The following is a 449789-nucleotide window of genomic DNA, read 5'->3' on the forward strand; positions in this document are numbered from 1 at the left end:
GCGGTCAACAAGATCGATCTCGTCGGCTTCGACGAGAGCGTCTTCGATCGCATCGTGGCGGACTACAGCGAGTTCGCCAAAGGACTGGGCTTCGCAAGCATTGTGCCGATCCCGATGTCGGCGCGCTATGGCGACAACGTCACCAATCGATCGGAGCGCACGCCGTGGTATTCCGGGCCGTCGCTGATCGAGCATCTGGAAACCGTGTCGGTCGACGAGGCAGCCGTCGAACTGCCGTTCCGTTTCCCGGTGCAGTATGTGAACCGTCCCAACCTCGATTTCCGCGGTTTTGCCGGCACCATCGCTTCCGGCACCGTCTCGCAAGGCGACGAGGTCGTGGTCGCCAAGTCGGGCAGGGCCACCCGTGTCAAGCGCGTCGTCGCGCATGGCGGCGACCTTGAGCAGGCGGTTGCCGGACAGGCGATCACGCTGGTCCTCGAGGACGAGGTCGAGGTGTCGCGCGGCAATATGCTGGTGTCGCCGGCCGCGCGTCCGCAGGTCGCCGACCAGTTCACCGCCAACATCGTCTGGTTCGACGAGCAGGCGCTGCTGCCCGGTCGTTCCTACATCCTGCGCACCGAGACCGACCAGGTCAGCGCCACCGTCACCGACCTGAAGTACCGGGTCAACGTCAACGATTTCGCGCATGAGGCGGCGAAGTCGCTGGACCTCAACGAGGTCGGGGTCTGCAACCTCTCGACGCGGGCGCCGATCGCCTTCGATCCCTTCGGCGAGAACCGCACCACCGGCGCCTTCATCCTGATCGACCGCATCAGCAACGCCACCGTCGGCGCCGGCATGATCCTCCATTCGCTGCGCCGTGCCGAGAACATCCACTGGCAGTCGCTGGATGTCGGCAAGCGCGGCCGCAGCGACCTGAAGAACCAGCGCCCGGCGGTGTTCTGGTTCACCGGCCTGTCCGGCTCGGGCAAGTCGACCATCGCCAATCTCTTCGAGAAGAAGCTGTTCGCGTCCGGCCGTCACACCTACATTCTCGACGGCGACAATGTCCGCCATGGGCTGAACCGCGATCTCGGCTTCACCGACGCCGACCGCGTCGAGAACATCCGCCGCGTCGCCGAGGTGGCGAAGCTGATGGCCGATGCCGGGCTGATCGTCATCGTCTCCTTCATCTCCCCCTTCAGCGCCGAGCGGCGCATGGCACGCGAGCTCATGGCCGAGGGCGAGTTCATCGAGGTGTTCGTCGACACGCCGTTCGAGGAATGCGCCCGCCGCGACCCGAAGGGCCTTTACGCGCGTGCGCTGAGCGGCGAGATCAAGAACTTCACCGGCGTCGATTCGCCCTACGAGGCTCCGGAAAACCCCGAAATCCGTCTCGAGACGCTCGGCAAGAGCCCTCAGGAGATGGCGGAAGCCCTGGAACGCTGGCTGGATGAGCGCGACATTGCTGAAGACCAATATGACAATGGCGGCGGTATCTGACGACGAGGCCATGCTAGGCGTCTTCGAGCGCCTGGCCCTGGACGCCGGGCGCGAGGTGATGCGCGTCTTCCACGAAGGCTGTGCCGTCGACAACAAGTCCGACTCTTCGCCCGTGACCGAAGCCGACCGCGAAAGCGAGAAGATCATCCTGGCCGGCCTGCGCGCTGCCTATCCGCACATTCCCTGCGTGGCCGAGGAAGAGGTGGCGGCAGGGGTGGCGACGCCGGACCTCGACAACGCCTTCTTCCTCATCGATCCGCTCGACGGCACCAAGGAGTTCGTCAACCGCCGCACCGATTTCACCGTCAACATCGCGCTCATACGCCACGGCGTGCCGGAAGTCGGCGTCGTCTTCGCACCCTGCACGGGCCGTTTCTTCTCTGGCCGGCCGGGCAAGGCGGAAATGCTCGAGATCGACGGCGAGTTTCATATCACCGGCCGCCAGCCGATTGCCGTGCGGGCAAGTGGAATGCCGCTCGCGGTCGTCGCCAGCCGCTCGCACAACACGCCCGAGACCGACGCCTTCATCCGCGATCTCGGCGCCGCCGAGATCGTTTCGGTCGGCTCGTCGCTGAAGTTCTGCCTTGTCGCCGCCGCCGAGGCGGATGTCTACCCGCGCTTCGGCCGCACCATGGAATGGGACACCGCAGCCGGCGACGCGGTGCTGCGTGCCGCCGGCGGCATGACGCGCACGCTGGACGGCCGACCGCTCGTCTACGGCAAGCGCAATCAGGCGGACGACAGCGATTTCGCCAATCCGCATTTTATTGCGACGGGGAAGCGGGGGACGGTTTAATCTCCCCCCTTGAAGATGTCGCCGAAGGCGACAGAGGGGTCGCGTCGCATAGAGCGCCGACCCCGTTCGTCTGTGATAAAGGGCCGAGCCCGGTCGGACCGACCCCCTCTGGCCTGCCGGCCCTCTCCCCCTCAAGGGGGGAGATCATCAAGCCGCCGCGACGCTCGCCGAATTCGATCCAATGTAGTTGCGGATCGTCTCGATGATCCGGTCCTGGTCGGCCTCGCTGAGATAGGGATGCATCGGCAGGCAGAGGATCTGCTTCGGCAGTTCTTCCGAAACCGCAAGGCCGGCCGGCGAGCGCGGATAGTCGCGATAGGCGACCTGGGCATGCAGTGGCTTCACATAGTAGATGACCGACGGGATGCCCTTTTCCGTCAGATGGGCCTTCAGCCCATCGCGCTTCGGCGTCTCAATGGCATATTGCGCCCAGGCCGAGCGGCCGTGGCCCAGGTTGCGCGATGCCTTGACGATGTCGCCGAGGCCGTCGGCATAGCGTTGCGCCACCGCTTGGCGGGCCACCATCTCGTCCTCGAGAATGGCGAGCTTCTCGATCAGGATCGCCGCCTGCAGCGTGTCGAGGCGCGAATTGATGCCGACGCGGACATTGTCGTACTGCGTCTCTCCCTTGCCATGGAAGGCGAAGGACCGCAGCTTGTCGGCCAGCGCAGCGTCATTGGTGAACATAGCGCCGCCGTCGCCGTAGCAGCCGAGCGGCTTTGCCGGGTAGAAGCTGGTCGAGGCGACATGGCCGAACGAGCCGCACATCTTGCCGTCGGCGGAGCCGCCGATCGACTGCGCAGCGTCCTCGATCACCAATAGCCCTTCGCGCTTGGCGATCGCCGTGATCGCCTCGTAGTCGGCGGCAAGTCCGAACAGGTCGACCGGAATGATCGCCTTCGGCTTCAGCCGGCCCTGCTTCTTGATCATTTCGATTGCCGCCTCAAGGCTGGCAATGTCGATGTTGTAAGTGCTGGGATCGACGTCGACGAAGACGGGCTCGGCCTTGGCGAGCGCCACCACTTCCGCCGTGGCGGCGAAGGTGAAGCTCGGCACGAACACGGCGTCGCCAGGGCCGATGCCGGCGGCGAACAGCGGCAGGAGCAACGCATCTGTGCCGTTGGCGCAGGCCACGACATGCTTGACGCCGACGAAAGCTGCGAGCTTGTTTTCGAACTCGGTGACCTGCGGCCCGAGGATATAGCGGCCGTCCTCGACCACATGGTCGATCGCGGCCTTGAGCCGGTCGCGGATTCGTTCGCGCTGCGCGCCAAGATCGATGAACTGCATGTCGGCCTCAAGATACTGCCAGTAAACCGGCCCGCTGGTACCAGACTTGACGCGGCCGAGAAAGCCGGCCACGGCCAAGGCGAATTGCGCAAGTGTCGCAGGCTGTTACCGTGTTTTGCCGGCGCTTCGTCCGAACAAGCCGGAAAAGCGGCCTTCAAGGCGCATTTTAGCGCCCGCTTTTCTCACAGTGCCGGCGATGGAAACATAAAGTGATCGGTTCGGGCAGGGAGGCCCAGTCGGCGCCGACGGCCGATCAGGCGATTTCGTGCCGCCATGGCGGGTTGGCGCCGGCCCTTGAAACCGTCACCGCGGCCGCCTTGGCGCCGAGCGCGAGCGCCTTGCGGATCGCGTCCTCGGAGAGGCTGCCGATCCCTGCCTTGGTGAGCCGGCCCTGTTCGTGCAGCGAGGCGAGAATGCCGGCATTGAACGTATCGCCGGCGCCGACCGTGTCGACGACCTGGACCCGTTCCGGCACAACCGTGACCCTGTGCTCCTTGCTGTAGCCGACGGCGCCTTCGCTGCCATGGGTGACGACGATCAATTTCGGTCCGCGCTCCAGCCAGTTGCGGATGACGTCCTCATGCGAGCCCGCTTCGTCGAACCAGTTGAGGTCCTCGTCCGAGAGTTTGACGATGTCAGCCATCGCCATCATCTCGCGGATGCGCCGCAGATGCTTCGCCTTGTCGGGGATGAAGTTCGGGCGGATGTTCGGATCGAGCATCATGACCCGGCTGTTGTGCTCACGCCGCATGAACTCCTCATAGGCCGATCCAGCCGGCTCGGAGATCAGGCTGATGGCACCGAACAGCATGGCTTCGATTTCGGCCCCGAGCTTCGGCAGGTCCTCGATGGTCAGCATGCGTCCGGCAGTGTTCTCGTCATAGAAAGTGTAGGTCGCCTGGCCCTTGGTGAGCCGCACGAAGGCAAGCGTCGTGGGCTTCGGCGACGTGTGCGCATAGGTGGAACTCACCTTGCTCGCCCCGAGCGCCTCGCGAAGCTGGCCGCCGAACAGGTCCGAGGACAGGCCGGAAAAGAACCCGGCCGGCGCGCCCAGCCGCCCGAGCGCGATCGCCGTGTTGAACACCGCGCCGCCGACATAAGGCGCGAAGGCCGCTTCGCCTTCCGTCGTCGTGCGCGGCAACATGTCGATAAGGGCTTCGCCACAGCAGAGGATCATGTCTTGTCGGTCTCCGGCGGATGGATCACGCCCTTGCGGATGATGATGTTGGCGTAGAGTCTGGGTTCGCTGGTCGCCACGATGGCGTGTGCGGTCTTGACGCGTGCATAGAAGTCGGGGCCGGCGAGCGCAATCACCTTGCGTCCGGGCGCGTGTCTTGCGCAGACCGCCTCCATCTCGTGATGCACCGGATCTGCAAGCGCCGGATCGCCCTGGACCGAAGCGCGAAACAGCGCCTCCGGCACCGCCTCGTCGACGGGCAGCACGCTGAGGATCGCGTCGAGCACGGGGATGAGATGATGGCCGTCGGCGCGGATCAGCCGCCGCGCCTGTTCCTCCGCAGGATAATTGCCGTCGACCAGCGCGACCTCGTCGCCGTGGCCCATCGCGCGCAGCGTCGCCAGAAGCTGCGGGCCGAGCAGCGACGGAATGCCGATGAGCATGTCAGGCGCTCCTGGAAATGGAGGTCGGACCGACGAGGAAGCGTTCGGACAGCGGCAGGCTGGCGCCGCCCAGCGCCCGCGCATGGATGCCGACGGTTCCTTCGCGCACGATGGGCAGCTTCAGTCCCTCTGCATCGATGCCGGCGAGCGCATCGGTGACTGCGTCGACCAGTCGCCGCCTCACGCTGAGCGGCATCCAGCCGTCGATCACGGCGGCCTCGAAATCGATGACTGACGAGGCCGCCACGATGGCATAGGCCAGCGCCTGCGCGGCGCCGGCGATCCAAGCGTCGAACTCAGCGCCGATCTCGCCCCATTCCTGCGGCGAGGTCCAAAGATAAGAACCATCTACGCCTTTCGCGCTGAGCGCTTTCTCCAATATGGCGATCGAGGCGACGTCGATCAGCTGCGTCGGCTTGCCGTCGGGTCCTGGCACCGGCATCGAGCCCAGTGCGCCGGCATTGCCCGTCGGTCCGCCGAACAGGCGTCCGTTGAGCACGATGCCGCCCCCGGCAAAGGCGCCGATGTAGAAATAGACGAAATCGCGCGCGCCTCCCGCCTGGCCGAAGACGAGCTCCGCCCCGCAGGCCGACGTCGCGTCGTTCTGGAGATAGACCGGAAAGTCGCATTGCCCCTGGATGTCGGCGCGGATGTCGCGGTGGCGCCATTCGTCCATCACGTCGCGCGGCGCGCCGGCGGTGTCGGCCCAGTTCCAGAGCTCGAACGGCATGGCGATGCCGAGCCCGGCAATGCGCTTGTCCTGCGCCGGCGTCAGCTCGCCGCGCATCTTCTTGATGCCGGCGGTGACGAACTCGACCGTCTCGCGCGGCGCCGGGTAGCGGTAGGAATTCTGCAGCATTGCGCGCACGTTGCCGAGGAAATCGATCAGCACCAGCTCGGCGCTTCGGCGGCCGATCTTGAGGCCGATGAAAAAAGCGCCTTCCGGGTTGAGCGCCATCGGAATGGACGGCTGGCCGATCTTGCCGCGCAACGGCGCCTGACGGACGAGCAGCTTGTCGTTCTCGAGTTCTCGCATGATGACGGAGACCGTCTGGGCCGAGAGCCCCGTCATGCGCGCAATGTCGGATTTGGCGAGGCTGCCATGCTGGCGCACCAGCGACAGCACGAGCCTTTCGTTGTGGTCGCGCATGCCGCTCTGGTTGGTGCCGCGATGCATGCGGCTCTCCAAAGCTTCGGGCGAACCGTGCCTCGCAATGCCGGTCTCCACCCTGTTCCTCCGTCAGTTTCCCCTCACTGCTTTTCGTTCAGAATGAGTGAACGGCGCACCGCTGTCAATAATAAATAAGAGTGATTTAATTATTGACACGCGTCTCGGACTGGTGTCTGTTGGGCTGGCGTCCACGCTGGGAAAAAGGTTGGATGCGCTCGAGGCGCCGGGCTGGCCGGCGCCCGCAAAGGTTCCACTGGGAGGATATCGTGACCAAGAAATCGCTGCTGAAATCCACCGTCTTCGCGGCTGCCGGGTTGGGCTTGATGGCGTTCGCCTCGTCCGCGTCTGCCGCGGGCGTGGGCGCCTGCCTGATCACCAAGACCGACACCAATCCTTTCTTCGTCAAGATGAAGGAGGGCGCCACCGCCAAGGCCAAGGAACTCGGCGTCGACCTCAAGACCTATGCCGGCAAGATCGACGGCGACAGCGAGAGTCAGGTTGCGGCGATCGAGAGCTGCATCGCCGACGGCGCAAAGGGCATCCTGATCACCGCCTCCGATACCAAGGGCATCGTGCCGACGGTGAAGAAGGCGCGCGACGCCGGCCTGCTGGTGATCGCGCTCGACACGCCGCTCGATCCGATCGACGCCGCTGACGCCACTTTCGCCACCGACAATCTGGAAGCCGGCAAGCTGATCGGCGCCTGGGCCGCCGCCACGCTCGGCGACAAGGCCAAGGACGCCAAGATCGGCTTCCTCGATTTGACCCCGTCTCAGCCGACCGTCGACGTGCTGCGCGACCAGGGCTTCATGATCGGCTACGGCATCGATCCCAAGGACCCGAACAAGATCGGCGACGAGGATGACCCGCGCATCGTCGGCCACGACGTCACCAACGGCAACGAGGAAGGCGGCCGCAAGGCGATGGAGAACCTTCTACAGAAGGACAACACCATCAACGTCATCCACACCATCAACGAGCCCGCCGCCGTGGGCGCCTATCAGGCGCTCAAGGCCGTCGGTCTCGAAAAGCAGGTGCTGATCGTCTCGGTCGACGGCGGCTGCCCGGGTGTCAAGTCGGTTGCCGAAGGCGTAATCGGCGCCACATCGCAGCAGTATCCGCTGCAGATGGCGGCGCTCGGCATCGAGGCGATCGCCGCCTATGCCAAGGACGGCACCAAGCCGAAGCCGACCGAAGGCAAGAACTTCTTCGACACCGGCGTCAACCTGGTGACCGACAAGCCGGCCAACGGTGTGAAGTCCATCGACACCAAGGAAGGCCTGGCCAAGTGCTGGGGCTGATGCCCGCCTGACCGGTGTGCAAAAGCTTGCGGCTGGGGACTTGATCCCCGGCCGCTTCGGGTGGACGATGCATTTTCGTATGCGCTGATAAATCCCGGCGGAAGACCGGAAGCTAGACGAGGCACGGAGCCATGACGAAGCTCCGTGAGACGGGAGGAGAAATGTCGCAAATCCAGGAATTCGAGAAGGTACTCTCGGGCAGCGACACCAGCGTCGCCAGCTTTGACGAGCACGGCAAGTCGTTCGTCAAGCGCGCCCAGCATTTCCTGCATTCCACGCCTGCCGCCGTGCCGCTGATCGTGCTGGTGCTGTCGATCATCATCTTCGGCATCGCCATCGGCGGACGGTTCTTTTCGTCCTACACGCTGACGCTGATCCTGCAGCAGATCGCCATCGTCGGCATCCTGGGCGCTGCCCAGACGCTTGTCATCCTGACCGCCGGCATCGACCTTTCGATCGGCGTGGTGATGGTGATCTCGGCCGTGGTCATGGGCAATTGCGCCGTCAGCTACGGCATGCCGACCATCCTCGCGGTGGCGCTCGGCCTTGCCGCGGGCGCGGCCTGCGGCCTGCTCAACGGGCTGCTCGTCGCTTACATGAAGCTACCGCCCTTCATCGTCACGCTGGGCACCTGGAACATCGTCATGGCCACCAACTTCATCTACTCGGCCAACGAGACGATCCGCGACGCCGACGTCGATGCCCAGGCGCCGCTGCTGCATCTCTTCGCCATCAGTTTCAGGGTCGGCTCCGCCGTGCTGACGGCCGGCGTCATCGCCATGGTCCTCTTGGTGATGCTGCTCTGGTACGTGCTCAACCACACCGCCTGGGGCCGCCATGTCTATGCCGTGGGCGACGACCCCGAAGCGGCGAAGCTGTCGGGCATCCAGACCAAGAAGGTGCTGATGGCCGTCTATACGCTGGCCGGCCTCATCGCCGCCTTCGCGGCCTGGGTCTCGATCGGCCGAAACGGCTCGATTTCACCGTCGGCTGCCGTCACCGACTACAATCTGCAGGCCATCACCGCGACGGTGATCGGCGGCATCTCGCTCTTCGGCGGCCGCGGCTCGATCCTCGGCACGCTGTTCGGCGCCATGATCGTCGGCGTCGTCTCGATGGGCCTCAACATGCTGGGCGCCGATCCGCAATGGAAAGTGCTGCTCACCGGCGTGCTGATCATCGGCGCCGTCGCGATCGACCAGTGGATCAGAAAGGTTTCGGTGTAACCATGACCCAGCAGCCTGTCCTCACCGCGCGCAATCTCACCAAGCGCTATGGCCGAGTCACCGCGCTCAACGCCTGCGACTTCGATCTCTATCCGGGCGAAATCCTGGCCGTGATCGGCGACAACGGCGCCGGCAAGTCGACGCTGATCAAGGCGATCTCCGGGGCGGTGATCCCCGACGAGGGCACGATCGAGCTCGACGGCAAACAGGTTCTGTTCCGCTCGCCGATCGAGGCACGCGAGGCCGGCATCGAGACCGTCTATCAGAACCTGGCGTTGTCGCCGGCGCTGTCGATCGCCGACAACATGTTCCTCGGCCGCGAGATCCGCAAACCCGGCCCGCTTGGTAGCTGGTTCCGCATGCTCGACCGGCCGGCGATGGAAAAGCGCGCCCGCGACAAGCTCACCGAGCTTGGGCTGATGACCATCCAGAACATCAGCCAGGCGGTCGAAACGCTGTCCGGCGGCCAGCGGCAGGGCGTGGCGGTGGCGCGGGCCGCCGCCTTCGGCTCGAAAGTGGTGATCATGGACGAGCCGACGGCAGCCCTTGGCGTCAAGGAAAGCCGGCGCGTGCTTGAACTCATCCTCGACGTCAAGAAGCGCGGCCTGCCCATCGTGCTCATCTCGCACAACATGCCGCATGTCTTCGAGGTGGCCGACCGCATCCACATCCACCGGCTGGGACGGCGCCTCTGCGTGGTCGATCCCAAGCAGATCTCAATGTCCGATGCCGTCGCCCTCATGACCGGCGCCAAGAAACCGCCCGAAGACGCATTGGCGGCCTGACGACGGAGGGCAAATTGCCGCAAGCCAACCGGGTAGCTTCGCAACCTAAATCGATTGAGGGTATGCTGCGTTGCAATAAAATGGGGTAGGACGATCGGCGAAAGCCGGTATGATCGGGCCATGATCACGAGAGGCAGCATGACGCGTGCAATGACATCCGAAGCCCCCGCTCTCGACCATCCCGATCCCAAGACGCTCGCCAACGAGGTGCTTCTCGCCCTCAAATACCGGCTCGGCAAGGACACCACCGTTGCCACGCCTTATGACTGGCTGACCGCCTCGATCAAGGTGGTGCGCGACCGTGTCGTCGATCAGTGGATCCAGGCGACCAAGGAGGCCTACGACAAGCAGGAAAAGCGGGTCTATTACCTCTCGCTCGAATTCCTGATCGGCCGCCTGATGCGCGACGCCTTCTCCAATCTGGGCCTGATGGAGAACATGCGCGAAGCGCTAGCCTCGCTCGATGTCGACCTCGACCTCATCGCCGCGCTCGAACCGGACGCAGCCCTCGGCAATGGCGGCCTTGGCCGGCTTGCCGCCTGCTTCATGGAAAGCATGGCGACCGTCGACATTCCCGCTCACGGCTACGGCATTCGCTACGCCAACGGCATGTTCCGCCAGGAAATCCATGACGGCTGGCAGGTCGAATTGCCGGAGACCTGGCTTGATCACGGCAATCCCTGGGAGTTCGAACGGCGCGAGCGCTCCTTCGAGGTCGGCTTCGGCGGCTCGGTGGAATCGATCACCTCCAGGGACGGCCGGCTCGAACGCCACGTCTGGAAGCCGACTGAGCATGTGCTTGCCGTCGCCTATGACACGCCGGTCGCCGGCTGGCGCGCCAAGCGTGTCAACACGCTGCGCCTCTGGTCCGGCATGCCGATCGACCCGATCCTGCTCGACAAGTTCAACGCAGGCGACCACATCGGCGCGCTCGCCGAAAGCAACAAGGCCGATGCGCTGTCGCGCGTGCTTTATCCCGCCGATTCGCATATGGCCGGGCAGGAGCTCAGGCTCAGACAGGAATATTTCTTCTCCACCGCCTCGCTGCAGGACATCGTCCAGCGGCATCTCAGCCAGTATGGCGATCTGAAATCGCTGCCGGACAAGGCCGCCATCCACCTGAACGACACCCATCCCGCTGTTGCCGTGCCGGAACTGATGCGGCTCTTGATGGATGTCCACGGCATGGATTTCGACCAGGCCTGGGACGTCACCAAGCGTACCTTCGGCTACACCAACCACACGCTTCTTCCCGAAGCCCTGGAGAGCTGGCCGGTGCCGCTGTTCGAGCGGCTTTTGCCGCGCCACATGCAGATCGTCTACGCCATCAACGCGCAGGCGCTGCTCGAGGCCCGCGCCACCGGAAAGTTCTCCGGCGACCAGATCGCCAGAATCTCGCTCATTCAGGAGAACGGCGACCGCCGCGTGCGCATGGGCAATCTCGCTTTTGTCGGCTCGCATTCGGTCAACGGCGTCTCGGCGCTGCACACCGATCTGATGAAGGAGACGGTGTTTGCCGATCTCCACAAGCTCTACCCCGACCGCATCAACAACAAGACCAACGGCATCACGCCGCGGCGCTGGCTGATCCAGTGCAATCCGGGGCTGACCGCGCTCGCCCGCGAGGCGATCGGCGACCGCTTCATGGACGACATCGAGGCGATCAAGGGCCTCGATGTGTTTGCCGGCGATGCCGCCTTCCGCGAGAAGTTCGCCGCTGTGAAGCGGCAGAACAAGACGCGCCTCGCCAATCTCGTCGCCGACCGGCTCGGCATCAGGCTCGATCCTTCGGCGCTGTTCGACATCCAGATCAAGCGCATCCACGAGTATAAACGCCAGCTGCTCAACATCCTGGAGGCGATCGCGCTCTACGATCAGATCCGTTCGCATCCCGAGCGGGACTGGATGCCGCGCGTGAAGTTCTTCGGCGGCAAGGCGGCGCCCAGCTATCACAACGCCAAGCTGATCATCAAACTGGCCAACGATGTCGCCAAGGTCATCAATCGCGATCCGGCGGTGCGCGGCCTGCTGAAAGTGGTGTTCCTGCCGAACTACAATGTCAGCCTAGCCGAGGTGATGATGCCGGCCGCCGACCTGTCGGAACAGATCTCGACCGCCGGCATGGAGGCGTCGGGCACCGGCAATATGAAGTTCGCGCTGAACGGCGCCCTGACGATCGGCACGCTCGACGGCGCCAATGTCGAGATCAAGCAATGTGTCGGCGACGACAACATCTTCATCTTCGGTCTCACCACTGCCGAGGTCGCGCAGCGCCGCGGCAATGGCTATGATCCGCGCGGCGTGATCGAATCCTCGCCCGAACTGGCGCAGGCGGTGGCGGCGATTTCCTCCGGTGTGTTCTCGCCCGACGATCCCAACCGCTATCGCGAACTGATGAACGGCCTCTATCAGAGCGACTGGTTCATGGTGGCTGCCGATTTCGATTCCTATGCCGCCTGCCAGCGCGAGGTCGACGCCGTCTGGCGCAACAGTCCCGACTGGCAAGCCCGCGCCATCCGCAATGTCGCCCGCGTCGGCTGGTTCTCGTCCGACCGCACCATCCGCCAATATGCGAAAGAAATCTGGAACGTACCCGTCTGATATGATTGCATGAGGCCACGAACAATGTGGCCGTCCGGTGCATGTCGCCCAAAAGTGCGCAGCGGTTTTGGGATCACGGCATGCACCAGAACAAGTCGATGCATGTCGCCCAAAAGTGCGCAGCGGTTTTGGGATCACGGCATGCACCAGAACAAGTCGATGCATGTCGCCCAAAAGTGCGCAGCGGTTTTGGGATCACGGCATGCACCAGAACAAAGTCGATGCATGTCGCCCAAAAGTGCGCAGCGGTTTTGGGATTACGGCATGCACCAGAACAAAGGTGCCCAGGGAGGGCGACCGCCTGATGAGGAAGCCGCGCGCGACCGCTGCGACAAGCGGGCCGGACGGACTGGCGCCAGCCGGCGATGTCGCGGCGATTGTTGCCGGCACGCATGGCGATCCCTTTGCAATCCTGGGCGTGCATGAAGCCGGCAAGGGCTTCGTCGGTCGCTGCTTCGTGCCGAATGCCGAATCCGTCACCGCCTACACGCTGGCCGGCAAGGAGGCTGGCGAACTCGTCCGCAGCAACGATGCCGGTTTTTTCGAAGGCAGGCTTTCGATCCGCAAACGCCAGCCGCTGCGCTACCACGCGAAAAATGCCGGCGCCGAGTGGTGGCTGACCGATCCCTATTCCTTCGGCCCGGTACTCGGCCCGATGGACGACTACTATATGGCCGAGGGCTCGCATCTGAGGTTGTTCGACAAGCTCGGCGCCCATATCATCGACCATGAGGGTGCCACCGGCGTGCATTTCGCCGTCTGGGCGCCCAATGCGAAACGCGTCTCCGTGGTCGGCGATTTCAACGAATGGGACGGTCGCCGGCACACCATGCGCGACCGCAAGGACACCGGCATCTGGGAACTGTTCATTCCCGATCTAGGCGCCGGCCGGCCTTACAAGTTCGAGATCATCGCTCCCGATGGCGTCAGGCTGCCGCTAAAGGCTGACCCGTTCGCCTTCGAGTCGGAGCTGCGCCCGGCGACGGCCTCGGTGACGGCGCCGCCGATGGCGCATCGATGGGCCGACGAGGCGCACCGCAGCTTCTGGCAAAAGGCCGATCCGCGCCGCGAGGCGATCTCGATCTACGAGGTCCATGCCGGCTCGTGGCAGCTTCGCGACGACGGCACGTTCTTGAGCTGGGACGAGCTTGCCGAGCGGCTGATCCCCTATGTGGTCGACACCGGCTTCACCCACATCGAGTTCCTGCCGATCTCGGAACATCCCTTCGATCCGTCCTGGGGCTATCAGACGACCGGCCTCTATGCCCCGACCGCCCGCTTCGGCGACCCGGACGGCTTCGCACGCTTTGTCGACGGCGCCCACCGCGCCGGCGTCGGCGTCATCCTCGACTGGGTGCCGGCGCATTTTCCGGTCGACGAGCACGGGCTCGTGCGCTTCGACGGCACCGCGCTTTACGAGCATGAGGACCCGCGCCAGGGTTTTCATCCCGACTGGAACACCGCCATCTACAATTTCGGCCGTCGCGAGGTGGTGTCGTTCCTCGTCAACAACGCGCTGTTCTGGGCCGAGAAATACCATGTCGACGGATTGCGCGTCGACGCCGTCGCCTCGATGCTTTACCTCGACTATTCGCGCAAGGCGGGGGAGTGGATCCCCAACGAGAAGGGCGGACGCGAGAACCTGCAGGCCGTCGACTTCCTGCAGAAGATGAACAAGGAGCTCTACGGCCACCACCCCGGCGTGATCACCATCGCCGAGGAATCGACCTCATGGCCGAAAGTGTCGCGGCCGGTGCATGAAGGCGGGCTCGGTTTCGGCTTCAAGTGGAACATGGGCTTCATGCACGACACGCTGGAATATCTTTCCAAGGAGCCGATCTATCGCAAGCACCATCACAACGAAGTCACCTTCGGGCTGATCTACGCATTTTCCGAAAATTTCGTGCTGCCGCTCTCCCATGACGAGGTCGTGCACGGCAAGGGCACGCTGCTCCACAAGATGGCCGGCGACGACTGGCAGAAATTCGCCACGCTGCGCGCCTACTACGCCTTCATGTGGGGTTATCCCGGCAAGAAGCTCCTTTTCATGGGCCAGGAATTCGCCCAGCGCCGCGAATGGAGCGAGGCGCGCGCGCTCGACTGGGACTTGCTGGAACACGGCCCGCATCGCGGCGTCCGCCAAGTCGTGCGGGATCTCAACTATCTCTACCGTTCGCGCCCGGCATTGCATGCGCGTGACTGCGAGCCGGAAGGCTTCTCCTGGCTGATCGTCGACGATCGCGACAACTCGGTCTTCGCCTGGCTGCGCAGCGCGCCCGGCGGCAATCCGATCGCGATCATCTCCAACTTCACGCCGGTGCCGCGCGAGAACTATCGCGTGCCGCTGCCGAAGGCGGGCGAATGGCGCGAGATCATCAACACCGATGCCGGCGATTATGGCGGCTCCGGCATGGGCAATGGCGGCATGGTCGAGGCGAGCGGAGAGGAGGGCGGCACATCGGCGACGATGCTGTTGCCGCCGCTGTCGACGATCATGCTGGAATTCGCCGCGGACTGAAGCAGATGATATCCCATCTCGCCGCATCAACGGTCCGGGCAGCTTACTTGGGAGGGTACTGATGGCAGACACGAAACGAACCCAGCCGCTGGCACGCGATGCCATGGCCTATGTGCTGGCCGGCGGGCGCGGCAGCCGCTTGAAGGAGCTGACCGACCGGCGCGCCAAGCCCGCGGTCTATTTCGGCGGCAAGACGCGCATCATCGATTTCGCTCTGTCCAATGCGCTCAACTCCGGCATTCGACGTCTCGGCGTCGCTACCCAGTACAAGGCGCATTCGCTGATCCGACACCTGCAGCGCGGCTGGAATTTCCTGCGGCCGGAACGAAACGAGAGCTTCGACATCCTGCCGGCCAGCCAGCGCGTCTCGGAGACCCAGTGGTACGAGGGCACGGCGGACGCCGTCTACCAGAACATCGACATCATCGAGGCCTACAACCCCGAATACATGGTCATCCTGGCCGGCGACCACATCTACAAGATGGACTACGAGCTGATGCTGCGCCAGCACGTTGACGCCAATGCCGACGTGACCGTCGGCTGCCTCGAAGTGCCCCGCATGGAGGCGACGGGCTTCGGCGTCATGCATGTGGATGCGAAGGACAACATCATCTCCTTCATTGAGAAGCCCGCCGATCCGCCCGGCATCCCCGACAAGCCGGATTTCGCGCTGGCCTCGATGGGCATCTATGTCTTCAGGACCAAGTTCCTGATGGACCAGTTGCGCCGCGATGCGGCCGAGCCGGGATCGAGCCGCGACTTCGGCAAGGACATCATCCCCCATGTCGTCCAGCACGGTAAGGCTGTCGCGCATCGCTTCGGCAAGTCCTGCGTGCGCTCGACGGCCGAGAACGAGGCCTATTGGCGCGATGTCGGAACGGTCGACGCCTATTGGGAAGCCAATATCGACCTCACCGACGTTACCCCCGAGCTCGACCTTTACGACCGCGACTGGCCGATCTGGACCTATGCCGAATTGAAGCCGCCGGCGAAATTCGTCCATGACGAGGACGGCCGGCGCGGCGAGGCGATTTCCTCGCTGGTTTCGGGCGACTGCATCATTTCCGGCGCATCGCTGCGCCGCAGCCTGATCTTCACCGGCGCGCGCATCAATTCCTATTCCAAGCTGGAAGAGGTGGTCATGCTTCCCGACTGCTATGTCGGGCGCAACGCGCATCTCAAGCGCGTCGTTATCGACCATGGCGTGCGCATTCCGGAGGGGCTTGTGGTAGGCGAGGACCCGGCGCTCGACGCCAAGCGCTTCCGCGTTTCGGAAAAGGGCATCTGCCTGATCACGCAGGACATGATCAACAAGCTGTCAAGCTGACCAGCAAAGCTGTCAACCTGATGAGGTTGATCAACAAGCTTTCACTTTAAGTTGTTTTTGTGCATCTCGCTTTCCCCGAACCGTTTCACACTTTTGGGCGACATGCATTAGCAGTGGATCGTTAGCGTATGCAGGTTCTGTCGGTCACGCCCGAAATCTTCCCGCTGATCAAGACCGGTGGGCTTGCCGACGTGACCGGCGCCTTGCCGATCGCGCTCGCCGGCAAGGGTGTGGCAATGCGCACGCTCGTTCCCGGCTATCCGGTGGTGATGGACGCCTTCAAGAAAAAGAAGGCGCTCTATCAGTATCCGCTGCTGCAGGGCGGCAAGGCTTCGGTCCATGCCGTCAGGATCGGCGAACTCGACCTCTTCGTGCTCGACGCGCCGCATCTCTTCGACCGCCAGGGCGGGCCCTATGGCACCGTCTCCGGCTCCGACTGGCCGGACAACTGGCGGCGCTTCGCGGCGCTGAGCCAGATCGGCGGCGACATCGCCGGCGGCGCCATCTCCGGCTACCAGCCCGACCTCGTCCACGCCCATGACTGGCAGTCGGCGATGACGCTCGCCTACATGCGCTACGGCAAGGCGGTCGGCGTGCCGTCGCTGATCACCGTGCACAACCTTGCCTTCCAGGGCCAGTTCGGCGCCGGCATTTTTGGCGAGCTCGGCCTGCCGGGCGCGGCCATGCAGCTCGACGGCGTCGAATATTATGGCGGCGTCGGCTATCTCAAGGCCGGGCTGCAGGCCGCCTGGGCGATCACCACGGTCAGCCCGACCTACGCGCAAGAGATCCGCTCGCCGGAGTTCGGCATGGGCCTCGACGGCCTCATCAACATGCGCGCCGTCGATCTCTACGGGATCGTAAACGGCATCGACGTCGACATCTGGAACCCCGAAACCGACAAGCATCTTGTGGCCAACTATTCGGCCGAAAAGCTCGATGCGCGCCGCCCCAACCGCAAAGCCGTCGAGGACCGCTTCAATCTCGAGAGCGACGACAGCCCGATCGTCTGCGTCATCAGCCGGCTGACCTGGCAGAAGGGCATGGACATATTGGCCGCTGTCGTCGACGGCATCGTTCAGCGCGGGGCGCGGCTGGCGGTGCTGGGTTCGGGCGATGCCGGTCTGGAAGGCTCGCTGCTAGCCGCCGCGGCGCGGCATCGCGGCCGCATCGGTGTGGTCATCGGCTATGATGAAGCGCTCTCCCACATCATGCAGGGCGGCTGCGACGCGATCGTCATCCCGTCGCGCTTCGAGCCTTGCGGCCTGACCCAGCTCTACGGCCTGCGCTATGGCTGCGTGCCGATCGTCGCGCGCACCGGCGGGCTTGCCGACACCATCATCGACGCCAACGAGGCGGCACTTTCGGCCGGCGTCGCCACCGGCTTCCAGTTCCCGCCGAACAATGGCGGCGCGCTGCTGCATGCCATTCGCCAGTTGGTAGAGGTGCATGCCAGGCCCGCGACCTGGGCATCGATCCAGCGCCAGGGCATGAAGGCGGACGTCTCCTGGGACAGGAGCGCCGAGAAATACGTCGAACTCTATCGCTTGCTGCTTTCCAAAAGGGTTGCCTGAGCATGATACGGACCGTCCCCACCAAGCCCTATCCCGACCAGAAGCCCGGCACCTCCGGCCTGCGCAAGAAAGTGCCGATATTCCAGCAAGAGCACTATGCCGAGAACTTCATCCAGTCGATCTTCGACGCGCTGGAAGGTTTTGAGGGCAAGACGCTGGTGATCGGCGGCGACGGCCGCTACTACAACCGCGAGGTCATCCAGAAGGCCATCGCCATGGCCGCCGCCAACGGCTTCGGCAAGGTGATGGTCGGGCAGGGCGGCATTCTCTCCACGCCCGCCGCCTCCAACATCATTCGCAAATACAAGACCTTCGGCGGCATCATCCTGTCTGCCAGCCACAATCCGGGCGGCCCGCACGAGGATTTCGGCATCAAGTACAATGCCGGCAATGGCGGCCCGGCGCCGGAGAAGATCACCGACGCGATCTTTGCCAAGACCAATACGATTTCGAGCTTCAAAATCGCCGATATCGGTGAGATCGACATCGATAGGGTCGGCACCGTCAAGGCCGGCGACATGACGGTCGAGATCATCGATCCGGTCACCGACTATGCCGAGCTGATGGAAAGCCTGTTCGACTTCGACGCCATCCGCGCCAATTTCAAATATGGCTTCCGCATGCGCTTCGACGCCATGCATGCGGTGACCGGGCCCTATGCCAAGGAGATTCTCGAACGCCGTCTGGGCGCGCCGAACGGCACCTGCCGCAACTTCAAGCCGCTGCCGGATTTTGGCGGCCACCATCCGGACCCGAACCTGGTCCACGCCAAGCATCTCTATGACGAGATGATGGGATCGGACGCGCCTGACTTCGGCGCCGCCTCGGACGGCGACGGCGACCGCAATCTGATCATCGGCAAGGGCATCTTCGTAACCCCGTCGGACTCGGTCGCGATGCTGGCCGCCAACGCGCATCTGGCGCCCGGCTACAAGGAAGGGCTGAAGGGCATCGCCCGCTCGATGCCGACCAGTGGCGCCGCCGATCGCGTCGCCGAGAAGCTCGGCGTCGGCATGTACGAGACACCGACCGGCTGGAAGTTTTTCGGCAACCTGCTCGACGCCGGCATGGCGACGATCTGCGGGGAGGAAAGCGCCGGCACCGGCTCGAACCACGTGCGCGAGAAGGACGGCTTGTGGGCGGTGCTTTTGTGGCTCAACATTCTCGCCGTGCGCGGCGAGAGCTGCAAGGACATCGTCACCAAGCACTGGGAGACCTATGGCCGCAATTACTATTCGCGCCATGACTATGAGGAGGTCGAGACCGACCGCGCGAATGCATTGGTCGACGAACTGCGCGCCAAGCTCAGCTCGCTGCCCGGCACCACCGTACGTGGCATGAAGATCGCCAGCGCCGACGACTTCGCCTATCACGATCCCGTCGACGGCTCGGTGAGCAAGAACCAGGGCATCAGGATTCTATTCGAGGGCGGCTCGCGCGTCGTCTTCCGCCTCTCCGGCACCGGCACGTCCGGAGCGACGCTGCGCGTCTATATCGAGCGCTATGAGCCCGACAAGAGACGCCACGGTCTCGATACCCAGGAAGCGCTCGCCGACCTCATCGCCGCCGCCGACGACATCGCCGGCATCAAGAGCCACACCGGCCGCAACAAGCCGAGCGTGATTACTTGAGGGTGGTGAGGACTTCCCCTTCTCCCCTTGTGGGGTCCGAAGGACGGGGCGAGACACGTGGCTCGCCCCCGGGCGGTGAACCGGCGCGCAGCGGCGAGACGCATGAGGGGTGTTGGCCGGATCGCCCACTTTGGCGATTGGCAGATACGCTCATCGCTTCGTCATCCATGGGCGAAGCAAGGAGCGTAGCGACGCGGCGCAGATCCGAGGATCCATGCCGTGACGTCGAGTCATCGCCGAGGTCCAGAATTCTGCTCCGTTGCGCCCTTCGGTTGAGGTCACGGCATGGGTTCCAGGGTCTCCGCGACCGAGCTTCGCTCCTGCTTCGCCCAGGGATGACGAGCTCATGGAGGTTCCGGCCAACTTTCGAAGGTTGCGGCAAGCTACGAGACTGGCAAGCGTGAGCAATCTCGGCGCCACCATCACCTCCGAAGGCATCCGCTTCGGCGTCTGGTCGTCATCGGCGAGACGTCTGTGGGTTTCGATCTTCGACGACATCGGCTCCCGGGAGGTCGAGCGGCTCCAGCTTCAACCGCAAGGCGATGGTGTGCATACCCTCTTCGTTTCGGGGCTCGCCAAAGGCACCCGGTATGGTTTGCGCGCCGACGGCGACTATGCGCCCGAGCGCGGCCTTTGGTTCGATCCGGACAAGCTTCTCGCCGATCCTTATGCGCTGGAGATCGACCGGCCCTATCAATACCACTGGCGACTTGCAGCCAAACGCAACGAGGGTGCCGACACGGCACCATTGATGCCGAAGACAGTAGCGTGTGCGCTTCCGCAGCCGCTCCTTCCAGGGCAACCATTGTTCCAGCCCGGCGGCCTGATCTACGAGCTCAACGTCCGCTCCTTCACCAGGCTGCACCCCGACGTGCCGCAGGCGCAGCGCGGCACCATCGCGGCGCTCGCCCATCCGGCTGTCATCGAGCACCTCAAGCGTCTCGGCGTCTCCGCTGTCGAGCTCATGCCCATCACCGCTTCCATCGACGAGCGGCACCTGCCGCCGCTGGGGCTGAGCAACGCCTGGGGTTACAACCCCGTCACCTTCATGGCCATCGACCCACGCCTGGCTCCCGGCGGCCTACAGGAGTTGCGCGACACCGTTGCCGCGCTGCGCGAAGCGGGCGTCGGCACCATCCTCGACCTCGTCTTCAACCACACCGGCGAAAGCGACAGGTTGGGCCCGACGCTGTCGCTGCGCGGCCTCGACGCTGAGGCCTATTTCAGGCACCAGCCGGACGGCCGATTGGTAAACGACACCGGCACCGGCAACACCGTCGCCTGCGATCATCCGGTCGTGCAGCAGATGGTGCTCGACACGCTGCGCCATTTCGTCCGCCATGCCGGCGTCGACGGTTTTCGCTTTGACCTTGCGCCGGTGCTTGGCCGGGTCGACGGCGCTTTCGACCCGAATGCGCCGCTGCTCCAGGCCATCGCTGGCGATCCCGTCCTGGCCGACCGGGTGCTGATCGCCGAGCCGTGGGATATTGGTGCTAACGGCTACCAGCTCGGCAATTTTCGGCCGCCATATCTGGAATGGAACGACCGTTACCGTGACGATGTCAGGCGCTTCTGGCGCGGCGATTCCGGCGCAGTCGGTGCTTTAGCCACCCGGCTTGCCGGCTCCTCCGACGTGTTCGGCAAGGATGGGCAGCCGGTGAGCCGCAGTATCAATTTCATCGCCGCGCATGACGGCATGACGCTGGCCGACATCGTCGCCTATGAACGCAAGCACAACGCGGCCAATAGCGAGCAGAACCGTGATGGCCACAATGACAATCTGTCCTGGAACAACGGCGTCGAGGGCGAGACCGATGACACCGCGGTCGCCAAGGCTCGCTTCAATGACCAATGCGCGCTGCTTGCCACGCTCTTTGCCTCGCGCGGCACCATCATGCTTACCGCCGGCGACGAGTTCGGCCGCAGTCAGAAAGGCAACAACAACGCCTATGCGCAGGACAATGCCGTCACCTGGCTCGACTGGGCCGGCCGCGATCAGGCGCTGGAGCAGTACACGGCAGCGCTGTCGGGGCTGCGCCGCGCTTTTCCGGTGCTCTCGGATACGCGATTCCTGACCGGAAAGCCGGCAGATGGTTCAGACATTCCGGATGCCGTCTGGCTGACCGAGATGGGCACCGCTCTCGGCGAGGCCGACTGGCATGATCCGGCGCGACATCGCCTTGTCATGCTGCTCGACGACAGCGGTGGCGGCCGCCTTGCCGTGATCATCAATGGCGACCGCCGGCAATGCCTGTTCACCTTGCCGGTCCGGGATGGTTTCGAGTGGCGGCCGGCGATCGAAGCGCAGCCGGTCGATATTGCGCGGCCGCTCGCCGGCCGCAGTGTGAGTTTGATGATCGAACGGCGGGCCGAAAACGCCCGCGCCAGGAAGGGTTCGTGATGGCTGCGGGCAATGCCGAACGGGAGGCCGAATGGTGGCGCGGCTGCGTCATCTACCAGATCTATCCGCGCTCCTTTCAGGACTCGACCGGCGACGGCAGCGGCGACCTCAAGGGCATCACCGCGCGGCTCGCCCATGTCGCTTCGCTCGGGGTCGATGCCATCTGGCTCTCGCCCTTCTTCAAGTCGCCCATGGCCGACATGGGCTATGACGTGTCGGATTATCGCGACGTCGATCCGATGTTCGGCACGCTGGAGGATTTCGACGCCTTGGTTGCCGAGGCGCACCGGCTCGGCCTGAAACTCATCATCGACCAGGTGATCTCGCATTCGTCGGACAAGCACGAATGGTTCGTGGAGAGCCGGGCCAGCGGCGACAGTGCCAAGGCCGATTGGTATGTCTGGGCCGACGCCAAACCGGACGGCAGTGCACCAAACAACTGGCAATCTCTCTTCGGTGGCCCAGCCTGGGAATGGGATGCCACGCGCCGGCAATACTACATGCACAATTTCCTGGCCGCGCAGCCGGACCTCAACTTCCACAATCCGGAAGTGCAGGACGCGCTGCTCGACACCGTGCGCTTCTGGCTGGAGCGCGGCGTCGACGGCTTCCGGCTCGACACGGTCAACTATTATTTCCACGACCGTTGGCTGCGCGACAACCCGCCGCTCGCCGCGAGCGTCGCCGGCACCAATGGCGCAACCACCACCTATGCCTTCCAGGAGCATCTCTTCGACAAGACGCGGCCGGAAAACCTCGATTTCCTGAAACGCTTCCGCGCGCTGCTGGACGAGTATCCCGATCGCGCCGCCGTCGGCGAGGTGGGAGATGAGGACCGATCGCTGCAGACGCTTGCCGCCTACACGTCCGGCGGCGACAAGCTGCAGATGTGCTACACCTTCGACCTGCTCGGTCCGCAATTCTCGGCCGCGCATGTGCGCGGCTGCGTCGAGGCGTTCGAGAATGCGGTTGCCGCCGGTTGGGTTTGTTGGGCCTTCTCCAACCACGACGTTGTCCGCCACGTCAGCCGCTGGACGCGGCCAGGAGAAAATCCGGATGCGGTGGCCAAATTCTCGATAGCTCTGCTGGCCTGCCTGCGCGGCTCGATCTGCCTCTACCAGGGCGAGGAGCTTGGGCTCGACGAAGCCGAGCTTGCCTATGAGGACCTGCGCGACCCGCTGGGGATCCGCTTCTGGCCTGGTGTGAAGGGCAGGGACGGCTGCCGCACGCCGATGGTCTGGGAAGCGGGCGCCGAGAACGGTGGCTTCTCTACCGGCAAGCCATGGCTGCCGGTCCCGCAGGCGCATCGTGACCGCGCAGTCTACGTGCAGAACGGCGAGGAGCGGTCGGTCCTTGCCGCCTATCGGTCGATCCTGGCCCTGCGCAAGCGCCATGCTGCGCTGGTTGGCGGCTCGATCCGTTTTCTCGACGCCGAGGGCGATGTGCTGGCGTTCGTCCGCGAGCGCGATGGTGAAAGTCTGTTGTGCCTCTTCAATTTTGCCGGCGCGGACGCTGGCTGGGCTCTGCCGCCCGATATTGCTGTCGTCGAACCGATCGAACTCGCGGTCGATGCTGGCGGAGTTCTTGAGGAGGGGGTGCTTGCGCTGCCGGCCTTGGGCTGCTTCCTCGGACGGATCGCCTGATCACGCCGCCGGAGTAGATTTCCTGGGCCCATGCCGGCGACAGCGCGATGAAGACCGATCAGCATCGCGAATTCGACCCGTCGACGTTCCTTCGGCATGGTCAGGACTATGACCAAACCTGCCTGCAAAAATCATAAACGGCTGAAGCGGCGAAAGCTGCGCCAAGTTGAGCCGCAAGCTTAGGCATTAGATATCGCTGTTTTAGCGAGATACTGCTTACTCAGCGTCAAGCAGCGGGTGGTTGAAATAAGGTTTCGCTCTATCTAGTCTCCAGCCACCAGTCGCCGGAGGGAACCGGCGGCACGCTCAAAAAGGGCCCATTGAATGGCTCCGGGCGTCAACACGTAAAAGGCGTGGTTGAGGGGCTGCGCCGAAAGGGAGAGACTTCATGCTCAAAAATATGCTGAAGGCGACCGTGTTCGCCACCACCCTGGTCTTGGCCACCGGCACCTTCTATACGCCGGCCTTCGCCGAGACCGTCTACAACCGCGGATCCGCCGCCGAGGCGGAGACGGTCGATCCGCACAAGACGTCGACGGTCTACGAAGCCGATATCATACGCGATATGTTCCAGGGCCTCGTCATGCATGACCAGAAGACGAACCTCATTCCGGGCGCCGCCGAAAGCTGGACAGTGTCCGACGACGGGTTGGTCTATACCTTCAAGCTGCGCAAGGACGGTCTCTGGTCGGATGGCAGCCCGGTGACGGCGGAAGACTTCGTCTATTCGTTCCATCGGCTGGAAGATCCGGCCACAGCGGCCGAATACGCCTCGATGCTCTATCCGGTGAAGGGCGCCGAGGACTTCAACACCAAGAAGGGTAAGCCGGAGGACATGGGCGTCAAGGCGATTGACGCAAATACCCTTGAGGTCACGCTCAAGGCGCCGACGCCCTACTTCCTGGAAATGCTGACCCATCAGGCGACCTATCCGGTCAACAAAGCCTCGATGGACAAGCTCGGCGCCGACTGGATCAAGCCGGGCAAGCTCGTTTCCAACGGCGCCTACACGCTGGCCGAATGGGTGCCCAACGATCATCTCAAGCTGGTCAAGAATCCGAAATTCTGGGACGCCGGCAGCGTCAAGATGGATGTGGTCAACTATATCCCGACCGAGGACCGCTCGTCGGCGATGAAGCGCTTCGAGGCCGGCGAACTCGACTCTTATGGTGACCTGCCGACCGAACAACTCGCCGATCTCAAGACCAAATTCGGCGACCAGGTCCGCGTCGGGCCATATCTCGGCACCTACTATTATGCGATCAAGACCGACAAGGCGCCGTGGGACAATGTCGAGCTGCGCAACGCCATCTCGATGGCGATCGATCGCGACTTCCTCGCCGAGAAGGTCTGGCAGAACTCGATGCTGCCCGGCTATTCGATGGTGCCTCCGGGCATCGAGGGCTACACGCCGGCCATGGCGAAATATGCCGACATGTCGCAGATCGATCGGGAAGACGAGGCCAAGAAGATCCTTGAGAAACTCGGCTATACACCCGAGCATCCGTTGAAGATGGAGATCCGCTACAACACCTCGGAGAACCACAAGAACACGGCGGTCGCCATCCAGGAACAGCTGAAGCCGCTCGGCATCGAGGTGACGCTGCTCAACACCGACACCAAGACCCACTACGGCTTCCTCGAGCAGAAGGGCAACTACGACGTCGCCCGCGCCGGCTGGATTGCCGACTACAAGGATCCGGAAACCTTCCTCGGCATCTCGCGCAAGACCAGCGGCAACAACTACTCGGACTACGACAGCCCGAAATACGAGGCTGCCATGGACAAGGCGGCCGCCGCCGGCGGCAAGCCCGAGGAGCGTATGAAGGACCTCGCCGAGGCCGAGCGCATCCTCATCGACGATGTCGGCCAGATTCCGCTTCTCTACTACAGCTTCCACGACATCGTGTCCTCGAAGCTGCATGGCTTCGACGATAATGTGATGGACATCCATCCGTCCCGCTTCATCTCCAAGGACTGACAAGAAACCTTGGCCGTGCCGCCGCTCCCTTCTGGGAGCGGCGGCTGCGGTCCGTCGACGTACCGCGCCGAAAGTCTGGTTGGATTTTCAGGCTGCCCGGTGCGAAGATTGAAGATGCCAGCGCGCCACGGTCTCGTCTGGAGAGCTGTCGCCCTGGCTGAAGCGGGGCGCCGATGCTGCGTTATGTCTTCCGGCGGCTTCTGACCGCCATCCCGACGCTATTCGTCATCGTGACGGTGGCGTTCTTCCTGATCCGTGTCGCGCCAGGCGGTCCGTTCAACCAGGAGCGGGGCCTGAGCCCGGAAATCAGGGCCAATCTCGAAGCCCAGTTCGGCCTCAACGATCCGCTCTGGCTGCAATATGTCCACTATCTCGGCAATCTTTTGCGCGGCAATTTCGGCCCGAGCTATAATTTGCCTGACTTCACCGTCACCGAACTCTTCGCCAAGGGCCTGCCGATCTCCGTGCAACTCGGCTCGTCGGCGCTGGTGCTGGCTCTGCTGCTCGGGAGCATCCTTGGCACGATCGCGGCGCTCAACCAGAACAAGATAGCCGATTATTCGGTGATTGCTCTAGCCACCGCCGGCAGCACCATCCCGACCTTCGTCATCGCGCCGGTGATCCAACTCGTCTTCGGGCTTTCATGGAAGCTGTTGCCGATCGGCGGCTGGGGCGACGGCGCCTTCATCAACAAGGTCGGCCCGGTGCTGACGCTGGCCCTGCCGCAGATCGCCATCGTCGCGCGCCTGATGCGCGGCTCGATGATTGAAAGCCTGCGCTCCCACCACATCCGCACTGCCCGCGCGCTCGGTCTCTCCGACTGGTCGGTGGTGGTCAAGCACGCGCTGCGCGGCGCCGTGCTGCCGATCGTCTCCTTCACCGGCCCGGCGGCGGCGGCGCTGCTGACCGGCTCGATCATCGTCGAGACGATCTTTTCCATCCCGGGCGTCGGACGCTATTTCGTCGATGCCGCGCTCAACCGCGACTATACGCTGGTCATGGGCACCGTGGTGGTGATCGCGCTCTTCACCATCGTCTTCAACCTGATCGTCGATCTTCTTTACGCGGTCGTTGATCCGAGGGTGCGCTATGACTGACCTTGCAGCAGCCGTTCCGGAGCCGATCGTCGGCCGCTCGCTATGGGGCAATGCCTGGGCGCGGCTGAAGCGCAATCGCGCCGCCATGCTCAGCCTTTATTACCTGGCGTTGATCGCTGTCATCAGCGTGTTCGGCCCATGGTTCGTGCCGCATGAATACACCACCATATACGGCGACTACGTGCGCACGCCGCCGAGCCTGTCGGCCTATCCGAAACCCGACATGATCCAGGGCGCGCTGACCGACGCGATCAAGCGCATGCGTGTCGACATCAAGGACTGGCACCAGGACGGTGACCGCATCATAGTCACCGTCACGTCCAAGAAGCCGATCGACGATCGCAGCATCCGCTATCTCGACCGCTCCGACGCCTTCGACGGCACCAGGATCGAGAGCAAGTCGCCTGACGGGCTCGAAGCCACGATGAGTTCTGCCGTCAAGCAGCAATATTTCGTCTTCGGCACCGACAACACCGGACGCGATCTGCTTTCGCGCACGCTGATGGCCGGGCGCATTTCGCTGGCCATCGGCTTGCTTGCCGGCGTCGTCGCCGGCGTCATCGGCGTCATCTACGGCGCGACGGCCGGCTTTGCCGGCGGCAGGATCGACGAGGTCATGATGCGCATTGTCGACGTGCTCTACTCGCTGCCTTTCATCTTCTTCGTCATCATGCTGGTGGTGTTCTTCGGCCGCAACTTCGTGCTCATGTTCCTGGCCGTGGGCGCAGTGCTGTGGCTCGACATGGCGCGCATCGTGCGCGGCCAGGCGCTGTCGATCCGAAGGCAGGAATATGTGCAGGCGGCCGAAGCGATGGGCGTCGGCCAGCGCGGCATTCTGCTGCGCCATGTCATCCCCAACCTGCTCGGCCCGGTGGTCATCTACATGACGCTGCTCGTGCCGCAGGTGATCATCCTGGAAAGCTTCCTCTCCTTCCTCGGCCTTGGCGTGCAGGAGCCGATGACCAGCTGGGGTGTGCTGATCTCGGTCGGCGCCAAGAACATCGGCACCGCCAACTGGCTGCTTCTGTTTCCCGCCTTCTTCCTCGTCTCGACGCTGTTTGCGCTGAACTTCGTTGGCGACGGCCTGCGCGATGCGCTCGACCCGAAAGATCGATAAGGATGGGGATCGCTGACATGGCTTCCGAAACGATTCTCAGCGTCAAGGACCTGCGCGTCCGCTTCCAGACCCTCGACGGCACGGTCGAGGCGGTGAAGGGCATCAACATCACGGTCAATGCCGGCGAGACGGTCGCCGTCGTCGGCGAATCCGGCTCCGGCAAGAGCCAGACGATGATGGCGGCGATGAGCCTGCTCTCTTCCAACGGCGAGGCCACGGGCGCTGTCGACTATCGCGGCCAGAACCTGCTGACCATGACCAAGAGTGAGCTCAACAAGGTGCGTGGCCGAAAGATCAGCATGATCTTCCAGGAGCCGATGACCTCGCTCGACCCGCTCTACACGATCGGCAACCAGCTCATCGAGCCGATCCGCCGGCACCGTGGCCTGAACGCGCAGGCCGCGCGTGAGGAAGCGCTGAAGCTCCTAAGGCTGGTGCACATTCCCGATCCCGAGCGGCGGATGAAATCCTATCCGCACGAAATGTCGGGCGGCCAGCGCCAGCGCGTCATGATCGCAATGGCCTTGGCCAACGATCCCGACATCCTGATCGCCGACGAGCCGACGACGGCACTCGATGTCACCATCCAGGCGCAGATCCTGATGCTGCTCGCCGAGCTGCAGCGCAAGCTCGGCATGGCGATCGTCTTCATTACCCACGATCTCGGCATCGTGCGCCGCTTCGCCGACCGCGTCTATGTCATGCGCCAGGGCGAGGTGGTGGAGGAGGGCGATGCCGAGGCGCTCTTCGCCAACCCGCGGCACGCCTATACCAAGATGCTGCTCGCGGCCGAGCCGACCGGCACCAAGGCGGCGCCGCCAGCCAATTCGCCCGTGCTGCTCGAAGGCCGCAATGTCGAAGTCGTCTTCAAGATCGGCGGCGGCTTCCTCGGCGGCGAGCCGCTGATGCTGCGGGCCGTCGACAAGATCTCGGTTAGGCTGAAGCGGAACCAGACCATCGGCATTGTCGGCGAGTCCGGCTCCGGCAAGTCGACGCTCGGCCGCGCGCTGCTGAGGCTTTTGCCCAGCGACGGCGTCATCCGCTTCGGCGACCGCGACATCTCCGAGGCCGACCGCCAGGCGATGCGGCCGCTCAGGCGCGAATTGCAGCTCGTCTTCCAGGATCCGTTCGGCTCTCTGTCGCCACGCATGACGGTAGGCCAGGTCATCACCGAGGGACTTTTGGTGCACGAGCCGTCGCTGACCGGCAAACAGCGCGACCATCGCGCTGTCGAGGCGCTGCGCGAGGTCGGCCTCGATCCCAATGCGCGCAACCGCTACCCGCACGAGTTCTCCGGCGGCCAGCGCCAGCGCATCGCGATTGCCCGCGCCATGATCCTGAAGCCAAAGGTGGTGGTGCTGGACGAGCCGACCTCGGCGCTCGACCGCTCGGTGCAGAAGCAGATCGTCGAGCTGCTGCGCAAGCTGCAGGCCGATCACCAACTGTCCTATCTCTTCATCAGCCACGACCTCGCGGTGGTGCGCGCCATGGCCGACTACATCATCGTCATGAAGCAGGGAAAGATCGTCGAGGAAGGACCGACGGAAGACATCTTCGGCAATCCGCGCGAGGCCTACACGCAGACGCTGATGAACGCCGCGATCGATACGACCAGGTTCCGGATCAGCGCATAACACCGTCACCGGCCGCTGCTAGCTCATTGCGAGGATGGGCACCTTTGCTTCCTTGCCGCGACGATGGCCTGCTGCTGTTGCTGCCGCTTTTCAATTCGGGCGGTATCGCGATTGGCCACAACCGTCTTGACCCGCTCGCCGCCGAGCAGCCAGCTCGGCACGCTGGTATTGGCGACCTTGCCGCGGCTGATGGCAGTCCGTGAGATGTCGGTGGCGGTGTCGCCGAGCGCACTGTTGAGCTCGGCACAACTCATCCTGTCGTATTTCGCCGGATCGAGAGATGCGGCGGTCGACGAGCAGCCCGCGGCGAAAAGCAGCGTCGCGATTACCGGCAAAATGGCAGTCGGCGTGAACTTCATTCTCCTACCTGGCCGCTCCGATGGCTTGGATTCCGTCGAACTGGGGCAGGATGCCATTAGGTCAAAGTAAGAGCGCGCTGTCGAGCACAATGGCCGGCAGCAGCCATTCAGGCTCGTTATTCGGTGCTGAAAGGCTAATGTGGGAGAGGGGAACACAAGCATCCTATCTGCCCTAAGAGACCGAGATGCCAAGCGGTTTGATATGACTTGACTGGGCCGCCGTCGTGGATCTTGCGGTATCGATTCAATCCGAAGACGCAGGCAACGTCGCAGACGCTTCTACCCCAATAGCAACTCTCAGGCGGATCTTCCGGGCGGGACTGGCCGCCGTGGTCCTAGTCTGCCTCTCCATCGAAGATCACGGCGCGGCCGTGCGGGCCCCTCATCTGCACGATCAGCGTCTCGAGCTCTTCGTCGGTCATATTGGTCGAAGTATGCCGGCGGCATTCGGCGATCGTCTCCGATACCGAAATCCCAGCCTCCTTGGGCGCATCATCGAGTATGCGGCCGATTTGGATAACGACGTCGGCATCGATGTTTCTAGGCAAATCCTGCATGGCACTTTCCCTTCGAATGCAGCCGCCGGTCTGGAGAATTTTCCAGCTGCAACAAATGCGGCTCGTCCGCTGACCTTTGAGCGATTGAAGATCGCGCCCACTCACACTCGGCCCGTGGCCGCGGCAAGAGCGGCGGCCCGACCTGAAGAGCGATGTGGGGACCTCTGTCGATGGTAGTCGCGACAGGAGCGCATATGGCTTTCTATCGGGGCTCAGGAGCGGAAACATCTGACGAAGGTCACGCTCGGTGGTGACCAACGTCATGTGGAAGGCACCTCAAAGCTAGAAAAATGGATCGCAGTTATACTGCCGGCGTTGATCGCTGATCCGGCCTTCGATCGAGTCCTGCCGCAAGGGCGATCTGCGTACCCCTGCTTGAAGTGCGGATATGCGTGCCGTCAAGGGTGACCGTGTCATTGTCGGGAGCAATGACACACCTGAAGGCACGAAATGCGGCGACTAGCATCTGATGGCCGGCCTGCGCGCATGGTTTCAGGCGAATATCGGGAGGGAGATGGTGGGCTGAAAGTAACCGGGGCAAAAGCGGTGACGGACGCAGCGTCATGACTCGGGTGTATCGGGTTGGGGTAGGTGACGGATCCCATTGTTTTTTCGGGTCGTAGTGGTCCATAGGCGGCGATGAACCCTATGAGCTGCCGGCGCGAACAAGGGCCTACACGCCGGCTGGGGGCGGCATTTTCACGCCGTCGATTGGATCGATATCCTCCGATATCTCCTGCCGCAGTTTCGGTCCCTTGGCCAAACGCCTGCCCAAGGCCGCGACGAAAGCCTCATAGCGTTCGCCCGCCTTGGCGCGAGCCGCCTGTGCCGCAGGTTCCGGCAAAGCTGGCGTGGTCGCGAGCCAGAACCGCACGAACACCGCCAGGGTTTCGACCCCGATGCCGATATCGCGCTCCTGCCGGGTGAGGCGGCGAAGCGCCTCATCGATCGCTTCCGCAAATCATATCCAAATGTCAGTTTGGCCATTGAGGATATTTTGCGTGAACAATGCCTGACAGCCGTATGCCGTCGGCGCTTCGACATCATCTTTGCGCCTGGGTTCGGCGAAGTCACCTCTTGCCGCGCCGAGATGTTCTGGCAGGAGCGTATCTTTGTTCTCGTGCCCACTGGTCATTCCCTTGCCGAAAAGCGAGTGGTCACGTGGGCAGATCTTGCGGGGATGCAACTGCTCGTGCCGGTCGGAACCAGCGGACCGCTGCTGGATTTACCTACCCTGGAAGGCATCGTTACCGACGGGTGCCGCCCAGCTGTCAACATGTGCCAAGGTGGCCAAGCGAGTGTCATCTTTAGTGTGCAGCTAGGCCAAGGCGTTACGCTAGCCGGTGAGAGCTTCGCGCGAAATGTCGCCTTTGATGCGACGGTATGGAAACCTATTGATGGCCGTAACGGTCTCTGTTCAATCAAAGCTTTCTGGCTTGAAACGAATCCGAAACGTGCCGTTTTGCGGCTGATTGGCCTTGCCAGAAAGATGGCGAATACGATTCCGGGTCCGCCACACTCGCAAGGCGCAAGCTGTTAGTTAGCCATGTCCCGATCACTTCCGCGGCTGGGATTTTCCGAGCAGGGCCGGATCGGCCAGGTACACGGCAACCTGCCATTCGACGTCGGATCCCGCAACGAGCGGAAATGCGCATTCTTAGCCCCCGAATTCTCGATGACCTCGACAAGATGGCTGACGGATCGCGCCAGACGATCAAGTTGTGCGACGACGAGCGTGTCGGCGGGCCCATCTTGCGGAGCAGCTTGGAAAGGGCAAGGCGGAGCCGTGCTTCTGGATAATTGTCTTGCAACCGGCCGAACGCAGTTCCGTCTCCTGTGTTGCGGTCGCCTGTTCGTCAGTAGAACGCGTGCATAACCGATCCACTGGACTAACCGGGGTTGAAAATTGAGCTTTTTTGTAATACCTATTTGGAGCACGGTATTACCAAGGAGCAGACATGACGACCACCGTCACAGCCAAGGGACAGGTGACCATCCCGAAGCCGGTTCGTGATCTTCTCGGCATCGTTCCCGGGAGCAAGGTCAATTTCCGTCGCGCTGCCGATGGCAGCGTGGTGCTTGCGCGCGCCGACAAGAAGCAGCCCGCGAGCCGCTTCGCCAGATTGCGTGGCCATGCCGGCAAGGGGCTCGATACCGACGCAATCATGGCGCTCACTCGTGGCGAATCGTGACGCTTGTCGATACCAACGTCCTCCTCGATCTTGTCACCGATGATCTGAAGTGGGCGGATTGGTCACTTTATCAGCTTGAAGCAGCGAGCCTTGATGGCCCCTTGCTCATCAATGACGCGGTTTATGCTGAGCTTGCTGTTCGCTATGAACGCATCGAGCATCTCGAGGCGTTTGTCGATGGGGCTGGGCTCGAAATCACTTCCATGCCGCGGCCCGCCCTGTTTCTGGCGGGAAAGGTCTTCACACACTACCGGCGGGCCGGTGGATCAAGGAACGGCGTGCTACCTGATTTCTTCATTGGTGCGCATGCGGCTGTCGCCCAGCTGCCGCTGCTGACGCGCGATGTGAGGCGCTACCGGACGTACTTTCCGTCATTGAAACTGATTGCGCCCAATGTGTGAGTCGCCGCAGATCGCATCTCCTCCAGAGGAGGCCGTAAGAAACAGTTTCATGCACTGTCTGAAGCTTTTCGCCAACGAGTCCAGCCGCACTTGGAACTTATCTAATCTAAGGCGATTGTCGGAGGAGGACGGATCAGGCAGGGCGGTAAGGGTCAGCAGGACGAAGCACAGGGCAATCGGCCAGAAGTGGAGCTGCACGATGGGCTTTCTCGCATTGACGCGAACTCAGTGTAGTGATCGAGCCAAGCTGCTTAGTCTATAGTGGCTATCACTGCCAGGCATTTATGCTCATTCCTATCTCGCGTTGGCCGGTATCTTTTTGCGTGGATCGGAAGGTTTTGAACGAGAATTCGCACGAGAGGCTTCCGTTCCATCGACTCAGCTCCGTCGGAGCCTCAAGTTTGCTTCGTGAAGGTTCCGCTCATGGCAGAGCTCCTTCGTCGGCCGACCAAGAGCGATGGCGTTTTCATAATTGAGAGAAAGGACGGCAGGGAACTAACCGGCGGCTCCTATGAGCCGTTCAACTTGGAGATCCGCGAGGCCGCCGACGCGCAATAAGCGATGTGTCCCCGGCGAGAACACAGAAGCAGGACTTCAACCTGCGACCCCAATCGTCCCGATGGGGGCAGCCGGCAAAGCCCGGCATTTCTTGTCATGCCTGGCGGCTTCTGTTCAGCTTTGTTTCCAACTTGACCGTGGAGGTTTCTGTGGCGAGTGGCGGGAGCGTTCGCCTTCTGTCCATGCCGCCATTCTCACGACGTTTTTAGGCAGGTTTCGCGAGCGAGACTTGGAGACGATCGCCCGGATGGCATCTGCCTGAAAATCGGGGTGATGGTGGCCATAGGTCTCAATCAGCATCTCGACCGTCATCCCGAGAAAGCCGGCGGCCGCCCAGGGATCGGAACCCTGTTGCATCAGCCAGGTCGCAGCTGTGTGGCGGAAGACATGCGGCGTGATGTCGGTGCGGAACACGCGCCGATTGCCACCTTCAGGTGTTGCCAAATCGTCATACCAGCCGAGCCCGGCCGCCTCGACCACCGAGCGGAAAGCCTTCTTGATCGATTGGACGGGCTTGCCGTTCCACTCCACGACGTAGTCGTGGGCGATCATGCGGCCGATGCTTGCGCTTTTGCCGCGCCTCCTGGTCTTGATCTCCAGCGGCGTGAGCGCCCATCGCCGCAGATGGGCAAGCAAGCGATCGGGCAGGCGCATCGGCGGCTGGCGTTTCTTCGTCTCGAGGCGACCAACTGCACGACGATAGAAAATGCCGCGTTCGAGATCGACATGGCCCGCTCCGTCGGTCGGTCGAATGGCGGCGCCGCAGATCGCGGCCGAACGAGTGCCGGTATATAGAGCAACCAGGATGAAGCGCGCGACGTGGCGTCCCGTGCGACGGTCGCTGGGCTGCCCTTTCCAGGACTGGCGCATGCGCCAAGCAGCGCGAAGCAATGCTGCGGCCTCATCACGTGTAAGCCAGCGGTCCCTAGGCGCGGACTTCGGTGGCAGCAAGATCGGCGGCGACAAGGTCACATAGCCTTCTCGATGATAGTGGTTCAGCGCTGCTCGCAAGTCCTCCAGCTGCCGCCTGGCGGCGGCGCCATCGCCGTGCGCTTTGCCATAGTCACGGCAGATCTTACCGTCGACGTCGCCAATCATCATGTCGCCGAACCAGTTCAGCACCGCGGCCATACGACTAGCGGTTTCTTTCGGCTTGGCGTGGCCGCACGCGACGTCTGTCAGGTAGACGCTGACGGCGTCAGCTATCGGGACGGTGGCCGGATCACGGCCGCGCCCGCGGACCGGCCGGTACTTTTCGATGATGTATTGAGCGAGCCGTTTGTCAGCGCGTTCGCGGTCGCCAGTGCTACCGCAAGCGCTGATGAAGGTTGCGCCGTCACGGATGAACCAGCCCGCCCGGCTTCGCAAGGCTCCGTCCTGCTTTCTACTTTCATCGCGCCAGACAAGGCGTGCCCCTTTCGACGTCCTCGACATCATTTCCTCTTGCCCTGAGTTCCAATTAGGATTTTAGTAAAAGCGAATAGATGCCTGCTCAGTAGAATACACCTAATAACATAGATACTTACCAGAATAAATCAATAGGTATATCTGGATTTTATTTAGAAAAGAAGAACTTTTTTAGTTAAATACGAAGTCGAATAACACAGTGGGTCGAACGAGATTTTTGGCGGAAAATATTCGGAAGAGGGAGGAAGGGGGGAACGGCTGGCCAGCGGCTTCTCAAGACCAAGCTGAAGCTGCAGAACCTGAGTTATGCCGATCTGGCTGATAGCTGGCCGCAATCGGCGCCGAGGAGAAGGACGTCAGCAACAAGCTTTCACGCGGCCGCCGTATTCTTCGTCCAGCGCCTCAAGGCGAGAGAGCCATAAAGAGGGTTCGACATATTTTGCGAGAAAATCGCGCCTGCGCCACTTCCACGCCGCGACGCTGAAGAAGAGGTCGCACACCACTAGCACCCTTCCGATCCGGTTCTGCCTCAGGCTTAGGGGCTGGCGGGTAGGCAACCGCCGCAAAGGTGCTGGCCACTTACGCGCCTACGCCAGGCGAAAAAACGTCGTGGCTGCCGTTTTGTTTCAGCAGCTGGTTTAGGGGCCGGCTGGGCAGTTGGTCGTGGTGACCGCGTGTGTGATGCCATCGGACGATTCCCCCGATTGTTGCATCGCCGAAGAAGGCAGGAGCAGAAAAACGCCCGCCCTATCGGCGCGCCTTGTCGCGAACGCCAGATCGATCGTGCTGATCGGCTTGTTCCATCTGACCTTCGAAATCCAGGAGCTTGCGAACCGGAAGATAGGTCTGGCCGTCGAACTGGTTGGGCTGCAGGGCCTCAATCGGGAAATGTCGGGGGCCGGTATTGGTCTTAAGTTTCCTCGGCGGCAGTGGTTGTCCCACTCATACCGTTTGGGTCTTGTCCGCAGACCGGGCGCCTGACTACGTGTCTATTTCTGTGGGGATATCTGTGGGGTAGCGAAGTACGGTGTTGCTAACCCATTGTTTTTTCTGGTCGGAGTGGCAGGATTTGAACCTGCGACCCCATCGTCCCGAACGATGTGCGCTACCAGACTGCGCTACACTCCGTGACCAGACCGCGGGCTTATAGCCGCCACTTTCCGATCCTGCAAGCGTCAATGGCTGCAGTTGTGTCGCATTTCCTTGCTTTCCCGAAACTTGCCCTGAAGCCGTGGGATTTCGCCGTCTGATAAACACCGACTTAAAACCTTGTGTGATAGGCCGTCACCTCGATAAATCGTCCTTTCGGACCTGTGGAGTTTCAGATTTTGTCCCTGACGATGGTCGGCGAAGCCCGGCCCAACAGCTTCGAATTCGAGACCTCGGCGCTGATCAAGGCGTCGGGCTTCCGCGAGTATGACGCGCGCTGGTGGTTCGGCCATCCCGGCTCGACACAAGCGCCGGAACTCAACCTGATCGGCGTCCAGGCGCTCGGCATGGGCCTGGGCACGCTGATCAGACGCCTCGGCGGTGGGCCGGACATCGTCACCGGCCATGATTTCCGCTCCTATTCGCTATCGATCAAGCTGGCGCTGGTCTGCGGCCTGATGGCGGCGGGCGCGCGGGTGAAGGATATCGGCCTCGCTTTGTCGCCGATGGCCTATTTCGCTCAGTTCGCGCTCGACACACAGTCCGTTGCCATGGTCACCGCCTCGCACAACGAGAATGGCTGGACCGGCGTCAAGATGGGCGCGGCGAGGCCGCTGACCTTCGGTCCCGAGGAGATGAGCGCGCTCAAGAAGATCGTGCTCGAAGCCGACTTCGACCAAGCCGGCGGCGGCGCCTATGAATTCGTCTCGGGCTTCCGCGCGACCTATCTCGATGACCTCACTCGGGATAAGCACATATCGAGAAAGCTCAAGGTCGTCTGCGCCTGCGGCAACGGCACCGCCGGTGCCTTCGCGCCGGAAGCGCTGGCGCGCATCGGCTGCGAGGTGATCCCGCTCGATGTCGACCTCGACCATAGCTTCCCGCGCTACAATCCGAATCCCGAGGACATGCAGATGCTGCATGCCATCAGCAAAAAGGTGCGGGAGACAGGCGCCGATGTCGGGCTGGGCTTCGACGGCGACGGCGACCGTTGCGGCGTCGTCGACAATGAGGGCAACGAGATCTTTGCCGACAAGGTTGGCCTCATGCTTGCGCGCGACATCTCCAGTCAGCGTCCGGGCTCGGCTTTCGTCGTCGACGTCAAGTCGACGGGCTTGTTCAATACGGATGAGGTGCTTCGCAACAACGGTGCCAGGACCGACTATTGGAAAACCGGCCATTCCTACATCAAACGGCGCGTTGCCGAGCTTGGTGCCGTCGCCGGCTTCGAGAAGTCCGGCCATTTCTTCTTCAATCCACCGATCGGCCGCGGCTATGACGACGGGCTGATCACCGCGATCGCGGTTTGTCGGATGCTCGACCGCAATCCGCAAAGCTCGATGGCCGATCTGTACCGCGCCCTGCCATTGACCTTCGGCACGCCGACCATGTCGGCGCACTGTGCCGACGAGGTGAAGTATGGCGTGGTCGAGCGCGTGGTCGCTGCCTTCGAGGCGATGCGGCACGGGGGCGCCGAGTTCGCCGGCCAAAAAATTACCGCGCTCATCACCGTCAACGGTGTGCGCGTCGTCGCCGAGGACGGCACCTGGGGTTTGGTGAGGGCCTCCTCCAACAAGCCGGAGCTTGTCGTGGTGGTTGAGAGCCCGATATCGTCGGAACGGCGCCGGCAGATGTTTGATGCGGTCGACGCCGTGCTGCGCCGAAATCCGGAAGTCGGCGTCTACAACCAGACTTTTTAGCAAGGCGCGTCCATGAGCCAGCGCATCGTCAGTTTCGTCATGAGCGGCGGCGTTGGCTCGCGGCTCTGGCCGCTGTCGCGCGAGGACAACCCCAAGCAGTTCCACGATCTTTCCGGCGACGGCTCGATGCTGGCCAAAACCTTGCGCCGGCTGGCGGCACGGCCGGAAGGGGAGACGCCGATCTTCCTCATCGCTTCCGAACGCCATGCCGAGCGCGTCCGAGCCGATCTCGCCGTCCTCGATCTTGCCGGCGGTGGCCCGCTGTTCGAGCCGACGGGACGCAACACCGCCGCCGCCGTGGCGCTGGCCACGCTGCGCACGCTTTCCGAATATGGTGACGAGCTCATGCTGGTGGTGCCCTCCGACCACGAGATCTCGACCGCGAAGCAATTCTGGCAAAGCGTCGAGGCCGGCGCTGCGGCGGCCGACGCCGGCCGTCTGGTTGTGTTCGGCATCAAGCCGACGCAGCCTGAGACCGGCTATGGCTATATCGAGGTGGCCACCGAGAGCGCTGGTGTGTTCGACGTCTCGCGCTTCGTAGAGAAGCCCGATCTCGCCACCGCGCAAAGCTATGTGAAGGCCGGCACCTTCTACTGGAACACCGGCATCTTCCTGTTTCGCGCCGGCGCCATGCGCGATGCGTTCGCCGCTTTCGAGCCCAGGATCTGGCAGGCGACGGAAGCTGCATACCAGGCAGCGACGTCGGATCTCTCCGGCCTCTATATGCCGCTGGACCTCTATTCCGAAATTCCCTCGACCTCGATCGACTATGCGGTCATGGAGCGGGCCAGGGACATCGCCATGGTGCCGGCCGGCTTCCGCTGGAACGATCTTGGCTCCTGGCAGTCGCTGCTCGATGTCGGCCCCTCCGACAAGCACGGCAATGTCATTCTCGGCGATGTCGTCGCCATCGATTGCGAGAACTCCTACATCCGCGGCGACGGCCGCCTGCTGTCGGCGATCGGCATGAAGGACGTCGCCATCGTCTCCACCGCCGACGCCACCTTCGTCGCGCCGGTCGGCCACAGCCAGCACGTCAAGAAGATCGTCGAGCAGCTGGAGAAGTCCGGTCGGCTGGAGACGCGGTTCACGCCGGCGCATGATCGTGTCATCGAGAGCGGCGCCTGGCGGCGGCGCGTGCGGCACTGGCTGTTCGAGGAGACGCTGCCGCTGTGGTCGACCATCGGCGTCGACGAGCGCCACGGCGGCTTCCATGAGGCACTGGGCTTCGACACCGCGCCGCTGATGAAGCCGAAGCGCATGCGCACCCAGGCGCGCCAGGTCTACGCTTTCGCCGTCGCCAAGGAGCGCGGCTGGGACGGTCCCGCCGACCGGTTGATCGCCCATGGCATCGACTTCATGGCAGGCCGGGGCCGCACCGAGAGGGGCGGCTGGGTGCGCACGCTCAATGTCGACGGCTCGGTCGCCGACCCGGTCGAGGACGCCTACGATCATTCCTGCGTGCTGCTCGCGCTGGCGCATGCCCATATGTCGGGCCATCCAGACGCTTTGCGGCTCGGCGAGGAGACCTTCGCCTTCCTCGACGCCCATCTCGAGGACAGCCGCATGACCGGCTTTCTCGAAACCTCGAACGGCGAAGGCGAGCGGCGCTCCAACCCGCACATGCATCTGCTCGAGGCCTTTCTGGCCTGGCATCGGGCGACCGGCGAGCGTGCCTATCTGCGCCGTGCCTCGCGCATCATCGATCTGTTCCGCAGCCACTTCTTCGATGCCGAAAGCTGGACGCTCGGCGAATATTTCGACGACGACTGGAAGCCGGTCGCGGGTGAGAAGGGCATCTGGACCGAGCCGGGCCACCATTTCGAATGGGCCTCGCTGCTCATCGACTTCGCCGCCCGCAGCGGCCAGACCGACTTGAATGGATTCGCCCGCAAGCTCTACGCCTCGGCCGTCGCCAACGGCCTGAACCGCGCCACTGGCCTGTCCTACGGCGCCGTCTCTCGCCAGGGGCTGCCGCTCGACACGGTCTCGCGCAGCTGGCCGCAGGCCGAGGCGGTGAAGGCGGCCATCGCGCTCGACGGCTCGGGTGGGCCGGACCTCAAGCCCGAGATCGAGGCGCGCGTCGGCCGGCTGTTCCGCTGGCACATCGATCCGGCGCCCCTCGGCCTCTGGATCGACGGCATCGACGAGCGCGGCCGCTCGCTGGCCACCGACGTGCCGGCCAGCATCTTCTACCACCTGGTCTATGCGCTGACGCAGTATTTGGACGGGACGGCGGAGAAGGGGTGACGTTAGGAGCAGACGCGCGGACGCCTCGTTCCTTCGCGCCCCCCTCTGTCCTGCCGGACATCTCCCCACGAGGGGGGAGATCAGATGTCGCCGATGGATTTCGCCAATCGCCAACATCGTAGAAGAGAGTGGGGCGCCCAAGCTGCCAATCTCCCCCCAAGTGGGACCCAAGTGGGGGAGATGTCCGGCAGGACAGAGGGGGGCGCTGTCCCGCCGGCGTTCGTGATCTGTCAATAAGGCGCTACCACGTCCCCGGTCTCCACATAGACCGCCTTCAGCTGCGAATAATGCGCCAGCGCCGCCAGCGAATTCTCCCGCCCGATGCCGGACTGCTTGACGCCGCCGAAAGGCATTTCCACCGGCGTCAGATTGTAGGCGTTGATCCAGCAGGTACCGGCCTGCAGATCGGCGATGACCCGGTGGGCACGCGGCAGATCGCGTGTGAACACGCCCGCCGCCAGGCCGAATTCGCTGTTGTTGGCGCGCTCGATCACCTCGTCCTCGCTGTCGAATTTGAGCACGCTCATCACCGGCCCGAAGATCTCTTCGCGCGCGATGCGCATGTCGTCGGTGACGCCGGTGAACACTGTCGGCTCGATGAAGAAGCCGCCTTCGAAACCCTGCAGTGATGGCACGTTGCCACCGCAGGCAAGTGTCGCCCCGCCCTGCTTGCCGACGGAGATGTAGGAAACGACCTTGTCTTGTTGGACCTTGTTGACCAGCGGTCCCATCTGCGTTTCCGGATCGAGCGGATCGCCGATGCGGATCGACTTGGTGCGCTCCACCAGCCGCTCGACGAACCGGTTGTGCAGGCCCTTCTGCACGAAGACGCGCGTGCCGTTGGAGCAGATCTGGCCGGTCGAGTAGAAGTTGCCGAGCATGGCGCCGCCGATGGCATTTTCGAGGTCGGCATCATCGAAGACGATCAGCGGCGACTTGCCGCCGAGTTCCATCGTCGCATGCTTCATCTTCGAGCCGGCGAGCGACAGCACCTTGCGGCCCGTCGGCACCGAGCCGGTGACCGACACCTTGGCCACCACATCATGACCCACGAGGCCGGCGCCGACATCGCCGTAGCCCTGCACGACGTTGAACAGCCCGTCGGGCAGGCCCGCCTCGCTGTAGATCTCGGCCAGGGCCAGCGCCGAAAGCGGCGTGTTCTCGGACGGCTTGAACACCATGGCGTTGCCCATGGCTAAAGCCGGCGCCGACTTCCAGCCGGCGATCTGGATCGGATAGTTCCAGGCGCCGATGCCCACGCACACGCCCAGCGGCTCGCGGCGCGTATAGGCGAAAGGGCCGCCGAGGTCGATCATCTCGCCGTTGAAGGCTGCGACCGCGCCGGCGAAATATTCGAGGCAGTCGGCGGCCGATGGCGCATCCGCCACCAGCGTTTCCTGGATCGCCTTGCCGGTGTCGAGCGTCTCCAGCCGCGCGAGGTCGGCATTGCGCGCCCGCAGGATGTCGGCGGCGCGGCGCAGGATGCGCCCGCGCTCGACCGGCTTCAGCCGCGCCCAGGCCGGCTGCGCGGCGCGGGCAGCCTCGATCGCGAGTTCGATCACGTTCGGTGTCGCCGAATGCAGCGTGGCGATGGTCTCGCCCGTTGCCGGATAGATCACCGGCAGCGGCGCGCCGCCTTCGTCCTCGATGTAGCGGCCGTTGACATAATGCGATGCCGTTGGCTGGGCGCGCATGGTTCTTCTCCGATTTGCTGTCGCTGCCTGGGGACCTTGGTCCGCGAAAATGGCCTATCTGTCCGCCACCTGCCAGCGCGGATTGATCCAGGGTTCCTGGTTGGACGGCGCCAGTGGCGTGCGCCCGAGGATATGATCCGACGCCTTCTCGCCGGTCATGATCGATGGCGCGTTGAGATTGCCGTTGGTCACGCGCGGGAAAATCGAGGAGTCGGCGACGCGCAGGCCCTGGACGCCGATCACCCGGCATTCCGGGTCGACGACACTGGTGAGGTCGTCGGCGCGACCCATCTTGCAGGTGCCGCAAGGATGGTAGGCGCTTTCGGCGTGCTCGCGGATGAAGTCGTCGAGCTCGTCATCGCTCTGCACGTGGCTGCCCGGCGAAATCTCCTTGCCGCGAAAGGCGTCGAAAGCCTTCTGGCCGAAGATCTCGCGCGTCAGCCGGATGCAGTGGCGGAACTCGCTCCAGTCATCCGGATGCGACATGTAGTTGAAGCGGATCACCGGCTTGGCCTTCGGATCCGGCGAGCGCAGCGTCACCGAGCCGCGCGACTTCGAGCGCATCGGCCCGACATGCGCCTGGAAGCCGTGCGATTTCGCCGCCGCCTTGCCGTCATAGCGCACCGCCGCCGGTATGAAATGGTACTGGATATCAGGGTAGTCGATGCCGGCCTGCGAGCGCACGAAGGCTGCCGCCTCGAAATGGTTGGTGGCGCCGAGCCCGGTCCTGAAGAACAGCCACTGCGCCCCGATCAATGCCTTGGAGAATGGGTTGAGCACCGAATTGAGCGTGATCGGCCTGGTCGATTCCTGCTGGATATAGAGTTCCATATGGTCCTGCAGGTTGCCACCGACGCCCGGACGGTCGGCAATCACCTGGATGCCGTTTTCCTGCAGATGCGCGCCCGGGCCGATGCCGGACAGCATCAGAATCTTCGGCGAATTGATCGACGATGCCGCGACGATCACCTCACGTCGCGCCTTAACGACCTGAATCTTTTTGTTAGCTTCGATCTCGACGCCGACAGCGCGTTGATTCTCGATCACCACGCGGCGGGCGAAGCCTTTGACCAGACTCACATTCTTGCGCTTGAGCGCCGGCTTCAGATAGGCGTTCGCGGCCGACCAGCGGCGGCCCTTCATTATGGTCTGCTCCATCGGCCCGAAGCCTTCCTGCTTCGAGCCGTTGTAGTCGTCGGTGAGCTCGAACCCAGCCTGGCGGCCGGCCTCCATGAAGGCGCCGTAGAGCGGATTCCTGCGCGTGCCGCGCTGCACATGCAGCGGGCCGCCTTGGCCGCGCCACCCGTCCTCGCCGCCTTTCGCATCCTCCATGCGCTTGAAGTAGGGGAGCACGTCGGCAAAGCCCCAGCCGGCAGCACCTTGTTCGGCCCAATGGTCGAAGTCGCGCGCATGGCCGCGCACATAGACCATGCCGTTGATTGAGGACGAGCCGCCGATCACCTTGCCGCGCGGCGTGGCGAGCACCCGGCCGCCGAGATGCGGTTCCGGTTCGCTGGCGAAACCCCAATCATAGAGGCTCATGTTGAGCGGAATCGACAGCGCCGACGGCATCTGGATCAGCGGCCCGATATCGGTGCCGCCGAACTCGATGACGATCACCGAATGCTTACCGTCTTCCGACAGGCGATAGGCCATGGCCGAACCGGCGGAGCCGGAGCCGATGATGACGAAATCCGCTTCAAGCATTGTTCACATGCGCCATAAAATCGGCGAGCGAGACATTGCCGCCGGTAGCCACCACGAGGACGGTTTTGCCCGCCACATTCACCTTGCCGCCGAGGAGCGCCGCGAGCGAGGCCGCGCCCGACGGCTCCAGCACCAGCTTCATCCGCTCGAAGGCGATCTTCATCGCCCGCCGCACCGAGCCGTCGTCGACGGTGACGCCGCGAACCCCAGCCGTACTGACCGCCGCGAAGGGCGCCTCGCCGGGCTTCCTGGCCATCAGTCCGTCGCAGATCGATTTCGGTCCGATCGGCATGGTTTCGATCGCGCCATGCGCCAGCGACGAACCCATGCCATTGAAACCTTCGGGCTCGACGGCGATGATCGCGGTCTTCGGCGACAGATAGTGGAAAGCGAGCGAGACGCCGCCGATCAGCCCGCCGCCACCGACCGAGCAAAACACCAGGTCGGCGTGCACCTGCTTTGCCGCCAGTTGGTCGAGCGCCTCCAGCCCGGCGCCGGCCTGGCCGGCAACGATTTCGGGATCGTCGAAGGGATGAAGCAGGGTGAGATGCTCCGTCTCGGCGATTTCGCGCGCCTTGGCGGCGGCCACCTCCTCGCGGGCGCGATCGCCATGCTCAGTCAGCACCACGCGGGCGCCATAGCCGGCGGTTGCGTCGCGTTTCGCTGCGGGGGCGTCGATCGGCATCACGATGGTGACGGGAATGCCGAGCGCCTGGCCGGCCGCCGCCAGCCCTTGCGCGAAATTGCCGGAGGAATAGGCGACGACACCCTTCTTCGCCGCGTCCGGCGAAAGCCGTTTCAGCCGCCAGTAGGCGCCGCGCACCTTGAAGGAGCCCGCCCATTGCAACGACTCCGGCTTGACGAAGACGCGCGCCGCGCCGGTTTCCCGGGCGAGGGCGGCCGACTCCAGCAGCGGCGTCACCTGCGTGGCCGCAGACGTGACGGCATAGGCCTGTTTGAGGTGGTCCAGGGTAGGAACGAGAACGCTTGCCATCATTCGCCTCGCGGATACCGCTTGCTCTCCTCGAGATTGTCGAGGTTCATGTGATTGCGCATGTAGCGCTCCGAGGCCTTCTGCAGCGGCTGGAAGTCCCACGGATAGTAAGCGCCATTGCGCAGCGCCGGATAGACGACCCAGCGGCGCGCCTGGCTTTCCCGAACCGCGGCGTCGAAGGCTTGCATGTCCCAGCGCGCCCGGACCTTTTCCATGAAGGCCGCGACCAGAGTGGCATTGGCCTGATCCCCGGCGAGGTTGTCGCGCTCGAGCGGGTCGGCTTCGAGATCGAAGAGCTGCGGCGCATCGAGCTCGCAATGGATGAATTTGTAATTGCCGTCGCGGATGGCGACCAGAGGCGCGTACGAGCCTTCCGCCGCATACTCCATCAGCACCGGCGCGGTGCGCGCCTCGCCGCCCAGCAGCGGCCGCAGCGACTGGCCGTCGGTCCATGGCGCGATCGCTGCAATGTCGATGCCGGCTAGGTCGCAGAGCGTCGGCGTCACGTCGAGGTTCGAGACCGGGGCCTCGACAAGTCCGGCCGGCACGCCCTTGCCGGCGATCATCAGCGGCACTCGCGCCGAACCCTCGAAGAAGCCCATCTTGAACCACAGTCCGCGCTCGCCCAGCATGTCGCCGTGATCCGAGCAGAACAGGATAATGGTGTCGTCGAGCATGCGGGTGCGGTTCAGGACATCCACAAGCTCGCCGACCTTGTCGTCGACATAGGAGATGTTGGCGAAGTAGCCGCGCCGCGAACGGCGCACCTGCTCGGGCGTGATCTCAAAGGCCGCATAGTCGCTGGCGCGGTAGAGCCGCTGCGAATGCGTATCCTGCTCCTCATAGGGGATGAATGGCGTTTCTGGATCGAGCGCCTGGCAGTTCTCGTAAAGGTCCCAGTACTGTCTGCGCGCGACATAGGGATCGTGCGGGTGGGACAGCGAAACGGTGAGGCACCACGGCCGGCGGTCCGCATCGTCCTGTTCCCGCGAAAGCTGGTAGAGTTTTTGCGAGGCCAGGAACACGACCTCGTCGTCATACTCCATCTGGTTGGTGGTCTCCGCAACGCCGGCACCGGTCACCGAACCCAGATTGTGGTACCACCAGTCGATGCGCTCGCCGGGCTTGCGGTAGTCCGGCGTCCAGCCGAAATCGGCGGGATAGATGTCGGTGGTCAGCCGCTCCTCGAAGCCGTGCAACTGGTCAGGTCCGACGAAATGCATCTTGCCGGACAGGCAGGTGTAGTAGCCGGCGCCGCGCAGGTGGTGGGCAAAGGTCGGGATCGAGGAGACGAATTCGGCCGCGTTGTCATAGACCCCTGTGCGCGAGGGCAGCTGGCCGCTCATGAATGAGGCGCGGCCGGGCGCGCAGAGCGGCGAGGCGGTGTAGTTGTTGGCGAAGCGCGCCGAGCGTTGGGCGAGCGCCTTCAGATGCGGCACATGCAGGAAGCCGGCCGGTCCGTCGGGGAAAAGCGTGCCGTTGAGCTGATCGACCATGACGATCAGGAAATTGGGTCGTCTGCTCGTCAAGGCAGGCTCCGTCCGCTGAGCTTGGTTTCGAGATAGTCTTCGACGAGCGCTATGGCCGTTGCCGCGTGCGGCACGCCCTCCTTCAGGGCGCGCCGGATGTAGAGCCCGTCGATCAGAGCCGCCGTCGCTTCGGCGACGCGGTCGGCCTCGGCCCTCATCAGGATGCCGGTAAGCCCGCTCATCAGGTTGGAATGCAGGCGCCGCGCATAGACGCGAAGCAGCCGCCGCAAGGCAGACGACTTTTGCGCCTCGACATAAAAGGCGAGCCAGGCAGCAATCGTCTCCGCCTGGAACTGCTCGTCGGAGAAGCTGACCGCGACGAGGGCCGAAACGCGCTGGCGGGCAGTGCCCGCGAGGCGAAGCGCGCGCCTCGTGTCGGCGTTGAGCTCGGAAAGGATGTGCCGCATCGTCGCAAGGAGCAGCTCGTCCTTGGCGCCGAAATAGTGATGTGCCAGTGCCGAGGAGACGCCGGCGCGGCCGGCGATCTCGGACATGGTCACGTCCAGCGAACCGCGCGCGCCGATCGCCGAGATCGTCGCATCGATGAGCGCCTTGCGGCGCAAGGGTTCCATTCCGATTTTCGGCATAAGGGGGTCCAGTTTGGAGGAGAGATTATTTTTTATTGACGGATCAATCAATCAAAATCGCCGCCCGGCTCAACCGATCGTCCCGCTCTGGCCCATAACACGCACTGGAAAACGGTTCATTGTTGAACAATATTGAGTCACGTGCCGCGACAGGACGTGCTAGGCTTGCGGCAAAAGGAGGCTGCCATGACCGCATGCATCGTCGGCTGGGCGCATTCGCGCTTCGGTAAGCTCGAAGGCGAGACGCTGGAGGGCCTGATCACCAAGGTCGCCGCGGAAGCGCTCGACCATGCCGGCATCGGCCCGGACGATGTCGACGAGATCGTGCTCGGTCATTTCAACGCCGGCTTCTCCCCGCAGGACTTCACCGCGAGCCTTGTGCTGCAAGCCGACGACCGGCTGCGCTTCAAGCCGGCGACGCGCGTCGAGAATGCTTGCGCCACCGGCTCGGCCGCCGTTCGCCAAGGCATCCGCGCCATCGATTCCAACGCGGCCCGAATCGTGCTGGTGGTCGGCGCCGAGCAGATGACGACCACGCCCGGCCCGGAGATCGGCAAGAACCTGCTCAAGGCTTCCTATCTGCCCGAGGACGGCGACACGCCGGCGGGTTTTGCCGGCGTCTTCGGCAAGATTGCGCAGGCCTATTTCCAGCGCTATGGCGACCAGTCGGACGCGCTGGCCATGATTGCCGCCAAGAACCACAAGAACGGCGTCGACAATCCCTATGCGCAACTGCGCAAGGATTTCGGCTATGAATTCTGCCGCCAGGAAAGCGACAAGAACCCCTTCGTCGCCGGTCCGCTGAAGCGCACCGACTGTTCGCTGGTTTCGGACGGCGCGGCGGCGCTGGTGCTCACCGACACCGCGACGGCGCTGAAGATGCGCCGTGCCGTGACCTTCCGCGCCAACGAGCACGTCCAGGATTTCCTGCCGATGTCGAAGCGCGACATCCTTGCCTTCGAAGGCTGCGAGCAGGCTTGGGAGCAGGCGCTGAAGAAAGCCGGCGTCACGCTCGACGACCTCTCCTTCGTCGAGACGCATGACTGCTTCACCATTGCCGAACTCATCGAATACGAGGCGATGGGCCTGGCCAGGCCCGGCGAGGGCGCGAAACTGGCGCTGGAGGGCGCAACGGCGAAGGACGGCCGCCTGCCGGTCAATCCCTCGGGCGGGTTGAAATCCAAAGGCCATCCGATCGGCGCCACGGGCGTCTCGATGCATGTGCTGACCGCCATGCAACTGACCGGCGAGGCCGGCGGTATCCAGGTGCCGGGCGCCAAGCTCGGCGGCATTTTCAACATGGGTGGCGCCGCCGTCGCCAACTACGTTTCCATACTCGACCGGATCAGGTAGAAGCACCTCGCATTCTTGCGGGTGATCTCATGACAAATCCGGTTCTGGTCGAGGTTTTGCGCGGCGCGGTGGTCGAGAGCGCCCATCGCGGCGCCGTCAGCGTCTTCGATGCCGATGGCAAACCGGTCTGGGAGATCGGCGACACGGCGCGCCCGGTGTTTCCGCGTTCGGCGGTGAAGGCGATCCAGGCGCTGCCGCTGGTCGAAAGCGGCGCGGCCGATGCCTACGGCTTCGGCGACCGCGAACTGGCGCTGGCCTGCGCCTCGCATTCCGGCGAACCCGAGCACGCCCTACTGGCCGCGGCCATGCTTGCCAAGGCAGGGCTGGACAAGACGGCGCTCGAATGCGGCGCGCACTGGCCGTTCGACCACAACGCGACAGTTGCGCTCGCGCGCAGCGGCGGCGCGCCGAGCGCGCTGCACAACAACTGTTCCGGTAAGCATGCCGGCTTCCTTGGCACCTGTGTGCACTCGGGCATCGCCCATGCCGGTTACGTCAAGGCGGGTCATGCGTTGCAGGAGCTGGTGCGCGATGCCATGCAATCCGTGACCGGCGCCGCGCATGACGTCGACCGTTGCGGCATCGACGGCTGCTCGATCCCGACCTATGCCGTGCCGCTGAAAGCTTTCGCGCTCGGCTTCGCCCGCATGGCGACGGGCAGGGGCTTTGCGCTGGAGCGTGCCAAGGCCGCCAAGCGCCTGCTCTCGGCCTGCATGACTGAGCCCTTCCTTATCGCCGGCACCGGCAAAGCCGATCTCGCGCTGATGCAGGCCGCACCCGGCCGCATCTTCGTCAAGACCGGCGCGGAGGGCGTCTATTGCGCTGCCTTGCCGGAACTTGGCCTCGGCATTGCGCTCAAATGCGATGACGGCGCCGGCCGTGGGGCCGAGGTAATGATCGCAGCCGTGCTGGCAAACTTGCTTCGGTCCGACGAACCGCTGGCGGCAAAGCTCACGGAACTCGCCCATCCAGCGATCGAAAGCCGCGTCGGCGCCAAGGTAGGTTCGCTGAGGCCGACGGCGGCGCTGAGCTAGCGCGGACAATGCGAAACGCATACGCTATGGCCGCCTTTCGGGCGAGCCATGACCAGCCCGTTGCGTCGCCTGCGTGTAGCCGTTTCAGCTGACCTTGTTGCGCTCGACGGTGAGATGCGCGTAGCCTGTGTCGGCTGATCGGGCCAGATCGCCGGTAACCGGATCGGCCCAGCGCTGGCCGACAATGGCCCCATTCTGCGCGCCATCGATGACATTGTCCGAGATGACCGCGCCGCCCGCACCCTCGACGACGCTGACCACGATGCCGGTACCCGCCTTGCGGATGATGTTTCCTGTGGCCACGACATTGCGCAGGTAGGGCCCCCAGCCAAGCTGCATGCCGTAGAGCGGCGCGTTCTCGACGACATTGCCTGAGACCGTCGTGTCGGCCTCGGCGCTGATGCCCACGCCGAAGCCTGGCGGATCGGCGCTGTAGGGGCCGGTGGTCGTCAGGTTGCGCACGATGTTGTTCGAGCATACCGCCATGCGGCCGCCCTCGTTGAAGTTGACGATCGAGATGCCGTTGGCGGCGCCGTCGACCAGATTGTTGCTGAGGATCGCGCCTTCGAAGGAGAACTCCGAATAGATCCCGGTCTCGCCCGAGCGCGAGCAGGTGTTGCCGGTTATCTGCAGATTGCTGGAGCTGTTGGCGCGGATCGCGGAGAACGCGCAGTCCGAGACGATATTGCCTGAAATGATGACATTGCCCGCGCGGAACGCGTTGATGCCGTTGCCGTTCTGGCCGGTGCCGCCGCTCTTGGCGCCGATGCGCTGCACGCGATTGCCGCTCACGATGGTGCCGTCCTCGGCCGCCTGCCAACGATGCACCAGGATGCCGCCATTGCCGCAATCGGACACGCTGTTGCCCGAAATCTCCAGCCCGCCTGCCTCGACCGAATAGATGCCGGCGTCCGCCGCGCCGGAAATGTCGGAGTTGCCGACGCGGCCGGTCACACGCTCCAACGCCAGGCCATTCTTGCCGCTGCCGATGGCCTGGCAATTGTCGATGACCAGATGCGCGACGCGGCGCAGGTCGAGCAGCCCTTGCGCATAGTCGGCCAGCCAGCGGTTGCTTCCGTCGAACACCAGCCCGCTGAGCTCGATATGCTCGGCCTGTTCGGCCATCATCAGATGACCGTCGCCGCCATAGACGATGCGCGTCGCGCCGGGCACGCCCGACAGGCGTACTCGGGGCGGCAGCTTCAGATTGGAAACGACATAGCTGCCGGGCGGCAGGAACACCGGCGCGTCGCGGTCGCTGGCCGCGCTCAGCATCTTGGCAAACGACTTGCTCTGGTCGTCCAGCGCGCCCGGTTGCACGCCGATCTCGATGGCATTGATCGAGCCACGCATCGAGGCATTTGCGATGCCCGGCAGCACCTTCGCGGATGCCCTGCCGGCCAAGATGCCAGCGGCCGCCAAACCGGCGGTTTGGGCAAGCAGCATTCGTCTGTTCAACATCGGCACAGGTCCTGGCGTTTGCCTGGCCCGTCGCAGGATTCATGCCAACACCGGCTCGTCGGCAAACCGCTTGTGCAGTTGCCGCACCAAGCCTAAGTTCATTGTATGAGCAGAGCTTTTACTCGCGAAGAAGACAGCGAAAATGCCATTGCCGGCATCGGCGAACGGCCAATCAGCACGCACCGCAATCTGGTGACGGCGCGAGGCTTGGCGATGATCGAGCAGGAACTCGAGGGCCTGCGCGACGAGTTGGGCAAGGCCGAAAGACGGGCCGACCGCGAACGCATCGCGGTAGTGTCGCGCGACTTGCGTTACTGGACCGCACGGCGCGAGAGCGCTGAGCTTTCCGTACCGGAGCCGGGCAGCGATGTGGTGCGCTTCGGCATGGGCGTCACGCTGGAAGGCGATGACGGCAAGAAGGTGCATTGGAAGATCGTGGGCGAGGACGAGGCCGACCCGTCGAAGGGCAGCATTTCCCACGTCTCGCCCATGGCCCTGGCGCTGTTTGGCAAGAAAGTCGGTGACGTGGCCGCCGTCAACGGCAAGGAATGGGAGATCGCAAAACTCTCGGACAAAGCCGAGAATTAGTCTTCCAGCTTGACCGTATGATCGCGGAAAAATGCCGCGGCGCCCGCTTCGTCGATTTCGCCGGCGGCGACGCCCATAACAAATTCGTAGACCGTGCCGTTGTCGGCCGTAAGACCGTAGCCATTGATCAACAGGAAAGCGCCGGCAGCGACGATAGCCGTACGCTTGTTCCCGTCGACGAAGGCGTGATTCCTGGCAATGCCGAAGATGTAGGCCGCCGCCAAATCCTCGATCGATGGATCGTCGTAGCTGGCTTTATTCTCAGCGCGGGCAAGAGCGGATTCGAGGGCATTCTCGTCCCTCGAACCTTGCGCGCCGCCATGCCGCAGCAACTGCTCAGCATGCATTGCTTCAACGGCACGACGCGACAGAAACTGCCAGCTCATTCGGCAAGCTTCTGAAGCGCGACCTTGTACTTGTCCATGACCTTGCGGGCTGCTTCCATCTGCCGCTCGAAACTGTCATCCACCGGCTCAAGTGCGATGCCTTTGTCCGTCTCGACAATTTGAAGCTGGTCACCCGCCTTCATGTTCATGCGATCGAGGAGTTCTTTAGGCAGGATCACGCCTTCGGAATTGCCGATCTTGCGAATTGTGGTGTTCATAGCGGGATGTCTCTGTTGCAACGCGGATTATAACGCGCCATCTAAGGCGTTGCAACGGAAATTATAACAGACCTAACCAGCCGCCAGCAGCCGATCCATCAGCCGGTCCGCCGCCTGCGGAATGACGGTGCCCGGCGGGAAGATCTCCGCCGCGCCCGCCTTCAGCACCGCGTCATAGTCCTGTGGCGGGATGACGCCGCCGGCGACGATCAGCATGTCGCCATGGCCGAGCTTTCTGAGCGCTTCCTTGAGCTCGGGGATCAGCGTCAGATGTCCGGCGGCCAAAGAAGATGCGCCGATGAGGTCGACATCCTGCTGGACCGCCAGCTTTGCGATCTCTTCCGGCGTCTGGAACATCGGCCCAACGGTGACGTCGAAGCCGAGATCGGCAAAGGCGCTGGCGATCACCTTCTGGCCGCGGTCATGGCCGTCCTGTCCCATCTTGGCGACCAGGATGCGTGGCTTGGCGCCGAATTTCTTTTCAAACGCTTCGATCTTTTCCTTCAGCCGGTCTGCAGCCGGGTTGTCGCCGAGCGCGTCGCGATAGACACCGGAGATCGTCTGGACGGTCGCCGCATGGCGGCCGAACACCTTCTCCAGCGCCAGCGAGATCTCGCCGACGGTGGCATTGGCGCGCGCGGCGCGGATGGCGAATTCGAGCAGGTTCTCGTGGCTTTCGGCCGCACGGGTCAGCGCCGCCAGCGCATCCTCTACCGCTGACACATCGCGCGTGCCCTTGAGCCGCTGCAGCTTCGCCAATTGCCTGGCTTTCACCTCGGCATTGTCGATCTTGAGCACGTCGACCTCGATATCGGCTTCCGGGCGATGCGCGTTGACGCCGACCAGCACCTGCTCGCCGGAATCGATGCGCGCCTGGGTGCGCGCGGCGGCTTCCTCGATGCGCAGCTTGGGGATGCCTTTTTCGATCGCCGCCGCCATGCCGCCGAGGTTTTCGACCTCCTCGATATGGGCAAGCGCACGCGCCGCCAGGTCATGCGTCAGCCGCTCGACATAGGCCGAGCCGCCCCACGGATCGATCATGCGCGTCGTGCCGGATTCCTTTTGCAGGATAAGTTGGGTGTTGCGGGCAATGCGCGCCGAATGGTCGGTGGGCAGCGCCATCGCCTCGTCGAAGGAGTTGGTGTGCAGCGACTGCGTGTGGCCTTGCGTCGCCGCCATCGCCTCGATCATCGTGCGGGTGATGTTGTTGTAGGGATCCTGCGCCGTCAGCGACCAGCCGGACGTCTGGCAATGGGTGCGCAGCGACAGTGAGCGCTCGTCCTTCGGCGAAAAATTCTTCTCCATCAGGCTCGACCAGAGCAGCCGCGCGGCGCGGAGCTTGGCGACCTCCATGAAGAAATTCATGCCGATCGCCCAGAAGAAGGAGAGGCGAGGCGCGAAGCGGTCGATGTCGAGCCCGGCGGCAACACCGGCGCGGGCATATTCGATGCCGTCGGCAATCGTGTAGGCAAGCTCGAGATCGGCCGTCGCCCCGGCTTCCTGCATGTGATAGCCGGAGATCGAGATCGAATTGAACTTCGGCATGTGCCGCGAAGTGTAGGCGAAGATGTCCGACACGATCCGCATCGAGGGCTTCGGCGGATAGATGTAGGTGTTGCGGACCATGAACTCCTTCAGGATGTCGTTCTGAATGGTCCCGGCGAGATCCTTCTGCGCGGCGCCCTGTTCCTCAGCCGCCACGATGAAGAGCGCCATGATCGGCAGCACCGCGCCGTTCATCGTCATCGAGACCGTCATCTCATTCAGCGGGATGCCGTCGAAGAGCTGGCGCATGTCGAGAATGGAATCGATCGCCACACCCGCCATGCCGACGTCGCCGGCGACGCGCGGATGGTCGCTGTCATAGCCGCGATGGGTGGCGAGGTCGAAGGCCACCGACAGCCCCTTCTGGCCGGCCGCGAGGTTGCGCCGGTAGAAGGCGTTGGACTCCTCCGCCGTCGAGAAGCCGGCATATTGCCGGATCGTCCAGGGCTGCTGGACATACATGGTCGGGTAGGGGCCGCGCACGAAGGGCGGGAGGCCGGGATAGGTGTCGAGATTGGCCAGGCCCTTGAGGTCGCCCTGGCCGTAGAGGTGCTTGACCGCGATGCCTTCCGGCGTCATCCGCTGGCCCTTGAGCTCGATCGGCGCGCGGCGCGACGCCGACCAGCCGATCTGGCTGAAATCCGGGATCATGATCCGGCTCCGATCGATTGGTCGATGCGCACCGGAAACAGCGGCTCGCATGTCGCGACACCTTCGGTCAGCGCCGGCCGGCGCTCGGCCGGCAATGTCTCGACCGGGCGCTCGCTGCTTGCAGGGAACAGGGTGGTGCCGATGATCCCGCGTTCGCCCGCCCTGTATGCGGCATTGCGCTTCGCTGCGGCGGTCTGCACGCGGTTCTGGATGTAGCCCTGCTGCAGGCTGTGGAGCACGCCGCCCTCGGCCTCAATGCGCTGGAATTCCTCCCAGGCGGCGGCGCAGAGATCGTCGGTCAGTGCCTCGACCGCGCCCGATCCGCTGGCCGGATCGGCGACGTAGTGGATATGACTTTCCTGCGCCATGATCAGCTGCGCGTTACGGGCGACGCGGCGGGCGAACCCGGCCGGCAGTCCGTGCGCGATCGTGTGCGGCAGCACGGAGATCGAATCGGCACCGCCGCTGGCTGCGGCGAAGGCGGCGATCGCGGTGCGCAGTATGTTGGTCTCGGGATCGGCAACAGTCACCATCCGATAGGAGGTCTCGGCGTGAATGTTTGCCGTCGAAGCCGGGATCGAGCAGACCTCCTGGATCCGAGCCCAAAGCTTGCGCAGCGCCCGAAGCTTGGCGATGGAGACGAACTGGTCCTGGTCCACGCTGAGCGCAAAACCGATATAGGGAGCGGCATAGACCAGCGGCTGGCGTGCCTTCTCGAACATTCTGAAATAGGCGACGGCCGAGGCCATCATCGTGCCGAGCTCCTGCGCCTCGGTGGCTCCGGCATTGTGGAACACGCGGCCGTCGGCTTCGAGAAGCACCCCCGGCACGCCCATCGAGAAGAAATGCGCCAGCGATTGCGGCATCGATTCCTGCAGCGCCTCGATCGACATGCGCAGCCGGCCGGTTCCGGCGAAGATCGCCGCCGGGTCGATGCCGAAGGAGAGGTTCAGCTTCGTCGGATCGGAGCGGCGGCGGGTCAGGAAGGCGAGCAGCCAGTCGGCCACCGCGCGGCTCCAGGGATGCGCATCGATGCGCACCTGCACGCGGTTGAGCGGCACGCCGTCGAGCACCGTTTCCAGCGCCTCCGCGGTCCTGGGCAGGCCGTAGCCGAAGGCGTTCGGCGCACCCTCGAAAACCAGAGAGAGGCCGGTCGCGCCCTGCGCGATGTCCTGCAATGCCTGGGCGCTGGCGCGGGCAATGTCCGGATCGTCGATCCGCTGGCTGACAATCCAAGGGGCTTTGGGGTTGGTGCGCAGCAGCGGCTCGGCGGCGACCGAGCGTTCGCTCAGCGGCTCGATACGAATGCCGTCATCCGTGTGCGAAACAAGCTTCTGCTCGAAGGAGCCGCCGGCAAGTGCCTTTTCCGCAAGCGCCAGCCAACGCTTGGCCTCCGCGCTTGGAAGGTCGACATCCTTGGTCAAGGCGCCCGCGCCCATCGCACTCCTCGCTTCTCGCCCGCATCGGCCGGTCAGGCCAATCTAGGGCGCTGTGTCCGATATCACAATGCGCCATCCGTCCGGTCGCGGCACTAACCGATTGCCAAACATGCTCGCAATCCGCAAGCTTCATTGGCGGCCCAAATTCGCTGGCGGGCATTGTGGCTCGGGGATACCGTTACTATACCTCGGATGAGGCTAAGCGATTTGACGAAACGGATTTGCGGAGACCGCACCTATGGTTGACGACACCAGCATCTTCATCGGCGCCAGCCGCAAGCCCGACGATTCCTACCAGCGCGCCGAGCAGCTCCTGCTGCGCTACGGCAATCGCCATGGCCTGATCACCGGCGCCACCGGCACCGGCAAAACGGTCAGCCTGCAGGTGCTCGCCGAGGGCTTTTCGAACGCCGGCGTCCCGGTCTTCTGCGCCGACATCAAGGGCGATCTTTCCGGCATCGCCATGGTGGGCGAGGGTAAGGATTTCCTGGTCAAGCGCGCCGAGCAGGTGAAGCTCGAACCCTACCGTTTCCAGGAATTCCCGGTGATCTTCTGGGACCTGTTCGGCGAGCAGGGTCACCCGATCCGCGCCACCGTCTCGGAAATGGGGCCGCTGCTGCTCTCGCGGCTGATGAGTCTCACTGAGGCGCAGGAAGGCATCATGAACATCGCCTTCCGCATCGCCGACGAAGAGGGGCTGCTGCTGCTCGACCTCAAGGATCTGCAGGCGCTGCTGGCCAACATCGCCGAGCGCGCCGACGAGATCAGCGCCCGCTACGGCAATGTCACCAAGCCTTCCGTCGGCGCCATCCAGCGCACGCTGCTGGTGCTGGAGCAGCAGGGCGCCGCGAACTTCTTCGGCGAGCCGGCGCTGCGCATCGCCGACATCATGCGCACCACCCGCGACGGCCGCGGCGCCGTCAGCGTGCTCGCCGCCGACAAGCTGATGATGAATCCCAGGCTCTACGCCACTTTCCTGCTTTGGCTGATGTCCGAACTGTTCGAGGAACTGCCCGAGGTCGGCGATGTCGAGCGGCCGAAGCTGGTCTTCTTCTTCGATGAGGCGCATCTCCTGTTCGAAGACGCGCCGAAGGTGCTGGTAGACCGTGTCGAGCAGGTGGTGCGGCTTATCCGCTCCAAGGGCGTTGGCGTCTATTTCGTCACCCAGAACCCGCTGGATATTCCGGAGAAAGTGCTGGCTCAGCTCGGCAACCGCGTCCAACATGCGCTGCGCGCCTACACGCCGCGCGAACAGCAGGCCGTGCGGACCGCGGCCGACACCTTCCGGCCCAATCCCGATTTCGACTGCGCCACCGCGATCACCCAGCTCGCCACCGGCGAGGCGCTGGTCTCGATGCTGGAAGACAAGGGCGTGCCGGCGATGGTCCAGCGCACGCTGATCCGGCCGCCCTCCTCACGGCTCGGCCCGATCTCCCCGGACGAGCGGCGCAAGCTGATCGCCGAGAGCCCGGTCGCCGGCCAGTACGACCAGATGGTCGATCGCGAATCGGCTTTCGAGATCCTGCAGAAGAAGGCCAAGGAGGCGCAGGACGCCGAGGCTGAGGCGCAGCAGGCCGACAGCGGACGCTCGCGCTGGGGTATTCCGGGCTTGGACGATGTGCTGGGAACGGGCGGCAGGCGCAGCTCCAACCGCCAGACTGTGGCCGAGGCCGCGATCAAATCGGTGGTGCGCTCGGTCGGCTCCTCCGTCGGCCGCGCCATCGTGCGCGGCATCCTCGGCAGCCTGGCGCGAGGGCGCTAAACGGCATCCCGTTGGAAGCGTCCAACTAAAAGGGGAGTTTGGTTTCACCCACCGACGATTGCCGATCGCTCTGCGACGACCTGTTCGACGTATCCATCCCGCGTGCCGTGTCCAGAAGGCCCTTCAAGAGCGTGTCCAAGGATATTGTGCCTGCGCCGCTGAGCGCGAGGACGAACAGGCCGCCGGCGATGGCGAGGTCCTTCTCGAAATGCAGGAGTTCGTTTTGGCTGGCGAAGTTGGTGTGGAAGAGGCTCGCCGTCGTCAGGCAGAACAGGCCGAGCCCGATGGCGCCGAGTCGCGTCAGGATTCCCACCGCCACCGACAGGCCGGCGCCGAGTTGCAGGGCAATCGTGGCCAGCAGCAGCGGCGCGCCGACGCCGAGCGCGGCCATGGCCTTCTCGGCGCCCTCGAAATTGGTCGCAAGCTGCAGACCCTCATGCACGAAGATCAGGGCCAGCAGAAGCCGCCCGACAAGCAGGATGACGTCCTTCGCGTAGGAGTTCTCGGCAAGTTTGGTCGATGTCATGGTGGCTTCCAATCTTTCGAAAAAACGCGCGCGTCTCGCCGAATGCGCAAGACGCGCCGAACGCGTTTGATGTCGAGCGGAACCGACGCGAGGGAGGATAACGCCGGCTCCGCTGCAGGGCGCCCGCCGGCGCCCTATTTGGTCACTTTGGTGTCGATGGCATGCTTGAGGTCGGACAGTTCCTCGCAGCCGGCCGGGCAGAGCTTCTGCAGCGAAGCCAGCTGCTCGTCGGCCTTGGCAAAGTCGCCGGTCTCGACATAGAGCTCGCCCAGATATTCGCGGGCCGCCTTGTGGTCGGGCTTAAGCTCCAGCGCCTTGGTGTAGTAGGTGAGCGAGGTCTGGTAATCGCCGGTCTTGCGCAGGGTGAAGCCGAGGAGATTGTAGACGTCGGCTTGCTGGGTGTCCTGCGCCAGGTCGCGGAGATCGGCCAAAGCGCCCATGTAGTCCTTGGCCTCGATCTTGGCCTTCACCGCCGTCAGGTCAGGCGCATCGGCGCCTTCGATGTCGTCGACGGCAAAGGCCGGCACAGTGATGGCGATCGGGGCCGCGGTCAGCACCGCTATGGTGCCGAGTACCGCGAAAAGTGGATGTTTCATTGGAGTTGTCGCTTTCTGTTCGTGATCTGGTTCAGATCCGGGTCGGGGTGAAGGCGTAGGCGTTGCCGTCCTTGACGAAGCTGCCGGTGCCAGGGAACGGGAAGTGCGAGCCGCAGATGCGAAGCTTGTCGGCAATCACCTGGTCCATGATCTTGTGGCGCGTGGAGATCGCCATCGGCCCGTCCTGGTCGTAAGCGCCCTGCCATTCGGGATGCGGTGCGAGCAGCGCCGGCACGTACATGGTGTCGGCCGAGACGAGGAACTGCTCGGCGCCGGCGTCGACATGGTAGACCGAGTGGCCAGGCGTGTGGCCGGGCGCCGCCATGATGCGGATGCCGGGCACCACTTCCGTGCCGTCCTCGACGAGCTTCCAGTTCTTCCATTTCGGGAAGTTCTCGGCGATGCGTTTGCCCGCCGGCTTGCGGCCCTCGGGCAGCTTGGCCAGCCGGCTCGGATCGGTCCACCAGTTGTATTCGGCGGCGTTGACGATCAGCTCGGCATTCGGGAACACCGGCCCGCTGGTGCTCTTCTCCATCAGGCCCCAGACGTGGTCAGGGTGGAAATGCGAGATCATGATGGTGTCGATCGCCTTGTAGTCGATGCCGGCGGCCTTCATGTTGGCCGGCAGATGCGTGGCGTTGGCTTGCCACTGGCCAACGCCGGAGCCGGCATCCATCATGATCGTGCGGCCCTTCATCTGCAGAACGACGACGGTGAGCGGGATCGGCATGAATTCGGTGGTCAGCCCGGCCTTGGCAAGCGCCGCCTTGGTCTCGTCGACCGAGACGTCCTTGATGAAGGCCGGGTCGTGCGGCTTGCGCCAGATGCCGTCATAGATGGCGGTGACCTCGAGCGAGCCGACCTTGTATTTGTAGAAGCCGACCAGCGGCTCGACCGGGGTTTCTGCGATGGCGGCGGGTGCGAATTCCAGTTTGCCGGCGATGCCGAAGGCGGCCGCGGCCGCCGCGGATCCAAGCACCATGCGGCGTGTCATGTTGAACATCGGAAGTCTCCTCTAGTGTCTACAATTCATGGGTGCGAGAGATGGCGAAGGGCCCGTCTTGCCGGGTCCCCCGGGCCTAGCGGCCCCAAATTCCCTGACCGGGCTCTTCCGGAGCAGGCTTGACCGCCATCGTCGGGCGGTGGCGGGCAATTTCAGGCTTCGAGAGGGAACCTGTACGGGTGGTATCGACCGCCGCAACCGGCTGGGCGTTGTTGGCGTCATAGTGATCGCTGCCGGCAAGGGCGCTGCCGGTGGCGAAGATGATGGCGGCAAGGGTGAAGACGGTTCTCTTCATAGTCGTAGTCCTTCCAGGTTGGTTGATGCGGGCCTTGGGAGGATGGCCGCGCTACACAGCAAGACCCGGTCCGGCCGTCGCTTATTCCCGGGATGCTGCGAAAAAATATTTTGGACTGGCGGAATTCGGGGGTGCCGATGGCCGCATTGGGCCTCGATCGGCGCAGGGCCGGGGCAGCCGGACCTCGGCGCGCGGCATGGCAGACACGCTCCGCGGCTTGAGGGCTGCTCCGACGTCCGCCGCCTGGCTGGTGGGATAAAGTCAGCTGCCGGCGACCGCAGCGCGAAAGCGGGCCGCGAACGCGTCGAGCTCTGGCCGTTCCATGTCGGAGATCGCCCAATACGAGAACGCGCTGTCGCTCCATTGCACCAGCGAGAAGCCACCGGCCGAAAGGTCGACCGGGCTTGTTGCCGTGCCCCCACTTTGCGGCTCGGTGGCCACGGTGATCAGATGCTCGCGGTGGCGGTAGACGAGCGCCGGCACCGGCCGGCCGTCGATGACCTCTACTCTACCGCCGACAAGCGCAAATCCATCCTTCGCGAGGTCCGGCGCGGGTGGGGAAACGCCAAGCCTCGCGTCCAGCCAGGGCTTCACGGTGTGCCGGTCCGACGAGACGACATCCACGGGGCTTTGCGCCAAGAGGCTGCGCCGATGGCCGCTGGCTACCCCGGCGGCGAAGCTGTCGGGCGCGCCGCGCTGCATTGCCCACTGTGTGGCGCCGCTGGCCAGCACCGCGCTGACCATGATCGAGGCAGCCATGGCTCGCCAATCGAATGAGCCGAAGCCGCGTCTTGACCAGCTCGGTCGGGAGGCTTTCTGCCGTGTCTGCGCGGCCTGTGGCCGCAACGCGTGCACATTGCTCCCCGCGCCGATGGCCGCGATGCGGGCGCTGAATCCCTCGCTGACGACCGGTTTTGCGAGGCCGCCAACCGCTCCCCGCACGGCAACGATGCGGGCATGGTCGGCAGCCAGAATTGGATCGGCGGCGATGCGTCGCTCGACAGCCATCGCCGAAGCTGCATCAAGCTCGCCATCGACCAGTGCGTTCAGCATCAGCTTCATTCCGGCGGCATCCTCGGGCAATCCGTCATTGTGGGTGCTCATTGCGCCCTCCCAAGGTCAGAGATCAGCAGGCTGCGTGCTCGTGCCAGCCGCGACATGACCGTTCCGATCGGCACACCGAGCACGGCTGCCACGTCCCGGTAGGCGAGGCCATTGATATCACGCAGCACGAGCGTCTCGCGGAATGGCTGCGGCAAGGCGGCGATTGCCGCTTCCAGGGCCGCCGTATCGGCCTTGGCGATCAGACTCGCCTCCGGGCTTTGACTGTCAGCCACATCGGTGGCGTGCGCGGCGCTCACCTCGTCAAGATCGCCGAGGTCGCCGACTGAGACGATGCTGTGGGGACGATTGCGCGCCAGCCACGTATAGGATGAATTGCGCACGATCGTCAGGAGCCAGGCGCGAGCATTGCCGCCGGCAAAGGTGGCAATGCTCGCATGGGCTTTCATGCAAGCGTCCTGCACCACATCCTCGGCGTCCGTGCCGTTGCCCGTCAGCCAGCGGGCAAGTGCAAGCGCGTCGGAAAGATGCGGGATCACGACCTCGCTGAAACGAGCGGCCCGCGCATCATTGTTCAGCATTGCTGCACCGTCATGAGCGCCTCGCGCCGAATGCTCATAGGGCGGTTCTGCCTCGCGAGCGTACCCGCCAGGAACGCGCCTGGTCGCCAGCGGCGAGGAATGTGAAGGCACATGTCTCATCAATGTCAATCGAACTGGACCAGAACAATGCATCCATGCCGATGCGCTTACGAGAACCCAGCTGGAATATGACGGTCGCGCGGCCGGGTGCGCGCGGACGTCTCATCAGCCCTATGATATGGCGACCTGGCAACGTGACGTTCCTTCGACCTCGACCGGCAGGTCCTCGACAACAGAAGACCGAGGCTGATGGCGATTTATTCCCGAAGGCAGCAAAAATTTTTTTGAGGCAATAGGCCTCAGCAAGACCGGCCGTTTGGTTGGCCAGGAGGGAGGGGAACCTCGGTATTCATTTCTGTGGTGGTGGCAATCAAAGAGCGGGGCGCCTGGCGATCGCAAGGCCGACGCCGAGTGCGATCATCGCGCCGCCGGAAGCCTCGCGCAGTCGTCGGATACCGCCGGAGCGTCCGGCCGCGCCTTCCCGGACGCGGCTCGCCACAAAAGCGACCACCCCGTCGACAAGGGTGTTGAGCGTTACCGAGATAAAGCCGAGAAGCATGAACTGCAACGCGACGTGACCTGCCTCCAGACTCACGAATTGCGGAATAAAGGCCAGGAAGAAGGCGGCCGTCTTCGGGTTCAGGGCTTCGACCAGCACCCCTTCGCGAAACGCCCGCCGCGCGCCGACCGCCGGCGTCGGCGCGCCGCCGTCAAGCGCTGTTTTGGCTTCCTGGCGGGCGGACTGGAAGGTGCGGAAGCCGAGCCAGACGAGGTAGACGGCACCGATCAGCTTCAGCGCCGTGAACAGTTCCGCGCTTGCCAGCACGATCGCGGAAACACCAAGGCTGCCGGCCAGCACGTGGACCATGCCGCCGAGGCCCGTGCCGAAACTGGAGGCGATGCCTTCCGCGCGTCCTCCGGCGAGCGTGCGCGCGGCGACGTAGAAAACGCCCGGGCCAGGCGTGACGGCGAGCAGGAGCGCGGCCGCGAAATACAAGGCGAACTGGGTCAGATGCGGCATGATAGATTCGCTTGGGACCCGGCGTTCATACTGGGATCAGTGGCGCGACCTCGCGGTCCGAAGGCCGCTCGCTTGCAGCGAGACCGGCCAACACCCCGGCGCGATCGGCCGCGTTGCGGTTCTGGCTCATCTTGCGCTTGCCTTCCAGCCTGGTGATCGGCATGCGCAGCCCGACAATCCCGCGCAACTGCGACTGAATGAAATCCGCCGGCGCATCCGATACGGACCAGGGCGCGGGGCGACCGCCCTCATGCAGATTGGTCAGGCGCATGACGACGTCGAGCAGCCTGTCGGCATCCTCGAAGAATTCGATCGGGCCGTAAGCGTGGACGGCGACATAGTTCCAGGTCGGCACCACCTTTCCGGTTTCCTGCTTGGTCTGGTACCACGCCGGCGTCACATAGGCGTCCGGCCCCATGAAAATTGCCAGGCCGTCGCCCAGCGGCGACGCGCGCCACTGCGGATTTGCCTTCGCGACATGACCATAGATCGTGCCGTGCTCGCCCTCGTTTTCGTCGAGAAACAGCGGCAATGGCGTGGCCAGCGGCCCTTCCGCCGTGGCGGTGACCAGCGTCGCCAGCCGCGCCGCGCGGATCGTCGTCCTGAGGCTCTCGCTGTCGTCGTCGCGGAAGGCAGGCGGTGTGTACATGACGAAACTCCTTGCATTGCCAGTGAAGATGCCCGAAGGCTGGCTTGCTGAAAATATCCAGTCTCGAAGGATTTCGGTGGTCCAGTTGCAGCAGGACGACGGTGTCGCGCGGCGTATCATCGCGGCGATCAAGCAGCAGATCCACAGCGGCGGCTACCGGCCCGGCGACCGGCTGCCGTCGACACGGGCTTTCGCGGCCGAATGGGGCGCGTCCCGAACCACGGTGACGGCAGCCTATGGCCAGCTCGCCGCCGAAGGCTATCTGATCGTCCGGCATGGAGCGCGAGCGATCGTGGCTCCGGGACTGGAGATGCCGTCGGTGGAAGCGCCCGCCGCGGTCGCCCAACCCCGCAACGTCTCGGCATTCGCGCGTCGACTGCTGGCCTTGCCTGCGCCGGCCGAACAGCAGCCGGCCAGAGTTGCGGATTTCCGCTATGGCGACCTGTCCGGAGCGGACTTCCCGGTGCTGGCCTGGCGGCGGGCGTCGAACAAGGCCATTCTCCGGCGCGGTGCGCGGCTGCGCTATGGCGATCCGCGGGGATCCGCCGTTCTGCGCAACGCGCTGCAGGGCTACCTCTGGCGAGCCCGCGGCATCGGTTGCACGCCGGACAGGATCGTCGTCGTCAACGGCTCGCAGCAAGGGCTCGACCTTTGCGCGCGGCTGCTGCTCGATCCCGGCGATTCGTTCGCGATTGAGAATCCGGGCTATCTGCTGGCCCGAAATGCCTTCGTGGCGGCGGGTGGCATCGCTGTTCCCGTTCCGGTGGACGGCGACGGGCTAAGGACGGATGCCTTGCCGCCGGCCCGCCTGGCCTATGTGACCCCTTCGCACCAGTTCCCGATCGGCGGCGTGCTGTCGGCGACGCGACGGCGTTCCCTCCTGGCCTGGGCAAAGGCAACGGGCGCCTACATCGTCGAAGACGACTATGATGGCGAATACCGTCACGACATTTCCCCGATCCCGCCGCTGCAGACGCTCGACGCCGACGCAGTCATCTATGTCGGCACGCTGTCGAAGACGCTTTCGCCCACTCTGCGGCTCGGCTATCTCGTCGTCCCGGCAAGCCTGGCCCGGGCATTCGCCGAGGCGAAGCGTCTGACCGACCGGCATGCGCCGATGCTGGAACAGGACGTGTTGGCCGACCTTCTGGCGAGTGGCGCCTATGAGCGCCATGTCCGCAGCATCCGGAGGAAGAACGCCGAGCGAAGGGCGGTCCTGCTGCAGGCTCTGACCGATCATCTTCGTGCGGGTGTTACGGTCGCCGGAGCCGACACAGGCCTGCACGTCGTGGCCTGGATGAACGGCATCGATTCCGCAGGCGAGCCAGCGATCATGGCCGACGCACGTGCTGCCGGGATCGGGCTCTATCCGGTATCGCCGCTCTATGATCCGACCGAGCCGCGGCCCGAGACGGCAGGCTTCATCATGGGATATGCGGGTCTCGACGCGGAAGCGTTGCGGCGCGGCGTTGCGGTGTTGGCGGACATCCTCACCAAGCACCGCTGACGAACTCATGCCCGTCGCCCAAAATGGCTAAAAGCGCAACGCCTGATCAGCGCGCGCTTTTAGGGGCTCAAAAGATCTCGTCACTCTCCTGCGGCACCGGCCCCAGCAGGACAGAGTCGTCCGGCACGCCGTTGTCGATCGGAATGGCCCGGCGGTCAGGCATGTCGGCCATCGGTTCACCGACACTGGCAGTTACGACCACCGGCGTCTTGTTCGGCACGCGATTGTAGAGATCGATGATGTCCTGGTTCATCAGCCGCACGCAGCCCGACGAGACCGACTTGCCGATCGACCACCATTCGGGCGAGCCATGCAGGCGGTAGAGCGTGTCTTGGTTGCCCTGGAACAGGTAGAGCGCGCGGGCTCCCAGCGGGTTCTTCAGCCCGCCCGGCATGCCGCCGTTCTTGGCGCTGTAGTCCTGCAGTTCCGGCTGGCGGGCGACCATCTCGTCCGGGGGCGTCCATTTCGGCCATTTCTGCTTCCACTGGACGACGGCGTCGCCCGACCATTCGAAGCCGGCGCGGCCAAGGCCAACGCCGTATCGGATCGCCTGGCCGCCTTCGCGGACCAAATAGAGGAAATGATTGGTGGTATCGACGACGATCGTGCCCGGCCGCTGGCCGGTCGGATCGGGAACGATCTGGCGCAGGAACCTGCGGTCGATCTTCTTGATCGGGATGGCGGGCAGTTCGAAGCCGGAGTCGGACATCGGCCCGTACATGGTCTCGTAATCGCCGAGCGGCGGCTCCTCGTATGCGGGGGGTGGCGGCTGCACCGGCTGCCGCCCGGGACCGGTGGTGGAACAGGCGGAGACCGCGACAGACGCAGCGCCAAGGGCAGTGAAATTGAGGAAGCCGCGGCGGCTGAGGCGGAAGGGGTCTGACATGGTTGCCTTTTCCAGGGACTTAGTTCGCAAGAAGCATGCACCCGCAGGCTGGCCGCGGCAGCTCCAATAACAGTCGGCGGCGATAGGCGGTTCCAATTCTGGCCTCAGGGTGGACAAACAAAGGCGAAGCTGTGACCGCGACACCTCTGTTGCGCTCCAGCAACAGCATGGTCAGGCGCCTGCCAGAAGACCTTCGAGCGAGGGCAGGATCAGCCCCGGCGGGAGGTCGCGATATTCATCCGGCTGGTCGGCGCGGTTGATCCACACCGTGCGGAAGCCGAATTTGGCGGCACCCGCAATATCCCAGCGGTTGGAGGATTGGAACGACACCGCTCCCGGATAGAGCCGCCATCCGGTGACCACCATGTCGTAGACCGACGGGTCGGTCTTGAAACGCTTGATCTGGTCGACAGAGAAGACGTCGTCCAGGATCTGGTCGAGCGCGGCGGATTTCACTGCCGCCTGCAGCATTTCCGGCGAGCCGTTGGACAGGATCGCGAGCTTGGCCCCCGACGCCTTGAGCGCCTTGAGAACGGCGGGCACTTCCGGATAGCAGTCCAGCCGCCAATAGGCCTCCAGAAGCTTCGTCTTCAGCGCAGGATCGGCCGAGGGAACCTTGCGGAAGGCAAAATCGAGAGCCTGCTCGGTCAGCTGCCAGAAATCGGCATAGGCGCCCATCAGCGTCCTGACCCAGGAATATTCGAGCTGCTTGGCGCGCCAGATATCGGACAGCAATTGTCCGTCCGGTCCGATCTCACCGGCGTGGCGGCGAACGGCGGCGTGCACGTCGAACAGCGTGCCATAGGCGTCGAAGACATAGGCTGCATGATGCATGATCGCTGTTTTGCGGCGTGGCGGCGCCGTGCGCAAGCATTGATTGCGCTGCAATTGCCTCTGGCCTCAATCAATTTCGCCGATGTCGGTTGACGCCAGCCGCCAGGCATCTTCCAATGGCGCCTACAAAATCAGCCACACGGAAGCGAGCGATGACACTGGCAGCAGCGGCGCAATCCGCGACATGGACTTATGTGGACGGCGACTGGTACGAAGGCAATGTCGCTATCCTCGGACCGCGCAGCCACGCCATGTGGCTCGGAACCAGCGTGTTCGACGGCGCCCGCTGGTTCGAGGGCGTGGCGCCCGATCTCGATCGCCATGCCGCGCGCGTCAATGCTTCGGCAATCGCGCTCGGCCTGAAGCCCTCCATGAGCCCCGATAAGATCGTCGGCCTGACCTGGGACGGGCTGAAGAAATTCGACGGCAAGACGGCGGTTTACATCCGGCCGATGTACTGGGCCGAGCATGGCGGCTACATGGGCGTGCCGGCCGATCCGTCCTCCACCCGTTTCTGCCTTTGCCTCTACGAATCGCCGATGATCCCGCCTTCCGGCTTTTCGATCGGCATCTCGCCGTTCCGGCGGCCGACCATCGAGACCATGCCGACCAACGCCAAGGCCGGATGCCTTTATCCCAACAATGGCCGCGCAATCCTCGAGGCCAAGATGCGCGGCTTCGACAATGCGCTGGTGCTGGACATGCTCGGCAACGTCGCCGAGACCGGCACCTCCAATATCTTCCTGGTCAAGGACGGGCATGTGATGACGCCGGCGGCGAACGGCACCTTCCTGTCCGGCATCACGCGCTCGCGCACGATCAACCTGCTCGGCGACTACGGCTTCAGGACCACGGAGAAGGCGCTGTCGATCCGCGATTTTCTCGAGGCGGACGAGATCTTTTCGACCGGCAACCATTCCAAGGTCGTGCCGATCACGCGCATCGAGGACCGCAATCTGCAGCCCGGACCGGTGGCCAAGAAGGCGCGCGATCTCTATTGGGACTGGGCGCATTCGACTTCCGCCGCCTGAGCGGCTAAAAAGGCGCCCGGCGCTTCGTTCCGGAGTTGCCCCAGCCCATTCCAGTCCTATCTTAGTCCGGTAGTTTCACCGGACTTTTTCCTGAGGGAGTACCATCCATGGCTTTTGAGTTGCCCGCTTTGCCTTACGACTACGAGGCCCTGCAGCCTTATATGTCGAAGGAGACGCTGGAGTATCACCACGACAAGCACCACAAGGCCTATGTCGACAACGGCAACAAGCTGGCCGCCGAGGCTGGAATGGGCGACCTCTCGGTCGAGGAGGTCGTCAAGCAGTCCTTCGGCAAGAATGCCGGACTCTTCAACAATGCCGCCCAGCACTACAATCACATCCATTTCTGGAAATGGATGAAGAAGGGCGGCGGCGGCAACAAGCTGCCTGGCGCTCTGCAGAAGGCCGTCGACAGCGATCTCGGCGGCTACGACAAGTTCAAGGCGGACTTCGTCGCCGCCGGCACCACCCAGTTCGGCTCCGGCTGGGCCTGGCTCTCCGTCAAGGACGGCAAGCTCGCCATCTCCAAGACGCCGAACGGCGAGAACCCGCTGGTTCACGGCGCTTCGCCGATTCTCGGCGTCGACGTGTGGGAGCACTCCTATTACATCGACTACCGCAACGCGCGGCCGAAATATCTCGAAGCCTTCGTCGACAGCCTCATCAACTGGGACTACGTCCTGGAGCTTTACGAGAAGGCGAAAGGCTGACCAAATCGACGGAAAAGCCCCGGCATGCCGGGGCTTTTCTTTTGCGCCGATGCAGGAGGGCCAACCGACCTCATCGACAAAACCGTTGCGCCGCCGAGGAATAATCCCGCCGCGACGCCCGTTAACGCTTAGTCCTGAAATTTCTTCCCGTGGAGCCATTAATGAGAAAGCTAGTCCTCGCCATCTCTATGCTCGCTGTTGCCGGTTCGGCCGCCTTTGCCGATCCGATCCAGGATCGCCAGGCCCTGATGAAGGAGCGCGGCAAGCTCGCCGGCCAGTTGTCGAAGGTGGTCAAGGGCGAGGACGATTTCGATGCGGGCGCAGTGCTGACGACGCTGAAGGCTCTGCAGGCCAACGCCGAGAAGTTCGATGCCGAGAAGCTGTTCCCGGCCGGCAGCGACAAGGGCGACACCACCGCCGCGCCGAAGATCTGGCAGGATATGGCGGGCTTCAACTCGGCCGAGGACAAGCTCCTGGCAGATCTCAAGGCCGCTGTCGCTTCGCCGCCGGCCGATGTCGATGCGCTGAAGACGCAACTCAATACCATCGGCGGCGACTGCGGCAGCTGCCACCAGAACTACAGGATCAAGAAGGGCTGATCGCCGGCCATGGCCTGGCTGAAGAAACTTGTCGGCGCCGCCATCGTGCTGGGCGGCGTCGGTGCTGGCGCCGGCTGGGTTCTCTCGGCGCCGGTCAGGCTCGACGCCGCGGCCCTCGCTCAGCTTGCGCCGGGCGACGCCGCCCGGGGCAAGCGCATCTTCTATGCGGGCGGCTGCACCTCCTGTCATGCCAAACCGGGATCCAAGGGTGACGCCCGCCTCGAACTCGCCGGCGGGCTCGAACTCAAGACTGCCTTCGGCATCTTCGTGCCGCCCAACATCTCGCAGGATCCCAAGGACGGCATCGGCGCCTGGAGCGAAGAGGATTTCGCCAATGCCATGCTGAAGGGCGTCTCGCCCTCCGGCGAGCAATTCTACCCGGCCTTTCCCTATGCCTCCTACGCACGCATGAAGCCGGCCGATATCGCCGATCTCTACGCCTTCATGAAGACGCTGCCGGCCGTCGCCGGCAAGGCGCCTGACCACAGGCTGGGCTTCCCCTTCAACATCCGTCGCGGCGTCGGCGTGTGGAAGCGGCTCTATCTCAGCCCTGAGCCGGTGATCGCCCTGCCGCAAGGCACGCCGGACAAAGTGCTCGCCGGCCGCTACCTGGTCGAGGGGCCCGGCCATTGCGGCGAATGCCACACGCCGCGCGATTTCGCCGGCGGCGTGAAGAAGGCCGAGTGGTTGGCAGGCGCCGTGGCCGCTGAAGGCACAGGCATCGTGCCCAACATCACGCCAGCCGGACGCGGCATCAAGGACTGGTCGGAGGCAGACATCGCCAACTATCTTGAGACCGGCTTCACGCCCGATTTCGATTCCGTCGGCGGCGCCATGGTCGAGGTGCAGCGGAACATGGCCCAGCTGACGGCCGACGACCGCGCCGCGATCGCCGCCTACCTCAAGGCCGTCCCATCGCATCCCAACGGCTATCCGGCGCGCAAGCCGGCGAGCTGACAGGATGGCGCGTGCGCGGCCGCGCTCCAGGATGCGTGCGTTGAGCCACGCCAAACGCTTCCCGCATGGCTGCTGATGGCATATTAGTTGACATTGATACCCAGTTTTCCTGGCTGACCGAAGCTTGCCATGTCCTCGATTGACCTCGTGTCCGCAGCCGCCCGTGGCGGGCAGCGCGCCGCACTTCTCGTTGCCGGCGGACGGACGCTCTCCTATGCGGAGCTCGACGGTCTCGCGCGGCGCTTCGCCGCGCAGCTCGGACAGGGAGAAAAGCAGCTTGTGGCCATCTCGGCCGAGACGTCCGAACATGTGGTCGCTGCCTATCTTGGAGCTCTGCAGGCCGGCCATGCCGTGGCCATGCTGCCGCCTTGCGACGACAGGCTGTGGGAGGATTTCCTGGCGGCCTTCCAGCCGGATTTCACCTACCGGCCGGCCAGCGGTCGCTGGCGGCTGGTCAAGGAAGCTTCGCCCGCGAGAAACGTCGAGCCGCTGCACCCAGATCTCGCGCTGCTGCTGATGACGTCCGGCAGTTCGGGCGCCGCCAAGGCAGTCAGGCTTTCCTATGCCAACCTTGAAGCCAACGCGCGCTCGATCGCGACCTATCTGGAACTCTCGTCCGCGGATCGCGCCGCACTCGTGCTGCCGCTCCAATATTCCTATGGACTGTCGGTCCTCAATTCGCACCTGATCGCCGGAGGCAGCATTCTATTCCCCGGCGTCTCGGTGATGGATGGCGATTTCCTTGGCACGATCGCCGACGCAGGCTGCACGAATCTGTCAGGCGTGCCCTATTCCTTCGAACTCCTGGAGCGGGTGCATTTCCGCGACGCCGAGCTCAAGGCGCTGCGCATGATGACGGTGGCCGGCGGCCCGCTCAGCCCCGATCTCATCCGCCTCTACCGGGACCATATGCGCGCCCGGGGTGGCCGCTTCTTCGTCATGTATGGCCAGACCGAGGCGACGGCGCGCATCGCTTTCGTCCCGCCGGAGAGCCTTTCCGATAGGGAAGAGCGGATCGGCGTGGCGGTCCCAGGCGGCAGCCTCGGCATCGTCGATGTTAACGGAGAGCCCATCGACGGGCCCGGCATTCCTGGAGAACTCGTCTATCGCGGTCCGAACGTGATGATGGGTTACGCCACGCGGCGCTGCGACCTCGCGCGCGGCGCCGAGGTCGGGGCGCTCAACACCGGTGACATTGCCATGCAGGACGAGCGGGGCTTCTTCCGCATCGTCGGGCGCAAGAGCCGCTTCGCCAAGATCGCCGGCCTCAGGATCGGCTTCGATGTTATGGAGCAAGCGCTGGAGCGGGCGGGCATTGCCGCTGCGGTGCTCGGCGACGATCGGGGGCTGCAGGCCTATGTGACGGACTCCGGTTCGAGGGGCAGAGCACAGCGCATTCTTGCCGAGGCCAGCCGCCTGCCGGCCAATCTGGTTCGCGTTGAGGCACGCAAGGACTTTCCCCGGCTTGCCTCGGGCAAGGTCGATTATGCTTGCCTGGACCGGGAGAGGCTGGAAGCGCGGACGGAAATCCGTTTCGAAACGGGCGGCGTGCTTGGCGCCTATGCCCGCGTGTTCTATCCGCTCGCCGTCGGCCGCAACGACAGCTTTGTGTCGCTGGGCGGAGATTCGCTTCGCTTCCTGCAACTGGTGCTGGAACTCGAACGCCTCGGCCTGGAGCTGCCGGACGGCTGGGAACGCCTGAGCGTCGCCGAACTGGCTGGTCGCAAGGGGACGATGCGGCCTCTCCGGCATGCGCAGGCAAGCGAGATTCCCGTCGATCTGGTGCTGAGGGTCATCGCGATCCTGCTCGTGGTCGTGCATCACGAGACGCTATGGCCTATCCCCGGCGGCTCCGGCGTCATGATGCTGCTCGTCGGCTACAGCCTGGCACGTTTCCAGTCGGACCATTTCCGCGCCGGTCGGATTCGGCAGGCGCTGAGGCCCGCGATCGATGTCCTGATCCCGTATTTTCTCACTGTCGCCGCTTATGCTGTTGCGTGGCGGGCGATCCCCTGGGCCTCGATGACGCTGACCGGCAACCTCGGCTATGCCGAACCGGAGCGCCATGAGATGATCCCCTATCTTTACTGGTTCATCGAGGCCTATGCGCAGACACTTCTGGTTTTCGCCCTGATCTTCGCGATTCCGGCTGTGCGCAAGCTCGCCTTGGCGCGGCTCTTCGTTTTCTCGCTCGGCCTGCTGGTGTTTGCGGCTGCAGCGCGCTTTTCGGTGCCGCTGTTCTTCGACTGGGGCAACCGCCAGATATTCGCCATCCATTGGGTCTTCCACGTGGCCGTCTTCGGTTGGTGTGCCGGGCTTGCCGACACTCCCGAAAGAAGGCTTGTGGTGACTGCGTTGGCCGCCGCAGTGCTGGGTTACCTCGCTTTCTGGGAGTCGGTCTGGCTCGGCACGACGGTCAAATACGCGATGATCTTCGCAGGGCTTCTGGCCCTTCTTTACCTGCCACGTGTTCGCCTGTCAGCCGGGGTGGCGCGAGTGGTCACGCAGATCGCCGTCGCGGCATTTCCGATCTACCTCTTCCACCGCTTCGTGCCGGAGCAGTTGATGGCGCCCGCCGCGGACCTGTTGCCGGCTCCGGTGTTCAAGGCGCTGGCGATTGTGGGCGGCATCGCTATCGGGATCATCGCCAGCAAGGCCTTGGCAGGCATCCGAACCCTGCGCGGCAGATCTGCCATGGGGCGCCAGCCGCAATTGCGCTCTGCCTGAACGCGTCGTCTATGGTCGTACTGAAGCGGCTATGCGTGGCGATCGCCCAGGAAGTCGAAGCCGTTCTCGAAAAAGTGGTTGTAGTCGCAGGTCAATTCCTCGCCGGGAGCGATGTCGCGCAGCGCGTAGGTCTCCTCGGGGGAGGACACATCGCAATTCGGCTCGTCCGCGTGGTTCATGTAGCGCGCGTCATCCGCCTCGAAGACAATGAAGTTGGGATCGCGCCGGTCCGGGTAGGAATAGCGGTCGAGATAGGTTTTCACCGGACCGGATTCATTCTCGTAGGTCTCCACGGGAATGCGCCGGTCGAACCTTGGATCGAGCTTCCAGATCAGCGTGCCCCGCGCAATGCGGTGCTTGGCGAAGACGCCGATGCCCTGGATCGGCGATTTGTCGAGATAGACGTCGACGAGCAGCATGACGGACCCTTGAGAAATTCCACGGCGTGCGGCGAAAAAGCCGCGCATTGGGTAACGCGCGGCTGTCGCAATTGCGAGTGGAAAATCAGGCCTTGCCGGTCACTTTCAAGGCAAAGGCGTAAGTGTACGCGATCTCCTCCAGCCGCGAGAACCGGCCCGATGCGCCGGCGTGGCCGGACTCCATGTTGATCTTGAACAGCACCGGGTTGTTGCCTGCCTTGCGCTCGCGCAGCCGCGCCACCCATTTGGCGGGCTCCCAATAGGTGACGCGCGGGTCGGTGAGCCCGGCCAGCGCGAGGATCGGCGGATAGTCAAGCGCCGCGACATTGTCGTAGGGGGAATAGGCCGCGATCGTCTTGTAGTCGCCGGCCGAAGCGATCGGATTGCCCCATTCCGGCCATTCCGGCGGCGTCAGCGGCAGGCTGGCGTCGAGCATGGTGGTGAGCACGTCGACGAACGGAACTTCGGCGACGATGCCGCCGAAGCTTTCCGGCGCCATGTTGGCGACAGCCCCCATCAGCATGCCGCCGGCCGAGCCGCCTTGAGCGACGATGCGGTCGTGGCGACTGTAGCGTTCGGCCACCAGATGGCGCGCGCAAGCGATGAAATCGGTGAAGGTATTCATCTTGTGCCGACGCTTGCCGTCGTCGTACCAGCCATAGCCCTTGTCCTTGCCGCCGCGCACATGCGCGACGGCATAGACGAAGCCGCGATCGACCAGCGACAGGCAATTGGTGTTGAAGGCGGCGGGAACGGTGATGCCGTAAGACCCGTAGCCGTAGAGCAGGCAGGGCGCCGAGCCGTCGAGCGGCGTATCGCGATGGTGCATCAGCGAGATCGGCACCAGTTCGCCATCCGCGGCTGGCGCCATCAGCCGGCGGGTGACGTAATGCTCCGGATCGTGGCCGGAAGGCACTTCCTGCGTCTTCAGAAGCACCCGCTCGCGGGTGCGCATGTTGTAGTCGAAGATCTGCGCCGGGGTCGTCATCGACGAATAGGTGAAGCGCATGACCTCGGTGTCGTATTCATAGGAGCCCGACAGGCCGAGCGAGAAAGCCTCCTCGTCGAAGGAGATGAAGTGCTCCTCGCCATTCGAGCGATCGCGCACGACGATGCGCGGAAGGCCGTCCTTGCGCTCCAGCCTGACCATGTGATGCTTGAATCCCAGCACCGACAGGATCAGCCGGCCGGGCTCATGCGGCACCAGTTCGCTCCAGTTGGCGCGCACCGGGTTTTCGACCGGTGCCGTCATGATCTTGAAATCCTTGGCGCGGTCGGCATTGGTGAGAATGAAAAAGACGTCGCCGCCTTCTTCCAAATCATATTGCAGGCCGGTCTCGCGCACTGCCACCAGCGTCGGCTCGGCAAATGGCTGGTCGGCGCGGAGCAACCGGTATTCCGATGTCTCATGATCGTTGATGCCGATCAGGATCCAATCGTTGGAACGCGTGCCGCTGACATCCATGAAGAAACCGGGATCGGTTTCCTCATAGATCAGGCGGTCGTTTTCCGCGCTGTCGCCGAGGGCATGGAAGAGCACTTTCGAGGGACGGTGGCTGTCGTCCAGCCGGGTGTAGAAGAACCCATCATCAGCAGCGTTCCACACGCCGCCGCCACCCGTATCCGGTATCTGGTCGGCCAGTTCTGCGCCGCTGGCGAGATCGCGCACCCGCAGCGTGAAGAACTCGGAGCCCTTGTCGTCGAAGGCCCACAGCAGCTTGCTGTGGTCGGCCGAGTGATCGACGCCGCCGAGCCGGAAATAGGTCTTGCCCTCGGCCTCCGCATCGCCGTCGAGCAGGATCTCGTCGGCGCCGCCGTCGCGCGGCGTGCGGAAGTAGCGCGGTTGCTCGCCGCCCAGCCGGAAGGACGAGCCATAGGCAAAGGGGCCATCCTTCATCGGCACGGTGGAATCGTCTTCCTTGATGCGCCCCTTCATCTCGGCGAAGAGCCTGGCCCGCAGGTCGGCTGTGTCCGACATCAATATTGCCTGATAGGCATTCTCTGCCTCGAGATGGCTGCGGATGGCGCCGTCGAGCAGGGAAGGATCCCTGAACATCGCCTGCCAGTTGTCGGCCCTCAGCCAGCCATAGTCGTCGGTCCGGGTGATGCCGTGATGCGTGTCGCTAACCGGCCGCTTCTCGGGCTGTGGCGGGCTGGCGGGCGGGAAAGCGGAAGGTCTGGTCATTACGTCTCGCTTGGGGATCTGCTTGAATGGCAAATGAACACGCCGCTCAGCGGCAGTTCAAGGGCAGGGGTGCAAGGTGGTCTGCAGAACTAAGTTCAAGGGGGAAAAGATGAAGTCCTGTGTTCGCGCTGCCCTGGCCTTGGCTGTCGTTTCGACAGTCCTGGCCGTGTCCGGCCAGTCTCATGCAACCGCCTTCGCCGCCTGGCAAGTGGCTGGCGTGCCGTTCGGCGACACGCTCAACGCGCGCAAATATCCGGCAAGCACATCGCAGAAGCAGGCGGCCTATCCGAACGGCACACGCCTGCAGATGACAGGCCGCTGCACCGGCGGGGTCGACCTGCTCGATCTTTCCGGTCAGCCGCATTGGCAGCAGCGGCAAGCGATCCGCTATCGTTGGTGCGAGATCTGGCACGATCCGGCGCAGAATGGCCATTTCGTCACCGGCTGGGTCTACAGCAAGTATATCGCGCCTGCCGAGTGATCGGACACTTCCGCGGATGTTTCATAAGACGAGCGCAAAGTTGCTTTCGCAACCTGCGATATGCCGTTGCATCCCGTCGGATTTTCAAGCATTAGCCAAGCATAAGCGGTCGATTGGCGTGGTCGCTCTCTGGGTAAAGCTTGAGTGACGCCGCGTCACGTTATGCTGGTCTGGCCAGAAAAATCTCGCTAAGTTACATGGCGCACGGTTTTTTGAAGCTGAAACCGCAATATTTGATAGACAGCGCTCAATATAATTCTTTTTGTGAATTGACTTACTTGCGCCCCAGCGCCATTAAGATAACGCGACGCGAATCGTAGAGGCTTTCCTGCGTGAAATTCGCGCCATGCCCGATCTGAAAAAAGGGCGCAGTTAAAAAACAACTCTCGTTGGGGCCTGAGCACAATGGATATCGTCGAAACACCTTCCAGAAATAGTGACGCACTGATCGAGCTAACCGCCGATGTCGTCGCCGCCTATGTCAGCAACAATCCAGTACCGGTCGGCGAACTGCCTAACCTGATCGCCGATGTCCATGCCGCGCTCGGTCGCGTCGGCGGCGCGGCCGAGCAGCCGTCGGCTGAGAAGCAGAAGCCGGCTGTCAATCCGAAGCGTTCCGTCCACGACGACTACATCGTCTGTCTCGAGGACGGCAAGAAGTTCAAGTCGCTGAAGCGCCACCTGATGACCCACTACAGCCTCACCCCGGAAGAATACCGCGAGAAGTGGGGCTTGGACGCCAACTATCCGATGGTCGCTCCCAACTACGCCGCGGCACGTTCGCAACTGGCCAAGAAGATGGGGCTCGGCCGTAAGCGCAAGGGGCGCTGATTGCGCATTTGCTTCAGCAATTCGACGGCGCCCGTGAGGCGCCGTTTTGCTGTTCGGGACCGCTAATGCATGTCGCTCAGAAGTGTGCAACGGTTCTGAGACAACGACATGCATCAAAACAAACACTCAAAGCGCATCGCCTGAACCCCTTTCAGCGCGGCGCGCTCTAATGTGAAGGCGCGTCAGGCGGTCTGCTTCAGGGCAACTTCCGCGTCACGCTTGATGCGCTTGACCATCGAACGCAGGCCGTTGGCGCGCTGCGGCGATAGATGCTCGTCGAGGCCGAGTTCCTTCAGCGTCGTCTCGGCGTCGGTTTTCTGAATTTCGCTCGCCGCCCGGCCGGAAAACAGCGCCAGCATGATGGCGACCAGACCGCGCACGATATGAGCGTCCGAATCGCCCTTGAAGCTGATCACGGGATCCACGCCCGGCCCCTGGTCGGTGGTGAGCCAGACCTGACTGACGCAGCCCGGCACCTTGTTGGCGGCGGTGCGCTCTTCGTCGGGAAACGGCGGCAGCGCCTCGCCGAGCTCGATCACATAGCGATAGCGGTCCTCCCACTCGTCGAGCAGGGAGAAGTCGTCGCGGATCGTCTGGATCGAGGTCGTCATTGCCCCGCATATAGTGACGCGGTGCGGCCACGTCACGGAAAAAGAAACCGCCGCGGGCGTCGAGAGGTCGGACGGGCCCGCGGCGTAAGCGCAACTCCAGGAAAAGTGTGAACGGTTGTCGTCCGGAATTGCCCCAAATCAAATGAAGCCGAGTGAGCGGCTGAAAACAGATCTCAGTTCTTCGCCGTCAGCATCACCGGGATGTCGACCTTGGCGGGCAGCACGATGTCTTCGGCGACGCTGCCGGTGGTTTCGTCCGACGTGTCCGCAACCTTCGCCGACCCGGCCGGTTGCTCCGACCCCTGATCATCCAGCATCGCGGCGGCGATCTTGGCGGTTTCCTTGGCCCGGACCGAAATGGTGTGCATGGCCGACTTTCCGGTCTCGCATACATCCGGCTTGCGCTCGCAGATGCCGGCAATGTCGCCGACCGCTTCGCGCGCCGCAAACAGTGCCTGGATCGGCCCGACCGCCTGGCGCCCGTCCTCGCCGGAGCCGACGCTGAGCGGCAGCGCGAGCAGCACCAGCGAAAACCAGAATGCCATCCTGATCAGAAAGCCCATCTCGATGCCCTCTCGTCCGTGACAGGATCATGCATCATCGGCATGACCTCTTTTATGGGCAGTATAGTGGCACATCCACGCAAAAGTCGGCTTGCGCGAAAGCCGCGAATTTTCCTCAAATTTTACACGAATTCGAAACGATCGGATTTGCAGCTGCCTTTTTACTCAAAGGCCGCCGATGGTCTTAACGTCATGATAACCATCTATGCCATTGTTTCGAAAGGACGTTTTCGCAAGCACGCTGGCGCTTGCGATGCAGGCCGCTCAATTTGTAGCGTCAGTCGCGGCTAACCCTCCATTTACCATGGCCGCAGATCGGCGGAGTTTGCGGCTTCGGCATACCAATATTTGCCGGGAGCGAGGCGATGACCTCCTCAGCCTTATCCATTCCTTAAACGCTGGATGCGAGTTTCAAGCCAAGCAAGAGTCACCTGCGTAGCAGGCAGTTCACGACCGGGTACTGCATTGAGTTCGATGACGGCCAGATACGTTCAACTGCCTGGCGCAATGGCGGCCGGCTGTGAACGCATGGTGCATCCAACCGTGACAGGGGAGGCTGACCGCCAGCACCAGCGCCGCTTCATCGGTGTCATGCTCGCCGCTCCCTTCCTTGCCGCCGGCGCCGCGGTGACGCTGGTCACCTCCGGCCTCGGCGCGGCCGTCACGGTGGCCACGATCTTTGCTGCTTTTGGCCTCTGCTGGTTCACGGCGCTCCTGGTGGCGGCGTCAGGCCGCATGGTGTTCGCAGCGCAGGCCGCGCTCGCCGTCGGCGGGTTCGCCCTGGCCGGCGCCATTGCCGCGGCAGGCGGCCTTGCCTCCCCGGTTGCTCTGCTTGCCGTGGCGCTGCCGGTCGAAGCGTGGTGGATCGCTGGTTCCCGGCGCGCGGCGCTGTTCGGCGGGCTTGTGGCGGTTGTCGGCATTCTGCTGCAGTCATTCGCCGGCCACTTGCTGCCGCTGGGCGCGACTGCGATCGCCGCCTGGCATTGGCTGCTGCCGTTCGCCTGGGCATTGACGCTCCTGCCGCGCGCCGGCGCCGTCGCCAATTCGGCCGGAACGCGCCAGGCTGAGCCTGCTGCCGACCGTCTCGAAGACATTGTCGAGGCGGTCGTGCTGCGCGTCGGCCGCCAGGGCGAAGTGCTCGACGCCTCGGGCAAGGCCCGCTCCATCCTGAAGCTGGCGCCGGAGCTGCTGTTCGGGACCGGCCTGTTCGACCGCATCCACCTTTCCGATCGCGTCGCCTATCTCACCGCGCTCGCCGACATGCGCGAGGGCGCGCCGAGGCGCCGGCTGGACCTGCGCATCCGGCTGCCCCGCGACGGCGCCGGCACGGCCGACAATTTTCGTCCGTTTTGCCTGGAGCTGATGCACGGCGATGTCGACCAGGATGTCTTCACCTTCGTGCTGCGCGAAAACGATGTCGTCGCGACACTGCGCGAGGAACTCGCCGCAGCCAGGGAAGCCGCCGCGGCCGCCGAGGTGGCCAAGAGCCGCTTCCTGGCGGTGGTCAGCCACGAGCTGCGCACCCCGCTCAATGCCATCATCGGCTTCTCCGACATGCTGCTGCACGAGATGTTCGGGGCCTTTCGCGATCCGCGCCAGAAGGAATATGTCGGCCTGGTGAGGGAGTCCGGCCAGCATCTTCTGTCGGTCGTCACATCGATCCTCGACGTCTCACGCATCGAGGCCGGCGCCTATGCAACTGAGATGGAGCCGTTCCGCTTCATCGAGGCGGTCGAGATGTGCCGGTCGATGATGCAGCCGCTGGCGCAGGCAAAGAGCATCGCGCTCGACGCGCAGATCGCGCCGGACGCAGGCGAGATCAATGCCGACCGCCGCGCCGTGCAGCAGATCCTGATCAATCTCGTGTCGAACGCGGTGAAGTTCACACCCGATGGCGGCGACGTGGTGATCGGCGCCAAGCGCGTCGGCTCGCGGCTGCATTTCTGGGTAAGCGACACGGGCATCGGCATCGCGCAAGAGGATTTCGCCAATCTCGGCAAGCCGTTCACGCAGATCCAGAACGACTACACGCGCCGTTTCGAAGGAACGGGTCTCGGCCTGTCCCTGGTCAAGGGTTTGGTGGCGCTGCACGACGGCACGATGTCGATCGAAAGCGCGCCGGGCGAGGGCACCACGGTGACGATCAGCCTGCCGGTCAACGGGCCGAAGCGGCGATCGGATGCGCCTTCGAACGGCGTGCTGCCGATGCCGGCGGCGAAGCCGAAGGGGGAAGCGAATGGGGAGAGAAATGGCTCGCTCCGCAAGACGGCCTAAGGTGATCGAACCTGAGCGCGGCGTCCTGGGCGAGGGCGCCGTCGCGGTCGGCCAGATGATCTCGCGCAATCCCGTTCTGGTCGGCGGATCGACCGCCTTCCTGGTGACGCTCTTCTATGTTTCCGCCAATGCGCTCTGGTATCAGCCTTATCCGCACACCGGCGCTTTCTTCGCCACCCGCAGCATCGAGAAATTTCCGGATACCGTCTCCAACGAGCCCGAGACCACGATCAACATCGTACGACAGGCGCCGGTCAAGCCGGATCCGGTTGTCCAGCAAGTGCAGAGCATATTGAAGGATCTGAACTTCTACGACGGTGCGGTTGACGGCCTTTCGGGACCGGCCACCCGCAAGGCCATTCAAGCCTATCAGCTCAAGGTCGGACTGCCGTCATCCGGCACCATCGATGATGCGCTGCTTGACCAGATCGGCGCACGCCAGACGACGTCTGCCATTCCGCACCCGGCGCCGCGGCCGGCCAGCGCCGCATCCGAGCCGGCCGCGGTTCCTGCTCCGATCCCGGTCTCCGCACCCGCCAATGGCGCAGCCCCGGATGCTCGCATCGTCAAGATCCAGGCCGGCCTCAAGGCATTCGGCAACAACGACATGCAGCTCGACGGCGTCGTCGGCGCCCGCACCAAATCCGCTATCAAGGAATTCCAGGCGCTCTTCGGCCTGCCCGAGACCGGCGAGCCCGACGAGGCCGTCTACGTCAAGATGCGCGAGGTCGGTCTGACGAACTGAAAAAGTTGCGTTCGGGCGAACAGGATTCCTCGACCGGGGATCTGCATCGGCGATGGTCCGCGCTCTCCCTGGAGCGTGCCTCAGCCTGAAGGTTCCAATAGCTTACATCTATTGCTATATTCCTGCGCTGAGGCAGGAGGTTACGATGCCAAACTATGCCCTTACCGCTCACTATGAGAACTTCATCCGCAGGCAGGTCGAATCCGGTCGCTACAACAATGCCAGCGAGGTAGTGCGCGCGGGCTTGCGGATGCTGGAAGATTTCGAGGCCGAACGGGAAAAGTGGCTGCATCGTGAAATACCATCCCGTCTCGCCGATCTTCGGCACGATCCGGCTAAGGCCATTGCGGCCGACTCGGTCTTCTCTGAACTCGAGGCGCGCCATCGCGCTAACCTGGCGAAAGCCAAGTAGGAGATGGCGCATGAGGTCGTTTTCCATCCCAGGCAAAAGCCGAACTTGAGGAACTCTACGAGCAGATCGCGGGGCGCGCTTCGCCCGCGATCGCCTGGAATTTCGTCAGTGGCATTCGCGATCATTGCCGCAATCTCGCGACGTTTCCGTTGCGAGGTACCGAGCAGACCGAGATCGTGCCTGGTTTGCGCATTGTCGGCTATCGCCGGACCGTCAGTATCGCCTTTGCCGTCGAGAGCGAACGCGTACTGATCTTGGGAATCTTCTACGGTGGACGGAATATCACGCCGGAGCTGTTCGAGAACCGGTTCTAAGGCACTCCCGAGCAATTGCGGGCTCTTCCTTTAGGCCGCAGCAACAGCTGTGAGCACCTTCCATATCGCGGGCTCGATGCTGTAAGGGACCGCGCATGTCATTCGGAACCTTTCCATGCGCGTGACCACCGATCTGTGGGTGTCGGCCCTGCTGCGCCGTGCCTTCACGGCAGGCGGCTTTGCCGCCGTGGTCAAACGTGGCGCGACTGAGGCAGGCGCCGTCTTCGTTTTGGCGCGCGGCCGGTTGGGCGAGGTCGCCCTTTACGGACCGGCGCCGCAGACCAGTTACGATTCAGCAAAGCCCGACGAGCGCTTCTTCACCTTGCTCGATTGCAGCGATGATGCCTCGGCATTCGATGCGCGGCTGGAAAAGGAAAAGCGGTTCGACCCGGACATCTGGGTGGTCGAGATCGAGGCGGGTGCGGTCCCGGTCGAGGAACTTCTTTCCTTAAGAACAGAATAGGTGAGCTTCAGGACGCCTTGAGGCCAGCGGCCGAAGCCGCGTTGGTCGTTGCCTGGCGCTCGGCGGCCGCCGGATTGCTTGCCTTGCCGCGGATTCTCCTCGACAGGGTCTCGGCCTTCCAGGCCCGCACCTTGTCGAGCGCCGCTTCGCGATGCAGCAGCCGGTAGCGATCGAGGAAAAGTCGAATCGCCTGCGGGTGCGGGAACTCGCCGGGATAGACCGCGACCGCGATCAGGAAAGCGGTGTCCTCACTGAGGTCGAGTGCCCTGAGCGCCGCAAGCAGGCTTGCATAGGTCGATTGCTCGGTCACCGAGCGGGCGGTGGCAAAGTCGACCTCCAGCGCATCGGCAAGAGCTGTCTGGAAGAAGGCGGCATTGCCGGTCAGCGCCGTCTCGCGCAGCTTCGCATAGGCCGGCTGACCAAGGAACGTGTTGACGGTGACGTCGCCCGCCGGCCGCATCATCGAGCGCAGCCGGCGCCGAGCATTCTCCCCGGCTTCTCCGGCAGGCGGGTGATGGTCGGCGGCGGAGGTGCCGGAAGTCGGTAGTTTCGTGACCGTCTCCGGTTGGCGCGTCTTAACGAGCGTCGGCTTCTCCAGGGCGCGGATCAGGTCGGCAATCGTTTGGTTGAGCCCTTTGCGCCGCGCGATCGCGCGGGCATGCGGCAGGCCATGGCGGCCGATCAGCGCGATGAGGTCGATATCGCTCAGTGCCTTCGAGCGGATGAGCAGGGGAGCCGCCGTCTCGACCGGCTCCTCGGCGAGCCGTCGCACCAGGGCCGTCGGGGCATATTCACACTCCGACAGCGCCGCGGCGACATAGCGCCGCGATTCGACCGAGACGTCGTCGAACAGCGGCAGCGTCAGATCCTCGAGTTGGGCGATCTCGCGGCGCGACGGCCGCGTCAGCGAGCAGAAGGCCGACACTGCGGCGCGGAACAGCCTCTCGGCTTTTCCCGCTTCGGTCCGGATAGCGATGTGCCTGAAATCCGAAGAAGACACGGTGGATACGCCCGATACTCGACACAACCCTGGCCTCGCTGGATCGGTCGGGCCGATTTCGCGTTTGCCAGAAACAAACATCAAATTAGCGGCGATCCGTTAGCGCTCCGTTAACCCTCTGGCCGCCTTAATCCAGTTTGGAGGCGTTGCGTTGTGCTCCGGTCAAACCGAGAGGAATGCGCGAACCATGGGCATGGTCCTGTCATTTGTGCCGAGAACGGCACGCATAAATCGAGCAAGTCACGACACCGCCACGGCGGCGGCGGTCATCATTTTCCCCGGCGTACGCTACGAGCAGCAGCCGCAGGGCGGCCAGGCGCGGCCAAGCGGCGTTGATCCGGGCAAGCCAGGTTCGCCGCGGCCTCCTGTCCCGCATCACTGAGGGTACAATCTAGTAGTCCGGCAACTCGCAGGCGCTCTGCTCGAGAAACCGTGACACGATCGGTTTCCAGCTCTCGTCCGGCACGAAGGCGCGGACGACGAATATGCCTTCCTCAATCGGCGCCTCGACGAAGATCGCGCCCTGCAACTCCTCCGGAAGATCGCGTCGCACATCGATCATCTGCGCCGGCGTCAGCACCACCGCATCGAGCTTGCCGCTGTTGGCATTGTGATCGTTGAAGGAATAGATGTTGTGGCCGCTGCGGTCATAGACCGAGGCCGACCAGAACGGCACGTCTCCCGGCGCCTTGATCCGCACCAGCCCGTCGGTGAGATCGAAACGGCAAGCCGCGGCATAGAACAGCGGGTCCACGGATTTCACCACCGGCGCGCCGCCGGCCTCCGCGTCGAGACGCGTCATCTTGTAAAGATCGGACGCCATCGCCAGTCGCGACCAGGCGTCGCGCTCGGAAAATTCCGGCACCAGCAAAAGCACGGTGATGTGCACGATGCCGGCGCCGACGAGGCCGATGATCAGGGCGTGGAGCAGCCTACGCATTGCAGCCCGCCTTAAGGATGCGGGGCAGCGTCACGTCGGAAAGGCCCGTGCTGCTGGCGATCGGTGTGTCGTAGAAGGTGAGCACGAAATACATCTTGCCGAAACCGGTGGTCAGCAGCCAGTTGCCTGGAGCCGGGCGGTTGCCGACCGAGATGGAGACCATATTGTCGGGCTTGCGCAGGACATCGTAGGACTGCAGCGCGGCGGGCCTCGGCTTGCCGGTGTCGATGACACCGAGAGACTGGTCGGCGGCATAGAGCGTCCAGAAGCGGGCCGTCGGGTATCCGCCTTCGATCGTATAGGCGCATTGCCGCTTCAGCGGCTCGCCGGTCTCGTCGCGCTCGGCGACGAAGGACAAGCCCTCGGCGCGGCCGAGCGCCAGGACGCCCTCGCGCGCCACGCGCGCCTTCGAATAGGGATCGGCCCCTTGCGTGCCGATATCGGGAAAGGCGGTCCATTGACCGATGCGGATCGCACCGACGCCGTCCTGCGCATTGAGCGCATACCAGACGCTGCCGCCGCCGAGGCCGATGGCCAGAGCAAGCGAAAGCAGTGTGAGGAATGCGTTCTTGAGCATGAAGGCCGGACAAAGAGGAGGTTGCTCGGGATATCGCGGGGCAGGCCCTCATGGCAAGCCGGCTGCTTCGGTGGGACTCTCTAATGCATGTCGCTCAGAAGTGTGCGGCGGTTCTGAGACAACGGCATGCATCAAAACAAAAACTTAAAGCGCCGACAGCGTCTCCGGTGGGGTGGGCGCCTCGAGAACCGGGGCTGACTGGAACACCCTGGTCATGTCCCGCAGCGTCTGCGTGGTGCGGCTGGAGAGCACCGGCGGACGCTCGGCCTGGGCCTGCGCCGTGGCGTCGTCTGCCTCCTTCTTCGCCGCCTCCTCGGCCTTGGCCGCGACCTCCGGGTCGACGAAGGGATGATCGAGACCAGGGATCGGCTTCAGGTCGATGTTCTGATGCGCATAGGCCATCAGGCGCTGCCAGACCATCGCCGGCAGCGAACCGCCGGTCATCTTGTTGGTCGGGGTGAAGTCGTCATTGCCGAGCCACACGGCGGCCGTGTAATTGCCGGTGAAGCCGACGAACCAGGCGTCGCGGTAGGATTGCGTCGTGCCGGTCTTGCCGGCGACGACGATGTTGGGAAGCTGGGCGCGCCTGGCCGTGCCGATCACCGGCACCGCCGCCAGCATGGTGTTCATGTATTTCAGCGCCTGTTCCGAAAGCACGCGGTGCGGCGGCGGCGCGTCCTTGGTCCAGTCATAGACCACGTCACCGGTCCGGGTGACGAGTTGGGTGATGCCGTGCCTGGAGCCGACGAAACCGTTCTGGGCAAAGACGCTGTAGCCCGTCGCCTGGTCCATCACCGTCATCAGCGACGTGCCGAGCACCATGGTCTTGTGCGATTCCAGCGGTGATTCCACGCCCATCGATTCGGCCATCGCCTTGATCGGGCCGATGCCGAGATGGTCCTTGGCGAGCCGCACCGGCACCGTGTTGATCGATTTGGCGATCGCCGTCAGCAGCGTGACATTGCCGGCCGATCCGCCGCTGTAGTTATGCGGTGACCAACTGCCCCAGCTGACGGCGCCGCCCGACACCACCGAGTCGGGCGTGAAGCCGTGCTCCATCGCCGTGGCATAGACATAGGGCTTGAACGACGAGCCGGTCTGGCGCAGCGCCTTGGTGGCGCGGTTGAACTGGCTGGCGCCATAGTCGCGGCCGCCGACGATCGCGCGCACGGCGCCGTTGGTCTCGATGACCACCACAGCGCCTTCGGTGACGTTGTATTCTTTGCCGAATTGCCTGAGGTGGAACTCGACCGATTCCTCCGCCGCCTTCTGGATGTTGGCGTCGAAGGTCGTGTGGGCGACCAGCGAGTGCTGGCCGGTTTTGGCGATCTTCTTGACCTCGTCGAAGGCCCAGTCGAGGAAATAGTCCGGGCTCTTCTGCTCGCCGCGATCGACGATGTCGGCCGGATGCAGCCGTGCCTGCAGCACCTGGCCTTCGGTCATGAAGCCGGCGTCGACCAGGTTGGACAGCACGACATTGGCGCGCGCCCTCGCCGCCGGCAGGTTGATGTGCGGGGCGTATTTGGTCGGCGCCTTGAACAGGCCGGCCAGCATCGCCGCTTCCGCGAGGTTCAGGTCCTTGACGCTCTTGCCGAAATAGAAGTCCGCCGCCGCCTCGATTCCGAACGTGCCGCCGCCCATATAGGCGCGGTCGAGATAGAGCTGCAGGATCTCCTTCTTGGAAAGGTTCGCCTCCAGCCACAGCGACAGGAAGGCCTCCTTGATCTTGCGCTCCAGGGTGCGCTCGTTGGACAGGAACAGGTTCTTGGCGAGCTGCTGGGTGATGCTGGAGCCGCCCTGCACGACCGAATTGGCGCGCACATTCTCGAAGATGGCGCGCGACAGGCCGAGAACGTCGATGCCGTAATGGTCGAAGAAGCGCCGGTCCTCGGTCGCCAGCACCGCCTTGATGACGTGGTCCGGCATTTCGTCGACCGGCACGGAATCGCGCTGGATGATACCGCGCTGGCCGATCTCGTTGCCGTAGCGGTCGAGGAAGGTGACGGCGAAATCGCCCTGGTTGCGCCAGTCGCCGGCGGTGATCTCGAAGGCCGGCATGGCCAGCGCCAGGAGCACCACGAAGCCGCCGGCGCCCATGGTGAAGCCTTCGCTCAGCACCTCGATGATGGCGCGCCGCCAGCCATGCAAGCGGAAGCGGCGGGAAAAGATGGTCGCCGCTTCCCAGAATTGGCCCGCCTTGAACCCGATCTCGTAGAGCGAGGTATCGAGCCACGCGTCGACGGCAAGCAAGGCGGAAGCGATCCGGCCTCTTCTCTTGCGTGGTCTCAAAGGACTTGTCATTCCAGAATTCCGCCCCAGCGCCTTTCCACCGAACCGCATGTGGGCAGTGTCAGCGTACACCCTGCCAGACTATTCGACCATTTTAGCACCGCTCACAAGGGCAGCGAAGCCACACACAAACTTTGTTGATCGCTAAGGTTGATTGGGCGTGCCGGCGGCCGGCTCTGTCGGGTGAAGCAGCGCAGGCGAGCGGCAGGATGGCTGACCCGTACCCCAACGAGCCGATGAAGGCTGCTCTGGTCTCAGCAGATCGCAAGGGCGTCGCCCAAGCGTTGGCGGAGGGCGATTTCGCCGGGGAGGGGAGCCGGCTTTCCGTGCACATTGTCGGCCTGGAACGGCCGGCGTGGCATGAGGAGGACCCGACGTGATGGACGAAGCGGTGCGCGATGTCCGGCGCGAACGACGGCGCGGACGCACGAGCGAAGCGGGCAGCGAGTCGAGCCGCCGTCCGAACTACCGTTCGCTGAAGAACCCCTTCCTGCCGCAGCCCGTCTTTTCCGAAGATCAGGTTGCGGCGATCCACGACACGGCGCTGCGCGTGCTCGAGGAACTTGGGATCAAGGTGCTGCTGCCCGAGGCGCGCAGCATTCTTGCCAAGGCGGGCGCCTTGGTCGACGAGGACAGCCAGATGGTGAGAATCGGCCGCGACATGGTCGCGGCGGCGCTCGCCTCGGCGCCCCGCTCCATCCAGACGTATGGCGGCGACCGCTGCCGCGATCTCGCGCTCGAACTCGGCTCGATGACCTTCCTCGCCGGCTCCGGCGCGCCAAATGTCACCGACCTTGAGCGCGGCCGGCGGCCGGGCACGCTCGCCGCGTTCGAAGAGTTCATGAAGCTGCTGCAGCATTTCGACGTGCTGCATATGCTCGGCCCGTGCATCGAGCCGCAGGATATCGACAACCGCTTTCGCCATTATGCGGTCAACCGCGCGCAACTGACGCTGTCCGACAAGCTTCCCTTCATTTTCGCGCGCGGCACGCCCCAGGTCGAGGACGGCTTCGAGATGGTCCGGCTGGCGCGCGGCCTGTCCGAGGACGAGTTCCGTGACGGAGCCTATTGCTACACCGTCATCAACACCAATTCGCCGCGCCAGCTCGACATACCGATGGCGCAGGGCATCATCGACTTCGCCAGAGCCGGGCAGGTGTCGATCATCACGCCCTTCTGCCTGGCGGGCGCTATGGCGCCGATCACGGTCGCCGGCGCGCTGACGCTGCAGCATGCGGAGGCGCTGGCAGGGTTGACGCTCGCGCAGATCGTGCGTCCGGCCGCGCCGGTGGTCTACGGCTCCTTCTCCTCCAATGTCGACATGAAATCGGGCGCGCCGGCCTTCGGAACGCCGGAGCACATCAAGGCCACTTTGGGCGCCGGCCAGCTCGCGCGCTTCACCGGGTTGCCGTGGCGTTCCGGCGGCGGCAGCGCCGCCAACATCTCCGATGCGCAGGCCGCGCACGAAACGCAGTTCGCGCTGTGGGGCTCGGTGCTTGCCGGCTCGACAGTCTGCATCCACGCCGCCGGCTGGCTGGAAGGCGGCTTGAGCGTCTCCTTCGAGAAGCTGATCACCGACATCGAGGCGCTGCAGACCGTTGCCGAGCTTTGCGCGCAGACGCCGGGCGATGCCGACGCTATCGGCTTCGAAGCCATCGCCGAAGTTCAGCCCGGCGGCCATTTCTTCTCCGCCGCCCATACTATGACGCGCTACCGCACCGCCTTCTACGAGCCGCTTGTGGCCGACTGGTCGAATTTCGGCAATTGGACGCAGGCCGGCGGCAAGACGGCCACCGAGCGAGCCTCCGGGATCTGGAAGCGGATTTTGGCCGACTTTCAGCCTCCGCCCGCAGCCGCTGCCACCGCCGGCGTGCTCGACCAATTCATCGCGCGGCGCACCCAAGAGGGCGGCGCCGCGCCGGTGTCGTGAGGTTCAGCGCAACAGCGAGACGGCCTTGCGCGAATAGGTGGTGTCGTTGACCTGGGCGAGCATGAAGGCCGCCACGTCGGCGCGCGACAGCGTCGGAAGCAGCGAGGTCGCCCGAATGTCATTGCCATGGCGGAACCGGCCGCTTGCCGGGCCATTGCCGAGCTTCGGCGGCCGCACGATGGTCCAGTCGAGGCCTGAGCGGGCGATCAGGCCTTCCTTCGCTTCGTGATCCGCCACTTCATGGCGCAGCATGAGCGGCACGATAATGCCGCCGAGCAGCGGCCCCAGTTGCGTGCGGCTCTCGCGGACGCCGAGGAAAGATTGATAGATGAGGCGGCTCGGCCCGGTCCGCCGCATCGCATCGACGATGTGACCGACACCGGCGATCACGTCGGGGTCGTGTTTCAGCGGCACGCCGACGCCGAGGCAACTAAACACCGCATCGTGCCCGGCAATGGCGCTCTCCACCGCATGACGGTCGGCGACATTGCCCACGACGATGTTCAGACGCTCATGACTGAAGTCAAGTTTACCCGGTGTGCGCACGAAAGCGCGCACCTTATGCCCCTGCGCCAGCGCCGCCGCGACGAGCGCGCGTCCCGTCGCGCCGGAGGCGCCAAAGATCAGCAGGTTCATCGTCAGCCTCCCGCTTCGTCAGCCGGCCTGCGCCCGGCAACGAATGCAATCGGCGCCCGGGCCGTCGATCCGGCAAATTCTCGCGCGGGCGGAGCGATCCGGCAATTGACGATTTTCGCGCACGCCTGTGCAAAACCGCACAGGCTTCCGGCGCCGAGTTGAGGGCAGAGCCGGAAAGCCGCATCGTGCGGCTCACGCCCGATATTCTCGGCAGCCACCCCGTTTCGCTTGTCTATCGCCGCGAGATCGGCAATGAGGCGCCGGTGCGGGCGGTCATCCGTTTCGTCAGCGGCGTGATCAGGGACAATGTGGCGTTGATCAGCGGTGAGCCTTGAGGAGATCGCCGGCAGAGAACGCGCGGCGATCTGGCAAAAGCAATGCGAGGCCGCTAGGCTGCGAAGGGAACAGGGCAGGCGAGAGGAAAGACATATGACGGCGCCTGGCGATTTGATGCAGGCCTTGTTCCTGAGGCTGAAGACGGACGCATCGTTGTCGGCGCTGCTGGGCGGCGCCGGCCTGCTCGAGCAGGCAAGTGACAAAGCGGCCTTTCCCCACGTGACCTACGGCCGCACCAGCGCCTTCGATCTCGAATCCGGCGCCGACAATGACAACGATCAGCTCATTACGCTGCATGTCTGGTCGAAGGCTCAGGGAGAGGCCGAAACGCGTCTCATCATGGATAGCATCAAGGCCCGCCTCGACGGCGCGGCGCTTTCCATCGGACCGCGCGGCCAGACGCGCCTGTCGCTCGAATTCGCCGAGGCGCGCTATGACGAGGACCTGACCGTCCATCACGGTCTGCTGCGCTTCCGCGCGCTCACCCAGGAAAGCACCTGAATTAGGCCTCAGCTTTCAAGTTGAGCCTGGATTGCGGCCTTGTCGATGACCGCCCAGACCTCGCATATTCGGCTATCGCGAAATTCGTAGAAGACGTTCTCGGCGAAGGAAACACGCGCGCCCTTGACCGGCATGCCGAACAGCATGCCTTTGGGCCGGCAGTCGAAATGCAGGCGGGCGGCTACCCGCGGCGGCTCTGAGACAAGCAACTCGATGTTGAAGCGCAGATCGGGAATGGCGTCGAAGTCGCCTTCCAGCATCCGGCGATATCCTGAAAGCCCGATCGTCTCGCCGTTATACTGGACCTCTTCGCCGACGAACCGGCCGAGATCGTCCCAGTCCTGGGCATTGAGGCAGGCGATGTAGCCCCGGTAACGCTCGGCAAGGTCCTCACTTCGCATCGTAGCTCCTATGATCACCAGGACGTTCTACCTAGCTAGTGCAGGGCGAAAGTTTTGCATCCGAAAACCGTAGCCGTGCGGATGATTTTCCGGCTATGAATTCGGGGCTTGGTTTGAGGGGTTTCGGGCGGCAGGACTCATTCGTCTCGCGTTGGAGCATTCCAGGAATAGTGCGAAGCGGCTTTGCGTCCGGAATTGCGCAAAAACGATACTATGGGGGTTGCAGGCAATGGTTTTTCCGGGCGGTTCACCGTTCATTTCATGTTCAGCACGCATGCGTTAGAACCGTGATCATGAAAACCTTTGGCTCCCATATACGCTCCGTGACGCTGGCGCTTGCCGCAGCCGCGCTTTTCGCGTCGCAGGCGATCGCCATGCCGGCCATCGATCCGTCGGTCGAGCAGCCGGTCGTGCTTGCCGCCGGCGATTGCTATGCCATCGGCCAGCAGGTTGCCGCGCAGTATGGCGGCACGCTTGCCAAGGCCTCGCAGGCGACGCGCGGCGGCCGGCAGGTCTGCGTCATCGTCGTGCTCGTTCCCGGCAAGGAGGGCCAGCGCCCGCGCCGCTCGGAGATCGTGGTCCCGTTGGACTGACGCTATCGTTTCCCAGGCCGGCGGAATCGGCCTATACCTCCGCCGCAAAACAGGCTTCGAACCATGCGCGTGCTCGTCGTCGAGGATGACAAGGATCTTAACCGGCAACTGGCCGATGCGCTGGTCGATGCCGGTTATGTCGTCGACCGCGCCTATGATGGTGAGGAGGGGCATTTCCTCGGCGATACCGAGCCCTATGATGCCGTGGTCCTCGACATCGGCCTGCCGCAGATGGATGGCATCAGCGTCGTCGAGCGCTGGCGCCGCGGCGGCCGCAAGATGCCGGTCCTCATTCTCACGGCGCGCGACCGCTGGAGCGACAAAGTGGCCGGTATCGATGCCGGCGCGGACGACTATGTCACCAAGCCTTTTCACATCGAGGAGGTGCTGGCCCGGGTCAGGGCGCTGATCCGGCGCGCCGCCGGCCATGCCTCGTCCGAGATCAGCTGCGGGCCCCTGAGGCTCGACACCAAAGCCTCGAAGGCCGACGTCAACGGCGTCCCGCTCAAGCTCACCTCGCACGAGTTCCGGCTGCTCGCCTATCTGATGCACCATATGGGCGAGGTGGTATCGCGCACCGAACTGGTCGAGCATCTCTACGATCAGGATTTCGACCGCGATTCCAACACCATCGAAGTGTTCGTCGGCCGGCTTCGCAAGAAGATGGGCATCGACATGATCGAAACCGTGCGGGGCATGGGATATCGCATGCGTGAGCCGGAGGCGTGACGCGGAACCGCTGAAACCAACTATGAGGACGCGGCTTTCGAGGCTGCGGCTCTGGCCGCGCTCGCTGACCTTCCGCGTCATCGCCTTTTCGACCGTCTGGGCGATCCTGACGCTGGTCGTCATCTTCACGCTCATCACCACGCTCTACCGCCAGGCCAGCGAGCGCGGCTTCGACAGCCTGCTTTCGGCGCATCTGTTCAACCTGATCGGCTCCGTCGGCATTTCCGACAACGGCGCGCTCACCGGCGCGCCCGACCTGGGCGACCTGCGCTTTTCCGAGCCGAATTCCGGCTGGTACTGGTCGGTGGAGCCAGCCTCCGAGGACGTTCACGGCGAGCTTCATTCCTCCTCGATGACCACCTCGATCCTGTCGCCGAGCGTCGCCGAGGTCCCCTTCAACGCGAACTTTCAGCGCAGCTACTCGACCGAAGGCATCAAAGGCGAGCAGGTCGAGGTCTTCGAGAGCGAGTTCGTGCTCGATGCCAAGAACCGTGCGGCGCGCTTCCGCGTCATGGGCAACCATAGCGAGCTCGAGCAGGAGATCGCGAGCTTTCAGCGTCGCCTGCTCACCTATCTGTCGCTGTTCGGCGTCGGCATGATCGCCATCAATGCCGTCGCCATCCTGCTCGGCCTGCAGCCGCTGCGCCGGGTGCGCAATGCGCTGGCCATGGTGCGTGAGGGTACGGCGCATCGGCTCGACGGCAGCTTCCCGGCCGAGATCGAGCCTCTGGCCAACGAGACCAACGCGCTGATCGAAAACAACAGGCGCATCGTCGAGCGTTCGCGCACCCAGGTCGGCAACCTCGCCCATTCGCTCAAGACCCCGCTGGCGGTGCTCATCAACGAGGGTCGTGCGCTCGGCGGCGCCAAGGGGCAGCTCATTGCCGAGCAGGCCGCCTCGATGCAGAAGCAGGTCGACCACTACCTGCAGCGCGCCCGCGTTGCCGCCCAGCGCGACAGCGTCGTCTTCCGAACCCCGGTCTCGCCGCTGGTCGAGCGCATGGCGCGCGTGCTGCAGAAGCTCAATCCGCAGGCGAAGCTCTCTCTGTCGCTGCCGCCGGGCGAAATTGTCTTTGCCGGGGAGCGCGAGGATCTCGAGGAATTGCTCGGCAACCTGCTCGAGAATGCCATGAAATGGGCAAAGAGCGCGGTGGCCGTCTCGGTCGCCGTCGTTCCGGGAAGCATCAATCAGTTTGAAATCGTCATAGAGGATGACGGACCGGGCATCCCCGAGGAGAAGGCGCGCGAGGCGTTGAAACGCGGGAGGCGGCTCGACGAGACTAAGCCTGGAACGGGACTGGGGCTCGCCATTGTCGCCGACCTCGTCAACGAGTATGGAGGCGTCCTGGCGCTGGAACGCTCCGGCATGGGTGGCTTGAGGGCGGTGGTGAGATTGCGGAGCCTGCAGTGACGTATTTTATCGATTTGCTTGCGGCCGGTTGCGGCCAAATTTCCGACAAATATCAACACTATGGCCACGATCACGTCTCCGATGGCGCGGCCCCAATCCGTCTCGCTCAGAGCAATTCCAGGAAAAGTGTGAAACGGTTTTCCATCCGGAATTGCGTCAAAACAACGAGATAGAACGGTTAGCCGTTTCCGTGAAACGGTGAACTGCTCTAGAAGTCCATTCCGCTCAAGACAACCGGTTGCTGGCATGAAGATTCGCGTCGCGCTCGTTTCAACCCTGTTGGCCGTTTCCGGCTGCACCACGCTGGGCAAAAGCGGCCCAAGCGCCTCGCTCACGCCGTCGGCCGGGTCCAATGCTTCCGGCGGCAAGGTGGGGACCAGCATCGTCGCGGCGATGAATGGCGGGCTGATCGGCGGCTCGATCGGCTCCGGACTGAGCGACGCCGAGAAGCGCAAGGGGCTCGAGGCCGAATACAAGGCGCTGGAGTACAACAACAGCGGTCAGAAGGTGACCTGGAAGGGCGACAGCTCATCCCACTATGGCGAGGTCGTTGCCGCGCAGCCCTACCGGGTCGGCTCGCAGGACTGCCGCCAATACACCCATACGGTATATGCCGGCGCTGCGGGGGTAACCGCGCGCGGTACCGCCTGCCGCAATGCCGACGGAAGCTGGACGCCGCTGACCTGATAATTGCGTCCTGCCAACCCCATGTTTGGCAGAGGACATGCAGGGCAAGGCAGGTCGGATCGTCCTATAATCCAGTCCGGTTGATGTCGATCAAGGCCAGACGACAGATCTGCCGTCAAAGCGTCGCAGTGTGCTTGTGTTGGCAGGGCAGGGCTCTGCCGTTATTGGAAGAACCATGCTGTTCTGGGTCATAGCCGCGATCCTCACGCTGGGCGCCAGCCTGGCCGTGCTGCTGCCGCTGGCTGGCGGCCCGAAGGGCGCGTCCGCCGCCGGCTCCCACGACCTGGAAGTCTATCGCGACCAGCTCTCCGAGATCGATCGCGACGTGGCGCGCGGGCTGATCCAGCCGGCGGAGGCGGAAGAAGCGCGCGCCGAGATCGGCCGCCGCATCCTGCGTCTCGGCTCGGCTGAGCAGTCAGCAACGGATGCACCACGCCCTTCGCAGGCCGCGCGGCTCATCGCCGCTGCCGCCGTGCTGCTGGTCCCCCTGGTGAGCTGGGGACTCTATGGCGCGCTCGGTTCGCCGGACCTGCCCTCGCAGCCCCTGGCGGAGCGGCTTGCCAAGAACCCGGCCGATTCCTCGGTCGACGAATTGGTCGCCCGCGCCGAGGCCCATCTCGCCGCCAACCCCTCTGACGGCAAGGGCTGGGACGTGCTGGCGCCGGTCTATCTGCGCTTGCAACGCTTTCCCGACGCGGTGACCGCCTATCGCAACGCCATCCGCCTCGACGGCGACAGCGCCGTTCGTCAGGCCGGCCTCGGCGAGGCGATCGCCAATGCCGCCGGCGGCATCGTCTCGGCGGAGGCTCAAGGTGCCTTCGAGGCGGCGCTGAAGCTCGACCCCGTCAATGCCAAGGCGAATTTCTACCTGGCGATGGGACTTGCCCAGGAAGGCAGGAAGGCCGAGGCAGCGGCGGCCTGGCAGAAGATGCTGGGCATCTTGCCCCCGGATTCGCCTTGGCGCAGCGCAGTGAAGCAGGCGCTTGCCGAAACAGCTGGACCAGCGGTCGCGGCAGGCGCATCGGCCAATGGGCCGGACGCCGAGCAGATGCAGGCGGCGCAGCAGATGTCGCCGCAAGACCGCCAGGCGATGATCGAAACCATGGTTGCCGGCCTCGACGATCGGCTGAAGCAGAACCCGCGCGACGAGGAAGGATGGATGCGCCTCATCCGCTCCTACGTCGTGCTCGGCAAGGCCGACCAGGCGCGCGACGCGCTCGCTCGCGCTGTCGCCGTTTTCGGGCCCGACAGCGAGCAGGCCAAGAAATTCACCGCCTTTGCCGCCTCGCTCGGCGTGGCGGCGACGGAGTAAGCGATGACGCGCAAGCAGAAGCGATTGTCGGTGATCGTTGCCGGACTGGCCTTCCTCGGGGCGGCTGCCGGGCTCACCTTCTATGCGCTCGGCCAGAAGGCTTCCTATTTCTACATGCCGGCCGATCTCGCCAGCGCAACCGTTCAGCCGGGACAGCGCATCAGGCTTGGCGGCCTGGTCGAGAAGGGAACCATCGTGCGCGGGCAGGGCGCAACCGTCGCCTTCTCCGTCACCGACACGCAAAAGTCGGTCAAGGTCACCTATACCGGGATCCTGCCCGACCTGTTCCGCGAGGAGCAGGGCGTCATCACCGAGGGCGCGTTCCGTCCGGACGGCGTCTTCGTCGCCGACAGCGTGCTTGCCAAGCATGACGAGCGCTATATGCCGAAGGAAGTCGCCGATGGGCTGAAGGCCAAGGGCGTGTGGCAGGAAACGAAGAGTGAGTAGCAGCCGTGGTTGAGACCGGACATTTCGCGCTCGTCCTCGCCTTCGCGCTGTCGCTGGTGCAGATGCTGGTGCCGCTGGTCGGCGCCCGTGCCGGCAACCAGCGGCTGATGGCGGTCGGCGGTCCGGTCGCGGTCAGCGGCTTTGCGCTCACCGCGCTCTCCTTCGCGGCATTGGCCGTCGCCTATGCCGGCTCCGATTTCTCGGTGGCGAGCGTGTGGGAGAATTCGCACTCGCTGCAGCCGATGATCTACAAAATCACCGGCACCTGGGGAAACCACGAAGGCTCGATGCTGCTTTGGGTGCTGATCCTGACCTTCTTCGGCGCGTTGGTCGCCGTCTTCGGCTCGAACCTGCCGGCGACGCTGAGGGCCAATGTGCTTGCCGTGCAAGGCATGATCGGCGCTGCCTTCTTCCTGTTCATCCTGACGACGTCCAATCCCTTCGTCAGGCTGAACCCGGCGCCGATCGAGGGCCGCGATCTCAACCCGGTGCTGCAGGATCTCGGCCTCGCCGTCCATCCGCCGCTGCTCTATCTCGGCTATGTCGGCTTCTCGATCTGCTTCTCCTTTTCGGTGGCAGCACTGATCGAGGGCCGCATCGACGCATCCTGGGCGCGCTGGGTGCGGCCGTGGACGCTGGTCGCCTGGATGTTCCTTACCGGCGGCATCGCGATGGGCTCATACTGGGCCTATTACGAGCTGGGCTGGGGCGGCTTCTGGTTCTGGGATCCGGTCGAGAACGCCTCCTTCATGCCCTGGCTCGCCGGCACCGCGCTGCTCCATTCGGCGATCGTCATGGAAAAGCGCTCGGCGCTGAAGATCTGGACGCTGCTGCTTGCGATACTGACCTTCTCGCTGTCGCTGCTCGGCACCTTCCTGGTGCGCTCAGGCGTGCTGACCTCCGTTCACGCCTTCGCCACCGACCCGGCGCGCGGCGTCTTCATTCTCTGCAACCTGACGCTGTTCATCGGCGGCTCGCTGGCGCTGTTTGCGCTGCGCGCCTCGACGCTCACCGCCGGCGGCCTGTTCCATCCGATCTCGCGCGAGGGCGCGCTGGTCCTCAACAACCTGTTCCTCACCACGGCAACGGCAACCGTGCTGGTCGGCACGCTCTATCCGCTGGCGCTCGAGGCGCTCACCGGCGGCAAGATCTCGGTCGGCGCCCCCTTTTTCGACCTGACCTTCGGCCCGCTGATGCTGCCGCTTCTGGCGATCGTGCCCTTCGGGCCGCTGCTTGCCTGGAAGCGCGGCGATGTGTTTGCCGCCGCGCAGCGGCTGATGGCGGCTTTCGCGCTGGCGCTTGCCGCCGTGCTCGTCACCGGTCTGTTCATAGACGGCGCCTCGGTCTTCGCGGCGCTTGGCGTCGGGCTTGCCGTCTGGCTGGTCGCCGGCGCGCTCACCGACCTTACCGTGAAATCCGGCGCAGGCTCTGCGGCGCCTGCCGTCATGCTGCGGCGCTTCGCCGGCCTGCCGCGCTCGGTCTATGGCACCGCGCTTGCCCATCTCGGCCTCGGTCTGACCTTGCTCGGCATCGTCGGCACGCTCTCCTTCGGCACCGAGAGGATCCTGACCATGCGCGCCGGCGAGACGGTCGAGCTCTCCGGTCATACCTTGCGGTTCGAGGGGCTGTTCCCACGAAAAGGCCCGAACTTCACCGAGGATCGCGGCCGCTTCGTCATGATCGGCAGCGATGGCAACGCCGATGGCGAGATCAGCTCGGCCAAGCGCTTCTATCCGGTGCGTCAGACGGTGACCACCGAGTCCGGCATCAGGACGATCGGATTGAGCCAGCTCTATCTCTCACTCGGCGACGAAGGCAATGACGGTTCCGTCGTCGTGCGTCTGTGGTGGAAGCCCCTGGTGACGCTGATCTGGGGTGGCGGGCTGGTGATGATGGCGGGCGCGGCCATGTCACTGATGGACCGGCGCCTGCGCGTCGGCGCGCCGTCGCGCCGCCGCAGGCAGGTAGCTGCCACAGCACCCGTGAGCTCGACATGAGGGCCAGGTTTTCACTTGCCTCGCTGGTCCTTCTGCTGGCCCTGGTCTTCGCCGGGACCGCGCAGGCGGTGAAGCCGGACGAGGTGCTGCCCGATCCGGCGCTGGAGGCGAGGGCGCGCGCGCTTTCGGAAGAGCTGCGCTGCATGGTGTGCCAGAACCAATCGATCGACGAATCCGATGCCGACCTGGCGCGTGACCTGCGCATCCTGGTGCGTCAGCGCCTTGTCGCCGGCGACACCGACCAGCAGGTGATGGACTATATCGTCTCGCGCTATGGCGAGTTCGTGCTGCTGAAGCCGCGCTTCAGCCTGCGCAACGCGCTGTTGTGGGGCACGCCGGTGCTTCTGCTGCTCGTTGGCGGCACTTTTATCTTGATCGGTGCCCGCTCCCGGCGCCCTGCGTCGGGAACCGTCCTAAGTGCCGAGGAACAGGCGGCGTTGGACAAGATGCTGCGCGAATAATGCACCTTAGAGGTTGGTCGAAACGCTTATGCCGTCGTCATCCATGGGCGGAGCAAGGAGCGCAGCGACGCGCGTAGACCCGAGGATCCATGCCGTGACTTCCACGCTCCGCTGCGGCGGAGAATTCTGCACCGCTGTACTCTACGGTTGAGGTAACGGCGTGGATCCCAGGGTCTCCGCGACGGAGCTTCGCTCCTGCTTCGCCCTGGGATGACGACGTCGCGGGTGCTTCCGCAAGCCTCCGAGCGAGGCACATCTCAGACCTTGCGTGTGCGCGCAGCTTCCACCGGCCTCGATGACCGAGTCGATTTCCGCCATTGCTGATTCGTGAGTCACCAAACGGCCCGTCTTTGCGTCGGATATTCCGCGCTTGATGCCCTCGATTATCTTAGTCTCCCAATCGACCGGGGCTTGACCCGGTTGGTGCGGCCTGCGGTCATTTTGAAGCCTCGTGATCTCACGCATCCTTGCCGATCGCCAACATTACAAAATTTTCATGTACCGGAAATGGCCTCGTAATGTGCGGCTCTCTAATTCTCTTGCCCGAGGATGCTCGCCTGAGCGCATCCCTTCGAAAGAGGATAGAGACCCATGAATATTGCCCCCAATTCATATTCCCGCACCCGCAAGCGCCTACTGGCCGCCGCAGCCTCGCTGGCCGTCGCTGGCGCCATCGGTTTCGGTGCGGTGACCACCGGTACCGGACCCGTGCTGGCAGAAGCCGTGCGTGTCCAGGCGCCGCAGGTGACGGGCTTCGCCGATGTGGTCGAGCGCGTGTCGCCGGCGGTCGTCAGCGTCAAGGTCAAGGCCAAGATCCAGCCGACGGCCGATGACGGCTCCGATGACCAGGACGGCTTCGACAACCTGCCCGACAATCCGCAGCTGCGCCGCTTCTTCAAGGAGTTCCGCGGCTTCGGCGACCAGGGCGGCCAGTTCGGCATGCGTCGCCACCGCGACCACGGCAACAATGGCGAGCCGCGCCCGGTCGCTCAAGGCTCCGGCTTCTTCATCTCCGAGGACGGCTACCTCGTCACCAACAATCACGTCGTCTCGGAAGGCACTGCCTTCACTGTGGTCACCAATGACGGCAAGGAGCTCGACGCCAAGCTGATCGGCTCCGATCCGCGCACCGACCTCGCCGTTTTGAAGGTCGATGGCGGCGGCAAGTTTACCTATGTCGACTTCGCCGATGATTCCAAGGTCCGTATCGGCGACTGGGTCGTGGCCGTCGGAAACCCGTTCGGCCTCGGCGGCACCGTCACTGCCGGTATCGTCTCAGCCCGCGGCCGCGACATCGGCGCCGGTCCTTATGACGACTTCATCCAGATCGACGCATCGGTCAACCGCGGCAATTCGGGCGGCCCGACCTTCAACCTCAATGGCCAGGTGATCGGCATCAACACAGCGATCTTCTCGCCGTCGGGAGGCAGCGTGGGCATCGCCTTCGACATTCCGGCCTCGACTGCCAAGCAGGTTGTCGACGATCTGATGAAGAACGGCTCCGTCCAGCGCGGCTGGCTCGGCGTCGAGATCCAGCCGGTCACCTCCGACATCGCCGAGTCGCTCGGCTTGAAGGCCGACAAGGGCGCGCTGGTTTCGAGCGCCCAGGACGCGGGCCCCGGCAAGAAGGCCGGTATCGCCGCCGGCGATGTGATCACCCAGGTCGATGGCAAGGATGTCGCCTCGCCGAAGGAACTCGCCCGCATGATCGGCTCCTACGCGCCGGGCAAGTCGGTCGATGTCACGGTCTGGCGTGATGGCAAGAACGAGACGATCAAGGTCGACCTCGGCACGCTGCCGACGAGCGACAAGCAGGCTTCCAACGAGGACAACGGCAAGCAGTCCGCGCCCGCCAAGGCCGACACGCTGGCCGATCTCGGCCTCACCGTCACCAAGTCGGAGAACGGCAAGGGTCTGGTGGTCACCGATGTCGATCCGGACAGCGATGCAGCCGACCGCGGCATCCAGCCGGGCGACGTCATCACCTCCATCAATTCGAACGAGGTCAACACCACCGACGATGTCTCCAAGGCGATGACGGATGCTGCCAAGACCGGCCGCAAGGCGGTGCTGATGCAGATAACCCGTGACGACTCCAACCGTTTCGTCGCGGTGCCCGTCGGCAAGGGCTGAGCGCGCCTGATCCCGAAAGCCGCGTGGGTTTTCGGCAGGATCATGCGCCACTGCGCAACTTTCGACCTTTCCTGGCGGCGGTTTCAACACCCCCGGACCGCCGCCGGGAAACATGGGGCCGAACACGTCTGTCAGTCACCGTGTTTCGCTCCTGGCGGCAGCGGGTATCCCATCACTCGCTGCCGCCTTACAGCACGCGCCCAAAAGTGGTTGCCGGTTTTGGGGTAACGACGTGCGAAGCAAAAAGCACGTCGCCCAAAAAGTGGTCACCGGTTTTGGAGTGAGGACGTGCGGGACCGACAATTGCAAAGGCGCGTCCGATGCCTGCCCCTCAATATTCCAGTGAAATCGAGTATAACGGCTCCATGAAGATTCTCGTCATGGAAGACGATCGCGAGGCCGCCGACTACCTGCAGAAGGCCTTCGCCGAGGCGGGCCACACCGCCCATGTCGCCGGTGATGGCGAGACCGGCTTCGCGCTGGCCGACGCCGGCGACTATGACGTCATGGTGGTCGACCGGATGATGCCGCGCCGCGACGGCCTGTCGGTGATCGCTGCGCTGCGTTCGCGCGGCAACACCACGCCGGTGCTCATCTTGTCGGCGCTGGGCGAGGTCGACGATCGCGTCACCGGCTTGCGCGCCGGAGGCGACGACTATCTGACCAAGCCCTATGCCTTTTCCGAATTGCTCGCCCGGGTCGAAGTGCTGAACCGCCGCGCTAGCGCCAGGGAGGCCGAGACCGTCTACAAGGTGGACGATCTCGAACTCGACCGGCTTTCGCATTCGGTCAAGCGCGCCGGCCGTGAGATCACGCTGCAGCCGCGCGAATTCCGCCTGCTCGAATATCTGATGCGGCATGCCGGCCAGGTGGTGACGCGCACCATGCTGCTGGAGAATGTCTGGGACTATCACTTCGATCCTCAGACCAACGTCATCGACGTTCACGTCTCGCGGCTGCGCGGCAAGATTGAGAAGGGCTTCGACAAACCGATCCTGCACACGATCCGCGGCGCCGGCTACATGCTGAAGGGCGGCTAATGCATGCCGCCCAAAAGTGTGCAGCGGTTTTGGAAGGACGACATGCGCAAAAGCAATGGACCTAAAGCGTGTCGCTTGAACCCGTTTCAACGCGGAGCGCTTTAGAGAGCAAGATGGCCCTTTCCCTGCCGGCCATCATGAAGACGACGGCAGCCCGGCTTTCGGCGCTTTTTTTCCTGCTGTTCGCGCTCTGCGCCGTGCTGCTGGTCTTCTACATGACGTCGCTCTCGGCCCGCATGTTGACCGCCCAGACCCAGGACACCATCAACGACGAGATGGTGGGTCTCGCCCGCGCCTACCAGCGCGGCGGCCTGCCAGTGCTGGTGCGCGTGGTCGAGGCCCGCTCGCGCCAGCCGGGCGCCAACCTCTACCTGATCGCCGACCCCAACGGCCAGATTCTGACCGGCAATGTCCAGAGCCTGCAGCCGGGGGTCATCGAGACGGAAGGCTGGACGAAGGAGCCTTTTTCCTACCACCGCTTCGGCGAGGGCGAGCTCGACCGGCTGCGCAGCGGCGCCTCCGAGCAGGCCCCGCCACAGATCGGCGAGAAGGAGGCGCAGCCCGAGGGCGAGCAAGGCCATAACGCCATCGCTTTCGTGCTGCGGCTGCCCAACCAGATGATCATCCTGGTCGGCCGCGATCTCGGCGAGCCCGAGCGCTTCCGCGCCGTCATCCGGCGCTCCCTGATGCTGGCGCTAGGCATGATGGGTTTGGGCGGACTGCTGATCTGGTTCTTTGTCGGGCGCGCCGCGCTCAACCGCATCGACAGCGTCTCCGAAGCGAGCCGCCGCATCATGGGCGGCGACCTGTCGGGACGGCTGCCGGTCACGGGTGCCGGCGACGAGTTCGACCGCCTGTCGGAAAACCTCAACACGATGCTGGCCAGGATCGCGACACTGAACGAGGGACTGAAGCAGGTTTCCGACAACATCGCCCATGATCTGAAGACGCCGCTGACCCGGCTGCGCAACCGCGCCGAGGCGACGCTTGCCGGCAAGCACAAGACGACCGACTACCGGCAGGCGCTGGAAAGCACGATCGCCGAATCCGATCAGCTGATAAAGACCTTCAATGCCATCCTGATGATCTCGCGGCTGGAATCTGGCTATTCCTCCGAGACCACCACTCCGGTTGATCTCGCCGCCACCGTGAGCGACGTGGTCGAGCTCTACGAGCCGGTGGCGGAGGAGGCCGGGGTGGTTCTGGAGGCGCTCGTGCCGGAACCGCTGATGATCGACGGCAACCGCGAGCTGATCGGCCAGGCGCTGTCGAACATCGTCGACAACGCGATCAAATACTCGGCCGACGCAACCGAGCCGAAAGTGCGCGTGACGCTGGAGCGGGCCGTCGGCGAGATCAGGCTCGCCGTTACCGACAACGGCCACGGCATTCCCGACGACGCCGACCGTGCGCGCGCCACCGAACGCTTCGTGCGGCTGGAAAAGAGCCGCTCGCAGCCGGGCTCGGGACTCGGCCTCAGCCTCGCCAAGGCGATCATGACTTTCCACAACGGCAGGCTTGATCTTCTGCCTGCCAATCCCGGATTGTCCGTGGTCATGAGTTTTCCCGCGCGGGAGACGCAATGATGGCGGCGAGGATGGCGAAGAAACAAGTCGAAGGCGAGTTGCAACTTCGTCCTACACTGGCGCTTCGACCGCTGGACGAGGCTCGCGCCCGGCGCGAACTGTCCGAGATCGCCGACGCAGCCGGGGAGGCGGGCTTGTCCCGGCTGGCGGCGCTGCTCGCCGGCGAGGGGCGGCTGCAGCGCTTGCTTGCCGCTGTCTTCGACCTGTCGCCCTTCCTGCGCGACATGGCGCACCGCCGGCCGGCCATTCTGGACACGCTGTTCGACCAGCCGGTTGAGGCGCGGCTCAAGGCGATCGGCGAGGCGATCGGCCGCGCGGCGCAAGCCGAGTCGGTTTCCGAATCGAGCCTGATGATGGAGCTTCGGCAATGGAAGGCGGAGGCGCATTTCCTGACCGCGCTTGCCGATCTCAGCGGCGAGGCCGAAACGGCGCTTACCGTGCGCCGCCTCAGCGACCTAGCCGATGCCTGCACCCGCGCCGCCATCGACTTCCTGCTGCGCGATGCGCACGAGCAGGGCAAGATCAAGCTGCCCGATCCCACGAACCCGGCGCGGCAATCGGGCTGGATCGTGCTCGGCATGGGCAAGCTCGGCGCGCATGAGCTCAATTTCTCGTCCGACATCGACCTCGTCGTCTTCTTCGATCCTGACGCAGCGGCCATCATCGATCCCCTCGACGCGACGGAACTGTTTGCGCGCCTCACCCGACGCCTTGTTCGCATCCTGCAGGATCGCACCGAGCACGGCTATGTCTTCCGCACCGACCTGAGGCTTCGCCCCGATCCCGGCTCGACGCCGCTGGCGATCCCGGTCGAGGCGGCACTGCATTACTACGAAGCACGTGGCCAGAACTGGGAGCGCGCCGCCATGATCAAGGCGCGCCCGGTTGCCGGAGACCTCGCCGCGGGTGCCGCCTTCCTCAAGGAATTGCAGCCCTATGTCTGGCGCAAATACATGGACTATGCGGCAATCGCCGACGTCCATTCGATCAAGCGCCAGATCCATGCTCACAAAGGTCATGGCGAGATCGCGGTGAAGGGCCACAACGTCAAGCTCGGCCGCGGTGGCATTCGCGAGATTGAGTTTTTCGTCCAGACGCAGCAGCTCATTGCCGGCGGCCGCTTCCCGGAACTGCGCGGCCGCGAGACGGTGCCGATGCTCGGCCAACTTGCCGCGCGCGGCTGGATCACCGCCGAGGCGCGCGATGCGCTCACTCGCCAGTACTGGTTTCTGCGCCGGGTCGAGCACGCTATCCAGATGGTGGCCGACGAGCAGACGCATGTTCTGCCCGACGAGGACGAGGAGCTGGAGCGCATTGCGCTCATGCTGGGCTTTGCCGGCGAGGCGGAGTTTGCCGACGCCTTTCGGACTGCGCTGCAGCAGGTCGAGCGCCATTATGCGGCGCTCTTCGAGACCGCGCCGGAATTGTCGGCCGGGGTCGGCAATCTCGTCTTCACCGGCGACGTCGACGATCCCGATACGCTGCAGAGCTTGCATCGCCTCGGCTTCCAGCGCCCGAGCGACATCTGCCGCGTCATTCGCGGCTGGCATTTCGGCCGCTACCGCGTCACCCATTCGGCGGAAGCGCGCGAGCGGCTGACGGAGCTGACGCCGGCGCTGCTGAAAGCCTTCGGCCAGACCCGCCGCGCCGACGAGGCGCTGGTCCGCTTCGACGAGTTCCTCGCCGGCCTGCCGGCCGGCATCCAGCTCTTCTCGCTTTTGCAGTCGAACCCGGCCCTGCTCAAGCTGATGGCGACCATCATGGGCGCGGCGCCACGGCTCGCCGCCATCATCACGCGCCGCCCGCATGTGTTCGACGGTCTTCTCGACCCGGCGCTGCTGACCGAGTTGCCGAACCGCGCCTATCTTTCTGCGCGGCTCGCCGCCTTCATCGAGGGCGACCGCGTCTATGAGGACGTGCTCGACCGTCTTCGCATCTTCGCCTCCGAGCAGAAGTTCCTGATCGGTGTCAGGCTGCTCGCCGGCTCGATCGATCCGGCGCGCGCAGGCCGCGCCTTCTCCGATCTTGCCGACCTTACCATCGAAGCCGCGCTCAACGCAGTGACGACGGAGTTCGCGCTGCGCCACGGCTTGATTGCCGGCGGCAGGGTGGCGCTGCTCGGCATGGGCAAGCTTGGCAGCCGCGAGCTCACCGCCGGATCCGACGTCGATCTCATCCTGCTCTACGATCACGATCCGGACGCCGAAGAGTCCGACGGCGAGAAGCCGCTCGCGCCCTCGCACTATTACACGCGCATGACGCAGCGCCTGATTGCTGCCGTTTCAGCGCCGACCGCCGAAGGCGTGCTTTACGAGCTCGACCTGCGCCTGCGGCCCTCCGGCAACAAGGGGCCGGTCGCCACCCACATCGACGCCTACAAGAAGTATCAGCGCCAGGACGCCTGGACCTGGGAGCACCTGGCGCTGGCCAGAGCGCGCGCGATCGGTGGCGATGCCGAACTTTGCGCCGAGGTCGAGGGCGACGTGGCCGCGGTGCTTGCCCAGCCGCGCGACGCTGCCAAGGTCAAGGCGGAGGCCTTCGAGATGCGGGCGCTGATCGAGAAGGAAAAGCCGCCGCGCGATCTCTGGGACATCAAGCTCGTTGCGGGCGGTCTCATCGATCTCGAATTCATCGCCCAGGTAGCGGTCATCACCGGCAATGTCGAACCCGGGCGCCGCGTGACGGCGACCGCCGACATATTGGCGCGCCTTGCGCCGCAATTCGCGGCCATCGATGTCCGGCACGAGCTCTGCGAGGCCGATCGGCTGTATACCGCGCTGACCCAGATGATCAGGCTTTGCCTGACCGGCGAGTTCCAGCGCGACGACGTCCCGCCTGGGCTTTCGGACCTGCTTCTGGGAGTCACCGACCTGCCGGACTTCGGCGTGTTGGAGGCGCACCTCAAGGAGACGTCGCGGAAGGTCAGGAAGGATTTCGACCTTCTGCTGCGTACGAAGCCGCCATGATGGAGGGACGAGGTTCGTGAAGAGCATCGGGTCCGCAAGCGGAAGCTGGCTCGCGAAAATCCGATGTTCCCACAAAGAGATAGGACGGCTGCCTGAATCAAAATGAAAGGTTGCCGTCCTGGCATCGGGGGTGACGATGCAACAGGAGAAGACCAATGAGAAAGTCCATCAAACTTGCCCTTGCCTTCGTAGCGCTGGCCGGTGCTGTCGGCACCACCGCCTATGCCGAGAACGCCGGCGGCGACCGCATGCGTGAGCGCATGATGATGCGCCTCGACAAGGCGATGAGGGATTCCAATGGCACGATAACCTTCGATCAGTTTTCGAACGCCATGGATTCGCGGCTGAAAAAGCTTGTTGCCGAGAATGGCGGCAAGCTCACCGTCGCCCAACTGGCGGACGCGCTGGAGAAGGCACGCTACGAGCGCATGGCCCGTCGCATCATCGAACGCTACGACAGCAAGGGCGACGGCACGCTGACCGCGGACGACATCACCGGCCGCGAGAAGAAAATGTTCACCCTGCTCGACAAGAACAACGACGGCAAGATCCAGAAGGGCGAACTGCCCAAGATGGGCCGCTTCGGCCACCACCCCCAATGGGGTGGCGGTGATGACAGCATGCAGTGATCTGACGGCTTGGTTCCGGCGTCCTGACCGTCGCCGGAACTGCTCGCCTGTCTATTCGTCCGTTGAACCCGGCGTAGCGCGCGGCGCGTATGCGCTTCTAGGATGCGGTCGCGCAGAGACCGCCTCATGCCGGCTCCTCAACCTCAAGCCGCCGCCTTCACCGACGGCGGCGACTTCTTCAGCGGGATGCGCACCGATACGATGGTACCGGCGCCTTCGGTCGAGCGGATCTTCAGCGCGCCGCCCTGCAACTCTGCGAGCGAGCGCGAGATGGCGAGGCCGAGGCCGGAGCCGGTGTGGTTCTTGGAGAACTGGTTCTGCACCTGCTCGAAGGGGCGGCCGAGCTTGCCCAGTGCGGCCTTCGGAATGCCGCAGCCATTGTCTTCGATGGTGAGTACCAGCGCCCCCGACGCATTGCGCGCGCGGACCGTGATGCGGCCGCCCTGGCCGGTGAACTTTACCGCGTTGGACAGAAGGTTGATGGCGATCTGCTTGATCGCGCGGCGGTCGGCATAGAGCCGCATGGAGTCGGCGATGCGCGTATCCACCGTGATTGCCTTTTCCGCCGCCTGCAGCGAGATGACCCGCACAGTCTCCTTGATCAGCGGGCAGAGGTCGATCTCCTCGCGGTCCAGCGAGAACTGGCCGGCCTCGATCTTGGACATGTCGAGTATGTCGTTGATGACACCGAGCAGGTATTTGCCGCTGCCGTTGATGTCGCTGGCATATTCCTCGTAGCGCGGCGAGCCGAGCGGCCCGAAGAGACGCTGCTCCATCAGCTCGGAAAAGCCGATGATGGCGTTGAGCGGGGTGCGCAGCTCGTGCGACATGTTGGCAAGGAATTCGGACTTCGCTCGGTTGGCGGCCTCGGCGCGCTCGGTCTCCTTCATGTATTTGCGGTTGAGCTCGACCAGTTCCTTGGCGCGCTCCTCCTCGGCCCGGCGGGCGAGGCTGAGATCGTGGATCGTCGCCATCAAGCGGCGTTCGCTGTCGACCAGCTTTTCCTGATGCAGCTTGATCTGCGTGATGTCGGAGCCGACCGACACGATGCCGCCATCCCTTGTCCTGAGCTCGTTGACCTGCAGCCAGCGCCCGTCGGATAGCTGGCGCTCGAGAGTCACGCCGCCATGCGGGCCGTTGGCATTGGCCAGCCGGCGCTCGGAGGCAAAGGCGAGCATGCGCTCCTCCAGCACGGCGCGGGCGGCGCCCGGCAGGACGTCACGATCCGACAGACCGTTGTCCTGTTGGAACTTGGAGTTGCACATGATCAGCCGCTCGGCCGCATCCCACAGCACGAAGGACTCGTTGATGTTCTCGATCGCCGTCCTCAGCCTCATGTCGGCCGCCTCCGATCGCAGCGCCAGATGGCGCTGCTCGGTGACGTCCACGGCAATGCCGATCAGCTGGATCTCCGGCGCCTCAGGGTCGATCACTTGCGCCCGCGCGCGCATCCACACCCACTGGCCGTCGGCATGGCGCATGCGGAACACCTGGTCGATATGGTCGATCTCGCGTTCGACGATGCGGTTGGCGAGCTCGAACAGATCGCCGTCTTCCGGGTGGATGATCTCGTCGACCTCGCCGAAGGACAGCATGGAGTCACAGGGCTCGTAACCAAGCATGTCGTACATCGAGCGCGACCAGTACATCTTGCCGCGCACCATGTCCCAGTCCCACAGCCCGCAACGGCCGCGTACCAGCGCCATGTCGATGCGTTGATGCGCCTCGAGATAGATGCGGTCGGCGGCCTGGGCGCGCGCCGCCTGGCCGAAATAGGCATAGAGGATGATGATCAGCACGCCGGCCGTCAGCACGAACAGCGTGACGTTGAGCGACACCGTCTTGCGCCAGCTGTCGAAGACGGCCTCCTTCGGCACCAGCACCGCCGCGGCGTTCTTGCGGCTGCCGGAGAGGCTCACCGCCGCGAACCAGTCCTGACCGCCAATGCTGACATTCATGACGCCGGCACGGTTGCCGAACATGAACAGCGGCTGCCCGCCGAGCACGAGGCTGTCGAGCGAGCGCCCCTGCCAGCCTGTCGACAGGGGCGACACGGCGATGATCTTGAAGGCGTCGTCGGTGATGGCCAGCACATGGCTGCGGCCCATGGCGCCCTGGCGGCTGGTGCTTTCGAGGAGATCCATGGCCGTGGCGGCGGCGGCGCTCGGGTCGGCGGTGATCGCATGGGCCATCTGGTCCGCAGCCAAAGCCAGCACCGCCTTGGCGTTGCGCGCAACGTCGTCGCGCTCGTTCATCAGCGACAGGACGCGAAGCGCCGCGATGACGACGAGGAAGATGATGATCAGTGCCGGGATCAGGCGGCGCAGCAACGGCTCGGCCGCCAGCAGCCGCTGGTAGGCCGGTTCGGCGATGAGACGCGTGTTGCCGGCCAGCCCGTCGCGCCTCGCCTCGCGACGCGCAAAAACCTTCCCGCCGGGCGCGCCCCACGCGTCCGTCTTGGCCATAAATGGCACTCCCCGATTTGCCGCATACTTGACGATCCGGCTACGCCGCACGTCCGAATCGTCATTAAAGAATCAAAGGTGATTCGCCTTGTCCAGAGGCGCGGCCAAAAAAGATTAAAAGTTGATTGAAATTGCGACTTTTCCTTCTCGCCTTGTGGGAGAAGGTGCCCGAGCAAAGCTCGGTCGGATGAGGGGTTCCAGGAAACACCGACGCCTCATTCCGTCCAACACCCCTCACGGTCTCGGCGCTGCGCGCCGATCCACCTTCTCCCACAAAGGGCCCACAACGGGAGAAGGAGAGGGCGTTACGCCAGCGTCCGCTCCACGATGTCCCGCAAGTCGGCCGACAGCTTCTCGGCCTTCGCCATCGTCAGCAGCGCCTGCCGCGCCTGGTCCTGCCGTCCGGGCTCCAGCGAGCGCCAGGACCGCAGCGCCGTCGCCAGCCTTGCGGCCACTTGCGGATTGCGTTTCTCGACCTCGAGCACGATCTCGGCGAAGAGCCGATAGCCTTCGCCGTCGGCGCGGTGGAAGCCGGTCTGGTTGGCGCTGGAGAAGGTGCCTATCAGTGCGCGCACCCGGTTCGGATTGGCGATCGAGAAAGCCGGATGCTGCATCAGCATGCGCATCTTGTTGACTGTCTCTGCGCCGGGGACGCCGGCCTGGATCTGGAACCATTTGTCGAGCACCAGCGCATCGCCGCGATACTTGGTTTCGAAGCTCGCCAGCGCTTCCTGCGCTTGCGGCGAGCCGGCATGGCGATGCGCCAGCACGGTGAGCGCCGCGGCGCGGTCGGTCATATTGGTTGCCGTGCCGAAATGGGCGGCGGCAAGCGCCGCGCCCTCGGGCAGCAGCGAAAGATAATCGAGCAGGATGTTGCGCAATGCCCTGCGGCCCGCGCTCGCCGCGTCGGGGCTGAACGGTCCGTCGTCGGCGAGGCTATCGTAGAGCGCGGAGAAGGTCTCGCGGTTTGCCTTGGCGATGGTGCGGGCCAGCGCCTCTCGGGCGACGAAGATCGCGTCGGGCTCGATGCCCTTGCCGATGTCGCGGGCAATGTCGGCCTCGCCGGGAAGCGATAGCGCCAGCGCGCGATAGGCAGGCTCCAAGGTCTCGTCGCCGGCGATCCTGCCGGCAAGTTCGGCGAGCCGCGCCGCGAATGCCGGCTCCTTGCCGCCCAGCACCTGGCGGAAGGCCGCGATCAGGGCGTCGGTGAGCAGCGTGTTGAACGCCTGCCAGCGCGAGAAGGCGTCGCTGTCATGGGCGGCGAGGAAGAACTGGTCGTCCGGCTTCTGCTGCACCGAGAGCGTGATCGGCGCCGAGAAGCCGCGGTTGAGCGATAGAGACGGCCGTTCCACCACGCCCGAGAAGCGCAAGGTGTGCCGCCGCTTGCGGACATGGATGATACCGTCCTCGACGACCGCACCGTCGGCGCCTTGCCAGGCGACGGGCTTGCCACCAGCGCCGACAAGGCCGAAGGCGAGCGGGATATGCATCAGCCGCTTGCGGCTCTCCGATGGTGTCGGCGGCACCGACTGTTCGATCTCCAGCGTGAACGCCTTGGCGCTGGCGTCATAGGAGGAACTCACCGTCAGGTTCGGTGTACCGGCCTGATGGTACCAGAGCGCGAATTGCGCGAGGTCGCGGCCGGAAACGTCCTCGAACACTTTGAGGAAATCCTCGATCGTCGCCGCTTCGCCGTCATGACGCTCGAAATAGAGATCCATGCCGGCGCGGAAGGCCTCAGGCCCGAGAATGGCGCGGATCATGCGCACCACCTCTGAGCCTTTCTCGTAGACCGTCGCCGTGTAGAAGTTGTTGATCTCGCGGTAGCGGCGCGGCCTGACAGGATGCGCCAGCGGCCCCTGATCTTCGGGGAATTGATGCGCGCGCAGCGTGCGCACCTCGGCGATGCGCTTGACCGCCCGGGAGCGCTGGTCAGCCGAGAATTCGTGGTCGCGGTAGACGGTCAAGCCCTCCTTCAGGCAGAGCTGGAACCAGTCGCGGCAAGTGATTCTGTTGCCAGTCCAATTATGGAAATACTCATGCGCGATGATCGCCTCGATATTGGCGAAGTCGGCATCCGTCGCGGTCTCCTCATCGGCCAGCACATATTTGTCATTGAAGATGTTGAGACCCTTGTTCTCCATCGCGCCCATGTTGAAGTCGGAGACGGCGACGATGTTGAAGACGTCGAGGTCGTACTCGCGGCCGAAGACTTCCTCGTCCCATCTCATCGAGCGCTTCAGCGCGTCCATCGCGTATCCTGCCAGCCGCTCCTTGCCGGGCTCGACATAGATGCCGAGCTCGACCTTGCGACCCGACAGCGTTGTGAAGCTGTCCTCCACTTTGCCGAGCGCGCCGGCCACCAGCGCGAAGAGATAGCAGGGTTTCGGAAAGGGGTCGTGCCAGACAGCGTAATGCCGGCCTCCGTCAAGCGCACCGCTTTCGACCGGATTGCCGTTGGAGAGCAGCAGCGGCGCCTCGTTCTGCGGGGCCTCGATGCGCACCGTGTAGACGGAGAGGATGTCGGGCCGGTCGAGGAAGTAGGTGATGCGCCGAAAACCCTCGGCCTCGCATTGCGTGCAATAGACGTTGTTGGAGCGATAGAGGCCCATCAGCGCTTCGTTGCGCGCCGGCGCCACCTCAGTCTCGAGCCGAAGCTCGAAGCGTTGTGCCGAGGGCGGCTTCGCAATCGTCAATTGGTCTGGCGTCGACGCATAGTCCGAAGGTGCAAGCGCACGCCCGTCGATGGATAGGCCGAGCAGCGTCAGCCCGTCGCCGTCGAGCACCAGCGGCGCGGTGTCCGCGACGCCTGCGCGCCGCTCGATGGTCAGCATGGCAGTGACGCGGGTCGCATCTGGAGACAGGCAAAAATCGAGAGTGGTCCGCGGAATGAGGTAATCGCTGGGGCGATAGTCTTCGAGCCTGAAGACATGGCCGGTATCGGTGCGCATTCCGGTGCTTTTCCTGTCGATTTCGGGCGGACAGCGGGCGTTGCTGGTCCAAGAATTTCAGCGTGGGCGCTCTTTACACGAAACGGTCACTCGACAAAACTGCGCCGGGGTCTATTTCTGGGCTTCGTTTTCCGACCATCGTCACGAGGCAGGATGACCGTCGATCACGCCGGCAATCACAGCACGCTGCGAGGCATCGCGCTGAAGATCGTCTCGGTGGCGGTGTTCGTCGGCATGCAGACCTGCATCAAGTCGGCCGGCGACGTGCCTGCCGGGCAAATCGTGTTCTTCCGCTCCTTCTTCGCCATCTTCCCGATCATCGCCTTCCTGGCGTTCAGGGGACATTTGGCCACGGCATTCGCCACGAAACGGCCTTTCAACCACATCGCGCGCGGCCTCGTCGGCGTCGGCGCCATGGGGCTTGGCTTCTTCGCGCTCACCAGGCTGCCGCTGCCGGAGGCGATCACGCTGAACTATGCCCAGCCGCTGCTGGTGGTCGTGTTCTCCTCCGTCTTCCTCGGCGAGGCGATCCGCGTCTATCGCTGGAGCGCTGTCGCCGTCGGCCTTGTCGGCGTGCTCATCATCTCCTGGCCTGAACTGACGCTGCTGGGCTCCGACACAGCGCTCGACGACCAGGAAGTGCTGGGCGTGATGGCGGCATTGATCGCTGCCGCGATCTCGGCCGTCGCCATGCTTCTGGTGCGCAACCTCGTGCAGACCGAGAAGACGGCGACCATCGTGCTGTGGTTCTCGTCGACCGCAAGTGTGCTCTCGTTGCTCACCATTCCGCTCGGCTGGCAGGTGCTGACCCCGGTCCAGGCAGCGCTGCTTGTCATGGCGGGTTTCTGCGGCGGGCTCGGCCAGATCCTGATGACTGCCGCCTACCGCCATGCCGAGGCTTCCGTCGTGGCGCCGTTCGAATACACGTCGATGATTCTGGGCGTCGTCGTCGGCTATTTCGTCTTCGGCGACGTGACATTGCTGAACACCCTGATCGGCGGCGCGATCGTGGTCGCCGCCGGCATCTTCATCATCTGGCGCGAGCGGCAGCTCGGCCTGGAACGCACACGCACGAGAAGAGCCACGCCGCCGCAGGGTTAAGCGTGGGAGTTTACGGCCGCGCTCGTTCGCCAGCCGCACCAGCACTGCGCGCGTCTGCTCGTCGGCCGGAAAGAACTGGCTCATGCGCTGGCGCGTGCGCCATCCCCACGCGAGGGGGAGATCAGCTAATCGCCAGCCCCCGCAGCTTCGCCTTCACCTCGAGAAAATCCCGCCAGGCGAGCTTCTTGTGCGCCGGCGTCCTCAGCAGATAGGCCGGGTGCAGCGTCGGCATGGCGGGAATGGCAATGCCGGAGGCGGTTGTATGAACGCGCCAGTTGCCGCGCAGGCGCAGGATGCCGTCCGTGGTGTTGAGCAGCGTCTTTGCCGAAGGTCCGCCGAGATTGACCAGCACCTTTGGATTGACCAGCTCGATCTGCCTTTCGATGAACGGTCGGCAGATCTCGGTCTCGTGCGGTGTCGGTGTGCGGTTGCCCGGCGGCCGCCAGGGAATGACGTTGGCGATGTAGGCGGAGTTGCGGTCGAGGCCGATCGCAGCCAGCATGCGGTCGAGCAGCTGGCCGGACCGGCCGACGAAGGGCAAACCTTCGAGATCCTCGTCGCGGCCCGGCGCCTCGCCGACCAGCATCAGGTCGGCGTTCGGATTGCCGTCCGCGAAAACCAGGTTCTTGGCGGTGAACTTGAGGTTGCAGCCGTCGAAAGCCGCCATGTGCCGGCGCAACTCGTCGAGGCTCGAAGCATTCGCCGCCAGCTGTCTTGCGAGCAGCACCTGCCCTTCGTCGGGCACGGCGGCAGTGGCGGCCAGGGGGCGAGCAGGCGCATCCGGCACCCGGCTCGCGTCGAGCCTGGGTGGCGGCGCCGGCTGCTCCGGCGGCCGGCCCGCGTCGGGGGCCGCATCGGACACCTGTGTTGCCTGGGACCTGCTTTCCCGGACGGGCGCGGTTGGAGCCGGTGCCCGCTCGGCCTGCTTCGGCCGCGCCTCCGCGAACCGGTTGATGGGCGCGTCTTCCAGCGCCTCGTCGGCGCCGGCGCTGGCGTAGAAGGCGAGCAGTTCGGCTATGTCGATCGGGTTGCTGGGGGAGGCGGAAGTCATGGGCGCCACCATCGTCCGCGCCGCGCCGATTTGCAACCTCGTCGACACTCTACCCGGTCGGTATGCGAGGGTCCTGCACCAGATAGAACGTCCAGCGAGGCGTGTAGTCGGTGACCAGGAATTCGAAGCTCGCCGTCTTCAGCGGATCGACCTTGCCGTTCTTGAACAGGAGCCGGTCGTAGGGTTCGAACTGGCGGTCGAAATCGGCGAAGTTGCTTGAAACGATATTGTCGGGCCGCTTGTTGCGCTGGTCGAACGAAAGCCCGTCGCCGAACACGCTCGGCTGATCCAGTATCTCCTGCAGTTCGAACTGGAACTCGACCCAGGCCTGGGCGCTGTTGTTCAGCACCTCGATGCGCATGTACATCACCCCATTGGCGAAGTCGCCCGCCCTGCCGAAGGCCTCGATCGGCCTCGTCGCGCGGATGGTCAGCGTGACAGGCGTCGCCGAGTTCAATTCCTCGGTGATGATCAGGGGGTCGTCCTTGGTGCCGGTGCCCGAAGCGCCGGTGATGCGGAAGCCGCCAAGCTCGTCGGAAAAGGAGTAGGCGCCGGTCGCCCATACTTTCTGCTGATCGGCCTGTGCCGGGGCAATTGATAAGAGAAGCGGAAGAACCGCGCGGCAAACCACGCTGGGCGTGAAGAGAAAGCGCTTCGATGAAAAGCCGGATGGCTCGGGAGTGCGCATGAGACCAAGTATTGCCGATAAGCAAGCCGCCGAACAATTAAAAACGTCCGCCAGGCAGTTCCCCTTGCAACCGAACCGGCATGGCCGATGCTTTCCTTGCGGTCCGCGAAAGGCCTCCGGCGGGCGAGTCCGCGACTTTTTGTCGAAATCGGCATTGTCACATCAGCGCCGGTTTCGCGTCGCGAATTGATGCGCTATGCAGCACAGGAGCCAGCAAGATGCCCGGCAAAGGCAAGCCAGTGAGGGGTCGATGAGCGATATCGAACGCGAGAGCATGGAATTCGACGTGGTGATCGTCGGCGCCGGTCCCGCCGGCCTTGCCGCCGCGATCCGCCTGAAGCAGGTCAACCCCGAGCTTTCCGTCGTCGTGCTGGAGAAGGGCGGCGAGGTCGGCGCCCACATCCTGTCCGGCGCCGTCGTCGATCCGATCGGCATCGACCGCCTGCTGCCGGGCTGGCGCGAGGAGGAAGGCCATCCCTTCAAGACGCCGGTGACCGACGATCATTTCCTGGTGCTCGGTCCCGCCGGCTCCTTCCGCCTGCCCAACTTTCTGATGCCGCCACTGATGAACAATCACGGCAACTACATCGTCTCGCTCGGCAATGTCTGCCGCTGGCTGGCGGCCAAGGCGGAGGCGCTCGGCGTCGAGATCTATCCGGGATTTGCCGCGGCGAGCCTGGTCTACAACGACGCCGGTGCGGTGACCGGCGTCATCACCGGCGACATGGGCGTCGAGAAGGACGGCACGCATGGTCCGGCCTATGCGCCGGGCATGGCGCTGATGGGCAAATATGTGCTGATCGGCGAAGGCGCGCGCGGCTCTTTAGCCAAGCAGCTGATCGCGAAATACAAGCTTGCCGACGGCCGCGAGCCGGCCAAGTTCGGCATCGGCCTCAAGGAACTGTGGCAGGTCAAGCCTGAGAACCACAAGCCGGGTCTGGTGCAGCATTCCTTCGGCTGGCCGCTCGACATGAAGACCGGCGGCGGCTCCTTCCTCTACCATCTCGAAGACAACCAGGTGGCCGTCGGCTTCGTTGTCCACCTGAATTACAAGAACCCCTATCTGTCGCCCTTCGAGGAGTTCCAGCGCTTCAAGACGCATCCGGCGATCAAAGGCACCTTCGAAGGCGCCAAGCGGATCGGCTACGGCGCCCGCGCCATCACCGAGGGCGGCTGGCAGTCGGTGCCGAAGCTTTCTTTCCCGGGCGGCGTCCTGATGGGCTGTGCCGCCGGCTTCGTCAACGTGCCGCGCATCAAGGGCTCGCACAATGCGGTGCTCTCCGGCATGCTGGCCGCCGAGCATGTCGCCGAAGCGATTGCCGCCGGCCGCGCCAATGACGAGCTCGCCGCCTATGAAGCAGCCTGGCGCGGCAGCGATATCGGCAAGGACTTGAAGAAAGTGCGCAACGTCAAGCCGCTGTGGTCGCGCTTCGGCACCATCGTCGGTGTCGGTCTTGGCGGGCTGGACATGTGGCTGAACACGCTGTTCGGCTTTTCGCCGTTCGGCACGCTGAAGCATGGCAAGGCGGATTCCGCGACGCTCGAGCCTGCCTCGAAGCACAGCACGATCGTCTATCCGAAGGCGGATGGGGTCTTGACCTTCGACCGGCTGTCCTCGGTGTTCCTGTCCAACACCAACCATGAGGAAAACGAGCCCGTGCACCTCATCGTCGGCGACATGGGCTTGCAGCAGCGCTCCGAACACGATGTGTTTGCCGGTCCCTCGACCCGCTACTGCCCGGCCGGCGTCTACGAATGGGTGGACAAGGACGGCAACGCCGCCGCCGATCCGTCCGCCAAGGACGTTCGCTTCGTCATCAACGCGCAGAACTGCGTGCACTGCAAGACCTGCGACATCAAGGATCCGAACCAGAACATCAACTGGGTGCCGCCGCAGGGCGGCGAAGGCCCGGTCTACCAAGGCATGTAGCTGCGCGCCGGGGCGGACCGTCTCGACAGCCGCCCAATGGGAAGCCGGCGAAGGCACGGTCGCGTTAAAGCGTTGAAATGGGCAGCGGGCTGTGGTTCCCTTCTCCAGATGGAGAAGCGGCCATGCGCGTGGTAGTTTTCGCAATTCTGGTTGCGATCGGCGCGCTATGCGGCAGCGCCGCCGTCGCCGCGGCCGACACCAAGCTGCTGATGAAGACGCGAACATACAACATCACCGGCGCGACCGGTCCTGCTCTCGTTGAGGCGATGGATCGCAACGGTCCCAAGCACGGCTTCATGACGCGCGCCATTGCGGATACGAGCTATACGGTGAGATGGCACCTCAGCACGAGCCGGACCGATGGCGTCTGTCGTCTGCGGCAAGTCGACGGCGTGCTCGACCTGACCTACACCTATCCGCGTCTGGCATCGCCGGCCGCTCCCGCGCTCGAGCGCCGCTGGAAGCGGTTCTTCGCAGGCGTTCGCGCGCATGAGGAGACGCATGGCCGCATAGCCAGGCGCATGATGGCGGCCACCGCCAGATCGATCCGGAACCTCGAACGGGCCGATAATTGGTTCTGCACCGGCACGCGTCGTGAAGCGCGGCGCCGGATCAATGCCTTCTATGCCGAATATGAGGCGAAGCAGAACGCCTTCGACGCACGCGAGCACCGTGACGGCGGCCATGTCGAGCACCTGGTTGATGCTCTGATCAAGCCTTAGCGCTGCAACGCAGAGACTTGATGCAAGGCTGGAGACCCGCGGTTTCGCGAGCTCGCTACGGAGCGAGCGCGGCAAGCGCGGTTTTGTGCGCGTCCTCGCGATGCTCGTCGTCCGGGCGCAGCGAGAACTCTACCAATACCGGCAGATGGTCCGAGCCGGCACCTTCCAGCCGCGTCGACGAGTGGATCGTCACCCGGCCCTTGCTGAACACCTGGTCGATGGGCAAGCCGGTGAAACGGCGCAGGAAGTCGGGCAGTTTTCTGTGAATCCAGGTCGGTCCGGCAGACGGCATGATGGTCAGCCCGCCGATCGCGGCGACGCGGCTTACCGCCGCGCTCCAGGGCGCGGCGTTGCAGTCGCCGGCCATGATCGCGCTCTCGCCGAGAGCGGCAAGGGGTGCCGACAATTCGCCGATCTGCCAATACTGCTCGCGGGGCCAGGGCCAGCTGAGATGGATCGCGGCGACGTCGACGGCGGTGCCGCCGAAATCGATGGTGGCCGTCGCCATCGCGCCGCGCGGCTCGCAATGCGGCGCGCTGTCGGCCGCGAACGGCCGCCGCGAGAGCAGCGCGACGCCGAAGATGCCGTTCGGATAGGCGCAAAGGATGCGATAGGGATAGGCGCTGGCGATGTAGCCGAGTTGCGTCGCCCACATGCCCGACACCTCGTCGAGCGTGATCACGTCGGGATTGGTGCGGCCGATCAGCGACAGCACCTTCTTGGGCGTCGGATTGTCGAAGCGCAAGTTCATCTGCAGCAGGCGGTAGACGATCCGGTCGCTCGGCTTGGCGACAGCCTGCTGCGGCCACAGCCTGGGCAGCGCGTTCGTCGTCGTGGCGAAAGAGGCAATGGCGAAGAGCAGCACTGCCGCCGCCTGCAGCCGGTACGACCCGGCCAGCAGCGACAACGCAAGCACCGCGCTCAAGACGCTCAGATGAATGCGGAAATGCGAGAAGGAATCGAATGCCGGGTGCAGCGTGCCGAAGAACCCGGCCAGCAGCGCGGCCGAGAGGGCCATCATTGCCAGGAACAGAACCCCAGCCGTCATGTTCGAGCGCGCGCCGCCTGTTGTCATCGAATTCGTGGTCTGTCGAATGCCGCTGGCATTTGATCGGCCTGCTTATCGGCCAAATTGCGGCCCCAACAAGACCGCGAGGTCCTGTCGAACTTTCCTACTGGAAAGCGGTCTCAGAAAAACTTCTGAGCTTGCGCGAGTGCAGCCGGTCCATCGGCATCTCGGCCAGTTTCTCCATCGCCCTGATGCCGATGGTGAGATGCTGCGCCACCTGCCGCTTGTAGAATTCGCTCGCCATCCCCGGCAGCTTCAACTCGCCATGCAGCGGCTTGTCCGAGACGCAAAGCAGCGTGCCGTAGGGCACGCGGAAGCGAAAGCCGTTGGCGGCGATCGTTGCCGATTCCATGTCGAGCGCGATCGCACGCGACTGCGACAGGCGCTGCACCGGCCCGCGCTGGTCGCGCAGTTCCCAATTGCGGTTGTCGATGGTGGCGACGGTGCCGGTGCGCATGATGCGCTTGAGATCGTAGCCGGAAAGGCCCGTGACTTCGGCGACCGCCTCCTGCAGCGCCACCTGGATTTCTGCCAGCGGCGGGATCGGCACCCAGACCGGCAGGTCGTCGTCGAGCACATGGTCCTCGCGCACATAGGCATGGGCCAGCACATAGTCGCCCAGTGCCTGCGTGTTGCGCAGGCCGGCGCAATGGCCGAGCATCACCCAGGCGTGCGGGCGAAGCACGGCGATATGGTCGGTGATGGTCTTGGCATTGGAAGGGCCGACGCCGATATTGACCATGCTGATGCCGCCATGGCCGGGCTTCTTCAAATGATAGGCTGGCATCTGCGGCAGCCGCGGAGGCGGCGTGCCTTCGCTCGGCATGCCGGCGCCCGCCTTGGTCACCACATTGCCCGGCTCGATGAATTCGCTGTAGCCGCCACCGCCCTTCTCCATCAGTTCGCGGGCGCGTGCGACGAATTCGTCGATGTAGAATTGGTAGTTGGTGAACAGGACGAAGTTCTGGAAGTGCTGCGGGCTGGTCGCCGTGTAGTGGGACATGCGATGCAGCGAATAGTCGATGCGCTGCGCCGTGAACGGCGCCAGCGGCCTTGGTTCGCCGAACGCCACCTCGAAGGTGCCGTTGGCGATCTGGTCGTCGGTGCCGTCGAGATCCGGCACGTCGAACAGGTCGCGGATCGGCCGCTTTATGCGCTCGGCCGCGGTGCCGTCGACATAGGTTCCTTCGAGGAAGGCGAAATGCAGCGGGATCGGCGTGGTCGATTCCGAGACGGTCACCGGCACGCCGTGATTGCGCATAATGAGGCGAAGCTGTTCGATGAGATAGTTTTCGAACAGCTGCGGCTGGGTGATGGTGGTGGCGAAGTGTCCGGGCGTCGGCATGTGACCATAGGCCTGGCGTGAGTCGATCTGGGTGAACGAGCTCGTGGTGACGCCGATCTGCGGATAGAAGGCGCGGTAGCGCCTGCTCTCGTCGCCGCCTGCGGCAAGCGCTGCGAAGGACTCGCGCAGGAACTTGGTGTTGCGGTCATAAAGCGCCTGCAGCGCCGCTACGGCCTTTTTGGCGTCGTGGAAATCCTGCCTGCCGAAGGGCTCAGGCATCACGACCGATTCGATGGCTTGGGGATAGATTCGCTTTTCCATGGCCCAATATAGGGATTTGGCGAAGCGCTTGGGAGGGGGAGGCCGGCGCGAAGCTCGGCCATGGCCCATTTTTCTTCGGTCAGGGCTATGCGCGCTGCAGGCTGACCAGCAGCACGAAGCCGACGCCCGCTTTCCTTGGCGACGGCGCTTCGATCGTCGAGCCGGTGTCGGCGCGCATCATCGGCACCGCCAGCACCGGGGCGGCAAGCAGCATCAGGATGAGCGCCGCCCGCGGCAGGAGCCGGAGGGTGGTCATGGCGCTGGCAGCGATGCGGTTCATGGTCGTTGTTTCCCGTTTGAGGGTTGGTCGGTTCAGCGGTTGAAATGGTTCATGCAGCCCAGCCGGCAGGAAGCTGCAGCCTCAAAGGAGCGCGCCGGCCGGTCTGCCTGCGCGACGAGGACGGCGAACAGCATGCCGAACAGGCTCATCAATAGGCAGACGATGGTGAAGCGGCGCGCAAGCATTGGGTCTCTCTCCTTCAATGGAGAAGAGATTGCCCGAATGCCGCTGAACCTGTTCTGAGACCGGCATTCATCTGCCGTTCAAAATTCGCTGACGCTGCCCGGGTGCACTTTGCCGGCGGCAGCGCCCGTTGGTCCCCGGCCGCCAGCGAGCCGGGCAAAAAAAGAAACGGGACCGCCAGGGCCCCGTTTCAAGATCATCGCTTGCGAGTCGATTAAAGCTTGGTCCAGGTCTGGGTCTTGCAGATCAGGCCGCCAAGCACGCAGCCGCTCATCTTGAGCGAGGTGCCGGAGATCGTCGCCTTGCCGGAATAGGTCTTGTCGGTTTCCGGATCGGTTATGGTGCCGGTATACTTGTTGTCGCCGGCTGCCTTGAAGGAGCCGATGGTCTTGCCGGCATATTTGCCGGACTTCAGTGTGATGGAAAACGCGCCGCTGCCGGCGATCGCCGCCGTCGAGCCGGATTGCGTCTTCCAGTTGCCCTCGATCGGATCGGCCCATGCGGCGCCAGCCATGATCAAGGTGGCCCCCAGGGCCAGGCTCAGTTTTCGAAACATCGTGTGTCCTCCCGGTAGATTCGAGCGGGGCAAGTCCGCCTCTGCCCTTTACGCAAACGTCAACCTAGTGCAGCTCTCGCCGAAACGAAAGCGGTACCCTCACGGAAGCTTGCAGCATTTTGCGGCGAAAAATGAACCAGTGGCGATCGCGGCTTCGATTTTCGTGGTTAGTGAAGTCTTGATTCCGGGAGCCGAAATTTTCGTCGATTTTTGCCGGAACAGGCCGAATTGCGCGCTTCCTATGCTTAACGAATTCCCGTGTTTACCTCTTGTTTTAGCTTTGTTTTCTTCGAATTAAGCACGCCATTTAACGACGGATTCAAGGCCAGGCTTCATCCTCGAAAGCATCGAAAGAGCGGCCCGCCCCACCCGACAAGGGGGACCGAACAAGGCAGCTCTCGGGAGCCAGACAGGGGATTGAAATGGCACGTTTTGAGATGTTGGAAGACGGCTTCGGCGCCATGGGGGCAACCGCCCAGGCCGATATTCTTTTCGAACTGGGCATGATGTATGCCACCGGCCGCGACTGCGAGACCGACGTCGTCGCCGCCCACAAATGGTTCAACATCGCTGCCATCAAGGGCTCCCTCCGCGCCGCCGAGTTGCGTTCGGAACTGTCGGCCACCATGTCGAAGACCGACATCGCCAAGGCGCTGCGCGAAGCACGCGAATGGATGACGATGCACTGAGGCAAGCAGGACGGGAACACTTCGGGCAAGACCGCGGCAAGACGGTCGCCCACAGGAGAAGACCGCGGCAAGACGGTCGCCCACAGGAGAAGACCGCGGCAAGACGGTCGCCCACAGGACAAGGCCGCGGCAAGACGGTCGCCCACAGGACAAGGCCGCGGCAAGACGGCCCGGACGAACGGACGACAGGGAAGTAGGCGGGTTTCGGGAGCGGGGGTGTTTGGAAACGCTCGATTGGCAAAAGCCGCGACCGGCCGGGACAAGGCCGGCGCGGCTTTAGGCATTTCACGGCCTGCCAGGTGGTCACTGCCGGACATCGGCCTATATCAATCTGGCGGGTCCGCCGCTCTGATCACAGGCCCAATCGAGTGCCGTCGATGCGCCAAGACAGGCTGGTTCAACGGTGAAATGGTCCCGCCTTCTGAAAGAAGCGCGGCTTGAGCGGCCGCGCGTGAGTGGAGGAGGTCTATCACCATGAAAAAATTTGGTCTTTTGAGCGCGGCCGCATTGGGCCTGATGATGAACGCATCGATCGCGTTCGCCGACGACATCACCATCTCGGTGGTCGGTCCCATGACCGGCCAGCTCGCCAATATCGGTGACCAGTTCAAGCAGGGGGCGCAGGCCGCCGCGGACGCCATCAACGCCGCCGGTGGTGTCAACGGCAGCAAGATCAAGATCGACATCCAGGACGACCAGTGCGATCCGAAGCAGGCCGTCTCGGTCGCCAACCGCATCGTCGCCGACGGCACCAAGTTCGTCGACGGTCACGCCTGCTCGGGCTCGAGCATCCCGGCTTCCGCCGTCTACGCCGAGGCCGGCACGCTGATGATGACCCCGGCGTCCTCCAATCCGGAACTGACCGACGCCGCCGCCAAGGCCGGCTGGCCGACGATCATGCGCCTTTACACGCGCGACGACGCGCAGGGCGCCTTCATCGGTCCTTGGATCGCCAAGAAATACGCCGGGAAGAATGTCGTGGTCCTGCACGACAAGAGCGCCTACGGGCAGGGCGTGGCCGACGCCGTCAAGGCGACCATGAATGCCGGGGGCCTCAAGGAGGTCGACTATGAAGGCATCAACGCCGGCGAGAAGGATTATTCTGCCTTGGTCACCAAGCTGAAGCAGCTCAAGGCCGACGTCGTCTATTTCGGCGGCTACCACCCGGAGGCCGGTCTCATCCTGCGCCAGGCGGCCGAGCAGAACGTCAAGTTCCAGCTCATCATGCCGGATTCGATCGCCTCGCCGGAGTTCTGGCAGGTTGCCGGCCCGGCCGGTGAAGGCACAATGTTCGTCTTCCCGTCGGACCCGCAGGCCAAGCCCGAAGCCAAGGACGCCGTTGCCAAGATCAAGGCCGGCGGCTTCACGCCGGAAGGCTTCACGCTGTTCTCCTATGCCGTGGTTCAGGCCGTGGCCGAGGGCGTCAAGCGTGCCGGCAGCGACGATCCGGCCAAGGTCGCCGAGGCGCTGAAGAACGGCCAGCCGATCAGCACCGTCGTCGGCGACGTCATTTTCGATGAGAAGGGCGACCTGAAGAACGCCAGCTACGACATCAATCAGTGGCACGACGGCAAATACGCGCCGATCCAGCCGTAATCGCATCTGTTCGTGTGGAAATGGCCGGGCTCTCGTCCCGGCCATTTTCGTTTTGGTGGCGGTCGGCGCTCCACGGCGCCCCCCTCTGGCCTGCCGGCCATCTCCCCCACAAGGAGGGAGATCGGACGTCGCCGCCGCTTTCGCCAATCGCGCTGCAGAAAAATGCGCCATCGCCGAAACTGCCAATCTCCCCCCAAGTGGGTCCCAAGTGGGGGAGATGTCCGGCAGCACAGCGGGGGGCGGCGTTGTCCCGCGGCACATGTCCGATTAGGCTGTCAGCCCTGGCCGTCCTCCGCGAACCGCACCAATACCGTGCCGTCGCTCACCTGCGCGCCCTCGGCCGCGATCTCGGCGACCACGCCGTCATGCGGGGCGGCGATCGTGTGCTCCATCTTCATTGCCTCGAGGATCAAGAGGGGCTGGCCCTTGATCACCGCATCCCCGGCTGCGGCCCGCACCAGCTTGACCAGTCCCGGCATCGGTGCGCGCAGGCTGCCTGTTGCGGCCGCGGCTTCGTCGGCCTTGGCGAGCGGGTCAGGCACCGTGAAGGAATGGGCGACCGCGCCGTCGAACACGGTGACATGCCCGGGCCAGCATGCGGTGCGCGGAAGGGTCCGCAGATCATGCGAATTGATCGCATCGTGCGGTGCCTCCAGCGCCACCTGGAAGCGACCGTCCGGCCGCGCCGAGACCCGTGCCAGCATGTCCTCATCGCCGTAGCGAAGCCTGATGCGCCGCGCCACGGTGTGGAAATGCGCATAGCCGGCAAGCGAGGACCAGGGATCGCCGCTGATGTCTGGAGCGCCTGCGCCGGTGGCCGCGAGGGCTGCGGCGGCGATCGTTTCGTCGCTTGGCGGGGGCAGGGCGATCAGCTCCTCCTGATGCCGGCCGATCAGCCCGGTGTCGACATCGCCGGCCGCGAAATCGGCGTTGGCCGCAAGCGCGGCGAGGAAGGCGGTGTTGACGGTGGAACCGGCCACCTCCATCTGCGCGAGCGCCTTGATCAGCGCGGCTAGCGCGGACGCGCGGTCCCCGGCCCGCACCACCAGCTTGGCGATCATCGGGTCGTAGAAGGGGGAGACCGTGTCGCCGGCCCGCACGCCGGTCTCGATGCGTAGTGCGGCCCCGTCCGGCGCCGAGCCCGGAAACTTCAGATGGTGGAGCGTGCCCGTTGCCGGCAGGAAGCCCTTCGTCGCGTCCTCGGCATAGATGCGTGCCTCGAAGGCGTGGCCCGCAAGCTGGATTTCGCTCTGTGCCTTGGGCAGCTTCTCGCCCGCTGCCACGCGCAATTGCCATTCGACAAGATCGACGCCGGTGACCATTTCGGTGACCGGATGCTCGACCTGGAGGCGGGTGTTCATCTCCATGAACCAGAAGCGGTCCGCCTTCAGGCCTTCCGAGGCATCGACGATGAATTCGATCGTGCCGGCGCCTGAATAGCCGATCGCCTTGGCGGCCTTGACCGCCGCCTCGGCCATCGCCTTGCGCAGCGCCGGCGTCATGCCGGGGGCGGGCGCTTCCTCGATCACCTTCTGGTGGCGGCGCTGTGCCGAGCAGTCGCGCTCGAAGAGATGGACCGCATTGCCGAAATTGTCGCCAAACACCTGAACTTCGATATGGCGCGGCTTGTCGACATATTTTTCCACCAGCACGCGGTCGTCGCCGAAAGCGGCCTTGGCCTCGCGCCGCGCGCCGGACAGCGCCTCGGAGAAATCATCCGGGTGCTCGACGCGCCGCATGCCTTTGCCGCCGCCGCCGGCGCGCGCCTTGATCAGCACGGGATAGCCGATCTCGCGCGCCTTGGAGGCGAGCAGAACGATCTCCTGCGCCTCGCCGTGATAGCCCGGGACCACCGGCACGCCGGCCTTTTCCATCAGCCGCTTGGCCGCGTCCTTCAGTCCCATGGCGCGGATCGAGGCTGCCGAGGGGCCGATGAAGACGAGCCCGGCCGCCGTCACCTGATCGACGAAATCGGGGTTCTCCGAAAGAAAGCCGTAGCCGGGGTGGATCGCCTCTGCACCGCTGGCGAGCGCCGCGGCAACTATTCTGTCGCCGCGCAGATAGCTTTCACCGACCGGCGAGGGACCGATATGCACCGCCTCGTCGGCCATCTCGACATGCAACGCGCGAGCGTCGGCGTCCGAGTAGACGGCGACGGTGCGCACGCCGAGCCTGCGCGCCGTCCGGATGACGCGGCAGGCGATCTCGCCGCGATTGGCGATCAGGATCTTGCCGAACATGGAGCCTCCCGGTCTTGTCTCGGCCGGCGCCAGTCTGGCAGGCGTCGGCCTACTTCGAGGCGGCGATCTCGCAGGCGCCGCCTGTTACCACCTTGTAGTGCGCGCGCGTGGCCAGGCAGGATTTCATCGCCAGATCTTCCGCCACCTTCTGAGACGGCGCATTCAGGTGTCCGCCACAGATGATGTAGGACGACATGATCCGGGCATATGGCGTGGTGGCATAGGCCGAGTGGCCGCCCGCCGCCACATAGGCCTTGTAGGCCTTGGTGCATGGATCCTTGGGATTTCGCGGCAGAAACGGCGGGAAACGCTTGTCCCCCTCGCTTCCGGCCAGCGATCCGGCCATGGCGGCGCCGGACGATGCGACTATCAGCAGGCCGGCCAACATCGCCGCGGCTGCCCGCTTGCAGCTCATTGATTTCACTTTGCTTTCCCCACCGGAAGAATTGCCCTTCTCGCCGGGCGGCTACTTCGATGCCGCGACGCTGCAGGCCCCGCTGGTCTGGAACTTGTATTTCTTGAGCCCGCCCTGGCATGAGCGCATAGCCAGGTCCTCCGCCGCTTTCTGGCTCTTGGCGTTGACGTGGACGCCGCAGATGAAGAATTCCGTCATCCGGGCGATCGGCGTGGAAGCGTAAGCGGAATGGCCGTTCGCCGCGACATAGGCATTGTAGGCCTTGCCGCAATCTCCCCTGGTCCCGAGCGGGAAGTATACCGGATAGCGCACATCGCCCTTGCTGCCGGCCAATGACTGCGCCGCGCCGATGCCTGGCGCCGCGACTATCAGCAATCCTGCAAGTATCGAAACAGTCGACTTGCGACAGTGATTCAGAATCATCTTTTCCCCACCCAAATTGCCCAATCCAGGGTGAGCAGTAGCGAATATTTTGCGCCGCCGCCAGCGCCAAGATGCCAACTCGCACTTTTGTGTACAGATGGACCGTCTCGCTCATCATTGTTCAGGACCCGTCACGCGCAGAAATGGCTGATCGGTATAGTTCGGCCGTTTGCTGGTCGAAGCAGCAGAAAGTCACGATTTCGGGAATCGCATTTTCACTAAAAAAGGCAGCGACAGTTTCGACTGCTATTTCCGTGGCCTGGTCTTTCGGATAGCCGTAGATGCCGGTCGAGATCGCCGGAAAAGCCACAGTGCGGCAATCATGGGCGAGGGCGACCTCGAGCGAGCGCCGGTAGCAGGAGGCAAGCAGGTCGGCCTCGCCCTTGCCGCCGCCATGCCAGACTGGACCGACCGTGTGGATGACATAGCGCGCCGGAAGCCGGTAGCCCTTGGTCAGCTTGGCATCGCCGGTCTTGCAGCCATTGAGCATGCGGCATTCGGCAACCAGTTCGGGCCCTGCCGCGCGGTGGATAGCGCCGTCGACGCCGCCACCGCCGAGCAGCGAGGAGTTGGCGGCGTTGACGATGGCGTCGACCGCGAGCTTCGTGATGTCGCCGGTGTGGATACGGATCCTGTCGCCGAGGGCACTCATCGTCTACATCCTGAACACGCCGAATTTCGTGTCCCCGATCCCGGCATTGAGCGCCGCCGAGAGGCTGAGCGCCAGCACCTCGCGCGTCTTGGCCGGATCGATGATGCCGTCGTCCCAGAGCCTGGCCGAGGAATAGAGCGGGTGGCCCTCATGCTCGTATTTCATCAGGATCGGCTTCCTGAACTTTGCTTCCTCTTCCGTCGTCCATTCGCCCCCCTTGCGTTCGATGCCCTCGCGCTTGACCATGGCAAGCACTGTCGCGGCCTGCTCGCCGCCCATCACCGAGATGCGCGCGTTCGGCCACATCCACAGGAAGCGGGGAGAGTAGGCACGGCCGCACATGCCGTAGTTGCCGGCGCCGAACGAGCCGCCGATGATGACGGTGAGCTTCGGCACGCGTGCCGTGGCCACCGCCATCACCAGCTTGGCGCCGTCCTTGGCGATGCCGCCGGCTTCATATTTCTTGCCCACCATGAAGCCGGTGATGTTCTGCAGGAAGACGAGCGGAATGCCACGCTGGCAGCAGAGCTCGATGAAATGCGCGCCCTTCAGGGCGCTTTCCGAAAACAGCACCCCGTTGTTGCCGAGGATGCCGACCGGCATGCCGTGCAGATGCGCAAAACCCGTGACGAGAGTCGTGCCGTAATTCTGCTTGAACTCGTCGAATTCCGAGCCGTCGACAATGCGCGCGATCACCTCGCGCACATCATAGGGCTGGCGCAGGTCCGTCGGCACGACGCCGTAGAGTTCATGCGGATCGTGAAGCGGCGGAATCGATTTCTGTAAGTGCAGACTTACGGCTTTGGTCCGATTGAGGTTTTTGACGATGCGCCGGCAGATGGCCAAGGCATGTTCGTCATCCACCGCGTAATGGTCGGCAACGCCGGAAAGCCGGGTGTGGACGTCGGCGCCGCCAAGCTCCTCGGCGCTGACATCCTCGCCGGTGGCAGCCTTCACCAGCGGCGGGCCGCCGAGGAAGATGGTCGCCTGGTTGCCCACCATGATCGTCTCGTCCGACATCGCCGGCACATAGGCGCCGCCCGCCGTGCAGGAGCCCATCACACAGGCGATCTGCGGGATGCCTGCCGCCGACATGTTGGCCTGGTTGTAGAAGATGCGGCCGAAATGCTCGCGGTCCGGAAAGACCTCGTCCTGGTTGGGCAGATTGGCGCCACCGCTGTCGACGAGATAGATGCAGGGCAGGTTGTTCTGCAGCGCGATCTCCTGCGCGCGCAAATGCTTCTTCACCGTGAGCGGATAGTAGGTGCCGCCCTTCACCGTGGCGTCGTTGACGACAACCATGACTTCCCGGCCCTCGACGCGGCCGATGCCGGTGATGATGCCGGCCGCAGGAATGTCCTCCCCATACATCGACCATGCCGCGAACTGACCGACCTCGAGGAAGGGCGAACCGGTATCGAGCAGTTGCGCCAACCGCTCGCGCGGCAGCAGTTTGCCGCGACCCTGATGGCGCTCGCGCGCCTCGTCCGAGCCGCCACGCTCGACGCCGGCAGCCTTCTCGGCGATGTCGTCGACCAACTCCCGCATGCGCAGGGCATTGGCGCGGAAAGTGTCGGAAGCGGGGGAGATTTGGGTATGGAGCGTGGCCATGGTCGTCTCCTATTGCTCGGCCACGACTTGCAACTTGCCGTCTCGCCGCTCGAAGATATTCTCAGACAAAAGGTCAGGCTCGTCTCGAAAAACCCTGGTGATCAAGGTGCGGGCTAACTGAACCGAGTTGGGCAGGCGCTTGTCGAATACAAAAATTGAGTCGCGTCGCGGAATAGCTATAAGTACTCCGTCGGGAAACTGGGGTTCAAGCAGTGCCCAAAATTTGTCGGTAAGTAGAAGAGCGGGTGAGATAGCCTCATCACCTTCGACGGTGAAGAGGGATATCCCGTCGCGAATCTTCTCCTGCCTGACCTGGGGCATCTGCTTGTCGATATTTTCTAGAGCAAGCTGGCGAAGTTGTGGGAGGGAACGGCCTCCGACGTCGGAAAACGGCACGCTTGCAAGCGACTCCTCAGCATCGATCTGATAGAGGATGACGACATCTCCAGCGAGATCCTCATAGGTAGTTCCTTTTTCGGGTGCCACGTCGTCTTTAAAGGCATCCAGATGCTCGCGAGGTCGAATGTTCGCGATTAGGTGGTCAGCGTCGAAACCGCTTTCGGTATCGGTGAGGACAAGAACGTTCAAGAAGCGATGGATCTCAGTTTCGACTTCGTTGGCAGGCAGTTCGCGAAGGCGACCAAGCAGGTTGGTGACGTCGACTTCAAGTTTCTGGTCCTTACCCGGGCGCACTGTCGTTACGCTCAGTCGAGCCAGATCGACAGGATCAGGGATAGCCTCCTTGACACGGCTATCGCTCCTCAACCGCGAGATAACCTCAAGCCGAAGCGCCGCAGTATCCTTGAATCTTAGCGTATCGGAATGCGCTGTCGCCACAAATCCGGACAGCGATACGGACGCGAGAACTCCGCGTGCCACTGCCCAGAGATGTTTCGACAGCCTTGATATTTTGAAGTAACTCACGTCCCCTCCGCCATGATCTCGCGGCCGATCAGCCAGCGGCGGATTTCGCTGGTGCCGGCGCCGATCTCGTAGAGCTTGGCGTCGCGCAAAAGCCGGCCGGTCGGATAGTCGTTGATGTAGCCATTGCCGCCGAGCAGCTGGATGGCGTCGAGCGCCATCTGCGTCGCCTTTTCGGCTGCGAACAGCACGCAGCCGGCGGCGTCCTTGCGCGTGGTCTCGCCACGGTCGCAGGCGGCGGCCACTGCATAGACATAGGCGCGCGCGGCGTTCATCGTCGCATACATGTCGGCGAGCTTGCCTTGAACCAACTGGAACTCGCCGATCGGCCGGCCGAACTGCTTGCGCTCGTGGACGTAAGGGATTGCAACGTCGAGGCACGCCGCCATCAGGCCGATCGGCCCTCCGGCCAGCACGGCGCGCTCATAGTCGAGCCCCGACATCAGCACCTCGACCCCGCGCCCTTCTTCATGCAGCACGTTCTCGAAAGGCACTTCGACGTTCTCGAACACCAACTCGCCGGTGTTGGAGCCACGCATGCCGAGCTTGTCGAGTTTCTGCGCCACCGAAAAACCTGCCATCGTCTTCTCGACGATAAAGGCGGTGATGCCGCGCGAGTTTCGCTCCGGATCGGTTTTTGCGTAGACCACCAGCGTCTCGGCGTCGGGACCGTTCGTGATCCACATTTTGGAGCCGTTGAGCACATAACGGTCATTGCGCTTTTCGGCGCGCAGCCGGAGCGACACGACGTCCGAGCCGGCACCCGATTCCGACATCGCCAGCGCGCCCACCTTCTCGCCGCTGCAGAGCGCCGGAAGGTATTTCTCCTTCTGCGCCGACGTTGCCCAGCGGTTGATCTGGTTGACGCAGAGGTTGGAGTGCGCGCCGTAGGACAGCCCCACCGACGCCGAGGCGCGCGAGATCTCCTCGACGGCGACGACATGCGCGAGATAGCCCATGCCGGTGCCGCCGAAATCGGGATCCGCCGTGATGCCGAGCAGGCCAAGCGCGCCGAGCTCGGTCCAAAGATGCGCCGGGAACTCGTTGGTGCGGTCGATCTCGGCCGCGATCGGCGCGATCCTGTCCTGCGCGAAGCGCCGCACGCTGTCGCGCAACGCCTCTATGTCGGCATCAAGCCCGAAGCTCAACGTGTTCGTGTACATGCCGTTCCTCCCTGCGCATGCCCCGATCTTCGTGGGGATCATGCGTGAAAATCAGAGTGCCACGACGGCCCTGGCGCGCCCGGAGGGGCGCGCTTCGCCTTGGCTGATTGTCGCGCCGACCAGGCGCATTGTCATCGAAAGATATGAGGTGGTGACTTCGGCGATCGACAGCCGCTCGCCCGGCCGGAACCAGACGATGACGCCGGTCATCATCTGGATCAGCGCCATAGCGGTGAGCCCGATGTCGTCGATCGCAAAGACGCCATCCTCCGCGCCGTCGCGCAGGATCGCGCGCAATTCCTTCTCATAGGCCGTGCGCAGCTTGAGGATCTGGGTGAGCCGGTCCGGCGAAAGGCTGCGCAGCTCCATGTTGGAGACATGCGTGGCGTGGCGGCGCGCGATGTGGAAGGCGATGTGGGTCTCGACATAGGCGGCAAGGCGCGCCACGGGATCCTCGGCAGCGGGGCGGGCCGATCGCCAGGCCTCCAGCAGTCCTTCCATGTGCTCGCGCATCAGCGTGAACAGGAGGTCTTCCTTGGTCGGGAAGTAGCGGTAGAGCGCGGCGGCCTGCACGCCGACTTCCGCCGCCAGCAGGCGCATGGACATCGCCTCATAACCGAGGCGCGCGATCAGGCCGACCGCCGCTTCGCGGACGGCAGCCTCTGTCTTTTCGCCATCGGAACCCGTCGTGCGCGCCATCTCAGTCGCCTCTTCGTCGGCAATAATAAAACGAACGTTCAATTAATTCAAGCGCGATAAAGGGTGTTCCTCGTAGGGAGGGCGACAGCAGGCGGAGTGGGGAACGGCCCGCTCGACCGCGCCGGCAGCCTCGATCAGGCAATTGGAGGTTCAGTCGCCGCGAAACGCCCGGCTGGCCTGGTCGGTCAATGGCTTCAGCAGGTAGGAGAGGACCGTGCGCTCGCCTGTCTGAAGGAAAACCTCGGCCGGCATGCCGGGCTTCAGCTCGAGCTGTCCAGCTTGCTTCAGGCTGCTCTTCGTCAGCGCGATACGCACGGCGTAGTAGGCGACGCCCGCCTTCTGGTCCTCAATGAGGTCGGGCGAGATTCGGTCCACCTGGCCCTCGACCTCCGGCGTGGTCTGTTGGCTGAACGCCGACAGGCGAAGCGCCGCCGGCTGCCCGACGCGGACCTGGTCGATGTCCTGCGGGGCGACACGCGCCTCGACCACCAGGGCGTCGGCCGTCGGCACGATCTGCATGATCGCCTCGCCTGGTGCAATGACGCCGCCGATCGTGTGCACTGCCAGTTGGTGCACGCGGCCCGATTGCGGCGCGCGGATATCGATCTGCTTCAGCGACTGCTCGGCGGAAATCTGCCGCTCGCGCAGCTCGCCCATCTTGGCGTCGATCTCTCGCAGCTCTCCCGCCACCTCGCTGCGCATATCCTGGTCGATCTGGATGATCGCCAGCTCCATCTCGCTGATGCGGCCGCGAGTCTGGGCGGCGGCTGCGATCAGTTGGCCGTTTTCGCCGTCGAGCCTGGCCTGGGCCCGCTCGCTCTCGGTCATCCGAGAGATCGGCACCAGCTTCTTCTTCCAGAGGTTCCGCATGCTGTCGAGCTCGACCTTGGTGAGCGCGATCTCCTGCTGCTTGCTCTTCTGCTGCGCGTCGATGCCGGCGATTTCCTGCCGGAACTGCACGACGCGCTCGCGCAGCTGGGAAACCTGGCCGTCCCGCGCTTGCCGCCTGAGCGCAAACAGCTTGTTCTCGCCGTCGATCAAATGGCCGACCTCGGGATCGGATGCTCGTGCCAGGAGCTCTTCAGGGTAGCGCACGGCATCAGTGCCGTCGCGCTCGGCAATCAGCCGCGCGCGGCGGGCCGAAAGCTCGTCGAGGCCGTTGTCGACGATGGCGAGGTTGGCGCGCGCCACCGTGTCGTCGAGCCGCACCAGCACGTCGCCGGCCGAAACCATGCTGCCGTTCTGCACATTCAGCGCGCCGACCACGCCGCCTTGCGGATGCTGGACAGCCTTGACGTTGGAATCGACGACCAGATGGCCGGCGGCCACCACGGCGCCCGCGAGATTGCTTGTCGCCGCCCACAGGCCGAGCCCGCCGACCAACGTTGCCGCCGCGACGGTCCCCGCCCGCACGTTCCGGCGAATCGCCTGGCGCAGACGCTGCTGCTGCGGCGATGCACCTTCGACGGGTTTTGATCCGCGGTCGAGGAGGGCAATGACCCGCGTCCTCGCCGACAACGCAATATCCCGCACGGCGCGCAATTGGTCGGCTGTGAAATAGCTGGATGCTGGCGCCATCTCAGCCCGCCGATCCGACCGCGTGCAGCGGCGTTGCCACAGGTTGCAGGGCTTGCCGCGCGATCTCGCTCTTCAGGCCGAATGCCTGCTGCCGGCCGCCATTCAGCACCAGCAGATGGTCGAGCGCAGCAAGAGCGCTCGGCCGATGCGCCACCACGATGACGATGCCGCCGCGCGCCTTGATACCTTCGATGGCGCGGGTCAGCGCCTGGTCGCCGGCGGCGTCGAGGTTGGAGTTGGGTTCGTCGAGCACGACCAGGAACGGCTTGCCGAACAGCGCCCGCGCCAGCGCCACCCGCTGGCGTTGTCCGGCGGAAAGTGCCGCGCCGCTTTCCCCGATCTCCGTCTGATAACCTTCCGGCAAGTGCAGGATCATGTCGTGCACGCCGGCGGCCCGGGCCGCCTCGATGATGGTCTCCGGCGAGGCGTTCTCGTCGAACCGGCAAATGTTCTGGCCGACCGTGCCGGCGAACAATTCGACGTCCTGCGGCAGGTAGCCGATGTGGCGGCCAACCGCGTCGACCGGCCATTGCTCGAGCGCCGCGCCATCGAAGCGGATCTTGCCGCGCATCAGCGGCCACACCCCAACCAGCGCGCGCGCCAGCGAGGACTTCCCGGAGCCGCTCGGGCCGATCAAGCCGATGCCCGATCCGGCGCCAAGTGAAAAGCCGATGTCCTCCACCACCACGCGCCGGCCGCCGGGCGCGACGACGCTGATGTTTTCCACCGCGAGCGTCGAGCTGGGCGACGGCAGTTCCATGCCGCCTTCGCTGATCGGAAAGGCCGCGAAAAGCCCGTCCAGCCGCTGCCAGCTCTGGCGCGCATTGAGAAAGCTCTTCCAATGCGCGATGGCGAGCTCGATCGGCGCCAGCGCTCGCGACGTCAGAATCGAACTGGCGATGATGATTCCGGGCGTTGCCTGCTGGTGGATGACCAGATAGGCGCCAAGCGCGAGCACCATCGACTGCAGCATCATGCGCAGGATGCGGGAAGCCGCGCCGAATCCGCTGGTCAGGTCGCTTGCCTGTTCCTGCGCCTCGCGAAAGGCGTTGTTTGCCTGGCTCCAGCTTTTCGCCAGCCTGGCGCCCATGCCCATGGCGGCCAGCACCTCGGCGTTGCGGGCGCTCGCCTGCGCGATCGCGCCGCGCTTTGTGCCGAAGCCCGACATGGCCTTGGTCGGGGCGCGGACCAGCCGGTCGGTGAGCACTGTCAGCGACACAAGCAGGAGCGCGCCGATGAGTGCCGCGACGCCGATCCAAGGGTGGAAGAGAAAGCAGATCACCACATAGAGCGGCATCCACGGCAGGTCGAACAGGGCCGCCGGGCCGGGGCCGGAAAGAAAGCCGCTGATCTGGTCGAGATCGCGCAGCGCCTGCAGGCCTTCGCCGCGGTCGCGCGTTCTGAGCGGCAGGCGCACGACGCAGTCGAAGACGCGGTTGGCGATGGTTTCGTCGATGCCCGCGCCGATGCGCGTCAGCACCCGCGCCCGGATCGCTTCGAGCACGCCCTGGAATGCGTAGAGCACGGCGACCAGAACGATCAGAGCCACCAATGTCGGTACGCTGCGGCTGGGCAGGACGCGGTCATAGACCTGCAGCATGAACAGCGAGCCGGACAGCATCAGCACGTTGATCAGGCCGCTGAACGCAGCGACGGCCACATACGAGCCGCGGAAGGAGGTGAGGGCCCTGCGCAGCTCGGAAGGTTTCAGGTCTGGCGAAGACGAACGAATCAGGTGGTCATACCCTCAAAATGGCGTGGCGTTCGGCTGGCTGCTGGTGGGCGGACCGCGATCGAGGCGCGGCCCGCCCTCGTCTGACGGATCAGCCCACGAGGTCCGCGGTCTGATGTTCCGAATGGGCCGCGATCTGTGCCAGAATCTTGCTGACCATGGACTGCGCAGCATCCGCTGCGTCGGCAAACACGTGATTGTCGGCCGGAAGGTGGTCGTGCAGGGCCGCTGCCGCGCGCTCCACCGCCTGATGGATGTGTCCTGCGTCCGACAGGTCCGGAGCGTTCTCCAGATTGGCGTGCGCGGCATGGCGGAACTGGAAATGATCGCCATCGAGGGCGACGGCCTGATGCTTGGCGGCGCCGGCGGAGTCGCCGGAGCCGAGCGTGCCCCGATCGGTTCCCGAATGGTTGTTGAAGAAGTCGGCGAGCCAGGTCTTGGTGGTGGTGCCGGTGTTGCCGGTGTCGGAATTAGCGGTCGGCGCCGAGGGCTGCGTGTGGCTGGTATCGGAACCCGTATCTTCCGCCGATGCGGTCGCGGCGAGCGTGCCCGACTTCATGGTCGGGTCGATGAGGTCGCGCTTGACGTTCTTGGTGCCGATCGTCGCCGTCTGCGTCGAGGTTGCGATGTTGGCGCCGGAGAACGTCACCGTGTAGGTGCCGGGCTTCAACACCAGGTCGTAGCCGCCTGCGGCGGACGTCGTGGTCTTGAAGGTCTGGCCGGCGCTGTTCTTGGCCGTCACCGTGATAGCGCCCAGTCCTTCGCCCGGATCGTAGAAACGGTCGCCGTCCTTGTCGTCGAAGGCGACGCCGGTCAGGAACAGGTCGGTGCCTGTCTTGCCGAAATCCTCGGTGACGAAGGCGCTGCTGCGGCCCTTGTAGTCGCCGACTTCAAAGCCAAGTCCGACTTCCCGGAAATTCGGGTTGAGGATGTTGGCCCGGTGCCCGGACGAGTTCATCAGATTGGTGTGGAGAAGCTTGACCTCGTCGACATAGCCGGTCGGCGCGCGGGTCGTTGCCCAGGCGATGTTCTCACCGGTCGCCCACGAGCCGCTCAGCGTATAGCCGGCATTCTTCATGCGCGTCGTCGGCGACGAACCTCCGGACCCGGTGTGGGAAAATGTGTCGGTCGCGAGCATCCACTGGTCGTGGCCCTCGGCGGCTTCGCTGAGGTCGTTGTCGAAGGCCAGGGGCTGGGCGCCTACCTTGGCGCGCTCGGCATTGATGAGCTCGAGCAGATACTGCTCGTTGGCACTGTGCTGCGGCATTGAATATCCCCGTTGACTTAGTTGGTATTGAACCCCCTGTTCCCGTCACCTGTTCGAGCGCTAGGTCGCATATGTGTCTATGATGTGGCGCTAAAGTAAACAAATCAGAATATACACACATATATCGTGTGCTTAATTGCTGGGCAGTCTTGGTGAGGATGTCGGACCCGTGCTCGAGGCCACCGCTGAGCTCGCTGCAACATTCGCTCAGATGACGATTCGGAAGTCGCTTGGCGCGTCATCGTCAGCGCCTTCCTCGATCTCGACCATGGCGACCGATGCTCCGCGCGGTCCCTGCCAAAGCCGCTCGACCATGGCGGTGACCGCGCCATCGGCGCCAGCGATCAGCGCCGACACCGAGCCGTCGCGTTCGTTGCGCACCCAGCCCGTCAGACCGAGACGCAGTGCCTCGCCGCGCGTCCAGACTCGATAACTGACGCCCTGTACCTTGCCGGAGATGCGTGCCCGCACGGCTCGCTGCTTACCTTGCATCGTCCCGACCTTCCGCCTTCGCCTTGCAGAAACTGGTATGGAGCCGGGCAAAGGCAACCCGGCCCTGGCGAGGTCGAACCGCTGAGCGGCTGCTTCTAGCTCCCCCTTGCGGCGGCCAGCGCGCCCGGCAGCTCCTCGGCGAAGATGTCGAGTTCGTGGTCGAGACCGACGCTCACCCTGATGCAGCGGTCGAGGATCGGCACCATCGGCTTGCGGATGAATACGTCGCGCGACAGCAGGGCCTGCATCACCCTAAGGGCGAAGGCGCCGTCGCTGCCGCAGTCGATGGTGACGAAGTTGGTCGCCGAGGGCAGCGGCTTCAGCCCGTTCTGTTCCGCGATCGAGGCGATGCGTTGGCGTCCCGCCGCGACCCGCGCCACCACGGACTGCAGGTACTCCTGGTCGGCAAGCGCCTCGACCCCGGCGATCTGCGCCATGCGGCTGACGCCGTAATGGTTGCGGATCTTCTCGAAGTCGCGGATCACTTCGCGTTCCGCCACCGCGTAGCCGCAGCGTATGCCGGCCAGCCCATAGGCCTTGGAGAAGGTGCGCATGCGGATGACGTTCGCCCTCGAGACGTCGATCGGCGGCAGCGCCGATGTCGGCCCCAACTCGCCATAGGCCTCGTCGAGCACCAGCATGGTGGTTTCCGGCAGCGCCTCGATGAAACGCAGGATCTCCGGTGCCTCCCACCAGCTGCCCATCGGATTGTCGGGATTGGAAAAATAGACGAGCGGCGCCTTCTCGCGACGCACGGCGGCCAGGAGCGCGTCGAGGTCCTCCTTGTCGTTGGCATAAGGCACGGGCACCAGGCGGCCGCCGACGCCGGCGATATGGAAGTTGAAGGTGGGATAGGCGCCGAGCGAGGTGACCACCGCATCGCCGGCACCGACATACATGCGCGCCACCAGGCCGAGCAGCCCGTCTATGCCTTCGCCGACGACCACATTGTCGACGCCGACTCCCAGATGAGCGGCCGCCGCCACCTTCAGGTCGAAATTGTCGGGATCGCAATACATCCACATGTCGCGGGCGATTGCCTCCATGCGGGCAATGACACGTGGCGAAGGACCAAAACTGCTTTCATTGGCGCCGATGCGGGCGCGAAACGGCCGCCCGCGCTCGCGCTCCTGCGCCTCCGGGCCGACGAACGGCACCGTGGTGGGAAGCGCACCGATGATCGGCGTGAGGGAAGGGCGCTGGCGCATGGCAAAGGCTCACTGAGATGGAGCCTCTTGCTAGCCCGGCTCCCGAGCGGGTGCAAGGTCGGCATACTGGCTAACCCGGATGTGATGCTCTTCCGCTATCTGGAGCGGCGCCTAGCCTTCGTCGCGCATGGACTGGCGAGGCTTCGTTCGTACCTGATCGGGGATCTGTCTGCTGGCATGCTTCGTCTGAGACTGGATTCTCCTCGCCGGTTTTGCTAGCGAGGCAGGATGAGCAACCGATTGCCGCCCGCCTGGGCAAAGCACCTCAAAAGCCAACCCTCTGCGAAGGCGGTGCCGCCAAAAGCCGCGCTGCCGAAAGTACCACTGAAGGCCGGCCCGCCTCGCGGCCAAGCCGACGACACGCTGTTGCGGCAGGCGCTCGAGCTGCAAAAGGCCGAGCGACTGCCAGAGGCGGAGGAACTCTGTCTTCGCGTGCTGGCGAGAACGCCAAATCATCCGTTGGCTTTTTATATTCTTGGAACCCTCGGTATCGGATACGACAATGAGAAGGCCCTGCGGTATTTTGCTCGGGCGGTCGGGGAAGAGCCACGAAATCCCTATTATCACCTCAGCCTCGGTGAAGCCTACCTGAAACTTACCGAATTCACGCCGGCAATCAGGCACTTTCAGCAAGCTTTGGCCTTGAAGCCGGATCTGGTGGAAGCGCTTTGCGCCCTGGGCGATGCTTACAAAGCGTTTGACAAGGGGGAAATGGCGCTGCCGCTCTTTGAAAAGGCGCTGAAGATCAACCCAGATCATCATATGGCCCAGATCGGGCTGCCCGGTGCACTCGCAAGTCTCGGCCGTATGGAGGAAGCAGCGCTTCATCTAGGAGAGGCGATAGAACGGCGCATCGCCGTACCGGCTGCCTACAACGCGCTTGTGCATACGCGCAAATTCACGGAAGAGCCGCCGGAACTCGCGGCAATCCTGAAGGAGCTTCGGGACGTGGGCCATGAGTTGGAAGCCGCGGCAGCCCTTCATCACGCCGCCGGAAAGGTTCTCAACGACCTCCGTCGCTATAAGGAGGCGATGGACCACTTCAAGCAAGGGAACCAGGCCAGGGGCCAAAAATTCGACCTGGGAAGCTACCGTCGCTGGGTCGATGCCATGATCGAGACATTCACGCCCGAACTGGTGGCTTCGTTGGCCGCTCATGGCAATCCCTCGGAGGTGCCCGTATTCATCGTCGGCATGCCTCGCTCGGGCACGACGCTGACAGAGCAGATTTGCGCCAGCCATCCTGATGTTCATGGCGCCGGCGAGCTCAGCAAGCTTAGACGAATTGCCAATGGGATAGGTCTCAAAGACGGCACCGACGCAAAGCTCGGCAAATCTGTCGCGACTATAACTCCAGATCTGATCCGGACTTTGGCCGAGGAGCACCTTTCCTACCTCCGCGAGCGGAGTCCCGCTGCGCTTCGAATCGTCGACAAGATGCCTCACAATTTCGAGTTGATCGGCCTGATCGGCATTTTGTTTCCCAACGCGCGCATCATTCATTGCCGCCGCGACGCCATAGACAATTGTATTTCCTGTTTCGTCCTGAAGTTCAACGAAGCACATAGCTATAGCGGGGATCTCGAGACTCTGGGGCTGTACTACAGGGAATATGATCGCCTGATGCGGCATTGGAGCCAGGTCCTTCCGGGGCGCATCTTCGAAAACCGGTATGAGACACTGATCGAAGACCAGGAAGAGCAGTCGCGCCGTCTCATAGGTCATCTCGGACTGCCTTGGGACGATGCCTGCTTGCGTTTTTTTGAAAGGGATGGCTCGGTAAATACTTTCAGCCTTTGGCAGGTTCGCCAGCCGATCTACAACTCGTCGGTTAAGCGATGGAAAAACTATGAAGGCGAGATCAAGCCGTTGATCGGGGCATTGGGCGATCTTGCTGAGGTCTGAGCATTAAGTCCGCACCGTTGCTCACTTCGCGCAGAATCATTGCGCTCGCTCTTTTGCTGAGACTGCTTCTGCGAAGATGAGGCGCCAGGGCGAACGTTTGGGATCCATCCCACAAAGCAGGACTTGATCTCACCTGCGTCCTTGCGATCGTGCTGAATGCGATACTATGCAAATGATGCTCTGCGTGGCGTAAGCAGCAAACAAAAACCCGGCGGTTGCCCCGCCGGGTTTCGATTTCGATAAGGCGAAATCTGTTAGAACGAACGCTGGAAGCGGAGAATGCCGCCGACGCTGTTCTTCTTGTTGGCGTTGGTCCAATTCCGGTCGTCAAGGTCGCCGAACTTGCCGTCGTGCAGGTAGTCGACTTCTGCGGTGACCGTGAAGCCGGGAACGATGTCATAAGCGACATTCGCCGCAACGCCGACATTTTTGGCGTCGTCGGCTGAGGCCTGCAGGTTGAACGAGGTCTTCTCGTTGAACTTGTAGGTGCCGCCACCCCAGACCGCCCAGTTGCCGCCCCACTGCTTGTAGAAGTTGCGGTCGATGTGGTCGTCCGAGCCGTAGCCGGCCATCACGAACAGCGACAACTCGTTGGTCGCGTTCACATCCAGGCGAATTTTGCCGGCCCATTCGTCCCACGCCGCATCGTAGGCAGCAACGCCGGTGATGGCGCCCCAGCCCTGCGTGTATTTCAAGCCGCCGACCACGTGCGGGACGTAGCTGTCGATCGTGTCGTTGCCCGAACCGGCATTGTAGAGATAGTTGCCAAGCCCGTCGAACACCGGACCGCCAGCAGCGCCCGAGCCTTCTTCCAGCGAGACCACGGCCGAGAAGCCATTGCCCGCGTCGAAGTAGTACTGGACAACATTGGTGTCAAAGCCACCATAGGGAACCAGCGTATCCTGGATGACGTTGCCGGCGTAGCCGATGAACGTATCGAACGCCGATTCGTCCTTGCCGACGCGCAGACCACCAAGCTGGATCCAGGCGAAGTTCAGGGTAATGCCCTTGTTGGCGGCGGGGTTTCCGATCGGCTGACCGCCGGTCGTGAACGAGTCGCCATAGCCATTCGAGTTGCCGAAGTTGATACGGGTCTCGGTGTAGGTCTTCAACGTGCCGAGTTCGGTTTCCTGGCCGGTCCAGGTCTTCAGCGTGAAGCGGGCATTCTTCGCCCACGTGCCCTGATCGCTGCCGTCACGTACGTCGAGACTGCGTGCGCCGTCGAACGAGCCGACATCACCTACGCCGATGTCGTAGCGGACATAGCCGCCGATGCGCAGGCAGGTCTCGGTGCCGGGGATGTAGAAGTAACCCGAGCCGTAGACGTCGCAGATCTTGACGTATTCGGCCGGTTCCGGCTCGGCGACGGTCACCGCGTCCGCGGCGCGCGCACCGGAAACCGCGATCAGGGCCGCAGCTGAGCCGAGAAGAAGGCTCTTGATGTTCATTTTCTGACCTCCAGTCAGAATCGACACTGGAGGTCGAGGAAAATCAGCTGGCAGCGCTTTTTTTCGCTCTATTTCAAATAGATAAGTCGTAACGTCATTCGTCGGGTCTTGCCGGCCAGAAACGCTTGTTTGCTAGGGCCTTGCTTGATCCGGTCTTAAAATATCGCTCGAGTTGCCGTGCGTTGTCCTCGATCTCAACCGCGATGTAGGCCTTTAAGGTTAGAGGCAAATGGGCCTTGGTCGAAGTCACATAGCCCGACCGATGCGATTCGAAACGTCGTCGGAGATCATTAGTCGACCCGAGATAGACGTCGCCGCTGTTCAGCTGCAGAAAATAGACGTACCACATGGTCCCCCTACGCTACTTCGTAGCTTCGGGCGACACTCCCACGCCCAAATGCGGTTCCGGGTGGCCTGCCACCCGAAGCCCGCAGGGCGTAGGGTGGCGGAGAGGATGGGATTCGAACCCACGAGAAGCTTTTGACCTCTACTCCCTTAGCAGGGGAGCGCCTTCGACCACTCGGCCACCTCTCCGTCGCGCCGCTGGATAAAGAAAAGCGCCGGCACAATCAACAAGCCGCCGCTATAAACGCCGAAAAATCGACTCCGCTGGCAGCATTTTGCGCCATGCGGCGATTCCAAGGCGATTCTCTGGCGGGCGATTCTGGTACCGCGCCGCAAATCCGGACCGCGGTTGCCGGATTCGCCCGGCTCAGAGCATCTACAAGGCCTGATTGGTTAATGAGAGCTTTCTGAGTGAGGCCAAATCGTGTCATTTGTGCAACAACGCACGGGGATAGCGTCCAGATGAAGCTTCTGCCGATACGATCGTGGTTGAACGCCGCCGCCTCCTGGGTAATGTCGGCTTCGAAGGAGCGGCGCGGTGCGCATCTTTTTCGGTTAGTGGGGATGGGGCAGGGAACGCTGTCCTTCAGCAAAAAATACCCAGACCCGTTTTTTAACTTTTGACTGGAGGTCAGAAAATGAACATCAAGAGCCTTCTTCTCGGCTCAGCTGCGGCCCTGATCGCAGTTTCCGGTGCGCGCGCCGCCGACGCCGTCGTCGTTGCCGAGCCGGAACCGGCCGAATACGTCAAGATCTGCGACGTCTACGGCTCGGGCTACTTCTACATCCCCGGCACCGAGACCTGCCTGCGCATCGGCGGCTATGTCCGCTACGACATCGGCGTGGGTGATGTCGGCTCGTTCGACGGCGCGAAGTCCTTCGACCATGAGGACGGCGATAGCCAGGATACGTTCTACAAGAATGCCCGTTTCACGCTGAAGACCTGGACCGGCCAGGAAACCGAGCTCGGCACGTTGAAGACCTACACCGAGACCCGTTTCAACTTCGGTAACCGCAACGGCTACGGCGCCACCACTGTCACGACCGGTGGCGACACCGTTCTCCTCGGCAATCCTGCTGGCAACAAGGGCGTTTCGCTAAACTTCGCCTGGATCCAGCTCGGTGGCCTGCGCGTCGGTAAGGACGAATCGGCCTTCAACACTTTCATCGGCTATGCCGGCAACGTGATCCAGGATACCCTGGTTCCCTATGGCGACTTCGACACCAATGTCGTCCAGTACTACTTCGACGCCGGCAACGGCTTCTCCGCCGTCCTCTCGCTCGAAGAAGGCTCGGGCGTCATCGGCACGATCGACAGCTACGTTCCGCATGTCGTCGGCGGTCTGAAGTGGACGCAGGGCTGGGGCGCCATCAGCGGCGTCGTCGCTTACGACAGCAACTACGAAGAAGTTGCCGGTAAGGTCCGTTTGGATGTGAACGCCACCGACGCGATCTCGCTGTTCATCATGGCCGGCTACGGCACTGACGATAACCTCACTGATCCGACCTGGGCTATCCCGGCGGGTGGCCGCGGCTTCTACAAGCAGTGGAGCGGCAACTGGGCAGTGTGGGGCGGCGGCACCTACAAGTTCAACGAGAAGACCTCGTTCAACCTTCAGGCGTCGACTGATGAAGGCAAGAACGTCGGTGTTGCGGCGAACATCGCCTACGACATCGTTCCCGGCTTCACGGTTACGGCTGAAGTTGACTACGTCCACGTTGGCGACGACACCGTCTCCAACTGGACCAACGCCGACAAGGAGAACAGCGTCGGCGGTCTCCTCCGCTTCCAGCGCTCCTTCTAAAGGCTGGAACGACATAAGTTGAAATCCGGCCCGGGCGCTCCAATGCCCGGGCCGTTTTGTTTCGTGACTGGGTCAACGCAAACGAAAGGATGGGGGTGAAACGGTAAGCTGATCGGGTCTGTGGAGCGACTTTGTGGGATCCGCCGCCGGCGGGTGGGGTCGCACGCCAAACTCGAAAACTCTTGAAAGGACGCTCCCAAGCGGTTAGGGCTGGTCCCTATTCCACAGGGGGTGTGGCATAGAATGTCAAACGAAGCGACCCAAGAGGTTGAGCCCTCCGGTCATTTTGCGGTATTTTCTTCTCAGAATTCGAAGTTTAGGTATACCTACAACAAGATCAGAGAAGTAAAGTCGTACAGGATCAGCGAGCTCTTCGCAGCATACCGGGACATACTCTGGGATGATGGGCGGCATAAGTACAATGTCAGTTCCTTCATCGGTGAGATAGACGAGATTCTCCTTGGGGAGCGTTTCTCCACCTTTGACCAGAACACCCTGGACAATCTTATCGGTACCTTGCGCCAGCGCGGCAACAGCAATGCAACCATCAATCGCAAGATGGCTGCCCTTAGCAAACTGTTGCGCAAGGCACATAAGATGGGAGATATCCACAGCCTGCCCGAGTTCCGCCGCCAGAAGGAGCGGGCGGGACGGATTCGGTTCCTAGAAAGGGACGAAGAGGCAAGGCTGTTCGCTGCCATCAGGAGCCGCAGCGAGGATGCCTACAGGCTTTCCGTCTTTCTGGTCGATACCGGCTGCCGTCTCGGCGAGGCGCTCGGCCTGATCTGGAACGACATTCAGGAACACCGCGTCTCCTTCTGGATTACCAAGTCGGGCCGTAGCCGCACCATTCCGATGACCGAACGGGTCAAGGAAGTGATCAAGCTGCCTCCGACCACCGAAGACCGCCGGCCGAAAGGGCCGTTCACCAAACTTACCCAGGCGCAATACCGCGCCATCTGGAACGATGCCAAAGCCGAAGTCGGTCTCGGCGCCGACGAGCAGGTGGTGCCGCATATCCTGCGCCACACTTGCGCTTCGCGCCTTGTCCAAGGCGGCATTGACATTCGGCGCGTGCAGATGTGGCTCGGCCACCAGACGCTGTCGATGACCATGCGCTACGCGCATCTTGCCACCAACGATCTCGATGGCTGCGTCGTCGTGCTGGAAAAGCCTCGCAGCGAGGACTCGCAGTGCGAGCCGGAGAACTCTGTGTTCGCCTCGCCCTTGACCACGGCCGCGCCCGCCGCGTCGACCGGCAAGGCGAAGGGATCGGAGCCCGCGAAGGCGCACCGCAAGACCTCCAAGGGCAAATAGCTCGCGCGCCGGGCATTGACCCGCGGTGGATAATCTATACTTCTATATGAAGCCCGGGACTTATAACGTCTCGGGCTTTATTTGGTTTGATTTGCTTCCGCCCGGTCGAAAAAGCCGGCAATCTCGTTTGGGAGACTGCCGGTCTCCAGGAAAGGCGCATGCCCCTGGCCTTCAACCGTGATTGTCTCCATGCCGGAATGGCGCCTCTGCATTTCCTTGAGCGTTGCGGCAGACAGAAGCTTGGAGTTGGCGCCGCGAATCGCGAGCAGCGGCACGGCGGCGAGCGCGTCGAACTGCGCCCACAGATCCGGCAGCGGCTTTTCGAAATCGATGCCGGCCAGCGTGTCGACCAGTGTCGAGTCGAAATCCGGCAATAGCCCGGCTTCTGTATCGCGGTAGATGGCGGCCACCATACGCGACCAATCCGCGTCGGAGAGGGCAGGAAAGCCGGCGCCGTGCACGCGCCGCTGCGTGTCCACGGCTTCGGCAAAAGTCTTCGGCTTCGGCGTCCGGTCGAGATAGGAGCGGATATGGCAGAGGCCCTCGATCTCGATCACCGGGCCGATATCGTTGATCACGATGGCCTTCAGCATCGCCGGCTTCAGCGCGCCAAGCACATGGATGATCAGTCCGCCGCGGGAGGTACCGACAAAGGCGGCTTCATCGATGTTGAGCGCCGAAAGTCCAGCCAGCACGTCGCCGGCCTCTACGCCGACATTGTAGTGGCCGATAACCGGATCATAGTCGGACAGACCGCGTCCGCGGTAGTCGAACGCAATGACCCTGCGCGGCCTCGCAGCCTCCCGGGACAGGAAGAGCGCCAACTCGTGAAAGTCGCGGGCATTGCGGGTCAGACCAGGCAGGCAGACCACCGGCCAGCCATCGGTATTCGCCTCGCCGTAGATTCGGGCATGGAGCCTCAACCCATCGGGCGCGGCATAGAAGAAGTCGGAGAAACCCTGGTCGCCGGCCGTATGCACTTCGATTCCTCGCCACTGTCGGATTATCGTCGACAGCTACAGATGTGGGCAGGAATGGGCAAGCGGCCCCAAGGCGCTGGCGGGCTGCGCCCCCTCTGTCATGCCGGACATCTCCCTCACAAGGGGGGAGATCGGCCGTCGTATCGCCTTTCGCCAATCTCCAACGCTGCAGGACGAGCGCAAGACCGAAGCTGCCAATCTTCCCACCTGTGGGGGAGATGTCCGGCAGGACAGAGGGGGGCGCGAAGGATCTCGACCTGAAACGACTCGCGCAGGCCGCTCAGCTCCGTCCGTTCACGAGGTCGCCGACGATGTCGTACTTCCCCGAGATACGCATCTTGTAGACTTCGTAATTCTCCATCACGCGCTGCACGTAGCTTCTTGTTTCCGTGTAGGGAATCCTTTCGATCCAGTCGACCACGGCATCGACGTCCTTGCCGCGCGGGTCACCATATTTGGCCACCCACTGCGCCGCGCGGTTGGGGCCGGCATTGTAGCCGGCGAAGGTCAGCACATAGGAGCCGTTGAAGCGGTCGAGCTGCTCCCCCAGGAAAGCTGAGCCGAGCGTCGCATTATAGCCGGCATCGGTCGTCAGCCGCGCCGGCGAGAAGCTCATGCCGGCCTTCTTTGCCAGTTGCTTCGCGGTTCCCGGCATCAGCTGCAGCAGGCCGCGCGCCCCGGCGCTGGAAATCGCGCCGACATTGAACTCGCTCTCCTGGCGAGCAATGGCATAGGCCAGCGCCTTGCCGGAGCCGGAAATGTTTGCCGAATCGGGAATGACGCCCAGCGGATGCGACAGCGCGCCGACATCGATGCCGCGAGCGCCGGCGATCTTGCCGACCTTCAGCGCGATAAAATGATTGCCTTGCTTCTCCGCCAGCACCGCCAGCAGCGCCAGCTCGCCCGGACTGGTCAATTGCCCGGCGAGGTCGCGATAGAGCGTCTCGGCATAGCGATCGTAACCCGCCTCCTGCAGCCTTTTTATCGCCTTGACCGCCTCGCGGCCTTCAAAACTCAGGCGGTCGGCGTCACTTGGCTTGGGATAGGCGATGTTGAGCGTTCTCAAGCCGACGCGCTCGCCGGCGAGCTGGCCGTAGAAGGTCGTGCCGTAAGCTGCGGCCCGCGTGAAATAATCCTTGGCGCTGCCCGGACCGCCGACCTCAGCCGCGCGGCCGAGCCAGTAATAGGCGCGCGACAGCGACACCGGCCCCTGGGCGAGGTCTGCGATGCGCCCGAAATGCGCGGCCGCGGCAGCCGGATCGTTGAGGCCGCGCAACGCATACCAGCCGGCATGGAACTCGGCCTCGGCGGCGCTGGCCGGGGCTTCGGCTGCGTGCATGGAGACAATCTTGTAGGCGGTTTTCATGTCGCCCTGATCGACCAGGTCGCGTGAGAGAACGCGGCGCTCGACCCACCAGGCGTCGGGGTCGACGAGCGCATCCCGGTCGCTTGGAGCCTTCATTACGACTGCGGCTGCATCGGCGAATTTTCGCTGCTTGCGCAGATATTGAGCCTGGGCGAAGAAATAGCCGGCCGAACGCTGCGCCGCCGGCACCGCCGTCAGCAACTTGGCCGCATTCTTGTCGCCCCTTCCGGCCGCCGCCCAGGCCTCTGCCAGTTGCTGCGCTCCGGCAAGGGCGGCGATCCGCAAGGCCGAGTTCGGCCGGTCGGCATAGAACATGCGCTCCATGCGATAGCGATGGTCGGCTGTCGGGATCAGCGCGCCGAACTCCTTGATGATGGCGGCTTCGTCCTTGGCGTCCAGTGTTTCGGTGCGCCAGAATGGCGCCAGCACCGCCCTTGCCGCCGCGGCGTTGCCGAGCGCCACCTGCGAGCGCGCCAGAATCACCACACCTTCCGGAGTCAGCGGCTGGCTGCGGCCGAAGGCCTGCACCACCACTTGCGGCGGCGGGTTTTCGCGATAGAGCGCGCGCTCGCTGTTTTTGCGCAGCGCGATCGTCCCCGGCCATCCAGGCAGCATCTTGGCTGCGTCGGCGATCTCACCGCTCGGCACCTGGTCGCCGCCGTAGAGCGCGATCGCCCAAGCCAGGATGTGTCGGTCGAGCGACGCGGCGGGCAGCGTGTCGCGCGCGTTGCGCGCGGCGGCAACGTTGTTGGCGGCGAGCGCGTCCAGCCCGCTCTTCAGTTGCGCGATGCTGGCCGAAGGGTGATCGGGCTGCGCCTGGTCGGGCACTTGCCCCGCGCCGGGCGCAGGGATCGCCGCCGCCACATGCATCTCGGCGCTGCCGCCGATCACTATCCCCGGCATCAGCGCAGCGGCCGCACCAAGAAGCGCGAAAAGATGAGCCCGCCCTGTCGGCATTCTCCAAACCCCAGCACATCGCCAGCAGGCACAGGCTTTCATGGGCTTATCAAGAGCCTGAACTTAAGCCGTGAAAGGCTCGCAGACAAAAGCTTGTCGAGGCCGTTCGAAATGCGCCCGCTGGCCTTATGGCCATGCTTGCCGCTGAACCATGTCGAGACTATGGTGCGCGGCTTCGCTTTCGGTTAGAAGGCGCGCAATTAGACCCGAGAACCTGTTTCGAAGCTCGCTCTGCCGCCAGAGCGGTTTCGAGCCAAGTTCAGAAAAGCTCCAAGGAGTTGGACAAAATGCTGAGAGGCTCGCTGACCGCGCTCGTCACACCGTTCGAAAAGAGCGGGCGCTTCGACGAGAAAGCCTTTCGCGCTTTCATCGAATGGCAGCTGGCCGAAGGCACCACGGGCCTCGTCCCGGTCGGCACCACCGGTGAGTCGCCGACGCTGTCGCATGACGAGCACCGCCAGGTTATCAAGGTCTGCGTCGAGGTGGCCAAGGGCCGCGCGCCCGTCGTCGCGGGCGCCGGCTCCAACAACACCGAGGAAGCGGTTGGCCTGGTGAAATTTGCCGAGGAGGCCGGCGCCGATGCCGCGCTCGTCGTCACGCCCTATTACAACAGGCCGACCCAGCGCGGCCTCTACGAGCATTTCGCTGCCGTCGCCCGGGCGACCAAGCTGCCGATCATCATCTACAACATCCCGCCGCGTTCGGTGATCGACATGATACCCGACACGATGGGCAGGCTCGCGCATGACTTCAAGAACATCGTCGGCGTCAAGGATGCCACCGGCAAGGTCGAGCGTGTTTCCGAACAGCGCGCCACCTGCGGCACGGATTTCATCCAGCTCTCCGGCGAGGATGCCTCCGCGCTCGGTTTCAACGCGCATGGCGGCGTTGGCTGCATTTCGGTGACCTCGAATGTCGCCCCGCGCCTTTGCGCCGAATTCCAGGAGGCGACGCTTTCGGGCGACGGCGCCAAGGCGCTCGAACTGCAGGATCGGCTCTTGCCGCTGCACAAGGCGATCTTCGTCGAACCGGGCCTGTGCGGCGCCAAATACGCACTGTCGAAGCTGGGCAAGGTCGAGAATGTCGTGCGCTCTCCGCTGGTGACGATCGAGGCTTCGACGGCCGAAAAGATCGATCAGGCGATGAAGCATGCCGGCTTGATAAATTAGGGGCGAGGCGCCACCTCTCCGTCTCATGAATCAAGTCAAGAAAGCCGACCCCAACAACAGGACGGTCGCCGAAAACCGCAAGGCGCGCTTTTCCTACGAGGTGCTCGACACGATCGAGACCGGCTTGGTGCTGACCGGCACCGAGGTCAAGTCGCTGCGCCAGGGCCAGGCCAACATCCAGGAATCCTACGCCTCGGCCGAAGGCGGCGAGATCTGGCTGATCAATTCCTATCTGCCGGAATATCTCCAGGCCAACCGTTTCAACCACGAGCCGCGTCGGCGCCGCAAGCTGCTGGTCAGCAAGCGCGAGATGGCAAAGCTCTCGCAAAGCGTCGAGCGCGAAGGCATGACGCTGGTGCCGCTGAAGATCTATTTCAACGATCGCGGCCGCGCCAAGCTGCTGCTTGCGATCGCGCGCGGCAAGAAGCTGCACGACAAGCGTGAGACTGAAAAGCAGCGCGACTGGTCGCGCGAGAAGGGTCGGCTGCTCAAACAGCGCGGGTGAGGAATCTCGGCCGGCAGCCTGAAAAAAGCCAACAGTCTGGATTCCATTTTCGCCATCGATGAGCGGCAGGGGGATGGTCTTGAAGAAACGGATTGTTCTCTGGACCCTGGCCAGCCTGGTTTTGGCCGCCCTCGTTGGGGCAGGCGGCCTCATCTATTTCCACACCTTCTCTCCTGATCGCGACCGGTTCCCAGTCAGGGGCATCGACATCTCCCACCATCAGGGCCGGATCGACTGGCGGCGTGTCGCCGCCGACGATGTCGCCTTTGCCGTCATCAAGGCTACCGAAGGCGGCGACCATGTCGACGATGCCTTTGCGACCAACCTGCGCGAGGCGCGCGCGGCCGGGCTGGCGGTTGGCGCCTATCATTTCTTCACCTTCTGCCGGCCGGGCGCCGACCAGGCGAAGAATTTCATCTCGGCGGTGCCGCGCGGCGAGCCGCTGCTGCCGCCAGTGGTCGACATCGAGTTCGGCGGCAACTGCCCGCAACGTCCGTCGCCGGAACAGCTCAATGTCGAACTGCAGGCGTTCCTCGCTCCGGTCGAGGCGGCCTTCGGCAAGCCGGCAATCGTCTATCTGACCGATGATGCCGCGGTTGCCTATTCCGGCCACATCGCCAAGCGGCCGCTGTGGCTGCGCTCATTGCTTCTGCAGCCAGGCCGCGATGACTGGATCTACTGGCAGTATCACAACCGGGGCCGGATCGACGGAATTAGCGGCGATGTCGATCTCAATGTCCTGCAGGGCGGGCGCGAGACATTGGCTGAGCTGTTTGCCTCGGCACCCGCCTCCTAGGAAGCCGAATGTACTCTTCGCGTATGTCCCTGAAGCATATGCTAAAGTAAGGCATATTCGAGGGGTTCATGCAGCCATTGCCAGGGGATATTCCCGCTCGGCAGAAAGCTTCCGTGGGCCCGGAACTTGCAATTGCCTTTGTGGTTCTGGTCTTTCTTGGCAGTATCCTTGCCGCCATCCGGTTCTAATCGTTTCCATCTCGCGCGAGAGCCCGACCGTGCCGACCATTCGTCCCGCCACGCCGGCAGACTTAGATTCGATCTGGTCCATTCTCGAGCCCGTCTTGCGGGCCGGGGAAACCTACGCGCTGCCTCCCGACTGGAGCCGCGACCAAGCGATCGCCTACTGGTTTGCCGAGGGCAACGAGGTGTTCGTGTCCGACGACGCCGGCGACGTGGCTGGATGCTACTACATCCGTGCCAATCAGCGCGGCGGCGGCGCGCATGTCGCCAATTGCGGTTATGTCACATCGGCTGCCTTCACGGGACGCGGCATTGCCACAGCCATGTGTGAGGATTCCTTGCGACGAGCCGCCGAACTTGGCTTTCGAGCCATGCAGTTCAACTTCGTCGTCAGCAGCAACGAACGCGCGGTGAAACTTTGGCAGCGGCTTGGCTTTGCCATTGTCGGGACCATTCCAAAGGCGTTTCAGCATCCCCGGCTAGGCTTCGTCGACGCCTATGTGATGCACCGGATGCTCTGAGAGCTGGCAGGATTCAGGCTGGTCGGAAGGGAATGCCAGCCGTTCCTGCCATGACACACGACGCGGACTAAAGCGGGTCGCGCTGAAACGAGTTCAGGCGACGCGCCTTAGGGTTTTGTTTTTATGCATGTCGTTGTCTCAGAACCGCGCACACTTCTGAGCGACATGCATTAGAGGCCATCGCCTTGGTTTTCCAAGAACGCCGCAATCTCCTGGAAGACATTGACGAACATGGCTTCCGTCAGCACGCCCGTATTGGTGTTGTAGCGCGAGCAGTGATAGCTGGAAAACAGCGCCATCCCACCGACCTCCTGTCTCCCGGCATGCCGGAACGGATAAGCCACCACCCTTTCACCCAGTGCCCGCACCGTCGACTGATGCGCGATCGAACCCAAGGTCAGGATGGCGCGCAGGTTGGGGAAACGCGTGATGGTCGGCTGGAGGAATGTGCGACAGGTGGCGATCTCGGCGCCGACCGGCTTGTTCTCCGGCGGCACGCAACGCACGGCGTTGGTGATCGCCGTGCCGACCAACTCCAGCCCGTCATCGGGTCTCGCCTTGAATTCGCCGCGCGCGAAGCCTTGCGCGATCAGCGTGCCGTAGAGCAGATCGCCGGCATAGTCGCCGGTGAAAGGCCGCCCCGTCCGATTGGCGCCGCGCAGGCCGGGCGCCAGCCCCACGATCAAAAGCCGCACCGAGGCCTCACCCTGCGGCGGCAGGAAGGTCGGCACCGGCGCATTGAACCAACCGGGCTCGCGCTGGCGCCACGCGGCGATGAAATCATGCAGCCGCGGACAAAGCGGGCAGTCGCGACTGGGTTCGGGCGAGGGCTCGGCGCTCAAGGCCGCTCTCAATAATCGTCCTCGTCGACTTCAGCCGGCTCGGGCCGGCGTACCGGCCGCTCCGACGGGTCGCGGCCGACCTCGCTCTTCAGCGTCATCAGGTCGATGAAATGGTCGGCCTGGCGGCGCAGATCGTCCGAGATCATCGGCGGCTGCGAAGCCATCGTTGAGATGATCGACACCTTGCGGCCGCGCCGCTGCAGCGCCTCGACCAGCGTGCGGAAGTCGCCGTCGCCGGAGAAGATGACATAGTGGTCGACGACGTCGGCGAGCTCGAGCGCATCGACGGTGAGCTCGATGTCCATGTTGCCCTTGATCTTGCGGCGGCCTGTGGAGTCGGTGAACTCCTTGGCGGGCTTGGTCACCACTTTGAAGCCGTTATAGTCCAGCCAGTCGATCAGCGGGCGGATCGAGGAATATTCCTGGTCCTCGACAAGCGCGGTGTAGTAGTAGGCCCTGAGCAGATAGCCGCGCTTCTGGAAGCTCGCCAGCAGCTTGCGGTAGTCGATGTCGAAGCCGAGTGCCCGAGAGGTGGCGTAAAGATTGGCGCCGTCGATGAAAAGAGCGATCTTTTCACGGGGGTCGAACATTGAAAAATATCCCTTTTCAAAAATATCTGTCGTCGAAATCCGCCTGACGGGCAGGCCCGATAATGGTCCCATTTTGCCGTCTCATTCGAGATAGCGCCAGATTTGCGGATATCCAAGGGCGCGGGTGCCGATTGCAAGCAATTGTGATCGCCATTATGTGAGCGCCGGGGCGGGGCGATGCCCGCAGGTCGCGCCGGGCAAAGCTTCGTGCCTCGGCCGTCCTCGCCATAAAGCTTGTATTTCGACGGCGTCCGGGTTATGGAGCGCGCCTGTTTTCCACCAAATCCATCGCATGAAAGGGGCAGTCCATGGCCCGCGTAACCGTTGAAGATTGCATCGACAAGGTCGACAACCGTTTCGAGCTCGTGCTGCTCGCCGGCCACCGCGCCCGCCAGATCAGCCAGGGCGCGCAGATCACCGTTCCTCGCGACAATGACAAGAATCCGGTCATTGCGCTGCGCGAGATCGCCGAGGAGACGCTGGCGCCCGACGACCTCAAGGAAGACCTGATCCACTCGCTGCAGAAGCATGTCGAGGTCGACGAGCCGGAGGCCGAAGGCGAGGCGATCGCCGATCAGACCGGTGCTGCTGCGGCCGCCGCCGACACCGACGATGCCGAAGACAACATCGCCTTCGACCGCATGAGCGAGGAAGACCTTCTCGCCGGCATCGAAGGCCTGGTGCCGCCGGAAAAGAGCGACGACTACTAAGCGCGTTCGGAACTCGCCCGGATCGGGAATCCGGCACTTCCGTATCGGCAGTTTCGTGGCTATCTATGACATGCGCCGCATAGCCTGCGGCGCATGATTCATTTCAGCACCGCGAGATCCCGCCCATGATGCGTCAGTATGAGCTTGTCGAGCGCGTGCAGCGCTACAAGCCTGACGTCAACGAGGCGCTGCTCAACAAGGCCTATGTCTACGCCATGCAGAAGCATGGCCATCAGAAGCGCGCCTCGGGCGACCCCTATTTCTCGCATCCGCTGGAAGTCGCGGCCATTCTCACCGAGATGCACATGGACGAGGCGACCATCGCCGTCGCCCTGCTGCACGACACCATCGAGGACACCACCGCGACGCGGGCCGAGATCGACGAGCTGTTCGGTCCGGAAATGGGCAAGCTGGTCGAGGGCCTGACCAAGCTGAAGAAGCTCGACCTCGTCTCCAAGAAGGCCGAGCAGGCCGAGAACCTGCGCAAGCTGCTGCTGGCGATCTCCGAGGACATTCGCGTTCTCCTGGTCAAGCTCGCCGACCGTCTGCACAACATGCGCACGCTCGACCATATGCCCGAGTCCAAACGCCTGCGCATCGCCGAGGAGACGATGGACATCTATGCGCCGCTCGCCGGGCGCATGGGCATGCAGGGCATGCGCGAGGAACTGGAGGAGATCGCCTTCCGCTATATCAATCCGGAGGCCTATCGCGCCGTCACCGCGCGGCTCGCCGAGATCTTCGAGCGCAACAAGGGCGTGCTGGAGGAGATCGAGAAGGCGCTGTCGGCGCTTTTCGAGAAACACGCGATCAAGGCCAGCGTCAAGAGCCGGCAGAAGAAGCCATGGTCGGTGTTCCGCAAGATGGAGGCCAAGGCGCTCTCCTTCGAACAGCTCTCCGACATTTTCGGCTTCCGCGTCGTCGTCGACGAACTCGAGGATTGCTATCGCGCGCTCGGCGCCATCCACACCACCTGGTCGATGGTGCCCGGCCGCTTCAAGGACTATATCTCGACGCCGAAGCAGAACGATTACCGTTCGATCCACACCACCATCGTCGGCCCGTCGCGCCAGCGCGTCGAGCTGCAGATCCGTACCCGCGAGATGAACAAGATCGCCGAATACGGCGTTGCCGCGCATTCGATCTATAAGGACAGCGGCGGCAAGGTGAACGGCGCCATGCACTCGATCTCCAAGGAGACCAACGCCTACGCTTGGCTGCGGCGCACCATCGAGCAACTGGCCGAAGGCGACAATCCGGAGGATTTCCTCGAGAACACCAAGCTGGAACTGTTCCAGGACCAGGTGTTCTGCTTCACCCCCAAGGGCATGCTGATCGCGCTGCCGCGCGGCGCCACCCCGATCGACTTCGCCTATGCCGTCCACACCGATGTCGGCGACACCTGCGTCGGCGCCAAGGTCAATGGCCGCATCATGCCTCTGATGACGGAGTTGAAGAACGGCGACGAGGTCGAGATCATCCGCTCCAAGGCGCAGGTGCCGCCGGCCGCCTGGGAATCGGTCGTCGTCACCGGCAAGGCGCGCTCGGCTATCCGCCGCGCCACCAAGAATGCCATCCGCAAGCAATATTCCGGGCTCGGCGCCCGCATCCTCGAGCGCGCCTTCGAGCGTGCCGGCAAGACTTTCACCAAGGAAAGCCTGAAGCCGGTGCTGCACCGGCTGGCGCGCAAGGACATCGAGGACGTGCTGGCCTCCGTCGGTCGCGGCGAGCTCGGCTCGACCGACGTCATGAAGGCGGTGTTCCCGGACTACAAGGACGAGCGCGTCACCGTCGCGGCGCCCAAGCAGCGCGAGGAGGGCTGGTCCAAGATCCGCAACGCCGCCGGCATGCTGTTCCAGATGCCGGGCCGCGCGTCCCGCAAGGACAAGAACCAGCCGCGCGACGACGCCGTGCCGATCCGCGGCGTGCGCGGCGACCTGCCGGTGCGCTTCGCGCCGGAAGGCGCAGTGCCCGGAGACCGCATCGTCGGCATCATCCAGCCGGGGACGGGCATCACCATCTATCCGATCCAGTCGCCGGCGCTGCAGGCCTTCGACGATCAGCCCGAGCGCTGGATCGACGTGCGCTGGGACATTGACGAGCGCACCAAGGAGCGCTTTCCGGCGCGCGTCTCGGTCACCGCCATCAACGCACCGGGTTCTCTGGCCGACATCGCCCAGGTTGTCGCGGCGAATGACGCCAACATCCATACGTTGTCGATGGTCCGCACCGCGCCGGATTTCACCGAGATGCTGATCGACCTCGAGGTCTGGGATCTGAAGCATCTCAACCGGCTGCTGTCGCAGCTGAAGGACAATTCGAGCGTCAGCGACGCGAGGCGCGTCAATGGATGAATAGTGAATAGTGAATAGTGAATAGTGAATAGTGAATAGAAGGTGTTCTCACTACCATTCACCATTCACCATTCACCATTCACCACTCGCCAAGGGCATGGAGCGAACAATGAACACCGACGAAGTGCTGGGCATCTTCCGCGAAGCCGGCGCCGTGCTGGAAGGGCACTTCATCCTGACCTCGGGATTGCGCAGTCCGATCTTTCTGCAGAAGGCGCGCGTCTTCATGCATGCCGACAAGACCGAGCGCCTGTGCAAGGCGCTGGCCGAGAAAATCCGCGAGGCGGTGCCGGGCAGGATCGACTACGTCGTCGGCCCGGCGATCGGCGGCCTGATCCCGGCCTACGAGACCTCGCGCCATCTCGGTGCGCCGGCGATCTGGGTCGAGCGGGAAGGGGGCGAGTTCAGGCTGCGCCGCTTCGAGATCGACAAGGGGTCGCGCGTCGTCATCGTCGAGGACATTGTCACCACGGGCCTCTCGATCCGCGAGACCATCGACTGCCTGCGCGAGCTCGGCGCCGAGGTGGCGGCGGCTGCCTGCATCATCGACCGCTCCGCCGGCAAGACCGATGTCGGCGTGCCATTGGTCGCGCTTGCCGAATATGAGGTGCCGGCCTATCCGCCGGACCGCCTGCCGCCGGAGCTAGCGGCCCTCCCGGCCGTCAAGCCCGGCAGCCGCAACATCTGAGGCCGCTAGACTAAAGCCTGTCAGGAAGACTGCCGAAGCCTGCGCGTCTTCGTCATCCTGCGACGGAGCAAGGAGCGAAGCGGCGCGCGCAGCCCCCAGGATCTGGGGAGACTTCCACGCCGGTCCAATGGCGATCATTGGCAATCCTCCCGGACCTTTTCCTCAGTTTTGCCAGAATGCCGATATTGTTACCGCTGCGGCAGACCATCGCGGCACCGTTTCGTTGTCGCGTGGCGGCGCTGTCCCTATATCAGACGTTATTGCCATTCTGCGCCCTCGAAGCGCAATATATGTCGGTGCGCCCCGCAACTGGGGGCAGCGTGTGTTGGACCGGGAACTGGAAGAGAGTGCTTTTTCGACGCCGAGAGCCTGATGGCCTCCTGGAGCGGGTGCGTACTTACCTGTGGCCGCGCCGCTCCTTCTGGCGTTCGGTGCAATATTTCTCCAAGCGTATCCTGAGATTGAAGGCCACGCCCCATTCCGTGGCGGCCGGGGTCGCGGCCGGGGTCTTTGCCTCCTTCTTCCCGCTTGGCTTTCATTTCGTCATCGCCGCCGTGCTCTGCTGGGTGATCGCCGGCAACCTGGTGGCCGCAGCCCTGGGGGCGGTATTCTTCGGCAATCCGCTGACCTTTCCGCTGCTCTGGGGCGCGTCCTGGGAGACTGGCAAGCTCATCCTGCACGAGCGCCTGCCCGTGCACGGGCCTCCCGCGCATCTTGGCGAGATGATGCACAAGCTTTCATTCGCGAAACTGTGGCACCCGATCCTGGAGCCGATGCTGATCGGCGCGGTGCCGCTGGGGCTGGTCTTCGGCTTGCTGTTCTACGGTATCACGCGCTGGGGCATGACGGTGTTTCGTGAACAGCGCAAGCGGCGCATGGCCGAAAGGGCGGCCAAGGCCAGGCATGGCGGGCGGGAAGTGCCCGCGGAATGATCATCGGCATCGGCAGCGACCTCATCGACATCAGACGCATAGACAAATCGCTGGAACGGCACGGCCAGCGCTTTATCCAGCGCATCTACACCGAGGTCGAGCAGGCCAAATCGGAAAACCGGGCCGCTCGCGCCGCTTCCTACGCCAAACGTTTCGCCGCCAAGGAAGCCTGCGCCAAGGCGCTGGGCACCGGCATGGCCGAGGGCGTGTTCTGGCGCGACATGGGCGTCGTCAATCTGCCCGGCGGCAAGCCGACGATGGCGCTGACCGGCGGCGCGGCGGCCAGGCTGGCCGCGATCGTGCCCAAGGGCCACGACGCGGTCATCCATCTCACCATCACCGATGATTTCCCGCTTGCTCAAGCCTTTGTGATCATCGAAGCAGTGCCCGCCGAACAAGCGCCACATTGATTCCATCTGACCACGGCGGCATGACGTTGCCCAGCGCGCGCCGAGACTCTATACCAACCAACGCATAATCGAGGACGACATGAGCGTGGCTGAAAAACGCGAGAAGAAATCCGGCGGACTAGGTGAAACCTTCTCCGTCATCATCCAGGCTTTGCTGCTCGCGCTCGTGATCCGCACGCTGCTGTTCCAGCCCTTCTCCATTCCCTCCGGCTCGATGCGGCCGACCTTGCTCGAAGGTGACTATCTCTTCGTCACCAAATGGGCCTATGGCTATTCGCGCTATTCGCTGCCTTTCGGTCCGGACCTGTTTTCCGGCCGCATCTGGGGCTCGGAACCGAAGCGCGGCGACGTCGTGGTGTTCAAGTTCCCTCCGGATCCGTCCGTCGACTACATCAAGCGCGTGGTCGGCCTGCCGGGCGACAAGATACAGGTCAAGGACGGCCAGCTCTTCATCAACGGCGCCGCCGTCCCGCGCGAAAAGGTCGGCCAGATCGACAATCCCGATATCACCGAGGCGCAGGGACCGGTCGATGTCTATCGCGAGACGCTGCCCAACGGCGTCAGCTATGACACGCTCGACCTGACCCAGAACTCGATCGGCGACAACACCCGCGAGTTCGACGTGCCCGCCGGCCACTATTTCATGATGGGCGACAACCGCGACAATTCCTCCGACAGCCGTTTCACCGTCGGCTTCGTGCCGGCCGAGAACCTCGTCGGCCGCGCCAACGTCATCTTCTTCTCGATCGCCGGCGGCGCGAGCCCGCTCGAAGTCTGGAAGTGGCCGTCGCTGATCCGCGCCGGGCGCCTGTTCCATTTCGTCCACTAGGGTGATGGGCAACAAGCGGCCGAACGCCGATGATCTCGCCGCAGCACTCGCGGAGCGCACCGGCCACGCCTTCGTCGATCGCCAGCGGCTGCAGCGTGCGCTGACCCACGCCAGCGCGCGCTCGACCCATGCCGGCGTCGACTATGAGCGCTTCGAATTCCTGGGCGATCGCGTGCTTGGGCTTGTCGTCGCCGACATGCTGCTCGCCGCCTTTCCGGATGCCGCCGAGGGGGAACTGTCGCTGCGCCTCAACGCGCTGGTCAATGCCGAGGCGCTGTCCGAGATCGCCGAGGAAATCGGCCTGCCTGAGCTGGTCCGCGCCGGCTCGGACGTGCGCAATCTCGACGGCCGCAAGCGCACCAATCTGCGCGCCGACGCGCTGGAATCGCTGATTGCCGTGCTCTATCTCGATGGCGGCCTTGAAGCCGCCCGCGCGTTCATCCACCGTTACTGGCAGCCGCGCTCGCAGGCGATCGGCGCGGCCCGCCGCGATGCCAAGACCGAATTGCAGGAATGGGCGCACCAGGCGGCGGCGGGCGCCGTGCCGGTCTATCGCATCGACGGCCGTGAGGGGCCGGACCACGACCCGCTGTTCACCGTCAGCGTCAAGGTCGGCTCCTTTGCGCCGGCGATCGGCACCGGCCGTTCCAAGCGCGAGGCGGAACAGGCAGCGGCGGCTGCCCTTCTGCTGCGCGAAGGCGTATGGAGCGTGGCATGACCGGCACCGAAGCTCCCGAGACACCCGCCACGCGCTCCGGCTTCGTCGCGCTGATCGGCGCACCCAATGCCGGCAAGTCGACGCTGGTCAACCAATTGGTCGGCGCCAAGGTGTCGATCGTCACCCACAAGGTCCAGACGACGCGCGCGATCGTGCGCGGCATCGCCACGCATGAGAACGCGCAGATCGTCTTCGTCGACACGCCCGGCATTTTCAAGCCGAAGCGCAGGCTGGACACGGCCATGGTCACCACCGCATGGGGAGGCGCCAAGGACGCCGATGTCGTGGTGCTGCTGATCGATGCCGAGCGCGGCATCAGGGGCGATGCCGACGCCATCCTCGACCGGCTGAAGGACGTCCGGCAGCCAATGCTGCTCGTCCTCAACAAGGTCGACCGCGTCAAGCCGGAGACGCTTCTGGCCCTGACCGCGGCAGCGAACGAAAGAGTGCCGTTCAAGCGCACCTTCATGGTCTCGGCGCTTACCGGTTCCGGCTGCAAGGATTTGCTCGACTATCTCGCCGAGTCGCTGCCCCTGGGACCCTGGTACTATCCGGAGGACCAGATCTCCGATTTGCCGATGCGCCAGCTGGCGGCCGAGATCACCCGCGAGAAGCTGTATCTGAGGCTGCATCAGGAGCTTCCCTATTCCTCGCATATCGAGACCGAGAAATGGGAAGAGAAGAAGGACGGCTCGGTGCGCATCGAGCAGGTCATCTATGTCGAGCGCGACAGCCAGAAGAAGATCGTGCTCGGCCACAAGGGCGAGACGATCCGCGCCATCGGCCAGGCCGCTCGCGCCGAGATCGCCGAGATCCTCGAGCAGAAGGTGCACCTCTTTCTGTTCGTCAAGGTGCGCGAGAACTGGGGTGACGATCCCGAGCGCTACCGCGAGATGGGACTGGAGTTTCCACATTGAGCCATGTCGCCCACCGGCAATGGGCATGGTCTACGACAAGCCTCTTGCCCTGAGATCGGCGGCGAAGGTTGCCAGTGGCATGATGAGGGTCAGAGGCGCTCCCGAAAGCGGCTCGGCGCCATAGCTGCGACACCAGTCGCGGCGCGCTCGCTCTTGGCGTCGATGATCAGCAGCAGACCGCCTACTTCGGCTGCGACACGCAGGCATCGCAAGGCTGCGGCCACCAGGAGCTGGCCGCCGAGGCCTTGACCTGCCACCGTCAAATCAGTCGCCAGGCGGGACGGTCTAGACATAACGTACATACACGTACGTACAAGATGCTGCTGACAGCACTCACCTGCCGGGGTCGAAGCAACCTTGATTTCGCCGCGCAACGGGTGAAAAGCTCAAGCCATGGAATGGCGCGACGAGGGAATCGTTCTCGGCACTCGCAAGCATGGCGAAACCAGCGCCATCCTCGAGGTGATGACGCGCGCCCATGGCCGCCATCTCGGTCTGGTGCGCGGCGGCCGCTCGCGCAAGCAGCAGCCGGTGCTGCAGCCTGGCAACCGTGTCGACCTGCTGTGGCGGGCGCGGCTCGACGAGCATCTCGGCATTTTCCAGGCGGAAGCGATCGAGATGAACGCCGCCCGGCTGATGGACAGCGCAGTCGCTGTCTACGGCCTGCAGACCATGGCAGCGCATTTGCGGCTCTTGCCGGAACGCGACGCCCATGGCGGCCTTTACGAGGCGCTTGCCGTGATGATTTCCCATCTCGATGATGTCGATGCCGCCGGCGAGCTGGTGGCGCGCTTCGAGCTGCTGATCCTCGACGAGCTCGGCTTCGGCCTCGATCTCAGCCAGTGTGCGGCGACCGGCACGCGGCAGGACCTCGCCTATGTCTCGCCAAAATCCGGGCGCGCCGTCTCGCGCGCGGCCGGTGCGCCGTGGCACGACAAGATGCTGGTGCTGCCCACTTTCCTGCAACGCGGCTCCGGACTGCGCGCCGACGCCTCGGCACTCGAGGACGCCTTCCGGCTGACCGGCTTCTTCTTCACCCGGCATGTCTACGAGCCGCGCGGGATCGAGCCGCCCAACGCCCGCGCCGGTTTTCTCGCGGCGCTGCGCCGGCATCATGTGTCCGCGAAGGCGGTCAGCGGGGAAACCGCCGGACGGTAGGGGAGGGCGTCTATCAGACGCCCCGCCGCTCCAGAAAATCGTCGAGGATCGGACGCTGGCCTTTCAGGATCTTCAGACCAGCCTCGGGCAGTGAGAACCAGCCGGCTCTGTCCACTTCGGGAAACTCCTTCATTCGGCCTGATCGCGGCGGCCACTCCATGGTGAACATGTTGCTCCTGATGGCCCCCGCATCGAGATCCGCTTCGACGCTCCAGGCGATCACGATCTTGCCGCCCGGCTGGCGGTAGCTGCCGACCGGCCGGAAATCGCCGTCGATGGCGAGTCCGAGTTCCTCTTCGGCCTCGCGCCGGGCCGCCTCGAGCTCGACCTCATTGTCGCCGATAAGTCCTTTCGGGATCGACCATGCCGCTTCATCCTTCCGTGCCCAGAAGGGGCCGCCGGGATGGACCAGCAGGAATTCGAAAACCCCTGCGGTTCGCCTGTAGATCAGCAGACCAGCGCTTCGTTGCGGCATCGACCATCCTCATTCGAGCGATCATCCTCATTCGAGCGAACGTTCGAGAATAACACGGCTATTTCAGAACCGGCGGCAGGTAAATCGTGAAGGCGCGTCCAATCCGTGTCGACGTTTCGGCATTGGAAAAGCAATCAGATTGCTGGCAATTGTCTTCGAAACATGCTCGATCTTGAAAGCCGGCAAGGCGCTGATTTGGCTAGCCGTCCCGTCGCCGCATTTGTCTGCCAGGACTGGTCCGGTTTGAGGGGAACCGCCCCATGCTTTTCGGCCTGATTGCGATTGCCGCCGTCATCGCTTTGTTCGTCATCATCTCGCGCCAGCAAACCCGCATCGGATTGATCGAGCGCGAGCTTGGCGCGCTGCGCAGCCTGGTGCTCTCCGGTGTCCCGCTGCCCGCGCCGGCCTCCGGCGCGGTGACGCAAGCCGCGCCCGATGAAGCTCCCGCCTCCGCAGCCGAGGCTGTCACGCCCCAGGAAAGTGAAGCGGCAGCCGAAGCCGCTGCAATGGCGCCCGACGCTGCCCGGGCGGCCGAGGCGCCGACCGAGGCAGGCGAGGGCACTTCGGCCAAATCCGAGGAGCTGGCCGAAGCGGCGCAGCCGGTTGTCGCGGCAGAGCCTGCGACGCCGGCCAGGGCAGCCCGGCAGACCGATGTCGAAACGGCGCTCGGCACGCGCTGGGCGGTCTGGGTCGGCGGCATCGCGCTGGCGCTCGGTGGCCTGTTCCTCATCCGCTACACCATCGAGGCCGGTATTTTCGGCCCCGGCGTGCGCCTCGCCATGGCGGCCGCGCTCGGGCTGGTGCTGATCGGCGGTGCCGAATTCATCCGCCGCACCGGCTTCAGGGTGCCGGTGCAAGGTGCGGCCGGCGCCTATATCCCGGCGATCCTGACCGGGGCCGGCGCCTTCATCCTGTTCGGGACTGTCTACGCCGCCCATGGCATCTACGGGTTCATCGGCCCGGCGCTCGCCTTCACCCTGCTCGGCGCCATCGCCGTCGCGGCCATCGCCGTCTCGCTGGTGCACGGTCTGGCGCTCGCCGGCATTGGCCTCGTCGGCGCCATGGTCACCCCGGCGCTCGTCGCCGCGCAGGCGCCCAACCCTTGGGCGCTGTTCGTCTATCTGGCGATTGTGCTTGCCGCCACCGCGGCCATAGCCCGCATCCGCGCCTGGGAAGCGCTGGTCGCCGCGGCCTTTGCCGGCACCGGCATCTGGACCATCGCCTACATGACGGATGCGTCGGAGATGAACCTGGCCGCGGTGCTCTTCATCAGCCTGGCCACGCTCGCCGTGCTCGCCTTCGTCTGGCTCGTCCCTTTCTTGACCACTCGCCGCGACGAAGCGGAGCCGGGCTTCGACTGGCCCTCGATCGCGCCCGGCTTCTTCCTAGCACTGACGGCGCTTGGCCTCTCTCTCGATCCGGCCTTCGCCGTCGCCGGCGACGCCCTTCAAGGCGCGGTGCTGCTGGCAGCGCTCGTAGCTGTCGCGCTCTATCGGCCGCGCGCCCTGCCGCTGGTCTTCGCGGCGGCGCTGGCGACGGTGGTGATCTATCTCGGCATCGTCCCGCCTGCCACCATCGGCGCCGACGTGGTGGGCGCCGGCTTGGGCGTCGAGCCGCTGGCAACCGCCGACACGCTGACCTTCCGTCTCGGCATCGCCCTGGCGATCGTCTTCATCGCCGCCGGCTTCTGGGCCGCGCGCCGCTTTGCTGCCGCGGCCCCCGTCCGCGCCGCCTCATGGTCGGCATGGGGCGTCATCGTCCCGCTGGTCGTGCTGACCGCGCTGTGGCTCACCTTCGGCGATATAGACCGCGACTTCGGCTACGCGCTGCCGGCGCTGCTGCTGGTGCTGGTCTTTGCCGCCGGCGGCGAGTGGATCGCACGCGCCGAAGAACCGCCGCTCGGCGGGGGCCCTGCCGTGTCGTTCGCGCTTGGCGGCGCCGGTTTCGCCGGGCTGTTGATGCTGCACATGGCCTTCGGCTCCGGCTGGACGACGCTGCTGATTGGCGCTGCTGCTATTCTACCTGCGCTGGCGACGCGCTGGCGCTCCTATCGGGTGCTGGGGTGGATCGCGGTCGGCGCCGCTGTTGCCGTGCTCGGCCGCGTCGCATTCGATCCGACGATCGTCGGCGCCGCGGCACTGTCGCGGACGCCGGTCTTCAACTGGCTGCTGCCCGGCTATGGCGTGCCGGCGCTCGCCTTCGGCTTCGCCGCCTGGCAACTGGCACGCACCACCAATGGCCGCCCGCGCCTTGCCATGGAAGCCGCGTCGGCCCTGTTCGCGCTGCTCACCATTGCGATGCTGGTGCGCCATGCCATGCATGGCGGCGTCATCGACACCGGCCCGGTCACGCTGGCCGAACAGGCGATCTACACGCTGATCGCGCTCGGCGCCGGCGCTATCCTCGTCGCCATCGACATGCGCTCTCCGAGCTCGGTGCTGCGCTATGGCTCGATGGCCGCCGGCGTGCTCTCGGTCGCCTTCATCCTCATCCGGCATTTCGTGGTGCTGAACCCGCTGCTGACGGACGAATCGACCGGCACCGTCCCGTTCTTCAACCTGCTCTTCCTGGCCTATCTGCTGCCGGCGATCGCCGCCGGCGCGCTGGCGCTCTATGTCCGCGACAAGCGTCCGCGCTGGTATGCGGCGATGCTGGCGCTGATCGCATCGCTGCTTGCCTTCGCCTACGCCACGCTGTCGGTCAGGCGCCTGTTCAAGGGCGAGTTCATCGGGTTGTGGAGCGGACTCGGCCAACTCGAGACCTACACCTATTCCGCACTCTGGCTGGCCATTGGCGTGGCCCTGCTTACCGCCGGCGTCTGGTTGAAGTCGCAGGTGCTGCGCGTTGCTTCCGCCGTGCTGATCGCTGTTGCGGTGATGAAGGTCTTCCTCTTCGACATGTCGGAACTGGAGGGCGTGCTTCGTGCGCTGTCCTTCATCGGTCTCGGCGCCGTGCTGATCGGCATCGGCCTTTTTTACCAGCGGCTCCTGACGCGGGCGGCGAGGGGAGGGTGACGACCAGGCTTCCTGCCCGCGCACTTACGTCATTTGATGGCAGGCTGCTATTTTCGGACTATGCCGCGTTAATGCGACCATAAGTTCCGCTCGCCTTTGAGGCGGGAATAAACCGGCACTCGCCAGCGTTGTTCAGGTGCTTGGGTACCGGAGCAGGGGTGGCCTGCTTCGCGCTGACTGCTTGCGCCGCGCCGCGAAGGCGCGTTCAATCAGGATGGGAACCGACCTCGAAACAAGCCGGCATGGACGACAAGAAGGCAGCGATCCTGAGCGAGATACCGCGGTTGCGCCGCTATGCGCGCTCGCTGCTGCGCGACCGCGACTCCGCCGACGATCTGGTCCAGGACTGTTTGGAACGGGCGCTCGTGCGGCTCGACAACTGGCAGACGGGAGAAAGCCCCAGGAGGTGGCTGTTTACGATCATGCATCATCTGTTCATCGACCAGATGCGCAAGGTGAGCCGGCGTGGCGAGGCGGCGATCCTGCCGCTCGAAGCGGGCGAAGCCCAGGCCGCGCCCGCCGATCAGGTCGAAAGCATCGCCTCGCGTGAGATCATGGATGCCTTGCAGGCGATCAGCCCCGATCGCCGAGCGGCTTTGGTCATGGTTGCCATTGAAGGTTTTTCCTATGCCGAGGCCGCCAACATTCTGGGCGTGCCGGCCGGCACGCTGATGTCGCGCATCGCGCGCGGCCGCGAGGAATTGCGCGGCCTGCTCGACGACTCCTCGCGCCGCCGCTCAATAAGGATCGTTGAGAGATGACCCGGCGCGATTTCACGGAACGCGATATTCACCTGGCGCTCGACGGTGAGCTGCCGGGCGATGAGCGCATGGCCTATGACGCCTGGCTCGAAGCCAATCCGGAGATGAAGGCAAAAAGCGCGCGCTACATTGCCGATCGCGCCGCGCTGCGCGCGGCCTTGGCCGGCTTGATGGACGAGCCGGTGCCGGCGAGGCTGACACAGGCGGTGCTGGGCGATGCGCCGGCGAAGGCGCCGGCCTGGCGCTCGCGCTGGTGGCTTTCGGCGGCGGCAGCCGCCGTGCTGGTGGTGGGCGGGCTCGGCGGCTATCTCGCCGGCGTCGACGGCATCGGCCGCGAGGATGCGGCGGACGACCAGCTCGCCGAGCAGGCGATCGCCGCCCATGTCATCTACGCCGCCGAGAAACGTCATGCGGTGGAGGTGCCGGCAAGCGACAAGGACCATCTGCAGACCTGGCTGTCCAATCGGGTCGGGCTGAAGCTGGTCGCGCCCGATCTGGCGGCCGAAGGCTTCCAGCTCGTCGGCGGCAGGCTGCTGCCCGCCGGCGACCGCGGTAAGGCGGCGATGCTGCTCTATGAGGACGCCAAGGGCGAGCGCATCTCCCTCTTTGTCACCTCCGAATCGGCCGAGACCACCAAGGGCACCTACACGGCCGAAGCCGATGGTCCCGAGGCTGTGTACTGGCTGGACAAGGGCTATGGCTGCGCGGTCGTCGGCTCGCTGCCGCCGGAGCGCCTTTCGGCTGTCGCCAAGAGCGCCTACGGCCAGCTTCTGGCCGGCCTTTCGAGTTGAGTTCGTTGCGATTTTGCGCCTTCGCGCAGCCGGTCCCGTTCAAGTCCTGGATGTCGTTGGACCACAGCGCAACCTGTCACAATTCGGCCCTATTCAAGGTGCGATAGCGCTTGTGAACACAGGCGCTTCGGCCCGTGTTGCTTTGTTGACGTTGCTTTGTTGACCGGGGCCGTTTCCGCAACCCAATCGAGGTTCTCCCAAGCCCGCATGCCTGCCGAGATTCGCAAGGCCCGCGCGTCAGACGTCGATGACCTCGCCGCCATCGAGAAGGCCGTCTTCTCGGGCGACCGGCTTTCCCGCCGCTCTTTCCGTCAGTTCATCGAGCGCGAGACCGCCGAGATGCTGGTCGCGGAAAATGACGGCCATGTCGCCGGCTACGCGGTGGCGCTGTTTCGCAAAGGCAGCGGCGTGGCGCGGCTCTATTCAATCGCCGTCAGTCCTTCCTTCGGCCAGCTCGGCATCGGGCGCCGGCTTTTGGCGGCGGCGGAGGAAGCAGCCTTCGAGCACGATCGCATGCTGCTGCGGCTGGAGGTGCGCGAGGACAATCATCGCGCCATCCAGATCTACGAGCAGGCCGGCTACCGCAGAATAGGCCGTGAGCCCGACTATTACGAGGATGGCGCGACGGCACTGCGCTACGAAAAGACTTTGCGTGGCGATGCCCCCACCGCCACCAGGGTGCCGTTCTACCAGCAGACCTGCGAGTTCACCTGCGGCCCGTGCTGCCTGATGATGGCGATGGCCAATTTCGACCAGGGCTTCGTGCCCGACCCGGTCATGGAGATCCGCCTGTGGCGCGAGGCCACCACCGTCTTCATGATGTCGGGCCCGGGCGGCTGCGAGCCGTTCGGGTTGGCTGTCTCCGGTTACGAGAGCGGCCTGGCGGCAGAAATCTTCGTCTCCTTTCATGGCGCGCTGTTCCTGCAGTCGGTGCGCAGCGAGGACAAGCGCCGGGTGATGGAACTCGCCCAGGTCGACTTCCGCCGCCGTGCGGAACTTTACGGCATTCCGGTGAATTACCGTTCGTTCGGCATCGACGACATCCGCTCGGCGCTTGCGGAGGGAAAGCTGGTGCTGGTGCTGATCAGCGGCTTCCTGATGTTCGGCAAGAAGATACCGCATTGGGTGCTGGCGATCGGCGACGACGGCGACCACATTCTGATCCACGATCCGTGGGTCGAGGACGAAAGGCAGGAGACGATCCTCGATGCCGCCAACATTCCCGTGCCCTACGGCATCTTCATGAACATGGCTCAGTTCGGCCGCGATGGATTGCGCGCCGCCATCACCCTGGGAAAACGCTGAAATATGACCTGGGTCATCCTTACAGGCAGGCAGAACGATCTCGATCAGGTGGCGACGCCGCACAAGATCATCACCAACCGCGACTATCTCGCGCATCCGGCGCTTTTCCGCGGCCAGCGGCCGAAGGTGATCAACCTGTCGAACAATTACGGCTACCAGAGCCGCGGCTATTATGCCTCGCTGCTTGCCGGTTCGCGCGGCCACAAGGTGATCCCGACGGTCGAGACCATGATCGATCTGTCGGAGCGCAAGCTCTACGAGCACGCATTGCCGGAACTGGAACTCGCGCTCAACAAATGCCGCAAGGATCTCGGCGGAACCTTCCCCTCGAAGGTCGCCGTCTTCTTCGGCATCGGTCCGTCCAAGATCTGGGACCGCTTCACCAAGCTGTTGTTCGACTGGTTCCGCGCGCCGGCGCTGGAGGTCCACATCAAGGACAGCGCCGAATGGGCCTCGATCCGCAAGATCGGCTTCCTGCCGCTCGCCCGCATGAGCGAGGAGGAAGAAACGGTCTTCCTGGGGTGTCTGGAAACCTACACCAACCGTGAATGGCGCGACACCAAGGGCCGCACGCCGGCACGCTACACCTTCGCCACGTTGGTCGATCCGCATGAGGAATTGCCGCCTTCGGAGATCTCCTCGCTGCGCTACTGGGCGAGGATCGCCGAGAAGATGGGCGTCGAAGTCGAGCCGATCACCAAAAAGGATTTGGCCAAGCTCGCCAATTACGATGCGCTGCTCATTCGCGAAACGACGTCGATCTCCAACCACACCTACCGCTTCGCGCGCCGCGCCCAGCAGGAAGGCATGCCGGTGATCGACGATCCGCTGTCCATGATCCGATGCACCAACAAGGTCTATCTCAACGAGTTGATGACCTACAACAAGGTGCCGGTGCCGCCGACGGTAATGATCGCTGGACCTTCGGACCTGGAGGTCGCGGCGCAGACGCTGGGCTTCCCGCTGGTGCTGAAGATCCCGGATTCCTCCTTCTCGCGCGGTGTCAAGAAATGCGAGAACCTGGCCGAGCTGACCAGGCTCGCGACCGAATGGCTGGAGGATTCCGACCTCCTCATCGCGCAGAAGTTCCTTCCGACCGAATATGACTGGCGGGTCGGCGTGCTCGGCGGCCAGCCGCTGTTTGCCGTGCACTATCTGATGGCCAAGAAGCATTGGCAAATCGTCAACCACAAGGCCAACGGCAAGCCCGACCAGGGCGGCATCAAGACCTTCACGCTGAAGGAGACCCCGCCGCATGTTGTCGAGACGGCGGTCAAGGCGGCGCGCTGCATCGGCGACGGGCTTTACGGCGTCGACCTCAAGGAAACCAAGGACGGCGTCTTCGTCATCGAGGTCAACGACAATCCCAATCTCGACCATGGCTGGGAGGATTCGGGCGAGAAGGACGAGGTCTGGGTGCGGCTGACGCAATGGTTCCTTGACCGGTTGGAGCGGCCTGGACGATAGTGTTCCAGACTGAGGGGGCAGACATGCTGTTTTTCGTCATCGAGGACTTTCGCGGCTGCGACCGCAAGGAGATCTATCGCCGCTTCCGCGACAAGGGCCGCCTGAAGCCGGACGAGCTTGTCGTCCACCACAGCTGGATCGCGGCCGACATGAGCCGCTGTTTCCTGCTGGTCGAGGCCGATGACGCCACGATTCTACAGCGCTGGGCCATCGAGTGGAACGATTTGGTCGAGTTCGAGATCGTCCCGGTGGCGACCAACAAGGACATGGTGGCGGCGCTGGCCGGGCATCTCTGACCATCGCCGTATATCTTTTCGAGGATCCGTGATCAGCTTCTGACGCCCTCGTCAAATGACCGCTATCGCGTCGACCTCGATCAGGTAGCCTGGGGACATTATTGCCACCCCAACCACCACATTCGCCGGTTTGTGATCTCCAAACAGCGAAATCTGCGCGTCTTCGATGATCGGGACATGTTCATCACGATCATAATCGACAATGTAGATCGTGATCTTGCAAACCTGCTCAGGCCGCGCGCCTGCCGCCTTGAGCGCTCGGCCGAGATTGCCGAATGCCAGCCGCGCTTGCGCCGCAAAATCACCATGTCCAACGAGCTTGCCGTTTATGTCTTCGGGCTGCTGGCCTGAGACGAAGACTAGCCTGGATCCCGTCGCGACGACCACCTGCGTGTACATCTCCGGAACCGGCAGATCATCGGGGTTGATGAGTTCGAGCGACATTAGAAATCTCCTGCTTCGTTCGACTGAGATCGACCTTGGTGATCGCTGCGCTGGCGATCGTCAGTCCTCGTCACCGGGCACCGAGCGCCGGCGACCTGATCGCGCGCAGGCATTCCTCGATCAGCCATTCGCGAAACACCGCCACGACGTCGCGCTTTGCGCTGCGTTCGGGGATCGTCAGGCAATAGGGCTGGCGCAGCTCCAGGGATCGGGCCACGGGCCGCATCAGCCTGCCATTTTCGAGCGCCTGGGCGCAATAGATGCCTTGCGCCAGCGCGACGCCCAGTCCTGACATGGCGAGGTCGAGCGCCGCCCGCGACGAGTTGGCGGAGAGGCCGCGTTTGACGGCCCGACCTGGCTCGATGCCTGCCGTCTCGAACCAGTTGCGCCAGGACGGAAACGACGCTCCGGCCGGTCCCCAGTCGGTATGGATGAGGGGCAGGCCAGCGAGGTTGTCGGACTCTATCGCGCCGGCAATGCCGCGCGCGCAGACCGGATAGACGGCGTCCCGGACGATCTCCTGCGTGGGATGCTCGCGATAATGCGGGCCGTAGGACAGCCGGATGTCGATCAGCTCCCGGTCGAACGGCACCGGGTCGTCGTCGCCTCTGAGCGAAATGTCCGCAGCGCCGTGGCCGGCGATGAAGCCGGCGATGCGCTCCGAAAGCCAGCCCATCGCCATGGAGGGCGGTACCGAGACGATCAGCCTCGGCCGGAATGCCCCGCCGCTGACATCGCGCGCGACGCTGCCGATTTCCTGGAAGGCCAGGGTGAGCCTGGGCAGCATCTCGACGCCGGCCTCGGTCAGCACGACGCGCCGGTTGGCTCGGTGAAACAGTCTGCGGCCCATCTGTTCCTCGAGGGTGCGAATGAGCTGGCTGACCGCGGCCGCCGAGACCGACAGCTCTTCCGCCGCCGCGGCGAAGCTGCCGGTGCGTGCCGCGGCCTCGAAGGCCTGAAGTCCGCGCAGCGATGGCAGTGCGACCATGGTGACCTATAGATAAGATTGACTTGTCTATTTTGCAGAATTCCTCGTTTTTCGAAAGGTTTCTTTCTGGAGTAGCGTGGCGCCATGAACGCCATCGACCGCGACCAAGCCCTGGACCACCGCGAAATCATCGCTTCGCTGACCAATGAGGAGCGCAACCAACTGACCGGCAAGTCGGACGGACCGGGGCTGATCCAGTTTGCTGTCCATTCTGGCGCGATTGTCGATCTCGGCGCGCTGATCGCGGCCAAGGTGCCGTTCTGGCCGTTCCTGATGCTGCCGCAGGGTATCTTGATCGTGTTTCTGTTCACGCTGCTGCACGAGACCGTGCACAGGACGGCCTTCCGGGCGCAGTGGCTGAATGATGCCGTCGCCCGTCTGTGCAGCCTTGCGATCGCGCTGCCCGCAGACTGGTTCCGCTACTTCCATTTCGCCCATCACCGCTTCACCCAGGATCCGCGGAACGATCCGGAGCTGGCCTTCCCGAAGCCCGAGACCCTGTGGCAGTACATCGTCCACGTCTCGGGCCTGCCGGTGTGGTGGGGCCACGCCAACACGCTGTACATCAATGCCATCGGCCGCTGCCGGGACAGCTTTGTGCCGCCGAAGGGCTTGCGCAAAGTGCGGGCCGAGGCGCGGGCGATGATCGCCTTCTATGCCGTGATCCTGGCGCTCGCGCTCTGGTTCAAGGCGTCAGTGCTGCTCTATGTCTGGATCGTGCCCGCCCTCGCAGGCCAGCCGTTCCTCAGGCTCTATCTGCTGGCCGAGCACGGCCGCTGCCCCTTCGTCGCCAACATGCTGGAGAACAGCCGCACGACGCTCACCAACTGGTTCGTGCGCAAGCTCGCCTGGAACATGCCCTATCACGCCGAGCACCACGCATATCCCGGCGTGCCGTTCCACCAGTTGCCGGCGTTCCATCAGCTGATCGAGCGGCATCTCAAGGTCGTCGAGCCGGGCTATGTGAGCTTCCACGAAAAATACATCGAGACGCTGCGCTGACGCCGAAGTTTGCGCGACCATATTTGCTGCTCAGCCGGATCGGCGCAGCAGCGCATGTGAGTGCAGCAGCCTGCTCATCTCGGAAGCGTTGGCCGGCACGCCGATCAGGTAGCCTTGGGCTTGGCCGCAGCCGGCCTTGCGCAGCAGCTCGAGCTGGGCCTCGGTTTCGACGCCCTCGGCCGTGACGGTTATGCCAAGCTCGGCGCCGAGCCCGATCACGGTGCGGACGATCGCCGCCGTGTGGCGATTGTCGATGTCGCGGATGAAGGAGCGATCGATCTTGATCTTGTCGACCGGAAAGCGGCGCAGATAGCCGAGCGACGAATAGCCGGTGCCGAAATCGTCGAGCACGATGCGAATGCCCAGCCCGCGCAATTGGCTGAGCGTCCTTTGCACGGTATCGCTCTCATCCATCATCACCGTTTCGGTGATCTCCAGTTCCAGCCGATTGGCCGGCAGGCTGGAAAAGGCGAGTGCCGAGATCACCCCGCGGGCGAAGCCGCCGCTCTTGATCTGGGCCGCGGAGACATTGACCGCCATGCGCATGTCCTCGGGCCAGTTCGCCGCCACGTTGCAGGCCTTGCGCAGCGCCCAGTCGCCAAGCTGCACGATCAGGCCGGTCTCCTCGGCCGCAGCGATGAAATCGTCTGGCGGCACAAGGCCGCGCGTCGGCGAGCGCCAGCGCATCAGCGCCTCCGCGCCGACGATCCCGCCCGAAGCGATGTCTAGGATGGGCTGGTAATCCAATTCGAATTCGCGCTTGGGGAGCGCCGCTTCGAGCTCGGCCTCCAGCGCGCGGCGCGCACGCATCATGGCGTCCATGCCCGGTTCGAAGAAACGGTAGACGTTGCGTCCCTCGCTCTTGCCCCGGTAGAGCGCCATATCGGCATTGGTCAACAGCGTGTCGGCGTCCTGTCCGTCGCTTGGGTAGAGCGCGATGCCGAGGCTGACGCCGACATGCATCTCGCGGCCCTTGTCGCGATAGGGCTTGCCGATGATCTCGACGACGCGCTTTGCCAGCTTTTCGGCGTCGGCGCTTGCGCTGACATTGAACTGGATGATGGCGAACTCGTCGCCGCCGAAACGGGCCACCACATCCTTCTCGCTGCGCAGGCAGCGCTGCAAACGCTTGGCCACGCATCTCAGCAGCCAGTCCCCGGCCGGATGTCCAAACGTGTCGTTGACCGCCTTGAAGCGGTCGAGGTCGAGCGAGAAGATCGCCAGCGGCGCAGCCCTGGGCTGGCTCAGGGCCCGGTCGAGCCGCTCGCGGAACATGGAGCGATTGGGCAGGTTGGTCAGCGTGTCGTGATGCGCAAGATGCGTCATCCGCTCTTCGACACGGCGGCGTTCGGTCACGTCCTCGAAGGTAGCCACCCAGCCGCCGTCCGCCAATGGCCGTCGCGCTACAAAGAGTGTGCGGCCGTCGACGAGTTCACGATAACTCGAACGCGAGTCGCCGGCCTCCAGGCTGGCCTTTGTCTTCTGCACCTCCATGTCGACGTCGACGGGTACGAATATGCCGAGGCTTATAAGCTTCTCCAGCATCTGGCCGTGCGTCATGCCGAGCGAGAAATCGGCTGCGGAAGCGTGACACAAATCCAGAAAGCGCTGGTTGCGCACGATCAGGCGGCCTTCCGCACTGTACATCAACAGGCCTTGCGACATGTTGGCCAAAGCGGCGTCGAAGCGGCGGTGCTGCTCCTTGAGCTCGTCTTCGCCGCGTCGTTGCTCGGTGACGTCCTCGTAGATCGACACCCAGCCGCCAACCGCCAGCGGCCGGTGAGAAATGAAGATGATGCGGCCGTCCGAAAGCGTCTCCTCATAGGTCGAGGGCTTCGCGCCGTCGATATAAGGTTTGCGGATGGCGTAAAGCTCCTCCGCGCTCTGCGAGGCGATGCCGATGTCGACGCTATGCTGCAGGATGTCGAAGAAGCGGACGCCCGGCTGCATCAGTTCGGGATCGAGCCGGAAGATGTCGAGGTAGTTGCGGTTGCAGATGATCATCCGCTCTTCGGCATCGAACATGCACAGGCCATGCGACATGTTCTCCACGGCGGCCGCAAAACGCGCGTTCTGCGCGCGAAGTTCTTGCGCTATTCGCTTGGCGGAGCCGATGCCGCCTGCCTTCCGCCTGCTGGCGGCCGAACCAGTCTTGCGATGTGCGACGGGCATGAACGCGCCTGCGACGGTGACTGAATACGTTACTGTCGCGACAGGCGGTTAATTTAGCGTTCTTTCAGGTCACTGGATTATCGGCAAGAAAAGACTGCCGTTTAGCTTCGAGCGCCTTGAAACGTTTTAGAAATGCCGCCTGCGCCCAGGTCACGGAGCGAGGCGTGAAATCGAAACGATCGGCGGAGAAGCCTCGCGGCCGGCCGAAGTATTCGGTGGCTTCCGCAGTCGAGAAGCCGGCAAGCAGTGTCGCCTCGTAATAGGCAGCGATCTGGTCGGCGCGCTTGATGTCCCTGCGGACGGTCCCGCCGAGCTCCGCCGGCAAGGAAAAGCGCAGGTGAATGGCGCGCTGCAGCCTCAGCTCGCAATCCTTGTAGGAGCCGCCCATCACCGACTTGAACGGCGAGATCATGTCGCCGATGACATATTCGGGGGCATCATGGAGCAAGGCTGCCAGTCGCGCCTCGGGGGAGGCGCCCGGCACCAGTTCAGCGTAGAGCGCCTCGACCAGCAGCGAATGTTGCGCGACCGAAAAGGCGTGCTCGCCACTGGTCTGGCCGTTCCAGCGCGCGACACGGGCGAGCCCATGCGCGATGTCGGCAATCTCGATGTCGAGCGGCGAAGGATCGAGCAGGTCGAGCCGCCGGCCGGAGAGCATGCGTTGCCACGCACGCGGCGGCGCGCCGGCGCGATCGGCCGCCATCACGCCTCCTCCGCGCTGACGCCGTCGGTCGGAAAAGTGAATCTGGCCCATGAAGGAATTGCCAGCGTCACGGCCGTGTCGCCCGCCACGATCGCCTCGCCGGCAGCCAGCGCCGCCTTGACGCGATCGATGCGGGCGATGGCAAGTCCGCGTCCGCCGCTGACCGAACCCAGCGTGCCGATCGGCCGCCCGTTGACGGTCACCTCCGTCCCCGCCGGGGGCAGCGAGCCGGCGGCAACGGCGATCAGCACGCGCCGTCTCGCGGTGCCGCGATGCTGCATGCGCGAGACCACTTCCTGTCCGACATAGCAGCCCTTCTTGAAGCCGACGCCGCCGGTCTCGTCGAGCAGCACGTCGTGCGGAAAGGCGTCGCCGAGCTGATAGTCCGAACCGCTCTCAGCAATGCCATTGGCGATGCGCAAGGCCTGCCAGCCGCCGACGTCGCCATCCTCCGCCGCCATGCTGCCATAGGATCGCTTGACGCCGACGTCACGGAAGCGGGTATCGGCGAACACGGGTGAATCAGAATCTGAGCGCGTTGAATCATCGCCCCACGCGACCGTGACAAGCGCCTGATCCTGCTTGGCAATCTCGGCCTTTGCCCTTAGCCGGTAGAGCATCAGCCGGCGCAGGAAATCGTCGGCGATATCGGCCCGGCATTCGAGGCGAAAGCCGTTGTCACCGCTGCGCGAGATGAGAAAATCGAATAGGATCTTGCCCTGCGGCGTAAGCAGCGCGCCGGGTTTCACCTCATTGGCGGCAAGCGTGTCCAGGTCGGTGGTGAGGATATTCTGCAAGAAATGCTCGGCGTCAGGGCCTGACACGGAGAGGAGCGCGCGGTCTTTCAGCAGGGCAAAGGGCATGAGCGGGAAATCGGCCTGATCTTGCAAAATTGACGGTCATTACGTAAGCCGGCGACACTCCCCCCGCAAGAGATTGGACCAGCCAATGGCAACCACCTATGACCTCATCCTGACAGGCGGCACGGTGGTCAACCATGACGGCGAGGGCCGGCGCGATGTCGGTGTGAGGGCTGGGCGCGTAGCGGCCATAGGCGATCTCGGCCAGGCTTCGGCCGGCGAGACGATCGACTGCCGCGGCCTGCACATTCTCCCCGGCGTCGTCGATAGTCAGGTGCATTTCCGCGAGCCGGGGCTGGAACACAAGGAAGATCTGGAGACGGGATCGCGCGCCGCGGTGCTCGGCGGCGTCACTGCCGTCTTCGAAATGCCCAACACCAATCCGCTGACCACCAGCGAGGCGGCGCTTGCCGACAAGGTGCGGCGCGCCACGGGCCGCATGCATTGCGACTTCGCCTTCTGGGTCGGCGGCACGCGCGACAATGCCGGCGACGTCGCCGAGCTCGAGCGTCTGCCGGGGGCGGCCGGCATCAAAGTGTTCATGGGCTCGTCGACCGGCGACCTGCTGGTCGAGGACGACGAGGGCGTTGCCTCGATTCTGCGCAATACGCGCCGCCGCGCCGCCTTCCATTCGGAGGACGAGTTCCGCCTGCGCGAGCGCCTCGGCGAGCGGATCGATGGCGATCCGTCATCCCATCCGGTCTGGCGCGACGAGATCGCCGCGCTTCGCTGCACCGAGCGCCTCGTGCGCATCGCCAGGCTGACCCGCGCGCGCATCCACGTGCTGCACATCTCGACCGCCGAGGAAATCGCATTTCTGGAAAAACACAAGGATGTCGCCACCTGCGAGGCGACGCCGCATCATCTGACCCTGACGGCGGAGGACTACGCGCGGCTCGGCACCCTGATCCAGATGAACCCCCCGGTGCGCGCTCCGCGCCATCGCGACGGCGTCTGGCATGGCGTCTCGCAAGGCATAGTCGACGTGCTGGGCTCCGACCACGCGCCGCACACGCTGGCCGAGAAGGCAAAATCCTATCCGGCTTCGCCGTCGGGCATGACCGGGGTGCAGACGCTGGTGCCGATCATGCTCGACCACGTCAATGCCGGGCGGCTCACTCTGCAGCGCTTCGTCGATCTTTCAAGCCACGGTCCGCAGCGCATCTTCGGCATGGCGCGCAAAGGCCGCATCGCCGCCGGCTACGACGCCGATTTCACCATCGTCGATCTGAAGCGGCGCGAGACGATCACCAACGCGCAGGCAGGCTCCAGGGCCGGCTGGACGCCCTATGATGGCAAAGAGGTCACCGGCTGGCCGGTCGGCACTATTGTCCGCGGCACGAGCGTCATGTGGGAGGGCGAGATCGTCACCCCCAGCCAAGGCAGGGCGGTGGAGTTCTCCGAGGCGCTGCCGGGTTGAAGCCTGGGTTGGATTTCTTAAGTCCCCTGGACTATGTTCAGGGGTGTGATGGCTGCAAATATCGCACCGATTGATCCCGCAAAGTTTCCGCAGCTCCAGGCACTTGCCTGGAGCCGTGATGCCGCGCGCCCGATACCGGCGGAAGAAGCATTTGCGCTTTACGAACGCAATTGGCGCTTTGTCGACCAAAAGCGCCTTACAGCGCGCGAAAAGCTGCTTATAAGAAAGCTGGCCGACAAATTCGGTCATGGCATCCTTCTTACCACGTCCTGACGTTCCGCCATCCTCTTCCGAGTCTTTTTGCTCGCAGCCAGGCTACCAAACAGAAAAATGTGCGAGTTGGGACCATGAAGGAGTTCAAAAAGCCCGAACACAGAATCATCGCCGAAGCCCTCGGACTGATGGACCGCGAGTTCCTGACTGCCGCCCAATGTTGGTTCGGCGGGGGCACGGCCATCGTCATGAAACTTGACGAATATCGGCGGTCACTGGATCTGGATTTCCTGTGCGCGGATGCCACCGGTTATCGTGAACTGCGGACACGAGCGTCGGAACTCGGCGTCAGGGGCTTTTTTTCTGAGCCCGTCGACGCCGTTCGGGATTTCCAAATCGATCAATATGGGCTGAGGACGGTTGTGCGTCTCAAAGGCCAGCCGATTCGCTTTGAGATCGTTCGGGAAGCCAGAATCGCCCTACGCGGTCGCTTAGACGAGGACCTGGGGATACCAGCTCTCGTTCCTGCGGACTTGTTTGCCGAGAAGCTGTTGGCGAATGCCGATCGATGCCAGGATCGCGCAGCCGCATATAGAGATGCCTTCGATCTCGGGATGCTGGTCAAGGCCTATGGGCAAATTCCAGCCGACGCCCTCAATAAGGCGCAAACCGCCTACGGACCCGATATCGGGCGCAAACTCGTTTGGGTGGTGGACAGGCTGCAGGACAAGAGCGAATTGCGCGACGCCGCCGAAGTATTGCAAATGAACCTCACGGTGGGAGCCGATGCGATTTCAGCCCTGCGAGCGGAGGCAGGTCGCGTATGGCCGCGTGCCGACAGCGACGGAGAATGAGGTCCTGGCTCAATCCCCGGCGACGAAGAACATCCACTGGCCGGCCGGCGTAATGCCGACGCGGTAGAAGATGTAGGCGCCAAATTGCTTCATGTCGTCATAGTCGCTTGCGGTGACGAGCTTGAACAACTCGACGCGCTGCCGCGAATCGAGCTTGTCGAGCGGCAGCGCAAAGAAATACGGCCAGACATAGAGTTCCTGCGGCGTGCCGGTGTCGACATGGACGTAGCCGGCGCTGAGCACCTCCTCCAGGATGGCAAGGATCTCCTGGCCGTCGCCGTCGCCTGAGAGCCCCTTGAGGAAGGCGATCGGATCGCCGTCGATGTCGCCGAGCGATAGTTGCGTCATCGAATCACCCTGGCCGATCAGCGGCCTGAGCTTCTCGATGTCGCCGCTCTTGCAGGCCTCGATAAGCATGCCGTGCATGCGCTTCACCGGCTCCGGCAGCTTGTCGAGCTCATAGACAACCGCGGGCGGCGGTGCCTCCGGATCGGCACGCGGGCTGGTGATGCCACCGCTGCCGGACGGCGCCTCCGGCTGGCTCTTGTTCGTATCGTCCGTCGGCTGCCCGGTGTCGGAAGGCTTCGTGCCGAGCGGATCCGGTATCGGCGCGCTGGGTTCCGGCACGACCGTTCCGCTGTCGGCCGGCGGTGCGACCGGCGAAGGCAGGTCCCCACGCTGGATCTCGCTCAGCGCATAGGAGGGAGTGCTGACCAGACACAGTCCCAGCGGAGCGGCCAGGCAGGACGCTGCGACCCAGATGCCGAGGGTCAGCCCGCGTGGATAGCCCGACATCGAAAATTTCACCGCTTGCCTCTCCGTGTTTTTCCAGGCCCCGCCAGGCCAATTCCAGAACTGTGTAACGGTCGTTCGCAATTGCGCAAAGGATTAGAGCAGTTCGCCAATTCTACCAAACGCAGGGCTACTCTGCCGCGCTCGGCATTCGCGGCCATCAACGCGCATGGGCATGATGCCCAAACGGGCCGTTGCCGTCAAAGAAGCGGCAGCTAATGCATGTCGCCGAGAAGTGTGCGGCGGTACGGCGGGACGCGGCTTCAGTGCTTCAGCCGCTCCGGCTCGAAGGCGCCGGCGATCACCTTTTCCCGCATGCGGTCGAGCAGGGCCAGAGCGGAGGTTTCGCCATTTGCGCGCAGCATCTCGCCAAACGCCGTTTCGAGCGCTGCCTCGGCGATGATTTCCGGCTCGATGCCAGCCGACAGGCCTTCCGCCCAGGCTTCGCAGTGGCTTTCAACGGCAGTCAGGCGCTTTTCTTCCCTGACCAACGCGTCGATTTCGCTGACACCATGTTCCATTTGCGATGTCCACCTTTTCAAGCGGCGATCCTTGCGGATCAGGCTTGACCTGTCTGTTCATCCGCAGCCCCGCAATTGTTTCAGCACGACATTTCCTGCGTCGTGATCCACGCTTCCGGCGGGACTGCGCTCGATCGATCTCAAACTTAGCCGATTAGACCGGCTTGCGGCATCAAAACCTTCAGTTTGAGTTAATTCCGCATTTGTGCGCTAAGGTTTCGTTAATACTGTGGCATGTCTGCAACACCAGCATTTGCAGCCTGGCCCGGTTTGGCACAAGGGTTGAGCCCGCCAGGGCGAATCTCACGGCGCTCAATTGCCATAGCGCGAAGCGATGTCGCGCGACAGGGTCTCGCCCTCCTTCATGTAGCGGGCGATGGCCTCGGTCGCTGAAGCGGTGCACTGCGTGTAGGTGCCGCTGAAGGAGCGATAGCCGCGGTTGAAGGATGCGATGAAGCGGGCGCGCCGCTCCGGGTCGGGGTTTTCCGATTCGAGCAGCTTTTCCATCTCGACCCGCCACTGATCGCCCTTCTCGCCGCAGAGATTGCGCAGGAAATGCAGCGAGCCCAGCACCTCGGCCAGCCGCATCAGCCCGGGCTCGAACGGCGCTTCTGCAGCAAGTGTCGGCCGCGCCGCGACCGCCATGTTGACGGCAAGGCATGCGGCGAGGAAGGGCGAGGCGCGTGTCATATCGGGCTTGGCGTGAGAGGGTAAGGCTTTGTGGCGAAACATTTTGTCGCCTGCAAGGCGTTTCTCGACGGTTATCGCCAGGCGTCTTGAGCCGGCCCGAGCAGTTCCTCGGCCACCGACAGGACATCGCCCGCGAGCGGCATCTCCGCCATTTCCGCCAGCGTATGGAAGGCCGCCGATTCGGCATCGTCGCTGGCCACCGGCTCGCCCCCGACGTAAATCGCGCCGAACACCGTCAGCAGATAGTCGACCGCGTGGTTCTCGCCGCTGCCGTCGATATGGATGTCGCGCAGCGGCCGATAGTCCTTGGCCGCGAGGCCGGTCTCCTCCAGGAGCTCGCGAGCCGCCGCTTGCGCCAGGGTTTCGCCAGCTTCCACCTTGCCGCCGGGATAGGCATAGAGCCCCTGCGACGGCGGCCGTGCGCGCCTGACCAGAAGCACCGTCTTGCCACGCACGACGGCAACCGAGACGGCAGGGATGATCTTGCGCGGTTCCATGGCTACCTGCTTGCTGGCCCGGTATTGTCTGGGCGAGGCGAACGACCAGCGCAGCATTACCCGTTGCGGAAGCCTCCTTCCATTGCCACTTTGGCGACAACGCAATTTCGAGAGCTGCAGAGGATCATGGCCGGGCGCTTTGCCTTGACTGCTACCCCGCAGGAAACTGCCGCCTGTCTCGGTCTGGCCGAGCTGGAGGACTTCCCGCCGCGCTACAACATCGCGCCGACGCAGCCGGTGCTGATGGTGGTGGCCGGCCCGCCGCGGTCGCCGGGCGCCAACCTGCCGGACCGCCAGCCGATGCTGGTGCGCTGGGGCCTGATTCCGAGCTGGGTGAAGGACACCAGAGAATTTCCGCTGCTTTTCAACGCCCGCTCGGAAGGCGTGCAGGGCAAGGCCTCTTTCAAGACCGCCATGCGCCACCGCCGCGCCCTTGTGCCGGCCTCCGGCTTCTATGAATGGCAGCAGTCGGGCGCCGGCAAGCGCCAGCCCTATTGGATCCGGCCGCGGCGGGGCGGCGTCATCGCATTCGCCGGGCTGGTCGAGACCTATGCCGAACCGGGCGGCTCCGAGATGGATACGGGCGCGATTCTGACGACGCGCGCCAACGCGGGCATCGCCCATATCCACGACCGCATGCCGGTGGTGATCGACGAGCGCGATTTTGCGCGCTGGCTGGACTGCCGCACGCAGGAGCCGCGCCATGTGCTCGACCTGTTGCACCCGGCCGAACCCGATTTCTTCGAAGCGATTCCGGTTTCCGACCTTGTCAACAAGGTCGCCAACACCGGGCCGGAGATTCAGGAGCGGAGCGTCATCGGGCTGCAAACCGGGAAGGCCGGGCGCCAGAAGCCCGGCGCGGACGAAAACCAGATGACCTTATTCTAGTGAAGGCTGCTTTCGGAGGCCTTCCGCTCCCGAGGCGCTGGTTGGCGCCTACATCGCCGGCGTTCCCATCATAAGGGACTGCGCCGATCGTGCCGTTTCAGGCGGCGCGCGGCGAAATGATCTTCTGCGCCGGCTTCTTCTTCTTCGCGGTGTGAAGAAGGGCGGCGACGATGGCGGCCGGGCCGATCGCACGGTACTGCTTGGTGAGCGGCTGTTGCGCCGGTCGGCTTTGTTCCTGCTTGTTTCGAGGCATTGTTCTCTTCCCTGGTAACGTTTTCGTGTCTGCGTCTGATAGTCGATTCGGACCAAATCGTGACGCCGTGGCGGTCTAGCCCGAGAATGTTTCATCACTGTGCCGACATGTTTAATAAAATGTTTCGCGCGGTCTTTACCTGTGATCCATTGACATCTTTCCCGTCTGCAGCGACTTGACGGCAACAGCAGCGGGCGCGATAAAGCCGGCCATGAAAACGTCTTTCGCCATTTGTGGCATTTGCATTATTGGCTAGCCTCGCGCTGGTCCGGACGTTTTCGCCGTATCTTTCCCCAGATTGGACAAACGCCCCGGCCAGCAGGCTGGAGCCCGATTTGCGTCTCGGCGCAAGGCGGGTTTTGCGGGTAACCAACCGGGAAGGGCACGCATGTCGGACGCATCGAAGGGTCTCAGCCTCTACAATACGCTGACGCGCACGAAGGAGCCGTTTGTTCCGATCGATCCGCAACGCGTGCGTATGTATGTCTGCGGCCCGACGGTCTACGACTTCGCCCATATCGGCAATGCCCGGCCGGCGATCGTCTTCGACGTGCTGTTCCGCCTGTTGCGCCAAGTCTATGGCGAAAGTCACGTGACGTATGTGCGCAACATCACGGATGTCGACGACAAGATCAACGCGCGCGCGCTTCGCGACTTCGGCGACGAGATCGCGGCGGGAAAACTGTCCCTCAACGATGCCATCAGGAAAGTCACCGAAAAGACCGCCGACCAGTACCACAAGGATGTCGCCGCCCTCGGCTGCCTGGAACCGACCTTCGAGCCGCGCGCCACCGAGTTCGTGGCCCCCCGCGCCGACGGCAAGGCCGACATGCTGTCGCTTATCACGCAACTGATCGAGCGCGGCCACGCCTATGTCGCGGCGGGCGAGGTGCTGTTCGACACCGCCTCGATGCCCGACTATGGCGAGCTGTCGAAGCGCAATCTCGACGAGCAGCAGGCGGGCGCGCGCATCGCCGTCGACGCGCACAAGAAGAATTCCGGCGACTTCGTGCTGTGGAAACTGTCGACGCCGGAAGAGCCCGGCTGGGACAGCCCCTGGGGCAGGGGCCGGCCCGGCTGGCACATCGAATGCTCGGCCATGTCGGCCGCCTATCTCGGCGAGGTCTTCGACATCCATGGCGGCGGCCTCGACCTGATCTTCCCGCATCACGAGAACGAGATTGCCCAGTCGCGCTGCGCCCACGGCACGCGGGTCATGGCCAATGTCTGGATGCACAACGGCTTCCTGCAGGTCGAGGGCCAGAAGATGTCGAAGAGCCTCGGCAACTTCTATTCGATCCATGAGCTTCTGGAGACCGAGACCTTCGGCGGCCGCAACTGGCCGGGCGAGGTGCTCAGGCTAGCGATGCTGATGACGCATTACCGCGAGCCGATCGACTTCTCGGTGCGCAAGCTGGAGGAAGCGGAGAACACGCTGCGCAAATGGAAGCGGGCCGCCGACCTTGCGCCGGCGGCGGCGAAGGAATTGCCGGCCGAAGTGGTGGAAGCCCTGTCCGACGATCTCGCCACCTACGCCGCCTTCCAGCGCCTCACGCAGCTTGCCGGCGAGGCGGTGGAGTTCGGCGGCACCGGCGAGAACGCAGCCGCTGCGTCGCTGAAGACCGCGCTCGCCTTCCTCGGCTTCGACGTCGGCGCGGCCAAGGTGGACGAGGCGGCGATTGCGACGGCGATTGCCGAGCGCCTGGCGTTGATCGCGGCGAAAAACTGGGCCGAGGCCGACCGCGTGCGCGAGGAACTCCTGGCGCAGGGCGTGCAGTTGAAAGACGGCAAGGACCCTGTAACCGGCCAGCGCGTAACGACCTGGGAGATTAAGCGGTGAGGTTGCTTTGGCGATTGGCGAAAGCGCCGGTAACAGCTGATCTCCCCCCTTGCGGGGGAGATGTCCGGCAGGACAGAGGGGGGTGTGAAGGAACGCCGACCTCCGAGCTTGACGTTCTGCACTCCCTTGACCTTCAGATCGCCCAGCTGTCATCGTTTGATATGCTGGCGGGACAGCACCCCCCTCTGTCCTGCCGGACATCTCCCCCGCAAGGGGGGAGATTGGCCGTCGCTTGCGGTTCCGCTAATCTCCAGCGTGGGATCGCGTAGCCATGGGGCACGACCTCGTTCCTTCCCGTCAGCGCAAGAACGCCAAATCCATGCGGCATGCGATGACCGACGCAGAGCTGAAACTTTGGAACGAACTGCGTGCTCACCGGCTGATGGGAATGAGCTTTCGGCGGCAACTGCCGATAGGGCCTTACATTGTCGATTTCGCCTGCGCGGCTCATCGGATCATAGTCGAGGTCGATGGCAGCCAGCATGCCGATGCGGATCACTTGCGCAGTGACGAGGCGAGAAGTGCTTATCTAAGCGCCAGTGGCTGGACCATCCTGCGCTTCTGGAACGACGACGTGATCCGCGATATCGACAATGTCTGCCAGCATATCGTCATCGTGGCTGGCCTGGCGGGCGCTGAGGTGCCCGGCCCATCAACGGAGGAACTCGTTCCATGATCGATCATCTCGGCATCAGCGTTTCCGATTTCGAGGCGTCCAAGGCCTTCTACGACAAAGCGATGGCGCCGTTGGGGGGCTCGCTGCTCTACATGGTGCCGGAAGAGTATACCGGCGGCGCCAAGGTCGGCGGCTATGGCCGCGACCGGCCGGTGTTCTGGCTGAGCTCGGGCAAGGACAAGCCGAGGGACCGCCAGCATGTCGCGTTCACCGCGCGCAGCCGCGCCGAGGTCGACGCCTTCCATGCTGCAGCGCTCGCCGCCGGCGGCAAGGACAATGGCGGGCCGGGGCTGCGCCCGCACTACCATGCGAACTACTACGGCGCCTTCGTCTTCGATCCCGACGGCAACAACGTCGAAGCCGTCTGCCATGATCCGGAGTGAGCCCATGAAGCGGAGCGAGCCATGAGCCTCGACAACCGGCCGGTCTATACAGGCGGCTGCCAGTGCGGCGCGGTCCGCTTCCGCGTCGAGGGCGCGCTTGGCGACGCCTCGGTCTGCCATTGCCGCATGTGCCAGAAGGCGAGCGGAAATTTCTATCTGCCGCTGGTTTCGGTGCGCGGCGCCAAGCTCGATTGGACGCGCGGCGAGCCGAAGCGCTTTCGCTCATCCAGCGCCGTTCGGCGCGGCTTCTGCGCCGAATGCGGCACGCCGCTGACCTTCGAGGCGCCGGACGGGATCGCGCTGGCGATCGCTGCCTTCGACGACCCTGCCGGCATTGCGCCGACCATCCAGTGGGGCACCGAGGCAAAGCTCCCCTATGTCGACAGGATCGCGCAATTGCCGGGCGAGCCCACGATGGCGGATATCGGCTCGGCGCCGTATCTCGCCGAGCTCGTCTCCTACCAGCATCCCGATCACGACACCGACCAATGGCCGCCGGAGGAAAAACCATGACCGACCAAGTTCGAACCGGCGGCTGCCAGTGCGGCGCCGTGCGCTTTCGCATCAAGGGCAAGCTCGGACGCCCGTCCATCTGCCATTGCCGCATGTGCCAGAAGCAGTTCGGCAATTTCTTCGGCGCGCTGGTGACGGTGCCCAAGGACGGCGTCGAATGGACACATGAGGAGCCGAGCTATTTCCAGTCTTCGGTCAACATCGATCGCGGCTTCTGCGCCCGTTGCGGTACGCCAATGACCTATCGCCAGCCGGGGGCGCTGGAGATCGCCATCGGCGCTTTCGACGACCGCTCGGACCTGGCGCCGCAGATCCAGGTCAACTACGCCGTGCGGCTGCCCTGGGTCGAGCAGATCTTCGAGGCGCCGGTTCATGACGATCCCGACTACTACGCCAGGCAGGAGCAGATCATCTCCTTCCAGCACCCCGACCATGAGACGGCCAACTGGCCGCAGCAGGGCCTGAAACTATGACGATTGCCGGCGGATCCTTGCGCACGCTCTATCCGGAAATCGAGCCGTTCGACGGCGGCATGCTCGATGTCGGCGACGGCCACACCGTCTATTGGGAGCGCTGCGGCACCAGGGGTGCCAAGCCAGCAGTCTTCCTGCATGGCGGACCGGGCGGCACCATCTCGCCGAAGCACCGGCGGGTGTTCGACCCGAGGCTCTACGACGTCATGCTGTTCGACCAGCGCGGCTGCGGCAAGTCGACGCCCAACGCCTCGCTCGAGGCCAACACCACATGGCATCTCGTCGCCGACATCGAGCGCCTGCGCGAAATGGCGGGCTTCGACAAATGGCTGGTGTTCGGCGGCTCCTGGGGCTCGACGCTGGCGTTGGCCTATGCCGAGACGCACCCGGAGCGCGTCAGCGAGCTGGTCGTGCGCGGCATCTACACGCTGACCCGCGCCGAGCTGGAATGGTATTACCAGTTCGGGGTCTCGGAGATGTTTCCCGACAAATGGGAGCGCTTCCTGGCGCCGATCCCCGAGGCCGAGCGCGGTGACATGATGGCGGCCTACCGCAAGCGGCTGGTGGGCAGCGACCGCAAGCTCCAGGTCGAGGCCGCCCTGGCCTGGAGTCTTTGGGAAGGCGAGACGATCACGCTCCTGCCGGAGCCGGAGACCAGCACGCCGTTCGGCCAGGACGATTATGCGGTGGCGTTTGCCCGCATCGAGAACCACTACTTCGTCCATGCCGGCTGGCTGGAAGAAGGACAGCTGCTGCGCGACGCCTGGAAGCTGAAGGACATCCCCGGCACCATCGTCCACGGCCGCTACGACATGCCTTGCCCGGCGAAATATGCCTGGGCGCTGCACAAGGCCTGGCCGAAGGCCGACTTCTACCTCGTCGAAGGCGCCGGCCACGCCTATTCCGAGCCCGGGATATTGGACCAGCTGATCCGGGCGACGGATCGGTACGCGGGGAAGAACTAGTCGATGTACGGCGTTCCGTCACACCCCCCTCTGTCCTGCCGGACATCTCCCCCGCAAGGGGGGAGATTGGATGTCGCCATCGCTTTCGCCAATCGCCGAGGTCGCAGAAAGAGCGCCGTCGGCAAGGCTGCTGATCTCCCCCCTTGCGGGGGAGATGTCCGGCAGGACAGAGGGGGGTGCTCAAGCACCTTGCCATGATGAAAAAACAAAGACTTTTCCTCTTCGACACCACCCTGCGCGACGGCCAGCAGACGCCGGGCATCGACTTTTCCGTCGAGGACAAGATCGCCATCGCCATGCTGCTCGACGAATTCGGCATCGACTATGTCGAGGGCGGTTATCCCGGCGCCAATCCGACCGACACCGCCTTCTTCCAGCAGAAGCGCACGGCACGCGCGAAATTCGTCGCCTTCGGCATGACCAAGCGGGCAGGGGTCTCGGCCTCCAACGACCCGGGGCTGGCGTCGCTCGTGCAGTCGAAGTCCGACGCCATCTGCTTCGTTGCCAAGAGCTGGGACTATCATGTGCGCGTTGCGCTCGGCTGCACCAATGAGGAGAACCTGGAGTCGATCAAGGTCTCGGTCGAGGCGGCGGTCGCTGCCGGCAAGGAGGCGATGGTCGACTGCGAGCATTTCTTCGATGGCTTCAAGGCCAACCCGGACTACGCGCTGGCCTGCGCCAAGGCCGCCTATGATGCCGGCGCGCGTTGGGTGGTGTTGTGCGACACCAATGGCGGCACCCAGCCTTCGGAGGTGCTCGCCATCGTCGACAAGGTGATCGCCGGCGGCATTCCCGGCGACCATCTCGGCATCCATGCCCATGACGACACCGGCCAGGCGGTGGCCAATTCGCTCGCCGCGGTCGAGGCCGGCGTGCGCCAGATCCAGGGCACGCTGAACGGCATCGGCGAGCGCTGCGGCAACGCCAACCTGATCTCAATCGTGCCGACGCTGGCGCTGAAGCCGGCCTTCGCCGACCTTTTCGAAACCGGCATTTCGGCCGAAGCGCTGACCGGCATCTCGCGGCTGTCGCGCGCCTTCGACGAACTGCTCAATCGCGCGCCGGAAGCGCAGGCGCCCTATGTCGGCTCCTCCGCTTTCGCCACCAAGGCTGGTATTCATGCCTCCGCGCTTGCCAAGGAGCCGGCGACTTACGAACATGTACCGCCGGAAGCCGTCGGCAATCGTCGCCGCGTCATGGTCTCCGACCAGGGCGGCAAGGCAAATTTCCTCGCTGAGCTCAAGCGGCGCGGCATCGACGTGCCGAAGGACGATCACCGCCTCGACGCGCTGATCGCCGTCGTCAAGGAGCGCGAGGCCGAAGGTTATGCCTATGAGGGCGCCGATGCCTCCTTCGAGCTGCTGGCGCGCAAGATGCTGCACGGCCTGCCTGAGTTCTTCAACGTCACCTCCTTCCGCTGCATGGTCGAACGCCGCTTCGACGCCAACGGCCATCTGAAGACCGTCTCCGAGGCGATCGTGAAGGTCGAGGTCGACGGCGAGGAGAAAATGTCGGTGGCCGAGGGCCACGGTCCGGTCAACGCGCTCGACATCGCGCTGCGCAAGGATCTCGGCAAGTACCAGAACGAGATCGGCGATCTCGAGCTTGCCGACTTCAAGGTGCGTATCCTCAACGGCGGCACGGAAGCCACCACCCGCGTGCTGATCGAATCGCACGATTCCTCCGGCGCCCGCTGGTGGACGGTCGGCGTGTCGGAAAACATCATCGACGCCTCCTTCCAGGCGCTGATGGACTCGATCATCTACAAGCTGATGAAGAACCGCGACATGGCCGGGCTGGTGGCGGCGGAGTAGGGCTCCTAAAGCGGGGGAGAGGTGGCCTGGCGAAGCCGGGACGGAGCGGGGGACGACCTATGCGAGGCCAGAGTCCGAGAAGGATGAGACTCGATCGAAGTCCCTAAATCATAGCCGCCCCACTTTACGAAAGCTCTCTCCGTCCCGGCTTTGCCGGGCCACCTCTCCCCACTTCGCGGGGCGAGGAAAAAAACCGTCCCGCTCCCTTGAACCATCAGCGGAAGTCCATTGATCCATCATAATTTTGCGATGGTCTTGCATGGCCGGCTGGGCCATAGCGTTGGGCCATGGTCACCGCTACAGCCGATCTCGATGCCGACGCCAAGGCCCGCCGCGGCTTCATGCTGGCGCTGGGCGCCTATTTCCTGTGGGGGCTGCTGCCTTTCTACATGAAGGCGGTGGCGCATCTGCCGCTGATCGAGGTGATCTGCCACCGCATCGTCTGGTCGGTGCCGATTGCGGCGGCCGTTCTGGTCTGGGCCGGCCGCACGGCCGATTTCAAGGCCGCGATCCGCTCGCCGAACAGCATTGCCATGGCGGCGCTGACGGCGACGCTTATCTCGGTGAACTGGGGCATCTATGTCTGGGCGATCGCCGTCGACCGCACGGTCGAGACCGCGCTCGGCTATTACATCAACCCGCTGGTCAGCGTGGTGGTCGGCGCGCTGCTGCTCGGCGAGCGGCTCGACCGGCTGCAGATCGCGGCGGTGGCGCTGGCCGCGATCGCGGTCGCGGTGCTCACCGTCGAAGCCGGCAAGCTGCCCTGGGTGTCGCTGGCGCTCGCCTTCTCCTTCGCCGCCTACGGCTTCTTCCGCAAGACGCTGCCGATCGGCCCGAGCCAGGGCTTTTTGCTGGAAGTGCTTTTGCTGTCGGTGCCCGCGCTCTGCTACGTCGGCTATCTCATCGCCACCGGGCAGGATCATTTCGTCTCCAGCACCGGCGTCGACACCGCGCTGTTGATCGGCTGCGGCCCCATCACCGCGGTGCCGCTGCTGCTCTTTGCCTTCGGCGCCAGGCTGCTGCGCCTGTCCACCATCGGCATCATGCAGTACATCGCGCCCACCATGGTGTTCCTGATCGCGGTCCTGATCTTCGACGAGCCGTTCGGCACCACCCAGGCAATCGCCTTCGCTCTGATCTGGGCAGCGCTGGCGATGTACAGCTGGTCGATGTTCAAGGCTCGCCAGCCGACGCCCACGACAAGATAAGTCGATTGCCGGAACAGTATGGAGCGATCTTCCGTCCGGAACTTTATCACAACGAGGGGGCCATCCGATGTACGTCCTGCACATCGCCAATAAGAACTATTCGTCCTGGTCGCTGCGGCCCTGGGTGCTGATGCGGGAGCTTGCCATCCCATTCGAGGAGCGGTTGACGCCGTTCCCGACCGGCTCGAGCTTTAGCCTCTACCGGCCGTTCTCGCCGAGCGGCCGCGTGCCCTGCCTGGTCGACGATGGCTGGGCGGTCTGGGATTCGCTGGCGATCGTGGAATATCTGGCCGAGCGTCATCAGGGCATATGGCCGGCTGACCCCAAGGCGCGCGCATGGGCGCGCTCGGCCGCTGCCGAGATGCATTCGAGCTTCACCGCGCTGCGCAATCTCTGCCCGATGAGCTGCGGCGTGCGGGTCGAACCGTTCCCAATGTCCGATGCGCTGAGGCACGATCTTTTCCGCCTCGGCGATCTCTGGAACGACGGCCTTGGGCGTTTCGGCGGCCCGTTCCTGGCCGGCGACCGCTTCAGCGCTGTCGACGCCTTCTTCGCGCCGGTGGCCTTCCGCGCCCAGTCCTATGGGCTCTCTTTCGAGGGAGCCGCGGCTGCCTATCCGAAGCGGCTGCTTGACCTGCCCGCCATGCGCGAATGGTACGCGGCCGGCCTCGCCGAGACCTGGCGCGAGCCCGGCCATGAAGCCGAGGTCGGCGCCGCCGGAACGGTCATCGAGGATTTGCGCGCATAGATTTCGTGTCGCTCAGGCGAGCCGCCCGTTAACTGCCGCTGTTGAGCGTCAGATGTTCAGTCAATTCCACGGGGGAGGGACTTGCGGACAGCTAACCCGCCGCCAGCCATTTGCGCGACTGGGCGAAGTCCCTGAAGTCCTTGGCATCCATCGGGCGACCAAAGGCATAGCCCTGCAGGATATCGCAGCCCAGCTCCTTCAGGATGCGCGCATGCTCGACCGTCTCGACGCCTTCCGCCACCACCTCGATGCCGAGCGACTTGCCGATGTCGATGATCGAGGACACCAGCCGGCGCTGCGCCTTGGAGCCGGTGATCGGCGTGACCAGCTGGCGGTCGATCTTGAGGCGGCGCGGCTGCAGCTTGAGCAGGCTGACGATCGAGGCATAGCCGGTGCCGAAATCGTCGATCTCGATATCGATGCCGAGCTCCTTGATGTGCTCGATGTTCCACGCGACAAGCTCGTCGTTCTCGTCGAGGAAAATCGACTCGACCAGCTCGAACGACACTGTTCCGTCCTTGATGTCGAGCTTGCGCAGGCCGCTGATGAGATCCTTGTCCTCCAGGCGCTTCGCCGAGACATTGACCGACACACGCGGGATGTTGAGGCGCTCAAGCGACCAGCGATCGAAGCTTTCCAGTGCTTGTTCGAGGATCGTGCGATCGATCAGTGAGACGACGTTCAACTCCTCCGCCACTTTCAGAAAGACATCGGGAGCGAGAATGCCGTGCTGCGGATGGCGCCAGCGCGACAGCGCCTCAACACCGACGATCTCCAGCGTCTTGGCGTCGAACTGCGGCTGGTAATAGGCGATGAACTCGTTGCGCTCGAGCCCGCCGAGGATCTCGTCGGCGGTTTGCTTGGTCTTGACGATCTCGCTCTGCAGCTCTTCGTTGAAGAACTCATGGCGGTTGCGCCCGCGGCTCTTGGCCCGGTAGAGCGCGAGGTCGGCATTGACCAGCAACTGCTTGGCGTCGACATCGCTATTGGCCGCGATGCCGATGCTGACGCCGAACCAGCACTGATGGCCGTGATAGTCGACGGGCTGGCGTATTTCCTCGATGATCCGCTCCGCAAGCGTGGCGAGTTCGTCGTCGCTGCGTCCATGACTCACCACCACGAATTCGTCGCCGCCGATGCGTGCCACGAAATCGGACATTCCGGCATTGGCCTTTATGACCTTCGATGCGTGCATCAGCATGGCATCGCCCGCCGCATGGCCGAGCGTGTCGTTGATGTGCTTGAAGCGGTCGAGATCGAGATGCAGCAGCGCCATGCGTCCGTCGGAGCTGCCTGCGGCCAGCATCTCGTCGAGATAGCGGCGGTTGGGCAGGCCGGTCAGCGAATCGTGCAGCGCCACATGCTCCACGCGCGCCTTGGCGAGTTCCAGTTCGGCATTTTTCGATTCCGAAAGCTGCCGTTCGCGCACCAGGTTCTCGTTGAGCAGGACGTCGCTGGTCACGTCCCATTCGGCCCCGATCAGCTTGGTCGCGCCGCTTTTGTCCTGCAGGAAATTCGCCCGCGCACGCACATGGCGTATGGCGCCGTCGGGCAGCACAAGACGGTATTGCGAGGAATAGAGCGTCTGCGTCGCCGCGGCGGCGTCGAAGTCCTGCAGCGCCCGTTCGAGATCGTCCGGATGGATCGTCGACGCCCAGTCGTCATAGCCGCGCGGCTTGCCGTCGAGTGGCTTGCCGTAGATTTCGTTGACGCGGTCGTCCCACACCAGCCGTTCCGTCGCGAGGTCGTGCTCCCACACGCCGATGCCCGAAGCATCGAGCGCGACTTCGAGCCGCTGTGAAAGCAGCCTCAGCTCCGCATAGTTCTTCTGCCGCTCGCCGAACAGCCAGCCCGCCACCAGGATCGGCAGCACCACCAGCGTGCCTGCCAGTGTCATCGTGGCCCACAAGGCGCTCTCGTTCTTCGGATGCTTCGGCCAGCCGCCCTTGGGGACAGCCGATATCTGCCAGGAGCCATGCGGCAGCTGGACGTTGGCCGTCACCGGATCGCCGTTCACGATGTTGGCGCCGCCGAAGAAGCGCTGCCCGCTGCTGCCCAGCGCATCCTTCCCGGTCAGCCCGACATCGATGTCGAGAGCGGGGTCGGTCAGGCCGCTTGCAGCGTAAAGCCGATCGACGTCGATCACCGCCGAGACGATGCCCCAGAACCGGTCTCCGCCCCCCGCCGTCGGCACGAAGACCGGGATGCGGCCGATGAAGCCGCGCCCGCCCTGCGCGAGATCGACGGGGCCAGCCAGCACCAGCGCGCGCTCGTCCCGCGCCCGAAGGGCAGCCATGCGCTGCGAGTCGCTGTTGCGGTAGTCGAGCCCGATCGCCTTCTCGTTGCCTTCCATCGGATACATCAGCGAGATCACGAGATCCGGCGCGCCGGCGATGTTGCGCAACTGGGAGTCCTGCTTGAACAGGTTGGCCGCAAGCGAGGCATATCTCTGCTGCCCCATATAGGGCTCGGTAACGATGGTCGAGACGAGGCCTTGCACCAACTGAAGGTTGCCGTTAATATTTCCTTCAAGTTTAGCGCGAATGATGTTGACCTTGGCCAGAACGTCGGCGCGCGTCAGCTGATCGGAGACTTTTCTGTTCTGCTGGTCGACGAACAGGGCGAAGATCAAAAGCACGACGACAGCGATCGCCGCCGGCAGGTTGGCGGGCGAAAAAACGGCCCGTCTGACGCGGCCGAGAGTGAAATCGGTTCTGGTCAAATCGACCTGAATGCCTTTCCTGGACAAGGGTCCACTGACCGAAAATAATCGAAAGTGCTTAAATTAAAGCTTCCAAGGCGGCGGGAAGTGTCAGTATCTGCGCCCGATTGCCCATTTCGTCCGGTAAACTGGCCATATGCCTAATGCTGATAACGGGTGTTTTGTCGGCAGAACCGCGTTGCAATTCTTCGAAATCTCCTTCGACAGGCAAGGTCCCCCCGGGCCGACGACGATCGAGAAGAGATTTGTAAGAACAATGCTTAGAGCGTTGCGAAAGGCAGAATCGCTCTAGCCGATCAGCCCTTGCGGCAGATGTATCCGCAATCTGCTCTCAGGCTTGCTGCCCCGCAATGCGCCGATGCACACGGTCCAGGCTTTCCGCAAGGACGTCGAACAGCTTGCGCTCCGTCAGTTCGCGCACAACCTGCTCGTTGACGCCGCCGCGTGTGGCGTAATCCTGCGCCAGATGCATGAAATCGGCTTCCGGCGCTGTGTCCGGCGCGTTTGCCAGCGCCTTGTAGATGCTGCTGATGTAGGCGCGCGCCTTGTCGCTCGAAACACCTTGGTCCCGCACCCAGCTGTGGATCGTGTCGAGAAGTTTGAAATAGCTGGCATAGGTTGCGGTGACGACGGTCAAGGCATCGAACTCGTTCTGGTCCTCGACCTCGATCACCTCTCCCAGCCTGCCGAAGAAGGACGCCACGGCGCGATCCGGCGGGCAGATGATCGTCGCCCCTTGCAGGCGGGAGATCATCGGCATGGGCAGGGCCTTGGTGACATGTGTCGCGGGTGCGACAAGGGCGGCTATCTCCTCGCGCGATACCGTTGCGATCAGGCTGACGACGTGATGATCCTGGCGGAACCGGAGCTCCTTGAGGACATCCCGCGCGATCTGCGGACGGACCGCCAGCATGACCGTATCGCATTGATCGAGCACGGCCTGATTGTCGGCGGCGATGCGCACATCCCGATAGCGCGCGGCGAGTTGCGCGGCGATCTCCTCGTTGCGCGGTGAGACCACCACCGGCGTTGCCTCGTCAGGCAGCGATTTCAGTCCGCTCACGATGGCTGAGCTGAGCGCGCCTGTGCCGACAAAGCCGAGTTTCATGGAGGCTCCCGCCGCATCTGTTTCGAAGCCACGACAATACCGGCCGTTCCGTCGCCGACAAGGGGAGGGGCAGCCCGCTTGACCGCTGGCCGTGGGGACTGGGCTGCGGCCTGCCAAACTGGCAAGATGCTTGCTCCCGCCGGATGTCTCCGGGGGTGGGGGGTAGGCAATGGCATTGCTTCAATTCGCGGTCACCGGCGAACAGGTCTCAATCCCTGAAACGGAAGAGGTCATCCGTGAGGCGGAACCGCATCGCAGCCTGGTCCGCTATCGCTCGGATGGCGGCGAGCTGTTCATCAATACGCGGGTGAACATGGCGCTGCTGCGCGCTGCGGCCTCGCTTCCGGTCCTGCTCCTGAAGCTCACCCCGCGCGCAAACGAATTGACGCTGCGCGACGCTTTGCTGACGCCCAAGGGATCGAGGCGGAATTACACATTCCTGGAAAGGCTTTGCGGGGATCTGGCCATTGCGAGTTGCCCCGCCTGCTACCTCGCCGAGCAGCACGGCGAGGGACGCCGCGATTTCTACTTCACGACCGAAGATGTCGCCGGCTTCGAGCAGATCGCCCGCAGCGCTGCCGAGGCGCTGGCGTTTCCGCTCGTCATCGAGAAGCATTCGCTGGCCGCGGTGGCGCCGCTCATTCTTCCCGCCGAGGCGATAGGCGACCTCAACCTGGAGATCGCCACGGACGCCCGCATCCGGCCGACGCGCTTCGAGTTCTGGGGCGCGGAGCCTTCGCTGGCAAAGCTGCGTGCCGAACTCGAAAGGCGCGGCTACCGCTTCCTCGGCCTCGAGGCCTTCGCGCGCGAACTGCGCATGATGAAAGAGGTGCCGATCGACGGGGAAGGCTTCGCTGCGGTGCTGCGGGAAATCGTTCCGCTGGCCCGCTCACTGCAGTGCAGCTATCGCGGCACCGAGACGGTCGAGGGCCATGAGCAGTTCCTGCTCGCTCGCCCTTTGCCCGAGCGTTACACCGCGGCGCGGACAGGTTTGCTGCGCCGCCTTTTCGGTCGCTCCTGAAGCGGTTGCTCACTGGCTCGGTTTTCGGCAGGCCGATTGCAGCACGTCTGTCGGATGAGACTTCCGCGATCGCGCAATATCGTCGTCGGCCGTCTGGAGTATCCTACTGTTGCGGCGGTTGCCCATTCCGCCCCCGGCCGGCGCCTCGGCACCCCAACAACCCCACCCACTGATGCGCCGGCCTTGCCTTCAGCCGCCAGCCGCTGCGGCGGCGTCGTACGGAGCGCCGCTCACGCCGCCTTCCTTGCCCCTGCGATCGCCTGCCGCAACCGTCGCATCCCGGCTTCCGTCTGCGCCTTGTTGCAGGCGGCATAGCCGAGCACCAAGCCGTTGCCGGACCGCGACCAGTAATATTTGGACAGCGGCGAGGCGTTGACGCCGAGCCGGTCGGCGCTTGCCACCACCGTGCGGTCGTCGCAATTCAGCGGCAGATGCGCGACGAGCTGGATGCCGGCCTCGGCCGGCGAGAGCGTCACATCCGCTGGCAACTCGGCGGCGAAAAGCTCGTGGAAAAGCTTGCGGCGCTCGGCGTAGATGCGGCGCATGCGCTTCAGGTGCCGGCTCATATGGCCTTCGTCGATGAAGTCGGCCAGCGCGGCCTGGAGCACCAGCGGGGCGAACTGCCCCGTCGTGCTCAGCGCATGCGGAATGCCTTCGCAGAGCGCCGGGGGCAGCACCATGAAGCCCAGCCGCAGTGCCGGGAACAGCAGCTTGGCGAAGGTGCCCACATAGATCACCCGGTCGGCGTAATCCATGCTCTGGATCGCCGGCACCGGCCGCCCCTGGAAGCGGTACTCGCCGTCGAAATCGTCTTCGATGATCCAGGAATTGTAGCGCTCGGCGATCTCGAACAGGCGCATCCTTTGGTCCATGCGCATGGTGATGCCGAGCGGATGCTGGCAGGCCGGCGTGACATAGATCAGCCGCGGCGCGCTCTCCGGCGGGTTCATCTGCCACCCGTCGCCGTCGACGGCGAGCGGCGTGATGTTGGCACCGGCCACGGTGAAGGTCCCCCTGGCGGCATAGTAGCCCGGCTCCTCCAGCCAAACCGTGTCGCCGGGGTCGAGCAGCAGCCGGGCCAGCAGGTCGAAGGCGGCCTGGGCGCCGGTCGTCACCACGATCTGTTCGGGCTGGCAGCGCACGCCGCGCGCCGACACCAGATAGCTGGCGATCGCTTCCTTCAGTGCCGGCAGGCCGGTGACGTGATAGGTGCCGAACAGCATGTCGGCGCCGAAAGTGGCGCGGTGCGCCAAGAGCCGCCCCCATACGCCGAACGGAAAGTTCTGCGCATCGGGCATGCCGGGATGGAAGGCGAAGCGGCCGGGCGCGCCGTGGTGGAAGGGCTGCTGCATCAGGCTTTCGCCGCGCTTCGACAGCGGATGGCGGATGACCGTGGCGGCGGCGCCGCGCCTGTCCCTTCCGGGTGAGTTGGCCGGCAGGTCGACGACGATGGCGCGCGCGCCGGGCCGGCTGGTGAGATAGCCTTCGGTCGCCAGCTGGTCGTAGGCGCCCACGATCGTGTTGCGGGCAAGCCCGAGATCCTCGGCCAGGGCGCGGGTGGACGGCAGTTCCGACCCCGGCGCCAGGCGCTTGTCGCGGATCATCGCGGCGATCTGCCGGTAGAGCTGCCGCTGGATCGGTTCGGTCAGCGTGCGCTCGATGGCCAGCGCTTCCATCGGAAAGGCCTGGCGCCTGCGCCGTGACGTCTGCATCGGAAAACCTCGGGGGTAAGGGAAGCACCACATTAGCCGCGTCCGCTCACAAGCGAAACTGGCACCTTCACTTTCGCCCAAACTGGTCCTCGCGATGGATACAGATTGGCGCTTAGATGCAAAGAAAAACGGCAACGACATGCCAGTCTATTGCCGGCCAGCGGCTGCACGAGAGTGGGCGACGTCGCCGGAGGTCTGGCCGGGTGGGAGCTGCGATGACCGTCAGGATTGGCATCAACCCCATCACCTGGACGAATGACGACGTGCCGGAGCTGGGCGGCGACACGCCGCTCGAGACCTGCCTCGCAGAGACAAGCCGGGCCGGCTATGCCGGCACCGAGCTCGGCGGCAAGTTCCCGCGGGAAAGCAAGGCTCTGAAAGCCGCCCTTCGGCCCTACAGCCTCGCTCTCGTTTCCGGCTGGTACGATGGCCGGATCTGCGAGAAGGAGGTCGAGGAAGAATTCGACGCGATCCTGCCGCATCTCACCTTGCTGCGGGACCTGGGCGCAAGACACGTCGTCTATGCCGACACCTCGCGCGGCCGCCACGGCGCCATCCACGATCCGATCTCGCAACGGCCGAAGCTCGCCGACGACGAGTGGAAGGCTTACGGCGCCAAGATCACGCGCCTTGCCGAACGCTTCACCGATTTCGGCGTCGCCATGGCCTTCCACCATCACATGGGCACCATCATCGAGACCGACGAGGAGATCGGCAGACTGATGGCAGGATCGGGCGAGGCGGTCGGCCTGCTCTATGACACCGGCCATTGCGCCTTCTCAGGCGGCGATCCCGAAAGCCTGCTGCGCCGCCACATCGGCCGCGTCGTCCACGTCCATTGCAAGGACGTGCGACCTGAGGTGCTGAAGCGGGCGCGGGCCGAGGACATGAGTTTCATGGGAGCGGTGATGGAAGGCATCTTCACCGTCCCGGGCGATGGCGCCATCGACTATGCGACGCTGCTCAAGATGCTCGCCGACCACGGCTATGCCGGCTGGCTGGTCGTCGAGGCCGAGCAGGATCCGGCCGAGGCGCATCCGCTCACCTACGCAACGATGGGTTATCGCAACCTTCGCGATCTTGCCCGCGACGCCGGCTTCACCGTCGACGTAAGGAAGGGTTGAGGCACAAGGCGGGGGCGCCGGGGAGGGCGATGAGTTCGGTCCTGTATAGGAAGGTGGTCAAGAACTTCGGCGCGCTCAACGTGCTGCGTTCGCTCGACCTCGCCGTGCCGGACCACAAATTCCTCGCCCTCCTCGGCCCATCGGGCTGCGGCAAGACCACAGCGCTGCGCATTCTTGCCGGGCTCGACATGCCGACGACCGGCAAGGTCTTCATCGGCGAGCGCGACGTCACCCGGCTGCAGCCGCGCGACCGCGATATCGCCATGGTGTTCCAGAGCTACGCGCTCTACCCGCAGATGACGGTCGCCGAAAATATCGGCTATCCGCTGTGGATCCGCGGCATGCCGGACGGCAAGCGCCAAGCCAAGATCGACGAGGTCGCCGCCATCCTCGAGATCGGCCATCTGCTGGACCGCCGGCCGCGCCAGCTTTCGGGCGGCCAGCGGCAGCGCGTCGCGCTGGCGCGCGCCATCGTCAGGGATCCGGCTGCCTTCCTGATGGACGAACCGCTGTCCAATCTCGATGCGCGGCTGCGCCTCACCATGCGCGGCGAGATCAAGCGGCTTTGCCAGCGCCTCAGCGCCACCACCATCTATGTCACCCACGACCAGGTCGAAGCGCTCACCATGGCCGACCTCGTTGCGGTCATGCATGGCGGCGAGCTGCAGCAGATGGCGCCGCCGATCGACATCTACGACCAGCCGGCCAACCGCTTCGTCGCCACCTTCGTCGGTAATCCGCCGATGAACATCCTGCCGGTAGCGCTTTCCGAGCAGGGCGTGGCGGCCGGCGGAAGCGTCGTTCCGCTGGAGGGAGCCCGGCTCACCGCATGCCGTCTGGCCGAGATCGTCGAGATCGGGCTGCGGCCGGAGGACTGCAGCATTGCCCAGCCGGGCACGCCGGGCGCGCTGCCGGGCGAGATCTATGTCGTCGAGCCGATGGGCAACGAGACGCTGGTCAACATTCGCGTCGACGGCGGCAACGTTTCCGTGCGGGCGGGCCGCGATTTCAGGGGCGCGGTCGGCGAGAACATCGGCGTTGCCTTCGACCCGTCGAACGCCTGTTTCTTCAATTCCGCCGGCCTCACCGCCGTCCACCGGGTCCACAGCAATGGGAGAGAGAAATGACGCATTCCAGCAGACTCACTCGCCGCTCCGTCATCAAGGGCGGGCTTGGCCTCGCGCTCGCCACCACGGCCCTCACCACGCTCGGCCTGCCGATGGCGGCCAGGGCCGCCGGCAAGAAGGTGATCATCGGCGCCTTCACCGATGGCGGGCTCACGCCTTTCAAGCAGAAGATCATCCCACAGGCCAAGGAAGCCGGTTTCGACGTCGAGTTCCTCGAGGACGAATACGGCGTCACGCTGGAGAAGTGGTTCGCCGACGCCCAGAGCGGCGCCGGCCAATACGACCTCTATCTGCTCGATGATCCGTGGGTGCCGCAGTTCGGCGCCGCCAATGTGCTGGAAGATCTCGGTGCCGGCGGCATCGACGGCTCCGACAAGGACTGGATCGGCTCCATGATCGACATGGGCTACTGGCCGCCGCAGCAGGGGCCGCGCGTCAAAGGCTTCGAGGACGCCAAGCCGACACTGATCTGCGTGCCCTTCGTCGGCGACCTGCAGACGCTGACCTATCGCAACGACGTCTTCACCGGCGGCGCCCCGAAGACCTGGGACGAGGTGATCGCCAAGGGCAAGGAAGGGGTGGCGGCCGACACGATCAAGTATCCGGTCGTCTTCCGCGGCGTCTCCGGCAACCCGATCGTCACCAGTTGGTATCCGATCTTCCTGTCGTTCGGCGGCTCGTTCTTCGACGACAAGTGGAACCCGATCTTCAATTCGGCGGAAGGCAAGGCCTCGGCCGATTTCTTCGTCGGCACGATGAAGCAGAACGCGCCGAGCGGTGTGGTCGAGTTCGACTCCGACCAGGAGGGCGCGGCGATCCTCGGCGGCGAGGCGGGCGTCATCATCCAGTATTCCGGCAACGCGCTGAAGGCCGACGATCCGGCGCAGACCAAGGTGGCCGGCAAGCTCGATTTCGGCGTCGTGCCGAAGCAGGAAAAGGCGATCGCCCAGATGGGCATCTTCATCGCCGGCGTGCCGAAATCGGCGCCCAACAAGGCAAACGCGATCGAATTCCTGAAGTGGTACACAAGCGCCGAAACTCAAGCCAAGCTATCGGAAGCGGGCTCGATCCCGGTCAAGCGCAGTGCCTTCGGCGTTGCCAAGCCGGGCAACCGGCTGATCCCGGTCGCCCTTCAGCAGCTCGACGCCGGCGCGCTGCCCCGGCCGCGCACGCCGGACTGGGCGAAGGTCGAGGAACTGCTCGGCATCGAGCTCAACAAGGCGCTTCAGGCCGGCTCCGGCGGCGGCGCCGCCCTCGACACGGCCGCCAAGCAGGTCAAGGATTATCTCACCACGGCCGGTTACTACTGATGCACGGCGCAGCGCAGGCACGCAAATATCGCCTGCAGGGGGCGGGGCTCGACCTCGCCCTTCCATACCTCATGCTGGCGCCGGGCCTGATGATCGTGCTCGGCGTCCTCGTCTATCCGCTTTGGGACGGTCTCAGGGCGAGCACCAAGATCTACCGCTACGGCTCGCCGGTCGCCGATGCCGGCTTCCAGAACTATCTACGCCTGTGGAGCGACGCGCAGTTCCTGAACTCGCTTTGGGTCACGGTGAAATTCGTCGCGCTCTCGGTCTCGCTCGAGGCGGTGCTCGGCTTCGCGCTGGCGCTGTTCTGCCTGCGTGAGTTCCGCGGCATCCGCCTTCTGCGCACCGTGCTCATTGTTCCCATGGTGATCACGCCGGTCGTCGTCGCCATCCTCTTCCGGCTGATCTACGCCAGCGACGCCGGCATGCTGACGGTGCTTTCCGAGGCGATGGGCGGCGGCGAAGTGCAGATCCTCGGCAATCCGCTCAACGCCTTCATCGGTCTCGTGGTGCTCGATGTCTGGGAATGGACGCCGCTGATGTTCCTGATCCTGCTCGCCGGCCTGCAGTCGCTGCCGCATGAGCCTTTCGAGGCCGCGCGTGTCGACGGCGCCGGCGCCTGGCGCGTCTTTGCCGATCTTACCTTTCCGATGATGCGGCCGGTGCTCGCGGTCGCCATCGTGCTCAGGACCATCGACGCCTTCGGCACCTTCGACCAGGTCTTCGTGCTGACCCGTGGCGGGCCGGGAGAAGCGACGAGGCTGATCTCGATCTACGGCTACGATACCGCGTTCAAGTTCCAGCAGACCGGCTACGCGGCGGCGCTGTTCGTGACCATCGGCCTCGTCGTGCTTGCGCTCGCCTTCAGCGCCATCAGGCTCCTGCGCAGGATCGATGCGTCATGAGCACCCGTCTGGCCCGCATCCTGACGACGCTTTTCGTACTGGCGACTGTGCTGCTGCCGATCTACTGGCTCGTCTCGACCTCGCTGAAATCCAACCGCGAGATCACCCAGGAAGGCACGCTTTACCCGCATGTGCCGACGCTCGCAAATTACGTCAGGCTGTTCACCGAAAAGCAGTTCGGCTCCTACCTGACAAACTCGCTCGTGGTGACCTTTGCCTCCGTCGCGATCGCGCTGGTGGCGGGCGCCATGGGCGCCTATGCGATCGCCCGCTTCCGATTGCCGCTGGCCATGGAGGGTAAGGTCGGGCTATTCCTGCTGACGCTGCGCATCATCCCGCCGGTGGTCATCCTGATCCCGGTCTATCTCCTGATGCTGAGCCTCGGCCTGCTCGACACCTGGCTTGGCCTGATCGTCACCTACACCGCCTTCAACGTCACCTTCTGCGTCTGGATGATGGAGAGCTTCTTCCGCGAGATTCCGGTCGATCTCGAGGAGGCCGCGATGGTCGACGGCGATTCCCGCTTCGGCGCCTTCCGCCGCATCACGCTGCCGCTGGCGGCACCTGGGCTCGCGGCGACAGCCATCTTCGCCGTGCTGGTCACCTTCAACGAATTCCTCTTCGCGCTGGCGCTGACGGCGACCCCGCGGGCGATGACCATGCCGCGCGGCACCGCGACGCTGATCGGGCGCATCGACACCGACTGGGCTTCGATGGCGGCGGCCGGCGTCATCGGCGCGCTACCGATCGTCTTCTTCGCGCTGCTGGTGCAACGGCATCTGGTGCGCGGTCTCACCATGGGTGCAGTCAAGTGACACGTTGAGTTCGCCGTCCGGAACGGCCCGACAGGAAAGTCGAACGCATGATGGATGTTTGTCTGTTCGGAGTGGGTCTGATCGGCCGTGTGCATGCCGGCAACCTGGCGCGTCACCCGAAGGTGCGGCTGCGCTACATCGTCGATCCCAATCCGCAAGCCGCGGCCAAGATCGCCGCCATGACCGGCGCCGAGATCGCCGACACCGAGACCGTCATGAACGATTCGGCGGTGAAGATGGTGTTCATCGCCTCGGCAACCCGCACGCATGCCGAACTTGCGATCGCCGCGGCCGGGAAGGGCAAGGCGATCTTCTGCGAGAAGCCGATCGACCTCGATCTGAAGCGCACCGACGAATGCCTGGCCGCGGTGGCCAAGGCGGGCGTGCCGTTCCAGATCGGTTTCAACCGCCGTTTCGATCCGAGCTTTCGCGCGCTGAAGGAGCGGCTTGTCGCCGGCGAGATCGGCACCGTCGAGCAGGTCATCATCACCAGCCGCGACCCCGAGCCGGAAACCGAGGAGGCGCTGGCCGGCGGCGGCGGCGTTTTCCGTGAGATGACCATTCACGACTTCGACATGGCGCGCAACCTGCTCGGCGAGGAGCCGGTGCAGCTCTTTGCGACCGGCTCCTCGCTGGTGGCGCCGCAATACGGCAAGCTGGGCGACTACGACACCGCGATGTTCATCCTGCGCACGGCGTCCGGCCGCCAGTGCCACATCAACAACAGTGTCAGGACCGCCTATGGCTACGACCAGCGCATCGAGGTGCATGGCCCCGATGGCATGCTGAGGGCCGGCAACCGGCTGCCCACCTCGGTCGAGTTCTCCGGCGCGAGCGGCACATCGCGCGACAGGCCCTACTATTTCTTCGTCGAGCGCTATGCGGAGTCCTACGCGGCCGAGATCGACCATTTCATCGCGTGTGTCGAGGCGGGCAGGGCGCCCGACGTGACCGCCAGCGACGGCCGCAAGGCAATGATCCTTTGCGAGGCGGCGCTTGCCTCCGCCAGATCCGGCCGGTTCGAGCCTGTGCGGTTCTGATCCGGCGACTGCCACCAAAGTCATTCGGAGACGCTCCATGAAGATTGGCATGATCACCGACAGCCTCGGAACCCTCTCCTTCGACGAGATGCTGAACGCTTCAGCCGAGCTTGGCCTGGAGACGCTGGAATTCGCCTGCGGCAACTGGTCGTCGGCGCCGCACATCGATCTCGCCGCGATGCTGGAGAGTGCGGCCGCGCGCACCGAGTTCGCAGCCAAGGTCAGCGCTCGCGGGCTGACCATCGCGGCGCTCAACTGTTCCGGCAATCCGCTGCATCCGGGACCGCAAGGCAAGAAGCATCGCCAGGTGACCGAGGACACGATCCGGCTGGCGAGCCTGATGGGCATCGACCGCGTGGTGATGATGTCGGGCCTGCCGGGCGGACCCGGCGATGCCAACCCGAATTGGATCGTCACCGACTGGCCGCCCGAATGCGCCGAGATCCAGCGCTACCAGTGGGACAAATGCATCATTCCCTACTGGCGCGATCTGGTGAAGTTTTCGAACAATCTCGGCATCAGCAAGCTCTGCCTGGAACTGCACGGGCATCAGGCAGTCTACAATGTCCATACGCTGTTTAGGCTGCGCGAGGCCGTCGGCGAGACGGTCGGTGCGAACTACGACCCAAGTCACCCGATGTGGATGGGTGCCGATCCCATTGCCGCCGTCCGCAGCCTGGGCTCCGCGATCTACTACGTCCATGCCAAGGACACGCGCGTCGAACCGATCCCGGCCGGCATCGACGGCGTGCTCGATGCGCGTCCGACGAACCTCTATGCGGAGCGGGCTTGGAACTACATCACATTGGGCTATGGCCACGGCGAGACCTGGTGGCGGCAGTTCTGCACCGCCCTGAAGCAGGTCGGCTACGACGACGTGCTGTCCATCGAGCATGAGGACATGATGCTTTCGCCCATGGAGGGCATGCGCAAGTCCGTCGCCCTGCTGCGCAACGTGGCCATCAATTTAGGGGAGTAGGGGAGTAGGGGAGTAGGGGAGTAGGGGAGTAGGGGAGTAGGGGAGTAGGGGAGTAGGGGAGTAGGGTGGCGCCTCATCGGCTGCGGGGCACTGCAGACTCCCTTATTCCACTACTCCCTTACTCCCCTAAACCTACATCTTGTCTATCACCGACTGCACGCCTTCCGTCGGTGCATCCACCGACGACCCTGCCACCATGATGGCGGCGACGATGGCTTCGGGGTCGCTGACCACCAGCGGCTTCACCCGGTGCGCCGTGTGGATGAAGCCTTCCTCTGCCATGTGCTCGATGAGCGACAGCATCGGATCCCAGAAGCCCTTGATGTTGGCGAACACGATCGGCTTGCGGTGATGGCCGAGCTGCGCCCAGGTCATGATCTCGACGATCTCCTCGACCGTGCCGATGCCGCCGGGCAGCGCCACAAAGGCGTCGGATTTTTCGAACATCCTGTGCTTGCGCTCGTGCATATTGTCGGTGATCAGCAGCTCGTCGAGCTTGTCGAGGGCGGTCTCCGTCGCCTCCCGGTTGATCAGGAAGCGCGGGATGATGCCGGTCACCTTGCCGCCGGCCTTGAGCGCCCCTTCGGCGACAGCGCCCATGATGCCCTTGGTGCCGCCGCCATAGATCAGGCGCAGGCCGGATTTCGCCAGCGACCGGCCGAGCAGGTGCCCGGCCTTGATATAGGCCGTGTCGCGGCCCGGAGACGAACCGCAATAGACACAGACGGATCGAATCGTGTTCATGTCGATGATTGGTGATGGGGACGGTTGGCGCGGTCAAGCCCATGACGGGCTTTTTCTTGTAGCACCAAGGAAAACACGCTAGACCGGCGTTAGGTGGCTAAGGGGGCAGAAAAGAATATGGCTATCAATCCTTCCAAGGCGTTTCTGTTCGCGGCGGGCGGCGTTGCCGTCGTCGCGGCTGTCGCCTATGGCTCGGGCGCGCTCGATTCCTACATCAAGCAAAAACCCGCGGAGATTGCCGCCCTCCCGCAAGGAGAAACCAAACCGGCCGGATCCGCCGGCACGACCACCGAGGGACGCCTGCCGCAGCCTCCAGCCGACACGATGGCGCCGGCCAGCAATACGATGGCGCCGGCGAACAAGAACAACGCGATGGCACCGGCTGCCCCTGCCGGGACGGCTCCAGCCGGCACCGCGCCTGCCGCTCAGGCGCCCGCTGCCGCCGGCCCGACGCCGCCGACCTTCGACGTCGTGCGCGTCGAAGGCAATGGCTCGATCGTCGTCGCCGGTAATGCGGCGCCGAATTCGAAAGTCGAGATCCTCAGTGCGCCCACGGTGCTCGGCTCGACCGATGCCGGTCCGGACGGCGCCTTTGCCATCGTGCTCGACGACGCCCTCAAGCCCGGCGACTATACGCTGTCGCTGCGCTCGACGGCGGGCGGTGTCGCCACCCAATCGGCGCAGACCGCCGTCGTATCCGTCCCGCAGAGCCCTACCGGCCAGGTACTGGCCATGGTCGAGGAGCCGGGCAAGCCGTCTGAACTGATCACCGTTCCGCAGCCGCAAGCCAACGCCGCCGCACCGGCCGCCACCGATCAGGCCGCCGCTCCGGCGGCGCAGGCGCCGGCTGCCGGCTCATCCGCGACGACGACGGCACCGGCGACCGCCCCGGCCACTACCGATCAGGCTGCTGCGCCCGCGACGCCGGCACCCGCCACTGGCGAACCCAAGATCGTCGTCGAGGCGGTCGAGATCGACGGCAAGAAGATCTTCGTCGCCGGTACGGCCGATCCTGGCCGCAAGGTGCGCGCCTATGCCGACGAACTGCTCCTCGGCGAAGCCAAGACCTCGCCTGACGGTCACTTCCTCATCGAGGCGTCACGCGACATTCCGGTTGGCAGCCACACCATCCATGTCGACGGCCTGGCCGAGGACGGCGTGAAGGTCGTCTCCCGCGCCGCCGTGCCGTTCGAACGGGAGCCCGGCGAGTCGGTCGCCGCCGTCGCCCCGGGCGAGAACAAGCCGGCCGCGACGAAACCGGCAGCACCTGCAACGGGTGAGGCACCTGCGGCCAAAGTCGCGGAAGCGGCGCCGTCGGACGGCGCGGCCGAAACCGTCGCGCCCAAGCTCGAACATGCCGATGGCTCCGTCATCATTCGCCGCAACGACACGCTGTGGCGCATCTCGCGGCGAGTCTACGGCCATGGCGTGCGCTACTCGACCATCTATCTCGCCAACCAGGACCAGATCCGCAATCCCGACCGCATCTGGCCCGGCCAGGTCTTCAAGGTGCCCGGCAAGTCGAAAGAAGGCGAGCCGGCCGACATGAAGGCCATGGGCGACCAGATGACCACGCCGCCTGCGAAGGCCGAATAGATCAGCTAGCCATCCGCCCAGCTTGCCTTGTCATCATTCATCGTCTATCGACGATGAACGATGACAGACTCCCTTTCCGAAAGCCGCGCTCCCGACAGCCGTGCCATCGCTCTACGTTTTGCCGCGCTGGCGCACCCGGCGCGCATTGAGATCCTGAAGCATCTTTCGGCCAGCCGCTGCTGCTCTTGCGGCGAGGTGGTCGATCATCTCGATCTCGCCCAGTCGACGGTTTCGCAACATCTGAAGATCCTGGTCGAGGCCGGGCTCGTCCGGTTCGAGGCCGATCGCCAGCGCTCGCGTTATGCGATCGATCATGCCGCGCTCGCCGGTGTGTCCGCCGCGCTCGACCAACTCGTCAACGCCTGCTGCTCCAGCCGCTGACCCTCTCACCCAAAAGGCAAGAAAAGTGGCCGAAAAGACCGTTTCCGCCGAATCCGGCACCCTCACGACCCTGCGCAATCTGTGGCCCTATATGTGGCCGGCCGAGCGCGCCGACCTGAGGGCCCGCGTCACCTGGGCGACGCTGCTTTTGGTCGTTGCCAAGGTGACCCTGGTTGCCGGTCCGTATTTCTTCAAATGGGCGACCGACGCGCTCGCCCACGCCGCGAAGACGCCGCCGCCGCTGCCCGCCTTTCTGCTCGCGCCGGTCATGCTGGTCATCGCCTACAATGTGCTGAGGCTCCTGCAGCTCGGCTTCAACCAGTTGCGCGACGCGCTGTTTGCCCGCGTCGGCCAGTATGCGGTGCGCCAGCTCGCCTTCCGCACCTTCGTCCACATGCACCAGCTGTCGCTGCGTTTCCATCTCGAGCGCCGCACCGGCGGCCTGTCGCGTATCATCGAGCGCGGCACCAAGGGCATCGAGACGATCGTGCGCTTCGTCATGCTGAACACGGCGCCGACCATCCTCGAATTCGCGCTGACGGCCGGCATCTTCGCCTTCACCTACGGCTGGAAATATGTGGCGGTGGTCGCAATCACCGTCTGGATCTATGTCTGGTTCACGGTCAAGGCCAGCGACTGGCGCATCTCGATCCGCCGCGACATGAACGACAGCGACACCGACGCCAACACCAAGGCGATCGACTCGCTGCTCAATTTCGAGACGGTCAAGTATTTCACCAACGAGCGCATGGAGGCCGAGCGCTTCGACCGCTCGATGGCCCGCTACGAGAGCGCCGCCACCAGGACCTGGACCTCGCTCGGCTGGCTGAACTTCGGCCAGGGCGTCATCTTCGGGCTGGGCACCGTCATCGTCATGTGCATGTCGGCGCTGGAGGTGCAGGCGGGCACGCAGAGCGTCGGCGATTTCGTCTTCATCAACGCCATGCTGATGCAGCTTTCCGTGCCGCTCAACTTCATCGGCTTCATCTACCGCGAGATCCGGCAGGGGCTGACCGACATCGAGCATATGTTCGACCTCCTCGACGTTCCCCAGGAGATCGTCGACAAGCCCGACGCCAAGCCTTTGGCTGTCGGCCCCGGCAAGGTCGAGTTCCGCGACGTGCATTTCTCCTACGACCGGAACCGCAAGATCCTGAAAGGCATCTCCTTCGAGGTGCCGGCCGGCAAGACGGTGGCGATCGTCGGCCCGTCGGGTGCCGGCAAGTCGACCATCTCGCGGCTGCTGTTCCGCTTCTACGATGTCCAGGCTGGCCAGGTGCTGATCGACGGCCAGGATGTCCGCGACGTCACCCAGGAGAGCCTGCGCGCCGTGCTCGGCATGGTGCCGCAGGACACCGTGCTGTTCAACGACACCATCGCCTACAACATTCGCTACGGCCGCGTCGGCGCCAGCGAGGAGGAGGTGCGCCAGGCCGCCGAGCTTGCCCAGATAGGCCAGTTCATCGAGAAGCTGCCCGATGGCTACCGCGCCATGGTCGGCGAGCGCGGGCTGAAACTGTCCGGCGGCGAGAAGCAGCGCGTCGCGATCGCCCGCACCATCCTCAAGGCGCCGCCGATCCTGATGCTCGACGAGGCGACCTCGGCGCTCGACACCCAGACCGAGCAGGAGATCCAGGCCGCGCTCGACCTCGTCAGCAAGGGCCGCACCACCATCGTGATCGCGCATCGGCTGTCGACGGTGATCTCTGCCGACGAGATCATCGTGCTGAAGGACGGCCAGATCGCCGAGCGCGGCACCCATGCGGCGCTGTTGCGCAAGAAGGGCCTCTATGCCTCGATGTGGGACCGCCAGCGCGAAGCAACCGAGGCCGAGGAGCGGCTGCGCATCGCCCGCGAAAGCGACGAACTCGGCGTCATCGTGCGCCGCCGCACCTCGGAAATGTCATGATCCACCTCTCGGCGCATGAGCGCGTCGCGTTCAGCCCCCAGGAAACCATCGCCCGCCTCGGCGTCGAAGCCGACATCGCCAGCTATCACCGCCTGCCGAAGGTAAAGGGATTATCCCAGCACAGCGGCGCCTGACGATGCGGGCGTCGCCCGTCCTTTCGACAGATGAGCTTTTATCTCCGACGGCTGCTGATATTGTCTCGACAGAACAATCGCCCATTGATGGAATACGGAAACATTTCGATGTTCGGGTTTTTCTCGCGCAAATCCAAAGCAGCATCCGAGAAGAGATCGCCAGCTTCCGAAAATAAGGGAGGCAGCCTCCTCGTCCCTTTGATTGTCGTGCCTCGTTCGAAGATCGAAAAGCTAAGTGAAGAGCCTTTTCAACTCGTCGTCGCCATCATGCAATTCGCCGTGACGATGACTTCCAAAGGCCTCTATCGGCATCCAGAGATCAATCCGAAGGCGATGCAGGTCTTTCACGCCGACTGGTATTCCTCGGAAGTCAAGAACGGCGGCCACAGTCAATTCATCCATAATGCAGGCAGGGAAATCGATATCGTGATTGCCAACGCCAGAGCTGGACTTGGCGCTTGCGGCGCAAAAGGGCAGCTGGCGACTTTGGAAAAGATGTCGGCCTGGGTCGCCAAGTATCCTGACAAGGCAGCGATGCAAACTGGTTTCGAAGGTGGCCGCGATGATTTCTTGGACACGCTCGATGACGCGTTCTACGAAGCAGATGAAGCCGTCCGGATGGAGGATTTGCTTGCGCGCTGGATCGCTTCTTGGCCCGATCTGCAAGTTGTAGACGATGACGATTACAATGACGCGATCGATCGACTAGTCCTGTCCAACCCCCAGCGCGAAGGCAGGCTGCTTCACGAGTCGGTTAGCAAACTGGTGCGCCAGATGCTGAGCCAGCGCGAAGTTGGGGCCGGCCTCGCTTGCGCAAAAATAGCGCCACCAGAGATCAAGCTGGGGTTCGGGATGGCAAGGATACTGGACGTCGATGGCGAAAAGCAGATGGTCTTCCAGCTCCGCACCAATGCGAAAGAGCTCCGGCTATGCGCCGAAACGAAGGTAAGCGTTGCCGTTTACGAACATATCGCGCCCGAAGATCCACCGATCGTACGCCCGGGTGAGAACCAGTTGGGAGCAAACGCGCCGCGCATCGGCGCCCGGCTTGGTCATGCTGAAGGATTGGAGATCAACGCGGTCATCGAATTGGCCGAGCAGTACCATGCTCCGGTCGCTGTCGACCTGCTGCTGCGCAAGGCGGGATTCGACCCCGCTGATGCCGTTGTTTCAGCGAACTCGGTGGTGCAAACGGCGGAAGGTCCGGTCGTGAACTGGGTGGTGCTTGTGGCTGATCGGGCCTTCCTTTTCCTGTCTTCACCGTATGGCGGCGTGCTCTTGCGTGGCAAGGATGACGAAAAGCTTGCCGAGGCTACCATGTCCGAACTCGACGAGCACTTCGATCGCTCAGCTGCCGCTGGGTAGGTGTCTGCTCGCGTTTCACAGTGTCCACGCGTCGGCCCTGCCCATTGTTGCGTTGCGGGGAGGGGGGCTTTCGGCTATTGAGGCCGGACCTGAAACAGGGACCGCCCAGAACTCGATGACGCTTCTCGATTCGGTCAAGAATACGTTCGTTCCGATCCATCGCGAGGGCTATCCCTTCATCGCCGCCTTCGCCGCGGCAACGCTGTTCCTCGGCTATTTCTCCTCGGTCCTGTTCTGGATCGGCCTCATCCTCACCGCCTGGTGCGTCTATTTCTACCGCGATCCCGAGCGCGTCACGCCGGTCGACGACCGGTTGGTGGTAAGCCCGGCCGATGGCGTGGTCTCGGCCGTCGGCCCGGCCGTGCCGCCGCGCGAGCTTGGTTTGGGTTCAGCCGAGATGACCCGCATCTCGGTGTTCATGAATGTCTTTTCCTGCCACATCAACCGCGCGCCGGTGCGCGGCAAGATCACGCGGATCGAGCATCGGCCGGGAAAATTCCTCAATGCCGAGCTCGACAAGGCAAGCGCGGAGAACGAACGCAACGGCTTGGTCATCGACAGCCCCAACGGCACGATTGCCACCGTCCAGATCGCCGGCCTGGTGGCGCGCCGCATCGTCTGCTGGGCCGAGCAGGGCGGCTCGATCGCCATCGGCGAGCGCTTCGGCCTGATCCGCTTCGGCTCGCGCGTCGATGTCTTCCTGCCGTCGAGCGCCGTGCCGCGCGTCGCCGTCGGCCAAACGGCGGTCGGCGGCGAGACGGTGCTTGCGGAGTTCGGCGCCTCGGCCGTCACCCCGCTGGTCAGGATTTCCTGAGCGGTGGGCGCGCCCTTCAAGAAATTCGAGGCGCACGCCAGCGGCGGACCGCGTATCCGCGAGATCCCCATGCGCATGGTGCTGCCCAATCTGGTCACCGTGCTCGCCATCTGCGCCGGGCTCTCCGGCATCCGCTTCGCCTTCGAGAACCGCTTCGAGCCGGCCGTCGTCATGGTGCTGCTCGCCGCCTTTCTCGACGGCATAGACGGGCGGCTGGCGCGCATGCTGAAGGCGACCTCGAAATTCGGCGCGCAGATGGATTCGCTGGCCGACATCGTCAATTTCGGCGTGGCGCCGGCGCTGGTGCTCTACGCCTTCATGCTCGACCGCGCCGGCTCGCCGGGCTGGATCGCCGCGCTCCTGTTCACCATCGCCTGCGGCATGCGGCTTGCCCGCTTCAACGTGCTGACGGAAGACACCGACCAGCCTGCCTGGCAGACCGAGTATTTCGTCGGCGTGCCGGCGCCGGCCGGCGCGGTTCTGGTCATGCTGCCGCTCTATCTGTCGTTCCTGCGGCTCGGGATCGAGCCCGGCCGGCCGGCCGCCTTCGTCGCCACCGGCTTCACCGTGCTCGTCGCCTTCCTGCTGGTCAGCCGGCTGCCGGTCTATTCGGGCAAGACCGTCAAGGTGCCGGGCGACAAGGTGCTGCTGGTGATCCTCGCGGTCGTCCTCTACATCCTGCTTTTGATGGCCTATCCCTGGTATACGCTGACGGCCTCGGTCGCCGGCTATCTTCTCTTCCTGCCATTCTCGGTCCGCGCCTATTCGAAACGGGCGAGGCTGGAGGGCGAGAAGGTGCCGCCTTCGGATATCGGGTAGGGTCGCCCAATCTCCCTCCTCGAGGGGGAGATGTCGCCGAAGGCGACAGAGGGGGTCGCCGCGCGTGAAGCGCCAACCTCCTTCGCCTGCGGTAAGAGGTCGAGCCCAGTCGGACCGACCCACTCTGGCCGCTTTCGCGGCCATCTCCCTCTCAAGGGTGGAGATCACGCCGCAGCGCTCAGCCCCAGGCGGTCGATCGCCAGCTTGCGGGCCGAGACATAATCGGTCTTGCCCGAGCCCAGCACCGGGATCTCCTCCACCTTGACGATGTCGTTGGGCACCATCAGCTCGGCCGCGCCCGCCTTCTTGCCGAACTGGCGCAGTTCATCGGCGCTGGCCCCGCCCGCGGTGGTGACCAGCACGATGCGTTCGCCGCGCCGTTTGTCGGGCACCGCCACCGCGGCATGGCGCTCTTCCGGCCACAGCGACTGCACCAGCATCTCGACGGCGCCCAGCGATACCATCTCGCCGGCGATCTTGGCGAAGCGTTTCGCCCGCCCGCGAATGGTGATAAAGCCGTCGCGGTCGACCGACACGATGTCGCCGGTGTCGTGCCAGCCCTCGAGCGGCTGCAATTCGCCGGGACGGTCGGCGGTCATGTAGCCCATCATCATGTTCGGGCCGTCGAGCCACAGCCGGCCGGCATCGCTGATGCCCTCGACCGGCTCCAGCTTCATGCGGATCGCCGGCAGCAGCCGCCCAACCGTGCCGTCGCGGCCATGGATGGCGGTGTTCACGGCCACGACGGGTGCCGCCTCGGTCAGCCCAAAACCTTCGATGATCGAGGCCTGGAATCGGTCGCGGTAGACGTGCCGCGTCTCCGGCTTCACCGCCTCGGCGCCGGCCACCACGAAGCGCAGGCTGGAGAAATCGCCGTCCTTGGCGGTGCGGGCATAGTTGGCGAGGAAGGTGTCGGTGCCGAACATGATCGTCGGCTTCACCTTGCGGGCGATCTCCGGGATGATCTTGTAGTGCAGCGGCGAAGGATAGAGGAACAGCTTCACCCCGGTGACCAAAGGCAGGATGGTGCCGCCGGTCAGGCCGAAGGAATGGAACACCGGCAGCACGTTGAGCAGGATGTCGGCCGGCGAGATGGTGATGCGCGCCTCCGCCTGCATGGCGTTGGCATGCAGGCTGCGGTGCGACAGCACGACCGCCTTGGGTGTGCCTTCCGAGCCGGAGGTGAACAGGATCACCGCCGGCTTTCCCGCCTCCTGCCGCTGCAGCGGGAAGCGCCAGAAAAGCGCGGCGGCCACCTTGTCGAGCGTCGTCACGCTGTCGCGCAAATCCTCCAGCCATAGCATCTTTGCGCCGCCCGCCTCGACCGCGGCGACGACGTCGCCGATGCCCGCCTTCTCGATGAAGGCGCGCGACGACACCACGGTGCGGATGACGGCGGTGCGGATCGCGGCGGTGACGCTGGCAGGGCCGGCCGTATAGTTGATCATGGCCGCCACGCGGGCCGCCGAGATCAGGCCGACGAAGGAAAGCACCACGCCATTGGCGTTGGGCAGCAGCAGCCCGACCGCCTCGCCCGGCGCCGTCACCGCTTCGAAGCGGCGGCCGAGCACGCGGGCGCCGATGAACAGCTTGCGGTAGCTCAGCGCGCCCGAGATGACATCCTCGATGATCGGGTGCGAGGCGCCGACGCGGTCGGCCGCGTCGCGCATGGCGAGAAACAGGCCGCGATCAAGGTTGGTGGCACAGAGCCGCGCTTCGGCGATGCGGTCGAACAGCGCATTGGTGTTGGAGGCCTGGTCGGGGTTGCGCGCCACCAGCTCGGCGATCGTCATCGGCTCCAGCACACTCAGCGACAGGCGTGGGAACCAGTGCCGCGGTGCCCTGTCGGCCGGCGTAAGCGACATCGGCAGGTCGCGTGCGCCGGCGACGAAGATCGGCACGATGCGGGCGTCAGCCTGCATGGCGATGCGGGTGATGGCGCGAAACAGCCGGAACGACTTGACGTCGGGCTCGACGGCTTCGGGCAGGTAGACCGCGAGCCGCCCCTTGCCCTTCAGCACGCGTACCAGCCGGCGGCTGACGAAGACATGCTCGGCGTTGAAGGCGATGGTGCGGCCAAGCTCGCGCCACGGCTCCAGCCAGGGGGAACGGGCGGAGGCTTCGTCGAGTATGTGCAGCGTGTCGTCGGGCAGCAGCGACAGCATCAGCGCCGGCTCGATGCGCGACTGATGCGTGACCACGTAGATGACCGGCGTCTGCGCGTTGCGGGCAATGCGGATGCGCTCGTCGGCGATCCGGTAGGCGAGCTTGAACGGCACATAGAGCAGCGCCTGGGTGAGGCGCAGGTCGAGGCGGAACCTCTCGATCACGCCGATCAGCAGCCAGGCAAAGACAAGGCCCGCAAGCAGCGCCAAAGTCAGCATCATGCCGCTCTCTCCCAGCGTCCTCCAGGCGCGGCTCTTGATGGCCGCTTCGGCGCAGAGGGTAACGTAAGTGGGGGCGGCGTCAATGCGGGCTGATGCAGTGCTTCGATCGCCACATGATGCAGCGATGAAAAGCTGTCGCTGTTCAAGGCGCGGTAAGGAACGACCGCTGGAAAGAGTATCATCGGCCATCACCCCGCGGTGTACGGCCAAAGGCTCGCTTGAAGGCATGAGAAAAGGCGCTCTGCGATTCGTAGCCGACCGCAGCGGCAACCGCCGCGACGGTGTGGCCAGCGCTAAGCTTTCGCTTTGCCAGAACCATGCGCCAGTGGGTAAGGTAGCCGAGCGGTGGGCAGCCGACACGGTCGGCGAAGCGCTGCGTGAACGCGGAGCGTGACATGCCCACCTCCGATGCCAGCATCGGCACCGTCCAACGACGCGCGACATCGCCGTGCAACAGTCTAAGTGCCTTGCCGATCCGTGGATCCGCCAGCGCGGTAATCCAGCCGACACTGGTTGCAGGACTCGTGGCCACGAAAGCGCGGACCGCCGCGACGACGAGGATTTCCGCCAACCGCTCGGCGACGAGCGAACCGCCTAGTTCCGCGCTGCCGACCTCCGTCCTCAGAAATTCCAGCGTCCTTGCGACAGCCTCGGCGGTGGGCGAGGCCCGGTCAACACGCACGAACGTGGGGAGCGCGTCCAGTACGAATGAGGCGGCGCCGGCCGCAAAGCCGCTTCCGCCGCCGATCATGGCCGTCTCATCACCCGCGCCGAGGCACACCATGTCCTGTCCCGGTGAAGCGTAGAGCGGCATACCGTCGATCGGTTCGACCGCCGGATTGCTGGCCACCGTGTAGCGCGTGTTGCTGATGAGAACGACGTCGCCTTCCACGAGTGCTTCCGTCGGATGATCCGGAAGCAGAAGCCAGCATCGGCCACGTGTGATCGCGACGAACTTCAGCCGCGCTCGCCCGTCGAAGGCGAGCGCCCAGTCTCCTGCCGCTTTGAGGCCAGTCCCACGAACGCTCAGCGCACCGAGCGCCGCAAGAACCTCGGAGAGTGGGTCGGATGTAGTTTCGGCGGATCGCGATAAAAGCATGGCCGTTTGAGCATAGATCATCCGACCCGCAACGCATAGGCTGGCTTTGCACTCAGAAGACGGAGCCTTTGTCATGACCATAGCGAACAAGATCGTGGCCATCACCGGAGCAGGGCGCGGCATCGGCCGAGCGACCGCTATTCATCTTGCTGCGCGCGGCGCGCGTCTCGCGCTCGGTGCGCGAAGCGAGGCGGAGATCGCTGCTGTCGCGGGCGAGATCGAAGCGGCGGGCGGCGAAGCCATCTACCGGGCAACCGACGTGACGAAGCGCGATGATCTGGACGCGCTGGTCGGCTTCGCCTGCAAGCGGTTCGGGCGGCTTGACGTAATCGTCAACAATGCAGGTATCGGGCCGCTCTCGCGCTTCGATGCTCTGGAGGTCGATGCCTGGGACGCCATGATCGACGTGAACCTGAAGGGCGCGCTTTACGGCATCGCTGCGGCGCTGCCCGTGTTCAGCCGCCAGGACAGCGGCCACGTCATCAACGTCATCTCGACGGCTGGCATCAAGATCATGCCGACAATGGGCGTCTACGCTGCGACCAAGAACGCGCTGCGGACAGCCACCGAAGCGCTACGGCAGGAATCCGGTCCACACCTGCGCGTGACGGAAGTATCTCCGGGTTTCATCGACACGACCTTCGCGGATGACACCATTGGCAATGCGGACATCAAAGCGGCGATCCAAAAGCGCAAGCAAGAGCTTGCCATTTCGCCGGAGGCGATCGCACGGGCGATCGCATTCGCAATCGAACAACCCGGCGACGTCGAGATCGGCAGCATCGTGGTGCGCCCGACGGCGCAGGATTGACGTAAAATGAGCCTATTGGCTTGACACCCAAACGTGTCCGCCCGCCTTCAGGCACAATCCGGCTTACGGCCATTATGCCGATCTGGCGGAGCTTCTCGGCAGCGGCCTGGCGATACCATCGTGAATGGAAATTCCCCAAAAGAAAAAGCCGACCTTTTTGCGGGTCGGCTTCTAGTCGGACGGGTCGAGGGGTTTGGGGGGGACTTGGGGGGTGACCCGTCGATCTAACAATGCTCCAGCCAAATATTGGTTCCGCGACCGCAAAAAAATTTATGCGCGCACCGATTTGGCCTTGAGCCAATCACGCACGGCGTGAGCGAAAACCGCGCAAAGCACGATCGCGCCGCCGACGATGCTGGCTGCAGGCGGGACTTCTCCGAGGAACAACAGGGCAAAGAGGATGGCGAATGGCACCTCGGCCGAACCGAGCAGGCCGGATTCGGCCGCGGGGATCAATCGTGAGCCCTCCGTCCACAGGATCGAGGCCAAAGCGAAGGAACAGCCGAAGGTGGCGAGCAGCACCACGTCGCGGGTGGATACGGCCAGCGGATCGGTGACGAACCAGCCAAGCACGAACAGCAGGAACGCCGACACGGCGCCGGCCCAGACCACGGGCGAGTCGCGGAAGGCGCGCACCATGATCATGTAGAGCGCGCTGCCGGCGGTCATCAGAAGCGCCATCCCGTCTCCGAACAGATGGCCGCTGCCCATGCCCGAGCCGACCATGATCGCGACGCCGCAAAGCGATACCGCCGCCGCCAGCATCGTCTGCAGCCGGAATTTCTCCCGCACCAGCAGGAAGGCTAGCAGCGCTGCAATGAAGGGCGAGGTTGCGTAGATGACCGCGACGTTGGCGACATAGGTGAATTTGAAGGCGGCGATGAAGGCGATGCTGGCCGCCGCGCCTACGATCGCGAGCAGCCAGCCGCGCCAGCCGAGCCTGAGACTCTCGCGTCCACCCGACCGTCGCCGCCGCCACAGCACATAGAAGGAGATCAGGATCGAGCCGAAGAAACCGCGCCAGCAGGTGATGGTCAGCGGATCGGCATGAATCGATTTCGTCAGCACGCCGGTCAGCGCGAAGGCGACCGCAGAAGCCGAAACCAGCGCGATGCCCAGCGTGCGCTCGGCCGCCGGGTTGGCGACGCTGCCTGCGACTTCCGGCGAGTCGATTGTGTCCGTCATGGTGCCAGACTAATTCGTTGCTGCTGACAGCCTTGTGTCATGAGCGCTTCACCACTTGCGCAATGCCCTTGCTATAGGGGCGAATTCTTGCCGCTCGCTGCTCCAGCGCAGCGGTTGCGTTGGGGCAGGGGGTGGGCCAGAGCGAAAGCGCCTACTGCGTCGCCTGGTAGAGCTCCGAGGCCGCCTCCTTCAGCGCGCGCCTGCCGTCCGGCCTGAAATACATCATGTGCCCGCCCTCTACGACGTCGAGGCGGATCGGCTTGGCGCCGGCAAGCGTGGGAATCTGGTTCACCAGATAGCGCGAGGCGAGATAGGGGGTGACGAGGTCGGTGTAGCCGTTGACGATGACGACGCCGAGCGAAGGATTGAGCGAGCGCGCCCGTTGCAGGTCGTTCATCACGCCGGCATAGCCTTGCTCCGAACTGCCATAGTCCCAGCCGTGGCTGACCTCGCCATTGAGCAGGCGATAGCTCATATCGGTGTGGAAGTTCAGTTCATCACGCGCATAGGCGACGAAGGCCGAGGTCAGCGCCGGAATGCTGCGGTCGAGCACCGGATCGGGACCGCCAGCCTGCGCGCTTTGCGGCGCGATGTCGGCAGTGCCGATCATGGCGTCGTAGGGACTGAGCACTTTGCCGTTGGCGCGCGAGAACTCCTTGGCGAAGAGGCCGGTCGGGATGCGCGCGAAGTTCCGCCGCACGAGGTCGAGGGGCAGGCCGGTGATCTCCGCCACGCGACCGCTGGCCAGCTTTCCGCCTTGCTCCAGCCCGCTGGTAAGCGCCGTCAGATAGTCGCCAAGCGCGTAATGCTCGACCTCGGCCAGCCTGCTGCGCAGCGCCTCGCCGGTGATGCCGTCGGCTCCGAGCCGCACGGCCGCCAGCGACGGCAGTTCCAGCGCCCAGTGCAATTGGTCGAACTGGTCCGGTCGAACCAGCATGAACTCCAGCGCCGGCGAGATCAGCACGATGCCGCTGGGGCTCAGGCCGACATCTTCCTGCAGCGTCCGGGCGAGCAACGCGGCGCGGAAGCCGCCATAGCTCTCGCCGGCGAGGAACAGCGGTGAAGCTGTGCGGCCGTTCTGCGCCAGGTAGAGCCGGATGAAGGCGCCGACCGAGCGGGCGTCCTGGTCGACGCCCCAGAACTCCTTGGCGTCATGGCCGGGCGCCTCGCGGCTGTAGCCGGTGCCGACCGGATCGACGAAGACGAGATCGGTCATGTCGAGCCAGCTGTCCGGATTGTCGACGAGCTTTTGCGGCGGTGGCAGGAATTCGCCGTCGGCCGCGGTCGCGATGACGCGCGGACCGAGCGCCCCGAGATGCAGATAAGCCGACGCCGCCCCGGGCCCGCCGTTGAAGACGAAGGTGACAGGCCGCTGTTTGGCCGGCGCGGGTGCTTGCTGGCTATAGGCGACGTAGAATATCTCGGCCGTGACCTCGCCTTTGCCGGACAGCAGCGACAGCGTGCCGGCCTTGGCCTGATACTCGAGCTTGCGCCCGGCAAGCGTGATCGAATGGCTGGTGACCTGCGGCGACGGCAGCAGCGAAAGCACGCCGCCGGTGGGAGCGGGCCGTTCCGGTGTTTCGGCAACGGCCGGATGCGCCAAGGCGGCGAGGGTCAGCAGGACGAGGGGGACGAGTTTCAGCGTGGACCGCATGATGCCTCCGGGAGCGTCTCCCGCAAAGGTATGGCCGAGGCGGCTGATGTCAAAGGGTGAGAGGAACGATAAGTGTCGCGTCCGCCGCGCTCCCTCTGTCCTGCCGGAAATCGTTCCCCACAAGGAGGGAGATTGGCAACTTTCGCGCCTCGCTCACTCTTGCGACATTTGAGTTTGGCGAAGACGGGCATGACAACTGATCTCCCCAAGTGGCCTCAAGGGGGGAAATGTCCGGCAGGACAAAGGGGGGCGCTGTCCCGCCAGCGTGAAGCGACGCGCCGGACGTCGCTACTGCGCAGAGGGCTCTTCGGCATCCCCTTCATCGGTGAAGGGCGAGGCGCTCGGCACGCACTGCACGGCCCAGCCCTGCGGCGTCGGCTGCTTCTGATATTCGGTGATGGCATTGGTGCACTGTTCGCGGGTGTCGAAGGTGCTGGGCAGCACCACCATGCCGCCTTGCGGGCCGGCGATCACCAGATACCAGACCAACGCTACGCTGGGAGTGGCAGCCATGGGAATTCCTCGCTTTGCTGGATGTCGGAGTCGGAGCGATCCTAGCAACTCGCCGCTCCTGGCGAAAGCACGCGCGGCGGAGCGATGCTCCGCCGCGCGATCACAGACCCGTGAACCGAACGCCGCGTAAAGCTATCACTCGACGGCGAAGCAGTAGAACAGGCCGTCGCCGCCTGTGCCCTTGAGCGCCTCCTGGCTGCAGCCGCCGCGCGAGGCATGCGAGGAGTTCCACGATTTGGCGGCGGCCGAATCGTCGAGGCCCATGCGGTCGTGGTGGCCCATCATCGCCGCACCCTCGGCGCCGCTCATCGTCCAGTCGCCGCAGGTCTGGTCGGCAATCTTTGTGCCGTCGGGCTTCGAACCGGTCAGGATGTCGTGGCGGTTCGGCTCGTCGCCGCGTCCATTCACCACCTCGCCTTTCTCGTCGAGCGCCGTCTGCTTGGTGATGCCGTTCGCGTCGCCGTGCAGCGAGGCGACGTCGTCGGCGATCTTCTCGCCCTTGGCGTTGAGCCAGGGGCCCTTGCCGATGCGGTCGCGGGCGTCTTCGGCGCTGGTCGAAAGATAGGCGTGCCAGGTCTTGCCGGTGACGCCGGCGGCTTCCGCCAGCGAGGCGCAATGCGCGTCGGCACCCTTCAGCCCGCCAAGGTCGGCGCCCTTGCCGGAGCCGACGCTGGTGACGAAGAAGCTCATCTTGGCATCTTGCGAGAGCGCGACGCCCGCCGTGGCGGCGAGAGCGGCGACGCTGGCGGCGACGAGAAGAAATCTGCGCATGTCGGTCCTCCGGTTTCGAATGTCCTACATTCGAAGAACGCAACCGGTGGCCTGTTTAATCCGCGCCGGGCGCGAGTTTATTGCAGCGGCTCCGGCAGCCGGTAGGCGACGAAGCGGTTATGCTTGGCCTGGAAGATCAGCCCGGTTTCCTTCAACTCTGGACTTGCTAGCGGCACGATGCGTTTGGCGCTTTCCGCAGGATGAGGCAGCGTTTCCGGATCCTCGCCGGGCATTGCCTGCGCGCGCATCGCGGTGCGGGTGCTGCCGGGATCCGCGGCATTGACCCGCAGCGGCAGGCTCTCGGTCTCTTGCGCCCAGGAGCGCATCATCGCCTCCACCGCCGCCTTGGAAGCCGCGTAGGGCGCCCAGAAAGGCCGGGCCGAATGGGCGACACTGGAGGACATGATGATGGCGCGGCCGGCATCGGAAAGGCGAAGCAGCGGATCGACCGAGCGGATCAGGCGCCAGGTCGAAGTCACGTTGATGGTCATCACCTTCTCGAAAGTCTTGGCCTCCACATGGCCGATCGGCGTGATCACGCCGAGGATGGCGGCATTTGCGACCAGTATATCGAGCTTGCCCCAGCGTTCATGGATCGCGCCGCCGAGCCGGTCGATGCCGGCCATGTCGGTCAGATCCAGGGGCACCAGCGTCGCCTGCCCACGACCATCGGCCTTGATCTGGTCGTCGAGTTCCTCCAGCCCGCCGACGGTGCGGGCCACCGCGATCACATGCGCGCCGGCCAAAGCCAGTTCCTTGGCGATGAAATAGCCGATGCCGCGCGAAGCGCCGGTGACGAGGGCCACGCGGCCGGAAAGGTCGAGGGTCATGCGGAAGATTCCATGGGATCGGCGTGAAGCACCCCTCTCTGCCCTGCCGGGCATCTCCCACTCAAGGAGGGAGATTGGATTTCACGGGCGCCGGCTCTTATTCTGCGGCCTTGGAGAGCAGCGAAATTGGTGGCGACAGCTGATCTCCCCCCTTGAGGGGGAGATGTCCGGCAGGACAGAGGGGGGTAGCCTGGCGAATACAATGGTGACCCGGACTACGACCCGCTGCTCGCCAGCAGCGACAGCGTGCGCACATTGTCGTGGCCTTCGAAGTCGAGCAGGCGGGTCGGGTACTGGCCGGTGAAGCAGGCGTCGCAGAACTGCGGCTGGTCGTCGTCGCGCCGCGCTTCGCCGACGGCGCGATAGAGCCCGTCGATGGACAGGAAGCCGAGCGAATCGACGCGGATGAACTCGGCCATCTCCTCCACCGACATGCGCGACGCCAGGAGCTTCGATTTCTCCGGCGTGTCGACACCGTAGAAGCACGACGCGCGGGTCGGCGGCGAAGCGATGCGCATGTGCACTTCCCGGGCGCCGGCATCGCGCACCATCTGCACGATCTTCTGGCTGGTGGTGCCGCGCACGATTGAATCGTCGACCAGCACCACGCGCTTGCCCTCGATCATGCGGCGGTTGGCGTTGTGCTTGAGTTTGACGCCCATGTGGCGAATGGAATCGCCCGGCTGGATGAAGGTGCGGCCGACATAGTGGTTGCGGATGATGCCGAGCTCGAAGGGAATGCCGGCAGCCTGGGAAAAGCCGATGGCCGCCGGCGTGCCCGAATCCGGCACCGGCACGACGATATCGGCCTCGACCGGGTTTTCCTGCGCCAGCTCCGCCCCGATGCGCTTGCGCACGTCATACACATTGCGGCCCTCGACCGAGGAATCCGGCCGCGCGAAATAGACATATTCGAAGATGCAGAAGCGGGTCTTCTGCGGCTCGAACGGAAATACGCTTTCAATGCCTTTCGAGGTGATCACCACCATCTCGCCCGGCTTGATGTCGCGCACGAAGCGGGCGCCGATGATATCGAGCGCGCAGGTCTCGGAAGCCAGGATCCAGGCGCCGTCGAGATCGCCCAGAACCAGGGGCCTGATGCCGAGCGGATCGCGGCAGCCGATCATCTTCTTGGCCGTCAGAGCCACCAGGGAGAAGGCGCCTTCGACCTGGCGCACCGCGTCGATGAAGCGCGAGTTGAGGTCGCGCTCTTTGCTGGTGGCGACCAGATGCAGCAGCGTCTCGGTGTCGGAGGTCGAGGAAAAGATCGAGCCCTGCTTCTGCAGCACGCGCTGCACGGTGAGCGCATTGGTGAGGTTGCCGTTGTGCGCTACCGCCAGGCCGCCTTCCGCAAGCTCGGCGAAGAAGGGTTGGATGTTGCGCAGGCCGGCGCCGCCGGTGGTGGCATAGCGCGTATGGCCGATGGCACGGTTGCCTTGCAAGCGGTCGATGACGTTCTGCTTGGTGAAGGTGTCGCCGATCAGGCCGACATGGCGCTCGACGTGGAACTGGCTGCCGTCGTAGGAGACGATGCCGGCCGCTTCCTGGCCGCGATGCTGCAGGGCGTGCAGCCCCAGCGTGACGATGGCCGCGGCATCCTGCCGGCCGAAAATGCCGAACACGCCGCACTCGTCGTGGAAATGGTCATCGGCCTCGGCCGAAAGCACGTGGCCTGCGTCTGCCTTCGAGTCTGCCATTGGGGGCTCAAGCTCCGCTAAAACCGCCATATAAGGCGATTGGGCGCCGAACGCAACGCGCCCCGTTGGGCCTTCATCAACATGATGCCGGCCGCTTTGCCGGCAGGCTTTCAGTTTGCCGGCGCCGGACTGGCGGGAGCCGGATTGGCCGGGGCCGCCGGTTCGTTGTCGGCCGGGGCCTCGCCTTCACTGTCGTCTGGCGCCGGCGCATTAGTGTCGTCGCCGGCGGCAGGCGGCTCGGCAGCCGGCTGGTCGGTCGTCGCCGGCGCTTCGGTGGTGGCCGTGCCCTTGTGCGTATACTTGTTGACCAGCTCTTCCGTGTTCTCGGGCAGCACGCTCTCGAGCTTGGCGCCGATGGTCTCCAGAAGCGGACGCGACTTCGCGTTGGCGACCCAGGCGGGCGCCTTGGCGCCGGCCAGCCAGTTGAAGAACAAAAGCGCCACGGCGACCACCAGAATGCCGCGCGCGGCGCCATAGAGGAAGCCGAGCGTGCGGTCGAGCGCGCCGATGCGCGAATCGATGATCCAGTCGGCGATCTTCATGGTGATCACCGAGACGACGATCAGCGCGATGATGAAGACGATGCCGGCCGCCGCCGCCATGGCGACCTTGTCGTTGTCGACATAGGGCTGAACGTATGGCAGCACCGGCTTGTAGAACAGGAAGGCCGCTACCGCCGCCGCCGCCCACGAGATGACCGAAAGCACTTCGCGGGAAAATCCGCGCACCATGGCAAGCATCGCCGAGACCAGGGTGAAGCCGACGAGAATTCCGTCAAGCAGCGTAATCGGCATATCCTTCGCCCCACATCATGAGCCGCATCACTCCCCCTCGTCGGCGCGGCTGCGTCGTGAGCCGGCTATGCGCGCCACAAGGTCGGCAAGCTCGGTGGGCTGAAAAGCGCCGGCCCCGATTCCCCCGGCAACTTCCTCGCTGCCCAAGGGCAGCACCGCGCTTCCGAAGCCCAGCTTTTCGGCCTCTTTGAGACGCTGCTGCGCATGCGCAACCGGCCTCACCGCGCCCGACAGGCTGATTTCGCCGAAATAGACGCAATCGGCGGGAAGGGCAAGACCGGTGAGCGAGGAAACCAGTGCGGCGGCGACCGCGAGATCGGCCGCCGGCTCGCTGATGCGATAGCCGCCGGCGACGTTGAGATAGACATCGTGCTGGCCGAAGCGGACGCCGCAATGCGCCTCCAGCACCGCCAGCACCATGGAGAGCCGCGCGCCGTCCCAGCCGACCACGGCGCGGCGCGGCGTGCCGAGCGAGGACGGCGCCACCAGCGCCTGGATCTCGACCAGCACCGGCCTCGTCCCTTCCATGCCGGCGAAGACGGCCGCACCCGGCGATTTCGCGTGACGCTCTCCGAGGAACAGCTCGGATGGATTGGAGACCTCGCGCAGACCCTTGTCCGACATTTCGAAGACTCCGATCTCGTCGGTCGGCCCGAAGCGGTTCTTCACCGTGCGCAGGATGCGAAAGTGATGATTGCCCTCGCCCTCAAAATAGAGCACGCCGTCGACCATGTGCTCGACGACGCGCGGCCCGGCGATTTGGCCTTCCTTGGTGACGTGGCCGACCAGCACGATCGCCGCGCCTGTGGATTTCGCGTAGCGGATCATCGCCTGCGCGGCGGCGCGAACCTGGGTAACGGTGCCCGGAGCCGAGTCGGCGAGATCGGTCCACAGCGTCTGGATGGAATCGAGAATGACGAGGTCCGGCCGCTTGCCGTCGGCTATTGTTGCCAGGATGTCCTCGACGTTGGTTTCGGCGGCTAGCTCGACCGGCGTCGAAGCGACGCCGAGGCGCTGGGCGCGCAGCCTGATCTGCGCAACCGCCTCCTCGCCGGAGACGTAGACGATGCGGTGGCCTTTCGATGCAAGCGCTGCGGCGGCCTGCGTCAGCAGCGTCGACTTGCCGATGCCGGGATCGCCGCCGACTAGGAGCGCCGAGCCGCGCACGAAGCCGCCACCGGTGGCGCGGTCGAGCTCGCCGATGCCGGACACGATACGCGGCGCGTCCTCGATGTCGCCGGCAAGGCTGGTGAGCACCACGGCGCGGCCCTTGCGGGCATTGCGCGTGTTGGCCGGCCCCGAGCCGATGCCGCCGGCCGTGCCTTCCTCGACCAGCGTGTTCCATTCGCCGCAGCCATCGCATTTGCCGGCCCAGCGCTGATGCACCGAGCCGCAATTCTGGCAGATGAACTGGACGCGTGATTTGGCCATCAGCGTCGCGCCGATCGCAAGTTTTCGAAGGCTGGCGTTCCCGCCCACCCCCCTCTGGCCTGCCGGCCATCTCCCCCGCAAGGGGGGAGATCAGCAGCTTGGCCGCCGGCGTTATTTTTGCAACGTTGGCGATTGGCGAAGGTCGCGATGACAGTCAATCTCCCCCCTTGCGGGGGAGATGTCCGGTAGGACAGAGGGGGGTGTGACGGAGCGCTGACGTGGGCCAAAACGCTACTCAAACCTCTCCGGCAAATGATGCTCTTCCGCCAAATCCGAGAAGCGGGTGAATTCGCCGTGGAAGGCGAGGCTGACGGTGCCCGTCGGCCCGTGGCGCTGCTTGGCCACGATGCACTCGGCCTTGCCGCGCGCCTCGTTCATCTCGTTTTCCCATTTGACGTATTCCTCGGTGCCGAGCTTCGGCTCACGGTTCTTGAGGTAATACTCCTCGCGGTAGACGAACAGCACCACGTCTGCGTCCTGCTCGATCGAGCCGGATTCGCGCAGGTCCGATAGCTGCGGGCGCTTGTCGTCGCGGCTTTCGACCTGGCGCGACAGCTGCGACAGCGCGATGATCGGGACGCCGAGTTCCTTGGCGAGCGCCTTCAGACCGGTGGTGATCTCGGTGATTTCCTGGACGCGGTTCTGCGAGGCCCGGGCGCTCGAGCCCTGCATCAGCTGGATATAGTCGATGACAATGAGGTCGAGGCCGCGCTGGCGCTTCAGGCGCCGGGCGCGGGCGGAAAGCTGGGCGATCGAGATACCGCCGGTCTGGTCGATGAACAGCGGAATCTTCTGCATCGTCTGCGAGCAGGCGACCAGCTTCTCGAAATCCATCTCCGTGATCTCGCCGCGGCGGATCTTCGAGGACGAAATCTCGGTCTGCTCGGAGATGATGCGGGTGGCGAGCTGCTCCGACGACATTTCCAGCGAGAAGAAGCCGACGACGCCGCCATTGGCCGCCTTGAACGTTCCGTCGGCCTGCTGCGCCGGTCGATAGGCTTCCGCGATGTTGAAGGCGATGTTGGTGGCCAAGGAGGTCTTGCCCATGCCGGGGCGGCCGGCAAGCACGATCAGGTCGGAGGGCTGCAGGCCGCCCATGCGGCGGTCGAGGTCGCGCAGCCCGGTGGCGATGCCCGACAGGTGGCCATCACGCATATAGGCGGCATTGGCCATGTCGACGGCGGTCTTGACCGCATCGTTGAAGCTTTCGAAGCCGCCGTCGTAGCGGCCGGTCTCCGCCAGCTCGAACAGGCGCCGCTCGGCGTCCTCAATCTGATCCGAAGGCGACATGTCGACCGGCGCGTCATAGGCGATGTTGACCATGTCCTCGCCGACCGTGATCAGCGCGCGGCGCGTAGCAAGGTCGTAGATTGCTCGTCCGTAGTCGGTGGCGTTGACGACGGTGACGGCCTCGACCGCGAGCCGCACGACATATTGCGCCACCGTCATGTCGCCGACCTTCTCTTCCGCCGGCAGGAAGGTCTTCAGCGTGATCGGCGTGGCGATCTTGCCCATGCGGATCAGCTCCGCCGCGACCTCGAAGATGCGGCGGTGCAGCGGCTCGTAGAAATGCCCGGGCTTCAGGAAATCCGAGACGCGGTAGAAGGCGTCATTATTGACGAGAATAGCGCCGAGCAGCGCCTGCTCGGCCTCGATGTTGTTCGGTGCCTCGCGATAGAGCGGTTGCTCCGCCACGCCCAGTTTGCGCGCTGCTTCAGCCATGATGTCCCCGATTTCGATCCCGGACCTTCGATATCAGAACTGCAGAAATCGGTGCTGACCATTCTGCAACAGTGCCTGTCCAACCGGCCTCGATGCTCGCGATTCACAACCAAAATTTTTCCGTGGAAAGATTCGTGATTGACTCGAATCGAGAAGCGCAAGCGTAGCGGGTGTACGGGCGGAACAAAACAAGAAAATGCAACTTGGTTTTGCATCGGTCGCGTTGACCGCGATCCGCCGAGCTAGCGCTGCACATGCAACGCCGAGATCGTCGAGAATATGCGGCCTATCCCAGCGTGCTGCCCCAGTCCGCCCGCCGCGCAGCCCTGAACCTATCGCCGTCGCGCTTGCTGAGAAGCGTCTCGCCGGCGCTGCCGTCCGGCTCGCAAAGCTTCAGCACCACCTTGCCGGAACCTGCCTTCGGCGGTGCGATCACGCGCGCCCCGCGCACCGGCGCGGGGTCTCGCGAGGCGGCGAGATAGATGAACTTCTCGTCCTCCCACGGCACGTCGGCGTCCTTGGCCAGCCGGTGCAGCCGCGAGCGGGCGACCCGGCGCGAGAAATGGCACCAGTCGGGCGCAAGAAGCGGGCAGGCCGCCTCATGCGGGCAGGGCGCCAGCACATGCGCGCCGGCATCGATGAGTTGGCAGCGGGCGGCAAGGATGCGCTGCCAGCCCGCCGGCGTGCCGGGCTCGACGATCAGCAGCGTGTCGGCGGTGAGACGCCAGAGCCCGCCGATAAGCTTCGGCAGCGAGGCCGGCACGATCTCGTCCAGCACATAGGCCGCGCTGACGAGGTCGGCGGGTCGAATGTCGTCGAGGTCGATGGTGGCATCACCCGCGATCCAGCTCGTCCGGGCGCCGATCGTCCCGCCCGCCAGCGACTGGCCGACCTTGCGCACCGCGGCGCTCGCCTCGACCAGCACCGCCTGCTCGAGTTCCGGCCAGACGTCGGCTGTGGCCCAAAGCATCGTGCCAGGCCCGGCGCCGATATCGAGCAGGCTGCTCGGCTGGAAATCGGGGCGGGTGGCGGTCAGCGCGCCGAGGCTGGCGCGGACCGCGGCATAGGTGGCCGGCAGGCGAGTCGCCAGATAGGCCCTGACCGCCAGGTCCTCGGCCATGTGCAGGCGACCATCGCGCAGTTCGGCGCGATAGCGTTCCGAAAGCGTCCTCGCCGCCTGTCTGAGGGACGGCAGAGGCACCTTGTCGAGCAGGCTGTCGACACCTTGCCGGAGCGGGGCAGGGAGCTCCACCTCAAGCTCCTCTCGGCGCCAGCAGGATGGCCGAGGCGCCGACGATGCAGAGCATGGCCCCGGCCAGATCCCAGCGGTCGGGCCTCACACCTTCAGCCAGCCAGAGCCAGACGAGCGAAACGGCGATATAGATGCCGCCATAGGCCGCATAGGCGCGGCCGGCGGCCGATGCGTCGACAAGCGCCAGCAGGAAACCGAACAGGGCGAGCGAGACCAGGCCCGGCACCAGCCAGAGCGGCGATTTCGCCAGCCGCCACCAGGCCCAGAAGGAAAAGCATCCGACGATCTCGGCAAGCGCGGCTGCGGTGTAGATGAGGTAGGTCATGACTGGATCGGTAGCTCTTACAGGGACTTGTCACAAGATGGGGAGCAGGGATCGCAAGTATGGCGGGCCAGCGCCCCCTCTGTCCTGCCGGACATCTCCCCACGAGGGGGGAGATCAGATGCGCGCCGGCTTTCGCCAATCACAGTTATTGCAGGAAGAGCGGGGCGGCAGAAACTGCTAATCTCCCCCCAAGTGGGGGAGATGTCCGGCAGGACAGAGGGGGGGCGCGAAGGAACGCGACGCTGGTGGCTACCCTCTTTCGCGTGAGCCCTTCTTACTGCACCTTCTTGCGGCGAGTGGGCTTGGCCGGCGGTGCCGGCTCCTGATGGCCCATGTCGCGCAGTTCCAGCGCCTTCTCGCATTTGGCCATGTAGTCGCGCGTCGTCGGCAGCGTGTCGTTCCGCTTGGCGAGCTGGAACTGTAAGATGACCAGGTCCTGCCAGCGGAAGGCGGCTTCCGAGGCGGCCAGGTAGAATTCCCACATGCGGCAGAAGCGCTCGTCATAGATTGCCCTGGCCTTGTCGCGGTTGGCGGCAAAGCGCAGCCCCCAATGCTTCAGCGTTTCCGCGTAGTGCAGGCGCAAAACCTCGATGTCGGTGACCACCAGTCCGGACTTCTCGATCGCCGGCATCACCTCCGAAAGCGCAGGGATATAGCCGCCGGGAAAAATGTATTTGCGGATGAAGGCGCTTGTCGCCCATGGCACGCCGGAACGGCCGATCGTGTGCAGCAGCATCACGCCGTCGGGCTTGAGCAGCGTCGCAGCCTTGTCGAAGAAGGTGCGGTAGTGGTTGACGCCGACATGCTCGAACATGCCGACCGAGACGATGCGGTCGAAGCGCTCATTGAGCGCGCGATAATCTTTGAGATCGAAATGGACGCGGTCCTGCAGGCCCAGCGCATGCGCGCGGTCGGTGGCGACGCCGTGCTGTTCGGTCGACAGCGTCACACCCTGCACGTCGACGTCGAAAGCCTTGGCGAGGTAGAGGCCAAGCCCGCCCCAGCCGGAACCGATGTCGAGCACCGTCTGCCCGGGCTTCACTCTCAGCTTGGCGGCGATATGGCGCTTCTTGGCGAGCTGCGCCTCGTCCAGCGTCATGTCGGGCTGTTCGAAATAGGCGCAGGAATACTGCATGTCCTCGTCGAGGAAGAGCTTGTAGAGCTCGCCCGACAGGTCGTAGTGGCGCTGCACGTTGCGGCGCGAGCGCGAGGCGGTGTTGATCTGCTGCAGCCGGCGGAAGGCGTGGCGCAGGCCTTCGATCGCTTTCGACCAAGCAGCGTCGATGCCGCCGCTGCCCATGTTCTGGAAAGCGATGCGCATCATTCCGAGGACGCCGCCTTCGAGAATGTCGAGCTCGCCGTCCATGTAGGCTTCCGGCACCGCCAGCATCGGATCGAAGGAGATCGCGCGCTCGGCATGCCTGGTCTTGATGTGCATGTGGACCGGCTCGCCGGTGCCGTCGCCGAACGTATGGGCGGAGCCCTTCGGCCCCGTGACCTTGAGATTGCCGGTCCGAACCAGGCGGTCGAGGATGTGCTTCAAAAGGATGTTCATGACCAATCGTCCCTCAAGGTCAGACAGGCATGGCGCATGTTTCCGAACTGTCGCTTTCGGAAGGAGCATGCGCCAGGAAATCCACCATCGCGTCCTCTGTGTGCGTCCTAAGGACGCGCGACGCTCTAGTCTGCCTCAAGATATGGGGTCTCGAAAAGTTCCTTTTGGCACAAAAAAGCCCGGGTCGAAGACCCGGGCGTTGGTCCAGAAATTCCTGGACCTCGATTGGGCAGGAGCGGTGCTCCGGCGAGGGCGGTCAGGCGTTGTCTTCGCCGCCTTCGAACTCGGCGTTCGGGTCGAAGAAGTTCTCCGGCCGGGCATTGTCGTTGATGTCCTCGCCATAGATGGCTTCAGCCGTCGTCAGGGTCTCGCCCTTGGCCTGGCGCTCGGCTTCCTCGGCGGTGCGCGCGACATTGAGCGTCACGGTGACCTCGACTTCCGGATGCAGCGCGATCGCCACATTGGAGAGGCCAATGGTCTTGATCGGCTGGTTGAGCTCGATCTGGTTGCGGCTGACCGTGAAGCCTTCCGCCGTCAGCAGTTCGGCGATGTCACGGGTCGACACCGAACCGTAGAGCTGGCCGGTCTCGCCGGCCGAGCGCACGACGATGAAGCTCTTGCCGTCGAGCTTCTCGGCGACCTGGGCGGCCTCCGATTTGCGCTCGAGGTTGCGGGCTTCGAGCTGGGCGCGCTGGCCTTCGAACTTTTTCTTGTTGGCTTCGTTGGCGCGCAGCGCCTTGCCCTGCGGGAGCAGGAAGTTGCGGGCGAACCCGTCCTTGACCTTGACGGTTTCGCCCATCTGGCCGAGGCGGGAAATGCGCTCGAGGAGAATGACTTCCATGGTTTCGTTCCTTCACTTTGGCGCCATTCAGGATGGCGTCGGACTGTTTGGAACAGGTCAGGAAGCAAAAAGTGGCGTCGCCGCCGTGTCGCTGTCCTGCCTGTCTGGGCAGTTAGAGGCCTGGCCTCAACCCGGGGTTTGATGCTCAACCCGACGCGCCCGTCGCGCCGGTGGAAAGTGCGGGCGGCGAACCGCCCGCTTACTGGACCATGATCCCGAAAACTGGATACCGGTTCTCGGGAAAGATCATGGTCAACTCAAAGGCGTCAGCGAACCACGTAGGGCAGCAGGCCGAGGAAGCGGGCGCGCTTGATCGCCTTGGCGAGCTCGCGCTGCTTCTTCTGGCTGACGGCGGTGATGCGCGACGGCACGATCTTGCCGCGCTCGGAAATGTAGCGCTGCAGCAGACGCACGTCCTTGTAGTCGATCTTCGGGGCGTTGGCGCCGGAGAACGGACAGGTCTTGCGACGGCGATGGAAGGGACGCCGGGTCGGGATCTGATTGATGTCGACCATTATTCTGCACCCCCTTCAACGGCTTCGCGCGGACGGCGCGGACCGCGCTCGCCATCGAAGCTGCGTGGCGGACGGTCGCCACGATCGCCACGGTCACGGTCGCCGAACGAACGCGGGCCGCGATCGCCGCGGTCACGGTCGCCGAAGCCGCCGCGCTCGGAGCGTTCCTCGCGCTTCTGCATCATTGCCGAAGCGCCTTCCTCATGCGCTTCGACCTTGACGGTGAGGAAGCGCAGGACATCTTCCGACAGGCCCATCTGGCGCTCCATTTCGTTGAGCGCAGCCGGCGGGCAGTTGATGTCCATCAGCGTGTAGTAAGCCTTCCGGTTCTTCTTGACCCGGTAGGTGAGGGACTTCAGTCCCCAGTTCTCGATCCGGCCGACCGAGCCGCCATTCGCGGTGATGACGCCCTTGTACTGTTCGACAAGCGCATCAACCTGCTGCTGCGACAGGTCCTGCCGGGCAAGAAACACATGTTCGTAAAGAGCCATTATGTTTTTCTGCCTTTCTTCGTTTCTCTTACCGGCCCTCGCGGCTAAGCCTCTGCAACTTGTCTGACCCGGCCGGAGGCGCGGGGAAGAAAGGAGCATCGCGAGACGGTCGAGAGCGGAGACACGGGAGGCGGAAGCCCTTCTGGCTTCACAGCGCGGCCTTCGAAAAAGCCGCGGCCCTCCGTTCAGCCCCCAGCAAGGACCGGCAGATTGCAGGCGTCTATATAGCAATTCCCCAGGAAGGCAAGGCGCAAGGCGAGGCAGGTGATGCGGCGAGGGGTCTCATTTGGGCAGGCTCTCTGCCGCAGCCGGCTCAGCTCGTATGCGCGATCAGCCTGTTCACCGTCTCCGGGAAGAAATCGGGTGCCGCCTGGCGCTTCCCGAACATCATGTCGTACTGGATCAGGCGGAAATCGTTGATCGCCGGATCGATCTTCTTCTGCCGGGCCCAGTCGGGCGTCGCCTCGCCCGACGGGGACAGGAGAAGATTGCGGTCGACGACGCGGTAGCGATCGCGCAGCGCGCCGAGGAATCCGGTGTAGTAGGGATGGGTTATCCCTGCCGTGGTGAGGATATGGTAGGGCAGGAAGGCCGGGCTCACCGCGCCAAGATCCGCGACCGGGCCGGAGCGGTTCGACCAGATGATCAGCGGCGTCTCGTGATGTTCGAGCGCTGCCTGCGGGGTCGGCTCCTTGCGTGGCGCGACGTTGTCCTTGAGGAAGCCGGTCTCGACATAGACCGGGCCGAGCGGCGGCAGATGGTCGCCGAAGAAGGCGATGATCGTCGGCCGCTCCCGCTTCTTCGCCCAGTCGATCAGGCGCTGCAGCCCGCGATCGGCGTCGGCGGATCCCTCCGCATAGGAGAGCAGAGATTCCCGCGCCCAGCTGCTGATCGGCGCGTCGACCGTATGCGTGGGATTGTAATAGCGATAGGGCTCGTAAGGCCCGTGGTTCTGCAGGCTGACCGCGAACAGGAAGACCGGATCCTCGTTCGCGTCGGCCTCGCGGATGATCTCGTCGGTCATCGCGGCGTCCGAAGCCAGCGGTCCGCGCTTTTCCATTGGCGGCAACGTCTCTTCGGAGCGGAACTCGCTGAACCCGAAATCGGCATAGACCGCGCCGCGGTTCCAGAACCAGTTGGTGCCCGGATGGATGGCGCGCGCCCGATAGCCTTCGCTCTTCAGGAAGGTCGCGAGCGACGGCGTGGGCGTGCGAACATATTGCTGGTAGGGGATCGAGCCCGCCGGCAGGAACGCGTTGGAGAACCCGGTCAGCGCTTCGAACTCGATGTTGGCGGTCATGCCGCCGAATTCAGGCGAGAACATGTAGCCCGATCGCAGCGCCCGGACCGTCGGGATCGGATCGGGTTTGATGCTGACGCCCGGCAGCTTGGTCGCGTCCCAGAAGGATTCGCTCATGACGATGATGATGTCCGGCTTTTCCGCCGGCACCGAAGCGGCCACATCCGGCCGCTTGATCGCTGCGATCGTCTTGTCGGAATAGCCGGGCGGGGCCGAGACATGCGCCATCGGCACGTTGAGCGCGAAGGCGAGCGCAAAGCCATTGGAGGCGTAGTTTTCCTTCTGGTCCCACATGATCGGGATGATTTGCAGCCGGTCGCGCGTCCACGAGAAGGTGGCGTAATCCATGATCGAGACGAAGAAGGCGAGCAGCGGCACGGCAAGCGTCAGCCGGGCCAAGCGGCCCTTGCGGCTCAGGATCGGCACCCGGCGGCGCCACTGCCGCCAGCCAAGGGCGAGCAGCGCCAGGCTGCCGACGATCACCACCGCGAGCATCGCTGCCGTCCATGGCCGCTCGCGCACCAGAAGCGGCATCAGCGCCATGATCTGGCGGGCGTAGAGGAAATCGGCCGGATAGAGCGGATCGCCGAGGTAATGCGATTTCTGATGGCCGACGAAGGCCAGCGCCAGCGTCAGCGGCGTGACGATCATCAGGCTCTGATGGCTGCGGCCGATGATGGCGTCGAGCCCGATCAGAACCAGCGCGAAGACGATGATCGTCGTCCAGCCGGGCTTGAAGGGCTGTAGGAAGAAGTCGACGGTGCCGAAGAAGTCGCCGCGCACGATCCATTCGATGGCGAACACCAGCAGCGCCGAGGCCAGGAGCGTGGCGAGACCGTAGCGCACGATCGGCCATCTGCGGCCCGGCAGATAGCCGGTGGACGGATCGTCTTCCAGGAACTGCGGCACGGGTCTGGCCGCGCCCTTTCTGATCCTTGCCACTTAACTCCCCCGGCCCATGCTACGCGTCTTCCACTCGCGTCACGCTTCTGTCATCGAACTGTCACGCAAAGCTAATGCCTGTGGCGGAAATAAGAAGAGCCAGCAAACGATTCGTGAGCGGTTTTCATCAGGTGTGATCGCCAAAAAGCCTTTTGGAACAGCGACTCGGCCGGTTTTTATGGCCGCAATGGGTGCTGAATGGCTGCCGGCGGGCTTGACTTGGCCGTCCGGCTTGCGCCAGAGGCTGACAAAAGCAAGCCGCTGGAGACCCTAAAATGGCCGTCGCATTCACCTTTCCGGGACAGGGCAGCCAGGCCGTCGGCATGGGCAAGGACCTTGCCGATGCTTTTCCCGAGGCGCGCCGGGTCTTCGAGGAAGTGGACGATGCACTCGGCGAAAACCTGTCGAAGCTGATCTGGGAAGGACCGGAACAAACCCTGACGCTGACCGCCAACGCGCAGCCGGCGCTGATGGCGGTGTCGCTGGCGGCGCTGCGGGCGCTGGAGTCGCGCGGCTTTTCGCTGAAGGACAAGGTGTCTTACGTCGCCGGCCATTCGCTCGGCGAATATTCGGCCCTCGCCGCGGCGGGGTTCGTCTCGGTCGCCGACGCCGCGCGGCTGCTGCGCACTCGCGGCAACGCCATGCAGGCCGCCGTGCCCGCGGGCGAGGGCGCCATGGCCGCCATCATCGGGCTGGAGCAGGCCGACGTCGAAGCCGCCTGCGCCGAGGCCGCCAAGGCTTCGGTCTGCCAGATCGCCAACGACAACGGCGGCGGCCAGCTGGTCATTTCCGGCGCCAAGGCGGCCGTCGAGCTGGCGGCCAGGCTCTGCACCGATAAGGGCGCCAAGCGGGCGCTCATGCTGCAGGTTTCCGCGCCGTTCCATTCGGCGCTGATGGCGCCGGCGGCCGATATCATGCGCGAGGCGCTGGCCGGTGTTGCGAAGAAGGCGCCGAGCGTGCCGGTCGTTTCCAACGTCACCGTCACGCCAGCCAGCGACCCGGACGAGATCGCCCGCCGCCTGGTGGAGCAGGTGACCGGCCGCGTGCGCTGGCGCGAGACTGTGGAATGGTTCGGCGCCAACGGCGTTGCTACGCTCTATGAAGTCGGCGCCGGCAAGGTGCTGTCGGGCCTGGCGCGGCGCATCAACCGCGACATCGCCACCGCCGCAATCGGCACGGCTGCCGAGGTCGAGACGGCGCTCGCGGCGCTTGGCTGATTTTGCCCCTTTCTATTGATTTTTCGGCTTCGCTGCGATACATGAATACATGTATTCAACGGAGATTTTTCCGTGCCAACTTCGATCCGCCTGGCCCCTGACATCGAGGAGCGCCTGGACTTTCTTGCTGCCAAGACTGGACGGAGCAAGGCTTACTACCTACGAGAACTCATCGAGCGTGGGCTCGAGGACGTGGAGGATTACTATCTTGCCGCCGAGGTACTCGAGCGGATCAGGCGTGGCGAGGAAGACGTCTTGAAGAGCGAGGATTTCTGGCGTGGCTTGGACGCTTGAGTACGCTCGCTCAGCCCGCAAATTTGTCGAAAAACTGGATCCGCACACGCGCAATCATATCCGCGACTTCGTCGAAAACCGCCTTGTCGTGCTCGACAATCCGCGTGATCTCGGCAAGCCGCTGAAAGGGCCGTTAGCGACATTCTGGAGATACCGAGTTGGCGACTATCGCGTTATTTGCGATGTGCAGGACAGCCGGTTGGTTATCCTCGTCGTCACGATAGGTCATCGAGGCGAGAGATAGTCTGATCGCTGGATCAGCCCGATTTGAAAGGGGATAAAAATGTTCGAACTGACCGGCCGCAAGGCGCTCGTCACCGGCGCATCGGGAGGCATCGGCGAGGCGATCGCCAGGATGCTGCACAAGCAGGGTGCCATCGTCGGCCTGCACGGCACTCGCGTGGAGAAACTCGAGGCGCTGGCTGGCGAACTCGGCGATCGCGTAAAACTGTTCCCGGCGGACCTGACCAACCGTGACGCGGTCAAGGCGCTGGGCCAGAAGGCCGAGGCCGATCTCGAAGGCGTCGACATCCTGGTCAACAATGCCGGCATCACCAAGGACGGGCTGTTCGTGCGCATGTCGGACGCCGACTGGGACCAGGTGCTCGAGGTCAACCTCACCGCCGTGTTCCGGCTCACCCGCGAACTTACCCATCCGATGATGCGCCGGCGCCACGGCCGCATCATCAACATCACCTCCGTGGTCGGCGTCACCGGCAATCCCGGCCAGGCCAACTACTGCGCCTCGAAGGCCGGCATGATCGGCTTTTCCAAGTCGCTGGCGCAGGAGATCGCCACGCGCAACATCACCGTCAACTGCGTCGCCCCGGGCTTCATCGAATCGGCCATGACCGGCAAGCTCAACGACAAGCAGAAGGAGGCGATCATGGCAGCGATTCCCAGCAAGCGGATGGGCACCGGCGCCGAGGTTGCTTCGGCAGTCGCCTATCTTGCCTCCGACGAGGCGGCTTACGTCACCGGCCAGACCATTCACGTGAATGGCGGCATGGCGATGATCTAGGGTGTGTTGATATTCAGGTGATGCCCGGCCCTGCAAACCGTGGCTTTTTGCGCTTGCGGCCTTCGCCGGCCGAAGCACCGGTGGGTAGCGTGGAGGCTGCAGCCGGCGTAGGCCGGTGCTCACGGACCCGAATGTCCGCTCCGCTCCGGTTCTCGAAAGACGCATTTTCAGCTCGGCTGGCCTGAATCCCAACACACGCTGACGGACCTTGGTCCGGCGCCTGTGAAAACAGGCATTTCGGCTTGGACGCCCGCCGTTTTTCGTGTAATGCGGCCGGCAACCCGGCGGTTCGGGCAAAAACCGGTCCTGTGGCGTTTGCGTTTCCTGCGGGACCATCTTTCAGCTTGATTAGCGGCATTCCGCCCGCTAACGAAGACAGACAACATCAGACGAGGCCCCAAATGAGTGACACCGCAGAGCGCGTCAAGAAGATCGTCATCGAGCATCTCGGCGTCGATGCCGACAAGGTGACTGAGCAGGCGAGCTTCATCGACGACCTGGGCGCGGACAGCCTCGATACGGTCGAACTCGTCATGGCGTTCGAAGAGGAATTCGGTGTCGAGATTCCGGACGATGCCGCCGAGACCATCCTGACCGTCGGCGATGCCGTGAAGTACATCGACAAGGCCTCGGCCTGAGGATTTTCGCAGGTATCATCGGGGAGGACCTGCGATGAGGCGTGTCGTCGTCACGGGCCTTGGCCTGCTTTCGCCATTCGGCATGGGCGTCGAGCACAGCTGGAAGGAATTGCTTTCCGGCCGCAGCGCCGCCCGCCGCGTCACCGAATTCGAAGTGGACGATCTTGCCTGCAAGATCGCCCACGTCATCCCGCGCGGTGACGGCTCCAACGGCACCTTCAATCCGGAGGCCGTGCTTGAGCCGAAGGAACTGCGCAAGATCGGCGAGTTCATCCTCTATGGCATCGCTGCCGCCGACGAGGCGCTGGCCGATTCCGGCTGGAAGCCTGAGACGCATCAGGATCAGTGCGCCACCGGCGTGCTGATCGGCTCCGGTATCGGCGGCATCGACGGCATCGCCGAGAACGCGATAACCCTCAAGGAGCGCGGCCCGCGCCGCATCAGCCCCTTCTTCATCCCCGGCCAGATCATCAACCTTGTCTCCGGCCAGGTATCGATCCGCCACGGGCTTAAAGGCCCCAACCACGCCGTCGTCACCGCCTGCTCGACCGGCGCGCATGCCATTGGCGATGCCGCCCGGCTGATCATGTGGGGCGATGCCGACGTTATGGTCGCGGGCGGCGCGGAAGCGCCGGTCACGCGGCTGTCGATCGCCGGCTTCGCCGCTTGCCGCGCGCTCTCCACCGAGCGCAACGACACGCCCGAGAAGGCGTCGCGTCCCTATGATCGCGACCGCGACGGATTCGTCATGGGCGAAGGCGCCGGTGTCGTCGTGCTGGAGGAACTCGAGCATGCCAAGGCGCGCGGCGCAAAAATCTATGCCGAGGTCACCGGCTATGGGCTCACCGGCGACGCCTATCACATCACCGCGCCGGCCGAGGATGGTGACGGTGCCTTCCGCTGCATGACGGCGGCGTTGAGCCGGGCGAAGCTCTCGCCCGCCGACATCGACTACATCAACGCGCACGGCACCTCGACGATGGCCGATACGATCGAGCTCGGCGCGGTCGAGCGGCTGGTCGGCAACGCGGCTTCGAAAATTTCGATGTCGTCGACGAAGTCGTCGATCGGCCATCTGCTGGGCGCCGCGGGCGCTGCGGAAGCGATCTTCTCGATCCTCGCCATCCGCGACAATATCGCGCCCGCCACCATCAATCTCGACAATCCGGAACGCGAGACCGCGATCGACCTCGTGCCGAACAAGCCGCGCCAGCGCCAGATCGACATTGCGCTGTCGAACTCCTTCGGCTTTGGCGGCACCAACGCGTCGCTCGTGTTCCAGCGTTATAATGGCTGAGCAGCCGCCACCTGCCGTCATTTTTGCCAAATTCTCCCCTAGCCTTGCGCCGGGGGATTCGTTGCAAGAGCAGACGTAGGGCGCCATGAACACAAATCCGGGCGGCAGCGGGGAATTCGGGCAGCGGCAGGCACAGGGTCCGATCGTGCCCAAGACAGCCGCCGAAGCGCTACGCCCTGAAGCCGGCACGCCGCCGCCCTCCAAGCGCTCGCGCGCGTCGCGCAGCCAGGTCGTCGTGTTCCTGAACTTCTTCCTTTCGATGGTGATCCTGATCGTGCTCGCCTCCGGCGCGGCGCTCTATTTCGGCATGCAGGCCTTCGTCGAGCCGGGTCCGTCCGCCAATGGCGACACCTTCATGGTCAAGCCCAACACCGGCGTGCAGGAGATCGCCGAGCAGTTGGAGCGGCGCGGCCTGGTCAGCGATGCGCGCATCTTCAGGCTGGGCGTGCGCGCGACCGGCAATGACTCCGTCCTGAAGCCAGGTGAATACGCCATCAAGCCGCGCGCCTCGATGCGCGACATCATGGAGTTGTTCAAGAGCGGCAAGTCGGTGATGTATTCGCTGACGATCCCTGAGGGACTGACGGTAGAGCAGGCGCTGCAGCGCGTCGCGCAAGAGGATGCGCTGAGCGGCGACATGCCCAAAACCATTCCGCCCGAGGGCAGTCTTGCCACCGACACGCTGCGCTTCACGCGAGGCTATTCGCGCCAGCAGATTGTCGACAAACTGCTGGCCGACCAGAAGAAGCTGGTTGATGATGTCTGGGAGCACCGGGCGCCGGACCTGCCGATCGCCAATGTCCAGGACTTCGTCATTCTGGCTTCGATCGTCGAGAAGGAGACGGGCAGGGGCGACGAGCGCTCGCGCGTGGCGGCCGTCTTCCTCAACCGCCTGGCCAAGGGCATGCGGCTGCAATCCGATCCGACCATCATCTACGGCCTGTTCGGCGGCAAGGGTAAGCCTGCCGATCGTCCAATCTATCAATCCGACATCGACAAGCAGACGCCCTACAACACCTATCTCATCAAGGGCCTGCCGCCGACGCCAATCGCCAATCCGGGCCGCGCGGCGCTCGAGGCGGTGGCCAATCCGTCGAAGACGGACGATCTCTATTTCGTCGCCGACGGCAATGGCGGCCATGTGTTTGCCGCCACGCTGGAGGAGCACAACCAGAACGTCGCCCGCTACCGCACGCTGCAGAAGAAGCAGGCTGACGAGGCCGCCAAGGCTTCCGGGCAGACGACAGCTCCGGCTGCTCCCGAGGACAACAGCGCTGGCGATGACAGCGGTACCAGCGGTGATACCGGCGACGCCGGCGGTGATACCGCCCAATAGCCAGGCGCATCTGCGCCGCGTCCTTTGACGCGGCGCCGTATTCATGTTTTGAGGGAGACCAGCCGCCCGACCGAAGGTCTGGCGATTGCAGCATATGGCCCGCGGTGGTTTTTCGCGCGGGCCATACGCAAGATCCAAGTGGTTCAGTAGGAGGCGCGCTTGGTCGGACAACGCTTGACCTGCGACAGGGGGACGACTTCATCATGAACGTGCAGAGCATGACCGGTTTCGCGCGCGCAGTCGCCGAACGCGACGGCACGTCGATTGCGTGGGAAGTGAAATCGGTCAACGGCAAGAGCGTCGAGGTCAGGCTGAGGCTGCCGCAAGGCTTCGACCGCCTGGAGACCGCGGTCAGGCAAACGGTGCAGAAGCGCTTCGCGCGCGGCAATTTCCAGGCGACCCTGACGGTCGGCCGCGCCGCCGCGCAGCAGGCGCAGCCGGTGGTCAATGAAGCCTTCCTCAAGGACTTGGCTGGGTTGGCCAAGCGCCTCCAGGAGCAGTTCGGCACCGCGCCGGCTACCGCCGACGGCCTGCTTGCTCTGCGCGGCGTTCTCGACATTCCCGATACTCTGGAGAACGAGGAGGAGCGGGCCGCCCTGGATGCCGCCATCCTCTTGGCGCTCGACGCAGCGCTGGTGGGGCTGGAGGAGGCCAGGCAGAACGAGGGCGAGGCGCTGCGCCTTCTGCTTTCCGCCCACATCGATGCCATCGAGGCGCTGACGCTGAGGGCCGAGGCCGATCCGTCGCGGGAGCCGGCGGCGATCCGCGAGCGCATCGCCGAGCAGGTGCGGCTGCTGATGGATGTCTCTGCCAATTTGGACGCCAACCGCCTGCATCAGGAAGCCGCCTTCCTCGCCACCAAGGCCGACATCCGCGAGGAGATCGACCGGTTGAAGACGCATGTGGCCTCCGGGAGAGCGCTCCTGAAGAGCGGCGGCGCCATCGGCCGCAAGCTCGATTTTCTGGCGCAGGAATTCAACCGCGAATCGAATACGCTGTGCTCCAAGTCGAACGCCGCCGCGGTCACCGCGATCGGTCTGGAGCTGAAGGCGGTGGTCGACCAGTTTCGCGAACAGGTCCAGAATCTGGAGTGACCGGGATGGTTGCCAAGGAACCGATGGCCGCGAAGGATTTGGGGTCCCGCATCCGCCGCCGCGGGCTTATGCTGGTGCTGTCGTCACCGTCGGGCGCCGGCAAGTCGACGATCGCACGCAATCTTCTGGAGAGCGATTCAAGCCTGGAACTGTCGGTCTCCGTCACCACCAGGCCGCGGCGCGGCTCGGAGATCGAAGGCGTCCACTATCATTTTTGCAGCATGCGCGAATTCGAGCGGCTGCGCGATTCCGACGCGTTGCTCGAATGGGCGGAGGTGCACGGCAACTGCTACGCCACACCGCGGGAGCCGGCGGAAATGGCGCTGGCCGAAGGCCGCGACATGCTGTTCGACATCGACTGGCAGGGCGCCCAGCAGCTCAAGGAGAAGATGCGTGCCGACATCGTTTCGATCTTCATCCTGCCGCCCTCGATGAAGGAGTTGAAGGCGCGGCTGAAGCGCCGCGCCGAGGACCAGGAGCAGGTCATCGAGACAAGGCTGAAGAATGCCCGCCTCGAAATCGAGCACTGGAAGGAATACGACTTCGTCATTGTCAACGACGACCTCGACCGCGCCTTCGCCGAGGTCCGTGCCATCGTCACCGCCGAGCGCCTGCGCCGCGACCGCCGGCCGGGCCTGTTCGACTTCGTCTCGGGGCTGCTGGACGAGAAGACGGAGTAGCGGCGACTGGCCGACCGCTTTCGGGAAAGTCCCGAAGGCGGACTGTCGCGGCGACAATCCGCTCATCGATTGCTATCGCAGCCGCTCGGGTTCTCGGCCTCGATATGCGTGAATATTCCGTCGCGATCCGAAAGCGCGAACGCTGACCAGACGATCTTCAAGATTTGGATTCATCAGCCTTGCGACGCGCTGCCGCGCGTCGCTTCCGCAAAATGCACCTCGGCTTGATCGTCAGAAATATCGGGCCGGTGATCTTCCAGCGCCTCGCGCACCTTGGCGCGGAACCACACATCGTGCGCCTCGCTGTTTGTGACCAGGTCAATAGGCAGCGCGCCCTCATTGGCAGTGCGGGTGAGAAGTATCCGAACCGCATCCGAAACCGTGAGACCCATGTTTTCAAGCACCGCAGATGCCCGATCCCGGATGTCGGCGTCGATGCGAGTCTGGAAGTGCGTTCGCTGTTGAATGACAAGCGCCAGACCCGACATACGCTCCAGCCGCCAACGATAAGGAGTTGTAGAGCTGGCCGAAGCGCCGCGTCGAACTGTTAGAAGGATCCCTTCCTTTTCCCGGTATGCGGGCAGAAGAGAGCTACACCGCGTTCGTCAGCCGTACGAACTCTTCCACGCTCAGCGTCTCGGCGCGGCGCGTCGGGTCAATGCCGGCGCGGGTCAGCAGCGCCACGCCGCCGAGGCTCTTCACGCTTTGCCTCAGCATCTTGCGGCGCTGGCCGAAGGCGGCTTCGGTGACGCGTTCGAGCCTTCGTACATCGGCGGGCAGGGGAATTGCGCGCGGCATCAGATGCACGACCGAGGAGGTGACCTTGGGGGGTGGCGTGAAGGCCTGCGGCGGCACGTCGAAGGCGATCTTTGCTTCCGTGCGCCAGCCCGCCAGCACCCCGAGCCGGCCATAGGCGTCGCTGCCCGGACAGGCGGTGATGCGCTCGGCCACCTCGCGCTGGAACATCAGCGTCATCGATTGATAGAAGGGCGGCCATTCAGCCACCGTCAGCCAGCGGACAAGCAGTTCCGTGCCGATATTGTAGGGCAGGTTGGCGACAATCTTCACCGGTCCGCCATTCGCCTTGCCGGCAAGAGTGATGAAGTCTGCCTTCAACGCATCGCCGGCGATGATCTCCAGCCGGCCGGGATAGTGGTGGGAGACCTCGGCGAGAGCCTCAAGGCAGCGTTCGTCGCGTTCGATGGCGATCACCCGTTTCGCGCCGTTGAAGAGCAGCGCTCTGGTCAGCCCGCCCGGGCCGGGGCCGACCTCGATTACCGTCGTCGCGCTGAGGTCGCCGGCCGCGCGCGCGATCTTGCCGGTCAGGTTGAGGTCGAGCAGGAAATTCTGGCCGAGCGCCTTCTTTGCCTGCAGGCCGTGACGCTCGATCACCTCGCGCAGCGGCGGCAATCCGTCGATGGTCATGCGCGAGCGCCTGTGCTCATGCGGCCGCCGTGGCACGTCCGCTGTCGGCAAGCCGGCGGGCGAGCTTCAGCGCCGCGATCAGGCTGTCGGCCCGCGCCAGCCCTTTGCCCGCGATGTCGAAGGCCGTGCCGTGGTCCGGCGATGTGCGGATGAACGGCAGGCCCAGCGTCACGTTGACGGCCTCGTCGAAGGCGAGCGTCTTGGCAGGGATCAGCGCCTGGTCGTGATACATGCACAGAGCCGCGTCATAGAGAGCCCGCGCGCGCGGATGAAACATCGTGTCGGCCGGCAGCGGTCCGACCGCATCGATGCCTTCCGCTCTCAGTGCCTCGACAGCGGGTTGCACGATGGCGATATCCTCGGCGCCCATCGCGCCGCCTTCGCCGGCATGCGGATTGAGCCCGGCGATGGCAAGCCGCGGCCGCGCAATGCCGAAGCGGCTCTTGAGATCGGCGGCGGTGATGCGGGCGGTGACGATGATCATCTCGCTCGTCAGCACCTTCGGCACCTCGGCCAGCGCGATGTGAATGGTGACCGGCACGGTGCGCAGTTCGGGGCCGGCGAGCAGCATCACCGGGGTCGCTTCCGCCCCGGTGTGGCGGGATGCCAGATGCGCCAGGTATTCGGTATGGCCAGGGAAGCGGAATCCGGCATCGTAGAGCGGCTTCTTGGCGATGGGGCAGGTGACGACCGCGGCGGCGCGGCCGGCGAGGCAGTCGGCGACGGCGCGGTCGATGGCCTCGATGGTACCGGCCGCGTTGCCCGTTTGCGGCTGTCCGGGACGGTCGAGATGGCGCGCCTCGAGCGGAACGATGGGCAGCGTGCGGGCGAAGTGCTGCGCCGCCTGCGCCGGCAGCGTTTCGGTGAGCGCCACCTTGGCACCGATCGCACGCGCGCGCGCTTCCATCAGGGCCGGATCGGCCAGCAGATAGAAAGGGGGCACGCCGGCGCTGTCGCCGGCCCGCCACGCGGCGATGGCGATCTCCGGCCCGACGCCGGAAGGGTCCCCGACGGTGAGTGCCAGCGGCGCAACTCTCTTTGGCATGCTCATGCCGTCTCGCGGGACAGACTGCCCATATTGGCTTGGGGCGCGGCGGGGTCAATCTGTCCGGTCACGCCGCCTGGCCCGGCGTCCTAGCGCTCGACGATCTTGGCCTTCTTGCGCAGCTCGTCGACATATTTCTTGCTGAGCTCGTCGGCATCCTTGTCGTTGCCGCCTTCGGCCTGGAACACCATCTGAGCCGCCTTGTCGTCGGAAACCTCGCGCGAAGAGCAGATGCCGATGAACTCGACGCCGCGCTCGGTCGCACGCGTCGGCGTGGCGCTGCCGACCTTGGTCGCCTTGATCTGTTCAGCCCAGTCCGGCGGCAATTGCGGCGCCAGCACGCGGCCGAGATCACGCACGGTGACGTCGATCAGCCCCTTGGCGAATTCGCGCGTGGTGTTGCAGCCGTTGAAACGGGCGCGCATGGCGTCGGCTTCGCGCTTGCGCTTGGCAAGCGTTGCTCCGCGCTCGGAGGCCGGCACCACGAAGATCACTTGCTGCAGCATATATTCCATGGCGGAGGGCTTGGCGCCGCCCTTGTCGAGCATGCGGCGCACCGCGTCCTGCTCGGTCACCGAGCCGCCTTCGCCGGAGCGGTAGCGCGCGCCGAGCGCCTGGTTCCAGGCCATTTGGGCGCGGATGAACTCCTTGAAGTGCTCCTTGGTCACGCCCGATTGGGACATGATGGCGTCAAGCTTGCCCAGCGGCATCTTGTTGTTGGAAGCAAAGCGCTGATAGGCAGCGTCGACCTGCTGGTCGGTGATGCGGATGCCGAGCCGCCTGGCCTCGGCCAGCCGCAGCGTCTGGTCGATCATCTCCTGGCCGGCATTGCCCTTCTTGCGCTGCAGCTTGAGGAACGCGGCCCGGTGCGCGATATCGCCGGTGGTGATCGGTATGTTGTTGACGATGTATTTGATCGTGCTTGCGAATGCCGGCGGCGTCATCGCCGCGATCGAAACCGAGGTCACCGCCAGCATGAGCGCGAATCCTGCCGAGAACAGGTACTTCCTCATCTCACCTTCCCAAATTCATCCCGCTGCCATAGCGCCGCGCCCGGACGCGCAAGGAACGCTGTAGCCTTTGATCCTGCGCATGATCCTTCCGAAAATCGACCCCGATTTCGGGACATGCCAAGTGGCCGACCCCATGCCCGCTCTATACGGCGAAACAATGTCGCCGCAACACCTGCATTGGAATCACGCGCATTTTCGAGAGATCATGCGCCAAATCAAGGCCCGGGCTGGGAACTCGCACCAAGATCCTGCCTTCGTCTGCCCGAAGCCGCTTGCCCGCGCCCCGCCTATTGGATCGTGTCGACGGCGCTGGTCGACGAGCCGAAATCGCCGAGGGTGCGGAACGACAGGTTGAAGCCGACGCTCTGCGACAGCTCCTTGGTCACCGAATCGCGCGTTTGCGCGAACGTCATCACATAGGTGAAGCAGGAATCGTTGTAGGCAAAGCCGACGCCGTCTTTGACCATCACGTTCTGCTCGATATCGTAAGTGCTGGTCCCGAAGACGCGCCAGTTCTCGGCCAGATGCGTCGACGCGCCGAGGGTGACCTCGTGACGGTCGGTGGCGAAGCCATAGAGCGGCTGCGCCTGGATGAAGGCATATTTGGCGCTAAGCGAGACCGGCAGGCCGGAATAGGCGGCCTTCACCTCGGCGCGCCTCACCTCGAGGGACTGTTCGTCGAAGCGGCCGCTAAGCGAGCCGGAGACGCCGTTCGGGCTGCTGAAGCCGACCAGGCCGACATAGTCGGAACTCGGGGTCTGCAGACCCGAATACGCGCCGGCATTCACCAGGTCGGGCGCATCGAAGGAATTCTGGCCGGCCAACTGGTAGGACTGGCCGAAGATGGCATTGGTGGCCCAGCCATTGTCGTAGGAACCCGAATAGCGGAAGCCGACATTGGCGCGGGTGCCGCCTTCCATGCGGTCGTAGCCGGAGAACTTGTCGCGCTCGAACAGTGTCGTGGCGTCGAAGACGAAGCTCTGCGCGTCCTCGTTGGGAACGGCGAGGCCGCCCACATACTGCTCGTTCGGACGCACGAAGACTTGGCCCATCGGCTCGAGAATGTGGCTCGAGCTCGGCATCGAGAACAGAAGCGGCCAGCGCATCTCGAGGCCGAGCGTGGCCATGTAGCGGGCAAGCGACGTGCGCATGTCGTCCTGCTCGCCGAGGTTCGTCGCCATCTGGTTGACCGCCTCGAGCGAGGCGGAATTGGCGTTGACGTAGCCGGCATCGCCGCGCAGCGCGAGCAGCGGGGTCAACTGCAGCCCGCCATCGGTGGTGAAGGTGCGCTTCCATTCCGTCTCGGCTGTCAGCCGGGTCGATTGGCCCTCGATGCCGCGCACATTGTTGACCGAAGTGGGATCCGAAACATCCTCCAGCACGGCATCCAGCCGATCGCGGCTGATGGCGCGCGCGTTGACGTTCAGCGACAGCTGGCCGCCGGCCACCGACATGTCGGGGATATAGGCATAATCGAGCGAAGGCAGCACCCAGGGCTGCTCGCCGGCGCGCGCCGTCGGATCGCTGGAGAGCGTGTTCTCCTGGACCGAGAAGCGCATCGCGCGCACGTCGAAATAATTGCGGTCGCTCAAGCCGGTCAGATAGAGCGACGACTGGTGGACGAGATCGCTGTAGCCGTCGATGTTATAGGTTCGCGAAAAATTCTTGTCGGACTGCAGCAGCACGTCCCAGCCGAAGTTCCAGCGCTCGTTGATGGCGAACTGGCCCTTGGTGCCCATCATGCCGCGGAACTTGTTCGGATCGCCGGCCGCGCCCGAATTCACGTTGTGGCCGCTGGCGTCGATGAACGTGTCGGGGTCCTGCTGGTGGATGCCCGCTATCTTCAGCGTGTACTCGCCATTGTTGAAGCGCTGGCGCCATTCGGCTTCGCCGAGAAAGCCCTGCTTGGTGTAGCCGGTACCGGTGACGGTCAGGTCGTAAGTCGGCGAGAGGGCGAAATAATAGGGGACCTTCACGCCGACCCCGAGGTCGGTGTTGTAAGTGATTCCGGGAATCAGGAAGCCGCTCTTGTGTTTCACCGAGGGGTCGGCGATCTCGAACGCCGGCAGATAGGCGAGCGGATAGCCGAAGAACTCGAAATTCGCGTTCTCGAAGCGAACCGTCTTCTTCTGGCCGTTCCAGATGATCTTGCGCGCCTTGACGCGCCATGTCGGCGCCTTGTCCGGCTTGTCCTCGCAGGGCTCGCAGGCGGTGTAGACGCCATTGTGGAAGGTCGTCAGCACGCCGCCCATGCGCTCGGCGCTCTCGGCGGCAAAATAGGCTTGCTCGACCGTCTCGACGCGCAAGGCGTTGGTGAAGCCGTCCGCGAAATCGTCGGTGATGTCGATATGCTCGGCATTGATCTTGGTGCCGTCGCTGTTGATCAGCTCGACGGCGCCGCTGGCGACAAGGCGCTTGGTGTCGCGGTTGTACTCGACGCGCTGGGCGACCAGCTTGTTGCCGCCATAGTCGATCTGCACGCCGCCGACGGCGGTCACGGTGTGGTTGTCGTTGTTGTAGACCAGCGTATCGGCGGCAAGCAGCATCTGCGTGCCGGAGGGAACGGGCTTCGCGGTGATGTCCTGTGCCAGGGCGGGCGCCGTCGGCACCGCGCAGGCGAACAGGCATGCCAAGGCGGTCGCCCCATAGAGGCGTGCCAAACCGGCCTGCCTATGGCTGCGCAATCCAGCCTCCCTCACTAGCCGTCTTCCTTGTATAGCAGGAACGTCACCCCGAAGAACATAGCCACGACAACCGGAACCCATGCAGCCACCACTGTTGGCACGAATCCCGCCACGCCGAATGCCTTGACCAGTACCGAGACGACATAAAGCAGAAAGCCGGCTAGGACGCCACCCAGAATCATCGTCGCCGACTGCCCCATCCGCGCAAATCGCATTGAAACTGTTGCCGCGATCAGCGTCATGGCGACGAGCAGGAACGGCAGCGCCACGAGCGAATCAAACTGCATGGCGAACGCATTTGCCTTGAGGCCGAAGGAACGGGCAACCTCGATCTTGCTGGGCAGGTCGTAGAAGGGAATCGTTTCCGGGCGCGCCAGCCGTTCCTGCACGAATTCCGGCTTCAGGTTGGTCGCCACGCGGTCGGTGGGCAAGGAACGGATGTTGCCGTCCTTGAACACCTTCACGTCCTGCAACTCCCAGTAGCCATCGCGCAGATAGGCCCGCGCCGCATCCTTGCGCTCGGCGATGTTGCCTTTCTGGTCGATGGCGAAGAACACGGCATCGGCCATTTCCAGGCCCTGGTTGAGGATGGCGCGGGCGCCGATGATCGTGTCGCCGGACTGCGTCTTCTGTCTCAGCCACGGCGTGGCATCGGCAGCGACGGTGTTCGATTTTCCGGCCCGCAGCTGATTCTCCATCTGCTCGGACCAGGAAAAGCCGTGCGCGGCGATCGGGTTGAGAACGCCGACCGACAATATGCCGAACAGCAGCGCGCCGACGCAGCATGGAAACAGGAACTGCCAGGCCGAAACGCCCGCCGAGCGTGCGATGACCAGCTCGTATTTGCGGTTGAGCGACACCAGCGTCGCCATTGCCGAGAACAGCCCGACGAACGGCACCGTCTGCAGCATGATCATCGGCATCCGCAGCGCCGAGATGGCGAGCGCCGTGCCGTAGGTGAAGCCTGGCAGCCCCGTCGTGCGGCCGGAAAGCTCGGTGAAGTCGATCAGGAACACCAGCGCCAGCAGGCCGAGGAAGAACCAGATCGTGATCCCCACGTAGCGGAAGAAGAAGTAGCGGCCCAGCGTCCAGCCCATGGTCAGGCTCCCTGGCCGAAGGCGCGCCGGAAGAGGCGCAGCTTGAGCCTCGTCCAGCTCTCGCTGGCGCGGCCGGCGAAATTCGCCATCCAGTCGGCCCAGGCCGAGGGCAGCTCCATCGACCGCGATGAGAGAATGAACCAGGTGGCGACGGCGGAAGCCACGATCGGCACGGCGTACACCATATAGGCATAGGCAGGCACCTTGTCGGCCTTGCCGGCGGCGAAGAAGCCGAGCCAGCGCACGAACAGCGCGATGGCGATGGCCGTGATCAGCGGATGAATGCGCGCTTCGCGGTGCGAGCGGGCGTCGCCGGCGACCGCCAGCGCGATCAGCGCGAACACCAGCGAATAGGACCATTCCGAGAAGCGCTGGTCGAGCTCGGCCTTGTAGCTGCCGGGCTTGCGCTGGAACATCTTGTCGTTGGGGTCCGGGTTGAGCAGGTATTGCGTCGTGCGGTCCTTCGGCAACAGCATGATCTCGTTCGCCGCCGACATGAAGGCGGAGAGGTCGAAGGCGTAGGAGGTGAAGCGGATGACCGAGAGGTCGCCGGTCACCGATTTGCGGTTGATGACGCCGTCATTCATCATCAACACCTTCTCATCGCCCTTTTCGACGACGCTGCCGCTCTTGGCATAGTAGACCAGGCTGGCGCCTTCCTCGCGCGAATCGGCGACGAAGATGCCGCCGAGCCGGTTGTCGGGAAGCCGTTCGCCGACCTGCAGGTACAGGCCGTCGTCGATCTTGCGGAACGTGCCTTCCTGGATGATCAGCGACAGGAGGTCGGCGCGCGAGGCCGCCACCAGCTGGCGGTTCTTCTGCCTGGCATAGGGGTCGACGCCATTGTCGACGGCCAGGGAAAAAACGCTGGCAGCCAAGGCGAGCAGCAGGATCGGCCGCGCGATCGTCCAGCGGGAAGCACCGGCGGCGTTGATGACCGCAAGCTCGGAGTCGGAGTTCATGACGCTCAGCGTCTGCGCCACCGCCACCACCAGCGCGAACGGCACCACGATCGGGATGATCGAGGGAATGATCAGCGCCGCGACTTCGAAGAAGGTCAGCGCCGACTGGCCGCTATCGGTGACGAGGTCGATCTTGGCCAGCACCTGCGTCGTCCACACGATCGCCAGCGTCCAAGCCAGCGACGCGAGGAACATCGCGGCGGCGCGGCGCATGATGTAGCGTTCAACGACCTTCATGAAGGTTTTTCTCGATTGTGCCGAACGGCATCATGCCCGCCGACAAGGTAGTCATCCGCTGATGCCTGCACAACTGGCTCCGTCGGCGGTCCGGTCCGGTTTGTCTCCCCACGCCGCGCGCCTCGGCGCGGCGGAGTCTCCGCGTCAATGAATAAGAAATGCAAAACATTGATGGTTAACAATAGGTTGTAGCGGGAGACTAAAGTCGCGCCGCGCCGAATCCTTCGCTGCGTTCGGCGGCGATATAGACAGCGATTTCGGCCAAAGTCTTGCCAAATGGCTGAAAACGACCAAATGTCGCGCACGCTTGAAAGCCGGTTCGCGGCACCTCACCCGAAAGCAGGAAATGATGACTTCGAGACCTTCGATCGCCTTTGCCAAAATCGCCGCGCCCAAGAAAGGCAGCGTCTTCGTGCTTGCGGCCGACGGCGGTAGCTTGGGCGAAGCCGCGAAGGCTTGCGACCCGGCGGGAGCGCTGGCTCGGGCGTTTCCGGTCGCCGATTTCTCCGGCAAGTTCGCCAGCACGGCGGAGGTGCTGGCGCCGGAAGGGACGTCGGTCGACCGGCTGGTGGCGATCGGCGCCGGCAAGGTCGCTGACCTCCAGGACCACGCCTGGCTGAAGCTCGGCGGCGCCGTTGCCTCCGCATTGCGCAAGGCAACGGAGGTCGCAGTCATCCTCGATCTTCCCGAACTGCAGCCCGACGGCCGGCAGGCGGCGAACCTTGCCGCCGGTATCCTTCTGCGCAGCTACGGCTTCGACAAGTACAAGACACGGAAGGACAAGGACAACGGCCAAGCCGAGGCAAAGGCGAACGGCGCCAGGAAAGCCGAGCCGAAGCCGGCCAAGATCACCATCCACTGCGCCGATCCATCGGCGGCGAAGAAGGCCTTCGCCAGCGAAGAGGCGGTGATCGACGGCGTGCTGCTCGCGCGCGACCTCGTCAACGAGCCTGCCAATGCGCTGGGCCCCGTCGAGTTCGCCGCGCGCGCCACCGAATTGCAGGCGCTCGGCGTCGAGGTCGAGGTCCTCACCGAGAAGGAGATGAAGAAGCTCGGCATGGGATCGCTGCTCGGCGTCGCGCAAGGTTCGCCGCGCGGCGCCCGCATGGCCGTCATGCAGTGGAAGGGCGGCAAGGCCAAGGAAGCGCCGATCGCCTTCGTCGGCAAGGGCGTCACCTTCGACACCGGCGGCAATTCGATGAAGCCGGCCTCCGGCATGGAGGATATGAAGGGCGACATGGGCGGTGCCGCCGCCGTCACCGGGCTGATCCATGCGCTGGCAGCGCGTAAGGCCAAGGCCAATGTGGTCGGCGTCATCGGCCTGGTCGAGAACGCCGTCGACGGCCATGCCCAGCGGCCGGGTGACATCGTCACCTCGATGTCGGGGCAGACGATCGAGGTGCTCAACACCGACGCCGAGGGCCGCCTCGTGCTGGCGGATGCGCTCTGGTACACCAATGACCGCTTCAAGCCGAAATTCATGGTCAACCTCGCGACGCTGACCGGCGCCATCATGGTCGCGCTCGGCCAGCATTATGCAGGTCTTTTCTCAAACAATGACGAGCTCGCCGGCAAGCTGTTCGGCGCTGGCCAGACGACGCAGGAGCGGGTCTGGCGCATGCCGCTCGGCGTCGAATACGACAAGCTGATCGAATCCAAGAACGCCGATATGAAGAACATCGGCGGCCGCTACGGCGGCGCCATCATCGCCGCGCAGTTCCTGCAGCGTTTCGTCAAGGACACGCCCTGGGCGCATCTCGACATCGCCGGCACCGCGATGGGCGCGCCGGCGAGCGAGATCAACCAGTCCTGGGGCTCGGGCTTCGGTGTGCGCCTGCTCGACCGGCTCGTGCGCGACAACTACGAAGGCTAGGCTTTGCAAGGATGGCCGACATCCTGTTCTACCACCTGACGGAATCGACGCTGGAAGAGGCGCTGCCCGGCCTGCTTGAGCGCAGCGTCGAGCGCGGCTGGCGCGCGGTCGTGCAGACCGGCACCGAGGAACGGCGCGATGCGCTCGACCAGCATCTGTGGACGTTCCGCGACGATTCCTTTCTCGCGCATGCCACCGACCGCGAAGCCCATCCGGCCGAGCAGCCGATCCTGCTCACCACCGGCGAAGGCAACCCCAATGCCGCGCAGATTCGCTTCCTCGTCGACGGCGCCGCGCCGCCGGAACTTTCCGGCTACGAGCGGGCGGTCTTCCTGTTCGACGGCCATGACGCGGCGCAGGTCGAAAGCGCGCGGACATACTGGAAAGCGATGAAGGAAGCCGGCCACGCCGTGACCTACTGGCAGCAGACGCCCGACCGGCGCTGGGAGCGGAAGGCGTGAGAGCCTTCAGTGATCGCTCATCGTTACCTTGTTGATTTTCGTGCCTGGCGGAAGATCTTTTACCTGCCGGTGGATTTGCCCGGCTATGTGGACCTTCACGACGAAGAATGTCTTCTCCATTTGGTCGACCTCCATTCCACCGCCAAGTACCGGTGGCTTCTTGAAGTCGTAGCATTGGCCCCTGTCGAGAACCAAACCTTTGCGTCGCGCCGCCACCACTAGGCTGGCCAGCAGAAGATCATCCTGACGACCGGAATCGTTCAACTGCGTTTCGAGCTCCGACCATGTGCGAGACACTTGGGTCAGGCGCCCCGCGATCATGTCTAAATGCTTGACCGATCCATCAGCGGCACGAAAGAAGATATCGCCAAAGGCCGAAACCGCCGCGGGCTCAAGTCCGTCAAGGCCGATCCACTTCCAACCGTCAAGCGCTTCCGTGACGTCCCTACCGGAAGGTTCGATGAACAAGTGCTGAAGGTTGCCGGGCAGCGCGGCCTTGACTGTGCTTGATGAGCCAGCTTTGTCCTCCACATCTCGTTTGCCGCCAAAGATCGAAGAAACAAAGCGCGAAAAAATATTAGTCATAGGTCACCCCTGCAGGAGCTGTATACTTACAGTCGACTTCATCTGCAACCGAGGGTGAATCGCGTAGGTTGGCGAAGCGCGACCAGACGGGCTTTGAACGCCAACGCGCGCGAGCGGCTGCGCACTGCCTCCAGATCGTCGCGCGAATTGAGCAATGTCGTTTCTGGAGTCGCCAGTCCGAGGCGCCCCGCCAGCCGGATGAAGGCATGCTTGTTATGGACTTCCGCCAGGAGCTCGATATGGGGTGCGAACAGTCGCGCCGGAACCTGTCGGCTTCGCCACGCCAGCGGCGGCCCGCGCCGTCGAACAGGCGCGCCGGATGTAGTGCCACCGGCACGCGCGCTCCGGTGATGAGCACGGTGGTGTCCGGCGGCATCAGGTCTCGCGGTCGTTTCGGTTCGCGAGGACCGTTGTGCGAAATTGCCCTGCTTGGCAATCGCTCAAAAGTTTGTTTTCGCGCAGGTTCCGGAGGGAAAACCGCTCCGCACCTTCTTAGAGTTGGTCTACCGCCCGCCGACCGGCAGCGCGCGCTGGACGAGGTTGAGGAAGAAGCGGATCCCGATCGGGATGATCGCTTCGTTGAAGATGAAGCGGTCGCCATGCAGCCCGGCGCCCGGACCGACATCGCCCGCGCCGATCCAGAGATAGGCGCCATCGCCGACGCCCTGCAGCAGGAAGGCGAAGTCTTCGCAGCCCATGCTGGGCTGGAACTCGGTCGAGACGCGCTCCGTACCCACCGTATCCGCGCCGGCCAAGGCGGCGAGCGCCGCGCCATCGGCCGGATTCACCACCGGCGGGTACCCGCGTTTGTAGGTGAGTTCCGCGCTGGCGCCATGCATGGCCGCGCTCGCCTGCGCGACACGCTCGATCTCGGCGGCGCAATGATTGGACAGCGCCCGGTCGTAGAAGCGGCAGGTGCCCTCGACCTTCACCTCGCCCGGCACGAAATTGTTGAAGCGGCCGCCATGGATCTGGGTCACCGACAGCACGGCAGGCGACAGCGGATCGACGCTGCGGCTGACCAGCCGCTGGATCGCGGTGATAAAGCTCGCCGCGGCCAGCAGCGGATCGTCGCCCTGGTGCGGCATCGCCGCGTGGCAGCCGCTGCCGCGAAAGACGATCTCGAAATCGTCGACCGCGGCCATCTGCGCTCCGGCGCGCACGCCGATATGGCCTTCCGGAAAGCCCGGCCAGTTGTGGACAGCAAACACCTGCTCGACCGGAAAGCGCTTCAGCAGCCCGTCCGCAATCATCTTCTTGCCGCCGCCCAGAACCTCTTCGGCCGGTTGGAAGACGAACACCACCGTGCCGTCGAAGCTCTCGCTCTCGGCCAAGAGCTTGGCCGCGCCGAGCAGCATGGCGGTGTGGCCGTCATGGCCGCAGGCATGCATCACGCCATCGTTGCGCGATGCATAGGCAAGGCCGGTCGCTTCCTTGATCGGCAGCGCGTCCAACTCGGCGCGCAGAGCGATCGCCTTGCCGCTCGTGCCTTTCGCCAACGTCGCCACCACCGCCGTGGCGCTCACATCCGTATGCACCGCAAGGCCGAATTCCTTGAGCTTTGCCGCGACGAACGCCGCCGTCTCATGCTCGGCAAAGCCGAGTTCCGGATTGGCATGAATGTACCGGCGCCAGCCGGTTGCCTCGGGCACGATCGCTGCTACCTCGTCGTTTTCCTGCATCGTCCTGCCTCCGTGTGCATGCGCCGATCTAGCCGGCGGCTTCGCTTGGCGTCTTGAACGGGATTGACGGGCAGGGCGGTTTTCGAGAAGGCTTGCTGCCATGAGCGATGCCAGCGAGCAACGGGAACGCGAAGCGGCAAAGCTGACGCGGCATGACGGCCTCGGCGGCCTCGAAATGCTCGCCGCGCGCTATCGCGACCATGCCTATGCCTTGCACACCCATCCGACCTGGGTATTCGGCGTGGTGGTCGCCGGTGTCGAGAAGCTCAGGATGGGCCCTCGCCGGCATCTGGCGACGGCAGGCTCGATCATCATCGTCAACCCGGAAGAGCCGCATGACGGCGAGAAGGGCGCGCCGTCCGGCTGGGCCTACCGCACCTGCTATCCCGACGTCGCCCTGATGGCCGAGATCGCCGCGGAACTCGAACTGCCGGGACTGCCGATGTTCCGTCACGGCGTCGTGCAAGCGCCCGCGCTGGCGAGGGCCTTCGTGCAGGCACATCGGCTGGCGGAGCAGGGGCTCGAGCAGGAAGCGGCGATGCTTGTGGTGCTGCGCGAACTCGTCGGCCGCTTTGGCGCCGGCCAGCGCGCCGACCGGGTCGCCGATGATGGCGAAGCGAGTCGGCGCTTTCGTCTCTATGGCGAGATGATTGCGGCCGATCTCTCAATCGGCTTCGACCTTGCGCATCTGGCGGTGGCCGCCGGCGTCACCCGCTTCCAGGTCATTCGCGACTTCCGCCGCGCCGTCGGCATGACGCCGGGGCAATATCTGCGTGATCGCCGCATCCGCGCCGCCTCGGTGCTGATCAAGACCGACATGCCGCTGGCCGAGATCGCCGCAGCGACCGGCTTCGCCGACCAGAGCCATCTCACCAGGGTGTTCAAGGCGATCAAGGGGCTTTCGCCCGGCGCCTGGCGCGCCGCCGCCTGATGGATGTCGCCCAAAGGTGCGCAGCGGTTTTGGGGGGAACGACATGCATCCAAAAACAAAAAATTCAATGCGCGTCGCCTGAATCCGATCAACGCTACGCGTTTTGATGCTCAGGCAAGCTGGCGCAGCTACATCAGCGACGCCGTGGCCAGGCGATTCTTGGCGACGTTCGGCTTCTTGTCGCCAATATACTCCACTTTCGTGTCGACCAGCCGGTCGCTGTCGATGCTCGCCGCGGTCAGAATGTTCTCGATCGCCTTCACGCGCCGCTTGGCCAGATCCTTGTTGATCTTGGCAGCGTTGGCGCCGGTAAATTCCTTGGCCGCCAGCGCCGTCATCTCCACGTTGCAGCGCGTGTCGCGAATGCTGGCGGCGAACTTCTCGAGCTCGCGTTTCACCTTCGCTGAAATCACGGAGGAGCGGCTGGCGAAGACGAGATGGACCTGCTCCGGCCTGCGCTTCTCATACTGCCGGCAGGAGATGCCTTGCTTGGGCAAGGTGTAGAGGATGGCGCTGCGCGCTTGGCTCGTGTCGGCGGCGCCGTCATCGACCCAATAGGAAAGCGCCAGCACCATTTCCGGCTTGACGCCCTGTGCTTTGAGGAAGTCGCTCGTCGCGTTCAGCCTGCGGCCGGCAATGTCATACGCCTTGTCGTATCCGCCTTCCTTGCTCGCAGTCGCATAGAGCCTGTACCCGCAATCGTGGCCGGCGCCATTGACGAACTCTCCCAGGGCTTTTGCGGATTCGGCCGATATCTTGCCGTCACCCTTCGTGAACAGGACCCGGTGCGAGTTCCACTGGGTGCACTTTGGTCCAACGTCACCTTCCTGTGCGACCGCCGGGAAGAATGCCGCGCTGACGGCAATAATGAAAACGGCAAGGCCGACAATGCTCTTCATCTTCGTGGCACCTCCCAGGCTCGCCGCCGTCTACTACTGCACTTCGCGGTCCTCGCAAGGTAACGTTCGCGCGATTGGCACCGGCGTCAGTCCCACGCCAGCAGCAGCTTGCGCCAGAAAGCGTTGGACGGCATGGGCTTGGAACCAGGTGGCAGTCTGATCGCCAGATGGATCGTCAGCCATTTGCGATCGATCTCGCGGATGGAGACCTTCAGGTCATGCAGCTCGAAGGGTCTCGCGACACGTGTCCAGCCGGAGAAGGCCAAGGCGCCGACCGGAGCATCGTGTTTCCAGACGAGTTTTTCTTCCGGCCGCCCCAGTGCCATGGCGAACTCGAAGGGGGAAGCATCCTCATGCGCGATCTCCACCGTTGCGATCACGCTTCGGGCAAAGGCCGGGAAAGTGGAATTGAGGGCGGCGACCACGGGACCATGGTTGCTCGGCCGCAGGAAAATGCCGCCATTGTCGCCGGCAACGAGCAGCGCCGGCAACTCGGACGGATAGTTCGTTGTCAGCGTCGCACGCTTCAGTTCCTCGCCGCTCAGCCGGCGCATGCGCTGGCGCTGCTGCGGCGCATTGAGGCGTGGGCGCCGCCCGCCGGGTGAAACCACGTTGCGGATCTTGATGCTGGAGAAGCCGCCAAGCACCTTCGCGTCCGGCTGCCTGTCGGCGCATCTGACGGCCAGCAGCAGATCGCGCCTGCCATCCGCAGGTCCATCGGCATCGGCCATGATTTCGCGCGGTTCGTGCGGACGGCTCACATTCGCCCAGCCGCTGCCGCCATTTGCAAGCAGTTCGGCGAGCTGACCGAAGTCCCGCTTATCCGCATCGACGAGCGCGATCTGAAACTGCGCCGGTTCCGTGACCGCTTCATCAAGATAGACCCAGCAGCTCGCGCCGACCGTGCCTGGCGGGCATACGCCCTTCAGCAGCGCCATCGAAACGGCGCCGCCGCTGGCCTGGACGAACAGCTGGTCCGGCGATTGCTCGACATAGGTCAGCAGATCCGAATCGGTTGGATACGACCCGACATGGGCGAGTCGCAGGATCTCGGCCGAGAGGTACTGCTCGCGATGCAGCAGGGAGTGCAGTTCCGGGACCGTCTCCTCAGCCGAGGCGTTGAGCATGTCGACAACGCCCAGGGTGAAGTCGGATCGGCCGGCATGGGCGAGCAGCGAGATCGCCGTGTCGGCCCTGCCTTCGCGCGCCGCTATCTCAGCCAGCAGCTGGATCGCATCTGCGGAATTGGCGGCAGCCGAACTCAGCCGCAGATACCGGTCGTCCTTGACCCGCAGCTCCAGGTTCCAGAGGTTGAGTTCCTTCTCGTGGCTGGCGGTGTTCGAGCTGATGCCGAGCTGCACGAACATGTCCGTCCGCGCGAATTTGTGCTTGCGGAACACGTCGATGATCGGCCGCCGGTTTCTCAGCCACTCGGCATTCCGGTTCATGCCCGTCGGCGAAGACCGGTACCAGTAGAGCGGCTCCGGGATGGTCACGATCTCCAGGCCGGCAAGATCGGCGCGCAGGAAGAATTCCCAATCGCTTGCCGAAAAGCCGCGCTCTTCGTTGAGGTAGCCGACCTTGTCGAACACCTCGCGCCGGAACATGGCGTTGGCATCGCCATAAGGGTTGGTGATCAGCGCGATGTCGGGTGGGCCGCCGACCGGGAAATACAGCATATAGCCGCTCTTCGTGTCCGGCGGCACGAACGGCTCGTTGAGCCACTTGGCGAAGGTGGTGCAGATATCGGCGCCGGACCTCAACATGCCGGAGACGAAGGTGCTGACCGCATTCGGGAACAGCGCATTGTCGTCGTCCAGGAACAGGATCAACGACCCCTTGGCGTGGCGGATGCCGTTGTTGCGCGCCTTGCCGAGGAAGCCGTTCTTCTGCCGGATGATCTGCCAGCCGCGCTGCTTGAACTCCGGCTCGAGCTCGGCCAGTAGCCGGATCGCCTCGGGATCGGTGCTGCCGTCATCGACAAGGACCAGTTCGATGTTGGGATAGTCCTGGCGCCGGACCGAGGCGATCGCCTGCGGCAGCAGGCGCGCCCGATTGTAGTGCGCCGTAATAATCGAGACCAGCGGCAGCCGGCCCCGGCCGAGCCCGCCGGGCTTGGCGGCCTGTTTTGCGAATTTCGCGTGCAGCCTGCTCCAGGCCTTCTCGCGCGCATCCCGGTTGTGCTGCGGCTTCGCCGGGTCGAACGACCGGCTTTCCATGACCGACGCAATCTTGGCCGCGATCGCTGCGGCGGAAGCCTTCATGGTGACGGCATCGGCGGAGCTCGGATGGATCACGTCGCGAATGCTGCCGACATCCGTGGTGACGAACGCGATCCCTTCGTCGAGGCACGTCACAACATCCAGCGGAAGATGGGCGGCCGAATGAGTGATCGCCACCAGCGCATGGCTCTGCCGCAGATATTTGAAGATCTGCGGCTCGTCCCGGATGGGCAGAAGCTTCAGCTTGAACGGCCATTGCCGCGCCCGTCGGACGATCATGCCGCCCGAATGCTCGCCGAGCACATGGCCGAATGCGCCGACCACCGTCACCGACAGGTCGGTGACGCCGCTGTCGGCCAGGCGATCGAGCGCATCGCAGAACAGCGTCAGCCCGCCGCGCGCCTCCGTGCCGGAGAAATGAACCACTTCGGGGCTGAGCCGCTCCCGGGGCCGGTAGTGATCGACGGTGAAGTTCGAACGCCACTCCTCGGGCGGCAGCGGGGCGGCGATGTGACGACTGGCGGGCAACTTCCATCCCGCCTTGGTCATCCAGTCGAGCAGCGACTGGCCGGTGACGACGAGATGGTCGCAGGTCTCGGCCGCTGTCCTCTCCATATGCGCGACCGTCATCTGGTCCTTGTGCTCGATCGCCCGGGAGTTGGCTTCCAGCTTCCAGATCAGCGGTTCGTGGGCGAGCACGACGATCACCGGCGGATCGGGGAACACGCCGGTGCGCTTGGCAACCGTGGGGAAATGCGCCAGCCCGCCTTCGAGCGAAAAATAGACGACGTCGAACGGGTTCTGCTTGAGATAGTGGTAGACAGCCACCGAGTTCTTGTCGCTCGCTTCGTCGCCGCGCAGCAGCTCCGGCGACAGCGGCAGCAATTCGAGCCGCACCAGGAAATTGTCGAAGCACCATTTGGCCAGCCGCGCGATCTCCTCCGCGTCAGGCCGGCTGCCGAGCGGGCTCGCCACCCAAAGCAAGGTCACCCTGTCGCCGGTCTTCGCAAGGTGCTGGGCCAGGGCGTAGACCGCCGAGCCGGGATCGGCCGTCACGGTCGAGCCGAACTCGACCTCCGAAACGATGCACACGTTGCGGGGCTTTTGGCTCGCCTGCCGCCTCCCGGCGGGCACCGCTCGTTTCTTAGAACCAACGCTCAATCGGTCCCCCAATCAATCCCAGCTCAGTCCAGCTTTGTCAGCCTGTCCAACGCGAAGCAGTCTTGCCAACAGTTGGATAACACTTTGATAATTGTCTTGGGTGCATAACACGCGTCTGCCTTCGCTCAACCGTATTGATGACGTTCGGATGGTTGGCTTTCAATCCCCAAAACATCTCGCGCGACTGGATGACCGGCCGATCGACATGGCCCACGACGAGATCCTTTGCTTTGTCGGATTGCGCAACGAAGCGGCCTTGCTGCCGCACATCCTCGACCACTATCGCAAGCTCGGGGTCGACCGATTCTTCTTTCTGGACAACGGCTCGACGGACGGAACGCGCGAACTGATCCTGGAGCAACCGGACAGCCACTGCTTCCACACCGAAGGATCGCATTTCGCCGAAAACATCGATCCGCCGAAATGGATCAACACGCTGATGAACGTCTTCGGCAGCGGCCATTGGTGCCTATCGATCGACGCCGATGAGCTTCTCGTCTATCCCGATTGCGAGCAGACGAATCTGCGGCAGCTCTGCGCCTATCTCCAGTCGACCGGCGCCGAAGCCGTCATCGGCTCGATGATCGACATGTATGCCGACGGACCGCTGACCGAATGCAGCTACGACGGCAAGCTCCCGCTGCTCGAGGCCTCGCCCTATTTCGATCCCGAGCCGGGATGGCTGAGGCCCCGCGACGGCCTCTATCCGCCGGAGCAGATGTTCGGCGGTGTGAGAGAACGTGTCTTCTGGCACGGCCGCTTCAAGCAGACGTTTCCGCCCTGTCTGACGAAAGTGCCGATCGTGCGATGGGGGCGGGGCACAAGCTACCACGTGGCGCAGCACACCCTCACCAAGGTCAGCTTCAGCGAACTGCGCGTTGCCTTGCTGCACTTCAAATTCGTCTGGGGCTTCCGCCAAAAGTCGGCGTCGTCCCTGAACGAGAATGCGCAGCTCAAGGAAAAGACCCTCGAGGAACGTGCAGCCTACATGGAAGCATTGGAGCGAAACCCGAAGCTGGCGCTCCGCGACCATCGCTCCGTCCGCTATCGCGACACCGCGCAGCTCGTGGATCTCGGCTGGATGAAAACCTCGGATCGCTACGCTGAGTTCATCTCAAAGCAAGCGACGCGCCGTCTTCGCGACGGCGCGTCCGCCTGACATTTATCGAGAAAATCGGCGCTTATCCGCCGTAGCGGCCGCCGCCATCCCCACCGTTCCCGTTTCCACCACCGGCTGCAAACTGTGACAGGCTGTTCAAAGCCAGCGCTTTGCAGGCCGTCGGCGCATTCGGATAACGATGCAGATAGTCCTCTAGCGCCTCGATGGTGCCGATCTTGAGGGCCTGCTCGCAGGCGAGCTCGGCTTCCTTGATCGGGGCAACTTCGATTTGCGCCTGCGCCGCGTTCGAGAACGCGACACTCAACCCCAGCAGACTGAGGCCGCCCAAAAGTAGCGACTGTATTTTACGCATTACGCCCACCCATACACTGCACACCCCATAGACTGTTGATACTATTGATTTGTTAGCAATTTGTCAACCATATCGACAGAAACCTGCTGGGGGATGGTTAACGGCTTGAGCGCCTGTTTGGGTCTGCGAAAGGGGCTGCTGCTGGCAGGCTGGATCGTGTACGGCCGCGGAAATTCGGCGTCGAAAAACAGGCCAACAGGCAGCCTGTCGAGTTCGGATGTCGAACGCCCTGCTTTAGTCGCTGAACAGGGTCAGCGTCCGAAAGAAGGCGTTGCTCGGAGCGCCGTTCGGCCCTTCCGCGAAGCGCACCGCGAGCACGATCGAAAGCGGCATCTTGCGCCTGACACGGGCCGTCGTCGCCACGACGTGGCGCACGAATTTGTCGCGGACCATTATCCAGCCGGAGAAGCCGATCGTCTGCGCGCCGATGTCCTGCTGCCAGTCTATGGGCTGGTCGGGGCGGGCGAGCGCCAGGCCGAATTCGATTGCCGGAGCGTCGGCATGGGCGAGCTCGACGGCTGCCTCCATTCTGCGAAAAAAGGGCGGGAACTGATGGTCAAGCGACGCGGCGACCGGGCCCTCCGCGTGCGGCCGCAGGAACACGCCACCCCCGTCAGGCGCGACCAGCAGCAACGGCAGCGCGGAACTTCGCGGCGTAAGCAGCCTTGCAGCCTTCAGCACCTCGTAGGCGAGCGCGACTGAAGCACCGGCCGCCTCGGCTCTGCCCGATGCATCCGGCTGCGGCTTGACGAGGCCGTCTCCAAGCAGGGCGGCGCGCGTATCGTTGCGGCCGACCGAGGCGGCGATGCCGGCAAGCGCCTCGATCGCTGCCTCGCCGTTGGGCTCGAGGTCGCTGAGCTCCAGGTATTTCCGATTGGCCGGTGTATATTTCAGGTTCTCGCGCGCGCTGTCGACTTCGGAGCGTGCCGTGTTCTGCGCGATGGCCAACTGGTGGAGCAACCGGACGTCCTCGGATCGCAGCGTCCGCAACGCTTCCATGACGGGCAGGCGGTTGTCATACCAATTCGATGTGCGGAACATGCTGCCCGGTTTCGACCGGTACCAGTAGAGCGGCTTCGGAATCGGCCTGAGCTTGAGCCCGGCGAGCGAGGCCCGCGCGAAGAATTCCCAGTCGTGCATGGCATAGCCTGGATCCTCGATCCAAAATCCGATCTGCGAGAAGACCGCCCGGCGCACCATCGCGTTGGCATCGCCATAGACGTTGTGGATCAGTCCCAGCGCGTCCGGGCCGCCGAGCGGCAGATACTGGATCAGCCCATCGGCCCGGTTCTCCGGCACGAAATCCTCGTAGAAGATCAGTTGGAAGGCCGTGCAGATGTCGGCGCCCGATGTCGTCATGGCGCGAACGAACTGATCGACGGCTTCCGGGAACAGCGCGTTATCGTCGTCGACGAACAGGATCAACTCGCCGCGCGCGGCGCGCACGCCGGCATTGCGCGCGGCGCCAAGATGCTTGTGCAGCCAGCGCAGGATCTTCCATCCGCGTCGACGGAAGCCCGGTTCCAGCGCATCCAGCAATTGCCTGGCTTCTTCCAGATCGCTTCCATCGTCGACCAGCACCAGTTCGAGATTGCCGTAGCTTTGCGCCTCGACCGCCTCGATGGCCTGCTTGAGATAGAGCGGCCGGTTGCGATGCGCCATCACCACCGAAACCAGGGGTGCCGGTCGAGCCTGCTTGCGGATGCGCTTTCGGGCAGCGGGCACATGGCGCGAATCTAGCCATGCCTTGCGGCAGGGGCCCGACATATCGATCCGGCCGGGGCGGGGGGGCTTGTCGAGCGCCGCCAGCATGGCCGCCGCCAATTGCGCCGCGTCGGCCTCGACCAGCGGCGCCTGGCCGGCCTCAGGATTCCAGGCTTCGGCATTGGCGCCGGCATTGGTTGCAACGAACGGCAGCCCTGCAGCGGTGCATGCGGCAACGGCTTCGCCTGTCGATGCAGCGAGGCTGGGGATCACGGCCAAGGCGCCGCTGCGTGCGAGGTAGTCGAGCCTCTCCCGGAAGGTCGCGCGCGGCAACAGCTTGAGCCGGAACGGCCAATGCTCGGCGCGCCGCAGAAGCAGCCCGCCGCTGTGCTCGCCCATGATCTTGCCGAATGGACCGAATGCGGTGAGGGTCAGCCCTTCGGGCGCCGATGGCGCGAGGATGTCGAGCGCGTCGCAAAGCAGCGTCAGGCCATCCCGGAACCGAGCTCCGGCCAGGGCAACAAGTTCGCACGCCTTGCTCTCGACCGGTGACGCCGGCGCTTCGGTCCGGCCGGCCCGAAACGGTGGCGGCAGCACCGTCGCCTTCCTCACCTTCCAGCCTCTCGACAGCATCCATTGGCGCAGCGCCGCGGAGGCGCAGATCGTCCTGTCGGCCATTTCGGCGCAGTGCTTTTCCATATGGGCCGTAGCGATAGCCTCGGTGCTGCCCATGAAGGCCTTGTCGGCTTCATGCACCCATTCCTCCGGGGCGCTGGCGAGGAGGACGATGGGCGGCGCGGCGAAGGCGCCGGTCTCGGCCGCGAGCAGGGTGAAATAGGGCAGGCCACCCTCGAGCGGCGCGAAGACCAGATTGTATCTGGAGCGCTCGAGATAGTGCAGCAAGGCCGCGGACCGGCTCTCCGGGCTTGCCAGCGAGGGGAGCAACTGATCGGACCGGTCGAGAACCTCGAGTGTGACCGCGGCGGCCTCGAGTTCCTTGCGTTGCGTGGCCAACTGCTCCGGCGAGGGCGCTTCCCGGCCGGCGACCAACAGCAGGGTGACGTCGTCTCCCTCATCGGCAAAGAGTCTGGCGAGCTCGCTGAACGCCGTCGCATCCTCGACCTCGCTGTCGCGGCGGATCGCATGCGTGACCACGCAGATGCGGCGACGAGCGCCATCCTGCTTCGGCTTGCTTCCAGCGGTCATTGAACGTTCCTCTGACCCCGATCGACCGGCACGGCTTCCACGCTTCTCTGCTCTTTGACCATGCCGGATTTACTTTCCAGTGATCATCCTTGTGCGCCACCGGTAAACCAAGACCATCAAGCGGCGCCTAAAACAGCTGCGCAATCAAGCGATTGTTACAAGTTTACCGACACGGCATAACCAATCTTTACGCGTCCCGGCTAACCGTTCACGGCATAGCAGGAGGCGCGAATGAAAACGATAATGAAGTTTCTCGCTGCGCTCGCCTTGATGGGCGCCATGATCTCGACGAGCTCGGCAGACCAATTGCTGCGTCCGCGCATGAATCTCGGCAATGGCTATGTGAAGACGATCAGCGGCGACCGTGGCGGCTATGTGATCGACTATGCCATCCGCGTGCTGAAGATGCGCCGCAGCGGCGGCTTCGTGCGCTTCAACGGTGCGTGCGACTCGGCCTGCACGCTTTACCTGGCGATGCCCAAGAGCAAGGTCTGCGTCACGCGCAGCGCCTCGTTCGGCTTCCACCTGCCCTATGGCGCCGGGGCGCGCGGCAACCAGGTCGCGGCCGACTTCATGATGAAGAACTACCCCGGCTGGGTTCGCGGCTGGATCGCCAAGCGCGGCGGCCTGAAGAATTCCATAACGACCATGACCTATGCGGATGCGAGCCGGTTCCTTCCGACTTGTCCTTCCGAACAGCGGTCGACCATTGCGAGCCTGAGCCCGACCCGCCTGCGCGGCGGCTGAACCCCGCAGCAGGTGTTGGGACGACCGATGACGGCGGGTGCTTCACGGCGCCCGCCGTTGCCGTTTCAAGTGGCCGCTCACATTTGAACGCAGAGGTCGTTTGTGTATGTTCGGGCGTAACTCCATTGGGTGTGGTGCGAATGCAGTCTTGTCAGAAGTTCGTGCTGATCGCTTCCCCCAGAACCGGCTCGCAAGCGCTCAATCGCCATCTCAACCAATATGAGGGGATGGTGATGCATGGCGAGATTTTCAATCCGCGCTTCGTCGGTCTGCGCTATGACTACCATGACAAGATGAATCTGCCGCGCGAGGCTGTCGGCACGCGCGATGCTGCTCCCGAGCAGCTCATCGCGCGCATCTTCGAGGATCCGTCGGCCCGCTTTGCCGGTTTCCACATATTTCCCGAGCAGACGCGCCCCGCCGTGCTTCCGGTGCTCGAGGACGAGAGCGTGAAGAAGCTCTGGCTGGTCAGGAACCCGGTCGCCTCGTTCCTGTCCCTGCTCGAGGCGGAAGCGTCGGGCGTCTGGGTCGTCCACGCCTCCGAGCCCTTGCCCGAGCCCAGCCGCAAGAAGGTGTATTTCGACCTTGAGCGGTTCAACGCCTATCTGCGCGAGCTGAACCTGTTCCGGACCAAGATCAAATCCGTGCTGTTCGAAGCCAATCAGCCCTATTTCCCGATCCACTACAACGATATCGCCGATCCGCTGGTCGGAAACGCGATCATAGCCTATCTCGGTGGGTCGCAGCGCCTCGACCGGTTCGAGGCCGAGATATTGAAGCAGCCGGTGCGCCCATACGCCGAGCGCATCGAGAATTATTGGGAATTCACCGCCTATTTCAGGGCCATTTCCACCGAAGACCTGCACGCGCTTGGGTGATGCGGCCGGCCGGCGGGACCAACGAAGACCAATCGCGGATCGGCTTTGGCAGCTCTTGCGCTTCGATGCCTCGGTTAACCAGTCCTGAAGAGAGATGGTTAACGCACGCTTGATTTTGTTGACTCTTTTTTAACCCAGACCGATTTTGCGGGTTGGGGGTTTTGAACGCTCTGGTTGTGGCTGGCCGGAGCGCGAAGTGGCGGCGGTATTTATATGAACATCGGCGGCGGCATGGGGTCGACGAGCTGGCCTGAAAACGGTGCGGCGAATTCGAAGAAGGGCGCGGCTTTGCCGCGCGCTATGCGCTTTCGGCGCATGTCGTTGCAGATCATCTGTACTGGAGTTCTGTCCTGGCTGCTCTTGGGCATCTACCGAAGCGTCATCATCGATCCGCAGACGACGGTGCAGGGGCTCCTGGCGTCCGCTCCCGTTGGACTGGCCGCAAGCTATTATGACCTGATCCTCATTGCCTCGCTGACCGCGGCGGCCCTGGCACTGCGTTTCCTGGCAAGGGCCAGCCGCCTCGCTTCCGCGGCGGTCGCCGTCCTGTTCTATGTTGCAATCCTGGTGTCGCTCGCCTGGGGATTTGCCAACATCAACCTCGTCAAGATGCTGGGCGAGCCGTTCACCTTCCAGTGGCTGGTCTATGGCGACTTCCTGCAGAATGCCGACGCAAGGAACGCCATGGGTGACGCCCTCAACGTCCGGGATTTCGCGACCCTGTGCGGATCCGTCATGCTGGTGTTCGTGCTTGGCTATGCCGCGGCCGGATTGTGCCTGCGGCTGAACACAGTCGGTCACCGCGCCTTTCTCGGTGCGCTCGTCCTGGCTGTCGGCGCGGCGCTGGTCGGCACGGGCTACCATGTGCGCGCCGAGTCGCTGCCGGCGTCCAAGGTCGACAATCCGATCGTCTATTTCGTTCAGTCGGCCTTGTTCAGCCCGATGCCGGTGATGCTCGCCATGAGCGCCGGCGCCAACGACCCCGATGTCGCCAGCGTCGGCGAGCGGCCGCCGGAGACGTCCAGCTTCAAGCCGCCGGCGCCGAACCCGATCAAGAACGTTCTGATCTTCATGATGGAGTCGGTGCCGTCCAAATATGTCGAGACATTTGGCGGCAACTATCCGGTGACGCCGACAATCAAGGCCTATGCAGGCGATTCCATCCGCTTCGACAACATCTATGCGCACGCGCCGTCCACGCACTATTCGATATTTTCCCTGCTCACCTCGCTCTACAACGACATTTCGTTCTACGGGATGACCAGCCGGTATCCGTACCTGCCGCTGGACACTGTCTCCAACACGCTGTCCAAGAACAACTTTCGCACCGGTTTTTTCTGGAGTGCGGATTCCCGTTTCCAGCGCGTCGACGAGTTTCTCCTCAACAAGGGACTGGACGTGATCCAGGATTATCGCGGGCAGAAATGCGCTACCCCGACCTTCAAGCTCAGCTCCGAGCAGTGGAAGAACATGGACTACAACAGCGACCTGTGCACCGCGCAGTCCATCATCGACTGGATGAACAAGGATTCGCAGAAGCCTTTCTTCGGCATCATGTTCACGGCGATGACCCACTATCCCTACATCACCGCCAGTCCGATGTTTTCGAAGATGGCGCCGTCGTCTCACGACAAGGGTTTGGTGCATTATTCGGACGACGAGAAATTCAACGCCTATCTCAACGCCCTGAAGGTCGGCGACACCGCGCTTGGCGAGATCCTTGAATCGCTCAAGCGGTCCGGCAAGCTCGATTCCACGCTCGTCGTCGTGCTCGGCGACCATGGCGAAGCGTTTGGAGAGCATGGCGATTACGTCCATGCCAGCGCGATGTATGACGAGAACGTCCACATCCCGCTGATCATGATCAACAAGCATCTGTTCCACGATCAGGTCGCGCACCCGGTTGGCGGCATCATCGATATCGCCCCGACGATCTTCGACATACTGGGCCTGCCGCTGCCGAAGCAGTGGCAGGGGCGCAGCCTGTTCAGCGAGCAGAGGCCGAACAAGACTTTCTTCTTCAATCCCTGGGCCGGCTACCTGTTCGGTTATCGCGAGAACGATCGAAAGGTGATCTTCAACGCCACGACCGGCAAGGTCGAGGAATATGACCTCAAGGCCGATCCCGGCGAAAGGACGAACCTATTCAGCGAGGATGCGAGCGACAGGAGCGCGCTGCTGCAGCCCATCGCTGGATGGGTGCAGTCGCAGAGACGCCGCATAACCGATCTGGTCGCTGCCGCCGAGAACGACGCCGGGCGCTGCACCGCCACGAATCTGACGATCGAGGCAGCCGGCACCGATTATCGGGGAGCGCCGAGCTTCGACGTCTTCGTGGACGGCAAACGCCTCGCCGAGATCGCCGTCCAGGGCAAGGAGAGCAAGGCATCGGCGGCCGAAGCCCGCGTCGCGGAACTGCAGGAGGCGGCAATCGACGCGCAGCCGTTCCGCGTCGACATCAGCGGCGTGCCCAATCCGAAGACGATCGAAATTCGCTACATCAATGACGAGTGGGCCGGTGACGGTCTGCCCGGCGACCGCAACCTGTTCATCAAGAGCATCAAGGTGAACGGACAGCTGGTCCCCAAAAGCAAGCTGCATGTCGACGAGCAGTCCCATGGCTATACCGACGACAGCGGCACCGCCATGTACACCAACGGCTCGCTATCGGTCAGCGGCCCGTTCATCGAAGGCTGCATGTAGCGCAGAGCAATCCGCTCGCGCTACCGCTGGCCTTGCGGCTGCCATTCCTGCCGGTACCAGTCGACGAACTTCGCCAGCCCTTCCTCGATCGACACTTTCGGCTTGAAGCCGAAGTCGCGCTCCAGCGCGCTGGTGTCGGCAAAAGTCTTCTCCACTTCGCCCGGCTGCATGGGCAGATTGTCGCGATCCGCCTTGACGCCGAGCAGGCTTTCCAGCGTGTCGATGAAGCGGCCGAGATGCACCGGCTGGCTGTTGCCGATATTGTAGATCCTGTGGCGCTCGCTATCGGTTGCCGGCGCCTTGTCCAGCACCGCCACGACGCCGTCGACGACGTCGTCGACATAGGTGAAGTCGCGCCACATCTCGCCATGATTGAAGACGCGGATAGGCTTTCCGGCGAGCATCGCCTCGGTGAAGATCCAGGCAGCCATGTCCGGACGCCCCCAGGGGCCATAGACGGTGAAGAAGCGCAGGCCCGTCTGCGGCAGGCCGTAGAGATGCGAATAGGTCGAGCTGATCAGCTCGTCCGCCTTCTTGGTCGCGGCGTAGATTGAAACCGGATGGTCGACGCGGTCGTCCTCCGCGAACGGCACCTTGGTGTTGCCGCCATAGACCGAGCTCGACGAGGCGTAGACCAGATGCTTCAGGCCGGGCAGCGCGCGGCTGAGCTCCAGCATCTCGAGATGGCCGGCGATGTTGGCGTGGATATAGGCGCGCGGATTTTCGAGCGAGTAGCGTACCCCGGCCTGGGCGGCGAGGTGCACGATGCCGCTGACCGGTGCTCCCTTGAGCTCGGCCGCCAACGCCCCCGGCTCGGCAATGTCGAGCTGGTGGAACGAAAATCCCTCGCTGGGCGAGAGCCGGGCAAGCCGCGCTGCCTTAAGCGCCGGATCGTAATAGGCGTTCATGTTGTCGACGCCGATCACTTCGTCGCCGCGCGCGAGCAGACGGCGGCAGACATGGCTGCCGATGAAGCCGGCGGCTCCGGTTACCAGGATGCTCATGCTGGCTCTCCAGGGCAGGGGTCAGGCGCGGCTGTCATTTCCGGCGCGAGCTCTTCCTGGCGCTCGCCGGCAGGCTCGGCCGGTGCCAGCCATCGGCTTCGCCATGTGCGGGCTGCGGCCGCGCCACATAGGCGAGCGCGCCGTTCGCTTCGAGATAGATGCGCGACAGCATCTCGGCGAGCACGCCCGAGGTCACCGCCTGCAGCCCGGCGATGACCAGGAAGAAGCCGGTGAACAGCATCGGGCGGGTGCCGATATCCTGCCCGAGGAACAGCTTCACGCAGAGCAGGTAGGTCAGGATCAGCGAGCCAAGCACGCCGAACACGATGCCGATGCCGCCGAAGAAGTGACCCGGCCTGGTGCGGTAGCGCATGAAGAAGAACATGAAGACGAGATCGAGCACCACGCGGAAGGTGCGCGAGATGCCGTATTTCGAATGGCCGTGGATGCGGGCGTGATGGGTCACCACTTCCTGGGCGATGCGCCGCGGCGTCGTCACCGTCGCAAGCCATGCCGGAATGAAGCGGTGCATTTCGCCATAGAGCCGGACGCTGCGGATGACGCTGCCGCGGAAGATCTTGAGGCTGCAGCCATAGTCCTTCAGCCGCACGCCGGTGACGCGCGCGATCAGCGAATTGGCAATGCGCGAGGGCAACCTGCGCATCCAGAAACCTTCCTGGCGGTTCTTGCGCCAGCCGGCGACGAGATCGAGGTCCTCGGTCAGAAGGCGATACACCATGCGCGGTATGTCGAACGGATCGTTCTGCAGGTCGCCGTCGAGCGTCGCGATCACGTCGCCGCGCGCCGCATCGAGCCCAGCCTGCATGGCGGCGGTCTGCTTGTAGTTGCGCACCAGTTCCACGCCATGCACGTGCGGGCCGTATTGGGCGGCGAGCCTGCGTATTTCGGCGGGCGTCGCGTCGGTGCTGCCGTCGTCGACCAGCACCACCTCCCAGGGCTGGCTGTAGCCTTCCAGCGCCTGGTGGATGCGCACCAGCAGCGGCTCGACATTGTCGGCCTCGTTGTACATCGGAATGACGATGGAGAGCCTGTGCTCCGGCATGACGGCGCCTTCGGGCAGGCCCGCGGCAGGGATGGGAAGCACGTTCATGGCGGTCATTTCCTTGCGGCTCCCGTGGTCTCGGGCAGCGTCGGTTTCGAGGGAAACAGCCAGGCGATCGCTCCGGTTGCAACGGCCGAGCAAAGAATGAAGAGGTGCAGCGCGAGCGCGGCCTGCAGGCCGTCCTTCACCGCGATGCCGGAATAGACCAGCGCCGCGGCGGCACCCGCCTCGTAGGTGCCGAAACCGGCGACGCCCTGCACGGGCAGGATGGCGGCGGCCTCGGCGCCGACCGCGCCGGGAAAGGCGGTCTGGAAGGAGGTGCCGAGCAGCATGGCGAGCAGCCAACCTTGCACGGCGAGCTTCAGCGCCCAATTGGCCACCGTCCACCACCAGCCGTAGCGGGAACGCCCCGTCGCTTCGGTGAAGATGTCGCGCAGCTTGCCGAGCTTCGAGACGATCTGGCCGCGTCCAGCCCAGTCATGCGGCGCGCGCGCCCAGCGCGGCAGGTACCAGGCGACGGCAATCAGCGCGGCGATGCCCGCGGTCCTCAGCGCCGGATGCAGGCTTGGCCACACCAGGCAGGCAAGCACGCCGACGACGAAGGCGTCCTGCAGCCTGAACCACAAGAGCGAGGCGCTGGCGCGCACGATCGAAATGCCGAACACCTGGCGCAAGAGCAGCGGAAAGGCGGTCTCGCCGCCGCGGAACGGCACCACATTGATCATGGCGTTGTGGACCAGGATGACACGCAGGCAGGCGCCGAAGCGCCCACCCACCTCGTCGCGGAACTCGTCGCAGACGCGCAGCGCGCGCAGCACATAGGTGACGAACAGCGCCAGCGCCACCGCCGCGAAGGCGCCCGGCGTGATGCTGGCGAACGCATCGCCGACCATCTTCCAGCGCGAGTCGCCGGCAAGCCATGCCAGCAGCGCCAGAGTGACGATTATCGAGACTGCTCGCTTCAACCAATTCTCCGATGGCGTCCATCGCCGCGTTCCGGATGCTGCTTCGACTGCGAAGCTCGTGCGGCCGCGGATCGCCGGCGTTTGCCCTGCCGTTCTCGCAGGGCAGGAGGCGGGACCGCCGAAACGCGGCTGATCCTATAGACGACCGGCGTTTGCGAATCCACAAGCTTGGTTCAGGCTTGTCGAACAAGCGGGCCGCTTCGATTGGGATGCGATCCCGGGCGAGCCCGTCCAGACGGCAAGCGGAAGGTTGACGCCACTCTTTGGCCCGCGGTCGCGGCGGTACGGCGGCGGCGCGGTTTCCAAACGCATCCTCCGCCATGTCATCGTCGCGGCGCCCCGCATTGCGGCGCCGCCTGCGCGGCCGGCTCGTCAGCCACCGCGTCGGGTGGTGCGGCGAGCGCGCCGACGGCGGTTGGGAGGCTCGCTGAGAGAGCCCTCATCCAAGCTCAGCGAGCCCCAGCCCCGACGCATTACTAACGGGGACGGCTGCCAGCCTTGCATGCTGGCTTTGTTCGTTGGCGACGGTTGCGGACGCCACGCAATCTTCTTCTGCGGCCGGGGCGGCGATCGGAACGGAGATGGCAGCCGCCGGTCTTGCCGGCACGAGCCCGAAGAAGGGCGCGGCCGTGCTGACGATGGTGTCGATGTCGGAAAGCTCCGCCACGAAGCCCAGCTGCTCGCGCGCCCTGGTCGGATCGGCGTAGAGTTCGGCCGGATCGCCGGGCCGGCGCGCCTTGTATGCGACCGGGACGGGACGCGACGTCACCCGGGTCACCGCCTCGAGAATCTCGTTGACCGAGATGCCCCGGCCGCTACCGAGATTGACCGACAGGTTCTCGCCGCCGGCCTGCAGATGCATCAGCGCCTTGACATGCGCGCGGGCGAGGTCGCCGACATGAATGTAATCGCGAACGCAGGTGCCGTCCGCCGTGTCGTAGTCGGTGCCGAAGACTTCGACCGCATCGATCATGCCGGACGCGGCCATCAGCACCCTGGGGATGAGGTGGGTTTCAGGCTCGTGCCACTCGCCAAGCTCGCCGTCCGGGTCGGCGCCGCAGGCGTTGAAATAGCGAAGGATCGCGTATCTGGTTCCATAGGCGGAGGCGTAGTCCTTGATGATCTGCTCCCCCATCAGCTTGCTGCGGCCGTAGGGGCTGATCGGGTTTTGCGAGGCGGTTTCGCTGACCGGCAGCGTCTCGGGAACGCCATAGGTCGCGCAGCTGGAGGAGAAGATGATCTTGTCGATGCCGTTTGCCCGCGCCGCGTCCAGCACCGTGGCCGTGCCGGCGACATTGGTCGAATAGTAATCCGCCGGCCCGCTGACCGACTCGCCGACATAGGCGAGCGCGGCGAAATGGATGATCGCCTGCGGCCGATGGGCGGCGATCGCCCGCTGCAGCGTGCGTTTGTCGCGAATGTCGCCGACCACGAGCGGTCCCCAGGCAACCGCCTTCTCGTTGCCGCGGCTCAGATTGTCGTAGACCACCGGCAGGTAGCCCGCCGCCGAAAGCTGCTTGCAGGTATGGCTGCCGATGAAACCGGCCCCACCTGTCACCAGGATCCGACGCCGTGTCATGACATGACGGCCTCTTTGGCGGCGCGGCCGCGGCTGCGTGCCGCAACGAACTGGCGGCTGCCGAGCAAGGCGTCGAAATAGGCTGTGGTATGGGCGAGCCCTTCGGCGAGCGCGACCTTCGGCTCCCAGCCGAGATGCTGCCTGGCGACGGAAATGTCGGGCTTGCGCTGCCGGGGATCGTCGATCGGCAGCGGTCGATGCACGATCCTCGAGCGCGAGTTGGTGTAGTCGATGACCATCTCGGCCAGTTCCATGATGGTGAACTCGACCGGATTGCCGAGATTGACCGGATGCTGCGGCGCCGCGGGCACGTTCACCAGCCGGATGAAGCCCTCGATCAGGTCGTCGACAAAGCAGAAGGAGCGCGTCTGCTGGCCGCTGCCATAGACGGTGATGTCCTCGCCGCGCAGCGCCTGGACGATGAAGTTCGACACGACGCGGCCGTCGTCCGGCTGCATGCGCGGACCGTAGGTGTTGAAGATGCGCGCGACGCGGACATCGATGCCGTATGTCCGCGAGTAGTCGAAGAACAGCGTCTCGGCCGAACGCTTGCCCTCGTCGTAGCAGGAGCGCGGACCGTGCGTGTTGACGTTGCCGAAATAGGCTTCGGGCTGCGGATGAACCAGCGGATCGCCATAGACCTCGGACGTCGATGCCTGGAAGATCTTGGCGTTGTTGCGACGGGCGAGTTCAAGAAGGTTGATCGAGCCGAGCACACTGGTCTTGAACGTGTGGATCGGATCGGCCTGATAGTGCGGCGGAGAGGCCGGGCAGGCGAGGTTGTAGATCTCGTTGACTTCGAGATCCATCGGCAGCGCATCGACGATGTCGTGCTTGATGCAGGTGAAGGACGGATCGCGCTGTATGCCGCTGAGATTATATCGCTTGCCGGTGTGGAAGTTGTCGAGAACGACGACTTCATAGCCGTCGCGCAGCAGCCTTTCGCAAAGATGCGATCCTAGAAATCCGGCGCCGCCGGCGACCAGGGCGCGGCCACGTCCGGCGCTCCTGCGGTTGACTCCAGGATTGAGCTTGACGACCCTACTCATAACGCCCCCTTGACTCGGCACGCGCATCATCACCCCAGCCGAGCAAGTGCTTTGCTCGACCAAGCCCCAAACAGCGGCGAAGCCTCGGCGCAAGCCGGGACCGCCATCAACGATGTGCGTTGTAGAGGTAGAGTTATGGAGCTTTGCCCGACGGCCATTGATTGCCGTTCAGCACACTTTCGCCCCTAGTCGCGATCCACGAAGCCGGTTGCCACCATCGCGGACTGCTCGCCCAAATTGCACACCCAACGTATATAAAAATATACCTCCCAGTCGCGTAGTCAACAAAATTAGCGTTCTGTTAACCTCGCTTCTTGGCGATTGGTTAATCATCGCGGACTGCCGGGTTGGCTCTTGCGCGACTGGCGGCGCCTGGTCTTGAAGTTGTCGTCGTCTAAGGGGGAGATGTCTCGCCCATCGGCAAAAGCTTTCGGATCCAGATCTGGAGGAAATATTCAAGGCAGGGCGAACTAAAGCGTCAGGTCGCTGTCAATAAGCGCTGCTGGTTATAGAGATATGCTTTAAACGTTCGCAGAGCTGCGCGGAATAAAGTTCACGTCAGGCCGGCAATTAAGGAATGTGGTGTTCACTCCCGGATCGCACGGGGATGAAGGTGCGCGGGCTCCCTTCCGGCTGCCCGGCCCGGACTTCCGCGCCGGAGGGGGCCTGCCTGCTCAATCGTGTCCCGGGGCCTGCAACTGCTCGGCCAGCGCTACCACTTTTAGGTGCAGAGAATGCATCCAGGCCTACAGGCGAGCCGACGGAAGGCCTCAGGCACGCCGGCAATGCTCCCCATGCTGCTTGCGGCTGTAATGGCATGGCGCGCCGATCTTGGCGGCCATGCCGCGCAGATTTATTCGCCGCCCATATCCTTCTTGAACTGGTCGAAGTCGACCTGCATGCCGTTGAAGATGGTGCTCCAATGGCGGGTCAGCGCTGCCATTGCCACGGCTTCCTGGATTTCCTGCTCGGTGGCCCCGGCCCGTTTGGCGTTCGCGGTGTCCGACCAGACGCAGTAGTTGCACGGGATCTGCGCGGCGACCGCCAGCGAGATCAGCGACTTGACCTTCGGCGACAGCGCCGTCTTGTCGCTGAGTTCGATGGCCTTGACCTCGGCCCACGCGCCGGGCAGACCGGCTTTCGGGAATTGTTTCACGAAACCGGGCACGCCGCCCATCGTCGACTGAATATCCTTGATAGCGGTGTCGTAGTCGCCGGCGCTGGCCGGTGCGGTCAAGATCGGGGTCAGCGCGACCGCGGCAAGCAGCGAGGCCGAATGCAGGCAGGAATGAACGGTTGAAGCGATGCGAGAGACGGACATGGTTTCTCCTCTGGTCTTTGCTAACCTTACGGTGTAAGGTAGTTTGGAAAATGAACCTTACAGTGTAAGTTGTCAAGCGCGCCATGGACTCGTCTGTCGAAAAAAAGCGAACGCGCGGCCGGCTGTCTCCCGAGATGATCGAGGACGCCGCCTTCGAGGTGATCGAGAGGGAAGGGCTTTCGGGCTTTTCGATGCGCAAGCTCGCGGCAGCGCTCGGCTGCGAGGCGATGAGCATCTACCACCACTTCCCCTCGCAGGCGCATCTCTATGAGGCGCTGGTCGACCGCCAGATGAGCGGGCTGGTGATCCCCGACGAGAGCCTGCCTTGGCGCGAGAGGGTCCGCGTCGGCATGCAGGAATTCCGCCGCGTCGCGACCGAGCATCCGGCCTTTGCGCCCTTCATCGTCGTCTACCGGATGAACTCGCCGCCCTGTCTCGCCAAGCTCAACGGCATCATCGGCCTGTTCGAGGCAGGCGGCTTCGGACCCGAGCTCAGTGCCCGGCTGTTCCGTGCCGCCGGTTACTATCTGATGGGCGCTATCCTCGACGAGACGGCCGGCTACGCCAAGGGCCCGTCGGCGGTCACCACGGTCAGCGACGAGGAATTGGCGCGCGACTATCCGAGCGTCGTGGCGGCCGGAGCCTATTTCGGCGCCAGCGGTTTCGACGAGACTTTCAAGCTTGGCCTGGAGATGTTTCTGGACGAGATGGAGCGAATACGCGACGCTGCCCTGGGCGAGGCCGCCAAAGGGCGTCGCGGTCAATCGAAGAAGAAAAAATAACCAGGGCTTTCGATGCGCTTCCTCTCGGTTCTTGTCCTGATCGCCGGCGGCGCCATCGGTCTCCTCTATCCTTGGGCGATGAGCAATTTCTCCGGCCACGCCATCGGCACCTGGCGCGTTTACGAGACCGGCCGCTTCAAGCCGGCGACGGTGCAACTGACAGCGGGCGACGCACCGGTCCGGGTGCTGGTCGACCTCACCGCGCGGGCCGAGCGCGTCGCTTCGCAGCAGCGCGCGGTGCTGACGCTGACGGTGGCGAACGGCGGACGCACGGCGCTCGCCTCGACGCTGTCCTTCAACCACACCGACAATCCGCGCCAGGTGAGTCCGCAGCTGCCCGACAAGATCTTTCGCGACGAGGCCGGCGTGATCGAAAGCGTGACGCCCGGTGCCTACGTCTTCACTGTCGGTCCGGGCGACGCCGACGGCATCGACATGCGCGCCGTCGATCTCGTCTTGCGCGCCGGCACCGGCGCGATCGATGAGAGGGCGCGGCCTGCGGGCTATGTGCTGATCGGCGTCGGATTGCTTGGCCTGGTGCTGTCGCTGGTCTTCGGTCGTGGCAACAAGCCGCCGGCGAACCCGAACTCGCAGCCGCCGCCGCGCTGGGGCCGTGGCGGCTCGACGAGGTAAGCACCCATGAACTATCGCCACGCCTATCACGCCGGCAATTTCGCCGATGTCGTCAAGCATGCCGTGCTCTGCCGGCTGGTCGACTATCTGAAGCAGAAGGACAAGGCTTTTCGCGTCATCGACACCCATGCCGGCGTTGGCCGCTACGACCTGGCATCGGTCGAGGCCGGCAAAACCGGCGAATGGCAGGGCGGCATCGGCCGGCTGATCGAGGCATCGCTCGAGCCGCCGGCGGCGGCGCTGCTTCAGTCCTATCTGGAAGCCGTGCGCGCCGAAAATCCCGAGGGCGGCTTGCGCCGCTATCCCGGCTCGCCGCTTGTCGCCCGCCACCTCCTGCGCAAACAGGACCGGCTGACCGCGATCGAACTCCACCCCCGCGACGCGGCGCAATTGAAATCGGTCTTCGCCGGCGACTTCCAGACGCGGGTGATCGAGCTCGATGGCTGGCTGGCGCTTGGCGCGCATCTGCCGCCGAAGGAAAAGCGCGGCCTCGTGCTGGTCGATCCGCCCTTCGAGGAGGAGGGCGAGTTCGCGCGCCTCACCGACAACCTGCGGCGGGCGCACCGCCGCTGGCCTGGCGGCATCTATGCGCTCTGGTACCCGATCAAGGACCGCAAGGCGGTTGCCGCCTTCAGGTCGGCGCTGAAGCAGGCCGGCATCCCAAAGATGCTCGATATCGCCTTCGACATCCGGCCCGCCTCGAACGAGCCCAGCCTCGACGGCAGTGGCATGGTGGTGGTCAATCCGCCCTTCACGCTGGAGGGCGAGTTGCGTGTCCTGCTGCCGGCCCTGCACAAGGCGCTGGCCGTCAAGCAGCCGTCGCGCTGGACGGTCGAATGGCTGGCCGGCGAGCAGGGCCGCGGCTGAGCTATGCCAGCGCCGACGGCGTGAGGCCGGTCAGCCGCCGGCTCTCGCGGATCAGATGCGCCTGGTCGGCATAGCCGGCCTCGATCGCCAGCACCGCGGTCGAGGCATCGCCCGCCTTCTCACGCAGGCGCCGGAACCGATTGAAACGCAGGATACGGTCGAGCGTCTTCGGGCCATAGCCGAAGGCGTCGTCGAAGCGCCGGCGCAGCGTCCGCTCGCTCATGTTGAGCCGTCTCACCAGGAAGGGCAGCAGCGGCGCTTCAGGCGGCAGGCCTTCATGGATGACGTCGAAGGCGCGGCCCATCAGCGGATCGAGCGCATCGCACCCTTGCGTTTGCCTGCCGACCGTCTCCTCCAGTAGTCGCACCATGCCGGCGAGATCCGGCGCGTGCTTGATGCCGTCGGAGAGTTCGCGAGCGCGGCCGCCCCACAATTCGGCGAGGTCCAGGCGCTCGCCGACAATCTCGCTGGCCGGCAGGCCGAGCCAGCCCGCGGCAGCACCCGGCAGGAAGCGGAAGCCGACGATCACGGCGCCCGCCGGGGGCCGCTCGATCTGCGGCTCCTTGTCCGGACCGGCTACGCGGAAGCGCCCGTCGATCCATTGCAGGTCGATGGTGGCATCCGGCGTGATGACGATGGGCGGAACGTTCTCCTGCGGCATGCGGTGGACCCAGACCGCGGAGAAGACGCCGGCCAGGCCACCGCCGGCGGGCCGTTCGCGAAAGAAGCCGGTTGACCGCGCCAGCACCGCTTCCATGTCTTCTCCGATCTGCGCCGGCAGTTTCCCTGCGCACCGGGCCGTCAGTTTCCCTGCGCACCGGTGCGATGGCCATTTTGGCCGAAATCTTCAATGCCGGCCGCTGCTGTTGTGGCAAACAAGCATAAATTTGCGGGCGCCTTGAGCGCTCTGCCCGCACCCCATCCGTCATCGGGACGTGGTCAAGAATATAGAAAGGAGAACGCGAAATGAAACCTCGCATCACCGTCTTCACGCTTGGCGTCGACGATCTGGAGGCGTCGCTGAAATTCTATCGCGATGGGCTGGGCCTGCCGACCGAAGGCATCATCGGCCGCGAGTTCGAGCACGGTGCCGTCGCATTCTTCGAGCTCGCCGGCGGGCTGAAATTCGCGATCTTCGAGCGCTCGAGCATCGCCCATGACGCCACGGTGCCGCAGAGCGGCCGCAGCCCGACCGAATTCACCATCGGCCACAATGTGGGCAGCGAGGCGGAGGTCGATGCCGCGATGGCTGAGGCCATCAAGGGCGGCGCGCGCGTCGTCAAGCCGGCGCAAAAGACCTTCTGGGGCGGCTACGCCGGCTATTTCCAGGACCCCGACGATCATCTGTGGGAAATCGTCTACAACCCCGCTTTTGTCCCGCAGGACTGAGCCCTCGAAAGCACGGGAGGCCGACATGCCCGTAGAGGCGATCCAGATCATAGGCGCGCTTCTGATCGGCGGCGTCTTCGTCTTCGCCGGCATCGAGCATTTCGTGAAGTTCGACGCAATGCGCTTCTATCTGGCGAGCCGGAACGTCCCGGCTCCAGCTTTGATGCTGGCCTGCGGCTCGGCGGTCGAGATCGGCGCCGGGCTCATGCTTGCCCTCGGCATCGCGGCAGCCTTCGCCGCGGCTGCGCTGGTCGTGTTCACGTTGGCCGCGAACGTCCTGCTGCTGCGCTTCTGGACCTGCGAAGAGTTGGAACGGCAGGTTCTGCGCAATGCCTTTCTGATCAACTTTGCCGTCATTGGCGGGCTGCTGCTCGCCGGAACGGCTTGACGACCTTGCGAATGGAACGATGCATTCCGGAAACCATTGTTTTCGCAACCGCTTGACCGGCGTCGAGCGAATCCGCACAGTGCGCGCAATCGACCCTGAGAGGCTGTCATGACTCGCTTCGCTCATTCCGCCCTTGCCGCGCTGATTTCGTTCGCGACGCCGTTTGGCACGTCGCTTGGCTTCACCCACGCCGCGCATGCCGCCGATCTTGCCGTCTACACGGAGGATGACAGTGGCGTCTGCGGTCAGCCCTGGGTGCTGAGCAAGATCACCAGCCGGTTCTCTTATCAGGTGCATCACGTGCCGCATCTGCCGGATGTTTCGATCACCGACTTCCATCGCATCCACCAGCATCGCTACTTGCCGGCCAGCGAGGAATGGCCGATCGGCCGGCGCTATTGCGGCGCAACGGTCAGCCTGTCGGATGGCCGCGACCGCGCCATCTGGTACCTGATCGAGGAAGGCCAGGGCTTCGCCTCGATCGGCGACAATGTCGAATTCTGCGTCGCGGGCTTCGACCGCTGGATGGTCTATAACGGCCGCTGCCGCGTGCTGCGGTAAAAAGTCGGCCGCACTTTCCAGACTGATCTAAACAGCCTGTGGCTGCGTTCACAGCTGTGCGGGCGGCGACGGTGCGATGACCGGCGCCAGCGTTGCGGTCGTCGCAACTCGCTGACACCCGGCGACTCCGCCGTTGACATGACGTCGCGAGCAGCCTCCCGCTATCCTCATGCTCGCGCGCCCTGGCCGGACAGATAGGCGCAGATCAGCTCGCCGAGTTGCTTCTGCAACTCCGGCGCATCCAGCATGTTGCGGCGCGCTGCATTGTGGATCACGCCCTCGACCGCCGAGGAGAGCACGCGCGCCACGGTCTGCGTGTCTTTCAAGCGCCGGCGGTACTGCGCGACGGCCGTCGCGTAGTGCTCGAGATAGCGCGCCTGGAACGAGGCATGCGCGGCCCGCGAGCCGCGGTCGCCGGGGGCCTCGTCGAGCAGCACCTGATGCAGCGTCGGATGGACGCTGTGCGCGGCGATCATGCCGCGCACCAGTTCGCGGGCGAATTGCCTGAGCGGCTTCTCGTCGGCCGCCGCGTCGCGGATGACCGACAGCACCTCGTCGAAGTGGCGGCGTCGGATCGAGTCGACCAGGGCGAGCTTGTCGGGAAAGTACTGGTAGAGCGAGCCGATGCTCACGCCAGCCGCCTCCGCCACCTTGTTGGTGGTGAAGCCCGCCCAGCCCAGTTCGCTCAAAACGCGAGCACCTGCTTCAATGATCGCTTCGACGGTGGCGACCGAGCGCGCCTGGCGCGGCTCTTTGCGCATGCGCCGGGCTGGCTTTGCAACGCGAGTAGACATCCCCGACCAGGTCCCCCAAAAATATAAACAAGATACTCACATTTATCTTCAACGCAAACGGAGCCGCAAAGATGAGCGCCACGATTTTGCTGCGCAGCCTGCTTGCCTACCAGGCCTGGGCCAATGACGAGTTGCTGGAGACGCTCGCCGGTATCGATCCGCAACGCAACGCAAAGGAACGTCACGCCGCGCTGCGGCTGATGAACCACATCCATGTCGTGTCGCGGATCTTTTCGGCGCATCTCACCGGCGTCGCGCATGGCTACGCCAGCGACAACACCGAGGAGACGCCGAAGCCCGCGCAGTTGCGCGCCGCGATGGCGGCGAGCGACCGCTGGTTTCTCGACTATGTCGAAGCCGTTTCTGAGCGCGATCTGTCCGAGCCGGTCGCCTTCACCTTCACCGATGGTGACAGTGGCTGCATGACCAGGCAGGAGATGCTGACCCATGTCGTCGTGCACGGCAGCTATCATCGCGGCGAGATCGGCCGCATGCTGGCCGGGATCGTGGTCTCCCCGCCTTGGGATACCTATGCCGTTCATCTGCACCGCGCCGAGCCTTCGCGTCGCCTGCAGATGGAGCTCGAGCCGTTCGGCGCCTGAGATGGAACGGAATCTGATGTATGTGAGCGAAAAGCTCGCATTCGTGAAAGCAAGATTTGCAGCGGCCGCTTGACCGTTTTGCTTGGCCTTTACCTGTACATCTTCCTGCTGGACAAGGTGAAGTGGAGGGTCTGGCTCCGTTTGTTGAATATGTATGGCAAGCTCACATTTTGCGGGGAGCGCGGCAGGGATGATCGAGCGATAGAGTGCAGCGCGAATTCTCGGCAACGCAACTTCACTTGGACAAGCAAAGATTCGCTCTCGATTTTTGCGCCGATACGCCTTGAAGGACGTTTCTCGTAACCGAAATTCAATATATGAAAATCATTGTGTTGCTTCGCTGGCTAGAAAGTCGCGAGTCAGATATGCATTGACGCGCGGGTCACTCATGACCAGCGGCAAAACGCAAGGGGCATCGCATGGCAAAGCAAACAACGAAGGCGCCGGCGGCGAAAGCGCCGGCAAAGAAAGCGGCACCGAAAGCTGCCGCTAAACCAGCAGCAGTGAAGAAGGCAGCGGCACCGAAGGCAGCCGCCAAGGCTCCGGCCAAGGCAGCGGCAAAGCCCGCCGCCAAGGCAGCAGCCAAGCCCGCCGCCAAGGCCGCGGCCAAGCCTGCCACCAAGGCAGCAGCGAAGCCCGCCGCCAAGGCAGCGGCAAAGCCTGCCGCCAAGAAGCCGGCAGCCAAGGCAGCGGCCAAGCCCGCCGCCAAGGCGCCGATGAAGGCCGCCGCTGCCAAGTCGACGGCAGCGGTGAAGAAGGCGGCGCCTGCAAAGAAGGCGCCGGCCAAGAAGTAGTCGCGGGGCTTCGCTCGCGAACGCGAACGGGTGAGGGCGGGTGCCGTGGGCGCCCCTCTCGCCCATTCGGCGTGACGCCGATCGAAGCTGGAGCGCTCTGTCCAAAGCTCTCGGAACTTGCCATCGGCAAAGCTTCCGGGAGCTTTTTGCTGTTGCGCTGCGACGCGCAATCTGGTGCCGGCGCGTTGGCCGCCTGGATCGGCGCCGCTGGCCGTTGCCCTCCAGTGACCGTTCGGTCAACAGTGCGCGAGAAAACTGGGAAACCGATCATGCCGAAACTGCTCTATGCCTCCGCCTCTCCCTATAGTTCCAAGGTCCGCATGGCCGCTGCCTATGCCGGCATCGCGGTCGATCTCGTGCCGGTCAAGACCGAGGACAAGCCGGCGGAGCTGATCTCGGCCAATCCGCTGGGCAAGATCCCGGTGCTGGTGCTGGAGGACGGCCGCTCGATCTACGACAGCCGCGCCATCACCCAGCATTTCAACCGCCTGTCGAAGAATGCGCTGTTTCCGCGAGATCCCGACAAGCGGCTCGAGGCCGAGGTGCTGGAGGCGCTGGCCGACGGCATCTGCGACTGCGCGCTGTCCATGGTCTATGAACGGCGCACGCGGCCTGAGACGATGGTCCATCAGCCCTGGCTCGACCGGCAGTGGACGAAGATCATCGGCGCGCTCGACCTGCTCAACGCCAACCCGCCGAAACTGCCGAAGAAGATCACCGCCGGCCAGATGGCGTTGCGCGCCACCCTCGGCTATCTGTCGCTGCGCTTCGGCGGCCAGTGGGAGAAAGGCCGCAGCCGGCTCGTGCGCTGGGCGGCGCGCTTCGACGAGAAGTTTCCCGAGCTGAAGAGCTGCGTGCCGGGGTGAACAGCTAATCTCCCCCACAAGGAGGGAGATCGGCAGCTTCCTCCAAGTGCCTCCCCATATTGAATTGTCGCTCGGATTCGTGATTGCATAGGCCGTGCAATCGCAAAGTGGTTCGCATGGCAAAATCAGTCACCACAGTCACCAAAACAACCGCCGCCCCCGACCCCATGGTCGAGCGCCTGCGCGTCGCGCTTGGCAGGCGCGCCTTCACCGAGCAGAAGATGTTCGGCGGCACCTGTTTCATGATCAACGGCAACATGCTGATCGGCACCTCGAAGCGCGGACTGCTGGTGCGCGTCGGCAAGGACGCGCATGCGGCCGCGGTTGCCCGACCGCATGCGCGGCCCATGGAGATGGGCGGGCGCTCGATGGAAGGCTATGTCCACGTCGCGCCGGAAGGAACGGCCACCGAAGCCGACCTTGCCGGCTGGCTCGATCTTGCGCTGGCTTTCGTCGAAACTTTGCCGCCGAAGGGCAAGCCGGGCAAGGTCGCAAAGCGGCCAGCCTGAGCAGATCGCGCAGCCTATTCTGCACTGCAACGGCGGCGTCGGCAGTTCGACCGGACACGCCAGCCGGCGGAGGACGCGATGACATCTCTGACGGGACGTTGCATGTGCGGCGCGGTCACCTGGACCTATGCCGGCGAGATCACCCGCAATCTGGTCTGTCACTGCGCCGACTGCCAGCGTGCCACGTCGTCGCCCTTTACGGCCTTCCTGGGAATGCGGCCGGAACACCTGACCTGGACCGGCGACATCAGGCACTACGAGAGCAGCCCGGACACGTTGCGCGGGTTCTGCCCGTCCTGTGGCTCGAGGCTCTATTTCCGCTCCGGGAAATGGCCTGCTGAAATCCACGTCCACGCCGCCACCATGACCGATCCCGCCGACTATCGGCCCGACGCTCAGGTGGTCATGCGCTCGCGGGCGAAATGGCTGGACCGGCTGCCATCGATCCCGGCCCATGACGGTTTTCAGCAGAAGCCGTCGGGTGGGGCGCCTGCCGAAGGAAACTGACGCCCTCAAGTCCCAACCCGATCGGCGGACTCAACACAAGGCACAAAAAAAGCCGGGCGCGGGGCCCGGCTCTTTCGTGTCGTGGCTTGTACGACTTAGAACTTCATACCGACGCCGAAGGTGACGCGGTTGTCCTTCGACTTGACGTTGCCGACATTGTCGAAGTCCTTGTCGCCGTAATCGCTGTAGCGATACTCGACGCGGCCGAACACGTTGTCCGTGATCTTGATGTCGGTGCCGACACCAGCCGTCCAGCCGAGCATTGCATTGCTGTCGCTGCCGGCTGCGGTTTCGATCTTCTGGTTCTTGGCCGCGAGACCGCCGGTGCCATAGAGCAGGATCTCCGGGGTCACCGAGTAGCCGAGACGGGCGCGCAGCGAGCCTTCAAGCCCACCCTTGGCGGTGATGCCGCCCTCGGAGCCCTTGACGCCGTTGTAGCCGAGATCGGCTTCAGCACCGTACACGAAGTTCTCCTGCTGCCACTGATAGCCGCCGAAGACGCCGCCGACGAAGCCCTTGGTGCCGACATCGATACCGACGTCGCGCGCATCGGCATGGCCGCTGAAGCCGTAGCCGGCGCTCAGACCGACATAGGGGCCGGCCCAGGATGCCACGGGGAGTTCGGCGACCGGAGCGGGGGGTGCCGGCGGCTCTTCAGTGACGACGTCTGCGGCATAAGCGGTACCGCCGAGGGCGAAAAGCCCGAGCGCAACCGCGAGCGGACGCGCAAACTTGAGATTGGCTTGCATTGTTGTTTACTCCTTAAGCCACAAGACACTTTAGGCTTGGTTGTTCATGAAATGCCCCGGCCCGTCCGGGGGGATAAACGAGCCTGGCGTTCAACGGTTCCAAATGTCGTGTCGAAATACGGCTGAAGCGAACCTGAACTTGGGTCATTCCCCGGCGCGAATAAGGCCGAACCATGACGTTGCATCTTCGCCACAGCAAATGTCAGCAGGCTAATGAGGTTGCGCTGCACGCCGCTTGGTTCAAGGGGTCCAGCGACATATATTGCGCTATGACGGGCCCGGATCCGGGCCGGGCAAGCGTGCGTATCGGCCGCTTCGCCACATTCCCGCCTCAGGTGGAAATGGTGTTTAACCCCTTGGTCCGTCATATTGTGCCGGCTGCCGGAATCGCGGCGTCGATTAAGGATTGACAGATGAGACAAGCCCCAGCCGTTGCGCTGGTAACGGGTGGCGCGAAACGGATCGGCAAGGCTATCGTCGAGGACCTTGCGGCGCATGGCTTTGCCGTCGCCATCCACGCCAACCGGTCGGGCGCCGAGGCTGAGGCTGTGGCCAGCCGCATCCAGGCAAATGGCGGGCGCGCCGCCGTGGTTGTCGCCGACCTGACCGACATGGACGCCGTCGGCGATCTCGTCGGCCGTTCGCAGGCCGCACTTGGGCCCGTCACGCTGCTGGTCAACAACGCCTCGCTGTTTGTTGACGACCGTATCGAGGATCTCGACTGGCAGGCCTGGGACCGTCACTTCGCCATCCATGTGAAGGCGCCGGCGCTGCTGGCGCAGAATTTCGCCCGCGCGCTGCCGGAGGGCGCGGAGGGGCTGATCGTCAACATCATCGACCAGCGCGTCTGGCGGCCGACACCGCGCTATTTCTCCTATGCGCTGTCGAAATCGGCGCTGTGGACCGAGACCCAGATGCTGGCGCAGGCGCTGGGCCCAAGCATCCGCGTCAACGCCATCGGCCCCGGCCCGACGCTCAAGAACAAGCGCCAGGACGATGATGATTTCGGCAAGCAGGTCGAAGGCCTGATCCTCAAGCGCGGCCCGCAATTGCCGGAATTCGGCGCCACCATCCGCTATCTATGGGAAGCGCGCTCGGTTACCGGCCAGATGATCGCGCTCGACGGCGGCCAGCATCTTGCATGGCAGACGCCCGATGTGACAGGCATGGTGGAATGACTCCCGCAGACCAGAAACACAGACGAAACGGCGCCGCCGACGATCTGCCGCCCGGCATCGATCTCGAGGACGAGGCAACGGAGGAGATCGTCGAGCCGGAGCCCATGCCGGCCGGACCCGATGTCGCCTTCACCGCGATCGACTGGACGCCGCATGCCGGCGATGCCGACGGCATGGTCGGCGCCGAGGTGATCCAGACCTTGGTCAAGCGGCTGCCCAATCAGCCGGGCGTCTACCGCATGATGAACGCCGCCGGCGACGTGCTCTATGTCGGCAAGGCGCGCAGCCTCAAGAAGCGCGTCACCAACTATGCGCAGGGACGCTTCCACACCGCCCGCATCGGCCGCATGGTGCGCGAGACGGCGACGATGGAGTTCGTCGTCACCCGCACCGAGATCGAGGCGCTGCTGCTCGAGGCCAACCTCATCAAGCGGCTCAGGCCGCGCTTCAACGTGTTGATGCGGGACGACAAGTCGTTTCCCTACATCCTCTTGACCGGCGATCATGTCTCGCCGGGCATCTACAAGCACCGCGGCGCGCGCTCGCGCAAGGGCGACTATTTCGGCCCCTTCGCCTCCGCCGGCGCGGTCGGGCGCACCATCAACTCGCTGCAGCGCGCCTTTCTGCTCAGGAGCTGCACGGACTCCTTCTACGAGAACCGCACCCGGCCCTGCCTGCTCTACCAGATCAAGCGCTGCGCCGGCCCGTGCACCGGCGAGATCTCGCATCAGGGCTATGCCGAACTGGTCGCCGAGGCCAAGGATTTCCTCTCCGGCCGCAGCCAGAAGGTGAAGACCGAGATTTCGGCCGCCATGCAGCAGGCCTCCGAGGAGCTCGATTTCGAGCGCGCGGCCATTTATCGCGACCGCCTTGCGGCGCTCTCGCATGTCCAGGCGCACCAGGGCATCAACCCGCAGACGGTCGAGGAGGCGGACGTCTTCGCCGTCCATCAGGAAGGCGGCCAGACCTGCATCCAGGTGTTCTTCTTCCGCACCGGCCAGAACTGGGGAAACCGAGCCTATTTCCCGAAGGCGGATCCGGCACTGGAGGGAGCCGAAGTGCTGGGCTCGTTCCTGGCGCAGTTCTACGACGACAAACTGCCCGCGCGCACGCTGCTGCTTTCCCAGCCCGTGCAGGAACAGGAACTGCTTGCCGAGGCGCTGTCGACCCGTGCCGGGCGCAGGATAGCGATCTCGGTGCCGCAGCGCGGCGAGAAGAAGGACCTGACCGACCATGCGCTGCAGAACGCGCGCGAGGCGCTCGGCCGAAGGCTCGCCGAAACCTCCACGCAGGCGCGGCTGCTTAACGGTTTTGCCGAGACCTTCGGGCTGGCGAAGCCGCCGGTCCGCATCGAGGTCTACGACAACTCGCACATCATGGGCACGAACGCTGTCGGCGCCATGGTCGTCGCCGGGCCGGAAGGTTTTGTGAAGAACCAGTACCGGAAATTCAACATCCGTTCGACCGAGATCACGCCCGGCGACGATTTCGGCATGATGCGCGAGGTGATGCAGCGGCGCTTCTCGCGGCTGCTCAGGGAACATGGCGACGCTCAGCCTTCGGACGGCGTGGAAGCCGAGAACGGCACGGACGAGGACCTGGTCGCCGGCAACGGCAGCTTCCCGGCCTGGCCCGACGTCATCCTGATCGACGGCGGCCAGGGCCAGATGACGGCGGTGCGGCAGATCCTCTCCGATCTCGGCATCGAGGAGCGGGTCGCGGCCATCGGCATCGCCAAGGGTCAGGACCGCGACGCCGGGCGCGAGCGCTTCTTCGTCAAGGGCCGGGACTCCTTCACGCTGCCGGTGCGCGACCCGGTGCTCTATTTCGTCCAGCGCCTGCGCGACGAGGTGCACCGCTTCGCCATCGGTTCGCACCGCGCCCGCCGCAAGAAGGAGATGGTCAAAAGCCCGCTCGACGAGATCGCCGGCATCGGCCCCGGCCGCAAGCGGGCGCTGCTGCTCGCATTCGGCACCGCCAAGGCCGTCAGCCGCGCCGCGATCGAGGACCTGGTCAAGGTCGACGGCATTTCCGAGCATGTCGCGAAGCTGGTCTACAACCATTTTCATGACAGCTGACCATTCTTGCGCCTATTTTTGCCTGACCAATCGAATCTCGCCTGTTGACCCCCCACATTGGCTTCTGATTTGAGTAGCAGGCGGAGGAGAATTCCCGAGACGACATGGCCCAGCGCGCGTTCAACCTGCCGAACATTCTCACCTACGCCCGTATCATCGCGGTGCCGCTGGTGGTGCTGTGCTTTTTTCTCGAGGGGCATTTGAAGTCGTCCGACTTCGCCCGCTGGTCGGCGCTGGCCATCTTCCTGCTCGCCTCCATCACCGATTATTTCGACGGCTATTTCGCCCGCGCCTGGCAGCAGACCTCCAACATCGGCAAGATGCTCGACCCGATCGCCGACAAGCTGTTGGTCGCCACCTGCCTGCTTCTGCTTGCCGCCGATACCGATCGCCATGCCGGCATCGCCGGCTGGTCGCTATGGGCGGCGATCATCATCCTGTGCCGCGAGATTCTGGTGTCGGGACTGCGCGAATATCTGGCGGCCCTCAAGGTCTCCGTGCCGGTGACGCAGCTTGCCAAATGGAAGACCACCATCCAGATGATCGCCATCGCCTTCCTTCTGGTCGGCCCGGCCGGCGACAAGATCTTCCCGCTGACCACCCAGATCGGGCTGGTGCTGCTGTGGATCGCGGCGCTCGTCACGCTCTACACCGGCTACGACTATTTCCGCGCCGGCCTGAAGCACATCATGGACGAGTAAGATGTCGACGAAGCTCATCTATTTCGCCTGGGTGCGCGAGCGCATCGGCAAGCCGGAAGAGGAGGTCGAGCTGCCGGCCGGCATCGAGACGGTCGCCGACCTGCTGCGCTGGTTGAAGTCGCGGGGCGAGGAATACGAGCACGCGCTGCAGCATTCCGACGTGATCCGTGTCGCCATCAACCAGGAACATGTCGGCCATCGCGAGAAAATAGCGGGCGCGCGCGAAATCGCGCTGTTCCCGCCGATGACCGGAGGCTGAGGTGGCGAGCGCCGTGGCGCCTGTCATACGCATCCAGCGCCAGGATTTTGACGTCGCCGCCGAGATTGCCGCCCTGACCAAGGACCGCGCCGACATCGGCGCCGTGGTGACGTTCTCCGGGCTCTGCCGTGACGAGCAGGGCGCGCTTTCGGCGCTCGAACTGGAGCACTATCCCGGCATGGCCGAGGCCGAGATCGGCCGCATCGCCGCCGAGGCGGTTCTGCGCTGGCCTCTGCAGGGGCTGACCGTCATCCACCGCCACGGCAAGATTGCGCCCGGCGAAAACATCGTGCTGGTGGTCGCGGCCTCGTCGCATCGGCAGGCCGCCTTCGAGGCGGCGAACTTCCTGATGGATTACCTGAAGTCGCGCGCGCCCTTCTGGAAGAAGGAGCATCTTGCCGATGGCTCCGAAGGCGGTTGGGTCGAGGCCAAGGAAGCCGACGACGAAGCCGCCGACCGCTGGAAGTCGGGCGGATGAAGCCCGGCCTGGTTCCGGGGCTTGGCCCCGTTCTACCATTGAACCGCACTCCTTGCCGCCGTTGATACCTGACGGCAAGTCCCGGACCGTCGTTCCTACGATGGGGTCGGTCCGACCCCGAGATTTTCCGGGAATAATCCGGACACCCGAAGCGTTCCCTTCTGAGATGGCGGGCAGGCACAAGGGATGTTTCCCAAGAACATCCTTCGTTGAAGCCGCCAGACCGAAAGCGGCTCGATCTGGCTACTCAAAGGAGACCAGATATGAAAAAGCACGCGCTCATCCTTGCGGTCACAAGCCTTTCGCTGATCGCCTTCGCCGGCCTTGCCAAGGCGGACGACCACCTCGTCAACGCGCTTGAGCATGGGCTCAGCCCGGACAGCCAGGCGTTCCAGACCAACAAGGCCGGCCATAGCGGCGACCTCGCGCCTGGACAGGGCAGCCCGTTCGGAGGCGAGGACATGAGGACGCCGTCCACCGACACCGAGGCAGCGAACCTTCATGCGAATGTGAAGGAGCGCGAGGCAAAGTGACGTCTCGACCCGCCGCGAGGGGCGGCGGGTGCTGCACTGCCGTGAACCGACCAGCGCGCAGCCGGGCATCGCGCAATCGAATGTCGCCGAGCGTGCATAGGAAGCGAGCCTCGCCCGTATGGGCTGGCCGGCGATTTCAAGCAGCAGCTTGCGGATCGCCTTCTCGAACATGGCGAGATCGCCAATGGTGAAGGCGTCCGGTCTCCTTGCCAGGCTCCAGCGCCGATTGACCGGAATGGCGGAAACACCTAGTTTCGCCGCTGCAAGAATGGGGATGGGGTTCCCCCGAAACCGCCCAAGCTTTTCGCATCTGGGCTGATGACTCCTGCCAGGCGTGCTCTGCGCGGCAGGATCTGCTTGTGCGCTCGCAACATGCCTGTTCGGTCAACGCGGCTCGGGCCGTAAATGGAGAGGCATGAAGCAATGACCCTTGCGGCTTGCGCCCTGGTCCTGATCGGCGGGTTTTGCGGCGGCATATCCCGCTTCTTCCTTTCGGGCATCGTCGGCCGCGCGGTCGGCGAGACCTTTCCCTGGGGCACGCTGGCGGTCAACGTCTCCGGCGCCTTGGCCATCGGTGGCTTTGCCGGCGCGGCTCGCACGGTCGGCGGCGTCTTCGCCAGCGATCTGGTCCGTGATTTCATCGTCGTCGGTCTGTTCGGCGGCTACACCACCGTCTCCTCCTTCTGCCTGCAGACGCTGAACCTGGCGCTGGACGGGGAGGGGCGGCTCGCCGTCTTCAATGTCGTTGCTTCATCGGCGGCGTGCGTGCTCTTCGTCGCGGCCGGCTTCTTTGCCGTCGTCTGGATGGCGGGGTAAAGGCCATGGGAGGCAAGGACAGACAGGCAGCGCAACTCTATCTGGCGGTCGGCGGCGGTGCGGCCATCGGCTCGCTGGCGCGTTTCCTCTCCGGCTATGTCATTGTTTCGTTGCTCGGCCTCAGCGCGCTTCTTGCAACGGCTTTCGTCAATGTCGTCGGCTCCTGGGTCGTCACGTTCTTCGCCACGCTGACCCGGCCGGACGGGCGCCTGATGATTGGCCCGACCGCCCGCCAGTTCGTCACTGGCGGCTTTTGCGGCGGTCTCACCACTTTCTCGGCCATGAGCCTGGACACCTTCATCCTGCTTTTCGAGCGCGACCTCGGCCTCGCCGCGACCTATCTTGTCAGTGTGGTCGTGTTGTCGCTGGCGGCCGCCTGGCTCGGCTATGCCATGGCGATCAGGATCAACCGGTAATCTGGGAGGAGAACATGGAACTTCCCAGCCAATGCGTGCTGCTCAGGATATTCTTCGGCGAGGATGACAGGTCGGCCGACGGCAAGCCGCTGCATGAGGCGATCGTCATTACGGCGCGGGAGGCCGGAATGGCCGGCGCCACGGTGCTCAGGGGGCCCCTCGGCTTCGGCCGCTCGAGCGTGCTGCACACGGCCAAGATCCTGCGCCTGTCGCAGGACCTGCCCATCGTCGTCGAGATCGTCGACGCGCCGGAAAAGATCGACGCGCTGATCCCGCAGATCAAGGCACTGACCAAGAGCTGCCTGATCACCAGGGAAAAGGTCGAGGTGGTCCGCTACGGCGAAGGGGATTGAACCGCGTGCCGCTTCGATCAGCTTCGACGAAGACGTCGGCTGATCGTGACTTCGTCGAAAATGCCGGCCGCAAAAATGTCCATGGCATCCTTGGCCAGGGCCGAGGCTTCGGGGCTGCCTGGGGTAAGGCCGCGCTCCTGGCAGACCTCGTCATAGATGCGCTTGAGCAGAGCCAGATCGCTAGGATAGGCGATGCCGCTCTTCGAGACATGGGGATTGATCATCGCGTCCTCTCAGTTTGGGACGGAGACGCGACAGATGCTCGCGGGGCGCAGAGCATCCATCGCCGGGCGCACAACCATAGGTGCTTCGAGCGGCTCCGCATTCACCCAGGTTAAAGGAAAAGGCGGCTCCGGCAGGAACCGGGCCGCCTCGTTTCCTGCTGTCAGCTGGCTCAGCCGACGATCTCGGTGTCCGAGAACCAGTAGCGGATCTCCTGCGCGGCGGTCTCCGGCGCGTCCGAGCCGTGCACCGAATTCTCGCCGATCGACAGCGCATGCACCTTGCGGATCGTGCCTTCGGCGGCATTGGCCGGGTTGGTGGCGCCCATTACGTCGCGGTTCTTGGCAATCGCGTTCTCGCCTTCCAGAACCTGGACGATGGTCGGGCCCGACGACATGAATTCCACCAGCTCGCCGAAGAACGGGCGATCCTTGTGCACGGCATAAAAGCCCTCGGCCTCGCGGCGGCTCATCCACACGCGGCGCGACGCGATGACGCGCAGCCCGGCATCTTCCAGCATCTTGGTGATGGCGCCGGTCAGGTTGCGCTTGGTCGCGTCGGGCTTGATCATGGAAAAGGTGCGTTCGATCGCCATTGGGTCGTCCTTGTTCTGGGAATGGAAGTGGCGGGCTCTATACAGGCCGCTCGACGCCTTGCCAAGGGGAAGCGGCTTCCGAGCAATTCCTGGAAAAGTGCGAAATGGTTTCCGTCCGGAATTGCATCAAAACAAACACATAGAACGGTTCGGCGTTTCTGCGAAACGGCGAACCGTTCTGGTCAGGACCGGCTCTTTGCGGGATAATCCGGCGGCTGCGGGCGCGGTTCGAATGCAGGTCGGAGCATCGCGGCGGAGCCGAAGGCGATGAACTGGCCTTACCTCAGACGCGGCGATATCGCTGGCATTGTCTTCATGGCCATCGTTCTTGCCGGGATCCTCTTCGTCCTGCTGTTCTTCCCGCAGCGCGGGCAGCAGAATTTCGGCTTCGGTCCGGAGTGGCAATGCACGCGCATCGAGCACGGCGATCCGATCTGCGTCAGGCTGGTCGAAAAGGATGCGCCGGGAAATCTCCCCCCTTGAGGGGAGATGGCCGGCCAGAGGGGGTGGTCTCGCGCGGAGTGCCGAACTTCTCTTTGCGTCGCAGCATTTGAGGCGATCCCCTCTGTCGCCTTCGGCGACATCTCCCCCTCGAGAGGCTATCGAGAGGGAAGACCACTAGGCGGCAGCGGCAACCTGCCGGCCGATTCCGCCATGCAGGTCGAGGCAGCGCTCGAACCACTGCGCCACGCTGTCGCCTTCGTCGAGCAGCCGGTAAGGCGAGGCGATGCGCCCCCATTGCAGCGCGCCGAACACGATGTAGTCGGCAAACAGCGGCGATGCTCCGCCGAGGAAAGGCTGGTAGGTCAGCATCGAGCGCAGCGGCTCCAGCGAGGCGCGGAAGCCGGTGATGCCGGCGTCGCGTCCGGCCACCACCTCTTCCAGTCTCTTGCCGAAGCGCTGCTCGCGATTTTCGCGGAAATATGCCGCGTTCGCCTCGTCCTGCATGCCGTGCAGGTCGAGAAGCGCCACGCTGGTGATGAAGGGATGGATCGTGAGCTGGGACCAGCGCTCGATGAAACGCGCCATCGCCTTGCCGCCCTCGCCGCCAAACAGCGTCGGCCGCTCCGGATAGGCTTCGTCGAGATAGAGCGCGATGGCGAAGGAATCGGCCACCACCCGCTCGCCGTCGCGGATCACCGGCACCGTCTTGGACACGCCGCCCTCGACCTTGGGCACCTCCAGGAAGCGCGTCGGCAACTGGTTCACCTCCAGCCGCTTGTGCGCCAGCGCCATCTTCGCCTTCCAGCAATGCGGACTGAATGGCCGTTGGGCATCGTGGCCGACGAGATCATAGAGCATAATGGTCATTGGCGGGGTGGTTCCTGCGGTTTACGAAGAGCCGGGATTCGTTGCGAGCCGGATGAAAGAATGAAACAGCATTTCATGATGTTTGCGGCCTATAATCAATGGGCCAATGGACGCATCTATGATGCCGCGGCCGAGCTTCCGGAAGAGGAACTCTGCCGAGATGTCGGGGCCGTCTTCGGCTCCATGCTGGGCACGCTCAACCATCTGCTCGCCGTCGACCGCGTCTGGATGAAGCGCTTTACCGGGGAGGGCGACGCGCCAGGGGACACCGCGGCGATGCTCCACCGCACGCTGAGCGGACTGAGGCTGGCACGCGAGGCGGAGGACAAAAGGATCCTCGACTGGCTCGGCCGCATCAGCGACAAGGCGCTCGCCGGCCGCTTCTCCTACATGACGCTTACCGACATGCGCACCGTCTCTCAGCGGCTGGCGCCGGCGCTCAGCCACTTCTTCAACCATCAGACCCACCATCGCGGCCAGGCGCATATGTGCCTCACCGTGCTCGGCCGGCCGTCCGTGCCGCTCGACCTCGTGCTGTTCCAGCGCTCCGAGGAAGGTCGCGCCTACGCCTGACCGGCCGCTGGCCATCGCATCGGTGTCGGTATGTTAGGACTTCTTTTGTTCTCTCGCTTCACAATAGGCCATTGCAGCAGGAGAAAGGCATGCGCATCGATTTGTCCCCGACGAGTTGGGGCAGGGTCATTGTGGTCACGGTTGCCGGCACGGCGTTCTTCATCGGCGCCGCCTTCTTCGTCGATTCCTACAATTTCCCATCGCTGTCGCCGGAGGCGCTGCTGTGGGCGAAGCTCACCGATCTGTTCCTGCCGCTCATCCTCGGCGGTTCGTTCCTGTTCTTCCTGATGTGGAAGATGCGCCAGCTGGCGATCACCCAGAAGGAGCTCACCATTGTTGCGGCGACCGACAGCCTGACGGCGGTCTTCAACCGCGGCGCGTTCTCCATGCTGGTCGAAGCCTATCTGGAGAAGGCCCGCAGCCACGCGGTCGCCGACACCGGCGCGCTGCTGATCGTCGATGCCGATCACTTCAAGTCGATCAACGACCGCCTCGGCCACGACTGCGGCGATCAGGCGCTCAAGATCATCGCCAACACGATCAAGGCGCAGCTGCGCGGCGCCGACATCGTCGGCCGCATCGGCGGCGAGGAGTTCGCGGTCTTCCTTCCCGGCGCCGACGCCTCGCGTTCCTGGCTGGTCGCCGAAGGCATCAGGCGGCGCATCCGCGAGATCGAATTCTCGCATGAAGGTCGGCCGTGCCCGCTTTCGGTCAGCATCGGCGGCATCGCCTTCAGCGGCATCACGACCTATGCCGACATGTTCCAGATCGCGGACAAGCATCTCTACAAGGCGAAATCGAATGGCCGCGACCAGGTGAGCGTCGAGGCCTCCGGCCCGCGCGGCGTGGCGGCAGACGACACGTCCGGCACGGTTCACTGAAGTCTTTCAGGTAACGCCGTAAGGCAGCAATATGTCAGGCGGCAAAGCCGTCATGGCCGCGTGTGACCGCAACCGGCGGCAGGTCCGCAGGCCACAGGATGCCGGCCGTCACCGCGAAGGTGATCAGCGCGTCGCGGGCCGCCTCGGCCGGGATTTCTCCCGCACGCGCGGCCTCGCAGGCCTCGGCCGCGGCGCCATAGCTCAGGCGCCGGCGCGAGGGCGCGAACTCGGTCAGGAACTCATGCATCTCGGACAGCGAGGCGATCATGCGCTTATGGCCGGCGCCGACACTGACCGCGACCGGGGTGAAGAACATCCTGTCGTACATGCTTGCCTCTCGAATGGAAGCGGAGGATGGCGGGACCGCCATCCTCCGGTCTTGGGTAGGACGCCCAACAACGCGCCTTGCGGGACGAAGTTCCATGCCGGGAAGCCATTTTGTGGGACGCGAGAGCGAGGCTGGGCAGGAGCAGGCAAGCCGTCCCCGAAGAATACCAGCGGTACGTTTACTGCGCTGTTCCGATCGTCGTGTCGGGGGTTGAGGCGGAGCCCTGATAGTGCGGCGAAAGCAGAAGGAACAGGATGGCGACTCCGGCGACGACCGCCGCAACGGTATTGACGAAAACCCGACCGGCCAGACCGGCCAGCCGCTGCCGCCAGCTCATAGCCGAAGGGATGAAACGCATTGTCCGTTTCTCCTCGTTTACGTCAGGCTGCCGCTCCTCTCCGCCAGCGGCAGCCTGGGCACGCCCCGCCGAACTTGCCGGTCTGCAATCCTGCAAGTCGTTGCGAGCCGCAGACCCTGTCCTGAAGATCGGCCGCCATGGCGAGTATAACCGTCTTCGGATCTGCCCATTGTACCAGGACCTGCAAACGCAAATGAACAGCGCAATCGAAGGTTCCATCGCTCGCGCCGAAGATGACGGGCGTCTTTCCGAACGCGAAGTGAATACGCGATAAAAACACCCCCGACCGGATATATGGAAGTCTATATTAGTCTATTCGGTCGCGCTCTCGGTGCGCGTCACCAGGTAGTCGGTAGAAGTCGCGTGAGAGCCGTTGCCGCGGGTGACGCGTACCACGGCGACACCCTGGCCGGAGGCGAGGCCCTTTACCGTTCGACACCTGCCGATCATATTTGTGCCCTCGAGCCGGGCGAGCAGGGCGGCGGCGCATTGGTTCATCCCGCCATAGATGGCCGGCCGCGTCTCAGCCCGGTGACAGGACTGCATGTCGGGGCTGCAAGAAAGCAGGATCAGCGCCACTACAGCTGTCGGCTCCATCGACGCGCTCCGTTGATGGGCGAAGAACGCCGATCCGGGCCTTTGGTTGCCGCATGGCCGTGCCGAAACTGGAAGCCTATTTCCACATGCCGCGCATGCGAGCGCCGAGATCGACCTTGACCGCAGGCCTGGCGCGCGGGTCGTTGGTCATCCGCGCGCTGGCCCAGGACGACTGCTCGAAGGCGGCAAGCATCGAGGCCGGGATGAAGCGGGTGCGCGAGGCGTAGACGTGGCGGTCGCCGCGCGCCGGCTGGTTATGCGGGTAGAACCGCTGCGGCACGACAAGGTGCAGGCTGTCCTTGGCCCGCGTCATCGCCACATAGAGAAGCCTGCGTTCCTCCTCGATGTCTTCCTTGGTGCCGACGCCGAGATCGGCCGGGATGCAGCCGTCGACCGTGTTGAGCAGGAAGACGTTCTTCCACTCCTGGCCCTTGGCCGAATGGATGGTCGACAGGATCAGGTAATCCTCGTCGCGGTGCGGCGGGCCGGCCTGGTCGCTGGTGGCGTCCGGCGGGTCGAGCGTCAACTCGGTCAGGAAACGTTCGCGCGAGGGATAGCCGGACGCGATCTGCTCCAGCTGCAGCAGGTCCGCGCGGCGCGTGATCGCATCCTCGTGAATGCGTTCAAGATGCGGCTCGTACCAGAGCCGGACCCGTTCGAGGTCGGCCGGCCATTTAGCGCCGGCCCTGAGACTGCTGTAGATACCGAGAAAGACCGGCCAATCTTCAGCCGCGCGCTGCGGCGGCCGGAAGCGGGCGAGGCCCATCGTCTCGTCCAGCGACGTCGCCATCGCCTCGATGATCTGCGAAGCGGCGGACGGACCGATGCCCGGCATCAACTGCAGCACGCGGAAGCCGGCGACGCGGTCGCGCGGGTTCTCGGCAAAGCGCAGCATCGCCAGCATGTCCTTGACGTGGGCGGCGTCGAGGAATTTCAGCCCGCCGAATTTCACGAAAGGGATATTGCGGCGCGTGAGCTCGACCTCCAGCGGCCCGCTGTGATGCGAGGCGCGGAAGAGCACGGCCTGCGCCTTCAGCGCCGTGCCGGCCTCGCGCTCGGCCAGGATCGCCTGGCAGACGTAATCGGCCTGCTCGGCCTCGTCGCGCACGCTGACCAGTTGCGGCTTGTGCGACGATCTGCGCTCGGTCCACAGGTTCTTGGTGAAGCGCTCGGTGGCTTCGCCGATCACCGCATTGGCGGCGGCAAGGATGGTCTCGGTCGAGCGGTAGTTGCGCTCCAGCATCACGACCGAGGCGCCTTGCGCGAACTGCTTTGGGAAATCCAGGATGTTGCGCACTTCGGCGGCACGGAAGGAATAGATCGACTGGGCGTCGTCGCCCACCACCGTCAGCCCGGCGCCATCCGGCTTCAATGCCAGGAGAATAGAGGCCTGCAGCCGGTTGGTGTCCTGGTATTCATCGACCAGCACGTGATCGAAGCGGGAGCCGAGATGCGCCGCGATCTCCGGCTCCGCCGCCATCTGCGCCCAGTAGAGCAAGAGGTCGTCGTAATCGAGCACGTTCTGCGCCTGCTTGGCCTCGACATAGGCCGCGAACAGGGCCTTCAGCTGGTCCGTCCAGCCGGCGCACCAGGGAAAGGCGGAGCCCAGCACCTCGCCGAGCGGCGCCTGCGCGTTGACGGCGCGCGAATAGATCTGCAGGCACGTGCCCTTGGTCGGGAAGCGGCTCTCGGTCTTGGAAAATCCGAGTTCGTGCCGGGCCAGATTCATCAGATCGGCCGAATCCTCGCGGTCGTGGATGGTGAAGGCGGGATCGAGCCCGATCTGCTCGGCATAGTCGCGCAGCAGCCTGGCGCCGATGCCGTGGAAGGTGCCGGCCCAGGAGAGCGCGTCGGCGATGATGGCGGCGTCGCGGCCAAGCACCTCGCCGGCGATGCGCTCGACGCGCTTGGCCATCTCGGCCGCGGCACGGCGTGAAAACGTCATCAGCAGGATGCGGCGCGGATCGGCGCCCTTGACGATCAGATGGGCGACGCGATGTGCCAGCGTATTGGTCTTGCCGGAGCCGGCGCCGGCGATCACCAGCAGCGGCGCCGCCACCTTGCCGTCGCCATGCACCACCGCCAGCCGCTGCTCGTCATTCAGCCGCGCGAGATAGGCGGGCGCCTCGAAGGACGAATCACGAGCGGCGATGTTCATCGCCCATCAAGCATCGTTTCCGCTTTGTTCGCAACGGGGATCTCCCTCCTTGAGGGGGAGATGTCGCCAAAGGCGACAGAGGGGGTCGCCGCGCGTGAAGCGCCGGCGCTGTCGTACTTCCGAGAAGGAGCGCCGCGCTCGACGCGAGACGACCCCCTCTGGCCTGTCGGCCATCTCCCCCTCAAGAGGGGAGAACAGCTGTGTCTACCGCTTCGGCTCCACTCCCATCGCCGCCGACTGGCGCCGCAGCGCGCGCCGCTCGTCGCCAGGCATCTCCAGCGGTGCGACGTCGCCGGGCACTTCCTCGATGATCCTCATCGTGACGCGGTAGGCGGTATAGGCGAATAGGCCGGTGAGCAACAGGCGGATCATGACCATCTCCTGATTTGGCTTCGAGCGGGCTCGGTGTTCAACCGGGCATGTGCCGGTTGGTTCCCCGTTCCACGCAACCAAACCGCCAGCGCTTCGTTTGCCCAGTGAAAAGGGGCGAACGAGAGGAGGTCGTCATGAAGAAGCTTCCTGTGCTGCTGGCCTTTGCGGCAGGGCTCGCGCTCGCCGCCTGCGACAACAGCGTGCAACCCACCAAGGCGCCGAGCGACACCGTCGACAAGAATCCTCAGGTCGACAAGAACCCGGTGCCGCAGTCGACCACCGGCGGCGATCAGCCCGGCACGCCACCGAAGCAGTGACGCCGCGCAATCGCCAGCCATAGTCGAATGAAAGTCGCCGGCAAGAGAAAGGCCGGCGCTGCTTGGGAGGAAGCTGGGAAGCGCCGGCCAAGCGGGAAAATCAGGCCCGCCGCACAAAACACCATAGCTGAGTCTTGCCGCCGGGTCAGCGGCGCGCCGCGGAAGACCTGTTGAAGGTGGTCAGAAATTCCAGCGATTGTGTGAAATCTACAACAAATGTCCTGAGCTGGTCCCAGGCATTGGTGCTGCCGGTTCATTGTAGAAGATCGAACACATAGCCTGGTATGCTGTGCGTTCTTGAATGTCTAAACTTGCACGGGTGCCTTACGCCATCGCTGCCCGTCTTACGGGCAGGTTCGTGATCTCGACGTCCAATTGGCGCTGCGTCAGCGCCGCTTCGGCCATGATCCACTGCTTGAACAAGCTCACCTTGCGGGCGCCAATCGCCTTGCCAGGGCAGACGAAATACCAGCCGGCGCTGTTGGGATGGTGCACCGCGAACGGCGCCACCAGCCGCTCGGCGCGGATGTCGCTTGCCATGTAGGCGCGGTTGGCGACCGCAAAGCCCATCCCGGCGTTGGCCGCTTCATAGGACATCATGCAGGAATCGAAATAGATGCTCTTCGCCTCGCCGAGCACGAAGCTCGCGCCGGCGAAGCGCAGCCACGACTGCCAGTTCTGGGTGCAGGTCTCGGAGTGGAGCAGGGTGAAGTGCCTCAAATCGTCGGGCGTCACCCTCGACAGCGGCTTGTTGCCCAGCACCTCGTGGAACAGCTTGCGGCTGCACACCGGGGTCAGGTCCTCCCGGAACAGAAGCTCGGAACTGAGGCCCGGGAAACTGCCGTCGCCATACCGGATCTCCAGATCGTATTCCGAGGTCGCGAATTCATGCGTGGCATAGGATGTCGAGACCCGCATCTCGATCTCGGGATACTGCCGCTGGAAGGCGGAGAGCCGTGGAAACAGCCAGCGCGCGGCAAAGGTCGGCAGCACGCAGATCTTCAGAACATGAGCCTGGGACTGGCCGGTGGCCTCCATATTGGCGGCCACGATGCGCTCTAGAGCCTCGCGTACCTGCGCCACATAGGCCTCGCCCTCCGGCGTCAGCGACACCGCATTGCCGCCGCGCTGGAAAATCTTGAAGCGGAGCTGGTCCTCCAGGCTCTTCACCCGCTGGCTGACTGCCGAAGCGGTGATGAACTGCTCTTCGCCTGCGCGCGTGAAGTTTTTATGCCGTGCGGCACTCTCCACGATTTTCAGTGAATTCAGGTTGACCTGACTGAGCAGACGCACCGGTTTGGACCTTAAGCTGGGCTTAGGCTAGCACCAGCATTCCTAAATTTACAGGGGTAGGGGAATTAATTGACTGTTTACCAAGTGTTGCCCCCAGCTTGGAGAAGTAGAATGAACGCCCATACAATCCCCGAACTGCGCTGCGCGATGAGCCGCGAGGCCATCATTGGCCATGAGACGGCTTGGAAAGTGTCGGGCTTCGGGGTCGCCCAGTATCGCCACGGCTACGACCCGGATCTGCTTACCGCGATCGAGGAGGCGGCGCGCAAGCTCAAGGACAAGCACGCGGTGCACAAGCATCTCGATCTTACCTTCATCACCGGCGCCGACCGTTACATCCCGGAGATCAAGGAGCTTCTCAACGACAAGCTGCGCCTGGAGCGGCTCTCGGACATGATGGGCACCAGGCTCGAACCCTATCCGCTGTCGATCGTCGGCTCGACCGTCACCTTCATGAGCCCCAGGGACGGCGCCGTCGATTGGCATTGCGATGGCGTTCCGGTGACGGAGCTCATTCCGCTGTCGATGACCGATCCGCTGATCGGCGGCCATCTCGAGATCTATTGCGACGACTCCGAGACCGGCCGTGCCCTCCTCGAAAGCGGTCGCGACCTGCCGCGCAACAAGATCATGCGCATCGACCACAAGATCAATTATGCCACGCTGGGCCAGTTCCTCGGCGTGCTGCACCGCGCCGCTCCCATCCAGCTCGGCGAACGCGTCACCCTGGTGCTCAACCAGCGCTCGGTGTCCAAGCCCTATGTCGACGACAACCGCATGTTCTACCTCGCCGCCGACAACGACCAGGACCGTGCCTGGGTGAACGAGCTGGCCGAGGATGTCTGGAACAACCAGCTTCCGGCCTATCGCCGCCATGCCGAAGAACACCCCATGCCACAACCGGTCGCCGAGACGGTCGCCGGCGGGGCAAGGGAAACATGGTAGCGAGTCCCGAGCCGGCCGGACGGCAGCCGTCGCTGAGCGCGCAGCCGGGCATGGCTCGAGGGCGAGAAATCCGCAGCGGCGCCGCCGCCCCGATGGCGGCGCTGGCCTTCGCTCTCGGCGCCGTGGCGCTGTGGGCCACCAACGCCCTTGTCGGCAAGACGCTGCTGGCCAGCCATCCGGTGTCGCTGGTGCAGTTCCTGCAGTTCTGCGGCGCCAGCCTGGTCTTTGTGATGATCAGGCTGGTGCGCACCTCTCCGTCTCCCCTTGCGGGGTCCGAAGGGCGGGGCGAGAGCCGTGGCTCGCCCCCGGGCAGTGGACCGGCGCGGCGCGCCGAGACGGATGAGGGATGGTGGCCGGAGCGCGGTCGCCACCAAGCTGGAGCACCCCTGATCCGTCATCTTCGGCGACACCTTCTCCCACGAGGGGGGAAGGGCAAGCCTGCGCGGAGCCTGGCCGCATACGCCGTCGGCTTCATCGGCCTCGTCGGCACCATGGTGCTGCAATACATCGCCTTCGCCTCGATGCCGGTCATCGAGGCCAATCTCGTCGCCTATACTTGGCCGCTGATGGTCGCCGCAGCCATCATCGTGCTCGGACGTCCCAGGCGGCCGATGCTGCTTGGTCTGACCGCGGCGGTCGGCTTCGTCGGCGTCGCGCTGGTGATTTCGGGCGGGCGCGCGCAGGCCTTGTTCGCGGGCAGCCTGGGCGGCTATCTCGCCGCCCTCGGTTCGGCGCTGTGCATGGCCTTCTATTCGATCACCGTCGGGCGTGTTGCCCTGCCGCCGGATCGCCTGCTGCTGCCCTCGGCGCTCATCGGCGTGGTGCTGACCTTTCTGTGGTGCCTTCATGACGGGATGGCTCGCCCGGCCGCTGCGGATCTCGCGCTTGGCCTCTATCTCGGCGCCGGGCCGATGGGGCTGGGCTATTATTTCTGGTCGCGCGCGGCGCGGCTCGCCCAGGGCGGCAGGCTTGCGATCGTCGCCTATCTGACGCCGATCGCGTCCACCTTGCTTTTGGCGCTGTCGGGCGAAAGCCTGTCGTTGACGGCCGTCGCTGGCGCCGTCCTGGTCATCGGCAGCTGCATCGCAGTCGGCATCGAAGGTTCGGAGACTGAGGATCATGCCAGGGACCATGTTAAAGATCATGCCGAAGATCATGCTTGACGAGGAGGAACGGCGCGCCAGACAGGAGGCGCATTGGCTGGTCAGGGAATTCGGCGTCGAAGCGCCGCTCTATGCCGCCATGAAAGCCGAAGGAGCGATCGAGCAAAGGGATTTCGGCCGCTGCGCGCGCTGGAAGCGCGTCCTTGAGATTCTGTCCGACAGCGAGCGGCCGGAATTCCGGCGCCAGGCCGCCACGACGAAATGAGCGTGTGGAGCGGTCTGCGATCTGCTCTGATTGCGCTGGGCTTTCGGCCGCACTCCCACAACGCCGGGCGGTCGGGGCTGGCCGCAAAAACTCCAGCTGCTCGAAATGGCGGTAACTGCCAAACTTCGAACCTATAAAGGATTATACATCAATCGAAGTGCTGAAAGCGCCATCTGGTCAGCCAACAGGGGCTTGGCGCGATGTAACGCACCGCTTTGGGCTATTAGAAATCCTAACTTGCGCGATAGCCACCTTCGGTGGAAACATTTAGCGGTATTGAGTCGTGTGCTTTACTGGCACAGGAGGGCCCGTTGGGGGGCTTGTCCGATTCGATACCTAAAGAAAAGTCTCCAAGAACAGCTGGCGACTTCAGAGCCAGCAGAGGGTGAAAAAATTGTCAAATCTCGACGACAAGACCGCAATCGAGCTGACCGCCGACATTGTGTCGGCTTATGTCGGCAACAATCCACTTCCGGCTTCCGGCCTGCCTGATCTGATTGCCAGCGTCAGCGCGTCGGTGCGCAAGCTCGCCGGCGCCGCCGCCGTCAAGGAAAGCGCGCCGCTGACGCCGGCCGTCAATCCGAAGCGTTCGGTCTTTCCTGACTACATCGTGTGCCTCGAGGATGGCAAGAAGTTCAAGTCGCTGAAGCGGCATCTGTCGACCGACCACGGCCTGACGCCGGACGAATACCGGGCCAAATGGGGCCTTGCGCCCGACTATCCGATGGTGGCGCCCAGCTACTCGGCCACCCGCTCGGCATTGGCCAAGTCCTCCGGCCTCGGCCGTAAGCCGGCCGATGCCGGCAAGGGCAAGCGCAAGGGCAAAGCCTAAGCATATCGACCCCACCTGGCTGGTGGGGTTGCCGGCTGCACTCCCCGGGTGACAAGCTCGCGCTTGCCGCCCAGCGTTGGTGTGTGGCCGGCCGTCCCCGTCGATCCCGGCAGCCTGGCGGGATGTCGGCCTCACCGGTGGCCGGTGAGGAGCGGTCTTGCCGGCGCGCTGGCTCTTGCGAAGCGCTGACGTCCAGTGCAAAAGCCCGGCCATGCTCATCATCAACGATCTCTCGCTGCGCATGGCGGGGCGCCTGCTTCTCGACCATGCCACGCTGACCTTGCCTGCCGGCACCAAGGCCGGTCTCGTCGGCCGCAACGGTACCGGCAAGACGACGCTGTTCAAGGCGATCACCGGCGATTTTCCGTCCGAAACCGGTTCGATCAGCCTGCCGAAGAACACCCGCATCGGCCAGGTGGCGCAGGAGGCGCCCGGCACCGAGGAGCCGCTGATCGAGATCGTGCTCAAGGCCGATGTCGAGCGCCAGGCGCTGATCGAAGAGGAAAAGACCGCCACCGATCCGCACCGCATCGCCGAGATCCATACGCGGCTCGCCGACATCGACGCGCACTCGGCCGAGTCCCGCGCCGCCACGATCCTTGCCGGGCTCGGTTTCGACGAGGCCGCGCAGAAGCGACCGGCCTCGTCCTTCTCGGGCGGCTGGCGCATGCGCGTGGCGCTCGCCGCCGTGCTCTTCTCCGAGCCCGATCTTCTGCTGCTCGACGAGCCGACCAACTATCTCGATCTCGAAGGCACGCTGTGGCTGGAGAACTACGTTTCCAAATATCCGCACACCGTGTTGCTGATTTCGCATGACCGCGATCTGCTCAACCGCGCCGTCAACTCGATCGTCCATCTCGACCAGAAGAAGCTCAGCTTCTGGCGCGGCGGCTATGACCAGTTCGAGCGCCAGCTGACCGAGCAGCGCGAGCTGCAGGAAAAGAGCCGCGCCAAGCAGGAGGCGCAGCGCAAGCACATGGAATCCTTCGTCGAGCGGTTTCGCGCCAAGGCCTCGAAGGCCAGGCAGGCGCAGTCGCGGCTGAAGGCGCTGGAAAAGCTGAAGCCGATCGCCGCGGTGGTGAACGACACCGTGCGGCCGTTCTCCTTCCCCGAGCCGGTGAAGACGGTGGCCTCGCCGATCGTGGCGCTCAACGGCGTCAATGTCGGCTATACCGAGGGCAAGCCGGTGCTGAAGAAGATGACGCTGCGCATCGATGCCGACGACCGCATCGCGTTGCTCGGTGCCAACGGCAACGGCAAGTCGACCTTCGCCAAGCTGCTCGCCGGGCGCCTCAAGGGCGAGACCGGCAGCATGACGATCGCGCCGGGCCTGAAGGTGGCGATCTTCGCTCAGCATCAGCTCGACGATTTGCGCCCCGAGGAGAGCGCCTATGAGCATGTGCGCCGGCTGATGCCGGATGCGCCGGAAGCCAAGGTGCGCGCCCGCGTCGCCCAGTTCGGGCTGTCGACCGAGAAGATGAACACCGCCGCGAAGGATCTGTCCGGCGGCGAGAAGGCGCGTCTGTTGATGGGGCTCTCCGCGTTCGAAGGTCCGAACCTCTTCATCCTCGACGAGCCGACCAACCATCTCGACATCGACAGCCGTGAATCGCTGATCCATGCGCTGAACGATTTTCCGGGCGCGGTGATCCTGATCTCGCACGACCTGCATCTGCTCGAGGCGACGGCCGACCGGCTGTGGCTGGTCAAGGACGGGGCGGTCAACCCTTATGACGGCGACCTCGAGGATTACAAGACGTTGGTCACCGGCGTTTCCTCCAATCGCCGCGAGCAGAAGGAAGCGGACAAGACATCCAAGGCCGACCGCCGCCGCGAGGCGGCCCAGCGCCGCGCTGCGCTGGAGCCGCTGGCCAAGGAAATCCGCGCCACCGAGGCGCTGATGGACCGCATCCGCAAACGCATCGACCTCATCGAGGACGAACTCGCCAATCCGGCCGTCTATGAGAAGGATCCCTCGACCGCCACGCGGCTGGCCAAGGAGCGCTCGCAACTGGCGCAAACGTTGGCGCAGAACGAGGACAAGTGGCTGACGATGTCGGCGGAGTATGAGGAAGGGATCGCGGAGTAGCGCGTGATCTTCCCCCTTGAGGGGGAGATGTCGCCAAAGGCGATAGAGGGGGTAGCCGCGCGTAGAGCGCCGACGCCTGGTGTGACGAAAGAGGACGTCGGCTCTTTACGCGAGACGACCCCCTCTGGCCTGCCGGCCATCTCCCCCACGAGGGGGGAGATTAGCCAGTCATCTGGCTCTACACGCCACCCGCAAAACCCGCTACAAACTCCCGCATGAACCAGCACGCCAAGCTCGGGATCGGCCATTCGGCCTGTCCGCATGACTGTCCGTCCACCTGCGCGCTCGAGGTCGAACTGCTCGACGACAAGCGCATAGGCCGCGTCCATGGCGCCAAGGCCAACAGCTACACGGCGGGCGTCGTCTGCGCCAAGGTCGCCCGCTATGCCGACCGCGTCCACCACCCGGACCGGCTCCTGAAGCCCTTGGTGCGCGCTGGAAGCAAAGGCGAGGGCGCCTGGAAGGAAGCGAGCTGGGAAGCGGCGCTCGACCTCGTCGCCGAGAAGTTCATCGCCGCCGAGGCGAAATACGGCTCGGAAACCGTCTGGCCCTACTATTACGCCGGCACGATGGGGCTGGTGCAGCGCGACGGCATCCAGCGGCTGCGGCATGCCAAGAAATATTCGGGCTTCTTCGGCTCGATCTGCACCAATCTCGCCTGGACCGGCTGGATGGTGGGAGCGGGCGCGCTGTGCGGCCCCGATCCGCGCGAGATGGCAAAGTCCGACTGCGTGGTGATCTGGGGCACCAATGCGGTGGTCACGCAGGTCAACGTCATGACCCATGCGACCAGGGCGCGGAAAGAGCGCGGCGCCAAGATCGTCGTCATCGACATCTATGAGAACGCCACCATGAAGCAGGCCGATCTCGGCCTGTTGCTCAGGCCCGGCACCGACGGCGCGCTCGCTTGCGCGGTCATGCACGTGCTGTTCCGCGACGGGCTGGCCGACCGCGCCTATCTCGAAAAATACACCGACGACCCGCGCGGGCTGGAAGCGCACCTCAAAGATCGTACGCCGCAATGGGCCGCCGCCGTCACCGGCTTGAGCGTCGCCGAGATCGAGGCCTTCGCCCATCTCGTCGGCACGACCAGGAAGACCTATTTCCGCCTCGGCTACGGTTTCTCGCGCCAGCGCAACGGCTCGATCAACATGCATGCCGCCGCATCCATCGCCGCCGTCACCGGCGCATGGCAATATGAGGGAGGCGGCGCCTTTCATTCCAATTCCGGCATCTTCAAGCTGAACCAGGATCTGCTCGAAGGCACCGCGATGCGCGACCCGAACGTGCGCTATCTCGACCATTCGCGCATCGGCCCGGTCCTGACCGGCGCCGAGGACGCGCTCTATGGCGGGCCGCCGGTGACGGCCCTGCTCATCCAGAACACCAATCCGGTCAACGTCGCGCCCGAGCAGCGGCTGGTGAAGCAAGGCTTCCTGCGCGAGGACCTGTTCACCTGCGTGCACGAGCAGTTCATGACCGACACGGCCAAGCTCGCCGATGTCGTGCTGCCGGCCACGATGTTTCTGGAGCATGACGACCTCTACAAGGGCGGCGGCAACCAGCACATCACGCTCGGCCCCAAGCTGATCGAGCCGCCGCAAGGACCGCGCACCAACCACTATGTCATCGAGGAACTCGCCGAACGGCTGGGCGTTTCCGACAGGCCGGGCTTCGGCCTGACCGAGCGTCAGCATATCGACATCATTCTCGGCAAGCGCGGGCTCGGCAGCTTCGATAGCCTGAGGGAAGAAAAGTGGATCGACCTGCAGCCTGAATTCGACGACGCGCATTTCATCAACGGCTTCGGCCATGCCGACAAGAAATTTCACTTCCGCCCCAACTGGACCGGACAGTCGTCGCCCAACCGGCCGCCGAAAAGCATGGGCCTGTTCGGGCCGGTCGATCTGCTGCCCCAGTTTCCCGACCATGTCGAGCTGATCGAAGTTGCGGACGAAGAGCATCCGTTCCGGCTGACGACGTCGCCGGCGCGCAATTTCCTCAACTCGACTTTTGCCGAGACGCCGGTGTCGAAGGCGAAGGAGGGCCGGCCGGAACTGCTGCTCCATCCCGAGGACGCCGCCGCGCTTGGCATCGCCGATGGCGACCGCGTCGAGATCGGCAACCGGCGCGGCGAGGTGGTGATTCACGCAAGGTTCTTCGACGGTGTGAAGCGCGGCGTGGTGGTGGCCGAAGGCATCTGGCCGAACAGCGCGCATGAGCGCGGCGAGGGCATCAACGTGCTGACCGGCGCCGACGCGCCGGCGCCTTACGGCGGCGCCGCCTTCCACGACAACAAGGTCTGGCTGCGGGCACTTTGACATAGATGATGGGAGCGCATTTGGTAGGTCGCACGGCTTGGAGATTAGCCGAAACATCCATCGCTTCGTCATCCACGGGCGAAGCAAGGAGCGAAGCGACGCGCGCAGACCCGAGGATCCATGCCGTCACGCTGAAGCGCCGCCCACGGTTCAGAATTCTGCTTCGCTTGTGCCCCGACCTAAGTCACGGCATGGATCCTCGGGTCTTCGCGACGCCGCTTCGCGGCTGCTCCGCCCGTGGATGACGAAGTCGGGGAGGTTTCGGCCAATTCCGAACCTGTGCGCTGATTCTTCGAGGTGTCCTTGCCGCAGCCATTGAAAATAGCCATTGCCGGCGCGCTCGGGCGCATGGGGCGGCAAATGGCAGAGGCCGTCGCAGCCGACCCTCGACTTGACCTGGTCGCTCGCTTCCACCGGCCGGGCAGCGCCGGCGAAGGGCTGGTCGAGCGCGATGAAGCGCTGTCGCTTGCAGATGTCGTCGTCGATTTCACCACGCCTGCGGTATCCGCCGAACTTGCGAGCGACTGCGCGGCGCGCGGCGGCCCGGCGCTGGTCATCGGCTCGACCGGCTTCAGCACCGCCGAGCTGGACACAATCGCCGGAGCTGCCAGGAAGGTCGCCATCGTGCGTTCGGGCAGCTATTCACTTGGCCTCAACATGCTGACCAGGCTTGTCGAGCAGGCGGCCCGGGCGCTGGCCGCTGACGACTGCGACATCGAGATTCTCGAGGCACATCACCGCTTCAAGGTCGACGCGCCGTCCGGCACGGCGCTGATGCTGGGTGAGGCGGCCGCGCAAGGGCGCGGCGTCGAGCTGAACGATGTGGCAAAGCGCGTTCGCGATGGCGTCGTCGGCCCACGCCCGCAGGGCGAGATCGGCTTTGCTGTGCTGCGCGCCGGCAGCATCGTCGGCGAGCACAGCATCAGCTTCCTCGGCGACGGCGAAGTGCTCACCCTTTCGCATTCGGCCGGCGACCGCTCGATGTTCGCGCGCGGCGCCATCGCCGCTGCCCTTTGGGTCGCCGGACGGTCACCCGGCGAATACGACATGCGCGATGTGCTGAGCCTCACGTCTTCGTGACGGGTGCGAGCCCGCCGGACCGTTCGTTCGTCACCAAAACGGCTGAAAGCCAGCTGAAAGCTTAGGCATGCCATGAGGGTGCTGCGGCAGGCGCCGCGCGTCCGGTTCGGGAGCGGCCGGCAAGGAGGAAATGCGGTGCAGCCCGGATGGCGCGCCGCCCGTTTGGAGGAAGTTACGTGACCGGTTTCATCTCGAAGTGCATTCTGCGTTCTGCGGCGCTGACGCTGGCAATCGTCGCCACGGGCGCGACGGCGGCCTCGGCGGCCGACAAGATCACCATCATCGTCGGCGGCATGGAAAAGCAGATCTACCTGCCGGCCGTGCTCACCCAGCAACTCGGCTATTTCAAGGATGAGGGGCTCGACGTCGAGCTGGTCAATTCCCGTGCCGGCGTCGAGGCCGAGAACGAATTGCTTGCCGGCGCCGTGCAAGGTGTCGTCGGCTTCTACGACCACACCGTCGACCTTCAGTCGAAGGGCAAATACATCCAGTCGATCGTGCAGTTCAGCCAGGCTCCGGGCGAGGTGGAACTGGTGTCGGCCAAGCACTCGGAGATCAAGTCGCCGGCCGACTTCAAGGGTGCCACGCTGGGCGTCACCGGCCTCGGCTCCTCGACCGATTTCCTCACTCAGTACCTGGCCGTCCGCAACGGCCTGAAGCCCGGCGACTACACGCTGCTGCCGGTCGGCGCCGGCAACACCTTCATCGCCGCCGTCAAGCAGGACCAGATCCAGGCCGGCATGACCACCGAGCCGACCATCGCCAAGCTGCTCAAGACCGGCGAGGCCAATATCCTTGTCGACATGCGCACTCCCGAGAAGACCAAGCAGGCGCTGGGCGGGGACTATCCGGCAGCGTCCTTCTATGTCCAGTCGGCCTGGCTCGACAGCCACAAGGAAGAGGCGCAGAAGCTCGCCAATGCCTTCGTCAAGACGATGAAATTCATCGCCAGCCATTCGGCCGAGGAGATCGCCGACAAGATGCCGAAGGACTATTACGCCGGCAACAAGGACCTCTATGTGCAAGGGCTGGCCGGTGGCAAGGCGATGTTCACGCCGGACGGCCGCATGCCCGCCGACGGCCCGGAGACGGTGCTGAAGGTGCTGTCGACTTTCTCCAAGAGCCTGCAGGGCAAGCAGATCGACCTGTCGAAGACCTATACGTCGGCCTTCGTCGACGCCGCCAAGTAGCATCGGTCGGCAAGCGCGGACCATTCCGTCCGCTCGTTGAAAAACAACAACTTGCGCTGCTTGCCTGAATCAATCCGGCAGCGGCGCGCCTTCCAGACATTGGCGCTTGGGAAACCGCGGCTGGCCGCGATCTTCCCGTGCGTCCTCGCGACAGGAGTGTGCCATGCAACCGCAAACCGTGGCGGTCCAGAAACTGTCCCAGGCCGCGCTACCGGCCGACGCCGCGATCGCCATCGATGACGTGACGCTGCGCTTCGTAACGCCGGACGGCCACATGATGACGGCGATCCGCGATTTCACCATGACCGTGGCGCGCGGCGAGTTCGCCTGCGTCGTCGGGCCGACCGGCTGCGGCAAGTCGACGACGCTCAATCTCGTCACCGGCCTGTTGCGGCCGACCACCGGCAATGTCCGCGTCATGGGCAATCCAGTCAGCGAGATCAGCCGCGACATCGGCTTCGTCTTCCAGGCGGACGCGCTGTTTCCGTGGCGCAGCGTCATCGACAACGTCGCCGCCGGCCCGCTCTATCGCGGCACGCCGAAGGCCGAGGCCTATGACCGGGCGCGCGACTGGATCGCCCGCGTCGGCCTTGCCCGCTTCGAGAAGCATTATCCGCATCAGCTCTCGGGCGGCATGCGCAAGCGCGTGGCGCTGGCGCAGACCTTCATCAACCAGCCCAAGATCCTCCTGATGGACGAGCCGTTCAGCGCGCTGGACATGCAGACCCGCACCGCCATGCAGGACGAGCTGCTCGGCCTGTGGTCGGAACAGAAATCCTCCGTCGTCTTCGTCACTCACGACCTCGAGGAAGCGGTGGCGCTGGCCGACAAGGTCTATGTGCTCACTGCCGGACCGGGCACGGTGAAGAGCGTCTACCACATCGACCTGCCGCGCCCGCGCGTCATGGCCGACATCCGCTACGATCCGAAATTCATCGAGATCGCCAAGGTGATTTGGAGTGACCTGCGCGAGGAAGTGCAGCTCGGCCAGAGCCGCGGCCTGCAAACCGGTCATTGAGAGGAGAAATCGTCATGACCGCCATCTCTGCCACCGACCAGGCCGCAATGCGCGCGACCTCGATCGTAGCCGCCGAAGCCCGGGCCAGGGCGCGCCTGCGCCGCCGCCATGCCCTGGTCATCGGGCTGCGCCTCGCAATCCTCGTAATCTTCCTCGGCCTTTGGGAATTCTGCGCCGACTACAACATCATCGATCCGTTCTTCTTCTCCAGCCCCTCGGGCATCTGGGAACAGATCTGGTCATGGGTCACCGAGGGCACCTCGCAGGGGCCGCTCTGGCTGCAGATCTATGTGACGCTGGAAGAAACCTTCCTCGGCTTCGTCATTGGCGCGCTCGGCGGCATCGCCGCCGGCATCATCCTCGGCCGCAACAAGCTCCTGGCGGACGTCTTCTCCATCTACATCAAGATCGCCAATTCCGTGCCGCGCGTCGTGCTCGGTTCGGTCTTCATCATCGCGCTCGGGCTCGGCATGGCCTCCAAGGTGGCGCTCGCCGTGGTGATGGTGTTCTTCGTCGTCTTCGCCAATGCTTTCCAGGGCGTGCGCGAAGCCGACAGGGCGATGATCGCCAACGCCCAGATCCTCGGCGCCTCGCCCTATCAGATCACCACCACGGTCATCATCCCCTCGGCGATGAGCTGGATCCTCGCCAGCCTTCACGTCAGCTTCGGCTTCGCGCTGGTCGGCGCCGTGGTCGGCGAATTCCTTGGCGCCAAGCAGGGCATGGGCCTGCTGATCTCGACCGCGCAGGGCGCCTTCAACGCCAATGGCGTCTTTGCCGCCATGATCATCCTGGCGGTGATGGCGCTGGTGGTGGAGTTCATCATCACCCGCTTCGAGAACTACGTCGTCAAGTGGCGCCCGGCACCGTTCAACGAGCAGGGGACTTGACAGCGCCGCCCGGCGTCTCGTCCGGCGCTGCCAGCGGCAGCCGCACCTCGACCTTCAGCCCTCCGGCGGCGGCATCGCCAAGCGCGACGCTGCCGCCGGCATGCTCGACCACCTCGCGCACGATTGCCAGGCCGAGCCCGCTGCCTTCCTCGCTTGATCCGGCGACGCGGTAGAAGCGCTCGAAGACGTGCTCCCGTTCCTCAGCCGGAATGCCGGGGCCGGTGTCGGTAACCGTCAGCAGACCCTCGCGGTCGCTGACGGCCAGCTTGACGGTCACGCTGCCGCCGGCCGGTGTGTAGCGCAGCGCGTTGTCGACGAGATTGACGATCATCTCGCGCAGCATCGTGCCGTCGCCGATCACCGCAACAGGCCCGGTTTCCTCGAGGCCGAGATCGATGTTGCGGGTGATTGCTGTCGGCGCCTGCGTTTCCAGCACCTGCCGCGCGGCTTCGGTGAGGTCGATGCGGTCGGCGCGCGGGCGCCGGCTGCCGGGCTCCGCCCGCGACAGGGTGAGCAACTGCTCGGCAAGCCGCGCCAGCCGGCCGGAGCTTGCCTGCAGGGCCACCAGCGCCTCCTGGCGCCGGTCGGCGGCGGTCTCGCGCAGCGCGTAGCTCGTCTGCGTCGACAGCAACGCCAGCGGCGTGCGCAACTGGTGCGCGGCATTGGCGATGAAGCGGCGCTGCGCCGCCATTTGCGCCCGCACGCGCTCCATATAAGCATTGAGCGCCTCGATCAGCGGCCTGATCTCGCTTTGCGCACCACGCACTTCGACCGGGTCGAGATCGCTGCGGTTGGGTGAGCGCACCGCGTCGCGCAGCCGGATCAGCGGCGCCAGCCCGCGGCGCAGGCCGAGCAGCACGAAGACGCCGGCGATCGCCACCAGGGCCAGCTGCTGCGCGAAGGCGCTGAGCCACAGCCGCTTCGCCATCGCATCATGACCGGCAAGCGTGACGCCCACGGTGACCCTGATCGGCGAATCCGGTCCGGCGCCGATCACGGCATGGCTGAAAGTTGCGAGGCGCAACAGTTGATCGCGGTAGGGCGCCTCGATGCTCGCATCACCCGATGCCGTGGGCAGGTCGGGGTAACCCGTGAGCAGCCGCCCGCCCGCGGTCTCGACGCGGTAGTAAACGCTGTCGCGGTCGCCGGTGTCGAACATCTCGATCGCGGCCGGCGGCACGGTCGCGTCGAGCACGCCCTCGGCCATCGTCACCTGCTCGGCGATCGCGCGCGCCGACCCGACCAGCATCCGGTCGGTGACCAGGTCGGCTGTCGCCAGCGCGTTGCGCTGGCTGGTCCACAAATTGACGGTCGCCAGTGCGGCCAGAGGCAGCACCACCCAGGCCAGCAATTGCAGGCGCAGGCTGCTAATCCTCATCGCGCCTGATCTTCATGGCGCAGCAGATAGCCGAGGCCACGCAGGGTGGCGATCTGGACGCGCGATCCTTCCAGCTTCTTGCGCAGGCGATGAACGTAGATCTCGATGGCGCTGGGGTCCGCATCGGTGTCGAAATCGTAGACCGCCGCCGACAGCGCCGCCTTGCTCACAGTGCGCCCGGCCTTGACCACCAGCTGCTCCAGCACCGCGTGCTCGCGCGGCGTGAGCGCCAGTGTCTCGCCGGCCAGCGAGAACAGCCTTGTGTTGGTGTCGAAGACGAGATCGCCGCAGGAAATCACGGGCGCGGTCCGGTCGTTGGAGCGCCGCAATTGCACGCGGATGCGCGCTTCCAGCTCCTCGATCTGGAACGGCTTTGCCAGGTAATCGTCGGCGCCTTCGTTGAGGCCCTTGACCCGCCCGTCGAGGCTGGCATTGGCGGTGAGAACGATCACCGGCACCGGGTTGCCGCGCGCTCGCAACCGCTTCAGTACCTCCATCCCGCCCAGGCGCGGCAGCGCGAGGTCGAGGATGATCAGCGCATGGTCGCCGGCCGCCAGCGCATGCTCGACGTCCTCGCCGTCATGCACGACGTCGACGACATAGCTCGCCTGGCGCAGCGTCTTGCTCAGCCAATCGGCCAGTTCGCGATTGTCTTCGACAAGCAAGAGCCGCATGGTCCATCGCTTTTCAGCAGTGCATCCATCCGCGTCGCCAAGCCTTTCGCGCACGCGGCCGGCGGTCCCAACGGACGTTGAAGACAATCGATAGTCTCGATCCGTCGGCAAGGCAAACACCACCGGGATGAAGGCCGCAGGCGCCGTTACGCCGACCAACCGGTGCGCGGCGCGATAAGACCGAACCGTTCGGTTCAATTTATGTTGACGCATCGTGCAGGCCCGGTGAACGTCCGCCGGGTCGATGGAAGCTCGCGCTCAAGCATCGTTTCGGTAAGCGATTGATATAAAAAGAAAATAATGTGGCAATTGTACTTTTGGCGAATATTTCAAGATCGAACCGATGGGTTCGATTTGCACGTTTTCGTGATTGGAAACAGCAGCAGGGCAGACCCATTTCGGTTTTGTCCAAGCGACGCGATTTCCTCCCAAGGCACGCCACTGGACGGACAGAACTTTGAAAATTTGGAGTACCTGAAATGAACAAGATTGCTCTTACCGCTGCGGCCCTTCTCGTGGCCACGGGCAGCGCCTTCGCCGGTTCCGACCACTATGGCTCAGACAATGTCAACCAGCCGGCCGTGACTCAGTCCGCCCGGGCTGGTGACAACATCGACCGCGGCATCACCGGATCGATCCGCAAGTTTGAGCAGCGCGATCTCAAGATCTCGCCCGATCAGAACCAGCCGCAGTCCGGCCGGGGCATCTGGGGCCGTTAAGCCGGCCTCAGACCCGAACCAACCCTCGAACAATCAAGCATCAATCCCAAAATCTGGAGCAACTGAAATGACCAAGATCGCTCTTACCGCCGCCGCCCTGCTGGTTGCCACCGGTGCCGCCTTTGCCAACTCCGACCACTACGGTTCGGCCAACGCCAATCCGCCGGCCGCTTCGGTCGACAGCACGATCACCGCTTCGACCAGATCGGACGCCAATGTCCAGAAGCCGGTGACCCAGGGCGCCGATCGCGACCTGTTCGGCAATCATTGAAAGGTTCGGTCTTCGATAGACCTCAAAGCGGCGGGCTGGTCCCGCCGCTCTGTTTTTGTGGGCAGCAGCCCGGCTGATGCGCGATGCCGATCAATCGGTCATCACGAGGCGGCGATGGCCGTAACGAGGCAACCGGCGGCGGCGAAAGGGGATCAAGGGAGACGGCGATGAGGCACTGATCTCCCCCACGAGGTCCCACGAGGGGGAGATTGGCAGCTTCGTCGGCTACCCCAGATCCTTCGGCCTGATGCAATGCGTTAGCCGGGCAGCGCCGAAATCGAGCTTCGCCCAATTCCCCTTCACCGTGAACCGCGCCAGCGCCGCAGTCGGAAACTTTGCTTCGATCTTTTTAACCACATCCGCGTCCGACCCCGCGCCGGCCAGCCGCCTCACGAGTTCCTGCAGGCCAGGATTGTGGCCGATCACGATCAGGCTTGTCGCCTTGGCCTGCCGTACGCGTGCCAGTACGGCGGCCGCCTCAGCCTCGTAAAGCTCCTCATCGAACTCCGCCGGCACGGGCTTCGGCAATTCAGCCGCGACCAGCCGCCAGGTGTCACGCGTGCGCAGGGCCGGCGACACCAGCGCAAGCTCCGGCAGCCAGCCGCGCCGCGCCATCTCGCGCCCCATCAGCGGCGCTGTCTTCAATCCGCGTGGCCCGAGTGGCCGGTCGAAATCGTCGAGCTTGGGATCGTCCCAACTCGACTTGGCGTGGCGCAGCACCAGGAGTTGTTTCATGGGCATTGATCAGAACCCCGATTGCTGTCCAATCGGGCACGGGCTTTGCACTTGATATCTTCAATGTCCAAAACAGCGAACGGACCACTGGCCAGCCCTTCCGTCCACAAGGTGATCGGCCGCCTTCCGAATCCGGCCAATTCATGGTCCCAGATCGTCGTCCATTCTGTCATCGGCAGCCGCCGCCAAGTGTATCTTAGGGCAACAACAGGCATGATCATAATTGGTCTGCAAGGGTCGGCCCGTCGATCGGAGAGACCGGCCTGCGCGCCTACGGCGTGATCCGCGCCAGCTGTTCGAGATCGGTCTCCTCGCGCAGCGGATCCGGCGCCATCACTACCGATGTGGCGTTGTCGGCGTCGTCGGCGAAATGGGCGAGCACGGTGTGGCCCTTTTCCATGCGCGCCTTGCCCTCGGCGACCAGCCCCAGCGCCAGCGGATAGATCCGATGCTCGGCTTTCAGCACGCGGGCGGCGAGCGTGTCCTCATTGTCGCCGACCATCACCGGGACGGCGGCCTGGGCGATGACCGGGCCGTCATCCGTTTCCGGCGTGACGAAATGCACCGAGCAGCCATGGATGCGCACGCCTGCGCGAAGCGCCCGCGCATGCGTGTCCAGCCCCTTGAAGGCGGGCAGCAGGGCAGGGTGGATGTTGAGCATGCGGCCTTGCCATTTCTCGACGAAGCCGCGCGACAGGATGCGCATATAGCCGGCCAGCGCCACGATCTCGGCGCCGAAGCCGGTGAGCGCGGCATCGATCGCCGCATCATGCGCGTCCTTGCTCGCATGGTCGGAGCGCTGGATGACCTTGGTCGGTATGCCGCGCGCCTGCGCGACGCCGAGGCCGGCCGCATTCGCGCGGTCCGAGATGACGCCGACGATCTCGGCGGGATAGGAGGGATCGCTCGCCGCCGCAATCAGCGCCGTCATGTTGGAACCGCGCCCCGAGATCAGGACGACCGTGCGCTTCCTGCTCATAGGGCGATCGAGCCCCGATAGATCACGCCGGCGTCGCGCCGCGGTACGATGCGGCCGATCGGCGTCACCGTCTCGCCGGCCTCCTGCAGCACCGCCGCCACCTGCGCCGCCTGGCCGGAGGCGACGGCGAGGATCATGCCGATGCCGCAGTTGAAGGTGCGCATCATCTCTTCCGGCGCAACGCCGCCGGTCTTGGCCAGCCACGAGAACACCGGCGGCACCTCGATCGCCTCGAGGTCGAGCTCGGCGGAGAAATCCTTCGGCAAAACGCGCGGAATGTTTTCGGGAAAACCGCCCCCGGTGATGTGGGCGAGCGCCTTGATGCCATGCGTGTTGCGGATGGCCTTCAGGATCGACTTCACGTAGATGCGCGTCGGCTCGAGCAGCGCCTCGGCGAGACTGGCTTCATCATTGAACGGCGCCGGGTCGCTCCAGCCGAGGCCGCTTGCGGCCACGATGCGGCGCACCAGCGAAAAGCCGTTGGAGTGCAGGCCCGAGGAGGCGAGGCCAAGCAGCACGTCGCCTTCGACAATGTCGTCGGTGGGCAGCAACTGGCCGCGCTCCGCGGCGCCGACGGCAAAGCCGGCGAGGTCGTAGTCGTTGTCGCGATACATGCCGGGCATCTCGGCCGTCTCGCCGCCGATCAGCGCGCAGCCGGCCTGCCGGCAGCCTTCGGCAATGCCGCCGACGATCGCCGCACCCTGGTCGGGGTCGAGCTTGCCGGTGGCGAAATAGTCGAGGAAGAACAGCGGCTCCGCGCCTTGCACGACGATGTCGTTCACGCACATGGCGACCAGGTCGATGCCGATCGTGTCGTGTTTTCCCGCATCGATGGCGATCTTGAGCTTCGTGCCGACGCCGTCATTGGCCGCGACCAGCACCGGATCGGTGAAGCCGGCCGCCTTGAGGTCGAACAGCCCGCCGAAGCCGCCGATCTCGCCGTCGGCGCCCGGCCGCCGCGTCGCGCGCACCAGCGGCTTGATCTTCTCGACCATCAAATTGCCGGCGTCGATATCGACGCCCGCCTCGGCATAGGTGAGCCCGTTCTTGCGCGTGGCCGGATCGCCCTTGCTCATATCTGGCTCGTCCCTGTTTCCATTGCGGGCTCTTCGCATGAATGGTTTCGGGGAGCAAGGATGACGCGCTGGTAGGGGAGTTTTGCCCCCGATAAAAGCGGATATGTCGGCGGGACAGCACCCCCCTCTGGCCTGCCGGCCATCTCCCCCTCAAGGGGGGAGATCAGATGTCGCGGTCGCTTTCGCCAACCGCCATGGTTGGAACAAGAACACCGGCGTCGATACAGTCAATCTCCCCCCTTGAGGGGGAGATGCCCGGCAGGGCAGAGGGGGGCGCCTCGCGCGGACCTGCGTCGCCCCCTCCCTTGCGCCAACCTCCCATCTCCCTCATCTATTTCAGAACAAGCCATGACGGGACCTCGCGTGACCATACCCAACATGATCACGATCATGCGGCTGCTGCTGGTGCCCGCCGTGGTGTTGGCCATGCTGCAGGCGCGCTGGGACTGGGCCTTCGCCGGCTTCCTCGTCGCCGGCGTTTCCGACGGGATCGACGGCTTCATCGCCCGCCGCTACAGGCAATCCTCGCAACTCGGCGCCTATCTCGACCCGATGGCCGACAAGCTGCTGCTGGTCTCGGTCTTCGTGGTCATGGGCTTTGCCGGCGAGTTGCCGCTGTGGCTGGTGGTGATCATGGTCTCGCGCGACGCGCTGATCATCGGCGCCGTGCTGTTGTCCAGCATCATGAGCCACCCCGTCGAGATGAAGCCGCTATATGTGTCGAAGGCCAACACCGCCGTGCAGATCGTGCTGGCGGCATTGGTGCTTGGGGAACTTGCCTTTTCGCTGCGCCTCGACCCGCTCCGGCCGGTGCTGATATTGCTGTCCGGGGTCTTGACCGTGGCTTCGGCCGCGGCCTATCTCGTGGCCTGGCTAAGGCATATGAGCGGCTATGGCGAAGGCTCCCAGTCGAGCGACCCCAAGACCAACGCCCCCAAGACGGGCAAATCCGATACGGACACCTGACGGTGAAGCCGCGGCGGTCGCGGTGGCTGATGATCAATCGGCCGCGCTTCGCCGCCAGATCTTCTTCTGGCTGGCCACGGCCATGCTTCTGGCGTTGTTTCTCTATGTTTTCTCGGGCATCCTGCTGCCCTTCGTCGCCGGCATGGTGCTGGCTTATTTCCTCGATCCGGTGGCCGACCGGCTGCAGCGGCTCGGCCTTTCGCGGCTGATGGCGACGGTGGTGATCCTGATTGCCTTCATCGTCGTCGTCGTGCTGGCCTTCGTCATCCTGGTGCCGGTGCTGGCGACGCAGATGGCCGATTTCGCCCGCAAGCTGCCGGAATATCTCACCCGCCTGCAGTCGCTGATCACCAGTTTCGATCCGAAATGGCTGGAGCAGCGCTTCGGCGTCAACGCCGGCAGCCTGCGCGACGGGCTGAACTCGCTGCTCACCTCCGGCTTCAGCGTGCTGACCGCCGTCTTCACCTCGATCTGGAGTTCGGGCGTGGCGCTGGTCTCGGTGGTGAGCCTCTTCGTCGTCACCCCGGTCGTCGCCTTCTACATGCTGCTCGACTGGGACCGCATGGTCGCCGTCGTCGACAGCTGGGTGCCGCGCGACTATGTCGAGACGGTCAGGGCGCTCGCCCGCGACATCAACACCGCCACGGCTGGCTTCGTGCGCGGCCAGGGCACGCTCTGCCTGGTGCTCGGCGCCATGTATGCCACCGGGCTGACGCTCACCGGGTTGAACTTCGCCATCCTGATCGGCTTCTTCGCCGGGCTCATCTCCTTCATTCCCTATGTCGGCTCGCTGACCGGGCTGGTGCTCGCCGTCGGCGTCGCCTTCGTGCAGTTCTGGCCGGACTGGATGATGGTGGTGCTGGTGGCCTGCGTGTTCTTCGTCGGCCAGTTCATCGAGGGCAACATCCTGCAGCCGCGGCTGGTCGGAAAGAGTGTCGGCCTGCATCCGGTCTGGCTGATGTTCGCGCTCTTCGCCTTCGGCGCGCTGTTCGGGTTTGTTGGGCTGCTGATTGCGGTGCCGGCTTCCGCGGCGATCGCGGTGCTGGTGCGCTTCGCCATCAGCCGCTACCTCGAATCGCCGCTTTACAGGGGCCGCGTCGCCGAACCCGTGCCGCGTTTGCCCGCCGATCGTGACGGCGGCCATCGCTCGCAACCACGTCGCTGAAATGGCCGGCGAGCGCAACGATCCGCCGCGACAGCTGCCGCTCGACCTTGGCCACGGCACGGGCTACTCGCGCGACGAACTCGTCGTCTCCGGCACCAATGCTGAGGCCGCGGCGCTGGTCGACCGCTGGCCGGACTGGCCCGCGCCGGTGGTGGTGCTGGCAGGTCCCCCCGGCTCCGGCAAGACGCATCTCGCCTCGATCTGGCAGGCCCATGCCAACGCGGTCGCCATCGATTCGCGCAGCATCGGCGTGCACATTGCCGGTCTTGGCGCCACGCCGGCGGTCATCGACGACATCGACAGGGACCCGATCGACGAACAGGGCCTGTTCCATCTGATCAATGCCGTGCGCGGCGCCGGTTCCACCCTGCTGCTCACGGCGCGGCGCTTTCCCGCCGCCTGGCGGGTGACGCTTCCAGACCTCATCTCGCGGCTGAAGGCGGCGGCGACAGTCGAGATCCACGAGCCGGACGACATGCTTCTGGCCGGCGTCATCACCAAGCTGTTCGCCGATCGCCAGGTCGAGGTCGAGCCGCATGTCGTGCAATATCTGGTCAGGCGCATCGAGCGCTCGCTGGCGACCGCCATGCGCGTCGTCGAGCGCCTCGACCGCGCCGCGCTGGAGCGCAAGACGCCGATCACTCGCGCGCTCGCCGCCGAGACCGTCAGCGCCATGGACGAGGGCCAGGGCGAGTTCGATATTTAGAACATCGAGGAAGGCTGGCCCCGGGACTGCGCGCTCTTTACGCCCATAGGCCGGCCAGATGCCGAGCCAGCAGATAAATTCCGGTATGCGCCGCCACGTAGCAGGCGGCGACAAACACGAAGAACACCACGCCGACGGACCGGGACCGGGCGACGCTGCCATCCTGCCTCTTGCTCGGCCGGTTGTTCCAGACCCACAGCGCAGCGCACAGAATTGCCCAGACGATCATGACCGGAACCGTGAAGCCGTAATAGGCCAGGTAGGCCGGGCCAATCAGCGACAGCAACGCCTCGATAACAGGCATCCAGAGTCCCCCTTTTGCGGAAGTCTAGAGCAACTCCAGACAAACTGTGTAGCGGGTCCGATGTTGCGGGACGATGCGTCGTGGCTGTCCCATTTCGAGACCGTTTCCCTGGCATCCATCTTGCAGCGTGGAAGACGCCGGTTGATCCCGGTCCCGGTCGCGTTCCAGATCGGGTTGTAGGCTCGCCGGGCTTGAGGTTGTTGGGGACTCGCCCGGCGGGTTTACGGTCCAGGCAGATCGGCCGACCTTACCTGTGGCTCAGCCTTCACGCAGAAACCGCAATTGTTGCCGATTCCACTTCACATCGTAATGGAACAGCAGTTCGGGCTGAATGGACTTTGCCAATGGACGAGATCAGCCGGCTCGCGCCGATGTCCTCGATCAATGCACTTGTCACCTTGTACGGGCGGCACAAAGAAAAAGCCCCGCCGGAGCGGGGCTGCAATGCTGCAATTTGCAGCAATCAGAACTTGTAATTCAGGCCAATGCGAACGGTATGGAAGGCCACGTCGTTCTTGAGGGTAACACCGGGTTGAGAAAACACAGTCGATTTGCCGAGATCGGTGTAGAGATATTCGGACTTCAACGACCAGTTTGAATTGATGGCGTACTCGGCGCCTCCTCCGACGGTCCAGCCGGCTTTGGTCTTGGACGAGTCGATCCCGGCAAATTGGAGTTCGGTCTTGACCTTACCATAGGCCAGGCCGCCGGTGCCATAAACCATGAAGCGATCGACAGGCGTGTAGCCGATGCGAGCACGCACCGTGCCGAACCACTCAACCTTGGTCTCAAGCGGGGGTCCAAAAAAGATGCTGGAAGTCGCTTTGACATCGGAAGCCTGGAAGTCGGCTTCGATGCCATAGACCATCTGGCCCGACTGCCAATTGTAGCCGGCCTGAACGCCGCCCAGAAAGCCGCTTGCACTGATATCAGCAAAATCGGAGGTGACGCCGCCACTATCGAGCGGATGCTTGAAGTTGCCGAAGCCGCCGCCGGCGTTCACGCCGATGTAAGCACCCGTCCAATCGAAGGAGGACGCAACCGGCAGGGGTGCCTCCTCGCCATTGATCACGGCGTCTGCGGCATAGGCGGTGCCGGTCGCAAGGACGAGAACGGTTGTAAGAAGAAGCTGTTTCAACGGATGGCCCTTTCGTTGCCAAAGACTGCACTGCTGGAAGGGCGCTCGCCGATTTCAGCGAGAGGCGCCCGTCGCAAACCTTTCCAGGTTTGACGTCCAGGCTTAGGTAGGATGAATGCCCCCCGTAAGGGCCTGCGTACCACCTGAGCGCGAGTAGCCTTTCTGCCGAACTCCGCCGGTTGTCAACGCTGCCAATCGGGAGACGCAAGTATTTCTTTCAGAAGGTGCTGAAAAGCCACAGCGGCTGGAAGAGTGTCTGTTCTTTGTATTGCCGGAGCAGCCCGGGAGGCCAAAGGCAGGAGCGGCGCTATCAGCGGATTCGACCAGTTGCGTCGGGTACTCACAAACAAGTTCTTCTCGGCCCGGGACGGAATCAGGTCGGTCTGGGAGGCCGATCCTGGAATCCTATCCATGCAAGGCGCGATCGAAGAATGGTCGGAGTGGCGTGATTCGAACACGCGACCCCCTGATCCCAAATCAGGTGCGCTACCAGGCTGCGCTACACTCCGACGCTCGCGGCGTATAGGGTCCCGGCGCCGAGAAGGCAACCGAAAAACGGAAAACCCCCTTCGCCATCGCCATGCAGAAACGGCGCTCGCGCTGCCGCGCAAGGTCGCCCTGCAGGCTACAGATCGACCTTCGCGACCTTGTCCTTGTATTCCTGCTTGGGATCGTAGCCGAGCAGCAGCTTGATTCCCGATACCATGCTGGAGGCGTCGAGCCAGATCTCGGCCTGATCCGGGTCGAACCGCAGCGATGTCAGCTTCGGATCGTCCCTTCCGCCTTCGAACCACGCTGCGACATAGCGGTTCCACAGCCGGTCGATGACCACGCTGTTGTTGTCGACGCGCAGCCTGCCTTGCACGGTCGCGAAAAGGTCATGGCCTTTTGAGACGAAGGTCGCCGTTGCCTGGTCGCCACCGGCAAGGCCGAGGACGAGTTCGGTGTCCTTCGCCGTGAAGAACCAGATCGGGCCGTTGCGGTCGTCCTCCAATTGTGCCGTCATCGGTCGGGGAATGATGTTCGAGCCGTCAAGGCCGATCATCATCGTCATGTCGGATTTCAGGGCTTTCCAGAATTTCGCTTCCAGTTCAGCGGGTGTCGGCATCTGTTTTCCTTTCGCCAGAGAAAGGCAAACGACCGGCAGTCCTGTCTGTTCCTTGCAGCGCCTGGCCGCGGCGCTCAGCCCCTGGCGACCGCCTTGGCGATCGCCGCGCCCTGGATGCGGGCATTGGCGAAGCAGCCGCGAATGCTCGGCCGCATGCCGGTGAACCAGAGTCCCGGCAGCTTCGGGTCGCCGTGTGGGCCATTGAACAGGGGCACGCCCTTGGCGTCGAGCACGTTGAGCTTGCCCACCATCGTCTCCAGCCCCGTTCGATAGCCGGTGGCGGCAATCACGACGTCCGGCGAGATCGCCTGCCCGTTGTCGAGAACCACGCTGTCGGCCCGGAACTCCAGCACCTGCGGCACGACGATGATGCGGCCGGCCTTGATCGCGTCGACCGCGCCGTCGTCGGCGGCAATCGCCGTATAGTCGGCGCCGAGCCGGCTGGCGCCGCCCGACGGGGCAGGGGGCAGGCCGTATTCGCGCAGATCGCCGAAGACCAGGCGCTGCGTCGCCGCCATCGCAGCGTCCGCCAGCCTGACCGGCAGCCTTGCCATCAAGGGCGAGAACCGGTGCACGGCGATCTTGCCGATGCGCTTCGGCAGCAGCGAGGGCCCGTTGCGCGCGGCGAGCCACATCTGGCCGGTCTCGACAGTGGAAAGATGGTTCAGCGCGTCGAAGCCGGAATTGCCGGCGCCGACCACCAGAACCTTCTTTCCGGCATGATCGCTGGCCCGGCCGAAGTCGGCGGAATGGATGATCCTGCCTGAAAAATCCTCCATGCCCTTCCAACTGGGAATGAAGGGATGCCGGTCGCGACCGGTCGCGACCACCACGTGGCGTGCCGCGCGCGCTCCGGTGTTGGTCTTCACCAGCCAATGGTCGCCAAGGAATTCGATGCCCTCGACGACTATGCCGAAGGCGATCGGCAGCCGGTGCGTTGTCGCGAAGTCGTTGAACAGACGGATCACGGCGCTGCGATGCGGAAAGGCGGGCGTGCCTTTGGGAAACGAAACGCCTGGCAGTGTCGACAGATCGCGATGCGTGTTGAGATGCAGGTTCTCGTGGCGGCGATGCCAGGATTCGGCCAGCCGACCCTCGCGCTCCAGGATCTGGGTGGCGATGCCGGCCTCGATCAGCGCATGCGCGGCGGCCAGACCCGCGGCACCCGCACCGATCACGAGCGCACCGTCGAGGATCGCAGGCTCGCCGGTCCAGCCCGGCGAGATTTCCGCTTCCATGCTCATTCTGTTCTTTATCGTCGTCATGGCCGTCAAATGACACGGCCGTGTATCCGACATATGCCGCTGGCAGGGCGATGGGAATAGGCCGAGGTTGCACAGAACTCCGGCATTGTGTCGCGGACAAGGTCACCCGTGCGCCGGGTCGGCGTGCCGGTGCACCAGCTTGAAGCCTCCGTCCTCCAGCCGGAAGACCTCGGTTACGCGCAAGGTCATCTCGGCCGGCTGGCCGTTCTTGCCCATGCGTGCCTTCGCATGCTGCAGCCCGGTCCAGAAGGCCAGATCGCCGCTGGAGGAGGCTTGCAGCACTTCCAGATCGGAGCTTCCGCCCCGGTGGAAGCTGGCCGCGTCGCGCTCATAGCGACCGGCGACAGCGTCGGCGCCCTCGAGGTGGTCGCCGCGCGGCGAAAAGAACGTCGCCGGCTCGCTCTGGGTGACGATCGACTTCAGCGATGTCGGATCGCCGTTGACATAGTCTTCGGCGATCTTTTCGCGCTGCCTCATGAAGGCGTCGAAGGATGAGCCGCCCGGCCGCACCGCTCTTATCCAGTTCTCCAGCGCACCCATGAATTTTTCCAGGAACGCGGCGGTCTCGCCGTTCTTCACCGCGCCCTTGTCGTCGAGCAGCTCGGCGACATTGCCGATATAGGCTTCCGGCTGCTGCATCACCGGCATGTCGAGAAAGACGAAGGTTTGCCTCAGCGCCTGGTTGGACCCGAACGCCCCGATCTTGCCCGGGCTGACGCTGACGACGCCGGCGGGCAAGCCCTTGAAGACGCTTTCTCCATGTGGTCGGGAGCCGACGTCCAGGGCGTTCTTCAGGCAGCCCGGAATCGAGCGGTTGTATTCCGGCGTGACGAACAGCACCGCGTCGCAGTCGCGGATCGCGGCGCGGAAGCTCAGCCAGGTCGCGGGCGTTGTCTCGCCTTCCAGGTCCTCGTTGTAGAGCGGCAGTTCGCCGATCTCTATGAAGCGGCAGTTGAGCGAGTCCGGCGCGCGTGCGGCAAGCGCCTTGGCGATCTTGCGGCTATAGGATTGGGCGCGAAGGCTGCCGACGAGGATGGCAAGCTGCAGGACGGGGGTCTCGGCTGTGCTGGTCATGGCTGGCTGTCCGGTCTGGAGCGATGGGTGGCGCTGCTTCATGGCACGAGCGGCCGCGTTGCGGCCCTACGGCTGAAGCACCGCCTGACTTCGGTTAATGTTCCGGTCGTTGCGAGGTTCCGCCCTCGACAGCCGCGCTGCCTCGCCTGCGGCCTTGCCGCCGGCGCCGTTGCACAGTAATGACGAGTTGGCGCTGGGGCCCGCAGTGGGTTCGGTTGCGGCGCCGATGAAGCAATACCCCGCTTCGGGGCGTCAACGAGGTGGTCATGTCCGCGCGCATTTTCAGCCCAGCCAAAACCGCGATGCAGTCCGGCAAGGCCAAGACCGGTCATTGGGTGCTGGAATTCGATCCCGCGCAGCGCAAGAAGATCGACCCGCTGATGGGCTACACCTCGTCCGGCGACATGCTGAGCCAGGTGCGGCTCACCTTCGACACCCGGGAAGAGGCGGTCGCCTATGCCGAGAGGGAAGGCCTGGCCTTCCGCGTCGAGGAGCCGAAGGAGACGAAGCGCCGGCAGATTTCCTATTCGGACAATTTCCGCTATGACCGCAGGACGCCCTGGACGCACTGACCCTGACGTCGAGCGTCCTGGCGCAATAGCATCACCGGCCCCGGCCGGCAGCGGTCCCGTAGCTCAGCTGGATAGAGCACCGGCCTTCTAAGCCGATGGTCGCAGGTTCGAATCCTGCCGGGATCGCCAGTTTTCAATTGTCCGACCCGGAGACATAGGTAACAGCTTGTCCCTAAGACATGGGTGACAACCTCGTGCCGAACGGGTTGTCGATGGTCTGCAAGGTTCTCTGCTCCAGGTCGACGGGTGGCGGCACGTTCGTTGCCGCCAGCAATATCGACGCCGGCAAGATGCCTCAGGCCTGGTCGATGCTCACGCAACCAGTTCTGTTTCGTCCGCGGGTCCGCGCCTGATCACCCAGCCGTCTGCTGCGATGATCCGGACGCCGGTGAACTGGCAACAGCGCCAGGGCTTGACCGGCCGTTGCTCTCTGAAGTCGGCGTGCGGAGCACCCCATACTTCGAGACGAAATCTGCAGCCGGGCCGCGAATGTCGGTCATCGCCGCCTCTACTTGCTCTTCGGGCCAGTCCCACCATCGGATGGCCAACAGGCCGTCTATGACCTCCGGGCCAAACCGATACCGGATGATCTTTGCAGGATTGCCAACAACCACCGCAAAGGGCGGCACATCCTTCGAGACGACGGCGCCGGCTCCCACAACTGCCCCGTCGCCGATCGTCACTCCGGACAACACGATGGCGCGCGATCCTATCCATACATCGTTGCCGACGGTGATAGGACCTTTTGTGATATTGGCGGAATCCACGAAAAAGGTGGAGACCGAAGACGTCGGGTGTTCTCCGGCGGCTATGAAAAGTGCTCCGGCCGCGACTGCTGTGTAGCTTCCAAGGATGACCGGGGCTTCCGCGGTGGCATTGAAAACATTGGTGCAGTCAACGCCGTGGGTTTTGCGGCCCATAGTGACGTACTGGCCCGGGTATGGCTTCCGCAGACCCAACCTTGTTCGCAATTTTCTGAACATCGCCATGTGATAATCCCCCGCAACTCTTTGCCGGCGCAGCCGCTCCGGCCGGAGCGTAAGTAATCCGGGCTCGCGCCGCGCGCAATTTCGTTAGCCGCAATTCTCAATTGAAATCGAAGCAATCCCCAGGGACCGCAATTTCGCGCGGGCGCCGTCGTGAAGAACCCATGCCTCTATCGATCGTCCCTGCGAAAAAGCACTGAGCAGTCGATCTCGTCGTGAAATGGCGCCTGCGGATCGAGCACCAGCCAGGATGCATGGGTCCGCAGTTCCCTCAGCCTGGCGTTCTTCTCGAAGCGCGCCTGGCGCTCCGCCTCCTTTTGCAGCGAAAGATCAGGTTCGGCTTGGTTGCGCAGAGGTCTCATCGCAGTCATCCAGACACCCCGGCCGGGATCCTCGACCCGCTATTCGCCCAGGACGACCCCGGAGGCGACGATCTGCGCCGTCCGCGCCGTGAGTTTCTCGCGCTTCACCAGCCTGGGCTTCTCGTAGGTCTTCTTCATTCCGCCGTTCCGAAACAGATTGGCTTCGACCGACAGAGTGAACGCACTCGCCGGACTTGCGTTCCCGTTCTCGCCGCGCCCTGTGGATAGTAACGGCTTCTTTACCATGGCCCCATCCTTGCGTTGAAAACCGGCCTTCGACTCGCCGAAAAAGCAAATGCCTGGACCTTCAGGCGCCCTGGAGCCCAGCGGCCGACGTTTTCATGTATCCCCAACGGGCGCGTAAGCGAGGACGCGTTCGCAGTATACGTCGGTCGCGGATCGCCAATGCGGGGGTGACTACCAAGCAAGCCCGCTCCGGCCTGGGGGCCGAAACGGGCTAGGCTTGGTATGGAGCCCGCAGTCGGGCAGATTACGGAAAGTAGATCTGCCGGCAGCGGCAATGTGTCGAGGTTTTTGCGCCGGCGCCGGCCTGCTGGCAGGACCCTATTGGCTGTTATCCAAGGTTGGGCGGCACCACGGCATGATCCCGCAGTTGGTCAGGCGAGCAGGCCGGCGGCCTTTGCCGCCTTGCGCAGCGTCTTGCGGGCGTCGATCGGGCTTCTCAGCCCATCGAGCGCGTCGCGGCAGACTCGGCTCGCTGCCCGCCAGGTGCGGTCGCGCGCTCGCCGCGGCCATCGCTGGTCGAGACACTCGACGGCCTCGAAACAGGTTGAAACCTTGCGTTTTCCGCTTGGCTGGAAGTCGATCACGACTGGTTCGGAAAACCAGACATCGTTCATCACTTTCTCCATTCTTATGGTCGTCTTTTGAGCAAGCAATCGGCGCCGGGCGGCGCCCGATGGGATGCGGATCCGAGGGCGATAGGCGGATCCGCGCATTAACCATTCACGACAGATAATGTTCCGAAGAATTTGAGCGCGCTGGGCAGAAGAAAAGATCCGCCCGGAGAGGGCGGGGACTGGAGCCCGGATCGCCACCATTCGGCTAACGCGTGCTGCCAAACCATCCATCAAGACAAGGCTTGAAGCGCTTGGCCTGAATTCGTGCAGCGCAAACCGTCTCCAGCAAACTGGCGGTATGCGCGGTGCGGCGGATCACTCGACCAGCACATGCGCCTCGCGGGCGGCGCTTACGAAGGCGTCGCGGGCGTTGTCGGCCGGAACGTCGCCGCTCATTGCCCGGCGGCAGGCGCGCACCGCCGCGCCATGCAGGGCGCTGCCGGCGTCGCGCCACTGTCCCGTCAGCAACTCGACGGCCTGCTGCGCATTGGAAATGTGCCGGATCGAGCCTGCGATGCCGACGGCGACTTCGACCGGCTTGGAAAACCATCCCTGGACCATTGCGAAAACCCCTGATGCGTTTGACGCACTAGAACGCGGGGACCGCCTTTCGGGTTTCATCCAGCATTTCAACAGGATGTGAATGCGCTGTCAGGGGAGCGGGGCGGGTCGGCCAGACCGGCAGCGCCATCCGGCCGGCGAGCGGAATTTGCCAAATACGCCTGCGACGGCGGAACCCGTCGGCATTCAGGCGCGTTAGCGGCGCTATGATCAAGCGCACCTTCCTGGCCATAATCTTTGTGCAGGTCGCCCTTGCGTCGGCTTACGTCACCGAATTCGTGTGGGTGGAGGTCAACCCGGTGGTGGCGGCCGAGGCCAAGTCTCTAGCAATTTCCGTGGATAAGGAATTGGCGAAGCCGACGCGGCCATTTGCGCCCTGTCAGTGCCCTGATGCCGGACGAGGTCCGGGAACGTCCACCGTGCTGGTGCTTGCCGCCGGCAATTGAAAGCAGTGGAAATGTTACAGGGGCTCGGCGACGGGCAGACGCGTCGCAAGCAGCAGCGGGTCGATTATCGGCCGAGCGGCCTGCGTGAAAGCTCGATGAGTTCCGCCTCGTCGGTAATCCCAGCCATGTAGTTCGCGATGATGCGGGAGGCGCGCGCCTCTTTCTGCTGCTCGGTCTCGCCCTCGACACGACCGCTCTCGAAGACGCGGCCAAGCATGGCCGTCTCGGCGGGCGTGAATGTGTTTCGCTCAATGGACATGGCTTCCTCCTCGAGAGCCCTGCGTGAGACCGATTCAGCGCGCGACGCGCTTTATAGTTCCCGGCTAATATTATCATGGGTCAGCCTTGGTGAGGGAGCCCCTGCCAACTCTGCGATTCGAGCTATTGCCGCTGGCGGCGAAAGGCGTCAACCCAGGATCCTGCGTATCTTAAGCGCCGGTTCGTCCATGCTGAAGGCTTGGTGAGACGGCTGGTCCGGCATCCATCTGCGCACCCGATTTCCGCTGCTCCTCGTTATATCCTTGATGAGCGAGCGATCCGCTGATATTCATTAGCAGCGCGGAATTATTCCGAATCTGCGCCAACTTGCGCCGCGCAACATTGCGGCGCAAGTTGTCCGAGGCCAAGACCCCGACGTGGTGGCAACCGGGTTGCGAAGGGATCTTGGTCGAACAAGAAGCAGGGCCGGTTCCGATCCCAGTCGGAAACGGCTCATGAAATGCTCTGGAAGTCTGAAGCCATTGCCCCCATGGCCTCGGAAGAGCATGAACATGGGGAAATCGATGGTTACGAAGAAACTTACCGACAACGCGGAAAGCGCGGCAGCCTTTCTTGCGGTGATGGGCAACGAGAAGCGTCTGCTCATCATGAACTACCTGGCCGAGGGCGAATTGTCGGTCGGCACGCTTGCCGACAAGGTCGAACTCAGCCAGTCCGCGCTCTCCCAGCATCTGGCCAAGCTGCGCAGGTTTGGCCTGGTCGACACCCGCCGCGACCGCCAGAATGTCTACTACTCCTGCAAGTCTTCGGCGGCGTGCGAGCTTCTGAAGCTGCTCGACGGCTTGCTGGCCAAGGAAAAGCCGCTCGCCGGACCGGCGCGACAGGCTCTCGTCGAGAGGATGCGGCCCCCGCAGGCCGCCTGATCGGCAACCCGCAGGCGAGGCGGGCGGCCTCGTCCGGCGCTGGCGTGAATGCAGGCCGCACCGACCGCGCAGCGAAGTTGGTGCGGGCTCACGCTTGTTCCGCTTGTGCAATGGCGTTCGTCAATCACGTTTGTTTGAAGAGCGCCGGCCAAGACGAGCGCAGCTGCCCGTAAGCTCATGATAAGATTGGGCTTCCTGTGTGCGTCCGGTCGTCTTGGTCGATCGAAGTTCACGCATTTGTAAATCGCCCGACCGACAGCTGTTGGCTAAGTTCCCCGCGATCCACACCCCCGGATCACGTGATGGGCCGAACTTCCACTTTGGCGCCTCACGAGGCCTGCCGCTCCTGGGAGCGGCGGGCCTCCTATCTTTTGACGGATAGCAGCGGCCGCCTCATGGCGCCGTCTGCCGCCGGGTGATCACGCTGCGGACGGCGAGCACCAGCACCGTGACGATGATCAGGATCACCGATAGCGCGGCGATCGCCGGGTCGATGTTGTCGCGCAGCCCCATCCACATCAGCCGGGGTAGGGTGATGGCGTTGACCGAGGTGATGAACAGCGTCACGCCGATCTCTTCCCAGGACAGCACGAAGGAAAGCAGGGCGGCGGTGACGATGCCGAACTTGATGTTCGGCATGATTATCCGCGTCGCGCGCTCCCACACGCTGGCGCCAAGGCCGCGCGCGGCGAGGTCGATGCGGCGGTCGAGCTGGCTGAGCGAGACCAGGATCAGCACCGTGGCGAAAGGCACCGTCATCACCGAATGCGCCATGGCGACGCCGAGCCAGGTGTCGTAGCCAAAGAAAGTGGAGATGCCGGAGACGGAGGTGAGCAGGAAATAGAGCGTCACCGCCGACACCACGGGCGGCACCACCATCGGCAACAGCACGAAGCCGACGAGGGCGGCGGTGAAGCGCGGCTGGAACATCCACACACCCAGGCTGAAGGTGAGCGCCAGCACCGTGGAGAGCGCGCTGCTGACGACGCCGATCCTGATCGACAACAGGATGGAATCCAGCCAGCGCGGATCCTCGATCAGCGAGCGGTAGTGGCGAAGCGACAGTTCCCCGCTGGGCATGGTCAGCATGCGGCTCGGCGTCAGCGACACCGGGACGACGGCAAGCAGTGGCAGGAGCAGGAACAGCGCCACCAGCAAAGCGAGGACGAGCGAGACAGGGCCGGGGCGATAGGTCGGCATCCCGCTACACCAACTGCTTCGGTTTGACGGAACGGAAAAGCAGCGCCATCAGCGCGCCGACGAACACCACCAGCACGACGCTGATCGCTGCGCCCAGTCCCCAATCGGGGCTCTGGAAAATCCTGAGATAGATGAGCTCGGCGATCATCACGCTGCGGCCGCCGCCGAGGATGGCCGGGGTGACGAAGAAGCCCAACGAGAAGACGAAGACGATCATCGCCGCGCCGATGATGCCGGAGCGCGTCATCGGCACGAACACCGTCCAGAAGGTGCGCATGCGGCTGGAGCCCAGCCCGCGCGCGGCGAGCAGCACGCGCTCGTCGAGGCTCCGCATGGCCGAGGCCAGCGGGAACACGGCGAAGGGAATGAGGAAATGGGTCATGCCGACGACGACGCCGAATTCGTTGCGCACCAGGGTCAGCGGCTCGGAGATGAAGCCGATCGATTGCAGCCAGGTGTTGATCAGGCCCCGATTGGACAGGAGCGCCACCCAGCCGAAGGCGCGCGTCAGCACTGAGATCCAGAACGGCACCAGGATGCAGAATTCGGCGAGCACGCGCTGCACCGGGCTGCCGCGCACCCACACCACCGTGATCGCATAGGCCGCGGTGACCGACACGAGCGTGACGATCGCGGCGATGCGCAGCGTGCGAACGAACACCGACTGCACCAGCGGGTCGCTGACCAGCGCGCCATACTGACCGAGACCCGGTCTCGGCAGGGTGAAACTCCACTTCACCACACCGAGGAACGGCCAGGCATAGGCAAGCACGAGAAACAGGAGCAGCGGCGCCATCAAAAGCGCCGCGCCCATCCTGTCGGAGAGGGTGCCTCTCATCAGCCGGAAATCCTCGCCCGATCAGGCGGAGATGATCTTGGTGTATTCGTCCAGCGCCGCGCCGTAATTCTTGGCGTACCACTCCATGTCGAGCACGATCTGCTTCTTCATGTTTTCGGGGTCTACCGGGTTGATGCGCTTCTTGTCGGCCGGGATCAGCGCGTCGGTTGCCGGGTTGGCCGGGCCTTGGCCGAGCTTGTCGAACATCACCAATTCCTTCTGCGGGTCCTGGGTGCTGGCGATGAACTTCATCGCCGCTTCCTTGCCGCCCGGATTGTTCTTCAGCACGGCGAGCGCGCCGGGCGAGATCAGGCCCTGGTCCCAGATGAACTTGATCTGGCCGCCGGAGTCCTGTTCGATCAGCGAAGCGCGCGTCGACCACACGATCGCCATCGAAGCCTCGCCGTTGAGCAGCACGCTCTGGCTCTCGGCGCCGCCGCCCCAATAGGAGACGACGTTCTCCTTGAAGGCTGCGATCTTGTCGTGCGCGCGCTTGAGATCGAGCGGATAGAGCGAGGCCGGCGCGACGCCGTCGGCAAGCAACGCGGCTTCCCAGCTCGACACGCCCCATTTGTAGAGTGAGCGCTTGCCCGGGAATTTCTTCACGTCGAAGAAGTCGGCCATGCCGGTCGGCGCGTTGGAGCCGAATTTCTGCGAGTCGTAGGCGATCACATAGGAGAAGAAGTAGGTGGAAGCCGCATACTCCCAGCCGAAGCCTTCGCGCATCTTCTTCTTGTCGACGATCGAATAGTCGATCGGCTCGAGCATGCCCTGGCCGCCGAGCGTGATGGCCGAGAACGGGTCGACGTCGACCAGGTCCCAGGTGGGCGCGCCGCTCTTGAACTGCGCCGCAATCGCGCCTTCGGTCGGGCCTGAGCCGTCCATCTTGACCGGAATGCCGGTGTCCTTGGTGAAGGCCTGGCCATATGCCGCGTCGTAGGCCGTTATGGCGTCGCCGCCCCAGTTGACCAGCACCAGTTCCTTCGCCGCGGCGAAAGCGCCGGTCGAGCGCAAAAGCATCGGCGTGCCGGCAAGCACGAGGCCCGCAAGCTGCGCGAACTGCCGGCGCGAAATCTCGCCGCGCTTTGCCCTTTCGGCGAGCGATTGGATGGTTTGCTTCTTGGTGTCGTTCATGTCAGTTCCCCATGTTTTCGTTGGTCTGATCCGGAAACCGTGCGGCGAATTCAGGCCGCTTCGGCGCTCATTGTCCTCCGTCCGGAAGGAGGAAACCCTTCTCCGCCGGCCAGGTCAGCCAGACGGAATTGCCTTTGCTGAGCGCGGCCGCCGCCACCTCGTTCGGCACCGAGACGGTCACCTTCGCGCCCTGGCGCGTCGTGAGGTCGAGCTTGGTCGCGGCACCGAGATAGGTCGAGGCGACAGCGGTCGCGGCAATGCCGTTCTGGCCGGCCGCCGCCTCCGGCGCGATCGACATGTGCTCGGGGCGGATGGCGAGGATCGCATCGCCATTCACCGCCTCGGCCTTGCAGCGCATGCTGACCGCGCGGTCTTCGCAGAGGCCGGTGGCGCCGTTGTCGGCGGGTTTGACGCCCTTCACCGGCAGCATGTTGATCTCGCCCAGGAACTCGGCGACGAAGCGGTTCGCCGGCCGGTCGTAGACCTCCTCCGGCCTGCCCACCTGCAGCAATTTGCCATGGTTGAAGATGGCGACGCGCGACGACAGCGCCAGCGCCTCGCTCTGGTCGTGGGTGACGAAGACGAAGGTGGTGCCGGTCTCCTGGTGCAGCCGCTTCATCTCCGCCTGCATCTGGCCGCGAAGGCTCTTGTCCAGCGCCGAGAACGGCTCGTCGAGGAGCAGCACGCCCGGCTCGAACACCAGCGCGCGCGCCAGCGCCACGCGCTGCTGCTGGCCGCCGGAAAGCTGCGCCGGCAGCTTCTTCTCATGGCCTTTCAGTCCGACGCGCTCGATCATCTCGCCGACACGGCTTTTGATCTCGGCGGCCGTCTTCTTGCGCACCTTGAGTGGGAAGGCGATGTTCTGCTCGACGCTCATATGCGGGAACAGCGCATAGCCCTGGAAAACCATGCCGGCGGCGCGCTGTTCGGCCGGGCGGTCGGTGATGTCGATGCCGTCGCTGAAAAGCCTGCCTTCGCTCGGCTGCACGAAGCCGGCCAGGATCATCAAGAAGGTGGTCTTGCCGGAGCCGGAGGGCCCAAGCAGTGTCAGGAACTCGCCGCGGCCGATATCGAGCGTCAGATTGTCCAGCGCCCGGAACGAGCCGAAGCTCTTGCCGATCCCGTTCGCCTTGATCTCTGCGGCCCGGCCGGGTTGCTGCATCCTGGCTTTCCTCAGTGTTGGATGAATCGTAGGCACGCCGGCGGTTCACCGCAACCGAATAGTTTTCGCCTGATCGGCAAATTTGATTCACGGGTGGGGAGCGGGCGAGGCGAGAGGTGGTGCTCTCGAAGGCGCTGCCTCAATACACCCCAACCCCATCCTTCGACAGCTTGGCCCTCAGCCACCCTCCGAACGCGTTGAGCACCGGATGCTCCGCCTTGGCGTGCTCGGAAACCAGATAATACGACCGCGGCGAGGGAATCGCGGTGTCGAACGGCTTGACCAGCCGGCCTTCGCTCAGCGCCCCGCGGCTGGTCAGTTCGTCGCCCAAGGCGATGCCTTGACCCGCAATTGCCGCCGAGAAGACAAGGTTCATGTCGGAAAAGAAGATACCGCCTTCGGGGTCGGGATTTTCCACCTTGGCCAGCGCCAGCCAGCGCGCCCAGTCCTCGGTGTCGCCGAGATGCAGGAGATTGGCGCGCAAGACATCTGCCGGCTTGGAGAAGCCGCCGACCTTGTTGAGCAGCGTCGGGCTGCAGAGCGGCGTGAAGGAGATATCGCAGAGCAGCTCCACCGCGCGGTTCGGCCAGTTGCCGACGCCGAAGGCGATGAAGGCGTCGGCTTCCGCGTTGCTGACGTCGTCGAGCCGGCGCGGCGTCAGTATATGCAGGGCGACGTCCGGATACATCTGCCGGAACTCCGCTATATGCGTGCAGAGGAAAAGCGAGGCGAAGCCCGGCGTGCAGGAGACCGCGAAGGAGCCGCCGACGCCGGCGCCGGCATTTTGCGCCACCGCATCGCCGAGCACGGTGAGCGCCTTGCGCACATCGGCGGCATAGCGTTGGCCGCGCGGGGTCAGCGACACGCCCTTGCCGATGCGCTCCAGGAGGTCGAAGCCGAGTTCGCGCTCGAGCAGCCTCAGCTGGTGCGAGACGGCGCTGCGGGTGAGGTGGAGTTCGTCGGCGGCGCGCCACACGCTGCCATGACGGGCGAAGCTGTCGAGGGCGCGCAGCGCCTGCGTGGAAGGTATTCGCAAGAGGCCTCAGGTGAACCGAATTTGCACGAGCCGGGAAAACATATCACTTTTTGACGAGCCGCTTCACTGCTTTCTTGGGCACATGGAGGAACCGGTGGCGACGTCCGCGCAGGAAACAGCACTCGCTTGCATCGACGGCATCCAGCCGCTCCTGTCGGTGTGGACCCGCAGCATTTTCGACTTTGGCGAGACCGCCTGGCGCGAATACGAGTCCGCCGCCTGGTATGTCGACCGCCTGAAGCGCGAGGGGTTTTCGGTCGAGGAAGGGTCCGGCGGCATGCCGACCGCCTTCTGCGCCCATTGGACCAATGGCGACGGCCCGACCATCGGCATGTATGCCGAATATGACGCCGTGCCCGGCAATTGCCAGGACGCGGCGACGGTGAGGCGGCCGCGTGCCGGCCTGGGCGTCGAAGCCGGGGGGCACACCGATCCGCATTCGGGCCTCGGCATCGGCAGCCTCGGCGGCCTGCTCGCCACCAAGGCGGCGATGCTCGAGCACGGCATCCCGGGCACCCTGCGATTCACCGGCGAGCCGGCCGAGAAGGTGAGGGGCTCGAAGCCGATCCATGCCGCCAAGGGCTATTATGACGGCCTTGCCGGGATGATCTCCTTCCACCCCTTCTACATGCTGCCGCTCTGCAACACGGCGCGCTGGGACACCCATTGCGGCGCGGCCTACGCGATGATCTACCGCTTTGTCTGCGACGAGCCGGAAAACTGGGCGCGCGCGGGCGATGGCACACCGATCCCGCAGGCGCATTCGGCGGTCAGGGCGCCCGGGGCCAACGATGCGCTAATGACCATGTACATGGCCTCCAAGGTGCTGCGCGATTCCATGCTGCCGCATCAGGGCGGCTGGTCGATCAGCGAGGCGATCCTGACCGCCGGACAGGCGACCGCCGACAATCTGCCGGCGGGACTGGCCGAGATCCAGTACATGATCCGGGTGCCGACCATTGCCATGGCCGAGCAGGTGACCGCCGTGCTCGACCGCAATGCGCAAGCCGCGGCGGAGATGAGCGGCTGCCGTTACGAGCGCCACTGGGTGTCGAAGTCGCGGCCGGGGCTGGCCAACCACGCCATGGCCGGCATCACCTATGACGCGCTCTCCACCGTCGGCCCCCCGCAATGGAGCGAAGAGGCCAGCGCCATCGCCCGCGAGATCCAGGTCAATGCCGGCGGCGAGGCGACCGAGAACCCATTCATCGACGAAATGGAGCGACTGATCACGCCGCAGGAGGCGGAAGCGATTCTGCGCCGCGAACTGCCGCCGTCGCAGGTGAACTCCACCTCCGACGATTACACCGACATGAGCTGGCATGCGCCGACCGCACGCTTCTATGTCGCCCGTCCGGCGCTGCGCTCGGCAAAAGGCCACGCCTGGCCCGGCTGGGTGATGAACGCGCTGGGCGGCATTCCCGCCACCATCGATCCGATGGTCGCCTGCGCCGCGAAGACGATCGCGCTCACCGCATTGCGTCTGCTCGAAGACAAGGCCGCGCGCGATGCCGCGATGGACGAGTTCGTCGCCCGAACCGGCGGCGGCGTCGGCGGCTCGAACTGGATCGCGCCGCTCTGCGACTATGATCCGCCGATCAATTTCCGCTGGCCGGAATATGTCACCACCGCGCGCGGGCGCGACTGGTGGATCCCGGCCGCCTCCACCGCATGACACGAACAACCTAACCTCGAGGAGAACCCCATGACCGTCCATGACCGCATCGTCGCCGAGCCGTTCTCGCTGCAGCGCCGCAACCCCGCCGGCGGCACCAAGCCGCTGACCGCCTGGGGCTTCGCCAACGAGACCGATGTGCTGACCGACGTGCTGCTCGGCTCGCCCAATTTCCTGCGCCATCTGTCGACCAGCTCGCTGTCGCGCAAACATCTGCGCGAGGCGCCCTGCAACATCCAGATCGCCCAGGCGCAGCACAAGGACCTCGTCGCCGCCTACGAGCATTTCGGCGTCAACATCCACTGGCACGAGCCGACGCCGGAACTGCCGATGCAGGTCTATTCGCGCGACTCCAGCGTCATGACGCCCTATGGCGCATTCATCACTGCGATGGCCAACTGGTGGCGGCGCGGCGAGAACTACGCCGCCATCCGTACCTATGAAAAGCTCGGCATCCCAATCTACGACATGGTCACCGCAGGCACTTTCGAGGGCGGCGACTTCAACGTCATCGAGGAGGGCGTGGTGCTGATCGGCTGCGGCGGCGCCCGCACCCAGGAAGAGGGCGCGCGCCAGGTGCAGGCCTGGTTCGACAAGGAAGGGTGGGAAACCCGCATCGCCTTCATCGACGAATATTATGTCCATATCGACCTCATGGTGGTGCCCATCGCCGAAAAGCTCACCGCCGTCTGCCTCGCCTGCACCGAGCCCGGCATCGTCGACTGGCTGAAGGGCAAGGGCCACGAGATCATCGACGTGCCCTTCCAGGACACGATGGCGCTCGGCTGCAACTTCATGGCGCTCGGCAAGGACAGGGTGATCGCGCCGACCTCCAGCAAGACGCTGATCGAGAAGCTCAAGGCGCGCGGCTTCGAGGTCGCGGCGATAGACATGAGCGAGATCTCCAAGACCGGCGGCGGCATTCACTGCATGGCGCAGGCGCTGAAGCGGGTGAAGGCGTAGGGCGTCTGTCGCCAGGCATTCGGCCGGCGCGGCATTCTGGCGGCGCGTGATTCCAGCCGAGGCGTTGTCCATTTTTCACGAGGATGGACAACGCAAGGGATCGGTTTTACGAGTCAGCGCAACCAGCGGAGATCTTCGCGCCCCCCGATGAACAAGATCGATACCCACGACAGCAAGGGCAGCGACGAGCGCTCGACCGCCACCAGCCTCTTGCGGCTCGGCACTCGCTTGAAACTCTCGCGGCAGACGCGCGGGCTGACCCTGAAGGCGCTCGCCGAGGCCGCCCATTGCTCCGAAAGCCTGCTGTCGAAGGTCGAGAACGGCAAGGTCTCGCCCTCGCTTCCGGTGCTCCACAGGCTCGTCGAGGTGCTCGGCACGAACATTGGCTGGATGTTCGAGGAATCCGACGGCGAGGAGGGCATTGTCTTCCGCGCCGGGGCGCGGCCCCTGATCACGCTCGATCCGCTCCGCCGCGGCCAGGGCATATCGCTCGAACGCGTGATTCCCTATTCGCCCGGCCATCTTCTCCAATGCAACATCCACCATATCGAGGCGGGCGGCGAGAGCGCCGGTCCGATCCAGCATGCCGGCGAGGAAGTCGGCTACTTGCTCGAAGGCTCGATCGAACTCATGATCGGCGAACGGACATTTCGCCTGTCCGCCGGGGATTCCTTCGTCTTCAATTCGGAGCTGCCTCACTGGTATCGCAACGTCGGCACCGCCCGCGCCAGCATTTTCTGGGTGAACACGCCGGCGACATTCTGATCTCTCCCCTTTCGTTCGCGAATCGCTAATTCAAGTCACTTGACAAGCATTCAAGCATCTTGAATGATGCCTGTGCGCTCAGGCGTCAGGTGAGCCCGATCAAGGGCCTTTTCCGAAATCAAGGGGAACCGGAATGCGTCTTACCAAGATTCTTTCAGGCTGCGCCGCAGCCATCGTCATGACCCTCGCCCTCGGCTCGGCTTCGGCCATGGCCGAGACCTATGCGCTCGTCACCATCAACCAGCAGGCACTGTTCTTCAATCAGATCAATGACGGTGCCACGGCCGCGGCGAAGGCCGCCGGAGTGGATCTCGTCATCTTCAACGCCAACAATGTGCCGAGCGCCCAGAACGATGCGATCGAAAACTACATCACCCAGAAGGTCGACGGCATCATTCTCGTCGCAATCGACGTCAATGGGGTGAAGCCGGCGATCACCGCGGCCAAGGCCGCCGGCATTCCCGTGATCGCCATCGACGCGCAAATCCCCGATGGTGACAACGTCGCCTTCGTCGGCGTCGACAACACCAAGGCCGGCGAGGACATCGGCAAGTTCTACGCCGACTACGTCAAGAACAACATGAACGGCAGCGCCAAGATCGGCGTCGTCGGGGCGCTCAATTCGTTCATCCAGAACCAGCGCCTCGATGGCTTCAAGAAGGCCGTTGCCGAAAGCGGCCAGAAGGTCACATTCCTCGACACGGTCGACGGTCAGAACGTCCAGGACGTCGCGTTGTCGGCTGCCGAGAACCTGATGACCGCCAATGCCGACATGACGACGCTTTACGCCACCGGCGAGCCGGCTCTGCTCGGCGCCGCGTCCGCCGTCACCAGCCAGGGCCGCACCGGCGACGTCAAGCTTTTCGGCTGGGACCTGACCAAATCGGCGGTGCAGGGCCTGGAAGAGGGCTGGGTGGTCGCCGTCGTCCAGCAGGATCCGGCCGGTGAGGGCAAGGCTGCGATCGAAGCCTTCGTCAAGCTCAAGAAGGGGGAAAAGATCGACCCGATCATCAATGTCCCGATCACCATCGTCACCAAGGAAAATGTCGGCCAGTTCAAGGACATGTTCAAGTAATCTCTCCCGAGACGGCCGGGCTGCGCATCGACCTGACGGTTGACTGCGCCGCCCGGCCACCGTTCACTTGAATACGACGGCCTGAACTGGAACCGTGATGAGCGATGGCGAGACCTACCGCGTCAGGATGACCGGCATTTCCAAACGATACGGCCCCATCCAGACGCTGGATGATGTCTCGCTGGCGCTGAAGCCCGGCGAGGTGCTCGGCCTGGTTGGCGACAATGGCGCCGGCAAATCCACCTTGAGCAAGGTTCTGTCCGGCGCGGTCATTCCGGATTCCGGCACGATCGAGATCGACGGCAAGGCGGTGTCCTTTTCCTCGCCGGCCGATGCCCGCGCGGCAAGGGTGGAGATGGTATATCAGGACCTGTCGCTCTGCGACACGGTGGACGTGGCCGGCAACCTCTTCCTCGGCCGCGAGCCGCGCCGCCGCGTCCTCGGCATTCCCTTTCTCGACGGCAGACGCATGCATGACGAGACGCGCCAGATGCTCGACCGGCTCGGCATCGTGATCGCCGACACCAGGCTCAAGGTCGAGAACCTGTCCGGCGGACAGCGCCAGTCGATCGCCATCGGCCGTGCCGCCTCCTTCGACCCATCGGTGCTGATCATGGACGAACCCACCGCCGCGCTCGCGGTGGCCGAGGTCGAGGCGGTGCTGGAATTGATCCGCGGTGTCAGCGCCCGCGGCGTCAGCGTCATCCTCGTCACCCATCGCCTGCAGGATCTGTTCCTGGTCTGCGATCGCATCCAGGTCATGTATGAGGGCCGCAACGTCGCCGAACGCAACATCGGCGACACCAGCATCGAGGAGGTCGTCAACCTGATTGTCGGCCGTAAATTCAACGCGCGTTCGGCGCGCGCCACTCGTGGCGAGGAAGCGCGGCCATGAACGTCACCTCGCAGTCGGCCGATATCGGCGCCTCGCCGCCCAAACGCGCCCACAAGAGCACGTGGCGCGACGTGGCGATCGCCAATGGCGGCGTCGTCTCGATCGCGCTGTTCTTCCTGGTCGTGTGTGTCGTCTTCTCGCTGGTCACCGGCTCTTTCCTGACCGCGCCCAACCTGCTCAACATCGTGCGCCAGTCCGCGCCCCTGCTGATCGTCGCGGCGGCCATGACCTTCGTCATCACCACGGGCGGCATCGATCTTTCGGTCGGCTCCGTGCTGGCCTTGACGGCGACGCTGTCGGCCGTCTTTCTGCAGGCAGGCCTGCCCTGGCCGCTGGTGGTGGTCGCCATGCTGGCGCTCGGCGCGGCGACCGGTGCCCTGCAAGGTTTCTTCATCGCCTATGAGCGCATACCGGCCTTCATCGTCACGCTTGCCGGTTTGTCCGTCATCCGCGGTGTGGCCTTGCTGATCACCGGCGGCTATTCGATCCCGGTCGAGCCGTCCAGCTTCTTCGTCAGCATCGGCAGGGCGTGGTTCATCGGCGTGCCGGTACCGGCGCTGCTCGCCCTCGTGGTGCTGGTCGTCGCCTATCTCGCCTTCAATCAGACGCCGTTCGGCCGCTATGTCACCGGTATCGGGGCCAACGCCGAGGCGGTTCGCCGCGCCGGCGTCGACACGCGCTTCGTGACGCTCTTCGTCTATATCCTCTCGGGCATGGCTGCGGCCGCGGCCGGCATCATTCTGGCGGCGCGGCTCGGCTCCGGCTCGTCCAACGCCGGTCAGGGCTTCGAGCTTGACGTCATCGCCGCAGTGGTGCTTGGCGGCACCAGCCTGTTCGGCGGGCGCGGCACGATCATCGGGACCGTGCTCGGCGCCTTGACCGTCGCCGTGATCGGCAATGGGTTGATCCTGGCGCATATGTCGCCCTTCCTCACGCCGATCGTTACCGGCACGATCATCCTCGTGGCCATCTGGCTGAATTTCCGCCTGTTCAAGGGCGCCGTGCGGGGCCGCTGACATGGATCATCTGTTCGACGACAAGCCCAGGGAACGGGCCCCGATCGGTGTCCGCTCCGGCACGGTGATGACCGTCACCGGCCCGCTTGCGGTCGCCGACATGGGCGTGACGCTGATGCACGAGCATATCCTGCTCGACGGCGCCACGTCGTGGAAATGCCCGTGCCACCCCGAGGAGAGGAAGATCGCCGAACACCCGGTCGGTATCGAGATCATCGGCGAATTGCGGATGAACCCATACATGAACCGAGACAACGTCTCGCTCGACGACAGCGACCTGGCGCTTTCGGAACTCGCCAAATACCGGGCGCTCGGCGGCCGCACCGTGGTGGACGCCACCAATATCGGCATCGGCCGCGACCCGGTTAGGCTGGCGCGCATCGCGCGCGCCTCGGAATTGCGCATCGTCATGGGCACGGGCTTTTATCTTGAGCACACGCATCCCAAATGGCTGAAGGCCATGGACGTCGACGATGTCACCGAATTCCTCGTCAACGATGTCGGCGGAGGATCGGAGCAGCCCGAGATCATGGCCGGCATCATCGGCGAGGTCGGCGTCAGCAAGGATTTCACCGAGGAGGAACGCAAGTCGCTGCGGGCTTCCGCCCGCGCCGCCAGGATCACCGGCGTGCCGCTGACCATCCATCTGCCTGGTTGGGAGCGGCTGGCGCATGAGGTGCTCGACGTGATCGAGGCGGAAGGCGCCGATCTGAGGCACACGGTGCTGTGCCACATGAACCCGAGCCACAACGATCTCGCCTACCAGAAGAGCCTCGCCGAGCGTGGCGCCTTCCTGGAATACGACATGATCGGCATGGATTTCTATTATGCCGATCAGGACGCGCAATCGCCCTCCGACGAGCAGAACGCGCAGGCGGTCCGGTCGCTGATCGACATGGGTCTGATCGACCGTATTCTTCTGTCGCAAGACGTCTTCCTCAAGATCATGCTGACCCGCTTCGGCGGGTTCGGCTACGGGTTCATCCTCAGGCACTTCGTGCCGAGACTGAAGCGCCATGGCGTCGAGCAGCCGGCGATCGACAGAATGCTCATCGACAATCCGAAGACCGTTTTCGCCGCGAGCCTGTGAGCCGCGACCAGTTCGACTCAGGGAGTAGACATGTCCAAAAAGAAAGTTCTTCTCGCAGGCGAATCCTGGGTCTCGACCGCGACCCACATCAAGGGCTTCGACCAGTTCCCGACCGTGACATACCACACCGGCGCCGATGAACTGCTGGCCGCGTTGAAGGACGGGCCGTTCGACGTCACCTTCATGCCCGCGCATGAGGCGCAACGGAATTTCCCCCAGACCATGGACGCGCTTTCCGCCTACGACGCGGTCGTGCTTTCCGACCTCGGCGCCAACACGCTGCTGCTCCACCCGGACACCTGGGTCCATTCCAGGCCGACCCCGAACCGGCTCCGCCTGTTGCGAGACTATGTCGGCAATGGCGGCGGCCTTCTGATGTTCGGCGGCTACTACAGTTTCCAGGGCATCAATGGCGGCGCACGCTACCACAAGACGCCCGTCGAGGATGTCCTGCCTGTCTCCTGCCTGACGGTGGACGACCGCGTCGAGGTGCCGGAGGGCTACGCTCCGGTGATCGTCGGCCCCGACAGCCATCCGATCCTCAGGGGGCTCGGCAAGGACTGGCCGATCCTGCTCGGCTTCAACGAGGTCAAGGTCAAGGACGGCGCGGAAGTGCTGGCCACCGTGTCTTCGGATTACGGCTCGCTGCCGCTGCTGGTGACCGGCACATACGGCAAGGGCCGCACAGTCGCCTGGACCTCGGATGTCGGCCCGCACTGGCTGCCGCCGGGCTTCGTCGCCTGGAATGGCTACAGGACGCTGTTCGAACAGATGCTGGGCTGGGCAACGGCCAGGGACTAGCCATGCGCGTCCATGTCGTCGGCAATGTCTGCATCGATACGACGTTTCGGCTGGACAGGTTTCCGCAACCGGGCGAGACACTGAACGCCTCCAGCCATGCCGACGGGCTGGGAGGCAAGGGCGCGAACCAGGCGGTGGCCGCCGCGCGCTGTGGAGCGGATGTTCGGTTCCGGGCCGCCATCGGCAACGATGCGGCCGGAGCGTGGATCAGCGAGCAGTTGAGCCGCTATCTCGACATCGGCTACCTGACGACGCTGCCGCTGCCCAGCGACCGTTCGACGATCATGGTCGAGCCGGGCGGTGAGAACCTCATCGTCACCGGGGCGAGCTGCGCGGCCGCTTTCGATCCCTTGGCCGAGGATGGCTTCCTGTCCTCGATCGAGCCCGGCGACATCGGGGTGATGCAGGGCAATCTTGGTGAGGATGCAACAGCCGCATGCCTGCGGGCGATGCGCGGGGCCGGGGCTGTGACGATCTTCAATCCCAGCCCGCTCGCGGCCGGTCACGCGCCGCCTCTCGATAGCGTCAGCCTGGTTGTGATCAACACAGTCGAGGCCGCGCAGCTGACCGGATACAGCGATCCCGCCATGGCGGCTCGCGAATTGATCCGCAAGGGTGCCGCCGGCGCGATCGTGACCCTTGGCGCATCCGGCTGCCTGGTCGCTGACGGCGAGGCGAGGATCGAGATGCTGGCGGCTCCCAAAGTGGCCGTCGCAGACACCAGCGGCGCCGGCGACGTTTTTTGCGGCTGCCTGGCCGGCTGCCTGGCATGCGGCATGGATCTGGCGGCGGCGGCGCGCATCGCCGTCCGCGCCGCTGCCATCTCCGTCGGGCGCCCAGGCACGCTCGGGTCCTGCCCCACCAGGCAGGAGATGAAAATGCTCATGGAAACGGGTCAGGTTCAAAACGCATGACACAACAACCGGTTGGTCGCAAACCCATTGGTCCCAAGCCCGTCGGCCGTGCCGCGCATGACGTGCTGCAATCGATCTTCGGCCGGCGCAAGGTGGTGATCGGCGTCGTCCATCTGGCACCATTGCCGGGTGCTCCGCGCTATGATGGCGAGGCGGTCGAGGCCATCTACAAACGCGGCCTCGACGACGCGCGCGCCTATCTCGAGGGCGGTTGCGACGGCGTGATCGTCGAGAACCATGGCGATGTGCCGTTTGCCAAGCCGGACGACGTCGGGCCGGAAACCGCCGCCTACATGTCCGTCGTCTCGGATCGCATCCGCCGTGAGCTCGGCCGGCCGATCGGCATCAACGTGCTCGCCAACGCCGCCATTCCCGCGCTGTCGATCGCCAGCGCCTCGGGCGCATCCTTCATTCGCGTCAACCAATGGGCCAACGCCTACGTCGCCAATGAAGGTTTTGTCGAGGGGGAAGCGGCGCGCGCCATGCGCTTCCGCGCCAGGCTCCGCGCCAACGGCATTCGCATCTTCGCCGACGCGCATGTCAAACATGGTGCGCACGCCATAGTCGGTGACCGGCCGATCGAGGAACAGGTGAAGGATCTGGCCTTCTTCGATGCCGACGCGGTGATCGCCACCGGCCAGCGCACCGGCCACGCCGCCGACCTCGGCTATATCAGCATGATCAAGGAAGCAGCCGGATTGCCGACCCTGGTCGGCAGTGGCGTGACGCTCGAAAACGTCAACGACATCCTCGATATCGTCGACGGCGTCATCGTCGCCAGTTCGCTGAAACATGACGGCGTCTGGTGGAACCAGGTCGATCCTCAGCGGGTGATAGCCTTCATCGGTGGCCTGAAGCGGTGACCTTGGTGCCGGAGATCGATGGCCAGCGTCTGCTCGGGCGGCTCGATGCCTTCGCCCGGATCGGAGCGACACCGGCCGGTGGCGTCAACCGGCAGGCGTTCAGCGTCGAGGACCGCAAGGCGCGGCGCCTGCTGACCGAACTGGCGCTCGAGCGCGGCTTCACCGTCTTTCAGGACGGGATGGCGAATCTCTTCGTCCGCCGGGAGGGTTCGGACCCCGCGCTTCCCCCGCTGCTGATCGGCAGCCATCTCGACAGCCAGCCGACGGGCGGGCGCTTCGATGGGGCGCTCGGCACGCTTTCCGCATTCGAGGCGCTCGAGGCGGTGGCGGACGCGAAGCTCGAGACCACAATGCCGATCGAGGTCGTCGCCTGGGCCAATGAAGAGGGCAGCCGGTTCGCGCCCGGCGTCATGGGCTCCATGGCATTTGCCGGCGCCGACGTTTCGGGCTGGGATTCAATCGTCGGCAGTGACGGCGCATCCCTTGCGAGGGAGCTCCAGGCGACCATTGCCGCCTTGCCCGAGGCAAGGCTTCGTCCGATCGGCATGCCGATATCGGGATATATCGAGCTCCACATCGAACAAGGGCCATCGCTGGAAAAGGAGGGGCTGCCGATCGGTGTCGTCACCGCGGTCCAGGGCACACGTTGGCTGGAAGTCGCCATCGAGGGAGCCGCCGGCCACGCCGGGACGACCGGCCTTGCCTATCGCCGGGATCCGATGGTTGCCGCCGCCGCGGCGATGCACAGGCTGCAGCAAACGATCATGCCGCTCGACACTAGCGCGCGGCTCACTGTGGGACGCATCGCCGCCAGTCCGGGATCGATCAATGCCATACCTCAGGACGTGGTCTTCACCGTCGACCTGCGCCATCCAGAGCCGGAGCGGCTGGATGCCATCGAGGCCGAGGTGCGCCGGGTCTGTACGGCCGAGGCCGAGGCGCAGCACTGCGTGACGAGGATCGCACGTTCCTTCGACATGCCGGGAGCCGCGTTTTCCTCAGACATGGTCAAGATCATACAGCAAGCCGCCAACGCTCTGCAGTTGCCGCACCGGCAGATGATTTCGGGTGCCTTCCATGACGCGCTGTTCCTCGCCCGGGTGGCGCCGGCCGCGATGATCTTCGTGCCATGCCGCGACGGCCTGAGCCACAACGAAGCCGAATATGTCGAGCCCGCCCACGCAATCGACGGCGCGCGGCTGCTGTTGCTGGCCGCCGTCATGGCGGCGTCGCCCGGCGCTCCGCACCGGTGAGCCTTCCAAGCACCCGCTGAAGCCTCGGTCCCCTGAGGGATGGAAATATTGCGTCGTGCGCCGGCAAATTGCCGGCGTCTGCGGACCTCGGCAAGCCCGCCTGCAACTGCCACCAGGCTGGAAATGCCGGATCCCGCCGCCCGCCGAAACTTGCGCCCCGCCTAACATGAGCGCACACTAAAATTCCCGGAGGAGGGCTCATCAACAAGAATTGGGAGGAAAATCATGAATGCCATGAGCTTCACTGCCCTTGACGGCGGCAAGACGACGGTCGCTGCCGCCGCCCTGGAAACGCTTTCGACGCAAATACGCGGCACGGTGCTGCGGGAAGGTGATGCCGCCTATGACGGCGCACGCAGCATCTGGAACGGGATGATCGACCGGCGGCCGAGTCTGATCGTGTGCTGCGTCGGCGCCTCCGATGTCGTTACAGCGGTGAATTTCGCCCGCGAAAACGGGCTGCTCGTCTCCGTGCGCGGCGGCGGCCACAACATCGCCGGCACCGCTATCTGCGATGGCGGCATGGTGATCGATCTGTCGCTGATGAAGTCGGTGCGGGTCGATGTCGGGGGGCAGCGGGCCTGGGTCGGACCCGGCGCCACGCTTGCCGACGTCGACCGGGAAACACAGGCCTTCGGTCTGGCGGTGCCGACCGGCATCAACTCGACCACCGGTATTGCCGGCCTGACGCTGGGCGGCGGCTTCGGCTGGATCACCCGCAAATACGGGCTGACCATCGACAATCTCGTTTCGGCGGACGTGGTGACTGCCGACGGCAGGCTGCTGCGCGCCAGCGAGAGCGAGAACGCGGACCTGTTCTGGGCGCTGCGCGGCGGCGGCGGCAATTTCGGCGTCGTCACGGCGTTCGAGTTCCAACTCCACCGTTTCCAACCACAGGTATTGTCCGGTCTCGTCGTCCATCCCTTCGCCGACGCCGGCAACGTGCTTCGCGAATATCGCGCGGCGCTCGAAGACGCACCCGACGAACTGACCTGCTGGGTGGTCATGCGGCAAGCACCGCCGCTGCCGTTCCTGCCGGCCGAATGGCACGGCAAAGAGGTGCTGGTGCTGGCCATGTGCTATTGCGGCGACATCGAGGCCGGTGAAACGGCGACCCGAAGGCTTCGGACCATCGGCCGGCCGATCGCCGACGTCGTCGGTCCCAATCCGTTCACCGGCTGGCAGCAGGCCTTCGATCCGCTGCTTGCGCCCGGCGCCCGCAACTACTGGAAGAGCCATGACTTCACGGAGCTTTCCGACAGCGCGGCCGAGGTCGCCACGGAAGCGATATCGCGGCTTCCGGGTCCCGAATGCGAGATATTCTTCGGCCATGTCGGCGGTGCGGCGAGGCGCGTCAAGGCGGATGCAACGGCGTTTCCGCAGCGCAGCTCGCATTTCGTGATGAACGTCCACGCCCGCTGGCGCGAACCGGAAATGGACAGGGCCTGCATCGAGTGGGCGCGCGGCATCTATGAAGCCTCGAAGCCCTATGCCGCCGGGACGGCCTATGTGAACTTCATGCCGGAGGACGAGGTCGACCGCATCGAAGCGGCCTATGGCGGCAATTATCGCCGACTGCTCGAGATCAAGCAGCGCTACGATCCGCAGAACCTGTTCCGCATGAACCAGAACCTGCGTCCGAAGGAAAGCCTGCGAGCGGCCTGACGGCAGCACCAGTCCGGGACGGCGCGGGGTGTGCGCCGTACCGGCTTATGAGGAATGCTGCTGCGTCTCAGCCTGAGCGTCCGAATGCGGGACGCCCATAGCCTTGCGCCTGGAGCGCGCGTCGAGCCGTTCCTGCAGGTGTCCGTTGAGCACGATCATCTCCTTCAGCGCCCTCATCGCGTCGCCCTTATGCTCCGCGATGAAGGCTTCAGCGAGCGCCTGGAGCGCGGCTTCCTGGCGGCTGTCGACGATGTGGTCCATGGCGGTTTCCTTGGCTTGCACCGTCATGTGAACAAAAAGGGAACAAAAATGTCGAGAACGAATTGACTCCACGAGGAAGGCGTTCCTATTTTGTCAGCAGATGGGGCGGTTGCTCGGGATTGGGAGAGCCGCATTGGGCAGACGGAAAAGCCGCTTCGACAAATTGTTCCAGTCGGATGCGGAGGCAATCATTCGCGACGCGCTGGAACTGCGCGAGACGGTGCTGGCGGCGCAGCTTCACCTCAAGGCCAATGGCGAAATCTATTGGCGTCTCAACGGGTTGGTGGACAGGCTGCACGAGGTGATGGCCGCGGTGGCGGGCCAGGAACCCGATTTCCGCGCCGCCTGGCTCGGCCTGTTGCCGCTGCCCGAGGATTATTCAGACCGGACATGAGAAATGGCCGGACCCATGGACAGCGTCGGCCGGGCGGCCAAGGCCAACATGCTGCTCATCGTCGAATGCCGCCACTGCTACCATGTCGGCCGCTTCAAGGCCAACGACGTGGCCAAGGTGGTCGGCTGGAACAAGCCGCTCGAAGTGATCCGCTTCCGCTGCAAGCGCTGCGGCCGCAAGGACACCGAGATCAAGACCCAGTTCATCGACCAGGATCACCCGCCCAAGGGCTACATCTGGGTGCTGCAGAAGGCGAGGGGATAATCGCAAGATGCCTTCCAACTGCGTATCGATCGCTCAAGACGCGGGCTATTTTGAGGATCTCCAAGAACAAGGCGCTGTGTCCGATAGCCCTACAGCAAGTCGCGCAAAACTGTGCCGCGGTTTTGCGAAAACAACATGCATCAAAAAGCGCGTCGCCTGGATCCGTTTCAGCGCGACGCGCTTTAAGAGTTCAAGGCTTGGTTTGCCGCATTCGGGATCGACGGCGTCCCCGGCCGAACCTACAGTGGCGACCCTCGACACCCTCGAGCCTGCCCGGAGCCGCCCCATGGACAGCCGCCTCGACCGCATGATCGCCCGCCTCACCACCCAGCGTCGGGCGCTGGAGCGGGCGGCTGAGGAGATACGGGGCCTGCCCGGCCCGGTGCTGGAGATCGGCCTGGGCAAGGGCCGCACCTACAGCCATCTGCGCAAGCTGTTCCCGGACCGCCGGATCATCGCCTTCGACCGCGACCTGCACGCCCCGGCCGAAGCGGCGCCGGCCAGTGCCGACCTTGTGCTGGGCGAGTTCCGCGAAACGCTGTCCGCCTTGTCCGGCTGCGCGCCCGCGGTCCTGGCCCATGCCGATTTCGGCAGCGAGGACCGCACCCGCGACGCCGCCCAGGCCGGCTGGCTGGCGGCGCTGATCGATGGGTTGATGGCACCGGGCGGCCTGGTGGTCAGCGACCGGGCGATGCAGTCGCCGCGCTGGACCGCCTTGCCCTTCGACACGCCGGACTGGTCGTATTTCCTCTGGCGCGTGAACTAGTCCAGTTTCCGCGCGGCTTCGCCGGCCGGGCGGCTAAGGCCAACATGCTGCTCATCGTCGAATGCGGCCACTGCTACCGTCGACCAGGATCACCCGCCCAAGGGCTATATCTGGGTGCTGCAGAAGGCGAGGGGGTAGGGGCAGTCTTGCACTGCAGGTGGCCCAAGAGCATATGGAAAGTCGGAATAGTCGACGCTATTGGTGAGAAATGGAGACCTCCGACAAAGTCACGCTCAACGACAACGAGAAGCGGCTATTTGCAAAGTTCGGATTAATGGTGCTCCTGGCCGTTGCTGTATTTGGCTACAGCAAATGGTCTCGCTCTGCCATGGAGTCTCGCGTCTACCCAAAGTCTGATCTTGCAGCAGCCCTGGCCTATGTGGACTCTCTCCCCCAGACGTCAGCGCCGACACTCTTCTCCACCAACAACCGAGATATCCGGTTCCATGGCAATTCCAAACTGGCCTGGCGCGCCCTGATCGAGTTTCAATCAAGGCAGGCTGTCGACTATCCTACAGGGCCGCCGAGCTTTGGCTCGAGCATCCACGTCATCATCATGCCCGGCTTCCTGCAGCAACCCATCATAAGGCAACAGCAACTGGCAGCAGAGATGGCCAGCAATGGGGTGGCCAACGCAATAGTGAGAACCGGAAATTCCGACGGCTGCATGGCTGGAAAGGACACCTCTTTTGGCTGGACAGAAACAGGCTTCGTGCTGGTGGACCCCAGCTTCGGGAAAATGTCGGATGCTCAGGTAGTGGACTGCATCGTTGGCGGATTGAGCTTTGTTAACGGCCTGCCAGTTCGCGCAGGTACCTTTTCCATCAAAGACATTCCTGCTGCTGCCGTTAGCGCAGTAATTCTGGATTACGTCATGCGATGCGCCTATGACGGCGAAACTGAAAGTGAGCCTGCCGGCCGATCAAGGGCAGGCATCACCACTCGGCCATCCTTAAAATGCATCCACGACAGGATCCGCACTGCCTTGGAAGGCAAGTCGAGCTGAGGCCAAAATCCCTTAGGGCATCGCCCCGACGATTTCCTGCCCATACTCCCTAAAACAACGACCCTTGCGCCGGCGGCTCGGCCGGAAACTTGATCTGCGTCGCCGGCTTTTTCACGATCACCAGCGCGTCGTCCGGCGCCGGTCGCTGCAGCTTCTTCGCCTCCGACCATGGCGCAGTCAGCCACAACTCAGTCTCCTCCGACGTGGTCAGGATTACCGGCATCGCCTTCTCGTGGATCGGCGCGATCAGCGCGTTGGGTTTTGTCGTCAGGAAGCCGTAGAGCTCGTGGTCGCCCGGGCCCTCCTTCACCTTGCGCACGCCGTGCCAGGGCGTCCACAGGCCGGCGAAGAAGAACAGCGGTCGGTCTTCACGCAACGCAAACCAGAAATTCTTCTGCACGCCGGTTTCGGGATCCTTGTCGCCCGGCGTCGGCGAGGGCTCGGCGAAGCTCGTCACCGGCACCACGCAGCGGTTCTCGATGCCGAGAAAAGGCAGCCAGTGGGCATATTGCGGGTTGCGGATGTTCGTGGTGCCGGAATCGGCGTTGCCGCGCACGCGATCGGCCGGCGTCGGCATGCCCCAGCGCAGCCTTGCGAGCTCGCGGCTGCCGTCGGCGGCATTGCGCACCACGGGCGCTGCCTGATTGGGATAGATGTCGAGCGAAGGCTCGAGGTTGCCCGAAATGTCGCGCAGCGCACGTGTCCACTGGCGGATCGCCTGCTGGCTGGTGGTGATGTTGTAGAGATTGCACATGCGGCGGCGTTTCTCCGGCTGCCGACTGTTTCCCGCATTTGCCGGGAAAGCGCCAGAGCCAATGGCGGCTGCCTGCCCGGTGCAGGACCGCGCCGAACAGCAGCGCGGCGCGCGTCAGGCCGGCTGGTGTGACGGCGGCTCGCCTCGGCAGCCCCAGCCCGACCTGCAGCGTGAAAGCCTCCGGCACGCCGATCGTGCTGGTGACGTCGAGGCCGGCACCGTCATCGCCAAGCGTGCGCCAAAATGAGAGACTGGGCGGAACATTCGGTAAAGGCCGAACTGCCGTGTCGGATGGGCAGATTTGATGAAGGACGGGTGGCCGTGACGCGCCGGGCGGCCCGGCAGCCTGGGGGGGTATTGGGTTGGCAGCCGGGCCTGACCGGAGTTTGCGAGCCTGCCGGCTCATGCGAACATGCGCTTGCGCTCATGTGAGGGCAAGAACGACCTAGGCCCTAGGACCAAAGCAGCAGGCGGGGCGCAAATGGCCGAGCCCGGCCAGTTGCCGAGCGCCTTCTGGCACCCTGGAACTCGCGCATCCCCCGGTTGACCCTGCGCGGCCCACGTGAACGTGTCGCCTCGGTGCGCGTTGATCCCCGGCCGCCGCCTTGAAGCAGCGGGTCCCGGCAAGTGGCTGGTCCACTGCCACATCGCGCACCACACCACGAACAACCATGTCGAAGAGAAGGGCGGCGGCGGGCTGATGGTGCTCATCGACGTCAGCAGACGAGGACCGGAACTTCCGGCCTCCGTTGGACGGGCAGCGGATTGCTTAACTTAAAAACCGAAGAACTGCCTGCCGACGAGATAGCACAGCGCCCCGACCGCCAGCGGGAACAGCGCGGGTGCGACTTTGCCGAGCAGCGACGGTTTTATGCCTGTGCCTGGCTCATGTGGCTTGGCGTTGCCGAGGTTCTTGGTCATGGGCTGTTGCCGCAACTTGTTGCCGCTTAACCCATAATATTAGAAATCGCTGATTAATTTTCTGACAATTCCGACCGCGCAATTGCGCCGATCGGTGCGCGGGAGGCTGGAACATTCCTCTACAACCGGAGTTTGATATGCGGTTCGGCTCTCTGTCGCCGGGCTGGCCAGGTCCGCTGGTCAGGGTCGGCGCACCAGTAACGTGGAGACGTCGCGATGACCCACTATCCGCATAGCACGGCCAGCATCGGCGGCCACCCGATCCATCCGATGCTGATCCCTTTTCCGATCGCCTTTTTTGTGGCGACTTTCGTTTGCGACCTGATTTTCTGGCGGACGGGCAACCCTGGCTGGATCGTCGCCACGCTCTGGCTTCTCGGGGCGGGCCTGATCATGGCGGCCCTGGCCGCTCTTGCCGGGCTGACCGATGTGCTGGGCGACGACCAGGTCCGCAACCTGCGGGATGCATGGCTTCACGCCGGCGGCAATGTGCTTGTCGTGCTCATTGAACTCTACAATTGGTATTCGCGATACTCCACCGGCGAGGCGGCCGTGGTTCCGGTTGGCCTCACGCTGTCCCTGATCGTCGTCCTTATCCTCCTGTTCACCGGATGGAAGGGCTGGGGCATGGTCTACCGCCATCATGTCGGTGTCGCCGACGATCCGGGCGGATCGCGCTGAAGGCCGCCGTGCCAGCCCGTGAGCGCCGCGGCGATCATCGCTGCGAACCATTTCGTGGGACGAAAATGGCCATCAAAAGCGTTGTCTGACAAGACAATGCTCGAGGCGCGGCGTTCGCGACTGGTGCGTGGCGCCACCGCATGACCCGGTTCTCGGAACCGCCGCATGGCCGATCGAGAAGGCCATGTGCCAGGTCGAGTATTGCAGCATCAGCCGCGCGCACGAAGCAGCGCGCGGCACCGCACTGAGCGAGGATCCTCCGGCAGCAGGGCAACGGTGGCACCGCGCCCGACGCCCAGGAGAAGGAACATGCCCGTCAGCGCCTACATCAACCGGATCGCGACAGCGGTTCCGGAGCACGAAGTCCATGAGTTCTACCTGCGCTACGCGGCCTCCATGCTGCCCGCCGATCGCCGGAAGATATTCCAGCGCATGGCGGGTCTCGCCGGCATCGAGCATCGCTTTTCCTGCTTTGCGCCCGCGCTCGATCCCGAAGGGTCGTCGGCCGACCTTGCAGGAACCTTCAGGCGCGGCGCCTTTCCCGGAACGGCCGCCAGAATGGCGATGTTCAGCCAGGCGGCACCCGTTCTTGCGCAAAAGGCCGTCAACGGACTCCACCTTGGCGACGAGGCATCGCGTATAACTCATCTCATCATCACCACCTGCACCGGCTTCTCCGCGCCGGGCATCGACCTCGACCTTGCTGCGCGTTGCGGCCTGCCGGACGGCATCGAGCGCACGATGATCGGTTTCATGGGCTGCTACGCGGCAATCAACGGCCTCAAGCTTGCCCGCCACATCGTGCGCTCGGACCCCCGAGCCAGGGTCCTCATGGTCAACATCGAGGTCTGCACGCTGCATCTGAGGGAAACCACCAAGCTGGAAAAGCTGCTCTCCTTCTGCCTTTGGGGCGATGGCTGCGCGGCGACGCTGGTCACCGCCGAGCCGCCGGGCATCGAACTCGACTCCTTCCGCTGCACCGTCGCGTGCGAGCAACGGGCGTTGATGACCTGGGATATTCGCGACCACGGCTTCGACATGGTGCTGTCCGGCCAGGTGCCGGCGGCGGTCCAGCAGGCGTTGCGCAGCAACAGGGACGCCATACTCGGCGGCCGGCCGCCGGAGGCGATCGACCTTTGGGCCGTGCATCCCGGCGGGCGCACCATTCTCGATGCCGTCGAAAGGGCGCTGGACCTGGAGCCCAGCGCGCTCGAACCGTCGCGCGAGGTGCTGCGCCAATACGGCAACATGTCGTCGCCCACCGTCATGTTCGTGATGGAGAAGATGCTGCAGGCGCCGGGCGGACGCCTTGGCTGCGGCATGTCGTTCGGACCCGGGCTGACGGCCGAGACCATGCTGTTCAGGACCGTCTCGTGACCGCGCTCGCTCAACGCAGCCTCGTGCCGGAAATCCTTGACGGCCTTTTGGCCGAGGATCCCCGCGCGCTGCGCTCGCGCCGCGATCTCGCCCGCATCAACGCGCTGATGCTCCAGGCACCGATCATGGTCTCGCTCTTGCGGAAATTCATCGTCACGCCGCCCGGCCGCATTCTCGAGATCGGTGCCGGCGATGGCACCTTTATGCTCAAGGTGGCCCGGCGCATGGCAAGAGAGTGGCGCGCGGTGGAACTGACGATGCTCGACCGCGTCGGCCTCGTCTCGCCGGACCTCGCCGCGGATTTCGCCGGCCTGGGATGGAAGCTCGAAACCATCACCGCCGACGTCTTCGACTGGGCGGAGAGGACCGAGGGCAGGACCTTCGACGCGATCACGGTCAACCTGTTCCTGCATCATTTCGACGACGATGGGCTGTTGCGCCTGTTCTCGCTCCTGCGGCGCAAGGCGCCGCTGATCCTGGCGACGGAACCGCTGCGTGCCAGCTTCGCGCTGGCCGCGACCCGTCTTCTGCCGGCGATCGGCGCCAATGACGTGACCAGGCATGACGCCGCCCAGAGCGTGCGCGCCGGCTTCCGCGGGACGGAACTTTCCGATCTCTGGAGTGCTGCCGGCGGCCGGCCGCTGGAGGAGCGGCGCGCCGGCCTTTTCTCCCACGTCTTCGTCGGCACCGGTCAGATGCCGCCCGGGGATGCCCGATGAGGCGTGCCTCCACCCACGACGCGATCGTCATCGGCGCCGGCCCGGCGGGCTCCTCGCTGGCGCTGGCGCTCGCACGCCGTGGATGGGCCGTGGCGGTCGTGGAAAAGAGCGTGTTTCCGCGCCGCAAGGTATGTGGCGAATACATCTCGGCGAGCAACCTCGCGCTTTTGGACCAACTCGGGATCGGCGATGCCTGGCGCGCCGAGGCCGGCCCCGAGATCCGCCGCGTCGGGCTGTTTTCCGCCGAGACCAGCATCGAGGCGCCGATGCCGGGCGCGAGGTCCGGCCCGGCGGCGGGAGACGGCTTCGGCCGCGCGCTCGGCCGCGACATATTGGACACGCTGCTGCTCGACGCGGCCCGCTCGGCCGGCGCAGACGTGTTCCAACCCTGCCGCGCCGTCGCCATCGAACGCGACGGCAACAGCCAGGCGGTACGCATCGAGGCGATGGACGCCCGCGACGAGGCGACGATCCTGCGGGCGCCGGTGATCGCCGCCGCGCACGGCTCGTGGGAGCCGGGACCGCTGCCGAGCCAGCTCGACAAGTCCAGCCGCCCCGGCGATCTCCTCGGTTTCAAGGCGCATTTCACCGGATCGTCGCTTGCGCCCGACCTGATGCCGCTGCTGACCTTTCCTGGCGGTTATGGCGGCATGGTGCTGGCCGACCATGGCCGCATGTCGATCTCCTGCTGCATCAGGCGCGACATGCTCGCCCGCCTGCGCGGCAGCCTTGCCCGCCAACGCGGCGGCCATGTCTCGGCGGCTGAAACGCTCGAGCATCATCTCAGGGCGACATGCCGGGGCGCCCGCGACGCTCTGGAAGGAGCCTCCCTCGACGGCCCGTGGCTTGCCGCTGGTCCGATCCGGCCGGGTATCCGCGCCGGCTATGAAGCGGACATCTTCCGTGTCGGCAATGCTGCCGGCGAGTCGCATCCGATCATCGCCGAGGGCATATCGATGGCGCTCCAGTCCGGCTGGCTTCTGGCGCGGGAACTCGGTGAGGCGGCAAGCGCGCGGGCGCAGCGGGAAGCGGCCGGCAGACGCTATGAGGCGGCCTGGAGAAGATTGTTCTCGACGCGGGTCCGTGCTGCCGAGGCCATCGCCCGCCTGGCCCTTGGCCCGGGCGGCGTTGTCCTGATGCAAGCAGTCGTCCGTCATTTTCCGCGGGCGCTGACCTTGGGCGCGCGGCTCAGCGGCAAGACGAGTCCCGTCCCCGGTTTGACCGATCGGCGCCTGGCGCAAAGCTGAACCGCTCCAGGCCACAGCCCGCACCAACTGTATCTGGCTTTTGTCGACAGCATCGCAATTGTCGTGTCTGTACAAACCTGGTCCGCTTCCTCGCGGCGTGATTTTTGGGGGCGAAATTTCTTGCCGAGCCAGGTGCGGCAGGTCTTTTCGACGGCTTTGCCGGCTGCCATCATCGCCCGGCTTGTTCCAGTGCCGGGCCGCTTGGTCGCATTTTAACCCTAATCCTTCTCTACGCGCCCGGGTTGCTGCGGTTCCCGTCTTCACGCTTTCTTGACAGATGCTGGAAAAACGGGCAGCAAAGCGGGTGAGGGAGAGCATTTTTACCGTGACGGAGATCATGGAGGGCTCTTTTTTCGTATGGACCGTCGCCACATTGGCGATCGGTGGAGGGATTGGTTAACCATCTTTGTCCATCTTTTGAATCAATCGGCAACAGACGCGTGAAGGTGCAGGGGGCACCAGGCGAACTGTGATCGTGACGGGTGCCAGGTCCGCAAACCGGCATGCCGATTGAGAGTGGTCGTATGGCGTTTTTGCGTTTGAAGAACCGGGGTGACACTCCTGAAGGGGGGGTAACTTCGAAGAAATCTGGTGGTCGTTGGGTTGTGGTGCCTGCTGTCGGCGCCGCGCTCGCCCTGTGGTCCATGGCGACAATGGCCGGCCTTTATTCGGTGAGCACCTCGCTCACCGCCGCCTCCAACGGATTGCCGCAGGGCCTGCTTGCGCCGGGCAAGATCACGCTTGGCGACCAGCGGCGTCAGCTTGCCAACGCCTGGACGCCGCGCCTTGCCTCGAGCGGCGCCTACAAGCAGGGCTCGCTCACCGGCGGCTGCGACAGGGGTTGCCTCAGCCTCGCGACGAGCTTCGCGCGTGACGGAAAGGCGGCGCGGCTGAAGCCGGCGGCGCCCAACAGTGTGGCGCACCAAACAATCAGCGCCGCGCGCGAATCCGTGCAGGTCGCCTCCGCCGCAACGCTCGCCGATCGCTTCGACGGCGTCGTCAAGCGCGCCGGGCTTTCGCCACAGAAACTTGCCGCCGCCTTCGCGCGCGCCGAGAGCGCGCCCGTGCTGCTGGCGAGCCTGCCGATGGCGAGCCGCTTCGGCGGCGGGCTACCCAACGCTCCGGCCGAAGCGCGTTTCGGCTCCGCTCAAATCGACGTCCAGGGGGCTTCCGAACTGGCGCTGTCGCTGGCCAATGTCATGCCGGAAGCGACCGCCGACGTGCCGGCCGCCGTCGCGCTCGCCGACAGCGATGCGCCTGGTCCGGCGGCCGCCGCGGGTGGCGCCGCCGCTTCCGGGCAGGGCGAGGTGCAGGTCGCTTCGCTGACGCCGCAGGACGGGCTGCCCGACAGCATCGACTTGCCTGGCCTTCGGCCGCGCACGGCGCTCGACCGCGCGCCCCAGGCGCCCGAACAGAACGCCGCGAAGCCGCAACCCGCGAAGCCGCAGGCAGCACAGCCGGCAAAACCACAGGCCGCCAGACCGCAACCGGCCGCCGTCGACACTGCGGACGGCCCGCAGGCGCCGCGCTCCTTGAGGAGTAGCGATCAGGGGCTTCCGGGTGTGCAGGGATCGAAGCCGATCAGCGGTGAGCCTGCCAAGCGCACCAAGCCGCAAGCCTCCGAGATGCTCGCCTATGCCAAGCCGGACACGCCCGAGCGCGGCAATATGGGCAATGCCTTCAGAAACCTGTTCAATGCGCCTTCGACGGGCAATGGCGTCGCCATCTACGACATCTCGGCCAAGACTGTTTACATGCCGGACGGGTCGAAGCTCGAGGCACATTCGGGATTGGGCTCGATGGTCGACCAGCCCCGCTTCGTCAACCGCAAGAATGTCGGTCCGACGCCGCCCGACACCTACAATCTGTCGCTGCGTGAATCGCGCTTCCACGGCGTCGAGGCGATCCGGCTGACGCCTTCCAGCGGCAAGAACAAATATGGCCGCGACGGGCTGCTGGCGCACACCTACATGCTGCGCGGCGGCCGCGCCGAATCCAATGGCTGCGTCGTCTTCAGGGACTATCACCGCTTCCTTGCCGCCTACAAGAAGGGCAAGATCAAGCGCCTCGTGGTGGTGCCGCGCCTGACCCGGTCGCCCACCCAGCTCGCCCAGGAAGGGCGCTCGGGCTGATCGCTATTCGGCTGGTGCGGTCTCCTTTAGCTTCGGCAGGATCATGTCCTTGGCCGCCGTCAGCGCGCCGAGCACGATCAGCGCGCAGGCCAGCCCGATCGACCAGTGATAGGTGCCGAAGCCGAACACCAGCAGGGCCACGACCGAAAGCAGCGGCGCGGCATAGGACAGCGCGCCCAGGATCATGATGTCGCCGTGCTTGCAACCCCAGTCCCAGGCATAGAAGCCGGCGCCGAGCGGGATCGTGCCGAGCGTGGCGATCGCCGCCCATTGCGCCGCCGGAGCCGGCCAGACCGTCTCTTCCAGCCCCAGATGCAGCAGGAAGGCCACCGCCGAGGTGATCAGGCAATAGCCGGCGACGACGTCGACCGGCGCCTGGCCGAAACGGCGCGACAGCACCGAATAGCCTGACCAGACGAAGGCGCAGAACAGCGCGATGATGTGCCCCGGCATGATGCCGCCGGCCAGCCCCACGCTGCCGCCCTTGCTGATGATGGCGACCGCGCCGGCCAGCCCGAGAAGCACGCCGATGATATGGTGGAACCGCAGCCTCTCGCCGGGCAGGAAGGCGGCGAACACCACGATCAGCAACGGCCAGAGATAAGCAATCAGGCTGACCTCGACCGGCGGCGCCGACTGGATGGCGAAGAAATATGCGCAGTGATAGATGCACAGCCCCGCCACGCCGAGCGCCCAGACCTGCCAGGGCTGGCGCAGCGATCTGATCGCCTGCGGCCGGAATATCCAGCTGGCGACGCCGACCATGCCGCCGAGGAAAAAGGTCATGGCCGCGAGCTGGAATGGCGGGATCGGACCGGCTGCCGTCGAAAGCAGTGCCAGGAACGACCAGGTCAAAATGGCGATGAAGCCGATCAGGGTGGAGATTGTTCTCGTCATGTCAGCGCTTGTGGCACGGCCGACGGGTTGCCAGTTTATCGCCAGCGACGGATTGGGAAGCGCCGGCGACCTGGGCGGCAAGGCCGGGCGACGATCATGTCGCCGGCTGCTTCCGTGCTTTCACTGTTGCGTCAGTTCCGCCAGCGCCCGTTGCAGGGGCGCCGGCGAAACCTGGATCGGGCCGGTGAAGGGTGCGTCCATGTCGATGATCAGGTAGATGGCCGCCGCCGCCAGCGCCCCGGAGACGACGACGGTGCCGACGATGGTGGCGTTGCGCGGCGCCCGGAACCCGAAACTGGCGAAGATCAGCACCAGCCACGCGACCAGCAGTGCGATCAGCGGGGCGGGGATGGCGCCCTCCGATTGTTCGGCCAGTATCCAGCGCTGCTCGATCAGCTTCTGCAGCTGCTGTATCGCCATCTGCTGCGCGGCGACGTGCTTGGCGTCCGGCGGCGTCAGGTTGGCCAGCCTGTCGCCGACCTGGTTGAGCAGCAGTTCCGACAGCCTGTTCGGGACGACGGTCGTGTCGCGGTCGTTGGCAGAGGTATCGACGACGCGCTGGGCATAGGCGATTAGCGATTGGCGGGCGCCTTCCGCCTCCGCTCCGTACTGTCGTATCGAACGGTCAAGCAGGATGAGATCGGTGGCGAAGGTGTGAACGTTGCCATTGATGGCCTCGAACGTGTTCTTGGCCGAGTTGATCATCAGGCCGAGCACCAGCGAGGACAGCACCACGAACAGGTTGGCGGCAAGGCGCACCACGGCGCTGGTGTCGTCCTGGCGATGATGAGTGGGAAAATGCTCATAGATCATCAGGCTGACCAGCGCCGCGCCGGCCAGACAAGCAAAGATCGCCAATCCGATCAGCACCTCTCCCATGGCCGGTATTGTGCACGGGAAAGGGCGCTTGCCAATCGGCCCGGCCGAGGTTGAATCAAAGCGGCAGCATAAGGGTGTATGTTGTTGTTCGGTAAGGACCCTTTCAGGCTGGCATGCCGTTCTGTCACGCTGTCACGCGGACCCTTCGCATCTGCCTGACAGAGCCGCTGGCCTTGAAAGCCCTTTCAATGTCGGCCGAACGCTTTATCTATGGCCGCGGGCGGCTCAAACCCCACCAGCATTCACGAGGCTATCCATGACAATTCGCGCTGTCGTCTGGGGCGAGAACATCCATGAGCGGACCAATGAGCTGGTCGCCGGTATCTATCCGGAAGGTATGCACGCCACCATCGCCAAGGCGTTGAACGCCGAGACCGCGATCTCCGCCTCGACCGCGACGCTGGAGCAGCCCGAGCACGGCTTGTCGGAATCCCGCCTCGCCGAAACCGACGTGCTCGTCTGGTGGGGCCACAAGGACCATGGTGCGGTCGCCGACGAGGTGGTCGAGCGCGTGGCGCGCCGGGTCTTCGAAGGCATGGGGCTGATTGTTCTCCATTCCGGTCACTTCTCGAAAATCTTCAAGCGGCTGATGGGCACGCCCTGCACGCTGAAATGGCGCGAGGCCGGCGAGCGCGAGCGGCTATGGGTGACCAGCCCCAGCCATCCGATCGCCGAAGGTATCGGCGAGTTTTTCGAGCTCGAATACGAGGAGATGTATGGCGAGCAGTTCGCCGTGCCGGAGCCGCTGGAGACGGTGTTCATCTCCTGGTTCCAGGGCGGCGAGGTGTTCCGCTCCGGGCTCACCTACCGGCGTGGCGCCGGCAATGTCTTCTATTTCCGGCCTGGCCACGAGACTTATCCGACCTACCACGATCCGACCGTGCAGAAGGTGCTGCGCAATGCGGTGAAGTGGGCGCACAACCCGCAAGGGGCCAAGCCCGCCATCCTCGCCGCGCCGAACGTGCCGGTGGACAAGGCGCTGGAGCCGATCGTCGAGCGCGGCGGCAAGCTGCACGCGCCGGGCGAGGCGGGCTTCCGCTAACCCGATTTTCCGCCCCACTGATTTGAACCGGACACTTCGCTCGGAGGAGCACAATGCGGCTTTTGATACTCGGCACCGGCTGGATGGCGCAGGAACATGCCCGCCGCTTTAGCGCCATCGCGGGCGTCGACATCGTCGGCGCGGTCGACGTCGATGCGGCGCGTGTCGGCGACTTCGCCGACAGCCATAAGATCCCGAAGCGCTTCACCTCGCTGGAGGCCGCGATCGATTGGGGCCAATTCGACGCGGTCGCCAATGTCACGCCCGACCGCATCCACCACCCGACCACCATGGCGCTGATCGCCGCCGGCAAGCCGGTGCTGTGCGAGAAGCCGCTGGCCGAAAATTTCGGCAAGGCCGACGAGATGGCGCATGCCGCGGAAGCCGCCGGCATTGTCAATATGGTCAACCTCACCTACCGCAATGTCGCGCCTTTGCAGATGGCGCGGCAGATGGTGCAGGCGGGCGAGATCGGCACCGTGCGCCATGTCGAGGCATCCTATCTGCAGAGCTGGCTGGTGTCGAAATTCTGGGGCGACTGGCGCACCGATCCGAAATGGCTGTGGCGGCTGTCGCGCGGCCATGGCTCCAACGGCGTGCTCGGCGATGTCGGCATCCATATCCTCGATTTCGCCAGCTATGGCGCAGCCCTCGACATCGACCATGTCTTCTGCCGGCTGCGCACCTTCGACAAGGCGCCGCAAAACCGCATCGGCGAGTACGAGCTCGATGCCAATGACAGCTTCGCCATGACGCTCGATTTTTCGAACGGCGCCTTCGGCGTCGTGCATGCAAGCCGTTGGGCCAGCGGTCATCTCAACGAGCTCAGGCTGCGCATCTATGGCGACAAGGGTGGCATCGAGGTGGTGCACAATCTCGACGGCTCGCTGCTGAAGGCCTGTGTCGGCGCCAATGTCGAAAACGCCGAATGGCAGGAGCTCGACGCCGGCACCGTGCCGACCAACTACCAGCGCTTCGTCGAAGCAGTCAGGAGCGGTGTGCAGACCGAGCCAAGCTTCCGCCACGCGGCGGGCCTGCAGAAGGTGCTGGATCTGGCCGTGGTGTCGGATGAGAAGCGCGCAGAACTGAGGGCCAAGGCGGATACGCAGTGAGTTTCGGAGGGAGAGGTTGGCACTCCACGGCGCCCCCCTCTGTCCTGCCGGACATCTCCCCCACGAGGGGCCCACGAGGGGGAAGATCGATGTCGCGCCGGCGTTCGCCAACCACCAAGTTCGAAGAAGGGCGCCGTCCGCGGAGCTGCCAATCTCCCCCCAAGTGGGGGAGATGCCCGGCAGGGCAGAGGGGGGCGCTGTCCCGCCGGCCTATCGGCTACTTCCCAATTGAGAACACCGACGAGATTGTATCGGAAACTCGCCCACCCCGGTGATTGCGGAATTGGACGGCTGGCATCCTTCCGCCACACCGCCGAACTGCATAAGGTGCTGGATCCGTACCTCTCGTGCAGGAAGCAGGAAGCGAAAGGAGCCAGCATGGTCACGCGTCGCGCCGAATGTTGCTGCGGCCAGCTGTCAGCCACCTGCACGGGTGAGCCGGTCCGCATCTCGGTGTGCCATTGCCTCGACTGCAAGCGTCGCACCGGCAGCGCCTTCAGCTACAATGTGCGCTTTGCCGAGACCGACGTGGCGATCGAGGGCCGTGCCTTGCAGTTCATCCGCGTCGGCGAGCAGGGCGGCCATGTCACCTACAGCTTCTGCCCGGATTGCGGGACCACCGTCCACTATCGCATCGACACACAGCCCGGGCTTACCGCCATCCCGGTCGGCGCCTTTGCGGATCCGTCTTTCCGCCGCCCTTCCAGTCCTTCTACCACGACAGCCGGCGCTGCCAGTGGGTCGAGATAAACGCCGAGCCGCTGGCGAAGTTCGGGTGACTGCCAGCTTTGGTTCCTGCCCCGCGAATGGGACGGAGAGGGGGTCGGCGCTCCCCTTCAATCATTTTTGAGTAAGGTTGGCACTCTACGGCCCCCCTCTGTCCTGCCGGACATCTCTCCCACGAGGGGGGAGATCGATGTCGCGCCCGCTTTCGCCAATCACCAACACTTCAAGGAAGGGCGCCGTCCGTGAAGTGCCAATCTCCCCCCTAAGTGGGCCCCAAGTGGAGATGGCCGGCAGGCTAGAGGGGGGCGCTGTCCCGCCAGCCTGGCCATTTTCACCGAGAGCGATAAATCCCCACCGCCGCCGCCACCAGCGCAGCATTGCCGTCGGCAACACTGCCGTCCGGCAGCTCCTTGCCGTCCTCCAGCCCGACCCGCGTCGAAAACTTGCGCGACGCCGCCCGCTCGACGAAGGGCCACACCGTCGCGTTCTCGCCATGCAGCAGGATCGAGCGGTGGATGCCGGCGCGCTCCAGCACCTTTTGGATGCTGTCGGCGACCGCAAAGGCGTCCTCCGCCGGCTGCTCGGAAATCTCGATCAGCACGCGCAGCACCCGCCCGCCATGGTCGAGGCTGGCCAGCCGCAAGGCATCGCCGATCGAGGCAAGCCCGGCCTCGATGCCGATGCCGCGGCCGCGCAAGGCTTCCATCACTTCAGGTGCCGCGGCTTCGCCGAGGTTGACCGAAGCGTAGTCGGGCAATTCCTGCCAGCCGGCGATGGCGGCCAGCGTGCGCCGGTCGTCCTTTTCGATCCAGGCCCCGGTCGAAACGCCGATCAGCGTGCCTGGGCAGGCATGGCGCAGCGCCGCCACCGTCCTGTCCATCGCTTCCGGCTGCAGGCTTTCCTGTCGGTCGGCGCCGCGCGCATGGACATGCAGCTCGGCGGCGCCCGCCGCGACCGAAGCTGCGCCTTCCTGCGCCATGGCATGCGCGTCGAGCGGCAGGGCAGGGTGGAAATCGGCGGGGCGTGCCCCGTTGATGCAGGCCTGGACGATCATGGCGAGGCAATCCTGTTGCGGCTGGCGGGAGTCTAGCGCAGGGCAGGGGAACCGGAAATGGCCGCGGCGAAATCCTTGGCTTTGGCGCAAGCACGCGCCGCTTGAATCAATGCGGCAGCGCGCCGTCCCAATCGCTTTGTTCGCCTGCGTTTTTTCCTGGCTGTCGGTGTTCGCTGCACGAACCTTGACGCAGCCTGGGCGCCTTGGCTCCCCGGCGCCCAATTTCCTCATTGGCCGCGACCGTGAACCAGCGAACTTCCTGCACGGTCAGGCCGATGAGCACGCGGCCCGCATATTCGGCGGGTACGTCATTGGTCGTATCAACCACAGCCCAGTTGTCGGCCGGGTCCAGCACCGCCACGAACCTCATTGGATACCCCATCGCCAATCGCGAGAAGTATGGCAGCCGCTGCCCGCCGCTGCTGTGACCGAGCCCACATTGGGCCGCTTTGCGCGGATCGCTCGATGCCGGCAGACAGGCGTTCGTTCTACGTGCTGCGGCTCCTCACTGCCCCGCCTGGTCGGCATCGGTCAGCGTGCCGAGGAAGGCGACGATGTCGTCGATTTCGGCGTCGGTCAGCGCCGGTTTGTCGCCCGGCTTCCTGCCATCGAAGGGCAGGTCAGTGTTGAGGTTCCCCCAGTAGGCCTTTGGCAGATCGTCGAATTTGTTGACCGTGCCGTCGGCGTTTTTCGGATACCAGCGGCCGGGGTCGCTGTCGCGGCTGGCGTAGAAGGCCACTGCCTCGCGCAGCGTATGAATATGGCCGTTGTGGAAGAAGCTCTTGCGCAGCGCCACGTTGCGCAGCGTCGGCGTCTTGAACAGGCCGCAATATTCGCTGCGGCCCTTGAAGTCGGTGCGCAGCGGCCCGCAGAGGCCGAGGTCGAAATGGTTGGGATCGGCATTGGCGGCAATCGCCGGGTTGCGCGGCATGCCGATGGCGATCAGGCCGAAATCGGTGAATTGCGGCGGCTCGCCGTTATTGGCGGGTTCGCTCAAGTGGCAGCTCGCGCAATTGCCCTTGCTCTCGTCCTCGAACAGCGCGCGGCCGCGCAGCTCCTGCGCGGTCAGGGTCGCCTTGCCGGCGAGGAACGCGTCGTAGCGGCTGGAATAGGGATAGAAATCGGCGCTGCTCTGCTCGAACGTGCCGAGCGCTTCGATCGCCGCGTCGAAGGCCTCCTGCGGGTGCTCGAACACGTCGGCGCCGAACGCCGCCTTGAAGGCTTCGGCGTAGGGCGCCTTGCCGAGTGCCGCGACCACTTGGGCCTCGTCCTTGTTGCCCATCTCGAAGGGCGACAGGAGCGGGATCCTCGCCTGGTCCTTGCCATGGTCGGCGCGACCGTCCCAGGTCAGCCCGCCGGTCGGGCCGTTGTCGACGCTTTCGTCGCCTTCATCCTCGGAATCGTAGAAATGCTCGGTGAAGGCGGGCGCCGCCTGCAGGTAGCGCAGCGACGGAACCGCCCGCTGGCCCGGCTGGTCGAGGTTCGGCCCGCCCATCTCGACCGGCGCGGCAGAGGCCGGACCGAAAGCATGGTTCGGATCGTGGCAGGACGAGCAGGCTTGCTTGCCCGACGCCGACAACGACGGATCGAAGAACATTCTTCGCCCTAGCGCCGTCAGCGCCTCGGCGCGCGCGAAGGCCTCGGCGCGCGACATCGGGCCGGGTTTTACGCTGCCCGCCGGTGCCGTGTTTGCCGGCAGAGCCACGCCGAAGATCGTGACTGCCGCAACGGCGATCGCCTGGCTTTTCCATCGTTTCGTCGTCATCACACCGCTGCTGCCATCCAGATCCGCGGCTACGATAAGATCGCTTGGCCGCCTGCGGCAAGCCGCCGATTGGCCGGCCCGATGGCGCTGTGTATGACGAAGGGAGTACCGATCGCAGCAAGCGCAGCTGGTGGGGCGCCGATGCCAATTGGTCATCGCCGCGCCGACCCTTGGCGGTTGTCCTCGCCAATGCCTATCCCTTATCTATGGATGTCAGATCGGACGAAGGACATTCGATGGGCGAGCTCAAAATAAGAACCCGCGCTACCGGCGCTTCTGCCGTCCTGCCGCCGGGCGGACTGCCTTCGGTGACGACGCCGACCGGCGGCGCTGTCGATGTGGTGACCTCGGTGAGCGCGCCCGGCTTCAACCCGCTCGACCTGCTCTACGCGTCCTTGGCCGCCTGTATGGTGCTCAGCGCCCGCATCGCCGCGAGCCGGCTCGGGGTCGCCGACCGGCTCGGCGAGGTGAGGGCTGAGGTCAGCGGCGAGAAGGCGAAGGACGAGCCGTCACGCGTCGAGACATTCAACATCAGGCTGGACATCGGCGGCGATCTCGACGCGGCCACCAAGCAGCAGATCGTGGAGGATGCGGAAAATATCTGCACCGTTTCCAACACGCTGCGCGGCGCGCCGGTGCTGCGTGCGATGTTGGGGTGAGGGCGATGGCGCGTCTTTCCCCCATCGACTACGCGACCGCCACGGCGGAAATCCGTGCCGAGCACGATCGGGAACTCGCATTGCGCGGCCACATGACCAACATGAAGCGCATCCTGCTGCACTCGCCGGCGGCACATCGCATCTATGCCGAATGGTTCACGCTGCGCGATCTCTTGCGGCCCAGGCTCGACGACCGCGCCATATGGCTGTTCTCGAAGGCGATATCCGAGACGCTTCGCGCCGAAGTCCCGGTCGCCTTCTTCCGCCGCGCGCTGATCGATAATGGCCTCGATCCCGACACGATCGTTCCGACCGCCGACGAGGCGCTGCTGATCGATTTCGCCAAGGCGGTCGCCGCCGACGCCAATGCCCTGCCGGACGCCACCTGGGCCGCGCTCAATGCGCGCTACGACGAGGCGCTGCTCGTCAACCTCGTCGCGTTTGCCGGCATCATGGTAGCGACCTGCGTGTTCACCAACGCGGTGAAGGTGGACCTCGATCCGGAGCTGGAGGCATATCGCCGGAAGGCTTGAGACCAAGGCGGTGCGCTGCCTTCTCGGTTGGCGGCACGCGCGCCACCGCCTCAGCCATGACGTGCTCCAGGCGCCCGATGATGTCGCGGAGCAGGTCGAGCGCACCATCGAGGCGGGCCGCGAGGCGGCGCGCCCGCAGCAGGCATTCCGCCGCAGGGTATGGTGGTGGCGGGTTCGCAGCGAGGGTTGCGAAGAGGCACAAGGAAACTGAGGTCGCGATCCTTCGCGCCCCCCTCTGTCCTGCCGGAGATCTCCCCCACGAGGGGGGAGATTGGATGCCGTGCGGGTTTCGCCAATCGCCAACGTTGCAGAAAGGGCGACGCTGCCAATCTCCCCATCGGTGGGGGAGATGTCCGGCAGGACAGAGGGGGGCGCTGTCCCGCCAGCATTTGCAACAATCCGATTCCGCATCTCCGCAGGAATCGGGTGGCCGCAGCATGGCCGCCGCCCCACTTTGATACCGACCGAAGGAGGCGCTCATGACCATCCTGGACACGAAGCGAGCAACCCGTTCCGCCGAGCCCCGCGTCGCCGCGCTGGACTGGCGCGGCGTCGTCTCCGACCTCAACGCCTATGGCTGCGCTGTCCTGCCGGGCCTGCTGTCGGCCGAGGAATGCGCCGAGATCGCCGCCCTCTATCCGCACGAAGAACATTTCCGCAGCCATGTGGTGATGGCGCGCCATGGTTTCGGCAGGGGCGAGTACCGGTATTTCAAATATCCGCTGCCCGACCTGATCCAGGGCCTGCGCACCGCGCTCTATCCGCGCCTTGCCGGCATCGCGAACGACTGGAACGACAAGATGGGCGCAGCCTTGCGCTATCCTTCCGATCACGCTTCCTTCCTCAAGCGCTGCCATGACGAGGGCCAGAACAAGCCGACGCCGCTGCTGCTCCAATACGGCCCCGGCGACTTCAACTGCCTGCATCAGGATCTCTACGGCGCGCTCGCCTTTCCGCTGCAGGTGGCAATCTTGCTCTGCGAACCCGGCGAGGATTTCACCGGTGGCGAGTTCGTGCTCACCGAGCAGCGCCCGCGCATGCAGAGCCGCGCCGAAGTGGTGCCGCTAAGAAAAGGCGACGCGGTGATCTTCGCCGTGCATAACAGGCCGGTACAGGGCACCAAGGGATTCTATCGAGTGAACCTGCGCCACGGCGTCAGCCGCCTGCGGTCGGGGCGCCGGCATACGGTGGGGATCATCTTCCACGATGCGAAGTGAGAGTAGGGGAGCTAGTCAGTAGAGTGTGACCGCTGAAAGCGGCGGATAAGGGGTTCCCTTATCCCGCGCATTCCCTTATTGGCCCTACTCCCCTACTCCCCTACTCCCCTACTCCCCTACTCCCCTACGAGCCCATGATCCGTCTCGAAAACATCGGCAAGCAGAACGGCCGTCAGATCGTCTTCATCGAAGCCTCGGCCGCTCTGCAGAAGGGCGAGAAGATCGGCCTCGTCGGCCCGAACGGCGCCGGCAAGACGACGCTGTTTCGCATGATCATCGGCCAGGAGCAGCCGGACGAGGGCCAGGTCTCGGTCGAGCGCGGCGTCACCATCGGCTATTTCAGCCAGGATGTCGGCGACATGGAGGGACTAAGCGCCGTCGCCGAGGTGATGGAGGGTGCCGGCCCGGTGAGCGCGGTGGCGGCCGAGATGCGCGAGCTCGAACACGCCATGGGCGACCCCGACCGCGCCGACGAGATGGATCAGATCATAGAACGCTACGGCGAATTGCAGCATCGCTTCGAGGAACTCGACGGTTATGCGCTCGACGGCCGCGCCCGCGAGGTGCTGGACGGTCTCGGCTTCAGCCAGGAGATGATGGACGGCGACGTCGCAAAACTCTCCGGCGGCTGGAAGATGCGCGTCGCGCTCGCCCGCATCCTCTTGATGCGGCCGGACGTCATGCTGCTCGACGAGCCGAGCAACCACCTCGACCTCGAAAGCCTGATCTGGCTGGAGAAATTCCTGAAGGATTATGACGGCGCGCTGCTGATGACCTCGCATGACCGCGAGTTCATGAACCGTATCGTCTCAAAGGTGATCGAGATCGACGCCGGCGCGCTGACCTCATACTCCGGCAATTTCGAGTTCTACCAGGAGCAGCGCGCGCTGGCCGACAAGCAACTGCAGGCGCAGTTCGAGCGCCAGCAGGCGATGCTCGCCAAGGAGATCGCCTTCATCGAGCGCTTCAAGGCGCGCGCCTCGCATGCCGCGCAGGTGCAGAGCCGGGTGAAGAAGCTGGACAAGATCGACCGCGTCGAGCCGCCGAAGCGCCGCCAGACGGTGGCCTTCGAGTTCCAGCCGGCGCCGCGCTGCGGCGAGGACGTGGCGACGCTGAAGAACATCCACAAAAGCTACGGCAGCCGCTCGATCTATGCCGGCCTCGACTTCCAGATCCGCCGCCGCGAGCGCTGGTGCGTGATGGGCGTCAACGGCGCCGGCAAGTCGACGCTGCTGAAGCTTGTCGCCGGCGCCTCCGAGCCGGATGAGGGCTCGGTGGCCCGGAGCCCGAGCGTCAAGATGGGCTATTTCGCCCAGCACGCCATGGAGTTGCTCGACGGCGAGCGCACCGTCTTTCAGACGCTGGAGGACAGTTTCCCGCAGGCCGGCCAGGCGCCGCTGCGGGCCCTTGCCGGCTGCTTCGGCTTTTCCGGCGACGAGATCGAGAAGAAATGCCGCGTCCTCTCTGGCGGCGAGAAGGCACGGCTGGTGATGGCGCTGATGCTGTTCGATCCGCCGAACCTGCTGGTGCTCGACGAGCCGACCAACCACCTCGACATGGCGACCAAGCAGATGCTGATCGAGGCGCTTGCGCAATATGAAGGCACCATGCTCTTCGTCTCGCACGACCGCCATTTCCTGGCCGCGCTTTCCAACCGCGTGCTGGAGCTCACGCCGGATGGCATCCACACCTATGGCGGCGGCTACACGGAGTATGTTGCCCGCACCGGCCAGGAAGCGCCGGGCTTGAGGGGGTAGGGGAAGGCAGGGCGAAGCCGCGCGAGACTCGAAGACACCTGCCGCGACCTGTTGGCGTTGCGGCGGTGGCATTGAAAACGCCGGCGGGACAGCGCCCCCCTCTGTCCTGCCGGACATCTCCCCCACTTGGGGGGAGATCGGATGTCGCCGCGGCTTTCGCCAATCGGCAACATTGCAGGCATGAGCGACGCGCCGAAGCTGCCAATCTCCCCCCAAGTGGGGGAGATGTCCGGCAGGACAGAGGGGGGCGAGAAGGATCGCGACCGATCCCTTCTCTCACCCCTTCGCCAACCCGCGCTCGATCAGCCGCGCCAGGCGCGCCGAGAAGGCCCTGGCATCGGCCGGCTTGTCGCCGTCGAGCACGCGCGCCTCGTCATAGAGGAGGTGCGCGGCGTCTTCCTTGAAACCGCGCTCGTCGTCGCCGAGCCTGGCCAGTGCGGCGACGCGCTCGTGGCGCGGGTTGATCTCGAGGATCGGCTTGGCGGCCTTGTCGAGCCGGCCGGCGGCGTTGAGCAGCCGCTCGAACTGCCGGTCCGGGCCGTGCTCGGGCGCCACCAGGCACACCGCGCTTTCGGTCAGCCGGTCGGAGGCCTTCACGTCCGCGACTTCGTCGCCGAGCGTCGACTTGACGAACGTGAGGAAGCCGTCGATCTCAGGCGTCGTCTCGGCCGCGGGTTTCGCCGACGCGTCGAGCAGGGGAATATCGGTCAGTTCGGCCGCGCCCTGCGTGACCGACTTCAACGGCTTGCCGTCGAACTCGGGCGCCATCGTCACCCAGAAACTGTCGACGGGGTCGGTCAACAGCAGCACCTCGATGCCGCGCGCCCTGAACCCTTCGAGCTGCGGCGAGGCCTCCAACCGGGCGCGATCGTCGCCGGCCATGAAGAAGATCGCCTTCTGGCCTTCCTTCATCGCCGCGACATAATCGGCGAGACTGCGCAAGGCATCGCTGGAAGCCGTCGAGCGGAAGCGGGCGAGCTTCATGAGCTGCTCGCGCCGCTCGTAGTCTTCGTAGAGACCTTCCTTGAGCACGACGCCGAAGTTCTCCCAGACCTTGGCATAGGCCTCGGCGTCGTTGTCGGCCAGCTTGGCGAGGTCGCCGAGCACGCGGTTGGTCACACCCTTGCGGATCGAGGCGAGCAGCGGGCTTTCCTGGATCATCTCACGCGAGACATTGAGCGGCAGGTCGGCGGAATCGACCAGCCCGCGCACGAAGCGCAGATAGCGCGGCACCACGTCGGCGTCGTCGGTGATGAAGACGCGCCGCACATAGAGCTTCATGCGCCCCTTGCGGTCCTGGTCGAAAAGGTCGAACGGGCGCGAGCCCGGCACGAAGGCCAGCACGCTGTATTCCTGCCGGCCCTCGGCGCGGAAATGGATGGTGGTCGCCGGCTCGTCATACTGGCCGGCGATGCTGCGGTAGAAGTCGGTATACTCTTCCGGTTTGATCTCGCTCTTTTGCCTCACCCACAGCGCCGTGCCGTCTGCGATGTCGCGCGCCTCGGCGCCAGGCTTCTCGACCAGCGCGATCGGCACCGGCACATGGCCCGACTGCGACTTCGCCAGGCCTTCCAGCCGGTAAGGCGTGGTGTAGGAGGTCGCGTCCTCCATCAGGTGCAGCACGACGCGCGTGCCGCGCTTCGGCGCAGCAGTGAGCGGCACCGGAGCGATCTCGTAGGTGCCCTTGCCGTCGGAGGACCAGCGCCAGGCCTCCTCGCTGCCGGCCTGGCGGCTGATGACGTCAACATGGTCGGCGACCATGAAGACGGAGTAGAAGCCGACGCCGAACTGGCCGATGAGCTGCGAGTCCTCGCTCGCCTTGCCGGCCTCGATGCGCTCGATGAAGGCGCGCGTGCCGGAGCGGGCGATGGTTCCCAGCGCCTCCGCCATTTCGTCGCGAGCCATGCCGATGCCGTTGTCCTCGACGGCGAGCTGCTTGTTGTCCGGATCGGCGGAAATGGTGATGCGCGGCTTTGGGTCGTCGCCCAGCAGTTCCGGGCGGCTGATCGCCTCGAAGCGCAGCTTCTCGCTGGCGTCGGCGCCGTTGGAGATCAGCTCGCGCAGGAACACGTCCCGGTCGGAATAGACCGAATGCACCATCATGTGCAGCAGCCGCGAGACGTCCGCCTCGAATGTCCTGGTTTCAGCCTGTTTGGTATCCGTCGTCATTCAGAAACTTCCCAAGTCTTCCTTCTGCCTCGGCGCGCGGAAGCGCGTTCGGGACATCATCGTTAAGATCATTTCAATTGTGCCGGCAGCCCGGCCCGGCCGAGACCGCCTTCGGCCTGACAATATCGTGATGGCGCGCGAAGGCAACAAGGGGCGGGGCCAACTGAAGCATGCTGCCTGAGCCTGTGCCGCGGTTTCGGGCCAACGACATGCGTCAAAACAATAACTTAGCGCGCCTGGCGCGACGCGCATCCTGCCGCCGGCGAGATCGAAAAGGCACTTAGCGCCAGCGGCAGAGGTGGCGCTGGCGGAACGCCGGGCAAGCGTCTGGAAAGCTACGATAACCTTAATTTATCCTTCTTTCGGGGAGGCTTCCCGTACGGAACGTAAAGAGCTAGATTAGGAATTCGTTAAGTACTCGCCGGTGTAAGCGTAAGGGGTATGTGGTTATGAATTTTAGGTCTCTGATCAAGCGGGCCGAGGACGTAGATAAGGAATTTCAAGAACTTCAGTCGGATTTGGCGGAGGCTTTCGAGGAATGTCTTGCGGCTGACGAGGAGACGTCCCTGGAGGACGAGGCGGCCGCCGACCTGGCGGCGAGCGACGGGGACGAGCCCGCTGAAGCCCAGTCCGAAGCCCCGGCATCGCGGCTTACCGCGCACACCCAGACGCGGCTGGCAGCCTTGGAGGCCGTCGCCGAGCTTTTCCGCGACGGGCAGGGCTATCTGGAGGAGATCGAGGCAAAACTGGCCGAAATCACCACCGCGCATCAGATGACGCGCGATGTTTTGAACGTCCTGCATGGCGACGTTCTGCGCGCCAACGAGATGGAACTGACCAACGCGGCCTTGACCGCGGAACACAAGATCCTGTCGGAGCAACTGCTCGACGCCGCCAGGAAGCAGCGCGAGCGCGACGGCGCGGCCGAGGCCTGGCAGCAGCGCGAGGCGAGCCTGGTCCAGGACCGGGAGTCGCTGCGCGATGCCCTTGCTGCGGTGCGGCTCGAACTGGTCGAGATGGGCAATGAGAACGCCAGGCGCAAGGCGGAGTTCGGCGAGGTCGTCAAGTCCCTGGCGGCCAAGACCGTCGAGTCCGACAGGCGCGCTGCCGAGAACAAGCTGCTGCGCGAAAAGCAGGTCGGCCTTTCCGTCGACCTCGAGCAGGCGCAGAAGCGCGAGGCGGAGGCGCGCCACAAGTTCGACGAGTTCGCGGCAACCCATGCCAGCGAGACGGCGCGCGTTGCCGACCTGATGGCTCAGCTCGGCAGGCACGAAAAGGAAGAGGCCCGCCTGCAGAAGTCCCTCGAGACGGCGCAGACCAAGCTTGCCGAAGCCGCCGAGGCAGCCCGCATTGCGGAAGCCGATAGCGCGGCCGAACTGGCCCGCAATCATGCCGAGATGCGCGGCCTGCGTTCCGAGATCCAGGAGCTGCAGGCGCGACTGGAGCAGGCTTCGAACGAACAGAGCGAGGCATTGTCGGAGCTAACCAGGCTCAGGGCGCAGTTGAACGATGCCATGACCGAGCGCCAGATCGCGGAGGAAAGGCTGGCCGTTCTCAGGAACGAGAGCGAGATCGACAAGAAGAACCTGTCGGTGGCCAGCACCAGCCTTTCGCAGCTTACGCTGCAGCAGGCATCCGATCAGATCCAGCTCGATATCCAGAAGCAGGAGTGCGAGGATCTGCGCGCCGAGATCGTGACGCTCAACGCCCGCATCAAGGAGCTGCTTCCCTACGAACGGCTGCACAGGGTGACGGATGCGAGGTCGCGCAACGACGTTGCGCCCCCGGCCAACGGCATCATCGCGGAAGTGGTGCGCCCGACCGCCCGCCGCACGCCCCGGCGCAACCTGCGGCTCAACGCCGGCTAGAGCAATTCCAGGAAAATTGCGTAGCGGTCTTCCTGGAGCCGGCTACTTGCCCGCCATATGGTCGGCAAGCTCCTGCGCCTGGGCAAGCAGCGCCGGAAACACCGGGTCGCCCGGCAGGCGCTGGCCCATGCAGGCGCGATAGTCGCCGTCGCCTTTTTCCCAGGCGGCATTGGCGGAATCATAGGCCTGCTGGTCCTTGAGGTCGGAGTTCTGATAGGCCTGCTGGAATGTCTGCGCGGTGGCGTCGGCCGCAGTCCACACGGCCTCGCAGGCGGCGATCTTCGGGACGGCGGGTGCCGCGGGTGCCTCCGCGATCAGCACGCGATCGCCCTTGACCACCGCAACCACGACCTGCTGGGCGTAGATCGGCCCGACATCCTGTGTCCAGCCGCCGAGCCTTGCGATCGCCATGTCAGCGCCTTCGGGCTTCTTCAGCGCAAAGTCGAGCGTCTTGACGAAAGCGGCGTCGGCGCCGATCGCCTGGGTGTAGAAGGCATCGAGCTTCAGCGCCTCGTCGATATGCTCGGACCCTCATCGCTCTTGGCGTATCTCAGCCCATCGAGCATGCCGAACCCGACATCGGAATCGCTGAGGCTTTCCAGATTGATGGTTCCGTTGGCGGGAAAATCCTCGACCGCCAGCGGGCCAAGCAGCGCGGAAAGGCGCCCCTGCAGATCGGCAAGCGCCTTGGTGTTCGTCGCATCGATCGTTTCCACCGCAGCATTCGCGCTTTCCTGCGCCGCGATCTCGGCGATCGCCTTGTCGCGCGCGGCGATATAGTCGTCCTCCGGCGAGGCTGCGAAAGCCAGACCGCTCGCGAGGGTGAAGAGAAGCGTCCAGATAAGCCGCATGAAATAGCTCCCCACCTTCGGTTTATCAGAAGACAACGCCAACCCATTTGAAGCCAAGATTGGGCTAAAAAAAGACTTGGCGCAGCTAATCTCCCCCCTCGTGGGGGAGATGGCCGCGAAGCGGCCAGAGGGGGTCGGTTCGACTGGGCTCGGCGATCTACGTTGGCGCCACACGCGAGACGACCCCTCTGTCGCCTTCGGCGACATCTCCTCCTCAAGGGGGGAGATTCACCCCTTCCGCTTCTCCACCTCCGCTTTCCTCAACAAGAAGCGCTGGATCTTGCCGCTCGGCGTCTTCGGCAGTTCGGTGACGAACTCGACCTCGCGCGGATAGGAATGCGCCGAGAGCCGCTTTTTCACATGCTGGGCGAGTTCCTCGCCGAGCGCCTCGCTGCCCTGAAAAGCCGGCGCCAGCACCACGAAGGCCTTGACGATCTCCGTGCGCTGCGGGTCCGGCACGCCGACCACTGCCGCCTCGTTGACCGCCGGATGCTCGATCAGCGCGCTTTCGACATCGAACGGGCCGATGCGATAGCCGGCCGAGGTGATGACGTCGTCGGCGCGGCCGATGAAGGAGACCGAGCCGTCCGGCTCATATTCCACCGTGTCGCCGGTGCGGTAATAGCCGCCCGCGATCGCCGGCGTTTCCGCCTGGTGGTAGCCCTCGAACCAGCGCAGCGGCGAGCGGGCGATATCGACGGCAAGCACGCCGGGCTGGTTGGGGCCGAGCTCGCGGCCCGCCTCGTCCAGCACCACCATGCGAAAGCCGGGCATGGTAAAGCCGGCCGAACCGGCGCGAACCGGGTGCGCCAGCCCATGATGGTTGTTGACCATCATGCCGTTCTCGGTCTGGCCGTAATGGTCGTGGATCGGCGCGGCGAGGTGGGCCTCGAACCAGCGGATCACCTCCGGGTTGAGCGGCTCGCCGGCGCTGCTCACCACGCGCAACTTGCCTTTGATGCGCGCGGCGGCTTCGGCGCCTTCCGCCATCAGCAGGCGATAGGCGGTGGGCGAGCCGGCAAGGCTGGTGACGCCGAGCCGCTCGACGATGTCATAGGTGCTTCTGGAATTGAAGGCGCCTTCGTAGAAAGTCGTGGCGATGCCGAGTTGCAGCGGGCCGGTGATGGCGTAGTAGAGCCCGTAGGCCCAGCCGGGATCGGCGATGTTCCAGAACACGTCGTCGGGGCGAAGCCCGATCGCGTCGCGCATATAGGCGCCGAAGGCGAGCAGGGCGTTGAGCGGCACCGGCACGCCCTTCGGGTGCCCTGTCGTGCCGGAGGTCGACATCATCATGAACAGGTCCGAGCCCTTGCGCATCACGGGCTCACAGTCGGGGGAGGCAGCGGCAATTGCTGCGCGGAAATCGATGTCGCCGGCAGGCAAAGTCTCGCCGGGAGCGAGGATGGTGGCGATGCGCGGACGTTTTTCGACCTCGTCGAGCTTGCCGCGATTGGCGGTATTGGTGACGACAAGCTTCGCCTTGCTGTAGCCCAGGCGATGCTCGATCGCCTTCGGGCCGAAGGCGGTGAACAGCGGCTGGTAGACCGCGCCGATGCGCCAGGCGCCGAGGATCAGCGCCACCAGCTCCAGAATGCGCGGCAGCATGCCGGCCACAACGTCGCCGGGGCCGACGCCGAGATCCTTCAGCATGTTGCCGGCGCGGCCCGACAGGTCGGCGAGATCATCGAAGCTGAACTCGCGCAACTCGCCAGTGGCCGAGATCGCCCGCAGCGCCAGCCGGTTCCCGCCCGTGTAGCGGCCGCAGCATTCGACATAGGCATTGATGCCGCGTGCCGGATCGCCGTGAAGCCGCGCGAGCTCGTCCTCGATGCGGAAGCGCTGGACGGCATCCTCATAGCGCGGCAGCGTGGGCGCTTTGGCCATGGCAATCCTCCCTTTGGCGGCGGATATCTCCCATAGCGCGCCATCGGGGGAGATTGCATGAAAAGATGGCCGTGGTCGATTGCGGCGAAAGTCGAGGGAAGCGATGGCAGGCGAGCTCTGTTGGCGTTCTGTCACACCCCCCTCTGTCCTGCCAGGACAGAGGGGGGTGTGAAGGATCGCCAGCTTGTCGCTCTCAGGTCCGTTGCAACAAAGCCTTTCCGATCAGGACATTAGCGCCAGTTCCGGAATCAGCATCTGAACGCATGGCACCGCTGGCGACGGCGGGCTTGGCCCCGCCAGCGCCGGCCTGTACAATCATAGGGTGAATGCAGGAGGGCGCGGATGCGGCTTGATCGGGTTCTCTGTCATTGGAGGGTTTGGGGCTTCCTCGCCGTCATGGCGCTTTGGCCGCCTGCGGTATCGGCCGCTCCCATCACCCCCGAGCGCATCAGCACCGCCCTCTCCAAACTCGAAGCGCTGGCCGAAGGCGCTGTCGCCAACGGTGCCGTGCCCGGGCTCGCCATCGCGGTCGTGCATGACGACAAAGTGGTGTTCCTGAAGAGTTTCGGGCATCGCGAAGCCGGCAAGCCGGAGCTTGTCGACGCCGACACGGTGTTCCAGATCGCCTCGCTGTCCAAGCCGGTCTCCGCAACCGTCGTTGCGGCGCTGGTCGGCGAGGGGGTTTTATCGTGGGACTCGAAGGTGGCCGATCTCGATCCGGCCTTCCGGCTGGCCGATCCCTATCCGACCGCCGAACTCACCATCCGCGACCTGTTCGCGCATCGCAGCGGGCTTCCTGGTACGGCGGGAGACGACCTCGAGGACATCGGCTACGACCGCGCCACGATCCTTGGTCGCCTGCGCTTCGTGCCGCCGTCGTCGAGCTTTCGCGCCGGCTATTCCTACTCCAATTTCGGACTGACCGAGGGCGCCATCGCCGCTGCCAGGGCGACCGGCAAGTCCTGGGAGGAGGTCGCCGAGGAGAAGCTCTATCGGCCACTGGGAATGGCCTCGACCAGCTCCCGTTATGCCGATTTCCTCAAGCACGCCGACCGCGCAGCGCTCCACGTCAGGCTCGATGGCGTCTGGACCGCGAAGATCAAGCGCAATCCGGATGCCCAGGCGCCCGCCGGCGGCGTCAGCTCCACCGCGCGCGACCTTGCGCAATGGGTGCGCCTGGTGCTGAGCGACGGCGTCCATGACGGCAAGCCGCTGATTGCCGCCGACGCGCTCGCCCAGACCCATGTGCCGCTGATGACGCGGGGCAAGAACCCCGTCTCCGGTGGCGAATCCTTCTATGGCCTCGGGTGGAATATCGAATTCGGCCGCCACGGTCTGAGCTGGGGCCATGCCGGCGCCTTCAGCGTCGGCGCGCGAACCCTGGTGACGATATTTCCGCACGAAAAGCTTGGCATCGTCATCCTCACCAACGCCTTTCCGACCGGCGTGCCGGAGGGGCTGTCCGACTGTTTGGCCGATCTCGTGTTCGACGGCAAAGTCGAGGGGGATTGGATCGCGGCCTGGAACGGGATCTATGGCGGCCTTTTCGGCCCGGCGGTCGAGGCCGCCAAGGCCGCCTATGCCGCGCCGCCGTCGCCGGCAAGGCCGGCTCGGCCGGCCGACGCCTATGCCGGCCGCTATGCCAGCGACTTCATCGGCGATGCGGTGGTGTCGGGCGCCGGCGACGGCCTGCTGCTCAAGCTCGGGCCGTCAGGCGCGCGGTCCTATTCGCTGGCGCATTTCGACGGCGATCGCTTCGTCACCTTCCCCGACGCCGAGACGCCGGACAGGCCCGCCGGCGTCAGCTTCGCCATCGGCCCCGACGGCAAGGCCACGGCGATGACCGTCGATTTCCTCGACGACAATCATCTTGGCACGCTGCAGCGCGTCGGCGACTGATGGCGAATTACTGGCAGCCTTAGACTCTGTCCTTACGCCGAAACACGCGAAGATCCATCTCGTGCCAACGTGTCATCACCTTTTCCTCGAAGCGATCGATTTTGAATTTAACGCAATCCGTGCCCTCGATCAGGAAGGTATCGTCCTTGGATGCAACATCCTCCAGGAATTGAAGAGACTGAGCGGCAAGGTTGACTTCGCCACTCAGCCCCGAAGTTTGACCGATCAATTGGTAAAAGGTGAACATTGCGTAGCAATAATTGTCGAAGGTCTCGAACTCTGAGAAGTCCGCGACGTCACATTCATCCAAGGTCATTGCGGGGTAGCTGTATGGACCCTGAGTAATGCCATTCGTGTCTCGCCTTATGGCCTTGGACATAGTGGGCAGATAGAGGGGTTTGGTGGCGCCGACCTCCTCCAGCACGGAGGTACTCCACTCCCAGCAGCTCATGTATCTGTGATCGAAGGCCTCGCGCAGCACGCCATCTTCGTCTGGCAGCCACAAGTTATGTTCTCGCTCGGCGTCGATTAGCTGGTAAACGTCGAAAAGAAACTCGTATATGAGTGCAGCCACCGTCGCGTTTCGCATTTCTCAACCTTACTGATGTGACCTGGGCTGCGCACTTAGGATTATTGGGTAATTCCTCCATACTGAAGCAGCTTGAAGCAGTCGCCGCTGCCCGACTTCGCTTGCGCCAGCGCCGGCTTCGCCCGGTCTAGCCATTCCTGGTGCGTTTTGGCGTCGGCTTCGATGGCGTCGACCGGGGCGGCTTTGACGAAGCCGCGGCCATGGCTGAACAGCCAGCAGGCGCGGCCGAGATGCCGCCGGGCGCGCTGACGCAAGAGATCGGCATCGTAGAAGATGTCGAGCACCTCCTGCTTGATCTTGCGCTCTTTTTCGGGATCGGCGACCGCTGTCGCCACCGGCTCGCCGCCGATCGCGTCCTGCAGGTCCTTGTAGTCGAGCGCGAGCTGGGTGGTGGCGTATTTGATCTCGCTCTCGTCGCGCACGATGTCGAACCACAGCGTCGGATCGAGCTCGTTGACGACGAAGGAGGATTCGAAATCGCGCGACAGGTTCAGCACATCGAACTCGCCGACGTCGATGTCGCGCTCGACCAGACGGATCTTGTCGACCTGCTTGCCGAGCTCTGCCCCATGCAGACTGACGGCGGTATTCTTGCCGCCGAGATCGGGGCTGATATACGGCCCGCCTTCATCCAGCAACTCGTCGAATTCACCGAGCGACTGGATGACCGGCGTGCCGCGGGCAATGCGGGCGGCGAGCTTGGCCATCACCTGCTGCAGCTCGGCATCGCGCTTGCGCTGGTCCTGGTAGTTCTGCTGGAAGAAGAAGATGAACAGCGAAACGCCGATGCCGATCAGGATCACGCCCAGCTGCGAGAAGATGTTGCGGTAATATTCGAGCAGCTTTTCGCGGTGGCGCACGTCGTCGCGCACGCTGTGGGCGACGCGCAGATTGACAATCAGCGACAGGATCAGCAGCCCCCCGCCGACCAGGATGAGCCCGCCGATGAGCAGGTAGCCATGACCAGTGTTGAAATTCATGTTGTCTCCCCGAAGCCCCGGACGAGGCAGAGTAATCGCATTTCGGTCAAACACCTATGGCTTGAGGAGCCATGGCTGGCGCTCAGTCACACCCCCCTCTGGCCTGCCGGCCATCTCCCCCGCAAGGGGGGAGATTAGCGGCTTCTGCGCCCCGCGCGTCCTGCAGCGTCGGAGATTGGCGAAGCCTGCGCGACATCCGATCTCCCCCCTTGCGGGGGAGATGTCCGGCAGGACAGAGGGGGGTGGGCGGGAACTCGACGTCGACCAAACTGCGACTGCCACGACGAGGCTCGCCATTGACCCCATCGCCCATCCAGCCGATACGTCCGCGAAATACCTTCCGAGAACTGCCATGACCTCAGACGCCAACCTCAAACAACCAGCCACCATCGCCGCCCGCCATCCCGACACCGCCTGGCAGGACGATGTCCGTGCCGGCGTGCGCCACGTGCGCGACCTCGCCTCCCTGCCGCTGTCGCCGGCCGAGCGCGCCGCGGCGCAGGAAGCGGCCGCCAACCATAAGGTGCGCATCCCGAAACCTTATCTCGACCTGATCGACTGGAGCGACCCGGACGACCCGATCCGCGCCCAGGTGATCCCTGCACGCCAGGAACTGGTGGCCACCGAGGGCGAACTCGACGACCCGATCGGCGACCACGCCTTCAGCCCGGTGCCGCGGCTGACCCACCGCCATGCCGACCGCGTGCTCTTGTTCCCGACTTATCAATGCGCGGTCTATTGCCGCTTCTGCTTCAGGAAGGAATCGCTGACCGCGATCGGCCGCGGCTATACGCGCGAAGCCCTGGAACCGGCGCTGGCCTATATCGCCGGGCACCCAGAGATCCGCGAGGTGATCCTGACCGGCGGCGATCCGCTGTCGCTGCCCGACAAGGCGCTGGAAGAGATCCGCGCCCGCATCGAGGCGATGCCGCATGTGCGGCTCTTGCGCATCCACACCCGCGTGCCGGTGGCGCTGCCGTCGCGCATCACGCCCGGCCTCGTCGAGGCGCTGCAGGGCCGGCTGATGGTGACCGTGGTCACCCACTTCAACCACCCCCGCGAGATCACCCGGGAGACCGAGGCGGCTTGCCGGACGATGCGGCAGGCGGGTTTCGTGCTGCTCAACCAGAGCGTCCTGCTCAAAGGCGTCAACGATGATGTCGAGGTGCTGGAGGAACTCTGCCGCGAGCTGATGTATCGGCTGGGCGTCAAGCCTTATTACCTCCACCATGGCGACCTCGCGCCCGGCATGGCGCATCGCCGCACCACAATCGCGCGGGGTCAGGCTCTGGTCGCGGAACTGCGCGCCCGGCTCTCCGGCATCTGCAACCCGACCTATGTCATCGACCTGCCCGACGGCGGCGGCAAGGTGCCGCTGGCGGCGAGCCACGTCGAGGGCTGCGAAGGCCGGCAATGGCGCATTCGCGGTCAGGACGGGAAGGTGAGGAGATATACCGAGGTGCTGGGCGAGTAGGGGAGCCGTGTCGGCAGTCCACGGCGGATGGCACTGCGCCGCTCGCGCTGCGCCGCGATCGGAGCGATCGCCACGCTGTATCAAAAACCTGCACTGTCTACCGATCGCCGTGACGGGCGTCAGGACGATCGCACGTAACGCGCGTCAGGCCTTTTTGAAGCCGGCGGTAACCTCGTCCTTGTGCGCGGCGAAGGCCTCCAGCACCTCCTTCTTCTCGGGCTTCGGAATCTTGAAATGGTCGAGCGTCCGTCCGAGTTCGGCCGCGACCTCATCGAATTCCGCGGGAGAGATGTGCAGGTCGCGGTGAGCTTCTTCGAGGCCGAGCGGCGTCGCGCCGGGCTTGGTGGCGACGAATTTGAGGGGACCGCCCGAAACGTCGCAGACCCACAGCGTGCGCATGAACTTGAGGCCGGGGAGCCGTTCTAGGTTCTTGGTGTGCCATTTCCGCAGCTGCGGGTTCTTGGACTTCTTGCCGACGATCGGGTTCTTCACCAGGGCGTCGCTGAAATGGTCCACCACCGCCGCGATGGCGAACACGCCCCCCAGCCGCTCATAGAGGCTTTTTTCGGGCTTGGTCTGCGCCAGCGCATTGTCGGTGGGCAATAGCGCCGTCGATGCGGCGGCCACCGCCAGCCCGGCGACGACGTTTCGTCTTGTCAAAGCTATTGAAACAGCCGTTTTCATCTCTGGTTTCCTTCGCGTAGCGCCAGAGCAAGCCGCGGCCTGTCTGGCGGCGTCGATGAAGTGAATGTTTGGAACATAGTGCACTTTGCCTTGTCGGCATCGTCTGCAAGGTCAACGAAGCCCTTGCCCGAATTATTCCGAGAGCGGCATTCGGCGATCCGCGCGGCGGCCGGCTGCGTGGCGCTTCTTGGGAACCAGCCTCATCGCCCCGCATTCTATGGGCGGGGGTTGAAGGAGCGCGGCGTGAAGGCTTTGTTGGGAATTGTCGGCGGCTTCGTGCTGACCTTGGCGGTGTTTGCCAGCGGGCTCGCCTTCGCCACCTGGCTGCTGGCCGCCAAGCCGGTGCGTGTGGCGACGCCGGCGATCGGCGTTTCCGAACTCTGGACCAGGGACGCCAAGCCGGTCGATCCGGCCAAGCAGAACCTCGAGCGCCTTCCCGCGCAGCAGGCCGCCGGCGTGCCGGCCGCCGGGACCGCGGCGAAGACGGGGACGCAGACTGCGGCCGTCGTGGCGCCGGCGCAAGCCGCGCCGCAGCCCCAAACCCAGACACAAGCCCAGACGCAGACAGCGGTGGCGCCGGACGCCTCTCAGCCCGACGCCGCTTCGGCTGCCCAGCAGCAAACCGCCGCCGACCTGCCGGCCGCCCATCTCGAATGGTGCGCCAACCGCTATCGCAGCTACCGTCCGCAAGAAAACAGCTACCGTTCCTACAGCGGCGAGCTGCGCCCTTGCATCTCGCCCTATCTCGACCCCGGCCGCACCCCCTCGATCGGCGGGCGTCAGGACAATCAGGACGAGGTGAGCGACGACCAGGCCGAAACGGAAGGCTACGCCACTTCGAGCGACGGTTTCGCGACCACCTATGGCGATCCGCCCGAAGAGGAGCAGGTTTTGAGTGCGGACCCGCAGGCCTCGGCCGACCACGTCGACTACTGCTTCAGCCGCTACCGCTCCTACCGGCCCGAAGACAACAGCTATCAACCCTACGACGGCGGCCCGCGCCGGCAGTGCGAGTAGCGCCGCCACGAAAGGCCGGCGCGAGGCGCCCCCCTCTGTCCTGCCGGACATCTCCCCCTCAAGGGGGGAGATCAGATGTCACGTCGGCTTTCGCCAATTATCGGCGCAGGAACGCAGGCGCCGTAGCCGCCACTGCCAATCTCCCCCCCTGGGGGGGAGATGTCCGGCAGGACAGAGGGGGGCGCCTCGCGCCGTACCATTCCAGTTGGCTTCGCATGGCCACCACCACCACAACCACCACAACCCGTTACCCGGCAGACACCATCCTGAAACACGTCGCCATCTCGCCCGCCATAGCTGCGAAACGCTCAACCTGCATGGTCGCGCATGTCAGAATTCAGGAGAAGTATGTTTATGACCCCCGACCAGATCAGGCTTGTGCAGGATACGTTCCGGCAGGTCCTCCCGATCCGCGTGGCCGCCGCCGCGTTGTTCTATGACCGCCTCTTCGCGATCGACGACAGCCTGCGCAATCTGTTTCCGGCAACCGACATGACCGGCCAGGGCGCCAAGCTGATGGCGGCCATGGGTTTCGTCGTGCAGGGGCTGGAGCGCGCCGAGACCATCCTGCCCACCGTGCGCGATCTCGCCCGGCGCCATGTCGGTTACGGCGTCGAGGAGCGCCACTATCCGGTTGTCGGCGAGGCGCTGATCGACACTCTGGCCACCGGCCTCGGCAATGCCTTCACGCCGGAGGTGCGCGAAGCCTGGGAAGCGGCCTACGGCCTGCTCTCCGGCGTCATGATCGCGGCCGCGCGCGAGGTCGAACTGGCGGCTTGAAGCCAGCGCCTCTATCTCTCCCCTTGCGGGAGAGAAAGCGATTTCAACACCTTAGCCGTTAGAAATCGCAAGTGAGGGGAAAAGCGCCGCCTTTGACTAAGAGATGCCAGCGCCCTGCGAAATCCCCTTCCTGGCATTTTCCAGGCACTTGGCCGGGGACAAGACGGCTAGAAAAGAGGATAGACGCCGCGTTCCTTCGCGCCCCTCTCTGTCCTGCCGGACATCTCCCCCCAAGGGCGGAGATTGGCAGCTTCAGCGCCGGCTCTCCCTTTCAACGTTGGAGATTGGCGAAGCCCTAGCCGACATCCGATCTCCCCCCTTGAGGGCCCTTGAGGGGGAGATGGTCGGCAGACCAGAGGGGGGTGCCTCGCACCGACGTCTCAGGCCTCAGCCCACAACCTTCCCCGGATTCATCAAATTCCCCGGATCGATCAGCCCCTTCACCATCCGCGCCAAATCCCGCTTCACCGGATCGGCATAGCGCTCATAGGCCTCGCGCTTCTCCAGCCCGACGCCGTGCTCGGCCGAGAGCCGCCGGCCGTCGCCGCATCCCGCTCGAACTTCGCAAACCTCGCCTAAGCCCAACCCTGTTGGCTCCCACTTCTTTGCTGCCGAGGTAGGCCGGGTCGCCGGCTTCCCAGTGGTGGCGCGCTCCAGTGAATTTCGGGCTCACCGCGTCGGCGTTGGCCGCCGCCAGCCAGTCGTCCTTGTCGATCGTCGGGCGATTCATGGCGTGCGTCATGCATCTCCAAGCAGCAACAGCGCGCCGATTGCCGCGCTTGCCCTTGATGCTCGCTTGCTGATGCTGCGGCACGACTTTGCAGGGAGCCTACCTCCTTGCAGGGGGAGCAATCGCACCTGGAACAATGTCGGTGTTTTGCGCCACCTTGATCCGCCAGCCCGCTTGTTCTTCCTTCACAACCAGAAGCAGAATGCCTTTTCGTGTTCCGGCGGGTGAGCCGTCCGGGGCGGATGCACCGGTCAAGGTCCATGCATAGTGCAGCGATGCGAGGCCTGGAAACAGTTCCACGACCGACGAGACGACACCCTCCAGCCGGCTGTCGCGAAACATCGTTTTATGAGTTGCGCGGTGCGCCTCCTCGATCTCGGCGCGGTTCTTCCACCACATGCCCACGACATTGACGAAATGCGCATCCTCGCAGAACAAAGCTGCGAAGTCGTCCATGTCATGCCTGTTCCAGGCATCGGCAAAGGCAGTCGCGACATCTTCGGCTTTGCTGACCGCCATGACAAGATCTCCCTTGCTCTCCGCCAGGCCTGCGGTTGGACGATAGCGGCATCGGCAGGCACTGTCACCGCCCGCCACAAAACTTAGCCGCGCCACTTCCTTAACGCTCCCGACCCGCAAAATTAACCATTTGTTAACCATTGCGCCGGCACCCTTTAACCATTGAGTAAGGATTCGTCTGGCCGTGACCTTCGCCGCCCCTTTGCACAACAAATCCATCCGCTTCCGCGCCCGCTCGTTCGTCGCCTTCACGTTGACGCCGGAGGCGCCGATCGACGAGTGGCTGCAGGGGCTCGATCACTGGATCGCCAACTCGCCGGGCTATTTCGCCGGCCGCCCGGTGGTGCTTGATCTGAACCTGCTAAAACCGGGGCCGGAGGAAATCGCCGCCCTTGTCGGCGTGCTCGGCTCGCGCGGCATCCGCGTCTATGCCATCGAGCTCGAAGGTGCCGAGCTCGGCCCCGAATTGCCGCCGCTGCTCGCCGGCGCCAAGGAGGCGACCGCCGAGGGGCTGCTCGGCCGGGCGGCGCGCAAGGCGAAAGCGGAAGAGATCACGGTCGAGACCGCCACCGTCGAGGAGGTGGCCGCCCAGGTGAGGGCGCCGCAGGAGGAACTGGTCGACGCCGAACTGGCCAGGCTTGAAGCGGTCAGTGCCGAACCCGCAAGGCCCGAACCGGCGATGCCGGGGCAGGGCGCCGAGCCGGTGCGGCACGAGCCTGCCGCCGGCACGCTGATGATCAAGGCGCCGATCCGCTCCGGACAGTCGGTCTTCCACCCGCATGGCGACGTCATCGTGCTGGGCTCGGTCGCCTCCGGCTCCGAAATCGTCGCCGGCGGCTCGATCCATGTCTATGGCACGCTGCGCGGACGGGCCATCGCCGGCTCGGAAGGCAACGTCTCGGCGCGCATCTTCTGTCGCAAGAACGAGGCCGAACTGCTCGCCGTCGACGGCTGGTACACCACAGCCGAGGAGATGGAAGGCGTCTCGCGCGGCAAGGCGGTGCAGGCCTTCCTCGACAACGATGCGCTGTGCGTGGTGCCGCTCGGCTGACGCGCAATCTTCAGACCGGTTTCGCGTGGCAAAGTGTGCATGTCGCCCAAAAGTATGCAGCGGTTTTGGGTGAACGACATGCACCAAACAAGAATTACGGGTCCCGCCGTGCCCGGCACGGCCAGTAAATAAAAATCGCCAATGGAGGCTGGATATATGGGCAAGGTAGTCGTGGTCACTTCGGGCAAGGGGGGCGTCGGAAAGACGACCTCGACGGCCGCGCTCGGCGCAGCCGTGGCCAAGACCGGCAAGAAGGTGGCTCTGGTCGATTTCGACGTCGGCCTGCGCAATCTCGACCTCATCATGGGTGCCGAGCGCCGCGTGGTATTCGACCTCGTCAACGTCATCCAGGGCACTGCAAAACTGTCGCAGGCGCTGATCCGCGACAAGCGGCTGGAGACGCTCTACCTGCTGCCGGCCTCGCAGACTCGCGACAAGGACGCGCTGACGGAAGAGGGCGTCGCCGAGGTCATCGCTCGCCTGCGCTCGGTCTTCGACTATGTCTTCTGCGACAGCCCGGCCGGCATCGAGCGCGGCGCCCAGCTTGCGATGCGCTTCGCCGACGAGGCGGTCATCGTCACCAACCCGGAAGTGAGCTCGGTGCGCGACTCCGACCGCATCATCGGGCTGCTCGACGCCCGCACCATGAAGGCCGAGCAGGGCGAACTGGTCAAGAAGCACGTGCTGGTCACCCGCTTCGACGCGGCCCGCGCCTCGCGCGGCGAGATGCTGTCGATCGACGACGTATTGGAGATCCTGTCGACGCCGCTGCTCGGCATCATCCCGGAAAGCCAGGATGTGCTGAGGGCCTCCAACCTCGGCGCGCCGGTCACGCTGTCGGAACCGCTCAACGGCGCCGCAAAGGCCTATATCGAAGCGGCACGGCGGCTGGAAGGCGAGGACCTGCCGGTGGTCGTCCCCTTCGAGCGCAAGGGTTTCCTCGAAAGGCTTCTCGGAAGGAGGGCGGCATGAGCATCCTCGACCTCTTCAAGCGGCGCACCAGCGCTCCCGTCGCGCGCGAGCGGCTGCAGCTGCTTCTCGCCTACGAGCGCCAGAGCCGCGGCCAGCCCGACCTCGTCTCCGTCCTGCGCGAGGAGATCATGGCCGTCATCGCCAAGCATGTGCAGATCGACCAGGACTATCTCCAGGTCTCGATGGAGCGCGGCGCGACCATGTCGACGCTGGAAATCGACATCCAGATCCCCAACAAAAGCGCCGTGCCCCTGGCGATGGCTGGGTGAAGCTGCCGATCTCCCCCCTTGTGGGGGAGATGCCCGGCAGGGCAGAGGGGGGCGCTGTCCCGCCAGCGTTGCCGTATTTTCTCGATACCCCTCGCGAGGATTCTTAGTTGAAGTCCATCTGGACCCGATCGAGGTAGCGCTCTACGGCGCCCCCCTCTGTCCTGCCGGACATCTCCCCCACAAGGGGGGAGATCAGATGTCGTCGCCGCTTTCGCCAATCGCCAACGTTGCAGGAATGGCACGGCGCTGAGGCTGCCAATCTCCCCCCTTGCGGGGGAGATGCCCGGCAGGGCAGAGGGGGGTGTTTCGCGCCAACCTTGGCCACTTCCCTTGCAAAGAAAGCCATCACTCCGGCCGATACAACTCGTCCATGCTGAGCGCCGCCATCTCGGCGAAGGGCGCCTGCTTCTTCACCCTGCCATGCTCCAGGATCACCAGGTCGTCGCAGAACGAGATGGTCGAGTGGTGGTGGCTGATGACGATGGTGGTGCGGCGGCCGGCGCGTGATTTCAGCGTCTCGACGATCGCCGCTTCCGACAGCCCGTCGACGGCATTGGTGGCCTCGTCGAGGATCAATATGTCGGGGTCGCGCAGCAGCGCCCGCGCCAGCGCGATGCGCTGTCGCTGCCCGGCCGACAGGTTGACGCCGCGATAGCCAACGACGGTCTGGTAGCCCTGCGGCAGGGTTTCGATGAAGCCGTGCGCCTCGGCGAGTTCCGCCGCGCGGCGCGCCTCTTCCGCGCTGGCGCTGTCCTTGCCGTAGGTGATGTTGTCGAGGATCGTGCCGTCGACCAGTTCCAGCTCCTGGCTGGCCAAGGCGATGTGGCGGCGCCAGTCGGTAGGATCGATCTCGCAAAGCGGGGCGCCGTCGACGAGGATCTGGCCCGCGTCCGGCTCGACGAAGCGGCAGAGCAGGTTGACGATCGTCGTCTTGCCGGCGCCGGAGCGGCCGATCAGCGCCGTCGAGCGGCCGCTTCTGATATCGAAGCTCGCCGCATGCAGCACCGCGGCGCGCTGCTCCTCATTGGCATAGCTGAAGCTCACGCCCTCGAAGGCGATTCTTTCGCTCAGGCCTGCGAACGGTCGGCTGCCCTCCGGCGGCGCCGGCTTGCCATGCGGATCGAGCAGCCAGCTCACCTCCTCCAGCGAGCCGGAAAGCCCCTGCAACTGGCTCCACGTCATCTGCAGCGCCCTGACATGCGGCTGCAGCCGGTAGAGCAGGATGAGGAAGGCCGCGACCAGCGGAAAGCTCAGGCCAGCCAGCCAGGCGCCGATCACCACCGCCAGGAACAGCATGGCGTGCAGCACCTCCGTCAGCGGCGCCAGCGCGCCCTGGCGGCTGGAGAGCAGGAAGGCCGCCCGGCGCACGCCGTCGGAGGCCTTCTCGAACGCCGCCTTCTCGCGCGCTTCCTGGCCGAAGATGCGGATCAGCCGGCCGGCATGCACCAGATGCAGCATCTGCGAGGCCAAAGCGCTGTTGCGCGCCGAAACGCTGCGGCTCGGCGCCCTCAGATGCGCCGAAAGCGCCATATGCGCCGCCTGCACCAGCGCGAGCCCGAGCATCACCAGCAGCGTCATCTGCCAAGACAAGAGCAGCAGGAAGCCGAGCAGGATCAGCGCCGCCGAGGCGCTGACGATCGCGCCGAGCATCCCCTGGATGGCGTCCGACGCGCGCCAGGATTCGTTGGCGATGATGTTGAGCAGCCGCCCAGGGCTCTGCCTGAGGAAGAACGGATATCCGACGCTGAGCAGGCGCTCGGCCAGCGCGCCGCGGATCGACTGGCTGGCCTTGCCGTAGATATGAGCGGTCAGCACCGAATTGGCGAAGGCGAGCAGGTTCTTCAAGAGGATCGAGCCGAGGATCGCGGCCGAGATGGCGATCAGCCGCTCGCGCTCGCCGAGCCCGGCGCCGACCTTCTGCAGCAGGGCTGAAAGCCCGGCCATGCCGGTCGCCTCGCCATGCCCCATGATGATGCCGAGCAGCGGGATGATCAGCCCGATGCCGAAACCTTCGAGCGCCGCGCTCGCCAAGCCGAGCACGACGACGGCGGGCAGCAGGGCGAGCTGACGGCGGCCGAGGGCGCGTCGGAGCATCGACAGGGTCGGGGTGTTGCGTCCGGTCATCGCGCGCCGGCCTCGGCCTCGGTATCGGCGGCCGTCGGGTTCGGGCGCTGTTGCCGTCGCGGCCGTCCGGCAAGCACCAGAAGAGCGAACTTCGCCGCGCCCGCCAGATTCATCAGCACGATCGGCCAGTGCGACAGCCTGAGCTCCGGGTCGAAGCGCGGGCCGCCCATGATTTCGCGCAGCGCCGCCCGCGCCGCCCAGTAGAAATGGCGCAGCAGCCATGGCGCCCGCCAGAGATGCTTCAGGCACAGCGCGCCGTTGCCGAAATGATAGTCGCGGTGCAGCCGGTCGATCGCCTTGCGGTCGCGCCGTCCATGGTGGTGGAAGATCGTCATGTCGGGCACGTATTCGACCGGCATGCCGGCAAGCATCGCCCGCACAAGATAATCCGTGTCCTCGGCCGAGCGCAGCGCCCCGCCGGCGCCGAAGCGCTCGTCGAAGGGACCGATGCTGGCGGCGACCTCGCGGTGCATGGTCATGTTGCAGCCGAGCACGAAACCGCCCGGATGGACGGCGGGCGTCAGCCGCTCGCGCTTGTCGCAGCGCTTGATGGTGAAGGGCAGGTCGGCGGCGTCGCCGAGCTGGACGCGGCCGCCGCGGATCAGCCATTTCTCGCCGCTCGCATAATGCCTTTCCAGGTCGACGAGATAGTTGCGGTCGAGCCGGCAGTCGTCGTCGACGAAGACCAGCACGCGCCCGCGGGCGCGGGCCAGCCCGGCATTGCGCGCCGCCGCCAGCCCCGGGCGGGTCTCGAACATCGCGGTCAGCGGGATGTCGCCGATCGCTGCGATTCGCGAAAGATATTGGGCCGTGCCGTCGCGCGAGCCGTTGTCGACCACCACCAGCTCGGCAGCGAAGCCTGGATGCGCCCGGCAGGCGGCGCGGATCGAGTCGATGCAGGCCTCCAGCACGCCGACGCGGTCGCGCGTGCAGACGATGAAGGAGACCTGGGGCCGCTGCTTCGGCGGGGCGGCTGCAGGCGCGCGGGCGCGCGACAGCGGATGGTGCGCGGCGTTCATGTCGAGAGCTCCGCGCCGAAGCTGCCGATCTCCCCCCTCGTGGGGGAGATGGCCGGCAGGCCAGAGGGGGGCGCGAAGGAACGCCAGCCCTCGGGATTGGCGTGTTCCAAATCACGATTGTCGTGCGACCAAAATTTGACAGGTCGGCGGGACAGCACCCCCCTCTGTCCTGCCGGACATCTCCCCCTCAAGTGGCAAGATTGGCTGTCGCGCCGGCTTTCGCCAATCGCCGGCATCGGTAAGTAGGCGCACCCGCAAAAGCTGCCGATCTCCCCCCTTGAGGGGGAGATGCCCGGCAGGGCAGAGGGGGGTGCCTCGCGCATCACCCTCATGCCGCCTCTACCTTATAGGGCGCGAGCACGGAGGCCGCCGGCCTGGCCTTGGCGCAATAAGCCAGCCAATCCGCCTGCTTGCCGACCCACATCGAGGCCTGGCTGAGCCAGGGCGCCCAGGCGCCGGGGCTGAGCGCGTATTTCTCGCGGCGGCGGATGGCGTTCCATTTCGCGGTCCGCGTCAAAAGTTCATGGGTCAGCGCCGGCCGGCCCTCGTCGTTGACGAGTTGGTAGAGGAAATAGAACAGGTTCAGCGCGCCCGCCTCGAAGCTTGGCCGCGACGCATCGGGCAGGGCAGCGATCCGCTGTTCCAGCGTCCGGATGAAATCCGCCGCCCGGCGCACGGTGTCGAAGGAGACCTCGCCTCCGATGGCGCGCAGGTCGCGGGCGTCCTCGGCAAGACCTTCGCGCTCCAGATTCTCGGCGACGATCCTGAGGTGGGTGCGCCGCATCTCGCGCAGGTGCCGGCTGGTCACGCTGCCGGTGTGAACGCGGTAGACCAGCAGGCTCTCCGCCATCATCGCCGTCGGGTAACGGTCGGCGAGCCGCCGGAAGAGGTCGAAATCCTCGGCGTGGCGGTAGCTGCCGTCGTAACGGAGGTCGGCCTCTGCGATGACCTTGCGGCTGTAAACCACGGTCGGATGGATGAAGATCGTGAAGAACTTCGACAGAACCGGGAGACCGAATCGGAACACCGGATCGAGCCGGCCGCGGGCGATGCGGCCGTGCTGCAGAATGTCGACGACCGCGCCGCAGAAGCCGAGTTCGGGCCGCGCCGCAAACAGCGTCGCCTGGCGCGACAGGCGCCAGGGATAGGCGAAGTCGTCGGCATCCATGCGCGCGACCAGTTCGCCGCGCGCGACCGCCAGCCCTTCGTTCAGCGTGGCGACGAGGCCCCGGTTCTCGCGGGAGATGATGGAGACGCGGCCATCGGCCTTGCGGCAGCGCTCGAGGATCTCCAGCGATCTGTCGGTCGATCCGTCATCGATGGCGATGACCTCGAGCCGCCCGTAATCCTGCCGCAGGATCGACTGGATCGCGGCGGCGATGTAAGGCTCGGCATTGTAGACCGGCAGCAGCACGGAGATCAGGGGCAGCGCGGCGCTCGCCATCAGCGTCTCGCCTCCGTTCGCTGCAGGTCGAGCGCGCTGCCGCCAGCCGTGCCAATCCATTTGCTTTCGTGCCCGCCGCGCGTGCTCGGCCGCGCCACATAGGGGAAATAGCGCTTGAGGCTGTTGAGCGGCCTCTCGGCGAGAAACCAGGAGAGCGAGGCGGCTACCAGCGTGGCGGTGCCCGCGACCAGCAACCGGCCCGGTCCCTGTTCCGAAACATTGAGCGGGATCCACGGCTGCGCCTTGACGGCGTATGCCAGGAGGATCGGGTGATAGAGGTAAATGCCGTAGCTGATGCGGCCGACAAACAGCAGCGGCCGCCGTTCGGCCAGCCAGCCGAGCGTGCCGCGCAGGCCGTGCGAGCACATCGCCACAATCGCCATCATCGGCACCAGCGGCAGCACCTGGACCAGCAGCCAGCGCGGCCATTCCCATGCCGAGCTCGCCGGCCCCGGATCGGACCAGACCACGGCGAGGAACGCTGCCGCGAAGGCCGGCCAGCCGCGCCGCATCCATCGCGGCACGTCGGCGCCCCGGGCGCGGCGCACGGCAAGCAGGCCGCCACAGGCGAGCGCGTCCATCGAGGCCGGCGGCAACAGGTCGCGCGCGAGTGCCGGAACGGCGGTGATCGGCCAGTAGAAGCGGTAGGCAAGCGAGAAGGCTATGGCCCCGATGGTGATCGCCTCGATGCGTTTGCGCGGCGCCAGCAGCATGATCACCGGCCAAGCGACATAGAACTGTTCCTCGATGCTGAGGCTCCAGAGATGGCAGAGCACCCATGGCGTCCAGTCGTTGCGCAGCGCGTACCAGAAGTTCGAGAGGTAGAGCGCATGCCAGGTCAGCGAGGATCTTGACTGCTCGAGATCGGTGAACCAGACGAGCCCCAGCACCGCGAAATAGGGCGGGAATATCCGGATCGCGCGCCTGACATAGAACGAGCGCAGCGCCGGTCCGGCTTCGAATGCGGCCGCGTCGCGCGCCTCCAGCAAGAGGCGCGTGATCAGGAAGCCGGAGAGCACGAAAAACAACCGCACGCCGAGATGGCCGAGGAAGGAGGTGCCGCCGGGTGCAAGGAAATGGGCATAGAGCACCAGCGACACGGCCACGGCCCGCAACGCGTCCAACTGGGTATCGCGCCTTTCGCCCATCACACGCTCGCCTCGCCGATCCCAGGCTCGAAATCGGTGCCGCTCAGCGGAAGCCCCAAGCTGGTCAACTCCTCCACCGCATATTCGCAATTGCTAAAGGATTGGAACGAGAAATGCTGCGCCGCAACACAAAATGTTTGCCGCGTTGAAATAGAACTGTGAAGCATGGCCAGAAAAAGAACCGGATATCGCCATTGTTTCGCCTCTTTCGGCGGAAGCGCATCAATCCTCAAGCAAATGTGAGAGGGGAGAGCCCCGATCTTGCAAATAGGTGCATGCACGAGGCGCCGTCGGAAGCCTGCACAACTTTGCCGGGCAGGTCGGTAACAATCGGCAATTCTTCTTGTCGCTCTGGATTTATCGCGAGAATCTCACAGAGCTGAATTTCAAGCTGTTGTGCGATGCGGCAGAGCCGCGGGGTTTGCCACGGACGCCGCGACTCAAGCTGAGCGACGCTTGCCGGCCGCCATTGCAGGGGGCATGGCCGTCGCCTTCGGTGCGGCCCTCACCACAGGCAGGTTGTGCCGCCTGGTTGACGCCCAAAAAGCGCTTGCGGTTCTCGCCAGGGCGACTTTCATCGAAACAGGGACTTGAAGCGCGTTGCCTGATCCGTTTCAGTGCTGCGCGCGCTGGAAGGGGCGGACGCGCGATCGCGACAGACCACATCCGATGGTTGAATTAGGACTAAGGTCTGATACCGATCCAAATTTAGTCTGATCAAACAAGACAAGGGTCGTGGGCCACTTCCCCGCGACGCGTCAATTGGGGATGCTTATGTCGCGGCAGTGCCAGTGGGGTAGTTCGGCCGAGGGGCCGGAAGGCTGGCATGGGGAGAATGGGATGCGCATACCGCGCATGGGCTGCAGATTCGTTCTGCGCGCGCTGGCCGCGCTTGCGTTCGCTATTGCCCCATTTCATCTCTCCCTCGACGGCCCCGCGGTGACCAAGGCCTATGCCGACAAAGGCGGCAATGGCAATGGCAATGGCGGCGGCAACGGAAACGGTAACGGCGGCGGAAACAACGGGAACGGAAACGGCAACGGCGGATCCAACGGAAACAGCAACAACGGCAACGGCAACACCAGCGGCAACAGCAGCGCCAAAAGCACGAGCAGCAGCACCGCCGATGTCGAAGATCATGTGACCGCCGCGACCGGCGACAAGGTCGAGGTCAGCGCCAACAGCATCGAGGTCACGCATCGAAACGGAATGAAGGAGACGATCGAGAACGGCCGCTTCAGGATGGAGGACAAGTTCGGACGCACCATCGTCGAGCGCAGGGCCACCGTGGCGGATCTCGATCGCCTGAAGAGTTTGTGAGAGCGAGGTTCTATCTGGATTTAGATCTTAAGGGACCAAAAGCCAGCGCTGCAAAATCAGGTTGCCACCTTTTGCTTCGTCTCTTTGGTCCTGATCGTCTTACGACAGAACTCCCGCTGCTCACCTTGCCCCCGCCTTTTGGCGGGGGTACTTTTTTGGGCCCTTGAATGATGATCGGGGGCGGACCTTGGCGCAGGCCCCAACCGGGGAGAAATCCATCTGCGCAATCAAAGTGCTACGGCGTTTTCTTCGCGTCCGAGTGGATGCGTGCGCCGTTACCGTGCCGCGGTTCATTGCTGCGACCGCGCAGTTCTCGCACTGTCAGTGATAATGAATTGCCGGCTGATTTCAAGCGGTTTGGCTAACGCGGCGTTAAGCCGGGCGCCTGCCGGTGCCAAGCTGCGCAGCTGCGACATAGGTCCCCAAACGGTGGCCAAAAAGGTCCGACCCCCTATGGCAAGGGTCGTGGGCCGCTTTCGTAACCTTACCAAAGCGTGAATCCTTTCCGGGTCGAGACCCCGGTTGCGCCTTGGCCGGGCTGGGAGCGGAACTCCGGCACGGCCGAGGCGGATCGGCATGAGAAGGACAGATGCGCCAACCGGCATTCACTCGGCTTGCCTGGTCAACGCTGCTTGCCGCAGCGGCGCTGGCGCTTGCCGTCGCGCCGGTCCTGCCTGACGGCGCGACCAAGCTCGTCGTGGCGACGGCCTTTGCCGGCAACAATGGCAATGGCGGCGGCAACGGCGGCGGCAATGGCAACGGCAACGGCGGAAACAATGGCAACGGAGGCAGCAACGCCAATGCCGGCCCCGGCAACAACAGCGGCAAGGGCAACACCAATCCTGGCGGCAAGGCGAGCCACGTCAACGCCGCGACAGGCGACGTGGTCGAGATTGTCGGCAACAAAATAACGGTCATCCACCGCAACGGCATGAAGGAGGAGGTCGACAACGGCCGCTTTGAGATGACCGACGCGCTCGGCCGCACAATCGTCGAGCGCAAGGCAACACAGCAGGATCTGAAACGTCTGCTGAACTTGTGAAGATCGAAGAGAAGTTACCCCCTTTTCCCGGTCTTCACTTGTCACCCCCGTCTCCGGAGGCGGGGGTGATTGTTTTGGGGAGAGGGAATAGTGAAGGGAGTGGTGAATGGTTAATAGTGAATAGTGAATAGTGAATAGTGAATAGTGAAAGATTTTAGGGGTGAGGCCTTTGGCTATGAGCTAGATCATTCACTATTCACTACTCACTACTCACTACTCACTACTCACTATTCACCATTCACCATTCACCATTCCCTAATTCCTCTCCTTCGCCTCATGCATCAGCAGCGCCGCTTCCGTGCGGTTGCGCACGTTGAGCTTGGCCAGCACCCTGGTCATGTGGTGCTTGACCGTCTTTTCCTGCAGCGACAGCCGCGACGCGACCTCCTTGTTGCTGAGGCCTTCCGCCACCAGCCTCAGGATCTCGGCCTCGCGGCCGGTGAGCTGGCTGAGCGGGTCCGGCTTGCGGCCGGAGGGCTGCAACAGGTCCGAAAGGAGCCGCGCCGACAGCGTCGGCGAGACGTAGCTCTGGCCGTTGGCGACGTCGCGCAGGATCTCGGCCAGCGATTTGGAGCCGACGCCCTTCAGCACATAGCCGCGCGCGCCGGCCTTCAGCGCCTGGGCGACGTCGCCATTGGTCTCCGACACCGTCAGCATGACGATCTTCTGCTCGGGCATCGCCGCAAGGATGCTGGCCAGCGCATTGAGACCGCCGCCCGGCATGCTGATGTCGAGCAGCAATATGTCGGGCGTGCTGCCGCGCGCCAGCTTTTCGGCGTCCTCGGCGCTGGCGCCTTCGCCCACAAGTTCGAAGCCGCCGATCTCGCCGAGGCTGCGCGCCACGCCCTCGCGAAACAGCGGATGATCGTCGACAATGGCAATACGGATCGGTGCGGTCACGGCTGCTCCTCGACAGACAATGTGATTACGAGTCTCGTTCCCCCCGAGCCCGACAGCGTTTCGAACTGCCCGCCGATGCTCTCGATGCGTTCCCTGAGACCCGCGAGTCCCAGGCCCTCGCTCCGGCCTGGATCGAAACCAGGACCGGTGTCCATCACCTCGACCACCAGCTTGCCGCCCTTTGTGGTGGCTCGCACCTGCTGACCCTTGCCCTTGCCGTGGCGATAGGCGTTGTTCAGCCCTTCCTGCACGAAGCGATAGATGCTGATCTTCTCCGAGGTTCCGAGTTCGGGCAAGCGCTCGGGCAGGGTTAGCAACACTTTGGTGTCGGTGCGCCGCTCATGCTCGGCCACCGCCAGCCGCAATATGTCGGTCACCGCCTGGGCCTCGATCTGCGGCAGCACCAGCCCGTTGCAGATGCCGCGTATCTCGCGCATCGCCTCGCCGAGCGTCTTGTGGATGCCGGCGATCTCGGCCTCGCGCTGCGGTTTCGGCGTGGCCGGATCGACCAGCACCGGGCTGTCCATCCTGAGCGCGGCGAGCGCCACCAGCTGCGCCGGGCCGTCATGCAGGTCGGCGCCGATCCGCCTCAGATAGCGCTCGTTGAGGGCGGTGGCGCGGCGCGAGGCGCGCTGCACGCGCTGGCGCAGCGAAGAATTCTGCGCCAGTGCCGACTGCAGCTCGGCAACCTTGGCCTCCAGGGCCGTCCGCTGCGTGGCGATGGTGCGGCTGCCGCGGAAGACGATGCCGGACAGCAGCGCCAGCGCCGTCAGGGTGGCGGCGGCCACCACCAGCCACGTCCACCACAGCGCGGAGTTCAGCGTTTCCTGGAAATCGTCGGCGACTTCGTAGAATTCCGACACCGCCACCACTTCGCCCGACCACGGCTCGCGCACCGGATTGTAGATCTCGAACAGCGGCGCCTTCACCGCCTTCTCCTCGGTCGCCTCGGGGTCGTCTCTGAGGTCGTTGTATTCGGCCACGACATTGCCGGCGAAAGCGGAGACGAGATTGGGGTTGGGCGGGAAGGTCCTGCCGATCAGCGCCGAGTCGTCGGAGTAGAGCACCAAGCCGTCGCGCCGCCACAGCTTGAACGAGACCAGCCTCTTTCCCAGCGCGCCCTGGCCGAGCGTCTCGTCCAGCGCGCGCTTGACGGTGTCATCCAGTTCCCGGCTCTTGCGCAGGTCCGGCAGCAGCGGCGCGATCACGCTGTCGACGTAAAGGGCCGTGGTCGTGGCGGAGTTGTGCATGACGCCTGCGCGGATCTGCGCGGTCACCCACAGGCCGACCACGAGCATCACCGCCAGGAGCCCGATGCCGCCTACGATGAGGAACTGAACCGCCAATGACAGCCGGCTCAACTGATCGAAGAGTTTCCTCAAATCCACCCCAGGCATCCACGCCGTCAGATTCTTCCGCGGCGCGGAGAGTATAGGGCCATTGCGGCGATTGCGACACAGACCTTGGTCCGGTCGCTGGCGGACGGTTAACGGCGCTCGCCAATCCGCCGTTGCGCCGGGCTGGTCTGCTCGCCGGCGCAAGGGCGGTTCTGCCAGGGGGATGCTCTACGGAACCGACCCGTCGCTTGCCTGTTATGCGATGGAAGGGACGCTTCCCGCATAGGAGCGATATTGATGAAACGTCTTCTAGTTGCCACGGCGCTGCTGGCCCTGTCCGGCGGTCTTGCATTTGCCCAATCGAGCGGAACCTCGTCGAGCGGATCCACCTCGACCACCACGACGATGCCAACCACCCAGGACACGGACACGACCACAACCAACTCGACGAACTCCGCCAAGGACTGTGCGCCGGGCCAGGAGACCGGCAGCGCGAAGCAGGCCGCCCCTGGCCAGCAGGACGACACAACCGCGAAACAGGCCGCCCCCGGCCAGGTGAAGAAGACGACCGAAGGCTGCTAGGCCAGACAGCTTCGTCGAAGCCGTGGGCGAGCGCCGCCATGCTTCGCTCGCCCGCAAGCGCCAGGCAGCCTCAAGCGCTTAGCATCGATGGAACATTAGCAGATTCTAAGGGTTGACGTTTCTGCGAGGGTGAACAGGAAGCGTTTCCGCGCACACCCTCACAGATCCGGTAGAGGCCGGCCACGCCTAGGCGCGGGTCTCCGGCCGGCCATCAGTGGAGAGCACCATGAACAACATCATCTGGATTGTCGGCGCCATCGTCATCGTCATCGCCATCCTGAGTTTTCTGGGCCTGCGGTAAGGCAGCGCCGGCCCCTGAAACACGAGCGGGGGGTGGCTGAGACCTGACGCCGTCTCACGCCACGAAACCGAACCTGTCGACATCGAACAGGCCCATGTCGGTGAGCTTGAGATGCGGGATCACCGGCAGCGCCAGGAACGCCACCTGCAGGAAGGGCTCTGGGATGGTGCAGCCGATCTTCTGAGTGGCCTCGCGCAATTCGTGCATCGCCTGCGTCACCGTCTCGAAGGGCTTCAGGCTCATCAGCCCTGCCAGCGGCAGCGCGAGTTGCGCCGTGACGCGGCCGCCGTCGGCCACCGCCATGCCGCCGCCCATCTCGATCAGCCGGTTGACCGCAACCGCCATGTCGGCGTCGGAGGCGCCGACCACGGTGATGTTGTGGCAGTCATGGCCGATCGAGGAGGCGATGGCGCCGCGCTTCAATCCGATGCCTTTGACGAAGCCTTTACCGATATTGCCGTTCCTGCCGTGACGCTCGACCACCGCCGCCTTGAGGATGTCGGCCCCGATGTCCGGCTGCAGGGAGTTTTCGGCGATGGGCAGGGCGGCGTCCTCGCGGAAGCTGATGAGAAGTCCGGGCTTGATGACGATCACCGGCGTCTGGTTGCGGCCGCTCGTTGCCTCGATGCGGAAGGCCTCCGGCGTCACCGGCCTGGCCTTCACCGATGACAGGCCGACCGGGTTGACGGCTTTTCGCGTCTTGAACAATTCCGGCGTCACCAGCCGCCCCGCCGCGATCACGTCGCTCACCCGGCAGTCCTCCAGATGCTCGAGCAGCGCGATGTCGGCGCGCCAGCCGGGCGCCACCAGGCCGCGGTCGGCGAGCCCGAAGATGCGCGCCGCCGAATGGCTGGCGGCGCGGTAGACATGATGCACCGGGCAGCCCGTGGCGATGAGGCGGCGGATCGAGGAATCGAGGTGGCCTTCCTCCGCGATGTCGAGCGGGTTGCGGTCGTCGGTGCACAGCGCCACGAAGCTAGAGGTGTCGGCGTCGAGGATCTCGGCCAGCGCCTCGAGGTCCTTCGAGGCCGAGCCCTCTCGGATCAGGATGGCCATGCCCTTGGCAAGCTTCTCGCGCGCCTCGGCGGCGGTGGTGGTCTCGTGGTCGGTGCGGATACGGGCGGCGAGATAGCCGTTGAGCCGTTGGCCCCTGAGCAAAGGCGCGTGGCCATCGATATGGCCGTCGGCGAAGGCGTCCAGCTTGGCGATCATGCCGGCGTCGCCGGCCAGCACGCCCGGAAAATTCATCACCTCGGCCAGGCCGACCACCTTGGCATGGGTGCGGAAGGGCAGGAGGTCCTCCGCTTCCAGCCTGGCGCCCGAGGTCTCGAATGCGGTCGACGGCACGCAGGACGACAGGTTGACCCGCACATCCATGATGGTCTGCTCGGCGCAGTCGAGGAAATAGCGGATGCCTTCCGCACCCAGCACATTGGCGATCTCGTGCGGATCGCAAAGCACGGTGGTGACGCCGTGCGGCAGCACGCAGCGGTCGAACTCGAGTGGGCTGACCAGTGAGGATTCGATGTGGAGATGCGTGTCGATGAAGCCCGGCACCGCGAAGCGGCCGCGGCCGTCGATCACCCGCTCCGCCTCGTAGCGCGCATGGGTGCCGACGATGCGGTCGGCGACGATGGCGATGTCGGTTTCGGTCACCGCGCCGCTGACGATGTCGAGCAGCCGCACGTCGCGGATCACCACATCGGCGGGAACCTCTCCGGCGCCGGCGCGGATCATGCGGATCAAAAGCTCTCTCGAATCCATCGGGGCTCCCGTCTGAAAGAGCGTTCACGCTCGCTCCAAGTAAGGAGACGGTCAAGGGGCAGGCCGGAAGCAGCCATTTACTGCACGAGGGACACAGCCGTGCATCTGCAGGCAGTGTTCGCTGCTTACACGTCACTTTCCCTGAAACGTTCGTGAGATGATCGCCGACAGTTTTTCGGCTAGCCGCCGAGGCCGCTTCGGTGAGCCGGTGAGCGCCAGATGCGTTTCACCCAACTGCGGCAGCTTCGCGCTCGCCAACGCCCTGATGTGATCTGTCAGCGTGCTTTCCGGCAATACGCCGATAGCGACGCCGGCGGCGATTGCCGCTCGAACACCTGAAATGCTCTGGCTGGTGCAAACGACCTGATACTCCAGTCCGGATTTCCGAAGCAGGTCGAGACAGCGTTCCCTCCACCAGCAAGTCTTATCGAACAGCGCCACCGGCAGAGGCCGACGGTTCTCCACATTGTGGAAGGCGGAGCCGGTCCACACGGCGCGTTCGCTATGAACAATGACGTCGTTTTTGGAGACGCGCTCGGGCGAGTGCAGGGCGAGATCCAGTTCGCCGGCAGCCAGTGCACGTGGGAATTCCATGCTTGAACTGCAGCGCACGAAAATGCGAGCTGTGGGCTCCGCTTCGGTGAAGGTGGCCAGGATAGACGGAAGAATCGTGTCGCCATATTCCTCGGGAATGCCAAGGCGGATCTCTTGCTCGTCTGGCGCTTCGCGCAGATCGGTTGCCACCTGATTCAGCATTTCGACAACGTCGCGGGCGACGGGTAGCAGCCGCTCGCCGGCGGCAGTCATCGCAACTCCCCGGCCATGCCTTTCGAACACCCGCTGTCCGAGGGCAGCCTCCAGCTTTTGCACCTGGAGGCTGACTGCGGACTGCGTTCGGTACAGCCGCGCCGCGGCGCCACTGAGGCTCCCCGCCTTGGCCACAGACAAGAACGTGCGCAGCAATTCGCTGTCCAGTTGGGTACGGTTGCTATCGCGTGCGCTCATAGCTGATATTTATGCTATTCGTTTCATTTATGGAAGCCGGACTGGTAGTTGTGGCACAAAAGGTGATGCCATGACGGTTGCGGTTCCGCCGCTTCAAAGAAAGCACCTCTTCTGGGCGACAGTCCCTATTCTGACTTCTGCTGTCGCTCTGATGTGGCCGCAAAAGGTCACTGCGACGCTGCATTTTGTCGTGCAGAGTTTCATGGACGTCGCATTGTTGATCGCCTTGGGGCTGGTCATCTCGGCGTGGGCCGCGGCTAGCGGAGCGGCGACAGTTACGGCACGATGGTTCAAGGGACGCCCTGTCGCGACGATCTTGATGGCGTCGGGAATTGGTAGCGTAATACCCGTGTGCGGCGTAACGGTGCTGCCGCTCACGACTGGCCTTCTTGCATCCGGCGTTCCGCTTGCACCCATCATGGCATTTTGGGTTTCCTCTCCAATTACAGGTCCCACCATGCTCGCCGTGACCTGGGCGCTGCTAGGCCCTGGGTTCGCCATTGGAAAGTTGGTTGCGGCTTTCGCGCTTGGAGTCTTTTCGGGCGCGATAACAGCTCTCCTTGCCCGTACGCAGATGGTGCAACATCCGCTACGGTCACAAAAAAGCATGAGTGGACTGTGTGACACCTGCACGCCGGCGGGCCTCTCTTTCAGGATTTGGCGAGACCGGGCGCGTATGCGTGCATTTGGAACAAATCTTGTCTCTACAACAAGAACTGTCGTTCTTTGTTTGACGTTTGCCTTTTCAGCTGAGTTTCTGCTGAGAGACTTTCTGCCGTCTGATGCTCTTGCCGCTTATGTCGGCGTAAACTCCAGCTATGCCATCCCGCTTGCGGTGCTGGTCGGCGCGCCGATGTATCTCGATGGCCTTGCCGCACTGCCTCTAGTCCAAGGTTTGCTTGATCTCGGCATGTCACCTGGTGCTGCAATGGCGCTCCTCGTTTCAGGCGGCGCGGTTAGCATCTGGGGTGTCATGGCTGTCGCACTGGTCCTCAGGCCGTCAACGATTGCGTTGTTCGTGGCGCTCGCGGTTTCCGGATCATTGGTCATCGGCTATGTCTTCCAAGCGCTCTGGACGCTCTTGTCTTGATTGTCGCCATCGGAGCGGGGGTGGGGTTCACAACTATCGGGCACGCGGAAGCGAGAGGGCACTCAAGCTGCCTTCGGCCAGAACAGCCAAAGCAGCGCCAGCGCCGCCAGCACCCAGACCGCAACCATGAAAGCCAGGCCGGCCTTGCTGACCGGCTTGTCGCGGCGCGCGGCCTGGTCGCGGAATTCCTGCATAAGGTCTCCCGGGACGAGCTTGACGGCGAGCATGATGCCGAGCGGCACGATCACTAGGTCGTCCAGATAGCCGATGACCGGGATGAAATCAGGAATGAGATCGACGGGGCTCAGCGCATAGGCCGCGACGGCGCCGGCGGTGGCCTTTGCATACCAGGGCACGCGCGGGTCGCGCGCGGCAATCCACAGCGCCACGACGTCGCGCTTGACCCCGCGCGCCCATCGCTTCGCTGTATCGAGAGCCGACATGTCGTCTATATACGGATGCGCAAGCCGTCAGGCCAACTGTCGCAGGACAATCCGTGGCCCGGGTGGCTCTGACATTCCGCCGGCAATCCGTCAGCTGCAGCAAGCCTCGCTCGCGGCCGAGCAACATGATCTGCTCGCCTTCTGTTCTTCCAGCCAGCGGTCGCGCGGCTTGCAGCTCGCCGGTCGCGGCGACAGTTCGACTTCGACGGCGTTCCCGACCAACATCGGCTGACCTGCCCGGTACAATTCCATCGGTCGGACACCGTCGCTGACTTCGAAGGTGAGCTTGGCGGACTGGTCGAGGGCGACGTGATCGGACACCTTACGGATGATCGCGGCGAACTTGCCGGCCTGCATGTGGACAGGCCCGCCTTCGTCCACGTCCCATAGCTGGACGAAGATTTCCGACCAGGACTCCGGGTTGGCGCCGCAATCCAGTGCCGAGAACTGTCCAGCCTTGACTTCGGTCACATGATAGCCAGGCTTCACTGGCCGGCCATCATAGTGGAACACCAGCGGGCTGTCCTTGACGTCCGCCAGCGCGTTCAGCAGATCGCCGATAGTCAGGTCGGAGGGATCCGCCGGAAGGGCAGGGGTGATTTTGCGGTTGTCAGGAGAGAGCATGTCGGCTATTTCCTCCATTTCAATATTTCAAGGATTATTGAAACGTGGATGAACGTCAAGCCCTGATCGCCTTTGGAGCGTTGGCGCAGGAGACGCGCCTGCGCCTTCTGCGACTGCTGGTGGTTGCCGGGCCGGATGGCATCGCGGCCGGTTCGCTCGCCGAACAGACCGAGGTTTCGCCCTCCAACGTCAGCTTCCATCTCAAGGAACTGGAGCGCGCCGGCCTGGTCACGCAGCGGCGCGACGCGCGCTCGATCATCTACAGCGCCGAATATGAAGCGATGTCCGGGTTGGTCCGGTTCCTGATGGAGGATTGCTGCTCGGGTCGTCCGGAAATCTGCGCGCCCGCGCTGGCTGCACCTTGCTGTCAGCCCGGCAAAGGGACCCGGCAATGATCATCGAGCCGATCGACGCGAACGATCCGGCCATAGGCAGCATGAAAACGACACCCTTCAATCTGCCGCGCCGATTTGTTGCCGAAGCTCTGGGCACAGGCTTGCTGGTCGCAACCGTGGTCGGTTCCGGGATCATGGCCGAGACGCTGACGCATGACGCGGCGTTGGCGCTGCTCGGCAATACGTTGGCCACCGGCGCCATGCTGGTGGTGTTGATCACCATCCTCGGCCCGATCTCGGGCGCGCATTTCAATCCGGCCGTCTCACTCGTGTTCTGCTTGAGCCGCACGCTGCCGGCCCGCGATCTGCCGGCCTATCTGGTCGCGCAACTCCTGGGCGGCATCGCCGGCACGATCGTCGCGCACCTCATGTTCGCCCTGCCGGTTCTGGAGATCGCGACCAAGCTGCGCGCCGGGCCGGCGCAATGGTTCTCCGAAATGGTGGCCGCATTCGGCCTCGTCGCGGTCATTCTCTCCGGAGCCCGGTTCGAGCAGCGAGCCGTGCCATGGCTGGTCGGGCTCTACATCACCGCCGCCTACTGGTTCACCGCCTCGACATCCTTCGCCAATCCGGCCGTGGCGTTGGCGCGTTCGCTGACCGACACCTTCTCCGGCATCCGGCCCATGGATCTCCCGGGCTTCATCGTCGCCGAGCTGCTTGGGGCCTTGATCGCGCTGGCGCTGATGGGCTGGCTGCTGCGGCCGGGGATCATTCCGCAATCCCAGCCACGGAAGGCACAGTCATGACGGTCACGATCTATCACAATCCCGCCTGCGGCACCTCGCGCAACACGCTCGCCATGATCCGCGCCAGCGGTGAGGATCCGGTGGTGATCGAATATCTGAAGACGCCGCCGAGCCGCGAGCGGCTGGTCGCGCTGCTCTCGGCGCTGGGCATGGCGCCGCGCGAGCTGCTGCGAGAGAAGGGGACGCCTTATGCCGAGCTTGGCCTCGCCGACCCCAAATGGAGCGACGACGAGCTGATCGATTTCATGCTCGCCCACCCCATCCTGATCAACCGGCCGATCGTCGAGACCCCAAAGGGCGCAAGGCTATGCCGGCCTTCGGAGGCGGTGCTGCCGCTCCTCGACAATCCGGTGCGCGAGTTCGTGAAGGAAGACGGCGAGAAGCTCCAGGAAAGGAAGTCGGTCTGAGGGGTGCCGCGCGAGAGATCAGGCTGAGCGGAACCGGCGCTGGGCGCTTTCCGCCCGGCTGCTCAGGCGCACTCCCTCAGTTCGACCACTTCGACGCCGAGGCGGAAGGCCTGTCCGTCGGCGTAGGAGCGCGCATATTGCTCGGCCTCGAACGGGAAAATCACCGTGGTGCCGTAAGCGGTGACGCGCACCGTCCACTTCTGGCCCTTGACGAGTTCAACCCCGTGAAGCTTCGCCGTCACCATCTCACCCTCCTCAGTCCCGGCATGCTCGCGACGTGAAAGATAACGTCGCAAATGTCATTTGAGTACAAATAATCCGACCGAATTGTGGTCGCTGGCGTCTCGATTCCGACATTCGGGCGCTTGCGTCCGTGAAATGGATCACTGTCGGGCGAGAGTTCTTGTGCCAGCGGCGGCCGATTGGGGTGGTGCCGACATGCTCGGAAGCGGAACCGGAGCAACGGCAAGGGGGTTGACGTCACTGATTGCAAAGGAGGTTGCCATGATCCGCAAGCTGAAGTCCGGCGAATACCGTCTCTATTCGCGCAAGGTCGATCCGAGGACCGGGAAACGCAGGAATCTCGGCACGTTCAAGTCGCGCGAAGCGGCCGAGAAGCATGAGCGCGAGGTGCAGTACTTCAAGCGCCACTAGTTTCCCGGCACGACGACCGCAATGGGGATTTCACCGGTCGTTTCGGTGAACCATCGCAAACGTTCGCAATTGGCCGAAGCCTTTCGCGCCGTCGTCATCCTGCGGGCGAAGCAAGGATCGAAGCGACGCGCACAGACCCCCTCTCGTGACTTCGACGCGCTGCTGCAGTGCAGAATTCTGCTCCGCTCAATCCCTCGGCAAAGGTCCCGACGGGGATCCCCGGGTCTTCGCTCCGCTGCGCGTCGCTACTCCAGACGATGTTGAAGAAGCTCTAGCCCGAGAGACCGGCAGCCTCGGAGGCCCTTTCCTTTTCGATTTCCTCGGGCTCCTTGCTGTCGATTTGCGCGATGTCGTTGCGCGCGTTGCCGGTCGCCCGGATCAACTCGTCGAGCTTGGCCTGCAAGGCCTGGGTGTCGCGGTGCTCGGCCCTTTGGATGAGCAGCGTCATCGCCCACGTCACCAGTGTGGCAATGCCGTGCCAGTCCAGCGTCTCCGGCTCGAACACCAGCCAGCCTAGCGTGAATGCGCCGAGGATCAGGAACGCCGAAGGCCTCGACGTCATCGTGCCGATCTCGGTCAGCGCTTCCCGGATACGATTCCTGGCCATCAGGCCGAACGGCGAGGCCGCGGGGCGGTTCCAGCATCTGGCCGATGCTGGTCGGAGGAATTCGCCGGCGGCAGTCTCCGCTGGCGGTATTTGCGCATCATCTTGACGCTCCTCGTGTCGACGGTGATCCGTCCGAGCACCTGGATCGTGGTGCGGCCGAGATCCTCGTCGACGTGAACCACTTCGCCTTCGAACTGCAGCTTGTCGCCTGGCTTGGCATTGGGCTCGACGATCGAATAGGTGTGGCAGTCGGTCGGAATGGCGACCGTCACGCGGTCCTCGACGCGCTCCGTCACCGTGGCGATCACCGCCACCCTGTCGCCAATCTCCACCGGCCGTGCCATCGGGCGTACGCTCCACGTCTCCGCGCCGCGAGGGGATAGGTCGGCGCCGTTCAATTAACGGCGAAGCCGCCGCTTGGTTGCGGCCTGTTGCCTGGGCGTGGCGCTGCGGGTCCGGTCCATGCGTCGGGCAGCGCCGCAGGGTTGGGCGGCAGGCTCTTGCGAGATCCTGCCCTGGGGGATAGGATGAAGTCATGACGATACACAGCTCCCATCCCGATATCATCGCCCGGCTCAAGCGCGCGCACGGCCATCTTGCGGCGGTGCTCACCATGTTCGAGCAGGGCCGATCCTGCCTCGATCTCGCGCAGCAGCTTCACGCCGTCGAGAGCGCGGTGAGCAATGCCAAGCGTGAACTGATCCATGACCACATGGAGCACTGCCTGGTCGACGGCGGCGAGCCGACCAGGGAAACGCTCAAGGAGCTGAAGCAGCTCACCAAATATTTGTGAGGCTGCCATGCCGAAAAAGCTTCTGGACTGGCTCGGCTTCGGCCCGCACGGCCACGACCACGGCCCACACAGCCACGGCAGCCACGGCGATGGCCATCGTGGTCCGCATGGCCACACCCACGGCGTCATCGACGCCACCATCGCGACGACCGATCGCGGCATCTGGGCGATCAAATGGTCCTTTGTCATCCTGGCGGTCACCGCCGGGCTGCAGGTCGCGGTCGTCGTGGCGTCGGGCAGCGTGGCGCTGCTCGCCGACACCATCCACAACATCGCCGACGCGACCACCGCCATACCGCTTTGGGTCGCCTTCGTGCTGGCGCGCCGCAGGCCGACCAGCACCTTCACCTACGGTCTCGGCCGCGTCGAGGATCTGGCCGGCATCGTCATTGTGCTGATCATCCTGGTCAGCGCGATTGTTGCCGGATACGAGGCGATCGACCGCCTGCTCGACCCGCGGCCGGTGCGTTTTCTCGGCTGGCTCGCCGCGGCCGGCTTCATCGGCTTTCTCGGCAACGAGGCGGTGGCGGTGCTGCGCATCCGCGTCGGCCGCCAGATCAACAGCGCCGCGCTGGTCGCCGAAGGCTATCACGCCCGCACCGACGGCCTGACCAGCCTCGCCGTCGTCATTGGCGCGATCGGCGTCTGGCTCGGCGTCCCGCTTTCGGACCCGATCATCGGCCTGCTGATCACCATCGCCATCTTCGGCATCGTCTGGCAATCGGCGCGCTCGGTGCTCACCCGCATGCTGGACGGCGTGGAACCCGGACTTGTCGGCGAGATCCACCACGCCGCCGAACATGTCGCGGGGATCGACAGGGTTGTCGAGGCGAAGGCCCGATGGCTCGGCCACAGGCTGCATATAGATGTGACGATTGCCGTCAACGACGGGCTGCTGCTGGCCGCCGCCAACAACATCGCCGCGTCGTTGAAGGTCGAGCTCTTTGCCCACATTCCCGGGCTCGCCGTGGCCACGGTCCGCTTCGTCGAGCCCCAGCCCGAAGGTGGCCATCATCACGCGCCGGACCCGTTCCTGGTCTCGGGCAAGCTCGCCAGCGGGCTGTTGGAGATCATCGACACGCCGCAGGGCGAGCGCATGCGGCTGCGCCTGTCGCGCCATGCCGAGGGCCTGCAGGCGAAGGTCGCGATCGAGCGGCCGGGCGGCGCGGTGGAGCGCCTGCCGCTGTCGCCGGTCGGCGGCGACCACCACCATCTGCAGAGCCTCGTCGCCCCGGCCGAGCCGCACGCGTTCAGCGCCAGGCTGCAGCTTGCCGCCGGCGGCGACAGCGAGGACCTGCCGTTCGCCATGTCCGAGCCGCACGGCCATCACCACGAGCATCAGCATGGATGATTGAGGCGCTGTTTGGGGCTGCCCGTCGTATCCGGCTGGTCCGTTGCAGAGGGCTTACTGGACCGGCGCGTGGGCCATGATGAACTTCAAAGCGTCGTCGTAGCTGTTGAAGTCGTCGATATTGGCGGCGAGAGGCTTGTATTCGCCGCTCACGGCCCAGACCGGCTTCTCGCCGGAAGAACTGAGCAGATAGAAAAACGCAAAGCACTTTCCATCGGCCCAGACGAAGTACAGCTCTTCGTCCCGAAAGATCTTTTTCACGGTGATCATGGATTGCGCGCGGCCACAGCGCGATGCCTTAGGTTGAGGGCCTCCTTGTAGCGCGACGCGCCGCAAGAGTCCAATCGGGCTTAGGCGACCCTGTCGGCGATCACCAGCAGGCACGTCCGCGAACAGCCGGCCTGAATGGATCGATTCACTCAGTCCAGTTTCGTCAGCCGGTGGAAATTCGCTCTGACCCGTCGGCTTGCAGGTCTGACTGCCGCAACCAAGGCTGCCTTGCCGGCGGCGCCGTTGAGCAGGGACGGGCTGCGGCCAGAAAAAATTTCCGGCCAGAACCGCAATGCGGAACGGAAAAGGGTTACCTGCGCGGCGTATAGTCCCTCAGCGCATGCGAGCGCTTTCTCGCTGATGGCGCCCGCCGCTTCCACGCCATTGGGGGCGCTGCTGCCGGCATCCAGGGCAATCATCGGCAGGCGCATCATCACTACGGCCGGGGCCAGCATAAGGTCGCTGTAGAGCGAGGCTGCGTTTCGGACGTGACGTTTCCTGCGCACCGGCATGAGGACTCCTGCTTCGAGCGATATCGCCGCTCCAATACGCGCCAGGCAGGAGTTTGTTCCTCTGTGTGCAGAAACGGGATCGGGCAGCCGGCCGCGACGGGCAATCGCTAACGGAACGGAAACGCCTCGCTGCTATCGTGTCATGTCGGGCTGAGATGCTGAGCCCGCCGAAGAGTTCCGGGATGCGTGCGACATGACCACCTTTCCCCGTATCGAGCGCCGTCTTCACTCGCGTGAATTCGTGATGAAGGAGGCCACGATCGTCACCGGCGAGGCCAGGATCAGGTGCTCCATCCGCAACCAGCACGAACACGGCGCCGAACTGCGCGTCGGCCCTCAGGTGGAACTGCCGGATCGCTTCACGCTGATCGTCCCTGACGACGACGCCGCCTATCGCGCCGTGGTGCGCTGGCGCCGCAACGAGCGCGTCGGCGTGCAGGTCTTCAGCAATTCGATCAAGAGCTGACGCGCGCAATCAGTCGTCGCGAGCCTCAAATCGGAATGCTCGCCTCCAGCTCAGTCGCGATGCTCTCTTTCGCGTCAGTCGCGATGCACTCTTTCGTTTCAGTCGCGGTGCTCCGGCATGGCCTTCAGCTGGTCCTTCGTCCAACTGGTGACGGCGTGGACGTCGCCGTCCTCGTCGCGCATGAAATCCAGCTGGCTGGCGCTGACGGCGACGGGCTTGGCGCCGATGCCGAGAAAGCCGCCGACATCGATGACGACCCGGCTGCCATGCAGGTGGTCGACGGAGCCGATCTTTTCGTCGTCGGGGCCATAGATGGTGGCGCCCTCGAGGATGTCGGGGGTGAGTTCGGCATTGGTCAGCCTGACGTGGTTGGTGTGGTCCATGGTGGTCTCCTGTGGGTTAGACAGGAGGAACCTCCCACGGCGCCGAGGGTTCCCGCGCGCTCAATGCTGTTCCCTTCGCCTGGGAGCGAACCGCGGTTGCGACGCTATAGCCTCTTCCGGGCCCTGAGGTTACGCGCCGCCTGCTCGATCGCGGCGCGGTCGTTGCCGAGCCGGTCGAGCAGCTCCTGCGCTTCCTCGCTGCTGATCCCGGTGTGCATGGCAAGCGCCTCCACGGTCAGGATGTCCGAGCTCGACAGCTCGCCGGTCTCGGGCAGCGCATCGCCCGCGGTGAGCGGCAAAGCCGCCTCGCGGTCGATCTCCGCCTCGGCCTGATGCCAGTGCCGCTCGTGGTCGCCAAGGATGCTGCCCTCGCGCTGCCAGATCTCATAGGCGCGCTGCCTGATCTTCTCGGTCCGATCGTCTTCCATGGCCTTGTCCTCCTTGCGTTGTCCATCAACGCAGGGCGAGGCGGAACGATCCGTGCCATTGCACACGGCGATCGGCTGCTTGGAGGATTTGAGGAGCTTACATGCGTGCCCGGGCCGAGGTGGGGTCGTAAGGCGAATCGGCAATGACCTCGGCGACCTTCCACTCTCCCAGCACCGCGACGTCGAGCTTCGTTCCGGGGTTGGAGAAACGCTCGGGCAGCACGGCCAGCGCCACATCGTACCCGAGCGCGTAGGCGTAGCCGCCCGAGGTTATGCGCCCGACCAGCTCGCCGCCGATGTAGAGACCCTCGGAGGCAAGCGTGCTCGCGCCGTCGGTTTCGATCTTGAGCGTGACCGAACGGCGCTGGTCGTTCCTGTCCTTGTATTTCAACACCGCCTCGCGCCCGACGAAATCGCCCTTGTCCAGGCGGATGAAGCGTTCCAGCCCGCTCTCCAGCGCGTTGAGCTCCGGGTTCATGTCGCGGTACATGGCGCGGTACGACTTCTCCAGCCTGAGCGATTCCAGCGCATGCAGCCCGACAAGCCGCATGCCGTGCTTCTCGCCCTCCGCCAGGATCGCGTCCAGCAATTGCCGCTGGTACGCCATCGGGTGGTAGAGCTCCCAGCCGAGCTCGCCTTCATAGTTCACGCGCAGCAGCCGCACGTCGCTGGCCAGAGCCACATTTCCGGTCTTGACGCCGAACCAGGGGAAGTTCGCGTTCGAAAGGTCGATCTCCGTGAGGGGTTGCAGCACTTCGCGCGCCTTGGGCCCCACGACCGTGAAGCAGCCGCGGTCGTTGGTGACATTCTTCAAGGACACGCTGCCGTCGGCGGGAAGCAGCTTCGAGAGATCGTCGAAATTCCAGCGCTCCGCCCTTGGCGTCGAGATGAGGTAGAAGCTGTCTTCGCTCAGCCGCGCCACCATGTATTCCGCCTGCACGCCGCCGCCGGCCGTCAAATGGTGCGCCAGCGTCGCCCGGCCGATCGCGGGCAGGCGGTTGGCCAGGATCCCGTCGAGCCATGAGGCCGCGCTCGGCCCCGACACCTCGAACTTGGTCATCGGCGTCATCTCGACCAGGCCGACGGCGTTGCGCACCGCCAGCACTTCCTCGGCGACAAGGTTCCCCTTCGGCGTCCAGCGCCAGCTGTACTGGTCCTTGGCCTCGACGCCGTCGCGCGCGAACCAGTTGGGCATCTCCCAGCCGTTGAGCACGCCCCAGACGGCGCCAAGCTCGGTCAGCCTGGCATAGGAGGGCGCGGTCTTCTGCGGGCGGCAGGCGGGCATGTCCTGTCCCGGATATTTCTGCTCCGCATGCGTGCCCCAGGCCTCGCGCACCTTCTCGCGCGTCCAGGCCTTGTTGGCATAGTCGCCGAAGCGGCGGGGATCGAGGTCGGAGGTGTCGAGGCTGTTGCCGCCTTCGACGATCCGCTCCGACAGGTAATAGCCGATCGCGCCGCCCCACAGGATGCCGCCGGGCACGCCCTCGGCCAGCCAGACATTGGTCAGGCCCCAGGCCGGTCCCATCAAGGGAAGCTCGTCCGGCGTCATCTGGAACGGCCCGCGGACATTGGCCTTGAGGCCCACGCGGCCCAGCGCCGGGATCAGCTCCAGCGCCTGTTCCCAATTCCACGACACCGCCTCGAAATCCTCTTCGACCAGATCGGCGCCGAACCAGGCGGGAACACCGTTCTCGGCGAACAGCTTGAGGTTTTCGGTGCGCTCATATGGCCCGAACATCAGGCCGTCGCCTTCTTCGCGCAGGTAGCCCTCGAAACCCTCGTCGCGCAGGATGGGCATTTCGGGACGCCCCTGCCGCTTGCGCTCCACCACCTCCGGCACCGCTTCGGTGATCCAGTACTGGTGCAGGATCGGGATCGCCGGAATTTCAAGCCCCAGCAGCGCGCCGGTCTGGCGCGCGTAATTGCCGGTCGCGCAGATCACGTGCTCGCAGGTGATGTCGCCCTGGTTGGTCTGCACCAGCCACTCGCCGCTCGGCGTCCGCTTGAAGCCGGTGACTTCGGTGTTGAGATAGATCTTGCTGCCGAGGTCGCGCGCGCCCTTGGCCATGGCATGCGTCACGTCGGCCGGCGCGATGTGGCCGTCATCGGGGTGATAAAGGGCGCCGAGCATATGGTCGTTGTTGAGCAGCGGGCACAACTCCCTGGCTTCCGCGGGTGTCAGCAACTGCGCCCGCGCGCCCTGGACGTCGGCCACGCTCATGTAGCTCTTGAATTCGTCGAACCGGTCCCTGGAATTGGCGATGCGCAACTGGCCGCATTTATGCCATCCGACGGGCTGTCCCGTCTCCGCCTCGAGCCTTTCGTAGATCTCGATGGTCTTCCTTACCATCCGGCCGACATTGATATTGCGCGAGTAGGACGGGACGAGGCCCGCCGCATGCCAGGTCGAGCCCGCGGTCAGCTGGGTGCGCTCGAGCAGCGCCACGTCGGTCCAGCCGCGCTTGGCCAGTCCATAGAGGATACCCGCGCCGACACACCCGCCGCCGACAATCACCACTCTCGCATGTGCTTGCATCGAGCCACCAAGTCCAGATCGTTTCCAAAAAAGCGCCGCCGAAGCTACAGGCGACGAATGAACCTGTAACGTTCTGAAAAACTAGGGGTGATGATAAACTGGGCTTATGCAGTGTTCCCGCATCGCGCCCCGCCAGCGCTCACTGCGCGGACACATCCTGCGCCGTCTCGTCCTTGAACTCGACCTTCGTGCCCGGCTTCACCATGGCCGCGAGGTCCTCAGCGTCCCAGTTGGTCAGCCGGATGCAGCCATGCGAGAAGCTGGTGCCGATCTTGCCGGGTTCGGGCGTGCCGTGGATGCCGTAGCTGTCGATGGAGAGATCGATCCAGACCGAGCCCACCGGATTGTTCGGTCCCTTGGCGATGGTGAAAGGCTCCTTGCTCTTGACGCCCTTGAAGGCGAATTTCGGATTGTAATGATAGGTCGGGTTATGCACCACCCGCTTGATCTCAGCGCCGCCGCTCGGCGCCGGTTTCTCCTCGCTGCCGATCGAGGCGGGATAAACCGCGACCGCTTTGCCTGACACGTCGAGCACGCGCACCAGCCGGGATGCCTTGTCGACCTCGACGGTCGCAATCTCCGCCGGTGGGTCGCCGCGCCCGACGTCAGGCACGACCAGGCTCGCGTCGGCCTTCCTGAAGCCGGCGCGGGGATTGAGCATGCGCAGCAATTGTTCGCTGACATGGAAACGCTCGGCCAGCCGCTCGCGGGCGTTGCGATAGCCGAGCCGCTTGAGGCGGGCCATGCGCTCCAGGCGCGTGGGAATGCGCCGGGTGAAAGGCCCGCGCACATCCTTGGCCGTGACCTCATAGGTCACCAGAACCGGCTCGGTTGAGCCCGCCGTCAGCTTGTCCCAGGTCTCCCTGGTGAGCTTGCCGTCCGAAGGCAGGCCGTTCGCCGCCTGGAAGGCCGAGACGGCCTTGGCAAAATTGTCGGAAAGCCGGCCGTCGATCAGGCCCGGTGAGAAGCGGGCGCGGTCGAGGAGGATCTGCGCCTTCAGCAGCATCGGATCGACGCCCTTCGGCTCGCCGTCGCTGAATTGCGCCTGGTTGACCGTGTCCAAGTCCAGCCTGGCGGCCTGGCTTGCGCCGCACGCGAGCACCAGCGTCACCATAAGCGTGAGAATGAGCCTGACCATCGCTGTCGATCCCGAGACAAAAACTGCAACAAGAACCTGTCTCTAAGACGCGGCACGGCCAATGTTGTTCCTGAGCCAAGTGTCCGCCAAAACATACAATTTCGCTAAAATGCCCGGAACCGACAGCTGGCGCGGGGCTTGATTAGCGATTCCTGGAGTCGCGCGTATGAGTAGCGGCAAAAGCCGGCTTTCGTTCATCGAGTTCCAGTCGCCCACCCTGGTGGAGAAAGCTCCCGAAGACGGCGAATGGCTGCACGAGATCAAATATGACGGTTACCGCACCCAGCTCATCGTCGAGGGCGGTTCGGCGCGTGCCTTCACGCGCCGCGGCTACGACTGGTCGCATCGCTACAGGAGGATCGTCGAGGCGGCGGCGCAGTTGAAGGCGGAGTCGGCGATCATCGACGGCGAAGCCGTCGTCTTGGGCGACACCGGCCTGCCCGACTACCAGGCGCTGGAGCGGGAACTGGGCAACCCGAACTCGCCGCGGCTGATCTTCTACGCCTTCGACCTCATGCACCTCGATGGCCGCGACCTTCGCCAGCAGCCGCTGGTCGAGCGCAAGGCCGCATTGGAGAAGCTGCTCTCGGACACGGCGCCGACGCTGACCTATGCCGAGCATCTGGCGGTGAGCGGCAAGGACATGTTCGAGCATGCCTGCCGGATGGGCCTGGAGGGGATCGTCTCCAAGCGCGCGGATGCCGCCTATCGCTCCGGCGTCCAGCCGAGCTGGGTCAAGGTCAAATGCATCAAGAGCGACACCTTTCCGATCGTGGCTTTCGTCGAGAAGCTCGGCGCCAAGCCGCGCCGCATCGCGTCGCTCTACATCGGCAGGCGCGACGGCGATCGCCTGCTTTATGCCGGCAAGGCCAAGAGCGGCTATACGCTTGAAGTGGCGCGGCGCGTGCGCGAACGCCTCGATCCGCTGATCGTCGGCGAGTCGCCGCTGACCGAGCCGATCATCAAGCCGAAGGCGACCTGGGTCAGGCCGGACGTGCTGGCCGAGGTGCAGTTCAGCGGCGTGACCGATCGCGGCATTCTGCGCGAAGCGGTGTTCAAGGGATTGCGCGAAGACTTGGTGTCCATCCCGCCGAAGCCGCCGGCGCCCTCCAGGCGGCGGGCGGGCCACGAGCACGGCGTCCCGCGCGAGAACATCCTGCAGTTGCTCCCCGACGCGGTCGCGCCTTCCAGGGAAGATCTCGCGCGCTACTGGGAGCGGGTTGCCGACCAGGCGCTGGTCCATCTTGCCCGGCGGCCGCTGAAACTTGTCCGCCATGCCTTCGGCGCCATCTTCTATCACAAGGGGACGCTGCCCAGCATTCCCGCCGCGGTGCACCAGCTGCGCGTGCAGAAGCGCGAAGGCGGGGAGGGCGTGCGGGTCTGGGTCGACGACCTTGCCGGCCTGCTCGGCCTCATCGAGATGGATGCCGTCGAACTCCACCCCTGGAACGCCACCGTGGACGATATCGAGCATGCGGATCGGATCGTTCTCGACCTCGATCCCGGCGAGGGCGTCGGATGGGATGAAGTGATCGAGGCCGCGCTGGCGCTGCGCGACATCATGGCGGCGGCCGGCCTGGAGAGCTGGCCCAAGCTGACCGGCGGCAAGGGCATTCACCTGATGGCGCCGCTCGGCACGAAAATGACCCACGACCGCGCCCGGCACATGGCAAGATCGCTGGCGCAATGTCTCGTCGATGCCGATCCCGAGCGTTACCTGCTGTCGGCCGATCCGGCAGCCCGAAAAGGCAGGATCTTCATCGATTATCTGCGCAACGGACGCGGCAACACGGCAGTCGGCGCCTTCTCGCCGCGGGCGCGGCCCGGCTTCCCGATCGCGCACCCTGTCGCCTGGACGCAGGTCGAGCGCGGCATCCGGCCGGACGCCTTCGCCATGGACCATCCATTCAGGGCGGCTGCCCGCAAGGCGGCGTGACATCAAAGCTGCGTGTGCAGCCTGCTGGCCAGCCAGTCCGTCACCTTTTCGGTGAAGGGACGCGCTTGCCATTCCTCGAGGCTGATCTGTCTCGACTGCCCAAGATCCCGGTTGAACAGGTCGATCTGCGTCTGCGCGAACGCCTTGCCGTAGACGTTCAGGTTGACCTCGTCGTTGAGCCGCAGCGACCGCTCGTCCAGATTGGCGGAGCCGAAGGTCGCCCAGACATCGTCCACGATCAGCAGTTTGGGATGATACATCGTCGGCTGGAACTCGTAGATCCGCACGCCGGCCTCGAGCAGTTCGCCCCAGAAGTAGCGCGAGCCCTTTCGGACGATGGGCACATCCGTCAGCGCATTGGGGACGATGACGTCGACCGCCACGCCTCTCTTCCTGGCGTCCAATATCTGCTGCAGGGCGATGTCGTCCGGGACGAAATAGGCCATCCCGATCCTGATGTGATCCTTGGCGGCAGCCATCGCGGCCAGCATCATCAGCTCCATGTTTTCGGAGCCGTTCGGCTGCGAGGCGAGGATAAGCTGGGCGCTGAGTGACCCCACCGCTTCGGGCGGCGGGTAGAATTTCTCGCCCTGCAAAGTCTCGCCCACGGTTTCCAGCCAGTTTTCGGCGAACGCGGCCTGGAAGGCGGCCACGGCCGGTCCTTCGATCTGGTAGTGCGTGTCGCGCCACTCATCCGGATTGCGCGCATCTCCCAGCCAATTGTCGGCGATGCCGACCCCGCCGGTGAAGGCGACCTTGCCGTCGGTGATGAGCAGCTTGCGATGCGTGCGGTTGTTCACCCGGTCGAGCGTGTACCAGTAGACAGGCCGATAGCGCTGGAACCGCACGCCCGCGCTCGTCATGATGTGGATCAGGTCTTCATCGAAGGGCAGGCTGCCGACCCAGTCGACAAGCACGCGCACCTCGACGCCCTCCCGCGCCTTCGCAGCCAACGAGGTGGCGAATTCGTAGCCGACAGATCCCGACCAATAGATGTAGGTTTCCATGTCGATGGTGGAGCGCGCCGCATGGATCGCGCGCAGCATCGCCGGAAAGATCTCGTCGCCATTGACCAGGGTTTGCACGGCGTTCGCATCGAACATCTGTCCTTGCGAATAGTTGGTCATGCTCTTGGCGAATTGCGCATCGGCGGCATCGAAACGGTGCGGCACGATGCTGCGCAGAACCCGCGGCTCCGGCATCAGGTTGATGACGGCCAGCGTGACCAGGCTGGCGGCAATCGCAACGGCGACATATTTGAGGATATCGAGCCCGCGGCCGAGCCTTCGTCCGATCGATTTCCTGATTGCCGATAAAGCTCCAAAGCCTCGAGGCCGCACGTTGCTCGCCCTGCGGTTAAGTCCGGTGATTTGCCAACAGCAAGAACTTTCGATCCTGATGCAGGTTCCCGGCGTCGCGTGAGATGCATGGACACGCCCGGGCGCCCGACCTTTCACCCGTCGAATTCGAGAAGCAGCGGCACGATCGACGAACCGCTGCATCCTTCGCGCGCAATCGGCGTTGAAGATGGATCAACCAGGGTGGGTTTAGCCATGGACACCGATCGAGCGCTTCCTCACGCCAGCCCGGAGACCTCCGAGGAGCCGGATATCCTCGTCAACAAGACCGCGCATTTCGTCGGCGAATGGATCGATGAGCATCTGGCGGAGGTCCCGGCTGCGCTTCCTGACGACCTGGCCGCCGAGAGCCTGGCCGATCGATGTATCGCCGACGCGGCAAGCGAAGGGATACTGCCCGAGGACATCAGCGAGGAAGTCGGCGACCTCAAGGAATACATCGCCGACACCCTGCGCGCCGAGCACGGTCCGACTGGCGCCGGCTCTGGGAACCATGGCGAGGGCCTTACGGCGCCCGAGGGAGAAACGAATGCCGAAATTCCGCTTTGAGTTCATCGAAAGCACGGCCCAGCCGGCGATCCAGGTCGAGATGGAAAGTCTTGAGGCCGCGAAGGCGGAGGCAAGGCGGGCCGCGAAGGAGGCGATGCTCGACGGGATTGTCGAAGGCATGGATCCGACTTCCTGGGTGACGAAGATCTACGACGAAGCCGGCTACCTGGTCGCCACGATCGGCTTCCAGGACCTGGTGTCCGCCGCGCCCTCTGCTGGCCAGGCGACTGAGGAAACGGAAGAGCCAGGGGTGATCCGGTCCGGTTGAGAGGGCCTGGTCAGCCGGCCTTGCCTGGCCAGGCAAGGTCGATCCAGGCTGGGGCATGATCGCTGGGCTTCTCCCAGCCGCGCACGGCGACATCGACGCCGGCGCTTTGCAGCTTCTCCGAAAGAGCCGGGCTGGTCAGCAGGTGATCCATCCGCAGCCCGGAACTGCGGTCGTAACCGCCCCGGTAGGAGAAATTCCAGTAAGTGTAGACGCCTTTTTGGGGGTGGATCTGCCGAACCGCATCCGTCCAGCCCATGCCCAGCATGGCGGCGTAGGCCTGGCGGCTCTGCGGGAAATAGACGGCATCGCCCAGCCAGCGTGCCGGCACAACCGCATCGATCGGCGTCGGCACCACATTGTAGTCGCCGCAAAGCACGGTGTCCTGTGCGAGCAGCGTCTGGGCATAGCCTATCAGACGCTGGAACCAGCAGAGCTTGTAGTCGAATTTCGGTCCGGGCGCCGGATTGCCGTTCGGCAGGTAGATGCAGCCGATCACCAGCCCGTCGACCATGGCTTCGATGTATCGGCTGTGGGTGTCGTCCGGATCGCCGGGCAGCCCGCGCCTGCGCTCCAGCGGCTGTTTGCCCCGGGCGAGAATAGCCACCCCGTTGTAAGACTTCTGCCCGTGCCAGATGGCGCCGTAACCAGCCTGCCTGATCGCTTCGGCCGGAAACTTCTCGTCGGATGTCTTGAGTTCCTGAAGGCAGACGATGTCGTATGCGGTTTCGCCGAGCCATTTCAGCAGGACCGGCAACCGCCCGTTGACGCCGTTCACGTTGAACGTCGCGATCGTGGTCATCTTGGCGCTGGTCTGTGGGAGCTGATTGGCCGCAATCTAGCTGTCGTCCTTGTAGGTCTTGGCGGCCTCTTCGATCTTGCGCCAATCATTGCCGTAGCGCCTCACGAGCTCGCGCGCCTGCGCAGGCGACAGGTTCTGTGTCTCGACGATATGGTTCACTTCCGTCTCTTCGCCCTTCAGCGGACGCGAACGCGGTCTCTTCGGCCGGCCCGCCCGTGTCTCCTCTGCACCTCGCCTTGGCATGCATCGACCCTCCTGGTTTGGATTAACCGTCGAGAGCAAGGAAGGTTTCGGCGAGGCCAGGATCGTCGGCGGACGCTTAAGATGCGATCGCCGCCATTAACCATCAATTAACTATGCGGTCGCCTTTAATTCGATCTTGGAGGATACTGATTTCGGATGGTGAGTCGCTCCGGGGCGCGAACGAGAAAGCGCGCTTTGGCTCCGCACGAGAGCCGGATTGAAGGAAGCGACGGAACGCCGTCCTGACACGGGGAGGCGCCTGCATCGAATTCGATGAGGAGCGCCAAAATGCAGATCGAAGACGCAGTTGCAGCAGTGACAGCCGAAGCGAGCGCACTTCTGTCTTGCCTCGGCCAGCCTGTCGTCGCCTACCACGTCACCGAAATCATGAGAGAGACCGACATGGAGCACGCCCGCGAGATGCGGCTCGCCTTGGTGCGGCGAAGCATCGAGGCTCTTGTCGATGACGGCCTGGAGGACGCTGCGGCCGAACGCTTCGCATCACAGTTCAGCGGCCGCGTCGGCCTGACCTGGAGACTTCTGCACGACGGCACCTCGCACTGATCCCGACCAGGTTCCTGCAACGACCTGTTTTGGGCGCGGAGCTGATATCCGCGGATGTCAGCTTTAGAGCCGTTGCCGTCGTTTTCGTCCCACCTGCCGAACGACGGGTTTGCGCCTATCTCGGCCTAGCAGACAAACCTCAGTCGTTCTTCCCTGCACCACAAGCGGACCTACTGCTTCCGGCCCCTTTTTCGGTCCTATGGCTGCCCGAGAGGCTTCGCCTCCCCCGCCTCGCATTCCGGCAGCCGCACAGGTTTGGCGAGCTCTGCCAGCGCCTCGGGCTTGGCGCAAAGCGGAAAGCCGGCGAGCGGCATTGTCTCGATGAAACGACCGCGCTCCGTCTTGCTCAAGCTGTATTCATTGACCATGCCCTCGACGGTCAGGTCCGGATACCGTTTGAGGGTTTCCCTGACCGAAGCATTCGCGTCATCGATTCGATCGAGCGCCGCAAAGGAGCTGCTACGCATCATCCACTCCCATTTGCTGTAGTTATCGGTCGTCTTGCGCTCCAGCATCTTCAAGGCGTCCTCATAGCGGCCAGCCATAAAATAGGCATTGGAGTAGAAAGCGGTTGCCCACATCGGGTAATTCGGGTCGAGCCGTATGACTTGGTCGACCAACTGAGCGCCGCGTTCGGGTTCGTCGAAGGCTGACGCAAAGCCGGAATAGAATGTCAGGATTTCGGCCGACCCCGGAGCGAGGCGGAGGGCCGTGTCCAGCTCGACCTTGGCGCGGGCGTTGTCGCCCTTGTCTTTGAGGCTCATGCCAAAAACCGCGTGCGCCTCAGCGTCGCTCGGATCGAGCCGCACCGCGCGTTCGGCTACATCGGCAGCCGCCTTGACCTCGCTCTCGGGATTGATACCGAAGCCAGCCAATATGTTATGAGCATGATAAAGTTCCACCCAGGCGCGTGCGAACTCCGGATCCAACTCGACAGCGAGGTTGAGCAGCCTAATGGCCTCCTGCTCATCCGCTACGGTAATCTTTTCAATCCTTTCGGTTCCGAGCAGATAGTAATCATAGACAGTCAAGCTGTCCGGCCGCTTGCGCTTCGCTGCAGCCCGCCGCGCTCCCTGAATCAGCCCCACGCCGTTGCCGAGACGGTTGGTGACCTGCTCGGCGATCTCGGTTTGAATGGCGAACACGTCTTCAGCGGGCCGGTCCCATCGCTCCGACCACAGATGATTGCCGGTTTTTGCATCGATCAACTGCGCGGTGATCCGCAGCCGGCCTCCCTGGCGTTGGATCGAGCCTTCCAGCACATAGCCGACGTCGAGCGCATTTGCGACCTGGCGGACATCCAGCGACTTGCCTTTGTACGCTTGCGTCGAATTGCGTGCCACGACGTCGAGTTCGGGAAACTGCGCGAGATCGGTGATTATGTCCTCGGTGAGGCCATCGGCCAGACGCCCTGTGGCGTCGTCGCCGCCAAAGTTGTTGAAGGGCAGCACTGCGACCGACGGCTTGGCACCCAGAGCAGCTGAATGAAAGAACCACCATGTCCCGCCGCCGCCCAGCAGAGCAAACAGTACGATGGCCGCCGCCGTCCCAACCCAGCCCGGCATCGCCTTGCGCAAGGTCCGGCGCGGCCGCTTGCCGTCGAGCCTCAGCCGGTACATCCGAACCGGGCGGCTGATATTCTTTACTTGTTGCTCGCCAGCGAAATCGAGGGACCAATCAAGCTTGCCTTGCAGATGGTCAAAGGCTGTGCCCGACACGATCACGCCGCCAGCATCGGCGAGTTGCTGCAATCGCGCGGCGACATTGACGCCATCGCCATAGACATCGCCGTCAACCAACGCAACGTCGCCCAGATTGACCCCGATGCGGAACACGATGCGCTCAGGCTCCGGCAGACCTTCGTTGCGCGCGGCCGCCGCACTTTGGATTTCCGCTGCGCAGGCGACTGCGTCGACCACGCTGTCGAAGACGACAAGCGCGCCATCGCCCATCAGCTTGATGAGGCGGCCATGGTGCTGGGAGATGGCGGGGTCGAACAGCTCGGCACGAACGGATTTCAACCGCTCGATGGTGCCGGCCTCATCGGCCTCCATCGCCCTTGAGTAGCCGACCATGTCGGCCGCCAGGATCGCCAGCAGCTTCCGGTTCAATGGAGGGACGATCATCATCCGGCCCCCGGACCCAATAGGGCTAAAATGGTACACCCAGCGCAGCGCCCTGACGAGTGGCCCACCAAAGGCAGGGCCATCGATTAGCCCCGGTGGTCGGAAAGGTCGCTTCTGGTGCAAAGCGGTCCGCACGAGGCTGGATACACGGGTCGGCTTTCTTGCCCAGTCATCCTGAAAGTTGACAGTCGGGTCCCGGCCACTTTTCGGCCGTTGAGGTCAGCGCTGCTGCTCACCAAAAGCGGACGTGCACGGGCAGGGCGCGTTAGTTCAAGTCCCGACCCGAAGGAGACGGTCTCCGGCAAGCCAGCTGGAATCGAGCCCAGGCATCACCGCCTTCGGGCAATAATCTCGACCGGCGCAATCAGGCCGGCTGAAATGCTTTCGCTCATGTTTCGAACCATCTGGGGCCGCCGCGCTCCCATGAGTGTCTGGACGCCCAGGACCGTCCGCCCTGTGGCCGCCTGGGCGCGCTGCCGAGCGAAATAGTCAAGCGCAACGTCACGCCGCTGGCGCTCCGACAAGATCTCGAACCCTGCCGCGGAAAGCGCGTCGCGGTACTGCTCTGGGGCGGTGATGGCGTTCGCGTCCGCCGTACTCGCCCATGGCAGCGGATAAGACAGCTCGCCGGCACCAGTGCGCATGACGTCGAAGATACCAAGACGCGCATCCGCGCGCAGGACCCGCGCAACCTCCGAAAATAGTGCGCTCTTGTCGGCAATGTTCATTCCGACGTGCAACATGTATGCGGCAGTGAACGAGCCATCTGCGAAGGGCAGCGCCAAAGCATCGCCCTGCTGCAACGAGACGCGCTCCTTAAGATGCAGCCAGCCGGAGAGGACATTGCCGGCTTCGACGTAGTCGCGGGTGAGGTCGATGCCGGTCACCTGGCAACCATACTGCGCAGCGATCTGCCGGGCCGGTCCGCCGAGGCCACAGCCGATGTCGAGCACCCGATCCCCAGCGGTGAGCGCAAGTTGCGCTGCCAGCTCTGCCGTGGCGGCGCGGCCGCCGATGTGAAACTCGTCCACCGGCGAGAGATCCTCGGCGGTGACCGTGCTTTCGGTCTTCCCCATCGCGGCAAGGCCATCGCGGATATCCGCAACGAGGCTGCTTCGCGCGTAGTGGTCAGCAACCTGTGAACGCGGCGCCGCTTCCATGATCATCGCCCCTTTTGTGCACCTTCGCGGATCACCTCTGCGCCACCGCCCGCTTCCGTCATCGCAATCGGCCATTCCCCGAACTCGGTCCGCCTGTGATAGCATTTGATCCAAGCTCTAGCCATGACGGATCACGACCCGTGCTTCACATCGCATATCGATGAGCCTCCTGATGCTTGGCGGCTCAACCGTGTCAGTCCGCCTTGTCCTCCGAAAACATTGGAGAAACGTCCATCCACATCGCGCCCACGGCATGGCCGTCGGGATCAGCGAGGTCGCGGGTGTACATAAACCCATGATCTTCGATTGGATTGATGTCGGCAGTGCCGCCGTTTGCAGCAGCTGCGGCGGCCATCGCGTCGACGGCCTCGCGGCTATCCAGGGACAGCGCCAGCATGACCTCGCTGGACGTTGATGGCGGGATCGGCCGGGTGGTCATAGTCTGCCATTTTTCACGGCTGAGCAGCATGAAGTGGATTTCATCGCTCCACACCATCCCCGCAGCTGTCTCACTGGTGAACTTGGGATTGTTCTTGAAGCCGAGAGATTCATAGAAAGCCATGGACGCCTTCACATCGGTCACCGGCAGGCTCACGAAAATCTTCTTGCTCATAGATCGTCCCTTTCGAGATGCCAGTCCAGCGAGTGGCGTCTGCTTGAAGACGGTCGACCGACTGCAACGCCGACACGGCCTCTCATTTTTTTGGATCGCCACCGCAGCGGCACGGAAGCCGAGGCTCAGCATACGTTTGATCCAAGCCGCTCATTCAAGGCCCGGTCCTAGACAGGCTCTCTCCCCTGGTGGATCATGCGTGGTAGGTAGCCAGGGGCGCCGCCATGGACGTCGGAGGTTGGCTGCGGAGGCATGGCCTCGAACAGTATGAGGCCTCCTTCCGCGAGAATAAGATCGACGGCACGGTCCTGCCGAGATTGACGGCCGAGGACTTGAAGGATCTTGGCGTCGGTTTCGTCGGACATCGTCGTAAGTTGCTCGACGCCATCGCAGCCTTGCGCGCTCAAGCAAGCGCACCAACGCCGCTGTTATCCGATGCGCCTCCGGCAGTCGACAACGCCGCGAAGGACACCGCTGAGCGCCGCCAGGTCACCGTCATGTTCTCGGACCTTGTCGGCTCGACAGCGCTCTCCGCGCAAATGGACCCCGAGGATTTGCGTGAGGTGATTGCGGCCTACCAGAGGTGCGTTGCCGAGGCCGTGCGTGGCTTTGGCGGGTTTGTGGCCAAATACATGGGCGACGGCGTGCTGGTGTATTTTGGCTATCCGAAGGCGCACGAGGAGGACGCGGAGCGAGCCGTGCGAGCGGGGCTGGCGGTCGTTGATGCGATCGCAAGGCTGGCGACCCCGGCACAAGGGGCGCTTGCGGTACGCGTCGGCATCGCGACGGGGCTGGTGGTGGTGGGCGATCTCATCGGCGAAGGGGCGGCGCAGGAGGAAGCGGTGGTCGGCGAGTCGCCGAACCTGGCGGCGCGGCTCCAAGCTTTGGCGGCGCCCGGCCAGATCGTGATCCCGCTTGCGACGCGCCGACTGCTCGGCGGGCTGTTCGAGTTCGACGACCTGGGCCTGCACGACCTGAAAGGGTTCGACGCCCCGATCCGCGCGTGGCGCGTGCTTCGCGAGAGCGCCGCCGAGACCCGGTTTGAAGCGCGCGCGACGGGTAGCCTCGCCCCCACAGTTGGGCGCGAGGACGAGCTTGCTCTGCTCGCGGAACTGTGGAGCAAGGCCGCTTCCGGGAAGGGGCAGGTGATCCTGCTCTCCGGCGAGCCCGGCATCGGCAAGTCGCACCTGGTTCAGGCGCTCCGCGAGCGTCTGCGGGACCGGCCGCACATCCGCATACGTTGCCAGTGCTCGCCGTTCCACGCAAATAGCGCCCTCCGCCCGTCGATTGTTCAGCTAACCCGCGCGGCTGGCTTCCACCCAGACGATTCGCCGAGCGTAAAACTCGACAAGCTGGAGCGCCTCCTGGCGCGGTCCGCGGACACCGTCCCGGACGACGCCCCCTTGTTGTCGGCGCTTCTTTCGCTCCCGGCCGGCAGCCGTTATGCACCCCTGAACCTCAGTCCTCAGCGCCGCAAGGAACTGACTCTCGAGGCTCTGGCCCGGCAGCTTATCGGTTTGGCGGCCCGCCAGCCCGTGCTGATGGTTTTCGAGGATATCCACTGGATCGATCCGACTTCGCTCGAGCTTCTCGAGCGATTGGTCCCGCAGATTCCGCGCCTTGCAGTATTGGCGATCTTCAGTTTCCGCCCTGGATTCGACCCGCGTTGGATCGGCCACCCGCAGGTCACCTCGCTCGCGCTGAATCGCTTGAGCCGCCGGCAGGGCGCGGCCCTGGTGGGGCGGTTGACCGGGGGCAAGGCGCTGCCGGGCGGGTTGCTCGAGCAGATGGTGGCCAAGACAGACGGCGTGCCCCTGTTCCTCGAGGAGGTGACCAAGGCCGTCATTGAATCTGGCGTGTTGACCGATGAAGGCGACCGTTACGCCCTCTCGGGTCCGCTGCCACCGTTGGCGATCCCTGCAACCCTGCAGGATTCTCTGGTGGCGCGGCTCGATCGGCTGATGACGCCGGCGCGGGAGGTCGCGCAGATTGGCGCCGCCATCGGCCGCGAATTCTCTTATGATTTGCTGGCGGCGGTGGCGCAGCGCGAGGAACGGGAACTACAGGACGCCCTCGACCAACTGATCGGCGCCGAACTCGTGATCGCGCGCGGTCGGCCGCCGCACGCGACATGCATGTTCAAGCACGCATTGGTGGGAGATGCCGCCTATGCCACCTTGCTGCGCAGTCGCCGCCAGCAGTTGCACACCCGGATCGCCCACGCGCTCGAGCAGCATTTCGGCGAGGTCGTCGAACACGAGCCCGAGATCGTGGCTCAGCACTACACGGCTGCGGGCCTCTCACTTCAGGCTATCGGCTATTGGCAGCGCGCGGGAGAGAGCGCCAACGACCGTTCGGCCAACGATGAGGCCCAAAACCATCTGCAGAAAGCGCTGAACTTGATCGAAACGCTCCCTGCAGGCCCCGAGCGCCAGCGGCGCGAACTCGCAGCGCTAACGGTGCTGGGCCGCGTGCTCACCGCCAAGAATGGCTACGCAAATGCCGAGGTCGAGCGGGTCTATTCTCGCGCGCGCCGCCTTTGCGAGCTGATGCCGGAAGATGCGGCTGTCTTCCCGGTTCTGCTCGGCCTGGCCATCTACTCGGCCACGGGCGCCAAACTCACGTCGGCGCACGAGCTGAGCGGACGGCTTCTCGACCTTGCTCTGCAGAGTAACGATCCCGTGTGGGTGGTCGAAGCCCATTATGCTCGGGGGGTCAGCTCTTCTTGGCGCGGCGACTTCAGGGAGGCACGCAAACATCTGGAACTGGGCTCCGAAGCTTATCGCCCACAGCGACACCGGGCTCATCTCGCCCTCTACGGCCAGGATCCCGGACCGATTTGCCTATGTCGTGGGTCAGCAGTGCTTTGGCACCTCGGCTACCCCGACCAGGCGCTGACCCGGATGGAGGACGCCCTTGTCTTGGCCGAGCGATTGGCGCACCCCTTCAGCCGCGCTTACGTGCTGGTATGGGCAGCGTGGTTACGAATATTCCGACGCGAGGTGGCCGAAGCCGAGGAGCAGAACGAGCGTGGGCTCACCTTCGCGACCGAGCAGGCGTATCCCTTCTGGGTTGCCATGGCCGCCCAGCAGAAGGGATGGCTCTCGGCGAAGCAGGGCCATAAGGAGCGGGCGATCGCCCAAATCGAGGACGGCCTGGCCCGGATGCAAGCCGTCGGAACGCAAGTGACGCAGGCTTACACGATGGGATTGCTGGGGGAGGTGCTCGGGAGTGTCAATCGCGCGTCTGACGGCGTGCGCCTGATCGATCGGGCTCTCGACCAGGTGAACCGGACCGGCGAGCAGTGGTGCGATGCCGAATTGCTGCGGCTCCGAGGGGCGATATGCGCTGCCGCGGAACCAAGCGACTGGCACGAGGCTGAAATCTCGTTCCGCCAAGCAATTCAACGGTCACGTCAGCAAGGCGCCAAATCCTGGGAGCTCCGCGCCGCCACATCGCTTGCGCGCCTTTTGGCCGAACAAGGCAAGCGCGCCGAGGCGCATGACCTGCTCGCGCCGACCTACGGCTGGTTCACCGAGGGCTTCGACACGCTCGATTTGAAAGAGGCCAAGACCTTGCTCGACAAGCTGGGAGCATGATGACGTACATGCCAGCCATTCCCAGCCCCCGAAAGTGACACGGCAGCCTTGCGCCTCGAGGCGGTCGCTATTCATCGACGGACGCGCGTCCAGATGCGCGGTGAAGTCTGGAATCATGTTCCTTCGCCCTCGGCTGTCGACCATGTCGAGCCGGTTTTTGGCGGCGCAAATCGCCAGCGCTGGACGGCGCTGCTGCGTTGGGCGGTAAGGTTGGCGATTGCACATTTGCCGGGAACGATGCAGCCTAGCCTTGGGGGCTCGAAAAGCTGCCTCCCGGAGCGGGGCCATGCAGGAAGGATACGCGGCACGGCTACTGGTGCTTGTGACACGCGCCCAGTTTGCCGGCGTCATCCTGGGTTTGTCGCTGGTCGCGGCGCTTACCATTGTCCGGGCGCGCGACCCGCAGCCGTTGAGACTCGCCCGCGAAGCGACGTTCGACCAGTATCAGAGGCTGGCACCTCGCAGCTTCGAGTCGATGCCCGTCCGTGTGGTCGACGTCGACGAGGCGTCGTTGCAGAAGTTCGGGCAGTGGCCGTGGCCCAGGGATCGCATGGCGGCCCTGGTCGAGAAACTGACCGAGCTCGGTGCGGCGGCCATCGCATTCGACATCCTGTTCGCCGAGCCCGACCGTCTGTCGCCTCGCCGCGTTGTGCGCGACGTGCCAGGCATCGATCCGGCCTTGCTCGAGCGCCTGCCCGACAACGACGAAATCTTCGCCCGCTCGATCGCCGGCAAGCCGGTTATCCTGGGCTACGGCATCTCCAACGAAGGGAACTATCGGCCGCAAGTGAAGGCCGGCATTGCCTTTACCGGCGAGAGCCCGGTCGATGCTCCTCCCCATATCAGGGCAGCCACACCGCTGCGGCCGCAGCTTGAGGCCAATGCCGCCGGCATCGGACATATCAGCCTCAATCCGGGCAGATCGACCGCCGTGGTCAGGGCAGCCCCACTCTTCCTGAGTGATGGCGAGCAGCTTTATCCCGATCTTGCCCTGGAAGCCATAAGGGTGGCGCAGGGCGCCTCCACCTACCTCATTGCCGGTGCGCCGGATCGGCAGGGCATAATGACCTCCGTCAAGATCGGCGACTTCGTCATCCCGGTGACCTCGGCCGGCGAACTCTGGCTCTATGTCAGTCCCGACCGGGCGGAACGGTATGTTTCCGCCAAGGACGTGCTCGCACCCGACGGCGTCTCGCCCGAAACAAGGGCCGCGATCGAGGGCAGCATCGTGTTTGTCGGCACCTCCGCCGCCGGCCTGCAGGATATTCGTGTCACGGCGCTCGGCGAGAACGTGCCGGGCGTCTCTATCCACGCCCAGATCGTCGAGCAGGTGCTGTCCGGCCACTATCTGTCGCGGCCCGACTGGGCGAACGGGCTGGAAATCGCGTCCATCGCGACGCTGGGCAGCCTTCTGGTGGCTCTCACGATTTTCGTAAGCCCCGCGATCGCGCTCGCCTGCGGCCTGGCGATCACGGGCCTTGCGCTCGTCGCATCATGGCTTGCCTTTTCGCTTGCGGGACAGCTGTTCGACCCGTTTGCGCCGATCGTCATGGGCACGATCACGCATTTCGCGACAACCTCCTTCCGCTTCCTGGTGACTGACCGGGAGCGGCGCGCGATCCGGCGGGCCTTCGGGCAATATTTGTCGCCATCGCTTCTCTACCGCATCGAACATACGCGCAACGCGCTTCGTCTTGGCGGAGACGACCGCGAACTGACCGTTATGTTCGTCGATGTGCGAAACTTCACCGAGATCAGCGAGACACTGCCGCCAACCGCGGTCGTGCGGTTTCTGAACACGCTTCTCGACGCGCTCAGCCGTCATGTCACCGCCAACGAAGGCACGCTCGACAAGTTCATCGGCGATTCGATCATGGCCTTCTGGAATGCCCCGATCGATGTCGCGGATCATCCTGCCAAGGCCGTTCGCGCGGCATTGGCCATGCGTGAGACGATTGCTCGCCTCAACGAAAGCGATGCATTCGGCTTCGGGCCAGGGCAGACGGTTCGCGTCGGCATCGGAATCCATACCGGCATCGCCTGCGTCGGGAACATGGGTGCGGAGTCGCGCTTCAACTATTCCGCTGTTGGCGACGCGGTGAACACCGCGGCGCGCATCGAGACGGCGTGCAAGACGGTGAATTTCGACATCCTCGCGTCCGACGACACGGCACGATCGCTGACAGGCTGGGCCCTGCTCGAAGCGGGATCGCTGGAGCTCAAGGGAAAAAGCGCGAGGACCAGAATCAATGCCGTCGTCGGCGATGAACATGTTGCGTCGTCGCCGGATTTTGCGGAATTGCGGCTTGTCCACGGCAAGCTCCTCGAGGCGCTGCATTCGCGCTCTCCGGGCAGCCGAAAGATCATAGCGGCGGCCAAAGCCAAGGCCGCGGGCTTGCCGGCAGGCCTGCAGGACTTCTATGCCCGGATAGCGCGCAGACCGGGTGACTTTCTCGCCCAGGGGGCGGGAACGGCGGTGGAAGCGAATGCCGGCTATGCGGAGCAACAATTCGGCTCCGGTTCCTGACCGTCGCATACCAAGGAAAGGAGCGGCGATCTGCTGCTGCTGCCGTCGCCGCCGCCGGCCTTTGCCCTATTTTTTCCCAGGGCCCTCGGATTTTCCGGGATTGCTCGGATCATGCTTACCCGGATCATTGCCATGGCCGTTGTTGCCGTCATCCGCAGGCGGGTCCGGCGGGTCCGGCGGGCTTGGTGGATCGGGCGTGCCAGGACTGGGTGGACTGGCCGCCGGTGCGTGCGGCTCCGCCTTGTCCTGCTGAATGGCGGCGGCAAGCCCGCAACTTCCGCCGATCCCGGCAAAGGTTCCCGAAAGCTGCTGGGTACCGGTTAGAAACGGCAACGCCCGCGGGGTGCCGAGTGTGGTGAGCACAGATCGATTGACCTTGATAACGTCGGTCATTGCGCCTGAAGGCGTGGCGACCACGCAATCGCAGCGCCGCTTCAGTTCCCTGCATCCGCCGCCGCTGCAGAATTTGGCCGACCCTTTCAGGAGCACGACGGCGGTCTTGCCGTTGGGCGCGACGTGGACATCGAATGCGGTTCCCCGCACGCCTATCGTGCCTGCAGGCGTCACGATCCGGTAGGCGGATGAAGGCGAGCTTCCGCTTATCCAGCGAAACGTTCCCTTGGCAGCGCGGATGGTGAGGGTTTTCACCGACTTCTCATCGTTGAAAACGTACTTGTCGATGACGACGGAAGAACCCCAGCCTACCGCCAGCTTGGTGCCATCCAGGAACACGAATTGGCCAAGCCCGGTGTTGGAGGTCCTGATGCGCTCGTCCCGATGAACGGGCGCGCTGACCACCAGCGGTCCGGTTGCGCCGGTAACGGAAGTCTTGATCAGGACTGCCTGGCCCACTGCTTCGGCGGCCATCGTCGGTGTTGCATTGTTGAGAGTCGCGGCAAGCGCGGCAATGGCAGCCCACCTCAAGGACGGCATGGCATCCTCCCGAAACGCCCTTATTAGCACATGCTTGCATGGCTGTCCCTGCGGAGGCATACCTCAAATGGAGTAGAACATGGCTCTTTGGTCAGGAGCACTCGAAGCACGCATTGGAGCGCCGACGCATCGAGCCTCTTGTCGATGACGGCCCGGAGGGCGGCGCCGCCGAACGTTTCGCATCACAAACCCAACCGAACGGAAGAAGACCGGCGCCGGTCTTTTTTGGTGCGGCGAGCGGAGGATACAGGCCTCCGCTCGCGGATGGCCTGAGCGGTCAAGCCGCCTTGAGGTCCCTCAAGACCTTCTCGAAAGCATCCTTGATCGGCTTCGACACGTCCTCGGCAGCTCTCAGCATCAAGGCCTGCAAGGTTTTGGCCTGCTCGATGGAGGTTTCGATCTGCTTGTTGAGGAAGGCGGACTGCAGTTCCAGGAACTCGGAGGGTGATTTCGCGGCAACCAGTGCTTCGAGATGTGTGAAGCCGGCTTCGGTATTGGCTCGCAGAGCGGCAATCGTCTTCAGCGACACCTCGTTGCGGCTTGTCTTGGCCAGCTCAAAGCTCGACTCAAGCGCCTTCTGAGTGGTCTCGGCGTCCGATTGCAATTTGGAAAAGGCCTCCTTCGCCTGCTCGACGCCCTGTTCGGCGACGGCGCGAACCTGCTCGGTGGCCTTGGACGGATCGAAGCTGACGGATTCGACGTTCTCGATCGTTTCGGTCTTGCCGGTGGTCTTGGACATTTTTTCATCCTCTCCCAGAGAGTGGCCTCAAAACAAAGCCCCCTCCTTCATGGTACGAAACCACCGCAACGGATTTGTGAAGCTGACATGAATTTGTCGTCGGCGATGCAGGATCGGTCTGACGCACGTCAGGCTCTGGGTGGCATTGCATGAGCCCATCCTGCATCATGTAGGTGGTTGAGCGTCGCTTGCGCGCCGCGTTGGCCATTCGCAGGCCAATGGCATTTCCGAAGAAACGCTAATATACATCATGGTTCGAGCGAGCAGCGCCTCTGCCTACTCGAGGGATGCCATGCGAAGGTTCATCTTCACGGCCATGTGCATTGCCGCCGCGACAGGCGCGAACGCCCATGACTGGTACGAAAACAAGGTCGATCCGATAACGCATTTCAAGTGCTGCGGCGGGACTGATTGCCGCCCCATACCTCAGTCTTCGGTGCAGTCCAGGATCGACGGCGGCTACAACTATCTGCCCGATGGTTTCCACATCCCGCGTGAGCGTGTGCAGGAATCGCCGGACGAGCAGTATCATATCTGCGAGAACACCTACGTCATAACCAATCAGCCATATCTGCGCTGCTTCTTCGCGCCGCGGCTCAAGATGTCTCGACTGCTCTCGCGATAAGACAATAGAAGCGACCGGGCTCTATCTCGACCACAGCAGCCGCCGCGACGCCAGCGCCAGGCCGAGCCCGGCGGACGGCCCCGCCGCGCTGCGGGAAATACACGACGCTTCGCCGCGGTGAACGCCTTCGCTCGATCTTGCGTCTTGTCGCCGCCCTTCAGCATGGTTGCGGATTTCAGATCTGCAGCGTCGGCTTGCATCGCCAGCCGATGCTCACCGCTCCGGAACCACGGCCCACAGCGTCCTGGCAAAGCCGCGCTTGTCGAGCGGCCACGTCTCGCCGGTCACCACTGCCTTGCCGCCTTGACATTTGTAGGAGTAGACGGCGTCGTGCCCCGTCGCGAAGGCCGGCACGACGTCGTCGTTCGGATTGGCCTTGCAGAAGGCGTCCGCGCCGGGATTGTCGCGCGCCGCGTTCATCCTGGCGCAGGGCAGGTTGGCGCCGACGACGCAGACCAGGACCTTGCCGTCCATGCAGCGATAGTTGGCCTGCGTCTGCAGCTGCGACTCGTCCGGCGTGGTCCTGGCGTCGGGCATGAGCTTTTTGAGCGCCTTGAGCGTGCCGTCGTAAAGCTCGTGCGAATAGGGCCGGATCGTATCGTCATTCCGCAGCTCGCGGCACAGTCGATAGAGGTCCGCGCTGTTGGCTGCATTGCCAGAGGCGATGATGGCGAAGACGCCCAGGGCCGGCGGCAGCACCGTCGCGAAACCGATCGTCCAAAAGCGCAACGCCCGCATATGCGACCTCCTCGGAGGCCCCGCGTCGAAGTTTTCCGGCGCCGCAGTCGACGCCTGCGCAGGCCCTCAAGCCACTTGCAGCTTGCTCGTCACCGCGCCCTCATGCAAGCCGCCCGCGCGGTCACGGGCAGCATTCGGCCTGCCAATTGCCGGGTTGGAGTCTGAAGTTTCGATGCGCCATGGCTGCTCGCGACGCCATCTTCGGAACCACCGGCGCCGCCGCAGGTTGAATTCGATCTGCGGCCGATGGATGTTGGGCGGCCGCTCCATCGCTGTTGGAGGATCCGGCCTTGAGCATCGTCGAGAGGATGAAGAAGGCGGCGGAGAAGGTCACCGGCATCGCAAGGCCGGGCAAGGCGCGGCTCGACGGCTGCCTGCGCGAGCGCAAGGCGAACGCCTTTCGCTTCAAGGATGACGGCCTCGTGCCCAATCATCCCTCCTGGCCGCTGATCGTCTATCGCGGCGCCGTCAAGCTGCCGGACGGCCTCGATCCGGCGGCGGTCTTCGAGGAGCTTTTCGACGCCAATGGCTGGGGCGACAGCTGGCGCGACGGCATCTACGATTATGTCCATTATCATTCGCGCATCCACGAGGTGCTGGGCGTCGCGCGCGGAACCGCCAAGGTGCGCTTCGGCGGCGACAAGGGCCGGGCGCTGTCGCTGAAGGCCGGCGACGTGGCGATCCTGCCGGCCGGCACCGGGCATCAGCGGCTCTCGGCATCCGGCGACTTTTTCGTCGTCGGCGCCTATCCGCGCTCCGGCACCTATGACGAATGCACCAGGCCCGAGCAGCACGCCGAGGCGCTGCGAACGATCCCGAAAGTCGGCCGTCCGGCGAAGGATCCGGTCTATGGCGGCGATGGTCCACTGCTTGCCGCATGGAAGCGGGAGCGATGACCAGCATCGTGGCCATCGAGCATATGACACTCGACGGCGTGTATCAGGCTCCCGCGCGCGCCGACGAAGATACCCGCAACGGTTTCGCGCATGGCGGCTGGTCCAACGCCGGCAACGACGCGAGGATGCAGGAAGTCATCGGCCGCTACATGATCGGCGGATGGTCGCTGCTTGCCGGCAGGATCACCTATGAAGACCTTTATGAGGGCTGGGCCGTGAGGCAGCCCTCCAGCCCGATGACGCAGGCGCTCACCACCGTGCGGAAGTTCGTGGCCTCCCGCGATGCCGGCTATGAGCTTCGCTGGGACAATTCCACGCTGCTGGCCGGCGAAGCCGTGGAGACGGTGCGCCGGCTGAAGCAGAGCCACGACCGGCCGCTGATCCTGTTCGGCAGCGGCAGCCTGCTGCGCTCGCTGATGCGGGATGCGCTCGTCGAGGAAGTGGTGCTGATGATGCATCCGCTGATCCTGGGCGAGGGGCTCCGCCTTTTCGAGACCGGGTCTGCTCTGTCGAAGTTGAGATTGTCGAGCCAGGCCACGACCGAAACGGGCGTGGCGATCCTCACCTATGCCTGCGCGGCGACGCACGGGCCTGTCCTCATCAGTTGATCTTCCGTCGCCGGCGGCTATCCGCGTCTCGGCACCTGTGACGAATGCACCAGGCCCCAGCAGCATGCCGAAGCGCTGCGCACGATCCTGAATGTCGGCGGTCCGAAGAAGGACCGGGTCTATGGCCGCCGTGGCCCGCTGAGGACGCAAGGAAGCATCGTGGGCACTCGACTGATGCCAGGGCTCGCGGGACCGCTCGAACCGGGGTCACGTTTGTGGCTTCTGCACGACTCAAATCGAACCTGCGACTGCAATCCTGCTGCTTATTCGACTTGCCTCAAGACATGCATTAGAATACACTAATATTTCATAATCTTGGGATCACCAAGTGAGGGGCGAGAACAAGGCGTCAACAGCTTCCAGTATGCAGCCGTGATGGCAAGCGGCCGTGCCAAATGGCACTGATCGACAAAGCGCTCTCCAGAGCATGAGCGAACAGTCGGCATGCACCTGCAAAGCTTTCGCTGGTAAGCTCTGGCACCAGACGTGATGTTATTTCTGCGCCGCTTCGCACCCGGCTCGGGGCATGCGGCGAGCTGTGCGTAACAGCGCTGGTGGCTAAGCCTGTTCGGTAAGCGATCGATGATCGCAGGCCTCTCTTGATAGACGAGGGCCAGATGCCGACCTGTTTTTCACATCCGTATATCAAGCTGGACCGGTTTCTATTGCTCGCGATCTCCGCGGTTGCGCTTCTGCTTTGCGCGGGGGGCGGGAAATTGTATGCGGGGGAGTTCAAGAACACTCCCTGTTGGTTTGAGGTTCCGCCGGACCGCACAATGACGTGCGGCGTGCTCAGCGTGCCTGAAAACCGCAAGAAAAAGACCGGCAACCAGGTCACCCTGTCGGCAATCGTCTTCGAGCCGGAACGCGAGCGCCACGAGCCCATTGTGTTTCTCACGGGGGGGCCGGGTCAGCCCGCCGACATAAGCAACAGGGAAGACATTGACGGATGGTGGGAATTCATCGGTGCTCAAAGCTGGATGATTGGGCGCCGGGTTGTCGTTGTCGATCAGCGCGGGATTGGAAAGTCGGCTCCGACCCTGGACTGTTCGCAATATTTTGAGCCTGATCACTGGAACGCCATTCTGAAAAGCGTCGCGGCCGACAACAACTTTGGCAGCTTCCAGAAGAAAGAGCTTGTCGCGTGCAGGACCGCGTTGGTCGCCAAGGGGATCGATCTCGACGCCTACAATACTGAGGAAAACGCCGAGGATATCAATGATCTCCGCAACGCTCTCGGGATAGAAAAGTGGGTTCTGTATGGTATCTCTTACGGTACCAGACTCGCGCTTGAGGTGATGAATCAGCACCCTGAAGGCGTCTCCGCGAGCATATTGGATTCAGTTGTTCCGTTGGACATCAACTATCTAAGCGAGGACGGTCCAAATCTGGAGCGTTCGCTCAAATTGCTGGAGCGGGATTGCCAAAAAGAAAATAGCTGTATGAAAGACCTGTCAAAGGCCGTTCAGGTTATCGCCAGGCAATTGGATCGGCAGCCGCTACTTTTACGAAGTTCTGGCCAGGATGCCAAATACACATATGTGTCTGGCGCAGAGTTCTTGGATATCATTTTCGGCATGCTCTATGATCGCGATGCGATCCTGTCGCTGCCGGAGCTGATCGAGAGAACATATGAACAGGATTTCAGGCCTCTGGCCGATATATTGTTCGAGCCGGACGATCTGGAGATTTCCCAGGGAATGGATTTCTCCGTCACTTGTTCCGACAACAATATGCCTGATCTGAGCGACAAGAACGATCAATACTGGGCAAAATGGGTTCAATCGGACGACTATTCCTGGGCGTGCCCCGTTTGGGCTCTTGAGCACGGGGCAGCATCTCAGCCGCCGCCGCGCCGCACCGACATACCAACGCTTCTGTTGTCGGGCGAGTATGATCCGGCAACGCCAACCGTGTGGGCAAATCACGCGGCCCAAACGCTTCCTTTCGGGCAAGTGGTTGTTTTCCGCGGAATCGGACACGACGTCATAGATTCCGATCCATGCGGGTCGAAGGTGACCGCCGATTTCCTGGCAAATCCTCGGCGCAAGGTGACGACTGCATGCATCGCGCAGATGGAGGCTCCCAAGTTCGCGAACCCCGTTCAGAAAATGTGGTCGGGAGTGACGGCACAACATGCCTTGTCGGCAATGGCGTCCAAGCAGGTGAGATTGCCCTTCCGTTTCCGCCACCTCGGTTCTGTCTCGTCCGAATAAATGTCGCGAAAGTGGAGAGGAGATTGAACAATGTCTATGACACGTCGCGCATTGCTTTCCACGCTGAGTGCAAGTGTCATTTGCGTCGCCTTTGATGGCGTTGCGTCCGCGAAAGGTGGCGGAGGCGGCAAGGGCGCGGGCCGGGATGGCGCGCTGGATACGGGAACCGGAATTGTACCCAGTCCGGCCAACGCAACCAACCAGATGCAGGTAAGAAGTTTCAGGATTTTCGAAGGCAAGGCGTGTCGTCGTGACTACATGCGGTTTTGCCCCACGAAGCCGATAGGCAAATGCGACCTGGAAAGCAGGGTCGACCAATTGTCGCCTGACTGCAAAGACTTCGTCGCTAAGCATCGGTGAAAGCCACAGCATCTGGCTGGGACTATGATCCTGGCGATCCGATGCGGCTTGCCTGGAGGGCAAGAATTGCTTCAGCCTCGTCCTGAAGCTGGGCGGGTTGTGAAACTCACGGATATTTCGTCTGCTTCACCTCGTCCCGGCTGTCGCTCTCCAACGCCTTCGGCAGCGGCAGGCTGGAGCATTTCAGGTGCACCTCACGGGCGAACCGCTTTCGCTGCTGCCGCTCGTGCTCTTTAACGGCCGCTACCAGCCCCATGCTGTAGGGGCCGAGCATCACGCCGAAACCCCAGCCGGGGTGCTCTTTCTCGCGAGTCTCGTAGTTCGAGGCATCCATGCGGGCTTGCTGGCATTCCGGCGACGCCCATTTCGCGTCCTGCCGCGAAAGCGAGGCTTCGTAACTGACCGGAGAACTCGCGCATCCAGCCACCGCCGCGCTCAGCGCGACGACCATTGCAATTCTCATCCGCAAGCCTCTCCTAATTTTAGGCCGGAGAGAGCACAGAACGCCGCTGTTCACAAGGAGAGGGCCACGGCGGGAGAGCCGGCGGCTCAGTTTGCCGCAGCATGCGTCGCCGCGCGAGGCGGGGCTGAAAGGAACGCCGGGGCGCGTCACCTGCACCGTGCAACCTCCTGATTTCAGCAGAATTTCAGAACTTCGTCGGTACGGCGCGAGCAATGTCGGGCATGCTGCTCTGATATTCGGAGGCAGCCATGTTCGACGATCAAGCCCGCTACCGCGCACGCCAGGAACTCCTCGAGCTCGTCGCCGGCGGAATGGTCAGTCCCGGCTACGCGCCGCCCGGCGTGCTGACCGAAATGCTCGAGATCGCCGCCATGGAGCTGAAGGGTGACAGCGGCCGGCTGCAGCGGGCCAGTCCAACGGACATCTTGACCCCGGCGTGGAATGGTAGGCGAATAGGCGACTGGATGTTGCGCAAGGGCAGGTCGCTGGTCCATGGCGGAATCCGCTTCGCAGGGAGTTTTGCAACTTGGCGCCTGCCAGCTTGACCTGGAGCGCGGACTGCTGCTCAGGGACGGGGCAGCGGTTCCCCTGCGTTCAAAGGCGTTCAGCCTGCTTTCCTATCTGGCGCGGAACGACGGCAAGGTCGTCACCAAGTCCGACCTGATCTCAGCGGTCTGGGGCGGCATCGCCGTCACCGAGGATTCCCTCACGCAGGCCGTGCGCGACATCAGGAAGGCGCTCGACGACGGCGACCAGGCGATCCTGAAGGCCGTGCCCAAGCGCGGCTACCTGCTTTCGGCTCCCAGCCACAAGCAGCACTGCTCACAGCCGGTCGTGGCGGTGGTGCCGTTCGAGGACGGCCGCGCGCCCGGCGAGACGTCGGATGCCCTCAGCAGCGCCTTCGCGGAGGACGTCGCGGACAGGCTCGCCCGCTTCCACACGCTGACGATCCTCAACCGGGAAACGGCTCTCGCGGCGTTCCGGCAGGCGCAGGGCAGCGGTCCGGCCATCGCGCTGCGGCCGGACTTTTTCGTGCGCGGGACCGTCATCAGGGATGGCGGACAGCTCAGGATCAGCGCCAAGCTTGTCGACGCGCAGGCCGGAACGCTGATCTGGGGCGAGAGCTACACGGCGGCGGGGCCCGACCTGTTCGCCGTCCAGGATGACATCGCCCACCGTGTCGTGAACCGGCTGGTGTCGAACCTGGAGGCGGCCGCCTTGCGGCGCAGCGCCGGCAAGCCGACGCAGGACCTTGCGGCCTACGAACTGGTGACCCGAGCAATCGTGCGGTTCCGCGGCTATCGTCCCGACGACAATGCCGAGGCCCTGAAGCTGCTCAAGGCGGCGGTTTCACGCGACCCCGACTATGGGCTCGCCCATGCCTATATGGCACTGGTGGAGCTGGCGATAGCCGACTACGGAAGCGCGCCGGCGCATGTCATCGCAAGCTGCGTCGACCGTGCAGCGCTCGCCGTGACGCTGGCGCCGGACGAGCCCCGCTGCCACCGCATCCTGGCGCAAGCGCGGCTTGCCGCGCGCGACCACGAGGCGGCCGAGCACCACATGCGGCGCGCGCTCGACATCAATCCCAACGATGCCGACACGATGATGCAGCTCGGCCATGTCCTGTGCCTGCGAGGGCGGCCGCGCGAGGGGCTGGAGTTGATGGACAGGGCGATTGCCGCAAATCCTCTCCATGCCGATTGGTACCACTGCGATCGGGGCATCGCGCTCTATGCCGCCCACGACTATGCCGGCGCCGCAGCAACGGTACAGCGCCTGCCTTACGGGCCGCGGCGGTGGTCGATGCTTGCGGCCGCGCTGGCGCGCTCGGGCGACAGGGCCGGCGCGCGGGAATGTGTGATGCACATTCGCAGAACCGACCCCGGCTTTTCGCCGATAGAGCATTTGCAAAGCGGCATCGAATTCGAGAGGGCGCAGGACATAGAGCATCTCATCGAGGGCTTCGAACTCGCTGCCGCCCTGGCAGTATGATCTTCTTCGCGTCAAGCCCATGATGTGCGATAATTCGAAAGCCGCGTTTGAGGGCGGCGGCAATGTCATTGTCGCGCTACGGTGGTGTGTACGAGCCGGCCGATCTGGCTTTGCTCCAACGTGTGTTCAATCGGCTGTGCGAGGAACGCCGGCTGGCGCGAAAGGACCGGGAACAGCGCGAACAATTGGCTGGCGAAGTCATCCGCGCTTTCGATGACGGCACGACAAACGAAGCTGCCTTGTGGCGGGCCATCTCCAAGCGGCGGAAAGCGCGCCCGGATTTGTCGGATGTATGATCGCGGTCCTGGCCCCGGTCGCGCCGTGGCCTCGCGGCAATCGGCGGGCAGGCCGCTTAGAGCTTGCGGCTGAGATAGGGCGAGCCGCCGATGCCGAAGCGCCAGTCGGCCTCCACGCCTTTGCTGATCCCGATCCTGCGTCCGGTGAGGATCGCCGCCGCGTCGGTCTCCGAGCGGGCGAATTCGAAGGGCGGCGCGCTCAGCAGCAGGCCGTTATGCGAGCCGTCGACAGCGAGCGCCTGGCAGAGCTTGCCTGGACCCGAGCACAGCAGCCGGTCGTCATCGGTGCCCCGGTTCGCCCGCATCGCGGCCAAGCCGAATTCGGGCTGGATCGCGCGGATCAGCACCGCGCTGCCCGGCAGGCAAACGGCATTCAGGCACCAGTGGATTCCGTAGGAGCGGTAGACATAGGCGGTGCCGGGGGCGCCATACATCGCCGCGTTGCGGGGCGTGCGGCCGCGATAGCTGTGCGAGGCCGGATCGTCGGGACGGTAGGCCTCGGTTTCGACGATGATGCCGCCGACGCCGTCAAGCCCCAGCCGCGCGCCGATCAATGCGCGCGCCACCACGACGGCGTCGCGCGCGAAGAAATCGCGATGCGCTCCGTCCTTAGGCGGCATGGCGTTGACCGCTCGTCAGATAGGCCATGATCATCCTGCGGCACTGGTCCATCGCGCGCTCGCCTGAAACACTGACCGGGTGGCGCTCGATGGCGCGATGAATGACGTTTTCGAGCAGGATCTCGATCAGCGCCGCCGCATCGCCGAGATCGAGGTCGGGCGCAATCTCGTGCCGGTGGCGCGCAAGCTGCTCCTTGATGATCGCGGCGATCCGGCTGCCGACTTCCTGGACCTTTTCCGCGCGATAGCGCGGCGCCAGCTCGTTCAGCGCCCGGTACAGCTTCGGATCTTGCGGATGGGCGGCCATCGCCACCTCGATCATGGCCTCGACGGTTTCCGCCAGCGTGCCGTGCCCGCTCGCCTCCACCGTCTGGCTGAATGCCGCCGAGAATTTCTCGGCATGGTGGTCGACCAGCGCCGCCGCCAAGCCCTGCTTGTTGGGGAAATACTGGTAGAGCGAGCCGACGCTGACGCCGGCCCGCTCGGCAACCCTGGCGGTGGTCAGGCCCTCGAATCCGATATCGGTCAAAAGCTGAGCCGCGGCCTGGATAATCGCCTCCACGGTGGCCCTCGCACGCTCCTGCCGCGGAAATTTGCGTTGCGTCACATCCATTTAGCCAGTCGCGCCGCAGCGCGCTCCAAAAGCGAATACAAAATGTGACGAAACCGTCACATATTCACCCAAGCATTGCAAGCGGCCATCGGCATCTGGCCGAAACGGGTCACCGAGGCCGGCAAATCGGAGACAGCATCATGCTCTATACAAGCGTTCTCGATATCCACGCCTTCGCCATGATGGCAGCCGTCGTGCTGTTCCTGGCGGCCGAACTGCTGCTGTTCGCCGGCACCGGCGGCGATGCGAAGATGGCGCGCTTCGCGCTCGGTACCAGCCGCTCCGCCAATGTGGTCGCCATGATCGGCATGCTGGCCGGCATCGCGCTTCTCTATCTCGGCGGCTGGTCGCTGCTGACGCCCTGGCTGCTGCTCTCCTTCGCGCTGATCGCCGCCATGATGGTGGTCAACCGCCGCTTCGTGCGGCCCTGGCAAAAGAAGGTCCAGGCCGCCATCGCCGACGCCTCCCGCAGCGATCTCGGCGCGCTCGCCGGCGACCGCCGAGCGCTCGTCGGCCGCGTTGCCGTCATTGCGCTGTTCGCGCTCGTGGGCGCGCTGATGATGCTCAAGCCGGAACGGGCTCTGCTGGCATAGGAAGTCTCGCAGGTGCCGGTCCAGCCGGGGTCTGCAGCCCGGCAGCCGGCAGCGGCAGCTTCTCCGCTACGCCTCGACGCCCCGCGATCTCCGCCGCCGGATCCCTTCGGCGACGAACACTCGCGACAGCGCATGGTAGAGCGGCTCGTTGGAGATCAGCCGCGCCGTGCCGTAGCCAAGCACCGCCGCGCACATCAGTGCGATGACGTTGTCGTGGTTGCCGGTCATTTCCAGGATGATCACGAAGGCCGTCGTCGGCGCCTGCACGACGCCGGCGAAATAGCCGGCCATGCCGAGCAGGGCGGCGGTGCCGGTGGCGGCGCCGAGCATCAGCCCGAGCGTGCTGCCGAGGCCCGCGCCGACGGCGAGCGACGGCGCGAAGATCCCGCCCGGGATGCCCGAGACCATGGAGAGCAGGCCGGCGGCGAATTTCGCGATGAAGAAGAATGGCGGCAGCGGCGCGCCCTCGATGGCGCCGCGCGCCTGCGCATAGCCGGTGCCGAAGGTGAGGCCCCCCGACGCGAGACCGACCATGGCCACCGCCAGGCCGCAAATACCCGCAACGACCAGCGTTCGCCACAGCGGCTGCAGCGCGTTCCAGCGCCGTATGCGCCGCGTCGCCTTCAGCGCCAGCAGCGAGAACAACGCGCCGACGCCGCCGCCGATGATGCCGCAGGCCAGCACCAGCGGCCATTCGCTGCCGAAGGCCACAGTGTCTCTGGCGACGCCGAAATAGGTGTAGTTGCCGAGCAGCCCCATCGAGGCGAGCCCGGCGAGGATCACCGCCGTCAGCACCAGCCCGTTGGTGCGCGCCTCATAGGCTCGGCCCATCTCCTCGATGGCGAACACGATGCCGGCAAGCGGCGTGTTGAAGGCGGCCGCTATGCCGGCCGCCGAACCTGCAAGGATCAGGCCGCGCGCCTGCGCGATGCCGCCCCAGCGCGCCGCCTGCAGCATCAGCGAGGCGCCGACCTGCACGGTCGGCCCCTCGCGGCCGATCGAGGCGCCGCTGAAGAGGCCGATGACGGTGAGCGCGATCTTGCCCACCACCAGACGCAGCGAAAGTATGTGGCTGCGGTCCTCCTCGTCGCGCAGATGGCGCGCGGCAATCGCCTGCGGAATGCCGCTGCCCTGCGATCCGGGAAAGAATGCGTAGGCGAGCCAGGCGCAGAGCACGAAGCCGAGCGGCGTCATGACAAGCGGCAGGTAGAAGCGCCAGCCGTCATGCGCCCCGACGAGCGCGTGGAACAGCGCCTGTGCCCAGTCGGCCAGAATCGCGAACAGCACGCTGATCAGACCGATCGAGATCGCGCCCGCCCAGAACACCAGCCGCGGCTGCCAGACGCGCCGTGAGGCCCACATCGCCCGCGAGCGCCGCAGCATTGGGTGTTTGCGCGATAAGCCTGCCATGTCGGGTTCCGTGATGATCGGCCCGGCCTAGCACACTCTTGCAGCCGATCAACCCCGCGCAGTCGCCGCGCAGTCAGGCCCAGAGGGGAAGGAACGCCGATCCAAGCCTCGAAAGCGGGGGCAGGTCGGACATCCCGCCGGCGGGAGGCGCCGGCGGGAAGGCTTCGCTCCGACGTCGAGGACGTTTCACATCGCCATTTTTTCACATTCGGCCTGCGCCTTCTTGGTCGACGTGTCGATCATGTAGGCTTTGCCTTTGGCGTCGGTCATCATCATCATGCAATGCTTGATCGGCTTGGCCGTTTTCATCATTTCGGCGCTGGTTTTGGCGTCCGGCATCATGGTGCCCATGTGCCCGTCGGGCATGATCGCCGTCACTTGCCCGCCCTTCATCATCGTCATCGTGCCCATCGTGTCCTCGGCGAATGCCTGCGAGGCGCAAAGGCCGACGGCGCCGGCGATGACAACTAGCTTGATCGAATGCATTCCGCATACTCCCATTTTTGAAGGGGCATGGTTGCCCCATTCGGGACTTCGGGGCGCATTCCGGTCCGTTACATGGACACGAAGATGTGATTGCCCGTGTCCTGCCTACCTGACAGCTTGGCCCGGCCAGGGCGGCGCGGCCGGGGGCTAGAGCGCCGCCCGGTTCGCGGCGTCCAGCGCCATCTGCCAGTCATTTTCCATCACCGCCTTGGCGAAGGCCGAGATGGCGGGGGAGGGCAGCCGGTCGGCGACCGGCACCAGCGACACCTCGCGCACGATCTCGGGGTCGACGACGAGCCGGTGGCAGACGCCGGGCTGGCTGGCCGAGAATTCGGCGATGAAGCAGGCGGGCGTCGCCGCCAACACGCGCTTCGAGGTGGCGCCAGCCAAGGCTTTCCCGGGCAAGTACGATCTCGTCGCCTTCTTCGATTGCCTGCATGACATGGGCGATCCGGCTGGTGCGGCCAAACACGTGCCTCAGGCGCTCAAGCCGGACGGCACCTCGAGCCCTTTGCCCATGACCAGCTTTCGGCTAATCTCAATCCGGTCGGCCGCATCTACTACGCCGCCTCGACCTTCGTCTGTACGCCGGCCTCGCTTTCCCAGGACGTAGGACTGGGGCTCGGCGCCCAGGCCGGCGAGGCGAGGCTGCGCAAGGTCGTGGCCAGCGGCGGTTTCACCCGCTTCCGCCGCGCCGCCGAGACGCAGTTCAACATGGTCCTCGAGGCCCGTCCGTAGGTAGGCCAAGCGGCATTTGGCAAATTGATGGGAGGAAGGCATGACCGCTTACAACGTCGTCCGGTTCCGCACCAAGCCGGGCAAGGAGCAGGCATTCATCGATGCCCACGAGAAGGTTGCCCTCGACGCCGCCGGCTTCCGCAAGGGCGCTCTCATCAAGACCGGCGAGCGGACCTTCTGCTTCGTCGGTGAATGGAACGACATGGACAACATCGTGGCGGCCCGGCCGCAGATGATCGGCCTGCTCGACACGTTCCGCGACATGCTGGAGGATCTCGGCGGCGGGCTCGGCGTCACCGATCCCGTCTCGGGCACGGTGGTCGCCGACATCAAGACCTGAAGGGTGGCGCCCGCACGTCGCGGTGCGAGCCGGCGGCCGCAAGCCGGCGGCTGCGGGCGGGCGCGCGCCTTGATTGCAGTTTGCCGAAACCAACTCTGACCCGGCGGGGCCAGGCCGCGGATTGCGCGCGCCAATCAATGTGCCGCGACGGTCGCAGGAGCTGATCTGGCAACCCCGCATCGCGACGGCGATCCCGCCAGGACAGCGGGACCGCAGATTGCGTTCGCGCTTCGCATTTCGCCCGTTCCGTGCTTGACTACGGCACTTCTCCTGCCTTGAACAAGGTGTGGCGATTACCGGACTTGTCGACGCCGGCGACGAGCCCGACCTTGTCTGCCGTGAGGTGAATCCCGACTTCGAGCGCCGCCAGAGCGGGCAACTGGCTCTCGTTCGACTGGATCGAGACGGGCGCCCCCCAGCAGCCGGCCGACAGGCCCCGCCGGCACGGCTTCGGCACGGAACCGATCGAGGGCCGCACACCTTATGAGTTGAACGGCAAAGGCAAGCTGACGATCGGAGCCGATGGCGCTCGGTGCCATCTGGAGTTTCCGCTCAAGAACGGCGCCAGCATCCTGGAGACCGGAGCCCCCAGCCAGCAACCGTGTTCGGAGGAGCGCTCGACATGACCGGCGAACAGAATCTGAGCGGCCGCACCATTCTGGTGGTCGAGGACGAGTACTATCTTGCGACCGACACTGCGCGCGCACTTCAGGGGGCCGGCGCCGAAATCATCGGCCCGTGCCCGACCGAAGACGACGCGCAGGCCGAATTGCGCGAGCGGCGACCGGACGCAGCCATAATCGACATCAATCTCGGCCAGGGCGCCTCGTTCAACCTGCCCGAGACCTTGAGCGAGCAGGGCATCCCCTTCGTCTTCATCACCGGCTACGACCAGGACGTCATACCGCAGGCGTTCAGTCACATCGAGCGGCTGGAAAAACCGGTGCAACCGCGCCAGGTGGTCGGCGCGGTTGAAAGGCTGCTGGAGCGGATCGAGTAGCTGCCTCCCAACGCCGAATGAGGGTTAGCGATACCGCCGCAACGCCGGGGTTGTGATGGATGTCGTCTGAGCATTGTCGCCAGAAGCGATAGTTGTTTGTTTCCTTTCGCAGATGTAAGCGGTTGAGAGATACTTAAGGCCAACAGGAGGTCCGATAAATTCATATTGACGTTTCAGATATTTGCATTCGGATTCTGAACTCAACACCTTGGGAGGAAAGCCGTTTTCACGATTGCCGGCTACTACAGTGCCGTCAAGATTTAACAGAAGGGTAATTAAAAGGAACTGATCCATCGCTATCCCCTAATCTCCCTGACATGGTCGGGGCCGCGGAGTTTCGCGATGCGGGAATCCGCTTTTGCAGCCATTTGCGCTGCCAAAAGAAGAGCGAGCGCGATGATGAGCCTGTTGCTTCATGTCTTCCTCCTTCCAATCCCGTGCTGCTGTGATTGCTTGGAAGCGACGGTCGAATTGGCTAAGCTAGGAAGCGCGCCAGGAGGGTGAAATGTCCCGAAAGGCTCCTGAAATTGACCTGAAACCTGCTGAAACGATCACGTTTCGCGGTTTTGTCTTCCTGACGAAAAGCAGGGAACTGCGGACCGCTGAAGGCAAGGCGATCGAGCTTCGCAGCCAGTCCGTAGAGGTGCTCTCGACACTGGCGGCACGGCCGGGCCAGATCGTGTCCAAGGATGCTTTGATGCGGGCGGTCTGGCCCAACACCTTCGTTACCGAAGACAGCCTTACGCAATGCATCGCCGATATTCGCCGTGCGTTGGGCGACGACGAGCATGTGATCGTGGAAACCTTCCCCAAGCGAGGCTATCGGCTGAATGCCGATCCATCGGCCGCGGCGCACCCAAATGCCGCAGCCGGCACGCAACGTGCCAGGACGTGGGTCTCGCGACACAGTTTGATTCTTGCTGCGCTCGTTCTCGTTGCGGCAGCGATCGGCGCATACTACGGCGCGGAAACATGGCGAGCCGCTGCGGTTTCTTCGAGCGACATGCCCAGGATTGCGATCCTTCCCTTCGACGACATGAGTGCCGGCGCGGATAAGGGATATCTCAGCGATGCCGTTGCCGAGGGGATCATCACCGAGCTGGCACGAAGCAAGACTTATGCCGTCATCGCCCGGAACTCGAGTTTCAGGTACCGCGGTAAGCCCACCGACACCAAGCAGATCGCAGATGAACTCGGCGTCGACTACCTGCTTGAGGGCAGCCAGCAGAAGATCGGAAACCGGCTGAAAGTGACGGCCCAACTGCTGAAGGCGCATGATGGATCGCATGTCTGGGCCAACAGCTACAACCGCGAGATCGGCGATCTTTTCGTCGTCCAGGAGGAAATCATCCGCACGCTCGCGGAAAGGGTCGGGCGCAGGATCGAACGCCCCTTGCCGCAGAGCGGTGCCGCCAGGGTCAGCGCGCTGCACTATCATCTGATGGGGATTGCCGAGATCCGGGAGGACTTCTCGGCCGCGAGGAACAAGCTGTTTCGGCAACTGAACCTCAAGGCGATCGAAGAGGATCCGAACTCGCAGTTCGGCTATATCGGGCTGGCCTGGTCCTATCGCAACGATGCGATGTTCGGCTGGAACGATCAGGAATCGAACCGTGACGAGGCGTTGAAGCGCGCGGCCGAATACGCCGACAAGGCCATCCTGCTCGCTCCCGATGATGCTGAAGCGCATAATATCCGCGCCAGCATCCATACCGAAGCCGGCGAGGTCGAGCAGGCCCTTGCCCGCTACGATCAGGCAATCGCCCTGAACCCCAGCAACCCGGATTTCCTGGTCCGCAGCACGGATGTGCTACTCTATATTGGCCGGACAGACGAAGCGATCGATCGGATCAAGCAGGCCATGGGCATCGATCCTTTCTACCCAGACGACTTCAACTGGCAGATGGGCTGGGCGCTCTGGGAAAAAAACGATTGCGCGGCCGCACTGGCGGCGATGCGAAGAATGTCCAGAATCCCGAGCGGCGCTCACCGCATGCTTGCCGGCATCCACGCTTGTCTGGGAAACAAGCGAGAGGCAAGGCAAGCGCTTGCGGTTTTCCTCCAGAGCACTCCCGACGAATCCATCAGTAAAGAACGCAGGGAGTGGGAGAAGATATGGACCGCTCCCGGAAGTCTCGACCGCTGGATCGAACAGATGCGATTTGCGGGCTTGCCGGAGGAGTGATGGCTGACCGCAGGCGACCCGGCATGGTCGAGCCGCTCACCCCAAAAGATTGCGCGCCGTGCGCATGAAGATCCTCGAGCCGATCGGGATCAGATCGTCGGGAAAATCGTAGTCCGGGTTGTGCAGCGAAGGATGGCGCTCGCCGGCGCCGAGGAAGAACATCGCCGACCTGGCATTGTGGCCGAAGATGCCGAAATCTTCGGAGGCGCGCATCGGCAGGGCTTCCTCGCCGCGCGTGACACCTTCCTCGTCCAGCGCCCGGTTGAGATGCTCAACGGCATCGGGCGCGTTGACGCTGGCGACGAATATCTCGTGATAGTCGCAGCGCACGGACAGGCCATGCGCGGCGGCGACCTTTGCGGCAAGCGCTTCCGCGGCCGCGACCAGCTCCGCCATGCGCTCGTCGCGCCGGGTGCGCAGCGTCGCCCAGACCTCGGCGTAGCCGGGCGCGATTCCGAACACCGCTTCGCCCATCGCGCAGTGAGTGACGGTGACCATGCCGAAATCATCGTCGGCGAAGGTGCCGCGCCCGAGACCGGGCAGCTGCGGCATCAGCTGGCTCACCGCCGGCATCGGCGAGGTGCCGGTCTCCGGCATGGAGGAATGCGCGGTCTTGCCGTCGAGCATGATGCGCATGCCGCGCGAGGCGCAGTTGACCACGCCGGGCTTGACGCGCACTTCGCCGAACGGCACGCCCGGCAGATTGTGCAGCGAGAAGGCGAAGTCCGGCGCGATTTCGGAAAAGCGCGGGTCGGCGACGACGCCGGCGGCCCCATTGCCGGTCTCCTCCGCCGGCTGGAACATCAGCACCACGCGCCCGCGCGCCGGCCTCTCACGGCCGAACAGCCGGCCGAGCGCGGCCAGGATCGCTGTGTGCCCGTCATGGCCGCACATATGCGACTTGCCCGGCACCTGGGATGCATGCGCGACGCCCGAAAGCTCCTCGATCGGCAGCGCGTCGAGCTCCGAGCGGAACAGC

The 449789-nt window shown here is 64.4% G+C and carries 442 protein-coding genes, 4 tRNA genes, 6 pseudogenes and 1 riboswitch (2 of these 453 only partly in view); of the genes and pseudogenes, 240 read left to right on the forward strand and 212 right to left on the reverse strand.

Going from position 1 to position 449789, the window contains the following annotated elements:
• Together cysN and cysQ are read left to right on the forward strand one after the other, a co-directional pair.
• Positions 1-1443, forward strand: partial view of a sulfate adenylyltransferase subunit CysN gene (cysN, locus tag EN818_RS08775; protein ID WP_145971898.1) — the 3' portion only. Its footprint begins 495 nt before the window's first position; 1443 of the gene's 1938 nt are visible here — the last part of the coding sequence; the start codon falls outside the window, past its left edge; it ends in the stop codon at positions 1441-1443.
• A gap of 10 nt (positions 1444-1453) precedes the next feature.
• A complete protein-coding gene (gene cysQ, locus EN818_RS08780; RefSeq protein WP_189523789.1) occupies positions 1454-2239 on the forward strand; it encodes a 3'(2'),5'-bisphosphate nucleotidase CysQ in 786 nt (261 codons plus the stop codon).
• Positions 2240-2386: 147 nt separating this feature from the next.
• Here the strand turns inward: cysQ and EN818_RS08785 are convergent, their stop codons facing one another.
• The 4 genes from EN818_RS08785 to EN818_RS08800 all read right to left on the reverse strand — a co-directional run bounded on the left by EN818_RS08785 (position 2387) and on the right by EN818_RS08800 (position 6377).
• Positions 2387-3529 carry a DegT/DnrJ/EryC1/StrS aminotransferase family protein gene (locus EN818_RS08785; RefSeq protein WP_135904514.1) on the reverse strand — a complete coding sequence of 381 codons (1143 nt, stop codon included), beginning with the start codon at positions 3527-3529 and terminating at the stop codon, positions 2387-2389.
• A gap of 253 nt (positions 3530-3782) precedes the next feature.
• On the reverse strand, positions 3783-4706 hold the full coding sequence (locus EN818_RS08790; RefSeq protein ID WP_135904365.1) for a carbohydrate kinase: 924 nt from the start codon (positions 4704-4706) through the stop codon (positions 3783-3785).
• Positions 4703-5149 (reverse strand): RbsD/FucU domain-containing protein, encoded by a 447-nt coding sequence (locus EN818_RS08795; RefSeq protein ID WP_135904367.1) that lies wholly within the window; start codon positions 5147-5149, stop codon positions 4703-4705. Before EN818_RS08795 ends, EN818_RS08790 begins: the two co-directional genes overlap by 4 nt.
• A gap of 1 nt (position 5150) precedes the next feature.
• Positions 5151-6377: an ROK family transcriptional regulator gene (locus EN818_RS08800; RefSeq protein ID WP_135904369.1), complete on the reverse strand. Its 1227-nt coding sequence runs from the start codon at positions 6375-6377 to the stop codon at positions 5151-5153.
• 266 nt (positions 6378-6643) lie between these two features.
• On the opposite strand from EN818_RS08800, the gene EN818_RS08805 reads away from it, so the two are divergent.
• The 14 genes from EN818_RS08805 (at position 6644) to EN818_RS08870 (ending at position 29156) form a co-directional block, all read left to right on the forward strand.
• Entirely contained in the window at positions 6644-7621 is a 978-nt protein-coding gene (locus EN818_RS08805; protein ID WP_165350059.1) for a sugar ABC transporter substrate-binding protein, read from the forward strand.
• 161 nt (positions 7622-7782) lie between these two features.
• On the forward strand, positions 7783-8847 hold the full coding sequence (locus EN818_RS08810) for an ABC transporter permease (protein WP_135904516.1): 1065 nt from the start codon (positions 7783-7785) through the stop codon (positions 8845-8847).
• Between the two features lie 2 nt (positions 8848-8849).
• A complete protein-coding gene (locus EN818_RS08815) occupies positions 8850-9632 on the forward strand; it encodes an ATP-binding cassette domain-containing protein (protein ID WP_095805619.1) in 783 nt (260 codons plus the stop codon).
• A gap of 138 nt (positions 9633-9770) precedes the next feature.
• On the forward strand, positions 9771-12233 hold the full coding sequence (locus EN818_RS08820) for a glycogen/starch/alpha-glucan phosphorylase (RefSeq protein WP_135904371.1): 2463 nt from the start codon (positions 9771-9773) through the stop codon (positions 12231-12233).
• 304 nt (positions 12234-12537) lie between these two features.
• Positions 12538-14751: a 1,4-alpha-glucan branching protein GlgB gene (gene glgB, locus EN818_RS08825; protein ID WP_135904374.1), complete on the forward strand. Its 2214-nt coding sequence runs from the start codon at positions 12538-12540 to the stop codon at positions 14749-14751.
• Positions 14752-14812: 61 nt separating this feature from the next.
• Positions 14813-16078 carry a glucose-1-phosphate adenylyltransferase gene (glgC, locus tag EN818_RS08830; protein WP_135904376.1) on the forward strand — a complete coding sequence of 422 codons (1266 nt, stop codon included), beginning with the start codon at positions 14813-14815 and terminating at the stop codon, positions 16076-16078.
• A gap of 128 nt (positions 16079-16206) precedes the next feature.
• Positions 16207-17652: a glycogen synthase GlgA gene (glgA, locus tag EN818_RS08835; protein WP_135904378.1), complete on the forward strand. Its 1446-nt coding sequence runs from the start codon at positions 16207-16209 to the stop codon at positions 17650-17652.
• Positions 17653-17654: 2 nt separating this feature from the next.
• A complete protein-coding gene (locus EN818_RS08840) occupies positions 17655-19283 on the forward strand; it encodes an alpha-D-glucose phosphate-specific phosphoglucomutase (RefSeq protein ID WP_135904380.1) in 1629 nt (542 codons plus the stop codon).
• 400 nt (positions 19284-19683) lie between these two features.
• On the forward strand, positions 19684-21684 hold the full coding sequence (gene glgX / locus EN818_RS08845; RefSeq protein WP_135904382.1) for a glycogen debranching protein GlgX: 2001 nt from the start codon (positions 19684-19686) through the stop codon (positions 21682-21684).
• Positions 21684-23327, forward strand: a complete 1644-nt coding sequence (locus EN818_RS08850; RefSeq protein WP_135904384.1) for an alpha-glucosidase — start codon at positions 21684-21686, stop codon at positions 23325-23327. Before glgX ends, EN818_RS08850 begins: the two co-directional genes overlap by 1 nt.
• Positions 23328-23715: 388 nt before the next feature.
• Positions 23716-25308, forward strand: coding sequence for a peptide ABC transporter substrate-binding protein (locus tag EN818_RS08855; protein ID WP_135904386.1), 1593 nt, complete (start codon positions 23716-23718; stop codon positions 25306-25308).
• Between the two features lie 173 nt (positions 25309-25481).
• Positions 25482-26405, forward strand: coding sequence for an ABC transporter permease subunit (locus EN818_RS08860; protein WP_095805626.1), 924 nt, complete (start codon positions 25482-25484; stop codon positions 26403-26405).
• On the forward strand, positions 26398-27522 hold the full coding sequence (locus tag EN818_RS08865; protein ID WP_129553003.1) for an ABC transporter permease subunit: 1125 nt from the start codon (positions 26398-26400) through the stop codon (positions 27520-27522). The genes EN818_RS08860 and EN818_RS08865 overlap by 8 nt, the downstream gene beginning before the upstream one ends.
• Positions 27523-27539: 17 nt before the next feature.
• Entirely contained in the window at positions 27540-29156 is a 1617-nt protein-coding gene (locus tag EN818_RS08870; protein ID WP_135904388.1) for an ABC transporter ATP-binding protein, read from the forward strand.
• 23 nt (positions 29157-29179) lie between these two features.
• Here EN818_RS08870 and EN818_RS08875 read toward each other — a convergent pair whose 3' ends face one another.
• From EN818_RS08875 to EN818_RS33560, 3 genes and pseudogenes are all read right to left on the reverse strand, one after another.
• The gene (locus EN818_RS08875; RefSeq protein ID WP_135904390.1) at positions 29180-29515 is read right to left on the reverse strand and encodes a hypothetical protein; all 336 of its coding nucleotides are present in this window, start codon (positions 29513-29515) and stop codon (positions 29180-29182) included.
• Positions 29516-29850: 335 nt separating this feature from the next.
• Positions 29851-30072, reverse strand: coding sequence for a hypothetical protein (locus EN818_RS08880; protein WP_135904392.1), 222 nt, complete (start codon positions 30070-30072; stop codon positions 29851-29853).
• A 673-nt stretch (positions 30073-30745) separates the two neighbouring features.
• A pseudogene (locus EN818_RS33560) lies at positions 30746-31030 on the reverse strand (CopG family transcriptional regulator); the annotation flags it as partial.
• Positions 31031-31051: 21 nt separating this feature from the next.
• On the opposite strand from EN818_RS33560, the gene EN818_RS08885 reads away from it, so the two are divergent.
• Positions 31052-31612 (forward strand): LysR substrate-binding domain-containing protein, encoded by a 561-nt coding sequence (locus tag EN818_RS08885; RefSeq protein WP_245518812.1) that lies wholly within the window; start codon positions 31052-31054, stop codon positions 31610-31612.
• Between the two features lie 86 nt (positions 31613-31698).
• Here the strand turns inward: EN818_RS08885 and EN818_RS33230 are convergent.
• Positions 31699-31995, reverse strand: a pseudogene (locus EN818_RS33230) (recombinase family protein); the annotation flags it as partial.
• A gap of 35 nt (positions 31996-32030) precedes the next feature.
• Here EN818_RS33230 and EN818_RS08895 point away from each other — a divergent pair.
• Both EN818_RS08895 and EN818_RS08900 read left to right on the forward strand, forming a co-directional pair.
• Positions 32031-32264, forward strand: a complete 234-nt coding sequence (locus EN818_RS08895) for an AbrB/MazE/SpoVT family DNA-binding domain-containing protein (protein WP_135904396.1) — start codon at positions 32031-32033, stop codon at positions 32262-32264.
• Positions 32261-32665 (forward strand): type II toxin-antitoxin system VapC family toxin, encoded by a 405-nt coding sequence (locus EN818_RS08900; protein ID WP_135904398.1) that lies wholly within the window; start codon positions 32261-32263, stop codon positions 32663-32665. The genes EN818_RS08895 and EN818_RS08900 overlap by 4 nt, the downstream gene beginning before the upstream one ends.
• A gap of 672 nt (positions 32666-33337) precedes the next feature.
• Here EN818_RS08900 and EN818_RS08905 read toward each other — a convergent pair.
• The gene (locus tag EN818_RS08905) at positions 33338-34660 is read right to left on the reverse strand and encodes a tyrosine-type recombinase/integrase (protein WP_245518813.1); all 1323 of its coding nucleotides are present in this window, start codon (positions 34658-34660) and stop codon (positions 33338-33340) included.
• A gap of 627 nt (positions 34661-35287) precedes the next feature.
• Between EN818_RS08905 and EN818_RS08910 the strand changes: the two genes are divergently transcribed.
• Complete coding sequence (locus EN818_RS08910) at positions 35288-35611, forward strand: hypothetical protein (RefSeq protein WP_135904400.1); 324 nt, start codon at positions 35288-35290, stop codon at positions 35609-35611.
• Positions 35612-35681: 70 nt separating this feature from the next.
• Here the strand turns inward: EN818_RS08910 and EN818_RS08915 are convergent.
• A tRNA-Pro gene (locus tag EN818_RS08915) sits at positions 35682-35758 on the reverse strand.
• A 200-nt stretch (positions 35759-35958) separates the two neighbouring features.
• Here EN818_RS08915 and EN818_RS08920 point away from each other — a divergent pair.
• Both EN818_RS08920 and EN818_RS08925 read left to right on the forward strand, forming a co-directional pair.
• Positions 35959-37479, forward strand: coding sequence for a phosphomannomutase/phosphoglucomutase (locus EN818_RS08920; protein WP_095805813.1), 1521 nt, complete (start codon positions 35959-35961; stop codon positions 37477-37479).
• 12 nt (positions 37480-37491) lie between these two features.
• Positions 37492-39729, forward strand: a complete 2238-nt coding sequence (locus EN818_RS08925) for an AGE family epimerase/isomerase (protein ID WP_095805630.1) — start codon at positions 37492-37494, stop codon at positions 39727-39729.
• Positions 39730-39959: 230 nt separating this feature from the next.
• Here EN818_RS08925 and betB read toward each other — a convergent pair whose 3' ends face one another.
• The 5 genes from betB to betI are packed head-to-tail and all read right to left on the reverse strand — an operon-like array spanning position 39960 to position 46240.
• A complete protein-coding gene (gene betB / locus EN818_RS08930; protein WP_095805631.1) occupies positions 39960-41423 on the reverse strand; it encodes a betaine-aldehyde dehydrogenase in 1464 nt (487 codons plus the stop codon).
• A gap of 54 nt (positions 41424-41477) precedes the next feature.
• The gene (gene betA / locus EN818_RS08935) at positions 41478-43130 is read right to left on the reverse strand and encodes a choline dehydrogenase (protein ID WP_095805632.1); all 1653 of its coding nucleotides are present in this window, start codon (positions 43128-43130) and stop codon (positions 41478-41480) included.
• Positions 43123-44124: a threonine/serine dehydratase gene (locus tag EN818_RS08940; protein WP_095805814.1), complete on the reverse strand. Its 1002-nt coding sequence runs from the start codon at positions 44122-44124 to the stop codon at positions 43123-43125. Before EN818_RS08940 ends, betA begins: the two co-directional genes overlap by 8 nt.
• A complete protein-coding gene (gene betC / locus EN818_RS08945; protein WP_095805633.1) occupies positions 44124-45653 on the reverse strand; it encodes a choline-sulfatase in 1530 nt (509 codons plus the stop codon). Before betC ends, EN818_RS08940 begins: the two co-directional genes overlap by 1 nt.
• Positions 45650-46240 (reverse strand): transcriptional regulator BetI, encoded by a 591-nt coding sequence (gene betI / locus EN818_RS08950; protein ID WP_135904402.1) that lies wholly within the window; start codon positions 46238-46240, stop codon positions 45650-45652. Before betI ends, betC begins: the two co-directional genes overlap by 4 nt.
• Positions 46241-46426: 186 nt before the next feature.
• Between betI and EN818_RS08955 the strand changes: the two genes are divergently transcribed.
• A complete protein-coding gene (locus EN818_RS08955; RefSeq protein WP_095805635.1) occupies positions 46427-47593 on the forward strand; it encodes an acetyl-CoA acetyltransferase in 1167 nt (388 codons plus the stop codon).
• A gap of 29 nt (positions 47594-47622) precedes the next feature.
• Positions 47623-48627 carry an asparaginase gene (locus EN818_RS08960; RefSeq protein ID WP_095805636.1) on the forward strand — a complete coding sequence of 335 codons (1005 nt, stop codon included), beginning with the start codon at positions 47623-47625 and terminating at the stop codon, positions 48625-48627.
• 84 nt (positions 48628-48711) lie between these two features.
• On the opposite strand, the gene EN818_RS08965 is transcribed toward EN818_RS08960, so the two are convergent.
• A complete protein-coding gene (locus EN818_RS08965) occupies positions 48712-50088 on the reverse strand; it encodes a TIGR03808 family TAT-translocated repetitive protein (protein ID WP_095805637.1) in 1377 nt (458 codons plus the stop codon).
• Between the two features lie 105 nt (positions 50089-50193).
• On the opposite strand from EN818_RS08965, the gene greA reads away from it, so the two are divergent.
• Entirely contained in the window at positions 50194-50676 is a 483-nt protein-coding gene (gene greA / locus EN818_RS08970; RefSeq protein WP_095805638.1) for a transcription elongation factor GreA, read from the forward strand.
• On the opposite strand, the gene EN818_RS08975 is transcribed toward greA, so the two are convergent.
• The 4 genes from EN818_RS08975 to EN818_RS08990 form a co-directional block, all read right to left on the reverse strand.
• Positions 50673-51062, reverse strand: coding sequence for a type II toxin-antitoxin system death-on-curing family toxin (locus EN818_RS08975; RefSeq protein WP_095805639.1), 390 nt, complete (start codon positions 51060-51062; stop codon positions 50673-50675). The genes greA and EN818_RS08975 overlap by 4 nt on opposite strands.
• On the reverse strand, positions 51059-51280 hold the full coding sequence (locus EN818_RS08980) for an AbrB/MazE/SpoVT family DNA-binding domain-containing protein (protein WP_042641941.1): 222 nt from the start codon (positions 51278-51280) through the stop codon (positions 51059-51061). Before EN818_RS08980 ends, EN818_RS08975 begins: the two co-directional genes overlap by 4 nt.
• A gap of 72 nt (positions 51281-51352) precedes the next feature.
• On the reverse strand, positions 51353-53476 hold the full coding sequence (scpA, locus tag EN818_RS08985) for a methylmalonyl-CoA mutase (protein WP_135904404.1): 2124 nt from the start codon (positions 53474-53476) through the stop codon (positions 51353-51355).
• Positions 53473-54915 carry a methylmalonyl-CoA mutase subunit beta gene (locus tag EN818_RS08990; RefSeq protein WP_095805641.1) on the reverse strand — a complete coding sequence of 481 codons (1443 nt, stop codon included), beginning with the start codon at positions 54913-54915 and terminating at the stop codon, positions 53473-53475. The genes scpA and EN818_RS08990 overlap by 4 nt, the downstream gene beginning before the upstream one ends.
• 238 nt (positions 54916-55153) lie before the next feature.
• Between EN818_RS08990 and EN818_RS08995 the strand changes: the two genes are divergently transcribed.
• A complete protein-coding gene (locus EN818_RS08995) occupies positions 55154-56677 on the forward strand; it encodes a helicase HerA-like C-terminal domain-containing protein (protein WP_095805642.1) in 1524 nt (507 codons plus the stop codon).
• Between the two features lie 25 nt (positions 56678-56702).
• On the opposite strand, the gene EN818_RS09000 is transcribed toward EN818_RS08995, so the two are convergent.
• From EN818_RS09000 to EN818_RS09035, 8 genes are all read right to left on the reverse strand, one after another.
• Positions 56703-57203 (reverse strand): DoxX family protein, encoded by a 501-nt coding sequence (locus tag EN818_RS09000; protein ID WP_095805815.1) that lies wholly within the window; start codon positions 57201-57203, stop codon positions 56703-56705.
• A gap of 134 nt (positions 57204-57337) precedes the next feature.
• Complete coding sequence (locus tag EN818_RS09005; protein ID WP_095805643.1) at positions 57338-57799, reverse strand: tetratricopeptide repeat protein; 462 nt, start codon at positions 57797-57799, stop codon at positions 57338-57340.
• 31 nt (positions 57800-57830) lie between these two features.
• On the reverse strand, positions 57831-58802 hold the full coding sequence (locus EN818_RS09010) for an MBL fold metallo-hydrolase (RefSeq protein WP_095805644.1): 972 nt from the start codon (positions 58800-58802) through the stop codon (positions 57831-57833).
• Between the two features lie 76 nt (positions 58803-58878).
• Positions 58879-59097: a DUF680 domain-containing protein gene (locus tag EN818_RS09015; RefSeq protein WP_095805645.1), complete on the reverse strand. Its 219-nt coding sequence runs from the start codon at positions 59095-59097 to the stop codon at positions 58879-58881.
• Between the two features lie 261 nt (positions 59098-59358).
• Positions 59359-60159 carry an anti-sigma factor gene (locus EN818_RS09020; RefSeq protein ID WP_245521423.1) on the reverse strand — a complete coding sequence of 267 codons (801 nt, stop codon included), beginning with the start codon at positions 60157-60159 and terminating at the stop codon, positions 59359-59361.
• Positions 60160-60197: 38 nt separating this feature from the next.
• Positions 60198-60740 (reverse strand): sigma-70 family RNA polymerase sigma factor, encoded by a 543-nt coding sequence (locus EN818_RS09025; RefSeq protein ID WP_095805647.1) that lies wholly within the window; start codon positions 60738-60740, stop codon positions 60198-60200.
• Positions 60741-61170: 430 nt separating this feature from the next.
• Complete coding sequence (locus EN818_RS09030; protein ID WP_095805648.1) at positions 61171-61821, reverse strand: LysE family translocator; 651 nt, start codon at positions 61819-61821, stop codon at positions 61171-61173.
• Between the two features lie 25 nt (positions 61822-61846).
• Complete coding sequence (locus EN818_RS09035) at positions 61847-62470, reverse strand: FMN-binding negative transcriptional regulator (RefSeq protein ID WP_095805649.1); 624 nt, start codon at positions 62468-62470, stop codon at positions 61847-61849.
• On the opposite strand from EN818_RS09035, the gene EN818_RS09040 reads away from it, so the two are divergent.
• Positions 62469-63977 carry a PLP-dependent aminotransferase family protein gene (locus EN818_RS09040; protein ID WP_245420325.1) on the forward strand — a complete coding sequence of 503 codons (1509 nt, stop codon included), beginning with the start codon at positions 62469-62471 and terminating at the stop codon, positions 63975-63977. The two genes, EN818_RS09035 and EN818_RS09040, sit on opposite strands and share 2 nt — an antisense overlap.
• Positions 63978-64044: 67 nt before the next feature.
• Here the strand turns inward: EN818_RS09040 and EN818_RS09045 are convergent, their stop codons facing one another.
• Positions 64045-64863, reverse strand: a complete 819-nt coding sequence (locus tag EN818_RS09045; RefSeq protein WP_095805650.1) for a L,D-transpeptidase — start codon at positions 64861-64863, stop codon at positions 64045-64047.
• Between the two features lie 171 nt (positions 64864-65034).
• Positions 65035-65697, reverse strand: a complete 663-nt coding sequence (locus tag EN818_RS09050) for a haloacid dehalogenase type II (RefSeq protein WP_095805817.1) — start codon at positions 65695-65697, stop codon at positions 65035-65037.
• A 152-nt stretch (positions 65698-65849) separates the two neighbouring features.
• On the opposite strand from EN818_RS09050, the gene EN818_RS09055 reads away from it, so the two are divergent.
• From EN818_RS09055 to EN818_RS09075, 5 genes are all read left to right on the forward strand, one after another.
• Positions 65850-66728, forward strand: a complete 879-nt coding sequence (locus tag EN818_RS09055; RefSeq protein ID WP_095805651.1) for a branched-chain amino acid aminotransferase — start codon at positions 65850-65852, stop codon at positions 66726-66728.
• Positions 66729-66835: 107 nt separating this feature from the next.
• On the forward strand, positions 66836-67438 hold the full coding sequence (locus EN818_RS09060; protein ID WP_095805652.1) for a superoxide dismutase: 603 nt from the start codon (positions 66836-66838) through the stop codon (positions 67436-67438).
• 161 nt (positions 67439-67599) lie between these two features.
• The gene (locus EN818_RS09065; RefSeq protein WP_095805653.1) at positions 67600-68037 is read left to right on the forward strand and encodes a cytochrome c; all 438 of its coding nucleotides are present in this window, start codon (positions 67600-67602) and stop codon (positions 68035-68037) included.
• Positions 68038-68046: 9 nt separating this feature from the next.
• Positions 68047-68994, forward strand: a complete 948-nt coding sequence (locus EN818_RS09070; RefSeq protein ID WP_135904406.1) for a cytochrome c — start codon at positions 68047-68049, stop codon at positions 68992-68994.
• 129 nt (positions 68995-69123) lie between these two features.
• Positions 69124-71721 carry an AMP-binding protein gene (locus tag EN818_RS09075; protein ID WP_095805655.1) on the forward strand — a complete coding sequence of 866 codons (2598 nt, stop codon included), beginning with the start codon at positions 69124-69126 and terminating at the stop codon, positions 71719-71721.
• 29 nt (positions 71722-71750) lie between these two features.
• Here EN818_RS09075 and EN818_RS09080 read toward each other — a convergent pair whose 3' ends face one another.
• Entirely contained in the window at positions 71751-72140 is a 390-nt protein-coding gene (locus EN818_RS09080) for an SET domain-containing protein-lysine N-methyltransferase (protein WP_095805656.1), read from the reverse strand.
• 85 nt (positions 72141-72225) lie between these two features.
• Positions 72226-74325: a S9 family peptidase gene (locus EN818_RS09085; protein ID WP_095805657.1), complete on the reverse strand. Its 2100-nt coding sequence runs from the start codon at positions 74323-74325 to the stop codon at positions 72226-72228.
• Between the two features lie 109 nt (positions 74326-74434).
• On the opposite strand from EN818_RS09085, the gene EN818_RS09090 reads away from it, so the two are divergent.
• Together EN818_RS09090 and EN818_RS09095 are read left to right on the forward strand one after the other, a co-directional pair.
• The gene (locus EN818_RS09090; protein ID WP_095805658.1) at positions 74435-74806 is read left to right on the forward strand and encodes a hypothetical protein; all 372 of its coding nucleotides are present in this window, start codon (positions 74435-74437) and stop codon (positions 74804-74806) included.
• 405 nt (positions 74807-75211) lie between these two features.
• Positions 75212-75637, forward strand: a complete 426-nt coding sequence (locus tag EN818_RS09095) for a MucR family transcriptional regulator (RefSeq protein WP_095805659.1) — start codon at positions 75212-75214, stop codon at positions 75635-75637.
• A 182-nt stretch (positions 75638-75819) separates the two neighbouring features.
• On the opposite strand, the gene EN818_RS09100 is transcribed toward EN818_RS09095, so the two are convergent.
• Together EN818_RS09100 and EN818_RS09105 are read right to left on the reverse strand one after the other, a co-directional pair.
• Complete coding sequence (locus EN818_RS09100; protein ID WP_095805660.1) at positions 75820-76248, reverse strand: SufE family protein; 429 nt, start codon at positions 76246-76248, stop codon at positions 75820-75822.
• Positions 76249-76421: 173 nt separating this feature from the next.
• Positions 76422-76811, reverse strand: coding sequence for a DUF5330 domain-containing protein (locus EN818_RS09105; RefSeq protein ID WP_095805661.1), 390 nt, complete (start codon positions 76809-76811; stop codon positions 76422-76424).
• 528 nt (positions 76812-77339) lie between these two features.
• On the opposite strand from EN818_RS09105, the gene EN818_RS09110 reads away from it, so the two are divergent.
• From EN818_RS09110 to EN818_RS09130, 5 genes are all read left to right on the forward strand, one after another.
• Positions 77340-79085 carry a HAMP domain-containing sensor histidine kinase gene (locus EN818_RS09110; RefSeq protein WP_095805818.1) on the forward strand — a complete coding sequence of 582 codons (1746 nt, stop codon included), beginning with the start codon at positions 77340-77342 and terminating at the stop codon, positions 79083-79085.
• The gene (locus EN818_RS09115; RefSeq protein ID WP_135904408.1) at positions 79060-79830 is read left to right on the forward strand and encodes a peptidoglycan-binding protein; all 771 of its coding nucleotides are present in this window, start codon (positions 79060-79062) and stop codon (positions 79828-79830) included. The genes EN818_RS09110 and EN818_RS09115 overlap by 26 nt, the downstream gene beginning before the upstream one ends.
• A 145-nt stretch (positions 79831-79975) precedes the next feature.
• On the forward strand, positions 79976-80242 hold the full coding sequence (locus EN818_RS09120) for a type II toxin-antitoxin system ParD family antitoxin (protein ID WP_095805819.1): 267 nt from the start codon (positions 79976-79978) through the stop codon (positions 80240-80242).
• A 65-nt stretch (positions 80243-80307) separates the two neighbouring features.
• Entirely contained in the window at positions 80308-80556 is a 249-nt protein-coding gene (locus tag EN818_RS09125) for a type II toxin-antitoxin system RelE/ParE family toxin (protein ID WP_135904410.1), read from the forward strand.
• Positions 80557-80671: 115 nt separating this feature from the next.
• Entirely contained in the window at positions 80672-81019 is a 348-nt protein-coding gene (locus EN818_RS09130) for a DUF1491 family protein (protein ID WP_095805664.1), read from the forward strand.
• 7 nt (positions 81020-81026) lie between these two features.
• Here the strand turns inward: EN818_RS09130 and EN818_RS09135 are convergent, their stop codons facing one another.
• The 4 genes from EN818_RS09135 to EN818_RS09155 all read right to left on the reverse strand — a co-directional run bounded on the left by EN818_RS09135 (position 81027) and on the right by EN818_RS09155 (position 85837).
• Positions 81027-82019 (reverse strand): DUF2336 domain-containing protein, encoded by a 993-nt coding sequence (locus EN818_RS09135; RefSeq protein ID WP_095805665.1) that lies wholly within the window; start codon positions 82017-82019, stop codon positions 81027-81029.
• A gap of 391 nt (positions 82020-82410) precedes the next feature.
• A complete protein-coding gene (locus tag EN818_RS09145) occupies positions 82411-82959 on the reverse strand; it encodes a DUF1254 domain-containing protein (protein ID WP_095805667.1) in 549 nt (182 codons plus the stop codon).
• Complete coding sequence (locus EN818_RS09150; protein WP_095805668.1) at positions 82952-83536, reverse strand: DUF1214 domain-containing protein; 585 nt, start codon at positions 83534-83536, stop codon at positions 82952-82954. The genes EN818_RS09145 and EN818_RS09150 overlap by 8 nt, the downstream gene beginning before the upstream one ends.
• 144 nt (positions 83537-83680) lie before the next feature.
• The gene (locus tag EN818_RS09155; RefSeq protein ID WP_095805669.1) at positions 83681-85837 is read right to left on the reverse strand and encodes a penicillin-binding protein 1A; all 2157 of its coding nucleotides are present in this window, start codon (positions 85835-85837) and stop codon (positions 83681-83683) included.
• Positions 85838-86034: 197 nt separating this feature from the next.
• Between EN818_RS09155 and EN818_RS32600 the strand changes: the two genes are divergently transcribed.
• The gene (locus EN818_RS32600; RefSeq protein WP_176478353.1) at positions 86035-86205 is read left to right on the forward strand and encodes a hypothetical protein; all 171 of its coding nucleotides are present in this window, start codon (positions 86035-86037) and stop codon (positions 86203-86205) included.
• Positions 86202-87755: a trimethylamine methyltransferase family protein gene (locus EN818_RS09160; protein ID WP_135904413.1), complete on the forward strand. Its 1554-nt coding sequence runs from the start codon at positions 86202-86204 to the stop codon at positions 87753-87755. The genes EN818_RS32600 and EN818_RS09160 overlap by 4 nt, the downstream gene beginning before the upstream one ends.
• A gap of 3 nt (positions 87756-87758) precedes the next feature.
• Here EN818_RS09160 and EN818_RS09165 read toward each other — a convergent pair whose 3' ends face one another.
• A complete protein-coding gene (locus EN818_RS09165; RefSeq protein WP_095805672.1) occupies positions 87759-88391 on the reverse strand; it encodes an SDR family oxidoreductase in 633 nt (210 codons plus the stop codon).
• 185 nt (positions 88392-88576) lie between these two features.
• Between EN818_RS09165 and EN818_RS32605 the strand changes: the two genes are divergently transcribed.
• Together EN818_RS32605 and EN818_RS09170 are read left to right on the forward strand one after the other, a co-directional pair.
• On the forward strand, positions 88577-88726 hold the full coding sequence (locus EN818_RS32605) for a hypothetical protein (RefSeq protein WP_176478354.1): 150 nt from the start codon (positions 88577-88579) through the stop codon (positions 88724-88726).
• A gap of 94 nt (positions 88727-88820) precedes the next feature.
• A complete protein-coding gene (locus tag EN818_RS09170; RefSeq protein WP_095805673.1) occupies positions 88821-89228 on the forward strand; it encodes a DUF3168 domain-containing protein in 408 nt (135 codons plus the stop codon).
• Between the two features lie 8 nt (positions 89229-89236).
• On the opposite strand, the gene EN818_RS09175 is transcribed toward EN818_RS09170, so the two are convergent.
• The gene (locus EN818_RS09175) at positions 89237-89629 is read right to left on the reverse strand and encodes an ester cyclase (RefSeq protein WP_135904415.1); all 393 of its coding nucleotides are present in this window, start codon (positions 89627-89629) and stop codon (positions 89237-89239) included.
• 293 nt (positions 89630-89922) lie between these two features.
• On the opposite strand from EN818_RS09175, the gene EN818_RS09180 reads away from it, so the two are divergent.
• From EN818_RS09180 to EN818_RS09245, 13 genes are all read left to right on the forward strand, one after another.
• Positions 89923-90222, forward strand: a complete 300-nt coding sequence (locus EN818_RS09180; RefSeq protein WP_095805674.1) for a hypothetical protein — start codon at positions 89923-89925, stop codon at positions 90220-90222.
• Between the two features lie 63 nt (positions 90223-90285).
• Positions 90286-90951: a response regulator transcription factor gene (locus tag EN818_RS09185; protein ID WP_095805675.1), complete on the forward strand. Its 666-nt coding sequence runs from the start codon at positions 90286-90288 to the stop codon at positions 90949-90951.
• A gap of 22 nt (positions 90952-90973) precedes the next feature.
• Positions 90974-92362, forward strand: a complete 1389-nt coding sequence (locus EN818_RS09190) for an ATP-binding protein (RefSeq protein ID WP_176478355.1) — start codon at positions 90974-90976, stop codon at positions 92360-92362.
• Positions 92363-92608: 246 nt separating this feature from the next.
• The gene (locus tag EN818_RS09195) at positions 92609-93049 is read left to right on the forward strand and encodes a hypothetical protein (RefSeq protein WP_095805677.1); all 441 of its coding nucleotides are present in this window, start codon (positions 92609-92611) and stop codon (positions 93047-93049) included.
• A gap of 175 nt (positions 93050-93224) precedes the next feature.
• The gene (gene ccmI, locus EN818_RS09200) at positions 93225-94361 is read left to right on the forward strand and encodes a c-type cytochrome biogenesis protein CcmI (protein ID WP_095805678.1); all 1137 of its coding nucleotides are present in this window, start codon (positions 93225-93227) and stop codon (positions 94359-94361) included.
• Between the two features lie 3 nt (positions 94362-94364).
• Positions 94365-94808 carry a cytochrome c maturation protein CcmE gene (ccmE, locus tag EN818_RS09205; RefSeq protein WP_095805679.1) on the forward strand — a complete coding sequence of 148 codons (444 nt, stop codon included), beginning with the start codon at positions 94365-94367 and terminating at the stop codon, positions 94806-94808.
• A gap of 5 nt (positions 94809-94813) precedes the next feature.
• Positions 94814-96805 carry a heme lyase CcmF/NrfE family subunit gene (locus EN818_RS09210; RefSeq protein ID WP_095805680.1) on the forward strand — a complete coding sequence of 664 codons (1992 nt, stop codon included), beginning with the start codon at positions 94814-94816 and terminating at the stop codon, positions 96803-96805.
• Positions 96802-97266 (forward strand): cytochrome c-type biogenesis protein, encoded by a 465-nt coding sequence (locus tag EN818_RS09215; protein WP_095805681.1) that lies wholly within the window; start codon positions 96802-96804, stop codon positions 97264-97266. Before EN818_RS09210 ends, EN818_RS09215 begins: the two co-directional genes overlap by 4 nt.
• A 591-nt stretch (positions 97267-97857) precedes the next feature.
• Positions 97858-99399 carry a Do family serine endopeptidase gene (locus EN818_RS09225; protein WP_095805682.1) on the forward strand — a complete coding sequence of 514 codons (1542 nt, stop codon included), beginning with the start codon at positions 97858-97860 and terminating at the stop codon, positions 99397-99399.
• 365 nt (positions 99400-99764) lie between these two features.
• Complete coding sequence (locus EN818_RS09230; protein WP_095805683.1) at positions 99765-100439, forward strand: response regulator transcription factor; 675 nt, start codon at positions 99765-99767, stop codon at positions 100437-100439.
• A gap of 113 nt (positions 100440-100552) precedes the next feature.
• A complete protein-coding gene (locus tag EN818_RS09235; RefSeq protein WP_095805684.1) occupies positions 100553-102025 on the forward strand; it encodes a HAMP domain-containing sensor histidine kinase in 1473 nt (490 codons plus the stop codon).
• A complete protein-coding gene (locus tag EN818_RS09240; protein WP_176478365.1) occupies positions 102025-104991 on the forward strand; it encodes a bifunctional [glutamine synthetase] adenylyltransferase/[glutamine synthetase]-adenylyl-L-tyrosine phosphorylase in 2967 nt (988 codons plus the stop codon). The genes EN818_RS09235 and EN818_RS09240 overlap by 1 nt, the downstream gene beginning before the upstream one ends.
• Positions 104992-105146: 155 nt before the next feature.
• Positions 105147-105620: a hypothetical protein gene (locus EN818_RS09245; protein WP_095805685.1), complete on the forward strand. Its 474-nt coding sequence runs from the start codon at positions 105147-105149 to the stop codon at positions 105618-105620.
• Positions 105621-105763: 143 nt separating this feature from the next.
• Here EN818_RS09245 and EN818_RS09250 read toward each other — a convergent pair whose 3' ends face one another.
• Complete coding sequence (locus EN818_RS09250; RefSeq protein WP_095805686.1) at positions 105764-108085, reverse strand: PAS domain-containing sensor histidine kinase; 2322 nt, start codon at positions 108083-108085, stop codon at positions 105764-105766.
• 305 nt (positions 108086-108390) lie between these two features.
• Complete coding sequence (gene pepN, locus EN818_RS09255) at positions 108391-111036, reverse strand: aminopeptidase N (protein WP_095805687.1); 2646 nt, start codon at positions 111034-111036, stop codon at positions 108391-108393.
• A 153-nt stretch (positions 111037-111189) separates the two neighbouring features.
• On the opposite strand from pepN, the gene EN818_RS09260 reads away from it, so the two are divergent.
• Positions 111190-112137: a DMT family transporter gene (locus EN818_RS09260; RefSeq protein ID WP_095805688.1), complete on the forward strand. Its 948-nt coding sequence runs from the start codon at positions 111190-111192 to the stop codon at positions 112135-112137.
• Positions 112138-112258: 121 nt separating this feature from the next.
• On the opposite strand, the gene EN818_RS09265 is transcribed toward EN818_RS09260, so the two are convergent.
• Both EN818_RS09265 and EN818_RS09270 read right to left on the reverse strand, forming a co-directional pair.
• Positions 112259-113188 carry a uracil-DNA glycosylase gene (locus EN818_RS09265; protein ID WP_176478356.1) on the reverse strand — a complete coding sequence of 310 codons (930 nt, stop codon included), beginning with the start codon at positions 113186-113188 and terminating at the stop codon, positions 112259-112261.
• 49 nt (positions 113189-113237) lie between these two features.
• Positions 113238-113876 carry a hypothetical protein gene (locus EN818_RS09270; protein WP_095805689.1) on the reverse strand — a complete coding sequence of 213 codons (639 nt, stop codon included), beginning with the start codon at positions 113874-113876 and terminating at the stop codon, positions 113238-113240.
• Positions 113877-114126: 250 nt separating this feature from the next.
• On the opposite strand from EN818_RS09270, the gene EN818_RS09275 reads away from it, so the two are divergent.
• Both EN818_RS09275 and EN818_RS09280 read left to right on the forward strand, forming a co-directional pair.
• Positions 114127-115806, forward strand: coding sequence for an electron transfer flavoprotein-ubiquinone oxidoreductase (locus tag EN818_RS09275; protein ID WP_095805690.1), 1680 nt, complete (start codon positions 114127-114129; stop codon positions 115804-115806).
• 122 nt (positions 115807-115928) lie between these two features.
• Complete coding sequence (locus EN818_RS09280) at positions 115929-116528, forward strand: DUF922 domain-containing protein (RefSeq protein WP_095805691.1); 600 nt, start codon at positions 115929-115931, stop codon at positions 116526-116528.
• A gap of 55 nt (positions 116529-116583) precedes the next feature.
• On the opposite strand, the gene EN818_RS09285 is transcribed toward EN818_RS09280, so the two are convergent.
• From EN818_RS09285 to EN818_RS09300, 5 genes are all read right to left on the reverse strand, one after another.
• Positions 116584-117603, reverse strand: a complete 1020-nt coding sequence (locus tag EN818_RS09285; protein WP_245420326.1) for an endonuclease/exonuclease/phosphatase family protein — start codon at positions 117601-117603, stop codon at positions 116584-116586.
• A 97-nt stretch (positions 117604-117700) separates the two neighbouring features.
• Positions 117701-119161 (reverse strand): AMP nucleosidase, encoded by a 1461-nt coding sequence (locus EN818_RS09290; protein WP_245420327.1) that lies wholly within the window; start codon positions 119159-119161, stop codon positions 117701-117703.
• Between the two features lie 127 nt (positions 119162-119288).
• On the reverse strand, positions 119289-119483 hold the full coding sequence (locus EN818_RS09295) for a hypothetical protein (RefSeq protein ID WP_095805693.1): 195 nt from the start codon (positions 119481-119483) through the stop codon (positions 119289-119291).
• 32 nt (positions 119484-119515) lie between these two features.
• Positions 119516-119668, reverse strand: a complete 153-nt coding sequence (locus EN818_RS32610; protein ID WP_165349884.1) for a hypothetical protein — start codon at positions 119666-119668, stop codon at positions 119516-119518.
• A 212-nt stretch (positions 119669-119880) separates the two neighbouring features.
• Positions 119881-120222 carry a DUF2147 domain-containing protein gene (locus EN818_RS09300; protein WP_129552941.1) on the reverse strand — a complete coding sequence of 114 codons (342 nt, stop codon included), beginning with the start codon at positions 120220-120222 and terminating at the stop codon, positions 119881-119883.
• A 422-nt stretch (positions 120223-120644) separates the two neighbouring features.
• On the opposite strand from EN818_RS09300, the gene EN818_RS09305 reads away from it, so the two are divergent.
• Both EN818_RS09305 and EN818_RS09310 read left to right on the forward strand, forming a co-directional pair.
• Positions 120645-120911, forward strand: coding sequence for a sel1 repeat family protein (locus EN818_RS09305; RefSeq protein ID WP_095805695.1), 267 nt, complete (start codon positions 120645-120647; stop codon positions 120909-120911).
• A 474-nt stretch (positions 120912-121385) separates the two neighbouring features.
• The gene (locus EN818_RS09310; protein ID WP_095805696.1) at positions 121386-122507 is read left to right on the forward strand and encodes an ABC transporter substrate-binding protein; all 1122 of its coding nucleotides are present in this window, start codon (positions 121386-121388) and stop codon (positions 122505-122507) included.
• 275 nt (positions 122508-122782) lie between these two features.
• Here EN818_RS09310 and EN818_RS09315 read toward each other — a convergent pair whose 3' ends face one another.
• The 13 genes from EN818_RS09315 to EN818_RS09375 all read right to left on the reverse strand — a co-directional run bounded on the left by EN818_RS09315 (position 122783) and on the right by EN818_RS09375 (position 136908).
• The gene (locus EN818_RS09315) at positions 122783-124747 is read right to left on the reverse strand and encodes an acetyl/propionyl/methylcrotonyl-CoA carboxylase subunit alpha (RefSeq protein ID WP_095805698.1); all 1965 of its coding nucleotides are present in this window, start codon (positions 124745-124747) and stop codon (positions 122783-122785) included.
• A 49-nt stretch (positions 124748-124796) separates the two neighbouring features.
• On the reverse strand, positions 124797-125162 hold the full coding sequence (locus EN818_RS09320; protein WP_245420332.1) for a hypothetical protein: 366 nt from the start codon (positions 125160-125162) through the stop codon (positions 124797-124799).
• Positions 125163-125213: 51 nt separating this feature from the next.
• A complete protein-coding gene (locus tag EN818_RS09325; protein ID WP_348626995.1) occupies positions 125214-125537 on the reverse strand; it encodes a hypothetical protein in 324 nt (107 codons plus the stop codon).
• 169 nt (positions 125538-125706) lie between these two features.
• Positions 125707-126237 (reverse strand): O-acetyl-ADP-ribose deacetylase, encoded by a 531-nt coding sequence (locus tag EN818_RS09330; RefSeq protein WP_095805700.1) that lies wholly within the window; start codon positions 126235-126237, stop codon positions 125707-125709.
• A 3-nt stretch (positions 126238-126240) separates the two neighbouring features.
• On the reverse strand, positions 126241-127848 hold the full coding sequence (locus EN818_RS09335; RefSeq protein WP_095805701.1) for a carboxyl transferase domain-containing protein: 1608 nt from the start codon (positions 127846-127848) through the stop codon (positions 126241-126243).
• 9 nt (positions 127849-127857) lie between these two features.
• The gene (locus EN818_RS09340) at positions 127858-128772 is read right to left on the reverse strand and encodes a hypothetical protein (protein WP_135904417.1); all 915 of its coding nucleotides are present in this window, start codon (positions 128770-128772) and stop codon (positions 127858-127860) included.
• Entirely contained in the window at positions 128769-129932 is a 1164-nt protein-coding gene (locus EN818_RS09345) for an isovaleryl-CoA dehydrogenase (protein ID WP_095805704.1), read from the reverse strand. Before EN818_RS09345 ends, EN818_RS09340 begins: the two co-directional genes overlap by 4 nt.
• 51 nt (positions 129933-129983) lie before the next feature.
• Positions 129984-130631 (reverse strand): TetR/AcrR family transcriptional regulator, encoded by a 648-nt coding sequence (locus EN818_RS09350; RefSeq protein WP_095805705.1) that lies wholly within the window; start codon positions 130629-130631, stop codon positions 129984-129986.
• A 150-nt stretch (positions 130632-130781) separates the two neighbouring features.
• Positions 130782-132209 carry an HlyD family type I secretion periplasmic adaptor subunit gene (locus EN818_RS09355; RefSeq protein ID WP_095805706.1) on the reverse strand — a complete coding sequence of 476 codons (1428 nt, stop codon included), beginning with the start codon at positions 132207-132209 and terminating at the stop codon, positions 130782-130784.
• Position 132210: 1 nt separating this feature from the next.
• Positions 132211-133944, reverse strand: coding sequence for a type I secretion system permease/ATPase (locus EN818_RS09360; RefSeq protein WP_176478367.1), 1734 nt, complete (start codon positions 133942-133944; stop codon positions 132211-132213).
• Between the two features lie 88 nt (positions 133945-134032).
• Entirely contained in the window at positions 134033-135208 is a 1176-nt protein-coding gene (locus EN818_RS09365) for a CAP domain-containing protein (RefSeq protein WP_135904419.1), read from the reverse strand.
• A gap of 207 nt (positions 135209-135415) precedes the next feature.
• Positions 135416-135700 (reverse strand): acylphosphatase, encoded by a 285-nt coding sequence (locus EN818_RS09370; RefSeq protein WP_095805709.1) that lies wholly within the window; start codon positions 135698-135700, stop codon positions 135416-135418.
• Between the two features lie 95 nt (positions 135701-135795).
• Positions 135796-136908, reverse strand: coding sequence for a pyridoxal phosphate-dependent aminotransferase (locus EN818_RS09375; protein ID WP_095805710.1), 1113 nt, complete (start codon positions 136906-136908; stop codon positions 135796-135798).
• Between the two features lie 228 nt (positions 136909-137136).
• Between EN818_RS09375 and EN818_RS09380 the strand changes: the two genes are divergently transcribed.
• Complete coding sequence (locus EN818_RS09380) at positions 137137-138813, forward strand: sulfotransferase (protein WP_095805711.1); 1677 nt, start codon at positions 137137-137139, stop codon at positions 138811-138813.
• Positions 138814-139067: 254 nt separating this feature from the next.
• On the opposite strand, the gene EN818_RS09385 is transcribed toward EN818_RS09380, so the two are convergent.
• The 3 genes from EN818_RS09385 to EN818_RS09395 form a co-directional block, all read right to left on the reverse strand.
• Positions 139068-140261 (reverse strand): porin, encoded by a 1194-nt coding sequence (locus EN818_RS09385; protein ID WP_095805712.1) that lies wholly within the window; start codon positions 140259-140261, stop codon positions 139068-139070.
• A gap of 94 nt (positions 140262-140355) precedes the next feature.
• Entirely contained in the window at positions 140356-140610 is a 255-nt protein-coding gene (locus EN818_RS09390) for a GIY-YIG nuclease family protein (RefSeq protein ID WP_095805713.1), read from the reverse strand.
• 94 nt (positions 140611-140704) lie between these two features.
• Positions 140705-140795, reverse strand: a tRNA-Ser gene (locus EN818_RS09395).
• Between the two features lie 449 nt (positions 140796-141244).
• Between EN818_RS09395 and EN818_RS09400 the strand changes: the two genes are divergently transcribed.
• Both EN818_RS09400 and EN818_RS09405 read left to right on the forward strand, forming a co-directional pair.
• Positions 141245-142411 carry a porin gene (locus EN818_RS09400; RefSeq protein WP_095805714.1) on the forward strand — a complete coding sequence of 389 codons (1167 nt, stop codon included), beginning with the start codon at positions 141245-141247 and terminating at the stop codon, positions 142409-142411.
• 243 nt (positions 142412-142654) lie between these two features.
• Positions 142655-143728, forward strand: a complete 1074-nt coding sequence (locus EN818_RS09405) for a site-specific integrase (RefSeq protein WP_095805715.1) — start codon at positions 142655-142657, stop codon at positions 143726-143728.
• A gap of 77 nt (positions 143729-143805) precedes the next feature.
• Here EN818_RS09405 and EN818_RS09410 read toward each other — a convergent pair whose 3' ends face one another.
• Entirely contained in the window at positions 143806-144708 is a 903-nt protein-coding gene (locus EN818_RS09410) for an alpha/beta hydrolase (RefSeq protein ID WP_095805716.1), read from the reverse strand.
• A gap of 280 nt (positions 144709-144988) precedes the next feature.
• On the reverse strand, positions 144989-147031 hold the full coding sequence (locus tag EN818_RS09420) for a lytic transglycosylase domain-containing protein (protein ID WP_095805717.1): 2043 nt from the start codon (positions 147029-147031) through the stop codon (positions 144989-144991).
• Positions 147032-147318: 287 nt separating this feature from the next.
• Between EN818_RS09420 and dapA the strand changes: the two genes are divergently transcribed.
• From dapA to EN818_RS33565, 4 genes are all read left to right on the forward strand, one after another.
• Complete coding sequence (dapA, locus tag EN818_RS09425; protein ID WP_095805824.1) at positions 147319-148200, forward strand: 4-hydroxy-tetrahydrodipicolinate synthase; 882 nt, start codon at positions 147319-147321, stop codon at positions 148198-148200.
• A 25-nt stretch (positions 148201-148225) separates the two neighbouring features.
• The gene (smpB, locus tag EN818_RS09430; RefSeq protein WP_095805718.1) at positions 148226-148705 is read left to right on the forward strand and encodes an SsrA-binding protein SmpB; all 480 of its coding nucleotides are present in this window, start codon (positions 148226-148228) and stop codon (positions 148703-148705) included.
• A gap of 79 nt (positions 148706-148784) precedes the next feature.
• Positions 148785-149501: a GH25 family lysozyme gene (locus EN818_RS09435; protein ID WP_095805825.1), complete on the forward strand. Its 717-nt coding sequence runs from the start codon at positions 148785-148787 to the stop codon at positions 149499-149501.
• A 217-nt stretch (positions 149502-149718) separates the two neighbouring features.
• Positions 149719-150204 carry an N-acetyltransferase gene (locus EN818_RS33565; protein ID WP_245420328.1) on the forward strand — a complete coding sequence of 162 codons (486 nt, stop codon included), beginning with the start codon at positions 149719-149721 and terminating at the stop codon, positions 150202-150204.
• A 170-nt stretch (positions 150205-150374) separates the two neighbouring features.
• On the opposite strand, the gene EN818_RS09445 is transcribed toward EN818_RS33565, so the two are convergent.
• Positions 150375-151046 carry a uracil-DNA glycosylase gene (locus EN818_RS09445; protein ID WP_095805720.1) on the reverse strand — a complete coding sequence of 224 codons (672 nt, stop codon included), beginning with the start codon at positions 151044-151046 and terminating at the stop codon, positions 150375-150377.
• Positions 151047-151054: 8 nt separating this feature from the next.
• Positions 151055-151636: an NYN domain-containing protein gene (locus EN818_RS09450; RefSeq protein ID WP_095805721.1), complete on the reverse strand. Its 582-nt coding sequence runs from the start codon at positions 151634-151636 to the stop codon at positions 151055-151057.
• 308 nt (positions 151637-151944) lie between these two features.
• Between EN818_RS09450 and rpoZ the strand changes: the two genes are divergently transcribed.
• The 8 genes from rpoZ (at position 151945) to era (ending at position 159194) form a co-directional block, all read left to right on the forward strand.
• Positions 151945-152346 carry a DNA-directed RNA polymerase subunit omega gene (gene rpoZ, locus EN818_RS09455; RefSeq protein ID WP_095805722.1) on the forward strand — a complete coding sequence of 134 codons (402 nt, stop codon included), beginning with the start codon at positions 151945-151947 and terminating at the stop codon, positions 152344-152346.
• Between the two features lie 125 nt (positions 152347-152471).
• Positions 152472-154700 (forward strand): bifunctional (p)ppGpp synthetase/guanosine-3',5'-bis(diphosphate) 3'-pyrophosphohydrolase, encoded by a 2229-nt coding sequence (locus EN818_RS09460; protein ID WP_095805723.1) that lies wholly within the window; start codon positions 152472-152474, stop codon positions 154698-154700.
• A 109-nt stretch (positions 154701-154809) separates the two neighbouring features.
• Positions 154810-155388, forward strand: coding sequence for an orotate phosphoribosyltransferase (gene pyrE, locus EN818_RS09465; RefSeq protein ID WP_095805724.1), 579 nt, complete (start codon positions 154810-154812; stop codon positions 155386-155388).
• A 347-nt stretch (positions 155389-155735) separates the two neighbouring features.
• Positions 155736-156320 (forward strand): DUF2062 domain-containing protein, encoded by a 585-nt coding sequence (locus tag EN818_RS09470; protein ID WP_095805725.1) that lies wholly within the window; start codon positions 155736-155738, stop codon positions 156318-156320.
• The gene (gene acpS, locus EN818_RS09475) at positions 156317-156730 is read left to right on the forward strand and encodes a holo-ACP synthase (protein WP_095805726.1); all 414 of its coding nucleotides are present in this window, start codon (positions 156317-156319) and stop codon (positions 156728-156730) included. The genes EN818_RS09470 and acpS overlap by 4 nt, the downstream gene beginning before the upstream one ends.
• 79 nt (positions 156731-156809) lie before the next feature.
• On the forward strand, positions 156810-157559 hold the full coding sequence (gene lepB / locus EN818_RS09480) for a signal peptidase I (RefSeq protein ID WP_095805727.1): 750 nt from the start codon (positions 156810-156812) through the stop codon (positions 157557-157559).
• 4 nt (positions 157560-157563) lie between these two features.
• Positions 157564-158277: a ribonuclease III gene (gene rnc / locus EN818_RS09485; protein ID WP_176478357.1), complete on the forward strand. Its 714-nt coding sequence runs from the start codon at positions 157564-157566 to the stop codon at positions 158275-158277.
• Positions 158262-159194: a GTPase Era gene (gene era, locus EN818_RS09490; protein WP_176478358.1), complete on the forward strand. Its 933-nt coding sequence runs from the start codon at positions 158262-158264 to the stop codon at positions 159192-159194. Before rnc ends, era begins: the two co-directional genes overlap by 16 nt.
• Positions 159195-159224: 30 nt before the next feature.
• On the opposite strand, the pseudogene EN818_RS09495 reads toward era, so the two are convergent.
• Positions 159225-159475 (reverse strand): annotated as a pseudogene (locus EN818_RS09495) (GNAT family N-acetyltransferase); the annotation flags it as partial.
• 112 nt (positions 159476-159587) lie between these two features.
• Here EN818_RS09495 and recO point away from each other — a divergent pair.
• Positions 159588-160352 (forward strand): DNA repair protein RecO, encoded by a 765-nt coding sequence (gene recO / locus EN818_RS09500; protein ID WP_095805729.1) that lies wholly within the window; start codon positions 159588-159590, stop codon positions 160350-160352.
• A gap of 13 nt (positions 160353-160365) precedes the next feature.
• On the opposite strand, the gene EN818_RS09505 is transcribed toward recO, so the two are convergent.
• The gene (locus EN818_RS09505) at positions 160366-160827 is read right to left on the reverse strand and encodes an NUDIX domain-containing protein (RefSeq protein WP_095805730.1); all 462 of its coding nucleotides are present in this window, start codon (positions 160825-160827) and stop codon (positions 160366-160368) included.
• Between the two features lie 260 nt (positions 160828-161087).
• On the opposite strand from EN818_RS09505, the gene EN818_RS09510 reads away from it, so the two are divergent.
• The 6 genes from EN818_RS09510 to EN818_RS09535 all read left to right on the forward strand — a co-directional run bounded on the left by EN818_RS09510 (position 161088) and on the right by EN818_RS09535 (position 168461).
• Complete coding sequence (locus EN818_RS09510; protein ID WP_135904422.1) at positions 161088-163841, forward strand: DUF2339 domain-containing protein; 2754 nt, start codon at positions 161088-161090, stop codon at positions 163839-163841.
• Positions 163842-164083: 242 nt separating this feature from the next.
• The gene (locus EN818_RS09515) at positions 164084-164602 is read left to right on the forward strand and encodes an RNA polymerase sigma factor (protein ID WP_095805732.1); all 519 of its coding nucleotides are present in this window, start codon (positions 164084-164086) and stop codon (positions 164600-164602) included.
• On the forward strand, positions 164599-165393 hold the full coding sequence (locus EN818_RS09520) for an anti-sigma factor (RefSeq protein WP_095805733.1): 795 nt from the start codon (positions 164599-164601) through the stop codon (positions 165391-165393). Before EN818_RS09515 ends, EN818_RS09520 begins: the two co-directional genes overlap by 4 nt.
• Positions 165394-165600: 207 nt before the next feature.
• Positions 165601-166698 carry a GNAT family N-acetyltransferase/peptidase C39 family protein gene (locus tag EN818_RS09525; protein ID WP_095805734.1) on the forward strand — a complete coding sequence of 366 codons (1098 nt, stop codon included), beginning with the start codon at positions 165601-165603 and terminating at the stop codon, positions 166696-166698.
• Positions 166699-166701: 3 nt separating this feature from the next.
• Positions 166702-168165, forward strand: coding sequence for a RimK family protein (locus EN818_RS09530; protein WP_095805735.1), 1464 nt, complete (start codon positions 166702-166704; stop codon positions 168163-168165).
• A 23-nt stretch (positions 168166-168188) separates the two neighbouring features.
• Positions 168189-168461 carry a DUF3303 family protein gene (locus EN818_RS09535; protein WP_095805827.1) on the forward strand — a complete coding sequence of 91 codons (273 nt, stop codon included), beginning with the start codon at positions 168189-168191 and terminating at the stop codon, positions 168459-168461.
• A 51-nt stretch (positions 168462-168512) separates the two neighbouring features.
• On the opposite strand, the gene EN818_RS09540 is transcribed toward EN818_RS09535, so the two are convergent.
• The gene (locus EN818_RS09540; protein ID WP_095805736.1) at positions 168513-168905 is read right to left on the reverse strand and encodes a RidA family protein; all 393 of its coding nucleotides are present in this window, start codon (positions 168903-168905) and stop codon (positions 168513-168515) included.
• A 70-nt stretch (positions 168906-168975) separates the two neighbouring features.
• Positions 168976-169893 carry a LysR substrate-binding domain-containing protein gene (locus EN818_RS09545; RefSeq protein ID WP_095805737.1) on the reverse strand — a complete coding sequence of 306 codons (918 nt, stop codon included), beginning with the start codon at positions 169891-169893 and terminating at the stop codon, positions 168976-168978.
• A 111-nt stretch (positions 169894-170004) separates the two neighbouring features.
• Here EN818_RS09545 and EN818_RS09550 point away from each other — a divergent pair, with 111 nt between their 5' ends.
• Positions 170005-170895 carry a fatty acid desaturase family protein gene (locus EN818_RS09550; RefSeq protein WP_135904523.1) on the forward strand — a complete coding sequence of 297 codons (891 nt, stop codon included), beginning with the start codon at positions 170005-170007 and terminating at the stop codon, positions 170893-170895.
• A 30-nt stretch (positions 170896-170925) separates the two neighbouring features.
• Here EN818_RS09550 and EN818_RS09555 read toward each other — a convergent pair whose 3' ends face one another.
• The 3 genes from EN818_RS09555 to EN818_RS09565 all read right to left on the reverse strand — a co-directional run bounded on the left by EN818_RS09555 (position 170926) and on the right by EN818_RS09565 (position 174633).
• Positions 170926-173067, reverse strand: coding sequence for an EAL domain-containing protein (locus EN818_RS09555; RefSeq protein ID WP_095805738.1), 2142 nt, complete (start codon positions 173065-173067; stop codon positions 170926-170928).
• 64 nt (positions 173068-173131) lie between these two features.
• Positions 173132-173770: an HD family hydrolase gene (locus tag EN818_RS09560; protein WP_095805739.1), complete on the reverse strand. Its 639-nt coding sequence runs from the start codon at positions 173768-173770 to the stop codon at positions 173132-173134.
• Positions 173770-174633, reverse strand: a complete 864-nt coding sequence (locus tag EN818_RS09565) for a folate-binding protein YgfZ (RefSeq protein ID WP_095805740.1) — start codon at positions 174631-174633, stop codon at positions 173770-173772. Before EN818_RS09565 ends, EN818_RS09560 begins: the two co-directional genes overlap by 1 nt.
• Positions 174634-174718: 85 nt before the next feature.
• On the opposite strand from EN818_RS09565, the gene EN818_RS09570 reads away from it, so the two are divergent.
• The 3 genes from EN818_RS09570 (at position 174719) to EN818_RS09580 (ending at position 177117) form a co-directional block, all read left to right on the forward strand.
• A complete protein-coding gene (locus tag EN818_RS09570; protein WP_095805741.1) occupies positions 174719-176050 on the forward strand; it encodes a dihydroorotase in 1332 nt (443 codons plus the stop codon).
• Between the two features lie 48 nt (positions 176051-176098).
• Positions 176099-176323 carry a hypothetical protein gene (locus EN818_RS09575; protein WP_095805742.1) on the forward strand — a complete coding sequence of 75 codons (225 nt, stop codon included), beginning with the start codon at positions 176099-176101 and terminating at the stop codon, positions 176321-176323.
• Between the two features lie 74 nt (positions 176324-176397).
• Complete coding sequence (locus EN818_RS09580; RefSeq protein ID WP_095805743.1) at positions 176398-177117, forward strand: nucleotidyl transferase AbiEii/AbiGii toxin family protein; 720 nt, start codon at positions 176398-176400, stop codon at positions 177115-177117.
• Positions 177118-177126: 9 nt separating this feature from the next.
• Here the strand turns inward: EN818_RS09580 and EN818_RS09585 are convergent, their stop codons facing one another.
• From EN818_RS09585 to EN818_RS09600, 4 genes are all read right to left on the reverse strand, one after another.
• A complete protein-coding gene (locus tag EN818_RS09585) occupies positions 177127-177924 on the reverse strand; it encodes a hypothetical protein (protein WP_095805744.1) in 798 nt (265 codons plus the stop codon).
• A gap of 248 nt (positions 177925-178172) precedes the next feature.
• Positions 178173-178430, reverse strand: coding sequence for a hypothetical protein (locus EN818_RS09590; RefSeq protein WP_095805745.1), 258 nt, complete (start codon positions 178428-178430; stop codon positions 178173-178175).
• A gap of 312 nt (positions 178431-178742) precedes the next feature.
• Positions 178743-179120 carry a TIGR02301 family protein gene (locus EN818_RS09595; RefSeq protein ID WP_095805746.1) on the reverse strand — a complete coding sequence of 126 codons (378 nt, stop codon included), beginning with the start codon at positions 179118-179120 and terminating at the stop codon, positions 178743-178745.
• Between the two features lie 71 nt (positions 179121-179191).
• Positions 179192-179617 carry an NUDIX hydrolase gene (locus EN818_RS09600; RefSeq protein WP_095805829.1) on the reverse strand — a complete coding sequence of 142 codons (426 nt, stop codon included), beginning with the start codon at positions 179615-179617 and terminating at the stop codon, positions 179192-179194.
• 126 nt (positions 179618-179743) lie between these two features.
• Between EN818_RS09600 and EN818_RS09605 the strand changes: the two genes are divergently transcribed.
• Entirely contained in the window at positions 179744-180505 is a 762-nt protein-coding gene (locus EN818_RS09605; RefSeq protein ID WP_095805747.1) for an SOS response-associated peptidase, read from the forward strand.
• Positions 180506-180602: 97 nt separating this feature from the next.
• Here EN818_RS09605 and EN818_RS09610 read toward each other — a convergent pair whose 3' ends face one another.
• Positions 180603-180758 carry a hypothetical protein gene (locus tag EN818_RS09610; RefSeq protein WP_095805748.1) on the reverse strand — a complete coding sequence of 52 codons (156 nt, stop codon included), beginning with the start codon at positions 180756-180758 and terminating at the stop codon, positions 180603-180605.
• A 388-nt stretch (positions 180759-181146) separates the two neighbouring features.
• Here EN818_RS09610 and cysS point away from each other — a divergent pair, with 388 nt between their 5' ends.
• The 9 genes from cysS (at position 181147) to EN818_RS09665 (ending at position 189378) form a co-directional block, all read left to right on the forward strand.
• On the forward strand, positions 181147-182598 hold the full coding sequence (cysS, locus tag EN818_RS09615) for a cysteine--tRNA ligase (protein ID WP_135904425.1): 1452 nt from the start codon (positions 181147-181149) through the stop codon (positions 182596-182598).
• Positions 182599-182869: 271 nt separating this feature from the next.
• Positions 182870-183274: an endonuclease domain-containing protein gene (locus tag EN818_RS09625; RefSeq protein ID WP_095805750.1), complete on the forward strand. Its 405-nt coding sequence runs from the start codon at positions 182870-182872 to the stop codon at positions 183272-183274.
• Positions 183271-183657, forward strand: a complete 387-nt coding sequence (locus EN818_RS09630) for a VOC family protein (protein WP_095805751.1) — start codon at positions 183271-183273, stop codon at positions 183655-183657. The genes EN818_RS09625 and EN818_RS09630 overlap by 4 nt, the downstream gene beginning before the upstream one ends.
• A gap of 21 nt (positions 183658-183678) precedes the next feature.
• Positions 183679-184170 (forward strand): GFA family protein, encoded by a 492-nt coding sequence (locus EN818_RS09635; protein WP_095805752.1) that lies wholly within the window; start codon positions 183679-183681, stop codon positions 184168-184170.
• Entirely contained in the window at positions 184167-184643 is a 477-nt protein-coding gene (locus tag EN818_RS09640; RefSeq protein ID WP_095805753.1) for a GFA family protein, read from the forward strand. Before EN818_RS09635 ends, EN818_RS09640 begins: the two co-directional genes overlap by 4 nt.
• A complete protein-coding gene (pip, locus tag EN818_RS09645; protein WP_095805754.1) occupies positions 184640-185608 on the forward strand; it encodes a prolyl aminopeptidase in 969 nt (322 codons plus the stop codon). The genes EN818_RS09640 and pip overlap by 4 nt, the downstream gene beginning before the upstream one ends.
• A gap of 197 nt (positions 185609-185805) precedes the next feature.
• On the forward strand, positions 185806-187422 hold the full coding sequence (cimA, locus tag EN818_RS09655; protein ID WP_095805830.1) for a citramalate synthase: 1617 nt from the start codon (positions 185806-185808) through the stop codon (positions 187420-187422).
• A gap of 287 nt (positions 187423-187709) precedes the next feature.
• Positions 187710-188630: an EamA family transporter RarD gene (gene rarD / locus EN818_RS09660; RefSeq protein ID WP_095805755.1), complete on the forward strand. Its 921-nt coding sequence runs from the start codon at positions 187710-187712 to the stop codon at positions 188628-188630.
• A gap of 67 nt (positions 188631-188697) precedes the next feature.
• Positions 188698-189378, forward strand: coding sequence for a glutathione S-transferase family protein (locus tag EN818_RS09665; protein ID WP_095805756.1), 681 nt, complete (start codon positions 188698-188700; stop codon positions 189376-189378).
• Positions 189379-189469: 91 nt separating this feature from the next.
• Here EN818_RS09665 and EN818_RS09670 read toward each other — a convergent pair whose 3' ends face one another.
• Together EN818_RS09670 and EN818_RS09675 are read right to left on the reverse strand one after the other, a co-directional pair.
• Positions 189470-192100 (reverse strand): EAL domain-containing protein, encoded by a 2631-nt coding sequence (locus tag EN818_RS09670; protein WP_095805831.1) that lies wholly within the window; start codon positions 192098-192100, stop codon positions 189470-189472.
• Positions 192101-192431: 331 nt separating this feature from the next.
• Positions 192432-193208 carry a pyrroline-5-carboxylate reductase gene (locus EN818_RS09675; RefSeq protein ID WP_095805757.1) on the reverse strand — a complete coding sequence of 259 codons (777 nt, stop codon included), beginning with the start codon at positions 193206-193208 and terminating at the stop codon, positions 192432-192434.
• 169 nt (positions 193209-193377) lie between these two features.
• Here EN818_RS09675 and EN818_RS09680 point away from each other — a divergent pair, with 169 nt between their 5' ends.
• Positions 193378-194229: a hypothetical protein gene (locus tag EN818_RS09680; RefSeq protein ID WP_095805758.1), complete on the forward strand. Its 852-nt coding sequence runs from the start codon at positions 193378-193380 to the stop codon at positions 194227-194229.
• Positions 194230-194459: 230 nt separating this feature from the next.
• Here the strand turns inward: EN818_RS09680 and EN818_RS09685 are convergent, their stop codons facing one another.
• Positions 194460-195941: a PLP-dependent aminotransferase family protein gene (locus EN818_RS09685; RefSeq protein ID WP_095805759.1), complete on the reverse strand. Its 1482-nt coding sequence runs from the start codon at positions 195939-195941 to the stop codon at positions 194460-194462.
• A gap of 215 nt (positions 195942-196156) precedes the next feature.
• On the opposite strand from EN818_RS09685, the gene iolE reads away from it, so the two are divergent.
• Genes iolE through EN818_RS09720 form a run of 7 tightly spaced genes read left to right on the forward strand, consistent with a single transcriptional unit; the run spans position 196157 to position 203241 of the window.
• Positions 196157-197065 carry a myo-inosose-2 dehydratase gene (gene iolE / locus EN818_RS09690; protein ID WP_095805760.1) on the forward strand — a complete coding sequence of 303 codons (909 nt, stop codon included), beginning with the start codon at positions 196157-196159 and terminating at the stop codon, positions 197063-197065.
• Positions 197066-197094: 29 nt separating this feature from the next.
• Positions 197095-198192: an ABC transporter ATP-binding protein gene (locus EN818_RS09695; protein ID WP_095805761.1), complete on the forward strand. Its 1098-nt coding sequence runs from the start codon at positions 197095-197097 to the stop codon at positions 198190-198192.
• The gene (locus EN818_RS09700; protein WP_135904429.1) at positions 198189-199502 is read left to right on the forward strand and encodes an extracellular solute-binding protein; all 1314 of its coding nucleotides are present in this window, start codon (positions 198189-198191) and stop codon (positions 199500-199502) included. The genes EN818_RS09695 and EN818_RS09700 overlap by 4 nt, the downstream gene beginning before the upstream one ends.
• On the forward strand, positions 199502-200407 hold the full coding sequence (locus EN818_RS09705) for a sugar ABC transporter permease (protein WP_095805763.1): 906 nt from the start codon (positions 199502-199504) through the stop codon (positions 200405-200407). The genes EN818_RS09700 and EN818_RS09705 overlap by 1 nt, the downstream gene beginning before the upstream one ends.
• Positions 200404-201222 (forward strand): carbohydrate ABC transporter permease, encoded by an 819-nt coding sequence (locus EN818_RS09710; RefSeq protein WP_095805764.1) that lies wholly within the window; start codon positions 200404-200406, stop codon positions 201220-201222. The genes EN818_RS09705 and EN818_RS09710 overlap by 4 nt, the downstream gene beginning before the upstream one ends.
• Positions 201223-201269: 47 nt before the next feature.
• Entirely contained in the window at positions 201270-202262 is a 993-nt protein-coding gene (gene iolG / locus EN818_RS09715; RefSeq protein ID WP_095805765.1) for an inositol 2-dehydrogenase, read from the forward strand.
• A 37-nt stretch (positions 202263-202299) separates the two neighbouring features.
• Positions 202300-203241 carry a sugar phosphate isomerase/epimerase gene (locus EN818_RS09720; RefSeq protein WP_095805766.1) on the forward strand — a complete coding sequence of 314 codons (942 nt, stop codon included), beginning with the start codon at positions 202300-202302 and terminating at the stop codon, positions 203239-203241.
• A gap of 132 nt (positions 203242-203373) precedes the next feature.
• Here the strand turns inward: EN818_RS09720 and EN818_RS09725 are convergent, their stop codons facing one another.
• Positions 203374-203985 carry a TIGR00730 family Rossman fold protein gene (locus EN818_RS09725; RefSeq protein WP_095805767.1) on the reverse strand — a complete coding sequence of 204 codons (612 nt, stop codon included), beginning with the start codon at positions 203983-203985 and terminating at the stop codon, positions 203374-203376.
• A 117-nt stretch (positions 203986-204102) separates the two neighbouring features.
• On the opposite strand from EN818_RS09725, the gene EN818_RS09730 reads away from it, so the two are divergent.
• The 7 genes from EN818_RS09730 (at position 204103) to pssA (ending at position 211003) form a co-directional block, all read left to right on the forward strand.
• Complete coding sequence (locus EN818_RS09730) at positions 204103-205581, forward strand: LysM peptidoglycan-binding domain-containing protein (RefSeq protein WP_095805768.1); 1479 nt, start codon at positions 204103-204105, stop codon at positions 205579-205581.
• Positions 205582-205641: 60 nt separating this feature from the next.
• On the forward strand, positions 205642-205962 hold the full coding sequence (locus EN818_RS09735; protein WP_095805769.1) for a metalloregulator ArsR/SmtB family transcription factor: 321 nt from the start codon (positions 205642-205644) through the stop codon (positions 205960-205962).
• Between the two features lie 25 nt (positions 205963-205987).
• Positions 205988-207871: an ABC transporter ATP-binding protein/permease gene (locus EN818_RS09740; protein ID WP_095805770.1), complete on the forward strand. Its 1884-nt coding sequence runs from the start codon at positions 205988-205990 to the stop codon at positions 207869-207871.
• Positions 207868-208005: a hypothetical protein gene (locus EN818_RS32615; RefSeq protein WP_176478345.1), complete on the forward strand. Its 138-nt coding sequence runs from the start codon at positions 207868-207870 to the stop codon at positions 208003-208005. Before EN818_RS09740 ends, EN818_RS32615 begins: the two co-directional genes overlap by 4 nt.
• 108 nt (positions 208006-208113) lie before the next feature.
• Positions 208114-209370, forward strand: a complete 1257-nt coding sequence (locus tag EN818_RS09745) for a DUF4375 domain-containing protein (protein ID WP_186815440.1) — start codon at positions 208114-208116, stop codon at positions 209368-209370.
• Positions 209297-210184 carry a phosphatidylserine decarboxylase gene (locus tag EN818_RS09750; protein WP_095805772.1) on the forward strand — a complete coding sequence of 296 codons (888 nt, stop codon included), beginning with the start codon at positions 209297-209299 and terminating at the stop codon, positions 210182-210184. Before EN818_RS09745 ends, EN818_RS09750 begins: the two co-directional genes overlap by 74 nt.
• 75 nt (positions 210185-210259) lie before the next feature.
• On the forward strand, positions 210260-211003 hold the full coding sequence (gene pssA / locus EN818_RS09755) for a CDP-diacylglycerol--serine O-phosphatidyltransferase (RefSeq protein WP_245420334.1): 744 nt from the start codon (positions 210260-210262) through the stop codon (positions 211001-211003).
• Positions 211004-211167: 164 nt separating this feature from the next.
• Here the strand turns inward: pssA and EN818_RS09760 are convergent, their stop codons facing one another.
• Together EN818_RS09760 and EN818_RS09765 are read right to left on the reverse strand one after the other, a co-directional pair.
• The gene (locus EN818_RS09760; RefSeq protein ID WP_095805774.1) at positions 211168-213390 is read right to left on the reverse strand and encodes an AMP-binding protein; all 2223 of its coding nucleotides are present in this window, start codon (positions 213388-213390) and stop codon (positions 211168-211170) included.
• Positions 213391-213568: 178 nt separating this feature from the next.
• The gene (locus tag EN818_RS09765; protein ID WP_135904526.1) at positions 213569-214510 is read right to left on the reverse strand and encodes an AraC family transcriptional regulator; all 942 of its coding nucleotides are present in this window, start codon (positions 214508-214510) and stop codon (positions 213569-213571) included.
• Positions 214511-214562: 52 nt separating this feature from the next.
• Here EN818_RS09765 and EN818_RS09770 point away from each other — a divergent pair, with 52 nt between their 5' ends.
• Positions 214563-215300 carry an SDR family oxidoreductase gene (locus EN818_RS09770; protein WP_129552882.1) on the forward strand — a complete coding sequence of 246 codons (738 nt, stop codon included), beginning with the start codon at positions 214563-214565 and terminating at the stop codon, positions 215298-215300.
• Between the two features lie 270 nt (positions 215301-215570).
• Here EN818_RS09770 and EN818_RS09775 read toward each other — a convergent pair whose 3' ends face one another.
• From EN818_RS09775 to EN818_RS09860, 16 genes are all read right to left on the reverse strand, one after another.
• The gene (locus EN818_RS09775) at positions 215571-216485 is read right to left on the reverse strand and encodes a DMT family transporter (RefSeq protein WP_135904433.1); all 915 of its coding nucleotides are present in this window, start codon (positions 216483-216485) and stop codon (positions 215571-215573) included.
• Positions 216486-216636: 151 nt separating this feature from the next.
• On the reverse strand, positions 216637-218139 hold the full coding sequence (locus EN818_RS09780; RefSeq protein WP_095805778.1) for a peptidase S10: 1503 nt from the start codon (positions 218137-218139) through the stop codon (positions 216637-216639).
• Positions 218140-218427: 288 nt separating this feature from the next.
• Complete coding sequence (locus EN818_RS09785) at positions 218428-218652, reverse strand: hypothetical protein (protein ID WP_040984608.1); 225 nt, start codon at positions 218650-218652, stop codon at positions 218428-218430.
• Positions 218653-218787: 135 nt separating this feature from the next.
• Positions 218788-219423, reverse strand: a complete 636-nt coding sequence (locus tag EN818_RS09790; RefSeq protein WP_095805779.1) for a hypothetical protein — start codon at positions 219421-219423, stop codon at positions 218788-218790.
• 77 nt (positions 219424-219500) lie between these two features.
• Positions 219501-220253: an SDR family NAD(P)-dependent oxidoreductase gene (locus EN818_RS09795; protein ID WP_095805780.1), complete on the reverse strand. Its 753-nt coding sequence runs from the start codon at positions 220251-220253 to the stop codon at positions 219501-219503.
• 215 nt (positions 220254-220468) lie between these two features.
• Positions 220469-221950: an amidophosphoribosyltransferase gene (gene purF / locus EN818_RS09805; RefSeq protein WP_135904435.1), complete on the reverse strand. Its 1482-nt coding sequence runs from the start codon at positions 221948-221950 to the stop codon at positions 220469-220471.
• 110 nt (positions 221951-222060) lie between these two features.
• A complete protein-coding gene (locus EN818_RS09810) occupies positions 222061-222744 on the reverse strand; it encodes a CvpA family protein (RefSeq protein ID WP_129552879.1) in 684 nt (227 codons plus the stop codon).
• A 27-nt stretch (positions 222745-222771) separates the two neighbouring features.
• Entirely contained in the window at positions 222772-224175 is a 1404-nt protein-coding gene (radA, locus tag EN818_RS09815; protein ID WP_095805832.1) for a DNA repair protein RadA, read from the reverse strand.
• Between the two features lie 231 nt (positions 224176-224406).
• The gene (locus EN818_RS09825) at positions 224407-225897 is read right to left on the reverse strand and encodes a replicative DNA helicase (RefSeq protein ID WP_095805783.1); all 1491 of its coding nucleotides are present in this window, start codon (positions 225895-225897) and stop codon (positions 224407-224409) included.
• Positions 225898-226183: 286 nt separating this feature from the next.
• The gene (locus tag EN818_RS09830; RefSeq protein ID WP_095805784.1) at positions 226184-227149 is read right to left on the reverse strand and encodes a small ribosomal subunit Rsm22 family protein; all 966 of its coding nucleotides are present in this window, start codon (positions 227147-227149) and stop codon (positions 226184-226186) included.
• 1 nt (position 227150) lies between these two features.
• On the reverse strand, positions 227151-227474 hold the full coding sequence (locus EN818_RS09835) for a YnfA family protein (RefSeq protein WP_095805785.1): 324 nt from the start codon (positions 227472-227474) through the stop codon (positions 227151-227153).
• A 274-nt stretch (positions 227475-227748) separates the two neighbouring features.
• Positions 227749-229029 carry a cyclopropane-fatty-acyl-phospholipid synthase family protein gene (locus EN818_RS09840; protein ID WP_135904444.1) on the reverse strand — a complete coding sequence of 427 codons (1281 nt, stop codon included), beginning with the start codon at positions 229027-229029 and terminating at the stop codon, positions 227749-227751.
• Positions 229030-229285: 256 nt separating this feature from the next.
• Positions 229286-229870 (reverse strand): 50S ribosomal protein L9, encoded by a 585-nt coding sequence (rplI, locus tag EN818_RS09845; protein WP_095808678.1) that lies wholly within the window; start codon positions 229868-229870, stop codon positions 229286-229288.
• Between the two features lie 266 nt (positions 229871-230136).
• Complete coding sequence (gene rpsR, locus EN818_RS09850; RefSeq protein WP_006203718.1) at positions 230137-230385, reverse strand: 30S ribosomal protein S18; 249 nt, start codon at positions 230383-230385, stop codon at positions 230137-230139.
• A complete protein-coding gene (gene rpsF, locus EN818_RS09855; protein WP_095808679.1) occupies positions 230385-230876 on the reverse strand; it encodes a 30S ribosomal protein S6 in 492 nt (163 codons plus the stop codon). The genes rpsR and rpsF overlap by 1 nt, the downstream gene beginning before the upstream one ends.
• 313 nt (positions 230877-231189) lie before the next feature.
• The gene (locus tag EN818_RS09860; protein WP_095808680.1) at positions 231190-233118 is read right to left on the reverse strand and encodes an LTA synthase family protein; all 1929 of its coding nucleotides are present in this window, start codon (positions 233116-233118) and stop codon (positions 231190-231192) included.
• Positions 233119-233393: 275 nt separating this feature from the next.
• Here EN818_RS09860 and fabD point away from each other — a divergent pair, with 275 nt between their 5' ends.
• The 9 genes from fabD to gmk all read left to right on the forward strand — a co-directional run bounded on the left by fabD (position 233394) and on the right by gmk (position 240695).
• Positions 233394-234335: an ACP S-malonyltransferase gene (fabD, locus tag EN818_RS09865; RefSeq protein ID WP_095808681.1), complete on the forward strand. Its 942-nt coding sequence runs from the start codon at positions 233394-233396 to the stop codon at positions 234333-234335.
• Between the two features lie 72 nt (positions 234336-234407).
• Positions 234408-234629, forward strand: a complete 222-nt coding sequence (locus EN818_RS09870; protein WP_095808682.1) for a ribbon-helix-helix protein, CopG family — start codon at positions 234408-234410, stop codon at positions 234627-234629.
• Complete coding sequence (locus EN818_RS09875) at positions 234613-234873, forward strand: type II toxin-antitoxin system RelE/ParE family toxin (protein WP_095808683.1); 261 nt, start codon at positions 234613-234615, stop codon at positions 234871-234873. The genes EN818_RS09870 and EN818_RS09875 overlap by 17 nt, the downstream gene beginning before the upstream one ends.
• Before the next feature lie 39 nt (positions 234874-234912).
• A complete protein-coding gene (gene fabG / locus EN818_RS09880; protein ID WP_129552876.1) occupies positions 234913-235650 on the forward strand; it encodes a 3-oxoacyl-[acyl-carrier-protein] reductase in 738 nt (245 codons plus the stop codon).
• Between the two features lie 401 nt (positions 235651-236051).
• Positions 236052-236288 (forward strand): acyl carrier protein, encoded by a 237-nt coding sequence (locus EN818_RS09885; protein ID WP_006203723.1) that lies wholly within the window; start codon positions 236052-236054, stop codon positions 236286-236288.
• A 34-nt stretch (positions 236289-236322) separates the two neighbouring features.
• Entirely contained in the window at positions 236323-237585 is a 1263-nt protein-coding gene (gene fabF, locus EN818_RS09890; RefSeq protein WP_095808685.1) for a beta-ketoacyl-ACP synthase II, read from the forward strand.
• An 85-nt stretch (positions 237586-237670) separates the two neighbouring features.
• On the forward strand, positions 237671-238921 hold the full coding sequence (gene mltG / locus EN818_RS09895) for an endolytic transglycosylase MltG (RefSeq protein ID WP_095808686.1): 1251 nt from the start codon (positions 237671-237673) through the stop codon (positions 238919-238921).
• A gap of 203 nt (positions 238922-239124) precedes the next feature.
• Positions 239125-240015 carry a YicC/YloC family endoribonuclease gene (locus tag EN818_RS09900; protein ID WP_095808687.1) on the forward strand — a complete coding sequence of 297 codons (891 nt, stop codon included), beginning with the start codon at positions 239125-239127 and terminating at the stop codon, positions 240013-240015.
• A 5-nt stretch (positions 240016-240020) separates the two neighbouring features.
• Positions 240021-240695, forward strand: coding sequence for a guanylate kinase (gene gmk, locus EN818_RS09905; protein ID WP_165349881.1), 675 nt, complete (start codon positions 240021-240023; stop codon positions 240693-240695).
• 7 nt (positions 240696-240702) lie between these two features.
• Here the strand turns inward: gmk and EN818_RS33570 are convergent.
• The 8 genes and pseudogenes from EN818_RS33570 to lptF all read right to left on the reverse strand — a co-directional run.
• Positions 240703-240856, reverse strand: a pseudogene (locus EN818_RS33570) (type II toxin-antitoxin system RelE/ParE family toxin); the annotation flags it as partial.
• Positions 240853-241183: pseudogene (locus EN818_RS09915) on the reverse strand (type II toxin-antitoxin system RelB/DinJ family antitoxin). The pseudogenes EN818_RS33570 and EN818_RS09915, both read right to left, overlap by 4 nt.
• Positions 241184-241286: 103 nt before the next feature.
• Positions 241287-242120 carry a 16S rRNA (adenine(1518)-N(6)/adenine(1519)-N(6))-dimethyltransferase RsmA gene (gene rsmA, locus EN818_RS09920; RefSeq protein ID WP_135904446.1) on the reverse strand — a complete coding sequence of 278 codons (834 nt, stop codon included), beginning with the start codon at positions 242118-242120 and terminating at the stop codon, positions 241287-241289.
• A 16-nt stretch (positions 242121-242136) separates the two neighbouring features.
• Positions 242137-243171 (reverse strand): 4-hydroxythreonine-4-phosphate dehydrogenase PdxA, encoded by a 1035-nt coding sequence (gene pdxA, locus EN818_RS09925; protein ID WP_176478466.1) that lies wholly within the window; start codon positions 243169-243171, stop codon positions 242137-242139.
• An 83-nt stretch (positions 243172-243254) separates the two neighbouring features.
• Entirely contained in the window at positions 243255-244178 is a 924-nt protein-coding gene (locus EN818_RS09930; RefSeq protein ID WP_095808688.1) for a peptidylprolyl isomerase, read from the reverse strand.
• 287 nt (positions 244179-244465) lie between these two features.
• A complete protein-coding gene (locus tag EN818_RS09935) occupies positions 244466-246877 on the reverse strand; it encodes an LPS-assembly protein LptD (protein ID WP_165349879.1) in 2412 nt (803 codons plus the stop codon).
• The gene (gene lptG / locus EN818_RS09940) at positions 246877-247959 is read right to left on the reverse strand and encodes an LPS export ABC transporter permease LptG (RefSeq protein ID WP_095808689.1); all 1083 of its coding nucleotides are present in this window, start codon (positions 247957-247959) and stop codon (positions 246877-246879) included. The genes EN818_RS09935 and lptG overlap by 1 nt, the downstream gene beginning before the upstream one ends.
• A 2-nt stretch (positions 247960-247961) precedes the next feature.
• The gene (lptF, locus tag EN818_RS09945) at positions 247962-249158 is read right to left on the reverse strand and encodes an LPS export ABC transporter permease LptF (protein ID WP_095808690.1); all 1197 of its coding nucleotides are present in this window, start codon (positions 249156-249158) and stop codon (positions 247962-247964) included.
• A 349-nt stretch (positions 249159-249507) separates the two neighbouring features.
• On the opposite strand from lptF, the gene EN818_RS09950 reads away from it, so the two are divergent.
• Positions 249508-251031 carry a leucyl aminopeptidase gene (locus EN818_RS09950; RefSeq protein WP_095808809.1) on the forward strand — a complete coding sequence of 508 codons (1524 nt, stop codon included), beginning with the start codon at positions 249508-249510 and terminating at the stop codon, positions 251029-251031.
• 11 nt (positions 251032-251042) lie between these two features.
• The gene (locus EN818_RS09955) at positions 251043-251492 is read left to right on the forward strand and encodes a DNA polymerase III subunit chi (protein WP_095808691.1); all 450 of its coding nucleotides are present in this window, start codon (positions 251043-251045) and stop codon (positions 251490-251492) included.
• A gap of 6 nt (positions 251493-251498) precedes the next feature.
• Here the strand turns inward: EN818_RS09955 and EN818_RS09960 are convergent, their stop codons facing one another.
• Both EN818_RS09960 and EN818_RS09965 read right to left on the reverse strand, forming a co-directional pair.
• Positions 251499-252077, reverse strand: coding sequence for a T6SS immunity protein Tdi1 domain-containing protein (locus EN818_RS09960; protein WP_095808692.1), 579 nt, complete (start codon positions 252075-252077; stop codon positions 251499-251501).
• 503 nt (positions 252078-252580) lie between these two features.
• Positions 252581-253759 (reverse strand): amidohydrolase, encoded by a 1179-nt coding sequence (locus EN818_RS09965; protein ID WP_129552873.1) that lies wholly within the window; start codon positions 253757-253759, stop codon positions 252581-252583.
• A 100-nt stretch (positions 253760-253859) separates the two neighbouring features.
• On the opposite strand from EN818_RS09965, the gene EN818_RS09970 reads away from it, so the two are divergent.
• Positions 253860-254690 carry an AraC family transcriptional regulator gene (locus EN818_RS09970; protein ID WP_095808694.1) on the forward strand — a complete coding sequence of 277 codons (831 nt, stop codon included), beginning with the start codon at positions 253860-253862 and terminating at the stop codon, positions 254688-254690.
• Between the two features lie 128 nt (positions 254691-254818).
• Here the strand turns inward: EN818_RS09970 and EN818_RS09975 are convergent, their stop codons facing one another.
• Positions 254819-255589 carry an OmpA family protein gene (locus EN818_RS09975; protein WP_135904448.1) on the reverse strand — a complete coding sequence of 257 codons (771 nt, stop codon included), beginning with the start codon at positions 255587-255589 and terminating at the stop codon, positions 254819-254821.
• Positions 255590-255675: 86 nt separating this feature from the next.
• On the reverse strand, positions 255676-258903 hold the full coding sequence (locus tag EN818_RS09980; protein WP_129552872.1) for a DUF6212 domain-containing protein: 3228 nt from the start codon (positions 258901-258903) through the stop codon (positions 255676-255678).
• A 274-nt stretch (positions 258904-259177) separates the two neighbouring features.
• On the opposite strand from EN818_RS09980, the gene EN818_RS09985 reads away from it, so the two are divergent.
• Positions 259178-260131, forward strand: coding sequence for a glycosyltransferase family 2 protein (locus EN818_RS09985; protein WP_165349878.1), 954 nt, complete (start codon positions 259178-259180; stop codon positions 260129-260131).
• 22 nt (positions 260132-260153) lie between these two features.
• Here the strand turns inward: EN818_RS09985 and EN818_RS09990 are convergent, their stop codons facing one another.
• Both EN818_RS09990 and EN818_RS09995 read right to left on the reverse strand, forming a co-directional pair.
• Positions 260154-260444, reverse strand: coding sequence for a hypothetical protein (locus EN818_RS09990; protein WP_129552871.1), 291 nt, complete (start codon positions 260442-260444; stop codon positions 260154-260156).
• A 234-nt stretch (positions 260445-260678) separates the two neighbouring features.
• The gene (locus tag EN818_RS09995) at positions 260679-263354 is read right to left on the reverse strand and encodes a DUF6212 domain-containing protein (RefSeq protein WP_095808699.1); all 2676 of its coding nucleotides are present in this window, start codon (positions 263352-263354) and stop codon (positions 260679-260681) included.
• Positions 263355-263585: 231 nt separating this feature from the next.
• Here EN818_RS09995 and EN818_RS10000 point away from each other — a divergent pair, with 231 nt between their 5' ends.
• The 3 genes from EN818_RS10000 to EN818_RS10010 all read left to right on the forward strand — a co-directional run bounded on the left by EN818_RS10000 (position 263586) and on the right by EN818_RS10010 (position 267682).
• Positions 263586-264101: a hypothetical protein gene (locus EN818_RS10000; RefSeq protein ID WP_245420597.1), complete on the forward strand. Its 516-nt coding sequence runs from the start codon at positions 263586-263588 to the stop codon at positions 264099-264101.
• A 140-nt stretch (positions 264102-264241) separates the two neighbouring features.
• Complete coding sequence (locus EN818_RS10005; protein WP_095808701.1) at positions 264242-264979, forward strand: hypothetical protein; 738 nt, start codon at positions 264242-264244, stop codon at positions 264977-264979.
• A 213-nt stretch (positions 264980-265192) separates the two neighbouring features.
• A complete protein-coding gene (locus EN818_RS10010; RefSeq protein ID WP_129552870.1) occupies positions 265193-267682 on the forward strand; it encodes a sulfatase-like hydrolase/transferase in 2490 nt (829 codons plus the stop codon).
• Positions 267683-267702: 20 nt separating this feature from the next.
• Here EN818_RS10010 and EN818_RS10015 read toward each other — a convergent pair whose 3' ends face one another.
• From EN818_RS10015 to EN818_RS10040, 6 genes are all read right to left on the reverse strand, one after another.
• Positions 267703-268686 carry an NAD-dependent epimerase/dehydratase family protein gene (locus tag EN818_RS10015; RefSeq protein WP_095808703.1) on the reverse strand — a complete coding sequence of 328 codons (984 nt, stop codon included), beginning with the start codon at positions 268684-268686 and terminating at the stop codon, positions 267703-267705.
• A gap of 34 nt (positions 268687-268720) precedes the next feature.
• Positions 268721-269797: a glycosyltransferase family 2 protein gene (locus EN818_RS10020; protein WP_095808810.1), complete on the reverse strand. Its 1077-nt coding sequence runs from the start codon at positions 269795-269797 to the stop codon at positions 268721-268723.
• A gap of 5 nt (positions 269798-269802) precedes the next feature.
• Positions 269803-270714, reverse strand: coding sequence for a lysylphosphatidylglycerol synthase domain-containing protein (locus EN818_RS10025; RefSeq protein WP_095808704.1), 912 nt, complete (start codon positions 270712-270714; stop codon positions 269803-269805).
• Between the two features lie 439 nt (positions 270715-271153).
• Positions 271154-272293, reverse strand: coding sequence for a UDP-glucose 4-epimerase GalE (gene galE / locus EN818_RS10030; protein ID WP_095808705.1), 1140 nt, complete (start codon positions 272291-272293; stop codon positions 271154-271156).
• The gene (locus tag EN818_RS10035; protein ID WP_095808706.1) at positions 272290-273342 is read right to left on the reverse strand and encodes a UDP-glucuronic acid decarboxylase family protein; all 1053 of its coding nucleotides are present in this window, start codon (positions 273340-273342) and stop codon (positions 272290-272292) included. Before EN818_RS10035 ends, galE begins: the two co-directional genes overlap by 4 nt.
• 853 nt (positions 273343-274195) lie before the next feature.
• The gene (locus EN818_RS10040) at positions 274196-274663 is read right to left on the reverse strand and encodes a carboxymuconolactone decarboxylase family protein (RefSeq protein WP_095808707.1); all 468 of its coding nucleotides are present in this window, start codon (positions 274661-274663) and stop codon (positions 274196-274198) included.
• 83 nt (positions 274664-274746) lie between these two features.
• On the opposite strand from EN818_RS10040, the gene EN818_RS10045 reads away from it, so the two are divergent.
• From EN818_RS10045 to EN818_RS10055, 3 genes are read left to right on the forward strand one after another with little or no spacing between them, the layout of a single operon-like run.
• Positions 274747-275445: a TetR/AcrR family transcriptional regulator gene (locus EN818_RS10045; RefSeq protein WP_095808708.1), complete on the forward strand. Its 699-nt coding sequence runs from the start codon at positions 274747-274749 to the stop codon at positions 275443-275445.
• 12 nt (positions 275446-275457) lie between these two features.
• The gene (locus EN818_RS10050) at positions 275458-276078 is read left to right on the forward strand and encodes a hypothetical protein (protein ID WP_135904450.1); all 621 of its coding nucleotides are present in this window, start codon (positions 275458-275460) and stop codon (positions 276076-276078) included.
• 6 nt (positions 276079-276084) lie between these two features.
• Complete coding sequence (locus EN818_RS10055; protein WP_095808710.1) at positions 276085-276945, forward strand: 23S rRNA (adenine(2030)-N(6))-methyltransferase RlmJ; 861 nt, start codon at positions 276085-276087, stop codon at positions 276943-276945.
• A 1-nt stretch (position 276946) separates the two neighbouring features.
• Here the strand turns inward: EN818_RS10055 and EN818_RS10060 are convergent, their stop codons facing one another.
• Positions 276947-277702 carry an AraC family transcriptional regulator gene (locus EN818_RS10060; RefSeq protein ID WP_095808711.1) on the reverse strand — a complete coding sequence of 252 codons (756 nt, stop codon included), beginning with the start codon at positions 277700-277702 and terminating at the stop codon, positions 276947-276949.
• Between the two features lie 209 nt (positions 277703-277911).
• Here EN818_RS10060 and EN818_RS10065 point away from each other — a divergent pair, with 209 nt between their 5' ends.
• The 3 genes from EN818_RS10065 to EN818_RS10075 all read left to right on the forward strand — a co-directional run bounded on the left by EN818_RS10065 (position 277912) and on the right by EN818_RS10075 (position 279283).
• Positions 277912-278334, forward strand: coding sequence for a VOC family protein (locus EN818_RS10065; protein WP_095808712.1), 423 nt, complete (start codon positions 277912-277914; stop codon positions 278332-278334).
• A 25-nt stretch (positions 278335-278359) separates the two neighbouring features.
• Positions 278360-278722: a DoxX family membrane protein gene (locus EN818_RS10070; RefSeq protein WP_129552868.1), complete on the forward strand. Its 363-nt coding sequence runs from the start codon at positions 278360-278362 to the stop codon at positions 278720-278722.
• Between the two features lie 108 nt (positions 278723-278830).
• A complete protein-coding gene (locus tag EN818_RS10075) occupies positions 278831-279283 on the forward strand; it encodes a hypothetical protein (protein WP_095808713.1) in 453 nt (150 codons plus the stop codon).
• A 167-nt stretch (positions 279284-279450) separates the two neighbouring features.
• Here the strand turns inward: EN818_RS10075 and EN818_RS10080 are convergent, their stop codons facing one another.
• The gene (locus EN818_RS10080) at positions 279451-280077 is read right to left on the reverse strand and encodes a TetR/AcrR family transcriptional regulator (protein WP_348626992.1); all 627 of its coding nucleotides are present in this window, start codon (positions 280075-280077) and stop codon (positions 279451-279453) included.
• A 71-nt stretch (positions 280078-280148) separates the two neighbouring features.
• Here EN818_RS10080 and EN818_RS10085 point away from each other — a divergent pair, with 71 nt between their 5' ends.
• The 5 genes from EN818_RS10085 to EN818_RS10105 all read left to right on the forward strand — a co-directional run bounded on the left by EN818_RS10085 (position 280149) and on the right by EN818_RS10105 (position 283355).
• Positions 280149-280679 carry a DinB family protein gene (locus EN818_RS10085; RefSeq protein ID WP_095808715.1) on the forward strand — a complete coding sequence of 177 codons (531 nt, stop codon included), beginning with the start codon at positions 280149-280151 and terminating at the stop codon, positions 280677-280679.
• A 419-nt stretch (positions 280680-281098) separates the two neighbouring features.
• Positions 281099-281473 carry a histone gene (locus EN818_RS10090; protein ID WP_129552867.1) on the forward strand — a complete coding sequence of 125 codons (375 nt, stop codon included), beginning with the start codon at positions 281099-281101 and terminating at the stop codon, positions 281471-281473.
• Between the two features lie 269 nt (positions 281474-281742).
• Positions 281743-282339, forward strand: coding sequence for a glutathione S-transferase family protein (locus tag EN818_RS10095; RefSeq protein WP_095808812.1), 597 nt, complete (start codon positions 281743-281745; stop codon positions 282337-282339).
• A gap of 116 nt (positions 282340-282455) precedes the next feature.
• Complete coding sequence (locus EN818_RS10100; protein ID WP_095808717.1) at positions 282456-282848, forward strand: TfoX/Sxy family protein; 393 nt, start codon at positions 282456-282458, stop codon at positions 282846-282848.
• Positions 282849-282926: 78 nt separating this feature from the next.
• Positions 282927-283355 (forward strand): GFA family protein, encoded by a 429-nt coding sequence (locus EN818_RS10105; RefSeq protein WP_095808718.1) that lies wholly within the window; start codon positions 282927-282929, stop codon positions 283353-283355.
• A gap of 95 nt (positions 283356-283450) precedes the next feature.
• Here EN818_RS10105 and EN818_RS10110 read toward each other — a convergent pair whose 3' ends face one another.
• Positions 283451-284104, reverse strand: coding sequence for an outer membrane protein (locus EN818_RS10110; RefSeq protein WP_095808719.1), 654 nt, complete (start codon positions 284102-284104; stop codon positions 283451-283453).
• 413 nt (positions 284105-284517) lie between these two features.
• On the opposite strand from EN818_RS10110, the gene EN818_RS10115 reads away from it, so the two are divergent.
• From EN818_RS10115 to EN818_RS10155, 9 genes are all read left to right on the forward strand, one after another.
• The gene (locus EN818_RS10115) at positions 284518-285282 is read left to right on the forward strand and encodes an SDR family oxidoreductase (RefSeq protein WP_095808721.1); all 765 of its coding nucleotides are present in this window, start codon (positions 284518-284520) and stop codon (positions 285280-285282) included.
• The gene (gene uvrC, locus EN818_RS10120; RefSeq protein ID WP_129552866.1) at positions 285279-287360 is read left to right on the forward strand and encodes an excinuclease ABC subunit UvrC; all 2082 of its coding nucleotides are present in this window, start codon (positions 285279-285281) and stop codon (positions 287358-287360) included. The genes EN818_RS10115 and uvrC overlap by 4 nt, the downstream gene beginning before the upstream one ends.
• 104 nt (positions 287361-287464) lie before the next feature.
• Positions 287465-288061: a CDP-diacylglycerol--glycerol-3-phosphate 3-phosphatidyltransferase gene (pgsA, locus tag EN818_RS10125; protein WP_095808723.1), complete on the forward strand. Its 597-nt coding sequence runs from the start codon at positions 287465-287467 to the stop codon at positions 288059-288061.
• A gap of 1 nt (position 288062) precedes the next feature.
• Positions 288063-288320: a molybdopterin converting factor subunit 1 gene (gene moaD / locus EN818_RS10130; protein ID WP_095808724.1), complete on the forward strand. Its 258-nt coding sequence runs from the start codon at positions 288063-288065 to the stop codon at positions 288318-288320.
• Between the two features lies 1 nt (position 288321).
• Positions 288322-288798: a molybdenum cofactor biosynthesis protein MoaE gene (locus tag EN818_RS10135; RefSeq protein WP_095808725.1), complete on the forward strand. Its 477-nt coding sequence runs from the start codon at positions 288322-288324 to the stop codon at positions 288796-288798.
• Positions 288799-289061: 263 nt separating this feature from the next.
• Positions 289062-289331: a hypothetical protein gene (locus EN818_RS10140; protein WP_095808726.1), complete on the forward strand. Its 270-nt coding sequence runs from the start codon at positions 289062-289064 to the stop codon at positions 289329-289331.
• Positions 289332-289592: 261 nt separating this feature from the next.
• A riboswitch (Fluoride riboswitch) is annotated at positions 289593-289666 on the forward strand.
• A gap of 88 nt (positions 289667-289754) precedes the next feature.
• Complete coding sequence (gene crcB / locus EN818_RS10145) at positions 289755-290147, forward strand: fluoride efflux transporter CrcB (RefSeq protein WP_095808727.1); 393 nt, start codon at positions 289755-289757, stop codon at positions 290145-290147.
• Positions 290148-290152: 5 nt separating this feature from the next.
• The gene (gene crcB / locus EN818_RS10150) at positions 290153-290563 is read left to right on the forward strand and encodes a fluoride efflux transporter CrcB (RefSeq protein WP_095808728.1); all 411 of its coding nucleotides are present in this window, start codon (positions 290153-290155) and stop codon (positions 290561-290563) included.
• 14 nt (positions 290564-290577) lie between these two features.
• A complete protein-coding gene (locus tag EN818_RS10155) occupies positions 290578-290916 on the forward strand; it encodes a DUF190 domain-containing protein (protein WP_095808729.1) in 339 nt (112 codons plus the stop codon).
• A gap of 17 nt (positions 290917-290933) precedes the next feature.
• Here EN818_RS10155 and EN818_RS10160 read toward each other — a convergent pair whose 3' ends face one another.
• Together EN818_RS10160 and ndk are read right to left on the reverse strand one after the other, a co-directional pair.
• Complete coding sequence (locus EN818_RS10160; RefSeq protein ID WP_095808730.1) at positions 290934-291140, reverse strand: hypothetical protein; 207 nt, start codon at positions 291138-291140, stop codon at positions 290934-290936.
• Positions 291141-291310: 170 nt separating this feature from the next.
• Positions 291311-291733 carry a nucleoside-diphosphate kinase gene (gene ndk / locus EN818_RS10165; RefSeq protein ID WP_095808731.1) on the reverse strand — a complete coding sequence of 141 codons (423 nt, stop codon included), beginning with the start codon at positions 291731-291733 and terminating at the stop codon, positions 291311-291313.
• Between the two features lie 267 nt (positions 291734-292000).
• On the opposite strand from ndk, the gene EN818_RS10170 reads away from it, so the two are divergent.
• Positions 292001-292216: a hypothetical protein gene (locus EN818_RS10170; protein ID WP_095808732.1), complete on the forward strand. Its 216-nt coding sequence runs from the start codon at positions 292001-292003 to the stop codon at positions 292214-292216.
• Between the two features lie 135 nt (positions 292217-292351).
• On the opposite strand, the gene EN818_RS10175 is transcribed toward EN818_RS10170, so the two are convergent.
• Entirely contained in the window at positions 292352-293044 is a 693-nt protein-coding gene (locus tag EN818_RS10175; protein WP_129552865.1) for a glutathione S-transferase family protein, read from the reverse strand.
• A gap of 60 nt (positions 293045-293104) precedes the next feature.
• Between EN818_RS10175 and EN818_RS10180 the strand changes: the two genes are divergently transcribed.
• Together EN818_RS10180 and EN818_RS10185 are read left to right on the forward strand one after the other, a co-directional pair.
• Positions 293105-293617 carry a DinB family protein gene (locus EN818_RS10180; RefSeq protein WP_095808733.1) on the forward strand — a complete coding sequence of 171 codons (513 nt, stop codon included), beginning with the start codon at positions 293105-293107 and terminating at the stop codon, positions 293615-293617.
• Between the two features lie 89 nt (positions 293618-293706).
• Positions 293707-294498: a GGDEF domain-containing protein gene (locus tag EN818_RS10185; protein WP_095808734.1), complete on the forward strand. Its 792-nt coding sequence runs from the start codon at positions 293707-293709 to the stop codon at positions 294496-294498.
• 34 nt (positions 294499-294532) lie between these two features.
• Here EN818_RS10185 and EN818_RS10190 read toward each other — a convergent pair whose 3' ends face one another.
• The 5 genes from EN818_RS10190 to EN818_RS32620 form a co-directional block, all read right to left on the reverse strand.
• A complete protein-coding gene (locus EN818_RS10190) occupies positions 294533-294826 on the reverse strand; it encodes a DUF982 domain-containing protein (RefSeq protein WP_135904452.1) in 294 nt (97 codons plus the stop codon).
• A gap of 178 nt (positions 294827-295004) precedes the next feature.
• The gene (locus tag EN818_RS10195; RefSeq protein WP_129552864.1) at positions 295005-295184 is read right to left on the reverse strand and encodes a hypothetical protein; all 180 of its coding nucleotides are present in this window, start codon (positions 295182-295184) and stop codon (positions 295005-295007) included.
• A 312-nt stretch (positions 295185-295496) separates the two neighbouring features.
• Positions 295497-295781, reverse strand: coding sequence for a hypothetical protein (locus tag EN818_RS10200; RefSeq protein WP_095808736.1), 285 nt, complete (start codon positions 295779-295781; stop codon positions 295497-295499).
• A gap of 76 nt (positions 295782-295857) precedes the next feature.
• A complete protein-coding gene (locus EN818_RS10205; RefSeq protein ID WP_095808737.1) occupies positions 295858-297939 on the reverse strand; it encodes an ATP-dependent helicase in 2082 nt (693 codons plus the stop codon).
• Between the two features lie 204 nt (positions 297940-298143).
• Positions 298144-298311: a hypothetical protein gene (locus EN818_RS32620; RefSeq protein WP_095808813.1), complete on the reverse strand. Its 168-nt coding sequence runs from the start codon at positions 298309-298311 to the stop codon at positions 298144-298146.
• 134 nt (positions 298312-298445) lie between these two features.
• On the opposite strand from EN818_RS32620, the gene EN818_RS10210 reads away from it, so the two are divergent.
• On the forward strand, positions 298446-298628 hold the full coding sequence (locus EN818_RS10210; protein WP_095808738.1) for a hypothetical protein: 183 nt from the start codon (positions 298446-298448) through the stop codon (positions 298626-298628).
• Positions 298629-298952: 324 nt separating this feature from the next.
• Here EN818_RS10210 and EN818_RS10215 read toward each other — a convergent pair whose 3' ends face one another.
• A complete protein-coding gene (locus EN818_RS10215) occupies positions 298953-299921 on the reverse strand; it encodes a LysR substrate-binding domain-containing protein (RefSeq protein WP_129552863.1) in 969 nt (322 codons plus the stop codon).
• A 111-nt stretch (positions 299922-300032) separates the two neighbouring features.
• Between EN818_RS10215 and EN818_RS32625 the strand changes: the two genes are divergently transcribed.
• The 10 genes from EN818_RS32625 to EN818_RS10280 all read left to right on the forward strand — a co-directional run bounded on the left by EN818_RS32625 (position 300033) and on the right by EN818_RS10280 (position 311654).
• Positions 300033-300866, forward strand: a complete 834-nt coding sequence (locus EN818_RS32625; RefSeq protein WP_165349877.1) for a hypothetical protein — start codon at positions 300033-300035, stop codon at positions 300864-300866.
• Positions 300867-300958: 92 nt separating this feature from the next.
• Entirely contained in the window at positions 300959-302029 is a 1071-nt protein-coding gene (locus EN818_RS10235; protein ID WP_245420606.1) for a DMT family transporter, read from the forward strand.
• The gene (locus EN818_RS10240; RefSeq protein ID WP_095808815.1) at positions 302022-302234 is read left to right on the forward strand and encodes a hypothetical protein; all 213 of its coding nucleotides are present in this window, start codon (positions 302022-302024) and stop codon (positions 302232-302234) included. Before EN818_RS10235 ends, EN818_RS10240 begins: the two co-directional genes overlap by 8 nt.
• 394 nt (positions 302235-302628) lie before the next feature.
• The gene (locus EN818_RS10245; protein ID WP_095808740.1) at positions 302629-303066 is read left to right on the forward strand and encodes a MucR family transcriptional regulator; all 438 of its coding nucleotides are present in this window, start codon (positions 302629-302631) and stop codon (positions 303064-303066) included.
• Positions 303067-303277: 211 nt separating this feature from the next.
• On the forward strand, positions 303278-305155 hold the full coding sequence (locus tag EN818_RS10250) for an ABC-F family ATP-binding cassette domain-containing protein (RefSeq protein WP_095808741.1): 1878 nt from the start codon (positions 303278-303280) through the stop codon (positions 305153-305155).
• A gap of 215 nt (positions 305156-305370) precedes the next feature.
• Complete coding sequence (locus EN818_RS10260) at positions 305371-307476, forward strand: molybdopterin oxidoreductase family protein (protein WP_095808742.1); 2106 nt, start codon at positions 305371-305373, stop codon at positions 307474-307476.
• A 303-nt stretch (positions 307477-307779) separates the two neighbouring features.
• Positions 307780-308556 carry a 4-hydroxy-tetrahydrodipicolinate reductase gene (gene dapB / locus EN818_RS10265; RefSeq protein WP_095808816.1) on the forward strand — a complete coding sequence of 259 codons (777 nt, stop codon included), beginning with the start codon at positions 307780-307782 and terminating at the stop codon, positions 308554-308556.
• 176 nt (positions 308557-308732) lie between these two features.
• A complete protein-coding gene (locus EN818_RS10270) occupies positions 308733-309746 on the forward strand; it encodes an ABC transporter substrate-binding protein (RefSeq protein ID WP_095808743.1) in 1014 nt (337 codons plus the stop codon).
• Positions 309747-309909: 163 nt separating this feature from the next.
• Complete coding sequence (locus tag EN818_RS10275; RefSeq protein WP_095808744.1) at positions 309910-310764, forward strand: ABC transporter ATP-binding protein; 855 nt, start codon at positions 309910-309912, stop codon at positions 310762-310764.
• 14 nt (positions 310765-310778) lie between these two features.
• Positions 310779-311654, forward strand: a complete 876-nt coding sequence (locus EN818_RS10280; protein ID WP_095808745.1) for an ABC transporter permease — start codon at positions 310779-310781, stop codon at positions 311652-311654.
• Here EN818_RS10280 and EN818_RS10285 read toward each other — a convergent pair.
• Positions 311635-313032 carry a sensor histidine kinase gene (locus EN818_RS10285; protein ID WP_095808746.1) on the reverse strand — a complete coding sequence of 466 codons (1398 nt, stop codon included), beginning with the start codon at positions 313030-313032 and terminating at the stop codon, positions 311635-311637. The two genes, EN818_RS10280 and EN818_RS10285, sit on opposite strands and share 20 nt — an antisense overlap.
• A complete protein-coding gene (locus tag EN818_RS10290; RefSeq protein ID WP_095808817.1) occupies positions 313029-313706 on the reverse strand; it encodes a response regulator in 678 nt (225 codons plus the stop codon). The genes EN818_RS10285 and EN818_RS10290 overlap by 4 nt, the downstream gene beginning before the upstream one ends.
• A 479-nt stretch (positions 313707-314185) precedes the next feature.
• Here EN818_RS10290 and EN818_RS10295 point away from each other — a divergent pair, with 479 nt between their 5' ends.
• On the forward strand, positions 314186-314425 hold the full coding sequence (locus EN818_RS10295) for a DUF680 domain-containing protein (RefSeq protein WP_095808747.1): 240 nt from the start codon (positions 314186-314188) through the stop codon (positions 314423-314425).
• Between the two features lie 67 nt (positions 314426-314492).
• Positions 314493-314696 carry a DUF680 domain-containing protein gene (locus tag EN818_RS10300; RefSeq protein ID WP_095808748.1) on the forward strand — a complete coding sequence of 68 codons (204 nt, stop codon included), beginning with the start codon at positions 314493-314495 and terminating at the stop codon, positions 314694-314696.
• Between the two features lie 225 nt (positions 314697-314921).
• Here EN818_RS10300 and EN818_RS10305 read toward each other — a convergent pair whose 3' ends face one another.
• The 3 genes from EN818_RS10305 to purM all read right to left on the reverse strand — a co-directional run bounded on the left by EN818_RS10305 (position 314922) and on the right by purM (position 317486).
• A complete protein-coding gene (locus EN818_RS10305; protein ID WP_095808749.1) occupies positions 314922-315431 on the reverse strand; it encodes a histidine phosphatase family protein in 510 nt (169 codons plus the stop codon).
• Between the two features lie 271 nt (positions 315432-315702).
• Complete coding sequence (gene purN / locus EN818_RS10310; protein ID WP_095808750.1) at positions 315703-316410, reverse strand: phosphoribosylglycinamide formyltransferase; 708 nt, start codon at positions 316408-316410, stop codon at positions 315703-315705.
• Positions 316407-317486, reverse strand: coding sequence for a phosphoribosylformylglycinamidine cyclo-ligase (gene purM, locus EN818_RS10315; RefSeq protein ID WP_095808751.1), 1080 nt, complete (start codon positions 317484-317486; stop codon positions 316407-316409). Before purM ends, purN begins: the two co-directional genes overlap by 4 nt.
• 363 nt (positions 317487-317849) lie before the next feature.
• Between purM and EN818_RS10325 the strand changes: the two genes are divergently transcribed.
• The 3 genes from EN818_RS10325 to hdaA are packed head-to-tail and all read left to right on the forward strand — an operon-like array spanning position 317850 to position 320323.
• Positions 317850-318452, forward strand: a complete 603-nt coding sequence (locus EN818_RS10325; protein WP_095808752.1) for a CDP-alcohol phosphatidyltransferase family protein — start codon at positions 317850-317852, stop codon at positions 318450-318452.
• 22 nt (positions 318453-318474) lie between these two features.
• Entirely contained in the window at positions 318475-319617 is a 1143-nt protein-coding gene (locus EN818_RS10330; RefSeq protein ID WP_348626991.1) for an AI-2E family transporter, read from the forward strand.
• Position 319618: 1 nt separating this feature from the next.
• The gene (gene hdaA, locus EN818_RS10335) at positions 319619-320323 is read left to right on the forward strand and encodes a DnaA regulatory inactivator HdaA (protein ID WP_095808754.1); all 705 of its coding nucleotides are present in this window, start codon (positions 319619-319621) and stop codon (positions 320321-320323) included.
• A 37-nt stretch (positions 320324-320360) separates the two neighbouring features.
• Here the strand turns inward: hdaA and EN818_RS10340 are convergent, their stop codons facing one another.
• From EN818_RS10340 to EN818_RS34285, 6 genes are all read right to left on the reverse strand, one after another.
• A complete protein-coding gene (locus EN818_RS10340; RefSeq protein ID WP_095808755.1) occupies positions 320361-320627 on the reverse strand; it encodes a hypothetical protein in 267 nt (88 codons plus the stop codon).
• 463 nt (positions 320628-321090) lie between these two features.
• The gene (locus EN818_RS10345; protein ID WP_095808756.1) at positions 321091-321765 is read right to left on the reverse strand and encodes an outer membrane protein; all 675 of its coding nucleotides are present in this window, start codon (positions 321763-321765) and stop codon (positions 321091-321093) included.
• Positions 321766-322197: 432 nt separating this feature from the next.
• Positions 322198-322274, reverse strand: a tRNA-Pro gene (locus tag EN818_RS10350).
• Between the two features lie 116 nt (positions 322275-322390).
• Positions 322391-322873, reverse strand: coding sequence for a pyridoxamine 5'-phosphate oxidase family protein (locus tag EN818_RS10355; protein WP_095808757.1), 483 nt, complete (start codon positions 322871-322873; stop codon positions 322391-322393).
• A gap of 74 nt (positions 322874-322947) precedes the next feature.
• On the reverse strand, positions 322948-324111 hold the full coding sequence (locus EN818_RS10360) for an NAD(P)/FAD-dependent oxidoreductase (protein ID WP_095808758.1): 1164 nt from the start codon (positions 324109-324111) through the stop codon (positions 322948-322950).
• Between the two features lie 129 nt (positions 324112-324240).
• Positions 324241-325212, reverse strand: a complete 972-nt coding sequence (locus tag EN818_RS34285; protein WP_135904456.1) for an NAD(P)H-dependent oxidoreductase — start codon at positions 325210-325212, stop codon at positions 324241-324243.
• A 266-nt stretch (positions 325213-325478) separates the two neighbouring features.
• On the opposite strand from EN818_RS34285, the gene EN818_RS10370 reads away from it, so the two are divergent.
• Both EN818_RS10370 and EN818_RS10375 read left to right on the forward strand, forming a co-directional pair.
• The gene (locus EN818_RS10370; RefSeq protein ID WP_095808760.1) at positions 325479-325784 is read left to right on the forward strand and encodes an ETC complex I subunit; all 306 of its coding nucleotides are present in this window, start codon (positions 325479-325481) and stop codon (positions 325782-325784) included.
• Between the two features lie 52 nt (positions 325785-325836).
• Positions 325837-325913: transfer RNA gene (locus tag EN818_RS10375), tRNA-Arg, on the forward strand.
• A 224-nt stretch (positions 325914-326137) separates the two neighbouring features.
• Here EN818_RS10375 and EN818_RS34290 read toward each other — a convergent pair.
• The 5 genes from EN818_RS34290 to EN818_RS10395 form a co-directional block, all read right to left on the reverse strand.
• Complete coding sequence (locus EN818_RS34290) at positions 326138-326773, reverse strand: CatB-related O-acetyltransferase (RefSeq protein ID WP_095808761.1); 636 nt, start codon at positions 326771-326773, stop codon at positions 326138-326140.
• A gap of 167 nt (positions 326774-326940) precedes the next feature.
• Positions 326941-327132, reverse strand: coding sequence for a hypothetical protein (locus tag EN818_RS10385; protein WP_095808762.1), 192 nt, complete (start codon positions 327130-327132; stop codon positions 326941-326943).
• A gap of 39 nt (positions 327133-327171) precedes the next feature.
• Positions 327172-327270 (reverse strand): putative RiPP precursor, encoded by a 99-nt coding sequence (locus EN818_RS32630; protein WP_189523785.1) that lies wholly within the window; start codon positions 327268-327270, stop codon positions 327172-327174.
• A 479-nt stretch (positions 327271-327749) separates the two neighbouring features.
• Positions 327750-327992, reverse strand: coding sequence for a DUF982 domain-containing protein (locus EN818_RS10390; RefSeq protein WP_095808818.1), 243 nt, complete (start codon positions 327990-327992; stop codon positions 327750-327752).
• Between the two features lie 315 nt (positions 327993-328307).
• Complete coding sequence (locus EN818_RS10395; RefSeq protein WP_095808763.1) at positions 328308-328553, reverse strand: DUF982 domain-containing protein; 246 nt, start codon at positions 328551-328553, stop codon at positions 328308-328310.
• Positions 328554-328759: 206 nt separating this feature from the next.
• Here EN818_RS10395 and EN818_RS10400 point away from each other — a divergent pair, with 206 nt between their 5' ends.
• Positions 328760-328999 carry a hypothetical protein gene (locus tag EN818_RS10400; RefSeq protein ID WP_095808764.1) on the forward strand — a complete coding sequence of 80 codons (240 nt, stop codon included), beginning with the start codon at positions 328760-328762 and terminating at the stop codon, positions 328997-328999.
• A 64-nt stretch (positions 329000-329063) separates the two neighbouring features.
• Here EN818_RS10400 and EN818_RS10405 read toward each other — a convergent pair whose 3' ends face one another.
• A complete protein-coding gene (locus EN818_RS10405; RefSeq protein ID WP_095808765.1) occupies positions 329064-329258 on the reverse strand; it encodes a hypothetical protein in 195 nt (64 codons plus the stop codon).
• Between the two features lie 523 nt (positions 329259-329781).
• Here EN818_RS10405 and EN818_RS10410 point away from each other — a divergent pair.
• Positions 329782-330141, forward strand: coding sequence for a metalloregulator ArsR/SmtB family transcription factor (locus EN818_RS10410; RefSeq protein WP_095808819.1), 360 nt, complete (start codon positions 329782-329784; stop codon positions 330139-330141).
• A gap of 393 nt (positions 330142-330534) precedes the next feature.
• Here the strand turns inward: EN818_RS10410 and EN818_RS10415 are convergent, their stop codons facing one another.
• The 5 genes from EN818_RS10415 to EN818_RS10435 form a co-directional block, all read right to left on the reverse strand.
• Complete coding sequence (locus EN818_RS10415) at positions 330535-331341, reverse strand: ABC transporter permease (protein ID WP_095808766.1); 807 nt, start codon at positions 331339-331341, stop codon at positions 330535-330537.
• Between the two features lie 4 nt (positions 331342-331345).
• Positions 331346-332179: an ABC transporter permease gene (locus EN818_RS10420; RefSeq protein ID WP_095808767.1), complete on the reverse strand. Its 834-nt coding sequence runs from the start codon at positions 332177-332179 to the stop codon at positions 331346-331348.
• A gap of 21 nt (positions 332180-332200) precedes the next feature.
• Positions 332201-333313, reverse strand: coding sequence for an ABC transporter substrate-binding protein (locus EN818_RS10425; protein ID WP_095808768.1), 1113 nt, complete (start codon positions 333311-333313; stop codon positions 332201-332203).
• A 67-nt stretch (positions 333314-333380) separates the two neighbouring features.
• The gene (locus tag EN818_RS10430; protein WP_095808769.1) at positions 333381-334475 is read right to left on the reverse strand and encodes an ABC transporter ATP-binding protein; all 1095 of its coding nucleotides are present in this window, start codon (positions 334473-334475) and stop codon (positions 333381-333383) included.
• 139 nt (positions 334476-334614) lie between these two features.
• Complete coding sequence (locus EN818_RS10435; RefSeq protein ID WP_095808770.1) at positions 334615-335511, reverse strand: LysR substrate-binding domain-containing protein; 897 nt, start codon at positions 335509-335511, stop codon at positions 334615-334617.
• An 82-nt stretch (positions 335512-335593) separates the two neighbouring features.
• Here EN818_RS10435 and EN818_RS10440 point away from each other — a divergent pair, with 82 nt between their 5' ends.
• From EN818_RS10440 to EN818_RS10495, 12 genes are all read left to right on the forward strand, one after another.
• The gene (locus EN818_RS10440) at positions 335594-337186 is read left to right on the forward strand and encodes an amidohydrolase (protein ID WP_129552862.1); all 1593 of its coding nucleotides are present in this window, start codon (positions 335594-335596) and stop codon (positions 337184-337186) included.
• Between the two features lie 30 nt (positions 337187-337216).
• Entirely contained in the window at positions 337217-338149 is a 933-nt protein-coding gene (locus EN818_RS10445) for a dimethylarginine dimethylaminohydrolase family protein (RefSeq protein ID WP_095808771.1), read from the forward strand.
• A 147-nt stretch (positions 338150-338296) separates the two neighbouring features.
• A complete protein-coding gene (locus tag EN818_RS10450; RefSeq protein ID WP_095808772.1) occupies positions 338297-338914 on the forward strand; it encodes a cupin domain-containing protein in 618 nt (205 codons plus the stop codon).
• A 133-nt stretch (positions 338915-339047) separates the two neighbouring features.
• Positions 339048-339989 (forward strand): substrate-binding domain-containing protein, encoded by a 942-nt coding sequence (locus tag EN818_RS10455; RefSeq protein ID WP_095808773.1) that lies wholly within the window; start codon positions 339048-339050, stop codon positions 339987-339989.
• A 97-nt stretch (positions 339990-340086) separates the two neighbouring features.
• The gene (locus tag EN818_RS10460) at positions 340087-340884 is read left to right on the forward strand and encodes an ATP-binding cassette domain-containing protein (protein ID WP_095808774.1); all 798 of its coding nucleotides are present in this window, start codon (positions 340087-340089) and stop codon (positions 340882-340884) included.
• On the forward strand, positions 340881-341900 hold the full coding sequence (locus EN818_RS10465) for an ABC transporter permease (protein ID WP_095808775.1): 1020 nt from the start codon (positions 340881-340883) through the stop codon (positions 341898-341900). Before EN818_RS10460 ends, EN818_RS10465 begins: the two co-directional genes overlap by 4 nt.
• Before the next feature lies 1 nt (position 341901).
• Entirely contained in the window at positions 341902-342990 is a 1089-nt protein-coding gene (locus tag EN818_RS10470; RefSeq protein WP_095808776.1) for a phosphotriesterase, read from the forward strand.
• 30 nt (positions 342991-343020) lie between these two features.
• Entirely contained in the window at positions 343021-343791 is a 771-nt protein-coding gene (locus tag EN818_RS10475) for a glutamine amidotransferase (protein WP_095808777.1), read from the forward strand.
• A gap of 2 nt (positions 343792-343793) precedes the next feature.
• The gene (locus tag EN818_RS10480; RefSeq protein WP_095808778.1) at positions 343794-344705 is read left to right on the forward strand and encodes a ribokinase; all 912 of its coding nucleotides are present in this window, start codon (positions 343794-343796) and stop codon (positions 344703-344705) included.
• On the forward strand, positions 344702-345568 hold the full coding sequence (locus tag EN818_RS10485) for a BtpA/SgcQ family protein (protein ID WP_095808779.1): 867 nt from the start codon (positions 344702-344704) through the stop codon (positions 345566-345568). The genes EN818_RS10480 and EN818_RS10485 overlap by 4 nt, the downstream gene beginning before the upstream one ends.
• A complete protein-coding gene (locus EN818_RS10490) occupies positions 345565-346821 on the forward strand; it encodes a Zn-dependent hydrolase (RefSeq protein ID WP_095808780.1) in 1257 nt (418 codons plus the stop codon). The genes EN818_RS10485 and EN818_RS10490 overlap by 4 nt, the downstream gene beginning before the upstream one ends.
• 225 nt (positions 346822-347046) lie before the next feature.
• Complete coding sequence (locus EN818_RS10495) at positions 347047-348486, forward strand: FAD-binding oxidoreductase (protein WP_095808781.1); 1440 nt, start codon at positions 347047-347049, stop codon at positions 348484-348486.
• A 45-nt stretch (positions 348487-348531) separates the two neighbouring features.
• Here EN818_RS10495 and EN818_RS10500 read toward each other — a convergent pair whose 3' ends face one another.
• Positions 348532-348747 carry a hypothetical protein gene (locus tag EN818_RS10500; RefSeq protein WP_095808821.1) on the reverse strand — a complete coding sequence of 72 codons (216 nt, stop codon included), beginning with the start codon at positions 348745-348747 and terminating at the stop codon, positions 348532-348534.
• A gap of 133 nt (positions 348748-348880) precedes the next feature.
• Here EN818_RS10500 and EN818_RS10505 point away from each other — a divergent pair, with 133 nt between their 5' ends.
• The 4 genes from EN818_RS10505 (at position 348881) to EN818_RS10520 (ending at position 351177) form a co-directional block, all read left to right on the forward strand.
• Entirely contained in the window at positions 348881-349141 is a 261-nt protein-coding gene (locus EN818_RS10505; protein WP_095808782.1) for a hypothetical protein, read from the forward strand.
• 3 nt (positions 349142-349144) lie between these two features.
• The gene (locus EN818_RS10510) at positions 349145-349405 is read left to right on the forward strand and encodes a hypothetical protein (RefSeq protein ID WP_129552860.1); all 261 of its coding nucleotides are present in this window, start codon (positions 349145-349147) and stop codon (positions 349403-349405) included.
• Between the two features lie 286 nt (positions 349406-349691).
• A complete protein-coding gene (locus EN818_RS10515; protein WP_095808784.1) occupies positions 349692-350171 on the forward strand; it encodes a class I SAM-dependent methyltransferase in 480 nt (159 codons plus the stop codon).
• 208 nt (positions 350172-350379) lie between these two features.
• Positions 350380-351177 carry a hypothetical protein gene (locus tag EN818_RS10520; RefSeq protein WP_095808785.1) on the forward strand — a complete coding sequence of 266 codons (798 nt, stop codon included), beginning with the start codon at positions 350380-350382 and terminating at the stop codon, positions 351175-351177.
• 49 nt (positions 351178-351226) lie between these two features.
• On the opposite strand, the gene EN818_RS10525 is transcribed toward EN818_RS10520, so the two are convergent.
• A complete protein-coding gene (locus tag EN818_RS10525; RefSeq protein ID WP_095808786.1) occupies positions 351227-351931 on the reverse strand; it encodes an SOS response-associated peptidase in 705 nt (234 codons plus the stop codon).
• On the opposite strand from EN818_RS10525, the gene EN818_RS10530 reads away from it, so the two are divergent.
• Together EN818_RS10530 and EN818_RS10535 are read left to right on the forward strand one after the other, a co-directional pair.
• Entirely contained in the window at positions 351930-352178 is a 249-nt protein-coding gene (locus EN818_RS10530) for a hypothetical protein (RefSeq protein ID WP_129552859.1), read from the forward strand. The two genes, EN818_RS10525 and EN818_RS10530, sit on opposite strands and share 2 nt — an antisense overlap.
• A gap of 315 nt (positions 352179-352493) precedes the next feature.
• On the forward strand, positions 352494-352709 hold the full coding sequence (locus tag EN818_RS10535) for a multicopper oxidase domain-containing protein (RefSeq protein ID WP_280952475.1): 216 nt from the start codon (positions 352494-352496) through the stop codon (positions 352707-352709).
• Here EN818_RS10535 and EN818_RS32635 read toward each other — a convergent pair.
• Complete coding sequence (locus EN818_RS32635; RefSeq protein ID WP_095808822.1) at positions 352706-352852, reverse strand: hypothetical protein; 147 nt, start codon at positions 352850-352852, stop codon at positions 352706-352708. The genes EN818_RS10535 and EN818_RS32635 overlap by 4 nt on opposite strands.
• A 216-nt stretch (positions 352853-353068) precedes the next feature.
• On the opposite strand from EN818_RS32635, the gene EN818_RS10540 reads away from it, so the two are divergent.
• The 5 genes from EN818_RS10540 to EN818_RS10560 all read left to right on the forward strand — a co-directional run bounded on the left by EN818_RS10540 (position 353069) and on the right by EN818_RS10560 (position 359008).
• Positions 353069-353533, forward strand: coding sequence for a DUF2231 domain-containing protein (locus tag EN818_RS10540; RefSeq protein WP_095808789.1), 465 nt, complete (start codon positions 353069-353071; stop codon positions 353531-353533).
• A 309-nt stretch (positions 353534-353842) separates the two neighbouring features.
• A complete protein-coding gene (locus EN818_RS10545; protein WP_095808790.1) occupies positions 353843-354910 on the forward strand; it encodes a type III polyketide synthase in 1068 nt (355 codons plus the stop codon).
• Positions 354907-355629: a methyltransferase domain-containing protein gene (locus EN818_RS10550; protein ID WP_095808791.1), complete on the forward strand. Its 723-nt coding sequence runs from the start codon at positions 354907-354909 to the stop codon at positions 355627-355629. The genes EN818_RS10545 and EN818_RS10550 overlap by 4 nt, the downstream gene beginning before the upstream one ends.
• Entirely contained in the window at positions 355626-356876 is a 1251-nt protein-coding gene (locus EN818_RS10555; protein WP_095808792.1) for an NAD(P)/FAD-dependent oxidoreductase, read from the forward strand. The genes EN818_RS10550 and EN818_RS10555 overlap by 4 nt, the downstream gene beginning before the upstream one ends.
• A 653-nt stretch (positions 356877-357529) precedes the next feature.
• Positions 357530-359008 (forward strand): DUF2778 domain-containing protein, encoded by a 1479-nt coding sequence (locus EN818_RS10560; protein ID WP_245420604.1) that lies wholly within the window; start codon positions 357530-357532, stop codon positions 359006-359008.
• A 3-nt stretch (positions 359009-359011) separates the two neighbouring features.
• Here the strand turns inward: EN818_RS10560 and EN818_RS10565 are convergent, their stop codons facing one another.
• Positions 359012-359905, reverse strand: coding sequence for an EamA family transporter (locus EN818_RS10565; RefSeq protein WP_095808823.1), 894 nt, complete (start codon positions 359903-359905; stop codon positions 359012-359014).
• Positions 359906-360025: 120 nt separating this feature from the next.
• Positions 360026-360784 carry a DUF4239 domain-containing protein gene (locus tag EN818_RS10570; protein WP_095808794.1) on the reverse strand — a complete coding sequence of 253 codons (759 nt, stop codon included), beginning with the start codon at positions 360782-360784 and terminating at the stop codon, positions 360026-360028.
• Positions 360785-361040: 256 nt separating this feature from the next.
• Here EN818_RS10570 and EN818_RS10575 point away from each other — a divergent pair, with 256 nt between their 5' ends.
• The 3 genes from EN818_RS10575 (at position 361041) to EN818_RS10590 (ending at position 363688) form a co-directional block, all read left to right on the forward strand.
• The gene (locus EN818_RS10575; RefSeq protein ID WP_095808795.1) at positions 361041-361826 is read left to right on the forward strand and encodes a ThuA domain-containing protein; all 786 of its coding nucleotides are present in this window, start codon (positions 361041-361043) and stop codon (positions 361824-361826) included.
• A gap of 53 nt (positions 361827-361879) precedes the next feature.
• Positions 361880-362938: a Gfo/Idh/MocA family oxidoreductase gene (locus tag EN818_RS10580; RefSeq protein ID WP_095808796.1), complete on the forward strand. Its 1059-nt coding sequence runs from the start codon at positions 361880-361882 to the stop codon at positions 362936-362938.
• Positions 362939-363316: 378 nt separating this feature from the next.
• Positions 363317-363688: a GFA family protein gene (locus EN818_RS10590; RefSeq protein ID WP_245518815.1), complete on the forward strand. Its 372-nt coding sequence runs from the start codon at positions 363317-363319 to the stop codon at positions 363686-363688.
• Positions 363689-363995: 307 nt separating this feature from the next.
• Here EN818_RS10590 and EN818_RS10595 read toward each other — a convergent pair whose 3' ends face one another.
• The 3 genes from EN818_RS10595 to EN818_RS10605 all read right to left on the reverse strand — a co-directional run bounded on the left by EN818_RS10595 (position 363996) and on the right by EN818_RS10605 (position 366483).
• A complete protein-coding gene (locus tag EN818_RS10595; RefSeq protein ID WP_095808799.1) occupies positions 363996-364718 on the reverse strand; it encodes a 3-keto-5-aminohexanoate cleavage protein in 723 nt (240 codons plus the stop codon).
• A gap of 106 nt (positions 364719-364824) precedes the next feature.
• Positions 364825-365088 (reverse strand): hypothetical protein, encoded by a 264-nt coding sequence (locus EN818_RS10600; RefSeq protein WP_095808800.1) that lies wholly within the window; start codon positions 365086-365088, stop codon positions 364825-364827.
• Positions 365089-365223: 135 nt separating this feature from the next.
• Positions 365224-366483, reverse strand: a complete 1260-nt coding sequence (locus EN818_RS10605; RefSeq protein ID WP_095808801.1) for a cytochrome-c peroxidase — start codon at positions 366481-366483, stop codon at positions 365224-365226.
• Positions 366484-366719: 236 nt separating this feature from the next.
• Here EN818_RS10605 and EN818_RS10610 point away from each other — a divergent pair, with 236 nt between their 5' ends.
• The 4 genes from EN818_RS10610 (at position 366720) to EN818_RS10630 (ending at position 370649) form a co-directional block, all read left to right on the forward strand.
• Complete coding sequence (locus EN818_RS10610) at positions 366720-367142, forward strand: OsmC family protein (RefSeq protein WP_095808824.1); 423 nt, start codon at positions 366720-366722, stop codon at positions 367140-367142.
• Positions 367143-367147: 5 nt separating this feature from the next.
• A complete protein-coding gene (locus tag EN818_RS10615) occupies positions 367148-367675 on the forward strand; it encodes a hypothetical protein (RefSeq protein WP_095808802.1) in 528 nt (175 codons plus the stop codon).
• Positions 367676-368154: 479 nt separating this feature from the next.
• A complete protein-coding gene (locus EN818_RS10625; RefSeq protein ID WP_095808804.1) occupies positions 368155-368892 on the forward strand; it encodes a 2OG-Fe(II) oxygenase in 738 nt (245 codons plus the stop codon).
• 134 nt (positions 368893-369026) lie between these two features.
• Positions 369027-370649, forward strand: a complete 1623-nt coding sequence (locus tag EN818_RS10630; RefSeq protein WP_135904460.1) for an ABC-F family ATP-binding cassette domain-containing protein — start codon at positions 369027-369029, stop codon at positions 370647-370649.
• Between the two features lie 276 nt (positions 370650-370925).
• Here EN818_RS10630 and htpG read toward each other — a convergent pair whose 3' ends face one another.
• Complete coding sequence (gene htpG, locus EN818_RS10635; protein ID WP_095808826.1) at positions 370926-372818, reverse strand: molecular chaperone HtpG; 1893 nt, start codon at positions 372816-372818, stop codon at positions 370926-370928.
• Positions 372819-373267: 449 nt separating this feature from the next.
• Between htpG and EN818_RS10640 the strand changes: the two genes are divergently transcribed.
• Complete coding sequence (locus tag EN818_RS10640) at positions 373268-374686, forward strand: hypothetical protein (RefSeq protein ID WP_095808827.1); 1419 nt, start codon at positions 373268-373270, stop codon at positions 374684-374686.
• 42 nt (positions 374687-374728) lie between these two features.
• Here EN818_RS10640 and EN818_RS33590 read toward each other — a convergent pair whose 3' ends face one another.
• The 3 genes from EN818_RS33590 to EN818_RS10650 all read right to left on the reverse strand — a co-directional run bounded on the left by EN818_RS33590 (position 374729) and on the right by EN818_RS10650 (position 377421).
• Complete coding sequence (locus tag EN818_RS33590) at positions 374729-375097, reverse strand: hypothetical protein (RefSeq protein WP_245420613.1); 369 nt, start codon at positions 375095-375097, stop codon at positions 374729-374731.
• A 92-nt stretch (positions 375098-375189) separates the two neighbouring features.
• Positions 375190-375537, reverse strand: a complete 348-nt coding sequence (locus EN818_RS33595; RefSeq protein ID WP_245420615.1) for a type IV secretion system protein — start codon at positions 375535-375537, stop codon at positions 375190-375192.
• 228 nt (positions 375538-375765) lie between these two features.
• Positions 375766-377421 carry an acyl-CoA synthetase gene (locus tag EN818_RS10650; protein WP_135904462.1) on the reverse strand — a complete coding sequence of 552 codons (1656 nt, stop codon included), beginning with the start codon at positions 377419-377421 and terminating at the stop codon, positions 375766-375768.
• Positions 377422-377763: 342 nt separating this feature from the next.
• Between EN818_RS10650 and EN818_RS10655 the strand changes: the two genes are divergently transcribed.
• Positions 377764-379320, forward strand: a complete 1557-nt coding sequence (locus EN818_RS10655; protein WP_095808829.1) for a serine hydrolase — start codon at positions 377764-377766, stop codon at positions 379318-379320.
• A gap of 19 nt (positions 379321-379339) precedes the next feature.
• Here EN818_RS10655 and EN818_RS10660 read toward each other — a convergent pair whose 3' ends face one another.
• Both EN818_RS10660 and EN818_RS10665 read right to left on the reverse strand, forming a co-directional pair.
• Complete coding sequence (locus EN818_RS10660; protein ID WP_245454801.1) at positions 379340-379894, reverse strand: hypothetical protein; 555 nt, start codon at positions 379892-379894, stop codon at positions 379340-379342.
• Positions 379895-379950: 56 nt separating this feature from the next.
• The gene (locus EN818_RS10665; RefSeq protein ID WP_095808830.1) at positions 379951-380889 is read right to left on the reverse strand and encodes a hypothetical protein; all 939 of its coding nucleotides are present in this window, start codon (positions 380887-380889) and stop codon (positions 379951-379953) included.
• A 352-nt stretch (positions 380890-381241) separates the two neighbouring features.
• On the opposite strand from EN818_RS10665, the gene EN818_RS10675 reads away from it, so the two are divergent.
• Complete coding sequence (locus EN818_RS10675; protein WP_095808831.1) at positions 381242-382363, forward strand: KamA family radical SAM protein; 1122 nt, start codon at positions 381242-381244, stop codon at positions 382361-382363.
• A gap of 144 nt (positions 382364-382507) precedes the next feature.
• On the opposite strand, the gene EN818_RS10680 is transcribed toward EN818_RS10675, so the two are convergent.
• The gene (locus EN818_RS10680) at positions 382508-383047 is read right to left on the reverse strand and encodes a group 1 truncated hemoglobin (RefSeq protein ID WP_095808832.1); all 540 of its coding nucleotides are present in this window, start codon (positions 383045-383047) and stop codon (positions 382508-382510) included.
• 243 nt (positions 383048-383290) lie between these two features.
• On the opposite strand from EN818_RS10680, the gene EN818_RS10685 reads away from it, so the two are divergent.
• Complete coding sequence (locus EN818_RS10685; protein ID WP_135904464.1) at positions 383291-384064, forward strand: BA14K family protein; 774 nt, start codon at positions 383291-383293, stop codon at positions 384062-384064.
• Positions 384065-384418: 354 nt separating this feature from the next.
• On the forward strand, positions 384419-384844 hold the full coding sequence (locus EN818_RS10695) for a globin family protein (protein WP_095808833.1): 426 nt from the start codon (positions 384419-384421) through the stop codon (positions 384842-384844).
• Between the two features lie 387 nt (positions 384845-385231).
• Here EN818_RS10695 and EN818_RS10705 read toward each other — a convergent pair whose 3' ends face one another.
• Both EN818_RS10705 and EN818_RS10710 read right to left on the reverse strand, forming a co-directional pair.
• The gene (locus EN818_RS10705) at positions 385232-385429 is read right to left on the reverse strand and encodes an FAD-linked oxidase C-terminal domain-containing protein (RefSeq protein WP_245420620.1); all 198 of its coding nucleotides are present in this window, start codon (positions 385427-385429) and stop codon (positions 385232-385234) included.
• A 244-nt stretch (positions 385430-385673) separates the two neighbouring features.
• Positions 385674-386234 (reverse strand): SgcJ/EcaC family oxidoreductase, encoded by a 561-nt coding sequence (locus tag EN818_RS10710; protein ID WP_245518816.1) that lies wholly within the window; start codon positions 386232-386234, stop codon positions 385674-385676.
• A 43-nt stretch (positions 386235-386277) separates the two neighbouring features.
• On the opposite strand from EN818_RS10710, the gene minC reads away from it, so the two are divergent.
• The 3 genes from minC (at position 386278) to minE (ending at position 388385) form a co-directional block, all read left to right on the forward strand.
• The gene (gene minC / locus EN818_RS10715) at positions 386278-387144 is read left to right on the forward strand and encodes a septum site-determining protein MinC (protein ID WP_095808836.1); all 867 of its coding nucleotides are present in this window, start codon (positions 386278-386280) and stop codon (positions 387142-387144) included.
• 156 nt (positions 387145-387300) lie between these two features.
• Positions 387301-388116 carry a septum site-determining protein MinD gene (gene minD, locus EN818_RS10720; protein ID WP_095808837.1) on the forward strand — a complete coding sequence of 272 codons (816 nt, stop codon included), beginning with the start codon at positions 387301-387303 and terminating at the stop codon, positions 388114-388116.
• Entirely contained in the window at positions 388113-388385 is a 273-nt protein-coding gene (gene minE / locus EN818_RS10725; RefSeq protein WP_095808838.1) for a cell division topological specificity factor MinE, read from the forward strand. Before minD ends, minE begins: the two co-directional genes overlap by 4 nt.
• Before the next feature lie 345 nt (positions 388386-388730).
• Here the strand turns inward: minE and EN818_RS10735 are convergent, their stop codons facing one another.
• The 5 genes from EN818_RS10735 to EN818_RS10760 form a co-directional block, all read right to left on the reverse strand.
• On the reverse strand, positions 388731-390509 hold the full coding sequence (locus EN818_RS10735; protein WP_095808839.1) for an ABC transporter ATP-binding protein: 1779 nt from the start codon (positions 390507-390509) through the stop codon (positions 388731-388733).
• On the reverse strand, positions 390506-391528 hold the full coding sequence (locus EN818_RS10740; protein WP_095808840.1) for a glycosyltransferase: 1023 nt from the start codon (positions 391526-391528) through the stop codon (positions 390506-390508). Before EN818_RS10740 ends, EN818_RS10735 begins: the two co-directional genes overlap by 4 nt.
• Positions 391529-391856: 328 nt before the next feature.
• On the reverse strand, positions 391857-392972 hold the full coding sequence (locus EN818_RS10750; protein WP_095808841.1) for a glycosyltransferase: 1116 nt from the start codon (positions 392970-392972) through the stop codon (positions 391857-391859).
• Complete coding sequence (locus tag EN818_RS10755; protein ID WP_095808842.1) at positions 392972-394120, reverse strand: acyltransferase; 1149 nt, start codon at positions 394118-394120, stop codon at positions 392972-392974. The genes EN818_RS10750 and EN818_RS10755 overlap by 1 nt, the downstream gene beginning before the upstream one ends.
• Positions 394120-394353 (reverse strand): hypothetical protein, encoded by a 234-nt coding sequence (locus tag EN818_RS10760; RefSeq protein WP_095808843.1) that lies wholly within the window; start codon positions 394351-394353, stop codon positions 394120-394122. The genes EN818_RS10755 and EN818_RS10760 overlap by 1 nt, the downstream gene beginning before the upstream one ends.
• Positions 394354-394960: 607 nt before the next feature.
• Here EN818_RS10760 and EN818_RS10765 point away from each other — a divergent pair.
• Together EN818_RS10765 and EN818_RS10770 are read left to right on the forward strand one after the other, a co-directional pair.
• The gene (locus EN818_RS10765) at positions 394961-395440 is read left to right on the forward strand and encodes a hypothetical protein (RefSeq protein WP_129552854.1); all 480 of its coding nucleotides are present in this window, start codon (positions 394961-394963) and stop codon (positions 395438-395440) included.
• A gap of 589 nt (positions 395441-396029) precedes the next feature.
• The gene (locus tag EN818_RS10770; protein ID WP_095808847.1) at positions 396030-396482 is read left to right on the forward strand and encodes a hypothetical protein; all 453 of its coding nucleotides are present in this window, start codon (positions 396030-396032) and stop codon (positions 396480-396482) included.
• Positions 396483-396737: 255 nt separating this feature from the next.
• Here the strand turns inward: EN818_RS10770 and EN818_RS10775 are convergent, their stop codons facing one another.
• A complete protein-coding gene (locus EN818_RS10775) occupies positions 396738-397382 on the reverse strand; it encodes a response regulator transcription factor (RefSeq protein WP_095808848.1) in 645 nt (214 codons plus the stop codon).
• Positions 397379-398779, reverse strand: coding sequence for a sensor histidine kinase (locus EN818_RS10780; RefSeq protein ID WP_095808849.1), 1401 nt, complete (start codon positions 398777-398779; stop codon positions 397379-397381). Before EN818_RS10780 ends, EN818_RS10775 begins: the two co-directional genes overlap by 4 nt.
• A 237-nt stretch (positions 398780-399016) precedes the next feature.
• Between EN818_RS10780 and EN818_RS10785 the strand changes: the two genes are divergently transcribed.
• Positions 399017-399301, forward strand: a complete 285-nt coding sequence (locus tag EN818_RS10785) for a hypothetical protein (protein WP_095808850.1) — start codon at positions 399017-399019, stop codon at positions 399299-399301.
• Between the two features lie 355 nt (positions 399302-399656).
• On the opposite strand, the gene ade is transcribed toward EN818_RS10785, so the two are convergent.
• Positions 399657-401366 (reverse strand): adenine deaminase, encoded by a 1710-nt coding sequence (gene ade, locus EN818_RS10790; protein WP_095808851.1) that lies wholly within the window; start codon positions 401364-401366, stop codon positions 399657-399659.
• A 132-nt stretch (positions 401367-401498) separates the two neighbouring features.
• Entirely contained in the window at positions 401499-402329 is an 831-nt protein-coding gene (locus EN818_RS10795) for a LysR family transcriptional regulator (protein WP_189523786.1), read from the reverse strand.
• On the opposite strand from EN818_RS10795, the gene EN818_RS10800 reads away from it, so the two are divergent.
• Positions 402301-403461 carry a permease gene (locus EN818_RS10800; RefSeq protein WP_245518817.1) on the forward strand — a complete coding sequence of 387 codons (1161 nt, stop codon included), beginning with the start codon at positions 402301-402303 and terminating at the stop codon, positions 403459-403461. The two genes, EN818_RS10795 and EN818_RS10800, sit on opposite strands and share 29 nt — an antisense overlap.
• A 62-nt stretch (positions 403462-403523) precedes the next feature.
• Here EN818_RS10800 and EN818_RS10805 read toward each other — a convergent pair whose 3' ends face one another.
• Positions 403524-403904, reverse strand: a complete 381-nt coding sequence (locus EN818_RS10805; RefSeq protein WP_095808854.1) for a YkvA family protein — start codon at positions 403902-403904, stop codon at positions 403524-403526.
• Between the two features lie 90 nt (positions 403905-403994).
• On the reverse strand, positions 403995-404528 hold the full coding sequence (locus tag EN818_RS10810) for a DUF6428 family protein (protein ID WP_095808947.1): 534 nt from the start codon (positions 404526-404528) through the stop codon (positions 403995-403997).
• 44 nt (positions 404529-404572) lie between these two features.
• Here EN818_RS10810 and EN818_RS10815 point away from each other — a divergent pair, with 44 nt between their 5' ends.
• Genes EN818_RS10815 through arsC form a run of 3 tightly spaced genes read left to right on the forward strand, consistent with a single transcriptional unit; the run spans position 404573 to position 406076 of the window.
• Positions 404573-404923: a metalloregulator ArsR/SmtB family transcription factor gene (locus EN818_RS10815; protein WP_095808855.1), complete on the forward strand. Its 351-nt coding sequence runs from the start codon at positions 404573-404575 to the stop codon at positions 404921-404923.
• A 41-nt stretch (positions 404924-404964) separates the two neighbouring features.
• Positions 404965-405669 (forward strand): MIP/aquaporin family protein, encoded by a 705-nt coding sequence (locus tag EN818_RS10820; RefSeq protein WP_095808948.1) that lies wholly within the window; start codon positions 404965-404967, stop codon positions 405667-405669.
• Entirely contained in the window at positions 405666-406076 is a 411-nt protein-coding gene (gene arsC / locus EN818_RS10825; protein WP_095808856.1) for an arsenate reductase (glutaredoxin), read from the forward strand. The genes EN818_RS10820 and arsC overlap by 4 nt, the downstream gene beginning before the upstream one ends.
• Before the next feature lie 62 nt (positions 406077-406138).
• Here the strand turns inward: arsC and EN818_RS10830 are convergent, their stop codons facing one another.
• The gene (locus EN818_RS10830; RefSeq protein ID WP_245420625.1) at positions 406139-406321 is read right to left on the reverse strand and encodes a hypothetical protein; all 183 of its coding nucleotides are present in this window, start codon (positions 406319-406321) and stop codon (positions 406139-406141) included.
• Between the two features lie 259 nt (positions 406322-406580).
• Here EN818_RS10830 and EN818_RS10835 point away from each other — a divergent pair, with 259 nt between their 5' ends.
• A complete protein-coding gene (locus EN818_RS10835) occupies positions 406581-406730 on the forward strand; it encodes a hypothetical protein (RefSeq protein WP_095770090.1) in 150 nt (49 codons plus the stop codon).
• 271 nt (positions 406731-407001) lie between these two features.
• Here the strand turns inward: EN818_RS10835 and EN818_RS10840 are convergent, their stop codons facing one another.
• On the reverse strand, positions 407002-407337 hold the full coding sequence (locus tag EN818_RS10840; protein WP_095808857.1) for a low affinity iron permease family protein: 336 nt from the start codon (positions 407335-407337) through the stop codon (positions 407002-407004).
• On the reverse strand, positions 407337-407681 hold the full coding sequence (locus EN818_RS10845) for a hypothetical protein (RefSeq protein WP_129552852.1): 345 nt from the start codon (positions 407679-407681) through the stop codon (positions 407337-407339). Before EN818_RS10845 ends, EN818_RS10840 begins: the two co-directional genes overlap by 1 nt.
• A 191-nt stretch (positions 407682-407872) precedes the next feature.
• On the opposite strand from EN818_RS10845, the gene EN818_RS10850 reads away from it, so the two are divergent.
• Positions 407873-408130 (forward strand): metal-sensing transcriptional repressor, encoded by a 258-nt coding sequence (locus EN818_RS10850; RefSeq protein WP_095808859.1) that lies wholly within the window; start codon positions 407873-407875, stop codon positions 408128-408130.
• Between the two features lie 7 nt (positions 408131-408137).
• Positions 408138-409481 (forward strand): cation diffusion facilitator family transporter, encoded by a 1344-nt coding sequence (locus tag EN818_RS10855; protein WP_095808860.1) that lies wholly within the window; start codon positions 408138-408140, stop codon positions 409479-409481.
• A 54-nt stretch (positions 409482-409535) separates the two neighbouring features.
• Here EN818_RS10855 and EN818_RS10860 read toward each other — a convergent pair whose 3' ends face one another.
• A complete protein-coding gene (locus tag EN818_RS10860) occupies positions 409536-409751 on the reverse strand; it encodes a hypothetical protein (RefSeq protein WP_095808861.1) in 216 nt (71 codons plus the stop codon).
• A 149-nt stretch (positions 409752-409900) separates the two neighbouring features.
• A complete protein-coding gene (locus tag EN818_RS10865) occupies positions 409901-410263 on the reverse strand; it encodes a hypothetical protein (protein WP_095808862.1) in 363 nt (120 codons plus the stop codon).
• 193 nt (positions 410264-410456) lie between these two features.
• On the opposite strand from EN818_RS10865, the gene EN818_RS10870 reads away from it, so the two are divergent.
• The gene (locus tag EN818_RS10870) at positions 410457-410729 is read left to right on the forward strand and encodes a PilZ domain-containing protein (protein ID WP_095808863.1); all 273 of its coding nucleotides are present in this window, start codon (positions 410457-410459) and stop codon (positions 410727-410729) included.
• Positions 410730-410827: 98 nt separating this feature from the next.
• Here the strand turns inward: EN818_RS10870 and EN818_RS10875 are convergent, their stop codons facing one another.
• The 4 genes from EN818_RS10875 to EN818_RS10890 form a co-directional block, all read right to left on the reverse strand.
• On the reverse strand, positions 410828-411112 hold the full coding sequence (locus tag EN818_RS10875; RefSeq protein ID WP_095808864.1) for a photosystem reaction center subunit H: 285 nt from the start codon (positions 411110-411112) through the stop codon (positions 410828-410830).
• Between the two features lie 104 nt (positions 411113-411216).
• Positions 411217-411540, reverse strand: coding sequence for a DUF2934 domain-containing protein (locus EN818_RS10880; protein ID WP_129552851.1), 324 nt, complete (start codon positions 411538-411540; stop codon positions 411217-411219).
• Positions 411541-411637: 97 nt separating this feature from the next.
• Positions 411638-414076, reverse strand: coding sequence for an FAD-dependent oxidoreductase (locus EN818_RS10885; protein WP_095808865.1), 2439 nt, complete (start codon positions 414074-414076; stop codon positions 411638-411640).
• A 139-nt stretch (positions 414077-414215) separates the two neighbouring features.
• The gene (locus EN818_RS10890) at positions 414216-415214 is read right to left on the reverse strand and encodes a L,D-transpeptidase (protein WP_095808866.1); all 999 of its coding nucleotides are present in this window, start codon (positions 415212-415214) and stop codon (positions 414216-414218) included.
• 166 nt (positions 415215-415380) lie between these two features.
• On the opposite strand from EN818_RS10890, the gene ligD reads away from it, so the two are divergent.
• Entirely contained in the window at positions 415381-417150 is a 1770-nt protein-coding gene (gene ligD / locus EN818_RS10895; RefSeq protein WP_095808867.1) for a DNA ligase D, read from the forward strand.
• Positions 417151-417152: 2 nt separating this feature from the next.
• Here the strand turns inward: ligD and EN818_RS10900 are convergent, their stop codons facing one another.
• Complete coding sequence (locus tag EN818_RS10900; protein WP_245420626.1) at positions 417153-418490, reverse strand: phospholipase D-like domain-containing protein; 1338 nt, start codon at positions 418488-418490, stop codon at positions 417153-417155.
• A 213-nt stretch (positions 418491-418703) separates the two neighbouring features.
• On the opposite strand from EN818_RS10900, the gene EN818_RS10905 reads away from it, so the two are divergent.
• Together EN818_RS10905 and EN818_RS10910 are read left to right on the forward strand one after the other, a co-directional pair.
• Complete coding sequence (locus tag EN818_RS10905; RefSeq protein WP_165349876.1) at positions 418704-419057, forward strand: DUF768 domain-containing protein; 354 nt, start codon at positions 418704-418706, stop codon at positions 419055-419057.
• Positions 419038-419325, forward strand: coding sequence for a hypothetical protein (locus EN818_RS10910; protein WP_095808869.1), 288 nt, complete (start codon positions 419038-419040; stop codon positions 419323-419325). Before EN818_RS10905 ends, EN818_RS10910 begins: the two co-directional genes overlap by 20 nt.
• 10 nt (positions 419326-419335) lie before the next feature.
• Here EN818_RS10910 and xth read toward each other — a convergent pair whose 3' ends face one another.
• A complete protein-coding gene (gene xth / locus EN818_RS10915) occupies positions 419336-420124 on the reverse strand; it encodes an exodeoxyribonuclease III (RefSeq protein ID WP_095808870.1) in 789 nt (262 codons plus the stop codon).
• A 36-nt stretch (positions 420125-420160) separates the two neighbouring features.
• On the reverse strand, positions 420161-420367 hold the full coding sequence (locus EN818_RS10920) for a DUF3606 domain-containing protein (protein ID WP_129552849.1): 207 nt from the start codon (positions 420365-420367) through the stop codon (positions 420161-420163).
• A gap of 288 nt (positions 420368-420655) precedes the next feature.
• On the opposite strand from EN818_RS10920, the gene EN818_RS10925 reads away from it, so the two are divergent.
• Positions 420656-420931: a hypothetical protein gene (locus EN818_RS10925; RefSeq protein ID WP_245420627.1), complete on the forward strand. Its 276-nt coding sequence runs from the start codon at positions 420656-420658 to the stop codon at positions 420929-420931.
• Between the two features lie 197 nt (positions 420932-421128).
• Here EN818_RS10925 and EN818_RS10930 read toward each other — a convergent pair whose 3' ends face one another.
• The 3 genes from EN818_RS10930 to EN818_RS10940 form a co-directional block, all read right to left on the reverse strand.
• Entirely contained in the window at positions 421129-423057 is a 1929-nt protein-coding gene (locus EN818_RS10930) for an adenylate/guanylate cyclase domain-containing protein (protein WP_135904528.1), read from the reverse strand.
• A gap of 329 nt (positions 423058-423386) precedes the next feature.
• Complete coding sequence (locus tag EN818_RS10935) at positions 423387-424223, reverse strand: methyltransferase domain-containing protein (protein ID WP_165349875.1); 837 nt, start codon at positions 424221-424223, stop codon at positions 423387-423389.
• 187 nt (positions 424224-424410) lie between these two features.
• Positions 424411-424830 carry a VOC family protein gene (locus tag EN818_RS10940; protein WP_095808873.1) on the reverse strand — a complete coding sequence of 140 codons (420 nt, stop codon included), beginning with the start codon at positions 424828-424830 and terminating at the stop codon, positions 424411-424413.
• A 224-nt stretch (positions 424831-425054) separates the two neighbouring features.
• Here EN818_RS10940 and EN818_RS10945 point away from each other — a divergent pair, with 224 nt between their 5' ends.
• Positions 425055-428429: an AAA family ATPase gene (locus EN818_RS10945; protein ID WP_095808874.1), complete on the forward strand. Its 3375-nt coding sequence runs from the start codon at positions 425055-425057 to the stop codon at positions 428427-428429.
• Positions 428430-428751: 322 nt separating this feature from the next.
• Positions 428752-430956, forward strand: a complete 2205-nt coding sequence (locus EN818_RS10950) for an adenylate/guanylate cyclase domain-containing protein (protein ID WP_095808953.1) — start codon at positions 428752-428754, stop codon at positions 430954-430956.
• Positions 430957-431022: 66 nt separating this feature from the next.
• Here the strand turns inward: EN818_RS10950 and EN818_RS10955 are convergent, their stop codons facing one another.
• Both EN818_RS10955 and EN818_RS10960 read right to left on the reverse strand, forming a co-directional pair.
• Complete coding sequence (locus EN818_RS10955; RefSeq protein ID WP_095808875.1) at positions 431023-431889, reverse strand: FecR domain-containing protein; 867 nt, start codon at positions 431887-431889, stop codon at positions 431023-431025.
• Positions 431890-432166: 277 nt separating this feature from the next.
• Entirely contained in the window at positions 432167-432628 is a 462-nt protein-coding gene (locus EN818_RS10960; RefSeq protein WP_095808876.1) for a phasin, read from the reverse strand.
• A gap of 292 nt (positions 432629-432920) precedes the next feature.
• On the opposite strand from EN818_RS10960, the gene EN818_RS10965 reads away from it, so the two are divergent.
• Positions 432921-433253, forward strand: a complete 333-nt coding sequence (locus tag EN818_RS10965; protein WP_129552846.1) for a hypothetical protein — start codon at positions 432921-432923, stop codon at positions 433251-433253.
• A gap of 213 nt (positions 433254-433466) precedes the next feature.
• Here EN818_RS10965 and EN818_RS10970 read toward each other — a convergent pair whose 3' ends face one another.
• Entirely contained in the window at positions 433467-433991 is a 525-nt protein-coding gene (locus tag EN818_RS10970; RefSeq protein ID WP_095808878.1) for a hypothetical protein, read from the reverse strand.
• Positions 433992-434281: 290 nt separating this feature from the next.
• On the opposite strand from EN818_RS10970, the gene EN818_RS10975 reads away from it, so the two are divergent.
• The 4 genes from EN818_RS10975 (at position 434282) to EN818_RS10990 (ending at position 438071) form a co-directional block, all read left to right on the forward strand.
• Positions 434282-434887 carry a cupin gene (locus tag EN818_RS10975; RefSeq protein ID WP_095808954.1) on the forward strand — a complete coding sequence of 202 codons (606 nt, stop codon included), beginning with the start codon at positions 434282-434284 and terminating at the stop codon, positions 434885-434887.
• Entirely contained in the window at positions 434884-435495 is a 612-nt protein-coding gene (locus EN818_RS10980) for a dihydrofolate reductase family protein (RefSeq protein WP_165349874.1), read from the forward strand. The genes EN818_RS10975 and EN818_RS10980 overlap by 4 nt, the downstream gene beginning before the upstream one ends.
• A gap of 617 nt (positions 435496-436112) precedes the next feature.
• Positions 436113-437711 (forward strand): alpha/beta hydrolase, encoded by a 1599-nt coding sequence (locus EN818_RS10985; protein ID WP_129552844.1) that lies wholly within the window; start codon positions 436113-436115, stop codon positions 437709-437711.
• A gap of 30 nt (positions 437712-437741) precedes the next feature.
• Complete coding sequence (locus EN818_RS10990; RefSeq protein ID WP_129552843.1) at positions 437742-438071, forward strand: hypothetical protein; 330 nt, start codon at positions 437742-437744, stop codon at positions 438069-438071.
• Between the two features lie 106 nt (positions 438072-438177).
• Here the strand turns inward: EN818_RS10990 and EN818_RS10995 are convergent, their stop codons facing one another.
• Entirely contained in the window at positions 438178-438534 is a 357-nt protein-coding gene (locus EN818_RS10995) for a hypothetical protein (protein ID WP_095808882.1), read from the reverse strand.
• A 248-nt stretch (positions 438535-438782) separates the two neighbouring features.
• Here EN818_RS10995 and EN818_RS11000 point away from each other — a divergent pair, with 248 nt between their 5' ends.
• From EN818_RS11000 to EN818_RS32640, 3 genes are all read left to right on the forward strand, one after another.
• Complete coding sequence (locus tag EN818_RS11000) at positions 438783-439079, forward strand: hypothetical protein (protein ID WP_095808883.1); 297 nt, start codon at positions 438783-438785, stop codon at positions 439077-439079.
• Positions 439027-440529, forward strand: a complete 1503-nt coding sequence (locus EN818_RS11005) for a winged helix-turn-helix domain-containing protein (RefSeq protein ID WP_095808884.1) — start codon at positions 439027-439029, stop codon at positions 440527-440529. Before EN818_RS11000 ends, EN818_RS11005 begins: the two co-directional genes overlap by 53 nt.
• Positions 440530-440591: 62 nt before the next feature.
• Positions 440592-440825 carry an RNA-binding protein gene (locus EN818_RS32640; protein WP_176478471.1) on the forward strand — a complete coding sequence of 78 codons (234 nt, stop codon included), beginning with the start codon at positions 440592-440594 and terminating at the stop codon, positions 440823-440825.
• A 56-nt stretch (positions 440826-440881) separates the two neighbouring features.
• Here the strand turns inward: EN818_RS32640 and EN818_RS11015 are convergent, their stop codons facing one another.
• Positions 440882-441445 carry a DNA-3-methyladenine glycosylase gene (locus EN818_RS11015; RefSeq protein ID WP_095808885.1) on the reverse strand — a complete coding sequence of 188 codons (564 nt, stop codon included), beginning with the start codon at positions 441443-441445 and terminating at the stop codon, positions 440882-440884.
• A complete protein-coding gene (locus EN818_RS11020; RefSeq protein ID WP_165349873.1) occupies positions 441435-442052 on the reverse strand; it encodes a TetR/AcrR family transcriptional regulator in 618 nt (205 codons plus the stop codon). Before EN818_RS11020 ends, EN818_RS11015 begins: the two co-directional genes overlap by 11 nt.
• Positions 442053-442198: 146 nt before the next feature.
• Between EN818_RS11020 and EN818_RS11025 the strand changes: the two genes are divergently transcribed.
• On the forward strand, positions 442199-442651 hold the full coding sequence (locus EN818_RS11025; RefSeq protein WP_135904466.1) for a hypothetical protein: 453 nt from the start codon (positions 442199-442201) through the stop codon (positions 442649-442651).
• 66 nt (positions 442652-442717) lie between these two features.
• Here the strand turns inward: EN818_RS11025 and EN818_RS11030 are convergent, their stop codons facing one another.
• The 3 genes from EN818_RS11030 to EN818_RS11040 all read right to left on the reverse strand — a co-directional run bounded on the left by EN818_RS11030 (position 442718) and on the right by EN818_RS11040 (position 444952).
• Positions 442718-444061 carry a chloride channel protein gene (locus EN818_RS11030; protein WP_135904468.1) on the reverse strand — a complete coding sequence of 448 codons (1344 nt, stop codon included), beginning with the start codon at positions 444059-444061 and terminating at the stop codon, positions 442718-442720.
• Between the two features lie 186 nt (positions 444062-444247).
• Positions 444248-444547: a hypothetical protein gene (locus tag EN818_RS11035; protein WP_095808889.1), complete on the reverse strand. Its 300-nt coding sequence runs from the start codon at positions 444545-444547 to the stop codon at positions 444248-444250.
• 147 nt (positions 444548-444694) lie between these two features.
• Entirely contained in the window at positions 444695-444952 is a 258-nt protein-coding gene (locus EN818_RS11040; RefSeq protein ID WP_245420644.1) for a hypothetical protein, read from the reverse strand.
• Here EN818_RS11040 and EN818_RS33600 point away from each other — a divergent pair.
• A pseudogene (locus EN818_RS33600) lies at positions 444942-445285 on the forward strand (SAM-dependent methyltransferase); the annotation flags it as partial. The gene EN818_RS11040 and the pseudogene EN818_RS33600 sit on opposite strands and share 11 nt — an antisense overlap.
• Positions 445286-445325: 40 nt before the next feature.
• Positions 445326-445625 carry a DUF718 domain-containing protein gene (locus tag EN818_RS11050; protein ID WP_095808890.1) on the forward strand — a complete coding sequence of 100 codons (300 nt, stop codon included), beginning with the start codon at positions 445326-445328 and terminating at the stop codon, positions 445623-445625.
• 256 nt (positions 445626-445881) lie between these two features.
• Here EN818_RS11050 and EN818_RS33605 read toward each other — a convergent pair whose 3' ends face one another.
• Positions 445882-446082, reverse strand: a complete 201-nt coding sequence (locus tag EN818_RS33605) for a hypothetical protein (RefSeq protein ID WP_245420630.1) — start codon at positions 446080-446082, stop codon at positions 445882-445884.
• Between the two features lie 165 nt (positions 446083-446247).
• On the opposite strand from EN818_RS33605, the gene EN818_RS33610 reads away from it, so the two are divergent.
• The gene (locus EN818_RS33610; protein WP_165349872.1) at positions 446248-446625 is read left to right on the forward strand and encodes a response regulator; all 378 of its coding nucleotides are present in this window, start codon (positions 446248-446250) and stop codon (positions 446623-446625) included.
• A 24-nt stretch (positions 446626-446649) separates the two neighbouring features.
• Here EN818_RS33610 and EN818_RS11060 read toward each other — a convergent pair whose 3' ends face one another.
• The gene (locus EN818_RS11060; RefSeq protein WP_135904471.1) at positions 446650-446919 is read right to left on the reverse strand and encodes a hypothetical protein; all 270 of its coding nucleotides are present in this window, start codon (positions 446917-446919) and stop codon (positions 446650-446652) included.
• A 211-nt stretch (positions 446920-447130) separates the two neighbouring features.
• Here EN818_RS11060 and EN818_RS11065 point away from each other — a divergent pair, with 211 nt between their 5' ends.
• Complete coding sequence (locus tag EN818_RS11065; RefSeq protein ID WP_095808891.1) at positions 447131-448810, forward strand: winged helix-turn-helix domain-containing protein; 1680 nt, start codon at positions 447131-447133, stop codon at positions 448808-448810.
• 36 nt (positions 448811-448846) lie between these two features.
• Here the strand turns inward: EN818_RS11065 and EN818_RS11070 are convergent, their stop codons facing one another.
• A protein-coding gene (locus EN818_RS11070) for an amidohydrolase (RefSeq protein ID WP_095808892.1) crosses the window boundary here: on the reverse strand, positions 448847-449789 show its 3' portion. Its footprint extends 206 nt past the window's final position; the window shows 943 of its 1149 coding nt (coding positions 207-1149); its start codon lies off the right edge, out of view; it ends in the stop codon at positions 448847-448849.

Origin of the sequence: Mesorhizobium sp. M3A.F.Ca.ET.175.01.1.1, assembly GCF_004791945.1 — a bacterium.
GTDB lineage: Bacteria > Pseudomonadota > Alphaproteobacteria > Rhizobiales > Rhizobiaceae > Mesorhizobium.

Bases quoted from the DNA above. Each gene is read 5' to 3' on its own strand.
- cysQ (WP_189523789.1), top strand. From the start codon at position 1,454: ATGCTAGGCGTCTTCGAGCGCCTGGCCCTGGACGCCGGGCGCGAGGTG.
- EN818_RS08785 (WP_135904514.1), bottom strand. From the start codon at position 3,529: ATGCAGTTCATCGATCTTGGCGCGCAGCGCGAACGAATCCGCGACCGG.
- EN818_RS08790 (WP_135904365.1), bottom strand. From the start codon at position 4,706: ATGATCCTCTGCTGTGGCGAAGCCCTTATCGACATGTTGCCGCGCACG.
- EN818_RS08795 (WP_135904367.1), bottom strand. From the start codon at position 5,149: ATGCTCATCGGCATTCCGTCGCTGCTCGGCCCGCAGCTTCTGGCGACG.
- EN818_RS08805 (WP_165350059.1), top strand. From the start codon at position 6,644: ATGGCGTTCGCCTCGTCCGCGTCTGCCGCGGGCGTGGGCGCCTGCCTG.
- EN818_RS08810 (WP_135904516.1), top strand. From the start codon at position 7,783: ATGTCGCAAATCCAGGAATTCGAGAAGGTACTCTCGGGCAGCGACACC.
- EN818_RS08815 (WP_095805619.1), top strand. From the start codon at position 8,850: ATGACCCAGCAGCCTGTCCTCACCGCGCGCAATCTCACCAAGCGCTAT.
- EN818_RS08820 (WP_135904371.1), top strand. From the start codon at position 9,771: ATGACGCGTGCAATGACATCCGAAGCCCCCGCTCTCGACCATCCCGAT.
- glgB (WP_135904374.1), top strand. From the start codon at position 12,538: ATGAGGAAGCCGCGCGCGACCGCTGCGACAAGCGGGCCGGACGGACTG.
- glgC (WP_135904376.1), top strand. From the start codon at position 14,813: ATGGCAGACACGAAACGAACCCAGCCGCTGGCACGCGATGCCATGGCC.
- glgA (WP_135904378.1), top strand. From the start codon at position 16,207: ATGCAGGTTCTGTCGGTCACGCCCGAAATCTTCCCGCTGATCAAGACC.
- EN818_RS08840 (WP_135904380.1), top strand. From the start codon at position 17,655: ATGATACGGACCGTCCCCACCAAGCCCTATCCCGACCAGAAGCCCGGC.
- EN818_RS08850 (WP_135904384.1), top strand. From the start codon at position 21,684: ATGGCTGCGGGCAATGCCGAACGGGAGGCCGAATGGTGGCGCGGCTGC.
- EN818_RS08855 (WP_135904386.1), top strand. From the start codon at position 23,716: ATGCTCAAAAATATGCTGAAGGCGACCGTGTTCGCCACCACCCTGGTC.
- EN818_RS08860 (WP_095805626.1), top strand. From the start codon at position 25,482: ATGCTGCGTTATGTCTTCCGGCGGCTTCTGACCGCCATCCCGACGCTA.
- EN818_RS08865 (WP_129553003.1), top strand. From the start codon at position 26,398: ATGACTGACCTTGCAGCAGCCGTTCCGGAGCCGATCGTCGGCCGCTCG.
- EN818_RS08870 (WP_135904388.1), top strand. From the start codon at position 27,540: ATGGCTTCCGAAACGATTCTCAGCGTCAAGGACCTGCGCGTCCGCTTC.
- EN818_RS08875 (WP_135904390.1), bottom strand. From the start codon at position 29,515: ATGAAGTTCACGCCGACTGCCATTTTGCCGGTAATCGCGACGCTGCTT.
- EN818_RS08880 (WP_135904392.1), bottom strand. From the start codon at position 30,072: ATGCAGGATTTGCCTAGAAACATCGATGCCGACGTCGTTATCCAAATC.
- EN818_RS08895 (WP_135904396.1), top strand. From the start codon at position 32,031: ATGACGACCACCGTCACAGCCAAGGGACAGGTGACCATCCCGAAGCCG.
- EN818_RS08905 (WP_245518813.1), bottom strand. From the start codon at position 34,660: ATGATGTCGAGGACGTCGAAAGGGGCACGCCTTGTCTGGCGCGATGAA.
- EN818_RS08925 (WP_095805630.1), top strand. From the start codon at position 37,492: ATGAGCCAGCGCATCGTCAGTTTCGTCATGAGCGGCGGCGTTGGCTCG.
- betB (WP_095805631.1), bottom strand. From the start codon at position 41,423: ATGCGCGCCCAGCCAACGGCATCGCATTATGTCAACGGCCGCTACATC.
- betA (WP_095805632.1), bottom strand. From the start codon at position 43,130: ATGCTTGAAGCGGATTTCGTCATCATCGGCTCCGGCTCCGCCGGTTCG.
- EN818_RS08940 (WP_095805814.1), bottom strand. From the start codon at position 44,124: ATGGCAAGCGTTCTCGTTCCTACCCTGGACCACCTCAAACAGGCCTAT.
- betI (WP_135904402.1), bottom strand. From the start codon at position 46,240: ATGCCGAAAATCGGAATGGAACCCTTGCGCCGCAAGGCGCTCATCGAT.
- EN818_RS08955 (WP_095805635.1), top strand. From the start codon at position 46,427: ATGACCGCATGCATCGTCGGCTGGGCGCATTCGCGCTTCGGTAAGCTC.
- EN818_RS08960 (WP_095805636.1), top strand. From the start codon at position 47,623: ATGACAAATCCGGTTCTGGTCGAGGTTTTGCGCGGCGCGGTGGTCGAG.
- EN818_RS08965 (WP_095805637.1), bottom strand. From the start codon at position 50,088: ATGTTGAACAGACGAATGCTGCTTGCCCAAACCGCCGGTTTGGCGGCC.
- greA (WP_095805638.1), top strand. From the start codon at position 50,194: ATGAGCAGAGCTTTTACTCGCGAAGAAGACAGCGAAAATGCCATTGCC.
- EN818_RS08975 (WP_095805639.1), bottom strand. From the start codon at position 51,062: ATGAGCTGGCAGTTTCTGTCGCGTCGTGCCGTTGAAGCAATGCATGCT.
- EN818_RS08980 (WP_042641941.1), bottom strand. From the start codon at position 51,280: ATGAACACCACAATTCGCAAGATCGGCAATTCCGAAGGCGTGATCCTG.
- scpA (WP_135904404.1), bottom strand. From the start codon at position 53,476: ATGATCCCGGATTTCAGCCAGATCGGCTGGTCGGCGTCGCGCCGCGCG.
- EN818_RS08990 (WP_095805641.1), bottom strand. From the start codon at position 54,915: ATGGGCGCGGGCGCCTTGACCAAGGATGTCGACCTTCCAAGCGCGGAG.
- EN818_RS08995 (WP_095805642.1), top strand. From the start codon at position 55,154: ATGGTTGACGACACCAGCATCTTCATCGGCGCCAGCCGCAAGCCCGAC.
- EN818_RS09000 (WP_095805815.1), bottom strand. From the start codon at position 57,203: ATGACATCGACCAAACTTGCCGAGAACTCCTACGCGAAGGACGTCATC.
- EN818_RS09005 (WP_095805643.1), bottom strand. From the start codon at position 57,799: ATGAAACATCCACTTTTCGCGGTACTCGGCACCATAGCGGTGCTGACC.
- EN818_RS09010 (WP_095805644.1), bottom strand. From the start codon at position 58,802: ATGTTCAACATGACACGCCGCATGGTGCTTGGATCCGCGGCGGCCGCG.
- EN818_RS09015 (WP_095805645.1), bottom strand. From the start codon at position 59,097: ATGAAGAGAACCGTCTTCACCCTTGCCGCCATCATCTTCGCCACCGGC.
- EN818_RS09020 (WP_245521423.1), bottom strand. From the start codon at position 60,159: ATGAAGCTGATGCTGAACGCACTGGTCGATGGCGAGCTTGATGCAGCT.
- EN818_RS09025 (WP_095805647.1), bottom strand. From the start codon at position 60,740: ATGCTGAACAATGATGCGCGGGCCGCTCGTTTCAGCGAGGTCGTGATC.
- EN818_RS09030 (WP_095805648.1), bottom strand. From the start codon at position 61,821: ATGCCGCATCTGACCCAGTTCGCCTTGTATTTCGCGGCCGCGCTCCTG.
- EN818_RS09040 (WP_245420325.1), top strand. From the start codon at position 62,469: ATGACGAAACTCCTTGCATTGCCAGTGAAGATGCCCGAAGGCTGGCTT.
- EN818_RS09035 (WP_095805649.1), bottom strand. From the start codon at position 62,470: ATGTACACACCGCCTGCCTTCCGCGACGACGACAGCGAGAGCCTCAGG.
- EN818_RS09045 (WP_095805650.1), bottom strand. From the start codon at position 64,863: ATGTCAGACCCCTTCCGCCTCAGCCGCCGCGGCTTCCTCAATTTCACT.
- EN818_RS09050 (WP_095805817.1), bottom strand. From the start codon at position 65,697: ATGCATCATGCAGCCTATGTCTTCGACGCCTATGGCACGCTGTTCGAC.
- EN818_RS09055 (WP_095805651.1), top strand. From the start codon at position 65,850: ATGACACTGGCAGCAGCGGCGCAATCCGCGACATGGACTTATGTGGAC.
- EN818_RS09060 (WP_095805652.1), top strand. From the start codon at position 66,836: ATGGCTTTTGAGTTGCCCGCTTTGCCTTACGACTACGAGGCCCTGCAG.
- EN818_RS09065 (WP_095805653.1), top strand. From the start codon at position 67,600: ATGAGAAAGCTAGTCCTCGCCATCTCTATGCTCGCTGTTGCCGGTTCG.
- EN818_RS09070 (WP_135904406.1), top strand. From the start codon at position 68,047: ATGGCCTGGCTGAAGAAACTTGTCGGCGCCGCCATCGTGCTGGGCGGC.
- EN818_RS09075 (WP_095805655.1), top strand. From the start codon at position 69,124: ATGTCCTCGATTGACCTCGTGTCCGCAGCCGCCCGTGGCGGGCAGCGC.
- EN818_RS09080 (WP_095805656.1), bottom strand. From the start codon at position 72,140: ATGCTGCTCGTCGACGTCTATCTCGACAAATCGCCGATCCAGGGCATC.
- EN818_RS09085 (WP_095805657.1), bottom strand. From the start codon at position 74,325: ATGACCAGACCTTCCGCTTTCCCGCCCGCCAGCCCGCCACAGCCCGAG.
- EN818_RS09090 (WP_095805658.1), top strand. From the start codon at position 74,435: ATGAAGTCCTGTGTTCGCGCTGCCCTGGCCTTGGCTGTCGTTTCGACA.
- EN818_RS09095 (WP_095805659.1), top strand. From the start codon at position 75,212: ATGGATATCGTCGAAACACCTTCCAGAAATAGTGACGCACTGATCGAG.
- EN818_RS09100 (WP_095805660.1), bottom strand. From the start codon at position 76,248: ATGACGACCTCGATCCAGACGATCCGCGACGACTTCTCCCTGCTCGAC.
- EN818_RS09105 (WP_095805661.1), bottom strand. From the start codon at position 76,811: ATGGGCTTTCTGATCAGGATGGCATTCTGGTTTTCGCTGGTGCTGCTC.
- EN818_RS09110 (WP_095805818.1), top strand. From the start codon at position 77,340: ATGGTGCATCCAACCGTGACAGGGGAGGCTGACCGCCAGCACCAGCGC.
- EN818_RS09115 (WP_135904408.1), top strand. From the start codon at position 79,060: ATGGCTCGCTCCGCAAGACGGCCTAAGGTGATCGAACCTGAGCGCGGC.
- EN818_RS09120 (WP_095805819.1), top strand. From the start codon at position 79,976: ATGCCAAACTATGCCCTTACCGCTCACTATGAGAACTTCATCCGCAGG.
- EN818_RS09130 (WP_095805664.1), top strand. From the start codon at position 80,672: ATGCGCGTGACCACCGATCTGTGGGTGTCGGCCCTGCTGCGCCGTGCC.
- EN818_RS09145 (WP_095805667.1), bottom strand. From the start codon at position 82,959: ATGCGTAGGCTGCTCCACGCCCTGATCATCGGCCTCGTCGGCGCCGGC.
- EN818_RS09150 (WP_095805668.1), bottom strand. From the start codon at position 83,536: ATGCTCAAGAACGCATTCCTCACACTGCTTTCGCTTGCTCTGGCCATC.
- EN818_RS09155 (WP_095805669.1), bottom strand. From the start codon at position 85,837: ATGACAAGTCCTTTGAGACCACGCAAGAGAAGAGGCCGGATCGCTTCC.
- EN818_RS32600 (WP_176478353.1), top strand. From the start codon at position 86,035: ATGGCTGACCCGTACCCCAACGAGCCGATGAAGGCTGCTCTGGTCTCA.
- EN818_RS09165 (WP_095805672.1), bottom strand. From the start codon at position 88,391: ATGAACCTGCTGATCTTTGGCGCCTCCGGCGCGACGGGACGCGCGCTC.
- EN818_RS09170 (WP_095805673.1), top strand. From the start codon at position 88,821: ATGACGGCGCCTGGCGATTTGATGCAGGCCTTGTTCCTGAGGCTGAAG.
- EN818_RS09175 (WP_135904415.1), bottom strand. From the start codon at position 89,629: ATGCGAAGTGAGGACCTTGCCGAGCGTTACCGGGGCTACATCGCCTGC.
- EN818_RS09180 (WP_095805674.1), top strand. From the start codon at position 89,923: ATGAAAACCTTTGGCTCCCATATACGCTCCGTGACGCTGGCGCTTGCC.
- EN818_RS09185 (WP_095805675.1), top strand. From the start codon at position 90,286: ATGCGCGTGCTCGTCGTCGAGGATGACAAGGATCTTAACCGGCAACTG.
- EN818_RS09190 (WP_176478355.1), top strand. From the start codon at position 90,974: ATGAGGACGCGGCTTTCGAGGCTGCGGCTCTGGCCGCGCTCGCTGACC.
- EN818_RS09195 (WP_095805677.1), top strand. From the start codon at position 92,609: ATGAAGATTCGCGTCGCGCTCGTTTCAACCCTGTTGGCCGTTTCCGGC.
- ccmI (WP_095805678.1), top strand. From the start codon at position 93,225: ATGCTGTTCTGGGTCATAGCCGCGATCCTCACGCTGGGCGCCAGCCTG.
- ccmE (WP_095805679.1), top strand. From the start codon at position 94,365: ATGACGCGCAAGCAGAAGCGATTGTCGGTGATCGTTGCCGGACTGGCC.
- EN818_RS09215 (WP_095805681.1), top strand. From the start codon at position 96,802: ATGAGGGCCAGGTTTTCACTTGCCTCGCTGGTCCTTCTGCTGGCCCTG.
- EN818_RS09225 (WP_095805682.1), top strand. From the start codon at position 97,858: ATGAATATTGCCCCCAATTCATATTCCCGCACCCGCAAGCGCCTACTG.
- EN818_RS09230 (WP_095805683.1), top strand. From the start codon at position 99,765: ATGAAGATTCTCGTCATGGAAGACGATCGCGAGGCCGCCGACTACCTG.
- EN818_RS09235 (WP_095805684.1), top strand. From the start codon at position 100,553: ATGGCCCTTTCCCTGCCGGCCATCATGAAGACGACGGCAGCCCGGCTT.
- EN818_RS09240 (WP_176478365.1), top strand. From the start codon at position 102,025: ATGGCGGCGAGGATGGCGAAGAAACAAGTCGAAGGCGAGTTGCAACTT.
- EN818_RS09245 (WP_095805685.1), top strand. From the start codon at position 105,147: ATGAGAAAGTCCATCAAACTTGCCCTTGCCTTCGTAGCGCTGGCCGGT.
- EN818_RS09250 (WP_095805686.1), bottom strand. From the start codon at position 108,085: ATGGCCAAGACGGACGCGTGGGGCGCGCCCGGCGGGAAGGTTTTTGCG.
- pepN (WP_095805687.1), bottom strand. From the start codon at position 111,036: ATGCGCACCGATACCGGCCATGTCTTCAGGCTCGAAGACTATCGCCCC.
- EN818_RS09260 (WP_095805688.1), top strand. From the start codon at position 111,190: ATGACCGTCGATCACGCCGGCAATCACAGCACGCTGCGAGGCATCGCG.
- EN818_RS09265 (WP_176478356.1), bottom strand. From the start codon at position 113,188: ATGACTTCCGCCTCCCCCAGCAACCCGATCGACATAGCCGAACTGCTC.
- EN818_RS09270 (WP_095805689.1), bottom strand. From the start codon at position 113,876: ATGCGCACTCCCGAGCCATCCGGCTTTTCATCGAAGCGCTTTCTCTTC.
- EN818_RS09275 (WP_095805690.1), top strand. From the start codon at position 114,127: ATGAGCGATATCGAACGCGAGAGCATGGAATTCGACGTGGTGATCGTC.
- EN818_RS09280 (WP_095805691.1), top strand. From the start codon at position 115,929: ATGCGCGTGGTAGTTTTCGCAATTCTGGTTGCGATCGGCGCGCTATGC.
- EN818_RS09285 (WP_245420326.1), bottom strand. From the start codon at position 117,603: ATGACAACAGGCGGCGCGCGCTCGAACATGACGGCTGGGGTTCTGTTC.
- EN818_RS09290 (WP_245420327.1), bottom strand. From the start codon at position 119,161: ATGCCTGAGCCCTTCGGCAGGCAGGATTTCCACGACGCCAAAAAGGCC.
- EN818_RS09295 (WP_095805693.1), bottom strand. From the start codon at position 119,483: ATGAACCGCATCGCTGCCAGCGCCATGACCACCCTCCGGCTCCTGCCG.
- EN818_RS32610 (WP_165349884.1), bottom strand. From the start codon at position 119,668: ATGCTTGCGCGCCGCTTCACCATCGTCTGCCTATTGATGAGCCTGTTC.
- EN818_RS09300 (WP_129552941.1), bottom strand. From the start codon at position 120,222: ATGTTTCGAAAACTGAGCCTGGCCCTGGGGGCCACCTTGATCATGGCT.
- EN818_RS09305 (WP_095805695.1), top strand. From the start codon at position 120,645: ATGGCACGTTTTGAGATGTTGGAAGACGGCTTCGGCGCCATGGGGGCA.
- EN818_RS09310 (WP_095805696.1), top strand. From the start codon at position 121,386: ATGAAAAAATTTGGTCTTTTGAGCGCGGCCGCATTGGGCCTGATGATG.
- EN818_RS09315 (WP_095805698.1), bottom strand. From the start codon at position 124,747: ATGTTCGGCAAGATCCTGATCGCCAATCGCGGCGAGATCGCCTGCCGC.
- EN818_RS09320 (WP_245420332.1), bottom strand. From the start codon at position 125,162: ATGAGCTGCAAGCGGGCAGCCGCGGCGATGTTGGCCGGCCTGCTGATA.
- EN818_RS09330 (WP_095805700.1), bottom strand. From the start codon at position 126,237: ATGAGTGCCCTCGGCGACAGGATCCGTATCCACACCGGCGACATCACG.
- EN818_RS09335 (WP_095805701.1), bottom strand. From the start codon at position 127,848: ATGGCCACGCTCCATACCCAAATCTCCCCCGCTTCCGACACTTTCCGC.
- EN818_RS09345 (WP_095805704.1), bottom strand. From the start codon at position 129,932: ATGTACACGAACACGTTGAGCTTCGGGCTTGATGCCGACATAGAGGCG.
- EN818_RS09350 (WP_095805705.1), bottom strand. From the start codon at position 130,631: ATGGCGCGCACGACGGGTTCCGATGGCGAAAAGACAGAGGCTGCCGTC.
- EN818_RS09355 (WP_095805706.1), bottom strand. From the start codon at position 132,209: ATGGCGCCAGCATCCAGCTATTTCACAGCCGACCAATTGCGCGCCGTG.
- EN818_RS09365 (WP_135904419.1), bottom strand. From the start codon at position 135,208: ATGCCGCAGCACAGTGCCAACGAGCAGTATCTGCTCGAGCTCATCAAT.
- EN818_RS09370 (WP_095805709.1), bottom strand. From the start codon at position 135,700: ATGCAAGGTAAGCAGCGAGCCGTGCGGGCACGCATCTCCGGCAAGGTA.
- EN818_RS09375 (WP_095805710.1), bottom strand. From the start codon at position 136,908: ATGCGCCAGCGCCCTTCCCTCACGCCGATCATCGGTGCGCTTCCCACC.
- EN818_RS09380 (WP_095805711.1), top strand. From the start codon at position 137,137: ATGAGCAACCGATTGCCGCCCGCCTGGGCAAAGCACCTCAAAAGCCAA.
- EN818_RS09385 (WP_095805712.1), bottom strand. From the start codon at position 140,261: ATGAACATCAAGAGCCTTCTTCTCGGCTCAGCTGCGGCCCTGATCGCG.
- EN818_RS09390 (WP_095805713.1), bottom strand. From the start codon at position 140,610: ATGTGGTACGTCTATTTTCTGCAGCTGAACAGCGGCGACGTCTATCTC.
- EN818_RS09400 (WP_095805714.1), top strand. From the start codon at position 141,245: ATGAACATCAAGAGCCTTCTTCTCGGCTCAGCTGCGGCCCTGATCGCA.
- EN818_RS09405 (WP_095805715.1), top strand. From the start codon at position 142,655: ATGTCAAACGAAGCGACCCAAGAGGTTGAGCCCTCCGGTCATTTTGCG.
- EN818_RS09420 (WP_095805717.1), bottom strand. From the start codon at position 147,031: ATGCCGACAGGGCGGGCTCATCTTTTCGCGCTTCTTGGTGCGGCCGCT.
- dapA (WP_095805824.1), top strand. From the start codon at position 147,319: ATGCTGAGAGGCTCGCTGACCGCGCTCGTCACACCGTTCGAAAAGAGC.
- smpB (WP_095805718.1), top strand. From the start codon at position 148,226: ATGAATCAAGTCAAGAAAGCCGACCCCAACAACAGGACGGTCGCCGAA.
- EN818_RS09450 (WP_095805721.1), bottom strand. From the start codon at position 151,636: ATGTTCGACCCCCGTGAAAAGATCGCTCTTTTCATCGACGGCGCCAAT.
- rpoZ (WP_095805722.1), top strand. From the start codon at position 151,945: ATGGCCCGCGTAACCGTTGAAGATTGCATCGACAAGGTCGACAACCGT.
- EN818_RS09460 (WP_095805723.1), top strand. From the start codon at position 152,472: ATGATGCGTCAGTATGAGCTTGTCGAGCGCGTGCAGCGCTACAAGCCT.
- pyrE (WP_095805724.1), top strand. From the start codon at position 154,810: ATGAACACCGACGAAGTGCTGGGCATCTTCCGCGAAGCCGGCGCCGTG.
- acpS (WP_095805726.1), top strand. From the start codon at position 156,317: ATGATCATCGGCATCGGCAGCGACCTCATCGACATCAGACGCATAGAC.
- lepB (WP_095805727.1), top strand. From the start codon at position 156,810: ATGAGCGTGGCTGAAAAACGCGAGAAGAAATCCGGCGGACTAGGTGAA.
- rnc (WP_176478357.1), top strand. From the start codon at position 157,564: ATGGGCAACAAGCGGCCGAACGCCGATGATCTCGCCGCAGCACTCGCG.
- era (WP_176478358.1), top strand. From the start codon at position 158,262: ATGGAGCGTGGCATGACCGGCACCGAAGCTCCCGAGACACCCGCCACG.
- recO (WP_095805729.1), top strand. From the start codon at position 159,588: ATGGAATGGCGCGACGAGGGAATCGTTCTCGGCACTCGCAAGCATGGC.
- EN818_RS09505 (WP_095805730.1), bottom strand. From the start codon at position 160,827: ATGCCGCAACGAAGCGCTGGTCTGCTGATCTACAGGCGAACCGCAGGG.
- EN818_RS09510 (WP_135904422.1), top strand. From the start codon at position 161,088: ATGCTTTTCGGCCTGATTGCGATTGCCGCCGTCATCGCTTTGTTCGTC.
- EN818_RS09515 (WP_095805732.1), top strand. From the start codon at position 164,084: ATGGACGACAAGAAGGCAGCGATCCTGAGCGAGATACCGCGGTTGCGC.
- EN818_RS09520 (WP_095805733.1), top strand. From the start codon at position 164,599: ATGACCCGGCGCGATTTCACGGAACGCGATATTCACCTGGCGCTCGAC.
- EN818_RS09525 (WP_095805734.1), top strand. From the start codon at position 165,601: ATGCCTGCCGAGATTCGCAAGGCCCGCGCGTCAGACGTCGATGACCTC.
- EN818_RS09530 (WP_095805735.1), top strand. From the start codon at position 166,702: ATGACCTGGGTCATCCTTACAGGCAGGCAGAACGATCTCGATCAGGTG.
- EN818_RS09535 (WP_095805827.1), top strand. From the start codon at position 168,189: ATGCTGTTTTTCGTCATCGAGGACTTTCGCGGCTGCGACCGCAAGGAG.
- EN818_RS09540 (WP_095805736.1), bottom strand. From the start codon at position 168,905: ATGTCGCTCGAACTCATCAACCCCGATGATCTGCCGGTTCCGGAGATG.
- EN818_RS09545 (WP_095805737.1), bottom strand. From the start codon at position 169,893: ATGGTCGCACTGCCATCGCTGCGCGGACTTCAGGCCTTCGAGGCCGCG.
- EN818_RS09555 (WP_095805738.1), bottom strand. From the start codon at position 173,067: ATGCCCGTCGCACATCGCAAGACTGGTTCGGCCGCCAGCAGGCGGAAG.
- EN818_RS09560 (WP_095805739.1), bottom strand. From the start codon at position 173,770: ATGGCGGCCGATCGCGCCGGCGCGCCGCCGCGTGCGTGGCAACGCATG.
- EN818_RS09565 (WP_095805740.1), bottom strand. From the start codon at position 174,633: ATGCCCTTTGCCCTGCTGAAAGACCGCGCGCTCCTCTCCGTGTCAGGC.
- EN818_RS09570 (WP_095805741.1), top strand. From the start codon at position 174,719: ATGGCAACCACCTATGACCTCATCCTGACAGGCGGCACGGTGGTCAAC.
- EN818_RS09575 (WP_095805742.1), top strand. From the start codon at position 176,099: ATGGCTGCAAATATCGCACCGATTGATCCCGCAAAGTTTCCGCAGCTC.
- EN818_RS09580 (WP_095805743.1), top strand. From the start codon at position 176,398: ATGAAGGAGTTCAAAAAGCCCGAACACAGAATCATCGCCGAAGCCCTC.
- EN818_RS09590 (WP_095805745.1), bottom strand. From the start codon at position 178,430: ATGGAACATGGTGTCAGCGAAATCGACGCGTTGGTCAGGGAAGAAAAG.
- EN818_RS09595 (WP_095805746.1), bottom strand. From the start codon at position 179,120: ATGACACGCGCCTCGCCCTTCCTCGCCGCATGCCTTGCCGTCAACATG.
- EN818_RS09600 (WP_095805829.1), bottom strand. From the start codon at position 179,617: ATGGAACCGCGCAAGATCATCCCTGCCGTCTCGGTTGCCGTCGTGCGT.
- EN818_RS09605 (WP_095805747.1), top strand. From the start codon at position 179,744: ATGGCCGGGCGCTTTGCCTTGACTGCTACCCCGCAGGAAACTGCCGCC.
- EN818_RS09610 (WP_095805748.1), bottom strand. From the start codon at position 180,758: ATGCCTCGAAACAAGCAGGAACAAAGCCGACCGGCGCAACAGCCGCTC.
- cysS (WP_135904425.1), top strand. From the start codon at position 181,147: ATGTCGGACGCATCGAAGGGTCTCAGCCTCTACAATACGCTGACGCGC.
- EN818_RS09625 (WP_095805750.1), top strand. From the start codon at position 182,870: ATGGGGCACGACCTCGTTCCTTCCCGTCAGCGCAAGAACGCCAAATCC.
- EN818_RS09630 (WP_095805751.1), top strand. From the start codon at position 183,271: ATGATCGATCATCTCGGCATCAGCGTTTCCGATTTCGAGGCGTCCAAG.
- EN818_RS09635 (WP_095805752.1), top strand. From the start codon at position 183,679: ATGAGCCTCGACAACCGGCCGGTCTATACAGGCGGCTGCCAGTGCGGC.
- EN818_RS09640 (WP_095805753.1), top strand. From the start codon at position 184,167: ATGACCGACCAAGTTCGAACCGGCGGCTGCCAGTGCGGCGCCGTGCGC.
- pip (WP_095805754.1), top strand. From the start codon at position 184,640: ATGACGATTGCCGGCGGATCCTTGCGCACGCTCTATCCGGAAATCGAG.
- cimA (WP_095805830.1), top strand. From the start codon at position 185,806: ATGAAAAAACAAAGACTTTTCCTCTTCGACACCACCCTGCGCGACGGC.
- rarD (WP_095805755.1), top strand. From the start codon at position 187,710: ATGGTCACCGCTACAGCCGATCTCGATGCCGACGCCAAGGCCCGCCGC.
- EN818_RS09665 (WP_095805756.1), top strand. From the start codon at position 188,698: ATGTACGTCCTGCACATCGCCAATAAGAACTATTCGTCCTGGTCGCTG.
- EN818_RS09675 (WP_095805757.1), bottom strand. From the start codon at position 193,208: ATGAAACTCGGCTTTGTCGGCACAGGCGCGCTCAGCTCAGCCATCGTG.
- EN818_RS09680 (WP_095805758.1), top strand. From the start codon at position 193,378: ATGGCATTGCTTCAATTCGCGGTCACCGGCGAACAGGTCTCAATCCCT.
- EN818_RS09685 (WP_095805759.1), bottom strand. From the start codon at position 195,941: ATGCAGACGTCACGGCGCAGGCGCCAGGCCTTTCCGATGGAAGCGCTG.
- iolE (WP_095805760.1), top strand. From the start codon at position 196,157: ATGACCGTCAGGATTGGCATCAACCCCATCACCTGGACGAATGACGAC.
- EN818_RS09695 (WP_095805761.1), top strand. From the start codon at position 197,095: ATGAGTTCGGTCCTGTATAGGAAGGTGGTCAAGAACTTCGGCGCGCTC.
- EN818_RS09700 (WP_135904429.1), top strand. From the start codon at position 198,189: ATGACGCATTCCAGCAGACTCACTCGCCGCTCCGTCATCAAGGGCGGG.
- EN818_RS09705 (WP_095805763.1), top strand. From the start codon at position 199,502: ATGCACGGCGCAGCGCAGGCACGCAAATATCGCCTGCAGGGGGCGGGG.
- EN818_RS09710 (WP_095805764.1), top strand. From the start codon at position 200,404: ATGAGCACCCGTCTGGCCCGCATCCTGACGACGCTTTTCGTACTGGCG.
- iolG (WP_095805765.1), top strand. From the start codon at position 201,270: ATGATGGATGTTTGTCTGTTCGGAGTGGGTCTGATCGGCCGTGTGCAT.
- EN818_RS09720 (WP_095805766.1), top strand. From the start codon at position 202,300: ATGAAGATTGGCATGATCACCGACAGCCTCGGAACCCTCTCCTTCGAC.
- EN818_RS09725 (WP_095805767.1), bottom strand. From the start codon at position 203,985: ATGAACACGATTCGATCCGTCTGTGTCTATTGCGGTTCGTCTCCGGGC.
- EN818_RS09730 (WP_095805768.1), top strand. From the start codon at position 204,103: ATGGCTATCAATCCTTCCAAGGCGTTTCTGTTCGCGGCGGGCGGCGTT.
- EN818_RS09735 (WP_095805769.1), top strand. From the start codon at position 205,642: ATGACAGACTCCCTTTCCGAAAGCCGCGCTCCCGACAGCCGTGCCATC.
- EN818_RS32615 (WP_176478345.1), top strand. From the start codon at position 207,868: ATGATCCACCTCTCGGCGCATGAGCGCGTCGCGTTCAGCCCCCAGGAA.
- EN818_RS09745 (WP_186815440.1), top strand. From the start codon at position 208,114: ATGTTCGGGTTTTTCTCGCGCAAATCCAAAGCAGCATCCGAGAAGAGA.
- EN818_RS09750 (WP_095805772.1), top strand. From the start codon at position 209,297: ATGACGAAAAGCTTGCCGAGGCTACCATGTCCGAACTCGACGAGCACT.
- pssA (WP_245420334.1), top strand. From the start codon at position 210,260: ATGGTGCTGCCCAATCTGGTCACCGTGCTCGCCATCTGCGCCGGGCTC.
- EN818_RS09760 (WP_095805774.1), bottom strand. From the start codon at position 213,390: ATGATGCTGACTTTGGCGCTGCTTGCGGGCCTTGTCTTTGCCTGGCTG.
- EN818_RS09765 (WP_135904526.1), bottom strand. From the start codon at position 214,510: ATGATCTATGCTCAAACGGCCATGCTTTTATCGCGATCCGCCGAAACT.
- EN818_RS09770 (WP_129552882.1), top strand. From the start codon at position 214,563: ATGACCATAGCGAACAAGATCGTGGCCATCACCGGAGCAGGGCGCGGC.
- EN818_RS09775 (WP_135904433.1), bottom strand. From the start codon at position 216,485: ATGACGGACACAATCGACTCGCCGGAAGTCGCAGGCAGCGTCGCCAAC.
- EN818_RS09780 (WP_095805778.1), bottom strand. From the start codon at position 218,139: ATGCGGTCCACGCTGAAACTCGTCCCCCTCGTCCTGCTGACCCTCGCC.
- EN818_RS09785 (WP_040984608.1), bottom strand. From the start codon at position 218,652: ATGGCTGCCACTCCCAGCGTAGCGTTGGTCTGGTATCTGGTGATCGCC.
- EN818_RS09790 (WP_095805779.1), bottom strand. From the start codon at position 219,423: ATGCGCAGATTTCTTCTCGTCGCCGCCAGCGTCGCCGCTCTCGCCGCC.
- EN818_RS09795 (WP_095805780.1), bottom strand. From the start codon at position 220,253: ATGACCCTCGACCTTTCCGGCCGCGTGGCCCTCGTCACCGGCGCTTCG.
- purF (WP_135904435.1), bottom strand. From the start codon at position 221,950: ATGGCAGACTCGAAGGCAGACGCAGGCCACGTGCTTTCGGCCGAGGCC.
- EN818_RS09810 (WP_129552879.1), bottom strand. From the start codon at position 222,744: ATGCCGATTACGCTGCTTGACGGAATTCTCGTCGGCTTCACCCTGGTC.
- radA (WP_095805832.1), bottom strand. From the start codon at position 224,175: ATGGCCAAATCACGCGTCCAGTTCATCTGCCAGAATTGCGGCTCGGTG.
- EN818_RS09825 (WP_095805783.1), bottom strand. From the start codon at position 225,897: ATGGCTGAAGCAGCGCGCAAACTGGGCGTGGCGGAGCAACCGCTCTAT.
- EN818_RS09835 (WP_095805785.1), bottom strand. From the start codon at position 227,474: ATGACCTACCTCATCTACACCGCAGCCGCGCTTGCCGAGATCGTCGGA.
- EN818_RS09840 (WP_135904444.1), bottom strand. From the start codon at position 229,029: ATGAACATCCTTTTGAAGCACATCCTCGACCGCCTGGTTCGGACCGGC.
- rplI (WP_095808678.1), bottom strand. From the start codon at position 229,870: ATGGAAGTCATTCTCCTCGAGCGCATTTCCCGCCTCGGCCAGATGGGC.
- rpsR (WP_006203718.1), bottom strand. From the start codon at position 230,385: ATGGTCGACATCAATCAGATCCCGACCCGGCGTCCCTTCCATCGCCGT.
- rpsF (WP_095808679.1), bottom strand. From the start codon at position 230,876: ATGGCTCTTTACGAACATGTGTTTCTTGCCCGGCAGGACCTGTCGCAG.
- fabD (WP_095808681.1), top strand. From the start codon at position 233,394: ATGGCCGTCGCATTCACCTTTCCGGGACAGGGCAGCCAGGCCGTCGGC.
- fabG (WP_129552876.1), top strand. From the start codon at position 234,913: ATGTTCGAACTGACCGGCCGCAAGGCGCTCGTCACCGGCGCATCGGGA.
- EN818_RS09885 (WP_006203723.1), top strand. From the start codon at position 236,052: ATGAGTGACACCGCAGAGCGCGTCAAGAAGATCGTCATCGAGCATCTC.
- fabF (WP_095808685.1), top strand. From the start codon at position 236,323: ATGAGGCGTGTCGTCGTCACGGGCCTTGGCCTGCTTTCGCCATTCGGC.
- mltG (WP_095808686.1), top strand. From the start codon at position 237,671: ATGAACACAAATCCGGGCGGCAGCGGGGAATTCGGGCAGCGGCAGGCA.
- EN818_RS09900 (WP_095808687.1), top strand. From the start codon at position 239,125: ATGAACGTGCAGAGCATGACCGGTTTCGCGCGCGCAGTCGCCGAACGC.
- gmk (WP_165349881.1), top strand. From the start codon at position 240,021: ATGGTTGCCAAGGAACCGATGGCCGCGAAGGATTTGGGGTCCCGCATC.
- rsmA (WP_135904446.1), bottom strand. From the start codon at position 242,120: ATGACCATCGACGGATTGCCGCCGCTGCGCGAGGTGATCGAGCGTCAC.
- pdxA (WP_176478466.1), bottom strand. From the start codon at position 243,171: ATGAGCATGCCAAAGAGAGTTGCGCCGCTGGCACTCACCGTCGGGGAC.
- EN818_RS09930 (WP_095808688.1), bottom strand. From the start codon at position 244,178: ATGAGGAAGTACCTGTTCTCGGCAGGATTCGCGCTCATGCTGGCGGTG.
- lptG (WP_095808689.1), bottom strand. From the start codon at position 247,959: ATGGGCTGGACGCTGGGCCGCTACTTCTTCTTCCGCTACGTGGGGATC.
- lptF (WP_095808690.1), bottom strand. From the start codon at position 249,158: ATGAAGGTCGTTGAACGCTACATCATGCGCCGCGCCGCCGCGATGTTC.
- EN818_RS09950 (WP_095808809.1), top strand. From the start codon at position 249,508: ATGACTTCGAGACCTTCGATCGCCTTTGCCAAAATCGCCGCGCCCAAG.
- EN818_RS09955 (WP_095808691.1), top strand. From the start codon at position 251,043: ATGGCCGACATCCTGTTCTACCACCTGACGGAATCGACGCTGGAAGAG.
- EN818_RS09960 (WP_095808692.1), bottom strand. From the start codon at position 252,077: ATGACTAATATTTTTTCGCGCTTTGTTTCTTCGATCTTTGGCGGCAAA.
- EN818_RS09965 (WP_129552873.1), bottom strand. From the start codon at position 253,759: ATGCAGGAAAACGACGAGGTAGCAGCGATCGTGCCCGAGGCAACCGGC.
- EN818_RS09970 (WP_095808694.1), top strand. From the start codon at position 253,860: ATGAGCGATGCCAGCGAGCAACGGGAACGCGAAGCGGCAAAGCTGACG.
- EN818_RS09975 (WP_135904448.1), bottom strand. From the start codon at position 255,589: ATGAAGAGCATTGTCGGCCTTGCCGTTTTCATTATTGCCGTCAGCGCG.
- EN818_RS09985 (WP_165349878.1), top strand. From the start codon at position 259,178: ATGGCCCACGACGAGATCCTTTGCTTTGTCGGATTGCGCAACGAAGCG.
- EN818_RS09990 (WP_129552871.1), bottom strand. From the start codon at position 260,444: ATGCGTAAAATACAGTCGCTACTTTTGGGCGGCCTCAGTCTGCTGGGG.
- EN818_RS09995 (WP_095808699.1), bottom strand. From the start codon at position 263,354: ATGACCGCTGGAAGCAAGCCGAAGCAGGATGGCGCTCGTCGCCGCATC.
- EN818_RS10000 (WP_245420597.1), top strand. From the start codon at position 263,586: ATGAAAACGATAATGAAGTTTCTCGCTGCGCTCGCCTTGATGGGCGCC.
- EN818_RS10005 (WP_095808701.1), top strand. From the start codon at position 264,242: ATGCAGTCTTGTCAGAAGTTCGTGCTGATCGCTTCCCCCAGAACCGGC.
- EN818_RS10010 (WP_129552870.1), top strand. From the start codon at position 265,193: ATGAACATCGGCGGCGGCATGGGGTCGACGAGCTGGCCTGAAAACGGT.
- EN818_RS10015 (WP_095808703.1), bottom strand. From the start codon at position 268,686: ATGAGCATCCTGGTAACCGGAGCCGCCGGCTTCATCGGCAGCCATGTC.
- EN818_RS10020 (WP_095808810.1), bottom strand. From the start codon at position 269,797: ATGAACGTGCTTCCCATCCCTGCCGCGGGCCTGCCCGAAGGCGCCGTC.
- galE (WP_095808705.1), bottom strand. From the start codon at position 272,293: ATGACACGGCGTCGGATCCTGGTGACAGGTGGGGCCGGTTTCATCGGC.
- EN818_RS10035 (WP_095808706.1), bottom strand. From the start codon at position 273,342: ATGAGTAGGGTCGTCAAGCTCAATCCTGGAGTCAACCGCAGGAGCGCC.
- EN818_RS10040 (WP_095808707.1), bottom strand. From the start codon at position 274,663: ATGTCCGTCTCTCGCATCGCTTCAACCGTTCATTCCTGCCTGCATTCG.
- EN818_RS10045 (WP_095808708.1), top strand. From the start codon at position 274,747: ATGGACTCGTCTGTCGAAAAAAAGCGAACGCGCGGCCGGCTGTCTCCC.
- EN818_RS10050 (WP_135904450.1), top strand. From the start codon at position 275,458: ATGCGCTTCCTCTCGGTTCTTGTCCTGATCGCCGGCGGCGCCATCGGT.
- EN818_RS10055 (WP_095808710.1), top strand. From the start codon at position 276,085: ATGAACTATCGCCACGCCTATCACGCCGGCAATTTCGCCGATGTCGTC.
- EN818_RS10060 (WP_095808711.1), bottom strand. From the start codon at position 277,702: ATGGAAGCGGTGCTGGCGCGGTCAACCGGCTTCTTTCGCGAACGGCCC.
- EN818_RS10065 (WP_095808712.1), top strand. From the start codon at position 277,912: ATGAAACCTCGCATCACCGTCTTCACGCTTGGCGTCGACGATCTGGAG.
- EN818_RS10070 (WP_129552868.1), top strand. From the start codon at position 278,360: ATGCCCGTAGAGGCGATCCAGATCATAGGCGCGCTTCTGATCGGCGGC.
- EN818_RS10075 (WP_095808713.1), top strand. From the start codon at position 278,831: ATGACTCGCTTCGCTCATTCCGCCCTTGCCGCGCTGATTTCGTTCGCG.
- EN818_RS10080 (WP_348626992.1), bottom strand. From the start codon at position 280,077: ATGTCTACTCGCGTTGCAAAGCCAGCCCGGCGCATGCGCAAAGAGCCG.
- EN818_RS10085 (WP_095808715.1), top strand. From the start codon at position 280,149: ATGAGCGCCACGATTTTGCTGCGCAGCCTGCTTGCCTACCAGGCCTGG.
- EN818_RS10090 (WP_129552867.1), top strand. From the start codon at position 281,099: ATGGCAAAGCAAACAACGAAGGCGCCGGCGGCGAAAGCGCCGGCAAAG.
- EN818_RS10095 (WP_095808812.1), top strand. From the start codon at position 281,743: ATGCCGAAACTGCTCTATGCCTCCGCCTCTCCCTATAGTTCCAAGGTC.
- EN818_RS10100 (WP_095808717.1), top strand. From the start codon at position 282,456: ATGGCAAAATCAGTCACCACAGTCACCAAAACAACCGCCGCCCCCGAC.
- EN818_RS10105 (WP_095808718.1), top strand. From the start codon at position 282,927: ATGACATCTCTGACGGGACGTTGCATGTGCGGCGCGGTCACCTGGACC.
- EN818_RS10110 (WP_095808719.1), bottom strand. From the start codon at position 284,104: ATGCAAGCCAATCTCAAGTTTGCGCGTCCGCTCGCGGTTGCGCTCGGG.
- EN818_RS10115 (WP_095808721.1), top strand. From the start codon at position 284,518: ATGAGACAAGCCCCAGCCGTTGCGCTGGTAACGGGTGGCGCGAAACGG.
- uvrC (WP_129552866.1), top strand. From the start codon at position 285,279: ATGACTCCCGCAGACCAGAAACACAGACGAAACGGCGCCGCCGACGAT.
- pgsA (WP_095808723.1), top strand. From the start codon at position 287,465: ATGGCCCAGCGCGCGTTCAACCTGCCGAACATTCTCACCTACGCCCGT.
- moaD (WP_095808724.1), top strand. From the start codon at position 288,063: ATGTCGACGAAGCTCATCTATTTCGCCTGGGTGCGCGAGCGCATCGGC.
- EN818_RS10140 (WP_095808726.1), top strand. From the start codon at position 289,062: ATGAAAAAGCACGCGCTCATCCTTGCGGTCACAAGCCTTTCGCTGATC.
- crcB (WP_095808727.1), top strand. From the start codon at position 289,755: ATGACCCTTGCGGCTTGCGCCCTGGTCCTGATCGGCGGGTTTTGCGGC.
- crcB (WP_095808728.1), top strand. From the start codon at position 290,153: ATGGGAGGCAAGGACAGACAGGCAGCGCAACTCTATCTGGCGGTCGGC.
- EN818_RS10155 (WP_095808729.1), top strand. From the start codon at position 290,578: ATGGAACTTCCCAGCCAATGCGTGCTGCTCAGGATATTCTTCGGCGAG.
- EN818_RS10160 (WP_095808730.1), bottom strand. From the start codon at position 291,140: ATGATCAATCCCCATGTCTCGAAGAGCGGCATCGCCTATCCTAGCGAT.
- ndk (WP_095808731.1), bottom strand. From the start codon at position 291,733: ATGGCGATCGAACGCACCTTTTCCATGATCAAGCCCGACGCGACCAAG.
- EN818_RS10170 (WP_095808732.1), top strand. From the start codon at position 292,001: ATGAACTGGCCTTACCTCAGACGCGGCGATATCGCTGGCATTGTCTTC.
- EN818_RS10175 (WP_129552865.1), bottom strand. From the start codon at position 293,044: ATGACCATTATGCTCTATGATCTCGTCGGCCACGATGCCCAACGGCCA.
- EN818_RS10180 (WP_095808733.1), top strand. From the start codon at position 293,105: ATGAAACAGCATTTCATGATGTTTGCGGCCTATAATCAATGGGCCAAT.
- EN818_RS10185 (WP_095808734.1), top strand. From the start codon at position 293,707: ATGCGCATCGATTTGTCCCCGACGAGTTGGGGCAGGGTCATTGTGGTC.
- EN818_RS10190 (WP_135904452.1), bottom strand. From the start codon at position 294,826: ATGTACGACAGGATGTTCTTCACCCCGGTCGCGGTCAGTGTCGGCGCC.
- EN818_RS10195 (WP_129552864.1), bottom strand. From the start codon at position 295,184: ATGCGTTTCATCCCTTCGGCTATGAGCTGGCGGCAGCGGCTGGCCGGT.
- EN818_RS10200 (WP_095808736.1), bottom strand. From the start codon at position 295,781: ATGGAGCCGACAGCTGTAGTGGCGCTGATCCTGCTTTCTTGCAGCCCC.
- EN818_RS10205 (WP_095808737.1), bottom strand. From the start codon at position 297,939: ATGAACATCGCCGCTCGTGATTCGTCCTTCGAGGCGCCCGCCTATCTC.
- EN818_RS32620 (WP_095808813.1), bottom strand. From the start codon at position 298,311: ATGATCCGCCTGTTGCTCACCGGCCTATTCGCCTATACCGCCTACCGC.
- EN818_RS10210 (WP_095808738.1), top strand. From the start codon at position 298,446: ATGAAGAAGCTTCCTGTGCTGCTGGCCTTTGCGGCAGGGCTCGCGCTC.
- EN818_RS32625 (WP_165349877.1), top strand. From the start codon at position 300,033: ATGAACGCCCATACAATCCCCGAACTGCGCTGCGCGATGAGCCGCGAG.
- EN818_RS10235 (WP_245420606.1), top strand. From the start codon at position 300,959: ATGGCGGCGCTGGCCTTCGCTCTCGGCGCCGTGGCGCTGTGGGCCACC.
- EN818_RS10240 (WP_095808815.1), top strand. From the start codon at position 302,022: ATGCTTGACGAGGAGGAACGGCGCGCCAGACAGGAGGCGCATTGGCTG.
- EN818_RS10250 (WP_095808741.1), top strand. From the start codon at position 303,278: ATGCTCATCATCAACGATCTCTCGCTGCGCATGGCGGGGCGCCTGCTT.
- EN818_RS10260 (WP_095808742.1), top strand. From the start codon at position 305,371: ATGAACCAGCACGCCAAGCTCGGGATCGGCCATTCGGCCTGTCCGCAT.
- EN818_RS10275 (WP_095808744.1), top strand. From the start codon at position 309,910: ATGCAACCGCAAACCGTGGCGGTCCAGAAACTGTCCCAGGCCGCGCTA.
- EN818_RS10280 (WP_095808745.1), top strand. From the start codon at position 310,779: ATGACCGCCATCTCTGCCACCGACCAGGCCGCAATGCGCGCGACCTCG.
- EN818_RS10285 (WP_095808746.1), bottom strand. From the start codon at position 313,032: ATGAGGATTAGCAGCCTGCGCCTGCAATTGCTGGCCTGGGTGGTGCTG.
- EN818_RS10290 (WP_095808817.1), bottom strand. From the start codon at position 313,706: ATGCGGCTCTTGCTTGTCGAAGACAATCGCGAACTGGCCGATTGGCTG.
- EN818_RS10295 (WP_095808747.1), top strand. From the start codon at position 314,186: ATGAACAAGATTGCTCTTACCGCTGCGGCCCTTCTCGTGGCCACGGGC.
- EN818_RS10300 (WP_095808748.1), top strand. From the start codon at position 314,493: ATGACCAAGATCGCTCTTACCGCCGCCGCCCTGCTGGTTGCCACCGGT.
- EN818_RS10305 (WP_095808749.1), bottom strand. From the start codon at position 315,431: ATGAAACAACTCCTGGTGCTGCGCCACGCCAAGTCGAGTTGGGACGAT.
- purN (WP_095808750.1), bottom strand. From the start codon at position 316,410: ATGAGCAGGAAGCGCACGGTCGTCCTGATCTCGGGGCGCGGTTCCAAC.
- purM (WP_095808751.1), bottom strand. From the start codon at position 317,486: ATGAGCAAGGGCGATCCGGCCACGCGCAAGAACGGGCTCACCTATGCC.
- hdaA (WP_095808754.1), top strand. From the start codon at position 319,619: ATGGCCGGCGAGCGCAACGATCCGCCGCGACAGCTGCCGCTCGACCTT.
- EN818_RS10340 (WP_095808755.1), bottom strand. From the start codon at position 320,627: ATGCCTGTTATCGAGGCGTTGCTGTCGCTGATTGGCCCGGCCTACCTG.
- EN818_RS10355 (WP_095808757.1), bottom strand. From the start codon at position 322,873: ATGCCGACACCCGCTGAACTGGAAGCGAAATTCTGGAAAGCCCTGAAA.
- EN818_RS10360 (WP_095808758.1), bottom strand. From the start codon at position 324,111: ATGGAAGCGGAAATCTCGCCGGGCTGGACCGGCGAGCCTGCGATCCTC.
- EN818_RS34285 (WP_135904456.1), bottom strand. From the start codon at position 325,212: ATGACCAGCACAGCCGAGACCCCCGTCCTGCAGCTTGCCATCCTCGTC.
- EN818_RS10370 (WP_095808760.1), top strand. From the start codon at position 325,479: ATGTCCGCGCGCATTTTCAGCCCAGCCAAAACCGCGATGCAGTCCGGC.
- EN818_RS34290 (WP_095808761.1), bottom strand. From the start codon at position 326,773: ATGGCGATGTTCAGAAAATTGCGAACAAGGTTGGGTCTGCGGAAGCCA.
- EN818_RS10385 (WP_095808762.1), bottom strand. From the start codon at position 327,132: ATGAGACCTCTGCGCAACCAAGCCGAACCTGATCTTTCGCTGCAAAAG.
- EN818_RS32630 (WP_189523785.1), bottom strand. From the start codon at position 327,270: ATGAAGAAGACCTACGAGAAGCCCAGGCTGGTGAAGCGCGAGAAACTC.
- EN818_RS10390 (WP_095808818.1), bottom strand. From the start codon at position 327,992: ATGAACGATGTCTGGTTTTCCGAACCAGTCGTGATCGACTTCCAGCCA.
- EN818_RS10395 (WP_095808763.1), bottom strand. From the start codon at position 328,553: ATGGTCCAGGGATGGTTTTCCAAGCCGGTCGAAGTCGCCGTCGGCATC.
- EN818_RS10400 (WP_095808764.1), top strand. From the start codon at position 328,760: ATGATCAAGCGCACCTTCCTGGCCATAATCTTTGTGCAGGTCGCCCTT.
- EN818_RS10405 (WP_095808765.1), bottom strand. From the start codon at position 329,258: ATGTCCATTGAGCGAAACACATTCACGCCCGCCGAGACGGCCATGCTT.
- EN818_RS10410 (WP_095808819.1), top strand. From the start codon at position 329,782: ATGGTTACGAAGAAACTTACCGACAACGCGGAAAGCGCGGCAGCCTTT.
- EN818_RS10415 (WP_095808766.1), bottom strand. From the start codon at position 331,341: ATGCCGACCTATCGCCCCGGCCCTGTCTCGCTCGTCCTCGCTTTGCTG.
- EN818_RS10420 (WP_095808767.1), bottom strand. From the start codon at position 332,179: ATGAGAGGCACCCTCTCCGACAGGATGGGCGCGGCGCTTTTGATGGCG.
- EN818_RS10425 (WP_095808768.1), bottom strand. From the start codon at position 333,313: ATGAACGACACCAAGAAGCAAACCATCCAATCGCTCGCCGAAAGGGCA.
- EN818_RS10430 (WP_095808769.1), bottom strand. From the start codon at position 334,475: ATGCAGCAACCCGGCCGGGCCGCAGAGATCAAGGCGAACGGGATCGGC.
- EN818_RS10440 (WP_129552862.1), top strand. From the start codon at position 335,594: ATGGAGGAACCGGTGGCGACGTCCGCGCAGGAAACAGCACTCGCTTGC.
- EN818_RS10445 (WP_095808771.1), top strand. From the start codon at position 337,217: ATGACCGTCCATGACCGCATCGTCGCCGAGCCGTTCTCGCTGCAGCGC.
- EN818_RS10450 (WP_095808772.1), top strand. From the start codon at position 338,297: ATGAACAAGATCGATACCCACGACAGCAAGGGCAGCGACGAGCGCTCG.
- EN818_RS10455 (WP_095808773.1), top strand. From the start codon at position 339,048: ATGCGTCTTACCAAGATTCTTTCAGGCTGCGCCGCAGCCATCGTCATG.
- EN818_RS10460 (WP_095808774.1), top strand. From the start codon at position 340,087: ATGAGCGATGGCGAGACCTACCGCGTCAGGATGACCGGCATTTCCAAA.
- EN818_RS10465 (WP_095808775.1), top strand. From the start codon at position 340,881: ATGAACGTCACCTCGCAGTCGGCCGATATCGGCGCCTCGCCGCCCAAA.
- EN818_RS10470 (WP_095808776.1), top strand. From the start codon at position 341,902: ATGGATCATCTGTTCGACGACAAGCCCAGGGAACGGGCCCCGATCGGT.
- EN818_RS10475 (WP_095808777.1), top strand. From the start codon at position 343,021: ATGTCCAAAAAGAAAGTTCTTCTCGCAGGCGAATCCTGGGTCTCGACC.
- EN818_RS10480 (WP_095808778.1), top strand. From the start codon at position 343,794: ATGCGCGTCCATGTCGTCGGCAATGTCTGCATCGATACGACGTTTCGG.
- EN818_RS10485 (WP_095808779.1), top strand. From the start codon at position 344,702: ATGACACAACAACCGGTTGGTCGCAAACCCATTGGTCCCAAGCCCGTC.
- EN818_RS10495 (WP_095808781.1), top strand. From the start codon at position 347,047: ATGAATGCCATGAGCTTCACTGCCCTTGACGGCGGCAAGACGACGGTC.
- EN818_RS10500 (WP_095808821.1), bottom strand. From the start codon at position 348,747: ATGGACCACATCGTCGACAGCCGCCAGGAAGCCGCGCTCCAGGCGCTC.
- EN818_RS10510 (WP_129552860.1), top strand. From the start codon at position 349,145: ATGGCCGGACCCATGGACAGCGTCGGCCGGGCGGCCAAGGCCAACATG.
- EN818_RS10515 (WP_095808784.1), top strand. From the start codon at position 349,692: ATGGACAGCCGCCTCGACCGCATGATCGCCCGCCTCACCACCCAGCGT.
- EN818_RS10520 (WP_095808785.1), top strand. From the start codon at position 350,380: ATGGAGACCTCCGACAAAGTCACGCTCAACGACAACGAGAAGCGGCTA.
- EN818_RS10530 (WP_129552859.1), top strand. From the start codon at position 351,930: ATGCGGCGGCGTTTCTCCGGCTGCCGACTGTTTCCCGCATTTGCCGGG.
- EN818_RS10525 (WP_095808786.1), bottom strand. From the start codon at position 351,931: ATGTGCAATCTCTACAACATCACCACCAGCCAGCAGGCGATCCGCCAG.
- EN818_RS32635 (WP_095808822.1), bottom strand. From the start codon at position 352,852: ATGACCAAGAACCTCGGCAACGCCAAGCCACATGAGCCAGGCACAGGC.
- EN818_RS10540 (WP_095808789.1), top strand. From the start codon at position 353,069: ATGACCCACTATCCGCATAGCACGGCCAGCATCGGCGGCCACCCGATC.
- EN818_RS10545 (WP_095808790.1), top strand. From the start codon at position 353,843: ATGCCCGTCAGCGCCTACATCAACCGGATCGCGACAGCGGTTCCGGAG.
- EN818_RS10555 (WP_095808792.1), top strand. From the start codon at position 355,626: ATGAGGCGTGCCTCCACCCACGACGCGATCGTCATCGGCGCCGGCCCG.
- EN818_RS10560 (WP_245420604.1), top strand. From the start codon at position 357,530: ATGGCCGGCCTTTATTCGGTGAGCACCTCGCTCACCGCCGCCTCCAAC.
- EN818_RS10565 (WP_095808823.1), bottom strand. From the start codon at position 359,905: ATGACGAGAACAATCTCCACCCTGATCGGCTTCATCGCCATTTTGACC.
- EN818_RS10570 (WP_095808794.1), bottom strand. From the start codon at position 360,784: ATGGGAGAGGTGCTGATCGGATTGGCGATCTTTGCTTGTCTGGCCGGC.
- EN818_RS10575 (WP_095808795.1), top strand. From the start codon at position 361,041: ATGACAATTCGCGCTGTCGTCTGGGGCGAGAACATCCATGAGCGGACC.
- EN818_RS10580 (WP_095808796.1), top strand. From the start codon at position 361,880: ATGCGGCTTTTGATACTCGGCACCGGCTGGATGGCGCAGGAACATGCC.
- EN818_RS10590 (WP_245518815.1), top strand. From the start codon at position 363,317: ATGGTCACGCGTCGCGCCGAATGTTGCTGCGGCCAGCTGTCAGCCACC.
- EN818_RS10595 (WP_095808799.1), bottom strand. From the start codon at position 364,718: ATGATCGTCCAGGCCTGCATCAACGGGGCACGCCCCGCCGATTTCCAC.
- EN818_RS10600 (WP_095808800.1), bottom strand. From the start codon at position 365,088: ATGAGGTTCGTGGCGGTGCTGGACCCGGCCGACAACTGGGCTGTGGTT.
- EN818_RS10605 (WP_095808801.1), bottom strand. From the start codon at position 366,483: ATGACGACGAAACGATGGAAAAGCCAGGCGATCGCCGTTGCGGCAGTC.
- EN818_RS10610 (WP_095808824.1), top strand. From the start codon at position 366,720: ATGGGCGAGCTCAAAATAAGAACCCGCGCTACCGGCGCTTCTGCCGTC.
- EN818_RS10615 (WP_095808802.1), top strand. From the start codon at position 367,148: ATGGCGCGTCTTTCCCCCATCGACTACGCGACCGCCACGGCGGAAATC.
- EN818_RS10625 (WP_095808804.1), top strand. From the start codon at position 368,155: ATGACCATCCTGGACACGAAGCGAGCAACCCGTTCCGCCGAGCCCCGC.
- EN818_RS10630 (WP_135904460.1), top strand. From the start codon at position 369,027: ATGATCCGTCTCGAAAACATCGGCAAGCAGAACGGCCGTCAGATCGTC.
- htpG (WP_095808826.1), bottom strand. From the start codon at position 372,818: ATGACGACGGATACCAAACAGGCTGAAACCAGGACATTCGAGGCGGAC.
- EN818_RS10640 (WP_095808827.1), top strand. From the start codon at position 373,268: ATGAATTTTAGGTCTCTGATCAAGCGGGCCGAGGACGTAGATAAGGAA.
- EN818_RS33590 (WP_245420613.1), bottom strand. From the start codon at position 375,097: ATGGCGATCGCAAGGCTCGGCGGCTGGACACAGGATGTCGGGCCGATC.
- EN818_RS33595 (WP_245420615.1), bottom strand. From the start codon at position 375,537: ATGCGGCTTATCTGGACGCTTCTCTTCACCCTCGCGAGCGGTCTGGCT.
- EN818_RS10650 (WP_135904462.1), bottom strand. From the start codon at position 377,421: ATGGCCAAAGCGCCCACGCTGCCGCGCTATGAGGATGCCGTCCAGCGC.
- EN818_RS10655 (WP_095808829.1), top strand. From the start codon at position 377,764: ATGCGGCTTGATCGGGTTCTCTGTCATTGGAGGGTTTGGGGCTTCCTC.
- EN818_RS10665 (WP_095808830.1), bottom strand. From the start codon at position 380,889: ATGAATTTCAACACTGGTCATGGCTACCTGCTCATCGGCGGGCTCATC.
- EN818_RS10675 (WP_095808831.1), top strand. From the start codon at position 381,242: ATGACCTCAGACGCCAACCTCAAACAACCAGCCACCATCGCCGCCCGC.
- EN818_RS10680 (WP_095808832.1), bottom strand. From the start codon at position 383,047: ATGAAAACGGCTGTTTCAATAGCTTTGACAAGACGAAACGTCGTCGCC.
- EN818_RS10695 (WP_095808833.1), top strand. From the start codon at position 384,419: ATGACCCCCGACCAGATCAGGCTTGTGCAGGATACGTTCCGGCAGGTC.
- EN818_RS10710 (WP_245518816.1), bottom strand. From the start codon at position 386,234: ATGGTTAACAAATGGTTAATTTTGCGGGTCGGGAGCGTTAAGGAAGTG.
- minD (WP_095808837.1), top strand. From the start codon at position 387,301: ATGGGCAAGGTAGTCGTGGTCACTTCGGGCAAGGGGGGCGTCGGAAAG.
- minE (WP_095808838.1), top strand. From the start codon at position 388,113: ATGAGCATCCTCGACCTCTTCAAGCGGCGCACCAGCGCTCCCGTCGCG.
- EN818_RS10735 (WP_095808839.1), bottom strand. From the start codon at position 390,509: ATGACCGGACGCAACACCCCGACCCTGTCGATGCTCCGACGCGCCCTC.
- EN818_RS10740 (WP_095808840.1), bottom strand. From the start codon at position 391,528: ATGAACGCCGCGCACCATCCGCTGTCGCGCGCCCGCGCGCCTGCAGCC.
- EN818_RS10750 (WP_095808841.1), bottom strand. From the start codon at position 392,972: ATGGCGAGCGCCGCGCTGCCCCTGATCTCCGTGCTGCTGCCGGTCTAC.
- EN818_RS10755 (WP_095808842.1), bottom strand. From the start codon at position 394,120: ATGGGCGAAAGGCGCGATACCCAGTTGGACGCGTTGCGGGCCGTGGCC.
- EN818_RS10765 (WP_129552854.1), top strand. From the start codon at position 394,961: ATGCGCATACCGCGCATGGGCTGCAGATTCGTTCTGCGCGCGCTGGCC.
- EN818_RS10770 (WP_095808847.1), top strand. From the start codon at position 396,030: ATGCGCCAACCGGCATTCACTCGGCTTGCCTGGTCAACGCTGCTTGCC.
- EN818_RS10780 (WP_095808849.1), bottom strand. From the start codon at position 398,779: ATGCCTGGGGTGGATTTGAGGAAACTCTTCGATCAGTTGAGCCGGCTG.
- EN818_RS10785 (WP_095808850.1), top strand. From the start codon at position 399,017: ATGAAACGTCTTCTAGTTGCCACGGCGCTGCTGGCCCTGTCCGGCGGT.
- ade (WP_095808851.1), bottom strand. From the start codon at position 401,366: ATGGATTCGAGAGAGCTTTTGATCCGCATGATCCGCGCCGGCGCCGGA.
- EN818_RS10805 (WP_095808854.1), bottom strand. From the start codon at position 403,904: ATGTCGGCTCTCGATACAGCGAAGCGATGGGCGCGCGGGGTCAAGCGC.
- EN818_RS10810 (WP_095808947.1), bottom strand. From the start codon at position 404,528: ATGCTCTCTCCTGACAACCGCAAAATCACCCCTGCCCTTCCGGCGGAT.
- EN818_RS10820 (WP_095808948.1), top strand. From the start codon at position 404,965: ATGAAAACGACACCCTTCAATCTGCCGCGCCGATTTGTTGCCGAAGCT.
- arsC (WP_095808856.1), top strand. From the start codon at position 405,666: ATGACGGTCACGATCTATCACAATCCCGCCTGCGGCACCTCGCGCAAC.
- EN818_RS10830 (WP_245420625.1), bottom strand. From the start codon at position 406,321: ATGGTGACGGCGAAGCTTCACGGGGTTGAACTCGTCAAGGGCCAGAAG.
- EN818_RS10835 (WP_095770090.1), top strand. From the start codon at position 406,581: ATGATCCGCAAGCTGAAGTCCGGCGAATACCGTCTCTATTCGCGCAAG.
- EN818_RS10840 (WP_095808857.1), bottom strand. From the start codon at position 407,337: ATGGCCAGGAATCGTATCCGGGAAGCGCTGACCGAGATCGGCACGATG.
- EN818_RS10845 (WP_129552852.1), bottom strand. From the start codon at position 407,681: ATGGCACGGCCGGTGGAGATTGGCGACAGGGTGGCGGTGATCGCCACG.
- EN818_RS10850 (WP_095808859.1), top strand. From the start codon at position 407,873: ATGACGATACACAGCTCCCATCCCGATATCATCGCCCGGCTCAAGCGC.
- EN818_RS10855 (WP_095808860.1), top strand. From the start codon at position 408,138: ATGCCGAAAAAGCTTCTGGACTGGCTCGGCTTCGGCCCGCACGGCCAC.
- EN818_RS10860 (WP_095808861.1), bottom strand. From the start codon at position 409,751: ATGATCACCGTGAAAAAGATCTTTCGGGACGAAGAGCTGTACTTCGTC.
- EN818_RS10865 (WP_095808862.1), bottom strand. From the start codon at position 410,263: ATGCCGGTGCGCAGGAAACGTCACGTCCGAAACGCAGCCTCGCTCTAC.
- EN818_RS10870 (WP_095808863.1), top strand. From the start codon at position 410,457: ATGACCACCTTTCCCCGTATCGAGCGCCGTCTTCACTCGCGTGAATTC.
- EN818_RS10875 (WP_095808864.1), bottom strand. From the start codon at position 411,112: ATGGACCACACCAACCACGTCAGGCTGACCAATGCCGAACTCACCCCC.
- EN818_RS10880 (WP_129552851.1), bottom strand. From the start codon at position 411,540: ATGGAAGACGATCGGACCGAGAAGATCAGGCAGCGCGCCTATGAGATC.
- EN818_RS10885 (WP_095808865.1), bottom strand. From the start codon at position 414,076: ATGCAAGCACATGCGAGAGTGGTGATTGTCGGCGGCGGGTGTGTCGGC.
- EN818_RS10890 (WP_095808866.1), bottom strand. From the start codon at position 415,214: ATGGTCAGGCTCATTCTCACGCTTATGGTGACGCTGGTGCTCGCGTGC.
- ligD (WP_095808867.1), top strand. From the start codon at position 415,381: ATGAGTAGCGGCAAAAGCCGGCTTTCGTTCATCGAGTTCCAGTCGCCC.
- EN818_RS10905 (WP_165349876.1), top strand. From the start codon at position 418,704: ATGGACACCGATCGAGCGCTTCCTCACGCCAGCCCGGAGACCTCCGAG.
- EN818_RS10910 (WP_095808869.1), top strand. From the start codon at position 419,038: ATGCCGAAATTCCGCTTTGAGTTCATCGAAAGCACGGCCCAGCCGGCG.
- xth (WP_095808870.1), bottom strand. From the start codon at position 420,124: ATGACCACGATCGCGACGTTCAACGTGAACGGCGTCAACGGGCGGTTG.
- EN818_RS10920 (WP_129552849.1), bottom strand. From the start codon at position 420,367: ATGCCAAGGCGAGGTGCAGAGGAGACACGGGCGGGCCGGCCGAAGAGA.
- EN818_RS10925 (WP_245420627.1), top strand. From the start codon at position 420,656: ATGCAGATCGAAGACGCAGTTGCAGCAGTGACAGCCGAAGCGAGCGCA.
- EN818_RS10930 (WP_135904528.1), bottom strand. From the start codon at position 423,057: ATGATCGTCCCTCCATTGAACCGGAAGCTGCTGGCGATCCTGGCGGCC.
- EN818_RS10935 (WP_165349875.1), bottom strand. From the start codon at position 424,223: ATGATCATGGAAGCGGCGCCGCGTTCACAGGTTGCTGACCACTACGCG.
- EN818_RS10940 (WP_095808873.1), bottom strand. From the start codon at position 424,830: ATGAGCAAGAAGATTTTCGTGAGCCTGCCGGTGACCGATGTGAAGGCG.
- EN818_RS10945 (WP_095808874.1), top strand. From the start codon at position 425,055: ATGGACGTCGGAGGTTGGCTGCGGAGGCATGGCCTCGAACAGTATGAG.
- EN818_RS10955 (WP_095808875.1), bottom strand. From the start codon at position 431,889: ATGCCGTCCTTGAGGTGGGCTGCCATTGCCGCGCTTGCCGCGACTCTC.
- EN818_RS10960 (WP_095808876.1), bottom strand. From the start codon at position 432,628: ATGTCCAAGACCACCGGCAAGACCGAAACGATCGAGAACGTCGAATCC.
- EN818_RS10965 (WP_129552846.1), top strand. From the start codon at position 432,921: ATGCGAAGGTTCATCTTCACGGCCATGTGCATTGCCGCCGCGACAGGC.
- EN818_RS10970 (WP_095808878.1), bottom strand. From the start codon at position 433,991: ATGCGGGCGTTGCGCTTTTGGACGATCGGTTTCGCGACGGTGCTGCCG.
- EN818_RS10980 (WP_165349874.1), top strand. From the start codon at position 434,884: ATGACCAGCATCGTGGCCATCGAGCATATGACACTCGACGGCGTGTAT.
- EN818_RS10985 (WP_129552844.1), top strand. From the start codon at position 436,113: ATGCCGACCTGTTTTTCACATCCGTATATCAAGCTGGACCGGTTTCTA.
- EN818_RS10990 (WP_129552843.1), top strand. From the start codon at position 437,742: ATGTCTATGACACGTCGCGCATTGCTTTCCACGCTGAGTGCAAGTGTC.
- EN818_RS10995 (WP_095808882.1), bottom strand. From the start codon at position 438,534: ATGAGAATTGCAATGGTCGTCGCGCTGAGCGCGGCGGTGGCTGGATGC.
- EN818_RS11000 (WP_095808883.1), top strand. From the start codon at position 438,783: ATGTTCGACGATCAAGCCCGCTACCGCGCACGCCAGGAACTCCTCGAG.
- EN818_RS11005 (WP_095808884.1), top strand. From the start codon at position 439,027: ATGGCGGAATCCGCTTCGCAGGGAGTTTTGCAACTTGGCGCCTGCCAG.
- EN818_RS32640 (WP_176478471.1), top strand. From the start codon at position 440,592: ATGTCATTGTCGCGCTACGGTGGTGTGTACGAGCCGGCCGATCTGGCT.
- EN818_RS11015 (WP_095808885.1), bottom strand. From the start codon at position 441,445: ATGCCGCCTAAGGACGGAGCGCATCGCGATTTCTTCGCGCGCGACGCC.
- EN818_RS11025 (WP_135904466.1), top strand. From the start codon at position 442,199: ATGCTCTATACAAGCGTTCTCGATATCCACGCCTTCGCCATGATGGCA.
- EN818_RS11030 (WP_135904468.1), bottom strand. From the start codon at position 444,061: ATGGCAGGCTTATCGCGCAAACACCCAATGCTGCGGCGCTCGCGGGCG.
- EN818_RS11035 (WP_095808889.1), bottom strand. From the start codon at position 444,547: ATGCATTCGATCAAGCTAGTTGTCATCGCCGGCGCCGTCGGCCTTTGC.
- EN818_RS11050 (WP_095808890.1), top strand. From the start codon at position 445,326: ATGACCGCTTACAACGTCGTCCGGTTCCGCACCAAGCCGGGCAAGGAG.
- EN818_RS33610 (WP_165349872.1), top strand. From the start codon at position 446,248: ATGACCGGCGAACAGAATCTGAGCGGCCGCACCATTCTGGTGGTCGAG.
- EN818_RS11060 (WP_135904471.1), bottom strand. From the start codon at position 446,919: ATGGATCAGTTCCTTTTAATTACCCTTCTGTTAAATCTTGACGGCACT.
- EN818_RS11065 (WP_095808891.1), top strand. From the start codon at position 447,131: ATGTCCCGAAAGGCTCCTGAAATTGACCTGAAACCTGCTGAAACGATC.